Genomic DNA, 461,373 nt, shown 5'->3' on the forward strand with positions numbered 1-461,373 from the left:
CCAGGATGCAGAAGCGCGGCTGGCGCCGTCCCGCGTGAGACTTTTGTGCAGCCGCCTGATGATGTCACCGCGCTCGCCAAGCGCGCGCAACCGCGCTTCCGCATCGGCGGCCAGGACCCAGACCGCGGGCCCCGCAGGTTCCGCCAACCCGAGCCGCTCGAGCGTCCGCATCCGCCCGATCCGAATTTCTCGCAATGGATCGCGCCCGGCATCCCGCTCTAATCTCAAATCGATGACGCCGTCCGCCGTCCCCGCTTCCCGGGCAAGCGCCCGGTCGAGCCTGGTCCAGCGTTCGGCTGTCATATCCGCCTCAAGGCTTTGGCGGATCTCGAGCTCCGAGCGAGGGCCAAGTTCTCGCGTGACAAGGTCGCTGGCGCGGGCGCGTAGGCCCATAGCGATATAATCGCGACTGATGACGAGGTCGGCACCGTCATCCGTACGGCCCCGCACGAGGATATGGATGTGCGGATGCTCGGTATTCCAATGGTCGACAGCGACCCAATCAAGCCGTGTGCCAAGGTCGCGCGAGGCCTGGTCCATCAGCTCCCGGGTGAAGCTACGCAGGCTGGCAAGTTCTCCAGCATCATCAGGCGAGACGATGAACCTGAAATGATGGCGGTCACCCTCGCAACGCGTGACGAAAGCGCGACCGTCCGCATCGTCGCCCGCGGCGTCGAATAGTTTTCCCGGGGCGCCGTCGCGCGTGACTCCGTCGCGCTGCAGGTAACCGATATGGGCGCGCAACGCGCCCGGCGAACGCATCCGCCGCACCACCCGCGCCTTGATCATAGCGCCGCGGCCGCGGGCGTTCAGGAGCCGTGCCGCAGCGATGCTCGCGGCGCGGCCGCGTCCAAACCTACGGCCGTGGCCATGCTTGCCTCGCGAGAGGCCGCCAGCCTTCTGAGCCGCAGTGAGTGCCTGCGCCAGAAACGGCTTTGCCCGGGGCGCACGCCTGGAACGGATACGGCCGGGGCGGATCCGAAGATCATCGTCGCGCGTCATTCCGGTCGCCGCAACGCACCGAAAACCGTGTAAGAACAGCGCCTTGGGGAAAGCTGAACTTTACGCCGAGTTGCCGCAATGTTTAGTGGATCATTGAAATCGATACACTTTCTCGCACAACCGACCGGCCGCACCTTGCGGCTTTTATCCTGCCCTCCCCGGTCGCTCACTCCCGGCTCTCTGCCGACCGCTCTCAACCTTGCGACTAGCTTCGACATCGCGCGAGGAAATGCGATTGCGATCATCGGGACCGCACCTCGTCTGATCGCCGCACAAACAGCCCCGTCGCACGAGGTACGAGCGCAGTCGTACCCGCCTTAGGCGCTGCTTTCGACGAATTCATTGTGCGGACGCCAGATGCCGAGTTGCCCTTAGGGAATAAGCTCTTGGACCGCTCAACAAGGCCTGGCGCTTGCTGCCACGCGGCGAAGCGTCTGGCACCCGAACTACCGTTGTTGCGCTGCTCAATGCCGATCAATGATGCGAGTCTGGCGATGTAGATTTGTGTTTCATCCGGAAGCGGTCGACCGGTGGCCAGGTGCTCCTCGTACCGTTTTGGTCCCGCATTGTAGGCTGCGAGAAACCCTTCCGATCCGAAACGATCGAGCATCTCGCGAAGGTACGCTGCCCCAGCCATAATGTTGTCGTGGGGATCAGATGGATCGATACCGAGATCGTGACGAACGCTCAGCTCGACCCAGGTCGCCGGCATGATTTGCATCAACCCGAGCGCTCCCCGAGGTGATATGGCGTACGCATTTCCGCCGCTTTCGGCCTGCATGACGGCACGAATCCAACGCGCCGGGATCGCGAACCGATGCGAGGCTTCGGTCACGAACGCAGTGTATGCTAGGCCAGGAAGCAAGGTTGTGGATTGCGCAGCTGGTGCGCGCGATGCGACCTCCGCTCTAGCGGTCGCGGGCGGCCCGAACGTCAGCAGAATTCCCACAGAGTAAGCAGCGGCTCGACATAGCAATGTGCGGACAGCCCCCAACGACAAAGCTCTTCCCGGCCGGCCCTTAGCCGGCGCGAGACGGCCGCGACGCGCGCCGATTGCCGACAATTCGGCCGGGATGGACGAATGATGTTGCGATCGGCCGAAGAGAGAAACCGCAAGCCAGTGGAGCAACGCCGGCATTTGTCAGTCCTCCCTGGTCCACACCGGTACCGCTTGCCCGATAACGGCCGATGTCGGGAGCGGTCCGAAATATCGGCCGTCTAGCGAGTCCGCCGACTGCCAGTTCATGAGAAAGACTTCGCCCTCAGCAATGACCCGGCAGCCCTGCCAGACGGGCAACCGCCGGCCGCGGCGATCGCGGTCGCTTGCCTCACCCATCTGTATGCTGTCGACGATGATTGTGAGGCCCGTTCTGCAGACGGTTTGGCCGGGCAGCGCCAGCACACGCTTGAGCATTGGAAGACCGCTTGGCAAATAGCCGTTGAGGTCGAGAAAAGTCGCGAGCGGGTCTGGCGCTCGAACCACTACGAGCTCAGTGACGTACAACCGTCCGGCCTCTTGCAAGCGATAGAGGCCGATCGGCACGCTGTCTGAAGCATTCCAGATGTACAATGGTGAAGTGTTGTTGATTGGCCAGAGCACGAGCATTGTAGCCCCACACATCGCAAGAACGTTCCCCAGGCGTCTCATCAGAGTGCCACCCTGCGCCGACTGAGCCACGCCTGGTGGCGTGCACGGGTATAAGCTCGTGGCGTTTCGTTGACGGAAAGACGGTTGTGGGCGTGATGCCAATAGTCAGGGGCTGCATCGGCAGCATCGATGCCCAGTGACTCCACGGCGTCGATCAACTGGAGAACGCGCTCGACCTTTGGCCAACCAGCCAATCGCAGCAGGCTTTCGCCGCCGGGGCTGACCCAAGGCACGGTTGAGTATCGCTGCCCTGGCGCGACGGCGCGCAAAATGTCGATCCGCGACAGGATGGTTCCGAAGTCGTTGGAGGTCCAGCGCACGAACGCGAAGATGCTGCCAGGCAAAAACGAGAGAATGCGCCGGTGATGGTCAACGATCCTCTCTGATGCAGGTTTTCCGAATCGGATTCGATTTTCGATGCGCTTCTCGAGCCAAAAAAGCTCAACAGTTGTGACCTCGCTCACCTGACTTCTCCATATTGTTGAGAGGACTTTTTTTGACGAGCCAACGATGCGCTTCGCTGGCGCATCGCACGAAGAGCGTTGGCGTCGGCAGGACTGCTGCAATGACGCTTTGATGGAATCGTGGTCGCCGAACGCTTGCAGCAATCCTGCTGCAAAGAACCACATCGGCGAGGCTCCAATTCGCTGGAAGAGGCGAAAGCATTGCAGGTCTCCGATGTAGTGACTTGTTTCCCCTCGCCGGCCACATTGTGGAGATGATGCTTCGCGACTGTCCGGGAACGGAACGGCCGGCGCGTTTCGGCGGAGAATGGTAGAAACGAAGGATGGAATTTTATGCAGGGCTCGACGTGTCGCTGCGGGCCATGAATGTTTGGGTGGTGGACGGACGGCAACGTCGTCCAGAAACGACGCTCGAGACCTCTCCGGACGCGACCAAGCTGTGTCTCGCGAAGTGGAGAGCCCAACGGAAGCGCGTCGGGCTTGATGCGTTCTCCTACTCTGCCTCGCTGTTCACGGCTTTGAGCGAAAAGGTCGTTCCCGTGATCTGCATCGAGACTGGGCGTGCCAAGCCGTCGCCGAACGCGATGCTGAACAAGACCGATCGCAATGACGCCAATGGCATTGCGCAGATGATGGGGACCCGTTGGTTCCGTGGCGTCGAGGTCAGATAGGAAAGCGCGCAAACGCTGCGGGCGTTGCCGATCGGGCGCAAGGCGACGGTCGGTAAGGTGCCGGACATGGAGAACATGATCCGCGGCCTGTTGCGCCCGTTCGGCCTGAACGTCGGCGAGATCTCGGTCGGCCCTTTTGATGCGCGAGCGCGCGATCTCTTGGCCGGGAAGAAGGAATTGGAAGCGATCGTCGCGCCGCTGTTGGACGCCCGCAATGCGATGCGGCAGCAGGTCGCAAAACTGCACCGCCTGGCCCTGATGGCGGCGCGGGGCGACAGCGCCGTGCGACGAATGATTACGGTGCCCGGCGTCGGCACCCTCGTGGCATTGACGTTCCGCGACACGGTCGATGATCGGGCGCGGTTCAAGAAGTCGACCAACGTTGGCGCCCATTTCGGGCTGACGCCGCGGCGGTATCAATCCGAACAGACCGATAGGATCGGCAGCATCTCCAAATGCGGCGATGAGCTGACGCGGGCGATGCTGTACGAGGCGCCGATCGCGATCCTCACGCGCATTCCGAAGAATTTTAAGCTGCGGCTGTGGGGCCTGCGGCTGGCCAGGAAGAAGGGTCTGAAGCGCGCGGCGACCGCGGTGGCGCGCGCGCTCGCCATGCTGCTGCACACGATCTGGATCGATGGCACCACCTTTCGGTTTGGCGCCGGCGGCAAGCGCGGCCGGGTCGCTGCGGCGGCTTGAGGGCTGCCGCGACCCGACCGCTTCCACGCGCGTCTTCTCCTTCCGCCACGGCGGAGCGGCGTCTCCCGAGGAGACGGGGATTTGGGTGACATCGCAACTTTTGTTGTCGGCGGCCTTATGCTGAGCTGTGAGGCCATCATGCACGACGCGGGTTAGCCTGACCGCCCGTTCTCCAGATTCCGGCATGTGGTGGCGGTCGTGCCGACCACGGACGTTCGCGAGTTCTCCTCGATCAGCGAGCTGCCGCAGGGGAAAGCGACGAGCGTGATGCGGTGATTCCGATACTCGTGATCGCGTAATTTTGCGCGCGATCGCGCTTGCACGCGCGTATTGGAGAACAGATCCGCATTGCAGGACGGTCTTGCGCGTGACAGAGTAGGCGCATGAGGCATCCTCGTTGCATGCGCGACCGACTTGTTCACAACGCACCGATTCACAACAAGAAGTTAGTGTCAGTATGTTAGTAAAGTTAAGAGAGCTGGAAAGATTGGCGTCGCAGTGCTTTAGGTGTGATTTCGGTCCTCGATAGCACGCGGATGGGGTCCCCGAAGGCACGAGGCTTCCAGTCCCTGATAGCACGAGCGAATTCACAGCTTATCCCCCGCAGGGCTGATGACGCCACGGTTTTCGCAATCGCTGCGTAGGCGGTCGATGGGGACGGGTGCGAAATTCAATCGTTCTTCGCCATTCAGGTCGTGTGTGATAGCCAGCCGATAGCCCGGCAACGTCTGATGATGCACGATCTGGCGCAGATCGTAGGCGAAGTGCTTGAGCGGCGAGAGGCTCCCGGACTTGGCATGCAAGTGCACAAGACCGAAGCTCCAACCGCCATGCTGACGACCCCCATGCTTGCGGACGAGGCGATAGAGCCAACGTTCGAGTCCACCGGTCAGATCGAAATACGCGCGGTCAATGGTCAGCACGAGCGATTCGTCTAGGACGCCCGTGTAGAACCAATCGGGTAAGATCAACTCGATTCCACGAGCATGCCCGTGCACATCGCTTGTGTGCTTCCATTCGTTGATCCAGGAGAAGCGATGCCGCCGCCGTTCCGTCGGCTGCCGGATTGAAGTCATGACGCTGGTTGATTGCAATCGGTCGAGCGCAGCCTTTAGGCGGTCGTAGTCGCGTACACTGGTGCCACGGCCGACGAACGTCAGGATCTCATAGGGGGTGGCGGCGATCAGGCGCGAGGTTTTCAAACCGGCATCACGGGCCTGGACGATCTGTGAGGCAGCCCAGATCAGAACGTCCGCGTCCCAGATCGTCGCCAGCCCATGTTCCGGCACCGCTTCGACACGGATGGTGATCTTACCTGCGCGGAAGTCGATAGGAACGATCCGCTTCGACTTTGCTAGCGAGAAGAACGGATAAGCCATCAAGTCTTGCGCGTCCCGTGGAGCGAGATCGCCAGGAAGCGCGCGAAACAGATCGAGTTGGTCGCGCTCTGACCGCCGCCTTCCGGCTGCAGTTGAGTTGCTGTCCGCCATAGGTCAGCGCCGCTCCTTGCCCGCATACGGAATCGGTGTGTGCCGTTTCGCGGGCAGGACTGTGCCTGCACCAGGATCGCTGGTGGACGTTTTGGCGCCGCGGTCAACCCACGCCGTCAGGTCTTCGAGCGCATACACAACGCGACCGCCCAGCTTCCGGTACGTCGGGCCCGTGCCATAGGTGCGGTGCTTTTCGAGGGTACGGCCGGACAGTCCGAGAAAGCGCGCCGCCTCCGGCGTGCGCAGGTATCGCGGCGGCAAGCCGGCGTTCGGATCGGGCATTTGCGAGGGCTCCGTGGTCGTCTGGAGCGCGACCGGGTTCGATCGCGCGTCGGGGGTCACGATGACGGAGTAGGAGTGCTCAGGGGGATGCCGAAGATGGACCGATGATTTTCGGCACCCCTGCTCTACTCCTTGCGAGATGGGGGACGTAGCAACGCGCGATAGCCGCCGCGCATCAGAGCCAAGCCAGCCTGCACCAGGCGGATGGTCCGGCTGCGCAATTCGTGAGTTTTCCAGGCGCGTTCAGGGATGCGTTTTCGGCCGAACAGCACCTCGGCGATGAGGCGATATGATGCACCATCCATGCGTCCATCGAGCGCTCGCAGCACCAAGACGAGTCGTTCGCGCCGCTGCGCCGAAAGTTGATGAAGGGGAGGTCCTGCCGGGCGGCCCTTGACTGCGCGCCACAGCCGATGTGAGGCGTGGGCGCGGATCTCAAAATCCGCATCGAGCGGCAGTTCGGCTGCATAAGAGACACCAAACTGCGGCGCATCTTTCAGCCAGAGATGGTGTTGCGCTCCTTGAATGCGCAATACGGCATGCCAGCCGTCAGATGCCTTGCTGATGGTGCCCGATGAAAGGTCGGCAAGCGGTAGCCGCGCGCCGACCGCTTTTGAGCCGGACGCGCTCTGAACGAGCGGCACCACCGTCGGCAGCGCCTCAGGTGCCCAGAAGATTGTCTGTTGGTAAAAGGACCGCTGCGGGTCATGAGCGAAAGCAGATGCCCCATCTCCTTCGTAATTCGGAAGTCATCTGCGACCGATTTTCTCGATAGGAAGCTCGATAGTTAGGGCTGCGCCGCAGTGACTCCCAGGCGAAATCCGCCATCTCGCCCGACTTGATAGCGTGTTGATAGGCCTCCGGTGAGCGCCAGTCGAACTCGGACATTGCTGTGATCCCTGCCGTATGTCGATTGCGGCGCAATGTCTATGAAGCTTGGGATTGTTGGGGAAGTCGCCAATTGTGCATCGCGTGATGCATGCAGGCGATCACGCGTCAGCGGGGAAATCTGTTCTCGATTTGGAATCGAGACGATAGATCTTTGCTATTTATTGGCGCCGCCGCGCAGCAAATCGCGATAGCCGTGGTCTGCTATCCATTTTGCGCGCGCCAGATGGCTGTCAAATGCATTGCGGGCTCGCGCCGGTTCGCGATCCGGATCGATATGCAACACGATCAGGGCCACTTCTTTCCAGTCCGCACCATCCGCTTGGGCATCGAGCAGGCGCCAGTAGGTCACCAGATGCTTTTCGTCATAGGACGTGAGCACCGGATCGTTGGGCGCCAACTCCGCGACATCCGGGTCAAGCGGCGGTGTTTGCATCAAGAATCTCGCGAGAAAAGCATTAAGAGCGCCCGCAGCCACGGTACGCTCAGCGGGCGTTCGCTGAAAGTCCGCACATTGGTCTTGTTCCCAAGACGGTCACACTTGGGAATACATATTATAGGAGATAAACCAGATAGTATGTAAACCCGCAACTTGCGCAGATGGACATGCGCAAGTTGGTGGGGCGGAATTTCGCTAAGTTCCGGAAGCAAAAAGGCTTCACACAGGAGAAATTCTCCGAGGCGTCCGGCTTTACTCAGCAATACATCAGCGATTTAGAGCGTGGTCGGCGCAATCCCACGGTCGTGACGCTGTTCGAACTCGCGAGCACATTGGGCGTTAGCCACGTCGATCTCGTGTTGCCCGATGAGGAATTCTGCAAGGAGCGAATCAAGCTGCCGAAGCAAAGGTGAGAGAACTTCGGTCAGACGCTTGTTTCCGGTGGCTCGGCACTCGCTGCTCACGGCTGGAACACGAATCCCCGCCCGGCGGACCGGACGGGGCTGGGTGAAGTGAGTGCTACTCACCGTTCTTCCGCGGCCTCGACCAGAGCAGGGTGTAGCCTTCGCCGCCTTCGTCATCGAACAGGTTCGCGTAGATCGGCGCGTTGAACGAGGGGTCGTCGAGCTTGAGCGAGAGGTAATCGCGACCCTCTTCGGAGCGCTTCGACCAGGCTGCCCCGATCTCCGCCTTATGCGGTGCACCGCATAAGGCCGATTATGCGTAGCGCGGGATTATGCGGAGTCGTGGACTGGTAGCCGCGATTTTCCCGAGCTTTTGCGACTGTGTCGCTCCGCATAATCCCGTGGAGAGGAGCTGCGGCGCCTCGCGCGAGGCGAGGCACCGCAGCGGTGTGGGTCAGCGCGACCAGACCAGCGCGTGGCCGTCGTCGACCGCGACGAGATTGGCGTAGATGGGCGCCGAGAAGGACGGGTCGTCGAGCTTGACCGAGTGATAGACGGTATTGTCCTTGGAGGTCCGCTGCCACGCGGCACCTATCTCGACATTGCCGACCACCACGCGCAGGTTCGGAGCCTTCTCGTTCTCGGAGGGTTCGGCAGGAAGGAAGCGCGCCTTGAAGTTGAGCGAGAGCGTCTTGATGGTGCCGGTGTATGAGCCGTCTTCGGCGCGGGTGAAGGTGCCAATCTGAGCCATGGTAATCTCCTGTTGCTGTTTTCAAGCCCGCGACCATCGCGGCCTTGATGGCGATCTTTGAGCGCCGCAACGACCGGCCCGCAGCCTCTGGCCCGCAGCGCAGCGGAGGATGGCGGGCTGAGCGATCTTGTTGCCTCGCGAGGAATGCCGCCGCTTGGCGGCAGGGGAAGAAGATCGCGAACAAGCCATTGCGGGTAAAGGTCGGCGAGCGCAGCGAGCGTATTGTGGCGCGTAATCCGCCAGCAAAAGGCCGGTATGGACGTGGGCCAAGCAGCCCGACAGGAGAGCATCGCTCAAAGGCCTCACCACCGCCGCGACGGCGACACCATCACGGCAAGCGCGATCGAGCCACAGCGCTTTGCTTCGCCGATTCCAACCCAATGGAGAAGAGCTCGATTGCTCGTGCGGGACGGCGCGGTGATGCCGCGACGTCACAGCGCATCAAAGGTATTTCGTCGTAACGATCGGCTGCCCGACCTCTCTCACCCTGAAGGCGGAGGTGCTTTCTCCAACAGCGAGGCAATCAGCGCGTCTGGTGCCTTGAACCGTCCACGGCGCCGCGCCGGCGGAATGACCGCTTCCACAGCCTCCAGCTTTTCAGAGGGATCCATGCGGAGATAAATCTCCGTCCTGCGGATATCGGCGTGGCCAAGCCAGAGCGCAACCTTGCGGATGTCGCGTGTGGCCTGCAGCATCAGGACTGCACAACTGTGCCGCAAAAGGTGTGGCGACAGGGTGCGGCCGCCTAGCGTCGGGCATCGAGCTGCGGCCGCCTTTGCGTGCTTTTCGAGGATATACTCAAAGCCGGCGCGGGTCATCGCCATCCCTTGGGCGTTGACGAACAGCTCTGTCGCCGGCTGCTTTCCTCGCACTGACAGCCAAGCGCGCAGGTCGCGAGCGGTTTCCTTCCATAGCGGAAGGCTGCGTTCGCGCCGGCCCTTGCCGAACACCAGGATGCTTGGCCTCGGTTGCAGCGTGACGTTCTCCAGGGTGAGGCCGGTCAACTCGGAGACGCGCAGGCCGCCGGCGAAGCACAGATGCAACATCGCTCGATCCCGTAGTCCGAGGCGTGTCGTCGCGTCGGGCGCATTGAGCACGGAGCGGATCTCGTCCATGGTCAGATGGCGGATGAGCTTCTGGTCATGACGCTTGCCTGGGATCGCATTGATCTTGGCGACCTGCTCCAAGGCGCCGGGATGCCGCAGCTCGACGTAGCGCATGAACGACTTGATCGCGGCGAGCCGCAGGTTGCGAGTCGCCGGACCGTTGCCGCGGTCATGTTCGATGTGATGCAGGAACGCGACCACCATGTCTGCATCGATCTGCTCGAGCTGGAGCAGAGAGGGCGCGTGTGCAGACGCCGGGCGGCAAAGGCGAACAACAGCTGGAAGCTGTACGCATAGGTCTCGCAGGAGTGTGGACTGTAGCCGCGCTGCTGTGGCATGTGCTCGCGCATGAAGCTGGTGATGAGCGGGGCGATCGGCGTCATGCGACCTCCCCGGCGATCAGCGCCTCGGCAGCACCCGCTATATCGGCCATGAGGTCCGGGGTGGCTTCCAGATACCAGTAGGTATGCCGGATGTCTGCATAGCCGAGATAAGTGGCGAGAGCGACGAAGTCGCGCGCAACATCATCACGACGCGTCGCGCATTGCTCCAGCACACGCGTCGCGAAGGTGTGGCGCAGATCATGGATACGCGGGCGACGCGGCCGATTCTGACCGACGCTAGCCTTGCGCAGGATCACATAGAAGTTGCTCTGGGCGGTCCGAAGCGACATCGGCTTGGCACCCACGGACAGGAACACATGGTCATCCATCCCGGCGAACCGCCGCCGGACCTCAAGGTAGGCCTGCAGCGCCTCGACCACGCTGCGGTGCATTGGTACGAGCCTGCTCTTGTTGAACTTAGTCAGGCGGATGTGCAGCACGCCGTCGGGCAGCAGATCGTCCAACCTCAGGTTCAGAGCCTCGGAAATCCGCAGACCCGTCGACGCCAGCAGCCCGATCAGCATCACATAGATGTGGCGCCTGAGCGGGCTGGGCTTTTGGCGCCGTAGATTGCCCGCAGCGTCGAGCATGCGAGCCAGTTCCTCTGGCGTGTAGATATAGGGCGCAGGACGTGTTGCAGGGCTGCGGGGATGATGCGGTACTTCATGCGCGCGATCCTCCGCGTAGAGGAAGCGTGCAAAGAGCGCGATCTCCTGAAGCCGCCGCTGGTGACTGCGGGGCGTCGACGAGACGGCCGCCGCCCAGGCGATCGCGGTCTCGCGGCGAACATGGGTATCGCCCTGGTCGACCGCATAGCGCGCGAACGCGGTGAGGTGTCGGGCCGTCTTTGCGAGCTTGAAGCCGAGCGAGCGGCGCAGCTCGATGTAGCGATCAACATCATCGATCAGCATGGCGACCTCCCCGGCCAGGGCTGCGCGACGGCCGCCAGCAGCGCGATATCGACCTTGGCGTAATGCGCCGTCATTGCTTGCGATCGGTGGCGCAACACCGTGCTCACGCCTGGCAGGCTGACGCCGTGGCGGAGCATCGCCGTAGCCGCCGAGTGGCGCAGGATATGCGCACCCTTGTAACGGCTCTCGACGCCAGCGCGCTTGAGCGCACGCTTGACCAGGCATTTGACCGTGATGCGGTCGATTGGCCGCAGCGGCGCATATTCGGTGATAAACAGGGATGGTGTCGCCAGTGCCGGCCGTCCGCGTTCTATGTAGGCGAGCAGCGCGTCGCCGATCTCCTGGGTGAGCGGCAGCAGTTCCTCGCGCCGGCCTTTGCCGCACAGGCGGATGCTGCCCTGCCGCCAGTCGATATCGTCGAAGCTGAGCCGCGCCACCTCGCTCGCCCGAAGCCCGAGCCGGACCAACAGCAGGATGATGGCTCGGTCGCGCAGGCGCCGCTCCCCGTCGCACACACTGATGATCCGCGCGATATCGGCATCAGGCAGGAAGCGCGGGATCGATGCCAGCCGCCATCCCGCAACATTCGGCATGGCGTGGTCGAGCCCAGGCGGACATCGTCCTGTCGCGATCAGGAAGCGCAGGAACGCGCGGATGCCGACCGATATGCCCTTCATGCGCTCGACCGATACGGCCTTCGCACGTTCGATCATGTATGCCCGGATCGTCACGGCGTCGTAGGCCGTCGGGATATCCCCCAGCGCATCGACGAAGGGAGTAATCGTCCCAAGATACGCGGCGAGCGTAGTTTCCGCCAGGCCGCGCTGCTCGCGGGCCCAAGCCGCAAACTCCGCCACCAGTGGCGCCGCCGATTTCGTAGGCAATCGCGTCATCACGCCCTGATCCTCAAGGTAGGCGATGAACAGCTTGGCGCACTCGACCGCGTCCTTGTTGAGGTCGCCGCGGAAGCGCGGCCGATGTCCCGCTTCGATCAAGGCGAATGAGGCCGCATGCGCCTCACGGATCGAAGGGAGCGTGTAGCCTTCCTCGCGCGCCCAATGCGTCCAGCTCGCAAGCAGCCGTGTCCTCTCGACGATGGTAAGTGGCGTGTATCGGCGCCCGCGGAGCCATTGAGCAAAGTCGGCCGCGTGGTCCGCGGCCATTCCCGCCTTCAATCGGTCACAGACCGCGTTCTGACGGACATAGACACCTGTTGGCATGTCGCCCCCTTCTGCATGTGGAGGCTGGACTATGGTCGAGGTGGTTGCTGTTCGGAACGTCAGTCAGCGGTTGTGTTGGGCGCGCTCGTCCCGTGCGTGTCCGATTGGAGCCGGATGGTTCTCCGGGCGTGCCGTGATGCCCTGCGACCGACGGGCCTTGCTGGGCGGATCTGCCCCGAGATGCGGTCTGCGACCCGGCCTGTTCCCCGCAACAGCGTGCCGGCGATCTTCTTCCCCGCGGCTGCGCCGCTCCTCGCGCAGCAACAAGATCGCCGCACGCGGTCCTTCGCATGCGCTGCGGCCTGACGGTGCGGGTCGGCCGTCCCGGGGCTTTCGATCGCCACAAGGCCGCGATGGTCGCGGGCTTGAACACAGCACAGGAGATCCACCATGTCCCAGATCGGTTCGTTCACCCGCAGCAACGATGGCACCTACACCGGCACCATCAAGACGCTCGCGATCGATGCCAAGGCGCGCATCGTCCCCAGCGATCCCGCCTCCACCAGCGACAAGGCGCCAGACCTGCGCGTGATCGTCTCAGGCGTCGAGATCGGTGCCGCCTGGCGCCGGACTTCGAAGGACAATCGCTCCTACCACTCGGTCAAGCTCGACGATCCGTCCTTTACGGCGCCCATCTACGCCAACCTCTTCGAAGGCGACGATGGCGAGTGTGCGCCGATCTGGTCGCGCTGACCGACACCGCGGCGTCTCGCAACATCGCGGGACGCCGCGGACAGAGCCCTCGTTATTATGCGGAGCGGCGCAACCACAACAGCCACAAAAGCCCGGGAAAACCGCGGCTACCAGCCAACGACTCCGCATAATCCCGCGCTACGCATAATCCGCCCGGCCCACATAGATGCGGTGGCTGGGCGCGTTGTCGTTAGAGCGGTTGGTCTCGGCGACGATGCGGACGCCCTTGGTCTGAAGGCTCAGGGTGACGATCTCGCCGTGAAACTCGTTACCGACCTTATATTAGCCATGTCACTTCTCGTGCGCCAAGAGTGACGGGTGGAGTCCGTCACGCGCACTTGTTGCCCCTGCGGGGTGGGAGACCCCGCAGCCCACGTGCCGCAAGCACGGGGGTTGAAGCAGATGGGTGAGGTAAGCTGGGTGCCTCCGGCGAGCCATAAATGAGCAGAACCCGTCAAAGTCGGACGACCCGGGACTTCCGTCCGAGGCTGGTCCGGCGAGCGTACCTGCTACGGAAAGAGTTATCGAACCGATGTTTGAAGCCTCGTTGCAACATGGAATCCGCCGAACCGGAAGTGGGCGGATCGGTCGAAAGACCGGAGGAGTGCCGATCTCCGCTGAGTGGACGGAGATCAGGGACGTGCGTGATCGCGCACGTCAGCCAGCGGCCCAGCTTGCGGTGACCGTTGGCCGGAATCCTCACGGGGTAGAGTCGGTCCCTAAGGCAGGTGAAGGGACGACAGGTGAACTTGGGAATCTTGCCGTGTTCTCTCGCGCCGGATGGCGCGAGATGATCGAGGCGACCGATGATCGGCGCGGTAGGGGGCGGAGTCTTCGTAGTAGTCAGAGGGCGGGAAAGCCGTCCACATGGCGAAGGGAGACAGTGGGTGAAGCAAGCCGGCAGGAGGCGGGCCGATGAGGCCCGGCGCGGTGAATACCGCGTTCGTCCTCGACATGCAGCGCAAGCTTCACAGGTGGAGTGTCGCGAATGCCGAAAAGGTGTTCGCGGATCTGTTCAACATCATATGCGACCGCAGGACGCTTTTGGAAAGCTGGCGTCGGTTGACCCGTAACAAAGGCAGCCGCACACCGGGTACCGATGGCGTCACGCGGAAGACGGTCGAAGAGCAGCTGGGCGGCGCAGTACGGTTCATCGAGGATATCCGCGGTGAACTACGCAGCGGCACCTATCGGCCCGAGCCTGTCCGGCAAAGGCTGATCCCCAAACCGGGTAAGCCCGGCAAGGTGCGTCCGCTCGGCATTCCGACGCTCAAAGACCGACTGGTGCAAATGGCTTTGAAGCTCGTGCTGGAGCCGATCTTCGAGGCGGACTTCTATCCGACCTCCTATGGCTTCCGGCCCGGCCGGAGCACCCATGATGCGCTGGCGAAAATCCAGCGACGACTGCACCCCACACCCAGCGGCACTTCCGAGTACCGCTTCGTGATCGAGGGTGACATCAAGGGCTGCTTCGATGCCGTCGATCATCATGTGCTGATGGAGCGTGTGCGCCGACGCGTCGGGGATCGCAAGGTCCTCAGGCTCGTGCTCGCCTTCCTAAAAGCCGGTGTCATGATCGAGGGCACCGTCCGCCACCCTGTTACGGGCACCCCGCAGGGCGGCATCATCTCGCCATTGCTGGCCAACGTCTATCTGGCGGCCATCGACGAGAGATACGGACGGTGGATGCGCCCTCGCGAACGACCGCAGAATGCAGCCGACCGGCGGCTTTACGATCGCCGGAGAAACAGGCCTACATTCTGCCGTACGTTACGCCGACGACTTCGTCGTGCTGACGGACGGGACCCGCGAGGAAGCAGAAGCTGAAAAGTTTGCGTTGGCACAGTTCCTCAAAACGGAATTGCGCATGGAACTGTCGATGGAAAAGACCAGGATCACCGGCGTCGGGGAAGGCTTCGACTTCCTCGGCTATCGAGTGGTGCAGACCAAGGCACGCCGCACCGGTCGTATGGTCGGTAATCTCTTCATTCCGAAGAGCAAGCTGAAAGACCTGCGCCACAAGATCAAGGTCAGGGTGAGGGCGACGCCGACAGGCCAAGCCCTTGCCGATCTCATCGACGATCTCAACCCGGTCATCACCGGATGGCGAAACTACTACCGCTACGCCACGTGGGCCACGCGGGACTTCGCCAGTCTGGATTGGTGGCTGTGGGAGCGCATCGGGCGATGGCTGCACCGGAAGCATCCTAAGACGACGTGGCAAGAACTGCGTCGCCGCTTCCAGGCAACAGCGCCCGACAGCCGCTGGCGATGGGTCGACGGACCGAAATCGCTGCGGTTCTTCCGGGAAGGCGGATCACTCCACTTCCCGCACCGGGGCATACGCATACCGAACGGATGGAACGATCCTGGCGAGAAGTTCCGCAAAGGAGCCGATCGCTTCTGGGCGTCGTTCAACACCCTCATGGACGCGTGAGGACCACACGCGGCGTAAGCCGCGCATGGAGAGCCGGTTGCTTGGAAACTTGCACGCCCGGTTCGGCGAGAGGGGCGCAGAAACCATCCGTCGCAAGACGGACAGGCGCTGTGCCCCTACTCTACCTATTTGTGTTTCGAGCCCGCGACCACCGCGGCCTCGATGGCGATCTAGGGCCGAAGACGATCGGCGACGCACCCGCTCGCGGGCCGAAGCGCAGCGGAGGACGTCGTTGTGGCGACTTTCTTGTCTCGCGAGGAATGGGCGTGAGCCCAGGGGAAGAAAGTCGCATCAACGGCGTTGCGGCTCAGGCGATCGAGGCGAAGCCGGCCTTTGGCCAGATCAAGCCATCAATGAGGCCACGTGGTCCGCGTGCTGAACCGCAAGCTTAAGGAGAAGACTTGGCTAATCGGTTGTGCTGAACAAGAGGTCGGTACGGTTCGGCGCAGAAAGAGAAACAATCTACCGGAAAGGGCGGTATCGTCCCGGAAGGAATGATCGAGCGCGGCGCGCCGCGCCACCGCAGCTATGTGGGCCAGACAAAGATCGCTAGGGCTTGCTTAAAGCGCTCCTACGAGAGCCGCGACTATCTCTCGCTCAAGCTCGATGAGCCGTCTTTCAACGTGCCGCCCTGTGCGACCTTGCTCGACGATGATGGCGACGACCCGTCGTTGCTCTTGCGTTGCGGCTGTAAGAATTGGTCGAGGCATATTCTCCACCACACCCGCCGACGCCGACGGGCGGGTCCCCGCGAACACGGTCAAGCGTGTCCATGCCGTGCCGCCGATGCAAACCGCACCTAGGCACGCGAAGGCCTCGCGCCAAGCTAGTGAAGGCACCCCGATCTGCGATAGAGCAAACACCACATGATGGCCCGCGATCGCCGCAGGGACCGCGAATGCGGTTGCGATCGCGACGCGCAACGCCAAGGACCGATTAAGGGCGACGGCGACCTGACCAGCGGCAAGCATCAGCGCACCACCGGCCGTTCCCATAAGCAGCGCGCCGGCGACGCCGGCGCCGCTCTGCAACGCAATCATCCCGATACTCAGTGCGATGAAAAACGCCAACGCATACACAGCGAGCGCGAAGATCGCCCAGCAGAACAAGCCCATGCCGACGGCGTTGAGGACAAGCCCAAGGGCGAGCATGGTGGTGGCTCCACGTGCATAGATCTAGCAGTCGCGCCTTCCACCACCACCACGGGGCAGTTTTGGATGTAAAAACAAAATGAGGCGGAGTTGCGGCGCGCAACTCCACCTTGTCTTCGAGGCGAGCAAGACGGCGCTCATGCGCCGCCGAACCTCCACACGGGGATGCCGAGCCGCTTCGCCTTGTCGGCGAGGTTGTCCTGAATGCCCGTGCCCGGGAAATGCATGACGCCGATCGGCAGGAGTTCGAGTATGGCGTCGTTGCGCTTGAAGGGGGCTGCCTTGGCATGTTTCGTCCAGTCAGGCTTGAACGCGATCTGAGGTACGTTGCGGGTGGTCGCCCATTTCGAGGCGATCAGTTCGGCGCCTTTCGGCGAGCCGCCATGCAGGAGGACCATGTCGGGATGCTTGGCATATACCTTATCGAGGCGATCCCAGATGAGGTGGTGGTCATTGAAGTCGAGCCCGCCGGTGAGTGCGATTTTCGGTCCTGGTGGCAACATGACCTCAGTCTCAGAACGACGCTTGGCGGCAATGAAGTCGCGGGAGTCGATCATCGCTGCGGTGAGCGTGCGGTGATTGACCAATGATCCTGATCGTGGGCGCCAGGATGAGCCGGTGTGGACCTCAAATCGTTCGATCGCCTGGTCGCGGAAGAGTTCCAAGCAGTTGCGGCGCTCGATCAGCGTGATGCCCTCAGCAGTGAGGCGCTCGAGTTCGACCGATCGCACTTCCGAGCCGTTCTGCTCGCGTTGGCTCTTATGCTGCGCCTGCTCGTTGTCGTCGAGCTGGCGTTCGATGCGATCGACGGCGCGATGGAACAGGTTGACCGTCGACCAGAGCAGATCGTCGAGGTCCGGCTCAAGCCGCGTGCCGTTCAGGGTCGCAACCAGGGCGTCGAAGATGTCAGAGACCGCGCCGGCGATGATTTTTCCCTCCGGAAGCGGTCTGGGATCTGGCTGGTCGTCGAAAAGACGGTAGCCGAAGAGCTGTAATTCGGTGAGGACGTGGTCTGTCGGAGACGAGGCATGCGGCGGTTCGATGTCGTCATGGTCGATCATGGGAAGAGGTCCTTTGCCGGATCGGCCGCGACCATCGCGGCCTTCGTGGCGATCCTCTGACGGCGGGCGGAACGGACCAGCACCCCAAAGGGCCGAAGCGCAGCGGAGGATGGCGGAGGCCGGCTATTTTGTTTCGCGATGCAAAGCGCGCGGTGGCGCGCGGCGGAAAATAGGCGGACGCAGCCATTGCCGGCCCGGGCCGGCTGCTGTCCGATCGCCCTCTAGAAGGCCAAGGTCGCGTCCTCTTCCGCACGGGCCTCGCCCGACCGGGGTGACGGCGTCGACCGAAGCGCCGATGCTATTCCGCGGCCACCCTCGACGAATGCAGGAAGCGAACGACGTCCTTGGGCACGAGTTGAAACTGCAGGGCTGCTCGGAGGACATCAACACCGAAGACCTGCAGATCTTCGTTGAAGTCGCCCAGCCGCGGCGACAGCGGGATCACTTCAATGCCGGCCTCTTGCGCGCGCTGCGTGAGAACCGCCTGCACGGCATCCCCCGCAGCATCAGCATCGCGGGCGATATAGAGACGACGCAGGCCAGACGCCAGCAGCATGGCTGAGAGGTGATTGGCCGAAAGCGCAGCCGCCATTGGCATGCTCGGCAGCACACAGCGCAACGAAAGCATGGTCTCAATGCCCTCGCCGGCTGCGAGCACGTCATCCACCACGCCGAAGCGAACAGCGTTGCCGAGCAGGTCGCCCATCGCGCGTCGTGGCGTATCGACCGGAGCCTTACCCAGCCGCACGCGATCGAAGCCGTCTGGATCGAGCCAGGTGCGATGTACGCCAGTAATTCGTCCATCGAGATCCGTGACGCGGGCAATCATCGCCGGCCAGGTCTCGGTCGGCAGATTGTCGTCCGGCCGATAGTAGCAGCGCGGATGGAAACGCAGACTGCCACCATGGTGGATGCGGGCTATACCGCGGCGCTGCAAACATGCCTCGGCAATGGTCCCCTCGATCGGGCTGGATATCGCAAAGAGCCGACGAGCCGCCTCTTGTGATCCGGTCGACGCTGGCGAACGAACCGGTTTCAGGGCCGGCTGCTGCTGAGCACGAGGTAGCTTGAGAAAGCGCCTCGCCTCCTCGGCGGCCTCACGAAAGTCTCGCAAACCCAGACTTTCGCGGATGATGTCGAGGAGATCACCATGTTCGCCGGTTGCGGCATCGGTCCACTTGCCCGCGAGCCCCTTCGGCGATTCCTGGAGCCGCACAAATAGTGAGCGGCCCGGGGTGTTGTGGACGTCGCCGACCAACCAGTACCGCCCTGCCCGCTTGCCATTGGAAAGATAGTGTCGGCACACCGCCTCGGCCTCGCGCGCGAGGCCGCGTGCCAGCTCAGAGGCATCGTGGGACATCACGTGGCCTCCCGCTCGCTGATGCGCGCGACGTGATAGTGGTCGAGCACCTTCACCAGGATCTCGACGCCGCTCGCGTCCGTGGGCACGAACATGCGCAGCTTCCAGGAAATGATCTCGCCAAAGAGGCCGCAGGCCCGCAAGCGGTCGCGCATCGTGTCGAGCGAGCAGTCGTCGACCTTGCCGCGCGCCAGCAGAGTATAGAGCTGACGCAACGCATCCCGTCCGTGCTGGCTTTCAAGATTGTCCTCCGGTCGGAGCAGACCCTGCCCTCCGGTCTGGCGTTGGCCACGCGTGATAGCGCCCAACGTGTCGAGCCGGCGTGCGATGGTGCTCAAGAAGCGCTTTTCGGCCTTCACGTCGGTCGCCATGGGGCGAAACAGCGGCGGCTGCGCCTGGTTGGTCCGGTTGGTGCGGCCGAGGCCCTGGATCGCAGCGTCGGCCTTCCAGCCGGGCTCGAGCAGATAGTGGACCCGCAGGCGGAGATTCCGCGCCGACAGCTCGGCATGGTAGCTCCTGCCCGTACCGCCCGCGTCGGAGAACACGAGGATCCGCTTGACGTCGTCCAAGAACGCCGATGTCTCGGCGAGGTTGGCCGAACCGGCCCGGTTTTCGACGACCAGCCGTTCGCCCTTGCGAACGATGCGGCGTGAGCGGCCGGTGACTTCCGCGACCACCTCGGTGCCGAAGCGCTGGATCACCTGGTCCAGCGCCCCAGGCACCGGCGGCAGCGAGGCGAGCTTCTCGATGAGGCGGTCGCGGCGGGCGACGGCCTCCCGGTTCTCGACCGGATGCCCATCACGGTAGACAGGCCGCGAGCAGAGATTGCCCTCCTGGTCGGTGAAGGGCTCGTAGAGCTGGACCGGAAAGGAATGGGCGAGATAGTCGAGGACATACTCGCGCGGGGTGATGTCGATCCGGACGTCGCCCCATTCCTCCGTCGGAATCTCGGCGAGCCGGCGCTCCATCAGCGGTTCGCCCGTCGACACGATCTGGATCACGGCGGCATGACCGGCGTCGAGATCGTGCTCAATCGAGCGGATCAGCGATGGTGTCTTTATCGAGGTCAGGAGATGACCGAAGAAGCGCTGCTTGGCGCTTTCGAAAGCGGATCGTGCCGCGGATTTTGCCTCGTTCAGCGTTCCCGTCGCGCCGGTGATGTTGGCGGCCCGCATTGCCGCATCGAGGTTGTTATGGATGACGCTGAACGCGCCGGCGTAGGCGTCGTAGATGCGCACTTGCTCTGGTGTGAGCTGGTGCTCGACGAGCTCGTATGCGACGCCCTCGTAAGACAGCGAGCGGGCCGCGTAGAGACCGAGCGCCTTGAGGTCGCGCGCCAGCACCTCCATGGCGGCGACGCCGCCCTCCTCGATCGCTTCGACGAACTCGGCGCGGGTGGCGATTGGGAAATCGACGCCACCCCACAATCCCAGCCGCTGGGCGTAGGCGAGATTGTGGACCGTTGTGGCGCCTCTTGCGGAGACGTAGACGATGCGGGCATTCGGAAGCGCGTGTTGGAGCCTCAACCCCGCACGCCCCTGCTGGGACGCCGCCTGATCACCGCGCTCGCCCTTCTGGCCTGCCGCGTTCTGCATCGCGTGGCTCTCGTCGAAGATGATCACTCCGTCGAAATCGGAGCCCAACCATTCGACGATCTGCAGCACGCGCGAAAGCTTCTCGCCACGCTCATCGGTGCGCAGCGTAGCGTAGGTGGTGAAAAGGACGCCTTCCGAAAGCCGGATCGGCATGCCCTGGCGAAACCGGGAGAGCGGCGTAACCAGCAGGCGCTCAAGTCGCGCTGCGCGTGTTCGATCAGCTTGTCGGACTTGCTGATCCAGACCGCACGGCGGCGGCCCTTGAGCCAGTTGTCGATGAGGATGCCGGCGACTTGCCGCCCCTTGCCCGCGCCGGTGCCATCACCCAAAAACCAGCCGCGGCGAAAACGGACGGCATTTTCTGCATCGTCGCGAGCGGCCGCCACAACGTCAAAGGTCGCATCCACCATCCAGGAGCCCGCAAGAAACTGGGAATGCGCTTCGCCGGCATAGATGACGCTCTCGAGCTGGGCGTCGGACAGGATGCCATCCGCCACGACGTTGGCCGTCAGAAGTGGCCGGTAAGACGGCTTCGGCGGCGCGATCGAGGCCATCGCGGCGGACTGCACGAGTTTGGACGGATGCGCATGCGCGTCCTGAATACGGATCGCCTGCAGCGCGTATTCGTCATAGAGCGCGTCGGTCAGTCGAGCGCCTTCCGAAGGCGTCCACTCGACCGTCTCATAGGCGAGTTCGAAGCCCTCTAGCGCTGCAGGGCTCGGAGTAGACGATGGGCGTGGCGCAGAGGCGTCGATAGATCGTGATATCGCAGGGCGCCTGATGACGTCGACCGCCACCGGCGCGACAACAGGCAGCCTCGGAGGTACATCCTGAGTCGCCCAATCAAGCAAGGTGGCGACATCGCTCGCCATGCCCGGTGAAGCGGGAAAGACTTTCGGGTCTGCGGCAGGCTGCTTGTCGATCACAAGCAGTCGTATGTCAGTTTGCGTTCCGTGTTTCGCATAGACCGCGCGATCGATGGCAGCAGAAAACACCACCCGCCCGCATTGCTGGAGGCGAACAAAGGCATCTCGCCACGCCGGGTTCTCCGGTGCGAAGCTCGCGCCGGTAATGGCGACCAGACGCCCACCGTCGCAGAGACGCGCCAATGCAGAGGAGATATGCCGGAGAGCCGCGTCCGCCATTCGTCGATCGACGTTCGCCAATGCCGAGAACGGCGGGTTCATCAGGACGACGCTCGGTACGACTCCCGCATCGAGGTGATCGTCGCTCTGGGCGGCATCAAACCGGGTGACCTTAATGTTGGGAAACAGTTGGTCGAGCAACGCCGTGCGGGTCTCGGCCAGCTCGTTCAACACCAAGGCACCGCTGGCGAGCTCGGCAAAGATGGTAAGCAAGCCGGTCCCGGCGGAGGGGTCCAAAACCCGATCGGACGGCGTCATGCCGGCAGCAGTGCATGCGGCAAGCCCCAGCGGGATCGGCGTCGAGAATTGTTGAAGGGCCTGGCTGTCCTCGGAGCGCCGCGTGTGGGTCGGCAGGCAGTTCGAGATTCTCGCGAGCATCGGCAGCATCGCGGCCGTCGAGCCGGCCTTGACGCGGATAGCCGGGCAAAACTTGCGAAGGAACAGAACGGTTGCCGCCTCGCAGACATCGTAGGCGGTCTTCCAGTTCCAGGCGCCAGTGGCGTCCGAAGCGCCGAAGGCAGCTTCCATGGCGCCGCGCAGGACAGCGGCATCGATGCGCCGGCCGCGATCGAGGTCGGTCGAGAGCTGTCGGGCGGCCCTGACGGCGGCGGAGGTGAGAGTTGCAGCCGCACGCATGGAGAGCGGCGTAGCGGCAGCGCCGCCGGCGATAGATTCGGTCATGGCTGAGTTCTTTCGGAGAGCAGGAAACGGGTCGAACCATCAGGTGCTCTCCTCAAGACCCGACGGCTCAAGCCCTTCCCGGCCCGGCTCTCCCTCTCAGCCCTCGCCCATAAAAATGGGGACCGGCACAGCACACCGGTCCCCAAGCAATTGCAGGGACGACTGGAGCGATTCCTTCTATGATGTCACTCGGCTGCGTCGAGCTGTTGCGGATCATCTTCGCCGGCGTTCTCCCGATCCTCGTCCTCGGCGAGGAATTCGGGCAGCGGGCCCGCTTCACTCTCCTGCTCCCCTGACGCCGCATTGGGATCGACCAGACGCAGCGGCTCCGGCAACCAGCCCGAACCATCGAGAAGACGCTCGGCCTCCTTGGCCATGTCGGCCTTCTTCAGGTGGTCGATCAGTTGCGCGGGGGATTCACCCTTGGCTTCCCGCACCGCCTCCAGAATGCGAGGCTTGGTGACCCGGCCGAGATAGTTGTCGACCGAGGGCTTCCAGCCCGCTTGAACCATGTCGAGACCGACCGCGCGTGCCAGCACGTCAGCCTGGTCGAGTCGCGCGCGGACACCCTGTGCGGAGACGCGGCCCTGATTGTAGCGGTTGGCCGGCTCGTAGAGAGCGTTGACTGCAAATGACGCACAGTGAGCGAACAGGGACGCCTGCGCCGCGCCATCGAGAGCCGTTAGCGCATCCCAGAGATCGTTCTCGCCCCTCGGCAACCGTGCCTTCCAGGACTCATGCCGGGCCTCGACCGCCTTCGCGGACGCGCTTTCCCTCAAGCCAGGAGCTTGAGCCGGAAAGGTCGCCGTCCGAAGTCCGATCTCAAGGCAGCTTCCGGACGAAGCGAACCGGTAAAAGGCCCTCAGTACGAAATTGTGCAGCACCGCCTGGAAAGCGATGGCGGGATTTTCTGCCAGCGCATCCCGCAACGCCAGTGTGCGATGGGCTGTCAACCCGGTGTGTGATCAGCCGATCCGGCAGAGGTTTGGTCGCGTCCTCATCATCTTCTTCCGCGTCAGGAGCGCCGCCAGCAACCGCGATGACCGCGCGTTGGACGGAAGGCCCAGCCGCCTTCCCCTCGACCGATTGTGTGTCGGCGGACTGTCCGACTTCAGGATCGTCTGCCGGGACATCATCCTCCGGCCGGACGTAATCCTGATGGACCGAGAGGCGCCCTTCGGAATCGATGCTGACGAAGACGCCAGCGCGGGCGATCTCGGGCCGGATCGTACATCATCGGCCAGCGTTCGAACCCCATCAGTGCGGTCTCGGTTTCCCCGAGACGCTGATCGACCTCATCGGGCAGCTCATCGGTATCTTGATAATCGGATTTAATCCTGACCCGTACGGCGTTGAGGGCGTCGATGGTGGCCTGCTCCTCCGGGGAGAGGTCGACAGGTTTGTCCTCGATTTCGCGCGGGCCGTCCGTGTGGCCGTAGGGGAATTCGACGCCAAGCGAAACCCACCTCCACCCTTCGGCTGCAATCGCGTCGGCCTCGGCTTTGAGCTTTTCTGTCACGAGACGGTCGAGCAAAGCAATGTCCTCGAGCCAGCCGCCATCATCGTGCTCGAACAGGTCCCGCAAAACGCCGCCGCCAGCCTGCTCGTAAGCATCCAGCCCAATGAACTGAATGCGTCGATCGGACGCGCGCACGGTATTTTCGGTGAGCATTCGCCGGATCTGATACGGTTCATCATAGCCGGATCGGCTGACGTTCTCCCAGACCTGCTCCTGGCGCGCCTGGTCGGCTGTCACAGCAAAGGCCATGAGTTGCTCGAGCGTCATGCCGTCATCGGCATAGACCTCGTGGAGCTTTGGCGACACGGACGCTAGCCGCAGTCGTTGCTTCACGACAGCCGGTGTCATGAAGTGCCGGGTAGCGATATCCTCGTCGGATAATCCGGCGCCACTCAAGGTCTGGAATGCCCGGAGCTGATCGAGCGGATGAAGCCCTACCCGCTCGTCAGTCTCTGCAAGCGAGTCGTCTTGAGCGATGCCGCCCTCGCGGACGACACAAGGAACGGCTTACGTCTTTGCCATGCGCTTCTGCCTCACGAGAAGCTCGAGCGCGCGAAAGCGGCGGCGGCCGGCCGGCACCTCGAACATGCCGGTCTCATTGCCTTCGGCGTCCACGACCGCCCGCACGTTGAGACTTTGCAGCAGCGTACGCTGCGCGATGCTTTCGGCGAGCTGCTCGATGGAAATGCCCGCCTTCACATGCCGGACGTTGGACTGGCTCAGCACCAGCTTGTTGAACGGGATGTCTCGTGAGGGGGACAGCGTGATCTTTTGGACAGCCTTCGTCATATCGATTCTCCACGACGGGCGGCCGAGAGCATCTCTCTCGGCCTCCAACCCGTCGCGGAAAACGACCCCGCCCTCTCCCTCTCGTGCCCGCGGCGGCCGAGTGGAGCCTCACGCCGCTTGCTCCGCTCTCTCCGCCATCATGTCGACAGCGGGTTCTGGCAAGAATCCAAGGAGATAGTCCGCGACCTTGCTGGCTTGGGAAGCGGCGCGGATAATTGCACGATTGTCCTCGCGTAAGACTTCAAGCCAGGAGCCGATATAGTCGGCGTGCCGCACCGTCGGCACGATACCGAGCGAGGCGCAACTGAACGCAGACGAGATTTCTGCCACCAACTCCTCAAAAGCGTACTTCCTGGTACCGTAGCTGCCTGACAGGTCACGGTTGAGACGTGATGGATGGCCGCTGGCATGCGCCAGTTCGTGGAGGGCCGTTCGATGCCAATTGATCGGTTCGAAGTAGGCTTGCGGTGGCGGCACCTGCACATAGTCTTCGGTCGGCACATAGAAGGCGCGATTGCCGCCAATGCGGAAGTCGATGCCGGTCGCCTTGATCAGGTGTTCGACCTGCGGCTCGATCAGGCCTGGCGGCGGAGGCGGCGCCGTTGTTGCGATCTCTGCAGGCAAGCCGTCGCATTGATCGCAGTTGAAGACCGTGAAGCGCTTCAGGAACGGAATGGCCTGCGCTTCCTCACCGCTCTCGCTCGCGCGGCGCTTTTCGTCGACCGGCACAAAGCGGTCGGCATAGACCACGGTGGTGCCGCGCTCGCCCTTGCGGACGTGACCACCGAGCGACAGCGCCTGGCGGAATGTAAGCCAGCTCTGCCCTGTAAATCCCTGCTCGGTCGCGGCCCCCCAGAGAATGAGAACGTTGACGCCACTGTATTGGCGGCCGGTGGCCACGCTTCTCGGCATGGCCAAGGACGCCTTCGCCGAAGCGCCGCCCCGGGGCTGCACCCACGGCACTCGGCCAGCCTCCAGCTCGGCGATGATCTTGTTGGTGATGTCCTCATAAAGGCTTGCCCGGTCCTCGCCGGTGCGCGCCTGAGGATAATGTCTGGACATCGCGGATCTCCGCGACGGGCCCCGCGAGCCTCTCTCGCAGCCTGTAACCCGTCACGCCAAAACCCGGCCGACACTCTGACTCTCGCCTCTACCTGAGAGATTGCGAAATCTGCGACGCAGCCCGGCTTCCATCGGGTGTTCATGGGAATTGCGTTGAGCTACCCAGGGCCGCAGGCCCGGCCAGGCGTGCGCCAGGGGCGCATCGCCGCAACGGAAATGGCACCCGGAGAGCGTGAGCATAGCGACCCGAAGGGGCACGCGGGTCCGAGTGCAGCGACGAGACCGGTTTAATAGCGGCACCCGGGAACGGGGCAGTGCTAGCGGTCGCCGCAGGCGAGCCCCTTTTCCGAGTGCCCCCGGCGAGGAGCTCCGCATCCGCTTGCGCGAGGGATCGAAGCCGGATGGCCGAGACGCAAAGCGGCTCGGTTCACGAGAGCCCGGTGCGGCGACAGCCGCACGCGCTCTGGCCGACCAACTCCGCCAAAAGTTGAATCAGTGGATCTAGATTTCCTCGCGCGCATTGGTCTGCGCGTCATAGATCCTGATCTGAAGCATGGGAAAACGCTTCTTGAGCTCTTCGCCACCTGCCCTGGCACCGTCTCTGGTTGTAAATTCGGCCTTGAGCCGGCCGTCCACTTCAAGCGCGTAACCAGAGGCCGGCAATTCACCGGTGGCAGCAACCATTTCATTCCCATTGTGCAGTGAGGTGATTGGGAATGATGGGTAGCGTGAGTCGCCCAGACGGCGCCAGAGCCACTTGCCCAAGTCCGGTGACAGGCCAACCCACGTTGTGGATTGGCGCCTTGCCGGAACCGCATCAAGGATGGGCATTTGCATCGTCCGAACAGGCGGACGGCTTTCCACTTGCGCGGATGCATGCTCGATAGAGCCACGGCTCCACGTAGCTGCCCTTCCAGACACCCTGGCCGGTGCGCTCAGCCTCGCGCTGAGCTTCACGATACCTGCCCTTCGAGTATTGGGGCCAATTCAACGCAAGCCCGTTGCGCACAAGCCATTCCCCGAGATCCCTTCCCGCGACCGAGCAGGTCGCAACCGTGCGGCCATACGGGTCGAGGCTGACTGGAACACAATTGACGGGACGGCGGGCAATGAAGGCGTCAAGGTCGTTCGCGGCCTGCGCACCGCAACGATATTGCAAGCTGTCTTCGCCGCGGCACAGCTGGCTGCTCTACGGTGCATCAATGCCCCAAAGCCGGATGCGCACGCCATGCATGTCCAGCGTGTCGCCGTCGATCACGCTGGTCTGTCCGACAAAATCATCGGCCCAGGCCACGCTCGACAGAATGGCGAGAATCAGTGCGACAGAGGTTCGACGCATTCCAATGACCTTAAACCTGTCGCAAATCTCGCGGATTGGATTTCCGCCAGTTCTCGAGTGATGTCAGCGCCGGCAGGTTCTCGGGCCGCTCGAGATAGTGAACCTCTGTCCCGCGCACCGCCTCTTGTCCGCTCGTCCTAAGACGAAGCACACTGTTCGTGAAGATCCGAGCGGGCCACCAATGATGGAATGGCAAACGTGGAGCAGGGACAAGAACTGCGAGCGGCTGTTGAGCAGGAGATTTCCAGGCGGACAGCTACGGTCCGACCGACAGCGTCTCAACAGTTGTGAAGGGTCCGAACTGGACCTTTGTGGTTTGTGATGCAGCCCAAGACCGCGCCTTCATCCACTGTGTCAACCTGGGGCTCCGTTGTAAGCATTCTGGCTACGAGTAGATTTAGAATAATGATGGTTGCACCGGCGCTGAAAAAGCCGATTTACGCGCTGTCGGTGGATACGGCACGTGTAATTCCCAACGGGCGGGGAATTGCGGTGTTGGTGGAGGCAGCAGATGTTGACGATAGATCTGCTTGATCCGTGTTCGGTTGGCTACGCCACCAATCTCGGGATGTGCCACGCGAGCATATTTTGAAATCTCGCAAAAAACGTTCTGACAATCTATTGGCTGGAGGGGGCGCCCATAGAGACCCGAAAAGCGCAATCCCAGTCTCTTGAACTGCGCGTCCTGCTGTTCCGCCATCCAAAAAATGATCTGCTCCGGCGTCTTTCCAGCGGTGTCCGTAAAGCATTTGGAAATGCCGTCGAGCGCACCGGGACCGGCGACGACAAAATCAGCCTCGGAGAAGTCCAACATCGAGGCGTAGTTCAGGTCGATCGAGTATTGAAATGCGAGGAACTTTCCAATTCCTGGATATTTCAAAATGAGCTCGTATACGGCTTGGAGCGACGGCGCCTGACAAGCTTGCTCGGGAACCCGATCCTCCATCATCTGCAGCAAAAGCGCTATATGATTGCTGTGCTTACGCGAATGACCGTAGGCCGGCGATGGCATGATGTAGGCCGCCGAATAGATGCTCTGTCCCCGACGGCGCAGTTCCTCCAGCCCGCGGTCAAGAGCCTCAGGATCAAGATGCGCCCACGTGATGGGGCCAAGACGCCGCTCCAACGCCTCCCATGTCTCGATCCGATTGAAAATCTTGAACAGCATGGTGCGAAAGAACACCTCGCGGGGAGCTTGGGGCCGATCGGGCCGCGTCTGCACTTGCGCGATGAGGTACTGACTGACGCGATCGGTTGCGCGATAGGTGTTCGTGAACCGATAGGATCTCAGAACGGGATCCGTCGTGCATGGCTCGAAGGGCTCGGCCAAGCGGCGATAGAACATCGCAAGCCGCTCTGCCGCAAACCGCCAATAGGTATCGAAGACAATGGTGGGGGTCATTCGACGCCTTATACTTGGGGCTGCCGCCGACGATATAGGGTCGGTCCAGCGGACAACGAATCGGCGCTACGATATACTGTCCAAAAGAGACAGTCACGCGGCCCTCGTGCAGTCGCGACAAGACGGAAGAAAGCGCTGATTGGGCGGCTATCGGCGAGCCTGAGCCAGCGGAAGGCCGGGCAAGCGACCGAGTTGGAGGGAGCCTACATGCCGCTGTTACGGCTTATCGGCCTGCTCAGCGCACGCGAAAAATCCTCACAGATACACGACGCAATTTTCGAACTGTATGCTGGAGTGCCGCCCGCGCTGCTGTCGCACGTCGCGCCTCCCTGTACAGTTTGTGACGTGGCGTTGTTACGGCCGATCCGGATGAGCAGGAGCTCCGATTTGAGCAATGGCGGTCGAATTGACCGCTGCCTGCGATGGACGATCGTTGAAGAGGTTTCGGCACTGCCGAATGAGGGCGTTTGCCTCACTCAGGGTCCATCCCTGCACAACGCCGTCATGGTCCTTCTTTCCTGCGTCGATTTCAGCGTGCGTGGATACGCAAGTCAGCGAACCCAGGGTCGCGTCTGCTTGAGCAGCGACGAAAGCTTGCAAACGCCCAAGCCCAATGAAGTTGCCGAGGCTTCGCGCGACATACATGTGGTTACGATACATCGCCGTGAGCAGCAGGGTGTTGTCGTCTGTAAGCTTGAAACTCAGGAAGCTTAAGCACTGTCGGTTCGACACTTTGCCGGCGTCCCGAGCCGGATCATAGATCGTCATTTCGTACGCATTACGGTAGGTCCGGTCTGACGCAATCTGAGTTTTCATAAACCGCACAAGGTCATCGAGGGGGTTAATGAGCTTAACGTCTTTGCCATTGATTTTTTTCCAAACCGTCATCCGATCGAAATAGCGGCCCCAATCGCGGGTCATTTGCTTCATCCGCGGGAACAACTCACCGTACGCGGCATAAAGCCCGTCAGGACCGTGCCGATCAAGCAGACTTTGGGGAAAGATGGTGTTTGCTATGCTCGAAATGCTATAGGCGTGATGCTCGCGAAGAAATGTGTCGACCGTTGTCAGGATCGCATGGTCGACTGGCGCAATCGATATCGGATCGGCGATATCGATGATGACATTGTGAGCCTCGCCACCGGCATCCTGCACGGCGGCGGCGGCGGCGATCCAGGCTTGGGCGTTCGACTGCTGGGACGGAATTGGCATGTACATGGACGTCACGGCTCCGTGGTCAGGATGGCAGTTGCAATAAGACGGGGGGCCAAATAATTAGCCGCGAGCCACGCACACCCCTGAAGGCCCCAGGCCTCGCCCCACGAATTGCGGATCAGCACGAATCTAGCGCCCGCTTTTTCGCCGTACCCGACCGCGACCACCGCGTGGCGTCGTTTGGAATCGATCGGCTCCGTGGCCAAGATTGTCCCATCAGCACCAGGGACATAAAACGCGTTGGACAAGCTCATTGTTACGAGGACAGGCGAACCGGCATCGAGGCGATCGAGAATCTGTTGAAAGTCCGGCGGCTGCGTCCCGTGATTGCGAAAGAACAGCTCTGCAGGTGATCCCGGCGGCTTCCAGGAGGCGAGATCGATAACGTGGTTGCGAATATAAGGCCAGTGGGCTTCTCTGGGCTGACCGTCCGACTTGATGGTCTCGAGCATCGAAGCGAGCGTCGAGCCATCTCCGGGCGTCCCACCATCACGCTTCACAGCGTGGTAGTAAGCCCACTCCGTCGATAGTGGCGTCCAGCCGGACCGCATGGCCGCATGAGTGTCACTTGCTGCGAACGCGAGGCACGTGGGACGAGAATGCTGGTCCCGCGCCGTCCCGAAGCTGCCGCGCAGGTCGACGATGCTCTTGATCATGGTTATGCCGCCTGCAACACCCGTTTTAGTTCAGGCTCCCACATGCCCGGGCTTTCGGGGCCGCGCAGATCATACCGAAGAAGTAGCTGGTGAAGGGGCGTATCGGCGGCCCAGGGGCGTGCCTCTTGAAGAGTGACCTCGCCCTCCACACGATCTTCGGACCTGGCAGTGACAGTGCGGGTCAAGACCCCTCCAATTGTGTCAGGACAGGCGTCGTCGCGATCATCTATAACGAGCGCGAATCCGGCGTCGCGCAACTGATCGAAATTCCAAAGATAACCGGCGCCACTGTTCTCTCGGAGCTTCATCACGAAGAGGTCATTCCGGCCACCTTCAATAAGTAAGCCTTCATCGCGCTGGGTCAGGAGCCAAACATCGGACCGCCAATCGGGCGGCTCGTATCCAGCAAGGAAATGCTGCTTGATCGTCTTCGGCTCGACATTGACCAGCCGCGCGCATTGAGCGCTGCTGATCACCTTGTGCCTTTCGAGGGCATAGCAGGTGGCGCGATAGCTGGTGCCGAGCCGCAGTGAAGCTTGATAGACAAATTCCGGTTCGGTCAGCTGACGTGCTGACCATCCGTGGCGCTGTAGAGTTAATGCAATAAGCCAAGCTGGACTTAAGAACATCGATGCGAATGCGTCGGCCTCACGCTCCTGCCGATTGGCGCGCCCGGCAGTCGAGAACGGAGATCGCCGCAAGATGCTCGCGTCATCCAAACTGGGCTGATGACTCATATAGAGATGTCCCAGCTCATGAGCGCCGGTGAACCGCTGGACGGGGAGCTGCCGTTTTGTGGTAATCAGAACTCCGAGCTCTTCTCCCGGCAAATAAGCGCCAAGCAACTTGTCTAGCGGCTGGAACATCAATGTCGCCCCGAGCTTGGCGATAGCTCCGAATACATCTACCCGGCTACCACCGCCACGCTCGATCTGTTCGCGAATCCCGAGATCACGATGCAGAGTGTGCGCGGCCTTTGCACCGGACAATATGGCTGCGCGATTATCGGCCATCGGATCCGGCCTTTGCGCGAGCGCGGGATTTCAGGAAATCGGCAAAGCGCGCCAGCTCTTGGCGATCCTGCTGGGAGAGCGCCGCCGCAGCCCTCGCGACATGTGCAACCTCCTTGGGAAGCTCCGATCCAATTTCAGGATCCTCCCCCGTGAACCACGCCAATGGGCGCTGATACAATTTAGCTAGTCGTGAGAGTTCGATAGCATCTACTTTGCGCGTACCAGCCTCGACATTGGAGAGAGCGCTCCGCGGAATGCCGAGTGACTTGGCCACATCCTCCTGCTTAAGACCCATATACTCGCGCGCCTGCTTCAGGCGTTCGCTGAGCCCTATGCGATCAGCTTCGGGTGAAGGCTGTGAAAAACCAAGTCGATCCTTCATGATGTTCTCTCACTGGTCAGTTGATTCCATGCGGCGCTCGCTTCACACAGGAGGTCATTCACACAGGCCTCGGCCGAGTCGTAGCCGCCTTTTGGAGAAAACGTCGCGGGCAACTTGATGCCTAAAAGCTCCTCGACCGCGCAGATCACCTCGACTGCAACCAAAGAGTCGATTTCGGGCTCCCAGGAAGTAGCTGGAACGATTCCAGGGATCTGGGGTACTCTCGGCCTCAGAATGGCCTGGTCAGCGGCCTGGACGGCCAAAGTATCCCTGATACACGCCTCCACTTGCATGGCAGGGAAAGCCGCCGATTGCGTGGTCGAAACTGCCGTGGGCATGAACGCCTCCGTAGCCCTGCTGAAAAGGTCGCGTCTGATAATCGCACTAACGATATACACCATGTCCGATTTTCAGACAAGAGCCATGTATCCTGAGAGGCGTTCATTTTGGCTGAGCGCCATATTTTGTTGTAACTGTCTGTTTCTACAAGGAAACATCTGAGCCTCTCCCTAAAAAACCCGATGGTTCGAGGCGCGCCTTCCGCGCCTTGCAAACGCGCACAATTAGATCCGTCGGGGCTCGAGGGAGATAGAGGGCGTGGCCGCATCAACTGCTGATCGGGATTGCCGGACCAGGTGCATGGACGGGTTTTGCAGTCGCGGTCCACGCATGATTAATTTGATACATCGCGCAAATCCGCGATGGCGCTTGCCGTGCAAATCGTTGCTCCAGCCACAGCAGTGAAGGCGACCCTATAATCGACAGCCTTCAACTTCCAAGCTCTTTCCTGGACTGCTTTGGTGGCCTTCATATAGACACGCTTTGTGCGATCCAGCCGAACCTCAAGCTCAGAATAGAGCCCGCACGATTCTTTATCCAAATCGAGAGAGTCGAGAATCGCGCGCTTTGCGGCCACTGTTTCCGAGACCAGGGCCATTTGACGCGCCCAATCATACTCAGCAGCGCTGAGTATCTCTCCGCCGAGGGGCGCTTGCGAATTGGCTGATCCCATGCCAAGACCAACTGCGGCTCCATGGATCGATGGAGACACTATCGGCGAAAACGTTAGTTTGCGCGCAGTGAGATTAACGACGACGGTCCCCTGCTTTTCATTGCAAAGGCGATAGAACATTTCGCAGCCTTCGAAAACTGCATCTTCCCATTCCCAGAAGGCATTCTTCTCGACCTCGAGGCCATCAACGTACATCCGCAAGGTTTTCAGCAGCCTAAAGTTAATAAGGCTGCGAGCAGGAAAAAGTCGCGTTGGAGCGCCAATTCCGCAGCAGCCAGCCGCCTTCGCCTGCTTGTCGCCCTCGGAATGAATAGCCTTGATAACAAGCTCCTCGACCACCTTGGCCCGGCCGCCGTCTTCGACCTCATCGACACGATCGTTCGCACTGTCGCGTTTGCGTCTCATGAGGCCTCGAACAACCGGCGACCAACCCAGATGGGCAATCAGAGCAAGATGAATAACATCATGGAACCTGTATCCATCGTCATCGTAGAAATTGTCGGTTAGATCATCGCCAAGCGGCCTGCCATCGAAGTACATGCGGGATTTTTGGGGACCTACGCGAACGAACGCCACCTCAAACAACCGTGGGAATTGTTCTTTTGTATCGCGCCCTTCATCATGTAGTGGCGTGTGCGCGCCTCGTTCTGAGCGAAAACGAACCTTTGCGCAGTTTGCTTCCACCACATCATCGAGGGACATGTGGTATAAACTTGCCATCGCCGACAAATGCCAGGTGATTTCCCCAAGCACGATGTTCGACGGGCGGTCGGCTACATTCTTGTTCAGTGTGATCTCGATCTTGGGCAGTGTTACTCGCAAAAGCTCTGCACCGAGCTGCCAAAGCACGGCCAAGCAGACTTCGAGCAGAACGCGGCCATCAGTGCGCGCCGTCTGAAATGCCAGGTGCTGGTAGGCATCGAATGTATAGCCGCCCACAGGAGGGAAATGTTTTGCTGCCTCCAAAAATTCCGCTCGCTTTGCAGGGTTTAGAGAGGTCTCGATTTTCTGCGCACGTTCGTCTGCGCTGCCGATTTCAGCTCGTAGTGCTGCAATATCAGCGGCGAGGATGTCGAAATGGCTGTCATTGGTAATCTGAGAGACCGAGTAGCAATACCAGAGCGCATCTCCGAGCTCCTCTTTGATTTCGTCATTGGGTCGGTCCCAGCGCGCCTCTTCGCCTCCTTCGGCGAGGATTTTCTTCTTTATGGCGGCGACGAGCGACCCGATTTCGCCGACCAGGCCGTACAACGCGATGGAGCGCATTTCCTCCTTTGGCTTGTGAGCGAACTGGGTCGTCGTGCGAACAAAATCGCTGTAGTCCTCAACGTTCATCTCGGCTCCATCGTAAAATCTTGTTTGCCCTGCAGTCAAAGACTCTCGGTCGGCTGGCTGATCTATGTAAGTACGCCTTAGTCAACTCTACTTGTTTGTGATGCCCAACCATAACCACTGCTTGTATCAGTTCGCGTTTAGCGGGCTTTCTGACACGCAGGCCCAAACTACGAAAGAGAACGGCTATATAAGACTTGCGGCTGATAGTCCCGCTACTCTGCCGCGTTCGAGCGGTTGCAGAGGGAGATGGGCATAACCGCTCCGAGCTTGCGCATCAATTCACCGATTGCCGCCGCATTGCAGCCTTTCGGCACACGCCGGCCGTTTTGAGCAGATTTGCTGCATCATCATCTCTCGGATCTCATTTCGTGCGGAGGATATTCGGATGGCAAGGGCGGGAGCTCTGCGGGGGCGGCAGCAGGCCGCACCCCGGGAACGGGGCAGTGCCCCCGGCGAGGAGCTCCGCATCCCTTTGCGGTAGCGATCGACGCCGCACGGCCGAATGCCGTCGTCGAGCGGTTGAGGCAAAAGGCGCTGCAACGCAGTCTACTAGACGCGGTGCTGAAAATCGTCATGCGCGACGCGGACAAAGAAACAAGATGCTGCGTGGCTGGTTTTGCACAGGCCGGCGGAAGACGTCGAAAAGCACGTGCCCCGACGACTTGGAATCCCTGCTCTGTGTTAGCAGCCGGAATGAATCGAGGGCCGCGAGGATTCGTCGTTCGCGGAGGGCGATGTTGATGCTGATGAAGAAGGAGCGGCGGACGGCGATCCGCACCTTATGAGGGTGGCGATAGCCGCAGGGGCGATCCGCGACTGTGAGTACCACGCACGGATGCGGGATCGCGCAGACCCGCACGTGCGTGAGCAGGCGTTCGAAATCGCCCGCTCAGGATCGGCCACAGGGCCTTTCGGCGCGGTCACCGAGGTCCTGAACTCAATCGCAACACCTGCCCCGAATGCCCGCCGGAGGTCTAGGCAACGTTCCGAACAATCGACACCAGCAAAGATGACTAGCGCGCGATGCGGCGCGCTTCCGGCTGTTGCCGACCCTCCTGACAGATTTCTTAACCGCTGACGCCGACCGTGCTGTGTTTCGTGGACTCGTACCACTTCATACGTTGCCCGCCGGCCACACGGGCCCGGTCCTGCTTGCGCCCGCGCGCCGTCTTCTTCTTCGCTACCGCCATCGGCTCCTCCCGTCGGATTAATAACAACCAACGCAGTAAGCGATTCACGGAATCCGTAAGGATTCGAACTGTGTCAGTTTGAATCAGCTGTTGCCTGGAGCGCTTCAGCTTCATCGGACCGGCCTTGGCAACCTCGATCGAGAAGGTGCCGTCCGGCAGGCGATGGATTCACGAAATCAAGTTGGACGGGTGCAGGTGCATCTGACCAACGAGGTGGCCAAGATCTTTACTCGGCGGGGACACGACTGGACCGCACCGCTTCAAGAAGGTCGCCCACGATGCCGGGCGCATCAAGGCGCTCCGCCGTCATCAACGGCGAGATCGTCGTTCCCGCCGCCGACGGCACGCCGATTTCTCGGTGCTGCAGAACGAGCTCAAGCGCAAGTCGACCAAGATCGTGATGGTGGAGTTCGATCTGCTCTATGGCTTCGGAAGCTGCCGCTGATCCAGAGGAAAGCCGAGCTGAGAAGATCGTCGATGGTACCGACGTCCAGTTCAGCGAAAGCCTCCAGATCGAGGACCGCGAGATGTTCGCGCACGCCTGCAAACTCCGTGTAGAAGGCGTCGCCTTGAAGGTGCGAGACGGTCCTAAGCACTACCTCTACGTCATTGTCGTCGCGGATGTCGAACGTGTCCGCACCTGTTGCAAGGTCGAAACGCATGCATCCGTTACCCGTCAGCCGATGAAAAGGTGCTTGAGTGCGCGAGAGATTCGCTGGAACAGGCTCGGCGTGTCGGTGGGCAATTTCTTGACAACAGGATCTCTGTTCGCTGGAGGAGCGCCAGTCACCTCAAACCCACAGTGATCCCCCCGTGCGGCGATATCAGAAAACAGACATTCGGGGCTGCATTTCCCATGTTCGCTCGGCTCCATAAAGCTGCCGACGAAATGATAGAGCTGCTTACCGGGATTCGATCGGCCAAGAGGATCGAGGACCATCGCCAGCATTTGGAGCGTCTGAAGACTCGCGCAGGCCATCGAAAACGCAAAAACGTTCTCGCGAGCTTTTAACGGATGGCCCTTCTCCAAGCCTTGGATGTAGGTCGGGTCGTCCAGGTACCCCTCGCGTTCCAGCTGAACAAGCCCAGCGTCGTACTGCCCCATGCATTGCATACATTGATGCCCCACAGTGACTGTATGAGCGCGCCAGTCAGCCGCGGCCAACTCCTCATGGCGGTTCGTGCGAACGGAAATGCCACCATCAATGACAGGAATCAGGTGGGCATAGGCAATCAAATTGAGGACATGTCTTCCCCAAGGGCGATCAACGCAGGAAAACAGAACGTCGCAATCCAGCGCGGCACGGAAGCCGACTTCCTCGTAGACGGCGGCTACCAGCGGAAGGGCGTCGAATCTCGCCCCGGTCGCGCATTCTCCTAAGTGGTCAGCCAATGCCGTTGCTTTCAGCGCCCCGACGTTGCCCCGCTTCGCGTACAGGAGGCGGTCCAGATTTTTGATTTCGATCTTGTCGAAATCGATGACCGTGATGTCTTCAATCCCAGTACGTGCCATGCCCTCAGCGATCAAGGCGCCAACACTGCCTGCTCCGATGATGCCCACCCGAAGCCTCGCGAGGTTGGCTTGCTTCTTATTCCCCCAGGCGGAAATCGTTCGAATCTGCGCTTCTGTCCCATGCGGGACCGGCGCGAGCGCTTCCATAAATGTGGTTCGAAGCCTTTCTCCAACCACGCGAACGGTGGCGCAGTCCCGCCTCGCGTACTGGCGTGGTGCCGTGCGCTCCCAGAATCTGGCGCTCCAGGCCCCATCGCCAGCCATCGTCAAGCCGACAAACGGAAGTCTTGTGGCGCCATAGGCGGCCGCTGCGTGACCTTGCTCGGTATTGATGTCGTCCGGACTCATGCCTTGCCATGCCATACCACCGGGATGGCTGTGCATGAGGGCTAGGCCCGCGCCTGCCTGCGCGGCTTCCGAAAGGGCTCGGGTGAAATAGTGGGATTCGAAGCTGGCATTCCCATGTACGTTCCGCTCACCCTCTCGCGGCAAGATCAGCCGTTCAACCACTGCGGTCGTCCGCGTCTGCGCTGTGCTTGGATGCCAGAGCGCGAAGCAAAGATCTTCCTGGCGGTCGGCGCGTAACAGGTGACGTCGGGCTAGCGCGTCGACCGCCTCGGACATGGCCGCACTTCGGACGGCCCTTGTCATTGCGTGTCCCACAATTTCCATACGTGGCTCATGTAGGTGGCGACCGCCTTCTTCGCGGCGCCCCAGTTCGTGTAGGGGCGAGACCAGTAGTGCCATTCACCACCCAGCGCTTGCTGAAAGTCCGCGCTGTCATGAATGCCACCGGTCGGGTGTGCGCCTCCGCCTTGATTGGGATAAAACCTGGGCGACACGTGGATTCCCGCGGGCGATGTCATCGGGAAGTCTCCGGGTACGACTAGACCCAGCTTGATCTGCCGTCCGGCGAATTTGCCGGTCGGAATTTCGTAATCGAAGTAAACATGCTCGGTCTTGCCGGGGGCAATCGCGGGATTGAACCCGAGCGATTTCAGACCCGCCATGAAGAAAGGCACGCCACTTCTCGCGGTCCCGTCGGAGACCGGAGCAGGACCGACCGAGATGACCTGAAAGCTCGCACCCTCATGCAATTCGAAGGGAACCTCGCCCTTGCCCTGAAAACTGGCCTGATGATGGGGATCGGTTTCGATGAGGTAGTGTGTTGCGATATCCAGGCCGGAGAAGTCCTTGATAATCGCGTTCGGCGTCCACTTGCGCTGTTCGGTCTCGTAATTCTCGCCGTCCACCGAGAAATGGATGATTTTCGGATGGCCGTGGGCTTCCTCAAGTTCTTCCTCGGCCGCATCGAGTTCTTTCTCGGCCGCGTCCAGGTCCGTCATGCCGTGGCCGATCTCCTCCTTGGCCTTGTCGATGTCGGCCTCGGCCTTCTTGATCTCGTGCAGAGCCTCTGCCTCATCGTGGCCGCTGACCTCGCGGCCCTCGTCGCCGTTCACATTTTCCATGGCTGTGGTTCCTTTCGATTGTGCTTGCGCCATGCGCTTCCGCCATGGCATGATTGACGATATCGCCATGATGCCCTTAAATGGCGAAACCGTCAATAGATGGATGTCGAACTCGCCATGAACGCGGAAGCTACTGATATCTTTAGGGAAAGACTGAAAGCAGCGCGAGAACTGCGAGGATTGAGCCAAAGCCAGCTGGCTGCAAAGGCGGATCTTCCACCGAGTTCAGTCTCGCATTTTGAATCGGGCGCCAGGAAACCCTCCTTTGAAAACCTCAAACGGCTCTCCGCCGCCCTGGATGTCACTACCGACTACCTCTTGGGCCGTGCGGATACGCCCGAAGCATCGGGCACTGTTGGGCGCCTTCACCGTGACATCCACAACCTGAGCCACGACGACATGAAGCTAGCCGAGGATTTTGTCGGTATGCTCCTGAGCCGGGCCAATGCAGACAAGAAAGGCCGCTCTTGAGCGCCAAGCCCCGCATGGCCCGAAAGATGATCGCGGAAGGTGCCGCAAGCGTTGTCTTGCGCGAAATGAAAATTGAAGGCTTGCGGGTGGATCCGATCGAGATCGCCACCCGCAAGGGCATCGCGGTCGAGGCTAAGCCGAGTACCGTTCAAGGCGTATCCGGCATGTTGGTGAAGGCTGGCGATAACTTCGGCATCCTGTACGCGACGCACGTGTCCAGCAAAGGGTTTCAAAAATTCTGCGTCGCCCACGAGCTTGGGCACTATTGCATCGAGGGTCATGCCAATGCGCTGCTCGCGCATGGCCCGCACTATTCCCATGCGCACTTCACGTCGAACGATCCGTTCGAGATGGAAGCCGATCATTTTGCCGCCGCGCTGTTGATGCCGGAGGTGCCGTTCCGCAAGGAGGCCAACCGGAATGATCCTGGTCTCACCGCCATCGAGACGCTCGCCAGGGACTGCGAAACGTCGCTTACTGCGACGGCTATCAGGTACGCAGGCCTTACGCGTGACGCGGTCGCCGTGATTCTTAGCACGGGACCTTCCATCGACTGGTGCTTCATGTCCGAAGGGCTGAAGCAAGCTAAGAAGCTGGAATGGATTCGCAAAGGTACGCCAGTCCCGAGCGGAACGGCTACCGAGAGTTTTAACGCGCAGGCTGAAAATGTTAGACTCGGCAAAAAGGACTCCAGTGACGGACGTCTGAACGACTGGATGGGGGGAGAGCGGGTCTATCGCATTACCGAGGAAGTCGTCGGGCTTGGACAGTACGGTCGCACTCTGACCGTTCTGACTTGCGAGACCCTAATAGCGCAGGCAAACGGCGACGAATCCGACGAAGACGGCGAGGCTGAACTCGTGGAAAGCTGGACCCCTAAATTCCGGCGCTAGCGCCGCGGTCTGCCTTTCGGATCGCGTCGGAGCTAACTCGCTGAGTGCATAGGCTCCGCGGAGCGCGCATCACATCGGCCGGACCGGAAGGACTTTTGTCCGCGACATCGCTAGGCCTTTTGGTCGAAGCCATCACTCGGTCAGCCGCCCCTGCATCAACATCGACAACAGAAAGCACGGCATGATCGCGATCTCCGGCCTGTGTCCAGCGTGAAGCAAAACCGCGGACAGCATGATTACCATCAAGAAGGTGATCAATATCTTCCAAGATGGCTCGTCCGCACTCGTAGCGACCTCCACAAAAGGGGCACATAGCCCACCTACCCTACATAACGCACAATTCTTACCTGAGATTGGCAAACGAGACACTAAGCTGCCGGCGCACCGGCGCATCAGCACGAGCGGCAGCGTGCAGCAATCGAAGGCGGCTGAAGGTGTGGTTGTAGGCGACACCGAGCGAGAAGCGGGTGTTTTCATCGTAACGCTCGAGGTCGGCAGGATGCTCGGAGTCGAAGCGAAATTGCGCGTTGCCACTCGAGCTTTGTCCTATGAACACCGCGATGAGGTGTCGGCGAACTGATCCCCCCTGATATCGACGATGAGGGAACCGCGCCCGAGCCAAGCGTGAAACTGCTCATCGCGAAATCGCAGAAAAACAGGAGCGTCGCGTCCCCGCATGATCCTCGAGGAAATACTCGAACGTGACGGGCAGATTCCGAGGATCGCAGCGCTCGATCGCATCGCGAAAACGTTCGGCAAGAACGCGAATTCGAGAGGAGTCATCCATTTCTCGATCGGCCGCATTCATGTTCAGGAGCTTCAGGCCACAGACCGGACAATCAAGGCATCCCGGTATACCGTCATCGCGAGATCCGTTGCAGGATCATCACCGAATGCATTCCGGACAGCGCATTGGCATCGAAGCAGGCGTCTACTAGCGCCGCCGACTTGCTCCAGCGGTTTAGAAAGTCGGAAGCCAGTAGGGCGGAACATTAGTACATAACGGCCGGGGCGGCGCCACTCCTGTTCTGCCCCCATTATCGAGAAGACGCCTTGCAAGTCCGACCGCCCGCGCTGGCGCCCGGATGCTTATCCAGCTGCCCTCCCGAGCATACGAAGAGCACGAATCCCTTGCACAGCATTTTCAACTACTGAAATTCACGACTTGCTGCCTAAAGTCGTGGTAAAGAATTCGCACTGCTGACTGCGGCAAAGGGCACTCCCACTCGGCACTTCGCGCGGCCGATCCCGATGCACGTCGATCATGATGATTGGCCCCTTGAGGCGGCGGCAACGGCCTCACATTTCATAGGAAAGCTGCCATTCAACTCATTTTTGAGAGAGCTTGAATCGCACGTAGCGTCATATTGTACGCTATCCCAGTTGCGCCTCCCTTGTGCCATTGCGAAGACAATTATCGGGATGTGTCGGCTTATGGACAATACAGCCAATGGCATGAGTGATGCTTGTTGGGACAAGCGAGAGGTTAGATCAACGCCGTCGATGCATCTGCACTCGGCAGCCACCGGATCCTGCTGGACTGGGGCGCTAAGGTGAGTGAGCCGTCGGCGCTGTCTTGTTCCATCGCGGCCGCGGCTGCGACCGTGCCATGTCGCGGTGATGGGCGACGAACCGAGAATGATGCATGAGCGAACCAACATGAGGGATGCAACGCGAGGGTGCCCCTCAAGATCTCTTTGTTCCCAATAGCGGAGCGCGGACGTGGATAACATAAAATCGATGACTGCACAGGAGCTGCGCTCTGCAATAACTGGCGGCAGGGTCTTGGAGGTAACCACGACAACGGGCTGTATCGTCGGATGTTCTTATTGCCAGCAGGACAAGTTCGCCGAACGGCAAAGAGCTATATCCGACGTGAAGCATCTTTCTTTGCAAGATTTCAAGCGATGCCTGGCGCGCGTACCAGCAACTGTGGACATCAGCTTTTCCGGGTATTCGGAGCCTTGGCTCAATCCGGCTTGCACCGAAATGGTTGAGCATGCCTACGCGTGTGGCCATGGAATCCGGATTTTCACAACCCTGGTCGGAATGAACGGGCGGGATCTAAGACGCTTACGTGCGCTGCAGTTCCGCGTTTTCCTGGTGCACGTTTTTGATGACGGCACGTACATGGATAGTGGGCTCGTCAGGCGCAACTATGTTGATTTGATGCGTCAACTTGTCGATGCCGACATTTCATCGCTGCTCTTCATAGTCATGGGTGAGGTTCATCCCGAACTTGTCGATGTAATTCCTGAGGAAGCGCTGGTCCGCTCGCGTCCGCCGCGCAGCAGGGCTGGCAGCGGCGAGCTTGAGATGGTTGAAGCACGACAGCCAATCATTGGAGCACTGACATGTCCTGACGAACGGCAATATCGTAATGTTCTTCTCCCAAACGGCGATGTTACTTTCTGCTGCATGGATTTTGAGCGACGACAGGTTTTGGGCAACCTTCTCCGCGACAGGTACAAGGATCTCTTTGACGGGGCGACTTTTTGCAAGATTACCGATCGCATGAACGGATCGGACGGCTTGCTGCTTTGTCGATCGTGTGAATTCGCCGAACCAACAACGTCGGAAAGCTGATCTTTGAGAGCAGTTATTCCTGCCTGATCGAAGCGAATCGCTGCCTCGCGAAGACGGCCTTGCAGCTCATCATCACATCAGCTGCGGGGACGACCCCGCCGCGAACGGAGGGTCGCCATGGCCTGGAGCATTTTGTTGGTCGCCGGCCTGCTGGAGGTGGCCTGGGCAATCGGCCTCAAATACACTGAGGGTTTCACCAAGCTCGTTCCGTCCGCGCTCACGCTCGCGGCCATGGCCGGCAGCGTGATCCTGCTCGGACTTGCTCTGAAGACGCTGCCCATTGGAACTGCCTATGCGGTCTGGACCGGCATCGGTGCGGTCGGCACCGCAGCGCTCGGCATCGTCCTGTTCGGGGAGCCGGCCGCCGCGTTTCGCCTTGCCAGCATCGGACTGATCGTCGCCGGCATTGTCGGGCTGAAGCTCGTGTCCTGACGAAGACATCGAAAGCATTGACCCCCACCAGGTCAGCGCCGCAACGATCGCCGACGCCGGCACCATGATTGTCCAGACATGGACGAGCGAGCTGGTCGCGGTCCAGTGCACGGCCGAGGGCCACGGCGCCGAGAATGGCGGGTGGATGGTGTGGCGGGGGAACCTCGCCGTGAACCACGATGCCGATGCAGGCCCTTTGGGCCAAGACCTGCTGCCCGCGACCTCAGTGTCGCAATGCAAAGCCTTATTGCCGGACGATACGCCAGCCCCCATCAGCGCCCCCCGCCACGCGTTTGGCACGATGGCACGACCCAGAACGGCACGAACAATTCGCTGCCGAGATCACCGTGCGAATAGAAAGCAATGGACCCCAATCTATCCGCCTGATCTCCGGGCGGCGCCCAAGGAAGATCGCTTCCCGGAGTCTTGCGATCCGTGGTCTGCGGAGCAGTAGGGAGAAGATGCATCAACAGAACGATATGATTGGCGGATCGTGTTCGTTTGCTCCGCACAGCTTCCAGCCATCCCGTGTTGGTACGATCACGGATGCCGACCAGTTCAACTCTTACATCGGATCAGTCCGGTGAGCTTGCGATCTCTGAATCAGCTCAGCTCAGAGCCTCCCGCGTGCGGCTTCATTGTGTCGGTCCTAAAGAAGCTGGAGCACCTAATCTCTTTCACAGAAATCATCGACCTGAGCTCCGGCGCGCTTCATGCGATAGGTGTTCGACTTCAGATCGGGCGCCTGTTTGAACAATGACCGTTCTTGTCGATAGACGGCATCGCGATTGAAAAACGCCGGGACCTTGCATTACATCCGTCGGCACAGAGTCTGCACCACGACGGCGTGGGAGCGACGCTGCGACTTCAGGGGCGAAAGCTTCGTCGTGGAAGGCGCGAGCTATCGCCAACTTTTTGGTGACGGCGGGGGCTGGTCAGGCGGCGGCGGTTGCGGGCTGACGATCATTCGGTTTTGCGATGACCTCGATCCCGTTGTTGAATGTCACGCCGAGAACGAGTTTTGGCAACTGGTTATGACGGTCGAGACGGCGCCAGCTTTTTTGGGCGCCCTCGATCAGTTTGAAGACCATCGTGAGCGCAGTCTTGTTGGATAGACAGCCCTTCGATCGGATCGTGCGGTGGCGCACGGTGCCGAAGGTGCTTTCAATGGGGTTGGTGGTCCGCAAGTGTTTCCAATGCTCGGCCGGGAAGTCGTAGAATGCCAGCAGCGTATCCCGATCCTTGGCCAGGCAGTCGGCCGCCTTTTCGTATTTCAGCGCGTAGCTCTCGATGAAGGGCTCGAACGCCAGCTCGGCTGTGGCCTTGGTTTCGGCCATCCAGATCTCCTGCAACGCGCGTTTGGCTTTCGGGTGCTGGCTCTTCGGCAGCTTGCCGAGCACGTTTGCAGTCTTGTGCACCCAACAGCGCTGCTCGCGCGTTTTCGGCCAGACCTCACCGGCGGCCTTCCAGAACCCGAGTGCGCCGTCGGCGATGGCGAGCCGCGGCGGCACGTCGAGCCCCCGCCGCTTCAGATCGAGCAACAGATCGCGCCAGTCGTGCGCGCTCTCGCGGGCGCCATCGGTGAAGCCGACCAGTTCCTTGCGGCCTTCCGGCGTCGCGCCGATCAGCACCAGGATGCACTGCTTTTCGTCCTCCAGGCGGGCTTCGAGATGGATGCCATCGGCCCAGATGTAGACGTAGCGCTTGGCCGAGAGATCGCGCGTCTGCCACGCGGTGTGCTCGTCGAGCCAGCCATCCTTCAGGCGACCGATCGCGGAGGCCGACAACCCGGCAGCATCGTTGCCGAGCAGCGCCGCCAGCGCCTCGGAGAAGTCGCCGGTCGAGATCCCCTTCAGATAAAGGATCGGCAGCAGCGTCTCGATCGACTTCGAACGCCGCATGTAGGGCGGCAGGATCGCCGGAGAGAACCGGATGCGGCCGGGATCGGAGGCGTCCGCCTCGCGATCGCGCACACGCGGCTGGCGGATAGCGACCGGACCGATACCGGTCATCACCTCCCGCTCCGGCAGGTGACCGTGGCGGACGATGCGCTGGTGGCCGTTCGCGGTCTTCAAATCGGCATGCTTGCCGAGAAAGTCCTCGACCTCGGCCTCGACCGCCTGGGCGAGAAGGGCGCGTGCCCCGCTGCGCAAGACTTCTGTGAGTTGATCGGCGACGGTTCCTGGCTGAATCAGCTTGATGATGTTATCTTTGGACACGGCATATCGCTCCTTCGGTGGAGAAGTGGAGGCGTCAAGCACCCCCACGATATGCCGCCTTTCCGATTCCCGCCGTCACCAACTTTCGGCGATAGCTCGCCGGAAGGCGCGCACGAGCTGTTAAGCGATCTGGCGTTCTTGTTCGGGCTGCAGCACCGGTTACGCTCGTGACATGCGGTGTTGCTTATTCGGCGGATCTCGAGCCAGGGATGAGCGGACCATGCTGTTTGCAGTATGCGGCCTTCCCGCGGCAAAGACCCCAATTCGATCACCATCGTTTTCGATGGTACCTCGGAGCCGGGGTTGAGCAAGCGCTCGCACCTGCTTGGTCCGTCAGATTTGAGTGCGAGTATAAACTTTGGGGGACAGCATCTGGCGGCCTGTGGGAATCAAGCTGCGAGGTCTGGGAATGCCAAAGCCTGACAGTTAGAGTCGAATGGAGTGGAGGTAGGCTGCATCCCAAGCCACATTGGTGTTGCACTACCTTGCCCAGTGGTGGCTCGAACACCACTGGGCTTCTTTCTTTGCGCTCAACCTCTACTCGGCTGGATCTGATTGTGTCCGTGCCACGCCTTTGTCTTTTTAGACCACAGAGAACCCCGTCCTTCTTCCGCTCAATGCGGCTCTCCCTCGAGCTCAAAAGGCGGTGCCTTGGCAGACCGCGAGTCCATGGTTCTCAAGAATCGACACGGCCGATGTGGGTCGTTCCTGTGGAGCTCGCGACTTTGTTTCTTGCGCCGTTCGCGTATACGAGAGTTTGAGACCATCTTACTCCTTTGAGCGTGGTCGAGAGGTAGTGGTGAGCTCGTCTCACTTCTGATCGACGCCAGCTCGCCCGTGGCTATCACCTCGCAGCGGACCCGAAATCGCATACTTTGGTGTGGAAAATGCCCGTCAAGGATGTGCATTCGCGTCATCGGAACAGCCGGCTGGCCCACCACCTAATCGAATGCATGCTCGATATAACCGAGGTACGGCAAAGCTGCCCGCCCATAAGCCCAGTCCGGCACGATCGGCCTCGCTTTGCGCAGCCTGGTATCGTCCGCTCGAATATCGCGTCCAATCGAGCACCAGACCCTTGCGCACCAACCATTCTCCGAGATCGCTGCCATCAGCTGAACAGGTCGCCATCGTCCGTCCACACTCATCCTCCAGGATTGACAGGCAACTGACTTCGCGATCTTCAATGAAGCCTTCAAGTTCGCTCGCGGTCCTGAGGCCACATAGATATAGATCGCCCTTGATATCTCGGCACATTTGAGTCTCGTCCGGCGCATCGATGCCCCAGAGCCGAACGCGTGTCCCTTGAATCTCAAGGGTGTCGGTGCTGATGACCTTTGCCGGCCCCCTCAACTCGCCGGCCAACACGATGCTGCACAGTACTAGCATGGTCAACATCACGACCAATCCATACATGGCGATCTTCTTTGTCGAACTGCGAACATTCCGGCCGAGTGCAGCAGAGCATGGGAAAGCGCGGAACAGTGCTCCATCGCAACTGCGCATAGAAGGGTACTAAGTTGCATGGATATTGGACGGATGAATTCCAGTGTATACGCAGCGCAAGTCGCCCCTCGGGTGTAACCTCGACCGCATGTTCTGCGACCAAGCTGCTGCGGTGACCGCATCCCGCCATTCCTCCACGTGGTTGCGGCAGTTCGCCTTGACCGCATCACGCACCAGCAGGTCGAACTCGGTAGTGTGCGTCCGCTCGTTTGCGAGCGGGCGGGCGCAGACGGCCGGCCGCAAGTCGGCGAGATATGCGGATAGCAGCGAGCGCGAGCCGCCGCGGATCGCTGCAGCCGGTTGCTATCAGGGAAAGTGTATGCATCGCTTGAGCAAAACGGACGACCCGGCGGCCATCGTTGTTATCAACGGCAACATGTCTTCTACAGGCGGTTGGCGAGAACTCCGCCGGCAACCACGCCGCCCAATTTGTTTCGCGAGCGCCAGTACAGCCAGATCAGCCTCCACTTGGACCAAGGCCACAAGTGCATAGGAAACTGCGAACCACGCGATGTTATAGAGGTTGGCAGCGCCGAAGCCCGCGCCATAGAAGGCCCAAAACGCGACCCAGACAACGATACCAGACTGATATGCAGTCGAGAGCGCAAGGGCCTTACTGTACTGAAGATCGGGATAGGCGGTGTTGGATGGAACGAGCCGCTTGGCGAGCGCCTGGATCGCAAACAGCGGCACCAGAAGCGTCGTGACATTCATACCATACTGCGGCAGGTCGGTCGGAACAAACAGGACGCCTTGCAGCAAGAGGCCGACCGCAAGACCAGAGGCAGCCGGTGCCGCGCCGAACAACAGGAACAGCGTCGATCCGAGGATGAAGTGCACCTCGGACACTCCAACGGCGAAGTGCGGCAGGATCTCGAAAAACGTGAACACAAGCCCCGAAGCGGCGACGGCTCGCACAGCAAATGACAGGGCGCCCTGCTCGCGCATAGTTTCGACCACAAGCTTGGCGGCGAAGCAGCCCGTCGCAAGGCCTGTCGCGCAGCTCAACACGAGCTTGGCGCCTGTTACTATTCCCGGTTCGATATGCATGGTCTCAGGTCCTTGCTGCCGTTATACTCACGGCCTTGGTTCAAGAATTTGTCGGGCCGTCTTTTGGCCGAGGTTGGAAACGGCACTTCACCTTCCCCACCGTCGGTCAACCGGTCAACGTCCTGTCTTCCTATTGGGTGTGCACTGAGCCTTCGCTCGGCCTTCGATATTTCGATAGCAACAGCTATGCCAGCGCCGCCACCGCGCGGTTAAGGTTCTGATTTCGCCCTGAAACGTTCCGCGGCGCGCAACATTCGAGGTGTTCTGTAGCTGACAAGCTCTGGATGAAATCGAACACACATGGCGCCGTTGTCTTTGCTCAACCTGTGCCGTTTCGAACAATCATTCTCGCTCGCCCATTGAAGCGGAAATCCTCAGGCCGCTGGCGCGAAGCCACCGGTTCGGCATCAATCTTGCTCGACCTTGTTCGAGGACGGCGCCTCGAGCGCGGCCAAATGTTTGGCGGCTCATCGAATCGGAAAACCTCTCGTTGTCTTCAAGGCTTGCTGGGTCGTCCGGTGGACCTTGCGGCCAAGCACGCACTGGACATGGAAATAGCGACAATCCGTTCAAACTGTGGAGCCGGCATTTGCTGGACCGCAGCATCATCTCTCAGCGGCGCGCCGGGCAAATTCCGCTGCACCATCTGCCACGAAGTTCTGGACGTGTTTGACGGTCACGGGGGAACGCCTATCGCGTGGCAGTGGCGGCAAACCGGATGCTAAAGTGAACATGGATCAACTTACGCCCGGTAAGCCTGCCGTGTCCGGAGAGACGGCGGCCGCCTCGATGCTGCGCGTTCGCGCAGTCATGCTGGGCGATCGTATCAACGCGTCGGCTCTCGAAATCGGAACGCTGGTGTCCTCGACGCCGATCGCTTGCCGCATACATGCGGGCCTTGTCGTGATCTTCCGCTATGGCGTTGTGGTGCTCATCGGGTTGTCGCCCTCGGAGGAAACCGCTCTGATCGATACCTTGAGGTCGGGGGTCATCGGTGAACTTAGCTGCTACGAGGAGGAGAGCGCACAGGTGCAGCTCTGCAAAGACCAGGGCGCGGAGGTCATCCTGCCGGGCGGTCGGATTTGTCTCAGCGAGTTTACCGAAGACCGGCTGCTGCTGATCGCCGATACGCTGGCCAAGAGCACGGCGCTGGAGCGAGATGAGCGCCGTGTCGCCGCAGTGTTCGACGTGATCGAACCCTTTGCACGTGAACTAGCCGAGCGCGGCCGGACGCCGCGGGGCCGCAAGGGCATTCTCCAACTGATCGGCAATGCGCTCCTGGTCCAGCAGCGCGTCGCGGGCCGCGTCGCCATTGCAGAAAAGCCCGACGCACTCTGGGACAAGCCGGAGCTCGAGCGGCTCTATTCGCGTCTGAAAGACGAGTACGAATTGAAGGAGCGTCTTGAGATGATCGAGCGCAAGCTGTCGGCCATCTCCGGAACAGCCAACGCACTGACGGACATCATCGACACCCGCCGGTCGCTGCGTCTGGAGTGGGTTATAGCCGTGCTGATCGTGATGGAAGTTGCGATCGGATGCTTTCAGATTATTGCGGTAGCTCACTGAAGTGCGGCTACCCGCAGCACGCGAGGCGCCTTCGTGGGCTTGAGCGGGCTGACTAACCGATCAGACCGGCATTTGCGGGAGACGCGCCGTTCGGCCGCACTCAGCCGCGGGACTTCGGCCATGTCTTTGCCGTGTTCGCGCTCGCGAGGTAAATCCGGGTGCGGCTCGCGAACGGCGCAATAAACGAGGCGACTTCCGGCGCATTTCCCTGGTTGTCGAGCAAGGATATGGGTGCATGGCATACGCGCGCCAAGCGTTTATGTCGACAGGGAAAGAAGACTCTTTTGCCCAATGTGCAGGGGACCGGCACTGAGCTGGTCTGCTATTCTCCATTCGATCGCAGAATACTTTGCCGCGCTTCTCCCGCCGTTCGCCAGCGCGTACCCGCGACTACCGGAACAAGGACGCCGAGTTCGACCAAAGCGCCTCGATGAGTGGGGCGACGCCTTTCGCCGCTCTGGGTGCATCGCCGCGGCTCGGTGGACCTCTCCTGCCGTAATTTCCCTTTCTCGGGAATTAGGGAACAGTTCCATGAACCGCAGCATTTTCAGCGCAAGGAGCGTGCTGCAACTGAAGATGAACCTCAGAAGTGCGGATCTCGTCCTCACCAACAGGGAAGTCGCCGAGCTTGGGACTGCGACCGGTTGTGCCTGCAATAGCGGCTCCGCGTCGACGATAAACGCCAAACGGATGAAAAGGACTGCGGCAGCCAATTTCGACGCGGTTTTGACCTCGCAAGCAGGCGCCGAGATTTCCTGATGTCCCCGATTCCGATTGGACGTTCCATCTAGAGGGACTTCCTCAAGGCGCTCTGGACACTCACGTGCCGCCGGCAGCTCCCCTTAAATCCGCTTCCGAACGGATCCCGGCATGGCGGTCCTTCGCTGGTTCGTTCAGCAGCCCGGCGAGCCGGAGGCCTTCAAGGACCCCTTCGAGCCGCTGTACGCGAACTATGGCGGCGAGCAGCGAAACGGCCTCCTGCCGATGGACGGTGAAGCGAATGTCGGGCGCTCGCTGAACCAAGACGTCCAGCAAGGTCGGAAGGTCACCAAGGTGGTGGCGTAAGGTCGAGACCACGTCACTCGCAAGATAGGTCGCCAAATCAGCTTTCGGCGGCGGATCAAAGTCCAACGCGACCTCGGCGCGCTTCTCGATCGCTTGTCGTATCAACTCGGCCTGCCGTCTTGCATTGACCGAGAGCATGAACACTGCATCCGCGAGCTTCTCGCGCGGCAAGCTTCTCAGTTCGGCTATGCGGGCCTGGATGTCGTCAACCGAACCCTCACGGCGTGCCTGTGCTCGCCGCGCGTTGGCGGCTGCTTCGCTCTTTTGTACTCGAACCATCGTCATACTCTCCGCCTGACGATATATCCTGCCAATTCAGTCGAATGAAAGTGGAAAATGATGTGCTGCATGCGCGCAGCCCGGCTGACGAACGCGGAACCGGCGGTCCCGAAGGAGTCAGAAGGAGCTAATTCGTGATCTGCTTTTGCTTGGTGGCTGCGAGATCTTGGCCTGGAGCACTGGAAAGCGCCGCTTCAGGTCCGCGGCACCGCTTTCGGCACCATGTCTCGTCTCGAACTCAGTGTTTATACAGCCGCTTCGATGGCAGCCACTGGTCGGGAGATCTCGCGCTGCATTCCGCAGGCCAAGGTCCATTTCCAAGAATTGGGTCCGGTATTGTTGCGGAGCCACTCGTCTTTGATGAGATCGGTCGACCGGGCCTCGAACTCATCATTCGACGCGAGCTGAGCAGTAGATTGCAAAGTGAGTTCGAATATAGACCGTTGGCATCAAGATTGCGGCTCTGCCCAGTCGTCCATGAAGAAGGCTGATTTGACGCTGAGTTCGTCAGAGGGCCGGGGGAGAGTGCTGTCAGGAACAGACCGCCGAGAGCCTGAGCCAGCGCATGAGGCGGCCAAGTTGTAGCCGGCGGCGGCGTTGACGGCGTCGCCGCGCCCCGCCGCATCTACCAAGGTCAGGCCGTCCCCTGAACTTTCAACCAAACTTGAATAGGACGCCGTAACCGCCGCGCGGGTAACTCCACTCGATATCACCACTTTCTTCGCAGATCACCCGGCAGGTGCCGCACTCGATACATCCATCGACTGTCACCTCAACATGACCTTTATCGTTGAGCTCGTAGCACCGTGCAGGGCAGGCCTTCAGCATCGACAAGAGCCGCGAGGATGGCGTGGTGTGCGGACGCACCTTGATGTGGGCGCGGCCGGAATCAACAAGATAACGGTTGTAGAATAGTTTGTCCTCGACACGTTGGGATGGGTCGCTCGGCATTGTTTCTGGCTCCGTCGTATGCGTTGTCTTAGGTTTAGATCACCGCCAGGCCCGGGCAATGCGCAGGGCATCGCTAAACAGCCCAGTCCAAGACCGCGCCTTGATGAACGAGCTCAGCATCAGCTTCTCTTTCTCGAGCTTTGGTGTGCCGTCGACGCGCACATAATCCTGCATCGCCTTGGAGAAGAGCTGCGGATATGTGAGAAAGAAGTTCTGCGAGTGGGTATGCATCAGTGCCGGCATATCCTTGTACTTCTTCAGGTCCTTGATCACGAAAGACTCAGTTAGCATTTTCTTGTAAAGTGAAAGGTTTTTGGCCGTCATCGGATCTTTTTCGCGATCTGACAAGGCAGATCGCTTCCGCCGCGATACGGCCCGACGTCATCGCCAAATTGGACCCCTCGCGATGGATGGCGTTGTTAAGCTGGGCGGCGTCTCCGACGACCACCCAGCCCTCCCCGCAAAGCTGCGGGATTGCCCTGTACCCTCCTTCAGGGATCAAGTGCGCGGAATATTCCTTGACTTCCGAACCTTCGATGAGCGGCGCGACGGAGGGGTGACGCTTGAAACCTTCGAGCAGGCCGTAAGGCGTCTCGCCGGTACGCTGGAAGTCGGCAACAAGACAGCCAATACCGAGCGAGATGCATTCCTTATTGGAATAGATGAAGCCCATACCAGTCATGCCGCGGGAGATGGTTCCGGCCGCTTCGATGACGAGCCCCTCGTCGCCTTTGAGATTGAAGCGAGCGTCGATTGTCTCGCGCGACAAAAAATGCATCTCCTTAACCGCGAGTGCGACCTTGTCCGGTTTCGGTCGCCCTCTTAAGCCCGCACTCGTCCCGAGCACTCCGTTCACCCCCTCGGCCAGCACGACGACATCTGCATGGATTTCACCCCCATCGCGGTCTGTGCGCACCCCGACGACCCTGCCATGGGAATCCTGGAGGAGCTCGGTCACCGTGGTCTCGCACAGCACCGTAGCGCCGGCCTCGCGGACCTTCTGCGAGAACCATTTATCGAACTGGGCGCGGATGATGGTGTAGCGGTTCGGCTTCTCCTCGTTGAAATCATCGGATCGATAGTGAATTCCGGTGTGCGAACGCTCGTCCACCATCCAGAAGCGTTGCTCGACGAGATGCCGCTCAAGCGGCGCATCTTCTCGGAAATTCGGGATCAGCTTCTCGAGCATATCGGCATAAAGGATGGCCCCTTGCACGTTCTTCGACCCGGAATACTCGCCGCGTTCCAGCTGCAGCACTTTCAGTCCCCGCTCGGCCATTGTAAGCGCCGCTGCGTTCCCGCCCATGCCAGCACCGACGACGATGGCGTCGAATCTTTTCCTCAATCATAACAAGCTCCCCTAGCCAGCGATGCGGTCGTGTGAGTGCGGCGATAGCTGCGCGCGGAATGCAGAGGTCAATGCCGGCAACAGTCGAATGGCGTCGGTGACGATGCCGATATGGGCGAAGTCGAAGATCGGAGCGTTCTTGTCGGTGTTGATGGCAACGATGAGGTCGCTCCCCTCCACGCCGACGCGATGCTGGATAGCGCCGGAAATGCCGGCTGCGATATAGAGCTTTGGCCGGATGGTTTTCCCGGTCTGCCCGATTTGTCGGTCCGAGGTGGCCCAGCCCTTCTGGACCAGCGGCCGCGAGCAGCCATATTCGGCGCCAAGCACGTCCGCGAGCTGGTGTACCAGTTGGAAATTTTCAGGCGATCCCAGACCGAGCCCTGCAGCGACGACCACGTCGGCATAGGCAAGGTTGGACTTTGTAGAATCGCGGTCTGGCAGGAAGGACAGGACCTTTGTGACGATATCTTCTTCTACAAGCCCGAGCGGATGCGAGATGACGCGCGAGACGGCGCCTGTCACGCGCTGGGGCATCGGCATCACGCGCGGACGGACGGTTGCCATCTGTGGACGATAGTTGAGGTGTAGATCGTGCACAACAGTGAGCCGCCAAACGTCGGCCGGGTCGCTGCAAGCGAGCCGTCGGCATCGACATCGAGCTCGGTACAGTCGGCAGTTAGGCCGGTGAGCAGTGTGGTGGCCACTGAGCCGGCGAGATCGCGGCCGAGTGTTGTTGCCCCCAGGAGTAGGATTTCCGGCTTGTAAGTGTTGACCAGCTCTGACAGGGCCTTGGTATAGGACTGGTTGCGATAATCGGCCAAGAGATTGTCCGCGACGATATAGGCGAGGTCGGCGCCGTAGCAGAAGGATTCGGCGATCGCCTGCTGCGTTGTCTCCCCGACCGGACCGATGACAACCGCGGCGAGGTCAACATTGAGCTTATCGGCGAGCCGGCGCCCGGCACCCATCAGCTCCCAGGAGACGGGGTGCACAACCCCGCGTTCCTGCTCGATGAAGACCCAGACGTGCTTATACGCCCTAAATCGTTCGGGCAGCTCCCTCTTGGTCGCCGCGCGACCACCAGCCGCGGCCGGAGCTGCACTTTTCGGTGCGGTGCTCATCATCTGTACTCCCATTCGCATTCAGTAGCGGCTGCGGAGCATGCTCCGCCTCCAGGTTGAAATTCGCGTTTGAAGATTGCTTCAGTTAAAAGTTGGGCCGGGTGCCCGCCGCCATTGTGTCAGCACCGCTTGGCAGCAGCGCGGGGTCGAGACACCCGTTGCTGGTTCTTTCCGGATGCGGCATTCTGGGGCGACCGTTTGGTTGCGGGCACTGGTAAGGCACCAACCGGGCCGGTCAGGCGTGCCGAGCGATTCGTCTTCCTCATTTTAGAGATGCAGCCGAGGTGCAACAGATCGAGAAGTTACGAGAGGCTCGGCTGGTACGATTGTCGACCGCGTGCTTGCCGTTGGAAACGCGATCCCATTGCTCCGAATGCCCTCGATTCTTGCCGATCACAGCGACACGTCCGCAACTCCGGGCGAGGACACGAGGGCCGGCGCCGCTCAAGGCGCCCGTTAACAGCGCCGCGCGGCCGGCGCTGTTGAGCAACGGCTCGCCCCGCGAAGCCTCCGCAAGGGATGGGCCAACGGGGGTGCACGGATCAAACGCACCTTTCAGCTCAGCCAGGTATGCGACCATCGCTTTGGCGTCGCGACGCATTATGGTTCCGGCAGGCAGCGCGCGCGAACCTGCGCGGTGTCAAAAACAAAATCGATGCGGACCAAGATGTGCATGCGCTTCTCCAGACTAGCTGAGCATCAGTCAGCAATTGTCGTACCAATTGCGCAAGCGATGAAAATTGACCGCTAATACAGAATCTTACTGAAGGAAATTGGATTGGCGGCCTCTCACGAGCATCGGACTATTCGATACCGTGCTGACCTGTGTCCGGAATGCGACAAAAGACAGTCATCCCAAACTTGGTGCGCTTTCCTCGCCAAATTTGCGCTCCCCGCTGCCAGCGTACCATTGCAGCAGATAGGTGCGCACCGGCTTGGAACGATGGAAACAGCAAGGCTGAGTCGGGATGGGTATTAAGCAGCCGAGCGTTGACGCTGCGGATCGGCGAGGCCGCAACTGCAACTTCGGTTTGAATTCAAAGCCATGCATGGCTGTCAGGCTCTCCGAACCCTCACGATGCAGAGCCCGACATATAAACTCAATTCACTCCAAGGAACCGAGCTGGACCAATGCTGGATGCTTTTTCGCTTGTGGTGCGGCCGCATCCTTCAGCACCTTGAATACGCGCTGTTCGATCGGGGAGGACGTGACGAAGTCCGCATAGGCGCGCTCAAGCGTGGCCTTGCAACGCGCGGCGATCTCAGGATCAGATGCACCGGTCAACTCCTCGCCTGCGAGATATTGACCCATGCGACGCAGGATGTGAAGCCGCGCCACATCGACGATTTTCGCATCGTACTCGACGCCGAGCAATGCAAAAAACTCCTCTGCGGCCGAGGCCTTGTTCAATCGCGCAAGGATCCCATCCGTCGTCATTTCTCAACCTCCATCTCGATCCGCGCCCAGCAACGACCAGGCTGGAATGTTTCAACCCGATCGCGCGACGCGCGTGGCTGATTCGCTGTTGACGACCGAGCTCTCGGGAATTTCGCGCCAGATCGCCAACACCGTTTCCTGCGCAAGACCTTGGTAGTCGATGGCAGTGCTTGCAGACGGGCGCGGGGATGGTCGCTTTGCTCGGCGCCGAAAGAAAGCTGCACGACAGCAGCAAGGTGATCGCGGCAAACCCTGAATGCTTGCAGATCACAATGCCGTGGGACGAGCAGCTCCGGGTCTAGCCCTTCGTAGGTGCGCCGGCTCCTTTAACAGCCCGTGGACGTGGATGCCGGATTCATCGGTAAAGACATGCTCGTCTCGCCTTGTTGAGCAGGATGGTACGGGACGCAGCGGCTGCAACGGCGACCGCCACTTTTTCCAGTTCGGATAGCAGCACGCCGGTATCATCGCAACAGAGCTGTCTGAGTGCGACGGCAGCTTCCTTCAGCGGCGCATTGTCGGCTCCGCCAGGTATCAACTCGATTATCAGACGCCGCGTCGGCTCTAGGTGGGGTGCCCGCAAGCGCTTGCCCTGGCCTGTTTTCACCCCCAATGCGACAGGTGGCAGAAAGCTCGTCGGATATACCCGCAATGGCGCCAAGGAGGGGTATCAATAGTGAACTCAGCCTCTCAAGCTTGGGACGGCTTGGACGGAGTCATCGAGACGACCCAGATGATCTCGCCGGCGTCCGGCCATCCGGCTCTCGCCGCTCTCTTCGCCGAAGCAAAGATCAAAGTCATTGCATTCCGTGCAGACCGGCGTGGTACACATCACCAGACCGTCATCTTCGCATAGAATGCGATAGAAGAAGCGCTTCCAGCGCATGTTCTTCGTGTTGCGAGCCGCCAGCGGCCCGAAATGGCGCATCAGAAGGCGGGACAATTCGTCCCGCTTCCGTAGACCGAGATCCTCCCACAAGTGATTAGGCTCCATGGCGCGCCGCGCGATCATCGTCGCCAACCAGCCGCCGACCTCGCCATAGGTGGAACGTTGCGCAAGTAGGAGGTCGCGCACCATATTTGTCTCGTCATCAGCCGGTAACGCGGACTGTTCGCGCCAGATACAGCTCCTGATCGGGCTGGATGGGAAGTATTGCACCAAAAGAGCATTGAGCTCCTGGTTGGTCAAGCCAGCCCGTTCGGGAAGTTGGCCGCCATCCATGGCGGATGCGGCGAGAACGCAAGCGAGCACATGCCGATCGAAATCGTCATTGTCGCTGATGTCAACTTCTGTTGGGTGGCGCCCGGTCAGAAGGCCGTAGAGCTTATTCACATCGCGCTGCTCGGCGACGTGAGCTGCCGGCACGGAAGCTGAGATCGTATCGGCCAATTTCTTTGTCTGCCAATCATGAAGGGTGGACGATGTCGGCCTTCCCGGATCGAGAAGGCCGACAACATGAACTATGCGGAAATAGCGGCAAGCTCGGCAGCAGTTTTGCCGACCAGGGTCTCGTCGACAGGCTTGATGATGCCGTGCTCCATGAGCATATCCTCGAGCTCGTCCATGCTGATTGGCGTCGGGATAGCGCCTTTTCCCGCATTGTTGTGGATCTTGGTCGCGAGATTGCGATAGTGATCCGCCTGCTTCGAGTCCGGCGCGTATTCCAGCACAGTCATACGCCGCAGCTCCGCGTGCTGCACGACGTTGTCGCGCGGCACGAAGTAGATCAGCCGGCTGCCAAGCTTCTTGGCAAGAGCATCTGCAAGCTCCAGCTCCTTGTCGGTCTGCCGCTCGTTGCAGATCAGGCCGCCGAGGCGGACGCCGCCGGAATTCGCATACTTCAGAATACCCTTGGAGATGTTGTTGGCGGCATACATTGCCATCATCTCGCCGGACATCACGATGTAGATTTCCTGTGCCTTATTCTCGCGAATAGGCATCGCGAAGCCACCGCAGACGACGTCGCCGAGCACGTCGTAAGAGACGTAGTCAATGTCCTCATAAGCGCCGTTCTCTTCCAGAAAGTTGATGGAAGTGATCACGCCCCGTCCGGCGCAGCCGACCCCGGCTCCGGACCACCGGACTCGACGCATCGAATGTCCCTGTAGCCGAGCTTGATGACGTCCTCGATTTCGAGGTCCTCGACGCTGCCGGCATTCGCCGCCAGGCTCAGAATGGTGTCTTGCGCTTTGGCGTGCAGAATGAGGCGAGTCGAATCCGCTTTGGGATCGCAGCCGACGATCAGAATCCTTTGGCCCAGCTCAGCAAGGGCCGCCAGCGTATTTTGCGAGGTTGTCGATTTGCCGATGCCGCCCTTGCCATAAAACGCGATTTGTCTCAGCGCAGACATGTTGCTCTCCATCACCGATTTGCCAATTTTTCGCGCCGAATGCGCGATCCTGTTTCTCTCGTAGAAACCATGGGCACACGAGTGTCGGGAAGGAGGCCATCGCTCGCCATCAGCGTCGGCGTGCCCTCAGCCCTCACTCGTTGTTGCTGCATCCAGGTAGCAACTGGCGTGCCATTTCCTTCGCACCCGCATTAAGCCTCTGATCACCCTCAACTAACAGCGTGGCCTCGGACACCGGCGTGTTGTGGCGGACCGGACAGCCGCGAGGGCTCTGACAGAAACCCGACAAAGCCTCGGCTCGAATTCCACCACGAGCGCCGGCCAAGGAGCACAAACGGGAAATCCCGCGCCTTACGCCCGGGACGATTGAGGAGATCACATGTTGCAGATCGGACTCGAGGACATCGCCACCATCAAAGGCGAATGTTCCACGAGGGTCCTGGCGGGCACTTGTCGCCAGATCGGGTGGCATATTGCTTGCTCAGTCAGTCGCGGAACGCTGTTCCGTGTGACTCGATGTTGTGAGGACAATACATGCTTGGAATTGGAAGTAAGTTGCCGCCGTTCGACATCATAGGCGTGAAGCCCGGCTTTCACCTGCAGGAGGAGGACGGGCAGAGCGCTTTCGAGACGCTGAGTGAGAGAAGCTTCCCCGGCAAATGGAAAGTCATCTTCTTTTACCCGAAGGATTTCACATTCGTCTGCCCGACCGAAATCGCCGAGTTTGCCCGCCTGTCGAAGGATTTTGCCGATCGCGACGCAATCGTGCTTGGTGGGTCGACCGATAACGAGTTTTGCAAGCTCGCCTGGCGGCGTGACCACAGGGACCTGCACCGTCTATCGATCTGGCAGTTTGCCGACACCAAGGGCGCACTGGTCGATGGCCTTGGAGTGCGCTCGCGTGATGGCGTCGCACATCGCTATACCTTCATCGTCGATCCTGAGAATACGATCCAGCATGTCTATGCGACTAGCCTCAATGTCGGCCGCAGCCCCACGGACACGTTACGCGTTCTGGATGCGATACAGACTGATGAGCTCTGCCCTTGCAACCGCGAAATCGGCGGCGACACCCTTAAAATTGCCTGAGTCAACATATCGATCGTGCAGTTGCACGAGGGGTTCCGGCCGCAGGACGTCAGACGCAATCGTTCTTCGATGATTTCAGGTGAGACGATGCTACCGCAAACACCGCTAGAGAGTGCGACCCGCAATTCAGTTCTCTTTACCGGTCATGAACTCTGACGCCGCCGTCGCGATATTCGCGCGGCAGTCGCGGCGGCGATATCGACGGTCTCGATCACGATGATGAACAGCGTTCACCCGCCGCTTTGCTCACCTCACATCATCCCGAACACAAGCGGATGACGGCGCGGCCCATGAACATACAAACGCTTGTACGCTTCTGCGCCTGCTGGACGCACATCTCTCGCCGGAGTTCCTTATACTTCGTCGTAGGCCGGACCGCGGTTCTCTTTTTGCCTGGGCTTACCGGCATGCAACTTCAAGGGGACGATCCAGCGCCCACGGGGTCGGAAACCGTGTACCAATCTCTCGCTCTTGGGGCATTCTAGGTTCCAGTCGCCGCCTCGAGAAGCGTGGACGCAGCGGCACATAGCTCAGCGTCGAATGACGTGTGCCCACCGAGTTGATGATCCGCCGGCGCGCTCGCACACCGTAATTTCCGGGCTCGGCAATCTATATTCAGCGCCTAAGCAGCACGATGGGACGAGCGATTCGCTTGAGTCGCTGATTGAACACGACAATCGGTCGGGTTTAGGTCAAGTGACCGGATCGACGGAGAAGCCGGTCAGCTCGTTCGCCGCGAGACCTAACCGTCGGCGCCGAGCCTGAGACGACCAACTAGCCAGCAATCGCAAGCCGCCTGATGGCGTCGATCATCACGCCGGTCGATTTCCGAAACTGAATCACATCTCAGCGCTGGTGACCCAAGCCAATCCCCAAGGTAGACGCTTTCTGCCTTAGGGAGCCTTCGGAGCGCTTCATAAGCTTTGAAACCCTAGCTACAGGGGTGCGGGCCCTTGAGTGCGCCTTGAGCAGCTTGACCTCGTCCTTACTATATTCTTTGCGCTTGGTGCTTTTTGCCACGTGACGTTCTCCGCTTTCGCTTTGCACATTTATCTGCAGCGCCTTGTTTTTGAAAAACGACGCAACTGCTTCCCATTACCATATCAATGACCATCGGCAACTATTCAAGCGGGCTTTCATCTTCCAGATAAGAACATGAACTACACGCGAATTTGTTCTCTGTCCTTTTGTATCTTTATCCGCGCGACAAACCCGATTCCCGACGCACGCCAGGCGGTTCAACATGGAAGCAAGCTAGCGAGACAGGGATGCTCGATTCGGTCCTTCAAAAACAACTCGAAAGCGCTTCTTGCATAAATACATCAACTTCTCTCACCAAGAAGTTTCGTAGAGCAATATTCAGGCGCCAGTATTGATGGAGTAGCGCTGGATCGGCCAGGACAATCGTGGTGCTCCCGCGCATGATGAACCGGCCTTCACGAGTGTACGGCGTTACCGCGCGAAGAATAAACGTCCTCTCATACTTGCTGGGCTTCTGCGGACTTAGCTCGAGTACTCACAAATGCGAATCCTGCGACGGCTGAGGTTTGCTTCGTCAGCTGATCGAGCACGGCTTGCTCTTTCTTATTTGACAGCCGCAGTATCCTTGATCGAAGAGGCCACGCAGAGATAGCCAGGCAATTCCATCCTCAGCGAACAAGATGCCAGACCATCGCCTGCCCCGTGTCATGGACCCGGTGAACGAGCGAACGATCTGATCGTGACATTTCGCTAGGCCCGGCACGACGGCATGGCAAACAACCCGCGGGCTTAGCGCCCTGTGAGCCTGGCACCGGCAGGCGATTGCTTGATCATGACATGGCAGAGCGCTTGGCCAGCACGATGCCGGTGGCGCGCTCCGGATCATTCGTGATCTGTGCACATTGAGCTCCACTGTCGAGCAGATGCAGGTCAAACTGTCCAAAACGGCGGAACGGAGTGTGTGTCATGTCGGAGGCGTCGCAACAAATCCAGGCAAGATGTGGAAATTTCTGCCGGAGCGTCGGGCAAGGCTCAGAGGCTGCATCAATAGAGGCGAGCGTCTGCCCGATGTTCGTCAACTCGCCTTCGAGCACCATTTCCAGAATCCTTATTGCCAAAACAAACGTTCAGGGTCGGCGTTCAGAACCGCTGTCGCCAAGCCAAGCCGTTGATGGGTCGAATGCCACTCCCAGACGCCCTTGCGGTGATCTTTGCGGAACAGCTGCCATGCCGCGCCAGTCGTATCGTGGTGCAGCAGCGCAACCTCGACGAGGCCGCCCTCCGCATTGATATTGCCTGAGCAACACGGGCTCTCGACCAGATAGCCGCCAGGAACCGCAGTCACCTCTGGCGAGACATATCGGTAGCGCTCGCGCTTCGTGAGTGCGCGCACGATTCGCCATCGGTCGAGCTCGTTGGGATGGGCAGGCAAGTCGGAATGATGTCTTCTGATGATTGCCGCGTTCATTGCGCAATCTCCTAGACTGCAGAGATTTCTGCCTCGATGCAGCCAACCACCAACTGCTTGCCGAAGTCGACCATATAAATGAATAGGTTCGCTTCCGTATGGCAACCGATCTGGACGATCTCACCAATGTGCCCGACGCTGACCAAACACTCTTCCGGCGACGCGTCCGGAAAGGAACCGTCGTTGAGCAGATCTATCGCCGCCTTGACACGTTGGCCTGACTGGTATCTTGGCAGTCTTGGTTCGATCATCGGGCTGCCGCTCCTGGCAAGGAAGGCCCCTCGCCTTCGTGGCTTCGCCTGACTAGATCGAGCTCCTTGCCTTTCATGCCGACGCGATGGCCGGAGCCGAGGAATTCAACCCCATAGATATAAAATTGTTGTAGGAACGTGCCGATCGAGACGACATAGCCAAGCTCACCTTTCTTGACCAGAACCTCACCAATCTCCTTGCCCACATAGGTGCCGTCGTTGCGGATGGTGCGGTTGGCCCGCACCTTGTCGCCATAATCAAACAAGGGGCTGTCCGTCAGCTCGACGATCTCACTATCGCGGGCGATGTTGCTCATGCTATCGTCCCCGTTCCACAGTTCGATACAACGTCTCGCCAACGCCCTGCCTTACCGACCGCCCTATCATTATCCCCGATCAGCCGCGTCGATCCCCGCACGGCGGCGCGGCTTGTGATCACGGCTTGCATGAGCCTTTCGAGCCGGTGCAGCGCAACGCCCGCAACTGAAATCCAGATGCTCGAGATAACTATCCGTGAGCCCATGGTTGAAGTTGAACAAGCCCTCGATGCGGCACGCGCGTCCGTCATCGACGGAGGCATGGTTGAGCCGGCGGCGCGGCGAGCCGCGGTTTCAGCGCCGGATGCGCACAGCCGGCGGAGTCGGCCTGATTACCCCGGCAACTGAGGGCATTGTGGACGTCACCATTCACAGTCCTGCCCATAGGCTCAAGCGCCCCATAATAACACCTCGGCGCCGATCTTGTGCGTGGTAGCGAGCCCCACCAGTCTCTGGACAGCTGCGTCGGTTGTCGGGTTGCCCGTAACGCAAGCAGGCGCAAGAGCATTGAACGAGAACAGGACGGCGCACGCCAAGGCCATTGCGGCCAAACTCGGGCTTGCTGGCGCCGAGAGCGCCACTCGGCAGGAAATCGTCTGCGCATCACGTGATCGGGTGCGAACGCGTTGGCTTGACGCAGGTAGATTTTCGGCAGGCTGATAGGATTACCCTGCCGCCCTGAGATGATGCTAGGCCGGCTCGACACCGCACGACCAACGCAGGAGTCGGTGAGGACACCCTCGTCTCTCTCGGATGGCGGACTGAAGAACGACCTGGACATGAATGTCGCCCGTTCAAGGATGGCTGCAGGGGAATGGATCGATGTCGCGGAACACGCGTCCGCTCTTCGTGGGCCCATCAGCGAATTCGATCCGCGACGCTCAAGACAGCGGGATTCGGGCGGACCGGAATCGTTTGACGCAGTCCCGCCGACGCCCGCGTCGCCAGAATATGGCTCGGTAGCTGGCGAATAGCTTGGCGACGAGGGCGAGCCTTCCATCCGGTTTGAGAAGGCGACAGCCGCGGTCGCCGCCGTAATGCGGAGCATCAACCGCCCGAGTTTCTGAACGGCTAGTGTCGTCATGACATCCATCGTGGCCCTCAAGCAGGCTCCCGGTGACGCGGCAGCGCCGCGTCGAGCACGCATGTATTGTCAACGGGGCAAACCGCCACGCATTGTGGCTCGTCAAAGTAGCCGGCGCACTCGGTGCATTTCTCAGGATCAATCAGGAACACGCCGGCTCGCTCGGAAATAGCGAGGTTCGGGCATTGCGTTTCGCACGCCGAACAGCCCGTGCATTGCGACGCGATGATCTTGAATGGCATTATCTCGAACCCATCCTCAGGCGGCGGAAGTCAGCGCGTTGGAGCGGACCGCCGCATCGACCCTTTCAACGTGATTGATCTTCCCCTCATTGACTTTATCGAGATAGAGTTGGAACCAGGCGGTGACCGAGCCATCGATGAACTCGCAGGCGTACCGATCGACCGGCTCTATGCCGGCCTTGATCAATTCGGCCTTCGGGCAGCCGCCGATCTTTGACACGAATATGGCGTGGCAGTCCTTGATAGCGCCGATGGCGATTTCGAGCTTGCTGTCCTCGCCGTGACCACCTTGGCAATAGGAATGGATTGCTCGATGACCAACGTATTTTGCGCCTGAAGTCGAGAGCTCGTAGACCTGGAACTCCTTGGCATGACCGAAGTGCTGGTTGATCAATCCCGAGCCCTTGGTTGCAACCGCCACCAGCACCTTGATTTCGCTGGACGCGCTGGCGAGCCGCGCAAGCGCCTCCTGCTTGGCCACAAGGTTCGCGGTGCGCGCCTTCTCAACCTTAGCCTGATACTCCTTCCGGGCCTGCTCGTCGTATTTGATGTCCATCGCCATGATTTTCTCCATGGTGAACTCCGCGCCACGGTCCTCCCCGAGCAGTCCGACGGCGTCGGCCCGGCACTGGCGACAGTGACGCATCATGTTCATCTCGCTTTCGCAGCTATCCTGCAATGCTGTCACTTCCTGTGCAGTCGGGCCGCGTTGCCCCCTGAGGCCGAAGACGGTCCCATGCTCCGGCGACGATATCAGCGGCATCACATTATGCAGGAAGGCGCCGCGCGACTTCACGGCCTTGTTAACCTCGACCAGATGCTGATCGTTAATCCCGGGGATCATCACCGAGTTGACCTTGCACAGGACGCCGCGCGCGGTGAGCATCTCCAGCCCTTGGAGCTGTCGATTGCTGAGTATTCTCGCGGCTTCGATGCCGGTGTAACGCTTGTGGCCGTAAAAGATCCAGGGATGGATCTTTGCACCAATTTCTGGATCGATCATGTTGATCGTGATCGTCACGTGGTCGACCTTGAGTCTCGCAATCGTGTCGACATGATCGGGTAGCGCAAGACCGTTCGTCGAGAGGCACAGCTTGATATCTGGCGCGAGCTTATTGACGAGCTCGAACGTCCTGAATGTCTTGTCCGGGTTCGCGAGCGGATCGCCAGGACCCGCAACGCCGACCACGCTCATCTGAGGGATCGCGGAAGCGACCGCCAGCACCTTCTTGGCGGCCTGCTCCGGCGTCAACTTTTCGCTGACAATGCCAGGACGCGATTCATTCGCGCAATCGTACTTACGATTGCAGTAATTGCATTGGATATTGCAGGCGGGTGCGACCGCGACATGCATGCGGGCATAATGGTGGTGCGCCTCCTCGCTGTAACAGGGATGGTTCTTCACCTTTTCCCAGATCTCAATTGGCAGATTGGCGATGCCAGCCTGAGATCCGCAGCTTGCCTTACCGCTGCCACCGATCGTACCGCAGCCCTTGTGCTTCACCATGACTTGCATGGTCTCGCTGATCTTGCCGCTGCAGGATACCTGGTTTTGCGCTGACGTACTCATTATTCCAATTCTTTTCGCAAGCCGAACCCTTTCGGCAAGCATCCCCAGAGTCGTTTCTGAAAGCCAAGAGCAAATGGCGTGCCATTCCTGCCACAATGATTTTTACGGTTCGCTTCAAGCAGTTAGCTAAGGCCTGGTCGAATGTCAGATTTATCAAGTCATGTTGGAAAGCTGACAGGGATTGCGATCACACCAGCGCTGACACCATTGTTTTGAGGACCGGTAGGCTGCTTCAGCGTATGGCTTCGGCGAACGGCATGCGGGTGGCGTCGCTTGAAAGTTGATCTTCCGTCAGAATGTGACGCCTAGGCAAGGCACAATGCGCAAAGACGTTCCGGACGCTTTGAAGGACACGTTGATAAGGCGAGCCCTCCTAGAAGCAGAGAAAACGCAGTTCTGTGACTGACCTATGCCATGGAAGATCACGCGGACCCCTGCGTGATGTTCGGAAGGGCATTGTCAACCACCTGAAGAGAAACGCCCGCTCGCCAGGGTCAGGCATCATCACGAAGGTTAATACTTCTGAGCCCGCGATCTGGGCCGGCGCGCGACTCAACCATTCAAAGCTGAACCTTATGGAGTCCAGCCATTGGCCTGACGCTGTTAAGACGCGCGGAATGCAATGAGCGGCCTGGCGGTCGCCGAAAAGGGGGAGGTCGCGAAGGCCTCCCATCAACGCCATCGCGCTGGCCGGATGCCTCGATGCTGCGCCCCGGCCAAGATACTGCCTTTGGCAGCGCGCGGCAGCACGATCTTGGTTCCGAACAAGGCTGCAAGGGCTGTCGCGTTGATCGGTATGCCGCACCGCGCCCACCAAGACTTCCCTGGACATCGCCTGTTTGACGACGTCTGTAGACTCGGAGCGTTCATTTTTCGGTTGCTTCGCCGCCGCGCTTCTTGGCGTTTATGGTGATTGGTAAGGTGGTGTCGCTCGCCATCGCCGGTAGGTCGAGCACCCAGCCGTTTGCGATTTTAATCCAACCACCCCACAGCGTCTCGTGCTCCCAGTCGACGATCGGCTCCTCAAGATCTTTTTTGGGTACATAAATCGAAAGGCCTGTCTCGGGTGAACGACAGATCATGACTTTCATAGGGGCTCTGCAGGTTGCGAACTCTCGCCCGCACGCTCCTGACACGCACGCCACAAGGCTCTCTGTTTGGAAGTGATGTGCGCCAGGACTTGCAGCACACGATCGATCTCATGCGGCGCCGTCTCTCGCGAGAGCGAGAAGCGAACCGCACCCCGCAAAAAGGCCGGTGCTACTCTCATCGCGCGCAGGACATGGGACGGCTCCATCGAGCCGCACGCGCAGGCTGAACCGAGTGAGGTGGCAATTCCGTCACGATTCAGGTGGTGGACGATGGCCTCCGCTTCGAGATGCTCGAAGGCAATATTAGAGGTATTTGGCAGGCGGTTTTTGATATCACCAAGCACGATGCATCCGCCGAGAGCGAGAATGCCTCGCTCCAGCCGGTCGCGAAGAGGGCAAATCTGGATCTGATCTTGTATGAGGTGTGCCGCCGCGAGTTCCGCCGCCTTGCCGAGCCCAACAATGCCTGAGACATTTTCGGTGCCAGCGCGGCGACGCCGCTCTTGCAGGCCGCCGAAGATCAGCGGCCGGAACTTAATGTCCTTGCGCACATACAGCGCGCCGACGCCCTTCGGACCATGGAGCTTGTGGCCGGAAAGCGACAGCATATCGATGTCCGTCGTCTTCAGGTCAATGGGAATCCGACCGACGGCCTGGACTGCATCGGTGTGAAAGAGCGCGCCGACTGAGCGCGCCATCTTGGCGAGGGACTTCACCGGAAAGATCGTACCGGTCTCATTATTAGCCCACATAATCGAGGCGACTGACGTACGCTCCGACAAGACGTTGCCATAGCTCTCGATGTCCAGTCGACCGCTTGCATCGACCGGAATGACATGGATCTTGATTCCTCGTCGGCCCAGCTCCTCGGCAAGAGACAGCACGGCCGAATGCTCAACGGCGGTTGTGACGATCTCGTCGCGTCCTTCCTGCACAGCGAGCGCGGACAGGATCGCAGTGTTGTCAGATTCCGTCGCGCCGGAGGTGAAAACGATCTCGTGATCGAATGCCGCGCCAATGAGAGCCTGCACATTTCGGCGCGCCTGCGTCAATGCGGGTGCAACCTCCATGCCGAATGCATGCCCGGACGACGCATTGCCGAATTGCTCAGAGAAGAACGGCAGCATCGCGGCGACCACCAAGGGATGTGCAGGGGTCGTGGCGTTATTGTCCAGGTAAATCGAGGGCACGGAGAGTTCGCTCTGCATTTAAGCCCTCACTTTGGCAGCTCCGGGGAACGGATCAGGCGGACAAACTTTCCGAGCCGCTCAATCAGGCGCGCCTGAATGGCGGCGAGCGTCGTGCCCGCAAGCTTGCATACCATGCAAGCGCCGGTTAGCCCGACCATGATCTTGTTGCCGTCTATTGCGACGAGGTCACAATGTCCCCGATCGCGCCTGAGGCTTGGCCGACTCTCATCGAGCACGGCGCGGACAATCCGATCGCGATCGGAAGGCTTCATAGTCGAAGACTGCTTCATCCGTTCAGCCTTCAGGCCCATGTTCGATGCTCATTCCATTGCCAAGCGTACCAAGGCGACTCAGCTGAACGATTTGCCGCAGGAACAGATCGATTTGGCATTTGGGTTATCGAAGCGGAATCCTGATGCTTCGAGCGACACCACGAAATCGATCGTGGTGCCGTTGAGATGCGCCCGGCTCGCGTTGTCGACAAACACTTTAATCCCGCCTTGCTCGAACACGGTCTCATCGGAGCTTGGCTCATGAGCAAGACCCATTTTATATGTGAATCCCTGGCAGCCGCCGCCTTCGATCATGATCCGCAAACCGCTTTCCGGCTGCGCTGTCGAGGAGATTGCGGCCTTCAATGCGTTGATGGCGCTATCCGTTAGGTTGATCATCTCTGGCTCGTTCTCAGTTCTCTCGCAAAGCACAAATGGCAAATCCCATGCCAGTCGAGATGCAGATGAAACCAGCTTCTGTTGCAGAGGCCCACCGTTCGATTTGCGACCTGTCGGATTCGCGACAGGCGGTTTTCCGGCAGCAGGATGTCATGCGTGCGAGGCCTCGTGATGGGCAGCAGGTATCCACGCAAATCGAGCCAAGCCGCCGTTTACGCTCTACGTCGCTGCAGACATCGCGGGACGGCAAACAACTTGCAGGAAGGTAGGGGCAGGTCGCATTGGGCGACGCGTGCACACCACAAATTGATGAGGAGGCTTCCATGACCTCGATCGACAACACCGCTCTTGGCCCGCTGGACAAGGAGGGGCGATTGCTGAATGCGGTGCTTAAGAGTGAAACAACGAAGTCGGGGCGATTTGGATTTCGAGGCGACATCGCGCTGAAGTTCCAAGCCCAGCTCGCCGACGAAAAACGACCGCCGGATTATTCCATCGAACAAGTTCTGGCAATTGCACAAGAGGGCGAACCAGCCATCCCAGTCCTTGCCGGATATCTGCATTCTTTCGCTTATCTACCCGAGGCCGCGAAGGTGCTGGATGGCAGGCTGAGCCCCAACGGCAGCTATTTCATCTTCTGCAACAACATTGATCTGCTCGCGAAGTACCGCATGAAAATAGGCGACATCACCTTCCGGATTCTGCCATGCAACGAATCAACCGTATGGAAGGAGATGATGGACCTCGCCGGCATCGACAAGAACGATCTCAAAAAGCTCGGTACCGCCGCGAGGCTCGACTACTTGCTTGATGCCGCCAAGGAAATCGATGGATCATACACGGAGATCTCATACGAGGACGGCCTAGCCAAAATGGAGCCGGTGAAGAACAGAAGCGAAAACCGCCCAGTCTGAGGCATCGCCTCAGACCCCTTTCTCGCCACCTCGACAGTCCGCCGCAAAGAGATTCACTGCAAACGCTTCGCCTGCGGCGGGCTCTTTCAAACGTTGGCCATGCACTTCCGGCCCAGCTTTTCGGGCAGGTGACATGCCCACTCTGCTGGTCGTGTGATGGCCAAGAGCACTGTCGTCATCACGCTGAGGCCGGCTCACCGCGACGGTCCGACTGACAGGGTCTATCGTGATCAGGACATTCCAAGTCTGACCGGTTCATGGTCGCGGTCACACTTCAAAGGGCCGATTGACGTGTGTGGATTGGCTTTGGCGTTGTGCTCCAGGCCTTTGCCGGCCTCAGCGACGCTGAGATGTCGCGCGAGGAGCGATCACTATGCTGATGTTCAAGGAAGGGCCACCGGCGACCCGGACATTCCGGGGCTGCGCGATGCCCGTGCTGCGGAAAGCCAGCGCCATCCGCGACTGGAGCGACCACGATGGATGCAGAACTCGCGCCGACCCGGATGCGCGGTAGCGCACCTGCGAAATCGCCCGGCAGAATCCGCCGCGGGGAGTGTGGAGGACGAAGTGGTCGCCGAAGGGGTGGAGGTGCTGGCAACTGTGTAGGAGTGCCCGAGTACCCGTCGCTGTAATCAGCAGCACCCGCGAGGTCGAGCAGGCGGGAGGATTTCCCGTCAGCCTCGGCTTCGGCCACCCAGGCTTAGACCTATCGTCTCGGTATGCGCCTGATTACAGGCCCAGCAACAGCCCTGCGATCTGCATGGCGTTCAGCGCCGCGCCTTTGAGCAGTTGACCCGCCGCCACGAACATCGAGATCTGATGCCCTGAGGGATCGCCGAGATCCTTGTGGATGCGGCCGACCAGAACATCACCCTGGCCAGCCGCGTCGATTGGTATCGGACCTCGTTTTTTGGTGCGATCGGACGACCTTCACGCCGGGCGGTTGCGCTGATCGGGCGCACATGCTCCTCGCTGATCGGCTTCTCACATTCGAAGTTGATGGCCGCGCAGCACGGGTACGCGGATGCAGGTCACGCCAGTCACGATTATCCCGTCACTTGAAAGTTGGCAATTGAGATTGACACGCGTGAACTTCGGGAACCTCTTCCTTCGCAGCGGCGCCGGCCCCGCTGGCGGCCCGGTAAGTTGCGCTTATCACGCTGATACGGTTCTTCTGGTGGATTGGCCAAAGCAGCACCAGCGCGGTGATCGCGGCGCACTTCGGGTTAGCGAGATACCCTTGCGGTCGCGGACGCGGGCCGCATTGATCTCGAGAATCACCAGCGGCAGGTTCGGATCCATTCGGAAAGCGGAGGAGTTGTCGATCACGAAGCATTCGAGATCGGACACTCTCAAGTCGCCTTCAGCATTTTCTGAAGAGGCCACCTCCTTTTTTAGAACAACAAGTTCTGTTCATTATGCTAGTCCAATAGAGCATGGGATTCACGTCTGCGGCGGCGCAGCCGGCAGAAGACTGCTAGATCGAACCTCCATGCTGGATTTAAATTCTTCGAAGGTGCGGTTTGTGCCGGCAAAGACGAACATAACTGCGTGAGTAATGCTCGATGTGAGCAGCAAATCGATAGTATCGAGCTACAAACCAGAGTATGTAAAAACGGCGGAGCCGGCATCCCTTGAATACAGGCACTAACGAGACACCAAGCAACGAACGGCCGCAGGGCGTGGCATCGCTCGTTGTCGGCTAGGTTTTCCTTGTGAACTGCATGTCGCAATCGCCCTGAATGATTCTGCTGGTCGCGAGCGTTTCGAAGGCGCTTAATTGGGCCCGATGGCGCGTTTTTCAGATTAACATTTCTCTTCATGTCTCCTCCTGCGGCTGGATGTGGGAGCTCCAGGAGACTTCTCTTGCGGAACCGAACAAGACCCGCCGCAAGAAACCTTCTCGTCCCTGTATTTGGCCAAGGCTTGGAGCAGCCCCGGCATATAATACTTCTTCGCACCCTCCCTCATCGATTCCGGCATAGCTTTCGGATCGTCTAGCCACGTCATCGCCCGCTCGATCAGCTCGATCGCATGTTGCTTGTCACCACTCTCGTGGTAGTACTGAGCGACCACCATATAAGAAGAGCAGTTGAGGCCGCCGAATGCCTGCCCAGGATTGAGGATATGTTCCGAAACATCCCTGCCGATCGCAAAGCGTTCCGCACGCGGAAGGTGCGTGTTGTCGTTCTCCGCATAAAAGAGTTGCCTCATCGCGCCAACCAGCGCACTTAAAGCCTCTGACTGTTTCTCAATCGCATCTCGAACCAGTTGGCGTACGACCTGGAAACCAGTCGCCGTGTCGCGCATTTTGTGAAGCAACAGATGCGCATGAATCTCCCGGAAGTGGAGATTGTCCGGCGTCGCGGCAATGCCCTCTTCGACGGCTAGTAGCGCTGTCGGCCAGTCCTTTGCTTCCATCGCCGCTCCAATTCTCCGGCGCATTGAGCGTTCGCTCGCTAGGCGCTGGCCTTCCGCAATCCGTTTCGCATCAGCGGCTTTAGCTTGATAGCTGCTGCGCCAAGTGCCGTTTATTATTTTCGGCAAGACGTCGTCGAGTGTGATCGGATGACCGATAAAGGCAATGTGGCCGTCGCGGTCGACGACGAACGATGTCGGAATCCCAACAGATGAGCTGGCATCCATCCAAAGCTTGTTCATTTCGCCCGTACTGTCGAACCCGATTCGATAGTTCAAATTTGAGAACTTCTCAGTCAACCATGCGTCCAACTTGGTGCGAGCCTCATCCGCCGTTGGTGCTTGTTCCCTAGCTGCGACTCCGACGACCTCAAGCCCCTCGTCTTTGTATTTTGCTTGCAGCTCAATGAGATGGGGCATCGCCTCCTCACATGGACCGCACCAGCTTGCCCAAAATTCGACGATGTACACTTTCCCTGGCTGGAAGTTCGTAAGGGGTCGCCACGCAGCCAGTTCTCGACTTTGAGCGAAGGAGCCGGGGTCGCCATGCACAGCACCGTCATTTCTTCTCCAAAGTCAGTTGTTGCGAGAGCTTGTCTCTACACTGAGTTAGCAATCACCGTGCCAGGCGTTCCGCGCGCACTAAGCACATGAAAAAGCTCTAAGAAAAACATCCGCACGCCCAATAGGTCCACTGTAGCCTGACATGCTTTGCATGAGCGTCAGGTTTCGGGCACGCAACGCGCCCTTCGGGTCGCCAAAACGCGAATGCGCATCCGCGAGCCGCGACGTAGGCTTCGCCGTAAACGCTCGGCGGCGGGCTCAGGGCGCTGACCGAGTTAAGGATCACCCCTTACTGCCGCGCGATCTAGCCGGGGTGCTCAAGGCCGCTCACATCTCCTGCCGAGCGTCTCTTGATCTGGCGCAAAGGCGGAGACTGCGCGCGCAGCCCTGAACCAGGCTATGCTAGCCAGCCGACAGGCTACTCACGAGCATTTCTGCCGCACTGATGGGCGGTGACCTGTCCATTGATTGGCACGTGCATCGATCAGTTCGACCGCGCTCCCGTGTTATGCGGGTTGCCTTGGACGTGCGGTTCCGGACAATCTCAAATGGGGGGCCGCGTACTGGTTGCTCCAAACTGGCTCGGGGGATGGTGGAGCAGAGCTAGCCGCGCGTACTCAATACAGTGAGAACGACGTGAAACCACGCAGAATGTCGCAACCAAAGTCACGTAGCCCATCAACTCCTTGCGCCGTGGTTACTGTAGTCCGCGAGCACGAGACGGCGCGGTCGTGTCCTTTGACCGATCCCCCCGAAGGACAGCCAACAGTCCATGTTCGGGCACGGTCAGCTCAGGAAAGCTGGGTTGGCGCCAACAGAGCAGGTTGGATGTCGCACGTTGGCGAATAGCAAATGAATCTCCGACTGGGCTTCGATATTGAACATCGCACCGTAGATGTCGTCGGCTCGATACCGGATCTCCCGACTTGCCTTCGTCTCTGACAAAGCAGCCCTATTGATATCGGACAAAGTCGCTTCAAACCCGTGGCGCGTGCGTCTGACAGTTTGTTGGACAAACCCGCGCGCAGGCGCTGCAGCCGATGCAAGCGCCTTCGTCATTCAGCACCATGACCTTTTTTTCGAGCTCATCGTCCTCATCGAGATCGATGATTTGGCCACCCTCGCTTAGCCCCTTCAGCGTCATGACCTCGCGGCCGCAAACCTTATAGCAGCGGCCGCAGCCGATGCACTTCTTGAGATCGATAGAAACCAGGTAATCCGGTTCCCAACTGCGGCCGTCGCGGGTCCTAAATGACATGGCTTGAGATCCGCTATGCTTTGTCTAGCGCTTGGAGATTTTGGCGCTTGCTTTCGAGCTCGCTGAAAGCAGCGTGGGCCTTCTGCGCCACACTCAGGATCGAGCACCAGTTGACCGGCAGCTCCTCGGAGAGGTCGTGGAGGTCCATCTTGGCTTGGGTCGCCTTCGCCGACAGCTTCTTTATTTCCGCTTTCAGCGCTTCAACATCGTTCATGCTTGCCTCAATAATTCGCCACTTCCGGGAACTTACGGATCATCTCAACGCCACTGCTGACGAATTTGTCGCCTTGATCAGCGAGATCAGAGAAATGGTCGAAACCAAAGCGATGCACGTCGCGCAGCTGCTTGCTCACGACAACGAGCCGGCCGCCGATCAACACGATCCGACCGAACCCTTCGTTGTGCATCTTCAGCATTGGGGAGATCATCACTCCGGTCGCCTTCTCGATCGAGAGCGCAACCGCGTTAAAGAACAGCTCCAGCCGCCATGTCGTCTCGGGGTCGGGATTGCCGACAATAGGCAGCGCACGGCGCTTGTGCTTGTCGAGAACGTAGGGTTCGAGCAAATCGAGATCCTTCTTGCCCTCCCAGGCACCGTGGGAGTCCTGGGCGCGCCAGATCTTGACGAGCTCTTTCAGAAATGGCTGCTCCGCCACCGCGGCGGCTGGAGTGACTTCGGACATACCTCCCATCCTAGTTCCTTCAGGTTTCGAAATCCACTGTACGTTCCGGGTCTTTGGCGAGCAGCTTCCGCAGCCAGGGCGGCGGCGAGCCCTTCAGCACGGTTTCGAGTTTAACGCAAAGTTCGATGATGGGCTCTGGTTGCAGCACCTTCATCGGATGGATCTTGCTCGCGACGACTCGTGCGGCACCCGAGCCGCCGATCGCCGCAACATAGAGGATTGCGCAGTCCCTGATCGCCTCGATCTTGGGCGCGAGCTTATCCTCATTGCCGTCTTCCGCGAGGTCACCACCGAACTGGATCGCCTCAATGAACCGATGCCCCTCCGGGCCAACCTCGTAGATCGCGATGTTCTTGGCCCAGCCGAAGTGCGCATCGACATGCTTCAAGTCCTGAGTGGCGAATGCAACTTTCATCCGATGTTGTTTTCTTTCCCTGCTCAATGCAACCCAGGCGAAACGACCTGCAGGTCAGAGTTGGTGGATCGCCAGGTGTCAGGCGTCGGCCCATGGTTGAGTTCGCGGTCGGTGATGATGAGATTGGCGATGTCAAAGATCAGGTCGCGCGTGCCGCGATAGCCAACCGTTGTGAGGTGCGCAGCGCCAACGCGATCGAACATCGGAAAGCCCACCCGGAAGAATGGAATATTGAGTCGCGAAGCGGCCTGGCGGCCATGTGAATGCGACATCAAGAGGTCGCAGTCACGCGACCTGGCAAGCTCTTCAAGATCCTCCAGATCGCCGATCAGGACGTTCTCGGTCCTGACCCGCTGCAGCACCGGGGAGTTCGTCGTCGTCACCGCAGCAGTGACCTGCGCCCCCATCTCATGGAGCGAGTTGGAGAGGTCAAATAACAAATCCGGCTCGGCGCCGATCGCGAGCTTGCGGCCGCCGATATGGAAATGAGCATCCAGCATGGCGTCTGCCAGCTGTCCACGCTGCCGGCGATATTTCGAGGGTACTGACCGGCCGGTGATCTGGCTCAAGAACGCCATAAAATCGTCGTTTGGGATAAGGCCACAGAGCCGCTCGAACAGACGGAACGGCGCGCCTGTCCGCACCTGCATGGTCTCGGCCGCACGGCGCATTTGCGCGCCGATCGCGATCGTCCAGGCCACCTGCCCCATGGTCGCAATTTCGTCCACTCCAATCCCCCCGATTGTAGTCGGCGTGAATTCGTCGGGGATGTGGCCGTCCAGGGAACCTGCAAGGTCCGGCAGGAAGGAGGGCTTGAGACCGAAATCCTCAAAGATCGTGCGAAGCTCGTCGAGGTCGCCGGGCGTGAGGTGGCAACCAGGTAGCACGTTAACGCGGGAGGCATCGCGCGGTCTGGCTGGGTCGAACGGTGCCACAAGCACCTCGATCATCCGCGCCACCGTCTTCCCCCAGCCATCCTGAAAGGCATCCTTGAAATCCGGGGTCGAGACGTAGACAAGAGGGAGCTTTTCGAGCTGCGGGTGCTTCTGTCGGATCAGCCGGATGAAGGCTTCGACGTCATCGCCGTTGGTCTCGGTGACCCCAGTTGAATTGATGCCAATGATCTCGGGCTCGGCGCGATTGTAGATGTTGAGGATCGCTTGTTCGAGATTCTCGTGGCCGCCCAGCACGGTAGCAACCTCGCTCATAGCAGTTGTCTGCATCGGCACGGCTTCATTGAAATGGCGCACGAACAGCGTCAGCCCAAAGGAGGCGCAACCTTGCGGGCCGTGCAAAAGCGGCATCGCGCCGCGCAATCCCATGAAGGCAAATGAGCCGCCGATCGGCTGACTCATCTTGAGCGGATTGACCGAACAGGCTTTCTTCGAGGTAGTGACGATCGCCATGTCCCCTACTCCGCCGCCTGCAGTGCCGGCGGCTGGAGATCGGATGGAATGTCCCTACAAGCAATGCACCGCCCGCTGGAACTGGTGCACGGCGTGTTGGGCTCGGCGAGCTTCGGGCCATGCGCCGCAATCGCGCTCTCACGCTCGCTGGCCTCAGCTTGATTGGAGAAACTTATCGCCCTGACGCCGTTCCTGCTTGGGTCCCGAACTGGATTCGCGGCTTGCGCATTCATCTGGGCAACCGTCCTTCCCTGAGGCTTCCGGTCGAACTCATCCCATGGCGCGCCTTGGCGGAGCTGATCCCATATCGGACTGTAGAGCGCCTTCTCGATCTCTTCCATGAGCTTGAGGATCCCGACATAGCCCATATAGGCGTGGCAGCGCTCCTGGTTGATATCGAGCCACGGCATCGCCGCCTTCAGTGCGACAAATTGCGACTTGCCGCCCGAGAGCATGATATCGGCTTTTGCGTCCTTGAGCATCTTGTAGATCTCGCGAGGCGACATGTCCTCGATCATATAGGCCTCCTGGCCCATTAATTCCTTGATACGTTCCTTGTCCTTCTTGGTCGATTTCTTCACGGACGTGCCGACGATCTCGAGCCCGGCCTCCTGCAAGGCGGCCACCATCGACCAGGATTTCACACCGCCGGTGATGAGAACAACCCTCTTGCCGGCAAAGCGCGGCTTGAAACGTTCAATCGCAGCCCAGGCCTTGGTCTCTTCCCGTGCGATCAGGGCTTGCGTGCGTTCCATCAGCTCAGCCGGCGCGCCACTTTCGATCAGCATGCGCGCGATCTGGCGGAGTGAATCGCTGGTATCCTCGATACCGTAGAAGGAGCCTTCAAAAAACGGGATGCCGTAGCGCTGCCTCATCTTGCGTGCGACGTTGATCATTGCCCTTGAGCAAACCATCATCGCGGCTTTGGCCCGGTGCGAATAAGCGACCTCGCGATACTTGCCGTCCCCCGAGATGCACGACAGGATCCGAATTCCGAGCTCATCGAGCAGGGGCTTGACCTGCCAGAGCTCGCCGGAGAGATTGTATTCGCCGATGATGTTGACATCATACGGCGTCGTGTAATCGGGCTCTCCGGTACCGATGACATGCTCCAGCAGTGCTTCGCCAGCAAGCTTGTTACCAAGGTTCTTCGACCCGACAAATCCCGGTGAATTGATGGGAATGACCGGTTTGCCGAACTTGGCGGAGGCCGCCTTGCAGACCATATCGATGTCGTCACCGATCATTGCGGGCACGCATGTCTGGTAGACGAAGATGGCCTGCGGGTCGTATTTCTCTGTGATCTCCTTGACTGCCCTGTACAGCCGCTTCTCGCCGCCGAAGACGATATCGGTCTCGCTCATGTCTGTGGTGAAGCTTCTGCGCCACAGATCGGAGCCGGACGAGACCGAACCACGATTGTCCCAGGAATTGCCCTCACAGGCGATTGGACCATGCACAAGATGGGCGACATCGGTGAAGGGCTGCAGCGCGACTTTGGCGCCATCGAAGGCACATCCGCCGGCGGCGCCGCCCGGCTTGAGCTGCTTGGTGCAACCATTCTTGCGCTCTACCCTCGACTTGCTCGCGTTCCTGGCGCAGCCCGGTTCGTTAAAAACGTCCTGTATGGTCGTGGGAAGCGAAGTCATGGTGTCTCTCTCGGGGATGTCAACACACCGCAGACCACAAGGATGGACGGCGGACAACCTGTGATCCCCGCCGCAGCGCCGCTGGTCCTGCGGACGATGAAGCGGGGAGCTCGCCTTAGCGTATGATGTCGAAGCTGTAGTCTGTCTTGCCAACCGAGCTGGTCTTTCGATCGATCTCATCAAAGATCTTGTCGAGAATCTTGACCAGCACATTCATGCTCCCCTGATAGCCCCACACTGGATAACGATGGTGATGATGGCGGTCGAAGATGGGAAAGCCGATCCGGATTAGCGGCGTTCCAGTGTCGCGCTCGAGATACTTGCCGTAGGTGTTACCGATCAGAAAATCGACCGGCTCTGTGAACAGGAGCGATCGCATGTGCCAGAGATCCTTGCCTGGGAAGGCGCGGCAGTTTTGACCGAAGGGAGAGCTCGCGAACAGCGCCTGCATCTTCAGCTCCCACGCCTTACTCGCGTTGGTCGACAACACGTGGATCGGCTCAGCGCCGAGCTCCAGCAAGAATGCGGCCAGGCCATAGCAGAGGTCTGGATCCCCGTAGATCGCGAACTTCTTGCCGTGAACATGCGCGCTGGAGTCAGCCATTGCGTCTACCAGACGCCCACGCTCCTGCTCCAGCGCATCTGGAATTGCCTTGTTGGTGACACGCGACAGGGTCATCAGGAAATCGTCCGTGGCGCTGACGCCCAGCGGGTGATTGAAAGCGACGACCTCCTGATCGTGTCCCTTGATGAAGGACAACGTCTTCTCCGTGCAATATTGCTGCATGGAAATGGTTGCCTTGGCGTGGACTGCGTTCGCGGCATCCTTTAGTGTAGTGCCCCCATCATACATGCGGAACTCGCCGTCCGTGGGGGTATCGAACACGTCACTGTTATCCGCGAGGATGGTGTAGCCGATGCCCATCAGATCGAAGATACGCTTTATCTCACGGACGTTTCCGACAGTGTAGCCGTCGAAGCCACCGATGAAGTTGATCGTGTTGTTCGCTTTGCGCTCGAGTTTTGGCGCCGTGCCGGCTTTGCCATCCCAGAAATGCTCGAGGATGCCCTTGAGCGTGTTGTCGTAGCCAGTAACGTGGCTGCCGACGAACGCAGGAGTGTGAGCGAATGGTACGTCGTAGTCCGCTGGGACTGAACCTTTTTCCTTTGATGTTTTGATGAAGGCATTGAGATCGTCGCCGATGACTTCCGCCATGCAGGTCGTGGCGACCGCGATCATCTTCGGCTTGTACATGTTATAGCTGTTGGCAAGCCCGTCGGTAAGATTGTTAAGCCCCCCGAACACGGCCGCGTCTTCCGTCATGGACGAGGAGACGCACGATGTCGGCTCCTTGAAGTGCCGTGACAGATGGCTGCGATAATACGCGACGCAGCCCTGTGAGCCGTGGACGAACGGCAGTGTGCGCTCGAACCCGAGGGCGGCGAACACCGCACCCAGCGGCTGGCAAGCCTTCGCCGGATTAACCGTTAGCGCCTCGCGGGCGAAGTTCTTCTCGCGGTACTCGGATGTCTTGGACCATTCTTTGATGCGATCGACGTCGGCGGGATCATGCGGATTCTCAAATAGCGCCTTCTTCTTGGCCAGCATCTGCTGGTATTCGTCTCCCCGGAAAAGCTCAGAGTGGTCGAGTATGTGTTCGGCGTTCTGTGTCATCATGGCACTCTTTGGGTTCTTGCGTTCGTTCTCCTGCCCTTCCCCTCCTCTGCGGAAAGAAACGGCCCGGCGTCGGTTTCCTATTCCGCTGCCATGAGGCTCGGCTGCGGAGCGTCCTTCCAAGGTGCGGTGGTCTTCCCCCAGATCGGGGAGTTAATCGCCATGTCCATGTCGCGGGCGAAGATCGCGAAGCCGTCATAGCCGTGGTAAGGACCCGAGTAGTCCCAGGAATGCATTTGGCGGAACGGCACGCCCATTTTTTGGAAGACGTATTTTTCCTTGATACCGGAGCCGACCAGGTCTGGCCGGATCTTTTCGACGAAGCGCTCGAATTCGTAGCCGGTGACATCGTCGTAGATCAGCGTGCCATCTTTGACGTAGTGCTGGGCGGTGCGTTGGTAGTCATCGTTATGCCCGAACTCATAGCCCGTGCCGACAACATCCATGCCGAGGTCCTCATAGGCGCCGATGACGTGCCGAGGACGTAAGCCGCCGACGAACAGCATTACCGTCTTGCCTTCGAGCCGCGGCCGGTATTTCGCGGTCACAGCATCGACAAGCGGTTGATATTTCGCGATGACGCGTTCGGCGCCTTGCTTGATCTTGTCATCGAAGAAGCTTGCAATTTTGCGCAGCGACTCCGCGATTTTGGAAGGACCGAAGAAGTTGTACTCGCACCAAGGAATCCCGAATTTTTCCTCCATGTGCCGTGAGATGTAGTTCATCGAGCGATAGCAATGCAGTATGTTGAGCTTTGCCTTCGGCGTCGCCTCCAATTCAGCGAGAGATCCATCCCCGGACCACTGGGCGATGACGCGTAGGCCCATTTCTTCGAGCAGGATTCGTGACGACCAAGCGTCACCGCCGATGTTGTAGTCGCCGATGATCGCAACATCATATGGTGACGACTCAAATTTAGAGCTGGTGTCTGGGGCGCTCTTGTCAAAGATCCAATCCCGAACGGCGTCGTTCGCGATGTGATGGCCGAGCGATTGCGACACGCCACGGAAGCCCTCGCACCGCACAGGCACGATGGTTTTGCCGCCATATTCCTTCGACTTTTCTCGGGAGACCGCCTCGATGTCGTCACCGATCAAGCCAATCGGACATTCGGACTGAATGGTGATGCCCCTGTTGAGAGGAAATAGCTCCTGGAGCTCATCGATGAGTTTCGTGACCTTTTTATCGCCGCCGAACACGATGTCCTTCTCCTGGAAATCGGAGGTAAACTGCAGTGTCACGAACGTGTCGATGCCGGTCGTCCCGACGTAGTAGTTGCGCCGCGAGCCCCACGAGTACTGACCGCAGCCGACCGGACCGTGGCTGATGTGGATCATGTCCTTGATGGGTCCCCAGACCACGCCCTTGGAGCCCGCATAGGCGCAGCCGCGGATGGTCATCACGCCGGGAATGGACTTGATATTCGACTTGACGCCACAATCCGACTTCCCCGCCTCGTGAACACTGAGATGCTTGGCGCGCCTTTTGGCGGTCTTCTCGGGGTAGACCTTCAACACCTCATCGATTAGCTGCTTGTTGCGCGCCTTGATCTCTGCAACGCCTTGGTTATCTGCTCTGCTCATACGAATTCCTTTCGATTGTCGTCTCAAATCAAGGAGCGGCGCTTTTGCGGTAGACCGACGGATTTCCGATCCGGCGTTCAGGTGTAAAGCGCGCAATCTGCGTGGGCGGTCCTACCGATCGCAACTTCGCGACGTTCATGCCGCAGCGGTCGTTCACGATCTTGTAGCTCATCTCGGCTGAGCGCTCAGGAGCGCCATGTGTGACGCTGTTTATCGATGACCAAGACCCTTCTCGGTGAAGTCATGCCTGCTCTCCAGCGGTTGGTCATATCGGCTTCTTTATTCGCTCGCGTGCGATCACGGGGCATGTCCCTGTGCGTGGGATGCAGGACTAACAGCCGCCTCCTGCGCAGGGGTCTGCAACGAGTGTGCCAGCGCCGGTTGAATAGAAAAAGCAACGTTTATAGAGCTACATAGCTGCCGGATGCGGATTGTTATAAACCTGACCCTGTCTGTCCCCGATAAGCGTAGGCGCTAACGCCATGTCTGAAACAAAACAATCAGTTACGCTCTCCACCAGCGGCGCGGCTGGAGTCTGGCCGCGCGCCGACGTCATTCCGATGCGCAGCCTTGCTTCGTACGCGCCAATCCAGCGATCGCAAACACCATCCGTTCGAGACGGATTTTAGCGCGGTTAGATGTGCCCATCGTGCTCGCGATCCCACCCCGAGCAAGACTCGCATCGAGCGCTCCACCACCTGCTCCAGATGTCTCCGCAAGAACTCAGTTGCCCAGCAGCAGGCCTCTTCCATTTCCGGGGGGAACATCTGACGCCGTGGAGAGCACGTAAGCTGATCAATTCCCAAGCAGCGCGGTAGCTTAAACTCCGCAAACCGTCACCCTGGGCTTGCGGATCCGCGTTCTAGAATCGCTTCATCGATTCATTCACTTGCAAGCCCGGTCACGGCTTCTTCCAGCATCTCGACAAAAACATCAGCTTCGCAAGTGCCGCCAGTCGAGATAAGGCAGGTCGAATGCGGACCACTGGTCGATTTACCCTTTCTCGTTCCAGGACCGGATCGAAATTCCTTACGCTTACCTCCGTTGCGTGGTATATTAATCGCCATTAAAACCAGTTTTGCTAACGCGCTCCGCCAGCATTTTTGCAGAACAGCGCGCCGATGGTCCACTTGAACGGTATTTTTCTTGCCCAGGTAATTTATGGTAAAAAGGGCCAAGACCTCGGACCGAAGTGGTCAGGTGCGGATTTCACGCATTGCAACGTTTGCAAATTGGTGCATCACCACTGTTACGGCGGTAATAGCGCTTGGGTTCGTGGGACTTGCGCTCAAGGACATACCCATCACGGCGCTGTCGAATGCAAATCCTGAAATTATCCAGGTTGCCATTCTGAGCGTTTATATTTCGTGCTGGGCTTACGGGACCAGCATCGACACGAAAATCCAGGGTGGAATATATGCGGACGACCCACAGGGAGGACGTGTCCGGACCGGATCAATTGTTGCTGTGGCCTTTCTCGCGGTTATTTCAGTCATTTTGCTGTCCGTGAGGTCGAACGAGGTGTATTTCGCGCTGGCCCTGGCTGCTTTTACTACGATCGATGTGCTGGGATGGCTGTATCTGCGCTACTGGTTGTTGCCAGGAATCATTAAGGCAAGCCGGGACAAGTTTGAGGATGAGGATGACTATTATGGCCAGATGATTCTGAACAAGGTGGCGTCCCAAATCATCGGTGACTGGAAGTGGCGAAGACAGATCCCGCTCGCGCTTATTGTTTTGTTGATTATTCTAATAGCTGTGTTCCCGCGGCTGCACGAAATTGTTGCGGAGAACGTTCACAAGCTGGTCCCGGCGCTTCCTTCCGAAACTATAAGACCGCTCCTACAGGATTTCTTGCTGCTGGCGTTCGTTCTCGTATCAGAGTTGTGGCATTTTGGTGTGCGTCTGAGTACGCTCCTGACTATTCGCGTCCTGAATGAGATGGAGGAGAAGTTCACGTTAGAACCGGCCATCGGGCGTGACCGATCCCGAAAGCCCAGGGGTCGGCGCCGGCGTTCTTCAGGATGATCAGCTTCGGCTTCCGTGACGGACCCTGTTCGTCGATGCCGCGCTAACGAATATGAACGGCTCCACTTTGAAAGTCGACGCAGCCAAAGATCGGTTACTTGCCGCATTGAAGCTCGACGGAGGGACGAAGAAAGTATCGCCCAATCGCTCACCTTGAACATCACCGAGCACCGGCATTTCGGGATCGGACTCATCGCTGCCGTCGTCGCGCTTTCCGCTTTGATCAGCATGTCCGTGGACTGGTTGGAATGATCCCACTTGCTGCGGCGTACCTTCTGCCAACCATCATCGGCTTCTAGGTTCGGCCTGGCGCCATCCTTAACGTCGTCTTTTGCTTGACGTGCTCAGCTAACTTGATTCTCCGTGTGGGCGCCGATTGGTCCTCGGAATCCGCATTGGAGGCCATGTCATGGCCTTCGATACTTGGGCCGGCGAAGACTCCGGCCGGAATCCCGCTCTAACGATGTCGGATTAGATCTGCCCTCCGGATGGAAGATGCCCGTGGTGCAAGCGGAGATCATCTCCTCCGAATCGATCGCTCTGCCTCGCGCGCCTTTCGCTTCTGTAGGGACGAGTTGGCTGCTGCAGTAAGCCGCCGCGTCGGTTCACGACCTAGCGTTCGACCCGTTAATCTTCCCTTTGGAGCTTCTCGCGCTCCTGCCGAAGCGCTTCGGTCTCTCGGGCGATCTCGCGTCCTTCGCCCAGTTGATCCTGGAAACGCTGGCGGGTCTCGGCGAGAACAGCGGGGGCGAAGGATTCAGTCAGCCGAATCTCGATTGCAGATCGGGCACTGCAGGGTGAGTTCATGAGCGCTTTTGCCGCCGTCGGATTAGATGTCATGAACCCTCCGTTTCGGCAGCTCTTAGGCCCGAATAAACGTGATCCGGCCCCCTTCGCCACGCTTCCGATGTGGCTTCACCTTTGTTTCGACGTCCTGATCGAACGACGTCAGCATGCGCAGCAGCTTTTCCACGGAAACCAACTTGAACTGCCCTCGAAGCAGCTTGGAGAGGTTGGGCTGCTTCACGCCAACGAGCTTCGCGGCTTCGGTCTGAGTGATCTCCCGCTCCGCCGTCAACCGCTTCAGTTGTACAATGAGGGCTGCCTTGAGTTGGTACTCGTCGGCGGGGAGGCGGTTGGCCGGCAACTTCTTCTTCGTGCTCGTGATCGGGCTGTGTTTATTCCGTGTCGATAGCTTCGGTGTCGCGCAGGCGCCGCCATGCGAGGCCAGTTCGTCCTTGAATGCGGATCGCCGGCCAAAAGAGCTGCCGATCGGACCGGGAGAACGTCAATTTGAACGCTCTACCGCGCTCGAGTGCCTTTGGAGTTTTGCCTAAACTTTTGCGGGTGTGCTCGTCTTGGAGGACGGCATATATAGCCCCGGGAGCACATATGTGTGTGCCTAAGAATATGGACAGTAATTCGTGTGCGCGCACCTGCGGAATTCAGCGTAAGACACGTCACTTGGATAGAAGAGATTCTGGCCAATCTGTGAATTCCAACTCGAAGCTACGTAGGCCAGTGGGTTTTGTCGTGAATTTAAGGGTCTTCCCTGAAAGGTCGGCCAATGAACCAGATGCGAACTTGAAAACTGTCGTGCCGGAAGTTGCGACCCCAATGCCTTGCTCGCCTTCCATGCTAGAGAAGTCGGTCGCCTCGGAGAGTTGCCCAATTGCAACTCCCTCCAGCGCGTGGTGAAATTCTATGGACGCCAAGTATGTCCTTTTGTCAGCAGCCCACTCGCTGACCGACACTGCTGTGATCCCCGCGTCGGTCAAGAGACCACCTGCAATCCGGCAGCCATATTGAACGGTGAGAATGACCCGCTCATTCCGAACTCCGGCCGGCTCTCGATCGGCGGCAGTGATCGTGCACGAGTACCGCCTTGTTTCCGCAACCGCCCCCATGCTTAGCCCGATCCACTCGAGAGCGGAACATAGTAGAAAAGCGAGAGCGGGTCTTATCATTCGACTGCACCTGATCTGAAATATCGTTCGCCTGCTCTGTACAATCTGACGTTACGGGCGATTCAAGCTCCTTCGATCGCTCTGCCGGATCAACGTTACTCAGGTGACTGCGGTGTTCGCAGAAACGAGGCGAGCGGTATCCCCCGGCAGCGCCCTTTGATGGGGGCCGGAACGACTTCATTATTGGTGCGCAGCGGGCAGCACGTCGGTGAACCAAGGCTATGGGCCGAGCTTTTCAGGTCGGCGGCGGCCATGAGGGGCGCGACGGCCCGCGGCGCCGGAGCGCTACATTCCTGACTCAGGCGCAGGCGCTCTGTGAGCGGACGCTATTTAACGCGGAATGCTCCCGCGGCACGGTCCCGAAATTTTGCTTCACAATCTCAATGTAAAAGGAAACGTGGCCGAGACGAGCCGTTCAAAGGCAGACTGCCGCTCAAGCAGACGCTCCTCGAGCATCTTACGCTGGAGATCATCTAGCTCGCTTTGAAGCCTTCTGCGACAACGCCAAATGTCGTTCCGTACGGATCTGATCTCATTCAAGCGATCGTCAATCGAAGCCATGACGGATACCGTATCCCAACTTGAACCAGCCATGGACAAGTGCTCAATCGCTCCTTCCTCGGATCTCAGGACTTGGGCCATCTGCGGACATGATGTCACGATCTCCTCCCAGCGTGTCCTCTTGTATCGGCGTCTTTCAACGCAAGAGCACGAAGTAGCGGCTGCTCGTGCAGAAGTTCAGCTTATTTTGCCCTCAGCGCGCAGGATTTCAAAAGCTAGCAGCAGCCCGTGAGTGGGCCGACTAGGTAATTCAGCCAACACCCGCCGGATCAGGGGTCAGGCCGGTCACCTGTCGAATTGGCTAGGACGGTCGCACCGTCAGACTCTGGGCAGCCGCGCCTTTCAGACTTGAGCATGGCAATTGCCATGCCACCGAACCTCAGGTGGAATTGAACAAGCCATGTTCGGTTCGGAGGCTCGTCCTTGCAAACGAGCCGGGGCTTCGCGGCGGCGGCGCGCCAGAGCGCCCCGCATATGAGTCGGAGAGGCTTCAGTCGGCAGGGCTCGGCGAAATCGTGAACAACGCGCACCGCCGGGCGCCTCGGGTCAGTGTCTCGCCCAGCTGCGTAGGTCTTGTTACCGCCATTCCCGCGTACGGCCGGCAAGCTGGCAAGCGAACCTCACCACAAAAGTATCTGCGGTCATCTCTAGCCGGGCCTGGCGCTTGTGGCATCTGTGACACTGAATGTAGTGATCAAACCAACACATGCGACTTTGTTTGTTCGTCCGGACTCGTTTTACAACTAAATCAGCAACTTGCGCCTCCGGCGCAACTGGCATCGCAGTTGCTAATTGTCCAATGACACCGTGAGCGCTGAGCGCGCCCAGCGGTATAAGACGGATACATCAACTTTGCGGGAGCGTATTGGCCAACCAATCGCTCGATGGAGCACCGATGCGGCCACCGGACAGCTTACTGCTTGCGGCACGGCTGTTGTTGTCAGATCGCCCATCACGCCGAACGTTGAGGCGCTAGTCTGATCCACCAGCAGAAAGGCCGCGCTCTAAGCTCGAAGCGAACTCGCGAATCACATAAGCCCCTCAAGCCCGTGCGTGAACGCTGGCGGCGAGCACCTCGAAATCGCACATTTTGATGCAGCCTCGCTTCAGAGGATCCGGTGCATGCTGCGCCGGACCGTCGAGGACCGCGTGGCATCGCTTTCGACTGTTTCCTTGTTTAACAATCAGAACTAATGAGGCGGTGTATGAACATGTCGATCCCGGAGCTTCGACTCGTGGCTGAAGCATCTATTTTAGCTGTTGGGCTGCTGATGTCGTCAGGAGCTAACGCGGACGATGATCTGATGAGAAACGCCAAGCAGATCTTCCATCCGATTCCCTCGGTCATTCCTGCGGTAAAAGACAATCCAGTGACGCATGGAAAGATCGAGCTCGGCAAGATGCTGTTCTTCGATCCGCGGCTATCGGCGAGCGGGATCATTAGCTGCAATACGTGCCACAATCTCGGGACCGGCGGAGTTGATGTCGGTCCGACTTCCGTTGGCCACGGCTGGAAGGTCGGCCTACGTCGGGCCCCAACCGTCTACAACGCAGTGTTCAATGCGGCCCAATTCTGGGACGGACGTGCCGCGGACCTCAAGGCGCAAGCCACCGGCCCTGTGCAGGCGAGTGCGGAAATGAATGCGACTCCGGATCATGTGCTCGGTATCTTGAACTCAATGCCCAGCTATGTCGTCTTGTTCAAGAACGCTTTTCCGACCGAAGCGAGACCGGTCACCTTTGAAAACTTTGCGAAGGCGATCGAGGCTTTTGAAGCGACTCTCATTACACCTGCGGCTCCATTCGATCAGTATCTCGAGGGCAATGCACATGCTCTCGATGATCAGCAGAAGTCCGGGTTGGCACTGTTTATGGAGAAGGGATGTTCCTCTTGCCACAACGGAATCAACCTCGGTGGACAGGCCTACTTCCCGTTCGGCGTGACGCAAAAGCCGAACGCAAGCGTGCTTCCGGACGCCGATAAGGGGCGGTTCGCTGTCACTAAGGCGGTCGGCGACGAATATGTCTTCCGCGCGGCGCCATTGCGGAACGTCGCGTTGCGAGCCCCTTACTTTCATTCGGGACAAGTTTGGAGCCTCAAGCAAGCTGTTGCCCTGATGAGTGAAGTCCAGCTCGGCGCCAAGCTTAGCGATAGGGAGGAAAGCGACATTGTCGCATTTCTGAATTCGCTGACCGGTCGGCTGCCTAAGATCGAATATCCGGTGCTACCAACGCGTAGCAACACGACACCAAAGCCTTCAATAGACAGATAGCCTTAGCAGCACAGGCCTCATTCCCTGCCGAACAGCAACAGATGATACGCAAGAAACCGGCATCCCGCAATGACGTCTAAATGAACGATCTTGTGCTGTCACTCATCACCAGCACTATCAAAAATGCCCGGCCTCCACGGGAGGCCGGGCAGAAGTCACGCAGGAGCGACGCTCCGTTCCGCATCGCACCAGCTTTCGTCGGTAGGGAGGACTACCGGCGATCGATTTACGGCGAGGGCACTCGCCGTCAAACAACAAGAAGCGGATATCGCTCCGCGCAACTTAGCGAGCCGCCAGCCTTCCGCTCCTGCCGGAAAGTTCAACACTTGCCACCACTTGCCAGCTGTCCGGTTAGCAAGGGGAGCCTTGATGGAGCTGGGATCCATCGCGCAGGCGGTTTGGCTGCCGTGTCCTGAAACTCAAGGGTCAGTTTGCCGTCACGCGGCAGCGTTTGGCAGCGCCCCGACACCAACAACTCTTCTCGAAGATCGGGCCAAGGCGCCAATTACGTATAAAATTCTGTAAGGGCGGTAAAATCGATTGTTGTGATGGGACACATCCACGCGATGGATAAATGAAAAGATAGGGCCGTGGTTCGCCTCCAGCGTTCGTGAGGTGGAATATGTCATCTGATCGGTGTGGCCGGCATGCTGGCGTCCTCCGGATTCGAGCTTGTCACCGGCTGTATGCGATCGCCTCCACCGAGGCAGACCGGCATTCGCAAGCGCTGGAAGGTTTGGGAGGCTCGCAAGATGTCCCGACCTCCCAAACCGCGTTCATCTTATTCACAAATACGTTGGCGACACGCTCCGTACGATCATGTCTCAGCCCGCAACTCGCGTGCGGCGGCCACCATATTGACGAGCGCGGGACGCACCTCCTCCCACCTTCGAGTTTTCAGTCCGCAGTCGGGATTGATCCAAAGCTGCCGATCGGAAACGCGCTGCCGCGCCAACACGATCAGCTGCTTGATCTCCGCTGCTGCGGGAATGCGCGGCGAATGAATGTCATAGACGCCCGGCCCGATCTCATTAGGATATTTGTAGCTCTTGAAAGCGTCGAGCAATTCCATTCTAGAACGCGAGGCCTCGATTGAAATGACGTCGGCATCCATTGCTGCGATCGCATCGATGATTTCGTTGAACTCGGAATAGCACATGTGGGTATGGATCTGAGTTCGATCAGCGACAGCGGAGGAGCAAATGCGGAAACTGTCCACTGCCCAATCGAGATAGTCCTTCCACCGCGATTTGCGTAGCGGCAACCCCTCCCGCAACGCGGCCTCGTCGATCTGGATCATGGTCGCTCCAGCCGCCTCAAGGTCGATGACCTCATCTCGGATCGCGAGAGCGATCTGTCGGCATGTCTCGCTCCGCGGGATGTCGTCACGGACGAACGACCAATTCAGGATCGTCACCGGTCCGGTCAGCATAGCCTTGACGGGTTTTTTGGTCAGGGACTGCGCGTAGCGCCACCATTTGATGGTCATGGGCTTCGGGCGGGAGACATCTCCAAACAGGATAGGAGGACGAACGCACCTCGAGCCATAAGACTGAACCCAGCCGTGCTTGGTAAATGCGAAACCCAACAGCTGCTCGCCGAAGTATTGAACCATGTCATTGCGCTCGAACTCACCGTGTACGAGCACGTCCAGGCCGATATGTTCCTGCCACTGCACGGTACGGGCTGTCTCTGCTTTGAGACGCTGCTCGTACTGCGTGTCATTCAGCGCTCCCCGGGCATGAGCCGCACGCGCATTGCGGACGTCGGCCGTTTGCGGAAAGGATCCGATGGTTGTCGTTGGAAACCTCGGCAATGCGAACGCGACGCGTTGGACGTCCGCACGCTGGTTGAACGCACTGCGACGGCGACGCATGTTATCGCCGATGGCGGCCATTCGTCGGGCGACGTTCGCACTGTGGATCTTGGGCGACGTTTCGCGGGTGACGGATGCATCCTCTGAGAGCGCGAGTTCATCGGCCACGTCGGCAGCATGGCCGGCCAGCGCTTTGCCCAATATCGAAAGCTCCTTGATCTTCTGCACTGAGAACGCCAGCCACGTCTTCAGATTGGGATCGAGATCGGTCTCTAGCTCAACGTCAGTCGGAACATGAAGTAGCGAGCAGGAGGGAGCAATCTGAACACGGTCCCTGCCCAGCTTTTTGACCATAGGAGCAAGCTGGTCGTGCAGCGCCGGCAGATTTGAGCGCCACACGTTGCGGCCATCAACGACGCCTAGCGAGACCACGAGATCTCCACGGGCTCTGGCGACAATCGCGTCCAACTGGCCGGGTGCCCGAACCAAGTCGACATGGAGCCCGGCAACGGGCAAAGCCAAGACCGTCTCAAGATTGTCGTCGACGGCCCCAAAATATGTGGCCAGCATGATCTTTAGAGCCGGCACGGCGTTAACGAAGTGAGCATAGGCCCGGCGGATAGCCGCCCGAGATGCTTCGTCGAGGTCCATCACTAGGCATGGTTCGTCGAGCTGAACCCATTCAGCACCGCGCGAGGCTAGTTCGCGGAGAACATCGACATAGACGGGGAGGAGCCGATCAAGCAGCGACAGCGGATTGAATGCGGGATTTACGCTCTTGCCAAGCTTCAGGAAAGTGACTGGGCCAACTAGGACGGGCCGCGTCTGATAGCCGAGGCTTCTTGCCTCCTCATATTCCTCGATCGGCTTCCGAGAGACATACTTAAAGATCTGATCCTGGTGAAATTCCGGCACCATGTAGTGGTAGTTGGTATCGAACCACTTCGTCATCTCCTGTGCGGCTACGCCGGGCCCATGCTGAGCGTGACCACCGTCCTGAGCGCCACGCGCCATGGTGAAGTAGGTTTTGAGCGACACAGGACCTTCGGTCCAGCCGTAAACGTCGGGAATGGCGCCGACCATTAGGCTGGTATCGAGCACATGGTCGTAGAGCGAGAAGTCATTCGAAGGAATGACGGTCGCACCGCGGGATTTCTGCCGAGCCCAATTAGCGGCACGAAGTCCACTCCCCGCCTCGAGGAGCTCGGCTTCGCTGGACTTTCCCGCCCAGTAGCTCTCGAGCGCGAATTTGAGTTCGCGTCGTGGGCCGATGCGTGACGTTCCCAGGGTGGCAACGGGAAGCGAAAGGATAGACATAGCTTAGACCCCATGATTGGGGCAAAGGCCATGGCGGACGCATACAGCGAACATCGCGTGAGCGACAACTGCTTGGCGCACACCGGGACACCCCGCCCGTGGACGATATCTTGTCGAGGCAGGTCTCCTGGCTCACGGGTCGTCGGTGCTGTCCGGCCTTCCCGAAGCCGCATGGCTTCAGTGACTTCGTTGGACAGCGGCTCGCCGCTTACAGTTGCGGGGGCAGCGCCGGTTTTGCACCGGCTTCCCTCTTAGCTCCGGATCAAACGGATCCAAAGACCGCGACGGCTGGAATTATGCGCACGAGGATCGATGCGTCAACCTACCGATTCTCGCGGCGATATTGCCCAAGCGATTGCGAGCGTACTAGCAGGGTGCGAGGGTCTGCGCGCGGCCTGGTGAACAGGCGCGGATCTGTGGAGGCTCCGCTTGTGAAATGCGTTCGCTTTCAACACCCTGCTCGCGTAAAACGGATGAACTCCGCGACCGGAACGAACCCGGGCCGTTTTCGCTATCTGTATGATCGCGACGAGGCTGGCCTTTTCCGTCAGCAGCTTTTCCAACCTGCGAGTCAGGAAGATGCGATCAGCCTTGGCCCGCATCCATTTGGTCATAGCCCATGAGGCTCCCTAGAAACTGGGAAGCCGGATTGCTCCAGGATCGCATGATCAAGTCGACTCCTTGGTGTTCGGCCGGCCCGCGACGAGGCACGAGGTCGTCCGTCTCCGTGAGGTTGGTTAAGATGATCTTCTCGGTACGCCAGGTATTCACGTGCTGAGCGACTTTGGCGCCGGCTTCGATGCGCTCGTGGCCGCTCGACGCCGATCTGCCTCGCCTCGGCTCGTCACTAGCGACCATCAGCCTCAACGCCGCCACTGGAGGATCTTCGTCCGACAGAGGCCCTTCGAGGGCCTCCTCGGAGTCGATCAGCGTCTTAAGCTCGTAACGATGTTAATCGACCTCGATGCGCCCCATGCGGCCGGTGGTCGCCTCAAGGTCGACATCTACGACTTCGTTCGCGAAATCGAGCGATGAGGCCTTCTGGACGCGGGCTGCTTATGCTGTCTTGGACGGGACACAGGTGTCAGGGACCGGACAGACCACCGCGCATTGCGGCGTGTCGCAATGGCCCTCGCACTCCGTACATTTTTTGGCGTCTATAACGTAAATGTCGCGCTTCAGGCTGATCGCCGCGTTGGGACACTCGAACTCACATGCGCCACAAACGGTGCATTGCGAAGCGACGATCTTGTAAGCCATGCCTTCCGACTCCTTAGGCGAGCGATGCCATGGGCGATCCCTTTCAAATGCCGTGCCAAACGCAGACGCGCTCAAGGTTGGGCAATTTGCCCAATTCGACTGTCCGGGGCCTAAGACCATGTTGCATCTGCGACAGCAACAGGCCGCTTCAATTCCAGGCTAGAGCCCTCGGGCCCTCTTGAGAGTCAGTCGCGGCTTGACCGCTGCGAGCGTCCGTCGGTTTGTTTGGGACGTCAGCGCGGGGGACAAGCGAGGCTCGACGCTTCCGAAACCGGCCGCGCGACAAAAAGCCGCGAGCGGACGCAGGTCTACGTCGGATCTCGGCAAACCTCCGGTCACACACCACCGACGGAGGTTTTCGCAAGCCTCGCTCATGGCTGCAACGCTAGCTCCGCGGATTGACTCGCTGGAGGCTTGCAAAAACGGGTTTGTGGTACAACAAGCTTCGGAGGCAAGTGAAGTTGCGACGGGGCGAGCGACACTGGCCTTGCCAAGTGACTGATTGAATTGCACTCAGCCTCATGCCTGGTGCCGAGTAGGCACGGCGGTGCTCGTGAGCGCTGCTAGGCTTCGCTTGGCCGCGCTCAGCCACTCGTGACGCAAGCTGGAGCATGGTTGAAAGATGACTGTGCAAATTGCTTCAGTGGCATGGCTTTTCCGAACAGATGGCCCTGCGCAAGGTCGAAGCCGAGTTCGGTCACAGCGATTAGGTCGGCCTGGCTCTCCACACCTTCGGCGACGGTGCGCACATTGTACTCTTTGGCTACATCGACGATATGGCGGCACACCGTTCGCTTGAGGGGCCCATTCGCGCAGCCGCCGACGAACTGACGATCCACTTTCAATTTCATGAACGGGAATTTTTCTAGGCCCATCAGCTGTGGCCAATTGGCACCGACATTGTCGATTGCAAGGCCAATGTTGTGAAAGCGAACCTCACGCGCAACCTGGACCAGGAGATCTAGGTTCTGGATAGCTTCCACGCTCTCGATTTCAATCGTCAAACCGCCGAAAGCGGGGTGCGACGGCATGCGCCGACAGAGATCGCGTACCGCCTGCGGGTCAATCAGGAATGCTGCCGGGAGATTGATGGAGAGATCGATCGAAGTTTGCTGCTCCAGAAGATAATGCCAATCCTTGATCGCGCGGTCGATCACGAACTGCGACAACTCCCTAAAATGCGGATCCTGAGGCTCCGGGATGAAATAGGCCGGTGGAACAACGCCCCAGGTCGGGTGCCGCATTCGCACATGCGCCTCTGCGCCGCGACGGCTAAGGGTACACGCGTCAAACTTCGGCTCATACCAGAGCTCAAGCCAGCCAGCATGTAAGGCTTCTCCGACATGAACCGCGGGACGGGGCGCCGGCTCTTTTGGCAAGAGCATGGCAATCCGATCGCGCAACGTCTCGGCTGCAAACGGCGTCCTGAGCGGCGGCAGCATAGCAAGCCCATATTCACTACCGACCTGCTGCACTGCCGCCATGATGATCGACTCTCGGGCTCCGAACGCCAGCACTCGGCCTGCAAATTCTTCGCGTACCAGTATCTCGAGCAATCGTCCAGGCTCGATGCGGTCCGAGCCAATGCCGAGCAGGATCAGATCAGGGAACTCCGTGCTGAGTACGAGCGGCAGCTCGTCAGCAGTCCTGCATTCGCTAATAACAAACCCCATATTCTCCAGCACATCCCGTAGAAAGGCGCGCAGATGCCGCTTGCCGACGGCCAGGCACGCCCGCGGCCGCACCTTACGTTGCCCGAAGATTACAGGTTTCCCTCCGACCAGTTCGGCCTGTCCATGTTCCATCGCAACCACTCCCGTTCCGTGACGGTGCCTTAAACGAGGAGCGAAGGTCTAAACAAGCTGTGCTTCCCGATATCTTTCGATTGTTCGAGATAAGCTTAAGATAGTGCATTAGTGTGCAAAATCTTTCGCGATCTTGCTCAGACGATTTTATCGGGCGCACGGGTGTGATACCTGTCGCGCTTCTCGCAACCTCGTACGAGTACGCACGCGAGGTGGGAATCTCTCGTTCGGACGCACCGAGCTGACGCCCTATGGCGCTGCGATCATCGTGGTGCACGATTTATTCAATCGAGTAGTTCGTGAGCGACGATCGGCAATCACTCTTAGAACGTTTGATCGGCATGACCGGCGTGTGCCGTTTGGTGATATGTTTTCCAATCGAAGGCAGTCCATCATGAGTTCGCAGCTGCTCAAGCCGCAGTCGTTCTGAGAACGGCAATGGCTTGCAATTACCTCAGCTCTGTTGCCTATAGCGAGTGTGGACGTCCTGCTTCCTACCGAGCCTGATAGTTGCTCTCAATTGCGTTTTCTGTCTCCTACTGAGCATGAATTTCCTCCAGAGGGCTAGGTCGGGTGTTCGTGTTGGCGCTGAAGCGCAAGGCCCGTCTCGCGGGGGCACGGCTTTGCGCAAGAGCGTGCCAGGAGATGAGAACGCGGTCGCAGAAGCGGTCGAAGAGCTACTTTCAGAATTAGGTGGCCCCGGACCGGAGTTCAGCCTTCAAGGCGCGAAGCAGGCGGCGTTGCGCCTGATTCAGGATCCCGAACGGGGTTTCATTTTGTCGTCGAGGAACAAGGCACCGGACAAGATTGTAGGGGTAGCTAGCATCTCGGCCGTACAGGCGGTGAGAGCAGCCGGAGCGTACGCGTGCTTCAGGAGCTATGGATTTCTCGTGACTTCCGGAGCTCTGACTGCGGTCGGCATCTGCTCGAGGCGGTAGATTCGGAGGCGAAGCGCCGCGGCTGGCAGATGATTGAGGTTGCCTTGCCTCCGGATGGCTATCCGGCCCTAGAACGGGTACGCCGCTGCTACGAGGAGAGGGGATATCGGGTTGGAGGATTGCGCGCGCGCAAGAGGCTTTGACAGTAGTACGACCTCTGCGCCACAGACTTAAAGCGTCTCCTGGTTTAGCGTGCTATCGGTAAAGTCCTTCAAGCAGTAAATCCTGGGGCTTGTTGCTTCTGAAAACGAACGCTTCACGCGTGCGTCGCCGCCGAGCATGATCGAGAACCTTGACGCTATGCGGTGCTGACTCCCAGTGCGAGCGGTTACCTCTTCGGCCTTCTTGGCGAGAACGTTCGAAAATATCAGCGACCAATCATTCTTCATTGTGGGAAGCGATACCGCGGCCCGCCCGAGCAAATGGCGACAGGTCGGCGGCGGCCCGTTGCAGGCGAAGCCCGACCCAGCCTTACGAATCGTTCTTTTGCGCCTCCCATGCAGTGCGATTTACTGACTCTGGTTTGAGATCACCGCACACAAACGCCACCCATTCGTCACCAGTTACATTCTTTGGGCAAGTGGCCAGGCCACTCGTCTACCACTCATTCCTGTATCTTGGTGCGGCGGACCGGCGCGTGAAAGGATTCCGCACCACCTTGCCACTCCTGCTGGCGAATTTCGAGGAAGGTGAGCGAGATCAGCCATCAACACTGATCCGGTAGCGTTCCGTAATGAGCAATGCGCCAAGTGCCGCGTCCAATACGACATTCGTGCAGCTTCCCCCTGCGCAGGACTGGATGCGAGCGGACCGCTTCGCCGTTTGGCGCCCAATACGAAGACGTGGCCGACGGAATCATGCGCGACAAAGAGCCTCCCATTTTGATCGACCGTCAGTCCGTCAGGACCGCTCGTCTCGAAGAACCAGCTGAATCGTCCGACTTTCCCGACGCCGCCGTCACGCATCAGCGGTACGCGCCAGATGCTATTGTCGCGCGTCACGTCGACGACACAGAGATTCTCGGGCTGGTCGAACGACGGTCCCTCAATGAAACAATCTACTGGCTATCCCCACGGTTCGCGTCTGCCCATTCCGAAGAAACACCCGGCGACGAAACTCCGCCGGCATCGACCAAAACACGCTGGTCTCAATCAGCTTGGGCGGAGATACTCATGATGGGCCTTCCAGTCTGCGACACGGCCGGCCCTCGTATTTGTAGCCGAACTGCTTGGGCATTGGGCCCTTGTTGCGATCGTTGCGCCCAGTTTGCTCCCAGGCGTGAGCCAGGATTCCGACCGCGCGCGACAAGCAGAAGACCCCCGCGCGAGCGGAGAGGCGAAGCCCAGTTCGCCGTAAATGACCGCGGTCGCGCCATCAATGTTCATCGGAATGAGCTTGCGCTTGCGCTGTTGCATCACCCGCTCGATCGCGCGAGCGGCCTTGGCATAATCGCCGCCGACACTGCCCTCCTCGGCTGCGGCATCCACCAGCGCCAATAGCGGGGCCGCGCGCGGGTCGACTGGATGAAACCGGTGGCCGAAGCCCGGCAGATATTTGCTGCGGGTTGCGGTGAAATGGTCGATTGCAGCGCCCGCGGCCTGCTCGATCTCTCGCCCTTGGCGCCGTCGCAGCACATCTTCGTAGAGTTCGACAGCCTGCTCCCCTGCTCCGCCATGCACGTCATCGAGCGTGTTGATTGCCGAGGCCATTGCGCCGTTCAGGGGCAGGCCGCAGCTCACCGCCATTTGGGCAATTGCAATGGAGGGCGCGTGCGGACCGTGGTCAACGGATCCAACCAGCGCAGCTTGCAGCAGCTGCTCCTGTGCTGGCGTCGGCAGATTGCCACGTAACATCAGCCAGATCATGGCGGGAAAGGAAACGCGGCCTATCAAATCTTGAATTGGATAACCGCGATAGGCGATGCGACCTGGCGCGATATCGCAAATGGAGGTTCGCCACCAACTGGCCGCTTGCTGTCGCAGTTCTTCTTCGCTCATTTCCGGTTCCATCTTTTGAACCTGCCTATTGCCAACCGCCGCAAGCCGTCGGATGTTATGATATCGGTCCGTCCGTGGCTACGCGGACGGGCAGGAAGTCAGCCTCTCCTTGCTTTGGCGTCCCGACGGCCCGGCTTGAGACCAGTTGCTCGACCTCCGCATACGAATAGCCGAGCCGCTGCAGCCATCTCTCAGTGTCTGCTCCGAGTGTCGCAGGTGGTGAAGGCACCGAAAACTCCTCATCTAGCCGGAAGCCCGGCCGCGTGATTCGTAACGGCGGCGCACCGTCTTGTTCTGGTGCCAAAGTCTCGACGAATCCGCGCTCAAGGACCTGTGGCTGCTGCAACACTTGCGAGACCGTCAGCACACGGCCGGCAGGGACACCAGCCAGATTCATTTGAGTCTCCCATTCCTCAGCGGGCTTGCAAATCAATGCCTTGTTCAACTCCGCGTTCAGCGCAGCGCGGTTGACCTTGCGCATCTCGCGTCCAGCAAAGCGTGGATCCGCCTTCAGGTCCGGTCGCTCGATCAGGTCGCATAGAGCTTGGTACTGCTTCTGCTCGTTGGCCGAAATGTTCAGCGGGCCCGTTGCGGTGCGGAACGTGCCGGAGGGAGCCGCGGTAAAGTTCTCGTTGCCGATGGGCTGCGGCTCGACCCCGGCGTTCAGGTGGTTGGAGACGACCCATCCCATCGCGGCGACGGTGGCTTCGAGCAGGGACACGTCGATGAACCGGTGCCTATGCCGCCGGTCGACCAGAGCCGCGGCGATGGCAAACGCAGCAGTCAGTCCCGCGATCGTGTCCGAGATCGGAAAGCCCGTGCGCAGGGGAGCCGAGGCTATATCGCCGGTGACGCTCATGGCTCCGGAGAGACCCTGGACGATCTGGTCATAGGCCGGACGGCCGGACCACGGTCCGCTCTGCCCAAACCCGGAGATCGCGCAGTAGACCAGACGCGGGTTCAGCCTGACAAGCACATCAAAGCCGAGGCCAAGGCGTTCCATGACCTTCGGCCGGAAGTTTTCGAGCACCACGTGGGCTTCCTTGACCAGTCGCAAGAACACCTCGCGGCCCGCTTCCGATTTTAGGTCCAGCGCAACCGACTGCTTGCCGGCGTTCACGGCGACAAAGGAAAGTCCCTGCAGGCGCTCCGCTCTTTTCGGATCCGCGCCGAGGCGCCGCGCCAGGTCGCCACCGTTCGGGTTTTCGACTTTGATCACCTCCGCGCCAAGGCGCGCGAGATGATAGCCGCAGAACGGACCAGCCAGCACGTTTGAGAGGTCGAGGACGCGGATACCGGTTAACGGCAGAGACATTTCGAAAGAGCCTTCTTTGATGATCCGATCACGAGATCCTGGTCCGGGCAGCTATTTCAGCTGCTGCGCGGCGCGTTCCGCGAAACGGTTGGTGAAGGTCTTGGCCAGGTCGATGTTTGCGGCACCGATCTTCGGATCAAAGTCGCTAAGGATGGCCAACGGCATCTTGGCCGCCTCGGTGTCCATCTGACCGGTTGACGAGAACAGCGCTTTCGACGCGTTCATGATTTCGATGTTCACCTCGCGATTGTCGGTCTTGTAGCCAGCAGGCATCGCGTCAACGAGCTGTTCCGTCGACACGGTGTTGATCCAGCGGTGCGTTTTGAGCAAGGCGTTGACGAGGCGCTGGACCGTTTCCGGATTCTTATCGATGAAACTCTGCTGAAGGTATAGACAGGCGGTCGGATAGATTCCGCCAAAGGCCTGCTTTGAGCCTTCGAGCGTGCGCGCGTCGAAGAGCGGCGTCGCGCTCTTTTTGCGCGCGAGAAGGGTCGCAATCGGATCGAAATAGACGAGTGCGTCGATATTCTTGGCCTTGAGCGCCACCATACCGGGTGCACCGCTGCCAACCGCGATGATGTTCACATCGCGTGGGCCCAACCCAGATTTCTTGATGTAGTAGCGCGCCATGGTGTCGGTCGATGACCCCGGCGCCGTGATACCGAGCTTGAGGCCCTTCAGGTCGGCACCAGACTTGACCTTGTCAACGAGGTCGCTGCGGATACCGAGCAACACGCCGGGAATGTCATTGAGCAGGAACACGCAGGAAATTTGCTTGCCCTGCGCCTGCATCTGAATGGTGTGATCGTAAAAGCCGACCGTCCCGTCCACCGAACCGCCGATCAGCGCCTGCAAGGCCTTCGAACCACCGGCCTGGAAGTTTTCGACGGTCACCTCAAGGTCCTGGTCCTTAAACGAACCGAGCTTCACGCCAAGCTCGAGAGGCATATAGTTGAGGATCTGTGATCCCACCGCGATCTTCAATTTTGTCTTTTCGGGCTCGGCGGCATGCGCTGAAATGAGCGGGAATGCGGCTATCGCGATGACCACCATCAGTCGTGGAAAAGCGTGCATGTGAACCTCTTTGAGAATGGCAGCGCTACGATCAAACTTCGTGGGCAGGTGCCGGCCGCCAGACCAGGAGCCGCTTTTCCACGCGATCGACGATGGCATCGAGGGCGACGACGAAGGCGGAGAGGACGATGATTCCTGCGAACACGCCGGTGGCATCGAGGACACCCTCGGCCTGCGCAATCAGGTGCCCCAATCCTGCGGACGAACCGAGATATTCGGCGACCACCGCGCCCATCACGGCCATGCCGACAGACACCCGCAGGCTCGACAGGATCCACGTGGTGGCGGACGGCAGGTAGACGTGGCGCAGCAGGGAGGATTTCGATGCACGCAGCAGGCGGGCATTCGCGAGCACGACCGGATTGACCTCGCGAACGCCCTGAAATGTGTTGAAGAATGCGACAAAGAGAACCAGCGTCACGCCCAGCGCGACCTTGGAGGTGAGGCCCAATCCGAACCAGATGACAAAAATGGGCCCCAGCAAGATGCGCGGGATCGCATTGAACATCTTGATGAAGGGCTGAAGGACCTCGGCCGCAAACGGGCTTAAGCCCAACCAGATACCAAGCGCCGTGCCGATCCCGATACCAGCCAGGAAAGACAGGACCGTCTCCAGCAGTGTTATGCTGACATCGGTCCAGAAGTCGGCCGTTGACATCCACTCTCCGATCCTTGCGATGAGTGTCGACGGGGCCGGAAAGAAGAACGGGTCGATCAAGCCGGCCCGCACGCCCAATTCCCAGATCAGGATCAGCCCAAGCACGATGGCGAACTGCGTGAGAGCGACCTTACCCGTGCGCGGCATAGCTTTTCTCCACTTCGGCGCCGAGCAGCGACCAAATTTCACGATAGAGCGCGACGAATTCATCGGTCGTTTGCAGTGCCGAGACATCGCGCGGGCGAGGCAGCGTGATCCTGACATCACCAACCATGCGGCTCGCGGGACCGGCGGACATCACGACGACGCGGTCCGCCAGCGTGATCGCCTCATCGAGATCGTGGGTGATGAAGACGAGGGAGCGCCGGTCCGCCTGCCATAGGTCGAGCAGGATGCGATGCATGAGGCGGCGTGTGTGAACGTCCAGCGCGGAGAAAGGCTCATCCATCAGGACAATCTTCGGCTCCATGATCAGGGTCTGGGCCATGGCGACGCGCTTGCGCTGGCCGCCGGACAATTGATGCGGATAGCGCTCCTCGAAGCCTTTCAGCCCGACCTTGGCGAGCCAGGGCCGCGCCTGCTCGCGCGCTTTCGCGATCGAGCTTCCCTGAAACACCAGCCCGAGGCCGACATTGTCCTGGGCTGTTTTCCAGGGCAGCAGCCCTTCCTGTTGCAGCATGTAGCCGGACTGACCGTTCAGGCCTCTGAGCGATTTGCCGAAAATGCGAACCTCGCCGGCGGCCGGCTTCAACAGTCCGGTGACACTATTGAGAATGGTCGATTTTCCGCAGCCGGTCGGCCCGACCACTGCAACGAATTCGGTTTCGCCGACCTGGAGGTTCATGCTTTTCACGGCGGTGAAGTCGCCGAAGCGAATCATCACGTCGCGCAGGTCGACGGCAAGTGCCGGCTGCCCTTCCATTGTTTCGCTCCGCAGAACCTGTTCTAAGGCTCAAAACAGGTAACTGGCGCTATATCCGGGTCAATTGCATTCTGCAACATAGAACGCAGATGAGCATCGACTACTGGACTCTCTATCCATTCTGGATATCTGTTCTGCAGAACAGAACACGAGGGCTGTATCAATGGCAAAGACAGGGGTTGATGCGGTCGGGCGCGCCCTGGCGATCCTCAAGGCCTTCGGCGCTGAGCGCGCAGCCATGACGCTGACCGAGATTGCCGAGGCGACCGACTTCTACAAGAGCACGGTCCTTCGCCTTGCCGCATCCCTGGAAGCGGACGGATTCCTGGTGCGGGGGACCGACCGGCTATTTCGACCCGGACCGGAGCTATGGCGCCTTGGGGCGCTCTATCAGCGTGGGCTGGACCTCGGTGACCTGATCAGACCCTCGCTCCATCGTCTGGTCGAAGCAACCGGAGAGACCGCATCCTTCTACATCGCGGAGGGCGACGAGCGCATTTGCCTTTATCGCGTTAATTCTCCGCGTTCCGTCCGGCATCACCTCGAAGAAGGACAACGATTGCCGATTGATCGCGGCGCTGCGGGCCGCGTTCTTACCGCTTACCGCGATTTTGCATTAGCTGATGGAAAGAAGATCAGAGATCGTGGCTTCTACGTCTCGATCGGCGAGCGTGATCCTGAGGTTGCGGCCGCAGCGGTGCCCGTAATCGATGTCTATGGCAAATTGCGGGGCGCGCTCTCAGTCTCCGCCATTCGCACTCGCTTTGATGCAGATGCTCGGAAATCTGCCGTTGAAGTGCTGAAGTCCGAGGCTAAAGCGCTGATTGGTTTGCTGCCTGCAAGTGAGCGCTGAGCTACAATGGCAGCGTTCTGTTTATAACGCACAGCTCAGCGGGTGCCGCAATGGCCTCTCCTGAGCGTAGCGCGCATTTCTCGCATTGTTGAGGCCTGCAGATCATCCTCGATCTCGACGCCACCCATCCCTACACGGGCATCAGGAGGGAGGCTTCTTCGAGGCTATTACGCTGTTCGTGTGATGTGTGCTGGTGCGCGTGTTCTGGAGCCGTCATGGCCTGACGGCCAAGCTGCGGCGCGCCGACATCGATGCAAGCGCGGTTAGGACGTTTCGCGGATTGTGCGGCCTAAAGCCGGATGGGGTTAGACCGAATCGATTTGGGATTGAACGAAGCCGCTGTCGCGGCATGCGTGGCGAGGTGGCGTAGATCGCCTCCTGGCTGAGGATGTGGGTGTTGGAGCCCCCCTCAGACAGGAGTATTGAGACGGCCGATTTGAGCCCTCTTCGCCGTCGCATGATCGAGGACATGACAGTCCGCAATCTGTCGCCGGCGACGCAGCGATCCTACATCAGCGCGGTTTCGAAGTTCAGCCGCTATTTCGGCCGATCGCCTGAGCGGTTAGAGCTGGAAGACGTCCGGGCCTTCCAGGTGCATCTGGTCTCGACCGACATCTCATGGCCGGCGCTGAACCAGATCATCGTCTGTGCGCTACGGTTTTTCTACGGCGTCACGCTCGGCGAGGCGCTCATCCCGGAGCGCATGCCCTATGCGCGAGAGCCCCGCAAGCTGCCGGTCGTTCTCAGCGCCGACGAAGTGGTGCAGTTCCTCGAGGCGGTGTCGAGCCTGAAGAGCCGCGCGCGCTCACCACCGCCTATGCGGCCGGGCCCAAGGCCGAGGTCGCGGGACTGCGGATCGAACACGTCGATAGCACCCGCGGTGTCATCCAGGTGCGCCACGGCAAAGGCGCGAAGGATCGCAACGTGATGCTGTCGTCCCAACTGCTCGGCATCCTGCGCACCTACTGGCGGCTCGCCCGGCCGCGGCTTTATCTGTTCCCTGGGCGTGACGAAGGTCACCCGATTGATCCGACCGTGTCGCATGCCGCCTGCCGCTCGGCGGTCAAGGCTGCGGGCCTGACCAAGCGCGTCACGCTGCACACGCTGCGCCACAGCTTCGCGACACATCTTCTGGAGAACGGAATCGACATCCGGATCATCCAGGTTCCGCTCGGGCACAATAATCCGTCGTCGACGGCGCGCTACACGCAGGTCGCCACCCATACGATCCGGGCGACGCAGACCCCGCTCGACCGCCTGTCGCTGGATGTGACGCCATCGGCATGACAACGGCTCCGGGATCCGGCTTATGACCCGCCCCGACGTCCGCCCGCACCGACCCGCCATCGAGATTGCCGATATCTTGCGCCGGCATGGCGACCCCTATCGTCGTGACATGCCGGTCATCTCGGTCGCGTGGAGCGGCGGGTGATGAGCGCCATTGTTGGGTACCGAACCGAGGCGCTCGGCAGCCACGTCGAGGCCCGCAATGACTGCGGCATGACGCGGATCGCCTATAATTCCTGCTGGAATCGGTATTGTCCCCTCGACGCTTTCGCTGGTCGCATCCAAAGCCATGCAGCGCGTCAACTGGGTTGCTTACGCCAAGCGGCTCTTCGGCGGACCCGCACAGGTGCTGGCCTATCTCGGCCGCTACACCCATCGCGTCGCGATCGCCAACAGCCGGCTCGTCGCACTCGACAACGATCATGTTGCCTTCACATGGAAGGATTACCGCCAGGACGGCGCGACAAAGATCATGAAGCTCAAGCCCGACGAGGTCATTCGCCGCTTCCTGCTTCATACGCTGCCCGACGGTTTCCATCGCATCCGCCACTTCGGCTTCATGGCCAACCGCCATCGCGCTGCCAAGCTCGCCCTTTGCCGCGAACTTCTCGATCATGAGACAGCCCCAAACGACAGCTAGCCGCCGCCTGTGGATTCGGAAGCTCAAACCTGGGCCGTCCTGCCTGTCCCGATTGTGGTGGCCTCATGCGCATCATTGAGCGCTTTCGACACAGCTTCAGACGCTCCAGCCCTCGAACATCAACGTTCCGATGCGACACATCGTGAGCCAAGTCATGCCGTGCACGACGATCATCATTCGTCATTTCGCTCCCAGCGTCTCGATCATCGCGGACGATGTCGACTCCGTGCTTTCACACTGCGCGACAACAACGGTCCGATGCAGCAAAATGCCTATCGCGATCTCCAGTGAAGCGCGTCTCATCTCAATTCTTCCCCGATGCGCACATCTCGTGTCTCTGCCTCACGCGCCGAGCCAGCAGATCGGGCCTTCCGATCTCGAACGTGCTGCATGCTCTGGTCCTCGTCTTCGGCCAGAACGAACTTCACACTGGATTAAGCCCGAGGGGCAGGGTCAACACCCACGCCTTCCTCGGCGGTGCAAAATCCATGCGCCAGATTCGTGTGGGCGTCGGCGGCGCCACTACAACGATCGCGTGGTTGCGCCCCAGCGGATCCAGTACGAGGGCAATCTATGGCGTGAGGACACCACGCGGCAATCCTCAGCGCGCGGCAATCCTCAGATGGGCTGTGACGGGCGTCTCTTGGAGACTCGTACGACTCTCACGGCTACTCGCCGTTCCCAGCCGGTGGTCGGCCGCAGTCGACTCTTCTGGCGCGATTTGGCGGATTGTTAACAAAGTTGCGCGAGCTGTCCGACCGCCTACATCTGTTCGTCGGAGCCGTGGCCTCTCGCGAGATCCCGTGTCCGTTGCATCGTGCGGGAAAAATATTCGTCGCGCTCGCGGCGCACGCGCTCTTGATGCGCTCTGAAATTCGCAACTCGTTTGCTGATGTGCTCTCGCTCGGAGGTGTCCCAGCTCAACCGCCGGGGAGAATCGGGTGGGGAAGCTTTTGCGATTGGCGCGATGGGTGCTATCAGCTTTGGAATAGGCGCAACGCTCCGTGCGCGTTCTACGAGTGCCGCGGATTGTTGAACCAGCGCCTCCAGTTCCTTCTTCCAGTTCATCTTCCATGTTCTCCGAACAGTCATGGGAGCATGCTAATTTGGTGCGGTACGCTCGTGCAGCTACCCCTTTTGGTAGTTGCGAGGCCGCTGCTTGTCCGCAAAATAGTGGCCGATGAGCCATTTGGGCCGATGAAATTCGCGGCCTCCCTGCTAGGAGAACCCACCCACGTGACCTTCGTCACTCAAGTGACGCAACAGGATGGAAGATCAGAACGATGCGACCTGGGTCAAACCCGTCGGCTGTGCCTGGTCTCTGGCATGAAAGCATGATCGCCCAGGCTCGCCATACTCGAACTCCCCAAGCGAACTACGCTGACGCCGAAGCAGCGGAGATTGTGCGTCAATGCGCGAATCGGTGCCGCCCGAATGGTCCGACCAGAACTACTCTACAGTATTGCTCAAATGGGAAACGGGAGTGGCGAGGGGTCTTGTGAAATGGTTTAACGCGACGAAGGGTTTCGGCTTCATTCAGCCGGATGGGAGCGGCCAAGATGTTTTTGTACACATAAGCGCCCTGGAGCGCGCTGGCCTCTCTGACCTGCGGGAGGGGCAGGCAGTCTCTTACGAGCTTAAAGTCGACCCGAGGCGTGGTAAAAGCAGTGCGGAAAATCTGCGTGTTTGATTTCATGTCGTAGGCGTCTGGCCTCAGCCCCCCGCCCAAGTCTGGCGCTTACCTCGGAACGACCCCAGCCGCTTTAAGCACTGGGGTCGTTTCATTTCTCGCCAATTTTCGACGTTTCGCGGGTCCGAATACAAGAGAACGTAGCTAGCGACGCTCGCTAGCGCGTCGCCTCTTTGTACCGTTTGGTAGACGGGTAACAGTCGGTCCGCCCGCTCGTCATAGCGCGATTTGAAGCGCGCTCGCGAGCGGCTTATTGGTCGGAAGGTCATCCTCGCCGATCATCCTGGACTGGAGGTGGTGGCGCCGGCGCTGATCAAACCCGATGCTGGGCGCGAGTTCAACAGTGTGGACCAACGAAGGGATGGGAAACCAAGGACTCTCGCGGTTCGAGAGGGCTACGATATCAGGGTGCTGCGCGAGCTCCCTTCGCCGGACGTTGGATCTGGTCAAGGCGCCAGCCTCGAGGGCTCACAACCAGGCAATTCGTAGATTGTGGGCAGCCTCACCTCTTGGCGCAGCGAACCGGCTAGAACTGAAAATCGAATTTTGAGATGCACGAAGGCAATGCCGAACTCACCTATCGGAATTCCAAGGGGATTTTGCTGAGCCGGGACATTTCGGGCGTCCACCACCGATCCGTGCCCCTCGTAGTCTAATTTATGTAACCGCGGAACGCTTCCGTCCATCATTAGGGCTTCGCATGGACCAACATACGGCCCGTTGGCATCGCGCGTTGAAGCCTACTTGAGGATTCAAAGCCGGAGCGGCTGCTAGCATCAATGCTAAAGCTCGATCCGTCCTCCTAATTCAACCAGCGCATGCCACGGACCTTGAAACATCGCGCTTCCGATCGGCATCAAGCGTCGGCGCCTATCTGTGTCAACTATCAACTCCCGCAGTTGATGGAGAGAACGACCCATGCAACCGTAACGATCGGATACCACCGAAGCAGGTCGATTAACATCCGGAGAGACGCCCATGCCATGCGGCGCCACGTCCATGGATGAAAAATGCGTACAAGCAGCGGCTGATCATCGACAAATGAAACGGGCGGATCCTTCGTACAGTGATATTTAATAATGACGAGTGACGGCACAGAATCTTCGCTCCGCATCTGGCTCGCCGTCATCGTGCTAGGCATCGCCTCGTTTCACATCGTCTTGGCAGAGATCGCACCTATCGGGCTGTTGTCTCAGATCGCTCGCGATCTCGGACGAGATCAGGCAGCGGTCGGGCTCACGGTGGCCCTCTATGCCTGGATCGGTGCTGCCAGCGCTCTGTTGTCGCCCGTTCTGCTTCAGAAGTTTCCTCGCAAGCCGCTACTCATCGCCTTGACTCTTATCCTTTCCGCAACAACGTTTGCGGCGACGATGTCTCACACTTTCGAAGGGTTGTTGCTGGCACGCACGGTGGGCGCTGTCGTTCACGGTTTCTATTGGGCCATGGCGGCTGCGGTTGCGTCTAAGATTGCGCCGTCCCGCAGTATGGGTGTTGCGATGGCAATCGTATTCGGCGGGATCTCGATGGCGACCGTTGTTGGTGTGCCGCTCGCGAACTTCGTCGGTCAGGTGAGCGGATGGCGCGCAGCGTTCAGATTAATTGGCGCCATCGGACTGATCACCTCAGCCCTGATGGTGGCAGTTCTTCCGAAAATGCAGGCCGGGACGCCAGCAGGATGGAGAGAGCTTGGATCAGTCTGCCGCAGGCGTGACCTGTTGGGGATCTATGCCGTAACGACATTCATGGCGGCGGCGCATTTCGGGGCGTACACATTTATAGAACCATTCCTCAGCGAGATTCCAAACGTTGCCCAAGTCATGATTGGCGCGCTGTTGTTCGGCTTTGGCGGAGCAGGATTCCTCGGGAACATCCTGGCGGGCGTCCTCATCGACCGCTTCATGAAGCCGATCATCACTGCGGGGCTGCTTGCTCTGTGTCTGGCGCTCGTAGGCCTTGGATCGTTTGGTCCCCACTTGGGGACAGGCCGGGTCCTTGTCTTGCTGGTCATCTGGGGCGCTGCCGTCGCGGCGCTGTTCGCGGGACTCCAGACCTGGATCCTGCGCGCCGCCGGTTCGACAGTAATAACTGCTGCCGCGATGCACTCGGCGGTCATCAATTCGGCCATCGGCTTCGGAGCCGTCCTTGGCGCCCAGATGTTGACTGTAGCCGGCCCATCAGGAGTGATGCTGGCAGCTGGTATGGTCGTCATCATCCCTCTGCTGATAGTTCTCCCGCAAGCGGCCCCAGAGGGTGATCGAAAAAAGGGGTCGTTGCTTGATGGATAACGCCGCAGCCGTGCCCACAGCGCGGATCGCCGCGTGCCCTACCACGAATGTCGCACGAAACCTTCCGCTGGTACGCGAGCGTTGGACCAAAATGTTCGTGCAGCCAGGCGGACCGGTGGAAGGGGGTGAAACACCACGCCAGGCCTTGCCCGAGAACTCGTTGAGGAACTCGGCATCGAAGTTTCTGGCGATGTACGCGAACATCTCGGGCGATTGCGCCGTTGCGGCATTGCGAGGAGCATTCGGTCGAATGGTCTACCGCACTGCGGGGCACTTTTGCATTCCTTCCACGCAACAATGTCTCTGTCCTGAGATTACCCCGCATTCTAGCATCATAATTGACGCTACCCGACAGACGGGCAAGCTCGCCTTCTTCATCCCGTGAGCGTCCTCACGCTTGGGTGTGACGCGCTTCTCGATGATCGGTCCTATCGCGCTCAACCGAAGGCGCTCTTTGCTGGCTCTTCCGAGGCGCTGCCGAGCAGCTGAGTATCATCGCCTTCCTGCGCGAAATGAGCAAGCTGATGACGTCTATTTGCGTGCTTTCCTGATTGAGCGCTCACCAGCATCACAATGGCATTCCAAGCAGCGACTTCGATCAATTGCGTCCTTAGACCCACTGGGATCTCAAAGCCATGGTCTAGAACTGGGCTTACTGTCAATGAACACGCATGATGGTGCCGAAGACGAGACGCAAGATCGGCGCGGCCTCTAGATCAAGTTTACGCGCTTGAGCGCATTGTGGCAGGTCGCTTCACTCCTTTCGGGATGGCCGTCGCATTGGATGATCGGCCGTTGGTCGGACGTGTCTGCGGATACCCATATCCGCGAACTCGCTGGCACCTACACATCGATGCCCGCGTCGGCCATAACCACAGGCTCAAGAGGGAACTCATGCGCGGCGGCCATCGCGTCAAGTTCTAACCTCGTGGACAAAGGCGGCGCACTCATCCTTGACAAAGAGAGGCGCGGCTACGTCCATGATACAATAGGTGCGTGCACGGCGCCTTTTATCAGCGGCAAATGCTGGAAAAACAATGTCCTGATCCAGGAGGATGTTGAAGATATATAGCCGGTCGAATCTCCGGTGTGGCCGGACCTCGAGGGCTTGCCGATCGTTTGCTCGACGACGCGGCCAAGCGTCTCTGAAGAGCTGTTTCGTGCGGCGATCGCGCCAATCAGGATCGTAGGTCCGAAGAGCTGGAAATTAATGGTTGTCGAGCTCATCATTGAAGCCGTGGTAGCTGTCCGTGTCCGTGCTCGCCATGCCTCCGATCTGCAGCGTCGATCCGTTTCGGACGATGATGTCAGTCCAGATCACGACCGGGGCTTTGTCCGAATGCAAAGTTGGAATCGTACCGTCCCATCGGTTTGCCGCCCCCGGGGGCAGCAGCTGATGGCCTGTGGCGCGGGCTTAGGCGGTTTGGCTGACCTGGGCAGTGATGCGCCGCGAAGATCGGAGCTGATGCTGGTGATGTGACGGTCGCGAAAGCCAGCACGACGGCGGGGATCATTTGGGCGCTACTGAAAAGGAGGATATACCATGCCCCGAGCCGGTGACTGCCGTGGCCGCCGGCTGATAAAGACAGTGACCGCCAAAGCGGTCTGACTGGCGCAGGCCGCCAGAGGCCAAGGTGCAACAGCATGTTGTTTTTTGCCGCAATCGGGATTCCCAGAGGGGACAATTTATGATGCTAGGGAACGGGGGCCAGCATGGATGAAGCGACCCTATTCGGAAGATCTTCGTGAGCTGGCTCTGGTGAGGGCTGACGGGGGCGAGATGGTTCGTTTCATTGCGGAAGCACTTCAGATCAGTCCTTCCTGTGTGACGAATTGGAAGAATCTGCGGCGGAGACCGGAAGCGTTTCGCCCGGCAGGATCGACGGTCACAAGAAGCCGGTTCTGTCGGCACCAACGCCGAATGGCTGCGCAAACACATTCGCTCTGGACCATTCACTTTGCGGAAGCTGACGCAGGAACTGGCTGCGCGCGGGATCAAGACAGATGTGCGGGCGGTGTGGACGTTCGTTCACGCCGAGAAGCTGAGCTTCAAAAAAAGCGATCCTGCCACCCGAACAAGATCGTCCCGATATCGCGCGTAAGCGGGCGCGCTGGAAGACCCATCAGGGCAGGATTATCGCTTCACGCCTTGTCTTCATCGAGGAGACTTGGATCAAGACCAACATGCCCCGCTACGAGGTTGGGGACCGAGTGGGCAACGGCTCCAGGCTTCGGCGCCTTTCGGCCACTGGAGGATCATGGCCTTCATCGCGGCACAGCGCCATGAGCGGATCAGCACCCCATGGGTCATCGACGGCCCCATCATCGGCGAGCTCTTCACCCTTTACATCGAACGGGTGCTGGCGCGACCCTCGCAAGGGGTGAACTTGTCATTCTCGACAATCTCGCCAGTCACAAAGGCAAGGCGCCGCGCAATGCCATTCGCGCCACTGGAGCCCATCTGCTCTTCCTGCCGCCGTATAGCCCCGACCTCAATCCGATCGAGCAGGGCTTCGCCAAGCTCAGACACCTGATGTGAGCCGCACAGACGCGTGACTTGGCGACCGCTAGATGGTGAGAGCATCGCTGGACAGATTGACCGAACTGACTACATCTTCTTTTCATGGCGCAGGCACCGCGACATTAGAACGTAGGACGAATACGTCATCGCTTGGAAGGTCACGTCGGACGGAGCCATTAGGATTGCGTCGGCAGATGCAAAGCCTGGCAAGCCTTCGCGCTCTCATTGATTGCTGCTGAGGTGGCTGACGGAGAAAGGGACGCGAATCGCCGCTTTGTGGAAGATCCGACCAATTTTAACTTCGTGACAGACCGCACAAGGCAAGCTGGGGGATCTCCTCGCGCAGGGTCGTTGCAGGATCATTGAACCGGTGAGCGTAGATTACGTGCCGAACATGGAAGGGACACTCACCTGACCTGAACCCCATCGAACAAGTCTTTGCCAAACTCGAGCATCTGCTCCGCAAGGCAACCGCACGAACCGTCGATGCGGTCTGCGCCGCCATCGGCGAACTCCTTGATGCATTTGCACCCGAAGAATGCGCCAATTACCTCAAAAACTCAGGCTATCGAAGCTAGTCCCATCACGCCTTAACGGCGAGCCTCCCAGGAGGCTAGCGCCCAATGCTCTGTGCCTCGATCATATCCGTTCTCAGCTCAACCCGCTATCCCGATCGCTCTTGAAGGACCGTGCCGGAGCGCTCGTCTGAGCTCGCCGAACTGGTTGAACATGACGATGAGAGCGATTATTCCGGCGCCAAGCTCTGCGAGCGCTTGACTGGCTAACAGTCCGTTAAAACCCGCTACCAGCGGGAATAACAGTACGGCTGGTATGAAGAGATACCCCTGCCTGGCCAAGGACACAATTGCACTGAGGCGCGCTCTCCCAAATGACTGAAGCATTGCCGTCACGAAACTCTGCACCCCAAACAGTCCAAAGAAGAGATGGAACACGATGCAGGTCGAGACGGCAATTTCGGTGACGTTCTCGTTGTCGCTAAATAGGCTCACCAAAGGCCTCGCAAAAATCACAACGGCCGCAGAATACAGCACCGAGAATGCGATCGTCACGAAGAGCATGAACTTCGCAGCCTTCAATATACGAGCATAGTCGTGTGCGCCCCAACCGAACCCCAGGATAGCTTGAGCGCCAATACAGAACCCGGTGATAGGCAGTGCACCGACCATCAAGATACGCACAGCTATTCCAACCGCGGCGATCGAATCATCGCCGAACGGCGCAGCAGCTGCGTACAACAGCATAACGGCAATAGCAGACAGGATACTCGTCATTGTCGCCGGCGCGCCTACCAACGCGAGCTGCCTGATGCGATCTGCTCGCAATGATATGTGAGATATCCTGACGAGAACTGTCCCGCCAAGCTTCGAAAAAAACGCGATATAGAGTCCAAAAGCAGCGATCTGGGATACCAGCGTTGCGAGGGCTGCGCCTCGCACGCCGAAGTCAAGTAAGAATATGAAGACGGGATCAAGCACAGCGTTCAGTATAAACGCGATCATCATCGCCCACATGCTCAATCGTGTATAGCCCTCGGCTCTGACAATGAACCCGCTGACGGTATTTAGTAGCATCGGGGTGTACCCCAACAAAACCGTTCCCGCGTAGTCGAGCGCAACGGGCACGATGCTTGGGGTTGCTCCGAGCGTTGCGAATATCCCTGGCAGATTTGGAAGCACAGCGAGGGTAACTATAATACCGATCGGGGCGGTGAGCGCGAGTGCTGTACTTGCGCCTCGACTCGCTTCTAGGTACTCACGAGCGCCCAGATGACGAGATATGAACGACGCTGTTCCAACACCGATCCCCTGTCCGGCTGCGGCGAGCAGGACCACGATCGGCAAGGTCATGCTAACAGCTGCGATCGCCTGCGCACCTAGGGCCCCGACAAAGATCGCGTTGACGACCTGCTGCAGCGCATGGATCGATAACCCAACAACAGACGGAATGGCGAGCCGCAGGATAAGACCCAAGAGATTCTGGTCCGTTAGATCGACGTGCTGTTTTTTCTTTGGCATCACATTGCGCTCGCTGTCGATTGCGAATTCCGCATCCGGCTCATTCACGACGAAGGTGTCTCTAGGTTTTCCAAATTCGCCGATGGCGTACTCAGCGCAATCCTCTCCGGATCTGCTCTTCACCAAAGCTGATTTTTTGCCTGGTCGATTTTCCTATGCATACGCCTCCCATCAGTCGTAGCCTTCCGCGCCTCTGAAGAACGCGGATCCCGACTGAGGTGCTCGTGGGTAGCCACCCAGGTTCTGACAGTGCCGTTCCGCCCTTTTATTAGGCCTCGTGCCGGTTGCGTTCACTTCTATCGATGATGATCGATGGGGGAACGCGGCCGGACCCTAGGGCCTCAAGTTGGTTTTGGCATCTACCGGATCTTGTAGTAGACGCTCCATCGTCTGCATGGCACACGTAATGAACGTGCTCAGAACCACTTTTGCCATTCGACGATGTCGTGCAATCTTTGCACGACATCGGGTCCTCGTCGCGATAGACGAACAGCAGGCTGCCGGTCCCGGCCAGCGTGGTGACTGGATTTGCGTCAGCAAATCGCGCCGCGTAGGCCGTCACTCGCGGACACGAACTGAAAATTCGTGTGGCCGCAGCCGGCAGCCTGCCAGACCGGTCGATGAGAGTGGCTTGGACAATTTCTGCTTCGACCGACAGACCGCCCTGACGCCGTCGAGCGGCGGGCCATCGCGTACTGCCTGGCTCAGCCGAAATGGCGACTCAGCGTGCAGTTCCACAAACACTCGGTATCACATGAAGATATCCCAAGCATTTAAGTTCGAGGCAGCGCACCGACTTCCAAACGTCGCGCAGACACATCGCTGTCATCGGATGCATGGTCATTCCTATCGGATCGAGGTCGTGCTGAACGGGGCCGTCGATCCGCACACCGGATCCGTAATGGATTTCTTCAACATGGAGGAAGCGTTCGGCCTTCTTATAAAGAAGCTCGATCACCAGTACCTGAACGAAGTCCCGGGACTGGAAAATCCGACGGCGGAAAATATCGCCATCTGGATCTGGGAGCACGCGAAACCGCACCTCGCCCAACTCTCGAGCGTGAGGGTGTACGAGACGACCGATAGTTGGGCGGAATATGACGGACCCGATCGCTGACTTCAGCGCTCATTTGGGCCTATGTCGATGCGGCGTGCCTGTCGTTCTTCGGCTCAGAAGCGGACTTGCTCGATCTGCGATTCGGCTCTTCATCCGCCTCGCCCGCGGCGATTTCCGCGCTCACGGAAGACCCCTTGGGTCTGACGGGAGATCAGAGGACAGCGCCCGGTTTGGCTATGAGGACACCCATCACCTGACGGCATTCGAAAAGCTTCCGGCCAAACGATTCGGAATCCCGCGTTGGCTAACCGCCGGAACGATCTGAGGGGATTTGTCCTCAGGAGCGAATTCGATGATTGTACCGGCGAGACGACCCGTCATCCCGGACGCTACGCGGCTGGGCGACTTGGTGCTGCAGCAGGTCGGCGCTAGCCGCCAATGCGAGGAGCACGGGTGCATGCAGGATCGCGCGACCCGCACGTCCGCGAGCGTGCCATACACATCGCCGTCAATACCCCCCGTTCGACACTTCGGCGGGCGAAGCCTCAATTGAAGCTGGCGAGGTGCTGGACTCGAGCGTCCGCGCTGACTGGTCACGGATGCGTCCCTTGGCCGACTGGTTATTTCCACCCAGCCGATAGCTGCGGACGTAAACCGGGCAAACAGCTGTCCATACGAACCGATGCCTCGCCCCGCCGCATCCGATAGAGTGCAGTCAGGCCCGCACCGATCGCGGGTTCATCCCGGGAACATCCGATCCCCAAACCTTAGCCAAAATGGCGGCCGCGCTCGAGCAATCGCCGGACTTCGCGTCTTGCGCCGGCTCGTGTCGCGCCCAGAATTCGCGGGGATTGAATTTCTTGGGAACTATCCTAGGCCTGCAGCAAATCAGCGGTCCATTTTCAGACAGCAATGCAGCGCGGTCAGGAAGTGAATAATTCTCCATCAAGAACCAATTGAAAAATGGGTACGCCACTCATTGGGGGAACATGGACTCTGTCCCTGTCACGGGCGAGGTCAGTCTTGCGAGTTATGCTGCCGTGATCTCCGGCAAATCACGTGGCGGTGGGCCCGCTCGGTAACAACAGCATCCGCCTGTCGGAGCAGAAACGGATCCGCGACGCGCTCTTCGCCGAACACATGATACCCCCCAAGCTTCGCACCACCGGCTTGAAGGTCCGGACGCGCAAGGCAACGTGAACCCCTCCCAGGCATCCGTCGGTGGTCGCGATGTAGTCCTTCACCTCGGGCAAGCAGTAGATGAGACGAAGCGCAGCAGCCGCGGATCATCCTTCCTGTCCGCCCCATGAACTGCAGGCACCCAGTGCGATCAAGTTACCGCGGTCGGCGAGCAGCGCCCCCACGCTAGCGGAGCGATCGAGCAAACCCGGGTTGATCGTTACGGTTATCGCTTGGCCAGGTGGACATCGGATGCTCCGACGAAGGCGAGCTCGGCGGCGTTCTGGACGTGATCGGAACTCGCGTCGGCGCGGTGATCCGACGCGATCGCGACATAGAGCGCCGGCAGCACGAAAAGCGTGAACAGCGTGCCGATGGACATACCCGCGACGACCACGAGCCCGATCGAGAAGCGGCTCGCGGCGCCAGCACCCGTTGCGGTCAACAAGGGTAAGAGGCCCGTGACCATCGCCGCGGTGGTCATCAAGATTGGACGGAGGCGGACGCGCGCCGCCATCTCGATCGCCGAGCGGGGATCGAGTCTCTCCTTGATCTGCAGCTCATTGGCGAACTGGACCATCAGAATACCGTGCTTGGATATCAGCCCGGCCAATGTCAACAGTCCGATTTGGGTGTAGATGTTCATAGTCGCCAAGCCAAAGAATAGCGGGATTAAGGCGCCGGCGATTGCCATGGGAACGCTGAACATGATGATGAGGGGATCGCGCAGACTTTCGAACTGCGCCGCAAGCACCAAGAAAATGACGATGAGTGCAAACGCAAAGGTGATAACCAGTTTGTTACCCTCCTGCACATATTGACGGGCGTCCCCGAGGAAGTCGTGGCTGAACTCTGCGGGCAGTTTCATTGCCTCGCCCTCGAGGAAGTCCACAGCCTGACCGATCGTGACGCCGGGCATCGGTACGGCTTGGAAGGTCGCGGAGTTGAGCTGGTTGTAGTGGGTGAGTGCGTTCGGATCGGTCGCAGTCTCGATGGAGACCACGGTCGATAGCGGCAGCATCGAGCCCGCCGCAGTCTTGACATAATAGCCCCCAAGTGATTCCGGCGTCAGGCGCTTCTCGCGCGGCACCTGCGGGATCACTTCGTAGGAGCGGCCCTGCAGGTTGAAACGATTGACGTAGTTTCCGCCAAGGAGGGTCGCGAGCGCGCTACCGACGTTCTGCATGGTGATGCCAAGGTCGCTCGCCTTGGATCGATCGACCTTGATCCGCACCCCCGGCTGGTTGAACTCAAGGTCAGAGTCGCTGACCATGAACAGACCGCTCTTGCGCGCGGCATCCTTCAGATTCGACATCTGCTCGTAGATGTACTGGAAACCGAGCGTCGACTTGATCACCATCTGCGCTGGTAAGCCACCCGAACCGCCCGGAAGCGGCGGCAAGCTAAAGGCAAATGCGTTGATGCCTTCGAGTTTGGACAGCTCGGCCTGGACCAGCGATTTCAGCGCGATCGATGAGCGCTTCCGCTCGGCCCAAGGCTTAAGCAACATCCCGGCCATGCCGCCCTGCGGACCGCTGATGCCGTTCAGCACGAAGCGAAAATCCGTCTCGGGAAACTTCTGGAGTGCCTTGTCGAGCTTGGCGCCGTAATAATCCAGGTAATCAATATTGGCGTATTTCGGCGCTTTTGTCAGTGCGAATACGATGCCCTGATCCTCCTCGGGTGCGAGTTCCTTGGAAGTATGCATATAGAGAAAGGCGACGAGGCCCAGCATGGTCAGCGCAAACAGCCCGGTAACCGCGCGATAGTCGAGCGAGCGGTCGAGCTTGCGGCCGTACCAGCGCGTCATGGCGCTGAACACACGAGTCACAAACTTTGCAAACCGCCCCTCTTCAGCGCTCTTCAGGAAGACCGCGCACATCATGGGCGACAGCGTCAGCGCGATCACGCCCGACACGATCACCGAACCGGCCAGTGTAAACGCGAATTCGCGGAACAGCGCGCCGGTGATGCCACCGAGAAAGCCGATGGGGGCGTACACGGCGGCCAACGTAATCGTCATGGAGACGACGGGGCCGACGATCTCGCCCGCGCCATTCGTAGCGGCCTGCGCGGGCGACGCACCTTCTTCCATATGGCGATGAACGTTCTCCACCACGACGATTGCGTCGTCGACCACGAGACCGATCGCAAGCACCATCGCAAGGAGGGTCAGCAGATTGAATGAGAACCCCAGCGCCAGCATCATGCTGTAGACGCCAATAATGGACAGCGGAATGGTGACGACGGGAATGATGACAGACCGCGGCGAGGCCAGGAACAGGAAGATCACCAATACCACGATCGCGACGGCCTCAAGGAGCGTCTTCTCCACCTCGTCGATCGATGATTGGATGAACTTGGTGGAGTCGTAGGCCACTTCCATCTTCAGCGATGGCGGCAGGCTGCGCTTCATTTCTGGAAGCAGTGCCCGAACGCCTTGCACTATGGTCAGTGGATTGCCTTGTGGGCTCGCCTGCACGGCGACGAAGATCGCGTGTTCGCCGTTCATCGCGACGCTGGCGTTTGTGCTCTGCGCCGCAAGCTCCACTGTCGCAATGTCCTCCATGCGCACAAAGCCGCCGTCATTGGCTTTGACGATCATACGCTTGAAGTCATCAACACTCCGCAGATCAGTGTTGACCGTGACGTCGGAGAGAGTGAAATAGCCCTTAGTCTGGCCGGCCGCAGCCTGGAAGTTGTTGGCCGCGATTGCAGCCGAAACATCAGCTGGCGACACGCCGTGGCCCGCCATTCTCGCGGGATCGAGCCATAACCGCATCGCAAAACTCTGGCCGCCCAGGATGTCTGCCGCTGCGACGCCATCTACAGTTGACATAACCGGTTGCACCACGCGCGAGAGATAGTCGGAGATTGCGCTGGCCGTCAGTTTTTCGCTGGAGAAGGCGATATACATGACAGCTGTGGTCTGACCGGCAGATTTGGTGACGACTGGATCGTTCGATTCTTTAGGGATTAAATATTTGACCGAGTTGACCTTGGAGAGCACTTCAGTGAGCGCCTCGTTGGGATCGAAATTGAGCTTGATATAGACCTGGATGGTCGAGGTACCCAGCACCGAGGAGGACGTAATGTAATCAACGCCTTCGGCCGAACCGAGCGCTTGCTCAAGGGGCGTGGTGATGAACCCCTGGATCATGTCGGCGGAGGCGCCAGGATAAGAGGTTGTGATATTGACGACCGTGTTGGTCAGCTTAGGATACTGCCGGATTGGCAAAACGGTGGCCGCGCCAACGCCGGTCAGCAGGATCAGGAGACTGACGACGATAGACAATATCGGACGTTTGATGAAGAGCTCGGTAAATGCCATCGCGACGCTCGCATTCAAGAGACTGACGCAAATTCGCCAGTAAGCCAGGCTACAGCAACAGTCATCAACGCGGCGACTGTGGCTAGGGGCACCTTCTCAGGGTAGAGCCCATGTTTCTCTTAAGCTAGCAACCGCCCCGGGGGGCCGGCTCGAAGCAGTAGAGCTGAGCCTCTGGGCAAAGCCGCAGACAAGCTCAAGTGTCAGCTCCGTCGTAGCAGCCGATGTCCAGGATCACTGGGTCTTGCTTCTGGAGGAAGCACACAATGTGCTGATGGACCTCCAACGCGGAAGTGGGCTCACGTATTTCCATTTAACCTCGTCCCACGCCTCAATGGCAGCAATGCCTTGCAGCACACTTATCAACTCAGCTTAGGATTTCGCGCCGCCCCACCGTTCGGACGATCCAGCTTCGACGCTGAAACTACAGACAAGCCGACGGGCAGCTCAACTCTACAGAGGTAAGCGGGCGATATAGAACGGGTTGCAGAACCTATACCAACGTTTGTCGACGCGCGACGCCCGCATGAACCGCGCGAGACTTGTGATGTTGCTCGAGAGCACAGGCGTTTCCCTTCGGTCTTGGCTTCACGATGAACCGGCCATCTCGGGTCCGCCCGCAACAGTAAGTGAACCCCAGGAAGGCGAAGGTGTCGGCCACCGCTCGCCACGCGGCTGACGCGGGAGGGCCGCGAACCGCGCCAAACTCGATCAACCGGGTTTTGTCCGCATGGAGCGTCGGCCAGTCGCGCCTTGAGGGCCAAGAGCATTTCCTGGGCATCTGCGTTGCTCTCGAAGCCGATGACGACGTCGTCCGCAAAGCGCACGGTCACAACGCGAGCGCGTGCATGGCGACCACTCCAGTGGTCGACCCAGAGATCGAGGATGCAATGCAGGAAGATGTTGGAAAGGAGCGGACTGATCCTGCCCTTTGCGGCGTGTGTCTTGCTTCTAGCCGCTCTCAAGAACGCCAGCTCGCAGCCGCAGCTCGATGAGCTGCAGGATACGAGGATCGGCAATCCTGTGCGCCACCATCCGCAGCAGCCACTCGTGGTCGACCGAATCGAAGACACTGGATATGTCCTCATAGCCGGATGAAGGGCATCAAGCTCCATCTGAGGATTCCGCGCGGCCGGAAGCCGTAGGCCCGAGGAATTCGACCTCATAGGCGGCGCCCAACACCTCGGCGACCGCGTTTTGGACGATCTTGTCCTCTAGCGGCCGGCACACCGAGAGGCTGCCTACCCCCGTCGGCTTGGGGACGTAGACGCGCCGCACCGGCTGTAGCCGGTAGGGACAGTGTGGACCGTGCGCAGAGATCGCGGATTGATCCGTGAGCCCCTCTTCGTACTTTGCCTCCGTTATCCCGCCGACCTCCGCGCCGGCCTGCCGGCTTTTGTCGTCGAAACGCCCGAAGCAGAGCGTCTTTGTCGATGTGGTGCAGCAAGGCTGTGAACCGGTTTGGACATATGGTCGGCATGTTCCCCAACGAGGAGGCATGGTTCGCCTCATTGGAGCGGTCCTGCTCGAACAGAACGATGAATGGGCCGTCCAGCGTGCCCGTTACATGACACTGGAAACCATCGCGCCTTTGAGCGATGATTCGAGCGTCAGCCTTCCGGCCGCCAGCTGACCGGCCCGGCTCTCTTGCCGGCGAATCGGTTGCCCGAGCGCCAGTTACAGCATGCTGAGAAACACGAGTATTTCTGACAGTGCTTTTCGCGCCCTACTGCGGAGCTCACGAAGACGCGATTGCTGGCTCTTGGAGCCTCGACGCAAGAGCGATCGAACAAGCGGAATAAGAAAAGACCCAATCATCGAAGGGTCCTTGGGCTCGGACCACCGCGTCTGGGCTGAACGTTACAGTTCGCCGGGGCTCTGCGGCAGTGACTACAATCTTTGGGGAACCGAGGACGGCTCCTACGCACCGGGCACCCGCACCCGCACCCGCAGCCGCACCCGCACCCGCACCCGCACCCGCACCCGCACCCGCACCCGCACCCGCACCCGCACCCGCTAACAAACTTACGCCGCCGCCACCCGCAAGTATTTTTACTCCGCTTTGCTTAGCATTTCTGCTCTGGACTACGCGCCTCATCGCCAGGAGTGCCCTCACGCACGCTGCGGCACTTGACGAATTTCATTTTCATTCGACGCTGCCGAAGTCAGCATGAGGGAAGCGTTGCGAGTAATCGCTGCGGCTTGGCCGTAGCGCAGCGCGGAAATTTACGCTAGCTTCCGCTCGCGAGTTTGCAAATGCCTACCCGCATCCGATCTTTCCGAAGACAACGAGCGACCATTCGACCGCTTGCCCCCTCCCATCCTCGGAGCTGGGATAATCCGGACAATGAGGAAATCTGGTTTGAGTTGGCGCGCGCCATCGGACGTCAGATCGCACGGGATGAAAATCATGGCTCGGGGCAGCCGATAGAGGACCGGCATGACGACACCGTCATCGAAGAAAACGGCCGTAATATACGCGCGCTATTCGAGCGACATGCAAAAGGCGAGCTCGATTGAGGGTCAGCTATTACTCTGCCGCAAGGTCGCATTGCGCAACAACCTCGATGTCATCGGCGAGTTTGTGGATGCCGCAAAATCTGGTCTTACCGAAGGTGCGCGGGACGGCTATCAGCGCTTGCTCAACGGTGTGCGAAACCAGGAGTTTGACGTAGTCGTCGTTGAGCATTACGACCGCTTGTCGCGCGATCCCGCAACCATCCAGCGTCTCAAGCAGGTTTTCGAGTTCAACGGCGTTGAGCTGATGGATCAGAAAGGAGTCTACGCGACCGCCACTGACATCAGCATCGCAAGTCTGTACAACACGATTTACAAGCCGCAGCTCGCCGAAAAGGTTCGGCGCGGCCATGACAACGCTGTTGCCAACGGAAGAATTCCTGGCTCATACGCCTATGGTTATCGGCCGAGGCCGGGCGCGCCCGGCGAACGCGTGATCGATGAGAACGAAGCAAAGATCGTGCTCCGCATCTTCAATGAATATGCAGCGGGCCGCTCGACCCGAACTATCGCCGCTGACCTCACCCGCGAAGGCGTGCCCTCACCAGGGGCAACTCGTCACAAGAACAAGGCCGGCCGCACTACCTGGAACCATCAGTGCATCACAGGCGGTCGGCATGGTCGCGGCATTATCGGCAACGAATTATATATCGGCGAGATACATTGGAACGTTCGCTCGACAATTCTCAACCCAGAGACGCAGAAGAAGCAGAAGCGCCGCAATCCGGCAGAACGCCACATTATAGTCAAAAAGCCAGAGCTGCGGATCGTTCCGCAAGTGCTCTGGGATGTAGCGCAGAAGGTTCGTAGCGTGCGCGCCGTATCTATGTTCGGACCGACTGGCAAGCCGCGGCGTCGCGCCGTGAGTCCGCGCAACACTGAGCACCCGCTTGCCGGTGTGCTCCGGTGTGGCGTCTGCAATGGCCATATGCGAATCGCTCAATCCTCGCGTAACGGTGCACCGCGCGCGGCATGCGCGAGCGCGCATCAGCGGGGCACCTGCGAGCACACCCGTAGCTTTGATATGGACGTTCTGCTCGAGGATGCCTCCGAGAAAATCCAAACGAAATTGCTTTCGCCGAAAGCCATTGAAGAGGCGATGCGTGCTTGGAAGGAGGAGCGCAAAAACGATCGGAACAATGGCAGCGAACACAGTAAGCTAGAGCGTCGACACCGCGTATTGACTACCGAGATCGAACGCCTCTCTTATGCCATCGCAAGTAGCCGCCGCAAGCCGGACGAATTGCTCAAGCGGATCGATGAGTGCGACCTGGAGCGGGAAAGCGTTGAACAGCGCTTGCGGCTGCTGGGCGGTGGCGGAGAAAATGTGAGTGGCTTCGATCGCCCGAAATTCAATGACCGATACCGCTCGGAGGTTAGAAAGCTTATTACCGCGCTCAAAACCAATCCGAAGGCGATCGAAACTCGCATTGCCTTCCGCAACTTGATTGAATGCATAGTAGTGCATCCGGTTCGCAAGCGTATGCCCTACGAATATACGCCCTACCTGAACAGCTCCGCGCTTTACGGAAAGAACCTTTTTCCCGAAAACCGCAGCAAGGAGCGAGAGATCAGCACGTTTGCATACTACGACAACGGCAAGTCAGGGAAATCCGTGTCCTCGTAATAGACGCGCACCTGCATGTGGTGACGGCCGTTGCGGATCTCGCCGTCGAGATGGGACATGAGGTCACTCATTGGATATCGGCAGCCAATTTCAGCGAACGAGCGGCTGCAAGCAATCGCTTGTCACGCGTCCAGATCGAGGCCTCGATCGTCAACATCGTCGATGCCAGCAAGTGGGCATCGACATATCCGATCCCCAACCCGGACAACTTCCGTTTGACTATAAACTCGAGGACTTCGTCATTGCTGGCGATCGTCGCCCTGGGAAGGGAATTCAGATCGTCGAGCAAGTCGGAAGCCTTGGGCACGCCTCCCAGGAGCAATTCGCCTATCACAAACGGATGAATAACGACGTCTCCATGATCGAGGAGGCCAGCCAGCTGCGCATCCGCACGACGGAAGTGGTCGACCCAGATCGACGTGTCCGCCAAGACGCTCATTTGGGCCGGCGACGCGGTGGAGCTTTCGCGTTGGGTTCAGCACCCCCCATCCGCGCGAGACGACGTGCGGCCTCCCGTTCAACGAAGGCCTTCAGGGCTTCCCTGATAACAGCCGACTTTTCACTGACACCCGCAAACTCCCGCGCCTTGGCAAATAACTCGTCGTCGATCGCGATTGTGGTTCTCATGGCAGCACCTCTACATCAAATATGACATCATTTGATGCAGAATTCCATGCTTACGCCAGCGCCGGCCCTCGCCCCAGCGTCACTTCGACGATTTCGGGCGGCACGCCGACGCGGACCGGGAGGATGCTGCAACCAAGGCCCCCGGAGATGATGACGTCGCATTTCAGCCGGAAATGGCCATAGGCCAGCCGCAGCCCATGCTGCGGCGAAACGGCCGGCGACCAGCCGAGCAGGCGGACCTGGCCGCCGTGGGTGTGGCCGGACAGCTGCAGCGCGACGCGCGCGGGCACGCGCGGTGCGATATTGGGTTCGTGCGCAAGCAGGATCACCGGTGCGTCGTCAGTAATCTTTGCCAGTGTCGCGGCGAGATCGTCGACGCCGAAGCGCCCCGCGCTCCGGAGGCGCCGCGCCGGCATAAAGGCAAGCTGATCGCCTAGACCGGCGAGCCAGAACGGACGGCCATCCCTGGTGAGACGCACGACGTCGTTCTCGTAGACGGGTATGCCAGCCGCCTCCAGCGCGCGATGGGCGACCGTCGGCCCCTGCCCGGCCCGCTGCACGAGTTTGTCGTCCCAATAGTCATGATTGCCCATGACCGCATGAACACCAAGCGGCGCCTTGAGGCCGGTCAGCACCCTCGCCCATTCACCGGCCGGGATGATGCGCGTGACATGGTGATGACCGGCGACGTAATCCCCGAGCAGTACGATGAGATCGGGGCCGAGCGCGTTGGTGCGATCGACGATGGCCTCGATCCGCTCCAGCGACATCCAGGGATCGCAGGCATGAATGTCGGCGATCACGGCGATCTTCAGCGGAAAATCCGCCGGCCATTGTCGTGGCGTTGGATGATAGCGGGTAATGCTGAGCCGCAGCACCGGCTCGACGCCGACGCCGTAAGCCGCGGTCGAGACGCCGAGGGCGGACAGACCGCCGATGGAACGGATGAGATGACGCCGCGAGATCATGGAAGCCCGGTCGTGATGCGCCTTTCGTGATGCGGCCCGATTGGAGCGGAATTGGGGAGCGCTCGCGCAGATCGTCTGCACAGAGGTTACCGGAAGTTCATGACCGTCGCTATCGCTCGTCGCTCTCGTCCGTCCCGAACAGGCCGAACTGCGCCGCATCGCGCGAGGGTTCGGCAATCCCGAGATGGCGGAAGGCGTGCGAGGTGAGCAGGCGCCCGCGCGGGGTGCGCTGGAGATAGCCGCACTGGATCAGATAGGGCTCGATGATGTCCTCGATCGCGTCGCGCGGCTCGGATAACGCGGCGGCCATCGTCTCGACGCCGACCGGGCCGCCGCCATAGTTCATCGCGATAGTCGTGAGATAGCGGCGGTCCATGGCATCGAGGCCGGCGGCGTCGACCTCAAGCGCGCTGAGCGCGTGGTCGGCAATCTCGCGGTCGATCGACGTGGCATCGGCCGCCGAGGCGAAATCGCGCACGCGGCGCAGGAGGCGACCGGCGATGCGCGGCGTGCCGCGGGCGCGGCGCGCGATCTCGTTGGCGCCGTCCGCGCTCATGCCGACATTGAGCACGCGGGCGCCGCGGGTGACGATGCTTTCCAGCTCCTCGATTGTATAGAAGTTGAGCCGGATCGGGATGCCGAAGCGATCGCGCAACGGATTGGTCAGCAGGCCGGCACGCGTGGTGGCGCCGACGAGGGTGAATTTCGACAGCTCGATCTTCACCGAGCGCGCCGCCGGGCCCTCGCCGATGATGAGGTCGAGCTGAAAATCCTCCATGGCGGGATAGAGCACTTCCTCCACCGCCGGGCTCAGGCGATGGATCTCGTCGATGAAGAGCACGTCGCGCTCCTCGAGATTGGTCAGCAGTGCCGCGAGATCGCCGGCCTTGGCGATCACCGGGCCTGACGTGGCGCGAAAGCCGACGCCGAGTTCCTTGGCCACGATCTGCGCCAGCGTGGTCTTGCCGAGGCCGGGGGGACCGACGAACAGCACGTGATCCAGCGCTTCGCCGCGCTTGCGCGCCGCCTCGATGAAGATCGAGAGATTCTTGCGCGCCTGCTGCTGGCCGACGAAATCGGACAGCGATTGCGGCCGCAGCGCGGTGTCGCCGACATCGTCGCTGCGGCGCTCGGGCGTGACCATGCGGGGGGCCTTGGGATCGCTCACTCAGCGGACTCCGCAAGATCGTAGGGTGGGCAAAGGCGCTCTTCGCGCCGTGCCCACCATGTCGCTGATCGCTCTATAGATGATGGGCACGCTTCGCTTTGCCCACCCTACGAGATTGACCATTTCCGCACTCACTTCGCGAGCTCCTTCAGGCCGAGGCGAATGAGCTGCGCCGTCTCGGCATTCTCACCTGCGCTGCGCGATGCCGATGCGATGGCGGCGGCCGCTTGCGGCTGGCCGTAGCCGAGATTGACCAGCGCGGAGATCGCATCCGCCACCGGACGCGGGGCGCGGTGGTCGTCGATGGCGCCGGCGAGATGCACGACGGCCGGATCGACGTTGGCAAAGGCCGGCGCCTTGTCCTTCAACTCGGTGACAATGCGCTCGGCGACCTTGGGCCCGACGCCGGGCGTGCGCGCCACCGCGGCCTTGTCGCGCAGCGCGATCGCGTTGGCGAGATCGGAAGGCGACAGCGTGCCGAGCACGGCCAGCGCGACCTTGGCGCCGACGCCCTGCACGGTCTGGAGCAGGCGAAACCATTCGCGCTCCTGATCGGTGCGGAAGCCGAACAGCTTGATCTGGTCCTCGCGGACATAGGTCTCGATCGAGAGCACGGCCGCCTCGCCCGGCGAGGGCAGATGCTGCAATGTGCGCGCCGAGCAATGCACCTGATAGCCGACCCCGCCAACGTCGAGAAGGACGTAATCCTCGCCGTAGGAATCGATCAGGCCCTTGAGCTTGCCGATCATATCCCCACCACTTTCAAACGCAGCGCGGCGCTCTGGCGGTGATGCGCATGCGTGATGGCAATGGCGAGCGCATCGGCGGCATCCGCCGACGGCGGCTCGGCCTTGGGCAGCAGGATCTTCAACATCATCGCGATCTGCTGCTTGTCGGCATGACCGGCGCCGACCACGGTTTTCTTGACCTGGTTCGGCGCGTATTCGGCGACAGAGATACCGAACATCGCGGGCGCCAGCATGGCGACGCCGCGGGCCTGGCCGAGCTTCAACGTCGCGACGCCGTCCTTGTTGACGAAGGTCTGCTCGACCGCGGCTTCCATCGGCTTGTGCTCGGACAAGATCGTGGCGAGCCCTTCATGGATCGCCAGCAGGCGGCTTGCGAGCGGGAGGTCGTCCGGCGGTTCCACCGAGCCGCAGGCGATGTAGATGAGGCGATTGCCCTCGGACTCGATCACGCCCCAGCCGGTGCGGCGCAGGCCGGGGTCGATGCCGATGATGCGAACGGGGCCACGAATCGGGAGCGCAGTCATGCGCCAGTGATAGCGGCTGACCGTCGCGGGGGAAACAGAAACAGAACGGAAGTAACAGGGGAAAGCGGCGCAACCCTCTTCGCCTTTCGCCGCACGCGCGAGCGCACCGTCCGAGGGGAACGCCGCTAGCCGCCCATCTTCGCCATCAGCGCGTCCGACACCTCGAAATTGGCGTAGACGTGCTGGACGTCGTCATGCTCGTTGAGCAGGTCCATCAGCTTCAACAGCTTCTCGCCGGTCTCGTCGTCGACCGCGATGGTGTTCTGCGGCTTCCAGACCAGTGCGGCCTTGCGCGACTCGCCGAACTTGGCTTCGAGCGCCTTGGCGACATCACGATAGCTTTCGGTCGAGGCGTAGATCTCGTGACCACCTTCGCCGGAGATCACGTCGTCGGCGCCGGCCTCGATCGCTGCATCGAGCATCGCATCGTCGGAGGCGACGCTGCGGTCGTATTCGATGATGCCGGTGCGGTCGAACATGAAGGCGACCGAGCCGGTTTCGCCGAGGTTGCCGCCGGATTTCGTGAAGAAGGAGCGGATGTCGGAGGCGGCGCGGTTGCGGTTGTCGGTCAGCGCCTCGACGATGACGGCGACGCCGCCGGGGCCGTAGCCCTCGTAGCGGATCTCGTCATAGTTCTCGCCGTCATTGCCGAGCGCCTTCTTGATGGCGCGCTCGATATTGTCCTTCGGCATGTTCTCCTGGCGGGCCGCGATGATGGCCGCGCGCAGGCGCGGGTTCATGTTGGGATCGGGCGTGCCGAGTTTGGCCGCGACAGTGATTTCCCGCGCCAGCTTGCCGAACAGCTTCGACTTCTGGGCATCCTGCCGCCCCTTGCGGTGCATGATGTTCTTGAATTGGGAATGTCCGGCCATGCGTGGTCTCGTGAGGGAAGTGTCAGCCAAGGTGAGCGTGGGAAGCGCGGCCTTATAGGCCGCCAAGCCACCGGAATGAAAGAGGCTCTACGACTTTAAGGTAATACCGTAGCGTCCTTTGCCTAGAAGTCAGGCAACGTTAACCCTGATTTCATCCCGGGCTGCGAAAATAACGTCGACCCGTCTCCCGAAAAGAGTGACCCGATGGCGTTCGCATTGTTTCAGAAGCGTCTGCCGGATTCGGCCGCGCCCGCGGCAGCCCCGCTAGCTGCGCAGCCGGCCGCCGGTTCCCAACCCACCTCGGCCGCCGAGGGCGATTCGGCCCGGGAAATCCTGGAACTGCTGGAACTCGAGCTGGGCGCCATGATCCGCCAGCTCGAGCGCGCCGCCAATTCGGTGGCCGGCGGCGCGGAGGCGACCGCCGCGACGCTCGTGGACATCCGCCAGCGCACCGACGCGCTGACCGGACGGACCAATGCCGCGCAGTCGAACGCCTCGACCTTCGCCCATGCCGCCGAGAAGTTCACCCAATCGGCGCAGGGCATCGGCGCGCAGGTCCGCGAGGCCGGCAAGCTTGCCGACGAGGCCAGCGCCGCGGCACAGGAGGCGCGCGCCAATGTCGACCGCCTGCGCAGATCCTCCGCGGCGATCGGCAATGTCGTCAACCTGATCGCCCAGATCGCACGGCAGACCACGCTGCTCGCGCTCAACTCGACCATCGAGGCCGCGCGCGCAGGTGCTGCAGGCCGGGGCTTCGCGGTGGTCGCCACCGAGGTTAAGGCGCTCGCGGTGCAGACCCAGGGCGCCACCGAAGAGATTTCCAGGAAGATCGACGCGCTGCAGCGCGATGCCGCAGGGTCAGCCGATGCCGTGCATCGCATCTCGCAGGCGATCGAGGCGATCCGCCCGGTGTTCGACACCGTCAACGGCGCAGTGGCCGAGCAGAACGCGACCACCAGCGAGGTCTCCGGCAACGCAGCCAGCGCTTCGCAATTCATCATCTCGGTCGGCGAGAGCGCTGCCGAAATCGACGCCGCGACCAAGGCGGCCGAAACTCATGGCGAGAACGTCGCCAGCGCCGGCAAGGCGGTGACGACGTTCGCACGCAAGCTGAAATCGCGCTGCGCGGTGCTGCTCAAGCAGAGTGAGCACGACGATCGCCGCAAGACCGAGCGGCTGCCCTGCCATCTCAAATTCGAGAGCGCACGCGGCGTGATGCCGGTCTACGAGATCGCGATGGACGGCGTGCTGATCGGCGGCGCGGACGCCGGCCGGCTTGCGCCGCAGACGATCATCGACGGCAGCCTCGAGGGCGTCGGTGCCTGCCGCCTGCGCGTGGTCGAACAATCCAAGGCCGGGGCCCGCGCCCACTTCGTCGCGCCCAATGCCGAGCTCAACGAGAAGATCGAGGACAGGCTCTGGTCGATCCACGAGGAGAACACCGAGTTCGTCACCCGCGCCATGGAAGCGGGCACCGCGCTGACCGCGATCTACGAGCAGGCGGTTGCGCGCGGCGAGGTCAAGATCGACGACCTCTTTGACACCGACTACGCCGAAATCGCCGGCAGCAATCCGCAGCAATACCGCACCAGATATCTCGACTGGGCCGACCGCGCGCTGCCGCCGTTCCAGGAAGCGTTTCTCGCCAAGGAGCCGCGCATGGCGTTCTGCGCCATGGTTGACCGCAACGGCTTCCTGCCGGTGCACAACAAGATCTATTCGCATCCGCAGCGGCCGGGCGATGCCGTATGGAACGCAGCGAACTGCCGCAACCGGCGCATCTTCAACGATCCGGCCGGCTTGGCCGCCGCCCAAAACCAGCGATCGTATCTGATCCAGAGCTATGCGCGCGACATGGGCAACGGCAACACGGTGATGATGCGCGAGATCGATGTCCCGATCCGCGTGCAGGGCCGGCACTGGGGCGGATTCAGGACGGCCTACAAGCTGTAGTGCACGCTCAGGCAAGACCTGCTGAGCAGAATCATCGCTTAAAGTCGGAATTGGAATGGGAATGGGAATGCCGCGGTGAGCCGATCAACGGCTCCGCCTGGAGATAAGCCCGTACATGTCCCTCGCGCAGCTTGCAGTATTGGACACCGGATCGAACCGGACGATGGCCGAGCGCCTGATCGACCAGCTTGCCGACCGCATCGGCGGTCTCGGCGTCGAGCTTGCCGACATCGCCGGCAACGTCCAGGAGGTCGCAAGCCGCGTCGCGAACCAGTCGGAACGGTTCCACCACCTGCAGCAGACGGCCGAGACCATGGTCTCGGCCAATCACGACATCGCCAATGCGTCGCAGGCGGTGCAATTGACCACCTCAGCGGCGGTCGGCGAGATCGCCCAGTCGCGCAACGCCGTCGACACCGCCGTCAGCCACATCTCCGAGCTCGTCGCGGCGGTGGGGCGGATCGAGGCGCGCTTGAGCGCGGTCGGCTCGGCGCTGGCGCAGGTCGCGAAGGTGTCCGGCTCGATCGAGGCGATCGCCAAGCAAACCAATCTGCTTGCGCTCAACGCCACCATCGAGGCGGCGCGCGCCGGCGATGCCGGCCGCGGCTTCGCGGTGGTCGCAAGCGAGGTGAAGAACCTCGCCGAAGCCACCCGCCAGGCCACGCACCTGATCTCCGACACCGTGCGCGATCTCGACGGCCAGATCGAGGGCCTGATCGGCGAGAGCGGCGACGCCTCGCTGCGCGCCAAGACCGCGGGCGAAGGCGCCCAGCAGATCTCCGGCATCATCTCACGGGTGCAGCAGGGCTTTGCGTCCGTGGAAGCCGAGATCGACAGTGTCACGCGCGCCGCGACCTCCAACCTCGGCCATTGCGACACCGTGATCAACGAGCTCAACGAGCTCGCCAAGGGCGTCGACCTGTCGTCGCGCGATCTCAAGAACGCCGACCAGCGGGTCACGCAATTGCTCGACACCTCCGAAGGCCTGATCGCACTGATCGCCGACAGCGGCGTCGAGACCTCGGACGCGCCGCTGATACGCACGGTCGTGGATACCGCCAAACGCATCTCGGGCGAGTTCGAGGCCGCGATCGATCGCGGCGAGATCACGCTCGATCAGCTCATGGACGAATCCTATCGGGAGATCGCGGGCACCGATCCCAAGCAATATCTCACCAACTACGTCGCGTTCACCGACCGCGTGCTGCCTGCGATCCAGGACCCGATCCAGAAATCCGATCCCCGCATCGTGTTCTGCGTCGCCTGGGCGAGGCACGGCTATCTGCCGACGCACAATCCGAACTACCGCCTGCCCCAGGGCAAGGACCCGGTCTGGAACAACGCCAATTGCCGCAACCGCCGCCTGTTCACCGATCGCGCGGTGAAGAAGGTCGCGGCGAATACAAAGCCGTTCCTGCTGCAAACCTATCGGCGCGAGATGGGCGGCGGACAGTTCGTGCTGATGAAGGATCTGTCGTCGCCGATCGTGGTCCACGGCAAGCACTGGGGCGCGTTCCGGATGGGATATCGGCAGGGCTGACAGGTCATGCGACGCCGCTGCAAGACGGCGCTCTGGTGTCGCCAAAAGAAAAAACTTTGAAAACAACCCCATGCACAGTAGCCGGGGTGCGTGGAATCAATGGCTTACGGCGGGATGAATTGGGCTTGGCTGGTTGCCATGAAGAAGGTGCGCTCCCTCCCCCGCTTCGCGCCGACCTCTCCCGCAAGCGGGCGAGGTGAGGCGAACCCGCGGCTCGACCGATACGATCAAAAGGCATTCCACGTCGCTGGTAAAGGCGTTGACCCGTCGGGCAAAACAGGCGCACGATAGCATCATCCGCAAATTGGGTAGTCGCATCGCAGCTTCGGTCGTTGGCCGAACGTCGCGCAGATCGTGCTGTAGGCCCGTCGCGTGAGTCGCGATCTGGCGCGTCATTCTCTAAGCGTCGTCCCGGCGAAGGCCGGGACCCATAGCCACAGGCGGTCGTCTGGCGAAGGCTGATTGTTTCGGGACTGGCACCATCCGCGAGCGATAGATCACGCGGTATGGGTCCCGGCCTTCGCCGGGACGACACTGAATTTGTAGAGCTAGCTCAACCAAAACTTCGGCGTTGCCGGCTCGAGCCGACCGCCCGCGCGCACTGGTGCGATGCGCAGTGCGAGTCCCGTTGCATCATCCGTTTCTACCGCTACGCCGCTGAGCGTCGCAACGCCTGCGGCCGGCTCGAAGCGGCCGGATGGAATGCCCGACGTGAACCGGCGCAGCGGTTCTTCCTTCTGCATGCCGATGATGGAATCGTAGTCGCCGGTCATGCCGGCATCGGTCATGTAGGCGGTGCCGCCACTGAGGATCTGGTGGTCGGCGGTCGGCACATGGGTGTGGGTGCCGACCACGAGGCTGGCTCGGCCGTCGCAGAAGAAGCCGATGCCCTGCTTCTCGCTGCTGGCCTCGCAATGAAAATCGACGACGATGGCATCGGCGGCAACGCCGAGCGGGCAGGCGCCGAGCTCGCGCTCCAGCGCCGCAAAGGGATCGTCGAACGGGGTCATGAAGACGCGGCCGAGCGCGTTGACGACGAGCGCATGCTTACCGTTCTTGGTCTCGACCAGGGCTGCGCCGCGGCCGGGCGTGCCGCGCGGATAGTTGGCCGGCCGCACCAGGCGTTCGGCGCGCTCGATGAACACCAGCGCCTCGCGCTGGTCCCAGGAATGGTTGCCGAGCGTCACCGCATCGGCGCCGGCATCGAGAAATTCCTGATAGATCGCTTCGGTGATGCCGAAGCCTCCGGCCGAATTCTCGCCATTGACGACGACGAAATCGAGCGACCAGTCCTTGACCATGCCGGGCAGATATTCGGCGATGGCGTTGCGCCCGCTACGGCCGACGACATCACCCACGAAGAGAATGCGCAAGTTCAGAACTCCGGAAATCGAATGCGTCCGATTCCGTTAGCACATAATCCAGCGCGACGTCGTGGGATAGTGCCGGAACGGCCTCGATCTCTTGCGCCGCAAACGCAAGCCCGATGCCGACGATCTGCTTGGTCTTGCGCAGATGCGCGAAGGTGAAGTCGTAATGCCCCGCACCATAGCCGATGCGGTGGCCGAGACGGTCGAACGCCGCAAGCGGCGTCAGCATGATGTCGGGAACAACTTCAGCGGCGGCCGGCGACGGTTCGGGAATGCCGAGCGGCCCGAGCATCAGCCGGTCGTTCGGATGCCAGATGCGGAAGACCAGCGCCTGGCCGCGCGCGGTGACGCACGGCAGCGCCAGCCGCGCGCCTTCCTCGGCGAGCTTCCGCATCAGCGGCGCCGGGTCGATCTCGCTGCGGATCGGCGAGTAGCCGGAGACGATGCTGCCCGGCAACAGCTTGAACGGCAGCCCGCGCTTGGCGAGTTTTGCGGCGGCACTGGTGCGCTTCTTGTCGCTCAGCGCGTCGCGTTTGGCGAGCGCTTTGGCGCGGAGTTCGGCTTTGGTGTTGGACATGTGCGCTCGGTCCCTTCGTCATCACCCGCGAAAGCGGGTGATCCAGTATTCCAGAGGCGGCGATGATTCACACAAAGGCCGCGGCGTACTGGATGCCCCGGTCAAGCCGGGGCATGACACCTGTTGAACCGGCCGCAGTCGTTTCAACAAGGACAACCAAGCAAACAACAGTGCGAAGCCGCAAACGCCGTTGAAGCGCTCGATCCCGGAGTTCCCTACGAAAGTAGGTGGGCACCATATGTCCGGGCCCACGGGCCCGGCCAGGGACAGTTCCCTAAAGGATCGATAAGGCCCCGGGGATATATGGCTCCGGACGCGCGTCGCAGCCTCGCCTCCGCAATGTAACAACGATACTGACGAATCGCCAGCCCGGCTTGCAGTTGCCGCTCACCTCTCCCGCTTGCGGGAGAGGTCGGCGCGGAGCGCCGGGTGAGGGTTCTCTCCTCGTTGGGAGTCTCTCTGCGGAAACACCCTCTCCCCAACCCTCCCCCGCAGGCGGGGGAGGGAGCGCACCAGCTTCGAGGCAACTATCGGGGCTCTTCCCTTACCCGATCGCAATCCCGTTGCCGACGGTGCGGTTCAGGACCTGGGTCGACTTCTCGATGCGTTCGGCTGCGGCGTTCAGTGCATTCACCACCGCGGTCTGGGTCATGCGGGCGCGCTCGACGGCGGCATTGCGGAAATCCCGCAATTCGCCCAGCTCCTGCTCCATGGTGCGGATGCGGTTGCCGGCGTCCATCAGCTCGTCGCAGACCGTCAGTGCCGCCATCACGGTGAGCCGTGCATCGCCGATCTCGCCGAATTTTCCGCGCAGCGACTGGATGCGCGTCTCCAGGCTGTCGGCGAGCTTCAGCAGCCGCACCTCCTCGCCCTCTTCGCAGGCCATGCGATATTGCCGGCCATTGATGGTGACGTTGATGTGGCTCATCCGTCCTCTCCGGTATCGAGTACCGAGCGTATCGTGACGATCGCGGAATCCAGCCGATCGGAGATCTCGCGATTGGTGCGCTCGAGCTTGCGCGCCTTCACGAGTGCGCCGTCGAGCTCGTCGGCAAGACGCGAGCGATCCGCGCCCAGCGCCTGGATCCGCGTCGCGAGTTCGTTCTCGTCACGATCGGCATCGCGCCGCCGCTCGACAGCGCTTTCGAGCGAGTCGAGCGCCGCCATGAGCCTGCGGGTCGCGATCTCGATCTCGACGGCGGACGACTCCGTCATGGCAGAGCTGTTGGAAACGCGATCGTTCATGCAGTCAGCGGCGGACCTGTGGCCTTGCCCAATGGGCGTTCCTGGGGCTTGCCGCCCGGCAAAAGACTCGGTTCGGCAAGCGGTTAGAACCAGAAATTTACGTGGCAAGCTAGCCGAGCGCAACGCCGCCGCGAAACTATGCACTGATCAATCGGGATTGAGATCCGCCCCGGCCGAGCAGTTCCTTCCTGAGCGTCTCTGGCCGGAAAACCTGCCTCCCATTTTTCGGATCATCCCGCAGGCAACTTTTACGGCCAAACCGGAGTTTGATTGCCTTGGCCTGCCGGAACCGAGATGCTATTCCAGCCGCGCCCCCAGCGGCCGAAAGGCTCCTTCCGGCGCGGCGAATACTGCCACAAGCGCCTCATTTCAGACGGATTTCAGACATGACGCAGGTCGACCACAACCGTATGGCCAACGCGATCCGCGGCCTCGCGATGGACGCCGTGGAGAAGGCGAAATCGGGCCATCCGGGCCTGCCGATGGGCGCCGCCGACATGGCCACCGTGCTGTTCACGCAATTCCTGAAATTCGACATCGCCGCAACCGACTGGCCCGACCGCGACCGCTTCGTGCTCTCCGCCGGCCACGGCTCGATGCTGCTCTATGCGCTGCTGTATCTCACCGGCAGCTCCGAGATGACGATCGACCAGCTCAAGAACTTCCGGCAGCTGGGATCGTTGACGCCCGGGCATCCCGAGCACGGCCACACCAAGGGCATCGAGACCACCACCGGCCCACTCGGCCAGGGCATCTCGACTGCGGTCGGTATGGCGCTGGCCGAAAAGATGCTCGCGGCCGAGTTCGGCAAAAAGATCGTCGATCATCATACCTATGTGATTGCGTCCGACGGCGACCTGATGGAAGGCGTCTCGCAGGAAGCGATCGCGATGGCCGGGCACTGGAAGCTCAACAAGATGATCGTGCTGTACGACGACAACGGCATCTCGATCGACGGCCCGACCTCGATTTCCGATTCGGTCGACCAGGTGAAGCGCTTCAAGGCGTGCGGCTGGGCCGCCGAGAAGATCGACGGCCACGACCAGGCCGCGATCGCAGCCGCGCTCACCCGCGCGCAAAAATCCAGCAAGCCGACGCTGATCGCCTGCCGCACCACCATCGGCTTCGGCGCGCCGCACAAGGCCGGCACCGCGAAGGCGCATGGCGAGGCGCTCGGCGCCGACGAGCTCAAGGCGGCCAAGGAAAATCTCGGCATTTCGCTCGAGCCGTTCTCGGTGCCGGACGACGTGCTCAAAGCGTGGCGCGCGGCAGGCAGCCGCGGCGCATCGGCACGGCAGGAATGGGAAGCAAGGCTCGGTGAGCTCGGCAGCCGCAAGCGCGCCGAGTTCGAGCGACGCTTGCGCCATGAGCGTCCGGCCGCGCTCGCGAAGGCATTCAAAGCCTACAAGAAGGAGCTTCTGGAAAAGCCGATGAATGCGGCGACCCGCAAATCCTCGGAAGCGGTGATCGAAGTTATTGCCGGCGCCATGCCGATGGAATTCCTCGCAGGCTCGGCCGACCTCACCGGCTCCAACAACAACAAGGCTAAGTCGGCGACCGCGTTCTCCGCCAAGACGCCGAAAGGCCGCTTCATCCATTACGGCATTCGCGAGCACGGCATGTGTGCCGCGATGAACGGCATCTTCCTGCACGGCGGCTTCGCGCCGAACGGCGCCACCTTCCTGGTGTTCACGGACTACGCGCGGCCGGCGATGCGTCTTGCCGCGCTGATGGGCGCCGGCGTGGTCTATGTGATGACCCACGATTCCATCGGCCTCGGCGAAGACGGTCCGACCCATCAGCCGGTCGAGCACCTCTCCGCGCTTCGGGCGATTCCCAACATGCGCGTGTTCCGCCCCTGCGATTCCGTCGAGGTTGCCGAGTGCTGGGAATTGGCCCTCAACCGTATCGACGGGCCGACCGTGCTGGCGCTGACGCGGCAGAACCTGCCACAACTGCGCACCAGCACAAATGAGAATCCCTGCCAGTACGGCGCTTACGAGCTGGTCGCCGCGCAAGGCGAAGCCAAGGCAACGCTGTTCGCCTCGGGCTCCGAAGTCGAGATGGCGTTGGCCGCCCAGAAGCAGCTTGGCGAGCGCGGCATTCCGACACGGGTGGTCTCGGTGCCGTCCCTCGAACTGCTGCTAGCGCAACCAAAGGAACGCCGTGACGAGATCATCGGCAAGGCGCCGATCAAGGTCGCGATCGAGGCCGCCGTGCGCTGGGGTTGGGACGCCGTGATCGGCCAGGAGGGCGAATTCATCGGCATGCACTCGTTCGGCGCCAGCGCGCCGCTGAACAAGATATTCCAGCACTTTGGCATTACCGCCGAGGCCGCGGTTAACGCCGTCGTGAAACGCCTTTCCTGAGAGTTGAGATTGCCGGAAAAAAGGACTACCTAACTTCCCATATGATCACGCCCCGCCCGGCCGAACCGGGCGTCCGCCCTGAAAAACCCTCGCAGGCGCGCTAGCGCGTTGTGCGGGATGACAACGGTCATTGAAGGAGACGAAACATGGCAGTCCGCGTCAGGATCAACGGTTTTGGCCGCATCGGCCGCAACATCCTGCGGGCTATCGCCGAGTCCGGCCGCAAGGACATCGAGGTGGTCGGCATCAACGACCTCGGCCCGGTCGAGACCAACGCGCATCTGCTGCGCTTCGACAGCGTCCATGGCCGCTTCCCTGGAACCGTGACCGTCGAGGGCGACACGATCAGCCTCGGTGGCAACAAGATCAAGGTCACGGCCGAGCGCGATCCCTCGAAGCTGCCCTGGAAGGACCTCGGCATCGACATCGCGATGGAGTGCACCGGCATCTTCACCTCGAAGGACAAGGCCTCGGCGCATCTGACCGCCGGCGCCAAGCGCGTGCTGGTCTCCGCGCCGGCCGATGGCGCCGACGCCACCATCGTCTACGGCGTCAACCACGACACGCTGACCAGGGACCATCTGGTCATCTCCAACGGCTCCTGCACCACCAACTGCCTCGCGCCGATCGCCAAGGTTCTGAACGACCTGGTCGGCATCGAGACCGGCTTCATGACGACGATCCACGCCTATACCGGCGACCAGCCGACGCTCGACACCATGCACAAGGATCTCTATCGCGGCCGCGCGGCTGCGATGTCGATGATCCCGACCTCGACCGGCGCCGCCAAGGCGATCGGCCTGGTGCTGCCGGAGTTGAAGGGCAAGCTCGACGGCGTCGCGATCCGCGTGCCGACCCCGAACGTCTCGGTCGTCGATCTCAAGATCGTCGCCAAGCGCGCCACGGACCCGAAGGAAATCAACGAGGCGATGAAGCGTGCCTCCGAGCAGCAGCTCAAGGGCATTCTCGGCTACACCACGGCGCCGAACGTCTCGATCGACTTCAACCATGACCCGCACTCGTCCACGTTCCACATGGACCAGACCAAGGTGCAGAACGGCACGCTGGTGCGCGTGATGTCCTGGTACGACAACGAGTGGGGTTTCTCGAACCGCATGGCCGACACAGCCGTTGCGATGAGCAAGGTGATCTAACTGCGCAGTTGTTTCGTCATTCCGGGATGGTCCGAAGGACCAGACCCAGGATCTCGAGATCCGGGTTCGCGCTGCGCGCGCCCCGGAGTGACCTTCTAAAGGCCCGGGACAAGAGAGCCCAGAGATGACCAACAAATTCCGCACCCTCGACGACGTCGACGTGAAGGGCAAGCGCGTGCTGTTGCGCGTCGATCTCAACGTGCCCATGGAGAACGGGCGCGTCAGCGACGCAACCCGGCTCGAGCGCGTCGCGCCGACCATCAGCGAAATCTCGGACAAGGGCGGCAAGGTCATCCTGCTGGCGCATTTCGGCCGGCCCAAGGGCCGCGACGCCAAGGACTCGCTCAAGCCGGTCGCCGAGGCGCTGGCGAAGGTGGTGAACAAGCCGGTCGCCTTCGCCGACGATTGCATCGGCGAGCCCGCCGCCAAAGCCGTTTCCGGCTTAAACAACGGCGATATCCTTTGTCTGGAAAACACCCGTTTCCACAAAGAGGAAGAGAAGAACGATCCGGCTTTCGTCGCGGAGCTCGCCAAGCTGGGCGACATCTGGGTCAATGACGCTTTCTCGGCCGCGCACCGCGCCCACGCCTCGACCGAAGGCCTCGGCCACAAGCTGCCGGCCTATGCCGGCCGCACCATGCAGGCCGAGCTCGTCGCGCTGGAGAAGGCGCTGGGGTCACCGACCAAGCCGGTGATCGCGATCATCGGCGGCGCCAAGGTCTCGACCAAGATCGACCTGCTCGAAAACCTCGTGACCAAGGTCGACGCGCTGGTGATCGGCGGCGGCATGGCCAACACCTTCCTGCACGCCCAGGGCGTCGGCATCGGCAAGTCACTGGCCGAGAAGGATCTCGCCGCCACCGCGCTGCGCATCATGGAGAAGGCCGAGGCCGCCAACTGCGCCATCATCCTGCCGGTGGACGCCACCGTGGCCTATCATTTCGCAGCCAACGCGCCGTCGCATGCTTACGGGCTCGATGCGATCCCGGCCGACGGCATGATCCTCGACGTCGGCCCGCAATCGGTCGTGCGCATCCATGCCGCGATCGACGATGCCGCCACGCTGGTCTGGAATGGCCCGCTCGGGGCCTTCGAGATGCAGCCGTTCGACCGCGGCACGGTAGCCGCCGCCAAGCATGCCGCCGAGCGCACCAAGGCGAAGAAGCTGGTGTCGATCGCGGGCGGCGGCGACACGGTCGCGGCGCTGAACCAGGCCCATGTGGCCGGGCAATTCACCTATGTCTCGACCGCCGGTGGCGCATTTCTTGAATGGATGGAGGGCAAGCCCCTGCCCGGCGTCGAGGTCTTGCGCGTCAAGTAAATAGCGGCCTTTTAAGTCAGCCTTGCAGGCCCAAACGGGAGAAAGATACAGATGGCTCGGATCACGTTGCGTCAATTGCTCGATCATGCGGCGGAACACGATTACGGCGTACCGGCCTTCAACATCAACAACATGGAGCAGGCGCTGGCGATCATGGACGCCGCCAACCAGGTCGACGCGCCCGTCATCATCCAGGCCTCGCGCGGCGCGCGCTCCTACGCCAACGACGTCATGCTCAAGCACATGATGGACGCGGTGACCGAGATCTATCCGCACATCCCGGTCTGCGTGCATCTCGACCACGGCAATGAGCCCGCGACCTGCATGACCGCGATCCAGGCCGGCTTCACCTCGGTCATGATGGACGGCTCACTCAAGGCCGACGGCAAGACCCCCGGCGACTGGAGCTACAATGTCGGCGTCACCAAGACCGTGACCGACATGGCCCATCTCGGCGGCATCTCCGTCGAGGGCGAGCTCGGCGTGCTCGGCTCGCTCGAGACCGGCATGGGCGACAAGGAAGACGGCCACGGCGCCGAGGGCAAGCTCAGCCACGACCAGCTCCTGACCAATCCGGACGAAGCCGTGAAGTTCGTCCAGGAGACCAGGGTCGACGCGCTCGCGATCGCGATGGGCACCTCCCACGGCGCCTACAAGTTCACCCGCAAGCCGGACGGCGACATCCTCGCCATGAACGTGATCGAGGAGATCCATCGCAAGCTGCCGAACACGCATCTGGTGATGCACGGCTCCTCGTCGGTGCCGCAGGACCTTCAGGACATCATCAATGCCAACGGCGGCAAGATGAAGCCGACCTGGGGCGTGCCGGTATCCGAGATCCAGCGCGGCATCAAGCACGGCGTGCGCAAGATTAACATCGACACCGACAACCGCATGGCGATGACCGGCCAGATCCGCAAGGTGCTGAAGGACAATCCGGAAGAGTTCGATCCGCGCAAGTACCTGAAGCCGGCGATGGAGGCGATGGTCAAGCTGTGCAAGCAGCGGCTGCAGGAGTTCAACACCGCGGGCCAGGCCGCCAAGTTCAAGAAGGTGCTGACCCCCGCCGACATGGCCAAGCGCTACGCCAAAGGCGAGCTCGACCCCCGGGTTGCGTAGCGATCGCGCGTGGTGGCGTAAGGCCGGGACGCTCTATCGTCTCCCTCGCCCCGCTCTTCGCGGGGAGAGGGTGGGGTGAGGGCTCTCTCCGCGAGTTGTGCCCTGTCGATGGACCTGTACCCCCTCACCCGGATTTTACGCGACGCGCAAAATCCGACCTCTCCCGCAAGCGGGGCGAGGTGAAGGGTCGCCCAGCCCGCTCCTTTTCGCCACAACTGACCTCCCCCTGCCCTGCGACCAACGTTAACTCGGCAATTGCCCGAGAACGGTCTATTTTCACAGGCAAGGGCAGAATCGTTTTGGGAGGACATCTCGATGAATCTGACTGAGCTGAACAGGATCGCGACCGCCATGGTCGCGCCCGGCAAGGGCATCCTTGCCGCCGACGAATCCTCCGGCACCATCAAGAAGCGCTTTGACGCCATCGGCGTGGACTCGACCGAACAAAACCGCCGCGATTATCGCGAGATGCTGTTCCGCTCCAGCGGGGCCATGAGCCAGTATATCTCCGGCGTGATCCTCTACGACGAGACGATCTGGCAGGATGCCAAGGACGGCACGCCGCTGGTCAAGCTGATCGAGGATAGCGGCGCCATTCCCGGCATCAAGGTCGACGAGGGCACGCAGGCCCTGCCGATGTGCCCGGGCGAACTCGTCACCGTCGGGCTCGACAAGCTCGCCGAGCGCTTGAAGAGATATTACGAGCGCGGCGCGCGCTTCGCCAAATGGCGTGCGGTGATCGATATCGGCAGCGGCATTCCCTCGATGACCGCGATCAGCGTCAACGCCCATGCGCTGGCGCGTTACGCCGCGCTGTGCCAGGCCGCGCAGATCGTGCCGATCGTCGAGCCGGAAGTGCTGATGGACGGCGATCACGACATCGACCGCTGCTACGAGGTAACGAGCCGCGTGCTCAACAAGACGTTCCAGGAGTTGCGGGTGCAGCGCGTCGCGCTCGAAGGCATGGTGCTGAAGCCGAACATGGCCATCTCGGGCAAGAAGTGCCCGAAGCAGGCCTCCGTCGAGGACGTCGCGGAGAAGACAATCCGGCTGTTGAAGGGGTGCGTGCCGGCGGCGGTGCCCGGCATCGCCTTCCTCTCCGGCGGCCAGTCGGACGAGGAGGCGACCGCGCATCTCAACGCCATGCACAAGCTCGGCCCGCTGCCCTGGGGCCTGACCTTCTCCTATGGCCGCGCGCTGCAGGCGGCGCCGCAGAAGGCCTGGTCGGGCAAGGCGGAGAATGTCACGGCCGGACAACACGCATTCAGTCACCGCGCGCGCATGAACGGCCTCGCCTCGAAGGGCGAATGGCAAAGTAGCCTGGAACAGAAGGCAGCCTAGATCTTGTCGAACAAATCGCCTCCGCCGCGCCCGCCGCCGCGGCTCTATCTCGCGACGCCGCTGGTCGATGATCCCGCTTCGCTCGTCGCGGAATTGCCGGGCCTGCTCGCTTCCGCCGATGTCGCCGCCGTGCTGCTGCAGCTCAACGAGACCGACCAGCGCAGCATGATCTCGCGCATCAAGGCGCTGGCACCGGTCGTGCAGAACGCGGGGGCCGCGCTGTTGATCGAGGGCCATCCCGAGCTGGTCGCGCGCGGCGGCGCCGACGGCGCGCACCTGCCCGGCATCGCCGCGCTGAAAGAGGCGCTGCCGTCGCTGAAGCCCGATCGCATCGCCGGAGTCGGCGGGCTGACGACGCGGCACCATTCCATGGATGCAGGCGAGATCGGCGCGGACTATTTGCTGTTCGGCGAGCCCGATGCCAAGGGGCAGCGGCCGTCGTCGCAAGCCATCGCCGAACGGCTGGACTGGTGGGCGGAACTGTTCGAGCCGCCCTGCGTCGGCTTTGCTACCTCGTTCGAGGAAGCCCACGACTTCGCCGCCAGCGGCGCCGATTTCGTGCTGGTCGGCGCCTTCATCTGGGCCGATCCGCGCGGGCCCAAGGCCGCCCTGATCGAGGCCGACGCTGCGATCAAGAACGGCTATGCAGCCCTTCCCGCGGGCCAGGGCTAGCGCCCGAGATGAAATTATCGCGCATCACGCTTCTTGCAACGCTGCTCTTGACGCCGCCCGTGGCGGCACAGCTCCAGATCACGCCCCCGGTCGCGACGCCGAACCCATCGGCCGAAAAGGCCAAGGCCAAGCCCGCAACCAAGCCGCACACCATCACCAAGAAGAAGGAAGCCGCACCGGCGCCCAAGCCGTCGGCCTCGCCGACCCCGGCGCTGCCTGCGACTGTGATCCCCGCGCCTCCGGCCGACAATTCCAACGTCGATCTGGTGTTCGGCGCCTATCAGCGCGGCCAGTACAAGACGGCCTTCGAGCTCGCCACTGCGCGCGCCAAGACCGGCGATGCCAAGGCCATGACAATGCTGGGCGAGCTCTATTCCAACGCCATGGGCATCAAGCGCGACTACGCCAAGGCGGCCGAATGGTACAAGCGCGCGTCCGAGGCCGGCGACCGCGAGGCGATGTTCGCGCTGGCGATGCTGCGCATCGCCGGCCGCGGCGGCCCGATCGACAAGGGCGAGGCCGTCAAGCTGATGGCATCCGCGGCCAAGCTCGGCGAGCCCAAGGCCGCCTATAATCTCGCGCTGCTTTATCTTGACGGCCAGACCCTGCCACAGGACGTCAAACGCTCCGCGGAGCTGTTGCGCCAGGCCGCGGACGCCGGCCTGCCCGAGGCGCAGTACGCGCTGGCGACGTTCTACAAGGAAGGCACCGGCGTGCCGAAGGACCCCGAAAGAGCGGTGCGGCTGCTTCAGGCGGCAACGCTGACCGACAATGTCGATGCCGAGGTCGAATATGCCATTGCGCTGTTCAACGGCACCGGCACGCCGAAGAACCAGCCGGCGGCCGTGGCGTTGCTGCGCAAGGCCTCCCGCCAGGGCAGTGCGATCGCGCAGAACCGGCTGGCCTGGGTCCTGATCAACGGCATGGGCGCGCCCGTGGACAAGGTCGAGGGGTTCAAATGGCACCTGGTGGCAAAAACCGCCGGCAAGGGCGATCCGGAGCTCGACAAGCAGCTGGCCGATCTGCCTGCCGACGACCGCGCCAAGGCGGAAGCTGCCGCGAGGAAATGGCTCGGGAGCAAATGACTTGACGTTGCGGCCCTCGCAGGGCACCCAATCCCATCAAATGGCGCGGGTTTGCGTCCCTTTCCCCGATCAAGACCAGAGCTCATGCTGTATTCCGCCACTATCAACGTCATGGTCAAGGCGGCGCGCCGCGCCGGCCGCAGCCTCAAGCGCGATCTCGGCGAGATCGAGCATCTCCAGGTCTCGCTGAAGGGGCCGGCGAACTTCGTCTCGCTCGCCGACAAGCGTGCCGAAGAGATCCTCTACCAGGACCTCGCCAAGGCGCGGCCCGGCTACGGCTTCGTCGGCGAGGAAGGCGGCACGCGCGAGGGCAGCGACAAGAGCCACACCTGGATCGTCGATCCGCTCGACGGCACCACCAATTTCCTGCACGGCATCCCGCAATTCGCGATCTCGATCGGCCTCGTCCGCGAGGGCACGGTGATCGCAGGCGTGATCTACAACCCCGCCAATGACGAGCTCTACATCGCCGAGCGCGGCAAGGGCGCCTTCCTCAACGACCAGCGCCTGCGGGTCGCGGGACGCCGCCAGCTCAACGAATGCGTGGTGGCCTGCGGGCTGCCGCATATCGGCCGCGGCGACCACGAGGAATTCCGCCGCGAGATGACCGCGATCCAGGACCGCGTCGCAGGCCTGCGCCGCTTCGGCGCCGCCTCGCTCGATTTAGCCTTCGTCGCGGCCGGCCGCCTCGACGGCTATTGGGAACGCAATCTGTCCCCCTGGGACATCGCCGCCGGCCAGATCATGGTGCGCGAGGCGGGCGGAACGGTGAGCGACATCGACACACCAGGCGACGCGCTGGTCACCGGGCACGTCGTGTGCGGCAACGAGTTCGTGCACGGGGAGCTGGCGAAGGTGTTGCGGAAGGCAGCGTAGGCCGAGACCGCCCCTTACACACTGCTGGATCGTCCGCGAAGGCGGACGATCCAGTACTCCAGAGAGGTCACTTGGACATAGAACGGTCGCGGCGTACTGGATGCCTCCGCCTGCGGCAAGCTATCAACTTGAGAAGTAAAGCCCGGCGACGGCGAGGGCAGCAAAGATTGCCCATGGAACGGCTAAGTCTCGCAAGTCACCGCCCCGGCAGGCCGCGGACAGCGTTCCGGGAAGCCAATAGAGCACGATGAACAGCTTGGTCCGTATGCCGCCCCACTTGACATAGCCGGGCTGCGTATCGACCGGCTTTCGGAAATCGCGCCAAATGTAGAGAGCGCCTGCAAGTATGTAAGCGATCGCAATGGCGGCCATCATTCTCATGGATTCGCTTGCTCCTTTCCAAACCGCTGGGTCGGCACCTCTGCGGTCGATCTGCAACAACTAAGCGTCGTCCTCGTCATCTTCCTCGTCGCGATATTCCCCGCCGATGGTCAGGCCCTCGATGGTCGTGGCGCCTTTCGACTTGATCACCCGGCGAAGCGGGACCGAACTCTCGCTTCGCAACGCCTCCATCAGGTGTTCCGAGTGAGTGACGATCCAGATGTCCGCACGGCGTGATGCCTTGGCGATCAGCCGGGCCAGTGGCGCCAGCAGCGACGGATGCAGGCTGGTCTCGGGTTCGTTCAGCGCGATGAATGGCGGCAGCCGATAGCCCATGAACACCGCGAGCAGGCAAATGTATTTCAGCGTTCCATCGGATAGTTCATGAGCCCTGAACGGCCGCGGCATATCCGCCAGTTGCAGATCAAATTGGCAGAGGCCGTTTTCCTCCCATGCGCGGAGCTCAGCGCCCGGGAATGCATCCTGGATCGCATCCTGCAGGTCGTTGGCGTCTTGCCGAATGACATAGAGGGTCGCCAGGGCGGCAGCCAGATCGGTTCCATCGGCGCTGAGCGAGGGCGTTGCGATTGCGAGACAAGGCTTTCGTATCGGTGACGCCGGATCAGTGCGGAAGTCATGATAGAATCGCCAGCCCAGCATCGCATTTCTGATCAGGTCGATTTCCGGGCATTCCTTGCCATCGGAAAAAGCCGCAAGCGCAGTCTCTGACGGCAGCACCGCATCCTTGTGAGCGTTCCAGGCGCCGCTCTCGCCGCGGACGCTGATGAGCGAATTGATCCGCTCCATCAGCTTGACCGTTCGTTTGCCCTGCGTCGCCTCGATACTTTCGGCCTTGATCATCGGCTCGCCGGAAAACGCGGCCTGAACCGGGCTGGGAAACCCCAGCTCGATGGAATACCTCATGCTGTCGAAGGTGGCCGACAACCGCAGCCGTCCGTCTTCGCCTCGCTTGCGGAGGCCGGACCAGCAGACCGAATTCAATCCGCCTTCATCGGCGATCGTGCGGGTGATCTGGCCAACCGCCGCGTCGCGCAACAACGACAAGGATTTGTACAGATTGGATTTGCCGACACCGTTCTCACCCACAAACACGGACAAGGGATGGATGGGTATGGAGAGCCGCCGAATGGAGCGATAGTTCGAGATCGCAATGTCGGTCGGACGCATCACATGCTCTCAATCGGCGGGCTGTCTGCGCATTCGCTGGCGGTGCGAATACGCATTCTCTCAATCCAAGGGATGCAGTCTGGATGGACAGTCCCGAGAAAGCAAGCCGACCGATCCGGCGTTCAGTGCCAGACTCTCACCAGCGCCGCGAATGTGCTGCGCAGTCTGGGCGAAGACGGCCGCTCCAAACCCGACTGTCATCATCCGCGAAGGCGGATGATCCAGTAGTCCAGAGACGCCTGTCGGGTACGGAAAGGCCGCGGCGTACTGGATGCGCCGCCTTCGCGGGGCATGACACCCACTTTACAGGTTGGCCGGCGCCGGCGGGCCGTACATCTCGGCCTCCTCTGCCTTCTCCCGATCCCCGCCCAGCGCACGCTGCACCGAGACGAAGAACACTGGCACCATCAATAGCGCCAGAATCACCACCGCGATCATGCCGCCCATCACGACGGTGCCGAGCGATTGCTGGCTGGCGCCGCCGGCGCCATGCGCGATCGCCATCGGCAGCACGCCGCAGATGAAGGCGAGGCCGGTCATCAGGATCGGGCGGAAACGGAGACGGCAGGCCTCTATGGTGGCGTCGACCAGCGGCTTGCCCTCCTTGCGCAGGTCCTTGGCGAACTCGATGATCAGGATCGCGTCCTTGGCGGCGAGGCCGATGATGGTGATGAGGCCGACGGTGAAATAGACGTCGTTAGGCAGGCCGCGCAGCATCGCTGCAACCACCGCGCCGACGATGCCGAGCGGCACGGTGAGGAGCACCGCGAGCGGAATGGTCCAGCTCTCATAGAGCGCGGCCAGACACAGGAACACCACGAACACCGACAGCGCGAGCAGGAACGGCGCCTGCGAGCCCGACAGCTTTTCCTGGAGCGACTGCCCGGTCCATTCATAGCCGAAGCCGCGCGGTAATTTGCCCGCAAGCCGCTCCATCTCGGCGATGGCATCGCCCGAGGTGAAGCCGGGCTTGGCTTCGCCGGAGATGCGCACCGCCGGATAATAGTTGAAGCCGGCGATCTGCGTCGGGCCGCGCGCCCATTCCACCGTCGCGAAGGACGAGAACGGCACCAGCTGGCCGTGGCTGTTCTTGACGTTGTAGTTGAGGATGTCCTCGGTCTTCATGCGATCGCGGCTATCGGCCTGCACCACGACGCGCTGCATGCGGCCGCGGTTCGGGAAGTCGTTGATGTAGTTCGAGCCGAGATTGGTCGAGATCGTGTTGTTGATGTCCTCGAAGGTGACGCCGAAAGCGCCGGCCTTCTCGCGGTCGATCACGAGATTGACCACGCCGGCCTCGGGCAGGCCCTCGACATAGACCTTTTGCAGCACCGCGCTCGCATTGGCCTCTGCGATCAGTTGGTCGGCGGCGCGCATCAAGGCCGGATAGCCCTTCTGGCCGCGATCCTGGAGGCGGAACGAGAAGCCCGAGGAATTGCCGAGATTGTCGATCGGCGGCGGCTGGAGCGCGGAGATTTTCGCGTCACGGATCGACGAGGACAGATCGCGGTTGATGTCATTGACGATCGCAGCCGCTGAGTCCTTCGGCCCGCGCTCCGACCAGTCCTTCAGCGTGATGAAGGCCTGCGCGGTGTTCATGCCCTGGCCGGAGAAGCTGAAGCCGGTGAGGAAGGTGACGTTGTCCACGCCCGGTCGCTGCGCCAGGTATTTTTCGACCTTCTCGATCACGGCCTTGGTGCGGCCATAGGACGAATCCGACGGCGTCTGCACGTCAGTGGTGACAAAGCCCTGGTCGTCGACCGGCAGGAAGCCGCCGGGCAAATTGACGAAGGCCCAGGACAGGCCGGCGAGCAGCGCGACATAGACCAGCATCAGCCGTCCGGTGCGCTTCAGCGAAAAGCCGACGGTGCGGAAATAGCCTTCCTTGCCGCCTTCGAGCATGCGGTTGAACCAGCCGAACACGCCTTTCCTGGCGTGACCGTGGCCGGCAGCGACGGGCTTGAGCAGCGTCGCACACAGCGCCGGCGTCAGCGACAGCGCCAGGAAGGCGGAGAAGCCGATCGCGGCGACCATGGTCACGGAGAACTGGCGGTAGATGATGCCGACCGAGCCCGGGAAGAACGCCATCGGCACGAACACCGCCATCAGCACCAGCGTGATGCCGATGATGGCGCCGGTGATCTGCGACATCGCTTTCCGCGTGGCTTCCTTCGGTGGCAGGCCCTCCTCCGCCATGATGCGCTCGACGTTCTCGACCACGACGATGGCGTCGTCGACGAGGATGCCGACGGCGAGCACCATGCCGAACATCGAGAGCATGTTGATGGAGTAGCCGGCGAGCAGCAGCGTGGTACAGGCGCCCAACAGCGCCACCGGCACCACGATGGTCGGGATGATGGTGTAGCGGATGTTCTGCAAGAACAGGAACATCACCACGAACACCAGCACCACCGCTTCGAGCAGCGTCGTCAGCACCTTCTTGATCGACGCCTCGACCACCGGCGTGATGTTGTAGGGGATCTTGTAAGAGATATTGGCCGGGAAAAAGCGCGACAGCTCCTTCATTTTCGCTTCGACCGCGCCCGCGGTCGCCAGCGCATTGCCGGTCGGCGACATCAGCACGGAGAGACCGGCAGTCGGCTTGCCGTTGAGACGCGTGTTGAACTGGTAACTGAGGCCGCCGACCTCGATGCGCGCGACATCGCGCAGCCGCACGGTCGAGCCGTCCGCATTGGCGCGCAGGATGATCGAGCCGAACTCATCCGGCGAGGACAATTGGCCCTTGACCAGCACCAGCGCGGAGGTGCGCTGGCTGCCGGTCGACGGCTCGGCGCCGATGCTGCCCGAGGCGACCTGGGCGTTCTGCGCCGCGATCGCCTTGTTGACGTCGTCGGCGGTAAGCCCGTAGCCGACCAGCTTGGCCGGATCAACCCAGACGCGCAGCGAACGTTCGGTCGAATAGAGCGTGGCGCGGCCGACGCCGGGGATGCGGCGGATCTCGCCGAGCACGTTGCGGATCATGAAGTCGCCGAGCCCGACTTCGTCCAGACTGCCGTCGGTCGAATTCAGCGTGATGATCTGGAGTACGGCGCTGGAGGCTTCCTCGATCAGGATGCCCTGCTGGATCACCGCGCGCGGCAAACGGGCTTCGACCCGCTTGATGCGGTTCTGCACCTCGACGGAAGCTGCACTCGTATCGGTCCCCGGCACGAAATTGGCCGTGATCTCGACCTGGCCGAGCGAGTCGCTGGTCGATTCGAAATTGAGAATGCCGGAGGCGCCGTTAAGCTCCTCCTCGATCAGCCGGGTGACACTGTTGTAGAGATTTTCCGGCGACGCACCGGGATAGCTGGTCGAGATCGAGATCGAGGGCGGCGCGATGATCGGATATTGCGCGATCGGCAACAGCGGGATCGAGATCGCGCCGATCAGACAGATGAACAGCGCGACGACCCAGGCGAAGATCGGCCTGTCGATGAAGAAGCTCGCCATCGCGCTTTACCGGGTCAACTGGGCGCGTTGGGCGTCCGCGGTCGCGTCGGCTTCGGCCCAGGATTGCGGCTTGACCTTGTCGCCGGCCGCGAACTTCTGGAAGCCTTCGACCACGACCTTGTCGCCGGCCTTCAGGCCCTCGGTGACGAACCAGACCCCGTCCTGCACCGAGCCGGTGCGCACCGGCTGCACCGCGATGCGGTTGTCGTCCTTGACGACGAACACCTCGCTGCCGCCACCGCCATTGCGCTGGACCGCCTGCTGCGGCACCGCGATCGCGTCGGAGTCCAGCCCCTGGTCGATGCGCACGCGGACATACATGCCCGGCAGCAGCTCGCGCTTGGGATTTGGAAACTCGCCGCGCAGCGTCACCTGCCCGGTCTGGGCGTCGACCTTGGCGTCGGAGAACAGCAGCTTGCCGTCGAGCGAATAGATCGAGTTGTCGTCGAGCACGAGCCGCACCTTGGCGGCATCGGCCGCGATGCGCTCGAGGTCGCCGCTCTCGAAGGCGCGGCGGAGCTGGTTGAGCTCGGTCACCGACTGGGTGAAATCGGCATAAATCGGATCGAGCTGCTGGACGGTGGCGAGATTGGTCTCGTTTTGCACGACCAGCGCGCCTTCGCTGACCAGGGCCGCACCGACCACGCCGTCGATCGGCGCGCGCACGGTCGCATAGTCGAGATTGAGTTTGGCGCGCGCGAGATCGGCCTTGCGGCCCTCGAGTTCGGCCCGGGCCTGGCGCTCGGCCGCGATGGTCTTCTCGTTCTCGGCTTCCGGCGCGGCGCGCTGGCTGGTGAGCGTGGCGATACGGCGCGCCTGCTGCTGCGCCTGCATCAACGCAGCCTCGGCCTTGTCGACCGCGGCGTCGTTGGCCATGACCTCGACCTCGAACGGCCGCGGATCGATGCGGTAGAGCGCATCGCCCGCCTTCACCTCGCTGCCCTGGCGGAACAGGCGCTCGACCACGATGCCCGACACGCGAGGGCGCACTTCAGCGACGCGGGTCGGCGCGATCCGGCCGGGCAGCTCGCGCACCACGGCACGGGCTTGCTGCCTGACGGTGACGACGCTGACATCGGGTTCGGAGGGTTGGGCGGCGGAGACGGCGGAGCTGGATTGATCACAAGCCCCCAGCAGCGGCGCAACGGCCGCGAGCATGATTGCAACGCATGCCGATCGCGCGTGAAGTCCTGACATGAAGTGGAGTGCCCCGATGTTGTTGAAACTGGTCGCGCTCCGCGCGGCGCCCGTCCTGGACAATTCCGCGCGGATGATGGCGTCAAAATAGAATGGACTCGCTGCGGCGCAACGCGTGGCCCGGGCGGCTCAATGTCACACTCGTCTATCTGACTGAGCGCACGACACTTTCGCGAACTCACCGGATCGTGAGTCGGGTTCCGCGGGTGCGTACTGCGACAGAACATCGCGATGGTGATGAACGCCTCGCCTGACCTTGGGTCCGTCCGCCGTCTTCCGCCTTATGTACACTTTTGGACAATTGATGGAACCGAGCGCGTCCGAGTCGCTTAGCTCACCGGAGCACTGCAAGGCGGCAGCAGGGGAGAAGGTGAAGTGAGTGACTCCGTCACGGTGCTGGTCGTCGAGGACGACGGGCTCATTCAGGTCATGATCCAAGAGGCCCTTTCGGCTGGCGGTTTTGAGTCAACTGTCACGGGCTCGGGCGAAGAAGCGATGACGCTTCTTCAAACCAACACGACACAATTTCGAGCGATCGTGACCGACATCAATCTGAGCGGAAAGTGCGACGGATGGGAGGTCGCCCAGCGCTCACGCGAGCTCGACCCCGCCATGCCGGTGATCTATATGACAGGCACCCACGCCGAAGATTGGGCGTCGAGGGGCGTGCCGAACAGCGTGCTGTTGACCAAGCCATTCGCGCCGGCGCAGCTTGTGACGGCGCTTTCCAATCTGCTCAATGCGGCCACCCCGCCGAGCGCGTCAACCGAATAAACTGTCTCGGCGAGCGGCGGGATGGCGAGCGAACCTATCGCTTGGCAGGCGGACCGCTCTTGTTGCCCGGCAATCCCTTGACGTTCGCCGGATCCTGCTCCTGCACCGATTGATTTTGCGACGCCGAGCCGACCGTACCGCTATGAGCCGGAGGCCCGTTCTTGTTGCCGGGAGCACCCGCAATTCCCGCGCCGGAGTTTTGTGCGCTCGGCGCCGTTGCCGCGCTGTCCGTCGCCGCGCGAGCAGGGTTACCCGGGATATGAGAGGCCGAGCCGGGCTTGTCCTGCTCGGAGACGTATCCCGACGCACCGGAGTTCTCGGTCTTGATGCCTTTGTCGGCTTCGTTTTGAAGGTTGTGCGATGGCGAAGCCTGCTGCGCCATCGCCGGTGCCGTCAGGCCGGCCACCACGGCAATTGCTGTGAGCGCGAGATACCGCATGGTGTTTCCTCCTTGGGTTAACCGGCGATAACAAAGCAGGAGCCCGACGTTTCCGATGGCCACGGGAATTCTTTGTCAGCCGGTCCACTCCTCCTCGGATTGCTTTGTCCTACGCGGCCGTTGCTGCGGCAGTATGAGCCAATTGGAACTGTTGCCTTCCCGACATCGTCGTGTAGAAGGCTCCCGGGTGCTCGCTGCAACGAGCAGTGACAGGTCAAGCGATGGTCGGGCCGCCACGCAGAAAGCGCGTGCCCATGAACGATCAGCTGCCAGGCAGAGACCTGTCCAAATCCAAGCTCGCCAAGCGTGCGATTGGAACGATCCAGCAATACCTGCATGTCGAAGCCGTCAGCGGCGCCGTGTTGCTAGTGGCCGCAATGGCCGCAATGCTGTGGGCGAACTCGCCTTTTGCCCACGCGTATCATGATTTCTGGAACCATCCCGTCGTGTTGGGATCAGGCGACTTCGCCTTCACCACATCGTTGCACTTCTGGATCAATGACGCGCTGATGACGATCTTCTTCCTGGTCGTGGGCCTGGAGATTCGTCGCGAGCTCCATGAGGGTGCACTCAGCAAATTCGACCAGGCCGTGCTCCCGGTTGTGGCGGCTCTCGGCGGCATTGCCGTTCCCGCCCTGATTTATCTGGGCTTCAACAGCGTGGCGGGACGCGGCCATGGCTGGGCAATACCCACGGCCACAGACATCGCGTTCGCCGTCGGCGTGCTCGCACTGCTCGGACGTTCGATCCCCGCCAATGTCCGGGTCTTTCTGCTCGCACTGGCCATCATCGACGATATCGTTGCGGTTCTGATCATCGCCATGTTCTACACGAGCGGGCTCGATCTCAGCGGCTTCATCATCGCAGCGGCCGGCATGCTGATGGTTCTCTGGTTCCAGCGGCTCGGCTTTCGCTCTGCATTCGCCTACATCCTTCCGGCTGTCATCGTCTGGACCGGCCTGCTCAAGGCCGGCATTCACCCGACGCTTGCAGGCGTGGTGCTCGGCTTGATGACGCCGGCCCGATCTGAGCAGGAGACATCTCCGCCTGTCGTTCGTGTTCAGACCGCACTTCATCCCTGGGTCGCCTACGGAATTATGCCGCTGTTCGCGCTTGCGAATGCGGGGGTCAGCTTCACCGGCACGGAACTCTCGGGCGGGGCTCAGTTCGTGACGCTCGGCGTCGGACTTGCACTGTGCGCGGGAAAGCCGATCGGCGTGATCGCCGCGACCTGGCTCGCGGTGCGCACGGGCTGGTGTCGGCTGGCTCCCGGCGTGTCCTGGGGCGGGGTCTGCCTGATCGGCCTGTTGGCCGGTATCGGCTTCACGATGTCGATCTTCATCGCCATGCTGGCGTTCACCGACGACAAGCTGCTGGATGCAGCGAAGCTCGGCGTCGTGCTCGGCTCTCTCGTCTCCGTCACCCTCGGCCTCGGATGGGGCGCGGAATACGCGCACCGGCAGCGAAGAAAATCAGTGGAACGATAACGCCCCTACCCCGCCGCCTTCATCCGGTAGTGGCTCACGCCCCATTCGCTGCCGTCGGCGTGGCCGAACAGCCCGGCGGTGGCGAGGAAGAACCAGCGCCAGCGCCGCATCCACAAGGCCGTGTCCTCGCCATAGACGGGAAGCAAGGACGCTTCGATTGCATCGCGATGCGCATCGAAATTGGCGAGCCAGTCATGGGCCGTGTGCTGATAATGCGTGCCGCTCCAGCGCCATTCCTTCTCGATTGTAAAGATGTCGTCATATTGCCGGACCAACTGATGGCTCGGCATCACGCCGCCGGTGAAAAAGTGCTGCGCGATCCAATCCTCGCGATTGGCGCGCTCGAACAGATAGGAGCCGGAGCGATGGGTGAAGACGTGCATGAAGAAGCGTCCCTCGGGCGCGAGCCATGCATGCACGCGCGTCATCAGCTTGCGCCAGTTCATCATGTGCTCGAACATCTCGACCGAGACGATGCGGTCGAACCGGCCGTCCGGCGTAAACATGTTCATGTCGGCGGTGACGACGCGCAGATTGAGCAGCCCGCGTAACCGCGCCTCCTGCTCGATATAGGCACGCTGCGACTGCGAGTTCGACACCGCCATCACCCTGGCATGCGGAAACTGCCGGGCCATCCACAGCGACAGCGAGCCCCAGCCGCAGCCGAGTTCGAGGATGGTTTGACCATCGGCGAGAGCGGCATGCCCGGCGGTCTGGCGCAGCGCCTCCTCTTCAGCCTCCTGCAATGTGCTCGCATCCGTCTTGTAGAAGCAGGACGAAAATTTGCGGTTGGGGCCGAGCACCTGCGCAAAGAAGCTCGACGGCACGTCGTCGTGGCGGGTGTTGGCGGCGTCCGTGCGCTCGGCGATCGGCCGCAGCATCATCCGCCCGGCGAAGGCGGCATCGTCGGGGGCATCGTGCGCGGCGAGACGTGTCGCGGTGCGCGCGCAGAGCTGCTGGATCGCGGCGCGGACCACGATGTCAGGCAGCGGCACGCGTTCGGCAGTTCCGATGATCGTGGAGACGACGCTCATGCGGCCACTCCGTCTTTGGGTGGCAGGGGAAAGAACAAGCTGAAAGAACATGGTGGTTGTGGATTGGTAACCGCGGCAGCGCTCGCCGCGCGAACGCGGCATCTGCGCTCCCAAACGCAGGACGCCGGCGACGTGGACCAGGACCCGGGCCGCGCCCACGCCGGTCAGGCCGAGGGCAGAGGTGCAGATGATGTCGAGCCAGCCGGAATTGCCGGTGCGCTGGACCATCCAGGCGGACGCCATCAGGATCGCGAGCGAGAGCGCGATGGCCGCCAGTCCCCCGAGATGCATCGCCATGCAAAAATCCGACCCAAGTCAATGGAACGCCGAAGTTTTACAAAGTACGTCATTATGAAAAGCGCGATTTCAGCCTTGGGTTCCCCATGCCGCCCCGAAATCGGCACATCCGGCGCTTTTTTTGGGCCGGCGCTGTGCCATAGTGCGCACTGCAAGCAAGCTTTCGTAATGGATGATACCGGCCATGCCGCCAGGCCCCTCGCCCCGCTCCACCATCGACATCGACTACACCAAGCTCTCCTCGCCCAGCGTCTTCCTGGTGCGGATGTTGGTGTTCCTGGTGCTGTGCGCGCTGGTGGGCGTGGTGCTGTACAAGCAGATCATCCAGGCCTTCTTCGCCAATCCAGGCCTCAACGCCCTGATCGGCGGCGTGCTGTTCATCGGCATCATCCTGGCCTTTCGCCAGGTCATCCGGCTCTATCCCGAGGTCTCCTGGGTCAACAATTTCCGGATCGCCGATCCCGGCCTGGCGCCGGCCCGGCACCCCAAGCTGCTGGCGCCGATGGCGGCGATCCTGGGCGGCGAACGCTCCGGGCGGATGACGATCACGCAGACGACCATGCGGCACCTGCTCGATTCGATCGCGACCCGCCTGGACGAGGCCCGTGACATTTCCCGCTACATGACCGGGCTGTTGGTCTTCCTCGGCCTGCTCGGCACCTTCTGGGGCCTGATCGAGACGGTCGGCTCGGTCGGCAAGGTGATCGACGGTCTCAAGGTCGGGGGCGATTCCGGCGCGTTGTTCGATACACTGAAGGAAGGCCTCGCCGCGCCGCTCGGCGGCATGGGCATCTCGTTTTCGAGCTCGCTGTTCGGCCTTGCCGGGTCGCTGATCCTCGGCTTCCTCGACCTGCAATCGAGCCAGGCCCAAAACCGTTTCTACACCGACCTCGAGGACTGGCTCGCCACCACCGTGCGCGAATATGGCAGCGGCGAGATGGCCGTCGCAGCGGGCGGCGGCGTTGCGAGCGGCGAGCTCCAGGCCGCGGTCGAGCGGCTGCGCAGCGTGCTCGAGGAAGGCACCGCCAGCCGCAGCACCACCGCGTCGATGGCCAGTCTCGCCGAAGCGATCCAGGCGCTGGTCTCGCACATGCGCACCGAGCAGCAGATGATTCGCGAATGGGCCGACGGCCAGGGTGAGCAGAACCGCGAGATCCGGCGCCTTTTGGAACGCATCGCGCGCCAGCCTGAGAAGAGTTGAGCATCATGGCTTTAGCCCGCGGCCGGCGCAGCGAAGGCGCCTTCAACTACTGGCCCGGATTCGTCGACGCGCTGTCGACGCTGGTGCTGTCGATCGTGTTCCTGCTCTCGGTGTTTTTGGTCGTGCAGTTCTTCCTGTCGCAGGAGGTCACCGGCAAGGACAAGGCGCTGGAGCAGCTCAACGCCAAGATCGCGCAGCTCAACGAATTGCTCTCGCTGGAGAAGCTCGGCAAGCTCTCGCTCGACGATCAGGTCTCGCAGCTGAAAGCCGGGCTCGCCTCGGCCGAATCCGAGCGCGACCGCATGAAGGGTCTCTATGAGGGCCTCGCCAATGCCGGCAACGACGCGCAAGGCAAGACCGCCGAGCTCGGCAAGGCGCTGGACTCGGAGAAGGCGGTTTCGGCGCGGGCGCTGGCGCAGATCGAGGTGCTGAACCAGCAGATCAGTGCGCTGCGCCGGCAATTGGCGGCGCTGGAAGAAGCGCTCGACGCCAGCGAGAAGCGCGACAAGGAATCGCAGAATCGAATTGCCGATCTGGGCTCTCGCCTCAACGTCGCGCTGGCGCAGCGTGTGCAGGAATTGTCGCGTTACCGCTCCGAATTCTTCGGCCGGCTCCGCGCCATTCTCGGCAACCGGCCGGATATCCGGGTGGTCGGCGACCGCTTTGTGTTCCAGTCCGAAGTGTTCTTCGATACCGGGCAGGCCACGCTCCTGCCTGAGGGCCGCGCCGAGCTCGACACCGTGGCGAACGCGCTGATCGAGCTCGACAAGAAAATCCCGCCGGAGATCGCCTGGGTGCTCCGCGTCGACGGCCACACCGACGTGCGCCCGGTCAATGGCCCGAACTTCAAGTCGAACTGGGACCTGTCCGCGGCGCGCGCGATCTCGGTGGTGCAATATCTGATCTCGCTCGGCGTGCCGGCCCAGCGCCTGGTCGCCGCCGGCTTCGGCGAATTCCAGCCGCTCGATCCCGGCAACACCGAAGAGGCCTACAAGCGCAACCGTCGCATCGAGCTGAAGCTGACGGAGCGGTAGTGAGCGCGCTCCAGCTCCGCCCCTATCGCGACGCGGACGAAGCGGAGGCGATCGAGCTCTGGCATCGCACCTGGCAGCAGGCCTATCCGCAGATCGACTTCGCCGCGCGGCTGGACTGGTGGCGCGAGCGCTGGCGCAAGGATCTGGTGCCGAAGGCCTCGATCGTCGTGAGCGAGCAGGACGGCGCGCTGACCGGCTTCGTCACGATCGACGGCGATGGCTATCTCGACCAGCTGGTGGTCGACCCCAATCATTGGGGCTCCGACGCGGCAAGGCTGCTGGTCGAGGAAGCCAAGCGCCTGTCACCGTCAGGCGTCACGCTGCTGGTCAACAAGGACAACGCCCGCGCCATCCGCTTCTACGAGCGCAACGGCTTTGCGCAGGCCGGCGACGATGTGAATCCGACCTCAGGGCGGCCGGTGTTGAAGATGATTTGGCGGCCGTGACGTCTGTCACTGAGAGATGCCACGATCTTTGCTATTCGTGGCGGATGGCAAGCAGATGGAGACGACCGATGAAGCTGAGCGATCTGGCCAAGGGGTCTTCGGTGTTGCTGGGCGTCATTGTCGCCGGATATCTGTCGACGACCTATGTCGACCAGCACTTCGCCGCGCCGCCGAGGACAGCAAGTGCGCCTCATCCGGCGAGCAGCGTTGCCCCGTGCGTCGATGAGGACGGCAGCTGGAAGAACTGGCCGTGGGCGAACGTCCCGGCGCTCTCGCCGAAGTGCCGCTAATCGCGGATGAGGCGGCGCCTCACGCCCCCTCGAACTGCAGCCTCGCCAGCCTCGCATAAAGCCCGTTCACCGCGACCAGCTCGGCATGCGTGCCCTGCTCGACGATCCTGCCCTGGTCCATCACCAGGATGCGATCGCAGGACAGCACGGTTGCCAGGCGATGCGCGATCACCAGCGTAGTGCGATGGCGCATCAGCTCTTCCAGCGCGGTCTGCACCAGCGTCTCGCTTTCGGCGTCGAGTGCGGAGGTCGCTTCGTCGAGCAGCAACAGCGGCGCATCGCGCAGGATCGCGCGGGCAATCGCGATGCGCTGGCGCTGGCCGCCGGACAGCGTCACGCCGCGCTCGCCGAGCGGGGTCTCGAAACCTTCGGGCATGCGGCGGATGAACTCGGTGGCGTGCGCCAGCTCGGCGGCACGCTCGACCTCGGCGTCGGTCGCATCGGGCCGGCCGAAGCGGATGTTCTCGCGGGCGCTCGCGGCGAACACGGTCGATTCCTGCGGCACCAGCGCGATGCGGGCGCGGAACTCGCGCGGATCGGCCGACCTGACCGGCACGCCGTCGAGCGAGATAGCGCCGCCCCGCGGATCGTAGAAGCGCAGCAGCAGATGAAAGATCGTGCTCTTGCCGGCGCCCGACGGGCCGACGATCGCCACCTTCTCGCCGGGACGCACGCTGAACGAGACGGCATCGAGCACGTTGACGTCGGGCCGGGTTGGATAGGCGAAGCTGACGCGGTCGAAACCGACCTCGCCGCGCGCCGGCACCGGCAGCGCGCGCGGCACGGCCGGCGCAGCGATGTCGGGCTGCACATGCAAAATCTCGAACAGGCGCTCGGCGGCGCCCGAGGCGGCCGAGACCTCGCCCCAGACTTCGCTGAGCTGGCCGAGACCCGCGGCGGCGAACGCCGCATAGAGCACGAACTGGCCGAGGCGGCCCGGGGTGATGGCGCCGGTGAGCACGTCATGCGAGCCGATCCAGAGGATTGCGACGACGCTTGCGAACACGATGAAGATGATGATGGCGGTGAGCACCGACCGCGCCTGGGTCGAGGTGCGCGCCGCCTCGTAGGCCTGCTCGACCTCGCCGCCAAAGCGCTTCGCGGCCAGCCCTTCGCTGGTATAGGCCTGCACGGTGCGGATCGCGCCGACCAGTTCGCCGGCATAGGCCGAGGCCTCGGCGAGCGTGTCCTGCGCATTGCGCGACAGCCGCCGCACCCAGCGGCCGAAGGCGACCAGCGGCAGCACGATCAGCGGAATCGCGAGCAGCACGAAGCCGGAGAGGCGCGGGCTGGTGATCACCATCATCGCCGCCGCGCCAAAAAACATCATGACATTGCGCAGCGCGATCGAGACCGAGGCGCCGACCGCGGATTTGATCTGGGTGGTGTCGGCGGTGAGCCGCGACACGAGTTCGCCGCTGCGCGCGGAATCGAAGAAGGCCGGCGACAGCGACAGCAGATGGGCGAAGACATCGCGCCGCAAATCCGCGACGATGCGCTCGCCGATCGTCATCACGAGGTAGTAGCGCGATGCACTCGCGAGCGCGAGCACGCCGACGACCGCGATCATCACCGAGAAGTAGCTGTTGATCAGCGCGATGCCTTCCGGCGTCAGGCCGAAATCGATCATCCGGCGTACCGCGACCGGCACCAGCAGCGTGGTCAGGGCGGCAACGGTCAGCGCCACGAAGGCGAGCGCCGCCCGGCCGCGATAGCGGGCCACATAGGGCGCGAGCGCCAGCAGCGGGCGGAGCTTGGCGCGGCCCTTCGCCGGCTGCTCGATCAGATCGGCTTCGATGGACGGAGCCTCGCCGGACATTTGGAGGCCCTCGTCGCGGTACTGGTCGTCAAGCCGTTCGACTGCGCTCATGAGATCGGACCTAAGGGACAAGTGTGCTCCACATAGGCCGCCACAGGGGGAGTGGCAAATCCGGGATATCCCTTAGGTGACCGCCCGGTTCTCCTTGTCCCACAATGGCTTGTTTTAGGGGCGGCCAGCTTGTCTTTGGGGGGTCTCTGGGGTATAGAGCCGCCAAATCCGTCATCGATCATCACTCAAGCGAGCGGCGCCGTCGCCCTAGGAATTGCCATGAAAGCCGAGATTCATCCGAATTATCATACGATTAAGGTCGTGATGACCGACGGAACCGAGTACCTGACCCGCTCCACCTGGGGCAAGGAAGGCGACACGCTGAACCTCGACATCGACCCGAAGTCGCACCCGGCCTGGACCGGCGGCAACGCCCAGCTGATGGATCGCGGCGGCCGCGTCTCGCGCTTCCAGAAGAAGTTTTCGGGCTTCCTCAAAAAGGATTGATCCGGCCGCACGGCGGGATACGAAAAACGCCCCCGGGAAGCCGGGGGCGTTTTTGTTTTGGGGGCTCTCGTCATTGCGAGGAGCACTTGCGACGAAGCAATCCAGACTGCCTCTGTGGAGACCTTCTGGATTGCTTCGCCTCGCTCGCAATGCGGGGGTTGGCGCTTACCGCTCGAACGCGGCCTTCAGCGCGTTGAGGTGCGGCACCAGCGGATTGCCGATCATCGGCTGCTCGGCCGGTGGGGTGTGGATGGTGGTGTCGAGGCGGCGCACGCGGGTCTGAAGGCTCATCGAGCGATGGATCAGGTCCTGCAACTGCGACGGCAGCTTCTCGATGGTGTCCGCGGCACCGGGATCGGCGGCCGAAAGCTTGACCTTGGTCTTCTCGCGATTGGCCTGGCCCAGCGTCATCTCGCCTTCCTTGACCGCGCGATGCAGCAGCAGCCATGAGGCGAGCTGCATCAGGCGGGTGGTGAGACGCATGCTCTCGGTGGCGTAGGTGAGGCTGACGGCGCGATCGAGCGCTTTGGCCTCAGTGCGGCCGGCGCCGTCGAGATAGGCGGCGGTTTCCTCGACGAGGTCCATGCCCTCGCGGAACAGGACGCCGAAGGCCGCAGAATTGGTGAACCGCTCGCTGAGTTGAACGAGAGCGCCCTCGGCCTGCAAACGTTCCATGGTTAACGCCCCTTACGCAACTGTTTACCTGCCCGGCTTTGGCGCCGGCTTATGATGAACAAATCATTGCGCGGGCGGGAGCGGGAGTCCAGCGACAAGCGCGGATATGGTTTCCGCGGGTCTTTGCTCGAAATTCAACCGGAATGAGACACAAAAAAGAGCCGCCGGAAAACCGGCGGCTTTGAAAGTTGATAACAGGGAGGCGTCAAACAGAGTGGACAGGAGCCACTCGGTGTCCAAACGAGGACGTTCCAGTCATAAACCCGAAAGCTTAATGTCGAGTAAACGAGCGAATTATTTGAGGGTTCGTTAGCCATGTCGGCCAGTGGCCGAGCGGGTGGCGGAACAGAGGCTAGCGCAACACCTTTCGCTGTCGTCCCGGACAAGCCTCAGCGCAGATCCGGGACGACGCCTGTTTTGTCTCACTAAGACTTGAACACGCTGTTGGCCGCATCGCGCGAGGCGCGCTTCTTGGCGGCTGCTTCCTCCAGTCTCGCGATCTCGCTCTTGAGCAGCGCGCCGCGCTCGGTCAGTTCCTCGAGCGACAACAGTGAGAGATCCTGTCCGATCTCGTGGTTGACCTTCTTGCGCCGGCGGTCGTCGTCTTCGGTCGCCATATCGTTCCTCCTGCGTTCGCGGGTGGTCCACGGCTGAGGCGGTTGCCAGCTCGGACCGCGCTGGCTAAGCAATGGCCTCGTTGCATCCCGCACCTTTGCTCAAGGACACATCATGGACAAGCTGCCCGCGCAAATGACCGTGGTCGCCATTTCCAAGCCCGGCGGACCGGAGGTGCTGGTGCCGGAACAACGGGCACTGCCGCAGCCCGGCCCGGACGAGATCCTGGTCAAGGTGCAAGCCGCCGGCGTCAACCGGCCCGACGTGGCGCAGCGCTCCGGCGCCTATCCGCCGCCGCCCGGCGCCAGCGACCTGCCGGGGCTCGAGATCGCGGGTGAAGTGGTGGCGGTCGGCAGCAATGCCAAGCGGCACAAGATCGGCGACAAGGTGATGTCGCTCGTCGCCGGCGGGGGCTATGCGCAGTACTGCATCGCCCAAGACGCGCAAGCGATGAGCGTACCGCCGTCCCTGTCGATGACGGAAGCCGGTGCGCTGCCGGAAACCCTGATGACGGTCTGGCACAATGTGTTCGAGCGCGGCGGGCTCAAGGCCGGCGAGATGCTGCTGATCCATGGCGGCTCCTCCGGCATCGGCACCATGGCGATCCAGCTCGCGAAAGCGTTCGGCGCGAAGGTGTTCGTCACCGTCGGCTCGCAGGACAAGATCGACGCCTGTCTCAAGTTGGGAGCTGATCGCGCCATCAACTACAAGACCGAGGACTTCGTCGCCGTGGTCAAGGCGGAGACCGGCAATGCCGGTGTCAATCTGATCCTCGACATGGTCGCCGGCGAGTATGTCGATCGCAATTATGACGCTGCTGCGGTCGATGGCCGGATCGTCCAGATCGCAACCCTCAACGGCCCCAAGGTCACCGTCAACATCGCCAAGGTGATGGTGAAGCGACTGACCCACACCGGATCCACGCTGCGCCCCCGTACTAATGCGGATAAGGCAGCGATGGTCGCGGCGATCGAACAGAAGGTCATGCCGCTTTTGCGCGAAGGTCGCGTCAAACCGCTGATGGACAGCTCATTCCCGCTGGAAAAGGCATCCGACGCGCACCGACGGATGGAGACCTCCGCACATATTGGCAAAATTGTGTTGGAGGTCTAGGCCTCCACCCACAGGGCAAGCTGGAAACCCTTTGATTCTCCTTGCTTTCGTGGCATCTATCGCCACGCACCGAACCACCTTGGTCCGGTCTGAAATCGCCTTTACGTGCCAGCATCGCACTCAGAGTTTGCGTCGAACGCGGAGAACTGACCTTGGGTCTGATCAGGTGCCTCGCGCCCTTCGCGCTGGGCCTCATGATTCTTGTCGCCGCGTCACCTGCGCGCGCGCTTGACGCTGTCAGCGTCCGCGGCGACGCGCCCGCGATCGACCTCACCGGCGTGCTCGAGCACCAGCGCAGCGATGCGGATCGGATCCAGGTCTCCACCGCGCCCGCGACCGACGGCATCGTGCGCCGCATCGAGGTGCGCGCCCGCGAAGGCGGCCAGAACTGGGTGGTGTTCGCGCTCGCCAACAACACCGACGACCAGCTCGACCGCCTGATCGTCGCCCCGCATTACCGCATCGTCTCCTCGGGGCTGTTGTGGCCCGACCTCGGGCTGTCGCGCATCGCGACCATCACGCCCTCGACCGGCGACCGGCCGGAGCGGCAGGAAAGCCCGACCGCCGACGTCTTCCGCGTCACGCTCGATCCGGGCGCCGTCATCACCTTCGTCGCGGAACTGCGCACCGACAAGCTGCCGCAGCTCTATCTGTGGGAGCCTGAGGCCTACAAGGACAAGGTCAATTCCTTCACGCTGTACCAGGGCATCGTGATCGGCATCTCCGGCCTGCTTGCGCTGGTGCTGACCATCCTGTTCGTGGTGAAGGGCAGCATCATGTTCCCGGCGGCGGCGGCGCTGGCTTGGGCGGTGCTGGTCTATATCGGCGTCGATTTCGGCTTCTGGGGCAAGGTGCTCGATATGTCGAACAACGCCGAGCGCATCTGGCGCGCGGCGGGCGAAGCGATCCTGGCCGCGACGCTGCTGGTGTTCCTGTTTGCCTATCTCAATCTCAGCCGCTGGCATGTGCGCTATTCGCACATCACGGTGGGCTGGCTCGCCTTCCTGGGCTCGCTGGTGGCGCTCGCTCTGTTCGACCCCGCCGTCGCCTCCGGGATTGCGCGCATATCGCTGGTGCTGATCGCGTTCGCCGGCTTCGCGCTGATCGTCTATCTTTCGACCCACGGCTTCGACCGCGCGGTGCTGCTGATCCCGACCTGGTTCCTGCTCGTGGTCTGGGTGGTCGCAGCCGGCATGGCGGTCGCGGGCTCCGTCACCAACGACATCGTCGGCCCCGCTTTGCTCGGCGGCCTGGTGTTGATCGTCATGCTGATCGGTTTCACGGTCATGCAACACGCTTTTGCCGGCGGCGGCGCCACCACCGGAATCGTGTCCGATATCGAGCGCCGCGCGCTGGCGCTGGCCGGTTCCGGCGATCTGATCTGGGACTGGGACGTCTCCGCCGACAAGGTTTTCACCAGCCCCGAGACCGAAGCCCTGCTCGGCCTCAAGCGCGGGACGCTGGAAGGCCCGGCGGCGTCGTGGCTGGAAGTGCTGCACCCGCTCGACCAGGACCGTTTCCGCGCCGCGCTCGACAGCGTGCTCGACCAGCGCCGCGGCCGCCTGGTGCAGGATTTCCGCCTGCGCACGCCGGACGGTCACTTCATGTGGTTCGCGCTGAAGGCGCGCCCCGTGGTCGGCTCGGACGGCGAGGTCTCGCGCGTGGTCGGCACGCTCACCGACGTCACCGAGCTGCGCAACGCCGAGGAGCGCCTGCTGCACGATTCCGTGCATGACAACCTCACCGGCCTGCCCAACCGCAAACTGTTCATGGACCGGTTAGGTGCGGTCGCGCATTTCGCCAAGACCATGCCGACGCTGCGGCCGACGCTGATGGTGATCGATCTCGACCGCTTCAAGCAAGTCAACGATTCCGTCGGCATCGCGGTCGGGGATTCCATTCTGCTGACGCTCGCCCGCCGGCTGACCCGTATCCTGAAGCCGCAGGACACGCTGGCGCGGCTCGCCGGCGACCAGTTCGGCCTGATCCTGCTCTCGGAACAGGACCCGGCCCGCATCACCGCCTTCGCCGAGACCATCCGCAAGACCATCCGCGCGCCGATCGCCTTCAACGACCGCGAGATCTTCCTGACCGCCTCGATCGGCCTCGCTTTGTCCGATCCGCAGGTTCAGCTCACCGACGAGATCACCAAGGACGCCGAGCTTGCGATGTACCATTCCAAGCGCATCGGCGGCGACCGCATCGACGTCTACAAGCCGGCGATGCGCGCCCGCAAGACCGACCGCCTGACGCTGGAAAGCGAGCTGCGCCGCGCCATCGAGCGGCAGGAGCTCACAATCCTGTACCAGCCGATCGTCCGGCTCGAGGACCGATCGGTCGCGGGCTTCGAGGCACTGGTGCGCTGGGATCACCCGAAGCTCGGGCGCATGGCCCCCTCGGAATTCATCACCATCGCGGAAGAGACCGGCCTGATCATCGACCTCGGCATGTTCGTGCTCGACCAGACCGCAAAGCAGCTCTCGATCTGGCAGCGCGCGATGCGCTCGCGCGAGCCGATCTTCGCCTCCGTCAACGTCTCCTCGCGGCAATTGCTGCGCCATGATTTGATTCACGACATCCGCACCGTGCTGTCGCGCTCGTCGGTGGCGCGCGGCACGCTGAAGCTGGAATTGACGGAATCGCTGGTGATGGAAAATCCCGAGCACGCGGCGCAGATGCTGACGCGGATCCGTGAGCTCGGCACCGGGCTGTCGCTGGACGATTTCGGCACCGGCCATTCGTCGCTGGCCTATCTGCAGCGCTTCCCGTTCGACACCATCAAGATCGACCAGTCGTTCGTCCGCACCACCACGCGCGGCACGCGCCCGGTGATCCTGAAGTCGATCATCGCGCTTGCGCATGATCTCGGCATGGACGTGGTGGCGGAAGGCGCCGAGACCGATTCCGACGCGGTCGAGCTCTACCAATTGGGCTGCGAATACGCGCAGGGCTTCGCCTTCGGCGAGCCGATGGACGCCGACGCCGCGATGCGACTGCTGACGGAAGTGCGGCTGGAAGCGGCGAGCTGACTGTTTTCCCTCTCCCCTTGTGGGAGAGGGTCCGCTCGCGAAGCGAGCGGGGGTGAGGGGTCTCTCTCCAAGAACGCAATCTCTCAATTGCGGACACAACCCCTCATCCGGCGCTTCGCGCCACCTTCTCCCACAAGGAGGGCTTTGCACAGAGGGGCGAGCGGGCGCTTGAGGTGCGTCGCGGGCTTTTTTGCTGTCAGCCCGCTGCAGTGAGCGGCATTTTGCTCATTTCACCCCTGTTGTCCTCCGTTTTTTCAAACGGAGACGGACTCTGGGCGTTGCGCGGCCAAGGCGCCGGCCGCGCGACGCAGATTGTAGGCGCAACAGGCCAGCACGATGTGCGTCTGGTTGCGCGCGAAGTTGAAGAAGCGCATCCGCCGCAGACCATAATGCTCCTTGAACACGGCGTACGGTCGCTCCACGGCTGAGCGTATCTTCGCGATCAGCTTGTTGCGCAGCTTCTGTCGTGGCGGCAGTTCGGGATGATGCTTGTTCGAACGACGCATCAGGCGATCCTTGATACCGGCTTCGGTCAGGCGCGCGTGCCGGGCATGCGTGTAATAGGCCTGATCGCCATAGACCGCTTCCTCATCACCACAGAACAGACGATCCGCCGGTTCTGTATCAGTGATCGAGGCATCCGTCATGTGGACACGACGAATGATGGTGTGACCGGCATCCACACCCGTGTGGATCTTGTAGCCGAACACGCTCTTTTTGCCTTTCCGGCCCCAGCGTGCATCGCGATCCGCAGATGGCGTATCCTCGCCATCCTTGCGTGCCTTGCGGGGCGGAGTGGCTCGGGCCGGGATCAACGAGGCGTCGACCAGCGTCCCCTGCTTGAGGATCAGCTTCTTGGCCTCCAACTGCCGATTGATCTCCGCGAACACCTTCTCGATCAGACCGTCCTTGGCGAGTTCCTGCCGAAACCGCCACAATGTCGTGTGATCCGGGGTCTGATCGTGCAGGCTCAGACCAACAAAGCGACGAAACGACAGCCGGTCCGCAATGGCGGCTTCCAGCGCCGGATCGGACAGATTGTGCCAGATCCCGGCGAGCAAGCAGCGAAGCATGACTTCCGCTGGATAGCTGCTGTTACCGGCACCATCGCCACCCCGCTTGCCAAGAAGCGAGCGCAGCGGCGCCCAATCCACAACAGCCTCCACCTCATCCAGGATGCTGCCTCGGCGTGCCCGAACCAGGACATCCGCCAAGCTCATTTGACCGACATTGCGCTCGACCATGCTTGGCTCACCTCGCTAGAATCAGCCATGATTCAAAGAATCACGTGCAGCCGATTGTGCAAAGCCCTCACAAGGGGAGAAGGGAAGAAGAGCTTGTGGCGCTCAGCCGGGTCGCCGCCGGTCGCTCTTCTGCTTCGTGAACCGCACGCTCTGGCCGCCCGGCATCCGCGTCGCCTTGAAACCCGCAGCGAGGCAGGCTTCGCGCTGCGGCATCTGGATGTCGGGGCTGCGCGAGGTGTCCCACCATGAGGCACGATTGGCCGCGCGCGGCAGGGCCGCACCAATGATCTCCTCGATCTGCTCGTAGCTCAGCACGAATTCCGTCTGCTTCTGCCGCATCAGGTAATCGCGCAACGCGTCGTAGTCGTTCACCGTCATCCTCGATCGCTCATCGGCCCCAACCTTGGGATCCCGACCTTGCCGAAAAGTGCTAGCCCCGGAAACCGTTTCTTAACTCATTGCGACAGCGCCGTCCCGCCTTAAACACTACGCAAGCTTTCGGGCGCATCCACTAAGGCCGGGAGCAAAGGATGCTGTCTCGATGGCGCGATGTCACGGCCCGGCGGCCGTGGCGGATTTCGGCGAAGCTGCTGATCATCTCGTCGGTCGTGACGGTGATCGGCTTTTCCGCCATTTGCGTCAACGTCATGCTGGACATGCGCCGCGGCGAGGAGGCGCTGGCCCGCCAGACGCTGGAAAACCTGGCCACGTCGATCGAAGCCGACATCAGCCGCAATATCGAGATCTACGACCTGTCCCTGAAGGCGGTCGCCGGCAACGTGCTGTTGCCCGAGATCGCCACGGTCTCGAAGCCGATCCGTCACCTCATCCTGTTCGATCATGCGACCACGGCCCGGCATTTCGGCGCCATCCAGGTGTTCGATGCCGACGGCCGGCTGACGATCGACGCCTCGACGCTCGATGCCCAGCCGGAGAACCGCAGCGACGAGGAGTATTTCAAGGTCCATCGTGACAACCCCGATGCCGGACTATTCATCAGCCGCCCGATGCTGTTCCGCGGCGCCTATTCGATCGTGCTGAGCCGACGCGTCAGCGACACCGACGGCGGCTTCATGGGCGTCGTCGCCGGCTCGATCCGCTTCAGCTATTTCCATGAGCTGTTCGAACGGCTGAGCCTCGATCCCGCGGACACCATCACCGTGCTCAAGCGCGACCGCACCATCATGATGCGGCGGCCGTTCGACCTCGACATCATCGGCAAGAATCTCGGGACCCAACAGAACTGGAAGCCCGAGAATCTCAAGGCTGGCGGCTCCTTCGCGGGCCAGGGTCCGGTGGACGCGACGCCGCGCCTCTACGTGCGCAGCAACGGCTCCGGTCCGATGTTCGTCGTCGCAGGCAAGCAGCTCAGCGCCGTGTTCGAGCTGTGGCAAAGGGAAGCTTATCGCATCGGTGCCGTGGTGCTGGCGCTGATCCTGTTCGTGCTGGCATCGACCCTGGTGCTCGCCCGCGAGATCGGCCGCCGCGCCGATGCCGAAAGCAGGCTCGAGGAGATGGCGACGACGGACGCGCTCACCGGCCTGCGCAATCGCCGCAAGTTCGACCAGGCGATCGATCTCGAATGGCGGCGCGCCATGCGGCAGAATACGCCGGTCGCGCTGCTGATGATCGATGCCGATCATTTCAAGGCGTACAACGACACGTTCGGCCATCAGGCCGGCGATCAGGTGCTGGTCGGCATTGCCATCTGCATCTCCGATTCCGTGCGCCGCGCCGGCGACTGCGCCGCGCGCTATGGCGGCGAGGAATTCGCGGTGCTGCTGCCGGACACCGCGGCGGAGGACGCGTTCAAGATCGCAGAGACCATCCGCCGCAAGGTTCAGGGCTGGTCCGACGCCCAGGCCGGATCGACCGTGTCCTGCGGCGTCGCCAGCCTCGTTCCTACCGCCGACGTGGACTGGCCGATCCTGGTCGCCGCTGCCGACAAGGCGCTCTACGCCGCCAAGGCCGGCGGCCGCAACCAGTCGGTGGTGGCGAGCTTGCCGAAGCTGTCGCTGGTGGCGTGAACGGCGGCTCTGTCGCCGTCATTGGGCGCGACGCAATCGCAGCACTCTCAGTGTCGTCCCGGCGAAGGCCGGGACCCATAACCACAGGGAGAACTTTTGCGAAAGCTGGTCGTTCGGGATTAGTATTAACCGCAATCGACGGATCACGCGATATGGGTCCCGGCCTTCGCCGGGACGACTAGCCGTCCTACTGTCCCAGATACTTCTTCATCTCCGCGATCAGCCCATCACGCAGCTCGGGCCGCTTCAGGCCGTAAGCGATATTGGCGCGGAGGAAGCCGGGCTTGGAGCCGCAATCGTGGCGCTCGCCCTCGAATTCGACGCCGTAGAATTTCTGCGATCTCGCGAGCCCGATCATGGCATCGGTAAGCTGGATCTCGCCGCCGGCGCCGCGCTCCTGGGTCTCCAGGATCTTGAAGATCTCCGGCTGGAGAATGTAGCGGCCGGTGATCGAGAGATTGGAGGGCGCGGTGCCCTTGGCCGGCTTCTCCACCATGCCGTCGACCTCGAACATCCTGCCGGTGCGTTTTCCCACGCCGCAGATGCCGTATTGATGGGTGAGATGGTCGGGCACCGCCTCGACCGCGATGACATTGGACTTTTCGCCAAGCTTGCCGGCCGTCTCGATCATCTGCTTCAGGCAGCCCGGCGTGTTGAGCACGAGCTCGTCGGGCAGCACGACCGCGAACGGCTCGTTGCCGACGATATCGCGCGCGCACCAGACCGCGTGGCCGAGACCGAGCGGCGCCTGCTGGCGGGTGAAGCTGACGGCGCCGGCTTCGGGCTGGTTCTCCGCCAGAATGTCCTGCTCCGCCTTCTTGCCGCGCGCGGCGAGCGTCGCGTCGAGCTCGAACATCCGGTCGAAATGGTCTTCGATGACATTCTTGTTGCGGCCGGTGACGAAGATGAAGTGCTCGATCCCGGCTTCCCTGGCCTCGTCATAGACGTACTGGATCAGCGGCTTGTCGACGATGGTCAACATTTCCTTCGGCATGGCCTTGGTGGCGGGCAGGACGCGGGTGCCGAGGCCGGCGACGGGGAATACAGCTTTGCGGATTTTCATGTGATTGATCGAATACCTCGGGACACATGTGAAAGAAGCAATGGCATCTTGCTAACCGTTTTGCAGCCGCTAACAAAGGCGGATATAGGGCTCCGCCCGTGGAATTGAGAAAAAGGCCGCCACCGAAATTTCACCTTTGTTAAGCTATTGGCAACCGTAACGAGGCCTCCTGATGGCGGATTTTCGGCCGGACGGGTGGGATATGATGCAATCGATGGCAGGACTGGCAAAACGGGCTGGATCGCTGACCGGCGCAACCATGATTGCGGCGGCGTTGCTGTGCCCCGTTTCCGCGCAGGCGCAAAACGGCCTGTCGAACCTGTTTGGCGGCATCTTTTCGGGCTCGAACCCGGCGCCCTCGCAGCCTGCCCCCGGGCCCGGTGGCGGCCAAACGGGAGCTCAACCCTGGAGCGGTGAGGACGGGGCCTCCGGCCATCCGCTGATGACCGCGGCGGCGATCCGCGAGGCGGCAGCGAATTTCGACGCTTGCGTCGCCGGGATGCGGCCCGATGCCGCACGGCGCGGCATCACGCAGGAGAATTTTCAGCGCTTCACCGCAGGGCTCACCCCCGATCTGCGCATCATGGACCTGATGGATTCGCAGCCGGAGTTTTCCAAGTCGATCTGGGACTATCTCGACATCCTCGTGAACGACAACCGCCTCGCCAAGGGCAAGGACGTGCTCGCCACATACAAGGCGCAGTTCGACGCCACCGAAAAGGCCTATGGCGTCGATCGCTATATCATCGCCGCGATCTGGGGCATCGAGTCCAACTACTCGACGCAGATGGGCGACCGCAGCGTGCTGCAATCGACCGCGACGCTCGCCTGTGTCGGCCGCCGCCAGGCCTATTTCAAGGACGAGTTCCTGTCCGCGCTGGAGATCCTCAACCGCGGCGATCTCAGGCCCGAGCAGCTGCGCGGCTCCTGGGCCGGCGCGTTCGGACCGACCCAGTTCATGCCGACCGCGTTCAAGCGCTTTGCCGTCGACGGAGATGGCGACGGACGGCGCGACGTCGTCGACAATCCAACCGACCTGATCGCCTCGACCGCGAACAATTTGAAGAAGGACGGCTGGCAGACCGGCCAGACCTGGGGTTTTGAAGTCGTGGTGCCGCAGGGCTTCAACTACATGCTGGCCGACCGCGCCAAGGCGATGTCGATCGCGCAATGGGAAAAGCTTGGCCTCAAGCGTCCGGCCAATCAGCCCTTCCCGCATCCTGCGGAAAAAGCCTATCTGCTGGCGCCGGCCGGCGCGCAAGGCCCGGGCTTCCTGATGCTGCAGAACTTCCGGGTCATCATGAAATATAATCCGGCCGAGGCCTATGCGCTGGCGATCGGCCATTTCGCCGACCGCCTCCGCGGCGGCCAGCCCTTCGTGCAGTCCTGGCCGCGGCAGGAACGGGAGCTGTCCCGTACCGAGCGGCTGGAACTGCAGCAACTCCTGGTCCAGCGCGGCTTCTACAAGGGCACGCCGGACGGCCAGTTCGGCGGCCAGACCCGGGAGGCGCTGCGCAGCTTCCAGGCCTCGATCGGGGTGCCGGCGGACGGATTTGCCTCCTCCGACGTGCTGGAACGGCTGCGCGGACGGTAAAATCGCGCCGAAACTAACCCTGAACAGGGATTTTGCCAGGCGGCCTTGACGGAGGTGACTGATCCCCGGTGTATGGGACCAGATTCTGCAAACAGAATTTGCCCGTTTGCGGCCTGATTCCGTTAGTATACCGCGCCTGTTCCGATCCCCGTTGCACGCGCCCGAGATCGCATGTCGAAGCACAAGTCCCTGTTCAAGGCGCTGACCGAGACCGGCCCGTTGATCGCGCTGGGGACGGCGCTTGCGATGCTGGTCCTGATCGCTGGGCCCGCTTCGGCGCAGTTCTTCAACTTCCCGGGCTTCGGCGGTCCGCCGCAGCGCGCGGCGCCACCGCGCAGCGGCGGAGGCGGATGGTTCGGCGGCGACTTCTTCGCGCCATTTCAACAGCAACAGCAGCAAGCACCGCGGCAGGATTTTTCGCGCGCACCTGCGCCGGCGAAGCGCGAGACGATCCCCGACAAGAACGTGCTGGTGATCGGCGATGCGATGGCGGACTGGCTCGCCTACGGCCTGGAAGACGCCTATCTCGAACAGCCCGACATGGGCGTGATCCGCAAGCACAAGACCACGTCCGGCCTGATCAAGTACCAGCCGAAGGGCGAGCCCTCCGATTGGGCGGCTGCGGCAAAGGGCATTCTCGAGACCGAGAAACCCGACGTCATCGTCGTCATGCTCGGCCTCAACGACCGCATCTCGATGCGCGAGCCTGTCGCAGACAAAACCGACAAGCCGGCCGACAAGGACAGCAAGGACAAGAAGAACGACAAGGGCGCGCGGGCAAAACCGCAGGCCAAGCCGGGCGATACCAAGCCGGGCGATGCAAAGCCCGGCGACACTGCCGCCAAGCCGGACGACAAGCCCGCGGACGCCGACCTGCCGCAGGATGATGCCGACAACGCCGATGCGCCGGTGACCGTGCCCGAAAAGACCGCCCGTAACCCGAACGGCATCTACGAATTCCGCGACGACCGCTGGGTCGAGCTCTACAGCAAAAAGATCGAGGAGCTGGCCAACGTGCTCAAGGCCAAGGGCGTGCCGGTGCTCTGGGTCGGCCTGCCCGCGATCCGCGGACCGAAGGGAACGGCGGACATGCTGTTCCTGGACTCGCTCTATCGCGAGGGCGCGGCCAAAGCCGGCATCACCTATGTCGACGTCTGGGACGGTTTTGTCGACGAAGCCGGCCGCTTCCTGCAGAAAGGTCCGGACTTCGAAGGCCAGATCCGTCAGCTCCGCAGCTATGACGGCGTGTATTTCACCAAGCCCGGCGCACGCAAGCTCGCGCATTATGTCGAGCGCGAGATCACCCGCCTGCTCGCAGGGCGCTCCGGCCCGATCGCGCTGCCGAGTGAGCCTGCGACGCCCGACACCAGTGCCGAACCCGGCAAGCCCGCGCCGCGACCGCTGGCGGGCCCGATCGTGCCGCTGGTTGCCGCCTCGATCTCGACCGATCAATTGCTGGGCGGACCGGGCTCGCGTCCCGCCTCTGTCGATGCGCTTGCCGCGAAGACGCTGGTGAAGGGCGAGCCGCTGGCCGCGCCCGCAGGCCGTGCCGACGATTATGCCTGGCCGCGCCGCGAGGTCGGCCGCGAGCAGGCCAAGGGCGACACGCCGATGGCGGCGACCACGCCCGGCGGCAATGCTGCTCCGGGGACGCCCAGTGCTGCCGCCGCGATCGCGCCGCCAAAGCTCGCACCGAAGAAGCCGGGACCGGCGCAGCCGGCGCAGGCAACGCCCTCAATTCGCGATTTCTTCGGCTTCGGCTCGCCGCAGCCAGCACCCCGGCAATTGGCGCCGGCGCCAGGGCCGCGCAATCCAGCTCAAAACCCGGCGGTCCCGCGGCCCCCTGGCAACGTCGGGCGATCGGCTGAAGTGATCCGGTAGTTGGACTTTTGTCCGGAAGGCGGCGCGGGCCGCGACCCTGCCGATGCGCACCCCACAAAGAATATGCCCCGGCTCGGCAACGCGGCCTTTCCGAACGATGCACCGCATCGCCTGGGCCACATTGCGTCCGGGGCACGAAAACAGGCTGAGCTCCTCGCTGAGCCTTAATAGCGCCAGCGCGGCGGAGGGCGACGCGCGGGGCGCGACATCAGAAGCGCGAGTGCGAAGCCGATGCCGCCTGCGACAAGCAGCGCGCCCAGGGGATTATCCTGCACCTTCTGGGCAATCGCCTGCGTGCCGTCGCGGAACGTCTCGCCGCTGTTCTCGTAGGCGTCCCTGGCGTAACCGGCCGCAGTGTCGCTGGCGTCGCGCACGGCATCCTTGGCCTGGCCGTAGAGATTCTGCACGGTGCCGGCAGCCTCCCGCGCCTTGCCCGATGCCTGCGTCTTCGTATCGCCTGCCATGTCGCCGGCCGCACCTTCCGCGCGTCCGGCGAATTCCTTGGCCGATCCAACAATCCGATCCGTGTCCATGATGATCCTCCTCGGGGGTCAGCCAAAGTAACCGATCAGACGGTGTGCAGTTCCCTCTACTTCCTGTGTTGATTCAAAGAATAAGCCCGCCATCGACGACCAGCGTCTGCCCGATGATGTAGAACGACAGCGGCGATGCGAGGAACAGCGCGGCGCCCGCCATATCGGCCGGCGTGCCCAATCGCCGCAAGGGAATGCGCGACAACGCGCCTTCGAGCCGCTTGGGATTGTCCGTCGTCACTTTCGTCATCTTGGTGTCGACGAGGCCGGGCGCGATGCCGTTGACGCGGATGCCGTCCTCGGCCCAGGCCTCACCCAGTGTCCGCGTCAATCCGACCGCGCCGGTCTTCGACGCATTGTAGGCGGGATTGCCCATGGTGGAATGATAGGCCGCAGTCGATGACACGATGATCAGCGCGCCCTTCGCATCCCGCAACATGGAATGAAACCGCGTCGCGCACGCCATCAGGCTCATCAGATTGATCTCTACGACTTTGCGAAAGCCACTCATCTCGAATTCGCCGCGGCGATAGAGCACCGCGCCCTGCGCGAGCACGAGCACGTCGAGCCGATCGAAGGACGGCTTGAACGCCTCGATCGCGCCGGCATTGCCGACATTGAGCTGCGCATAAGCAAGACCCGTCAGATCAGAGCCTTCCTCCGGCGAATAGTCCGCAGGCTGGGCCCGCGTGCCGCAGACCGCGACAGTCGCGCCCCTGGCGCGAAAGGCCTGCGCGATGCCGTTGCCGATGCCGCTGGAACCGCCCACGACCAGCACCTGCTTGTCCGTGAAATCCAGCTCGTTCACCATCACGTCCTCCCCTTTTGTTTTGCTTGTTTGACCTGTCTGCGGATCGATGCCAGCCTTGTCAATCGCATAACAAGAAACGAAACCACTCGGGGAAGCAGCATGTCCGAATTCAAGCAGCTCAGCCGCTCCGTGCAGGGCCTCACCGTTCTCGTCACCGGTGCAGCGAGCGGCATGGGTCGCGCGACCGCGCGCGTGTTCGCGGCCGAAGGCGCGCACGTCGCCGCGACCGACCATGACGAGCCAGGCGCGCTGGCCGTCGCGAAAGAGATAGCCGCGGGCGGCGGCTCGGCCAAGGCCTGGAAGCTCGACGTCGCCAACGGCGGCGAGATCAAGCGCGTGGTCGATGATGTCGCGGCGCATTTCGGCGGGCTCGATATCATCGTCAACAATGCCGGTATCTCCGTGCGCGTCGCCATCGATGACGAGGCGTACGAGGACGCCTGGGCCAAGGGCATCGCGGTGATGCTGACGGCGCATCCGCGCATCGTCCGCGCCGCGCTGCCTCACCTGCGCAGATCAAACAGCCCGCGCATCGTCAACATCGCCTCGACCGAGGCGCTCGGCGCGACCGCCCTGCATAGCCCCTATTCGGCGGCCAAGGGCGGCGTGGCGAGCCTGACCCGCTCGCTGGCGGTGGAGCTTGGCCGCGAGGGCATTACCGTCAACTGCATCTGCCCGGGCCCGATCCGTACCGCAATCACCGATCGCATCTCCGAAGAGCATAAGACCATCTACGCCAAGCGCCGCACCGCACTCGGCCGCTATGGCGATCCCGAGGAGGTCGCGCACATGACGCTGAGCCTGTGCCTGCCGGCAGCCTCCTTCCTCACCGGCGCGGTGATCCCGGTCGATGGCGGCCTGATGGCCCGCAACGCGTGAGAGCCATGCACGGCCAGCGTTGACAACGCCGATCGCGGGAGTAGCTTTTTCGTCAACAGAGCGGGACCAACCGCTCGCGGTTCGCGGGAGAAACGCCATGACGATCGCCATCCGGCAGCTTCAGAAACATTTTGTCGGCGAAGTTTCCGGCCTCGATTTGCGCAAGCCTCTCACGAAGGACGAGGCGCGCGAGGTCGAGGCCGCCATGGACAAATATGCGGTGCTCGTGTTCCACGACCAGGACATCAACGACGAGCAGCAGATGGCCTTCGCGCTCAATTTCGGCCAGCGCGAGGAAGCTCGGGGCGGACACGTCATGACCAAGGACGAGTACCGGCTGTCGTCGAAGCTGAACGATGTTTCCAACCTCGGCAAGGACGGCAAACCGCTGCCCAAGGACAGTCGCACGCATCTGTTCAATCTCGGCAATTGCCTCTGGCATTCCGACAGCTCATTCCGCCCCATCCCCGCAAAATTTTCGCTGCTGTCGGCGCGCGTGGTGAACCCGAAGGGCGGCAACACCGAATTCGCCGACATGCGCGCGGCCTATGACGCCCTCGACGACGAGACCAAGGCGGAGATCGAGGACCTCGTCTGCGAACATTCGCTGATGTATTCGCGCGGCTCGCTCGGCTTCAGCGAATATACCGACGAGGAGAAGGAGATGTTCAAGCCGGTGCTGCAACGGCTGGTGCGCACGCATCCGGTGCATCGCCGCAAGTCGTTGTATCTGTCGTCGCATGCGGGCGAGGTGGTCGGCATGAGCGTGCCGGAGGGGCGGCTGTTGCTGCGCGATCTGAACGAGCACGCGACGCAACCGGAATTTGTCTACGTCCACAAATGGAAGCTGCATGACCTCGTGATGTGGGACAACCGCCAGACCATGCACCGCGTCCGCCGCTACGACCAGTCCCAGCCCCGCGACATGCGGCGTGCCACGGTTGCGGGGACCGAGCCGACGGTGCAGCAGCAGGCGGCGGAGTAGGCGGCATTCACCGCTGTCGTCTCGACGAGGCGAGGAGGATTCGGCGCGAGATGATGAAAGCACGGCCGTCTCAACAAACTCCGTCATTGCGAGGAGCCCTTGCGACGAAGCAATCCAGAATTCCTCCGCGGGAACAGTCTGGATTGCCTCGCTACGCTCGCAATGACGGCTGAGGGGCTTTATCACGCCAACCACACGGCTACGCGTGGCCGGCCTCGTTCGACAGCATGCCCGGGTCGATGCCGATCTTGCGCAGGGCGCGGCCGTACTTTTCGTCGACGTCGTCGCCGAAGATCAGGTCGGCATCCGCATCGCAATGCAGCCAGCCATTGCTCTGGATCTCGGTCTCGAGCTGGCCTGGCGCCCAGCCGGCATAGCCGAGCGCGAGGATGGCGTGCTTTGGTCCGGAACCCTTGGCGATCGCACGCAGAATATCCACGGTCGCAGTGAGGCAGACGCCGTCGTCGATCCTGAGCGTCGCGTTGTCGATGTAGAAATCGCTGGAATGCAGCACGAAGCCGCGGCCGGTATCGACGGGGCCGCCGCGCAGCACCTTCATGCTCTCGGCGTTCTCCGGCAGCTTGATCTGCTCGCCCTTCTTGATGATGCCGAGCTGCACCAGCAACTCCGGAAAATCGATGCTTCCGGCCGGATGGTTGACGATGATGCCCATCGCCCCTTCCGCCGAATGGGCACAGAGATAGATCACCGAGCGCTCGAAGCGGGAATCGCCCATCACCGGCATCGCGATCAGGAGCCGGCCGTCCAGATAGCCGGCCGAATTGGGAAATGATGAGCCCGCGCCCCGGGTGCTGTCGCCAGTCCTTTTGCCAGTAGGAGCCATCGGTGAAGCACTCCGGTTTCGATTCCTATCCTGATGTCGGCCCTGGCCGCTGTCAAATCAAGGCTTGCAGCGATCGATTCCAGTGCATCCATCACAAGCAATTCAATGGTTTGCCCCGGGGCGACCCTGTAAAGACGTACCATGCTCAGCATAGTTCCCCTGCGTGCGGCGATTGGCGTCGCGACCACCCTGGTTGCGTCGTCGCTGGCGCTTACCGCGCGCGCCGACGACGCTTCACCGTGGCAGCGCGACGGACATTCCGCGGTGCGCCTGCTCGCGGGATCGCGTAGCGGCGCGGTCCTGCTCGGCGGTATCGCCTTCCAGATCCAGCAGGGTTGGAAGACCTACTGGCGCACGCCCGGCGATTCAGGTGTTCCGCCGCGGTTCGACTTTTCGAAGTCGGACAATGTCGAGGCGGTGACGATCATGTGGCCGGCACCGCTGAAGTTCGACGACGGCGCGGGCGGCCATTCGATCGGCTATCACGATCAGATCGTGCTGCCGCTCCGTATCGTTCCCAAGACGGCCGACAAGCCGGTGACGCTGCGGGCCGAGATCAATTACGCGGTGTGCGAAAAAATCTGTATTCCGGTAGAGGCCAGCGTCGAGCTTGGCTTCAACAGCGTCGCGTCGACCGAGGACGCCAATCTGCGTGCGGCGCTCGACACCGTGCCGAAGCCCGCGAATATCGGCGATCCCAATCCGCTGACTATCCGCGACGTCAGGCGCGACGGCGCCAAGAATGTGATGGTCGATGTGGTTGCGCCGGACAACAGCAACATCAATCTGTACGTGGAAGGACCGACGCCCGACTGGTCGCTGCCGATTCCCGCGCCGGTGGAGCACAGCCCGCCAGGGGTGAAACGCTTCTCCTTCGAGCTTGACGGGCTGCCGCCGGACGCCAAGCCCGATGGTGCAGCGCTGAAATTCACGCTGGTCGGGCCGGAGAAATCGTACGAGTTCAATACGAATTTGGAATGATTGTCGTCCCGGACAAGCGCAGCGAAGCGGAGCGCAGATCCGGGACCCATACGCCGCAGCAATAGTTTTGCGAAAATCCGGAGTTACTAGCTTCCCGCCGCAACGTCTCCCTGTGGTTATGGGTCCCGGCCTTCGCCGGGACGACACCGGGGATGGTGCAGCACCATACCTCCACCCAACCGAATCTTAACGAATGGTTGCTAATTCCGAGGGCCGCCGCAGCATGCGGGGCGCCCAGGGATCTTCGACGTGGCCGTGATGGATGCAGAGCCCGCTTCGACCGGATCAGCCGGCCTGATCGCGCGGTTGCGCGGCAAGCTGACGGGCGGATCGAGCGAAGCGTCGCTGACGCGGCGGCTTGCCGGCACCATCTTCATTATCCGCGTGATCAGCGCGGGTCTCGCCTATTTCGCGCAGGTCCTGCTCGCGCGCTGGATGGGGACGTCCGACTACGGAATCTATGTCTATGTCTGGACCTGGGTGCTGCTGCTCGGCAGCATGATGGATTTCGGCATCTCGGCCTCCGCGCAAAAGATCATTCCGGAGTACCGCACCAGCGGCGATCATGCGCTGTTGCGCGGCTTTCTCTCCGGCAGCCGCTGGCTCACCTTCGCCGTGTCCACGTTGATGTCGCTCGCGCTGGCCGGCATCGTCAAGCTGCTGTCGCCGTGGATCGATCCCGCCGAAGCGCTACCGCTCTATATCGGCTGCATGACACTGCCGGCATTCGTCGTCGCCAACACCCAGGACGGCATTGCCCGCTCGCATGACTGGATGCGGCTCGGCCTGATGCCGCAATTCATCATCCGGCAGGCCCTGATCATCGGCATCACCGCCTGCGCCTTTCTGCTTGGCTATCATCTTGGCGCGGTGGCCGCGATGGTCGCCAGCGCCGGCGCAGTGTGGATTGCGATGACCGGACAGATGGTCGTGCTGAACCACAAGCTGGCCCATCATGTCGAGCCCGGCCTGAAGGCCTACGACGTCGCTGGCTGGCTCGCCGTGTCGCTGCCGATCCTGCTGGTCGAGAGCTTTTACCTGCTGCTGTCCTACACCGATGTGCTGGTGCTTCAGCAGTTCCGCCCCTCCGACGAGGTCGGCGTCTATTTCGCGGTGGTGAAGACGCTGGCGCTGGTCTCCTTCATCCACTACGCGATGTCGGCGACGACCGCGCATCGCTTCGCCGAATACAATGCGCTCGGCGACAAGGCACGGCTGTCGGCCTATGTGGCGCACGCCATCAACTGGACGTTCTGGCCGTCGCTGGCGGCAACGGCCGTGCTGCTCGCGCTCGGCAAGCCGCTGCTCTGGCTGTTCGGACCGCAATTTGTGGTCGGCTACGACATCATGTTCGTCGCCGCGATCGGGCTCGTGGTACGCGCCGCGATCGGCCCGGTCGAGCGCCTGCTCAACATGCTCGGCCAGCAGAAGATCTGCGCGCTGGCCTACGCACTGGCCTTCGTGATGAACCTCGTGCTCTGCATTGCGCTGGTGCCACGCTTCGGCGGCCATGGCGCCGCGGCCGCGACCTCGATCTCGCTCAGCTTCGAGACGGTGTTGCTGTTCTGGATCGTGCGGCAGCGGCTGGGGCTGCACGTGCTGGCGTTTGGACGCTAGCGTAGCCGCTCGCCGCGGAATGGCATTTCGCGACACGGCCTCGGAAGAGGCAAAACGGCTGTCCATTTATCATCAGCAGCACAAATTTTCTTATTCCACCCAAGCAGTTGCACGGTTGGGAAAGTTTATTCTACGTCGTATTGCCCTATTGACGAGATAAACCTAAGATTCCCCAGACCATGATTGATCCACTCTATGTCGCCTCGGGATTTGCCGTCGGCCTGCTTGTCGGGATGACCGGCGTCGGAGGCGGTTCGTTGATGACGCCGCTACTGATCCTGCTGTTCGGCATCCATCCCGCCACCGCGGTCGGCACCGACCTGCTCTATGCCGCCGCCACCAAGACCGGCGGCAGCATCGTGCATGGCTGGTCGCGTAGCGTGCACTGGCCGGCGGTACTGCGGCTCGCCTGCGGCAGCATCCCGGCGAGCGCGCTCACGCTGCTCGTGCTGTGGAAGCTCGATCTCAGGAGCGATTCCGAGCGCAATCTCGTCAATCTCGTGCTGTGCTTTGCGCTGATGCTGACGGCGACGTCGCTGATCTTCCGCAAGTCAATCATGGAGCGCTATCGCCGGCGTCTGGAACAGATCGACGAGCGCACCACCGCCATCGCGACCGTGGTGACGGGCATCGTGCTCGGCGTGCTGGTCTCGATTTCATCCGTCGGCGCCGGTGCGGTCGGTGTCACCGTGCTGCTGCTGCTCTATCCGCGCTTGCCGATGGCGACTATCGTGGGCTCCGACATCGCGCATGCGGTGCCGCTGACATTCGTGGCCGGCGCCGGGCACTGGATGCTCGGCTCGGTCGACTGGCATCTGATGGGCGTGCTGCTGCTGGGGTCGCTGCCCGGAATTATCCTCGGCAGCTACAGCGCGACGCGCGTGCCGGAGACGGTGCTGCGGCTGACGCTCGCCTGCGTCCTTTTCGTGGTCGCCGGCAGGATCATGTTCGCGGAATTGAACCTGTCGACGGCCATCGTGACGGCCCTGGCCTGGAGCCGTTGAACAGGAACGGCAGCACGATTCTCGCCGTCATCGCCCGGCTTGACCGGGCGATCCAGTACTCCGAGACGGCTGTGATTGAACCGAGACGCCGCGGCGTACTGGATGCCCCGGTCAAGCCGGGGCATGACAGAACGCCGCCCTACTCCGCGGTCCAGCCGCCGTCGATCGAGAGGTTCGTCCCGGTGATCTGCGCGGCATCGTCGCTGCACAGGAACAGCGCCAGTGCTGCGACTTGCTCGGAGGTGACGAACTCCTTGGTCGGCTGCGCATCGAGCAGCACGTCGTTGATGACCTGCTCGCGCGTGAGATTGCGGGCCTTCATGGTGTCGGGGATCTGCTTCTCGACCAGCGGCGTCCAGACATAGCCGGGGCTGATGCAGTTGCAGGTGATCTTGTTGGTCGCGACTTCCAGCGCCACGGTCTTGGTCAGGCCGGCGATGCCGTGCTTGGCCGACACATAGGCCGACTTGAAGGGCGAGGCGACCAGCGAGTGCGCCGACGCGGTGTTGATGATGCGGCCCCAGCCGCGCTTCTTCATGCCGGGCACCGCGGCGCGGATGCCGTGGAAGGCCGAGGACAGATTGATCGCAATGATCTGGTCCCACTTCTCGATCGGGAATTCCTCGATCGGCGAGACGAACTGGATGCCGGCATTGTTGACGAGGACGTCGACTGAGCCGAAGGTTTTTTTTCGCAGAGCGCGATCATCCCGGCGATCTCGGCCGGCTTGGTCATGTCGGCCGGCGAATAGATTGCCTTCACGCCAAAATCGGACTCGATCTTGGTGCGCTCCTTCTCGATGTCCTCCGGCGAGCCGAAGCCGTTGATGACGACATTGGCGCCGGCCCCCGCAAAGGCGCGCGCATAAGCGAGGCCGATGCCGCTGGTCGATCCGGTGACAACGGCGTTCTTGCCTGACAGACTACCCATGTTATTCGCTCCTTTTTGCCGGGGGCGCACTGACGTCCCCCGTGAGATCGTAGGTCACCATGGTCTCGTCGGACTGCGGCCGATCGAGCCAATCCTTGTGGCGCATCGACAGATGCACGTCGCGTACACCGCTTTCCCAATGCTCAACCATGGCAACATGCGAGAAATCGTAGTCCTTGGACGAGGATTCGTAGTTCTTGCTGCGATAGATCAGGTGCACCACGGTGACGGTGCTTTCGCGCGACGCCTTCGCCAGGTATTCGACGGACGGATCGTTCTTCAAATAATCCGGCAATTTGCCGATCAGGTCGCGCACGGCCCTGCGGGCGTTGTGGACCTGCTTGTTCTTGTCGGTGTTCATCCGCGTGCGGCTTGAAAAGCGGATGTCCTTTTCGCGCTCGGCGGCCTCGAGCAGAGAGGTCGGCAAATCGCCGCGGGCACTGAACAGGTCGACCTGGAAAATCAGGAGGTCGCGGTCGATCTCGGCATCAAGCACGAAATCGAGCGGCGTGTTGGAGGCAATGCCGCCGTCCCAATAGTGCTCGCCGTCGATGACGATGGAGGGAAAGCCCGGCGGCAGCGCGCCGGAGGCCATGATGTGCTCGGGGCCGATTTTCTTGCCGAGCTTCTTGAACTCGTAATTGTCGAAATATTTGAAATTGCCCGAGGTGACGCCGACGGCGCCGACCGACAGGCGCGTCTTCAGGTCGTTGATGCGGTCGAAATCGACCAGCCGCTCCAGCGTCTTCTTCAGTGGCGCGGTGTCGTAGTAGCTCTGCGCCTGCGGGCTGCCCGGCGGCCAGAGCGGCGCGGGAGGCAGGCGAGGCACGAAGAAGCCCGGCACCCCGAAGGTCGCGATCAGCGCGGCGCTGCTGGAGTTGAACAGCTCACGGCTGTGATCGCTCTTGCCGATCGGCTTCCACGGCACCGGCGCCGAGACCATCTCCCAGAATTCCTTGAGCCGCTTGACCCGGGTGTGACCCTCGTTGCCGGCGATGATGGCCGCATTGACGGCACCGATCGAGATGCCGGCGACCCATTCGGGCTCGAAGCCATAACCGCATAGCGACTGATAGGCGCCGGCCTGATAGGAGCCGAGCGCGCCGCCGCCCTGCAAGACCAGGACGCGCTGTGCGTTGGCGGGGACGCTGACGGCTTCGGGATTGTGATCTGTCATGCGGGAACACTAGCAGATGGCGAGCGGCCATGGCGACAGTTCGCCACGGCGTTAAGGCATCCCGGGGATCAAGTCTGGCTTATCGGGGCTCTGTCGAGGCCAGGATCATGGTCCAGAACACCTTGTACTTGGTGCCTGGAGCATAGGCGGCTGCTATGCCCAATTTTGTGACACCGCTCTTGAGCATGTTGGCCCGGTGCGGAGGCGAGTCGCGCCAGCCGGAAAATGCTTCCGCCAGCGTATGATAGCCGGCCGAGACGTTCTCGACGGCTACGGTTGCGGGATAATTGCCGGCATTGAGGCGTTTGGCGAGCGGCGCGCGGACGTCATGGTCCATCTTGTTGGCGGCCGCCATGGCCTCGGACTGGGAGTCCGCAAGTCGCATCAGGTCGGGATCGATGACGACGGTGCCGAGGCCGTTGTTTTGGCGATATTGCGAGATCATGATCGCCGCAGCCTGCGCATCGAGCTTCGAGCCCGGGACGGACATATCCGCATACATGGACGGCTGCTGGACCGGCGCTTCGTTGCCGGCACAGCCGGCGAGTAGCAAAGTGATTGATATCGCGGCCGCGGCGCGCATGTACAGAAGCCCCCAATGAGGGGCCGTTGTTGCATACCAACCGTGGCTGAAAGGTGAATTTTGCGGAAAATCGTTGCTGTCATTCCGGGGCAGCGCAGGGCGCTGAACCCGGATTCTCGCGCCACAAACGCGAGATTCTCCGGTGCGCAATTGCGCACCATAGTTGGATGCTACGCATCGCCCGGAGTGACGGCGGACGCCTCAGCCCGCAAATATCCGGTAGCGGCGGGGATTAAGGCCGATGGCGTCGCCGGCGCGGAGTTCCTTGTCGCGTGGTGCATCGATCTCGATGGTCTCACCGCCGAGCAAGGCGATTTCGGCCCGCTGCACCGGACCGAAATTCCGGACCTGCTGCACGGCGCCCTCGAAGGCGCCGCTGCCGGGCGGGCCGACCAGCATGTCATGTCGCCGCACGAACAGTTTTGACGCGCCAGGCGCAAGCCCGTCTGCGGCAAGGGCGAGCGCACGTTCGCCGAGCCGGACCACGCCGCCTTCGATCTGGACCGGCAGTTCGATCGATTCGCCGATGAACCCGTGCACGAAGGCGGTCGCCGGGCTTTCATAGACGTCACTTGGCGAGCCGATCTGCTCGATCCGGCCCTTGTCCATCACCACGACGCGGTTGGCGACTTCCAGCGCCTCCTCCTGGTCGTGGGTGACGAAGATCGAGGTGACGTTGATCTCGTGATGCAGGCTGCGCAGCCATTTGCGCAGTTCTTTCCGTACCTTTGCATCGAGCGCGCCGAACGGCTCGTCGAGCAGCAGGATGCGCGGCTCGATCGCGAGCGCGCGCGCGAGTGCGATGCGCTGGCGCTGGCCGCCGGAGAGCTGGCTCGGATAGCGGTCGGCCAACCAGTCCAGTTGCACGAGGTCGAGCAGCTCCTTGACGCGGGCACGGATGGTCGCTTCGTCCTTGCGGATCGCGCGCGGCTGCACGCGCAGGCCGAAGGCAACGTTCTCGAACACGGTCATGTGGCGGAACAGCGCATAGTGCTGGAACACGAAGCCGACGTGACGTTCGCGCGCGCCCTGCGCCAGCGCGTCCTCGCCATTGAAGGCGACTTCGCCTGAATCGGGCCAGTCGAGCCCGGCGATGATCCGCAGCAGCGTGGTCTTGCCGGATCCGGACGGCCCGAGCAGCGCGAGCAGCTCGCCATTGTCGACCTTGAGATCGACGCCGTCGAGGGCCTTGAAGCTGCCGAACTTCTTGACGAGATTCCTGACTTCAATGGTCACGGGCTTCGTGTCCTTCGTCCAGATGACGTTCGAGAAGGGTCTTGGCGACCAGCGTGATCAGCGCCAGCATCGCCAGCAGCGAGGCGATCGCGAACGCTGCGACGAACTGGTATTCGTTGTAGAGGATCTCGACCAGCAGCGGCATGGTGTTGGTTTCGCCGCGGATGTGGCCGGAGACGACCGAGACCGCACCGAACTCGCCCATCGCGCGCGCGTTGCAGAGCAGGACGCCGTAGAGCACGCCCCATTTGATATTGGGCAGCGTGACACGGAAGAATGTCTGCAAGCCGGAGGCGCCGAGAGAGATCGCAGCCTCTTCTTCCTGCGTGCCCTGCTCCTGCATCAGCGGTATCAGCGCGCGCGCCACGAACGGGAAGGTAATGAAGGTGGTGGCGAGCGCAATCCCGGGCACCGCGAACAGGATCTGGATGTCGTGATCCCTGAGCCAGCCGCCGAAATAGCCCTGTGCGCCGAACAGCAGCACGAAGACAAGACCCGAGATCACCGGGCTCACCGAGAACGGCAGGTCGATCAGCGTGATCAGGAAGGTCTTGCCCGTGAACTCAAACTTGGCGATGGCCCAGGCGGCGACCAGGCCGAACACGAGATTGAGGCCGACCGAGATCGCGGCAACCAGCAGCGTCAGCCGGATCGCCGAGAGTGCTTCCGGGTCGGAGAGCGCGGCGAGATAGGCAAGGATGCCCTTCGAGAACGCTTGCGCGAACACCACGACCAGCGGCAGCACCACGAACACGCTGAGGAACATGATCGCCAGCGCGATGATGGCGATCCGCACCGCCTTCGGCTCGGTGCGGAGATTGTTGCGCGCCGCTGCCGCATGCACGCGCGCCCTCGCATCGGAAGCCGGGAGCGAGACTGAATCGGCGATCTGCATCGTCATCGCGTCCTCCTCAGCGCGCCGGAATCCGGCTCTGCGCCCAGCGCTGGAGCCGGTTGACAGCAAAGATGACGACGAACGACACCACGAGCATCACGACCGCGATCGCGGTTGCGTCCGCATAGCGGTATTCGGACAGCCTGATCACGATCAGGAGCGGCGCGATTTCGGAGACGTTCGGCAGATTGCCGGCGATGAAAATCACAGAGCCGTATTCGCCGACGGCGCGGGCAAAGGCGAGCGCGAGGCCCGTCAGCAACGCCGGCGCGAGCGAGGGCAGGATCACGCGGATGATGGTCTGCCAGCGGCTGGCGCCCAGACTGCCCGCGGCTTCCTCGATTTCGACATCGAGATCCTGAAGCACCGGCTGCACGGTGCGGACCACGAAGGGAATTCCGATGAAGATCATGGCGACGAAGATGCCCACCGGCGTGAACGCCACCTTGATGCCGAGCGCCGCGAGCGGTGCGCCGAGCCAGCCCTTCTCGGCAAATAGCGAGGTCAGCGCGACGCCCGCGACCGCCGTCGGCAGCGCGAACGGCACGTCGACGATGGCATCGAACAGCCGCCGCCCGGGAAAGCGGTAGCGCACCAGGGCCCAGACGATGATGCTGCCCATCACCAGGTTGACACAGGCGGCTGCGAAGGCGAGGCCGAACGAGACCCTGAGCGCATTGAGGGTGCGGCGGCTGGAAAGGATGGCCCAGAACTGTTCCGGACTGAGCTCAAGCGATTTCAGGAACAGGCCGGCGAGCGGAATCAGGATGATGACGGACAACCAGGACAGCGTCAGCCCCATGGTGAGACCGAAGCCCGGCAATGTCCGGCGTCGTGCTGCGATTACGCTCACCAGGCCCCCTGCTCATGCCCCTCCGACAGCGCCCGATCAGTTCTTGTAGATCTGATCGAAGACGCCGCCGTCGGCAAAATGTTCCTTCTGCGCCTTGGTCCAGCCGCCGAAGACATCGTCGATTGTGAAGAGTTCGACTTTGGCAAAGGCGTTTTCGTACTTCTTGGCGATCTCGGGATCGCGCGGGCGGTAGAAGTTGCGCGCGGCGATCTCCTGGCCTTCCCTGGTGTACCAATATTGGAGATAGGCATCGGCGGCGTTGCGGGTGCCTTTTTTGTCGGCAACCTTGTCCACGATCGCGACCGGCGGCTCAGCGAGGATTGATTGCGGCGGCGCCACAATCTCGAACTTCTCCGGACCAAACTCCTTCAGCGCGAGATAAGCCTCGTTCTCCCACGCCAGCAGCACGTCGCCGACACCGCGCTCGACAAAGGTCACCGTGGCGCCGCGCGCACCGGTGTCGAGCACCGGCACCTGCTGGTAGAGCTTGCCGATGAAATCCCTGGCCTTGTCGACTGAGCCATATTTCTTCTGCGCGAGATCCCCACGCGGCCAGATAATTCCAGCGCGCGCCGCCGGAGGTCTTCGGGTTCGGCGTGATCACGGCGACGCCCGGCTTGAGCAGATCGTCCCAGTCCTTGATGCCCTTCGGATTGCCCTTGCGCACCAGGAACACAATGGTCGACGTGTAGGGCGAGGAATTCTGCGGCAGCCGCTTCTGCCAGTCCGCCGCGGTGAGGCCCTTGGACGCGATGGCGTCGATGTCGTAGGCGAGCGCGAGCGTCACGACGTCGGCCTGCAATCCGTCGATCACCGCGCGTGCCTGCGAACCGCTGCCGCCATGCGACTGCTTGATCTCGACGCTCTTGCCGGTCTCCTTCTGATAGGCATTCGCGAACGCCTTGTTGAATTCAACATAGAGCTCGCGGGTCGGATCGTACGACACGTTCAACAAACTGATGTCAGCGGCGAGAGCCGAGCTTGCCAGGACGCCCGTCACGAGCAGGGCTGCCGCGAGCGGAACGATACGGCGGATCATGTCCATCTCCATTCACCTCGACGACATCGGCGTCATCGATGGCACACGGGCATAACTCGGGGCGAAACGCGCTCAAGTCAACGGAACCGGATTTCCTTGTTGGCGACGTTGCAGCCTGACTGTGCTACGAAATCTTCATGGTGTGGATGCCGCATTCTGTCTTGGCGCGACCGCGCCACCGACCGGCGCGCTCGTCCTCGCCTTCGGCCGTTCGGCTGGTGCAAGGCATGCAACCAACGGAGAGAAATCCGGACGCCGCCAAAGGATGCCGCGGCAATTTGGCGCGGACGAAAATCGCCTCGAGCTCCTCGCGCGAGACATTGGCGAAGGGATTGAATTTCAGCCGCGCGCCGTCGTCCTCGACCACCGGAATCTGGGCACGCGCATTGCCCTGGAAGCGCTTGCGGCCGTTGATCCAGGCCGAGAACGGCTTCAGCGCACGCGCCAGCGGTTCCACCTTGCGAATACGGCAGCAGGCGTCGGGATCTGAGAACCAGAGATCACGATCGGGATCCTCGCGCGACAGCGTCTCTTCCGCGGGCTTGATCGAACGGACATCCTTCAACCCCAGCGTCGCGACCAGCGTGTCGCGATAGGCCAGCGTCTCCTCGAACAGCCAGCCGGTATCGAGGAAGATCACCGGAATCGCCGGGTCGACATCCGCCATCACCTTGAGCAGCGTCGCCGATTCCGTGCCGAACGAGGACACCAGCGCAAGCTTGTCGCGGCCGACCGTCTTCAGGGCCGCGGCGATGATCTCCGCGGGCGAGGCATCGCGCAAGGCGCGGTCGAGCTGCTCCGCCGAGGGCAGCTCGGAGATTGACGAGACCTGAGGCGCAATCGCGTTCACGTGCCGACACCTTCCGAATGACGCAACTGCATGCGCCGGTGCAGCGCCGTGATCCGGCCGTCACCGGTCGGCTGATAGAACACCGAGTAGCGCTTCGCGGTCTGCATGAAGGCTTCCGCGTCGGCCTGCTTCTTGACCTCGAAGGAATCGAAGCCGGCGCGCAGCATGAACACGAACTGGTCGCGCAGCACCTGGCCGGTGGCACGCAGATCACCGCGATAGCCGTAGCGCTCGCGCAGCCGCCGGGCCTGGCTGTAGGCGCGGCCGTCGCGGAACGTCGGGAACACCAACGCGACGACGGCGATCTTGCCGAGATAAGGCACGAGCTCAGCGATGTCGCGGTTGTTCGGCCAGATCACGCCGACCTTGCCGCCGCGCTTCAGCAGCGCGTCGGCATCGGTCAGGAATCGCTCGGCCGGCACCAGGATGTCACCGCCCTCCGGCAGCGGGGTGTCGACGGCGAGCTTGACGAAGCTGTCGTCGACGATCTTTCCGCCGTTAACGAGTGGCATAGACGCGCTCCTTGAAGGGTTCGACGCCGAGGCGTTTCACCGTGTCCATGAAAAGCTCTTCCGGCCGCTCGCGCAGCGCCAGATAGGCTTCCACGATGTCCTCGACGACGTCGGCAACCTCGTCGAACTTGACGCCGGGCCCGATCAGATTGCCGAGCGCGGCGTTCTCGTCGGCGCGGCCGCCGATGGTGATCTGATAGACCTCCTCGCCGTTCTTCTCGACACCGAGAATGCCGATATGGCCGACATGGTGATGGCCGCAGGCATTGATGCAGCCGGAGATGTTGATGTGCAGCCGGCCGATCAAATTGGCGAGCTCGTGATTGGCGAAGCGCCGCGTCAGCTCCTGCGCGATCGGAATCGAGCGCGCGTTCGCCAGCGAGCAATAGTCGAGCCCCGGACAGGCGATGATGTCGGTGATCAAGTTGACGTTCGGCGTGGCAAGCCCAAGTTTGTCGAGCGCCTTCCACAGCGCAGGGAGATCGCGCTTGGCGACATGCGGCAGCGCCAGGTTCTGCTCGTGGCCGACGCGAATTTCACCGAACGAGTATTTGTCGGCGAGATCGGCCAGCGCATCCATCTGCTCGGCGGTGGCGTCGCCCCGGAGGCGCACCGATCGGCTTCAGCGAGATCGTGACGATGGAATAGCCCTGCACCTTGTGCGGGGCGACCGAGTTCTTGCGCCAGGCCTCGAAATCCGCATCGGCCGCAGCCTGACGCAGCTCGTCGGGATTGTGCGGCAGCTTCTCGTAGGCAGGATAGGTGAAGCGCGAGCGGATGTCCTCGATCACCTCGTCGTCGATCTGCAGCGAGGAGTTGCGGATATGCTGCCACTCTTCCTCGACCTCGCGGGAGAATTTCTCGATGCCGAGCTCGTGCACCAGGATCTTGATGCGCGCCTTGTAGATGTTGTCGCGGCGGCCGTACTGGTTGTAGACGCGCAGGATGGCCTCGATATAGCTCAGGATGTCGCGGCCATGGACGAAGTGCTTGATGGTCTTGGCGATGAACGGCGTACGGCCGAGGCCGCCGCCGACCAGCACCTCGAACCCGGTCTCGCCCTTCTCGTTCTTGATCAGGCGCAGGCCGATGTCGTGAATCTTGATCGCGGCGCGATCGTGATCCGACGCGGTGATCGCGATCTTGAACTTGCGCGGCAGGAACGAGAATTCGGGATGCAGCGTGGTGTGCTGGCGGATCAGCTCCGACCAGATCCGCGGGTCCTCGATCTCGCCGGGCGCGACGCCCGCCCACTGGTCCGAGGTGACGTTGCGCATGTTGTTGCCGGAGGTCTGCATCGCATGAATGCCGACCTCGGCGAGATCGGCCAACGCATCCGGCAGCTCGGCGAGCTTGATCCAGTTGAACTGGATGTTCTGCCGCGTGGTGAAATGGCCGTAGCCGCGGTCGTATTTGCGCGCGACATGGGCAAGCTGCCGCAACTGGTTCGACGCCAGCGTCCCGTAGGGGATCGCGACGCGGAACATGTAGGCGTGCAATTGCAAATAGACGCCGTTCTGGAGCCGCAGGATCTTGAACTCGTCCTCGGTGAGCTCGCCAGAAAGGCGCCGCTTCACCTGGTCGCGGAATTCCAAGACGCGTTCGTTGACCAGCGTGCGGTCGATTTCGTCGTAAGCATACATAACGGAGTGCCTTAAGCCTGGACCGGCGATCCGATGGTGACGCCGGTGCGGCGGATCTGTTCACGCAAATTGCCGGGCTGGACCTTGCCGTCGTCGCCGATCTGCACCGGGGCGATATAGGGGCCGATCGCGCCGACGTCATCGGCCACGGACTCGGCAAGCAACGCCTTCGCCTCGTCGGAGTTGCGCACGATCGCGGCTTCCGAGAGGTCCGCGGACCAACCCTTTGCGGTGGTGCGGTAGACCACGATGCCATCCCAGGTGCGGTTGGCGGTCACGACCGAGGGGCCGGCGATCTTGATCTTCTTCTGTTCGAGCGGGGAGGTCATTCGGCTGCATCCAATAGGTCAGAGATGATTTGCTTTGGGGTTTTCTCGGATGTGTCGCGGCGAAGCGAACCGGCATGCCGGACCACGTCGCCGATGATGAGGATGGCTGGACCGCCCTGGGTCCGCCGCACGAGCTCGGGCAGATCGCGCAGCGTGCCCATCGCGCCTTGCGCGTCGGAACGCGTGACGCGGGCAAACACGCCGACCGGGGTCTCCGGCGAGCGGCCGGCGGCAAACAGGCCGGCGCGCACGGCGGGTGCCGCGGTCATGCCCATATAAACGACGACGGTCATCTTGGTGTCCGTGAGCGTGGACCAATCCACCGCCTCCGCATCACGCGCCCTGTGCGCGGTGAGGAAGGTGATGCGGGTCGCTTCATGACGGTAGGTAAGCGGCACCTCGAAATCCGCGGCGCCGCCGAGCCCTGCGGTGATGCCGGGAATGATCGAATAGGCCACGGCGGCGGCACGCAGCGCCTCGACCTCTTCACCGCCGCGGCCGAACACGAAGGGATCGCCGCCCTTCAACCGCACCACACGCTGGCCCGATTGCGCGGCCTTGATCATGCGCTTGTTGATGGCGTCCTGGCCGATGCCGGGCTTGCCGACGCGGCGGCCGACCGCGACGCGCGTGGTGTCGCGGCGGATGCGGTCGAGAATTTCGGGTGAGACCAATTCGTCATGGAAGACGATATCGGCATCCTGGAGCGCGCGCAGGGCCTTGATGGTGAGCAAATCCGGATCGCCGGGGCCGGCGCCGACCAACGCGACGGAGCCTTCCGGCTTGTCGGCCCGAGCAAACGCAGACGGATCGGAGATCGTCTTGAGCGCGGCTTCCGCCTCGCCCTTGCGGCCGGCGAGCACGGCGGCCCCGATCGGACCGTCGATCACGCGCTCCCAGAAGCGGCGGCGCAACGGAAACTCGGCGATGCGCTCGTTGACGGATTTGCGGAAGCCGCCGATGAACCCGGCGAGCTCGCCGATCCGCGCCGGCAGCAGCGCCTCGATCTTCTCGCGCACGCGCCGCGCCACCACCGGCGACGTACCACCGGTGCCGACCGCGACCACGACGTCGCCGCGATCGACAATCGCCGGGAAGATGAAGCTGGAATGCTCGAGGTCGTCCATGACGTTGACAGGAAGACCCAGCGCCTTGGCGCGCACCGACATTGCGACGCCGACATCGCCGGCGCCGGCGCAGACGATCGCGATCACGCCGGAAAGATCGGCGGTCAGCGGATCGCCATCGGCAAAAGTCACCCGCGCGGTGTCATCGGACCCGAGGCCGAGATCTTGATTGCCGTCGATCGCATGCACGCGAATGCGCGCGCCGGCGGCGGCGAGCACGCGCAGCTTGGCGCGCAAAAGCTCTCCCGCGCCGATGAGGATTACCGGACCGGCCTTGAGATCGAGGAACACCGGCAAGAACCGCATACGATACTCGCTTGCCCCACATGCGGGGTTGACTGGAATTATTTTCTATATATGTGTCGTTTCGAGCGCGCAAAGAGAAAATTTTTTCTTCTCTCTTGCACCGCAACTATAGAATTTTCGCCTCCAAACGCAAAGTGGCAGAGATGCATCTTCTCAAGGACGATTCCGCTGCTGATCGAGTGAGCAGCCCCGCGTTCATCGATCGCGCGCGCTCTGAAGAATTTTCTGCCGAGCTTGCCCCCAGCATGGACCACCTCGACCAGCTCGAGGCGCAAAGCATCTATATCTTTCGCGAGGCCTTTGCCCGCCTGAAGAAGATCGCGCTGCTGTGGTCGCTGGGCAAGGACTCCAACGTCATGATCTGGCTGGCGCGGAAAGCGTTCCTCGGCCGCCTGCCGTTCCCGGCGCTTCATGTCGACACCGGCAAGAAGTTTCCGGAGATGTATCGCTTCCGCGACCATTACGGGAAAGAGTGGGATCTCGACCTGCGAGTCGAGCCCTGCCCGCCCATCGATGCCGTCGATCCAACGCTGCCGCCGGCCGCCCGTTCCGCCGCGCGCAAGACCGAGGGCCTCAAGATGGCGCTCGGCAAATACGGCTTCGACGGCCTGATCGCCGGCATTCGCCGCGACGAGGAGGCCACGCGCGCCAAGGAGCGGGTGTTCTCGCCGCGCGGACTGGAGGGCAATTGGGACGTGCGCGACCAGCCGCCGGAGTTCTGGGATCACTTCAATGCGTCGCCGCCGCAAGGCGCGCATTTGCGCATTCACCCGATCCTGCATTGGACCGAGTCCGATATCTGGGCCTACACCAAGCGCGAGAACATCCCGATCATCCCGCTCTATCTCGCCAAGGACGGCAAGCGCTATCGCTCGCTGGGTGACCAGGACATCACCAATCCGGTCGCTTCGACCGCGTCGAACATCGACGAGATCCTGGCCGAGCTCGAGCAGACCAAGGTGCCGGAGCGTGCCGGCCGTGCGCTCGATCACGAGACCGAAGACGCCTTCGAGCGCCTGCGCGTCGCCGGCTATCTCTGATTTTCAAGGACGCACCGCGGCTATGAACATGATCGTCACCCCCGCTTCGCCCGCCCCGAACGACACCAGCTCGATGCCAAACGGCACGACGTCGATGCCAAACGGCACGACGCGACCGCAGGTCCGCATCGTCATCGTCGGCCATGTCGACCACGGCAAGTCGACACTGGTCGGCCGCCTCCTGCATGAGACCGGCAGCCTGCCCGACGGCAAGCTCGAGATGCTCAAAGCCGTCAGCGCGCGGCGCGGCATGCCGTTCGAATGGTCGTTCCTGCTCGACGCGCTGCAGACCGAGCGCGACCAGGGCATCACCATCGACACCACCCAGATCCGCTTCCGCACCAATTCGCGCGACATCGTCCTGATCGATGCGCCCGGCCATGCGGAATTCCTGCGCAACATGATCACCGGCGCCTCGCAGGCCGACGGCGCGGTGCTGATCATCGACGCGCTCGAAGGCGTGCGTGACCAAACCCGGCGGCACGGCTATCTCCTGCATCTGCTCGGCGTGAAGCAGGTCGCGATCGTCGTCAACAAGATGGACCGCGTTGATTTCTCCGCCGAGCGCTTCAAGGCGATCAGCGAGGAGATTTCGGCGCATCTGCAAGGCCTCGGCGTGAGGCCCACGGCTGTGATCCCGATTTCCGCCCGCGACGGCGACGGCGTCGCCGAGCGCACCGACCGCATCGGCTGGTACAACGGGCCGACCGTGGTCGAGGCGCTGGACCGGCTGGAGCCGGCGCGCCCGCTGGAAGCGCTGTCGCTGCGCCTGCCGGTGCAGGCGATCTACAAATTCGACGATCGCCGCATCGTGGCCGGCCGGATCGAATCCGGCAGCCTCATTGCCGGCGACGAGATCGTGATCATGCCGGCCGGCAAGATCGCCAGGATCAAGACGGTCGAGAGCTGGCCGATCACGCCGGTCGCCGGCCGTCAGGGCGCCGGCCGCTCGGTCGGCATCACACTCGACCGCGAGCTCTTCATCGAGCGCGGCGACATCATCGCGCATGCGAACGCCGCTCCGCGCGAGACGCGACGGTTGCGCGCGCGCATCTTCTGGCTGCACGACAAGCCGCTCGCCAAGGGCGACCAGCTCCTGGTGCGTTGCGGGCCGAAGGAAAGCCGCGCCACCGTCGTTGCGATCGAGAAGGCAGTCGACCCCGGCGAGCTCTCGAGCATCGAGAACAAGGCAATCGGCCGCAACCATGTCGGCGAGATCGACATCTCCCTGTCCAATCCGATCGCGACCGATCCCTACACCGAGAATCCGCGCACCGGCCGTCTCGTGATCGAGGTGTCCGGGCGCATCGCCGGCGGCGGCCTCGTGCTGTCGGTCGATGCCGGCCAGCGCGCCGTGCCCGTCGATATCGTGCCGGTGGAATCGGCGCTTCGTCCTGACGAGCGCTCCGCGCGCTACCAGCACAATGGCGCGGTGGTCTGGCTCACCGGCCTGCCGGCTTCCGGCAAGTCGACGCTGGCCAAGGCCTTGGAGCGGCGGCTGTTCACCAACGGCGGCTCGCCGATCCTGCTCGACGGCGACACGGTGCGTGCCGGGCTCAACAACGATCTCGGATTCTCCGCCGCCGACCGCAGCGAGAACATCCGCAGGCTTGCCGAGGTCGCGACGCATCTGGCGCGCAATGGCCATATCGCCATCGTCGCCGCTGTGTCGCCCGCTCGCGAGGACCGCGCCACCGCACGCCGCATCGCCGACACTGCGTTTCGCGAGATCCACGTCGCGACGCCAGCCGAGGTTTGCGAGGAGCGCGATCCCAAGGGCCACTACAAAAAGGCCCGCGCCGGCACGCTCGCGTCGTTCACCGGTATCGGCAATGACTACGAGGCGCCACAGGCGGCCGAGCTCGTGATCGACACGTCGAAGCGGACGGTCGCCGAGGCCGCGGACGAGATCGAACAGATGCTGAAGGCGACCGGCGTGCTGTTCGACGAGGTCGTCGATCTGGCCGCGAATATTTGAGGCGGTCCTACTCCCTCGCTGTCGTCGCCCGGCTTGACCGGGCGACCCAGTATTCCAGAGAGGGCGTTGGGATACGGAGAAGCCTCGGCGTACTGGATTCCCCGCCTTCGCGGGGAATGACAGCGGTCCGTGAGGCTGCCGCCCACCCTTCATTGACATTTTGACAGACGCCGGGGCCCTTCTCACGGCCCCGATTTTGAGGCTAATAGGACCTCGAAAGCCGCTCTTTGCGGGCGCATTTTGCTGCTGTCGGGTCAAGAGCAGCCAAAAACAGCCATTTCCAACAAGAAAGACCATCATGAAACGCGTCGACGCCCACGGATTGAAGATCGCCCCGGTCCTGTTCGATTTCATCGCCAAGGAAGCGGCCCCGAAAACAGGGATCGCGCCGGATGCGTTCTGGGCCGGGCTGGCCGCTATCGTCAAGGAGCTGGGGCCGAAGAACCGCGCGCTGCTCGCCGTCCGTGACACGCTCCAGGCCAAGATCGACGAGTGGCACCGCGCCAACAAGGGCAAGGCGTTCGACCTCAATGCCTATACCGCCTTCCTGAAGGAAATCGGCTATCTCGTCCCCGAACCTGCGACGCAGAAGGTCGAGACCGCCAATGTCGATGAAGAAATCGGCACGATCTGCGGTCCGCAACTCGTCGTGCCCCTGACCAATGCGCGCTATGCGCTGAACGCCGCCAATGCGCGCTGGGGCTCGCTCTATGATGCCTTCTACGGCACCGACGCCATCCCGCACGATGCGTCCGAGAGCGGCAAGGGTTACAACAAGGCGCGCGGCGACAAGGTGATCGCCAAAGCAAAAGCCTTCCTCGATGCCGCCGTGCCGCCCGCCACCGGCAGCCATACCGACGTGACCGCCTACAGCGTGGTCGCAGGCCAACTCGCGGTCAAGCTGAAGAGCGGCAACGCCACCGCGCTCAAGAACGCTGCGCAGTTCGCCGGTTTCCAGGGCGATGCGGCAGCGCCGTCGGCCGTGCTGCTCGCCAACAACGGCCTGCACGTCGAGGTGAAGATCGACCGCAGCAGCACGATCGGCAAGGACGATCCGGCCGGCGTCGCCGACATGATCATGGAATCCGCGGTCTCCACCATCCTCGACATGGAGGACTCGGTGGCGGCTGTCGATGCCGAAGACAAGGTGCTGGTCTACCGCAACACGCTCGGCCTGATGAACGGGACGCTGTCGGCCGATTTCGAGAAGGGCGGCAAGACGCTGACGCGCTCGCTCAACGCCGACCGCAGCTACAAGACGCCGGATGGCAAGGGCGAGGTCAGGCTGCACGGCCGCAGCCTGCTCCTGATGCGCAATTGCGGTCACCACATGTTCACGGATGCGGTGCTGGACGAGACCGGCGAGGAGATTCCGGAAGGCCTGCTCGATGCCGCGGTCTCGGGCCTTCTCGCCATCCATGACTTGAAGGGCAATTCCAAGGTCAGGAACAGCCGCACGGGTTCGGTCTATATCGTCAAGCCGAAGATGCACGGCCCGGACGAGGTGTCGCTGACCTGCGAGATCTTCGATCGTGTCGAGAAGATGCTGGGCCTCCCCGAGAACACGCTCAAGGTCGGCATCATGGACGAGGAGCGGCGCACCACCGTCAACCTCAAGGCCTGCATCCAGCGCGCCTCCAAGCGCATCATGTTCATCAACACCGGCTTCCTCGACCGCACTGGCGACGAGATCCACACCTCGATGGAAGCGGGCCCGATGATCCGCAAGAACGAGATGAAGGCGCAGGCCTGGATCAAGGCCTATGAGGACTGGAACGTCGACATGGGCCTGACCTGTGGCCTGCCCGGCCACGCCCAGATCGGCAAGGGCATGTGGGCTGCGCCGGACAAGATGGCGGACATGCTGCAACAGAAGCTCGCGCATCCGCAGGCCGGCGCCACCACCGCCTGGGTGCCGTCGCCGACCGCGGCGACGCTGCACGCCCTGCACTATCATCAGGTCAATGTCACCGCGCGCCAGCAGGAGCTGACCAAGGGCGGGCCTCGCGCCAAACTTTCCGACATCCTCACCATTCCGGTGTCGAAGTCGAACTGGGCGCCCGACGACGTCAAGCAGGAGATCGACAACAATTGCCAGGGCATTCTGGGCTATGTCGTTCGCTGGATCGACCAGGGCGTCGGCTGCTCCAAGGTGCCTGATATTCACGACGTCGGCCTCATGGAAGACCGCGCCACCTTGCGCATCTCGAGCCAGCACCTCGCCAACTGGCTGCACCAGGGTGTCATCACCGAAGCGCAGGTGATGGAATCGCTCAAGCGCATGGCCGTCGTCGTCGACAAGCAGAACGCGGGCGACCCCATCTACAAGCCGATGGCCCCTGCCTTTGACGGTGTCGCCTTCAAGGCCGCCTGCGACCTCGTCTTCAAGGGCCGCACGCAGCCGAACGGCTACACCGAATACATCCTCACGGCACGCCGCCGCGAGGCCAAGGCGGCCGGGTAGCAAGACGGCCGGCTAAGCTCGACCGCTCCACACCAAAGCCCCGGCTCACGCCGGGGCTTTTTTGTTGGAGCAGTAGCCCGGATGGAGCGCAGCGTAATCCGGGGCCGCTATCGCATGGAGCAAGACCCGGATTGCGCTGCTCCATCCGGGCTACGAAAGCCCGGCTAAAACACCGCGAGATATTTCAGCAGCGAGACGATGCCGATGATGATGACGACCACCCGCGCGATCTGCTTGGCGCGGCCGTCCATCGGGAGCATGTTGATGAGATAAAGGACGAGAATAACGACAAGAAAGGTGACGAGTACGCCGACCAGCATCGCGAGGACCCCCCTTAAGGCAAATTGCTGACAATGTCTTAACGCGCAACCCGGGCGCTGGTTCCATAGAGGCAACCCTCTGCAACTTCTCGTAAAATACGTACTTCTACCGGGCTCTCGGCTGCCTAAACCTTTACCCTTTTTGTTTCAGATGCAGAAACCGTTTGTGGTGTGCCGCGAGCGGCATGCGATGGCCGACCATGCGGCGCCTCCCTGTTTTCGCAGTTGCCTGGGAGCGCCTTAGATTTTGAATTTTTTGCTATTGGGGGCTTCGATGCTGAATCGTCTGACCGTATCCGCGTTGCTGAAGGCGGTGATCGCGATCACGTCGGTCTGCGTGGTGATCGCGCTCTCGCTCACCGCCCACGAGTCCTGGGGTCGCCTCAAGGCCACCAACCGTATCTCGCAAGTTGCGGATGCCTCCGCCGATCTGTTCAAGGCGATGCACAATCTGCGCACCGACCGCTCGACCACCACGCGGCTCCTCAACACGACGGAGCCGATGGATCCGGACATCGAGAAGTATCTCCGCGCCTTGCGCGACGCCCAGATGCCGGCGATGGCGCGCGCCCTCGAGTTGTTGCCGACCATCGACTTCCCACAATCCGGCACGCTGGTGCCGGAGCTCGCGCGTCTCTTCAAGCTGCTGACGGACGAACAGAAGCAGTTCTGGGAGGACGTCGCGAAACCCAGGGACCAGCGCCGCGCGGGCCTGCCGAAGGAATATATGGAGACGACCCAGGGCCTGCTCGACACGCTCGACAAGCTCTCGAACATCCTGGCCGCTACCGTCAACCATCAGGACGCGGAGATCGACCAACTGCTGTCCATCAAGCAGAACGCCTGGCTGCTGCGCAACACCGCGGGCGAAGCCTCGCTGATCGTCTCGATCGGCCTCAACGCCGGCAAAATCTCACCGGAGACCCGATACGCCTACACCCAATATGTTGGCGGCACGAGCGCGATGTGGAAGGCGCTAGAGCTGTCGACTTCGGGCATGCAGCTGCCGGCAGAGCTCGCCTCGGCCATGGCAGCCGCGAAGGCAGCCTATTTCGAGCCGCCATATCTGGCTCTGCGCGACCGCCTCGCGGATGCGCTGGTCAAGGGCGAGAAGTCCGAGATGACGGCGAACCAATGGAGCCCGCTCACGGTCGGCCGCATGGCGAGCGCGGTCGCGGTCGCGGAAGGCGCGCTCGACGCCGCCAAAGCGCATACAACGGAGCAGCGCGGCGCCGCGCAGCGCGCGCTGACCGTGCAGCTGGTGCTGCTGGCGCTCGCAATTGGCCTCGCCGTCGGCGCGATCATGCTGGTCAGCCGCCGCGTCATCCGTCCGCTCAACACCATCCGCGATGCGATGCTCAAGGTCGCCGGCGGCGATCTTGCCGTCGAGAGCGGCTATCTTGACCGCAACGACGAGATCGGCGCGCTTGCCGGCGCGCTCGAAACGTTCAAGCAACAAGCCGGAGACAAGCTCAAGATCGAAGAGCACGAGCGCGAGCGCAATGCGGGCGCCGTCGCGCGGCAGCGCGCGATCGAGGCTTATGTCGGCGAATTCGAAGGCGCGGTGCGCAAGACGCTCGGCGAGCTGAGCGACGCCTCCGGCGAGATGCGCAAGACCTCGGGCGATCTCTCCGCAGTGTCGCGGCAGACCAATGAACGCGTCGAGGTCGCGGGCAAGGCGTCCCATGACGCCTCCACCAGCGTCGACAGCGTCGCGGCCGCCGCCGAGGAGCTGAGTGCCTCGATCAACGACATCAGCCAGCAGGCCGCGCATGCCGCGGGCATTGCCAGCCGCGCCGTCAACCAGGCACGCGAGACCGACGGTACCGTGCAGGGGCTGGCGCAATCCGCAGGCCGCATCGGCGAGGTGGTCGGGTTGATCAACACCATCGCACAGCAGACCAATCTGCTGGCGCTCAACGCCACGATCGAGGCCGCGCGCGCCGGCGAGGCCGGCCGCGGCTTTGCCGTGGTCGCCTCCGAGGTGAAGTCGCTGGCAAGCCAGACCGCAAAGGCGACCGAAGACATCTCCGAGCAGATCGCCGACATCCAGAAAGTTGCCGGCGAGGCCATCAATGCGATCCAGGCGATCGGCGGCATCATCGGCGAGGTCAACGAAGTCGCCACTGCGATCGCCGCCGCCGTCCAGGAGCAGGGTGCTGCCACACAGGAGATCACGCGCAGCACGCAGTACGCCGCGCAGGGCACCCGGAACGTCTCCGACAACATCACCGGCGTGAAGGCCGACGCGGACACCGCGGCGGGCGCTGCGGAGAACGTCAAGCACGCCTCCGAGACACTGGAGACCCAGAGCCGCCAGCTCGGCCAAGAGGTCAGCGACTTCCTCGGCAAGATCCGCGCGGCGTAGGGCGGCTCATACGAAGATCGCCGGCCGCACCCCTCGGTGTCGTCCCGGCGAAGGCCGCGACGACTGGCAGATTGACAGATAGCAGGCAATCGCCCCCTCGTTTTATGGCAGTTTCACTGTCTAAATTTTTACCCTTTTCGGTCCAAATGCGTCTCGGGCGCTTGCCGGAGGCATGCGCGTTCGTGCGTGCATCCCTTTGGTTTCGAAGTTCGTGGGGGCTGCCGGTCGGGGGGCACGAACTTCGAAACGCAGGTGTCCGATGCTCAATCGTTTGACCGTATCCACGCTGCTCAAGGCGGTGATCCTGTCCACCGCCCTCGTCGTCGTCATCGACTTCACGATCGGCGCATGGAGCTCTTGGGGGCGGTTGCAACAGGCCAACCGGATCGTCGCGGTCTCTGCCGCCTCCGCCGATGTCTTCAAGACGATGGCCAACATCCGGGCCGACCGCTCGACCACCAACCGGCAATTGACCGGTGACATCAAGGTCGATCCCGACATCGAAAAATACATTCGCGGCATTCGTGACGAGCTGATGCCGGCGCTCGCGCGCGCCATCGATCTCCTGCCCTCGATCGATATCCCGCAGCGCGATTCGATCGTGGCGGATCTCACCCGGTTCAACAAGGCGCTGTTGGCGCAGCAGGCGGAGTTCTGGACCGAAGTCGCCAGGCCAAAAGCCTCGCGCCGCACGGCGCTCGCCACGGAATATCTCGATAGCGAGGACAGGCTGATGGCCATCCTCGAACAGCTGTCGCCGGTGCTGGCGGCCAGCGTCAACCACCAGGATGCAACGATCGACCAGCTCCTCATGATCAAGCAGATGGCCTGGCTGCTGCGCCAGAACGCCGGCGAATCCTCTCTCATCGTCGGCAATACGCTCGCCAGCGGCAAGATCACGCCCGAGACTCAGGCAGCTTTCACCAGATTCGTCGGCGCCACCGACGCCGCCTGGAGTGCGATCGAGCTTGCCGCCACCGGCATGCATTTGCCCCCGGCGCTCTCCGCCGCCATGGGCGAGACCAAGTCGGTCTATTTCGACCCGCAATACACCACGACGCGCGACGGCATCATCGCGACGATCGCCAAGGGCGAGAAGCCGTCGATGACGGCTAATCAGTGGAGCCCCTTCTCGGTTGGCCGCATGGCGATTGTGGTCAAGCTCGCCGATACCGCCCTGCAAGTCGCCAAGGATCATGCCGCCGAGCAGCGCGCGAGTGCGGTGCAATCGCTGATCTTCCAGATGGCGCTGCTCATCGCCGCGACGGTATTGACAGGAGCCGCCATGCTGGCGGTCAGCCGTCGCGTGATCACGCCGCTGCACCGGATCCGCGATGCCATGCTCAAGGTCGCAGGCGGCGATCTCGGCGTCGACAGCGGCTATCTCGACCGCCATGACGAGATCGGCGCACTCGCCGGCGCGCTGGAGACCTTCAAACAGCAGGCGATCGACAAGCTCAAGATCGAGGAGCAGGAGCGCGAGCGCAATGCGGGGCCGCGGCGCGGCAGCGTGCGATGGAGACTTATGTCGGCGAGTTCGAGGGCGTCGTGCGCAAGTCTCTGGGCGAGCTGAGCGACGCCTCCGGCGAGATGCGCAAGACCTCGGGCGATCTCTCCGCAGTGTCGCGGCAGACCAATGAACGCGTCGAGGTCGCGGGCAAGGCGTCCCATGACGCCTCCACCAGCGTCGACAGCGTCGCGGCCGCCGCCGAGGAGCTGAGTGCCTCGATCAACGACATCAGCCAGCAGGCCGCGCATGCCGCCGGCATTGCCAGCCGCGCCGTCAACCAGGCGCGCGAGACCGACGGTACCGTGCAGGGGCTGGCGCAATCCGCAGGCCGCATCGGCGAGGTGGTCGGCCTGATCAACACCATCGCACAGCAGACCAATCTGCTGGCGCTCAACGCCACGATCGAGGCCGCGCGCGCCGGCGAGGCCGGCCGCGGCTTTGCCGTAGTCGCCTCCGAGGTGAAGTCGCTGGCAAGCCAGACCGCAAAGGCGACCGAAGACATCTCCGAGCAGATCGCCGACATCCAGAAAGTTGCCGGCGAGGCCATCAATGCGATCCAGGCGATCGGCGGCATCATCGGCGAGGTCAACGAAGTCGCCACTGCGATCGCCGCCGCCGTCCAGGAGCAGGGTGCTGCCACACAGGAGATCACGCGCAGCACGCAGTACGCCGCGCAGGGCACCCGGAACGTCTCCGACAACATCACCGGCGTGAAGGCCGACGCGGACACCGCGGCGGGCGCTGCGGAGAACGTCAAGCACGCCTCCGAGACGCTGGAGACCCAGAGCCGCCAGCTCGGCCAAGAGGTCAGCGACTTCCTCGGAAAGATCCGTGCGGCGTAGGGCGCGGGCGCGACGCTTTTAGCGCCGTCCGTCTTTAGCGTCGTCCGTCCTGGCGAAATCTCCTACTCCTTCGCCACCACCGGCACTTGGCGGAACTTGGCCCGCATCGATTCCGGCAGCGGCGAGAAGTTCATCGCGACGCCGCGACGGTCGCTAGCATTGCGGTTGGCGACGACCAGACCGTCGCTGCCCGCGACGATGTCGCCCTTGCGCAAGGTCGGATCGTCCGCAGCGTTGACCGGCGCCAGCCCGGCCGAATCCTTGCCGTTGCAGGTGCAGCCGGCGACGATCTCGTTGCGATAACGGAACGCGTTTGGCAGGTCGGAATAGGATTTTCCGGCCTGGGTCGTGGCCTCGTCGATATTGCTGCCATAGACCAACGAAGTTTCCGAGGCCGGGCAGAAACTCTTGCAGGATTGCGCCTTGCTTTCGGCATCGTTGCCCTGCGCCGGGAAATAACGTCCGTCGCAGCCGCGCACGCAATAGGCCGTGCCGCCGCCATAGGCCGCGCGCTGGCGTGGCGCGTCATAGCGCGGCATGTCGTCGTTCGGGAACGGCATCCGGATCTCCGGCGGCGGCCGCATGCGGAAACCGCCGAACAGCGCCGAGAAGAAGTCCTCCGCATGCACGGGCGGCACCAGCGCGAGGCCGAGGGAAGCGATCGTGAGGAACGCCGCCGTACCGCCGGCCAGTTTACTGATCGAACGTCCAGACATGTGACCTCGCTCTTCAGTCCACCGACGATGTCGGGATATTCAGCGCCTGGCGGCCAGAGGGCAGCGTCGTCGGCGCGGGCCGTTTGCGCGCGGGATCGCCGCCTTTTGCCATCACTGGCGCGTTCTTCGGAAGCACCACGACCTTGGCGCCGATATTGACCCGGCTGAACAGATCGGTGACGTCCTCGTTGGTCATGCGGATGCAGCCGGACGAAACGAACTTGCCGATGGTGGTGGGATCGTTGGTGCCGTGGATGCGGTATTCGCTGGAGCCGAGATACATCGCGCGGGCACCGAGCGGATTGCCGGGACCACCGGCGACGAAGCGCGGCAGATAGGGCTGGCGCGCGATCATCTCGGCGGGGGGATGCCAATCCGGCCATTCCGCCTTGCGGCTGATGCTCTGCACGCCCGACCAGGTGAAGCCCTCGCGGCCGACACCAACGCCGTAACGGATGGCCCGCCCGTTGCCGAGCACGTAGTAGAGATAGGTATTGCCGGTATCGATGACGATGGTGCCGGCCGACTCGCTCCGGTCGAAGCTGACGATTTGCCTGCGCAGGCGATCAGGCAGCGCGGCGTCTTCGTCGGGCGCCTGCGACTCCTGGGTGACGTAACCCTGCGAATAAGTTTGATCCTGCGGATAGGTTTGGGGCTGAAGCGGCATGTAGCCCAGGGTCTGCGCGCTTGCGGCGCCGCAAGGCACGGCCAGCAAAGTGGTTGCGAAGGCGAAAGCGGAGATGCGGCGCGGCGAAAAGCGGCGTCGGAGTGCAGAGAACTTTGTCATGTGCTGCCCCGTTGGATGCCTGCATCAGGGTGATGCGCTGGGCGACAAACGCGGCCGAGCCGGTACAAGTTCCGCCGAGTGCTGCGGCAGCCGCGTCACAGTCAAGCGAGCCTCTCTTCACGAAGCCGCGACGGAACCGGCGGCGTGGTCGTACGTTTCCTAGTGGTCGATGGGCGCGCGGACCGCGTTTCCGTGCCGGAGAAGTGTTGTGCGCGTCGTTCCCAGTGAACGTCTCAGTCCCGGCGGCAGCGAGGGCACTCCGCTTCGCGAGAGCCAGGGCGAACTTCCGCCGGTGATCCGCCGCACCGAATTCGTCGCGTTCGCGCTGGCCGGGCTGCTGCTCATCGCCGTGGTCGCGGTGCTCTATGTCGGAAAGGCGTTCTTCCTCCCTGTGGTGATGGCTTTCGTTACCGGCACGATGCTGTCGCCGGCGGCCAGCTTTCTGGAAAAGCAGAAAGTGCCGCGCGGGCTCGCCGCCGTGCTGATCGTTGTCGCCGGGACCGCCGTGGTCGGCTTCGTCGTCGCGCTGATCGCCTCGCCGGTGATGGAATGGAGTTCGCGCCTGCCCGAACTCGGAGCTCAGCTGAAGGACAAGCTGCACGTGTTTGACCGGCCTCTGGCACTGTGGCGCGAGCTGCAGATGATGGTCGGCGGCTCGGATGGACTGCCGAGCTTCCAGATGCCGAAATTCGAATGGGTCCAGCCGACGCTGGAATTCCTGTCGCCGACCTTTACCGAGTTCCTGCTGTTCTTCGTCACCCTGATCCTGTTCATCGCGAGCTGGCGCGATTTGCGGCGGGCGATGATCATGACGTTCAGCGATCACGACGCGCGGCTGCGTACGCTGCGGATCCTCAACGAGATCGAGGTCCATCTCGGCAACTACCTCCTGACTGTCACCCTCATCAATGTCGGCGTGGGCGTCGCCGCGGGGACCGTTTGCGCGCTGACCGGCATGCCCAATCCGGCCGGGCTCGGCGCGCTCGCGGCAACCCTCAATTTCATCCCGATCATCGGCCCGGTCGCGATGTTCGCCATTCTGGTCGTGGTGGGGCTGGTCACGTTCCCGACCATCGGCGGCGGCCTGATGGCGGCGCTCGCCTTTGGCGGCATCACTTTCCTGGAGGGACATTTCGTCACGCCGACCATCATCGGCCGGCGACTCGCGCTCAATGCGCTTGCCGTGCTGCTGGCGCTGGCATTTTGGACCTGGCTATGGGGCCCGATGGGCGCGTTTCTGTCGTCGCCGCTCCTGATCGTCGCGCTGATCCTGAAGGAGCATCTCCTGCCGGCGGATTCGCCGCAGTTGCCGCAGGGATGAGGGTTTCGAACTCGGAACTTCCGTCACCGCGAAACGTTTTCTGCCCATCTCGCCGCCAACAGTTCGGAGCTCCCGATGTCAACAGCCGACAGCGAAGCCAGGATGAGAGACTGGACTGACAAAGCCACCGCAGAACGCCTCGAGAAGGATGTAGCAGCCGTGAAAAACGATATTGCCGCCCTCACCGACCAGATCACCGACGCGCTCAACACGTTTGCCAACGCGACGGGCAAGCAGGCCCGGCGTGGCTACAATCAGGCGCGCGAAAACATGGACTCGACGCTCGACGACATTTCGGAGCGCGGCGGCGCCATGATGGGCGCTGCGCAGGATGCGTACGGTTCGATCGAGGAGACGCTGGAAGACGCGATCACCCAACGGCCGCTCGCAACGGTCGGCATCGCACTCGGCATCGGCTTCCTCATCGGGGCCGCCTGGCGCCGGTAGGGCGCGCAGAGCTTGAAGCGGCGGCGGCGCTGTAGCGCCGCCGGTTTTCAGCTCGTGGGGGATTTGAGGAGCGAGGCCATGTTTCAGCGCGTTATCGACGGCATCAGCGCAGCGACGGGGACAACGGTCCGGCTGACCTCGCTTGCCGCGGGCGCGGCGCTCGCGCTCTTCATCACGACATGCTTCCTCTGCGCGGCCGCCTTTATCGCGGTGCTGGAAAAATATGGTCCGGTGCAAGCCTGCCTGGCGGGCGCCGGCGTCTTCTTTCTCCTCACCCTGGCTGCGGCCGTGAGCTATTGGGCCTACAAGCGGCAGCTTCGCAACGAAGCCCACATCGCCGCCGAGCGCGCCTCGAAATCGGCGGCCTCGAGCATGCTCGCCGATCCCATGCTGCTCGCCACGGGCTTGCAAATTGTCCGCGCCATCGGCGTCAAGCGGCTGTTGCCGATCCTGGCGATCGGCGGCGTCGCGCTCGGAATCATGGCAAGCCGCGCCGGCGCGCCGGATGAGGCGTCGGCCGAGCCGGCCGAGTAGCGATGAGACCGCATTAAGGAAGTTGCGTCGCCAGCGGCACCAGCAGGCTCGCGGGCATTCGACGCCCGGGCTTTGCGCAATTTTTCATCAATCGCCCCCAGTCACGCAAACGCTACTCGGATAGGCAGGCCGATGCCGCTAAAAGCATCGCCCGAGATTCCAGAAGTTATTTTCCGCGATGAAATCGTCCGTCAAGGCGAACCTTGCCGCCTACAATTCCGACGCCAGGCTCTATTTGACCCTCGGCATCGCCAACTGGTCAGTCTTCGTCGACCACATCCCGAATAACGTCGTCAACCTGCTGACATTGCGCAATTTCGGTTTCAGCGGCGCCGCTGATCTGTTCGTCTTCGTGGCCGGCTACGGCATGGCCATCATTCATGGCAGGATGGCGCTGGAGCGCGGCTACATCGTCGCGGCGACCCGGATCTTCCAGCGTGTGTGGCGGCTCTACGCCGCCTATGTCGTTCTGTTCGTGATCTACATCGACACCATCGCCTATGTTGCCTCGCAGTCGATGGCACCGAGATCATCAACGAGTACAACATCTCCGGGATACTCGAGCATCCGCTCCGCATCCTGATACGCGGACTGATACTCCAGGAAGAGCCACTGAACCTCGATCTCCTGCAACTGATGATCCCGCTGATGGCGCTGCTTCCGCTGGCGCTGTGGGGGTTGTTGCGGCGGCCGAACATCACGCTGGCGCTGTCCATCGCATTGTATTTTGCGGCGCGCTGGTTCGATTGGAATTTTCGAGGCTATCCGGACCAGGAGTGGACGTTCAATCCATTCTGCTGGCAGTTGCTGATGGTGCTGGGCGGCTGGTTCGCCGTGACCGGCGCATCCGGCCGCCGGCTACACAGCAAGTCCTGGCTGCGCGTGCTCGCGGGCGCCTATCTGGTGTTCGCGATGGCGGTGACGCTGATGCGCCATTCGCCGGCACTGTCCGGCTACGTGCCGGATATCGTGCTCAACGGCATCTCGCCGACCGACAAGGAGAACCTGGCGCCGTACCGCGTCGTGCACTTCCTCGCGCTCGCGTTCCTCGCTACCTATCTGGTGCGGGCCGATCATCCCGCTTTGCAATGGAAGTCGCTTCAGATGGTCATCAGATGCGGCGAGGAATGGCTCGCGGTGTTCTGCGTCGGCGTATTCCTGTCCTTTGCCGGCCATCTCATCCTGATCACCGGTGCCAATCTGGTGATGATGCAGATCGCCGTCAGTCTGGCCGGCTTCGCGGCGATGGCCACGGTCGCCTACTACATCTCGTGGTCGAAGCGACAGGATCTGCCGGCCGCTCTGCGACAGCAAGCCTAGCCTCCGGACGTCTGGATTCCGCTAGGCCGAAAGCCGTGGCTGCGCTATGCCGAGCGAAGGCGGCTTCGGCGCGAGGAGACCGGGCGTGGTGACGGCGAAAGGCGGGGGTGAAGAGGCCGACAACGCGCCCAGGCGCGGCCGCCCGCGCTCGGTCGAGACCAGCAACGCCATCCTCGAAAGCGCCTACACGCTGATGGCGACCACGGGTCTCGCCGCCACGACGATCGATGCCGTCGCGCGCCACTCCAACGTTTCCAAAATGACGATTTACAAATGGTGGCCGTCGCGGGAGGCGTTGTTGATCGACGCCTTTCTCCATCACGCCGCGCAGATGCTGCCGCTGCCCGCAGCGAGCACCGGCACGGCTGTAGCGCGCGCGCGTCGCCATGCCGCGGCCTATGCGGAGGCCTTGCAAGGCGAGTTCGGCAAGGTGCAACTCGCCGTCATATCCGAATGCATCGCCAGGACTGGCTCGGCGGAGCTGTTCTACGCGCGCTATCTGCAATTCCGCCGCGACGCGCTGGTGGAGATGATCGCCGCTGGCCAACGCGACGGCAGCATCCTGGCCGAGGCGCAGCCTGAGGATCTCTACGACGCGATCTATGGCAGCCTGTTCTATCGCTACGTCTTCGGCATCGCGCCGATCACGCCTGGCTACGCGCGGAATCTGGTCGATCTGGTGTTGCGGCCGAAGGGCTAGCCGCACGGCATCTACCGCGCCGGCTTCACCGGTTGCGAAAGCTTTTCAGTGCGGCCACGCTCGGTCATGTCGACGACCGTCTCCATCGGTGCGGTCAGCTCGTAGACGTAGGAGACGTCGGTGAAGTAGCGCTTGGCGGCGCCGCCGAGCGCTTCGGGCGCAACGCGGTCAAGCAGGATCAGGCCGAAATCCGAATCCGGGCGGCGCGTCGCCTCGCTGGTGTTGAACTCCTCCCAGCGGAACTGGAACACCTCCTCGGGCGCCTCGCCCGTCACGGTCCAGTTCGCGGTGATGTGCGGGTGCTTGCCCACCAGCGACAGGCCTTCGTCGGAATGCGAGGCAAGCTCGAAGAACAGCAGCGACAGGCTCTGCGCGGCGCGCGCGCTGACTGCGATATCCGGGCCGCTGACGGCGATGCGATCGGCATGCGGGATGGCGCGCGCCTCGAACAGACCCTTCAGCTTGACGCCCTGCCACTGGCTTTCGCTGAGCAGCGAGACCACGTTGGACATCGCGTGGATGCGGCCAATCAGGAGCTCGCGCGCGACGTCGATGTCCGAGCCGTGGCGCAGCGTGCGCGTCACGATCGACTGGATCACTGCCAGAATGTTCTTGACCCGGTGGTTGAGCTCGTCAATGACCGCCGTCAGCCGCCGCTCGAAGCCGATCCGCACCTGGATCTCGCGGCTGAGCCGCAGATTGTTGTAGGCGACGTAGCCGAACAGGCCGCACACCATCGCGGTAATCGCGAAGCCGATCGCCGCTACGATGATCGCGGTCTGCTCGGCACGGCGCGCGGAATTGCTCTTTGCGTAATAGTCGAGCTGCCAGTCGCGGCCACCGAAGCTCACGGTGCGCGTCGCCGACGGTACTCCTCCCTCGGGCGTGGTCATGCGCGTGGAGACGACGCCCTGATCGTTGGAGATGAGCTCGCTGCCTTGCTTGCGCGGGTCCTTCAGCGCAACCGAGAACAACGACATGTCGTCATTGGTCAGCATCAGCGAGGCCAGTTCGTAGGAAAATGTGATGAAGCCGGCCGGCTCAGTCGCCCCCTCGGGAATCACCGGCGCCGCCACGATGACGCCGATCGGCCCGTTGTCGCGCAGCAGCGGGACCGGGTCGGAGGCGACCGACCGCTTCTCCGCCCTGGCGCGTGCCAACATCGCGCTGCGCACCTGGTCCTGCTCGTAGCTGCGGCCAGGCAGCGCCTTGGTCTCGTCGCTGCGCGGTTCGAGGTCCATCAGCACGTCGATCGGATGCGTGAGGCTTGCCGGATCGATCGGCTCATCCTTGTAGTTGCGGATCTGCGGGTTCGGAAAGCCGGCGGCCGCGATCGCGGCCTGCGCCGCGGGTAGCTCGTTCGGCCGAAGCCGGGCAACCCAGCCAGCCACCACGAAATCGGTCTTGAAGGCGTAGATCGCCGAGCGCAGCGGCTGCAGCATGTTCGGCTTAAGCACCGACGGCGCACGGAACAGGCCTGAGGCGACACGCGCCAGCAGTTCTCGTTCGGTCGACCTGTCCTGGACAAGGCTCGCATGCACGTCGATCGCACGCGCCAGCGCAATCCGGTCCAGCGCCAGCTCCTGGTCATGGACGCGATAGGCCGCAAGCCCGGAGAGCAAAGCTCCGAGCAGAGCGATAAAGCCGATGATGAAACCCAGCCGGACCACGCGACTACTCAGGCGAAAGCAGGAGGTCGGCAATAAACACGGAGCATGTGAACGCCGCTCGAACGGCCAGGTGCCGAAACAGGATGGACCGCAGTGGCGGGGATAATGAAGGAGCAGGCATCTGTACGCAACTTGGGTTGCCCAAAAAGCTTAATGCGCCCGGCCGGTCATCTGGCACAAACGACCTAAGCCGGCTTTGGACACCGGAGGATATCAACCACCGTGTCCGGAATTAGTTCCCGGCTTCGTTTTGCCCCAGATGTTAACGGCAGACGCCGCCCGCCTTATGTCGCCGTGCGCCGCAAGCCGCCTTTGGCCTCGATGAAGCCGGCGATGCGGTCGAGCCCCTCGCTCTTCTTCAGGTTGGTCATGACAAAGGGACGCTCGCCCCGCATGCGCCTGGCATCCGTCTCCATCTTTTCAAGTGACGCCCCGACATGGGGTGCGAGGTCGATCTTGTTAATGACCAGAAGGTCCGACCGGGTGATGCCGGGGCCGCCCTTGGAGGGAATCTTGTCGCCCGCGGCAACATCGATGACATAGATCGTGAGGTCGGCCAGTTCCGGCGAGAAGGTCGCCGCCAGATTGTCGCCGCCGGACTCGATCAGCACCAGGTCGAGCCCGGGAAATTTGGCTCGCATGTCCGCGACCGCGGCCAGATTCATCGACGCGTCCTCGCGGATCGCGGTGTGCGGGCAGCCGCCGGTCTCGACGCCGGCGATGCGGTCCGGTGTCAGCGACCCCGAACGCACCAGGAATTCCGCGTCCCATTTGGTGTAGATGTCGTTGGTGATGGCGGCGATGTCGTAGCGCTCGCGCATGGTCTTGCAGAGCAAATCCATCAGCGCGGTCTTGCCCGATCCGACCGGACCGCCGATGCCGACACGCAAGGGGCCGTGAGATTTCGACATGTGACTCGCTCTCTTTTACTGTCGTCCCGGCGAAGGCCGGGACCCATACCCACCGCACTCAGTTGATAAGGCGAACTGTGGCCGCCCTCCTCCATAACCGCACACATTTGTGGTTATGGGTCCCGGCCTTCGCCGGGACGACGGGGTGAACAGCAACGCTCTCACGACCGAAACAGCCGCGTGTATTGCGTCTCGTGCCGCAGGCTGGCGAGATCGGCGCGGAAGGCTGCGCCGCCGAGATCGTCCAAAGTCGCAGTCAGCGCACGATTGGCGGTTACGGCAACGGCGGCTTCCAGCGTCACCAGAACGCGCTGGCTGTCGGTCTGGCCGAGCGGAATGAGCCGGCTCGCCGCCGAAATCCAGTTCGAGACCAGCGCGTGCAGGAAGGCGTGCAGCGTCGGCGCCAGCGGCACGCCATGCAGCGCGGCGACGACGCCGACCGCAACGGGATAGACAAGTGCAGTGCTGCATGCCGCGACCATGGCATCCAGGCCGTCGGCATCCCACGCGGCGCGCGCGATCTCAATGAAGGCGCGCCCCTGCGAAGTGGTCTCGAGCTGCCGCTCGCGCGACGGCACGAACGCCCAGGCAAGCTCGGCGATCTCGCGCAAAGCGGCGTCATCGCCCAGTTCAGTGGCGCGATAGGCATGGACCAGAAAGGTCGCGTCGCAAAAGCCGGAGCCATCGCCGAGCATCGCATCGAGCCAGTCGGCGAGCGTCGCGATGTCGAGGATGTCGCCCGCTTCGACCGCCCATTCGATGCCGCTGGAATAGGAAAAGCCGCCGACGGGGAACGCCGGCGACAGCCACGTCATCAGCCGGTACAGCGCCGCCGCCTCGCGCTCGGCGAGGTCGCCGGCACCGGCCAGCTCATTTGTGGTCATGAGCATGGCTGTGGCCGTGATGATGGTCGGGGTGGTCGCAATGCTCGTCGTGGTGATGCCCATGGCCATTGGCGGCATGATCATGGGCGTGGTGATCATGACCATGATGGTCATGCCCCTGATCGTGATGTCCGTCGTCGTGATGCCCATGATCATCGTGACCATGCCCGTGGCCGGCATCGGCGTAAGCGCCGCCCTCGGGATCGAACGGCGCCTCGATCTCGATCACGCGCGCACCAAGGCCCTTCACCATGGCTTCAATGACATGGTCGCGGCGGATGCGCAGGCTCTTCGCCATCAACTGCGTCGGCAGATGACGATTGCCGAGGTGCCATGCAACGCGGATGAGATGGTGCGGATCGTGGCCGCGGATCTCGAGCAGCGGCTCCGGCGCCGCCACCACCTCGACGAGCCGGCCGTCTTCCAGCACCAGCGCATCGCCGCCGCGCAAGGCGACGGCGTTTTCCAGGTCGAGCAGAAACGCGAGGCCCCGCGTCCCCGTCATTGCCATCCGGCGCCGGTGCCGATCGTCGAAATCGAGCACGACGGTATCCGCTGGCGCTCCCGTGAAGCGGTGTTGCCCCTTGACCTGAATCGCCCGGATCATGTGCTTTTACCCCGTTACCTCGTCTCGACCTTCTCGGGCGTGATCACTTCGATTTTCGGCGGTGCCGTAAAACACTTTACCGCGACGCGGCCGAACGTCTTCATGTGCTCCTGGCCACGATGCGGCACCAGCGCTTCGGCGTTCTCCCACTGCTCGACGAACACCATCTTGCTGGGGTCGGTGACGCTCTCATGCAAATCATAGGCGATATTGCCGGGCTCTTTCCGCGTCTCCTTGATGCAGGCGGTGGCGGCTGCAATGAATTCGGCGCGCGTTTCGGGCTTGATGGTCAAGGTGGCAACGACGTAAATCACGAGAAATCCTCCCGGCTTTTCTTCTGGGTTGAGGTACCGGGCGGGACATTAGACCAGGCGGGATCGAACGCAACACCGGAAAAGCCGTCCCGGACGTGCTCTCTCTTGGGACATGCTCTTGGGACACATGCGCTGAGGCGCTATTTCAGTACATGAAATATCGCTGCGCCATCGGCAGCACCTCGGCAGGCGCGCAGGTCAAGAGTTCGCCGTCCGCGCGCACCTCATAGGTCTCCGGATCGACCTCGATATTGGGCGTGGCATCGTTATGGATCATGCTCTTCTTCGAGATCTTGCCGCGGGTGTTCTGGACGGCATAGAGCTTCTTGTCGATGCCGAGCTTTCGGGCCAGCCCGCCCGTGACCGCCGCCTTCGAGGTAAAGACCACGGAAGATGCGGTGCGCGCCTTGCCGAAGGCACCGAACATTGGCTGGTAGTGCACCGGTTGCGGCGTCGGGATCGACGCGTTCGGATCGCCCATCGGCGCGGCCACGATCATGCCGCCCTTGACGATGCAATCCGGCTTGACGCCGAAGAACGCCGGCGACCACAGCACGAGATCGGCGAGCTTGCCCTTCTCGACCGAGCCGATCAGCTTGGAGACGCCATGCGCAATCGCGGGATTGATCGTGTACTTGGCGATGTAGCGCTTGACCCGAAAATTGTCGTTGTCCTTGCCCTTGTCCTGGGCTAGCGACCCGCGCTGCTTCTTCATCTTGTCGGCGGTCTGCCAGGTCCGGATGATGACCTCGCCGAGTCGGCCCATGGCTTGCGAGTCCGACGACATCATCGAGAGCGCGCCGAGATCGTGCAGGATGTCTTCGGCCGCGATGGTCTCCTTGCGGATGCGGCTTTCCGCAAACGCAAGGTCTTCCGCAATCGATGGATCGAGGTGGTGACACACCATCAGCATGTCCAGATGCTCGTCGATGGTGTTGCGGGTAAATGGCCGCGTCGGGTTGGTCGAGGACGGCAGCACGTTCTTGAGCCCCGCGACCTTGATGATATCGGGGGCGTGACCGCCGCCGGCGCCTTCGGTGTGGAAGGCGTGGATGGTGCGGCCCTTGAACGCCTTGATCGTATCCTCGACGAAGCCGGATTCGTTCAGCGTGTCGGTGTGGATCATCACCTGGATGTCGTGATCGTCGGCCACCGACAGGCAGTTGTCGATCGCGGCCGGCGTCGTGCCCCAATCTTCATGCAGCTTCAGCGCGCAGGCGCCGGCCTTGATCATCTCGACCAGGGCTGCGGGCCGCGAGGCGTTGCCCTTGCCGGAAATGCCGAGATTGACCGGGAAGGCATCGAACGACTGGATCATCCGCGCGATATGCCACGGCCCCGGCGTGCAGGTCGTTGCGAAGGTGCCGTGCGACGGGCCCGTGCCGCCCCCAAGCATCGAGGTGACGCCCGACATCAGCGCGTGCTCGATCTGCTGCGGGCAGATGAAATGGATGTGACTGTCGAAACCGCCGGCGGTGAGAATCTTGCCCTCGCCCGCGATCACGTCGGTGCCGGGGCCGATGATGATGGTCACACCGGGCTGGATGTCGGGATTGCCGGCCTTGCCGATGCCCGCAATCATGCCGTCCTTGATCGCGACATCGGCCTTCACGATGCCCCAGTGATCGACGATCAACGCATTGGTGATGACCGTGTCGGCCGCGCCCTGCTTGTTGGTGACCTGCGACTGCCCCATGCCGTCGCGGATCACCTTGCCGCCGCCGAACTTCACTTCTTCGCCGTAGGTCGTGAAATCCTTCTCGACCTCGATGATGAGATCGGTGTCGGCCAGCCGCACCTTGTCGCCGGTGGTCGGGCCAAACATGTCGGCATAGACGGAACGTTTGATCTTGGCGGACATCGCTAGCCCCGTTTGCGTTTGAATCTGGTTGTCGCGATCACACCCCGGCCATCGCCCACAAGGGGGCAAAGGATCGAGACAGTCGTGCTCATCTCACTGTAATTCACTGTGCTCGCCTCATGTCGCGATCACAGCTTCCCCATCACATCACCGCGAAAACCGTAGATGGTCTTCTTGCCGGCAAGTGCGACGAGCTGGACATCGCGGGTCTGGCCGGGCTCGAAGCGGACGGCGGTACCGGCGGCGATGTCGAGGCGCATGCCGCGGGCCTTCTTGCGGTCAAACTTCAGCGCGGGGTTGGTCTCGAAGAAATGGTAGTGCGAGCCGACCTGGATCGGGCGGTCGCCGGTGTTGGCGACCGTCAGCGTCACGGTCTTGCGGCCGGCATTGAGCTCGATCTCGCCGTCCTGGATGAAGAGTTCGCCGGGAATCATTCTATCCTCCTCGTCATTCCCGGGCTCGCGCAGCGAGAACCCGGATCTCGATCAACAATTTCTGGATTACGGGTTCGCCCCTTGGGCGCCCCGGAATGACGGATTTCAAAACTACCTGATCGGCTCGTGCACCGTGACGAGCTTGGTGCCGTCCGGGAAGGTCGCCTCGACCTGGATGTCATGGATCATCTCGGGGATGCCGGCCATCACCTGATCGCGCGTCAGGACCTGCGCGCCGGACTGCATCAGTTCGGCGACGGTGCGGCCGTCGCGCGCGCCTTCGAGGATGAAATCGGAGATGATCGCGATCGCCTCGGGGTGGTTGAGCTTGACGCCGCGATCCAGCCGGCGGCGGGCCACGATGGCCGCCATCGAGATCAGAAGCTTGTCCTTTTCGCGGGGAGACAGGTTCATGCGAAATCTCTTCAGTTCAACACGTCAATTCAACCAAAGCCGCGGCAGCGAGCTGCCGGTGCGCGCCAGCACGGCCATCATGTCGGCGCGCAAGCGCGCCGCATCTTGGGCACAGAACCGCGCCATTGCAAAGCCATTCCACGCCGATATCCCGACCTCGCCGGCGAACGACTCCGATGCCTCGCGGAGGCGCTCGATGAGCGCCTCATCGCCGGGCACGATCAGAGCTGTGCCAATCGCCGCGCAGCCCTTGGCAACCGCAGATCGCGCGAGCTTTGCGCCGATATTGCCATCGAGTCGGATGGTTTCAGCGAAGACCAGCTTGCCGCCGCGGCGCAGCCGCCAGCGGTCGACGAACTCGCCCTGCTCCATCCGCTCGCCCATGGCGGTGCGGCCGAACACCACGATCTCGCAGAGCAGAAGCGAGGCCGCGTCGTCGAGCTCGATATCGAAGCGGCGCTGCACGCGCGCCCGGTCAAACAGGATCGTCTCCTGCGGCAGCCATGACAGATGCGCGCCGGCCGCAACCTTCAGCCCAATATTGAGCTGCGCCGCCGGCCCCGGCGCGCGATAGACCTTTTCCGCGGCCGCCGTGGTCAGCGTCAGGCGCGCGGCGTCCGCTGCGGTGATCTCGATGTCAAAACGATCGCCTCCAGCGACGCCGCCGGCCGTGTTGACGAACACGCCGGACAGGCCATGGTCTTCCGGCGACGGGAAGCGCACGCGCAGGGAGCCGGATTCGTGCAAGACGCCCCGCCGGGTCACGCAGTCGCGGGCGTGCACGTCGAACCGCACCGCCCCGCGGGCGCGATTGGCCTCGAACACAGGCGAGTCCAGGTCGGAAGGATTGGCCGATATTTCGCTGCGCATCCGTCTCCCCAGCCGGTCGCGGCGGAAATAGCTTACAGCGCCATCTGGCGGCTGATCTCGCTCGCGTCGAGATTGGCACGATCACAGGTGAACTTCACCGCGCCGCGGTCCATCACGGCGAAACTGTCGCCGAGTTCGCAGGCAAAGTCGAGATATTGTTCCACCAGCACGATCGCGATGTTGCCGAGATTGCGCAGGTAAGAGATCGCGCGTCCGATGTCCTTGATGATCGAGGGCTGGATCCCTTCGGTCGGCTCGTCGAGCAGAAGCAATTTTGGCCGCATCACCAGCGCGCGTCCGATCGCGAGCTGCTGCTGCTGGCCGCCGGAGAGATCGCCGCCGCGCCGGCCGAGCATGGATTGCAGCACCGGGAATAACGAGAACACGTCGTCCGGAATGTGCTTGTCCTGACGCTTGAGCGGTCCGAATCCGGTCTTGAGGTTCTCCTCGACCGTGAGCAGCGGAAAAATCTCGCGGCCCTGCGGCACGAAGCCGATGCCCTTGCGCGCCCGCTCATAGGGCTTGAGGAAGGTGATGTCGCTGCCGTCGAACACGATCGCGCCCGACGAGATCGGATACTGCCCGACCATGGCGCGGAGCAGCGACGTCTTGCCGACGCCGTTGCGTCCGAGCACGCAAGTGACCTTGCCGGGCTCGGCCGCGATCGAGACGCCGCGCAAAGCCTGCGCCGCGCCGTAGAACAAGTTGATGTCCTTGACCTCAAGCATCGCTCAGCGCCCCAGATAGACTTCGATGACCCGCTCGTTCGACGAGACCTGGTCGATGCTTCCTTCCGCGAGCACGCTGCCTTCGTGCAGGCAGGTGACCTTGACCCCGAGCTCGCGCACGAACGTCATGTCGTGCTCGACGACCATCACCGTGTGGGTCTTGTTGATCTCCTTCAACAGCTCGGCGGTGAGATGCGTCTCGACGTCGGTCATCCCGGCGACGGGCTCGTCGACCAGCAGCAGCTTCGGATCCTGTGCCAGCAGCATGCCGATCTCGAGCCACTGCTTCTGGCCGTGGCTGAGGCTCCCGGCGAGGCGGTTGCGCGCCTCGGTGAGGCGGATGGTCTCCAGCACCTTATCGATGCGCTCGGCCTCACCCTTGCTGCCGCGCCAGAACAGCGTGCCCTTGACGCTGTGATCGACATTGAGCGCGAGCAGCAGATTGTCCTGCACGGTCTGGCTCTCGAACACCGTCGGCTTCTGAAATTTGCGGCCAATGCCAAGCTCGGCGATCCGGGTTTCGTCGAGCCGCGTCAGATCGGTGACGCCGTCGAACAGCACCGTGCCCTCATCGGGCTTGGTCTTGCCGGTGATGATGTCCATCATCGTGGTCTTGCCGGCGCCGTTCGGGCCGATGATGGCGCGCATCTCACCGGGTGCGAGCGTCAGGGACAGATTGTTGATGGCGTGAAAGCCGTCGAAAGAGACGTGCACGCCGTCGAGATAGAGCATCGCGGATGTCGCGCGGGTATCCATGACATTCATTTGCGCCTACTCCGCCATGTTCGGTTCGGTGACGCCGTCTTCAGCCGCAGCACTCGCGGTGGTCTCGGCAGGGCGCTTCTGTTTCGATGACTCCCACCAGGCGTTGAAGGTGCCGACGATGCCCTTCGGCAGCAGCAAGGTCACCAGAATGAACATCGCGCCCAGCATGAAGAGCCAATAGGGTGCGAGCATGCCCGAGGTGAAGAACGTCTTTGCATAATTGACGACGACGGCCCCGAGCGCGGCGCCGATCAGCGTGCCACGGCCGCCGACCGCGACCCAGATCACCGCCTCGATCGAGTTGCCCGGCGCGAATTCGGACGGGTTGATGATGCCGACCTGCGGCACGTAGAGCGCGCCGGCCACACCCGCCATGCAGGCCGACACCGTGAATACGAACAGCTTGTAGGATTCGACGCGGTAGCCGAGGAACCGTGTGCGCGATTCTGCGTCGCGCACCGCGATCAGCACCTTGCCGAGCTTCGAAGAGACGATGGCGCGGCAGATCAGGAAGCCTGCGATCAGCGCCAGGCAGCTCAGCGCAAACAGCGCCGCGCGGGTGCCCTCGGCCTGCACGTTGAAGCCGAGAATGTCCTTGAAATCGGTGAGGCCGTTGTTGCCGCCGAAACCGAAATCGTTGCGGAAGAAGGCGAGCAGCAGCGCATAGGTCATCGCCTGCGTGATGATCGACAGGTACACGCCGGTGACGCGCGAGCGGAACGCCAGCCAGCCGAAGCAGAACGCGAGCAGGCCTGGCACCAACAGCACCATCAGCGCCGCGAACCAGAACATATCGAAGCCGTACCAGGACCAGGGCAGCTTCGAATAGTTCAGGAACACCATGAAGTCGGGCAGGAGCGGGTTGCCGTAGACGCCGCGGGTCCCGATCTGCCGCATCAGGTACATGCCCATCGCGTAGCCGCCGAGCGCGAAGAAGGCGCCATGGCCGAGCGAGAGAATGCCGCAGTAGCCCCAGATCAGGTCGATCGAAAGTGCCAGGATGGCGTAGCAGACATATTTGCCCCAAAGCGCGACCAGATAGGTCGGTACTTGCAGGGACGAGCCCTCGGGCAGCAGCAGGTTGGAGAGCGGAATGAAGATCCCGCAGGCCACGACGACGGCGAGGAAGATCGTCGCACCGCGGTCCAGCGATCGCGTCAGCATGTGTGGGGTCATGCTTCCACCGCACGGCCCTTCAGCGCGAACAGGCCGCGCGGGCGCTTTTGAATGAACAGGATGATCAGCACCAGGATCGCGATCTTGCCGAGCACGGCACCGGCGACCGGCTCAAGGAATTTGTTGGCGATCCCGAGAGTGAAGGCGCCGACCAGCGTGCCCCAGAGATTGCCGACGCCGCCGAACACGACGACCATGAAGCTGTCGATGATATAGCTCTGGCCGAGATTGGGGCTGACATTGTCGATCTGCGAGAGTGCCACGCCGGCAATGCCCGCGATCCCGGAGCCGAGGCCGAAGGTCAGCGCATCGACCCGCGAGGTGGCGATGCCCATCGAAGCCGCCATGCGGCGGTTCTGCGTCACCGCCCGCATCTCGAGGCCGAGCGCGGTATAGCGCAGCATCGCGAGCAGGACCGCGAACACCGCGAGCGTGAAGCAGAGAATCCAGAGCCGGTTATAGGTGATGGTGATCTGGCCGAGCTCGAAGGCCCCGCTCATCCAGGAAGGATTGCCGACCTCGCGATTGGTCGGACCGAACATGGTGCGCACTGCCTGCTGAAGCACCAGCGACAGGCCCCAGGTCGCGAGCAGCGTTTCCAGCGGACGGCCGTAGAGGAAGCGGATGATGCTGCGCTCGATCAGCACGCCGAGCGCGCCGGCGACGAGGAAGGCGAGCGGCACCGCAATCAAGAGCGAGTAGTCGAACAGGCCGGGATAGCGGGTGCGGATCACCTCCTGCACCACGAAGGTGGTGTAGGCGCCGATCATCACCATCTCGCCATGCGCCATGTTGATGACGCCCATCACGCCGAAGGTGATGGCGAGGCCGATCGCGGCGAGCAACAGCACTGAACCAAGCGAGAGGCCGTACCAGGCATTCTGCACCATGGACCAGACCGCGAGCGAGCTCTGGATCGAGCCGATCGCGCTCGCGGCCGCCTTGCTTACCGTGGCGGGCTGGTCGCCCATCCCAGTGAGCAGCGCCAGCGCCTCCTGGTCGCCGCGCGCCTTGAGGGTGGCGACGGCCTCAAGCTTCTCGACCTCGGTGGCGTCCGGCTTGAACAGCAGGATCGCAGCGCGGGCATCGCCCAGCGCGTTCTTGACCGACCTGTTGGTTTCCTTGGCGAGCGCGCCGTCGACCGCCTCGAGCGCGGTTTCCTCGTGCGACTTGAACACGGATTGCGCGGCCTGGAGCCGTGTTCCGAGATCTGGCGACTGCAGTGTGAGACCGCCGACCGCGGCGTCGACGCTGCGGCGCAGGCGGTTGTTGAGGCGGACCGCGTTTGCGCTGTCGGGCACGCCGGCCACGGGCTGGCCGGTCGCGGCATCGATCGACTTGCCGTCGACACCGGTGACGTAAACCTTCTTGCTGTCCGGATCGGCCATCAGACGGCCGTCCTGGAGCGCGCTGATGATGGGAAACGCCAGCGGATTGCCGCTGCTTGCGACGGCGCCGATCGCCTCTTCGGTGTCGGAAAAATCGTCGTTGGCGAACTTGGCGACCGCATCCTCGAACGGACCGGCAAAAGCCGGCAATGCAAACGCGATCAGGAACAACGAGAGCACGAGCGAACAGAGGCGCGCGGACAAATTGGCTGGCACTGTGAATGACCCCGGCAGAATGGTGGAGAAGGCGGCGGGATCGCCGCCTTCTCCGGTCGTGCTATGCCGTCAGATCCGGATCAGGAGCCCGAACCGAGGCACTTGTTGGTCTTGACGTTGTAGTTGCCGCACTTCTTCTCGACCCAGTCGCCGATCAGGTCCTTGGAGCCGTCGAGCTCCTTCGACCAGGCGTCGCCGGCAACGAGACCCGGCGTCTTCCAGACCACGTCGAACTGGCCGTTCGCCTTGATCTCTCCGATGAACACGGGCTTGGTGATGTGGTGGTTCGGCAGCATCTTGGACACGCCGCCGGTCAGGTTCGGAGCCTCGGTGCCGGGAAGGGCAGCGATCACCTTGTCCGGATCGGTCGACTTCACCTTCTCGACCGCCTTCACCCACATGTTGAAGCCGATCACGTGCGCTTCCATCGGGTCGTTGGTCGTACGCTTCGGATTCTTGGTGTAGGCCTGCCAATCCTTGATGAACTTCTCGTTCGCCGGGGTCTTGATCGATTCGAAGTAGTTCCAGGCGGCGAGATGGCCGAGCAGCGGCTTGGTGTCGATGCCGGCGAGCTCTTCCTCACCCACCGAGAACGCGACCACCGGAATATCCTTGGCCTTGATGCCCTGGTTGCCGAGCTCCTTGTAGAAGGGGACGTTGGCGTCGCCGTTGATGGTCGAGACCACTGCGGTCTTCTTGCCAGCCGAGCCGAACTTCTTGATGTCGGCCACGATCGTCTGCCAATCGGAGTGACCGAACGGCGTGTAGTTGATCATGATGTCTTCCTGGGCGACACCCTTCGACTTCAGATAGGCTTCCAGGATCTTGTTGGTGGTACGCGGATAAACGTAGTCGGTGCCCGCGAGCACCCAGCGCTTCACCTTCTCTTCCTTCATCAGGTAATCCACAGCCGGGATCGCCTGCTGGTTCGGCGCAGCGCCGGTGTAGAACACGTTGCGCTCGCTCTCCTCGCCCTCGTACTGCACGGGGTAGAACAGGATGTTGTTCAGCTCCTTGAACACCGGGAGCACCGACTTGCGCGACACCGAGGTCCAGCAGCCGAACACGACCGAGACCTTGTCCTTGGTGATCAGCTCCCGCGCTTTTTCGGCAAACAGCGGCCAGTTCGAAGCCGGGTCGACGACCACGGCCTCGAGCTTCTTGCCGAGCACGCCGCCCTTCTTGTTCTGCTCGTCGATCAGGAACAGGATGGTGTCCTTCAGCGTGGTTTCGCTGATGGCCATGGTGCCCGAGAGAGAATGAAGCACACCGACCTTGATGGTGTCGTCCGCGGCCTTCGCACCGGAAATGGAAGCCAGACCGAGCATCAGTCCGGCGGTCGCGGCAAGCACGCCGCGGCGGCTAAATGACACCGCTATATCGTGAGTGGATTTGGTAAGCATAATTGTATCATCTCCCTGACGCAGACGTGAAAAAAAGACGCTGCGAAACGGCCCCACGGCCGCCTGCGATTAAGGGAATCGCAAGAACCGTGCCATGGGCTAGACACCAGCCAACCGATTGGCCGACATACGCAATTCCGGCTCAGTCAAAGTTTCGCCGCAGTCAGGCTGCTCAACATTTGGGCGAATAAAATGTATGCGAACGCGGCAGACTGTCTATTTTGTGAGCAAGACATCATATCTGACTAAAATACCAGCATAACTATTTGCCCGGTAAATCGCTGCCGGACGAACACTTGCCTTGAAAGCGCCCCGCCGATGTTCCATATAACGCGGAGATCGTTCGCGAATCGAACGGTCGTTGCGAGCCGCGTGTTCTTAAGCCCTCTCGGGCCTCTGGCTTGCCCCATCCCATCAAGCCATCCGACACCCCAAACACGCAGGTGTCTTCTCGACACCCTCTCGCGCGTGCCCCGCCGACTGGCCGGGCGCTCGTATTTGACATGGAAAGAACCCACCTTTTGACTTCGTTTCAGGATTTCGGCCTCGCCGAACCGATCGCGCGCGCTCTCACCGAAGAGAAGTACGTCACCCCCACCCCCATCCAGGCCCAGACCATCCCGCTGGCATTGACCGGCCGGGACGTCGTCGGCATCGCCCAGACCGGAACCGGCAAGACCGCGTCCTTCGCGCTGCCGATCCTGCACCGCCTGCTCGAGAACCGCATCAAGCCGCAGCCGAAGACCTGCCGGGTGCTGGTGCTCTCACCGACCCGCGAACTGTCCGGCCAGATCCTCGACAGCTTCAACGCCTATGGTCGCCACCTTCGCCTCGCCTCGACACTCGCCATCGGCGGCGTGCCGATGGGGCGCCAGGTCCGCGCGCTCATGCCGGGCGTTGACGTGCTGGTCGCGACTCCCGGCCGCCTGCTCGATCTCGTCCAGAGCAACGGGCTCAAGCTTTCGAGCGTCGAATTCCTGGTGCTCGACGAAGCCGACCGCATGCTCGACATGGGCTTCATCAACGACATCCGGAAGATCGTCGCCAAGCTGCCGATCAAGCGGCAGACGCTGTTCTTCTCGGCCACGATGCCGAAGGATATCGCCGAGCTCGCGGACGCGATGCTGCGGGACCCCGCCCGCGTCGCCGTCACCCCGGTGTCCTCGACGGCCGAGCGGATCAATCAGCGCATCATTCAGGTCGACTTCGCAGCCAAGCCCGCCGTCCTGACCAAGCTCCTGAAGAACGAGCCGATCAACCGCGCGCTGGTTTTCACCCGTACCAAGCACGGTGCCGACAAGGTGGTGAAAACGCTGGAGAGGGCCGGCATCGCGGCCAGCGCCATTCATGGCAACAAGTCGCAGAACCATCGCGAGCGGACCTTGTCCCTGTTCCGCTCCGGTGAAATCCGCACGCTGGTCGCCACCGACATCGCCGCCCGTGGCATCGATGTCGACGGCATCACCCACGTCATCAATTTCGACATACCGAACGTGCCCGAGACCTATGTCCACCGCATCGGCCGCACCGCGCGCCGGCGCCGAAGGCACCGCGATCTCGCTGGTCGCAGGCGGTGAGGAGCTCGGCTATCTCCGCGACATCGAGCGGCTGATCAAGGTGGCGCTGCCGCGGGAAGATCATCGCACGGACGCGGGCCGCAACGATGCGGGCGCGCCCCCGTCGCAGCAACGGCAGGGCCGGCCCGGCCGCCCAGGCCAGCGCCCGCAAGGCGCGAGGCATGGTGAGGCACGGCGCGGTGACGACAGGCGCAGTGACGGGCGCCATAACGGCGGCAAGCCGAGTGACGGAAGGCCCGGCGAAGCTCGGCACGGTGACGCAAGGCATGTTGACGGACGGCCTGGTGGCGGCCAGAAGGTCTCCAAGGGTGCACGCCGTCGCCCCTCCGGCGGCAAGCCGCATTCCTCGTCAAACGACCGACCGGAACAGCGTTCTGCGCATAGCGCCGGAAAGCCTGATGGGATACAAGGCGTGGCCTTTTTGCGCCGTGACAGTCGGCCGATGGGCCAGCCGACCCGCAAACCCTATTCGCACTAGCCGCCCACGACCTGGAGAAATTCATGGCTAAGGAAGAGCTGATCCAGTTCGAAGGACTGGTCACCGAAATCCTCCCCGATGCGCGCTATCGCGTGCAGCTCGACGCCGGACACGAGATCGTTGCCTACACCGCCGGCAAGATGAAGAAGAACCGCATCAAGACGCTGGCAGGAGACCGCGTGACGGTGGAGATGTCGCCCTATGATCTCGAAAAGGGCCGGCTGATTTTCCGTCACAAGGACGAACGTCCCAGTGGGACCGGTGGCCCTCCGCGTCCCGGACAGCGCGGTGGCCAGTTCCGCCGCCGTTGACCCGCTTCAGGCGCGTCAGTGCGGAATTAAAATTCTGACCTGCATGCTGATCCGCCGTCGACATGACGGCGGATCAAAAAATCGTGCGCGTCAGGATTGTTTTGCCGCCTTATTTCCAATAAAATCAGTTCATCGATTTTCGGCCGGACGACATTGGCATCCACCGGTACAGCCGGTTCAGACACGCTGACGACCCTTCCAGAAATTCGATCTAACCTGCCTGCGCGAGCGGGCTCTTACATTGTGTTATCTGAGAAGGAACTACCCCCGTGAGCATGGGAACCGTGAAGTGGTTTAACGCGACCAAGGGCTTTGGCTTTATCCAACCCGACGACGGCGGACAGGACGTGTTCGTTCACATCAGCGCCGTCGAGCGCGCCGGACTCGGCACGCTGCGCGAAGGCCAGAAGGTCTCCTACGAGATCGTGGCCGATCGCCGGTCCGGCAAGTCGGCTGCCGACAACCTCCGCGACGCAGGCTGAGCCTGCCGGGCCTCAGGCCCGGATCGCGCGAACAAGTCAAAGGAAAAGGCCGTGCGCAATGCACGGCCTTTTTCACTGTCGGAACGAGCGCCCGCGCTTTTGCGAGTTGGTCTTGTTAGTTCGTCTCTTTAGTTTGTCTCTTTAGTTTGTCTTGGCGGCCGCGCCGCCGCTGCTGGCATTGCTGCTCAGCGAACCGGCCTGGCTCATCGTGTTGTTGAAGTAGGCATCGCTATCCCCGAGCGTCACGCGACGCTGGCAGATCGGCATGCAGCTGTAGGACTCGCGCTCGATCCCGCGATAGACGGTGACGAGCCGGTCGCTCGGACCTTCGACCTGGATCTGGCGATCGACCAGAATCTCGCCGCCGCGGTCCAGCGCGACAAAATTGGTGGCGCCGTAGCCCTTCCCGGTCACGACGATCATGCCGCCCGGCTGGAGCGTGACATCGGCGATCAGGGGATTACCCACCACAATGGTGGCCACCTTGCCGGGCAGCCGCACCAGCTTGGCCTGATCGACATTGACGGCGATGGCTTCGGCGGTGGACTCGGCTTGGCCGGCGGCTGGCGCAACCAGCGCCGCGGCCGCAGCCAGAAGACACACACGCGCATGACGGCGCAGGAACTCTTTACGCATACTCTCACCCCGGACGTACAAGCCGGCAGAAGCGATTCGAAAAGCGGAGCCGGCGCCCGACCCGGCTAACCTGCCCGCAATTCGTGAACGTTCCGCAAATTCGCCGACCATTGTTTGAACGACTGGCGTTTTGCGGCCTCAAGGCCCTGGGGCCGGTCCTAGTGGCGGAACGGGTAGGCGAGCTGGCCTGCGATCTCCTTGGGCATGGTCGCTTCGTCCTTGCCGTAATCCTGCGGCAGCTCAGCCTTCGGCATGCGGAACGTGCCGAACAGCACGTCCCAGATCGGGAAGGTGCCGGCAAAATTGGTGTCGCCGCCCACTTGGAGCGAGGTGTGGTGCCAGCGGTGGAACACCGGCGTCGCCAGCACATATCTGAATGGACCGAAGGTCCAGTTCAGGTTGGCGTGCACGAAAGCCGAATGGAAGGTGGTGAAGGGGCCGACCCAGATCATCACGTTCGGAGAAATGCCGGCCATTAGCAGCACGACATCGACGCCGATGGTGCCGAGCATCAGATTCACCGGATGGAAGCGGGCCGCGGAAATCCATCCAAGCTCCTCGGAGGAATGGTGGATGGCGTGGTACTTCCAAAATCCGCCGCCGTGGAACAGCCGATGCAGCCAGTACAGCATGAAATCGGCCAGGACCAGGAACAGCACGCCCTGCGCCCAGAGCGGCAATTGCGCCAGCGGGCCGTGGCCGTTGTCATAGAAGGCGATCAGTTCGTCGGCATCGTGAATGTTGAAGACGATTCCGGCGGTGACGATCAGAAGGCCGATCCGCATGGTGCGGGCGAATACCGGAACGAAGAACCAGTAGCAGATGTCGGTCACGATCTCCCGCTTGCGCCACCACGGCGCGCCGGGATTACAGGCCCAGAAATGCTCGAGCACCGTGAAGACCACCGCCAGCATCAAAGTGACGGGGATCACCTTCGCGATGGTCTCGCCGAGCATCAGGGCGACTTGCATGGGTAGGCTCGACATCGTCGCCTCGCTTCCAGACTGCGGATCCTGTCTACGCCTACTCCGCTAGATTTAAGGGAGGGTGAAGTTGAGGGAACGTTTGCAAGTCGAGCGAATTCCGCCGAGCCGCTTTAAGCTGAAATTCACTCTGGCCAAAAGCATCGCGTCGCGGCCGCGTTTGCGCAGTCGAATTAACTCTACCGAAAGAGCTCGGCTCACATGGTCGCCGGGTCAAGACAGCGCCGAACGAGGCGACCTCACCCCAGATGGAGTTTAGTTCATGAAGACCCTGATTGCGCGTTTCGCGAACGACGAATCCGGCGCCACCGCCATCGAATACGGCCTGATCGCCGCCGGCATCGCGCTGGCCATCATCACGGTCGTCAACAACCTCGGCACCACGCTGAACGCCAAGTTCGGCTCGATCAGCTCCTCGCTGAAGTAAGCGACCGACAACGACGGCAAAAGCCCCGGACCTCCGGGGCCTTTGTATTTTCGGACACGGCGAGTTCCAGTGGCGTTGCGCAGGTACAGAACCGATGCCGCAATTGCGGCGACCGAGACCGAAACGGCGCGCGCCGACGCGCCGGTCTATTGGATCTGCCTGGCGCTGCTGCTCGCGGTGGTCACGCTCGCGACGCGGATTGCCAGCATCTGGTGAGGCCGCCGGCACCGGCTCGCCGGTTCCGAGGCTGCCGCGCCATTGTCGGTTTGTTTAGCACTGCCCGCTAGCCTGCGCCGACGCCCCGATCCGGCGACAGACCCAGGCCTCAAGACGCAAGCCCATGATCCTCGACTTCGCGCGCCTTCTGCTCTTCCCGGCCCTGATCGCGTTTGCCGCGGCCAGCGATCTCTTCACGATGACCATCTCGAACCGCGTCTCGCTGGCGCTGGTTGCGGGCTTCTTCGTGCTCGCGATTGCCGGTGGCATGGCACCTTACGTAATGCTGGGCCATGTCGGTGCCGGCGCGGTCGTTCTGGCGGTAGCGTTCACCTGCTTTGCGATGGGCTGGGTCGGCGGCGGCGACGCGAAAGTCGCGGCCTCCGTCGCGCTCTGGTTCGGCTTCGCACAATTGATGGACTTCCTGCTTTACGCCTCGCTGTTCGGCGGCGCGCTGACGTTGCTCCTGCTCCAGTTCCGGCAATGGCCATTGCCTTACGGGCTCGCAGGCCAGGCCTGGCTCGCGCGGCTGCACGCCAAGGAGAGCGGCATTCCCTACGGCATCGCGCTCGCGCTCAGCGCGCTGATGGTCTACCCGGAAACCGAATGGGTGAAAGCGATCGACCTCGCTCACCTCGCAATGCGCTGAAAGCCCCGCATAAACCCGGCGTTAAGCCGATTTAGATACGCCTCATTAACCATGCTTTGACGAATAGCTGGTCAACTGCCGATTACGGCGGCGGAAGCGTCGCGGCGTTTGGTTGGAAAGTGAAGCGTATGAATAGGGCACGCATTGTCGTCCTGACGGTCGCCATCTGCGCCGGCGGCATCGCCGCGTATCTGGCGAGCGGCTCGGACAATTCTGCGCCGCCTCCCGCTCCGGTCGCGCAGCTCCCCACCGTCGACGTGCTGGTGGCCAAGGCCGATATCGGACTCGGCCAGACCCTGAAGCCGGAAGACGTGCAGTGGCAGACCTGGCCGACCGCAGCCGCCAGCTCCACCTTCATCCGCCGCAGCGAACGTCCGGAGGGCGTGACCCAGGTCGCCGGCTCGATCGCGCGCGCCCCCTTCATCCAGGGTGAGCCGATCCGCGACCAGAAGCTGGTCAAGGCCGATGGCTCCGGCTTCATGGCCGCGATCCTGCCGACCGGCATGCGCGCCATCTCCACCGAAATCTCGGCGGAGACCGGCGCAGGCGGCTTCATCCTGCCCAACGATCGGGTCGACGTGCTTCTCACGCGCCGTCTCAAAAATCCGGACCAGAGCGCCGGTGCTGCCGACATCATCACGTCGGAGATCATCCTGGCCAATGTCCGCGTGCTCGCCATCGATCAGGCGCCGAAGGAGAAGGACGGCCAGAACGCGGTGATCGGCAAGACCGTCACTCTCGAACTGAATCCCGCTCAGACCCAGACGCTTTCCGCCGCCCGCCAGAGCGGCACGCTGTCGCTGGCGCTGCGCAGCATTGCCGACGTCAAGATCAGCGAGATCACGCTCGACGATTCCGCACAGAAGCGCGATGGCATTTCGATCATTCGCTACGGCGTTCAAAGTCAGACGGCGAAGGTACGATGAGGACCGGCAATATGAAATGCAGGGCGGATTTGGTGACGATGCGAGCCTCGACGGTCCGCGCCCTGTCGTTTTCGGCCGCTGTCGCGCTGACGCTCAATCCGGCGCTCACGCCCGTGGTGGCTGCCGACTACCGTCCGGTCGCGCCGGTTGCGGCCGATGGCCAGATGAACGCGCGCTTCCTCTCGCTCGGCGTCGGCAAGTCGATCGTGATCGACCTGCCGCGCGACATCAAGGACGTGCTGGTCGCCGATCCCAAGATCGCCAATGCGGTGGTGCGCTCGTCCCAGCGCGCCTATATCATTGGCGCCGCGGTCGGCCAGACCAATATCGTGTTCTTCGATTCCGCCGGCCAGCAGATCGCGGCGTATGACATCGCGGTCAAGCGCGACCTCAACGGCGTGCGTGCCGCGCTGAAACAGATCCTGCCCAATTCCGATATCCAGATCGACGGTCTCGGCGACGGCATCGTCCTCAGCGGCACGGCCGCGAACCCGGGCGAAGCGCAGCAGGCCAACGACCTCGCCGCGCGCCTCGCCGGCGCCCCCGAGAAGGTGGTCAACTCGATCGTGGTCCGTGGCCGCGACCAGGTCATGCTGAAGGTGACGGTCGCCGAAGTCGCGCGCAACATCGTCAAGCAGCTCGGCATCGATCTCACGGCCAACCTCAATTACGGCACGTCGGTGGTGAGCTTCAGCAATTCCAACCCGTTCACGGCGGTTGGCCACAATCTCGTGGACAGCAACGCTCTGACCACGAAATTCGGCGCGACGCCGTCTGTGCAGGCCACACTGCGCGCGATGGAAACCGCAGGCGTGATCCGCACGCTGGCCGAGCCGAACCTGACCGCGATCTCGGGTGAATCGGCGACCTTCATCGCCGGCGGCGAGTTCCCGGTGCCGGCAGGCTATGCGTGCGACCCCACCACGCATGTCTGCACCACCCAGATCAGCTTCAAGAAGTTCGGCATCTCGCTCAATTTCACCCCGGTGGTTCTGAGCGAAGGCAAGATCAGCCTGCGGGTGATGACCGAGGTATCGGAGCTCTCCAACGATAACGCGATTACGCTGTCGCAGGCGGTGACCAACACCTCGGTGAACTCGGTGACGGTGCCCTCGATCAGGACCCGCCGCGCTGAGACCTCGCTCGAAATTCCCTCCGGTGGCGCAATGGCGATGGCCGGCCTGATCCAGCAGCAGACCAAGCAGGCGATCAGCGGATTGCCGGGCCTGATGCAGCTCCCGGTGCTCGGCTCGCTGTTTCGCAGCCGCGATTTCGTCAACAACTCGACCGAGCTGGTCGTGATCGTGACGCCCTATATCGTGCGGGCCGTGGCGCAGAAGGACCTGTCGCGGCCGGATGACGGTTTCTCGGCGCCCGCAGATCCGCAGGCCGAACTGCTCGGCAACATCAACCGCATCTACGGCGTGCCCGGCAAAACCGAGCCCGCAAAGAACTACCGCGGCACCTACGGCTTCATCACCGACTGAAGCGGAACGGGGACTTCGTTATGACCACAAGACCACCCCAGATTCGCAGACGCGCCATCGGCCTCGGTGGCGCGCTGGTCGGTATCGCGCTCGCGCTCGGCGGCTGCCAGCATGACGAAGTGGCCACCGCGTCCATTCCCGACGACTACAAGCAGCGTCACCCGATTGCGATTGAGGAGCAGAACCGCTCGATCGTCGTCTTCGTCGGTCATGCCCGCGGCGGTCTGAGCGCCGCCCAGCGCGCCGACGTGATGGGCCTGGCTTCGACCTGGCTGCACGAGGGCACCGGCGCCATCCATATCGACGTGCCGTCCGGAGTGCCCAATGCGCATCCGGTGGCGGAATCGATGCGCGAGATCCAGGCGATGCTGGCGGCAGCGGGCGTTCCTCCGCGCGGCGTCATCGTCCGTCCCTACCAGCCCGAAGACAAGCGCTTCCTTCCGCCGATCCGGCTGACCTATTCCAAAATCGCCGCGGTCGCGGGCCCCTGCGGGCTGTGGCCGGAGGACCTCGGTCCCTCGATGAAGAACAAGAGCTGGTTCGAGAACAAGGACTATTACAATTTCGGCTGCGCCTATCAGCGCAACCTCGCGGCCATGGTCGACAATCCAACGGATCTCGAGCAGCCGCGGCCTGAGACAGCGGCCTATACCGCGCGACGCACCGCCGCCTTCGAGAAGTATCGCAAGGGAGCTCCGACGGCGGTCACCTATCCCGAGGCCGAACGGGCCAAACTCAGCGATACCGGCAAATGATCAACTACGCTCGCCAGACTCAAGAAGAGCAGCCGGAGGCCCCTGCGCCGGCCGAGGAGCATATTGCGCCCGCGCCCCGCGTTTCGGTCCAGGCCTTCTGCGAAACCGTGGAGACCGCCGCCGCCGTGCAATCGGCCGGGGAGGATCGCCGTCTCGGCAAGGCGCATCTGAAGATCCAGATGGGCGGCATGGCGGCTGCGATCGAAGCCTATCGCTCGGCGCCCACGCCGAACGTCATCGTGCTCGAGAGTGACACCCGCAACGACCTGTTGGCGGGGCTCGACCAGCTCGCCACCGTCTGTGACGCCGGCACCCGCGTGGTCGTGATCGGCCGCATCAACGACGTCATGCTCTACCGCGAGCTGGTGCGCCGCGGCGTCAGCGACTACGTGCTCGCGCCGGTTGGCGCGATCGACGTCGTGCGTTCGATCTGCAACCTGTTCTCGGCGCCGGAAGCCAAGGCGGTCGGCCGCATCATCGCGGTGGTCGGCGCCAAGGGCGGCGTCGGCGCCTCCACCATTTCCCACAATGTCGCCTGGGCGATCGCGCGGGACCTCGCGATGGATGCGGTGGTGGCCGATCTCGACCTCGCCTTCGGCACCGCCGGTCTCGACTACAACCAGGACCCGCCGCAGGGCATAGCTGACGCCGTGTTCTCGCCCGATCGCGTCGATACGGCCTTCATCGACCGTTTGCTGTCGAAGTGCACAGATCACCTCAGCCTGCTCGCGGCACCGGCGACGCTCGACCGGGTCTATGATTTCGGCATCGACGCCTTCGATTCGGTGTTCGACACGCTACGCGCGACCATGCCCTGCATCGTGCTCGACGTCCCCCATCAATGGTCGGGCTGGACCAAGCGTGCCCTGATCGGTGCCGACGACATCCTGATCGTGGCAGCGCCTGATCTCGCCAACCTGCGCAACACGAAGAACCTGTTCGATCTCCTGAAGGCCGCCCGCCCCAACGACCGGCCGCCGCTCTACTGCCTCAACCAGGTCGGCGTCCCCAAACGGCCGGAGATCGCCGCGGCCGAATTCGCCAAGGCGATCGAGAGCCAGCCGGTCGTCTCGATCCCGTTCGAGCCGCAGATCTTCGGCTCGGCGGCCAACAACGGCCAGATGATCGCGGAGATCTCCGCCAACCACAAGTCGATCGACATGTTCCTCCAGATCGCCCAGCGCCTGACCGGCCGCAGCGAAACCAAGAAGCAAAAGTCGTCGTTGCTTTCACCCCTGATTGAGAAATTGCGCGGAAAATAAGCCGCCGCATGGAGTCGTTAAGTGTTCGGTAAGCGTAGCGGAACAGACACCGACCCCCGGGCTTCCAAGCCCGGCGCCGTGTCGCCAGAGCCTGCCCCGGCTCTGGCGCCGGCGGCGTCGCGCGCGCCGCCCCCGCCGGTCGTCGCCTCGCCGCCGCTCGCCCCTGCCCGGCCCGCGCCGGTCATGGAGAACCGCCGCTCGGACAACTATTACGAGGTCAAGGCGACCATCTTCGGCGCGCTGATCGAGGCCATCGACCTCGCCCAGCTGGCCAAGCTGGATTCCGAGTCCGCGCGCGAGGAAATCCGCGACATCGTCAACGAGATCATCGCGATCAAGAACATCGTGATGTCGATCGCCGAGCAGGAGGAGTTGCTCGACGACATCTGCAACGACGTGCTTGGCTACGGTCCACTCGAGCCGCTGCTGGCGCGCGACGATATCGCCGACATCATGGTGAACGGGGCCGGCACCGTCTTCATCGAAGTCAACGGCAAGATCCAGCGAACGGGAATCCGCTTCCGGGACAACCAGCAGCTCCTCAACATCTGTCAGCGCATCGTCAGCCAGGTCGGCCGGCGCGTCGACGAATCCTCGCCGATTTGCGACGCGCGCCTCGCCGACGGCTCCCGCGTCAACGCCATCGTGCCGCCGCTCGCGATCGATGGTCCCGCGCTCACCATCCGCAAATTCAAGAAGGACAAGCTGACGCTGGATCAGCTCGTCAAGTTCGGCGCGATCTCGCCGGAGGGCGCCGAGATCCTCCAGATCATCGGCCGGGTCCGCTGCAACGTGTTGATCTCCGGCGGCACCGGCTCGGGCAAGACCACGCTGCTCAACTGCCTGACCAATTATATCGAGCACGACGAGCGCGTCATCACCTGCGAGGACGCGGCCGAGCTCCAGCTCCAGCAGCCCCACGTGGTGCGGCTCGAAACCCGCCCGCCCAACATCGAAGGCGAAGGCCAGGTCACCATGCGCGAGCTGGTGCGCAACTGCCTGCGTATGCGTCCCGAACGCATCATCGTCGGCGAAGTCCGCGGACCCGAGGCGTTCGACCTGCTGCAGGCCATGAACACCGGCCATGACGGATCGATGGGAACGCTGCACGCCAACAATCCCCGCGAAGCACTGTCCCGCTGCGAATCGATGATCACGATGGGCGGCTTTTCCCTGCCCTCCCGCACCATCCGCGAGATGATCTGCGCCTCGATCGACGTCATCGTCCAGGCCGCGCGCCTGCGCGATGGCTCGCGCCGCATCACCCACATCACCGAGGTGATGGGCATGGAAGGCGACACCATCATCACCCAGGACATCTTCCTCTACGATCTCGTCGGCGAGGACGCCAACGGCAAGATCATCGGCCGGCACCGCTCGACCGGCATCGGTCGTCCGAAGTTCTGGGAACGCGCGCGCTATTACGGCGACGAGAAACGCCTTGCCGCTGCGCTCGACGCCGCGGAAGTGGCCCCAACCAAGTGAGCAGGTCGGCCCAGCCATGAACATGCAGGTCCTCGCCCTCACCTTTCTCGCCACCGCCGCCGTCGGCGGCATGGCCTGGGTCTTCCTCTATCCGCTGCTGTCCGGCGAGCGGAAGGCCGAGAACCGCCGTGCCTCGATCTCGCGGGCCGAAGCGCCCGCCGCCAAGCAGGCCGAGAAGAGCCAGCGATCGCGCCGCGAGCAGGTCGAGACTTCGCTCAAGGATCTCGAGTCAAGACGGGCACAGGAGAAGAGCGTTCCGCTCCACATCCGCCTGTCGCAGGCCGGGCTCGACTGGACGCCGCAGAAATTCTGGATCGCGTCCGCGGTCTTGGCGGCCGTGTTTTTTTTCGTGGCCCTGTTCGGTGGTGGCGGCCTGCTCGGCGCCGCTGGTCTCGCCTTTGCCGGCGGCTTCGGCCTGCCGCGCTGGGCACTGGGTTTCCTGAAGAAACGCCGCGAAAACAAGTTCCTGGCGGCACTGCCCGATGCCGTCGACGTGATCGTCCGCGGCATCAAAGCCGGTCTGCCGCTGTTCGAATCGATCAAGGTCGTCGCCGCCGACGCGCCGGAGCCACTGCGCAGCGAGTTCCTGTCCATCATCGAGACGCAGACGATCGGCATGCCGCTCGGCGAGGCCTGTGCGCGGCTCTATGATCGCATGCCGTTGCCGGAAGCCAACTTCTTCGGCATCGTGGTGTCGATCCAGCAGAAGTCCGGCGGCAACCTGTCCGAAGCACTCGGCAACCTCTCCAAGGTGCTGCGCGACCGCAAGAAGATGAAGGAAAAGATCCAGGCGATGTCGATGGAGGCCAAGGCCTCGGCCGGCATTATCGGCTCGCTGCCTCCGATCGTGATGTTCCTCGTCTATCTCACGACGCCCGGCTATATCTCGCTGCTGTGGACCCATCCCACCGGCCAGCTCATGCTGGTCGGCTGCGTCGTCTGGATGTCGATCGGCATCATGGTGATGAAGAAGATGATCAACTTCGATTTCTGATGGTGTCATATGGTCGATTTACTCGTCACGAAGCTGCACGACGCCCACTTCATGACCATGCTGCTGGCGGCCATCGCGGCCAGCGCCACGGTGTATACGCTGGTGATGCCCCTGTTCGCCGGCGAAGGCCTCTCCAAGCGCATGAAGGCGGTGGCAAGCGAGCGTGAGCGCATCCGGCAGCGCGAGCGCGAACGTCTCAACAAAAGCGAGAAGGTCTCGCTACGCCAGACGCCGAAGCAACTCGTGTCCAGGGTCGTCGAGGACTTCAACCTCACCAAATGGCTGGCGCAGGAAGCGGCGCGCGACAAGCTCATCATGGCGGGCTATCGCGGTCATGCGCCTTACGTCACGTTCCTATTTGCCCGCATGGTGGCCCCGCTCGTGCTGTTCGTCGGCTCGGTCGTCTACGTGTTCCTGATCGCACACATGGAGAAGTCGATGCCGGTCAAGATCGGCATGTGCGTCGTCGCCGCCTATGCCGGCCTGCAGGCGCCGATGCTGTTCCTGAAGAACAGGATCTCCAAGCGCCAGCTCTCGATCAAGCGCGCGTTTCCCGACGCGCTCGATCTGCTGCTGATCTGCATCGAATCCGGCATGTCGGTGGAAATGGCGTTCCGGAAAGTCGCAACCGAAATCGTGGGCCAGTCGATCGCGCTCTCGGAGGAGTTCACCCTGACCACGGCCGAGCTGTCCTATTTGCAGGATCGCAAGGTCGCCTATGAGAATCTTGCCAAACGCACCGGCCTCGAAGGCGTCAAATCGGTGTGTCTGGCGCTTCAGCAGGCGGAACGGTACGGCACTCCGCTCGGCCAATCCTTGCGTGTCATGGCACAGGAAAACCGCGACATGCGCATGAACGAGGCCGAGAAGAAGGCCGCGGCGTTGCCGCCGAAACTGACGGTGCCGATGATCGTGTTCTTCCTGCCGGTGCTGTTCGTCGTCATTCTCGGACCGACCGGCATCAAGATCTCCGAGCTGCACTGACGCAGTCCGACTGCAACGCGGACGGCCTTACGGCTTCAGGATTGGAAGATCGGTCTGATCAGTCAGGCTGGCTGAGCGACGCCACCGGTGTCCGCTTCGGCGCACCGCGCGGGGAGTCATTGCGGCTCAGCATCTCCTTGAGATAGGCGACATCGGCTGCGGCCTGGTCCGGCGGCAGGTCCGCCCTGACGATGGTCTCGGCTTCGGCGAAGCGGCCCTGGAGGCCGACCACCAGGCCGAGATCTGCCGCACCCGGGCGCTCGCGCGCGGCGAGGCGTAGGCCTGTCGCAGCGCATCTTCGGCCTTGGGCAGATCCCTCGACAGCATGTAGGACAGGCCGAGATTGGAAAGCACGCCGGGATCGCCCGGCGCGATCTTCAGCGCGCTCGCATAGTAGGCACGTGCCTCGTCGTGACGGCCCATCTGGTCGAGCGCAGTGCCCTGCACCGAGAGCAGGCGCCAGTCCGGATTGTCGGGCGAATGCGCCTTCGACAGCACGTCGAAGGCCTGCTGGAAATTGCCGTTGTCGGCGAGCGCGCGGCCGTACAAAGCGAGCAGCGCCTTATTGCCGGGATTGGCGATGGTCGCCTGTTCCAGCACGGCGGCGGCCTGCGCGCGCTGTCCGTTGGCGCGCAAGGCCTGGCCATAGGCCAGTGCCGCGTCGGCATCCTTGGGATTGGCACGATAGCGCTCGCCATAGACTTCGGCGGCGCGCGCCGGATCGGTCGGGGCGGCTTCCGCCTTCGGGCCGATCGAGCCGGTGACGTCCGAGAGCTTTGACATTGCCGTGCAGCCGCCGAGGCTGACCGCTACCACCGCGACCAGCGAGGCGGACGCAAGAAGCCGAGCAGGACTGAACCGTTGACGCATGACGCTTTGACTCTCGAGCCGATTGATCGAGCCGAACGCGCCAGCAATAGACTGTTAACCCTAACGGCCGGTTAACACAGGGCTCCGGCTGCCTTACGGCGGCGTTTCCGGCGGCGCCTCGCCGCCGAGGTCCAGATCGAGGCCGAGCGCCAGGGCTTGCTGGTTCAGATCTCGCAGCAGTCCCAACCTCTCCGCCTGGCCCTGAACATCGACACCCTCGCGCGGCATGCTTGGCCAGCTCCGCAGAGAGGCACGATTGATCAGGCGATTGGCACGAAGCTCGTCGAGCTGAGCGCGATCGATGCCGAGCAATTCGGCGGATTGCCCGATCAGTCGATGCAGCAGGGCCTGCACTGCCGCCACCGCCTCGACATCAGAACGAGGTCCCGACCTCGTCAATTTTCCCTCGAGATCCGCCCAGGCATGGGAGGTGAGGAGATAAATGTACAGGGTGTCCGCCCAGCTTGGCGTGCCGTCATCGTAGAAGGCGCGGCGCGACAGAAGCCGGCGCGCCAACGCCCGGACCTGATCCCGCTTCAGCGACGCGCAAGAGGCGATCTCGATCACGGACTGGAAGGCAGGATCACGGGAAAAATCCCGGCCCACCGCAAGACCGATGACGCCGTTCGCCAGGTTCGAGTCGAGCGGCCTGAAGCCGCTATCGTTCCGCGGCCGCGAGTAGCGGGCGATCGCGAACCGGTACTCCGGCCGCCCGGCCCCGGACATTGGACCGAAATGGATGATGTTGAAGCCGGCATCGTCGCCGGACTGCCCGGTCGAGGAAGGACAAGAGAGCACATAGATCGTGCGCCAGAAATCCTCGCCGCCGCTCCGGATCGCCCGCGGATCGGGAATCGAATAGCGGGCGAGACCTTCGACATGCCGGTGTCCGTGCAGGACGAGATTGACGTTGAGCGAGGTCGCGGCTTCCAGGAAAGTCGCGGGCGCGGCGAGATACATCAGCGGCTCGTCTGGAGCTCCGAGAAACCGCTTTCCCTCGCCGGTCGACTGCGGCAGCGGATGATGGTGCATCGCCAGCACCCGCACCAGGTTTTCAGCGGGCTCACAATAGTCGGCGCGTCCGGCCGAACCAAGGCTGCCCGCGAGCTCGATGCTCAGCCGTGCGGAATCCGCGACCAGCGCATTGTAGGCCTCCTGATCGATATTCCGGTCGGCTAGCGTCGTGAGGCTTGCACTGTTGGAATCCAGCAGCACCAGATCGAGACCGGCCTGGCGGTAATAGACGCTCTTCGAGGTCCGCGGCAGATGCAGATAGTCGTAGGCATCGTGCCGGCCGATGCGCTGGCTCGGACGTTTGACGTCGTGATTGCCGGCAATGGCCTGGACGTCGGTGAACAGTCCGCTCTGCCGGAACGACCTGATGACCGCGAGGGCTTCGTCGAGCGCACGCGGCGTCGGGTCGTTCACGAGATCGCCCGTGATCAGCAGGATTCGGTCGGGGACTTCCGCGAACCGCGTCATCCTCTCGCGGATCGCGCCGGTGAGGGCCTCGACCGCTGCCAGCAGCCGTCCTGACCCGTCGAGATGCAGGTCGGATATCTGCGCAATGACAAATGATCTATCCATTTTGCGCCGCTCATTGCGAATGCTGCGTCGCCCAAAGATTGAGAGAAATGCTTTCGACGAAAAGATTCAGGCCGGTCGCCAATCCAGATCGGTCTCAGCCGAGATGCGAGCGCCCGCCTGCGCTCGATACGTGCAGAAACGCACGAGACAATCTAAAATGCTGGACGATCATGCCACAACCGCCGCGCTAGTAAAGCCCTGCGGCGGTACTCTCGTGAGCGACAGTTCTCAGTTGCGATACGAGGATCGTCCGGGCGTGGTTTCGCCGGTCGGTCAATATTCGATGGCAAGACGCTTGCGGATTTCGTCAATGCGCTTGTCGAGCGCATCGAACCGCGCGTGGACCGAACGGTCATGGAGATAGAAGACGTAGCCGCCGGCGAGGAACGCGAACACCCAGTGGTGATGCTCGACATAGCCAAAAACCGCCTCGATGGCCTGGCCAATGAATGTGACCACGCTCCACACAAATTCCATTGCACGTCCTCCCGGCACGCTTCGTCTTCGGTCACCGGGCGTTCTCTGCGCAGCTGGCAACCGCTGTCCGGAACCTAGCATGGCACCTTCAAAGCGAGTAGCGGCTCGCTGAACGGTGACCCGCAATCCTGATTGCAGCCTTGGCAAAACTCTGCGAAGTCTGCTCCGACCGAATGACCTTGCGGACCCGCCAATGCCTTTCGTCTTCGAGACGTCCTCAACCGCCACCCCAATCACTTTCGTCACCAAATCGAGCTGGGATCAAGTCGCCGAGACGCTGCCGCCGGCGCAACGCCAGTTCGCCACCGCGAGCGCCTTTACCGCAAGGCCGGGCAGCTATCTCGCGCTGCCGGCGCCCGACGGCGCGATCGCGCAGATCCTGTTCGGTCTCGATGACGACGGCGCCCGATCGCGCGACCCGTTCCGGCCGGGCGCCCTGCCCGGCCTGCTGCCGCCTGGCAGCTATCGCTTTGCCAATGCACCGCAGGATACGCGGCTGGCGGCGCTCGCCTTTGCGCTCGGAAGCTATCGCTTCGCCCGCTACCGCAAGGCCGACAGCCCCGACGTCCGGCTGGTGCCGCCGGAGGGCGTCGATGCCGCCGAGATCAGCCGCATCGCGGATGCCGCCATGCTGGCGCGCGACCTCATCAACACGCCGGCCAACGACATGGGACCGGGCGAGCTTGCCGCGGCCGCGCAAGGCCTCGCCGCCGAATTCGGCGCGAGCTTCGCTTGCATCGTCGGCGAGGATTTGAAGGCCGGGAACTTTCCCCTGATCCACGCCGTTGGCATGGCCTCGGACCGCGCGCCGCGGCTGATCGACATCGTCTGGGGCGACCCCGCCCATCCCAAGGTGACGCTGGTCGGCAAAGGCGTCTGCTTCGATACCGGCGGGCTCGACCTGAAGCCGTCGAGCGGCATGCTGATCATGAAGAAGGACATGGGCGGTGCCGCCAATGTGCTGGCGCTGGCGCGCATGGTGATGGATGCGAAGCTGAAGGTTCGGCTGCGCGTGCTGATTCCGGCGGTGGAGAACGCGGTTTCCGCCAATGCCTTCCGCCCGCTCGACATCTTCACCTCGCGCAAGGGCATCACGGTCGAGATCGGCAACACCGACGCCGAAGGCCGCCTCGTGCTCGCCGACGCGCTGGCGCTCGCCGACGAGGAGAAGCCCGACCTGCTGATCGATCTGGGCACGCTGACGGGCGCAGCGCGGGTCGCGCTGGGGCCGGATTTACCGCCCTTTTACACCAATGATGAGACGCTTGCCGCCGACCTCGCGCGCTGCGCGGTGAAGGAGAACGATCCATTGTGGCGCATGCCGCTGTGGCCGCCTTACGATGCTTGGCTGGACTCCAAGACGGCCACCATCACCAATGCGCCGTCCGGCGGCTTTGCCGGCTCGATCACTTGCGCGCTGTTTTTGCAGCGCTTCGTCGAACACGCCAAGAGCTGGCTGCACGTCGACATCTACGGCTGGACGCCATCGGCGAAGCCGGCGCGGCCCGAGGGCGGCGAATGCCAGGCCGCCCGCGCCATCTACACCTTGCTGAGCGAGCGCTATGCATGATCCAAGACACGATCTAAGTAACGATCCAAGACTGACACCGGCGCGGGGCGATCTCGCCGCAAAATATCTCGAAGGCAAGGTGCAGGCGGACCGCTTCGTCACCGGCGAGGAATTCGAGGTGGTCGAGCCGATCGCGCCAATGCGCGAGCAGCCCTCCTCGGACGCGATGCTGATGACGGAAGCGCTGCGCGGCGAGCGGGTCACGGTCTACGATCGCGACCGCGAAGGCTGGGCCTGGGGTCAGCTTGCCGACGATGGCTATGTCGGCTGGCTGCCCGATGCAGCGCTGATGAAGCCGGCGGCCGCGCCGACGCACAAGGTGAGCGCGCTGCGGACATTCGCCTTCCCCGGTCCCTCGATCAAGCTGCCGCCGGCCGACACGCTCGTGCTCGGATCGAAGCTCGCGATCGTGCGGGAGGACGGCAATTTCGCGGTGACGCCTGACGGAAAGTATGTGCCGAAGGCACATCTGGTGCTGCTCGACCACCGCGAGCCGGATTTGGCCGCCGTCGCCGAGCGCTTCGTCGGCACGCCCTATCTGTGGGGCGGCAAGAGCAGCCTCGGCATCGATTGCTCGGGTCTGGTGCAGGTCTCGCTGACATCAGCAGGCATCGGCTGTCCGCGCGACAGCGACATGCAGCAGGCGGGCCTCGGCCGCGCGCTGGAGCCGCATGAGCGAAGCAAGCTCCAGCGTGGCGACCTGATCTTCTGGAAGGGCCATGTCGCCATCGTGCGCGACGGCAGCACCATGGTTCACGCCAATGCGCATCACATGGCAACGGTGATCGAAGCCATCGCGCCGGCGATCGCGCGGATCAAGCAGGCGGGCAGCGAAGTCGTTGCGATCAAGCGGCTCTGACGGCGCCTACGTCGCCACCGAACCGTTTCCTTCCGTCTCCAGCCTGAACGCCGCTGCAAACAGCGCGCGTGTAATCCGTTTTCGGATTCTTGAACAGCTCGGCCGCCTGCCCTTCCTCGACCACCTTGCCGCCGCGCATCACGATCAGATGGCTGGCAAGCGAGGCGACCACGCGCAGATCATGCGAGATGAACATGTAGGTGAGGTCGCGCCTGCGCTGTAATTCGCGCAACAGGTCCACCATCTGCGCCTGGATCAGCATGTCGAGCGCGCTGGTCGGCTCGTCCAGTACGACGAAATCCGGCTCCAGCACCACGGCGCGCGCGATGCTGATGCGCTGGCGCTGGCCGCCGGAGAATTCATGGGGGTAGCGGTAGCGGGTGTCGGCCTTTAACCCCACGTCCTCGAGCGCCTTGACGACGCGCTCCTCACGCTCCTCGCGCGAGAGCTTCGGCTGATGCACGGACAGACCTTCGGCGATGATGTCGGCGATCGACATGCGCGGGCTGAGCGAGCCGAACGGGTCCTGGAATACGATCTGCATGTCACGCCGGAACGGCCGCATCTCCTTGAAGCGCAGGCCCTGGATATCTTTTCCGAGGAACACGATGCGCCCGTTCGATGAGATCAGCCGCAGCAATGCGAGCCCCAGCGTTGTCTTGCCCGAGCCGGACTCGCCGACGACGCCAAGCGTCTCGCCCTTGCGCACGGCGATGCTGACGCCGTCGACGGCCTTGATGTGCCCGACCGTCTTGCGCATCAACCCGCGCCTAATCGGAAACCAGACTTTCAGGTCGCTGGTGGACATCACCAATGGCGCATCCGGCTGCGGCGGCGCCGGATCGGGCTTCGGCTCCGCCGCCAGCAGATCGCGCGTATAGGGATGCTTCGGGCTGTTGAAGACCTGCTCGACCGGCCCCTGCTCCACGATCTCGCCGCCCTTCATGACGCAGACCTGGTCGGCGATACGGCGCACGATGCCGAGATCGTGGGTGATGAAGAGCAGGCTCATGCCGAGACGTGAGCGTATCTCGGCCAGCAGCGTCAGGATCTGCGCCTGCACGGTGACGTCAAGCGCCGTGGTCGGCTCGTCCGCGATCAACAGGTCCGGTTCGTTTGCGAGCGCCATGGCGATCATCACGCGCTGGCGCTGGCCGCCGGAGAGCTGGTGCGGATAGCTGTTCAGCCGCGTTTCGGGCTCAGGGATGCCGACCTGCGTCAGCAGCTCCAGCGTCCGCCTGCGCGCCTCGGCATTGCTGGTCGGATTGTGCAGCTGGATGATCTCGCCGATCTGCGCCTCGATCGTATGCAGCGGATTGAGCGAGGTCATCGGCTCCTGGAAGATGATGGAGATGTCGCTGCCGCGGATCTCCCGCATCTCCCGCTCCGACTGATCGATCAGCTCGCGACCCTTGAAGCGGATGCTGCCCGACGGATGCGAGGCGCTCGGATAGGGCAGCAGCTTGAGGATCGAGAGCGCACTGACCGATTTGCCGGACCCGGATTCGCCAACCAGCGCCAGGCACTCGCCGCGCCTGATCTGGAACGAGATCTTGTCGACCGCGAGCGTGGTTGCGCCGCCCTGGTGGAACGCCACCGAGAGCTCGCGCACGCTAAGCAGGGGCTGGTTGATCGCGTCCATCGACTTACCTGAAGGTCTTGCGCGGATCGAAGGCGTCGCGCACGGCTTCGCCGATGAAGATCAAAAGCGACAGCATGATCGCCACCGAGAAGAAGCCGGAGAAACCGAGCCAAGGCGCCTGCACGTTGGACTTGCCCTGCGACAGCAGCTCGCCGAGCGACGGCGAGCCGGGCGGCAATCCGAAGCCCAGGAAATCGAGGGCCGTGAGCGTCATGACCGACGAGGAGACGATGAAGGGCAGGAACGTCATCGTCGCGACCATCGCATTCGGCAGCAGATGCTTGAACATGATGACGGCGTTCGACACCCCGAGCGCCCGCGCCGCCTGGATGTACTCGAAATTGCGCCCGCGCAAAAATTCCGCGCGCACGAGTCCGACCAGCGACACCCAGGAAAACAACAACAGAATGCCGAGCAGCACGAAGAAGCCGGGAACGAGCACCGAGGACAGGATCAGCAGCAGATAGAGCGACGGGATCGCGGTCCATATCTCGATGAAACGCTGGAACAACAGGTCGATCCAGCCGCCGAAATAGCCCTGCACCGCGCCGGCCGCGATCCCGACGACGGAGGAGATAATGGTCAGGCAAAGTCCGAACAGCACCGAGATGCGGAAACCGTAGATCAGGCGCGCTACCACATCGCGGCCCTGATCGTCGGTCCCGAGCCAGTTATATTCGAGGTCGCGGCAGCTCTTGAGGCCTTTCTTCTCGACGACCGGCTTGCACTGCTCCTCTGTCAGCATCCATGTCGGCGGCGACGGTGCCGGCGTCGGCAGGTCGAGGTTGTGGGTGTCGTACGAATAGCGGATCAAGGGCCAGACGATGCTGCCGCCCTTGTCCTTGATCAGCTTCTGCAAGTAAGGATCGCGGTAATCGGCTGCGGTTTCGAAATCGCCGCCGAAGGTCGTCTCCGAATAGGTGACAAAAGCGGGCCAGTAGAGATGGCCGTCATATTTGATCAGGAACGGCCGGTCATTGGCGATCAGCTCGGCGAACAGCGACACCACGAACAGGACCAGGAAGATCCACAACGACCAATAGCCGCGCCGGTTCGCCTTGAAGTTCTGCCAGCGCCGCCTGTTCAGCGGCGATGGCACGAACGGCTTGCGCGTGAGCGGGACCGCATCTCCGAGCGGCGACTTCGCGGTGGTTTCGATCGGCGTGGGGGCGGTCAGCGTCATCAGACCTCCCGCGCCTCGAAATCGATCCGCGGATCGATCCACATATAGGTCAGGTCGGAGATGAGGTTGACCACGAGGCCGACGAGCGAAAAGATGAAGAGCGTGCCGAACACCACGGGGTAGTCGCGGTTGAGCACGCTCTCGAAGCTGAGGAGCCCCAGGCCATCCAGCGAGAAGATCGTCTCGATCAGAAGCGAGCCCGAGAAGAAGGCGTGAATGAAGGTGCTGGGAAAGCCCGCGATGACGATCAGCATCGCGTTGCGAAAGACGTGGCCATAGAGCACCCGGTTCTCGCTGCAGCCCTTCGCGCGCGCCGTCATCACGTACTGCTTGCGGATTTCGTCCAGGAACGAGTTCTTGGTCAGGAACGTCATGGTGGTGAACGCACCGAGTCCCATGGCGATCAGCGGCAGCGTCAAATGCCAGAAATAGTCGATGATCTTCCAGTACCAGGGAAATTGCGACCAGCCGTCCGACGTCAGACCGCGCAGCGGAAACCAGTTGAAGAACGAGCCTCCGGCAAACAGGATGATCAGGAGGATCGCGAACAGGAAGCCGGGAATGGCATAACCGAGCACGAGCACGCTCGACGTCCAGGTGTCGAACCGCGTGCCGTCCCTGACCGCCTTGCGGATGCCGAGTGGAATCGAGATCAGGTAGGTCAGCAGCGTCAGCCAGATGCCGAGCGAGATCGAGACCGGCAACTTTTCCTTGACGAGCTGGAGCACGCTGACGTCGCGGAAATAACTCTTGCCGAAGTCGAAGCGGGCAAAATTCCACACCATCAGCGCGAATCGCTCCGGTGCCGGCTTGTCGAAACCGAACTGCACCTCCAGCTTCTTGATGAAATCGGGGTCGAGCCCCTGCGCACCGCGATACTTCGAATTGATGGCATCGCCGCCGGCGCCTAACTGCCCCGGCGCGCGTTGCGCGAAGTCGCTGCCGCCAGAAATGCGCGAGGTGCCGCCGGTATCGGCGCCCGAGAGCTGCGCGATGACGCGCTCGACCGGGCCGCCTGGCGCGAACTGCACGACGACGAAGGAGACGAAGAGAATCCCGAGCAAGGTCGGGATCATCAGCAGGATGCGGCGGGCGATATAGGCGCTCATGATTATTTCGCCTGCTCGAGCTTCGCCGCCTTGTCGCGGTCGGACCACCACAAGGTCCGTTCGCCGACGCCGCTGGCATAGTCGGAGATCGGATAACGCGGCAGATTCGCGGGATGACCGAATTCGTCCCAATAAGCCAGCCGGTGGCTGGTATTATACCATTGCGGCACCCAGTAACGGCCCGCGCGGAAGACGCGGTCGATCGCGCGGCACGCGATTGTCAGCTCGTTGCGTGTTTCCGCTGCCATCGCCTTTTTCCACCAGCGCGTCGAGCGCGGGGCTGACGACGCCGGCATAATTGTAAGACCCCTTGGTGGCAGCAGCTTGCGAGGTGAAGTAGGTCCGCAAGCTGTCGCCGGGCGTCGCGGTCATCGTGAGGCGCTGGATTGCAAAGTCGAAATCGAATGACTCGAGCCGCGCACGATATTGCACGGCGTCGATCAGACGCAGATTGGCCTCGATGCCGAGCACGCCGAGATTCTTGAGGAAGGAGGCGTGGTGCGGCTGGAACGAGGCCTCGTCAGTCAGGAACTCGACCGCGAACACTTCGCCGTTCGGCAACAACCGTTTGCCATCCTTAACCGGAAACTGCGCCTCCTGAAGCAATTGCTGCGCTCTGCGCAACAGCGCACGATCCTGACCGGAGCCGTCCGACACCGGCGGCACGAACGGCTCACCGAACACGTCGTCGGGCACCTGGCCGTGGAAGGGCTCGAGCAGCTTCAACTCCGCGGGCGAGGGCGGGCCTTCCGCAACGAGGTCCGAATTCTGGAACGGCGATCGTGTGCGCGCATAGGCGCCGTACATGATGGACTTGTTGGTCCATTCGAAGTCGAACGCGCAGTTCAGGGCTTCGCGTACCTTCGGGTTCTTGAACTTGTCGCGCCGCGTGTTGATGAACCAGCCCTGGCCGCCCGACGGCGTCTGGTCCGGCACCTGCTCGCGCTTGACGCGGCCGTCCTTGATCGCCGGAAAATCGTAGCGCGTGGCCCAGATGCGCGCGGTGAACTCCTCGCGATACAAATAGTTCTTCCCGGTAAAGCCTTCGAAAGCGACGTCGCGGTCACGATAGAACTCGTAGCGGATCGCGTCGAAATTGTTGCTGCCCCGGCAGACCGGCAGGTCTGCACCCCACCAGTCCTTGACGCGCTCGAACTCGATGTAGCGATTGATCTCGAACTTGCCGACCTTGTAGGGACCAGAGCCCAGCGGCGTCTCGGTCGTGGTTTCGTCGAACGGCCGGTTGGCGTAATGGGCTTTCGAGAAGATCGGCAGACCCGCCACATAGAGCGGCACGTCACGTGCCCGCTTCTCGGCGAAGGTCACGACCACGTTGGCGTCGTCCAGCGCTTGCGCGCCCTTGACGTCGCGCATCTGAATCTGGATCAGCGGATGGCCCCTGTCCTTCAGCACGTTGATCGAGAACGCGACGTCATGAGCGGTCAGCTTGGAGCCATCGTGAAACCGTGCCTCGGGCCGGATGGTGAATCGATAAGCCAGCTTGTCAGGCGAGAGCTGCACCGACTTCGCGGCGAAGCCATACATCGCATCGGGCTCGTCACCCGCATGCGCCATCAGCGTGACGAAGGTCAGATCCATACCCTGGGCGCCCTCGCCCTTCAGAATGAAGGCATTGAGCGAGTTGAAGGTCTGGAAGGACTGGTTGTAGGCCTTCGTTGACGGAATCAGCGAGAACATCCCGCCCTTCGGAGCGTCCAGATTGACGTAGTCGAAATGGTGAAAGTCTGCGGGATATTTGAGGTCGCCAAACGCCGAGATGCCGTGAACTTCGGCGGGGCTCTCGGACGCCGCCGCGTTGCGCAGCCAAGCCGTGCTGAGCGCGCCGCCGACACCTAGTGCCAGGACGTGCCGGCGTGAAAGCTGCGCCATGCGAGCAATGTCCTTCACGATTTTTTTGCGATCCGCGCCGCCTTATCTGCGTCATACCACCAGATGGTTGGGAATCCCGATTGCCCGTACTTTGGCAACTCCGTCGGTCGGCCAAAGCGATCCCAGCGCGCTGTTCGCTGCTTCGGATAGTTCCACTGCGGCACGACGTAATGATTCCACAGCAGCACCCGATCAAGCGCCTTTGTGGCGGCCACAAGCTCGACGCGGTCCTTCGCGAAAATCACGCGATCAATGAGCTTGTCGATTGCGGGATTCTTTATGCCAACGATGTTGCGCGAGCCGGCCATATCTGCAGCTTTTGATCCCCAGGACTCACGTTGCTCGTTTCCGGGCGACAGCGATTCCCCCACGAACCAACGACAATATCGAAATCCCATTCGCGAAGCCGATTCTCGTACTGGGTCGGATCGATTGTGCGCACACTGACCGCAATACCCAGCCTCTCCAGGGAAGGCTTATAGAATAGCATGACCCTTTCAAAGGCGGGGTCCTGAGCCAGCAATTCGAGAGAGAATTGGGTACCCGTCTTGCTATCGATCAGCTTTCGATCACGTACCTCGTAGCCCGCGGCTTTCAACAAGCGCAGTGCCTCGCGTAAATTGTCACGCACAGCTTCGGGGCTACCCCCGACCGGATTGGTGTACGCGGTCGTGAACACTTCAGGCGGAACTTCTGCGCGCAGAGGCTCAAGAATTTCGAGCTCTTTTCCTTCGGGTAAGCCGGTTGCCATCAGCTCCTCGATACCATCGAAATAGCTACTGATGCGCTTATACTGTCCGAAGAATATCTGCTTGTTCATCTCTTCGAAATCGAACGCATAGTTCAAGGCCCGGCGCACCCGTGGATCGCCGAACTTGGCGCGGCGCAGGTTCGGTGCAAAGGCCTGCATGATTCCGGAACTGCGATTGGGAAATTCTTCCAACAGCACGCGCTTTTCGACAACGGCCGGAAACTCATAAGCGGTCGCCCAATTCTTCGCACTGTTTTCGGTGCGCCAGTCCACCTGATCGGCCTTGAACGCTTCGATCGCGACGGTGGCGTCCCTAAAATACTCGAAGCGCAGTTCGTCGAAGTTATTGCGCCCTACGTTGACGTTGAGATCACGCCCCCAATAGTCCTTCATCCGCTCCAGGACGATGTTGCGACCGGCGACAAACTCCTTGATTCGATATGCGCCTGACCCCAGCGGAACCTCCAGCGTCGTCGCAGTAACATCGCGCCTCTTGCCCTGCGCATCGCTCCCCTCCCACCAATGCTTGGGCAAAACAACGAGTTCACCGACGATCTGCGGGAGCTCGCGATTTCCTGGCGCATCGAATGTAAATTTGATGTCACGATCGCCGATCTTCTCGGTGCTCACGACGTGCCGATAGTAGGCTGAATAGAATGGATGATTCTTCTTCAGCACCTCCAGTGAGTAAATCACGTCCTCGGGCGTAACGGGTTTTCCGTCGTGCCATTTGGCCTGCGCCCGCAATCGATAGATCACGAACGAGGAATCGTCGGGACGGATGACAGCTTCGGCCAGCAATCCGTATCCAGTCGAAACCTCATCCAAGGAGGGGGTCGCAAGCGTTTCATAAATGAGCGGGACCGGCGCTGCGAGGTTGCCCTTCACGCCCGAAACAACGTAGTTGAAATTATCGAAGGTTCCGATCTGGATTTGCCGAACCGCCCCGCCCTTTGGCGCGTCGGGATTGACGTAGTCGAAGCGCTTGAAATCGGCGGGGTACTTGATGTCACCAAACAGCGACAAAGCATGCCGCCAGGGTAGCTCACCCGCCGATTGCGCCTCGGCCGCGCCGATGACGGGAACGCCGGCGGCGGAACCGAGGGCGGGAAGCGCCGCGGCGGCAGTGCCGGTGAGCAGTAGATCGCGTCGGGTAATGGCCAAATCAACATCCCTGTCTGGAAGGAGGTTACCCCTTTAAGTGCCCAATATAGGCGAGGTTTCGACCGAGTACGTTGCTTTTTCCTCATTCTTGGAGGGCCGGCGGGGCGGGTCGCTGCGGCAAAACGCCCGATAACAACGCCGCGAGGTCCGGATAAGGAAACGGCCAGACTTTTCAGCCTGGCCGCACTTCCAAGATCGATGGCCGAGGAGCCTTACTTCGCCGCGGTCGGCAGCGGCTTCGGGTTGTCGGAGAGGCTGTTCAGGTAGGCGATGACGTCGGCCCGCTCCGAGTCCTTCGGGATGCCGGCGAAGCCCATCGCGGTGCCGGGAATAAAGCCCTTCGGATTGGCAATGAACTTATTGAGGTCGTCGATGGTCCAGGTGCCGCCCTTGGCCTTCATCGCGGCCGAGAAGTTGAAGCCGTTGCGGTCTTCGCCGCGGTGGTCGTCGACGATGCCGTAGAGGTTCGGACCGACGCGGTTCGGGCCGCCCTTTTCGAAGGTGTGGCAGGCCTGGCACTTCTTGGCGGCAGCCGCGCCCTTCTCGACGGAGGCGGTCTGGAGCAGCTTTTCAATCGGCTCGGAGGGAGCTGCCGCGGCCGGAGCGCCGCCCTTTTCGCCCGCCTCTTCCTTCACGGCAATCTCGAAGCCCGGCTTTTCCGGCATTTTTGGCGAGAACAGCGCCTGCGCGGTGAAGCTCGTCACCAGCAAAACCAGACAGGTGCCGAGCACGGCACCGAGGATCTTGTTCAGTTCGAAAGAGTCCATTTCCGGCTAGGCCCCACACCGCAAGAAGGAAATAGCAGCCATGCGGCCGCCAGGACGAGCCTCGGGAGAATCAAACGTTCCTTATTGTTTCCCCGAGTTTTGCCATTGAGATATCGGTTTGCCCGGGGTCTGGCAACCCGTATAAGCGACCCGGCTTTGAGCCCGTCCCCACCCCATTTCTCGGCGCGGAAATCGCCACGCTTCCAGTCCATTGAAACCAGACCCTTGAGCTCATGACCGATCCCCGCATCCTGGTGCTGATCCCGGCTCGCATGGCCGCCACCCGCCTGCCCGGCAAGCCGCTCGCCGATATCGCGGGCCTGCCGATGATCGTGCACGTGCTGCGCCGCGCCGAAGCGGCCGGTATCGGCCGGGTCGCAGTCGCAACCGATACGGCGGAAATCGCCGCGGTGGTGAGCGCCCACGGCGGCGAAGCCGTGATGACCCGCCCCGAGCACCCCTCAGGCTCGGACCGCATCCATGAGGCCATGCAGAAGCTCGATTCCGACGGCAAGGCGGAGATCGTGGTCAATCTCCAGGGCGATTTCCCGACGATCACCATCGACAACATCCGCGACGTGCTGCCGCCGCTCCAAGACCCCGCCGTGGACATCGCCACGCTGGCCTCGCAGATCCACACCCAGGAGGAGGACCTCGCGCCGAGCGTCGTGAAAGCGATTGGAACCTCGCTCGGAGGCAGGCGCATGCGTGCACTTTATTTCACCCGCGCGACCGCCCCGACCGGCGACGGACCGCGCTACCACCATATCGGTCTGTACGCCTACCGCCGCGCCGCGCTGGAGCGCTACGTTTCGCTGCCGCCGTCACCGCTGGAGCTGCAGGAGAAGCTCGAGCAGCTCCGGGCGCTGGAGGCCGGAATGCGGATCGACTTCACCATCGTCGATACCGTGCCCCGCGGGGTCGACACGCCGGCGGATCTCGAGACCGCCCGCGGCATCCTTTCAAATCCTGAGCCGCTGCTACAAGGCCGAGCATGAGCAAGATGAAAATCGCATTCCAGGGCGAACCCGGGGCCAATTCCCACATCGCCATCGTCGAGGCCTATCCCGACGCCGAGCCGTTGCCCTGCGCCACCTTCGAGGACGCGCTGTCGGCGATCTCGTCAGGCGAGGCCGATCTCGGCATGATCCCGATCGAGAATTCGGTTGCGGGCCGCGTCGCCGACATTCATCACCTGCTCCCTGCTTCCGGCCTCTTCATCATCGGCGAATGGTTCTTGCCGGTCCGGCATCAGCTGATGGCGGTGAGAGGCACGAAGCTTGCCGACATCAAGAGCGTCGAGAAGTCATGTGCATGCGCTCGGCCAGTGCCGGCGCGTGATCCGCAAGCTCGGCATCAAGCCGATCGTGCACGCCGACACCGCCGGCAGCGCCCGCGACATCTCCGAGCGCAACGACAAGTCGGTCGCCGCGATCGCCTCGCGGCTGGCCGCCCAGATCTACGGCCTCGACATTCTGGCCGAGGACATCGAGGACGAGGCCCACAACACCACGCGCTTCGTGGTGCTGGCGCGCGAGCCGAAATGGGCGGCGCAGGGCTCCGGCCCGCTGGTCACCACTTTTGTATTCCGGGTGCGCAACCTGCCGGCCGCGCTCTACAAGGCGCTCGGTGGTTTTGCCACCAACGGCGTCAACATGACCAAGCTCGAGAGCTACATGGTCGACGGCAATTTCTTCGCCACGCAGTTTTATGCCGATGTCGACGGCCATCCCGAGGACAAGAGCCTGGCGTTCGCGATCGAGGAGTTGAAATTCTTTTCGCGCGAATTCCGCATCGTCGGCGTCTATCCGGGACATCCGTTCCGCGCGACCTTCAGCGAGACGCAGCAGGATTGACCGCGACTTCCCCTGGAGCGGAACGTTAAGCTAAGCGGCCTGCCTCGCCAGCCCGAACGCCTGCGCCAGCAGCGAATACGACTTTTTCCGCGCATCGTGGTCGTACACCGCTGTGATCACCATCAATTCGTCCGGCTTGCTCGCGTCGATCAGCGGCTGAAGCGTCTTCTGCACCGTCGCGGGGCTGCCGACGAACAGGCGCGAGCGATTGCGGGCAATCGAGCTGCGCTCGGAATCCGTATAAGGATAGGCCAGCGCCTCCTCGACGCTCGGCAGCGGCAGATATTGGCCGCGATCTCGGCGCAGGCGGTTGAGGTCGGAGGAGCTCGCGAGCTTCTCGGCTTCCTCATCGGTATCCGCCGTGATCGCCGCGACGGCGAGGATCGCGTGCGGGCTCGCGCGCCATGCCGAGGGCTGAAAGCGGTTGCGGTAGTGCACCATGGCGTCGGTCGCGTCGTGGGATGCAAAATGATGGGCGAAGGCGAAGCCCATCCCGACTTGTGCCGCCAGTTCCGACGAATAATCGCTGGAGCCGAGCAGCCAGATCGGCGGCAACGGCGTGTCGTCGGGCATCGCGATGACGTTGTTGTAGGGGTGGCCTGCGGGGAATTCGCGGGTCTGCCACAGGATCAATTCGTGCAACCGCTCCAGGAAATCGTCGCCCTCGCGGCGGTCGAGCCGGCTACGGAGCGCATACGCGGTGGCGCCGTCGGTCCCGGGCGCGCGGCCGAGGCCGAGATCGATGCGGCCGGGAAACAGCGCCTCCAGCATCTTGAAGCGCTCGGCCACGACCAGCGGGGCGTGGTTGGGCAGCATCACACCGCCGGAGCCGACGCGGAGGTGCTTCGTCACCGCCGCGATCTGGCCGATCATCACATCGGGTGCGGGGCTCGCCACCGAGGCCAGGTTGTGGTGCTCGGCGAGCCAGTAGCGGACGTAACCGAGCCCATCGACATGCCGCGCCAGGTCAATGCTGTTGCGCAGCGCCGCGGCGGGCTTGGTGCCTGTGCTGACGACGGAGAGGTCGAGGACTGAGAGCGGGATCATGACGCGCTAACGTAATGGAGGGCCGCGCGGCGACAATGGGCTGACTGCGCAGGTCTGGCGTGTGTGCGGCACTCCAGCCAGTCCGGGCGAGGCGGGGTGTTGGGATGGATATCAGCCAAATCACAACGGATTCATACTTCCCACCTAGTATAATTAATCTCGGCAGCCGCCTAATTTCATATAAAACGTTGATATAGATATACTTTCTATATATCAAGCACTTGCCCACTCAAGCCGGGTTCGGCGCAATATTTGGCCTCCGCATCAGGCAAGTGGGCCACTTCCCATCACCGATGGGCTGTCGAAAAAAACCTCCCTTGCCCTATCTTCGCCCTCACAAGCTACCTAACCGCCTGCAAGCTGGAGTGAGTGGTGCCATGACCGAGTTTACGACGCCTGCCCAAGCCGACGGGCAAGACGGGCACCTTTCCTCGAAGCGGCCGGCGATCTCTTTCGAGTTCTTTCCGCCCAAGACCGAGGAGATGGAGCGGAATCTCTGGGACACCATCAACCGCCTCGCCCCGCTCGACCCGAAATTCGTCTCGGTGACCTATGGCGCCGGCGGCTCGACGCGTGAGCGGACCCACGCCACCATCTCGCGCATCCTGAAAGAGACCGCGCTGCTGCCCGCCGCGCATCTGACCTGCGTCGGTGCCTCCTGCGGCGAGATCGACGAGATCGTCGACCGCTATCACGAGGTCGGCGTCCGCCACATCGTCGGCTTGCGCGGCGATCCGCCCGGCGGCATCGGCACGGCCTATGCCAGCCATCCCGACGGCTACCAGAGCTCCGCCGCGCTGGTCGCCGGGATCAAGAAGCGCCACGGCGACATCGAGGTGTCGGTCTCGGCCTACCCCGAGAAGCACCCCGAGGCTCGCGACTTCGACGCCGATATCGACACGCTGAAGGCCAAAGTCGACGCGGGCGCAACCCGCGCGATCACGCAGGTGTTTTTCGATAACGACCTCTACTTCCGCTATCTCGACCGGGTCCGCGCCCGCGGCATCAACATCCCGATCGTCCCGGGCATCATGCCGATGCACAATTTCAAGCAGGCGAGAGCCTTCGTCACCCGCGCCGGCACATCCGTGCCGGACTGGCTCGCGGAGAAGTTCGAAGGCCTCGACGACGATGCCGAGACCCGCAAGCTGGTGGCGGCAACCGTTGCCGCCGGCCAGGTGCAGAAGCTCGCCAAGCGCGGCGTCGACACCTTCCATTTCTACACCATGAACCGCGCCGATCTCGTGTTCGCGATCAGCCATTTGCTCGGCATTCGCGCCAAGAGCGCGCAGAAGGCGGCCTGACCCAAGATGACCATTCCCGTTTCGTCCAAGCGAACTGCCCTGCTCGACGCGGCGCGCGAGCGCATCCTCGTGCTCGACGGCGCCATGGGCACGATGATCCAGAACCTGCAGTTCGACGAAGCCGCCTTCCGCGGCGAGCGCTTCAAGGATTTCCATCGCGACCTGCGCGGCAACAACGATCTCCTGATCCTGACCCAGCCGCAGGCGATCGAGGATATCCATGCGGCGTATCTGCGCGCCGGTGCCGACATCGTCGCGACCAACACCTTCTCCACCACATCGATCGCGCAGGCCGATTACGATCTCGCCGACATCGTCTACGACATGGCGCGCGACGGCGCCCGCCTCGCGCGCAATGCGGCCGAGCGCGTGCAGCGCGAGGACGGCAAGCCGCGCTTTGTCGCCGGCGCGCTCGGGCCGACCAACCGCACCGCCTCGATCTCGCCCGATGTTGCCAACCCCGGCTACCGCGCCGTCAGCTTCGACGATCTCCGCAAGTCCTATGGCGAGCAGATCAACGGCCTGATCGACGGCGGCGTCGACCTGCTGCTGGTCGAAACCATCTTCGACACGCTGAACGCCAAGGCGGCGCTTTATGCGATCGCCGAGATCACCGAACAGCGCGGCATCGACATGCCGGTGATGGTGTCCGGCACCATCACCGACAAGTCCGGCCGCCTGCTGTCCGGCCAGTTGCCGGAAGCGTTCTGGCATTCGGTGCGGCATGCCAAGCCCGTCACCATCGGCTTCAACTGCGCGCTCGGCGCGGAAGACCTGCGCGCGCACATCGCCGACATCGGCCGGGTCGCCGACACCCTGGTCTGTGCCTATCCCAATGCCGGCCTGCCCAACGAATTCGGCCAGTATGATGAAACCCCGGAGTACATGGCGCGCCTGGTCGGCGAGTTCGCACGTGATGGTCTGGTCAACATCGTCGGCGGCTGCTGCGGCACCACGCCGGAGCATATCGCGGCGATTGCGGCGGCCGTGGCCCCGCACAAGCCGCGCATCGTGCCGGAGATCGAGCCACGCTTGAGACTCTCCGGCCTCGAGCCCTTCACTCTGACCGACGCCATCCCCTTCGTGAACGTCGGCGAGCGCACCAACGTCACCGGCTCGGCCCGCTTCCGCAAGCTGATCACCGCCGGCGACTACACCGCCGCGCTTCAGGTGGCGCGCGACCAGGTCGAGAACGGCGCGCAGATCATCGACGTCAACATGGACGAGGGTCTTCTGGACTCGGACGCCGCGATGCGGACGTTCCTCAACCTCGTCGCCGCCGAGCCCGACATCGCCCGCGTTCCCGTCATGGTCGATTCCTCGAAATTCTCGGTGATCGAGGCCGGCCTGAAATGCGTCCAGGGCAAGCCGGTCGTGAACTCGATCTCGATGAAGGAAGGCGAGGAGAAGTTCATTCACGAGGCGAAGATCGCGCGGCGCCATGGCGCCGCTGTGGTGGTGATGGCGTTCGACGAAGTCGGCCAAGCGGACACCTTCAAGCGCAAGACCGAGATCTGCAAGCGCGCCTACGACATCCTGGTGGACCGCGTCGGCTTCCCGCCGGAAGACATCATCTTCGATCCGAACATCTTCGCGATCGCGACCGGCATCGAGGAGCACAACAATTACGGCGTCGACTTCATCGAGGCGACGCGCTGGATCCGCAAAAACTTGCCGGGCGCGCATATCTCCGGTGGCGTCTCCAACCTGTCGTTCTCGTTCCGCGGCAACGAGCCGGTGCGCGAAGCCATGCACTCGGTGTTCCTGTATCACGCCATCAAGGCCGGCATGGACATGGGCATCGTCAATGCCGGCCAGATGATCGTCTATGACGACATCGACCCTGAACTGCGCCAAACTTGCGAGGACGTCGTCCTCAACCGCGATGCCGGCGCCTCCGAGCGCCTGCTGGCGCTCGCGGAAAAATTCCGCGGCAACAAAACCCAGACCAAGGAAGCCGATCTCGCCTGGCGCGAATGGCCGGTGGCCAAGCGGCTGTCCCATGCGCTGGTGCACGGCATCACCGAATTCATCGAGCAGGATACGGAAGAAGCCCGCAAGGAATCGTCGCGGCCGCTCGACGTGATCGAGGGGCCGCTGATGGCCGGCATGAACGTGGTCGGCGATCTCTTCGGCGACGGCAAGATGTTCTTGCCGCAGGTGGTCAAATCCGCCCGCGTGATGAAGCAGGCGGTGGCCTGGCTGATGCCGTTCATGGAGGAGGAGAAGGCGCGCAACCTCGCCAATGGCATCGGCACCGAGGGCAGCAGCTCCGCCGGCAAGATCGTGCTGGCGACGGTGAAGGGGGACGTCCACGACATCGGCAAGAACATCGTCGGCATCGTGCTCCAGTGCAACAATTTCGAGGTGATCGATCTGGGCGTGATGGTGCCAGCGGCGAAGATCGTCGAGACCGTGAAGGCGGAGAAGGCTGACATCGTCGGCCTGTCCGGCCTGATCACGCCTTCGCTCGACGAGATGGCGTTCTTCGCCAGCGAATTGCAACGCGAAGGCCTCAAGCTGCCGCTGCTGATCGGCGGCGCCACCACGAGTCGCGTGCATACCGCCGTCAAGATCGACCCGAGCTATCGCGCCGGGCCCGTGGTGCATGTCAACGATGCCAGCCGCGCGGTCGGCGTTGCGTCCTCGCTGCTGAGCCCAGAGAAGCGCGAGGCTTACGCGGCCGGCGTTCGCGCCGAATACGCAAAGATCTCCGAGGCGCATTTCCGCGCACAGGCCGACAAGAAGCGGCTGAAGCTGAGTGCCGCCCGCGCCAACCGCGTGCCGGTCGATTTCACCGCGAACAAGCCGGTGAAGCCGACCTTCCTCGGCATCAAGAGCTTTGACGACTACGATCTCGCCGAGCTCGTGTCCTATATCGACTGGACGCCGTTCTTCCAGACCTGGGAGCTCGCCGGCCGCTTCCCCGCCATTCTCGACGATGCCAAGGTGGGCGAAGTCGCGCGTTCGCTGTACGACGATGCGCGCAAGATGCTCGACCTGATCGTCAAGGAGAAATGGTTCCGGGCACGCGCCACCGTCGGTTTCTGGCCGGCGAATGCGCAAGGCGACGACATCGTGCTCTATGCCGATGAGAGCCGCGCCAAGACGATCGCGACACTGCACACGCTGCGCCAGCAGCTCGAGAAGCGCGAGGGCCGCTTCAACGCTGCGCTGTCCGACTTCGTCGCGCCTGAAGGCACCGGCGTGCCCGATTATGTCGGCGGCTTCGTCGTCACTGCCGGCATCGGCGAGGATGTGGTCGCCGACCGCTTCAAGATGGCCAACGACGACTATTCCTCGATCCTGTGCAAGGCGCTGGCCGACCGCCTTGCGGAAGCTTTTGCCGAGCGCATGCATGCCCGCGTGCGCCGCGAGTTCTGGGCTTATGCGCCGGACGAGGCGCTGTCGACCGACGAGCTGATCCTCGAAAAGTACCAAGGCATCCGCCCGGCGCCCGGCTATCCCGCCCAGCCCGATCACACCGAGAAGGCGACGCTGTTCGAGCTGCTCGACGCGGAAGCCACCGCCGGCGTGAAGCTGACCGAGAGCTTTGCGATGTGGCCGGGCTCCAGCGTGTCCGGGCTCTATCTTGCGAATCCCGCGAGCTATTATTTCGGCGTCGGCAAGATCGAGCGCGACCAGGTCGAGGATTACGCCGCACGCAAGGGCATGAGCGTGGCGGAGACCGAGCGCTGGCTGGCCCCGATCCTGAACTACATCCCGGCGCGAGAAACCCCGAACGACAAGGCTTTCGCGGCGATGCCCGCGAACGACGAAACGTCGAAGGACCTCGCCTCGCATCCGCCGGGCTGCACCTGCGCGGTGCATCTGGTCTGGCAGAAGAAGCGCGTGGGGGCCGGGTAGGCCCGCTGTCGTCCCGGCGAAAGCCGGGACCCATACCGCGAGATCTATCTTGAGTGCTTGATCGCAGTACCGGACGACAAATCTCCGCCAAACTCCTCCCTGGGGTTATGGGTCCCGGCCTTCGCCGGGACGACAAAAAGTGAAAGATGAAGAACAACCCCATGCACAGTAGCGATGGGGTTGAAAAGCCTGACGATTTTTCGGCCTTGCCGAAAACCGCTTGCTCCGTCGGGGCAAAACACCTGTATTGATTGATCGTCGCAGACTTGGCTGTTGGCAGACTTGGCCTGTTGGCAGATTTGGGCCGTTGGCAGACTTGGCCAGTTGAACGGCAGAGGCGCTCCACCCGATCCCGTCATTGCGAGCGCAGCGAAGCAATCCAGAATCTTGCCGCGGGGGCAGACTGGATTGCTTCGCTGCGCTCGCAATGACGGAGTGTGGGCGGCGGCGTCGTTCCCCAACTCACTTCCACGGCTGCGCATTCTCGCGGCGCGTTGCCCCCGCGTCCCATAGGGCCGTGAACGCAACGCGCGCTCGCTGCGACCAATTGCGGTCGCCATCGAGAGAGCCAAGGAAATCAGATGCTGGATGCCCATCAATTGATGTGGACGGAGATTGCCGCCGCGATCTCGATGCTGCTGTTCGGATTGACGCTGCTCGGTCTGGTCCGGACGCGGGGCCGGATGCAGGCGGCGCGGAGCTGGGACAAGGTCGAGGGCATCATCGTGGCCTCCGAGGTCAAACAGCCGGCGTCGCACGTCTCGGACGATCTGGACGATGCCACGCCCATCATCCGCTACCGCTATCGCGCCGGCGGCCAGGAGCAGGAAAGCGACAAGGTCGTGGTCGGCGGCATCGCCATGACCACGCGCGTGCTCGCCGCAAAGCTCGCCGGACGCTATCCGGTCGGCGCCCATGTCGACGTCTATGTCGATCCGAAGCAACCGGCCGAGGCGCTGCTGGAGCCGGCCACGGCGCAGAACGTCGCGGCGCTGGTGGCGTTCACGATCGTGTTCGGCTTCATCGCCGCCACCCTGACCGCGCATTCGCTGGCCGGTCACGTGCTCTACGCCAACAACGGCGTCCCGCTAGTCGCGTTCGCGCTGCCGATCATCGTGCTGCTGGGCGGTGTGTTCTGCGTCGGCGAGTATGTCAGGACGCGCCGGCTTGCGAGCGCCAGCCTGCGCTGGCCGACCGCGGCCGGAAGGGTGACCCATTGCGAGGTGATCGAGGAGATCATCGAGGACAAGAGCGACGACGACAACAAATCATCGAGCCGCAAGCTGCATTACCGTTATCAGGTCGACCTCCGTTACGCCTACAAGATCGACAAGCGCGACTTCATCGGCACCGAGGTCAATTGGAACGGCACCGCGATCTACGGCCTGCGCGAGGTCGCGGAAAAGGCGGCGGCGCAGTGGAGCCTCGGTCAGAACGTCACCGTCTCTTACGATCCGGAACGGCCGGGACACGCAGTGCTTGAGCCTGCCAGCCGGAAAGGCGCGCTGACACCGCTGATCGGAGCGGCGACCTGCGCAATCATAGGCGGCATTTTCCTGACGTTCCTGATCAAGGCCGGGCTCGGTTAGCGCGGCTTGGTGTCATTCCGGGGCGTGCGGAGCACGAACCCGGAATCCGTTGTGCAACATGTGTCGTAGAACAATGGATTCCGGGTTCGCGCCAAGTGGCGCGCCCCGGAATGACGACGCCCTCCTCACCCCTTCGGCGGCGCCAGCGGCTGCACGATCTCCTGGAACGGAGCCAAGGCCTCGCAACGCGCCGCATGCGCGCTCAGCGCCGGATAGTGCGAAGCCTCGAACAGCTGCGGATGTGCCTCGCGGGTGAAGCGGACGACGCAGGCGACCGCGACGTCGGCGTGGCCGATGCGGTCTCCCAGCCAGTACGGCATCGTCACCTTGGCGCGCTCGGTTTCGAGCACGGTCAAGACGTCCGCGATCTGCGCCTGGCAGCGCTCGACCCACAGCGCAAGCTGCTCCTTCCGCAGCACGCGCTCGTAGAGCAGGCTGACCGCCTTGTCGCCGAGGCCGGAGGCGAGCGCACAGATGCGCAGATGGCGCCGGCGCTCGGCGCCAGTCCGCGGCAGCATGGCTTTGTCCGCGCCAACGCGCTCGTCGAGATAATCGAGGATGATCGTGCTCTCGATCAGCGCCTCGCCGTCGTCGAGCACCAGGGTCGGCACACGGCGCAACGGATTATACGGCGCGATCTTATCGGCATCGCCGAAGGTCGACCATGGCCTGTGTTCGAAAGCGAGCCCGTAAAGCCGAAGCGCGATCGCGACACGGCGGACGAAGGGGGAATCGTATTGGCCGATCAGGAACATGGTTCTCGCTCTTCTCAAGCGTTGGACACGGCAGGGCCGATCAGTTTCCACGACTTCATCGGCGCGATGCAAGCATGATCTTGGAAATGGAGCATTGCGCCGGACGCAACGGCAGCAGGACAGCGTCTCCCGAATGCGCTATCAAGGACGGCATCATGACAGCGACATCAGACATCAATCGGGAGCGGATCGCGGCGACCGAGGCCGTGATCCGCCCGCACATCAGGCGCACGCCGCTCATTCAGGCTGATCTTGCCGACTTGGGGCTGCCGGCGGCGCCCGTCATTTTCAAGCTGGAGATGCTGCAGCATTCCGGATCGTTCAAGGCACGGGGCGCCTTCGCCAACCTGCTGCTGCGGCAGGTGCCGAAGACCGGGGTTGTCGCGGCATCCGGCGGCAATCACGGCGCGGCGGTGGCTTATGCCGCGCAACGACTCGGCATCCCCGCCAGCATTTTCGTCCCCGAGATCACGTCACCGGCCAAAGCCGAGCGCATCAAGAGCTACGGCGCGCAGCTCGTGATCGCGGGAGCCCGCTATGCCGATGCGCTCGCGGCGAGCGAGGCGCATGTCGCACGCACCGGCGCGCTTGCGGTCCATGCCTATGACCAGCCCGAGACCCTGCTCGGCCAAGGCAGCGTCGGCATGGAACTGGAGCAGGATGCGCCCGACGTGGATACGGTGCTGGTTGCCGTCGGCGGCGGCGGCCTGATCGGCGGCATTGCGGCGTGGTACCAGGGCCGGACCCGCATCGTGGCGGTCGAGCCGGAGCAATCGCCAACGCTGCATGCGGCCTTCGCGGCAGGCGCGCCGGTGGATGCGCCGGCCGGCGGTCTCGCCGCCGACAGTCTCGCGCCGCGCCGGGTCGGCGAATTGATGTTTCCGATCGCGCGGGCCCATGTCGAGAAGGTCGTGCTGGTCGCCGACGATGCGATCCGGCAGGCCCAGGCGGCCTTGTGGTCGAGCTTGCGCGTCGTGGCCGAGCCCGGCGGCGCGGCAGCGTTCGCGGCGCTGCTCTCCGGCCGCTATCGTCCCTCACCCGGCGAACGGATCGCGGTGCTGGTCTGCGGCGCCAACACGACAGCGGTGAATTTCGACGGCTAGCGAGGGGACGACGACGCTCACATTTCGTCATTGCGAGCGCAGCGAAGCAATCCAGAATCTTTCCGCGGAGGGACTCTGGATTGCTTCGTCGCAAGAGCTCCTCGCAATGACGCTGGAGGCAGCCGTGTAGCCCGGATGGAGCGCAAGCGTAATCCGCGAGTCAGTCAGCGGGTGAGAGAGTCCCGGATTGCGCTGCGCTCCATTCGGGCTACGACATGCGCTCGCTATTCGAGGATTGGTACATGCTTCGCCGCATCGCGCGGCGCTGTGCCGTCGAGGCGCGGATCGTCCGCCACCTCGATCTGGCGGCGGAACGGGACGAAGCCGGAGCGCTGATAGAACGCTAGTGCGGATGGATGGTCCAAGGTGCACGTGTGCACCCAGACGCGGCGCACGTCGCGTGACGATGCAAGCTCCAGCGCGCGGTTCATCAGGAAACGGGCGGCACCGGTCCCGATCAGGCGCGAGGTGACACCGAAATAGACCAGCTCGCACTGGCTGGGCTCGCGAAAATCCATCTCAAGCAGACCTTCGTCGCTTCCATTCACGGTCAACGCGTAGACCTCGATGCCTGGGGCCTGGATGACCGCGGCGAGCTCGGCGTCGTTCATGCGAGCCCGCGAAAGCCACAGCCACTCCTCGCCGACGCGGCGGTGCAGGTCGCGGTACCAATCAAGCGCGGGCGCGTCGGCCTTGCGCAGGGACCATGCGCCGGGAGGGTCGTCACGCCGTGAGGGGCGCGTGGTCATCTCGAGATGGGTGACGACCGCAGCGATCTTGCCGGCGGGAACGTCGGAATAGCCGTCCGGGACGATCATGAGGCGCACTCGTTCACTTTGTGCCAAAGCGGCGGCCATACAATCAGTGTCGTCCCGGCGAAGGCCGGGACCCATAACCACGAGTATAAATTGTTTTGCGCCGTTGGAACGACGAGTCCCGTTCACAACATCTTCTGCGGAGTATGGGTCCCGGCCTTCGCCGGGACGACGGTGGTGTTTGCGACCGCGTCCTTGCTCAGCAACGCTCACCGCGGCGTCAACGTGATGGCCTCAGCGGTCGCGACTTCAGTCGGCGGCTAAAGAAGTCCCGGATTGCGCTGCGCTCCATCCGGGCTACGAGATTCCGCTACCCCTCCCCCTCGTCGCTCGCCAGCACGCCCTTCACCGCCCTGGCCCACCCCGCAAGCTTTCGCTCCCTTGTCGCCTGGCTCATGTTGGGCTTGAAGCGATGCTCCAGCCGCCAATTGTCGGCGAACTTGGTCGGCTCGGGATAGACGCCGGCCTGGAGGCCGGCGAGATACGCCGCCCCTAACGCGGTGGTCTCCTGGATCACGGGGCGATCGACCGGGGCGTCCAGCAGATCGGCGAGGCGCTGCATGGTCCAGTCGGACGCGGTCATGCCGCCGTCGACGCGCAGCACGACGCTTGCGGTTTCCGAGCTCGGCCAGTCGGCGCGCATCGCGGCCCAGAGATCGAAGGTCTGGTAGCAGACGCTCTCCAGCGCGGCGTGGGCGAGCTCGGCAGGGCCGGTGTTGCGGGTGAGGCCGAACAGCGCGCCGCGCACGCGCGGATTCCAGTAGGGCGCGCCCATGCCGACGAACGCCGGGACGAGGTAGACGCTCTGCATGGAGTCCGACTGATCAGCAAGCGGCCCGGTCTCGGCCGCATGCTTGATGATGCCGAGGCCATCGCGCAGCCATTGCACCGCGCTGCCGGCGACGAAGATCGAGCCTTCGAGCGCGTAGGTGCGTTTGCCGCCGAGCTGGTAGGCGATGGTGGTGAGCAGCTTGTTTTTCGAGGCGACCGGCGTAGTGCCAGTGTTGAGCAGCGCGAAGCAGCCGGTGCCGTAGGTCGACTTCATCATGCCCGGGCGGAAGCAGGCTTGTCCGATGGTCGCAGCCTGCTGGTCGCCGGCAATGCCTGATATCGCGATCGTGCCGCCGAACAGATCCGGCGTGCTTTCGCCGAAATGGGCGGAGGAGTCCTTCACCTCGGGCAGCATCGAGCGGGGCACGCCGATGATCTCCAGCAGCTCGTCATCCCACTGACCGGTGTGGATGTTGAACAGCAGCGTGCGCGAGGCGTTGGTGGCGTCGGTGGCGTGCACCTTGCCGCCGGTGAGGCGCCACAGCAAATAACAATCGACGGTGCCGAACATCAGCTCGCCGCGCGCAGCGCGGGCCCGCGCGCCGGGGACCTGGTCGAGGATCCATGCGACCTTGGTGCCGGAGAAATAGGGATCGATGATCAGGCCGGTCTTCTGCGAGATGATGGGCTCGCGGCCGTCGGCTTTCAGTTTCGCGCAGATGTCGGCGGTGCGGCGGTCCTGCCAGACGATGGCCCGGTGCACGGCCTGGCCGGTGGCACGGTCCCACACCACGGTGGTCTCGCGCTGGTTGGTGATGCCGATCGCGGCGATGTCCTTTGCGCCGATGCCGGCGTTCGCGATCGCTTCGCGGCAGACGTTGATGGTCGAGGTCCAGATGTCCTCCGGCTCGTGCTCGACCCAGCCCGAGGCCGGAAAATGCTGTGGAAACTCGGCCTGCGCACGCGCCGCGATGGAAATGTCGCTGCGAAAAACAATCGCGCGCGAGGAGGTGGTGCCCTGGTCGATGGCAAGAACGAAAGACATGGAAGCACCCTTGGCGTTTTCCTGGGGTTTGCTGGTCGTTTTCTTGGCGTTGTCCCGTGAGGGATGGTTGTGTCGCGCCAAAGGGAGCGGATTGGAGGCGGCAGGTCAAGACGGGGTCAGCTGTCGTCCCGGCGAAGGCCGGGACCCATACCGCGTGATCCATCGATTGCGCACGATGCCAATCCAGCACGACCAGTCTTCGCCAAACCACTCCCTGTGGTTATGGGTCCCGGCCTTCGCCGGGACGACGAGCTGACCGCCTACACCGCCGCCGTGGTGACGCCGCCGTCGATGACGATGGTCTGGCCGGTCATGAAGCTCGAGGCGTCGGAGGCGAGATAAGCCACGGCGCCGGCGATTTCGTCGGGCTCGCCGATGCGGCGGAGCGGCGTGGTGGCGGTGCGGCGCTTGAGGTTGGCTTCGTCTTCCCACAGCGCGCGGGCGAAATCGGTCTTGACGAGGCCAGGCGCAATGCAGTTGACGCGGACGCCCTTCGGGCCCCATTCGCCGGCCAGCGAGCGGCACAATGCGAAGTCCGCGGCTTTCGAGATGCCGTAGGCGCCGATCACGGTCGAGCCGCGCAGGCCGCCGATCGAGGAGATGATGACGACGGAGCCGCCGCCGCGCTCCGCCATCTGCGGGATCGCCAGCGCCGAGAGCCAGATGTTGCTCTTGACGTTGCTGGCCATGATCTTGTCGAAGGCCTCGTCGGTGATATCGAGCAGCGGGCCGTAATACGGGTTCACCGCGGCGTTGCAGACGAGGATGTCGACCTTGCCGTAATGCTTCGTGGCGCCCGCGATCAGCGCCTCGACCTCGGCCTTGCGCGCGATGTTGCAGGGAATGACGACGGCATCGCCGCCGACCGCAATGATGCCGTCGGCGACCTCCTTGCAGGCCTCCGCCTTGCGCGATGACACCACGACTTTTGCGCCGAGCTTGGCCAGCAGCTCGGCGGAGGAACGGCCGATGCCGCGGCTGGAGCCGGTGACGATGGCGACTTTACCGGTGAGATCGAACGGGGTGTTTTTCATTGTTGTTAGCCTCCGCTGCTTCCATTTGCTCCGTCATTGCGAGCGCAGCGAAGCAATCCAGAATCTTTCCGCGGAGAAAGTCTGGATTGCTTCGTCGCAAGAGCTCCTCGCAATGACGGTGGAGAGACTCAGATCAACCCGCCGCCATCCGCGACGCGGCGCTGGTGGTAGTCGGTGTCGCCGAAGGTGTTCTCGATCATGGTGAGGCGCTTGAAGTAATGGCCGATCTTCGCCTCCATGGTCATGCCGATGCCGCCGTGGAGCTGGATCGACTGCTGGCCGACGAACTTGGCCGACTTGCCGATCTGCACCTTGGCCGCGGCGATCGCGTTGGAACGCTCTCGCGCGTCCGCGAAATCGCCGGCCATGGTCGCGAACATCGACATCGACCTCGCCTGCTCGGCGGCGACGAACATGTCGGAGGCGCGGTGCTGCAGCGACTGGAACGAGCCGATCGCGACGCCGAATTGCTTGCGCGTCTTGATGTACTCGACCGTGGTCTTGAGTGACTCGTCCATCAGGCCGACCGCCTCGGCGCAGAGCGCGATGCGGGCTTCGTCCACCACGCGCTCGATCAGCGCGAGCGAGTCGTCCGGATTGCCGAGCACCGCATCCGCGCCGACCTCGACGCCGGTGAAGGTGATGTCGGCGGCGTGCAGGCCGTCCTGGGTTGGATAGGACTTCTTCGCGACACCCTTGGCATTCGCAGGCACCAGGAATACGCCGATGCCGGTGGTGTCGCGGCGGTCGCCCCTGGTGCGCGCGGTGACGATCAGCGTGTCGGCGTTCTCGCCGTTGAGCACGACGAATTTCTCGCCGTCGATGATCCAGCCGTCGCCCTTCTTCTTGGCGGTCGTGGTGACGTCGAACAGATCGTAGCGCGAGTTCTTCTCGAGCTGGGCGAAGGCAAAAGTCTTGCTGCCGTCGACGATGCCGGGCACGTGCGCGGCTTTCTGCGCATCGGTTGCAGCATGGCGGAGGAAGCCGCCGCCGATCACCACGGTCGGGAGATAAGGCTCGAGCACCAGCGCCTTGCCGAGCGCCTCCATCACGATCATGGTCTCGACACCGCCGCCGCCGAAGCCGCCTTCGGCTTCGCTGAAGGGAAGCCCGAGCAGGCCCTGCTCGGCGAGCTTGCCCCAGACGGCTTTGCTCCAGCCGCCCTTCTCCTTCATGTACTTCTTGCGGCTCTCGAAATCATAGGAATCAGTCAGCAGGCCGTCGATGCTGTCCTTGAGAAGCCGTTGCTCCTCGGTCAAATCAAAATCCATGTTCTAGCTTTCCTGGTACCTGGAATTGTTTGGTTTCGTCATTCCGGGATGGCCCGAAGGGACAGACCCGGAATCCATCTCGCCGTTGAATGTGCGGTCCGATGGATTCCGGGCTCGCGCTGCGCGCGCCCCGGAATGACGCCTAGAGTCCCAGCACCGCCTTGGCGATGATGTTGCGCTGGATCTCGTTGGAGCCGCCGTAGATCGAGACCTTGCGGTTGTTGAAGTAGCTCGGCGCGATCTGGGCGGTCCAGTCCATGGCTTCGTTGGAGCCGTCGTCGCCGTGCACGTCGTAAGGCGCGGCGAACGGGCCGATCACTTCCATCAGCAGCTCGGTCGTGGTCTGCTGGATCTCGGAGCCCTTGATCTTCAGCACCGAGGATGCCGGATTGGGCTTGCCCTTGCCGTGCTTGCCTTCGTCGGCGACGACGCGCAATTGCGTGAGCTCGAGCGCCTTCAGCTCGATCTCGCAGGCCGCGAGTTTGTCGCGGAACGCGACGTCCTGGATGATCGGCTTGCCAGCGGATTCGACCTTGGAGGCGAGATCGCGGATGCGGCGCAGCCGCTCCTTGGAGACGCCGACCCGCGCGATGCCGGTGCGCTCATTGCCGAGCAGGAATTTGGCGTAATCCCAGCCCTTGTTCTCCTCGCCGATCAAATTCTCGATGGGGACTTCGACGTCGTCGAAGAACACTTCGTTAACCTCGACGCCACCGTCGATGGTCTGGATCGGACGTACGGTGACGCCCTTCGACTTCATCGAGAAGACGATGAAGGAGATGCCCATCTGCTTCTTGGCGCTCGCGTCGGTGCGGCAGAGGCAGAAGATCATGTCGGCGTGTTGCGCCAGGGTAGTCCAGGTCTTCTGGCCGTTGATGATCCACTTGTCGCCCTTGCGCTCGGCCTTGGTCTTGAGCGACGCGAGATCCGATCCCGAACCGGGCTCGGAGAAGCCCTGGCACCACCAATCGTCGACATTGGCGATCCGCGGCAGATACTGCTTCTTCTGCTCCTCGTTGCCGAAGGTGTAGATGACGGGGCCGACCATGCTGACGCCGAAGGCGAGCGGCTGCGGCGCCGGATAGGACTGCAGCTCCTCGTTGAAGATGTAGTGCTGCACGCTGGTCCAGCCGGTGCCGCCATATTGCTTCGGCCAGTGACTGACGCCCCAACCTTTCTTGTTGAGGATGCGCCACCACGTCACCATCTCGTCCTTGGAGAGATGACGGCCCTCGACCAGCTTGCGCCGCGTATCCGGCGGTACGTTTCCGCGGAAGAACTCCCGCACCTCTTCGCGAAACGCCTGCTCTTCTTTCGTGAATGCGAGATCCATCGGATCCTCCTGTGAGCGATAGTCCTATTTTGTGTCGTGTTTCTGCTGCTGGCGCAATTCGTGGCGCGACAGCTTGCCGACCGGTGTGCGCGGCAGGTCGTCGACGAAGGCGACTTCGGCCGGCAATTCGTGCTTGCCGAGCTTGCCGGCGAGCTGCGCGCGCAGCTCCTCGAGCGAGAACGGCTTTGCGCCGGGCCTGAGCTTGATGAAGGCTTTTGCGGCCTCGCCGCGATACGAATCGGGAATGCCGAGCACGATCACCTCATGCACGCCGGGAAGGGTGTAGATCGCCTGCTCGATCATTTGCGGATAGACGTTGAAGCCGCCGGAGATGATCATGTCCTTCTTGCGGTCGACCAGGAAGAAATAGCCGTCAGTGTCGACATAGCCGATGTCGCCGGTGACGAAGCGGCCGTCGACAAAGGCCTCCGCGGATCCCTCGGGCTTGTTCCAGTAGCCTTTGGTGACGTTCGGGCCCTTGATGCGGATCTCGCCGACTTCGCCCGGCGGCAATACGCGGGTCGGATCGTCCAGCGCGACGACGTCGAGTTCGATGCCGGGCAGCATCAGGCCGATCGAGCCCGGCTTGTCGGGGCCAACCGGCGGATGGCCGGTGCCGGGCGAGCAGGTCTCGGTCATGCCCCAGCCGCTCTTGAGCTTCTTGCCGACCTTGCGTTCGAAGAAGCTCGCGACTTCAACCGGCAGCGGCGCGCCGCCGGAGCCGACGGCGCTGAGCGAGGAGAAGTCGCGCTTGTCGAGATCGGGGAGTGCTGCGATCGCGATCCACATCGTCGGCACGCCCGGGAAATAGGTCGCGCGCTTGACCTCGATGTCGCGCATCACGGCTTCGACATCGAAGCGCTGATGCAGCGAGATCAGATAGCCGCGGCGGAGCGAGGACAGCAGCACGACGGTGAGGGCATAGATGTGAAACAGCGGCAGCACGCCGATCACGCGCTCGACGACATCGCCACGCGCGGCCCGGGACGGCTTGCCCCAGATATCGTAGATCGACACCGCCGAGGTGAGATTGCCGTGCGTGAGCATCGCGCCCTTGGGCAGGCCGGTGGTGCCGCCGGTATATTGCAGCAGCGCGACATCGTCGGCACTCACTTGGGGCCACTCTGCCGGCGCGGTGGCGCCCTCGACAAAGGCCTTGAAGGTGACGATGCGGGGATCGCCGGGGATCACAGCCTGCGGTGTGCCGACCTTGCCCCAATTGTCGTCCTCGCAGACGACCAGGCGATCGACCAGCCCCTTCTCCAGCAATTTCAGCGCGGTCGGCAGCAGGGCCGCGAGGTTCGAGGTCACCAGCACGCGCGAGCCGGGATCGGAAACCTTGTGCGTCAGCGCGATCTCGCCGTCGAGCGGCGACAGATGCGCGACGCGGGCGCCCGCCTTCAGCGCGCCGAAGAAGTTGACGGGATGATCGGGCGTGTTGCCGAGGAACAGCGCGACCGAGCTGTTCTTATCGCAGCCGGCGCGCAGGAAGGCGGCCGCGGCGCGCTCCGCCATCGCGGCGAGCTCGGCGTAGCTGATCGGACGATCGCGAAACTCGAGCGCGGTGCGCGGGCCGTAATCGGCGGCGGCTTTCGACAGCAGGTCGGGAAGCGTGCCCTGGACGATCGCGTCGTCCCAACGCACGCTCTCGGGATAAAACTGTTCGCCGGGATGGGTCATTGCTTCCTTAAATCACAGACAGTCATTCCGGGGCGATGCGAAGCATCGAACCCGGGATCTCGAGATTCCGGGTTCGCCCTGCGGGCGCCCCGGAATGACTGAGAATTGAAGCGCAACGCGCCATCACGCCGCCTTCGATGCCGCGGCCAGCGAGGCGAACGTCTTGCCTTCGGCTGCGAGCTTCTTCAGCAGCGGCGCGGGCTCGAGGCTGGGGTCGTTGGTCTCCTTGGCATAGAAGGAGAGACGATCGGCGATGTGCTTGAGGCCGACGCTGTCGGCCCAGTACATCGGGCCACCGCGGTAGATCGGCCAGCCGTAGCCATAGAGCCAGACCACGTCGATGTCGGACGGGCGCGCCGCGATGCCCTCTTCCAGGATCTTCGCGCCCTCGTTGATCATCGGATACATCATGCGCTCGAGGATCTCGTCGTCGCTGACGATTCGCTTCTTGCGGCCGAGACGGAGCAAGGTCTCGTCGATCAGCTTCTCGACCTCGGGATCGGGCATCGCCGAGCGCGAGCCGGCTTCGTATTTGTAGTAGCCCTTGCCGGTCTTCTGGCCGAAGCGGCCGGCTTCGCACAGCGCGTCCGCGATCTCCGACTTGATGCCGCGGTCTTTGCGCGAGCGCCAGCCGATGTCGAGGCCGGCGAGGTCGCCCATCGCGAACGGCCCCATCGGCATGCCGAATTTGGTCACCACGGCATCGACCTGCTGCGGCAGCGCGCCTTCGAACAGCAGCTTTTCCGACTGCTTGCCGCGCTGGGCCAGCATGCGGTTGCCGACGAAACCGTCGCAGACGCCGACCACCGCCGGCACCTTCGCGATCTTGCGCGCGATGCTCACCGCGGTGACCAACGCATCCGGCGCGGTCTTGTCGGCGCGCACGATCTCGCACAGCTTCATGACGTTGGCCGGCGAGAAGAAGTGCATGCCGAGCACATCCTGCGGACGCTTGGTCGATTTCGCGATCTCGTCGATGTTGAGGTAGGAGGTGTTGGAGGCCAGCACCGCGCCCGGCTTGACGTACTGGTCGAGCTTGCCGAACACTTCCTTCTTGACCGCCATGGTCTCGAACACGGCTTCGATCACCAGGTCAGCATCGCCGACATTCTCGATGCCGACGACGCCGTTGATCAGCGCCATGCGCTTGGCGGGCGCATCCGCCGGGATGCCGCCGCGCGCGGCGGTCGCTTCCCAGTTCTTCTGCATGATGCCCATGCCGCGCTTGAGCTGCTCCTCGCCGGTCTCGATCAGGGTGACGGGAACGCCGGCATTGGCAAACGACATGGCGATGCCGCCGCCCATGGTGCCGGCGCCGAGGATGGCGACGCGGTTCACCGGCCGCGACTTGGTGCCCTCGGGCACGCCCGCGATCTTGCTGGCCTCGCGCTCGGCGAAGAAGGCATAGCGCTGCGCCTTGGACTGGTCGCTGGCGACGAGCTTGAGGAAGCCCTCGCGCTCCTTCTTCAGGCCCTCGTCGAACGGCAGGTCGATGGCGTAGCCGACGGCGTCGGCCGCCGCGAACGGCGCTTCCAGGCCGCGCGACTTCTTGGTCATCGCGGCGACCGCACTGGTGAAGATTGAACGGTCGGCCTTCGCCGCCGCGATCTTGGAATCGTCGTCGCGCAGACGGCGCAGCGGGCGCTTCTCGGCCAGCAATTTGCGCACGAAGGCTTCGCCACCCGAGGCCGGCCCTTCGACGATCTCTTCGATCAGGCCGTGCTTCAGCGCTTCGGCGGCGCCGATGGGGTCACCGCCGACGATCATCTTGACGGCGATCTCGGGACCAACCGCGCGCGGCAGGCGCTGGGTGCCGCCGGCGCCCGGCAGCAGGCCGAGCTTGACCTCGGGCAGGCCGAGCTTGGCCTCTTTGACCGCCACGCGGAAATGACAGGCCAACGCGACCTCCAGGCCGCCACCGAGCGCGGTGCCGTGGATCGCGGCCACGATCGGCTTCGGCGAATTCTCCATCTCGGCCAGCACTTCGTTGAGGCCGGGCGGCTTCGGCGGCTTGCCGAATTCGGTGATGTCGGCACCGGCGATAAAGGTGCGGCCGGCGCAGGTCAGCACGATGCCCTTGATCGCGGGGTCGGCGATCGCGGCCTTGATGCACGTCAGAATACCGCCGCGCACTGCGGCGCTTAGCGCGTTGACCGGAGGGCTGTCGACCGTGACGATCCCGATTTCGTCATGACGCTCAAGCTTGACCACTTCGCTCACGGTGTCCCTCCTGGGGTAATTTTTGTTCAATCTCGCAGTGCGGAATTTAATTCCGCATCTTGACGGCAGGGTTATTTTGAAGCACGTGGCTTGTCAACGACTCCGCGCAAGAGCAGATCAGGGATGAAGCGTACAGGAAAGAAGACTGCGACCGACCGGAATTTCGTGGTCGCGCTTTCCCGCGGGCTGGACGTATTGCGCGCATTCGAACCCAATGACGGCCTTCTCGGCAATCAGGAGATCGCGTCGCGGACAGATCTGCCCAAGCCGACGGTATCGCGGCTGACCTATACGTTAACCAAGCTCGGCTATCTGGCGCCGGTTCCTCGCTTCGAGAAGTACCAGCTCACGCCCGCTGCAATGTCGCTCGGTTACGCGGCGCTCGCCAATCTCGGTGTTCGGCATTTGTCCGAGCCGTTTCGCGAGGAAGTGATGCGCGCCACGGGCGGAGCCGTCGCCGTCGGCGGCCGCGATCGTCACAGCATGATCTATTTCGGGCAGAGCCGCGGCAGCGAGACCGTCGGCGTTCAACTTGACGTCGGCTCCCGCGTGCCGATTGCAACCAGCGCGATGGGTCGCGCCTATTTCTGGGCTTTGGGCGAAGACGACCGCGCCGAATTGTCGCGTGTCCTGCGCGAACATTACGGCAGCCGCTGGCCCAAGATGCGCGACGGGTTGGAACGATCCGGCGAAACCGTCGCGAAGTACGGCTTTGCGATGTCCGTCGGCGACTGGCACGACGACATTGGCGCGGCCGGCGTCGCGCTCAAGCTCAACGACGGAACCGGGCCTTACGCATTCAATTGCGGCGCGCCTGCATTCCGCTTCACGGAAGAGCGTTTGATCAACGACATTGGACCGCGTCTGCTTGCGATGGTAAGGAACATCGAAGCGGCACTGGGGGGTCTGATGCCGCATTCAAAAAAACAAGACAGCAAGAAGCTGAAGTCAGGAGGAAAAGTTGCGCGTGTGGCCGAGGGGATCAGATAGCCTTCGTCATTGCCGGGAGCGGTTCACATCGCTCCTCCGCCCACTGAACAATGTGGGCGAGACGAGATGACGCAGGCACAGCTCGCGCAGGGGACATCGCCTCTGCTCGCGGTTCGCGACGTCAGCGTCGTGTTCGGCGGCATTGTCGCGCTCAACGGCGTGTCGTTCGACATGCACAAGGGCCAGATCCTCGGATTGATCGGGCCCAACGGCGCCGGCAAGACCACGCTGTTCAACTGCCTCTCCCGGCTGTACCAGCCGTCGTCCGGCGATATCCTGATGGAGGGCGCGAGCATCCTGACGCGGCCTGCGCACCGGATCGCCGAGATCGGCATTGGCCGGACCTTCCAGAACGTGGCGCTGTTTCCGAACCTCTCGGTCATGGACAATGTCCGCGTCGGCACCCACGCCCGCACCTCCAGCGACATCATCAGCGACTCGCTGCGCCTTGCCTGGATTCGCCGCAGCGAGAGCAGCGTCAACAAGAAGGTGCACGAGATCCTCGCCTATCTCGACCTGGAGGACGTCGCCCATAGCGTCGTGTCCGGCCTGCCCTTCGGCACGCAGAAGCGCGTCGAATTGGCGCGAGCGCTCGCGGCGGACCCGAAGATCCTGTTGCTCGACGAGCCCGCGGGCGGCCTCAACCACGAGGAAGTCCATGTGCTCGGCGACCTCATCCGCCGCATCCGCGACGACCGTCACATGACCGTGCTGCTGGTCGAGCACCACATGGGCCTCGTGATGTCGATCGCCGATCACGTCGTCGCGCTAAATTTCGGCAAGAAGCTCGCGGAAGGCACACCCGCCCAGGTGCAGGTGGATCCCGACGTCATCAAGGCCTATCTCGGGAGCAAGGACCAATGACGACGCTGCTCAACGTCAAGGACCTGCGCGCCTATTACGGCCAGGTCCAGGCGCTCCATGGCCTCTCCTTCTCGCTCAGCGAAGGCTCGCTGACGACGCTGCTCGGCGCCAACGGCGCCGGCAAGACCACGACGCTACGCGCGATCTGCAACATGGTGCGCTCTACCGGCGGAATCGAGTTCGACGGCAAGCCGCTGAACAACCGCTCCACCGAAAGCATCGTGCGGTTCGGCATCGCGCATGTGCCGCAGGGCCGCGGCACCTTCACCACCATGACGGTGGAGGAAAACCTCCAGCTCGGCGCCATCACCCGCAAGGACAATGCCGGCATCATCTCCGACATCGAGCGCATGTATGCGCATTTCCCGGTCCTGAAGCAGCGGCACACCCAGCAGGCCGGCACCCTCTCCGGCGGCGAACAGCAGATGCTCGCGGTCGCGCGTGCGCTGATGCTGCGGCCGCGCCTGATGCTGCTCGACGAGCCGTCCTTCGGGCTGGCGCCACTCGTGGTGCGCGACCTGTTCGGCATCCTCGGCAAGATCAATCGCGAGGACAAGGTGTCGATTCTAGTGGTCGAGCAGAACGCCCAGCTTGCGCTCGAGCTCGCCGACCAGGCCTATGTGATCGAGACCGGCCGCATCGTGATGTCGGGCAATGCCAAGGACATCGCGAACAACGAAGAAATCCGCAAATCCTATCTGGGTTACTGAGGAGCCGGGACAATGGAACTGTTTACCAACCAGGTCCTGGCTGGGATTGCCACCGGCGCGATCTACGCCTGCATGGCGCTCGCCGTGGTCATGATCTACCAGGCGATCGACCATCTCAACTTCGCGCAGGGCGAGATGGCGATGTTCTCGACCTTCATCTCCTGGCAGCTGATGCAGTGGGGCGTTCCTTATTGGGTCGCTTTCGTGCTCACGCTGGTCTTCGCCTTCGTCGGCGGCATTGCCATCGAGCGCATCCTGTTCAAGCCGCTCGCCAAGGCCCCGATCCTCACCAATGTCGCCGGCTTCATTGCGCTGTTTTCGATCATCAACTCCTCGGCCGGCCTGATCTGGGACTTCACCATCAAGCAATATCCGACCCCGTTCGGCTCTTCGCCGTTTCTTGGCAGCCAGCTGATCTCGACCCACCAGGCCGGCATGATCGGCGTCACCTTGCTGCTGCTGATCGGTCTCTACTTCTTCTTCCAGTACACCCGGATCGGCCTCGCGATGCGGGCGGCCGCCTCGGTGCCCGATCGGCCCGCCTCGTCGGCATCAACACCTCCTGGATGATCGCGCTCGGCTGGGGCATGGCGTCTGCGATCGGCGCGATCGCCGGCATGCTGATCGCTCCCGTCGTGTTCCTGGAACCCAACATGATGATCGGCATCCTGCTCTACGGCTTCGCCGCCGCCGTGCTCGGCGGACTAACCAGCCCGTTCGGGGCCGTGGTCGGCGGCTTCTTGATGGGCATCTTCGAGAACCTTGTCGGCACCTACGTCCCCGGGGTCGGCAATGAACTCAAACTCCCGATCGCGCTCGCGCTGATCATCTCCGTCCTGGTCGTCAAACCCGCTGGTCTGTTCGGCCGGCACATCGTCAAGCGAGTTTGATCATGAGCGCTGTAGAAGACGTCGTCACGGAAGCCCCGGCCGTCGAGGCCGTTCCGAAGCGCGCCATGACGCTGGGCACGGGCACCTCGCTCGTGGTGCTGCTGCTTCTCGTCGCCGTTCCGCTGTTTGCGAAGAACTTCGTCATCTTCCAGCTGACTCAGTTGCTGTATCTGGGTCTCGCCGTGCTGGCGCTGAACATCCTGACCGGCGGCTCGGGCCAGTTCTCGCTTGGCCAGAGCGCGTTCTACGGCGTCGGCGCCTATGTCACCGCGGTGATGATGGAGCAGTTCAACGTCCCCTATTTCCTCTGCCTGCCGGTCGCGGGCGTCATTTGCTTCGGCGCGGGCTTCCTGTTCGGCCAGCCGGCCTTGCGGCTGTCCGGCGTGTACCTCGCGCTGGCCACCTTCGCGCTCGCCACCGCCATGCCGCAGCTGCTGAAATTGAATTTCCTCGAGAAGTGGACCGGCGGCGTGCAGGGCCTCGTCGTCACCAAGCCGGACGCACCGTTCGGGCTGCCGATGTCGCAGGACATGTGGCTGTATTACTTCTCGCTCGTCGTCGTGCTCGCGATCTACATCTTCTCGGTGAACCTGCTGCGCTCCCGCTCGGGCCGTGCCTTCATGGCGATCCGCGACAACGAGATCGCGGCCTCCGCCATGGGCGTCAACGTCGCGCTCTACAAGACGCTGGCCTTTGGCGTCTCGGCCGGCATCACCGGCGTCGCCGGCGGCCTCAGCGCGATCGCGGTCCAGTTCGTCGCGCCCGACAGCTTCACCATCACGCTGGCGATCCAGCTGTTCCTCGGCATGGTCGTCGGCGGCGTGGGCTGGCTGCCCGGCTCGATCGTCGGCGCCGCCTTCATCATCTTCGTGCCGAACATCGCGGAGGGCATCTCGAAGGGCCTCTCCGGCGCCGTGTTCGGCGTGCTGCTGTTCCTCGTCATCTACCTCGTGCCGCATGGCGCGCGGCAGGTCGCGATCATGGGCCAGCAACTCGCCGGAAGACTCAGAAAGAACTGAAAACGGTCCATTAAAGAAGGAGACCAAATTGATTTTCGAAAGAACACTCCGAACCGCCGCGCTGGTGACAGCAACGGCGGTCATCACTTTCACCTCCGGCGCGGCCTTCGCCCAGAAGAAATACGACACCGGCGCGTCCGATACCGAGATCAAGATCGGCAACATCATGCCGTACAGCGGTCCGGCCTCGGCCTATGGCGTCATCGGCAAGACCGAAGAAGCCTATTTCAAGATGATCAACGACAAGGGCGGCATCAACGGCCGCAAGATCAACTTCGTCACCTATGACGACGGCTATTCACCGCCCAAGGCGGTCGAGCAGGTCCGCAAGCTGGTCGAGAGCGACGAGGTGCTCGCCGTGTTCAACCCGCTGGGCACGCCCTCGAACAGCGCGATCCAGAAATACCTGAACGCCAAGAAGATCCCGCAGTTGTTCGTCGCCACCGGCGCCACCAAGTGGAACGATCCGAAGAACTTCCCCTGGACCATGGGGTGGCAGCCCTCCTATCAGAGCGAAGCGCAGATCTACGCGAAATGGCTGCTGAAAGAGAAGCCCGACGCCAAGATCGCGATCCTCTATCAGAACGACGATTTCGGCAAAGACTACCTCAAGGGCACCAAGGACGGCCTCGGCGCCAAGGCCTCGTCCATCATCATGGAGGAGAGCTACGAGGTGTCCGAGCCGTCGATCGACGGCCACATCGTCAAGATCAAGGCCGCCAATCCCGACGTGCTGATGATCTACACGACCCCGAAATTCGGCGCCCAGACCATCAAGAAGACCGCCGAGCTCGGCTGGAAGCCGCTGCAGATCATCACCAATGTGTCGGCCTCGGTCGGCAGCGTGATGAAGCCGGCCGGCTTCGAGGCCTCGCAGGGCGTGCTGTCGGCGGCCTATGCCAAGGACGGCGCCGATCCGCGCTGGAACGACGACCCCGGCATGAAGAAGTGGTCCGAGTTCCTCGACAAGTACATGCCCGGCGCGGACAAGACCGATGCCAGCATCGTCTACGGCTATGGTGCGGCGCAGACGCTGGCCAAGGCGCTGGAGCAGTGCGGCGACGATCTCACCCGCGCCAATCTGATGAAGCAGGCGGCGAGCCTGAAGGACTTCGCTCCCGACACGCTGCTGCCGGGTGTCAAGATCAACACCGGTCCAAGCGACTTCGCCCCGATCAGCCAGCTCCAGATGCAGCGTTTCAAGGGCGAGAGATGGGAACAGTTCGGCGAGATCCTGAACGGCGATGTCGCTCCGGAATGATGCGCTGACGCCATAGTCGAAAGTCGAGAAGCCCCCGCGATCGAACGCGGGGGCTTTTTGTTGACGTCATGCTTCAATCTTGTTCAATGCGGGCCGATCCAGCCGCGGGTGGGAGAGCAATGATCGCCGTTCGATTTCAGGTTGCGTCCGTTTGGGCGGCATTCACGTTGTGCACTGCGATGTGCAACCCGGCGCTGGCGCAGAAGAAATACGACACCGGGGCGACCGACACCGAGATCAAAATCGGCAATATCATGCCCTATAGCGGCCCGGCCTCCGCCTATGCCGTGATCGGCCAGACCGAGGACGCCTATTTCAACAAGATCAACGCCGAAGGCGGCATCAACGGCCGCAAGGTCAAATTCATCTCCTATGACGACGCCTATTCGCCGCCGAAAACGGTGGAGCAGGCGCGCAAGCTGGTCGAGAGCGACGGCGTGCTTCTGATCTTCGGCTCGCTCGGCACCTCCACCAACGGCGCCATCCGCAAATACATGAACGACAAGAAGGTGCCGCAACTGTTCGTGGCGAGCGGCGCCTCGAAGTGGAACGACCCTCGGCAATATCCCTGGACCATGGGCTGGCAGCCGAGCTACGCCAGCGAGGCGCGGATCTATGCCAAATACATCATGACAGAGAAGCCCGACGCCAAGATCGGCGTGCTCTACCAGAACGACGATTTCGGCAAGGACTATTTGAACGGGCTGAAGGACGGCCTCGGCGCCAAGGCCTCGATGATCGTGCTGGAAGAGGGCTACGACACCACGGAGCCTGCCGTCGACGAGCACGTGGTGAAGCTGAAGGCGGCGGGCGCCGACGTCTTCATCAGCGTCACCACGCCTAAATTTGCCGCCCAGGCGATCAAGAAGGCGGCCGAGATCAACTGGCATCCGATCCACATCATCTCCAACGTCTCGGCTTCGGTCGGCGGCGTGATCGAGCCCGCGGGCTTCGAGATTGCGCAAGGCATCCTGTCGGCGAGCTACATCAAGGACGGCTCCGACCCGCAATGGAATGCCGATGAGGGCATGAAGCGGTTCTATAACTTCATCGCGAAGTACGCCCCGAAGGCGAACAAGCTCGATGCCGGCGTGGTGTTCGGCTACGCGGCCGCCCAGACCATGGTGAAGGTGCTGCAAATGTGCGGTGACGACCTCACCCGCGACAACATCATGAAGCAGGCCGCGTCCTTGAAGGATTTCGAGCCCGATACGCTGCTGCCCGGCATCAAGATCAACACCGCACCGGACAATTTCGCGCCGATCGAGCAGCTCCAGATGATGCGGTTCAGGGGCAAAAAATGGGAGCTGTTCGGCGATGTGATCTCGAGTGAGATTGGCCATTAGAGCTCTTTCCCCGCAGCGCAATTTGAAGTGACGCTGGATTCGGGACGCAACTCAGGATCAGTCCGTTGCCGCGAGAGGCGGAATCTCACCGGCCGGAATATTCCGCGCCGCATCGATCAAAATTGCGTCCACTGCGATTGTCACTGAGGCGTTTTTCTTGCTGGCCGGGCGGGAAGGGTATTCAATGTGCACTGGAGCGACGCAAACGAGCGCTCCCAATCAAAAAAACGACACATTGAAACGGACCAAGGGAGATCAAGATGCCTGCGATGCATGTGCGCCTGGGGGCCCTTGCGGCTGCCCTCGCGCTGACTGCCTTCCTATCCACGGCAGCGTCGGCGCAAAAAAAATACGATACCGGCGCAACGGACACCGAGATCAAGATCGGCAACATCATGCCTTACAGCGGCCCCGCCTCCGCTTACGGCGTCATCGGCAAGACCGAAGAAGCCTATTTCCGCAAGATCAACGCGGAAGGCGGGATCAACGGCCGCAAGATCAACTTCATCAGCTATGACGATGCCTACTCGCCGCCGAAGACGGTCGAGCAGGCGCGGAAGCTTGTGGAGAGCGACGAGGTGCTCCTGATCTTCAACTCGCTCGGCACGCCGCCCAACTCCGCTATCCAGAAATACATGAACTCGAAGAAAGTGCCGCAGCTGTTCGTCGCCACGGGCGCCACCAAGTGGAACGACCCGAAGGAATTTCCCTGGACCATGGGCTGGCAGCCCAATTACCAGAGCGAAGCCATCATCTACGCGAAATACATCCTGAAAAACCATTCGGACGGCAAGATCGCCGTGCTGTATCAGAACGACGACTACGGCAAGGACTATCTGAAAGGCTTCAAGGAGGGACTTGGCGCCAAGGCCAGCTCGATGATCGTGATCGAGGAAAGCTACGAGGTATCCGAGCCGACGATCGATTCCCACATCGTCAAGATGAAGTCGACCGGCGCCGACGTGTTCTTCAACATCACCACGCCGAAATTCGCGGCGCAGGCGATCAAGAAGAACGCCGAGATCGGCTGGAAGCCCATGCATTTTCTCAACAACGTGTCGGCGTCCATCGGCAGCGTGATCAAGCCGGCGGGTTTCGACAACGCGCAGGGCATCATCTCCTCGCAATACTTCAAGGACCCGACCGATCCGCAGTGGAAGAACGATCCAGGCATGAAGGCCTGGAACGAATTCCTGGACAAATACTACCCGGATGCGAACCGCGCCGACGCTTCGGTCATGTACGGCTACATCGTCTCGCAAGGGCTCGTGCAGGTGTTAAAGGCCTGCGGCGACAATCTCACTCGCGAAAACATCATGAAGCAGGCCGCGAGCCTGAGAGATTTCGAGCCCGCCGGACTCCTTCCCGGCATCAAGGTTAACACCAGCCCCACCGACTTCGCCCCGATCTCGCAGGTGCAACTCGAGCGCTTCAAGGGCGAGACCTGGGAGCTGTTCGGCGAGGTCATCAGCGGCTGAGGCCAAGCCAGCGAGAATGTCTACTAAAGAAGCAGCCCCTGCGACCATATCGCAGGGGCTTTTTCTTGAAGACACCGGGTAAATCGTATTGAATTGCACTCGCGTCCGCCAAAAACCATGAAGACAAAAAAAGGAACGCACACATACCAAGAAAATAGGGAGATAGGAATGCCCGCTGTCACCGGCAAGCTTGCGGCCGCGTCTCTGGCGCTCGCGCTCATTGCGGCATCGACCACCATCGCGTCGGCCCAGAAGAAATACGATACCGGCGCGACCGATACCGAGATCAAGGTCGGCAACATCATGCCCTACAGCGGACCGGCCTCCGCCTACGGCATCATCGGGCGGACCGAGGCCGCCTATTTCAAGAAGATCAACGAGGAAGGCGGCATCAACGGCCGCAAGATCAACTTCATCTCGTATGACGATGCCTACTCGCCGCCGAAGACGGTCGAGCAGGCGCGCAAGCTGGTCGAGAGCGACGAAGTGCTGTTCATCTTCAATTCGCTCGGCACGCCGCCGAATTCGGCGATCCACAAGTACATGAACTCGAAGAAGGTGCCGCAGCTGTTCGTCGCGACCGGCGCCACCAAGTGGAACGATCCGAAAGACTTCCCCTGGACGATGGGCTGGCAGCCCAACTACCAGAGCGAGACGCAGATCTATGCGAAGTGGCTCTTGAAGAACAAGCCGGACGCCAAGATCGCCGTGCTCTACCAGAACGACGATTACGGCAAGGACTATGTGAAGGGCCTGAAGGACGGCCTGGGTGCCAAGGCGGCCTCGATGATCGTTGCGGAGGAGAGCTACGAGACCTCCGAGCCGACCATCGACAACCACATCGTCAAGCTGAAATCGACCGGCGCCGATGTCTTCATGAACATCACGACGCCGAAATTCGCAGCGCAGGCGATCAAGAAGATCGCCGAGGTCGGCTGGAAGCCGCTGCACTTCCTCAACAACGTCTCGGCCTCCGTCGGCAGCGTGCTCAAACCCGCGGGCTTCGAGAACTCGCAGGACATTATCTCCGCCGACTATCTGAAGGACGTGTCCGATCCGGAATGGAACAATGATCCCGGCATGAAGGATTTCCTCGCCTTCATGACAAAATACTTCCCGGACGGCGACAAGCTCGACCACGGCACCATCGTCGGCTACGGCGTGGCCCAGACCCTGGTCCAGGTGCTGAAGCAGTGCGGGGACGACCTCACCCGCGCGAACGTCATGAAGCAGGCCGCCAGCCTGAAGAACTTCCGCACCGAGGTGCTGCTGCCGGGCATCCAGATCAACACCTCCCCTACCGACTTCGCGCCGATCAGCCAGCTCCAGCTCGAGAGATTCAAGGGCGAGAAGTGGGATCTGTTCGGCGACGTGATCAGCGCCGACGTCGGCGGCTAGCCGCATACGCAACGACAGATAGCCCCCTGCGAGGACATCGCAGGGGGCTTTTGCCTGCGTGCGGATTATGATCACGCGATTGCACAATCGAATGACGGCAAACCCTGCTTTACGCTTTCAGGTCTGATGCGGTAGGCAGGGAGCGGCGATATCGCCGCCACATGCCCGTTCGCTGAAGGCCATCGTCATGACCGACCGACGTCCCCTGCTCCGCGCGCTCTACGACGCCGCCGTTGCCGCCGCGCATCCCGACACGGTGCTGGCGCCGCATCTGCGGCCCGCTCGAAGGGACGCGTGATCTGCCTCGCCGCCGGCAAGGGTGCAGGCGCGATGGCCGCGGCCGCGGAACGGCACTATCTCGACACGATCGAGCTCGCGCCGGAGCGGCTGGTCGGCATCGCCACCACCCGCCACGGCTACGGCGTGCCGACGCGCTGCATCCGCGTGGTCGAGGCCGGCCATCCCTTGCCTGACGAAGCCGGCCTGCGGGGCGCCGCCGACACGCTCGAACTGGCAGCGCAGGCCGGGCCCGACGATCTGCTGCTGGTGCTGCTCACCGGCGGCGGCTCCGCGAACTGGATCGCACCGGCGCACGGCATCAGCTTCGCGCAGAAGCAGGCGGTCAACAAGGCGCTGTTGCGCTCGGGCGCGCCGATCGGCGAGATGAACACCGTGCGCAAGCATCTTTCGCGCATCAAGGGTGGCCGGCTGGCGCGCGCCGGCAAGAACGCGGCCGAGATCGTGACGCTCGCGATCTCCGACGTGCCGCACGACGATCCTTCCGCAATCGCGTCCGGTCCTACGGTGCCCGATCCGACCACGCTGGCGGATGCGCGCGCGATCGTGGCGAAGTACAAGCTCGACATCGACGATGCCGTGCGCCGCGCGCTCGAAGATCCCGCCAACGAAAGCTGCAAGCCGGGTGATGCCGCCTTCGCGCGCGCGCATTTCGAATTGATCGCGCGCCCCAAGCAATCGCTCGACGCCGCGGTGCGGCTGGCGAAAGACGCCGGCTACGAGACCATCGATCTCGGCGCCGATCTCGAGGGCGAGGCGCGCGAGGTCGCCGCCGATCACGCCAGGCTCGCGCTCCAGGCGCGCGCGCAAGGCAAGCGCATCGCGATCCTCTCCGGCGGCGAGCTCACGGTCATCGTGCGCGGCCATGGCCGCGGCGGGCCGAACCAGGAATATGCGCTGGCGCTGGCGGCTCTCCTGAAGGACACACCTGATATCGCGGCGCTGGCCGGCGACACCGACGGTGCCGACGGCGGCGCCGGCCATCCCACCGACCCCGCCGGCGCGCTGATCGACGCCACCACGTTCGCGAAGATGAAGGCGCTAGCGCTTCAGCCGCAGGCCTATCTGGACAACAACGACGCGACCAATTTCTTCGAAGCGACGGGCGACTTGCTGCTACCCGGGCCGACGCTGACCAACGTCAACGATATCCGGGTGATTTTGGTGGATTGAGGCCGCGCGAGTTTCTCTAACGTCATTGCGAGCGCAGCGAAGCAATCCAGAATCCCTCCGCGGTAACACTCTGGATTGCCTCGCTGCGCTCGCAATGACGGGTGGTGACAGCCGCCCCTCAGAACTCGTTGGCGATCTTCGAGAGCATCCCGAGCAGGGCTTCGCGGTTGGCTTGGCCGAGCAGCTCGTTCAGCCGCGACTCGTGCTTGGTGGCGACGAGTTTCCTGGCCCGCGCCAGCACCGCCTTGCCCTTGTCGGTCAGCACCAGAATGTGCGAGCGGCGGTCGTTGGTGGAGCGGATCCGGGCGCAGAGGTCGCGACTTTCGAGATTGTCGAGCAGGGCCACGAAATTCGGGCGCAGGATGCCGAGGGTGGAGGCGATCTCGGTCTGGTTACGGCCCGGATTCTTCTCGACCAGCAGCAGCACGGAAAACTGCGCCGGCGTGAGCTGGAGCGAGGCCACGCAGCGCAAGAAATTCTCGAACACCTTGAGCTGGGCGCGCTTGAGCACATAGCCGAGCTGTTCGGACAGCTCGCCGAGCTGGAGGGCTTCGGGCGGGCCGTCGGACGGGTCCTTGCGGCCTTTGGCCGCCTCGGCCAGTTTTTCAGCGGTTTTAGAAACGGTCATCGCCTCGTGCTCGCAATCCCGCTAAATTCGGGACGGGTCGTTCCCCACCCTTGATGTTATATTTGATAATTGTTATGGACCATATCAAATATCGTCAGCGTATTTCAATGGCTGTGAAGGGACCATCCACCGCAATTGCGGAGACGGTCCTTAATCTTTGAGGGGGAGCGTCCGGTCTTGAATACCACCATCATGCTGTTCCTGCTGCAGGACGGCATCACCAATGGCGCGATCTATGCGCTTCTCGGGCTGGCGCTGGTGTTGGTGTTCGCCGTCACCCGCGTCATCCTGATTCCGCAGGGCGAGTTCGTCACCTATGGCGCGCTGACCTATGCCTCGCTGGCCTCGGGCCAGATGCCCGGCACGGCCAAGCTCGCGCTGGCCATGGGCATCGTCGCCTTCGCCTTCGACCTGTTCGCGGCCCGCAAGGCGCTGCATGGCCGGCTGGTTGCGCGGAGCCTGCTCGCCAACATCGTGCTGCCCGCCATCGTGCTGGCTGTAACCATTTACCTCTCCGGCCAGAAGCCGCCGATCGCGGTCGCCATGGCGCTGTCCCTGGTGATTGTCGCACTGATCGGACTGTCGCTCTACCGCATCGTGTTTCAGCCGCTGGCGCACACCTCCGTGCTGGTGCTGCTGATCGCCTCGGTCGGCGTCCATCTGGCGCTGCAGGGACTTGGCTTGCTGTTCTTCGGCGCCGAGGGCCAGCGCGGGCCCGCCGTGCTGTCGGCCGCCTTCACCGCGGGCTCGCTGCGGTTCACCGGCCAAAGTCTCGCGGTCTACGGCATCACCGTCGCCTTCATCGTCGGCCTGTGGCTGTTCTTCGGCTTGACGCTCTACGGCAAGGCGCTGCGGGCCACCGCCGTCAACCGGCTCGGCGCGCGGCTCGTCGGCATCCGCACCTCGCTGTCGGGGCAGATCGCCTTTTTGCTCGCGTCCGTGATCGGCGCGCTCTCGGGCATTTTGATCGTGCCGATCACCACTCTCTATTACGACTCGGGCTTCCTGATCGGCCTGAAAGGCTTCGTCGCCGCGATCATCGGCGGGCTGGTCAGCTATCCGCTCACCGCCATTGCGGCGCTCTTTGTCGGCATCGTCGAGGCGTTCTCGTCGTTCTATGCCTCCAACTACAAGGAGGTGATCGTGTTCATGCTGTTGATTCCGGTGCTGCTGCTGCGTTCGCTGGCAGCCCCCGCCGTCGAGGAAGAGAAGGACTGACGCCAAGATGCAGAACCGGCTTCCCATTCTCATCTTCGCGCTCGTGATGGCGGCGATCCCGTTTGTCCCGGGCATGCCGCCGTTCTGGATCGTGCTGCTCGACAATATCGGCCTCACGGCCCTGGTCGCGATGGGGCTCGTGTTGCTCACCGGCGTCGGCGGCCTGACCTCGTTCGGCCAGGCGGCTTTTGTCGGCTTCGGCGCCTACACCACCGCGGTGCTGTCGGCGACTTACGGTCTGTCACCCTGGCTGACCTTGCCGCTGTCGCTGGTGGTGAGCGGCCTGCTGGCGGTCCTGCTCGGCCTCGTCACGGTCCGCCTCTCCGGCCATTATCTGCCGCTCGGCACGCTGGCCTGGGGGCTTGGCCTGTTCTACCTCTTCAGCAAGCTGGAATTCCTCGGCCGCAATGACGGCATCTCGGCGATTCCGCCGCTGTCGATCGGCTCGTTCAGGATGCTCTCACCCGGTTCGATCTATTACGCGATCTGGGTCGCCGTGATCCTCTCGGCGCTCGTCACCATGAACCTGCTGGACTCCCGCACCGGCCGTGCCATTCGGGCACTGCGACGCGGACATGTCGCGGCCGAAGCGTTCGGCGTGCAGACGCCGCGCGCAAAAATGCTGGTGTTCATCCATGCCGCGGTGCTCGCCGGCCTTTCCGGCTGGCTCTATGCCCATCTCCAGCGCGCGGTGAACCCGACGCCGTTCGGCGCGCAGGCCGGCATCGAATATCTCTTTATCGCCGTGGTTGGCGGCGCCGGTTATGTCTGGGGCGGCGTGCTCGGCGCGGCGATCGTCGTGGTCCTGAAAGAGGTGCTGCAGAGCTATCTGCCCCTGATCCTGCCCGGCTCCGGCCAGGTCGAGACCATCGTGTTCGGCATCATGCTCGTGGCGCTGCTCCAGCTTGCCCCCGGCGGCGTCTGGCCGTGGCTGATGTCGTTGCTGCCCGAAAGGTCCGGCGGCAAAAAGCCGGACACCTCGCTGAAGCTCGAGGCGCGCACCCGCTCAGTGGGCCAATCCGGCGTCCTGCTCCAGGTCGAGAAAGCGCGCAAGCAATTCGGCGGCGTGATTGCGGTCAACAACGTCTCCTTCGACGTCCAGGCCCGCGAGATCGTCGCGCTGATCGGACCGAACGGCGCAGGCAAGAGCACGACCTTCAACCTGATCACCGGCGTGCTGTCGGCCACCTCGGGCTCGATCTCCGTGCTCGGCAACAAGGTCGACCGGGCGCCGCCGCAGGAGATCGTCAAGCTCGGCATCTCCCGCACCTTCCAGCACGTGAAGCTCGTCCCCGACATGACCGTGCTGGAGAACGTCGCGATCGGCGCGCATCTGCGCGGCCATTCCGGTCCGATCTCCTCCATGCTGCGGCTCGACCGCGCCGACGAGGCAAAATTGCTTGCGGAGGCCGCCCGCCAGATCGAGCGGGTCGGGCTTGCCGAGCAGATGCACCAGCTCGCGGGCAGCCTGTCGCTTGGCCAGCAGCGCATCGTCGAGATCGCGCGCGCGCTGTGCGTCGATCCGATGCTGCTGCTGCTCGACGAGCCGGCCGCCGGCCTGCGCCACATGGAGAAGCAACAACTTGCCAAGCTGCTGCGCGAGTTGCGCGACGGCGGCATGAGCGTGCTGCTGGTCGAGCACGACATGGGGTTTGTGATGAACCTTGCCGACCGCATCGTGGTGCTCGATTTCGGCACCAAGATCGCCGAAGGCACGCCCGCCACGATCAAGACCAACCCCGAAGTGATCAAGGCCTATCTCGGAGTGGCGGCATGAGCGCCTTGTTGTCGGTCAGCGATGCGCATGTCTCGTACGGCAAGGTCGAGGCCGTGCGCTCGGTCTCGCTCGATGTCGGCGCCAACGAGATCGTCACCATTGTCGGCGCCAACGGCGCCGGCAAGACCACGCTGCTCTCGGCCATCATGGGGATTTTTCCGCTGAAGGGCCGCGTCAGCTTTGCAGGCCAGGATCTGGCGCGGCTCGACATCGAAGACCGCGTCGCGATGGGCCTGGGGCTCGTCCCCGAGCACCGCGAACTGTTCGTGACCATGAACATCGAGGACAATCTCGAGCTCGGGGCCTTCCGGATCGAGCGAAGCAAGGCAAAGACTTCGATCGAGCGTATCTACACGTTGTTTCCGCGCCTGAAGGAGCGGCGCAAGCAGCTCGCCGGCACCTTGTCCGGCGGCGAGCAGCAGATGCTCGCGATGGGCCGTGCGCTGATGGGCGAGCCGAAACTGCTGATGCTGGACGAGCCGAGCCTCGGCCTCGCCCCGATCATCGTCGCCGACATCTTCCGCATTGTCACAGAGCTTCGCGCCAGCGGTGTCTCCGTGCTGCTGGTCGAGCAGAATGCACAGGCCGCGCTGAAGATCGCCGACCGCGCTTACGTGATGGAGCTCGGCGAATTCGTGCTGAGCGGCAAGGCCAGCGATATCGCCGCAAACGAACAGGTCGCGGCGAGCTATCTCGGCTTTCAGCACGAAGCCGCGAGCGCGCTCTAGACTAGCTACCTGGGCTTTGCCGTCCGTACAAAGCCCCAGGCGGCGATCGCGGCCATCAGCAGCGAGATCAGCACATTGTAGCCGGCGAGCGAGAGGCCGAGGAAGCGCCACTGCACCTCGTCGCAGCGCACCACCTTCACGGTGTCCAGCCGCGACAGCAGATCTCCGGCGCTGCCGAGATTGCCGACCGGACCGGTGCAATCGGTCGGCCCCTTCCAAAGACCCCACTCAACGCCGGAATGGTAGGTCCCGAGACCGGCATTGGCGAGCGCCGCCAGCGCGAGGATGGCCAGGCCTGCGAGCAGCAGCGGCCGCGGCGCGCCACTCCTCGCCGCCAGCACCGTGAGCGCACCGAGCGGGATCGCGAGATAATAAGCGTAGCGCTGCTCGAGGCAGAGCGGACAGGGCAGGATGTCGAGAACCAGCTGGAAGAACCAGGCGCCCGCGATCGTCGCCGCCGCGATCAGGGTGACGGCCAGCGCGGCGGTCAGCGCAGGCGCGCCCACGGCCGGTTTAAACGCAGGTATTGCAGCACTCTGGCTCGTCACGGCAGCCTCTCCGGATGGGTCGTGCCTATAAGCCTCTAACTCCGGCCCGCAGCCCTGTCGAGAACGGCCGGGATCACTTTGGCGCGGGTTGACCGGGCTTTCGCGATGGCTATAGTCCGCCGGCTTCGCGAGGCCCCGTCCCGGGACCAACCGAGGGCCCCTGTGGCGGAACTGGTAGACGCGCTCGACTCAAAATCGAGTTCCGCAAGGAGTGCTGGTTCGATTCCGGCCAGGGGCACCAAGCTGAAAAGATCAGACATCCCAACGACTTACGGCAACACGTCGTTTCCTTCTCTTGAAGGAAAAATTTCGCGGCTGCATTGAAAACACGCGTGAAATTTCGCGGACCATTCACCGCTGGCGTCCGCTTTATTGGCATTTTGGTTGGTATCCGGAAACAAACGCTCACCACGAATTTCGCTATTTCGAAAACGCGAGCATTGAGCAGATGACCACTGGCTCAATCCCAAGAAGGTGATGCCGGTCAAAGGAGGCGCGCAGGGTTGAGAGGCGGCGCCACAGACCGCTCGATAAGAGTTGCGGAATATCCCGAATGCGGCTTGCTTGAGTGGGCGCTTCGAATGAGACGACGATAATAAGTTGAGCGAAGTGTACGGGCAGGATCAATTTGGGATGTGGACCGATTCAGGCGAAGGCGTCCACGGTCGCCAAGGCTTCTGCGTGTGAGGGTACTCCACGGCGCCGCAAGAGCGTCGCAGCCGTGGCTGCCCTAATGGGAACCATCGCCGTGTGTCCATGTTCATTTCTGGAATCACCCGGAGAGGCCGATTTTGCCGGTCCAAGCCCCCCGAGACATTTTTGAACGAGAAGCCCTCGCATGGGTCACGGGATGGATCATCGTGATCTTGGCTTGCTGTGTGACGTCGTTCCCGGCGCAGGCAGCCGTGACCGCTTCGCAGCTCGAGCAGGTCGGCTCCGTACCTCGCCCCAACGCACAACTTCCCTTGCAGATCAGGATGAGCGACCTGAGCGACCGCAGCGCACCGCTGCAAAGCTGGCTTGGAGGAATTCCCACGCTCTGGATTCTCGCCGACTACACCTGCGAAACGCTTTGCGGGCCGGCGATATCGATCGTTTCGAACACCCTGGCTGATACGGGGCTGAAAGCGGGGGCGGACTTTCGGCTGATCGTTGTCGGATTCGACCCCAAGGACAGCGTTGCGCAAGCCCGGGCGATGAGGGATGCCCAGCTCAGCACAAGAGGCGGCCTACCCGAGCACAGCTTCTTCCTGCGGGGCACAGCCCCCGATATCGGCGCATTGACCGACGCCTTCGGCGTGCGGGCGATCTATGATCGCGAGCATGATCAATTCGCCCATCCTGCTGCCGCCTTCGTGGTGACCCCCGACGGAAGGATTTCGCGTACGCTCTCGGCGCTCGCGATCGATGCGAACAGCCTGCGCCTTGCCCTGGTCGAAGCGGGCCGGGGCCGCGTCGGCCGATGGACCGATCAAATCCATCTGCTCTGCTACGGCTTCGATCCTGCAAGCGGCACCTACACGCTTGCGGCGCGGCGTCTGCTACTCGCTGCCGCGTCGACCAGCGTCACTGTGCTCGCCCTGCTAATCGGGCTGCTGCTTCGGCGCGAGTTCGCCGCCAGATAGCGGCGATCGGCGCCGCGCCGCCGCCTCTCTCTCGAGCGTCATATCGAAGACCAGCCACAACATCAGGCCAAGAAAGAGTCCCGCGGCGATCAGCATCACCCCGGTCATTGCAACCGCGAGTCCTTGAAGGGGCGGCAGGATCAGGATCGCGGACTCGAGCCAGCGCATCGCCAACGTCGTTCCGCACAGGGCCAGCAGCCAATGCGGATCCGATCGCACCCTGGCACTGAGCATCGCGCAGAACGGAAACACGAATTGCCCGAAGGAAAGCGCCGCTAGAACGAACTGCCAGCCGTTCTCCGATCGCACCAGATACCAGGTGACTTCATTGGGAATATTTCCCGACCAGATCACGATATACTGCATGGCGTGGAGATAGCACCAGAGCAGCAGCACCGAGAGCAAGAGGCCGCTGTAGCCGCGGCTCGGCCCGATCCACCGCATCGACAACAGGCCGGCGCCGATGACGAAAGCCGTTGCCGCCGTCAGCACGAAGCTGAGATAGAGGAGGCCGTAAATCGAGGAATGAAAATCGGGTTCGAGCTGCTCCATCCAGTCGATCCCGGCAAACGACACGGTGAGGGTCCACACGATCGCGCCGACCGATGCGGCGCGCACCATTGCCTCATGATTGCGCCAGGCGCGCCGGAGCCATTGGGCGAGCCCGATCCAGACCGCGAAGTAGACCACCGTCCGCAACACAAAGAACCACGACACGAACCAGCGCGCCTTGAACGGCGGCAGCAACGATGCATTCGCGATGGCCGGATAGAGGTCCCTCATGAGTAGAAGGACGGGAATAAATGCGAGCGCCACAATGGGCAGAACGCCCGCGCTTGCGACGAAGACCGGATGCAGCGCCTCAGTCCACCGCCGCCGCACCAGATAGCTGGTCATGAAAAGGCCGAGCGCACCGATCGGAATGGCACCCCAGGTGATCCAGGCAACGAGATAGGCGGCAACCGTCGATCGCGGATCGATCAGGAATCCGGCGATCAGGACCAGGCCCGACACCACGGCCGCGCCGCTCCGTGCACCGGCGCGGCTCTTCATGGCGCGCTCTCGAGTTTGGCGCGCTCCTCCGGCGGCACATCGTCGAGCGAGGCATGGCGGCTGAGCTGAAGCGCGCGGATATAGGCCGCGATGGCCCAGCGATCCCGCGGCGGGACCCGCGCGGCGTAAGAATACATCGCGCCATGCCCATTGGTGATCACATCGAAAAAGTACTGGTCGTCGGCGGCGAGCAACCGATCGCTGTGATAACTGGTCGGGCGCGGCATGCCGCGCTGAACGATGATGCCGTTGCCGTCGCCGCCCCCACCATGACATGGCGAACAGAAAATGCCGAAGCGCTCTCGTCCCCGCGCCAGGAGTTCAGGCGTGAGAGCCGGCTTCGTGGTTGCGACTTTCTCCCGTTCGAGAGCGTCACGCGCAACCGTGTTCACGGGCGGGCGGCGCAGCACGCTGCCGCGAAACAGCGGCGCCCGCGAATATTCACCATAGCGGGGCTGCACGTCCATGTTCTGGTCGCAGGCGGCGAGCAGAGTTGCAAGCGCAGCCATGAGCCACAGCCTGCTCATTGCGGTACGAGCTCCACCGAAAGCGCGCCCGCCTCGCTCAGGAACACCAGGGTCTCACCCGGCGCGAACATCGCGTCCTTCGCGCTCACGCAAAGAAAGAACCGGTCCTTGCTGGCCCGATCGAACCGTTCGGCACCGAACACGGGATAGTTGAGCCGGGGCAGCCCGTTCTGCCACAGCATGGCGACCAGCATCGATAGCGCAGAGAACAGGATCGTGAGCTCGAAGGTCACGACGGCGAAGGCCGATATCGCATAGACGGGCCGGCCGCCGACATTGAGCGGGTAGGCGTAATTCACGTAGAACTGCATGATGAGCGCGGTCGTAGCTCCCGCGATGGCTCCTATCAGGCCGACGAAGGAAATTCTGGGTCGCGGAAGCCGCAAGATGCGGTCCAGTCCCTCGACCGGAAATGGCGTGAAGGCGTCGAGCTTGCGGTAGCCGGCCTTCCGCGCCCTGCGCACGGCCGCGAGCAGATCTTCGGGGTTCTTGAACTCGGCCAATGCGCCGTAGAGCTCTTTAGCCATGCGGCTTCTCCACTTTCTCTTCGTGGAGAAGCTCCTTGGTCTCGAAGATCGAGATCATGGGGATGAGGCGTATCGCGATGAGGAACGGCACCAGGAACAGCCCGATCGTGCCGAAATAGGTCGACCAGTCCCAGAAGCTCGGCGTGAAGTGGCTCCAGGACGAGACCAGAAAGTCGCGATAGAGGCTGGTGACGAGGATCATGTACCGCTCGAGCCACATTCCGATCGCGACCGAGATCGAGATCAGCAACAACATCCATCCGCTTCGCCGCACGACGCGCCACCACAGCGCCTGGAGCGGAATGAAATTGAAGATCACCGCGCCCCAATAGGTCCAGGCATAGGCGCCGGCGAAGCGATCCGCCAGCGTCTGCAGCTCATGCTTCTCTCCCGAATAGACCGCGTCGAACACCTCAAAGACATAGCCATAGGCCGTCATCAGGCCGGTCGCGAGCAGGACCTTGCCCAGCAGGTCAAGATGATCATCGGTCACGAGATTCTCCAGCCCGAACCACGATCGCAGCGTCACCGCGATGATGGAGACGACGGCAAAGCCGGAGAATGCCGCCCCCAGCACGAAGTAGGGCGGAAAAATCGTCGAGTGCCAGCCCGGGATCTGCCCCGCGGCGAACAGCAGCGAGACCTCGCTGTGGACGGACACGACCAGCGGCACGGCAAGACCCGCGATCAGCCTGTAGGCCTGCGACCAACGCAGCCAATGCTTGGCCGAACCGCGCCATCCGAGCGCGATGACGCCGAAGAAGATCTGCCAGCCGCGGCGCGTTGCGCGGTCGCGCGCGGCGGCGAGGTCGGGGATCAGGCCGGTATACCAGAAGGCCAGCGAGACCGTGAGATAGGTCAGCACCGCCCAGATGTCCCATTCCAGCGGGCTGCGGAATTGCGGCCAGACGCCCATGGTGGCCGGATAGGGAAACATCCAGTACACGTACCAGGGCCGACCGAGGTGCAGGATCGGATAGATCCCGGCGCAGACCACGGCAAACAGCGTCATCGTCTCGGCAAAGCGGTTGAGCGAGTTGCGCCACTCGCTGCCAGTCAGAAGCAACAGCGCCGAAATCAGCGTGCCGGCGTGACCGATGCCGAGCCACCAGACGTAGTTGTGAATGGCGAAGGCCCAGTTGACGGGGATGTTGATGCCCCAGATGCCGACGCCGCGGGTGAAGAGCTCGACCACGGAGATCATCAGCAGCAACAGCAGTGCGCTCGCAAAGATCATTGCAATCAGCCAGCGGCGCTCGGCGGGAAAATGCAGGGGAATGCCGGTGAGCTGGTCGGCGATGCCGCCCATGCTCTGGCGCGTCGGCAGGATGTCGGATCGATCGGTCATCCCTGCTGCGACCCCGTGTCGCCGTCGCGCCAGCGCGCCAGATAGGTCGTGCGCGGACGCGTTCCCAGTTCCTCGAGTAGCACATAGTGCCGACCATCACGCCTGAGCCGCGAGACCTCCGAATTCGGATCGTTGATGTCCCCGAACACGATCGCCTTGGTGGGACATGCCTGCTGGCACGCGGTCACCACCTCGCCGTCGCGTAACGAGCGGTTCTCCTTGTCCGCGGCTACGTGGGCAGCTTCGATGCGCTGGGTACAATAGGTGCATTTCTCCATCACGCCCCGCGAGCGCACCGTGACATCGGGATTGTCGGCGGCATGGAGGGGGGACTCAGCAGGCGCGCGGTAATCGAAGAAATTGAAGCGCCTGACCTTGTAGGGGCAGTAACTGGAGCAGGTCCGCGTGCCGATGCAGCGGTTATAAACCATCTGATTCACACCCTCGGGACTGTGTGTCGTGGCATGGACGGGGCAGCCCATTTCGCAAGGCGCATCCTCGCAATGCATGCAGGGCACCGGCTGGAAGAAGCTGCGCGGCTCGGCGATGTCGCCGGTGTAGTAACGCGCGATACGCAGCCAGTGCATTTCACGACCGACCTTGACCTGGTCGGGCCCGACGACGGGGACGTTGTTCTCGGCGGTGCAAGCCGCCACGCAGGCATTGCAGCCGATGCAGGCATCGAGGTCGATGACCATGCCCCACGCATTTTTCGAGCCCGGCCAGGGAGCGTACAGACTGGGCTGCTCGGACGATGACCTCTCGGCACCACCCGGACTCACTTCGCGGACGAGATCAAGTCCTTCCATGCGGTGATGCAATTGGGTCACCGGAAGGTCTGCCGTGAGCTCCAGCTTGCGCAGGCTGCCTTGCGTCAACCATGGCGCGGCGCCGGACTGGACCCGGTAGGCGTCGTAGCCAAGGCTGCTACCGACCCGCCCGGCCCGGGTCCTGCCGTAACCGAGAAAGAGAGCAATTGTGTTGTCGGCCTGACCGGGCATGATCCAGAGCGGCCCCGTCACCCGACGCTCGCCGACCGTGATTTCGACTTGATCGCCATTGGCTGCAGCGAAGCGCTTCGCGAGCGCCGGACTGACAGCGATCACGTTGGTCCAGGTGACCGTCGTCAGCGGCTTCGGCAGTTCCTGAAGCCAGCCGATATTGGCGAACCGGCCATCCCAGACGGTCGGATCCGGCCGGAATACGACATCGAGTTCGCCGGCCGCCTTTGGTGACGCGATCGTGTTGTTCACGGGCGACGCCATGACAAACGGGGCGGCACCCTCGACGAAACCGTCGTGCAGCGCCTTCTTCCAACGCGGCTCGAAAGCATTGCCGAAACTCGCCTGCCAGGTCTCGCGGACCGCGGCGTCGGCTGCCGGATTGATATCGCCAAGCAGCATGCCAAATATCTGATGTACGGTTTTCACGTCATAAAACGGCTCGATCACGGGCTGGAGAATGGTCGCGGTGCCATCGACCGCGCGTGCGTCGCTCCAGCTCTCGAGCGCGTGCGTTAGAGGGAGCTGCCATTCGCAGAGATCGCCAGTCTCATCCCGCTGCAGGCCGAGATACAGGGACGAGCGGACGCGCTTGATGGCGTCGCCACACGCGAGCTCACTGGGTGCGGCGTAGGCTGCATTGCAATCGAGCACGATAAGCGTGGTGACGCGCCCGGCGTTGATATCGGACACCAGTTCAGCCAGCGTTCCAGCATTCGCCGGATCCGAGATCGGCGCAGTCAATCGGAGCGTTTGGCCGGCGTTGCCAAGCCGCTCATTGATCCGTGCCATCCACAGCGCTGCGGCAGCACCCGCGCTCACGCCTGAAATGAACAGCGAGCGTCCGGTTCGATCCTTGCAGGCAGAAGCGACCCGCGCGATCCATCGGCCCTCACGGTCGGTCAGTTCCGGCGTCGATGCCTCGGCAATTCCGAGGGCGCCTGCGAGGGCCTCGGCCAGCACCGGCATCCGCCTCGCGTCGGCAATCAAACGTTCGCCTGCCATGGCACCGGTGGCTGATGGCACGCTCTCGGCCATCAACAACTGGTTACCGGGACGATCCCCCAGCCGCCGGCGTGACCGCGACCAGCCCAGCGCGTTGCGCACCTGATCAGGTCCAGGTCCCAGGAAGTCGTCGTCGAGGCTGACGATGAGGTCGCAGTCATCGAGCACATAGTGCTGGTCCAACGCCCGCCCATACACCGCAGCCATAATTTGCCGCCTCGCCTCGAGGCCGGCGGCCGCATGCAGATGAACGCGGGCCTTCGGAAACTGCTTCAGCAAGGCATCGATCTGGCGCAGCAGCGTCGGCGAGGTTGTGGGTCCGAGCAGCAGCCGCACGCCCTCGCCCTGGTCCATTCTCCAGCTCTCGCGCAGCGTCCCGACCGCCGCCTCCACGTCGGCCCAGCTCACGGGCTCGCCGCGCCGGGTCGGCGCCGCAGCGCGGTCGGGATCATAAAGCTGCAGCACCGCACCTTGCATGAAGACGTCGCTGCGACCTTGCGTGACCGGGTGATCAGGATTGCCGTCGAGCTTTGTCGGCCGTCCAGCATAGCTCGTCGCGATCACGGGCTGCGCGAAGCCGTCGAGCAGAACCGCTGTCGCGTAGTAGCGCGGCAGCCCGATCGTCTCGCTCGCCGGCTGATCGACATAGGGCAGAGCCGCGACGAACGAACTCTTCTCGCAGCCCGTCAGCCCGGCGAGCGCAAAGGAAGCGCCCATCAGTTTCAAGAATTCGCGGCGCGCGGTCTGCGAGAACTGCTGAACGGCTGGGTACTCTGCCTCAATGAAGGCCCGAAATCGCGGATCACCCGACAGTTCCTCGATGCCGGCCCAAAATGGTGGCCCGCTCGCGCTCCCGGATTGATGGTCGATGCGCCTCCTCATCGGTGACACACGTAGCAATGCGTGAGCTCGCCAAGGCGGAGGCCCTCGTGTGCGGCGATCGCCTCACCCTTCACGCGCGCATCAGATGGCGGCTTCCAAGCCATGTCGGTGATGCGATCAGGCGGACGCAGGTGCGGCGCGGGATCGCGATGGCAATCGACGCAAAACTCCATCGTGAAGGCTTTTGCCCGATAGGTCAGCGCCATCTGGTCGATACGACCGTGGCAGGTTTCGCAGCCGACGCCCTTGGCGATATGGATGTCGTGACGGAAGAACACGTAGTCGGGCAGCTTTGCGACCCGCGTCCACCGGATCTGCGTGTCGTCGGCGAGGCTGCGCCGCACCGGTTCGAGCATCTTCGCATCGGTCCAGATTTCCGAATGGCACGTCATACAGGTCTCGGTCGGTGGAAGGCCCGCTTGCGGGCCTGCCTCGACATTGCTGTGACAATAACGGCAGTCGATGCCGAGCTCCCCGGCATGATGGCGGTGACTGAACGGCACGGGCTGATGCGGTCGAATTTCGGTGTCGGTCATGTAGGCCGAACGCGCAAAACCAACGACTGCGACAGTACCGCCGCTCGCCAGCGACAAGCCGCCGATCAGAAACAGGCGCAACCAGGTGTCCGCCACAGGGGAGAATATCTGGACCATTCTCGCTGCGACCCGACGGCGAGTTGTCGTTCGACAATCCCGCCGTCGTAGGTTGGTTCCTAGATCCGGAACGCAATTCCTCGTGCCGCATTGTCTTGCCGCGATCGAGGACGGCAGCATGGCGGACAGCAAGCGCTTCGACTATGAGCGGTCGGATGTCGGACCGCGCCTGGTCGGATGGCTTGCAAGCGGTCTTGCGACTTTCGTCGCAGTGACGCCTCTCCTGTTGCCGCTCATGTTTCCGCAATCCACGATGCGCGTCACGCCCGCAAATCGTCCCGCCCTCAGCGCGAATGCCCCGCCGCTCGAGGTCGCCCCCGCGACGCGTTGCAAAAATCCCGGCAAGGCGAAGCGCAGATTGACGGAAGCTATGCTTGGGTCGACCGCAATCGAGGGGTCGTTCGCATCCCGATTGACCGCGCAGTTGATCTCCTCCTGCACAAGGGCTTGCCGGGGTGGCCGTCCCCATGAACTCCCGCCGAGTGCTTCGATCGAGGTTGCGTTAGATGTGGCGCCAGTGGATCCCGTTCTGGCAACCCGGGCTCTCGCCACAAAGCGGCGATGTCGACCTGCTCTTCGCGGGTCTTCTGATGACGAGCGCGCTGGTGCTCGGGATTCTGTTCTTCCTGCTGACGCTGTTTTGCGTCCGCTATCGCGCCGGCAACCTGATCGACCGCGAGGACCACATCGCCAAGAGCTGGCACTGGGAGGTCGGCTGGACCACCGCATCGCTGGCCTGCTTCGTCGGCCTGTTCGTCTGGGGCGCCAGCGTGTATTTCGAGATGTACAAGACGCCGGCGGACGAGTTGGTCGTGTTCGTCGTCGCGAAGCAATGGATGTGGAAGACCCAGCATCCCGGCGGCCAGGCCGAGATCAACGCGCTGCACGTGCCGACCAACCGCCCGGTTCGCCTGGTCATGGCCTCGCAGGACGTGATCCATAGTTTCTTCATTCCTGCCCTGCGGCTCAAGCACGACGTCGTGCCCGGCCGCTATCAGGACATCGAGATCGAGGTAGACAGGCCCGGCACCTATCATCTGTTCTGCGCGGAATATTGCGGCACCGACCATTCAGGCATGATCGGCGAAATCGTGGCCATGGAGCCGGCCGATTTCTCCAACTGGCTCACGCGGCAGGCGCCGTCAAGCTCGCTCGCCGGCGAGGGCGGCGCGCTGTTTCGCGAACTCGGCTGTAGCGGCTGTCATGGCCCGGGCAGCAAGATCCGCGCGCCGCCGCTCGAGGGCCTCTATGGACGGCCGGTCCCGCTGTCCGACGGCAGCACCGCGATTGCGGACGACAAATACATCCGCGACTCCATCCTGCTGCCGCGTAGCCAGATTGTTGCGAGCTATGAGCCGCTGATGCCCTCGTTCGAGGGCAAGGTGAGCGAAGAACAGCTTTTGCGCCTCGTGATGTACATCAAGTCGCTTGCAGGACACCGATCATGAGCGAGAAAAGCTATCTGACCACCGACTACACGCTGAAATCCTGGTTCTTGACCACAGACCACAAGCGGATCGCAATCCTCTATTTCGCGAGCCTGATCTTCTTCTTCTTCATCGGCGGGGCAGCGGCAACCGTGATCAGGATCGAGCTTGCAACGCCCCAGGGCGACATCGTCAGCTCCGACATCTACAACCGCCTATTCACCATGCACGGCATCATCATGGTGTGGTTCTTCCTCATTCCATCTATTCCGAACACGCTCGGCAACTTCATCGTTCCGTTGATGATCGGCGCGCGCGACCTTGCCTTCCCCCGGCTCAACCTGATGAGCTGGTACATCTTCATGCTGGGAGGCTGCACGACATTGTTTGCAATCCTCGCCGGCGGCGTCGACACCGGCTGGACTTTCTATACGCCGTTCTCGACCCTCTACTCCAACAGCTACGTGATCGTGGCGGCCGCCGGCGTCTTCATTGCCGGCTTCTCATCGATCCTGACCGGATTGAATTTCATCGTCACCATCCATCGCCTGCGCGCTCCCGGCCTGACCTGGTATCGCCTTCCGCTCTTCCTGTGGTCGCTCTACGCGACATCCGTCATCCTGGTGCTGGCAACGCCGGTGCTCGCGATCACGCTATTGCTGATCGCAGTGGAACGCTTCTTCGGCGTCGGCATTTTCGATCCGCGGATCGGCGGCGATCCACTGCTGTTCCAGCACCTGTTCTGGTTCTACTCGCATCCCGCGGTCTATATCATGATCCTGCCGGGCATGGGCGTGATCAACGAACTGATCTCCTGCTTCTCGCGAAAGCAAGTGTTTGGCTACAAGTTCGTGGCGTGGTGCAGCCTCGCCATCGCCGCGGTCGGCTTCCTGGTGTGGGGACATCACATGTTCGTCAGCGGCCAGTCGCTGATCGCAAGCCTCGTCTTCTCATTCATGAGCTTCATCGTCGCGGTGCCCTCGGCGATCAAGGTCTTCAACTGGACCGCAACGCTGCACAAAGGCCTGCTGCGCTTCGATGCGCCCATGCTCTATGCGCTGGGATTTATCGGCCTGTTCACGATCGGCGGGCTCACGGGCCTGTTCCTTGCCTGCCTCGCCTTTGACGTGCACGCCACGGACACTTACTTCGTCGTGGCACATTTCCACTACATCATGGTCGGCGGCATGGTGACGGCCTATTTCGGCGGCTTGCATTACTGGTGGCCGAAGATAACCGGCCGGCTGTACTCGGAATATTGGGCGCGCGCCGCGGCCGTCCTGATCTTCTTCGGTTTCAATCTCACATTCTTCCCGCAATTCATCCTCGGCGCAGAAGGCATGCCCCGCCGCTACCACGTCTACCCTCCGGAATTTCAGGTCTGGAACGTGCTGTCATCGGGCGGCGCCGCGATTCTCGCCGTCGCCTACCTGATGCCGCTGTTCTATCTCGGCTACTCCGCGTTCTTTGGCGCCCGCGCGCCGGCGAATCCCTGGGATGCCCCCGGCCTCGAATGGCAGACGTCCTCTCCGCCGCCGGAGCACAACTTCACCACGCAGCCGGTGGTCACGCGCGCGCCCTATCAATATGACCGGGATTTCCACGCGGAGCCGCAAAATGCCTGAGAGCCCGGCCTTCGCACCGCAGTATGCCTCCATCCCCCACCGCGATCACACCGCCGAGCTTGGCATGTGGGTCTTCATTGCCACGGAGATCTTGCTCTTCGGCGGCCTGATCCTCGCTTATCTCGTTTACCGGCATGCGTTTCCGCAGGGCTTCGCCGAGGGCAGTCGGCACACCGACATCCTGATCGGGACAACCAACACGGCTGTGCTCCTGACCTCGAGCTTTCTCGTCGCATGGGCGGTCGAAATCTTCTCCGCTGAGACGGCTCGGATCAGCACGTTGCTGTTGCTCGGCGCCGCCTGTCTTGGGCTGGTCTTCATCGTGCTCAAAGGGATCGAGTACAGGAAGGAGTACGACGAGCACATCGTCCCCGGCGTCGATTTTCGGTTCGGCGGTCCGCTGGGCAACAGCGTCCAGCTGTTCTTCATCTTCTACTTCGTCGCCACGGCGATCCATGCCCTGCACATGCTCATCGGCATCGGCCTGCTTGCGACGCTTGCGATCATCTGCCGGAAGATGCCGACGACGCGTCATCATACGGCGCTGCATAGCGCAGCACTGTATTGGCACTTCGTCGACGTGGTCTGGATCTTCCTGTTCGCGCTGATCTACTTGCCCGGGCGGTCCTCGTCATGACGCATTGGCGGCCCCCGCTTCCACTCGTCGGAGCTTGGCTGGGCCTGTTGGCCTTGCTCGCACTCACCGTGACGCTTGCCTATGTGCCGCTCGGGGCCGGCAATGCCGTGGTGGCGCTGAGCATCGGCACCGTCAAGGCGGGCCTGGTCGCGGTCATCTTCATGGAGCTGCGGCACCGGAGCGGCCTCACATTGGTGTTCGCGGGCGCAGGGCTGTTCTGGCTCGGGATATTCCTTTGGCTTGGCCTAATGGATTTCATGACCCGGACGTGATCGTCAGTTCGTTCTCGCATCAAGCGCCTTGCGCTCTTTGTTGACGTCATCCGCGCTGACCGGCGGCGCCTTGCCCCAATGGTTGCGGACATAGGTCGCAACCGCCGCGACCTGCGTGTCGTTGAGTTGCCAGCCGAAGGCGGGCATGGCCGGACCGGTCGGCTCCCGGTCGGTCGCGACACTTTGCGCCCCCTGAAGGATCACCCGCAACACCGTCGTGGGATCACCCGTGTTGACCGTCGCAGCCTGCGCAAGGTTCGGAATGAGATTGGGAACGCCCGTCCCGTCCGATTTGTGGCAAGCCGAACAGAGATCCTGATAGATCGCGCCGCCCGCTGCCAGCACGCTGGAATCGCCGGAGCTGTCGGCTGCGGGCCTTGGTCCCGACACGTCCTTCAGGTAGGTCGCCATGGCGTAGATGTCGCCGTCGCTCAGTTTCGACGTCGAGAGCTCGACGACTTCGCCCATCAGACCGGCAGCGGCGGCAAAGCGGTTGTGGCCAGTCCTAAGATATTGCGAGAGATCGTCGACCGACCACTGCCCAAGCGGTCCCTGCCCGCTGGTGATGTCGGGCGCGACCCAGCCCTGGAGGGTGTATCCCTGCAAGGGCTTGGAGAGCTTGTCTCCGCCGAGGAAGGTCTTTGGCGTGTGACAGGCACCGCAATGCCCGGGACCCTGGACCAGATATGCACCACGATTCCATTCCTTGGATTTCGATGGCTCGTCCTTGAACGTCCAGGGTGCGAAGTAAAGCCTGTCCCAGACCATCATGACGGCCCGCTGGTTGAGCGGAAATGGCAGCTGGTTCACGGCCACCGCATTATGGACGGGCTCGACGGTGGCGAGATAAGTGCGAATGTCCTTGACCTCTTGTTGCGACATCCGTGCGAAATACGGAAACGGCATGGCCGGATAGAGTAGCTTGCCGTCGCGCCGGCGCCCCTTGCGCACGGCCGCATCGAACTCGTCGTCGCTCCAGGCGCCGATCCCGGTCTCGCGATCCGGCGTGATGTTGGGCGATACCAGAATGCCGAACGGCGTCTCGATCGGCCGGCCGCCGCTGAAGGGATGATTGCTACCCGGAATCGTATGACAGCTTCCGCAATCGGCAGCCGCCGCAAGATAGCGCCCGCGGTTGATGGCGGCGAAGCCCTGCAGGTCAGCGCCCGTGCCCTTGCCCGTGCCCACTGCAAGCACAAGTGCCGTCAATCCGAGCCGGGCCGATCTACGCATTGATCAGTTGCCCAGGGTTCTTGAGATACTTTGTGCGGATCGCGTCGGCGGCCCAGTAAGCGAGCGCGGCGACCGTTCCGGTCGGGTTGTAGCCGGCATTTTGCGGAAATGCGCTCGCGCCGAGCACGAACAGATTCGGCACATCCCAGTTCTGCAGGTACCGATTGAGCGCGCTGGTGTTCGGATCGCTGCCCATGATCGCGCCGCCACAGAGATGTGTCGTCTGGTATTTCGTGATGTCGTACGGCGCCTTGCGATATTCCTTGTGGACCTGCTTTGCGCCCATCGCCTCGAAGATCTCGGCGAACTTGTCGGTCAAAAATTTGTTCTGCTTGATCTCGTTGTCGTGGAAATCCATGGTGATCCGCACCAGCGGCCGACTGAAGCGGTCCTTGTAGGTCGGGTCGAGATCGACATAGACATCACGGTAGCTGTACATGCTGCCGTGGACGCCGGTCCCGGGCTTGGTCGCGCTCTGATAGTTTTCCTTGACCGCCTGTTTCCATTCTGCGCCCCACAGCGGCGTTCCCGGTGGCACGGGCGTGGTCTCGATCGGCCGCCCATTGGTCTGGACCTGTCCCACATAGCCGCCTCCGACGAAGCCATGCGCCGCGTGGTCGAAATTGTCGCCGTTGAATTCATCGATGCACATGCCGATCGCGCCCGAGGCGATGAACGGATTGAAGATGAACTTTGCGGAGTCGAAAAAGCTGACGACGTCGGACACGGTCTGGTGGGTGAAGTTGCGGCCGACCACGCCCGTGTTGGCGGAGGGATCGTAGGCCTTGCCGATGCCCGACAGCAGCAGGAGCTGGACATTGAAGATGGTGTAGGCGGAGAGTACGACCAGATCGGCCGGCTGCTCCCATTCATCGCCCGCGGTATCCACGAAGGTCACGCCGGTCGCGCGTTTGCCGGAGCTGTCCAGATCGATCCGCGTAACCTCGCTGTTGTCGCGCGCCGAGAAGTTAGAGTTGCGGATCAGCGCAGGCAGAATGGTAGTCTGCGGCGAGGCCTTTGAGTAGTTGCCGCAGCCGAACCACTCGCAGAAGCCGCAATAGGTGCATGGCCCGAGGCGCACGCCCAGCGGATTCTGGTACGGGCGCGACATGTTACCCGATGGCTGGGGGAACGGCTTATAGCCGAGGTCGCGCGCCGCCTTGGCAAACAGCGTGTGGCTGAACGGCTGGTCCTGCGGCGGATTGGGGTAAGGACGAGATCGCGGGCCCTCGAAGGGGTTGCCGCCTTCCATGATCGTGCCCTTGATGTTGCCGGCCTGGCCGGACGTGCCGCAGAGATATTCGAACTTGTCGTAATGCGGCTCGAGCTCGTCGTAAGTCACCGCCCAGTCCTGGATCGTCATATCCTCGGGCAGGAAGCCCGCGCCATAACGCTCGGTCAGGTGTGTCTTCAGCACGAAATCCGATGGCAAGAAGCGCCAGGTCTCCGCATTCCAGTGCACCCCTCCGCCGCCGACGCCGTTCGGCGGCATGAACGCGCCCCAGTTCCGGATCGGCAGTGCCGTCTGGCTCGCCTTGTTCCGGAAGGTGAAGGTGGTCTGGCCGGGCCTGAGGAACAGTTCATGGCGAATGCGGAAGCGCAACTCATCCGCCGCGTACCCCGGCGGAAAATCGGTCGCTGTGTTGCGCCAGGGGCCGCGCTCGATCGCAATCACATCGAGCCCGGCCTCGGCAAGCTCGTAGGCCATGATAGCCCCGGTCCAGCCGAGCCCGATGATGACGACGTCCTTTCGCGGCAGTTTGCGAGCCATTCGTCACGCTCTCGATTTTGGGGTCCAGTCGGCACGACCCGCAATGCTGACGGGCGGATATGGATAGCGCTCGTTGTGACGATGGACCCAGTCGCGATAGTCATAACGGATGCCAGGAAAGCCGATCATCTTCCAACCGACCATGTCGCGATTGCCGCCATGGATGGGATCGGAGAAGAAGCCTTCCGGGACATCCTTCAACAGCGCGGAGAAAAACCCTTGCGCATCGACAGTCTCGAACTTGATCTCACCGGACTCGATCTTGCGCAGCATGTCGTCCTGTTCGGACGCGCCGAGTTCGGCGAAGGACTTGCCGCCCTGGGTTGACTTGCAGTGCCCGTCAAGTGCGGCCAACGCCTTCCGATAGAGCTCGGCATGCGTCAGCTCCGATTGCGCGCCCTGCTCCTTAGTGCCTTTGCCGAACGGACCGAGTCTGTACAAACCCTGGTTAGAGCCGTACGGCCCCCTGAGCTGACGATCGATGAAGACGGCGCAGCCCGCATCCTTGCCGCCCGGCGTCTCCGGATCCGGCGGGATGATACGGTCGACGATCGCCTCCATCGCGCGGGCTTCATCGAGCGTGAAGAACTGCCATGGACCGGGGCGCACGATTTCCGGTGCCGAGTCTGGAAAAGGAGACCAGGGGATAGAGCCATGAATCACCCTCGCCCGCGTCAGCGACGTCGTGCTGACGAGCCAGCTCGCGAGCGAAATCACAAACGTCCGGCGTCGCATGGCGATGTCCATCGAACCGGTTCGGCAACGTCAACCAGGATTGCAGGTTCCTAAGACTTTCCTCGCCTTTGGTATGATGCCTGCGGAGGATCGGCCCTCCCTTCGGACCTCACTTACCGCTTTCCTTGGCCGGCTTCTCGATCAGCCGGCCTTCATGGACTTCGTGGCTGGGCGCGGTCTCGCCCGGGGACGATCGCTCCTTCGCGCTCTCTTTTGGACTTCCCGCAGTATGCTTCCCTCGAGGGGCTTCCGGCCGGCGCTTGCGGCTCTTGTCAGGTCGACGAACTCGCATATCGATCCCTTGGGGCGACCACATCGGCCAGCAACTCCGCGATATGCTGTGTCCTGCGGCCGGTGCACTGCTCGATCTGCTCGCGGCAACTGAATCCATCGGCCAGAATGATCGCATTGGAGGCTGCATCCCTGATCAGGGGCAACATGGCGCGTTCGGCCGCGGTGATGGACACGTCATATTTGTCGCGTTCGAATCCGAACGCCCCGGCCATCCCGCAACACCCGGATTTCATGACCTCGTAGTTGAGTCCGATTTGATCAAGAACGTGCTGCTCTGCCTCCGGCTCGAGGACCGCATGATGGTGGCAGTGAAACTGAACCAAGGCCGCGCCCGAGGCACGGCCGAGCTCTTGATGTGGAACGTGCCGATCGAGAAATTCGGTGAAGAACAGAGTCTGGTGCGAAAGGCGCTCGGCGTGCTCGTGACCGGGGAAGAGGCCCGGCAGTTCGTCCCGGAACGCGCTGACGCAAGCCGGCTCAAGGCCGACGATCGGCATACCTGCCTTCATGGCGGGAGCGAGCGCGACGAATGTGCGTTCCCAGAGCTTCTTGGCGCGATCGAGCATGCCCCAGTCATAGAGTGGCCGACCGCAGCACAGGATGCGGTCGGGAATCGTCACGGCGTAGCCGAGCGACTCGAGAACCTCGGTGGCGGCGATCGCGGTCTGAGGCCTGAAGTAATTGTTGAACGTGTCCGGCCACAACATGACCGGCTTGCCGCTTCCGCGCGCGCCACGCGCGCGAAACCACTGGACGAACGACTGGCGCGCGTAGGTCGGAATCCTGCGCTGCGGCGCAATCCCTCCCGCCCATTTGGCCACCGCGGAGAGTCCCGGCCATCGGAAGACCGCATTGGCGAGCCACGGCGCGGAGTTGGCAAGGCGCGACCACTCATGGATCAGGCCCATGGAGTAGGCGGCACGCGGGCGCAGGCGACCCTTGTAGTGATGCGCCCGAAACTCCGCCTTATAGGTCGCCATGTCCACCTGCACGGGGCAGTCGCTCTTGCAGCCCTTGCAACCGAGGCAGAGATCGAGCGCCTCCTCTACCTCGGTGCTGCGCCAGAGGTCGTCGATCGGTCCGCCATGCAGCATCTCGAACAGCAAGCGCGCGCGACCGCGCGTCGAATGCTTCTCCTCGTTGGTCGCCATGTAGCTCGGGCACATGACGCCCTTGTTGCTGTCGCGGCGGCGGCAGGTTCCGACGCCCACGCAGCGGCGTGTCGCCTTGGCAAAGCTGTTGGAGTCTTCCTTGAAGGAAAAATACGTCGGCAGGTCAGGCGGCTGATAATTCGGACCGATCCGCAGATTCGATGTCGGCGGGAACGGGTCGATGACCTTTCCCGGATTCATCTTGCCGGCCGGATCCCAAATCGCCTTGAACTCACGGAAGGCCTGCATCAGCTCGGGCCCGTACATCTTCTCCAAGAGGCTCGCGCGCGCCTGACCGTCGCCATGCTCGCCTGAGAGCGAGCCGCCGTAGCGGACGACGAGATCGGCAGCTTCGTCGAGGAATCGCTGCCAATTGGCGAGGCCCGACTCGGTCCGCAGATCGAACGGCACGCGGCAATGCACAAGCCCGTCGCCGAAATGGCCATAGACGGATGCCTCATAGCCGTGCTTGTGATAGAGCGCCTTGAGCTCGCGAAGATAAGGTCCGAGATTTTCCCGGCTCACCGCACTATCCTCCCATCCAGGATGGGTTTCCGGAAAGTCCGGTACGTGCGCAGTCGCCGCCAGAGCCGCCTCGCGAACCTCCCAGATCTTCGCCTGCTGCTGGGAATCAGCAACCAGCTTCGCCTCACGCCCGCGTCGCCCGAATTCCTCGGCCAGTGGCCGGGCCTTGGCCGCCACATCGTCACTGGTATCGGCACCGAATTCCGCAATCAGCCATCCGCCCCCTGCCGGAAGCACCTTGATGTCTTCGGGGTGGAGATGCTTTCGCTGGACGAACTCCACGAGCAGCCGGTCGAAGCCTTCAAGCCCGATCGGCTCATAGCGCAGCACGTCGGGCACGGCATCGGCGGCGCGATAGACATCGTCGAACCCGATGATGACGAGCGCGCGCTGCCGCGGGCTTGGCACCAGATTCAGCCTGGCGCGCAGAACGACTGCGCATGTGCCTTCGGTTCCCACGAGCGCGCGCGCAACATTGAACCCGCGCTCCGGCATGAGCTCATCCAGATTCTCGTAGCCGGATACCCGGCGCGGAATTTTGGGGTATTTCGCCAGGATGAGATCGCGATAGCGGCTGCGAAATTCGTCGAGCTGCCGGAAGATCTCCGCCCGGCGCCCGCCGGCTGCGAGATGCTGCCGGAACTCATGCTCTCCGGTACGGCCGACCTCGAGGCGGACGCCATCATAGGTGAGGATGTCCATCGAATCGACGTTGTCGGACGTCCGGCCCGCCATCACCGAGTGAACGCCGCAGGAGTTGTTGCCGATCATCCCGCCGAGCGTGTTGTGGTCATGCGTCGCTGGATCCGGTCCGAAGGTGAGGTGGTTGCGTTCGGCAGTCGAGCGCAAATTGTCCAGAATGCAGCCGGGCTCGACTTCCGCGATGCGCGAGACGGTGTCGATGGCGATCACGCGGTTGAGGTATTTCGAGCAATCGATCAGCACCGCGACGTTGCAGCCTTGGCCTGCGAGGCTCGTCCCGCCGCCGCGCATCACGATGGGCGCTTCGAACTTGCGACAAAGCTCGACGGTCCGGGCGATGGCCGCGGCCGAACGCGGGATCACCACGCCGATCGGAACCTGCCGGTAATTCGATGCATCCGTGGCGTAGAGCGCCCGGTCGCCGCTGTCGAACCGCACTTCGCCATCCACGGCGCGGGCGAGCTCGCGGCCGAGATCCTCATATTGTCCGGGAGCAGGCGGGCGGGTTTCCGCGCTGACGATCCTGCCGTCAGCCGTCCGCTCGATGCGGCGCAGCGAACCACGCGACTTGCTATGATCGACTTCGAGAGTGTGGCTCATCAGCTTCCCTCTGCCGCATGACTGTCCTCAGCTTCCCTCTGTCGCACGAATGCCATCTGCCGCATGACTGCGTGGCGGCACTGCAGGCCCGCAGGGCGCCGTCCGTTTCGCTGAGAGCGGCATCTCACGTTTGCGGGCGGCTGGCGGCCGTCGCGTGGCGCCGTGCGGCGTCAGGTAATTTCGCGGACGATGTCCGAGGCCACCGTCCAGGCGATTTTCCCGCGTGCCGGCGTTCCGCGGGCGAGCGACTCGGCGAAGTTCTTGACCTGCTTCATCGTCGCCTTCGGCGGCATTGGCGGCTCGTGCGGGTCGACGACCGCCTCAATCAGGACCGGACCGCGCGTGCTCAGCGCCTCGCGCAGCACCTCGCCGCAGCGCGCGGGATCGTCGACACTGAAAGCCTTGACGCCGAAGCCGCGCGCCACGGCGGCAAAGTCGATCGGCTGGAGGTCGCAGACATATTCCGGGTTGCCGAGGAAGACCATCTGCTCCCATTTGATCTGGCCGAGTGCGTTGTTTTTGATCACCACGATCTTCACGTCGAGATCGTATTTGACGCAAGTCGCAAGCTCGCCCATCAACATGGTGAGGCCGCCGTCACCGACAAAAGCGACGACCTGCCTGCCGGGCTGGGCGACCGCGGCGGCGATTGCATAGGGCAAGCCGCAGGCCATGGTCGCCAGATTACCCGAGCACGAGAACATCATGTTTCCGCGCATCACGAGATGACGGGCGATCCAGGTGGTGATCGTCCCGGAGTCGGTCGATACGATCGCATCGTCAGACAGGAGCCTGTTGAGCTCGTAGGCGACGACGTCGGGCTTCATGGGCTTGTCGCTCCTCGTGCCCCGCTCGGCCATCAGCTGGCTCCACTCCTTCATGCCGGATTGGGCCGTCTCCAGGAACGACCGGTCCTCCCGGTAATCCAACCGGGGCAACAGTGCCTGAAGCGCCTTCCCGGTATCGCCGACCAGACCGGCCGCAACGGGATATCGCAATCCCATTCGCATCGGGTCGAGTTCGATTTGCACCGCCTGCGCCTGGCCGGGCTTGGGGTAGAATTCGATGTAGGGAAACGAGCTGCCGGCAATCAGCAGCGTGTCGCAAGTCTCCAGCGCCTCTTGTGCCGGCTTGGTGCCGAGCAGACCGATCCCGCCTGCCGAGAACGGGCTGTCATCGGGAATGACGCCCTTGCCCAGCAGCGGTTTGATCACCGGCGCGCCAAGGCGCTCGGCGACTGCGAGCACCTGGTCGCGCGCATCGAGCGCGCCGCGGCCCGCCAGGATTGCCGTCTTCTTGCCGGCATTGAGGATTGCCGCGGCGCGGCCGACCTGGTCATCGCTCGGCGCTTGCGCGGAGCGGGCCATCAAATCCGAGACGTGATGAGGTACATTGCGCTCCGATCGCTTGCCTGCGCTCACCGGCTGAGACTGCATGTCGACGGGAACCGTGACATGCGCGACGCCGCGATAAGCGAGCGCCGTACGGCAGGCGAGTTCCACCACGTTCTCGACGTGCTGCGGCCCCATGATGCGGCTGTTGTAGACGCAAACATCCATGAACAGCTTGTCCAGTTCCACGTCCTGCTGGGTGAACGTGTGGAGCAGGTCGTGGAATTGCAATCCCGTGATGGCGAGGACCGGCTGCCCATCGAGCTTGGCGTCGTAGAGGCCGTTGAGGAGATGAATGCCGCCGGGACCAGAGGTCGCAATGCATACGCCAAGTCGTCCGGTCCACTTCGCGTAAGCGCAGGCATTAAAGGCGGCGGCCTCCTCGTGACGGACCTGAATGAACTTGATCCGATCCTGGTGCGTGCGCAACGCTTCAATGATGCCGTTGATCCCGTCCCCCGGAAGGCCAAAGACGGTGTCGACGCCCCAATCGAGCAAGGTCTCAACGAGGACGTCCGATGCAGTAGGAGAGGCCATGAGCTATTCCAGCAATTTCAAACCCCCTTGATCGCAAAACAGAGTTCGGCGAGGAGCGTTCCAATCAACCTTCGACCTAGCCTTTAACATCTTCGATGATTCAGGAACTCTTTAAAGCTGCTCGCGGTTCTCTCGCTAGTTTACTTGGCGACGGAGGACCTCCAGATGCGCCACAAGCTTCTCCATGAGACCGGCGGACAAAGAACCTATGCGGTGATCCTGGAAACGGGTGAAGAGGTCATGGATTGCCTGAAACGTTTCGTTGCCGCCGAGAAGGTGCGCGCGGCACAACTCACCGCCATCGGCGCCTTCAGCGACGCTGTCCTGCTGTATTTCAACTGGGGCAGGAAAGAGTATCAGCGGATTGCGGTGCTAGAACAGGTCGAGGTCGCCTCGCTCATCGGGGACGTGGCCGAGGAGCCCTCCGGCGAGGCCGCTCTTCACGTTCATCTGGTGCTCGGTAGGCAGGACGGTGCGGCAATGGCCGGCCATCTCGGCGAAGCGCATGTTCGGCCGACGCTTGAGGTGATTGTGACGGAAAGTCCCGCCCATCTGCGTAAGCGTAAGGATCCGCAGTCAGGCCTTGCGCTCATCCGGCTCGATGCGTGAGGCCCATCGATGGCGTTCTTGGTGTCCTCTGCATTTCGTAACCGCACGGTCGTGATCACGGGCGCATCCGCCGGCGTTGGACGGGCCGCAGCACATCGTTATGCACGGGCGGGCGCTGCAATCGGCTTGATTGCGCGCGACGAGGACGCCCTGAACGTGGTGAAGGACGAGGTCGAGCGGCTTGGCGGCCGAGCTTTTATTGCGCCGGCGGATGTTGCCGATGCGGATCAGGTTTTTGCCGCGGCGGATGCCATTGCGCGGCACCTCGGACCGATCGACGTCTGGATCAACGATGCGATGGTCACCGTATTTTCGCCGGTCTGGGATCTGACGCCGGACGAATTCCGACGCGTGACCGAGGTGACTTATCTCGGCGTGGTTCATGGCACGATGGCAGCCCTGCGCCACATGCGCCCACGTAATTGCGGCACGATCATTCAAGTCGGCTCGGCCCTGGCGTATCGCGGCATCGCATTGCAATCCGCATATTGCGGCGCGAAACATGCCATCCGCGGATTCACGAATTCCCTTCGCACAGAACTGATCCATGAAGGTTCTCGCATCAGACTGACGATCGTGGAACTGCCGGCCGTCAACACGCCGCAATTCGATTGGGCGCGGACCCACCGGGCGCACCAGCCTCGTCCGGTGCCGCCCGTCGTTCAGCCGGAGGTGATCGCGGACACGCTCTATCGCGCAGCAGTGCAGCCCGCGCGGGAATATTGGATCGGCGCGAGCACCCTGGCAGTCGTTCTCGGGAACTGGCTAGCTCCCGGGCTGTTCGATCGCTATCTCGCTCGAACGACCTTCGCCGGACAGGAAACCGATACGCCCGTGGCGCCCTATCGCAGGGACAATCTTCTGGAGCCGGTCCACGATCTGCATCGCACCCGCGGCAGCTTTGGAAGCGAGGCCAGAAATCATGCGGTCGCGGTCCGCGGCGCAGTCGCTCGCGTCGCGCCGGTCATTGCATGGGGAGCCGCACTTCTGACGCTTGGCCTGCTGGCCCGGCCGCGTCCGCGAGGAACGCTGCGTACGCGCTATCGCTGAGTATCGTTGATTACGCGCCTACCCAATGCGCAACCTGCACGAAGCCGCCGAGCGTTGCGCCATACACCATCTGGGCAATCAACGTGCTCAAGGGCGTATGATAGCCGTAGTTCATGGCAAGAAATCCGGGCGGCTCGAGCTGCCGGATCGCGCTCGCGGAGTGGTACTCCGACGCCATCCTTGGATGCACGAAGGGCAGGAGAGGAAGCGCGCAGGCCAGAAGAAACACGCCGTGCACGAGGCCCGCGAGCGCGCCGAACCACCATGTGTAGATCCGAACGCTCGAGAACAGCAGGAAATGGACGAATGCAAACAGCCAGCCGCCAATCGTGTACACAACAAAGCCGAGGATCACCGCGCGTCCGCGCCGACTCGTGAAGAACGTGCCGATCAGGAACGGAAGACTCAGACGGGAAAATCCGAGTCCGCGGCTGGCCTCCAGAATGGAGGTCATTGCCAGCGTTGCGACCAACGCCCAGAGTGACAGATCCCACGGCGCGTTCACGGGGCGGTTCTCCGTCGTGCCCGCTCGATGGCCAGCGCGGAATAGATCAAGCCGACATGAGTGAAGGCCTGAGGAAAGTTGCCGAGCGCTCTTCCGGTACCGGGTTCTATTTCTTCACCGAACAGTCCGACATCATTGGCAAAGTCGCAGAGATCATCGAAGCGGCGCACAGCTTCCGCAACAAGGCCGCGCTCGGCGAGGTGAACGATGGCAAAGAAGCTGATGAGACCAAACGCGCCCTCCCTGCCCTTCAGGCCGTCATATCCCGGACGATATCGATAGAGGAGACCGCCGCAACCGAGCTCGTCCTGAAGCCGATTGTAGGTCGCAACCATTCGTGTGTCCGATGCGACCTTGTAGCCAAAACAAACGAGCAGGAGCAGCGCAGCGTCCATCTCTCGTCCATCAAGCTCGGCTGTGTAACTGTCGAGGGCGGTGCTGAAGCCCCGGGTTTCGATGCAATCGGCGATGTCCGCGCGGGTCCGCCGAAAGCCGGCCTCTCGCGTTCCGAGATCAATGATTCCGCGCTCATGCAGCGACAGCAGCCTGTCCAATGCCACCCAACACATGGCCTTTGAGAACGTGTATGGGCGGCGGGCGCCGGGAATCTCCCAAATTCCGTTATCCGGCTCTCGCCAGCGCTTGCAGATGACGTCGCCAAAGCCAATCAGCATGCGCGCCTCCAATGGGCTGAGTTCGCAGCCGGAGGTGGCAAAGATTTGCGCTGCGGCGATCACCTGGCCGTGCACGTCGAGCTGAAGCTGTTCGATTGCGTCATTTCCGATGCGAACCGGCGCCGTGTTCATGTAGCCGGAGAGCCACTCGGCAATCTGCACACGCAAGTTCGTGCGCCCATAAACGTCATAAAGGCTGCAAAGATTCGGACGCGTCAGACGCGTCGCGTGCAACAACCAGCCCAAATAGGTCGAGGCCTCCTCGTGAAACCCGAGATCGACCAGCGAGCTCATGGTCAACCCTGCATCGCGCAGCCAGCAGTATCGATAATCCCAATTGCGCTCGCCACCGATTGCCTCCGGAACGGACGTGGTGGGTGCGGCCACGATAGAGCCGGAGAGACAGAACGTCATGAGTTTGAGCGTTATCGCGCTTCGCAACACGATATCGCGCTCGCGCCCGGGAAAGTTGCAGGTACGGCTCCAATCCTGCCACCATGCGATCGTGCGATCGCAACGCGCGTCGGCATGTGCTCCGACCGGAGCGATCGTTCCGACGTCGCATTCGACATACGAGAGGCTGAAGTGTTCCCGCTCGCCCTCCGTCGTATGCAGCTTGGCGCTCAGCATCGATCCGTGATCAGCGAGCTCGACATTGCTGTTGAGCAAGAGCAACTCGTTGGTGCTCCCGCAGCGCCATACGGCATCGGTCATCTTGCGGAAGGTGGATCGCACACGCCCATACCGAAGTCGCGGCGCGAATTCGATCTCCAGGTCGACGGAACCTGCGACGCCCTCGACGATGCGCAAGATCTCGCGCATGGGAAGGAGCGATCCGATGCTGTCCGAGATCGGGCAGAGATCAATCACTCGAGCGACGCCGCTGTCGGTCTTGAACGTTGTCTCGAGCACGGCAGTCGCCGGCAAATAGCGGCGTTCGACGGCGAAGGGAGCAGACGGCCTGATCGAGAAGTGACCTGCATTCAGGTCGAGCAGGCGAGCAAATGCGCTGGTGCTGGAGAAATTCGGCAGACACAGCCAATCAAGCGAGCCCTCCCGCGAGATCAACGCAGCGGTTCTGCAGTCGCCGATGATCGCGTAGTCTCTGATCTCCGGCTGACGAGGTCCTCTGGCGCGGGACATCTGCCGGTCCAAGTTCAGCCTCCGTGACTTCATGTCATTGGATCGGGACCAGCGCGACGCTGGTTCTGCGGCTGGGAACTCTTGCGTCAATGGGCAAGCCAGCACGAATCTGACGCGGCTGGCTTCCTTTGGTTCCCCAAGGGGCTGTGTCAGGCCACGCGCCCGGCGTGCGCCAGCAGGTGCGGACCAAGCTCCTCAATGCGGTTTGCTCCCAACAAGCCCATCGCGTCCAATGCCTCGGCCTTGATGATCGCGAGCGCGCGTGCGGCGCCTGCAGCGCCGGCCGCACATAGCCCATACAATAGAGCCCGCCCGACCCACACTGCGTCGGCGCCGAGCGCGCAAGCCTTGAGCAGGTCGGTTCCTCTCCGGACACCACCGGACATGTAAAGCGCGATCTTTTCACCAACGATCTCGCGTGCGACCGGCAGCAAATCAAGCGGCGCGACCGTCCAGTCCAACTGGCGCCCGCCATGGCTGCTCAGCACGATTCCATCCGCGCCGCTATCGAGCGCGCGCCGCACATCGTCGGGACAGAGAATGCCCTTGAGAATGAACGGCTTGTTCCAGCGCTGTCGTATCTTTGCAACCGTGTCCCAGCTCAGCGAGGTCGGTTGATGCGCTCGGACCCAGTTCGAGGCCGCGAAGAAGCTGCGCTGATCCTTCGGAACGAAGTCGATGATGTTGGCAAATTTTGGTAGTCCCAGCGACAGCGGATTTTCGGCAAACCAGAGCGGGTGCGTGAGGCTTTCGAGCGCCGCGGACGCCGAAAGCCGGGCGTTTCCGATCTGATTGCGTCGCTGCCATTCGCGATCGCCGAAGATCTGGGCATTGGTGGTCAGCACGAGGGCCTCGCACCCCGCTCGCTCCGCGCGGCGCAGAAGCTCCTGCCAGATCTCGTCCCCGCCAAAGACATAAAGCTGCCACCAATGGCGCACGCCGGGCGCGGCCCGCGCCACCTCTTCCATTGTGTCGTTCGACATCGTGCTCTGGACGAACGGAATATCCGCCTGCTGCGAAGCCTGAGCCAGCAAGCAATCACCATGCGCGTGCAGGATGCCGTTGAGGCCGGTCGGTGAAGCCACAAGCGGCATGGCGGCAGATTGGCCCAGGATGCTGGTTGCGAGCGTGCGGCCGGAAACATCGACCAGCGTCCGCGGCAGGAAACGCCAATCGGCAAAGGCGCGCCGCTCACCGAGCAGCGCGGCCTCGTCCTCCGCTCCACCTTCAAGATATTCGAGTGCAAACCGCGGCAGCCGCTTGTGAGCCATCGCTCGGAGATCGGCGATGGCAACCGCCCGTTGGGGATTGAAGCCGCTATAGTACCGCCGCGCGGGCGTACCATTGAGCTGTGCCAATTGCGTATGGCGATTGGGCTCGCGACCGCCGGGGTGGGAGCGTGTCAGCGCAGCACCAATGATAGCGCCCGCTATGCCGGCAAGAGCGCATGCAAGAAGGCGATCGCGATCTGCGGTACGGTGTTCGTCAACCCTGCCCAATGTCCGCATTGAAAACCTCGACCGTTGTTCTCGGACGGCGGGACGCTGAAGGCCGGAAATTGGGGGTACAAATCGTTGAGCACCGACTTCCATTCCGGCTGATTGCGACGACCGCTTCTACGATCTCCAAGCGACCAGCCTGAGCGGCCGCGCACCGCAGGCCGCTTTTGTCTTGATCGTGTTACCGGCGCCTGATCGATTGACGTCTGCTTCAGGCGGTCTGCACGCCGCAATGAACAACCGCGAGCGAATTGCTTTTGTTCCTGTTCGAAAATGTTTGGCGCCCCGAGTTGATCAATCGGTCGGCCGATCGATGAACCTTAGGTCCACTTTCAGATCGCCTGCCGCGGCATCCGCAACAGACGCGTTCTGTCAGCGATGCGCCGGGTTCCCCGCAAACTCTTCATGGAGCGGCAATTCGCGGAGACCGTCAAGCGCTCGCCTGTCTCCTCCAAAGATTTCGAGTCTGAGCCGGGTTCGATTCCGGTCGGCGATTGTGGAGACGAGTCCCGCATCGACCGCGCCTGCTGCCCATGGCAACTCTAGCATCTACTCACATTTGATCCGTAAGCCGCGTCCCAGCTAGGACGGATCGTGACCCAACACGCCCATCGCGACCGTCCATCGGGGGTCCGCCCTCGATGCCGAACGTTGTGGCGAGTTCTCTAACGCCGACCGGAGTTACGACGAGCGCCCGGCTATCCCTGACGTGCTCGACCCAATCGTGCTCGAGAACGTGATCAAGAATGGCGGCGCCGACTGCCCCGGCCAGATGCGGCCGGCGCTCGCTCCAGTCGAGACAGGGGCGACAGAACACCCGGCGCTTGGAGGCGAGGCGAAGATCGACGCCCAACTCATTGAAGAATGACCGGCCGGCGTCGGTGAGTTGCCCGCCATCCTCGTCGAGCAGAATAAACGACTGTTGGACCAGCCGGTCGGCGATTGCGACGGCGATGCGGCCGGCCATGTGGTCATAGCACGTGCGCGCGTGCCGGAGCGTTTCTCCACCGCGCCAGAGATTGCGCTGCCGCGCGGGGCCGTCCTGCGCCACGACCATGAGACCTTCTAGCACGCGCGCGACGTGCGGAGAGGTCAGGCGGAAATATCGCCGTCGGCCCCGCTTTGCGAGCGCGAGCAATCCCGCGTCGCTAAGTTTCGCAAGATGGCCACTCGCTGTCTGCGGCGCCACGCCAGACACATAGGCGAGCTCCGAGGCGGTCAACGTTCGGCCATCCATCAGCGCGCTCAGCATGTTGGCGCGCGCCGGGTCGCCGATGAGCGCTGCGACTTGGGCGATTTTGGGTCCGGTGTCCATGCCCGTCTCGTACGCCGATAAGGACGCAGTGCCAAGTACGAATACTTCGGTCAAGACCGTAGTGTTTCCGCGAGACTGGATCGATCACGAAACATAGGTTGCCTGGACGCCAGTAGGCCCGGTGAAGACATGCCGCGACGAGGAGAAAGATCATCCCGCGGCTCCGAATATTCGGTTGGCATCGAATGACCATCGCAAAGCGGGCTGATCTGGGCCGTCAAATTCTCACAGGCAACTGAGTGTGATCAATGCAAACCACTTCGTTCAATACAAGGCAGCCGGAACTAGCCCACTCCGACAACACATCATCCCGTTCGCCGCTCGCGACGGCGCTGGCACTTGCTGCCACGAGCCTCGGCCTCGGCGTGGTGCAGCTCGATATCACCATCGTCAATACTGCGCTGAGCAGCATTGGCACTTCGCTCGGCGGTAGCGTGGCCGAGCTGCAATGGGTGGTGACCGCCTATACGATCGCATTCGCGGCCTTCATATTGACCTCCGGCGCGCTCGGTGACCGCGTCGGCGCCAAACGGATATTCATCGCGGGCTTTGCGATCTTCACGTTGGCTTCGCTCGCCTGCGCGCTGGCGCCGTCGGCGATATTCCTGATCGCCGCACGCTCCGTGCAGGGCCTGGCAGCAGCGATCCTGGTGCCGAACTCGCTGACGCTGCTCAATCATGCCTATGCCGATCCGAAGGCGCGCGGCCGCGCGGTCGGCTTCTGGGCCGCAGGTGCGAGCGTCGCACTGACTTCGGGGCCGTTTGTCGGCGGCGCGCTGATTGCGCTGGTCGGCTGGCGCGCGATCTTTCTCGTCAACCTGCCGATTGGCGCCGCCGGCCTCTGGCTTGCCTGGCGTTATGCCGAGGAAACGCCGCGGCTCGCGCAGCGCGAGATCGATTTGCCGGGACAGATCGCGGCCGTTGCAACCCTCGGCACGCTGGCCGGCGCCCTGATCGAAGGCGGCGTGCTCGGCTGGAGCCATCCGCTCGTCATCATGGGCTTCGTGGCAGCGGCCGTGATCGGACTCCTGTTCGTATGGCGCGAGGCGCGCGCGCCACAACCGATGCTGCCACTCTCGCTGTTCCGCCACCGCATGTTTGCGCTGACCGCTCTGGTTGGACTCCTCTTCAACATCGCCTTCTACGGCCTGATCTTCGTGCTCAGTCTCTACTTCCAGAAAATCAACGGCTGGTCGCCGTTCGCAACAGGCCTCGCTTTCGTGCCCATGATGGGCATGGTGCTGCCCGCCAATCTCGTCGCCGCATCGGTCAGCGAGCGCCTCGGCGCGCCGCAAACCATTGCACTGGCTTGTGTGATCACTGCCGCGGGCTGCGTTGCGCTGCTGCCTATGGCCTCAGGCAAGCTACGCGGCGATCGGCACTCAGCTTATGATCCTCGGCGGCGGGCTCGGCTTGCTCGTGCCGTCCTTGACCTCGACGCTGCTCGGCAGTGTCGAGAAGTCGCGATCCGGCATCGCTGCGGGCGTTTTGAACGCAACGCGGCAGACCGGCAGCGTGCTTGGCATTGCCCTATTCGGCTCGCTGGTCGGAGGCAACGACGCGTTCATTGCGGGCGCCCATGCCTCGCTGCTCATTTCGGCCGCTGTGTTGCTCGCCGGTGCGGTCGCGATCTGGCTTGGCCGAGCAAAGGACTGACTCGGAATCGCGGAGGGGTGCGAACTCTGTTGGTACGTGCCCGTTGAGGCTCGTGTCTGTCGGCTGGTGTTGTAGTCGATCCTCCCTTCCTCGATGATCTGGCGGGCCTCGTTGAGATGGGCGAACAGATACTCATTGAGGTAATCGGTGCAACCGTCCCTTAAAGCTTTCGACAATGCGTGATCTGATAACGTGAGGAGGTGAGTAGTAATGTGAGTGCGTTTGCCTTCGTCACTCCGCCTTGCCGGCAAGACGCAGATTCGGCACGCCGACGCCACGGACGCGGATTGGTGGTGCCAGGTCTCGTCCGCTGACATCGAGAACGAAGCCGGCATCGTCGGGGCGGAGGCGGAGTTCGATCGCCATGCCCGCCTTGCGCCAGTCCGCCGTCTCGCCATCGTCGACATAGAGAAGGCCGAAGCCACCACGATGGGGCGCCCCGAATGCGATCGCCGTCAGCCCTTTCTCGTCTTCGATCGGAACGATCGAGCCCGCGCGTGCGAACACCGGTAGCCGGCCAAGAGGCGCCGCGACGGTGACCGTGCGGCCGCCTTCGAATGGTGTGCCGTCATGCCAGTCGTACCAGCCGTCGGGATGGACGGGCAGATAGACCTCGCGCGTTCTCGCCCCCTCTTCCAGCACGGGAGCGACGAGGAGATCGGGGCCAAGCATGAAAGCGTCCTCGACAGTTGCTGCCGTCGTATCCGAGGCGAAATCCCAGAGTAGCGGGCGCACCGCCGGCACGTCTTCCACTGCTGCGCGCCACATCTGGGTGTACAGATAGGGGATAAGGCTGTGGCGAAGATCCATGGCGGATCGGACCTGTGGAATCACACCGGGATGCATCCAGGGCGTGTTGACGATGCCGCTCGCCTTCCAGGAATTCATCACCATGCGCGGCCACAGCGCGCAGAACTCGACAAAACGACAGAGCAGTTCCGGCTCCGGCGAAGGGCCGTGAAAGCCGCCGACGTCGTGGCCGATATTATAAAGCCCCGACAGGCTCATGTTGAGGCCCTGGGTCAGGTTGTAGCGCAGCGTCTTCCAGGCGGTTTCGTTGTCGCCGCTCCAGGTCTGGCCGTAGCGGGCAATGCCGGCGCTGCCCGCGCGCGTGATCGTATAGGGCCGTTTGTCCGGCGCCTGCGCGGCCTGGGTCTCGTAGGCGAGCTTATGCATCAGCAGGGCCTGCGCGGGACGGGCGAGCCCTTGCGGAAACGGTCGCCCGTCGCCGGCGCAGACCGCATCCTCGTCCCAGATCTCAAATTCGTTGTTGTCGCTCCACACCGCGGTTACGCCAAAGGCGAGCAAGGCGTCGCAGATGCCGTTCGCCCACCATTGCCGGCCCTTCGGGTTGGTGAAGTCGACGTGGAAGCCGAGGCCGTCCCAGAACTGCGCCACCGCGGGCTCGCCGGTCTCGCCGTCGCCGACCAGAATGCCGCTCGCCTTGGCTTCGGCGAGCCGTGGATGATCGTCGAGCAGGCAGGGCTTGATGTTGGTGACCGGCTGCATGCCGGCTGCCTTCAGTCGCGCCATCGTGGCGGACGGATTCGGGAATTTGTCGCGGTTCCAGTTGAAGACGTAGCGACGGTCGCCGATGGAAGTATAGCCGGAGCCGAAGTGAAAGCTGTCGCAACGAATGCGGTGGCGTCTGCAATCTTCGATGAAGCCGGTGATACGTGCATCCGCATCCGGCGCGTCGGCGATGGTCATCGTCGTCATGGCAAAACCGAGCGTCCAGCGCGGCGCAAAAGCCTGTCCGCCGGTCAGCCAGGAAAACCGGCGCGTGACCGCGGGCACCGTGCGGCCGGCGAGCACGTAATAATCGAGGTCGCCGTCCTCGGCGCGATAGCTGCGGAATAGACCGTGGTAATTGTCGAGCGTGCAGCCGAGATCGACCGAGCCGAGGGCGAGATTGTCGTAGAAGATGCCGTGTGCGCCGCGTGCGCCATCAACGATGAAGAACGGCAGCATCTTGTAGAGCGGGTCGGACAGCTCGGCGTCGAAGCCGCAGGGATCGACGGCATCAATGGCGAAGCGCCGGCCGGTGCGATCGAGCGGACCGGCCTTGTCTCCGAGGCCGTAATGGCGTTCGTCGTCGTGCCGTTCCATCGCGTGCAGCAACGCGCCGTTGTTGCGCGACAGAAAATAAGCCTGGGTCGGGCGGTCGCGCAGGAATGGCCGGTCCTCGCCGTCGCGGTACCAGGCTATGCCGAACGGATCGAGTCGCACCCGCGCGGTGAGACCGCCGGCCGCGACAGTGACGATGCCACCGGCCTCCCACGTCGTCGGCACCGGATTTTGAAAACCTGTGACATCGTCGCGCAGCCGCCCCTCGAATGGCGGTTCAATGCGGTGGGGGGCGATCGCCCAGCCGCGATCGAGGCGATAACCCTCGGGCCGGCGCAAGGTGACGCGGCCGATGTCGCGCTCGAGAATCGCGATACGGAGTGTGGCGAGCGGGGCTGCCGCCGGTCCGGTTGCAAGATCAAACAGCGCGGCGTGGCCGTCGAGGCCGCGGAAGCGGCCGTGGGTCAGGGCTTTCATGAGGCTCAGGATTCTATGAGGGTCGCGCGATGGCCGCGCCGGTTGCGTCGAAGACGTGAAGGTGGTCGGGGGCGAACTGGATTGCGACCGCATCGCCGCGGGACAATTGCGACTGGCCATCCTGGCGCAGCGTGATCTGCGGCAGCCCGGGCGCCGAGGCATAGATGAAGGTCTCACCGCCAAGCCGTTCGACGAGATCGACCGTTGTTGCGAGCATGCCCGTCTCGGGCACGACGTCGATATGCTCGGGGCGGATGCCGAGCGTCACGCCCGCCCCGGCAGTGAGCCCGGATGCCGCGCGAGGCAGCGTGACTTCGCGGTCGCCGATGGTGACGCGGAGCATGCCGTCGTCGGAGATCACCGTTGCGGGGAGGAGGTTCATGCGAGGCGAACCGATGAAGCCGGCGACGAAGGCGTTCGCGGGTCGGTTGTAGAGTTCAAGCGGCGTGCCGATCTGCTCGATCCGGCCGGATTTGAGCACCACGATCCGGTCGGCGAGCGTCATGGCTTCGACCTGATCGTGAGTGACATAGATCATCGTGCCGCCGAGATTGGCATGCAGCGCCGCAAGCTCCTTGCGCGTCGCAACGCGTAACTCCGCGTCGAGGTTCGACAACGGCTCGTCGAACAGGAATATCTTCGGATCGCGCACGATGGCCCGGCCGATGGCGACGCGCTGGCGCTGTCCCCCGGAAAGCGCCTTGGGTTTGCGGTCGAGATAGTCCGTGAGCCGCAGCATGGCGGCGGCACGCTCAACCCGTTCTTCGATGTCGGCAGGTTTCAGCCCCATGTTCTCGAGCGCAAAGCCCATATTCTTGCGCACGCTCATGTGCGGATAAAGCGCATAGGACTGGAACACCATTGCGAGCCCCCGCTCGGAGGCCGGCAGATGGGTGACGCGCTCGCCGTCGATATGGACCTCGCCGCTGGTGACGTTTTCGAGGCCGGCGATGACACGCAGCAGCGTTGATTTTCCGCACCCGGAAGGGCCGACAAAGACGACGAATTCGCCGTCCTTCACCGCGAGATCGATGCCGTGCAGCACGTTGATGGTGCCGAACGATTTGCGTGCGCCCGTGAGCTTCAGTTCAGCCATGGTCGTTAGCTCCGATCCGTCATTTCATTCCCGTCGAGCCGATGCCCGTCGTGATGAAGCGCTGGAGGAATACAAAGACGAGCGCGACGGGAATGAGCGTCACCACCGTCATGGCGAGGAGGAAATGCCACTGGGTCTGGAGTTCGCCCTGGAACGCGTTCAGCGCGATCTGGAGGGTGTAAACCTCGGTTTTGGTCAATACCGCGAGCGGCCAGAGGAATTCGTTCCACCGCCACATGATCGAGAAAATCGCCAGAACCGCGAGCGCCGGCAGGGTCAGCGGCAGGACGATGCGCCAATAGATCTGCCACTCGGACGCCTTGTCCATCCGCGCAGCTTCGATCAGATCCTTCGGCAAGGTCAGCATGTATTGCCGGAGCAGGAAGACGCCCGTCGGCGTCGCCGCACCCGGCAGGATCACCGCCCAAAGCGAGTTGGCGAGGCCGAGCTCGGTCACGACCAGATAGACCGGCACGAGAATGATGGTCATCGGGATCATCAACGTCCCGATCACCGCGAGGGTCGCCGCCTGCTTGCCGGGGAATTGGTAGACGGCAAGCCCATAGGCCGCCATGGAATTGATCAGCAGCGTGATCAGCGTGGCGACCACCGTCACGAACACCGAGTTGGACAGGAAACGCATGAAGGCGAAGCGCTGCAGCGGTTCACTGTAATTCTCGGTCGCGAGCGCGATGCGGCGCACCGGTTCGCGCTTGTCGATCGCGACGCGGAATTGCTGCGACGGATCGGCGGGGTCGACCATCTGGCCGATCAGCCCAATGCGCCGAACCTGCGCCAGTTCGCGGACCGTGCCGTCGGGAAGCGTGGCGCGGAACAGCGGCAGCTTTTGCGACTGACCGGGCACCGCGACTTCGACCTGTGCGAACGGCAGCAGTGACGGCGGAAATTCCAGCAATGCACTCTGGGTCTTGAACGACGACAGGACGAGCCACAGCACGGGGCCGAACATGAGGACGACGCCGAGCGCGAGATAGACGTAGGCCGCGATGTCGGTCCAATGCAGCGGTCGCCCTTGCCCGTTGCGACGCTGACGAAGCATATTTGAAAGGCGCATGGTTGCCATCTCAGACCTCTTTGCGTCGCGCGGCGGCGAATTGCAGTAGCGTCAGGGCGAAAAGGACGACGCCGAGCACGACGGAGGCCGCGGCGGCGAGGCCGAAATTCTGCACCTGGTTGGAGAAGCCGGTCTCGTAGATGTACTGCACCACCATCAGCGTCGCGGTGCCGGGACCGCCGCCGGTCAGCACGAACACCTCGTCGAACGTCTGCGCGCCCTTGATCAACGCCAACACGATCACGACGATCATGTTCGGCCACAGCAGCGGCAGGGTGATGCGCAGCAGCACGCGCCAGCGCGGCGTCGCGTCCATTTCGGCCGCCTCGTAGAGATCGGCCGGGATCGCCTGCAGGCCAGCGAGCAGGATCAGGGTGTAGAAACCCATATGCGCCCACACCGAGACGAACACCGCCCAGAACATCGCCCAGCCGGGATCGACGAAGAACAGGATCTTCTGGCCGCCGAGCGTGGTTATCGCGGCATTGAGGAGCCCGTCGCGCTGCAGGATCCATTTCCAGATCAGCGCGACCACCACCGGTGACAGCAGCACGGGAAAGAAATAGACCGCGCGGAAAAAGCCACGTCCACGGATCTTCATGTTGAGGATAAGCGCGGTGAGGAGCGAAAACAGCACCATCGCCGTCACCTGAAACACGATGAACTTCGCGGTGTTGGCGACGCCGCGCCAGAAATGGTCCTCGCGGCAGCTCGCCGGATCGATATAGGAGCCGCAGTCGAACAGATAAGCGAACTGTTCGCTCCCGACGTAGGGGCGTTGCGATGGAAACAGCGCCGTGCCGCCGGTCACCGAGAACACGACGTTGATGCCGATCGGCAGGAACACGAACAGGCCGAAGAAAACGAAGTTGGGCAGCAGGAACACATACGCCATGCGCCGCGCGCCGACCATGCGCTGCAGCCAGCGCATCGGCGCATCGAGCAGTCGCAACGCCGCACCGGCCGGCAGGACCGCCGCGCCGCCCAGCCGTGCCAGCGCGCTCGCTGCCATGCAGTGCACCGGTCGAGAAATGGATGGAATGTCGGACATCGCGCTGGTCCTCCGGCCCGGTGACCGAGTGATCGTCACTTCTTGTTGCGCTCGGCGATCTGCTGCGCGACGTCGGCGGGGATGCGCTTGTAGGCATCCTCGAGCGTCGTCTCGCCGGAGACCGCCTGCCCAAGACGGCTGATGACGGCGTTGAGGATGATCCGGCTGTCGCTATAGCCCTGGATGCGGTAGGCGATCGGAGAAATCTGGGCAGCGCTTGCGGTGAAGACCTTCAGCGCGGCGGCCGCATCCGGGCTCGCTGTCGGATAGTCGATGCCTTTCTTCGCGAGCCCAAGGTGTCCGGGCACGAACAGCGAGCGCGAATAGAACTCCGCCAACACCGGTTCGCTCGCGAGATATTCCATGACCCGCGCAACTTCCCTGGGATGCTGGGTCGTCTTGAAAGCGACAAGACCGGCGCCGCCCGGCATGCTGCTGCAGCCGCCCGGGCCGCAGGGATTGGGCACCACCACCCAGTCGAAGGCGTTGTCGATGGTCTTGGCGAACTGAGCGGTCTGCCAGGATCCGGACAGATACATGACGACCTGCGCGTTCCTGAATTCGTCGTTGGCGCCGCGATAGGCCGTGCCGGAGACCGAGCCCCACAGCTCTTTCGACATCACGCCGGACTTGTGCCAGTCGTAAACGAGCTGCGCCGCGCGTTTGAGGCCGTTGTCGATGACTTGCGGCTCGCCATTCGCGCCGAACCCCTGCGTGCCTTGCGATAACGCGAGCGCGTAGAAGCGGTGGCCCGAGCGGTCGAGCGCCAGCGGGAACGGCACCTGGACCTTGTCCGCGACCTGCTTCGCCGCCTTGGCCCAGTCCTCCCAGGTCGACTTCTCGCCCGGCATCGCGACGCCGGCCTGCTCGAACAGGGTCTTGTTGACGAAGGGACCCGTGACGGTGAGCTGGGTCATGAAGCCGGGAATTGCCTGCGTATCGCCCGCCGGACGCATCCATTCGAGGAAGGGGCCGAAGTTGGTTTCCCAGTAGGCGGGATCCTTGAGGAAGGGGCGCAGATCAAGCGCGAAGCGCGACAGACCGCCCATATCGACGATACGCGCCATATCGGGGCCTTGGCCGGAGGCCAGCTGTACCGGCAAGGTCTCGTTGACCGCCTTGTAGGGCACCTGATCGAGGACGATTTCGATGTCCTTGTTCTGCTCATGGAATCGCTTGAGCAGGTCGGCCATGACCTCGCCCTCGTTTCCGTCCGAGTACCAGGTCATGCGCAGCGTCGTGGTCTCTGCCGCGGCCGGCCCGCCGAACACGGTGACGGCCAGCAGGGACAGCGCACAAGACGCGATAAGGGGCGTAACGACACGCATGGTCAGTCTCCTCGCGGCTCGCGCAAGCCCGGTCGGGCTGTGCGAGATAGGCGCTGGGTCCGTTCTCGGCCGGATTCTCAGCGCGGACGTTTCCTTCAAAAAACAGCTTTGGCAAACGTTTGCCAAGTTGTCAATCTGATTCCAAACTGTCCCGCGACCGTCCCGGAGAAACTCGACAGCGACCGCTTCGGATGACTATGACAAGACGACCGAATCAGCCCGAACGGAATCCGATGCGGGAACACGTCTCACTTGCCACGGTCGCGGCCCGCGCCGGCGTTTCGGTGTCGACCGTCTCGCGGATCGTCAACGGCGAGATGCGCCGCGCCTCCCCGGCCACGGTGGCGCGGGTGCTCGACGCGATCGAGGCCGTCGGCTACCGGCCAAATCCAGTGGGACGGGCACTCCAGCGTGGCCAAAGCCAGCTTGTGGCGATGATCGCGGCCAACCTCGACAATCCGGCCATGGCGACCATTGCAGGCTCCACTGAGGCTGCGCTGCGCGAGGCCGGCTACGTGATGATCCTGTGCGATACGCACGACCGCCCCGAACTTCAGGACGAATATCTCTACGCGATGCGGGCCCAGATGGTGTGCGGCTATATCCTCGTTGCGGCGGTGCCAAGCCCGGGGTTGAGCGAGTTGTCCGCGTCCGGCGCCCCGACGGTGTTCGTGAGCCGCCGCAATCCGACCGGCAACGGCCTGTTCGTCGGAATCGACGATTGCGCAGCAGGTGCTGCTGCGGCCGACTATTTCGCTAATCTTGGGCGGCGAACGCCCGCTGTTGTTTTTCCGCGGCTGGGCTCGTCCGCATCGCGGGATCGCCTGTCAGGCTTCCTGGCCAGACTGCGGGAGCGTGGTTGGTCCGACGAGGGGATCATCCAGGCGGAGGGGGAAGGTCGATCGCATCTCCAGGTCGGCTATGATGCCGGCACCCGCATTTTCGGCGGCAGCCACACGCCAGACGCCATTCTCTGTTTGAGCGACCAAATCGCCTATGGCGTGAACCGGAGCGCGCTCGAACGCGGCCTGAAAATCCCTGGCGATTGCGATGTGGTCAGCATCGACGGCACGCCGCTGAACCAGTGGGTCGCCCCCTGGCTGAAGTCGATCGAAATTCCATACGCCGTCTACGGGGCGGAAATCGTCGCGGGCCTTCAATCGATCTGGCGAGGCGAACCTTTTGGCGAACGCCTGCTTCCGTACAAGTTCGGCTGAAACAGGCAACTGTTCACGCGGCCTGCGGAAATCAGGCGGGGGTGACCGGCGGGACAATCACCAGCCGCTTCCTGTTGAAATTGGCAACATCCTTTTCCGCAAGGCCAAAATTGTTGGCGAGCAGATGGCGCGGCGCCTTCGACAGCCAATCCGACAGAGAGCTTTCGTGATAGGTGCCGCTGTCAAGCACGCCGACGACTTCAGCATCCTCCGGGCCGACGTTTTGAATCGAGTGTCCGCAATTGCGGGGGATGTAGGCACACTCGCCCGGCGCAAGCTCGGCCACAGCGACGCGCTTGTCGGGCGCGAACAGCGTGACCCGCGTTCGTCCCTTCAGCACATAATGCCATTCATTGGCATCGGTGTGCCAATGCGGTTCGTGCATCGCACCGCGCTTCAGTTTTAGAACCATTCCCGTCAACGTCGTCGACATCGGAAATTCCCTGGAAGACGCCACATAGAGTGCGCCTCCCGGCGTGCTCACTCTCGGCTTCTGAGCCATCATGGCGTGGCGATGGGTGCGCGAGTGATCCAATTCGCGCGCCGAACGCGCCTGCGGACCATCGAGCGCCAGCACCTCGCCCTGCATGATGTAGGTCTCTGCCTTGGGAATTTGTGCGAAAGCCTCGTCCGCAACGGCGAATGCTTGCGAAAGGGCCCTTGTGTCGTAACGGCTCATCCAGTCGCTGATGCCGAACGTGCCATGTTCCGAATACAGGCCATCGTCGAACGCGAGGATGGCGTGACAGGGCGTCGGCCCGAGCGTCTGGATGGCGTGGCCGTGGCCCTTGGGGAAGTACCAGAGATCGCCCGGCCCGAGATTGACGACCTCGGCGACACCCTCCGGGTCAACCACGGTAACCTGGCAATGACCATCGACGACATAGGCCCACTCGGCTGAATTGTGCCAATGCATCTCGCGGGCACCGCCCGCATTCATGAACAGATGCGCTCCGGCGATATCGGTGGCGATGGGCAGTCCACGTGTGGTGACTTCCCGTGCCCACCCTCCGGATGTTGCCTTGATCGGCCCCTTGTCGAGCGAGGCGTAAACACCACGGGATCGCCGGACTTGCGCGGAATCGTCTTCAGGTATTCCGAGGCGGCGGAGACCTCGTATCCGGCTGCATGGCCGTCAGGTCCGGCGGCAAGGGATTGCGAGGCGGCGAAGGTGCCGGCACCGATGGCGATGGACTGAAGGACGATCCGGCGATTTGCTTCAAACATGGCACGCGCTCCGATCTTCGTTGTGATTCGAAAGCCTGGAATCCGGCGCTGCGCCCAAATTGCCAATCAGATTGGTCGCGCCTCGATCATCTCAGAGCCATACACCTTGCACACCGGTGCTCGCTGCGATCAGCAACACCAATAATCCGATGCCGCCGAATAGCGCCACTGCACGCAGCTCATCGCTGAGAAGCTTCGCGGGCTCCTCGATGTCGGCGGCAATTCTGATGAAGGTGGGCATGGTATCCTCGCATTGCTGTCGTCTTCTCAAGCGGCCGTGAACGGCGAAATTAGTTTCGACAGTAGCAGGCTCGGCTATTTCGTTGTGTGAGCTCATTCATAGAGCGCACTAGAATAGTCCGTGACGACGGCGGACGTCTCCACCAATTGGCGTCAATAGTTGAGGCGACAATTTTGACGGTGATCGTCTTCAATTCTCGGGCGTGTGGAATCGATTGTTCGTCGGTTCACTCGCGGCCCCGCAGCTGCAGGCTTTCCGCGCATTCGCAGAATCACGCTCCGACAGATAGCGGCCCGAATCATCAAGTCGACGAAAGCCAATGCAGGTGTTTTGCGCGTCGGGCGGACGCCCCGGAAACCAACTCCAGTCTATTTGGGCGGCGGATTGTCGGCTGGCTTCTCCGCCGGCGCGAGCCTGGTCGCAGGCGCTGGCTTTGCTGCCGGCCTGGCTCCATTTTCGTGAGCTTGCTTGGCCCCCTTTGTCGGTGGGTGCTGTTGCGCAACGGGAGGCGTGTCGGGCGCCGCGGGCCGCTCTGCCCGATCGACACCGAGATGCCGAACAAGCGCCACTGGCCGTTCACCGGCGCGAACGCCAAGTCGAAATTGACCTGGCTCGGGACCGAGGGAAAGAATCCAGCCATATGCATCAGGCCGTTGGCTTCGATCTGCGGCAGCAGATTGAGCTGCGGATCAATCACGGCGACACCGGAGAGATCGAGGTTGTCGTTGCGCAGCTTGGCAAAGATTTCGCCGAGCCGGGCTGCGGTGTTGGATTGAAAGCCGGGGGCGCCGATATCGCGCAGCACGGTGTAATTACCGGTCTTGTTGGCGTGGTCGAGTGCGAGCAGCGAGGAGCGGACCAGCATCAGCACGCCGTTGCGGTCGATCTGCGCGGGTTTTGGCCCGGGCGGAGGCGTTTCCGCGTGACCGGCAGCAGCCGCGGTCAGCGCGACCGCAAACATCAAAGCCCGCCAGTCAAATTGCCTGCCATTCACCACGTTGCCGTACCACGCAATCGCCGTTCCAGCCCCTTCGCCGAAGCCACCGTGCGCGAAGCCAGACGGCGACGCCATCGAATACGAAACCGTCCGCATCATCGGCTTGCTTTTTGTCACAACAGACCCGCCGTCAGAACTCGCCGCCGATCCCGACATAAGCGGTGTGCTGGATACCGCCGCCGTTGCCGTACCCGCCGACAACGCTGAGCGGCATGGCGGTGTTGAGACGATGGGCAAATCCAAATCCAAATCCGGCCTCACTCTGAAATGTCGAGCCGCGAACCTGCCACGTCGTCTTGCCCGGTGCCGAAGGCATCGGAGCGCTCGCGGTCGCAACCGCGGCGGCAATGCCGCGCCGCGCTTCGGTGCGGTTCTCGCCGATCTGCGATTGCAGCGAACTGACCTGAGACTGAAAGCCTGACGTAAGGCCCGGAGTTGGCTCATATTGACCGCATCGGTCGGATTGACGCCGGCCGCGACGTTGGTCAGCCGCCGCTCGTTGCCGGGCGTGCCGAACGACACAGTGTTGGCCAGCGTCGCCACCGACCCGGCGCCGATCGCGACCGAGTTTGCTGCCAGCGCCGAGGCGCCCCGGCCGATCGCCGTCGCGCCGGTCGCGCTGGCGGTACTGCCTTGGCCGAGGGCGGTGGTGGCATCGCCGTTGGCCAAGCTCTGCTGACCATACGCGCTCGCTGTCGTGCCATTTGCGACGCTGCGTTGGCCCATCGCCGTTGCGCTGGCGCCCGTCGCGGTGCTGGACTCACCCGTCGCGGTCGCATTGGCGCCAGTTGCAGTGGCGTTCGAGCCCGTCGCGGTCGAAAAATCGCCTGCCGCATTGCTGAACGTGCCGGTCGCGCTTGCATTGCTGCCGTGCGCATTGCTCAATGCCCCTGATGCCGTGGCGGCGTCGCCGACAGCGATGCTGGCCGCTCCCGTGGCTGTGGCATTGGTCCCGTTCGCAACGCTCCCCGCGCCGGTCGCAGTCGCGGTATCGCCGGTGGCGCTGCTGTTAAAGCCGGTGGCGGTCGCGAAGGTGCCAGTCGCAGTGCTGCCCAGGCCCGTGGCGGTCGCGGCGGCCCCAGTGGCGTTTGCGCCGGCGCCGGTAGCGGTCGCGAATTGCCCGTTGGCGATGGCGTTGGCGCCGGTTGCTGTCGCATTAAAGCCGGTGGCATTGCTCAAGACGCCGGTCGCAGTCGCATTGGCGCCATTGGCGATGCTGCTGACGCCGACCGCGGTTGCCTGGATGCCGTTGGCATTGCTGCTTTCGCCGATCGCGGTCGCAAACGTACCCGTGGCCGAACTGAACGCGCCCAAGGTGGTTGCGCTGACACCGACGGCGTTGCTGGACTTGCCGATGGCGGTGGCGAAGTCACCATTGGCAGTGCTGTTGACGCCGGTTGCGGTGGCGTTGGCGCCGGCGGCGTTGCTGCTTACGCCTAGCGCGGTGGCCTGGGCGCCGTTCGCAATGCTGCTCTCGCCGATTGCGGTCGCAAAGGTACCGGTTGCCGAGCTGAATGCACCCAACGTGGTGGCGCTGACGCCGGCGGCGCTACTGGACTTACCGATCGCAGTCGCGAAGTCGCCATTGGCGAAGCTGCTCATTCCGTTCGAGGTTGCATTGACGCCTCCCGCAAAACTATTTACTCCCGTCGCCGTTGCCTGAGCACCATTGGCGTTACTGCCGGCACCAAGAGCGGTCGCGCTCGCGCCGGATGCGATGTTGTTGGCGCCCACCGCAGTGGCATCGTCACCGAATGCGGTTGCGCTTGCGCCGAACGCGCTCGCTCTGATTCCGAGCGTAGTGGCCCCAGAGCCGACCGCCGTCGCAAAACCCGAGGGCGCGGTAATGACGCCGCCTCCGGCAGTGTAGTCGGCAGCCGAGGCGGAGCCACAGCCGAGCGACAATATCGCCGCGACCGAAGCCAGCCCCCGTAGCGCGCGCCTCAATGATGTACTATTGGGCAGCCATTGCGCTCGCCGATGGAAATAAAGCCAATCAGAGCTGCCCGGCGACATCGATGTCCGCATTTCATTGATCATCACTGGTCCCAATTTACCCCTGGAATCGGGTGCGCGGAAAAATCCGGTGGCCCGGCAAGCAAAGAGCACTACAGTCTCGCCCACTCTGCTCGCGTGTTCGTGGTCGCGTGTTCCTGGCTCGAAATGAGTCTAGTCCGGGAGTCGGCAAGCGTCGCCGCCAATCAGCGTCAATAACCGAAGCAGCGATTTTGACGGTGATTGTGTCGGCGGATCGGGAGGTGCAGGTATAATGTTTCGCAGTTCGCCCGCCGGACCTGCTGCAAAATCCGGCTGCATGATGAATTATTCACCGCAGTGACGAGCAAAACCCAAATGGCGCGGCCTCTAACGATAAACATACTGGGTCCATTCGAGGCGCTTGACACCGAAGGGAGCAGACTGGAGGTTCGCAGCCGGCGTTCGCGCGCGCTGCTCGCGTGCCTGGCCATGGAGACCGGTGAAAGCTGGACCCGAGCGCGGCTCGCGACATTGCTGTGGGACAAGCGCTCCGAACAGCAGGGACGTTCGAGCCTTCGTCAGGAACTCGTTCAGCTCAGGAAAGATATCGGCGTCACCTCGCCCGGCGATTGGGGCAATGACCCCTTCGTCTGCCTGCCAGAGCAAATCCTGACCGATGTCGGGCTGTTCCGTGCAGCGCTAGCCGGTGGCGACGCGTTGCAAGCCGCGTCGATCTGGCGGGGCGAGTTGCTGCAGGAAACGGCTCTGACGCAAGGACCATTTGCCGACTGGCTGGCGCTGTCGCGGTCGAGATTGCGCGAGGCGGCGAGCGAATGTTTCGCCAACGCATTGCGCGCCATGGAAGATGATGACGATCCGCTTCACCTCGAGGCAGTGGCGCTGAAACAGGTTGCGCTCGCTCCGGGGAATGAAGAGGCGCACCTCTGTCTGCTGCGCAGCTCTGCGCTTCGGCAAGATCTCGCGGAGGCGATCGAACGATATCGCGTGTATGCCACGAATGTCCGCGGGGAGCCTTCTGCCGCGATGAAGCGGCTGCTGGACCAGACGATAGCGGCGAGGTCGCGCAAGGGCACTTCGGCGCAGTCCGGCTTTTCGACACACTGGATCGCGGAGATCAACCGTCAGCATCGTACGGCCGCAGCACCGCAGCCGACGCGTCCTCTCCCGGTCGAGACCGCTACAACGCTTGCCGTCATTCCGTTCGTCGATCTCAGCCCCGGCGCTGTCTCAAAGGTCGCCATGGCGGACGGACTGACCGAAGAGACCACGACCGCGCTGGCGCGTATTCCAGCCGTGTTCGTCACCGCTCGTCAATCCTGCATGGTCTACAAGGGCACCACGATCGACGCGCGAACGATCGCATCGGATCTCGGCGTAAGGTATCTCGTGGAAGGTGGCATCGAGGTAAGGGGCAAATCGGTCCGGGTGAATGCGCGCCTGATCGACGGTCGCTCCGGGCTTCACATCTGGGCAAGCAGCTACGAAGAGCAGCTTGGAGAATTCTTTGCGGTCCGAAACCGGATCGTTCTGGCGGTTGCGGGCCAGCTTCAGCCGGCTCTGATGATGGCGGACCTTGATCGGGCGCTCGATGCGGGCCCCAACAACCTGGATGCCTGGACCCGCCTGCAGCGCGCCAATGCGTATGTTCTGTTCAATCGCAGCGCTCAAGGTCTTTTCAGTGCGATCGGCGAACTCAAGCAGGCGCTCGCCATCGACCCCGACTATGCCATGGCGCAATCGCTCCTCGCCGCCGTTTATACCTGGCGCGCGACCTGGTCGGCGTCCACGCGAATGGCCGGGGAGCGCGTGCTCGCTCTCGAATATGCGGCCCTGGCACGCAAGACCGATCCCAAGAACTCGTTTGTTCTGGTCAACTGCGCCGACGCCGCCATCTACAGTGCGGGCAATATCGACCTGGCACTCGAACTGCTGAACGATGCCGTGGAGCGAAGCCCCCATGATCCGCAAGGGTTGGCGCTGCTGGCGAACGCAAATCGCGTTGCGGGGGCCGATCCGGCCGACAGCCTGCGCATGATCGCGCGGGCGATTCGGATCAGCCCGCGTGACCCCCGAAGCCACCGCTGGTTTCACTATGCGGGCTGGTGTCATTGGAAACTGGGCGAGCTCGAGAAGATGGAAGCGGCCGCCCGCAACGCGATCGAACTCTATAGCGATGCGCCCGCGCAGTGGGTCGAGTTGACTTGCGCGCTCGGCCTTCAGCGCAAGAACGCTGAGGCAAAGGCGGCTGCGAAGGTGCTCAGGAAATTGGCGCCCACGTTTACGCCCGACAAGTTTTTCGACATCGCGCAACAATTTTACGGAAATCGCTTTGCGGGCGCCGTCAAAGCCGACTACCGTTCGCTCTGCTCGACACTGCAACGGGCCATGTAGGCAGCGAGCTGTCATTGAGGATCGTGTTGTTGGTGGCGCGACGCAAAGCGGCTACCCCGTCACGAGATCCGCGCATGAGCCGTTAATTGTCGAGATCGCACACATGGCCCGCGCTTCCGCTCAACGCTCCCCCAAGCCAGGCGCACAGCGAGATTTCGTGAAACAGCCCGCGGCGATTCCTCCTTGAAGAAGACCCGTCGCAATGCCCTGCATCGTGGCTCGACCTTCGATAACGGTTGAAGGACCACAAGCCGATCAGCCTCGTCGTCCCGTCCGAGGCGTCACCCCAGCCATCGATCGCGGGTTCGTTCATATCCTTTGGACCACGCATGCATCGCCTGTTCGACTTCACCGAAGCCGATGCCTATATCCTGACGGCAACGCGTGTCGATGTAGCGAGCATGTGATGGCCAGGAGACGCACGACCGAGACGGACCTCGACGACCTCCCCCGCTATTTCGTCTGGGTCCGCGGTCTCGAGGGACCCGAGCCGCAGAAATGGCTGGCGATGGATTTCGGCGTCGGTGACTGGAAACGGCCGGTTGTGCTGGCTTGGCTGGAACTGCCGGAGGACGAGCGGCGCCTGCCGTTATCAGTATTGGCGGGGCGATATCCGCCGCCGCGGGTGGAGAGCCTATAGGGGTGGGTTAGCGACAGCGTAATCCACCGTGTTTCCCTGATCTCGGACGGAGCTGGTGGGTTACGCTGACGCTAAGCCACCCACCCGCAGATACGATCTCTCACGTCCCCGCGCCGCGGTCGGGTTAATGCGGCCTCGCTATCGCACCTTGTGACCGTCCCCTGCAGAAGTAAGGCGCCCCATGATTATGGCTGTCGCGATCTCTGCGCCGCGATTAAGCTTGGCTTCGCGCGCCGCGGGGGACACGCGGCCGGGACCTTGATCATGACCGAACAGGGCGAGACGGGTGAGGCCATCACCATCCTCCTCGTCGAAGACGACGCCCCGACCTGCTGGCGTCTTCAGGACGCGCTGGTGAAGGCCGGCTACGGTGTACGCACCGCCGGCACGCTCGGCGAAGCCCGTCGCGCGCTCGGCGAGGCGGCGCCGCGCGTTCTGCTGACCGATCTGCGGCTGCCCGACGGCCATGGCGTCGAGCTGATCCGCGAGACCAGGCAGCGCTTTCCGGCCACCGAAATCATGGTGATCTCCGCCCTCGGCGACGAGGAAAGCGTGATCTCCGCGATCACGGTCGGGGCGACCGGCTACCTCCTGAAGGACGCGTTCCCGAGCGACATCGCCACCACGGTGCGAGATCTGGTCGCCGGACATTCGCCGATCTCGGCCTCGATCGCGCGCTTCATCGTGCGCAGGACGCAAGGTAGCGCGCAGAGCCCGGCCGAGCCGCCGCCCGGGCCAGCGCTCAACACCGCAAGGCTCACGCCGCGCGAGATCGACATCCTCTGGGGCATCGCCAAAGGGTTCAGCTATGCGGAGATCGCGAACCATCTCGGCCTGTCGCGCCAGACCGTGCCCGGGCATATCAAGAACATCTATCGCAAGCTCGAGGTTCACACGCGCGGCGAAGCCGTGTTCGAGGCGGTGCAGCAGGGCCTGATCAAGCTGTGAGCGAGATCGCCGCGAAGGTCGTGATCACGCGTCCGCGGCGCCGGCTGCGGCTTGCCCGCCTGGTGCCGTATCTGCTGCTCCAGCTGCTGATCGTGATCGGCACCATCCTCGCCCTGCGGCTGCTCCAGCCGAGCGATCCCGACGACTTTGCCGTGAGCGAATTTTCCTTGCGAGAAGGTGGCATGGTGCGGCCGGTGACGCTGCCGCATTTCACCGCCTCTCGTTATTCGCTCGCTGATCCGCCGCTCTATTCGGGCCGCTTCGTCTTCACGCCCGATGCGGCTGATGCGGCCTGGTCGGTTTTCCTGCCGCGCTTCAGCAACGGCGTGGAGGTCGCGGTGAACGGCGTCGCGATCCTGGACTCCCGCCGCGATCCCAGCGCCAACAGGCCGGACCGCAACACGCCGGAGATCGCGGTGATCCCGTCGTCGCTGCTGCGCGAGGGCAGCAACGACATCACGGTGCGGCTGCTGGTGTGGGGTCCGCTGCGGGGGTTCCTCGACACCGTCTATGTCGGCCCGGACGATGCCTTGCGCGGAGCATACGAGACCCGCACGCTGCTGTTCGTCACGCTGCCGGTGGTGTTCTCGGCCTGGCAATCGATCCTCGCCGTGATTCTCGCCATCATGTGGCTGATGCGGCGCCGCGAGCCGGTTTATGGCGTGCTCGCGGCAGCAATGGTGCTCGGCGTCGTGCAGGCTTTCCTGCCAGCGCCGGTGCCTCCCGCCACCTCGTCGCGGCTCGCCGCGGTGCTGCTCGCGTCTGCGCCGACCGAGAGCGCGCTGATCGTGGTGTTCGGCGTGCTGTTCTTCCGGCAACGCTGGCCTCGCTACGGAACGCTGCTGTTCGTACCGGGCCTCGTCGTGTTCGCAGTCGGATTGGTTGCGGGCCCGCCGCTGCCGCGCATCCTCTTCCTGGTGCTCGGCATTCCCACGGTCGGCATCTGCCTGTTGCTGATGGCTGGTGTCACGGCGGCGGCAGTGGTGCGGCGGCAGGATGCGGCAAGCTTCACGATCGGCTGCGCGGTCACCATCGTACTGACCTGCTGGGCCCACGACATGCTCTCGGTGTTCGACATCATGCCCAACGAGCGTACTTTCGTCTCTCGGCTATCTTATTCGGCGATGCTGGTGGCCATCGGCGCCGGACTGACCTGGCGCTTCGCCCGCGCGCTGAACCAGGTCGACAGTTTTGCCGGCCGGCTCGTCGCGCGCGTCCGCGAAGCCGAGGAGCGGCTCAAGGCAAGCTTCGCCCGGGAGCAGGAACGGGCACGGGCCGCCGCGCTCGCCAACGAGCGCACACGGCTGATGCGCGACCTGCATGACGGCCTCGGCGGCCAGCTCGTCAGCATCGTCGCACTCTCCGAACGCGGGCATGAGGGCACGACCATCACGGACGCCGCGCGCGCCGCGCTGAAGGACCTTCGGCTCGTCATCGATTCCATGGACGACATCGGCGGCGACCTCATGCTCGCGCTCGGCTCCTGGCGCGAGCGCGCGGCGATGCAGTTGCGGCCGCACGACATCGTGCTCGACTGGCGCGTGGCGACGCCGCAAGGACTGCCGCTGCATCCCGAACTGCGGCCATGGCATGTGATCCAGATCGTGCGCATTCTCGACGAGGCCGTGACCAATGCGGTCAAGCACGCCGCGGCGCGCCACATCGCTGTCACGATCGAGACGCTCGATGACGGCCGGGGGCCGTACGGGGTGATCAGCGTTGCGGACGACGGCTGTGGTTTTGCGCGTTGTGACGCGGGCAATGCCGCAGACGCGAGCCAGACGGCACGAGGCTTGCGCAACATGAGAAACCGCGCCGCACGCTGCGGCGCGGTGCTCATTTTGAACTCGGACAAGACGGGTACCCGCGTGCGGCTGCAATTGCCGCAGATATTTCCCGACAGCGACGCGGCCGTGGGCTGAAAAAGCCCTCTCTCTCCGCGCAGATGGGGCGCACGGAGAGAGGGGCCGGGCTGGGACTTGGCCTGCGGAGGACGGGGGGCGTTCGCAAGTCATCCCTTCGCCCGAAAACTGCAATCTATTCAATCGAACGCATATCAGCGCACGCCGACGCGATTGACCGGACCGCCGCGATTCATCGGCGTGCCGGCACGCACGCCGACGCCCGGGGCGCCGACACCGGGGGTCGCGACCACGGCCGCGGCGACAGGCGCTCCCGGCGCGACCACCACCGTTGCGTCCGGCCGTACCACGCACCCCTTGGGCACGCCGACTGTCTTGCAATAGACCGCGGCCTGGGCCGGACCCGTGCCCAGCGACAGCATCGCGGTACCCGCCAGCGCCATGATCGTCAGCCCGGCACTCAGCGCTCGCAATCTTTTCGACATCTTGCTCTCCTGCTTCCCGTTCGGCGCCCCAGTGCAATCACCGGGTCTCGCAGCCGACGTGCAGCCTCAATGGCAAAAGACGGTGCGCGGATACATGCCATGAAGATGGGGTGCGGCAGGCATCGCCGCACGAAGGCCAGCCTCTCGGTGCCATGAACATGGCATGGACCGGCGACACACGTCCGCGACATGGTTCGGCCCGTTTGATCCCAAGCCGAATCTGCCAGAGGTGTTTCATGAAAATTTCGGTTCTTGCCGTCCTGCTGCTCGCCACAGCCATCCTGCCGGCGGCAGCGCAATCCGGTCCCACCCTACAGGAGCAGATGGCCTGCCGCGGCGACGCCAGCAAGTTCTGCGCCCAACATGTCGGCAAGCCGCCTGAGATGAATGCCTGCCTGCGCGAGAACAAGGCGAAGCTCTCGAATTCCTGCCGCAAGGTCGTCGAGTCGCGCGGCGGCTGATACGGCTGGGGCGAGATCCCTCAGGCGCTAATCGTCGTCGTCGGGACCGAACAGCCTGATCTGCGGAAAGCTGCCACGCGGACGGCTCGGAACATCGCGCGCATCGGAATCTTCGCGGATGTTGCGCGCGACATCGTCCCAATCGGGCTGATCGCGCATGCTGCGCGAATTGCGCGCCTCATAGTGTCGGCGCTCGGCCCAGCGCTCGCGCCGCTCCGCCCGTCGCCGCTCGGACGCGGCGCGCTTCACGTCAGAATCCCTAGCCTTGGCATAAGCGTTGTCGGACGAGGACGAGGGCTGCGTGGAGGCCTGCTGTTCGGCGGGCTTTGCGGCTTGCGTCGGCGGCGAGGCTGGTGCTGGCTTGGGCGGCTCGACCGCGGCCGTCTGCGGAGTGGGTGGGGTCGCCGGTTCGGCGTTCGCCTGATTGGTCTGCGTGTCGGGCTTCGTCTCAGACTTGCCTTCCGACTTGCTGCCTTCAGACTTGGCGTCGCCTTGCGCCTGTGCGGGCGCGACCGTCGCGCTGAAGGCCTGCGAGCCGTTGAGATATTGCACGTGCTCCGATGGCGCATTTGTCGTGGCCGCGCCGGTCGTAGCTTGCCGCTCCATCTTGCTGGTGTTGGGCCCCTGCTTGGGCGCGATCGGATGCATGATGTTGCCGGCGACGATGCCGCCACCGAGACCAATGGCGATGGCGGCGACGATCGATCCGGCACCGACGAAATAAGCTGTCAATGCCCGCATTGGTCCACTCCCTATTCGGAGCGGGCAACGCCTGAGGATTGCCGGATGTTCCTGATGTTGAGAAGGTTCCTAACGGAACGGCGCGTCAGATCTGCTGCGCGACCTGTTCCAGCCCGATGATGCGGGCGAGCTTGCGCACTTCTTCTTTCTGGTCGTCACGCAGCTGGAACAGCAGCGGCATCGCAGCCGACTTCAACTGCTGGACCTCGTCGCAATTCGGATCGATCGGCACGCCCGGCGCGTTCGGGTTGGACAACTTGTTCGCCGAGATCTTGCGGACGACATTGCGCAGCGCGGTCTCGACCGAGGGCCAGTAATATTCCTGCGACGACGACAGTTTCAGGCGATCCCTGATCCCGGAGATCTGCACGTCGGACAGCAAGGAATAGGTTTTTTTGCGGCTGGGGTTTGGCGACGACCTTCGGCTTGGCCGGAGCCTCGACGGCGGCGGGCGCCTGCGGGGCCTCGTTCACGCTCGCTTTGGCCGGCGGGAAATCGGATGGGGTAGCCGCGGCAAAGGCCTGGCGCAGCGGCTCGGTCAGCAGCGGGGCCTGCGAGAGCTTGTCGGCCGGAACCTGCACCGGGTCGATCGCGGCCGAGGCCAGCGCCAGCGTCGGAACCAACCGGTCGGCCTTGGCGGCGCGGTTGGCGGCGAGCGGTTTCGGCGGCGGGGCCTCCGTGATCATCTCGGGGCTGACGCTGGGCACGCTGTCGCGGCCAAGAATGGCGGTGGTGGCGGCACCGAGGACGAGGAAGCAGGTCAGCACGACGATGGTGATGGCTCTCGACAAACGCCTCTCCGCTTCCAACTTTCAAGTCCACGTGATCACTGCCCGGAAACTGGGCGAAAATTAAGGCCTAACCGGGCCATCGGGGCGGCAATCGCGCGGACTACCGCGACAGCGCCTCAAAAACCGAATAATATCAGGCAGCTAGCGCGAGATCATAGGCGTCCTGGATGTCGGCGACGATTTCGGAGGCTTCCCACACTGCGCGGGGCTCGACCGATTGCAGCGTCACGGTCCAATTGCCGCCACGGCGGGTGCGGGGGACGCTGACCACGTCGAAGCGCACGGTGCGGCAGAGCGGGTGGCGGGCCAGCGCATGCGCCACGCGGAGCCGGATTTCGTCGAGCGAAGCCTGTGTCTTGGAATTGAGAAAATCGAAATCCATCGCCTGTCCCTCTCGGTCCTGATTGGCGGCCCGAGGGGATTCTGGGCGAACGATGGTTAATCTGCCGTTAAGGACGGCGCTGTGGAGCCATGCGGGATTAACCGTGGCGGGCGGCGCAGAGCGCTACCGCCCAGCCGCCTTGCGGTACTCAGCTGCCGTTCGCGCAACGAGACCATCGACCGCCATCACGTCGGTCACGCCCGAAGTCGAATGCCCGCCGCTCCAGATATCGCGCCAGCGCTTTGGCCGGTTCTCGCGCGCGCTGACGTCGATGTCCTTGCCGATGTCGATGACGCCGCGCGGCGGAAGGTCGTCGGGGTCGAGACCGGCCGCGACGATCGACGGACTCAGCATGCTGGTTTGCAAGCCCGTGACCGCGGTGGTGAGCAGAATGTCGTCGGCGCTGCTCTCGACCAGCATCTGCTTGTGGCGGTCATCCGCCATGCTCTCGCGCGTCGCGATGAATTTCGTGCCCATGTAGCCGAGATCGCAGCCGAGCACTTCGGCGGCGCGCAGCGCGTGACCGTCGCTGATGCCGCCGGCAAGCACGATGATGCCGTCGTAGAACGCGCGCACCGCACGGACGAAGGCGAACGGATTGAGCCAACCGGTCTGTCCGCCGGCGCCTGCGGTGAGCAGCACCAGTCCATCGGCGCCCGCTGCCGCCGCGCGCTCGGCGTGGCGGATCGAGGCGACATCCGCCAGCACCAGCGCGCCGGCCTCGTGCAACGGCTTCAGCACCGGTGCGGGCGATCCGACCGAGGTGATGACGAACTCAGGCTTATGGCGCAGCAGCACCGCGAGATCCTGCTCCAGCCGCGCGTTGGAGCGATGCACGATCAAATTCGGACAGAGTGGCGCGGCCTTGCGTCCGGTCTGATCTTCGTGCTGCCGCAAGCGGGTCGCGATCTAGGCAAGCCATTCGTCGAGTTGTTCCGGGCTGCGGCAATTCACTGTGGGGAAGCTGCCGATCACGCCGTTGCGGCAGGCCGCGACCATCAGTTCGACGCCCGACACCAGGAACATCGGCGCCGCGATCAGCGGCAAGGCCAGACGATCGCGGACATGTTGCAGTCGATCGGATGTCACCCAAGCCTCCCGCCCTGTGCTAGCGTTGCGCACAAACATTGGCACGCGCAACGCCGATGAGAAAGCTGCGAGGAAACATATGTCCGATCCGCTCCATGCATCGTCCCCGACTTGTGCGCAGACGCTACGGGCGCTGGCGCGCTATCCCGGCCGCACCGCTTTCGCGTGGCCCGGTGGATCGCTGAGCTATCAGGGCACCGTCGATTTGATCGGACGCATCCAGGGCGTGTTCATGCGGCTCGGCTTGCAGCCCGGCGCGCGCGTGGCCTTTCTCACCGCGAACCGCGCCGACACCTGGTGCGCCGGCGTCGCCGCGCAATTGTCGCGATGCTGCGTCACCTGGCTGCACCCGCTCGGATCGCAGGCCGACCAGCTGTTTCAGCTCGAGGATTCCGAGTCCGAAGTGCTGGTGGTCGACGTCGCCGCCTTCCGCGATCGCGGCGGCGAGCTCGCTGCGCAAGCGACCCGGCTCAAGGCGGTTTTCACCATGGGACCGGCCGACTACGGCGTCGATCTCCTGCAGGCGATCGAGAACGCAGGCCATGCCGGCGCGCGGTGCCTCGCAAGCCTCGACGATCTCTCCACGCTGAACTACACCGGCGGCACCACCGGCAAGTCCAAGGGCGCGCTGCGCTACCACCGCGAAAACGCCGGAGCTGCCGCCGCGATCCTCGCCGACTTCGAAATCCCGGACGCTGCGCGCTATCTCACGGTCGCCCCGATCAGCCACGTCGCCGGGACGAAAGTGCTGCCAACGCTGATGCGCGGCGGCACCGTGCACATGCTGAAAGGTTTCGATCCCGAGGCGGTGCTGGCGACGATCGCGCGCGAGCGCATCAATTTCACGCTGTTCGTGCCGACGATGATCTACGTGCTGCTCGATCATCCGGCACTGAGCAAGACCGATCTCTCCTCGCTCGATCTCGTGCTCTACGGCGCCTCGGCGATGTCGCGGAGCCGGCTGGTCGAAGCCATCGAGCGCATCGGGCCGGTGTTCTCGCAGCTCTACGGCCAGACCGAATGCTACCCGGTCTCGGTGTTGCGCAGAAAAGATCACGATCCCCGAACGCCGGAGCTGTTTTTGTCCTGCGGCTTCCCGATCGCGGCCTGCGAGGTCAAAATCCTCGACGACGACAACCACGAGGTGAAGACGGGCGATGCCGGCGAGATCTGCGTGCGCGCGCCACATGTGATGGCGGAGTATTGGAAGCGGCCCGACATCACGGCCGAGACGCTCAGGAACGGTTGGGTCCACACCGGTGACATCGCGCGCCAGGACGAGCGCGGCTACATGTTCATCCTCGACCGCAAGAAGGACATGATCGTCAGCGGCGGCTTCAACATTTTTCCGCGCGAGGTCGAGGACGTGCTGTCGCAGCACGCGGACGTGGCGATGGTCGCTGTCGTCGGCGTACCGGACGAGAAATGGGGCGAGGCGGTCACCGCGATCATCGTGCCGCGCGAGGGCGCAAAGCCCGATCCGGACGAGCTGATCGATCTGGTGAGGATGCGAAAGGGCTCGGCGCATGCGCCCAAGCAGATCCAGTTCGTCAAGCAGCTGCCGATGACCGGCGTCGGCAAGGTCGACAAGAAGGTGCTGCGCGCGAGCTTCTGGAGCGGCCGGGACCGGATGGTGGGGTAAATACCCCGGGATTTTACGGTGCTTTTGTGGCCCGGGCGCCACAATGGGCGGCGGAGTGCGCGTCCGCCCCGGCCGCCCGATTGCCGGCGAATCCGGGAATCAACTAGACCGCTGACGGGGCTGGGAAGCGGAGAGTGAAATGCGAGTCGCTTCCCTGGAAAGTGCAGTCGCCGCGGTCACGTTGATCACGGCTATCGTCGTGGTGCTGTGGGAGATCAAGATCTTCTACGGCGTGTGAACTGGCAGGATGCCGAGCATCCACTTCCGCGGCGGCGGAAGCCTGCCGTTCAATCGGCCCCAAAAGCAACCGCAGCGCTTGCCGTCACGCCTGGCGCTTCTCAATCACCAGGCTCTGCACCGCGCGGCCGAAATAGCCTTGCCGATCTGCGAGCCGCGACATCGCCAGCCCCGCGCCGTCAGGTCCGATCCAGGATTCGCCATCGAGCAGGATCCACTCGCCGACGGGCTCGCGCGCAAGGCTCACCGTGAGGTCGGCGTTGATGAAGGTCCAGGCGCGGAAGTCGAGCGTCGAGGCGGTGCCGTTGGAGAAGTCGGCAGCGATCACGGCGCGCATTGCCTGCGACACTGCTTCGCCTTGGACCAGCGGATGGTCGAGGCGAAACCAGATCGCGCCCGCACCGGCCTGTCCGAAGCGGCCGCGCGCGGCACGCATCGACACCATGCCCGCGAACGGACTGCTCGCGCCGTGGCCGTCCTCGACCAGCGAATCCTCGGGCGACGGCAAGGTGACCGGCAACTCACCGACGTTATCGGGCAGCGCCAGCGCCTGCCGCTTGATCTTGAGCACGGTGGCGCCGACGACCTGGACGCCGTCGGCCAACAGCTTCACTTCGCAGAGCTGGATCTTGCGGCCCTCGCGCAGCACCGCGGTGGCAATCGTGAGCGGCGCCACCGGGACGGGACGCATCAGGTCGATCGTGACGCGCGCGACGTTCATCGGCACCGGCGTCGGAATGCGTTCCGCCGCCCACGTCACCAGCGCCGAGGGCGCCGAGCCGTGCTGCATGCGCCGGTCCCACGGCCCCGCAGCTTCCGGGCTGGTGATCACGCTGTTGCCGTCGACGCGGTAGATGGCGGTCATCGCTTCTCCGTGATGCACATTCGGAGCTCAGCAAAAGTGTCGTCCCGGCGAAGGCCGGGACCCATACCCACAGGCAGCAGTTGGTGAAACGAGATCGTGGTTGATATCGAGCGCAGCAACGACCCGTCGGGGTTATGGGTCCCGGCCTTCGCCGGGACGACAGCGGGGCTCACAGCGGCGGATCGATCGCCTCGTCGTATTCCTTCTTGAAGCGCGCGATCAGTTCGGCGGCGGGCAGGACCTTGTCGACGCTGCCGATGCCCTGCCCACTGCCCCAGATCTCCTTCCAGGCCTTCGGCTTGGCGCGCTCGCCGGAGGCGTCGGTGCCGAAATTCATCTTGGAGGGGTCGGAGGTCGGCAGGTTTTCGGGATCCATGCCGGCGGCGAGGATGGACGGCTTCAGGTAATTGCCATGCACGCCGGTGAACAGGTTGGAATAGACGATGTCGTCGGCCGTCGCGCCCGCGATCATCTCCTTGTAGTTCTCGACCGCGTTGGCCTCCTTGGTGGCAATGAAGGCCGAGCCGATATAGGCGAAGTCGGCGCCGAGGATGCGCGCGGCCCGGATCGCCTTGCCGTTGCCGATGGCGCCCGAGAGCGCGATCGGGCCGTCAAACCATTTTCGCGTTTCGGCGACGAAAGCGAGCGGCGAAATCGTGCCGGCATGACCGCCGGCGCCGGCGGCGACCAGGATCAAGCCGTCGGCCCCCTTCTCGATCGCCTTATGCGCGAATTTCTGGTTGATCACGTCGTGGAAGACGATGCCGCCCCAACCGTGCACCGCCTGATTGAGCTCCTCACGGGCGCCGAGCGAGGAGATGATCATCGGCACCTTGTACTTCGCGCAGAGCTGCATGTCCTGGTCGAGCCGGTTGTTCGACTTGTGCACGATCTGGTTGACTGCGAACGGCGCCGACGGCTTGTCGGGATGCGCGCGATCATAGGCCGCGAGCTCTTCGGTGATCCGCGCCAGCCATTCGTCCAGCAGCTCCGGCGGCCGCGCGTTCAGCGACGGAAACGAGCCGACCACCCCCGCCTTGCACTGCGCGATCACGAGATCGGGCACTGAGATGATGAAGAGCGGCGAACCGATCACTGGGATCGAGAGGCGCCCCTTGAACAAGGCAGGCATGGACATTGGGAAGCGATCCTTGGTTGGTCAGACGCATTGCAGGTTGGCAGCCATACCAACAAGGCAATCTTTCCACTGTCAAGTATTGCGTTTTGGCGCCGTGCGGATGTCATTACCGCAATTCCAACGCGCGGAATTCGCCAGTCGAGACACGCGGCGCGCGCAACTCGTCGTCCATCGTTCCGGGATGCGCCGACAGGCGCAGGCCGGAATCCATCGGGCGCCAGCACATATGGCACAATGGATTCCGGGTTCGCGCTTCCGCGCGCCCCGGAATGACGAGCCACTGTGTTCACGCAAGCAGATCCGGATTGATCAGCCGCTCGAACGAGAACATCTCGTCCCAGGTCTCCTGCGTCAGCAGCTTGCGCTCGACCACGACGATCTGGTGCAGCGACTTGCCGCTCTTGTAGCCCTCGCGCGCGATCTCGGCGCATTGCTTGTAGCCGAGCAGCGGCTTCAGCACCGTGACGATACCCAGCGAGTTCAGCACCATGTTGCGGGTGTGCTCCTGGTTGGCGGTGATGCCGACCACGCAATTCTCGCGCAGGCTGTTGACGGCGCGCTCCATGGTGCGGATCGAGAAGAACAGCGCGAACGAGATCACCGGCTCCATCACGTTGAGCTGGAGCTGGCCGGCGGATGCGGCCAGCGTGACCGTGGTATCGAGGCCGATGACGAGGAAGCTCGTCTGATTGACGACCTCCGGGATCACCGGGTTGACTTTGCCCGGCATGATCGAGGAGCCCGGCTGCAATTGCGGCAGGTTGATCTCGTTGAAGCCGGCGCGCGGACCGGAGGCCAGCAGGCGAATGTCGTTGCATATCTTGGTGAGCTTGCTCGCGGTGCGCTTGAGCACACCGGACAATTGCACATAGGCGCCGGTGTCCGAGGTCGCCTCGACGAGATCGCCGGCGAGAATGAAGTCAACGCCGGTCAGCGCGCTCAGATGCCGGACCGCCAGCTTCGGATAACCATGCGCCGCGGTGACGGAGGTGCCGATCGCGGTGGCGCCGAGATTGACCTCGCGCAGCAGCGCGCGCGCTTCCGAGATGCGGTCGACCTCCTCGCCCATCGTGGTGCCCCAGCCGCGGAATTCGGCGCCGAGCGACATCGGCACGGCGTCCTGCAAATGCGTGCGGCCCATCTTGAGCACGCGCTCGAACTCGCGCCCCTTGGCGAAGAAGGCCTCCTGCAGCTGCCGCAGCGCCGTCATGTAGCTTTCGAGCCGCAGGATCAGCGCCAGCCGAAACGCAGTCGGGTACGTGTCGTTGGTCGACTGGCCGTAATTGACGTGGTCATTGGGGCTGACGTGCTGGTAGTCGCCCTTCGCAAACCCAAGCGATTCCAGCGCGAGATTGGCGATCACCTCGTTGGCGTTCATGTTGGTCGAGGTGCCGGCACCGCCCTGGATGAAGTCGGTGACGAACTGATCCATCATGTCGCCGGCAATGACACGGTCGCAGCCCAGGATGATCGCCTCGGCGACCTTTGTGTCCACCGCGCCGAGGTCGCGGTTGGCCATGGCGGCAGCCTTCTTGACGTAACCAAGCGCCTTCACGAAGTAAGGCTCCTGGTTCATCGGAATGCCGGTGATGTGGAAGTTCTCCTTCCCGCGGATGGTCTGGACGCCGTAGTAGATGTCGTCGGCGATCTCGCGCTGTCCGAGGAAATCCTGCTCTGTACGGCTCATGGGCGCTCCTTGTTGCTCGCGCGCGGAATCATCGCGTCAGTTCTGGCACAGCGCGCTGGTCACGAAAGTATCGGTGCGGCAGTCGTCCGGCCTGCGGGTCCTGCCCGGGATCAAAACCTTGGCCGAGCATTTTTCGGCGGAGTCGGCATTCAGGCCCTTGCCTTCCTTGTAGCCCTTGCTCTGGCACAACAGGTCGGCGGCCTGCTTGCAGTCAGGGCCGCCGTTTGACGAGGCCGGACAGGCCACGCGCCCCGACACCATGCTGGACGGCTTCGCCAGGCGTGACAAATCGTTCATGGTTTCGCTCGGACTTTTGAGCGGCGGCAGGATGGAGGGCAGCTTGTCGAACAGCTTGCTCATTTCGTTGATCAGCCCGGGATTGTCCTCGCGCGCCGGCGGTGCAGGCGTCGATGTCGGCGGCGCAACCTGCGGCCCCGGCTCCTGGACGCCAAGCGCCGGCGGTGCCGATTGCGGCCATCCAGCCGTGCTGGAGCCGAACAGGAGCAGGAGCACCGCTGAAATCAGCCTGCTCAGCCGTACCGCCGGATTGCCGGACCGAACCATCATGACGGCAACCGTAACCGAAGCCGGCCCAGCGTCAAAGCATTGGGACTTAGATCAGCTTGACCGCCACCACGAAGCCCAGCACGAGCACCGCTGCGCCGATCGCCACCCACAATCCAAGATGCTTCTCGATCCTGACCCGGATCCAGTCGCCATAGCGGTTGAGCAGGATGGCGACGATGAAGAAACGCCCACCGCGCGCAACGATCGAGCACAGGATGAAGAGGCCGAGGTTATAGCCGGCAAAGCCCGAGGTGATGGTGACCAGCTTGTAGGAATCGGCGTCAGGCCCTTGAGCAGGATGATCACCGCGCCCCATTCCGCATAGGAGGCGCGGAAAGCATCCACCTTGTCGCCGAGCCCGTAGACCTGGATCAGCCAATGGCCGACCGAGTCAAACAGCAGCGATCCGATGGCATAGCCGAGCAGGCCGCCCACCACCGATGTCGCGGTGCAGATCGCGGCATAGAGCCAGGCGCGCTGCGGGCGCGCCAGCGACATCGGGATCAGCATCACGTCCGGAGGGACGGGAAAGAAGGAGCTTTCGGCGAAAGCCACGGCACCCATGATCCAGAGCGCGTAGGGCTTGTGGGCGGCGTCGATGCACCAATCGTAGATACGTTTCAGCATGGCGCCGCGATGAAGCACCATGGGACGGATTTGTCCATGCCGAGATGGGACCGATTTGCGCCGCTTCTAGTGGCGCTTGCGCGCAGTGCGGCCTTCGTGGGCGACAATAGGCCGCCTCGCGGCAACGCGTGGCGAGGCGACTTTGGGCAGCTTCATCGCCGATTTCGGTAGCTTCTCGGCGATGCCGAGCATGTCCTCCCGCCGCGCCATCTCGCGCCAGACGTCTTCGGGACGCACGCCGGCCGAGGCCCAGAGCACGGTCAGATTGTAGAGCAGATCGGCACTTTCCCGGATCACGGCCTGGCTGTCGCCATTGACCGCGTCGATCACGACCTCGATGGCCTCTTCGGCGAGCTTCTTCGCCATTTTGGAGGGTCCACGCTGAAACAGCCGGGCAGTACGCGACGTTGCCGGATCTAGGTCCCTGGCCGCGAGCACAGCCAAATATAGCCGCTCAAGCGAATCACTCATGTCCTCAAAGCTACTCCAAACCCATGGAGAGCGCGTTAACGCCTGGCATAGAAGCGAAAAACAGGCCGGCGCGACAAGCGCGACGGCCTGTTGGTCGATGGCTTAGGTCGATCGGTTAATAGCAGCGGTAACCGGAATGGCCGTGGGAGCAGACCTTGGTGTAGCCGCCATAGCGCTCAGGATAGTCCGAGCCGTAATAGTAGGGACCATAGCCGGGGCCACTGTAGTAGGCCGGACCGCTGTCGTAATAGTAACCCGGACCCGAATCATAGGCGTAGGCGTCACGGGTCGCGGCGATCGCAAGCCCGGTGCCGATGATGCCGGCAATCGCCGCGCCGGCGAAGGCCGCGCCGCCGCCACCATGCCAATGGCGGCCGCCGGCAAACGATGCGGTGGGGGCGACACTGGTCAGCGCCAGCACCGCCGCGGTGGCGAGAACGGCCTTGCGGCCGGCACGCTTGGAAAATCTGTCAAACATGTGCTGGACCCTCCTTGGGACCTTCAATGGTGCCTTGAGACAGGCTCATGTCTCTCAACCACCGCATCCCATGTTGGGTTCCCGAACCCCAACAGAAGCTGAACGGCGCTGCGTGATCATGACGCAACCGCCGCTCATCTGCCGTTCATGTCGACGCGGAGAGCGTCGTCGCCGGCCGCGGCCAAAGGCGACAGCGAGCTCGCATTGGTCGACGTCAACGAGCTCATTCGATTCGTGACAAGGTGGATGCGCCGCTCGTCAAGGCGGTGTTCAAATTCAGCAGGCGGCCGACAGCAAGCAACAATTTCGACGACCTGTTTCTGCCGCCGCTCGAAGGGCGGCTGATCAATTGAGTAAAACTGAGAGCTTCCGCTGTATCTCGCGGGCGATCCCTGCTTAAGATACAGGCTCATCTCGTTCGATCCGCCCGAGCTCCTCGCCCGCATGTCCATGTTCAGACTGTACACCCGTGTTCTCGAGTTGCTCGGCAAGGAGGCGCGGCTGGGCTGGCTGCTGGCGTTCGCCAACCTCCTGCTTGCCGCCTCGCAATTCGCCGAGCCCGTATTGTTCGGCCGCATCGTCGATGTGCTGTCCGGCAAGACGGTGGCCGGCTCGAACTCGGCGTGGCCGTTCCTGATGGCATGGGTGGCGTTCGGCCTGTTCACGATAGCCTGCAGCGCGCTCGTGGCCTGGCAGGCCGACCGGCTCTCCCACCGCCAGCGTCAGGCAGTGCTGACGAGCTATTTCGAGCACATTCTGCAGCTGCCGCTCACCTTCCACTCCGGCACCCATTCGGGCCGGCTGATGAAGGTGATGCTCAATGGCACGGATGCGCTGTGGCGGCTCTGGCTCGGCTTCTTCCGCGAGCATTTTGCCGCGATCCTGTCGGTCGTGGTGCTGCTGCCGCTGTCGCTCTATCTGAACTGGCGGCTCGCGATCCTGCTGTTCGTGCTCTGCATCGTCTTTACCGCGCTGACCACGTTCGTGGTGCGCAGGACGTTCGGCATGCAGATGGCAGTCGAAGAGCAGTATAGCGAGCTCTCCGCCCGCGCCTCCGATGCGCTCGGCAACGTCGCGCTGGTGCAGAGCTTCGTGCGCGTGGAATCCGAGGTGCAGGGCTTGCGCTCCATCGCCGACCAATTGCTCGCCGCGCAAATGCCGGTGCTGTCATGGTGGGCGCTCGTCACCGTCATCACGCGCGCCTCCACCACCATCACGGTGCTCGCGATTTTTACGCTCGGCATCGCCTTGCACGACCAGGGGCTCACATCCGTCGGCGAGATCGTGATGTTCGTGAGCTTTGCGACGCTGCTGATCCAGAAGCTCGAGCAGGTCGTGAGCTTCATCAACAACGTGTTCATGGAAGCGCCGCGGCTGCGCGAGTTCTTCAACGTGCTCGATGCCGTGCCCGCGGTCCACGACCGGTCCGATGCGATCGATGCGGGACGACTGTCCGGCCTGGTCGAGTTCAACGACGTCACCTTCTCCTATGACGGCAAGCGGCCGGCCGTCGAGGATCTCTCCTTCACCGCCCTGCCCGGCCAGACCATTGCGCTGGTCGGCGCGACCGGCGCCGGCAAGTCGACTGCGATCGCGCTGCTGCATCGCGCCTTCGATCCGCAATCCGGCTTCATCAGGATCGACGGCATGGACGTGCGCGGCGTCACGCTGACCTCGCTGCGGCGGAACATCGGCGTCGTGTTCCAGGAAGCGCTGTTGTTCAACCGCTCGATCGCGGAGAATTTGCGCGTCGGCAAGCCGGACGCGACCGAAGCCGAGATGCGCAAGGCGGCCGAGCGCGCGCAGGCGCTCGACTTCATCGAACGCAGCGGCGGCTTCGAGACCAATGCCGGCGAGCGCGGCCGCATGCTCTCCGGCGGCGAGCGGCAGCGGCTGTCGATCGCCCGCGCGCTGCTGAAGGACCCGCCGCTTTTGATCCTTGACGAGGCGACCAGCGCGCTCGACGCCGTCACGGAAGCCAAGGTGAATACCGCTCTCGACGAAGTGATGAAGGGCCGCACCACTTTCGTGATCGCGCACCGCCTCTCCACCATCCGCAACGCCACGCGGATCCTGGTGTTCGACAACGGACGCGTGATCGAAAGCGGAACTTTCGATGAACTCGTGGCCAAAGGCGGCCATTTCGCCGAGCTCGCCAGGGCCCAGTTCATGGTGCAGGAACAGGCACAAGCGACTGCACGGGCCAGCGTGACGGCGACCGAGGCTATCGCGACCGCGGCCAAATCCCCTTAGCAAGTCCCCGTAGGGCCGTCGAAATTCGGCCTATTTCATTGCGGAATACCAGCCCGAAACCCCTATTCTCGACGCAGGAGCCGGTATAGGTTTGCGACGCCGCAAGCGGCGCTGGATTCAGAACCGAACATCAGATCACGAGAGCCGTCCGGAACCGGCGGGTCTCCAAGGACCGGAATCGGATAGTGCACGCATTTCGCCCGCTGCTTCGCAAATCCCTGTTCAACCTGTTCGCTGCGACCCTCGCGGTCGCCGCGCTGCTCGCACCGCGCACGGCGGATGCCGAAGCGCTGCTTCTGATCGAAGCCGACAGCGGCAAGGTTTTGCAGGCGGAGAACGCGACCATTCCCTGGTATCCCGCGTCTGTGACCAAGATCATGACCGCCTATGTCACGCTGAAGGCGGTGAAGGACGGCAAGATCACGCTCGACACGCTGGTCACGGTGTCGCCGACCGCTGCCTCACAATCGCCGTCGAAAATGGGATTCCGTCCAGGCACGCAGGTCACCATCGACAACGCGCTGAAGATGATGCTGGTCAAGTCGGCGAACGACATGGCGGTGGTGCTTGCCGAAGGCGTCGGCGGTTCGATCGACGGCTTCTCGGCGATGATGAACGACACCGCGAAGAAGCTCGGCATGACCCAGACGAGCTACGTCAATCCCAACGGCCTGCCGGCCGACGGCCAGATCACGTCCGCGCGCGACCTCGGCATTCTCGCACGCTCGTTCCTGCGCGACCTGCCGGAGTATGAGTATTTCGTGCACATCCCGGCGATCCGGTTCGGCAAGCGCGTCACCGGCAATTTCAACAAGCTGATCGGCCGCTATCCCGGCGCCGACGGCTTCAAGACTGGGTTCATCTGCGCCTCCGGCTACAACCTCGTGGCATCGGCCACGCGCAACGGCCGCCGGTTGATCGCGGTGGTGCTCGGCGCCAACTCCGGCACCGCGCGTGCGGTGAAGGCGGCGCAGTTGCTCGAGCGCGGCTTCAGCCAGGACACTCTGTCCTGGCTGCGTCCCTCGCTCGGCACGGTCGAAAACCTGGTGCCGGTCGACGCCTCGCCGCCGAATCTGCGCGACGAGATGTGCGGCGGTCACCGCAAGCGGCCGGCCAGCGACGACGACGATGCGCTGATCGCGACCAATGGCGGCGCCACCGGATCGGCCACCGGCGGCGAAGCCCAGGTGACGTTCTTCACCGCGGGGCTGCAGCCGCCCTTGATGAAGGCCTCCGAGCTGATGGCCTCGGCCCCCGCTCCGGCAGAGCCAGTGCTGGTCTACACCGGCCCGACCCGCACCGGCACCGCCCTGATCGCGGCGGTCGCCGCCGACGCCGACCAGCAGGCAACCCCGAAGGCGCGCAGCAAGAAGACGCGCGTCGCCAAGAAGCAGGACGCCGGCAGCGACACCAAGTCGGATGGCAAAACGGCGTCGGCAAAGCCGGATAGTGCGAAGCCCGAGGCCAAGAACGCGGCCAAGAGCGCGGCCAAGCCGGCTCCGATCAAGCACGCTGCGGCCAAGCCCGCCGAAAAGCCGGCCGCGAGCGGCGATCAGCCCGCCAAACCCGCCAAGCCCAAGGCGGCCACCAAGCCCGCGCCCAAGCCGGCGCCCAACAACAGCTAGGTTAACAGGCGCGAGCCTGTCGCATCGCGCCTGCACTTCGCAGTTGCGGCAGCGATTTGCGCCAATTCCAGTAGCCCCTCCACGCGCGATGCCCTAAGCCTCGACCGCTTGCCAGCCGTTCCGGCAGGCTCGATACTGCCGGCAACGAGGCAAGCCCGAGACACAACGGGCTCTGGTGATAGAGAGGAGTTTCCATGGAGCGCATCTGGCTCAAGCAATATCCGCCCGGCGTGCCCGCTGATATCGAGCCGACCCAATACGCGTCACTCGTCGATCTCCTGGAGGAGAGCTTTGCCAGGTTCGCCGACCGCAAGGCGTTCATCTGCATGGACAAGTCGATCAGCTACCGCGACCTCGACCAGATGTCGCTGGCGCTCGGCGCTTACCTGCAAGGCCGCGGCCTCCAGCGCGGCGCGCGCGTCGCGATCATGATGCCGAACGTGCTGCAATATCCGGTCGCGACCGCCGCCGTGCTGCGCGCCGGCTTCGCGGTGGTCAACGTCAACCCGCTCTACACCCCGCGCGAGCTCGAGCATCAGCTCAAGGATTCCGGCGCCGAAGCCGTCATCGTGCTGGAGAACTTCGCCCACACCGTCGAGCAGGTGATCGCCAAGACGGCCGTGAAGCACGTCATCGTTGCCTCCATGGGCGACCTGCTCGGCATCAAGGGCGTGATCGTCAATCTCGTCGTCCGCCGCGTCAAGAAGATGGTGCCGGCCTGGTCGCTGCCGGGCGCGGTGTCGTTCAATGACGCGCTCTCGGCCGGCCGTGGCCTGACCTTCAACAAGCCAAAATTATCGCCGGGCGACGTCGCCTTCCTGCAATATACCGGCGGCACTACGGGCGTCTCCAAGGGCGCGACGCTGCTCCACCGCAACATCGTCGCCAACGTCTTGCAGAACGACGCCTGGCTGCAGCCGGCGCTGGCGCAGCCGCCGCAGATCGAGCAGCTCCTGATCGTCTGCGCTCTGCCGCTCTATCACATCTTCGCACTGACGGCTTGCTACCTGCTCGCGGTGCGCGCCGGCGGCTGCAATCTTCTGATCCCCAATCCGCGCGATATCGCAGGGTTCGTCAAGGAGCTGGCGAAATACCAGGTCAACAGCTTCCCGGCCGTCAACACGCTCTACAACGGCCTGATGCATCATCCCGACTTCAAGAAGCTCGACTTCTCCAAGCTGAAGATTTCCAACGGCGGCGGCATGGCAGTACAGCGGCCGGTCGCGGAACAGTGGAAGGCGATCACGGGATGCTCGATCGCGGAAGGCTACGGCCTGTCGGAGACGGCGCCGACGCTGACCTGCAACACCGCGACCAATTCGGAATTCAACGGCACCATCGGCATCCCCGTGCCCTCGACCTGGATTTCGATCCGCGACGACGACGGCAACGAGGTCCCGCTCGGCCAGCCCGGCGAGATCTGCGCCAAGGGCCCGCAGGTGATGTCGGGCTACTGGAACAGGCCTGAGGAGACCGCCAAGGTGATGACATCAGACGGCTTCTTCCGGACCGGCGACATCGGCGTGATGGACGAGAAGGGCTACACCAAGATCGTCGACCGCAAGAAGGACATGATCCTGGTCTCCGGCTTCAACGTCTATCCGAACGAGATCGAGGAAGTGATCGCGAGCCATCCGGGCGTGCTCGAATGCGCCGTGATCGGCATTCCCGATGCCAAGTCGGGCGAGGCCGTGAAGGCGTTCGTGGTGAAGAAGGATCCCAACCTCACCGCAGAGGACGTGATCAAGTTCTGTCACGGGGAGCTCACCGGCTACAAGGTGCCCAAGCACATCGAATTCCGCACCGAGCTGCCGAAGACAAATGTCGGCAAGATCTTGCGCCGGCAGTTGCGCGACGAGAAGAAGGCGGAAGCGGCGTAGGCGCGCTCTCTCCACCGTCATTGCGAGGAGCTCTTCGCTACGAAGCAATCCAGCGTGCCTCCGCGGCGACATCTCTGGATTGCTTCGCTTCGCTCGCAATGACGAGAAAATTGGCAGCCTGCCAGATCACACCTTTTTGAAGCTGTTTCCCTCCGCCGGTAAAATGCTCTAGAAAGGGCCGCCCCTTTTCAGGAGAAACGACCATGACCATCCAGATTGGCGAGAAGCTGCCCGAGGCGAAATTCCGCGTGATGACGGCGGAAGGTCCGCAGGTGAAGACCACCGATGACATCTTCAAGGGCAAGAAGGTGGCGCTGTTCGCCGTACCCGGCGCCTATACGGGCACCTGCCACAAGATGCATCTGCCGAGCATCTTCCTCAACGCCTACGCCCTCAAGGACAAGGGCGTCGACAGTATCGCCATCGTCTCGGTCAACGACGCCTTCGTCATGAACGCCTGGAAGCGCGACACCGACCAGCGCGATGAGGCCACCTTCCTCGCCGACGGCAATGCCGATTTCACCAAGGCGATCGGCATGGAGCTCGACGCCTCCGCCAACGGCCTCGGCATCCGCTCCAAGCGTTATTCGATGCTGGTCGAGGACGGCGTGGTCAAGAAGCTGAACCTCGAGGCGATGCCCGGCAAGGTCGAGGTGTCCGGCGGTGATACGCTGCTGGGGCAGCTGTAAGCGTTTAGACGCCGCTCTTAGCCACAAATGACGCTGTCATGCCCCGCGAAAGCGGGGCATCCAGTATTCCAGAGGCTTCGAGGTTCACAACGACTTCTGCGGCGTACTGGATCGCCCGGTCAAGCCGGGCGATGACAGTTGAGAATGAGGTGGCATCGACGACGATGTCGACGCTGCTACTCCCGCACCCTCTGCTGCAATCTCGCCATCGCGACGCCGTCGCGTGCCAGTTGATCGGCGCGTTCGTTCTCGGGGTGGCCGGCGTGGCCCTTGACCCAGTGCCAGCGCACGTCATGGGCCTTCAGCGCGGCATCGAGGCGCTGCCATAGCTCGACATTTTTGACCGGCTTTTTGTCGGCGGTGCGCCAGCCGTTGCGTTTCCAGCCGTGGATCCAGCTGGTGATGCCCTGCCGGACATACTGGCTGTCGGTGTAGAGATCGACGATGCAGGGCTTCTTCAGCGCCTCCAGCGCGGAGATTGCCGCCATCAACTCCATCTGGTTGTTGGTGGTGTGGCGCTCGCCGCCGTTCAGCTCCTTCTCCTTGTCGCCGAACTTCAGGATCGCACCCCAGCCGCCGGGGCCGGGATTGCCCGAACAGGCGCCGTCGGTAAAGATCGTGACATTGGGAAGCTCGCTCACGCCAGCAGCCCCGAGGGCATCAGCCCGTAATCGCGCACGCTCGCAACGCTCTGGTGGAAGCGCAGCTTGCGGACATATTCCAGGGGATCCTTCGGCTTGACCAGCGCGCCCGGCGGCACGTTGAGCCAGTCGACCAGCCGCGTCAGCAGGAAACGGATCGCGGCGCCGCGCGCCAGCAGCGGCAGCGCGGCTTCTTCAGCGTCAGTCAGCTTGCGCACGCGGCCATAGGCATTGAGGAAGGCGCGCGCCTTGGTGACGTTGAAGGAATGATCCGGCTCGAAGCACCAGGCATTGAGGCAGATCGCAATGTCGTAGGCCAGCATGTCGTTGCAGGCGAAGGTGAAGTCGATGATTCCCGAGAGCTGGTCGCCGAGAAAAAAGACGTTGTCGTTGAAGAGATCGGCGTGGATCACGCCTTCCGGCAATTTGTCCGGCCAGATGCCGCTCGAGAGATAATCGAGCTCGGCCGCGAGAAAAGCGTGCAAGTCCGGCTGCACCTCGTCGGCCCGGTGTGATGCCGCATCAAATAGCGGCCGCCAGCCCGAGACCGAGAGCGCGTTGGCGCGCTTGATCGCGAAATTGGCGCCGGCCAGATGCATCTTCGCCAGCGCGTCGCCGACGCCGGCGCAATGCGTCGCGCTCGGCTTGCGCGGCCAGACGCCTTCGAGAAAGGTGATGATCGCCGCCGGCCGTCCTGCCAGATCGCGCAGCGCTTCGCCGTCCTTCGCCTTCACCGGCAGCGGGCAATTGATGCCGTGCCCGGCGAGATGCGTCATCAGCGCGAGGAAGTACGGCAGATCGTTCTTCGCCACGCGCTTCTCGTAGAGCGTGAGGATGAACGATCCCTTGGTGGTATGCAGCAGGAAGTTGGAGTTTTCGACGCCCTCGGCGATGCCCTTGTAGGAGAGCAATTCGCCGAGATCGTATTGGCCGAGGAAATCCGCAAGCTCGTCGGCGGCCACGTCGGTGTAGACCGCCATCAAGGTCTACTCGGCGGCGGCTTCGGGGCGCACCTGGCGCGGCAGCGGGAAGAACTCGTTCTCCTCCGCGGCCGAGACCGTCTCGACATGCAGCGTGAAGCGCTCGGCGAAGGCGTCCATGATCTCCTCGACGATCACTTCCGGCGCCGAGGCGCCCGCCGTGATGCCGAGGCTCGTGATGTTCTCGAACCGCTTCCAGTCGATCTCGGCGGCGCGCTGCGCCAGCACCGCGATCGGGCAGCCCTCGCGCTCGGCGACTTCGCGCAGGCGCTGCGAGTTCGACGAGTTCGGCGCACCGACCACGATCAGGGCGTCGACCACCGGCGCCACCTTCTTCACCGCGAGCTGGCGGTTGGTGGTGGCGTAGCAGATGTCTTCCTTGTGCGGCCCGTTGATGTTCGGGAAGCGCTCCTTCAGCAGCGCCACGATCTCCGCGGTGTCGTCGATCGACAGCGTGGTCTGGGTCACGAAGGCGAGGTTGTTCGGATCCTTCGGAGCGATGGTCTTGGCGTCCTCGGCGGTCTCGATCAGCGTCACGGCACCAACCGGAAGCTGGCCCAGCGTGCCGACCACCTCGGGGTGATGGGAATGTCCGATCAGGAAGATCTCGCGGCCGCGCTTGAAATGGATCGCGGCCTCGCGGTGCACCTTGGTCACCAGCGGGCAGGTCGCGTCCAACGAGAACAGGTTGCGGGACTGGGCGTCCGACGGAACCGACTTCGGCACGCCATGGGCCGAGAACACCACCGGCGCGGTGGTGTTTGCCGGGATCTCCGCCAGCTCCTCGACGAAGATGGCACCCTTCTTTTTCAACCCGTCGACGACGTATTTGTTGTGCACAATCTCATGGCGAACATAGACCGGGGCACCGTATTTATCGAGCGCCCGTTCCACGGTGTCGATCGCCCGGACCACCCCGGCACAGAAGCCGCGAGGAGAACAAAGCACGATCTTGAGGTCTGGTTTGGCTGACATTGAGCGATCTCGGGACCGAATCACTGCGCAAAACGGGCGGGAAACGGTCGATGAATGAAATAGGGCTTGGGTACGGGCTTACAGGGAATTGGGCCCCCTTTCGGGCGCTGTCAAGGCACTATCTATAGCAGAACCATTGCGTGGCTACCCCCTCCGGGCTTATATAGCGCGAATTCCCAGTCATCGCTGATGACCACCGGCTTCGCCTCCAAGGGGGTGGGCGAAGCACAAAGGAGATTTGCCATGAGCAACGCACCTCTGATGCCCAAGGCGACCGCCGTCTGGCTGCTCGACAACACGGCGCTGACCTTCGACCAGGTCGCCGATTTCACCAAGATGCATCCTCTCGAGATCCGGGCGATCGCGGACGGCGACGCCGCCCAGGGCATCAAGGGCATGGACCCGATCTCCAACGGCCAGCTCACCCGCGAGGAGATCGAGAAGGCGGAGAAGAATCCGGACGCCCGGCTCCGGCTGCAGGAGAGCAAGGTGGTGCTGCCGCCCCAACCCAAGCGCAAGGGCCCGCGCTACACCCCGGTGTCGCGCCGCCACGAGCGCCCGAGCGCCATCCTCTGGCTGCTGCGCAACCATCCCGAACTCAAGGACGCCCAGATCATGCGCCTGGTCGGCACCACCAAGAGCACGATCGCGAGCGTCCGTGACCGCACCCACTGGAATACGTCCTCGCTGACGCCGATCGATCCGGTGACGCTCGGCCTCTGCTCGCAGATCGAGCTCGATTTCGAGGTGGCGCGCGCGGCCAAGGAAAAGCCGATCGACGCAGCCTATGGCGGCGCGACGCTGCTGCCGGCCTCCGAGACCACCAAGAAGGACGAGTTCGAGCCGGCGGAGAAGTCCGGCGACGACCTCAACGTCGACGCCGTGTTCGCTAAGCTGAAGACCCTCGGCGGCAAGAAGCAGGAGCAAGAGGAGGAGTAATCCTTCTCTTGGTTGCTATTCGAATGCACTATGATCGCGGCAGGGTCAGACCTGCCGCGTTTTTGTTTTTGGTTGCGAGAAAGGACATCACCACGCTCTCAGGTGTCGTCCCGGCGAGGGCGGGACCCATAACCCCAGAGAGTAGTTTGGCGAAGATCCGCAGTTCGGTACTTCTACCGCCGCGATCGATAGATTCCGCGGTATGGGTCCCGGCCTTCGCCGGGACGACAGCGGGGAGATATTCGCGCGTGTGATGCAGAAGCGCGGCAGGATGATGCAGTGCCTTACGGCCGCTCCGGATGGTTCAGCATGTATTCGCCGAGATCGCGCTGGCGGCGGTCGGCGCGGGCGGTGGCGGCGCTGCGCTGGACATCGCGATCCTTGCGGCAGGCCACGTATTCCGGCGAGCCGGACGCATAGCCACGGCTCTGGCACACGGCATCGTCGTCGTCACCGCCCATCGCGACCGGCGTCTGATAGCGCGCCGAGCAGGCGGAGAGGATGAGGCCCGCAAACGCAATCGCAAGAAACGGCTTCGAACTCATAGCAGGCCCTTCATCCTCATGGTGAGGAGCCCGCGCAGCGGGCGTCTCGAACCATGCAGGCCCGGACGCAACAGCGGGGCCTTTCATCCTTCGAGACGCGCGCGAAGAGCGCGCTCCTCAGGATGAGGGTTGAGCGGAAAAATGCGGCCTATTCAAGCCCCATCGCAACCGTTACACCCTCCCCTTCAGCGCCTCCCCGATCTCGTCCAGCACCTTCGGGTCCTCGATGGTCGCCGGCATCGCCCACGCATCGCCGTCGGCGATCTTCTTGATGGTGCCGCGCAGGATCTTGCCCGAGCGCGTCTTGGGCAGGCGACCGACGGTGATGGCGAGCTTGAAGGCGGCGACGGGGCCGAGCTTGTCGCGCACCAGCGCGATGATTTCCTTCTCGATCTCGGCGGGCGCGCGCTTGACGCCGGCCTTGAGCACCAGGAAGCCGCAGGGCACCTCGCCCTTGATCGCGTCCTTGACGCCAAGCACAGCGCATTCGGCGACGTCCGGATGCGAGGCCAAAATCTCCTCCATGCCGCCGGTGGAGAGACGATGGCCCGCGACGTTGATGATGTCGTCGGTGCGGCCCATCACGAAGACATAACCGTCCTCGTCCTTGTAGCCGGCATCGGAGGTTTTGTAATAGCCGGGAAATTCGGTGAGATAGGCTTCCTTGAAGCGCGCATCCTGATTCCACAGCGTCGGCAGGCAGCCCGGCGGCATCGGCAGCTTGATGACGATCGAGCCCATGGTGTTGGGACCGACCGGCTTTGCCGCTTCATCTACGACGTCGACCTGGTATCCCGGCATCGGCACGGTCGGCGAACCGTGCTTCACCGGCAGCATGCCCAACCCGACCGGATTGCCGGCGATGCACCAGCCGGTCTCGGTCTGCCACCAATGGTCGATCACCGGCACCTTCAACTGTTGCTCCGCCCATTCGACCGTCGGCGGATCGGCGCGCTCGCCGGCGAGAAACAGGGTGCGGAATTTGGAGAGATCGTATTGCCGGATGAACTTGCCTTCCGGATCCTCTTTGCGGATGGCGCGGAACGCCGTCGGCGCGGTGAAGAAGGCAACCGCCTTGTGCTCGCTGATGACGCGCCAGAATGCCCCGGCATCGGGCGTGCCGACCGGTTTGCCCTCGTACATGATCGTGGTCGCGCCGTGCAGCAGCGGGCCATAGACGATGTAGCTGTGGCCGACCACCCAGCCGATGTCGGAGCCGCACCACCAGACCTCGCCCGGCTTGACGCCATAGAGGTTGAACATCGACCATTTCACCGCGACCAGATGGCCGCCATTGTCGCGCACCACGCCCTTGGGAATGCCGGTCGTACCTGACGTGTAGAGGATGTAGAGCGGATCGGTGGCAGCTACCGGAACGCAAGCCGCCTTCTTGCCGTCATTCATCGCCTTGCGGCGCAGGCTCGCCCAATCGTAATCGCGCTTTGGCGTGAGGCTGCAGATATGCTGCGGACGTTGCAGCACGATGCACGCCTTCGGTTTGCTCCCGGCAAGCCTGATCGCCTCGTCGAGCAGCGGCTTGTAGTGCACGATGCGGCCGGGCTCGATGCCGCAGCTCGCGGACAGAATGAGTTTCGGCTGCGCATCGTCGATGCGCGTCGCGAGCTCCTTCGCGGCAAAGCCGCCGAACACCACGGAATGCACCGCGCCGATGCGCGCGCAGGCGAGCATCGCGACCACGGCCTCCGGCACCATCGGCATGTAGAGGATGACGCGGTCGCCCTTGGCGACGCCGAAATCCTGCATGATGGCGGCGAGCGCCTGCACCTCGGCCAGCAGCTCGGCATAGGTGAATTTGGTGACCGAGTTGGCCAACGGCGAATCATGGATCAGCGCGACCTGGTCGGCGCGGCCGCGTTCGACATGGCGGTCGAGCGCATTGTAGCAGGTGTTGACGACGCCGCCGCTGAACCAGCGGCCGTAGACGCCCTGCGCGGGATTGAATATCTTTTTCGGCGGCTCGATCCAGTCGATCTCCTGCGCCGCCTCGGCCCAGAAACCCGCGGGATCGGCCAGCGAGCGCGCGTGGACCTCGTGATATCTGCTCTTTGCCTGAACATTCATTGCCGCGCTCCCGTTCCCTTTATTTGCCTGGCTCTGATCTGACGGCAGGACGTCAGGCCCGCCATGACCCGGATCAACTGCCGGCCTTGGTTAAGAGCTATTGTCCCGGGATCGAGGCGCGGTTCAAGCTGAAAAGAGCCGGAGAGAAGGTGTGACACCGAGCCCGGTGGCATCGACTGCGCCACGTCGCCGCATCTTCAGGTTCCCCAGCGGCCGCGGAAAACGGCTGCTTGGCGCAGCCCCGATTTGCCTTTTGGATGGGTTGACCCGCTCGCCTCATCCGGCCAATTTGCCCGCCAGTTTGGGGAGTACAAGAATCATGAAATTGAAGCTTTTCGGCGCGGCCACGGCTTTGGCTCTGGCGGCGTCGGCACCTTGCGCGCATGCGCAATCGTTCATCAACGTGCTGACCGGCGGCACCTCCGGCGTCTACTATCCGCTCGGCGTCGCAATCGGGAAGATCTACGGCGACAAAATTCCGAACGTGAAGACACAGGTGCAGGCCACCAAGGCGTCGGTCGAGAATCTGATCCTGCTGCAGCAGGGCCGCGGCGAGCTGGCGTTCACGCTGGGGGACTCGCTGAAAGCGGCCTGGGAGGGCAACGAGGAAGCCGGCTTCAAGACCAAGCTGGACAAGCTGCGCACCATCGGCGCGATCTATCCGAACTACATTCAGATCGTCGCCACCGCCGAGAGCGGCATCAAGACGCTGGCGGACCTCAAGGGCAAGAGCCTCTCGGTCGGCGCGCCGAAATCGGGCACGGAGCTGAACTCGCGCGCCATCCTGGCGGCCGCCGGCATGACCTACAAGGATCTCGGCAAGGTCGAGTACCTGCCATTCGCCGAATCCGTCGATCTCATGAAGAACCGTCAGCTCGGCGCGACGCTGCAATCGGCGGGCCTCGGCGTCGCCTCACTGAAGGATCTCTCGAGCTCGAGCGCGATCAGCGTGGTCGCGGTGCCGAAGGAGACTGTCGACAAGATCGGCCCGCCCTTCATCGCGGCGATCATTCCCGCCAACACCTATACCGGCCAGGACAAGGACGTGCCGACCGCGGCCGTGGTCAATTACCTCGTGACCAGCTCCGCGGTGTCGGACGATCTCGCCTACCAGATGACCAAGCTGATTTACGAGTCGCTGCCCGAGCTTGCCAACGCACATGCGGCCGGCAAGGAGATCAAGCTGGAGACGGCGGCGACCGGCAGCCCGGTTCCGCTGCACCCCGGTGCGATCCGCTATTACAAGGAAAAAGGGCTGATCAAGTAAGCCTCTGTCAGTCATTCCGGGCCGATGCGCAGCATCGAACCCGGAATGACGACGAGGGACTTTCGCAAATGCCCGGGATAAGCCCGGGCATGGCGTTTTTGGAGCCCTCTGCCAATGCTATCTCGCGTGAGCGGGCAAGGACGATTTGAGATGCTGGAAAAGCCAGAGGGCACGGAAGCGCCCGTCAAGGTCGAGTTCGACAATTTCGAGCATGGTTTCCCGGAAGGTTTTGGCCCGGGCTGGTGGGGCGCGCTCGCCTACTGGATCGGCATCGCCTTTGCCGCCTTCCAGCTCTATGTCGCCGCCTTCAACTATTTGCCGAGCCAGGTGGTGCGCGCCGTCCATGTCGGCTTCCTCATCCTCCTCACCTTTGGCCTGATCGGCAACTTCACCGCCAAGGGCGATCTCGGCCGCGCGCTTGGCTGGCTGGTCGGCGGCGCCGGTTTCCTGTGCGGGCTCTATCAATGGATCTTCTATGCCGATCTGATCGCGCGCGACGGCGATCCGACCAGGCTCGATCTCGCGGTCGGCACGCTGCTCGCGGTCCTGATCTTCGAGGGCACGCGGCGGCTGATGGGTGCGGCGCTGCCGCTGATGTGCGGCGCGTGTCTCGTCTACTGGTTCTTCGGTCAATATCTGCCGTCGCCACTCAACCATCGCGGCTATGATTTCGACCAGATCGTCACCCATCTGTCGTTCGGCACCGAAGGCTTTTACGGCGTGCCGATCTACGTCTCGGCGACCTATATCTTCCTGTTCATCCTGTTCGGCTCGTTCCTGGAACGCGCCGGCATGATCCAGCTTTTTACCGATGTCTCGCTCGGCCTGTTTGGCCGCACCCGCGGGGTCCGGCCAAGGTCGCGGTGTTCGCGTCCGGCATGATGGGCACGATCTCCGGGTCGGGCGTCGCCAACGTCGTCACCGTCGGCCAGTTCACGATTCCCCTGATGATCAGGTTCGGCTATCGCCGCGCCTTTGCCGCCGGCGTCGAAGCCACGGCGTCGATGGGCGGGCAGATCATGCCGCCGGTGATGGGCGCCGTCGCCTTTATCATGGCGGAGACGCTAGGGGTCCAATATTCCGAGATCGTCAAAGCGGCCGCGATTCCCGCGATGCTCTATTTCGCCTCCGCGTTCTGGATGGTGCATCTGGAAGCCGGCAAGCACGGCCTTACCGGCATGAAGCGCTCGGAGATCCCGAGCGCGTGGAAGGCGCTGGTGACGCGCTGGTATCTCGTGCTGCCGCTGGCAGCGCTGGTCTACATGCTGTTCGAGGGCTTTACGCCGCTTTACGCCGGCAGCATGGGCCTCGCGCTGACCGTGGCGCTGATCCTGGGCGCCAGCATCACGGCCGGCGCTCCGTCCACACTGGTCCGCTCCATCTTCTGGATCGGGCTTGCGCTTGTCGTCGCCGCGCTGTCGCATCACGGTCTCCAGATCGTGCCGGTCGCAGGCGTCGTCGTCGCACTAATCGTGATCACTGCGTTCGTGCGCGGCGGCTTTGCGGCGCTGCGGGCCTGCCGCGACTCGCTCGCCGAAAGCGCAAAATCCGCCATCACTGTTGGCATGGCCTGCGCCATCGTCGGCGTCATCATCGGCATGATGTCGCAGACCGGTGTCGGCACCATCTTTGGAGGCTGGGTCATCGGCCTTGGCGAGAAAAGCCTGTTCCTGGCGCTGATCATGACGATGCTGCTGTCGATCCTGCTCGGCACCGGCATCCCGACAATCCCGACCTACATCATCACCGCCGCGCTTGCCGCGCCCGCGCTGGCAAAGCTTGGCGTGCCGCTGATCGCGAGCCACATGTTCGCGTTCTACTACGGCATCATGGCCGACCTCTCGCCGCCGGTGGCGCTGGCCGCCCTCGCGGCGGCGCCGATCGCCAAGGAGAATCCGGACAAGATCGGCTGGGAGGCAATGCGCATCGCGCTCGCGGGCTACGTCATTCCCTTCATCTTCGTCTATTCGCCGGCCCTGATGCTCCAGGCGGGCGATCCCATGGCGGCGCAACTCGGCTTCTATGGCGCGGTGGCGCTCGCCACGTTCAAGGCGCTGGTCGCGATCGCGCTGTTCGGCATGGTCGCGATCGGCTTTCTGTTCACGCGCCTGACGCTGATCGAGCGCGTGATCGCGCTCGGTGCGGCGCTCTGCCTGCTCGGCGATTTCAGGTTCAGCGACACCGCAGGTTTCGTGCTCTCGGCCGCGCTGGTGCTGTGGCAGTGGCGGCAGCGCCCGTCGGCAACGCTCGAGGCGGTGTGAGCCTCTGCTTCGCAACAGCGGGCGGCGTGAAGGCGCTGGCGCTGTCCGCCTTCACGCTGGTCTGGACGCATTCGATCGAGAAAGTCGATTGGCAGGAGGACTGGCGCGTGACGCCGGCCGGGCTTGAACTGGTGCAGGCGCGGGTGAAAGGCTCCGGCGCCGGCATGGAGCCGCCACCGGAAGCGCGGCTCGTTGACGGCTGGTTTCAGTGGCGCCCGCAGCGCGCGCCGATGCCGGAGGTCGTGCTCGGCAATTCCGGAGCGGCCGGCGAATGGCGGCTATGCCATGACGGCGCGTGCCGGACATTGTCGGAGATCGTCGGTCACCCCATTGGTGCTAACGTGACGACGATGAAAATCTGCAACGACCCGTAGCCCGGATGGAGCGCAGCGCAATCCGGGCTACAAGAATAACAACACGGGAGAACGCGCGATGGATCGGCTCAAGGGCAAGGTTGCGATGGTGGTGGGCGCCGGTTCGATCGGGCCGGGCTGGGGCAACGGCAAGGCGACCGCGGTCACGTTCGCGCGCGAGGGCGCGCAGGTGCTTTGCGTCGATCGCAACGGCGCCGCCGCTGAAGAGACCGCGAAGCTCATCACGGACGAAGGCGGCAAGGCGACGGCGTTCACGGCCGACGTCTCGCGCGCGAGCGAAGTGGAGGCGATGGTCGCCGCGTGCCTGAGCACTTACGGTCGCATCGACGTGCTCGACAACAATGTCGGCATCGCCGAGATGGGCAGCGTGGTCGAGGTGACGGAAGAAAGCTGGGACCGCGTCTTCAGCGTCAACCTCAAGAGCGCCTATTTCGCCATGAAGCACGTCATTCCCGTCATGGTGAAGCAGGGCGGCGGCTCGATCATCAACATTTCCTCCATCGCGTCGATCCGCCACATGGGCATCTCCTATGTCACTTACGGCACCTCGAAGGCGGCGATGAACCAGATGACGCGCACCACCGCGATCGAGTTCGCCCAGCATCATGTGCGGGTGAATGCCATCCTGCCAGGCCTGATGAAGACGCCGATGGTGGAGCATTCCATCGGCCTCGCCGCCAGCTATGCCAGGGGCGACGTTGAGGCGATGTGGCGCGCCCGCGACGCCCAGGTGCCGATGGGTCACATGGGCGACGCCTTCGACGTCGCCAATGCGGCGCTGTTCCTGGCGTCGGACGAGTCGAAATATGTGACGGGAATCGAGCTCGTGGTCGACGGCGGCATCACCTGCAAGGCGGGGGCGTAGCTGCGAGCTCAAGTCAACCGGCCCGCCCGTTCGCGGAAGGTTCGTGGGGTTACACCCGTGTCCTCGCGAAACGAGCGCGCGAAGTGGGACGGGTCGGCAAAGGCGAGATCATATGCGATCTCGTTGATCGGTTGATTCGAGAACGCAAGCAGTCGCTTCGCTTCCGTCAACACCCTTTGCCTGATCAACTGGCCGGCCGTTACTCCGGTCACGCGCTTCACGTGCTTATTGAGGTGATCTGACGTCATCGCGAGCTTCGCGGCATAGAAAGCCAGCGATCGTTGGCCGCGAAAATGGGCTTCTATCAATTTGAGCAGTTTTGCGACCGTTGCATCCCCGGTGTGGGCTGACGATAGATCGTGGCTCGTCACAAGGCGGCACACCTCGACCGCGATCAGGGCAACGTAGCTATTCATTGCGATGCGGAATCCGTCGCGGGACTGAAGGCGCTCTTCAGTCAAGCTCGCGCATAGCTCGGACAGGCGGGCCATGTTCTTGCCCTGCGTGACCGAAAGCACCGGATTCATCATCGACCCTTTCAGGCATGCGATAGTCTCTCCCGAAGGATCGCCGAACGTCCGCGCCACGTCTTCCGTGAAGCTTATAACCCACCCATCCGTCGAGGTCTGAAATCTGAATCCGTGGGCTACCGTCGGGGGCACCAGGATAATGGCTGGGCTAGAAAGGGCCGCCGTCGATGCTTCGTACTGCACTTCACCGCCGCCACGCTCGATCACCAGAATCTGCGACAGGTTGGCGTGGCGATGGGTGCAAATCCTCCAATCGTGACGCGAGCTGCGTGACGGGATCGTCTCGGCGTGAACGAAATTGAACGCACGAGGATCGGGCGGGTCGCCGTAGAGATGGAAGAGCGGCAGGTCCATCGAACGGTTCTCGTGTCCTCGGCGAGGCGCCGGAAGTCGATACTATGGCGGCGAGATGCGGAACAAAATGCCGATCGATCAAGGACTGCGCGTACTGGACAATATTGCGTGTTTGGGATTGAATTTGAGCGAAGTGCGGTTGGCAAAAGTGTCACGATGGGCCGGGCGACCTGATGTACCGCGATCTCAGCAGCCGCGACGAAAGCTTCGAGACATTTCTGAGCACGTTCAACCTGCTCGCGCCTCATGCGAGGATAGAGCTCAACAGCGGCCAGAGCGCATTTCGGTGGCAAGGCAGGTTTGCCTCAGTGAGCGGCTTTTCCTGGTGGGAGGTCGAGTCCGAGATCGACTGGACTTGCCGGTTCCCGCAGCAGAAGCAAAGGCTCGGCCTCGTGCTGCCCAGCACTGGGCTCGTGAGTGCCAGGGTTCGAAACCGGACCGTGGCAATCGACCGGAACTACGCGCTTGCGCTTAGCGTGCCCGATGTCGGCTCGATCTCGTATTCTGGTCGCGGCACGCACGGGCACGTCACGCTCGAATTCGACGTGCCGACCGTGCAAAAGACCCTTTCCGCCATTTGCGAGGGCGCTGCAATGCGCAACATCGAGCTCGGCCCGCAACTCGATCTCGCCTCTCCGGCAGGACGCGTGCTCAGGACCCTGGGCGAAGCCATCGGGGTCGGCATGCGTGACACGTCGCTTCGGTCCGAGAAGTCAATGGCGCTGCTCGGGGAGGCCATTCTGCGATTGGTCCTTCTGAGCTTCCCCCATGGCTCGACCGATCGCTTGCATCGTCGACGAGCGGATGCCACGTCGCGTCAGGTCACGGAAGCAATCGATTTTATGCGCGCCAATATGCACCAACCGTTGACTTTGAGCGAAGTGGCGCAGGCTGCGGGAATCTGTGTGCGATCTCTGCAATATGGATTTCGCCGGTTCCGGAGCGTCACGCCGCTCGCCTATTTGCGCGAGATCCGTCTAGAGGCCGTACAGGCGGAATTGTCGTCCCCTTTGAACACGCTGACGATCCGCGACGTGGCGCTGAAATGGGGGTTTGCGCATATGGGACATTTTGCAGCGCGATATCGCGTGACGTTTGGCGAACCGCCGTCCGAAACGGCCAGGTCGGCGCGAGCAGGGACCTCAAGAGGAGCGCGCAAGTAGACTGCACGGCGCGCTCGGCAGGAAATTCCCGCCGTTAGAAGGTTTTCTTCCATTCGACGACGCTCCCGTTCTAGGGCGCTTCCACATCGTGATGCTACGACTTGGCAAAATACGGCAAGTCGGGGAGGTCATCATGAAGCGTCTCGGAATCATATCACGCTTTTGCGTATCAATCATCGCGCTCGCTGCTGGAGCCATCGCGCTATCCGGCGTTGCTGCAGCCAGCGGAGCGCCGGCGTGCGCGAGCCTGGCGACCGATCCGCAGTTTGAATTAAAGAGCAATCCAGTCATCAAGACGGTGACCGCAAGCATCAAGAACACAGCTGCTCCCGCCAACATCCAGTACTGCAACGTCACGCTGGTCTACGGCACCAACACGAACCAGAACATCACGATCGCGATCGGGCTGCCGCTCAACTCGACGGACGGAGGATCCGGCGGCATCGCAGGTGCCTGGAACGGTCGAACAGAAGGCCTCGGCGGTGGCGGCTGTGCCGGAAATCTCAATGTTGATGCTGCCGTGAACGCCGGCTACGTCGGATCTGGTACCGACGGCGGTCACAGCGGTGGCGACTGTACGCCGGGCGTGAATGCCAATCGCACTTATAATCTCGAATTCATCCAGGACTTCTTCCGCGTCGGGATCAAGCAGCAGATCCAGTGGTCCAAGCGCATCGCGACATCCTACTATAGCAGGCCACCCAGCTATAGTTACTGGAACGGATGCTCGACCGGGGGACGCCAGGGTTACCTGCTGGCTCAGGAGCTCGGCTCCCAACTCGATGGCGTTCTTGCAAGCGCGCCGGCGATGTACTGGACGCGCTTCCAGACCGCGCAGATGTGGGGGCAGCTTGCCATGTTCGAACAGGCGGGCGAATCGCCCAGCGGCGCAATTTCCCCGGCCAAACTGGTGGCGGTGCAGAAATCGGCAATCGCCGCCTGCGATGCCGCAGACGGCGCGATCGACGGTATCATCGATGACCCTCGCGTTTGCCGCTTCAGTGCGACGGCCAATGTGTGCGGACGACCGGGGGCGCCGGCGGCCCCGAACTGTCTGACGACGGACGAGGCGACGGCCGTCGACAGGATCTGGGACGGACCTCGCAACAAGCATGGCGATCGCATCTGGTTCGGGCTGGACCGCGGCAGCGACTTTTCCGTTCTCGATGGGCCCACCCCGTTCCCGCTCGGCGTCACCCAGTTCGAATGGAACCTGATCGATCCGAGCTATGCGCCGCCATCGACGAAATGGAGCAGCGTCAGCCTCGGCGGCAAGGGTCTCTCCTACCCGCAAGTGGCTGAAGCCGGGTCTCGCAACATCGCCGACGTGACAGACACGTTCGGCCCGCTCGACGACTTCAGGGCGCGCGGCGGAAAACTGCTGACATTTGTCGGCGCCAACGACCAGTTCATCTACCCGCGCGGCGTGCTCAATTACTATCGGCGGATGGCTGAGCGTTATCAAAGGCGGGACGATCGAACCGGCTTCGAAGGCGTGCAGAGCTTCTATCGCCTGTTCCATGCGCCCGGTGTCGGCCATTGCGGCGCGCCGATTTTCAGCCTCGGCACCACGGGACCGTGGCCGCAGAACGGCGCGGACTTCGCGGCGCTGGTGAACTGGGTCGAAAAGGGCGTTGCGCCGGATCAGGTGGTTGGCAAGAGCCTCTCGCCGGCGCTATCGCGGCCGCTGTGCCCCTATCCGCAGACCGCAAAATACAAGGGCACGGGCGACGTCAATGATGCCGCGAATTGGAGCTGCGGCGGCAATCTCGAGACGCGCGAGGCCGTCTGCCCGGACGTGCTCGTGAAGTACAAGGACGAGGTGGACGGGCCGCTCGACTTCGAGGCAAGCGCGGTCCATCCAAGCTTCTGCAAGGGCCGGAACGTCGCACACGACGATGACCGGCACTGAACATGACACCGACCTGCAAATCGTCCGATTGGAAATGATCAGACGTGCCTCACCTCTCCCGTTCTCTGCAGGACTGTCCGGGGAAAAATCACTCATAGCAGAAGCCCAGTTGATCGGAAGAAAATCTGGGCTTCGGCTTGCTCGGGTTGACCGGCGGAGGTCTGTCGATTTTTGCGATGGGACTTCGCATGAACAGGCGTTGGCAGACCAACTCGGCGAAGCGCAAATCCAGCATCCTCAAGGAGTTCAGACGCCGCGCAAGGCGCAGGAGCAAATAGGCGATCATCGCGGCGAGGATTTGCAGGCGAATAGCGTTGTCGTTTTTTGCCATGAACTTGCGAAGATTAAGATGCTGCTTGATCCAGCGGAACAGAAGCTCGATCTGCCAGCGGCTCTTATAAAGCGCCGCAATCTCGATTGCCGTGCGTTGGAGATCGTTGGTGATGAGCGTGATCATTCCACCTTTGTCACGCCTGACCTTGATGCGCCGCAATGGGATCGGAAGTATGGAGTCGCCTCTGCTGGCAAGCACGACGTTGGCATCGTCGATGATTTTGAAACCGTCGCCGAGGGTCTTGCGAACATACCGGGACTTCGTCTTGCGCAAGCGCGTGCTCACCTTGGTGCGCGTGACAAAGAAAGCCCCGGTATCATTGATCTTCTTCCACCAGCCGAAATGGTAGTAACCCTTGTCGAACACGTAAGTCACGCCGGCTTCGAGGCCGGTTTGGCGGCCGATCTCGACGTCATTGACAGTCGCCGGCGTAATCTCGACGCAGCGGGGACACTTGCCGTCCGGTTCGTAGACCGTGTGCATCTTCATGCCGCGGATACGACCATTCCATTCGGCCCATTTGCACATCTTGCCCAACGGAACCGGGCTCGAGTCGATCAGCCGAACCATCTCGGCTCCCTCCACCCGCGTATGTCGATCAGCCTTCTCCGCCAGCATGGCGAAGGTCTCGGCAAAAACGCCAACCGGGCGCCGCGCATTCGCATCCGAAAGCGTCGAGCGAGCAATCCTGCCTACGTCCAGATGATAATGCTGATGGGAGTTGGCATTGAAGGCGCCTTCGACCGCGCGCAGACTCATCGTCTGGCCCAGCTGGGCTCCGACGAGCGTCACCAAATGATCCCAGCTTTTGAAGGACTTGTCGTAGGCGCCGTCGTGCTTCTCCACAATCCCGCGAAATTGCCGCCGATCGATCGGTTTGAGGAGCTCCCCAAAGATGCTATTTACGCAGCGCATGCCCGGCCCCTTTCTGGTCTCGACAACCAGAAAGTATCCGCTTCACGCTGGATTCGCCGGGCATGCGCTGCGGCATAGTGAATCATTCCCCGGACAGCCCTGCGTTCTCTGCGGGGAGAGGTGAGATCGGCTCATCCCCCCGCGCTCAGCTCCGCCCGATCGAGCTCTTCCTCGATCCTGTGAAACGCGTCGTCGCCGATCACCTCGGTTGCGCGCAGGTCGAAGATCGTTTTTCGCGCGGCCTCGATGGCGCGGCGGCGGAGGGGATCGGCGGGCAGTTCGCCATTGGTGATGCCCCCGTGCGGATCGTCGTCGGCCTGCATCAGGACGGCGCGATACTCCAGCCGCAGGATTTCGGCTTCCTCGGACGGATCATCCTCGATCGCATCGAGCGCGGCGCGATAGGCGATTGCGCGGGCGCGCGCGACCTCGATGCCGACCGGATCGTCGTCCCGCAGGCCGAAGAACAGGATCAGCGGGCGCAGCGTCAGTCCCTGCACGACCAGCGTGCCAAGCACGACCGCGAAGGCACTGAAGACGATGAAATCGCGATGAGGAAAGTTCTCCGGCAGCGCGAAGGCGGTGGCGAGCGTGACCAGGCCACGCATGCCGCACCAGGAGATGATCAGCCCGCCTTTGCGCGAGGCGACCGCCTTCGGATCCTTCGGCTGATAGACCCCGCGCGCCATCAGCGCCCGCAGCGCCGTGCGATAGAACGTCACCCAGGCGAGCCGCACCAGGATCACCGTGAGCAGGATCCAGGCAGCCGCTACGCAATATTCCCAGCGCACGTCCGCATCTAACCGCGTCCAGATCGGTCGCATCTGCATGCCGATCAGCATGAAAGCGAGCACGTTGAGCACGAACACCATCGTCTCCCAGACCGCATAGGACGGCACCCGCAACCGCGCCGGCATGCGGGCGGGTGCAGCGCGCGCCATCGTGATGGCGTAGACGACGATGGTGAGGATGCCGGACAGGCCGAGATGTTCGGCGCCGATCCAGACCATGAAGGTGGTGGCGAACTGGACGATGATCGAACTGGGAGCCTGCGTGATCCGCACGATCATCAGTGGCATCAATCGCGCGGCGAGATAGCCGGCAACGACGCTACCGACAAGTGCCAGCACCATGGTCGGCGCGACCTGGCTCCACGTCAGGTGCTCCGTGGCAACCGCGCCGACCGCGATGCGATAGGTCAGCAGCGCGCTGGCATCGTTGAGCAGGCTCTCGCCCTCCAGCACCTTCACCATGCGGTAGGGTAGCTTCACCTGGCTCAGGATCGCGACCGCGGCCGCCGCATCCGGCGGCGCCACGATCGCGCCGAGCGCCACCGCGGCGGCCCAGGGGATCTCCGGCATCAGCCAACGCGCGACCAGCGCGACACCGGCCGTCGTCATGCCGACGGCGGCCACCACCAGCGTCGAGACCGGAACCCAGTTGTTGCGGAGGTCGCGCAGCGAGGTATCGTAAGCGGCATCGAGCAGCACCGGTGCGACAAAGAGCGCCAGCGCAAGGTCGGGCTCCAGCGTCCAGGACGGGCTGTTCGGAACGAAAGCGATCAGCGCGCCACCGATGGCGAGAAAGGTCGGGTAGGGGACCTTGATCCGCCGCGCCAGCGCCGATAATGCAACAGCGCCGAGCAGAAGCGCGATGATCCATTCGAAAGTCGACAATTGAGAGCCCCGAAACAGATTTGAGCGGCACCATAGGTTAGCATCAATCCGGCCGTAAGATGGATAGTGCTGCCACAAAGCAAGAGCTTCCGACTGCAAACAGCATGCGTTCTTTCTCTCTCATTCAAATGTCCGGCGTGGCGCTGCTCTTGCCAGCGCTCTTGGCGCTTCCGCCTGGCGCGGCTCACGCCGCGACCGGCGGCGAGCCGGCGGCAGTGCCGCAGGCTGACATAGCGCCGTGTCTCGCTGCTGCCGCCGACGACGACATGGACAAGGCTACGCCGGCCTGTGCCGCGGTCATCGATAACGAGAAGACGGCCAAGCCGGACCTGATCAAGGCGCTGATCGCGCGGGGCGCGCTGTTGGCGCGGCATGATCAGACCGATCGCGCGATCGCCGACGACAGCCGCGCGCTGTTGCTCGATCCCACGCTTGCGGACGTCTTCAACGCGCGCGGCGAGCTCTGGCTGAAGAAGGGCGACAAGCCCAAAGCGGTGCAGGACTTTGGCGCGGCGCTGAAGATCGATCCGAACCACGAGAAGGCCAAGGCCAATCACAAAGCGATGGCGCGCGAGATCGAGCGGATCGGTGCCCAGATGGCGGTCGCGGGCAAGCCGAGCTTCAATTGCGGAAGCGCGCACCGTCCGGTGGAGAAGACAATCTGTGCCAACCGCGAGCTTGCCGATCTCGACCGCGAGGTTTACGCGGCGAATGCCCGCGTGATCCAGGAAGCGCGCAACGCGGCCGAAGCGAAGTCGCTGCAGCGCGAGCAGAATGAATTCATCGCGCGCAGGAATGCCGGGTTCGGCCGGCCAGGATATGACTTGAAGAAGGCGATGCAGGATAGGCTGCAAAAGCTGAACGGGGTGGACGGGTACTAGCGTCTTCGTCTCTCCCCGTAAGAATGGGGCGAGGGAGTGCAGGGCCGGTGCTCCCCTGACTACAGGTCCGATTTGAACCCTATACCTGTCCGCCGCGACAATGGTGAAAGCCTGATGTCACGGAGCCTTCTGCCATGTGCGGCAAGCGTTCTTCCGCGCAAATTTTCAAAATTTCGCTACACGCCTTGCTTTTCGGCGCGGCGATGAGCCTCGCTCTCGCGGCCCCGGCCTCGGCGGCCGCCGATTGCGTGCTCGGCAGCAAGGCCACGCCTGCCGAATTGATCCCGACGTGCAGCGCGATCATCGATCAGGCCGCCAATCCGGCCTCCGACCGCGCCGCGGCACTGCTGGTTCGCGCTGACGCCAATGCGCGGACCTCGGGCGGTCTCACGGCCGCGCTGCGGGATATCGACCGCGCCATCGCGCTCGACGGCAAGAATGCCCGCGCCTGGCGCCTGCGCGGCGATCTGCTGCGCGAGGCCGGCGGCGATCTCAACCGCGCTGCGGCTGACCTCAGCAAGGCGATCGAACTCGATCCGCAGGATGCGGAAGCCTATGAGCTGCGCGGCGTGGCCTATACCAATCAGCGCCGGCTCGACCGCGCCCTCGCCGATTACGACCAGGCGATCAAGCTGAAGCCCGACGATGCGCAGGCCTGGTCCGATCGCGGCGCGACCTACTATCTCGGCGGCGACAACGAGAAAGCGATCAGCGATCTCAGCGAAGCGCTGCGGCTCGATCCGAACCGGCCGCGCAGCTACACCAATCGCGGCGCGGCCTACAAGAAGCTCGGCCAGCTCGACAAGTCGGTCGCCGACGACAGCGAGGCGATCGGGCTCGATCCGAAGGTTCCGGAGTATTACGACAATCGCGGCCTGTCGCTGGCCGCGATGGGCAAGTACGACGAGGCGATCGCCGATTTCGATCAGGCGCTGCGGCTGGCGCCACGGCCGAATTTCTTCACCAACCGCGGCGATTCCTACCAGTTCAAGGGCGAATTTGGCGCGGCGCTGAGCGATTATGAATCGGCGCTCAAGATCGACCCGAATTTCGCGCAGACCTACAACAACCGCGCCGTGCTCTACAAGAAGATGGGCGACCGCAAGAAGGCGCTGGCTGACTACGAGACGGCGCTCAAGCTAGATCCCGGCAACGACAACGCCGCCGGCGGCCGCCGCACCATGATCGCGGAGATCGCAAAGTTCGGCGCCGAGCCGCCGCGCCCGCTGGCGGCGAATTCCGGCAGCGGTCCGTCGTTCGGTTGTGCCGATGCGAAGCGCGAGGTCGAGAAGGTGATCTGCGCCGATCCGCAGCTGAGCGTGCTCGACCGCCAGATCGCCGAGACCTACGAGCGCATGCTGAAATCGGCAAGCGGGCGCTCGGCGGGTGACCTGCGCAAGGCCCAGCGCGATTTCCTCGTCACCCGCGATGCCAGCTTCCGCCGCCCCGGCTACGATTTGAAGAAGATCATGCAGCAGAGGCTGCAGCGGTTGAATGCGATGGCGAGTTAGCTTCGCCTCTCCCCGCCTGCGGGGACAGGCCGGAATTTGCGAAAGCAAATTCCGGGTGAGGGGGAGCTTCCGCGAGTCCAGCTCTTACGGTCGCTGCGGAAGCAGTCCGCGGCGACAGCGTGTCAGCCGCAGCGCACCCTCACTGGAACGTCATATCCAGGCATTTGGAGATGTCGGAGCCGAGGCCGGAGGAGATGGTGATGCAGCCGCGCACCTTCTGCGCGGTGACGTCGGCGGCCCACACCGAGTAGCCGCCGGGGCCGAAGAACGAGTTGGTGTTCGGCGGCTCGGTCTCGGTCGCGTCGAAATCATAGTGCCCGTCGGTTTCGAAAATGCGCGGCTTCCTGGTGCAGCCACCGTCGGTCTGGACGTTGATGACTTCCTTGTTGTCGCGGGTCAGCGCCAGGGAGACCTGGCAGCGGAAATATTCCGAGGTCTTGGTATTGAACAGATAAGTGTAGGACTTGCAGGTCGCGGTGTTGAGCTTGCCGGGCGCCAGACCGCGGCTGCACGAAATCCGCTGGTTGTGGCTGAGCTGGTAGTCATCGGCCCGGGCGGCCGGCGGCAGCGCCGTCAGCGACAACGCAGCAGCCCAGCAGAATTTAACGACATGGCGCATTCGAATCATCCCCACCCATATTTTTGTCGAGTTGCGTTCTAGACTGAAAGCGGAACATAGTCGCGAGGGGGCGAAGGGAAAATCACAAACTGCTCGGCAAGACGTGATGCGCTGGGGCGCTGATGGCGGATTGACGCCGAGATACTGTTCGTGATTTGTTCAGTCAGGGCACCCCAGTAGCGGGGAGATGGATGATGGCATTTTCAACGAAGACAGTTCTGCTTGTCGCGGTGCTGGGCGCGTTCGCGGGGCCGGCATTGGCACAAAGCGAGGCGATGCCGTGGGAGCTCAAGCCCGACATGGGCTACGCCTACGACAAGGACGGCAAGACCTTTTCCTACAAGATGGGCACCAGCAACGCCGGCGAACTCCTCAAGGGCGCCAAGAAGGTGCCCAAGGGCACGTTGTTCTTCATCGGCCACAACGGCCAGCTCTATATGCGCAGCGGTCCGTATCTCGAAGGCGATGGCAAGTTCAAGTTCGGGTCGGATCAGTAGAAGCTACGATGACGGTGCGCTCCCTCGTGCCGTTCTTGCGGGGGAGATATCCGTAGGGTGGGCAAAGGCGCATCAGCGCCGTGCCCACCATCTATTGGCACATTCCAATTGAAACGCTACGCTTTGCCCACCCTACGCGGCTGCGCTCCGCTTCGCTTGTCCGGGACGACAGCACAGCTAAAACGCCGCCGCCAACTCCCTCGCCCCACCATTGCTGCTGTTGGAGTCCATCCGCGCATCCGTGACCGCGAGCAGCTTCGCGACCGTGTTGTGGCGGATCGCGACCGGGTTGCGTTCGTATCCCCCGCGCTGGAAAAAGTTCGAGGTCGGCACCTGCTCGCGCATCGCCTGCGGCATCGTCACCATGTCGAGCCCGGTGCCGTCGCCGGTGAGGTTCATCATCTCGAGCTCGGCCGCGCTGAGCGGGCGGCTGTAACCCTTGGCGCGCGCGAACAGCACCGAGGTCAGGAGCTTGTGGGTCTGGAGCATCGGGCCAACATCGATGTCGAGCACCATCGCATGCATGGCCCAGCCCTGCGCGGTATCGCCGATCTTCTCGTGCTCCGACCAGGTGTCTGGCACCGACTTGGCATGCGCCACCATGCGCTTGAGAACGCCGAGCTTGTACTCCAGGGACTTCCGCGCCGGGCCTGAGGTGTGCGCCACCTTCTCGCTGAGCGCGCGGATGAATTCGTGGCCTTGTTCGGCCAGCAGCTCGACGCTGTTGGTGGTCAGCAACTGGTTGTAGCCCATCGCGGTCGAGATCGCGCGCTTGCCGCCATGTTCAATGCCCGCCTGCACATCGTAATTGCCGGTGCCGCCCGTCTCGAAGGCATAGACCCGCACCGCCTGCTCGCGCGTGAGCCCTGAGGCCAGGGCGTAGCGGGCATAGACACGCTTGAACTCGGCCTCGGTCGCCGGGCGTTGCGGCGTGAACTGATAGAGGTCCTGCGCCGCGCGCAGCAGATCGGCGACCACGGGAAGCGGCTTGCGCTGCGGACGCTCGGGGGTTTCCTCCGGCTCCGGGTTCACCGGCCGCTTCGGCCCGTTGTAGAGCGGCGCCTGCTCCAGCACGTAATCGTCGAGCGTGATCTGCTGGCCGCTGCGCCGCTTGGCGTTGCGGCCGCGCCGCTTCTCCGAGATCTGGCTCCAATAGGCGCCCGCCTCGGCATCGAAGGCGCCGCGCGCGGCCTGATATTCCGCGAGCTTGCGGCGATACTCGAGCACGGCCGGCGAGGCGCCACCTTGTGCAAAAAACTGCGAGAGGAGCTGGGCGTTGGCATTGCCGATTGCGGGCGGCAACGCCTCGGACTCGCCGCCGCGCGCGGCGGGCGCGAGCAATGCGAGTGCGAATGGAACCAGCGTCAGGGCATTTCGAATCGGGTGATGATGCATCCTGCCCTCTTAGCAGGCATCCGGTAACCGTCACGTTAACGCGTCGTTTACCATCGTCACTTCCAGGCGAACACCGGCTGTTCCAGCTCACGCACCCGGGTGTGCCGTCCCGCCAGCACTTCACGGAACTGATAGATCAGTGCCGCCGTCGGCGCGTGGATCAGGCTCCGCTGGTGATGGAAGCGGATCACGCGGCGCGCGCTCTCGGGGATCGCGACGAAATCGAAGGCGTCATCGCGCTCGATGGTCGCGAGCGCGATGCGGTGCACCGAGGCGACTTCATCCGGGTTCGGCGCGATCGCGGCGCTGTCGGCGGCCCAGACCACGACCGGCGTGATCAGATAGCCCGAGCGTGTCGGATAGTCGTCGAGTTGGCCGAGCACCTCGCCGCTTCCAAGCCTGAGCCCGAGCTCCTCGTTGAGCTCGCGCAGCGCGGCTTCGACCGGCGTCTCGCCGGCGTCGCAGCGACCGCCCGGCAAGGCCCATTGACCGCGATGGGCGCGCAGGCTCGCTGCGCGCAACGTGAGCAGGAGCGCGGTGTCGTCGCCCTCCCCCGTCGCGGTCAGCGCAATCGCCACCGCGGCACGCTTCAATGCCGACGGCTCGACCGCGTCAGGCAGCCGCGCGAATGCCGCGCAGGCCTCCGCGATATTCCGTCTGGTGGCATCGTCGAAAGGTCTCATGATGCTTGACTACACCAGGACCGCGCTTGATGAAACGAGGTGAGATCAAGCCTTGCAAGGATGACCGGGAGATGATCGACAAGACCGCCGCAAAGCTCAAATCGGACGGCTGGACCATCCTCGAGACCACCGGCTTCATGCACCTGGTCGGGCCGCTCTGGGAGCGCAAGATCGACGGCCAGCACGAATTCGCGCTTGCGACCGAGGACAAGCACCACAACCGTCGCGGCATGGTCCAGGGCGGCGTGATGATGACATTTGCCGACCGCACCTGCGGCATGACCGCGCGCTACGTCTCCGGCAAGGAATTCATGGCCACGGTGCAGCTCGACACCCATTTCGTCGAGGCCGGCCAGATCGGCGACCTCCTGATCTCCCGCCCCCGCGTGGTGCGCGCGACCCGCAGCCTGATTTTCATGAGCACCGAAGTGACGGTGGACAATCGCTGCGTGGTCATGGCCAACGGCGTGTTCAAGATTTTGAAGGGGCCGGGGTAGCTGCGCGCGGGCAAGACCGCCACCGCTGCCAACCCGTACTCCCGTGTCGTCCCGGCGAAGGCCGGGACCCATACCGCGTGATCTATCGATGACGGCGGGTCGGAGTACCGAACGACTGATCTTCGCCAAACTTCTCCCATGGTTATGGGTCCCGGCCTTCGCCGGGACGACATTGCGGAGGCAGTGGTGTCACCGTCATTGCGAGCGCAGCGAAGCAATCCAGGATCTCTCCGCGGATGCATTTCCAGATTGCTCCGCTACCCTCGCAATGACGCAATTGGGCGGCTATGCTGCCCGCAACAGAAACGTCGAGGAGGCTGCCCATGCAATACCGCCAGCTCGGCCGTAGCGGCCTGAAGGTGTCGCCGATTTGTTTGGGCACCATGATGTTCGGCGGGCCGACGGATGAGGCCACCTCGCAGCGCATCATCGCGAAAGCGCATCAGGCCGGCATCAACTTCATCGATACCGCCGACGCCTATTCGAAGGGCGGCGCCGAGGAGGTCGTCGGCCGCGCCATCGCCGACAACCGTCACGCCTGGGTGCTCGCGACAAAGCTCGCCAATCCCATGAACACGGCCAACGATCCCAATCGTGCCGGGCTGTCGCGGCGCTGGGTGTTGCAGGCGGTCGAGGAGAGCCTGAAGCGGCTCGGCACCGATCACATCGACATCTACTACCTGCACAAGGAAGACCATACGACTCCGCTGGAGGAAACCGTGCGCGCGATGGGGGATTTGATCCGCGCCGGCAAGATCCGTTATTTCGGCGTCTCGAATTATCGCGCCTGGCGCGTCGCCGAGATCTGCAACATCTGCGACCGGCTCGGCATCGACCGGCCCGTGGCGAGCCAGCCCTATTACAACGCGATGAACCGGATGCCCGAGGTCGAGCATTTTCCGGCCTGCGGCTATTACGGTCTCGGCGTCGTCGCCTACAGCCCGCTGGCGCGCGGCGTGCTCACCGGCAAATATCGCCCCGACGCAGCCCCGGACAGGGACACGCGCGCGGGCCGCAACGACACCCGCATGATGCAGACCGAATGGCGGCCGGAATCGCTGGAGCTCGCGCAGGAGATCAAGACCCACGCCGAGAACAAAGGCATCACCGCCGGCCAGTTCGCGGTATCCTGGGTGCTCAATTCGGCCTTCGTCTCGTCGGTCATTGCCGGCCCTCGCACCGACGAGCAATGGCACGATTACATCCGCGCGCTCGATTATCGCTTCACCGCCGATGACGAGGCGCTGATCGACCGCCTGGTGACGCCCGGCCATCCGTCGACGCCGGGCTACAACGATCCGGCCTATCCGATCGAGGGCCGCCGCGCGCGGACGGCGTGAGCGGGAGCCGACAATGGCATCTGAAGACCGCTGCGGGCTGCCGCTGTCCACCAGCTCGGACGAAGCAGCAAGCGCCTATCGCGAAGGCGTCGACCTCATGCTCGCGGGCTGGACGGGCCCGGCGGAGGCAATGGAGCGCGCCATCGCGGCCGATCCGGATCTTGCGCTGGCCCATATCGCGCGGGCACGGCTGCATTCGTTCTACCAGCAGGGCGATCTTGCACGCGCCAAGGCGGCCGTGGCGCGGGAGCTCGTGGCCAGGCGCGGCGATGCGCGTGAGCGCTCGCATGTCGAGACGCTGGCGCTCGCCATCGAGGGACGGCTGCCCGAGGCACTGGCAGCGACGCTGAAGCATATCGACGCGTGGCCGCGCGATACGATCGTGCTGTCGCTGCCGCTCGGCGCATTCGGCCTGTTCGCCTTCTCCGGCATGGCCGATCATGATCAGGCGCGGCAGGATTTGTGCGAGCGCGCCGCGCAGCATTATGGCGAGGACTGGTGGTTCCTCACGCTCTACGGCTGGGCGATGACGGAGAACGGCAATGTCGCACGCGGCCGCGCCGTCACCGAGCGCGGCTTCAGCCTGCGACGCCAGAATGCTCATGCTGCGCACGCCGTGCTGCACGCGATGTTCGAGGACGGTTCGATCGACGAGGCCGATCGCTTCGTTGACGAATGGATTCCTGGTTACGACCGCGCCGGCATTCTGCATGGCCATATTCGCTGGCACCAGGCGCTGGGCGCGCTCGAGCATGGCGATGCGGCACGGGCGCTTGCGATCTATGCCGACGTGCTCCAGCCCTCAGCAACGCAGGCGCCTCCCCTCAACGCCATCACCGACGGCGCCTCGCTGCTCTGGCGTCTGTCGGCTTACGGCCACACCGTACCAAAGACGCTCTGGGTCGAGGGCGACGTCGCCGCGCAACAACTGTTTCCGAGGTCGAGCCTGCCTTTTGCCGACGTCCACATGGCCTTGTTTGCCGCAGCGACGCAAAATCGCGAAGCTCTCGCGGCGCGGCTTGCCGTGATCGAGCAGCGGCTCGCCCAGGGCAAGCTCCGCGCCGGCCCCGTGGTGCCGGCGATCTGTCGCGCGCTCGCGGCGTTTGCGGACGAGGATTATGCCGCTTGCGTGCACTCGCTCGCACCTCTTTTGACTGACGTCGTGCGCATCGGCGGCAGCCATGCCCAGCGCGAGCTGATCGAGGACACTTTCATCGTCGCACTGATGCGCAGCGGCGAACTGCCGCGCGCCCGCGGCATGCTCGACGCCCGCCTGCACCGCCGTCCTTCCTTGCGCGATACGCGCTGGCGGGCGAGGACGGGTTAACGCGCCGCGGCCTCTGCCACGAAAAAAACACCGGCCTGGCGGCAAGTACCTGGCGGGACGGTTGAGGCGGTCGAGGCAGATCGCCGATGGGTGGCGCGGTGGTATTCCAGACGGGCTTGGCGGTACAAACGGGGTCGCAACCAATTCGTGATTCGATGGTTGTTGGATGGAACTTTTCCATGAATTTTTCATGGTCCCCCGGCATGCGAGCCTGACGATGCGCCTCCCCCGACCGGTCCTGGCTGCAATTCTCGTCTCCTTCGCAAGCCCTTGTTTTGCCGAGTCTTCCACCGCGCTTGCCGTCAACAATCCGCCCGCCCAGCAGAACTCGGTCGTCGACCTGCTGGCGCTGATGTCCGGCCACTGCAAGACGCTGAAGGTCGCCGGACGCCCATTTGCCTGCAAGACGGTGGCCTACGCCCATGACGACAAGGGCCGGGTCAATTTCGCGGTCGCCGTCGACGACCCCGGCGACGAGAACCACGTCGTCTCGTTCTCCGGAGAAAACGGCAAGCGGGCCGACGACAATTCCTATGAGCTGCCGATCGACCGCATGCTGCTCAACTCCAAGGACCGGCCGAAGGTCGACGGACTGCCGGTGCCGGCGGAGCAGACCTCCACCGGTGTCTGTCGCCAGACCGGCAATTTCGCCGCCAGGCAGGTCTCGAACGTCACCTGCACTGCGACCGACAGCGACGGCCGGCGATACGAGCTGCTGTTCGTCTCCGACGGCACCCCGGTGAGCGTGCGCCGGATCAGGCAGTCGGCGCCATCGATCCAGGATCCGTTCAAATAGACCCGCACCTTCGCAACATCACGCGAATGCCTTCTCCAGCGTCGCGAAGATCACGGCGAGCGACTTGTCGTGGCGGGTCGCGGGCGGGATCGGACGATCGACCTTCATGAGCTGATAGACCGCCATCTGCGCGGCCCGCACCGAGTATTCGACGGTGAAAACGACGTCGTCGGGGATCTCGACGAACTGGCTCACGAAGGCCAGGTTCACCGAATTTTTGGGTACCGGCAACGGCCGGTCGGTCGCCCTGCGCGGCATGAACATGCTGGTGATGTACGGCATGCGGCAGGGGATGCAGATCGCGTTGTCGAACACGCTCGCATCGAAATTGAGGTGGCCGCAGAGTTCCCCGAGGATCTCGGCGCCGCCGCACTCGGACATCGGCTTGGCGACGAAATTGCCGATGCGATCGGGATGCAGCGCATAGCCCCAGAACACCTGGACGCTCTCCGGCTGGCCGGCGAAGTGCGGCTGATGATACAGCACCACCGACATCAGCCAGTTGGAGTCCTTGAACGTCACGAGCCCGCCGGTGCCGACCCTGTTGCCGGAGAACGCTTCCATTTGGTCGAAGAAGCGCGGATCGCGGCAGGTGACGGTGAAAGACAACCAGTAGGACTCCGGGATCGACGCGTTGAACGCGGATGGATTGCCGAACGCCGGGCGGCCCTTGGCGATGTTTTCCCAGAGCACCCAGCCCTGGCTCTCGGCCTTGGTCAGATGCGCGGGCGGCTCGGTCATGTTGCCGAGGCTCGAGGCGTCGGTCATCGAGCCATTCTGAAAGAACACGAGGTCGCCATCCTCGAGCCTGACATTGGCGCTGCGGCCGTCGCGGTCGAGCGTCAACTGCCGCACGCGCAAGCGCTCGCCTTCGGGCTCGAACGCCATGTCGGTGACGCGGGTGCCCCGCACGAACTGCACGCCCTGCCGCTTCAGCCAGTCGGCGAGCGGCCGCACGATCGCGTCGTATTGATTGTAGACCGTGCGCTTGACGCCCGCGAGCGTTTCGATACGCGGGAATTCGTTCATGAAGCGATGCAGATAGCGCTTCAGCTCGACCGCGCTGTGCCAGGGCTGGAAGGCGAAGGTGGTCTGCCACATGTACCAGAAATTGGAGTTGAAGAACGGCGGCGACAGCCAGTCGGTGATGCGGCTGGCACCGAGCGTCTCCTCCGATGCCTCGGTGAGCCGCAACAGTTCGAGCCGGTCGCGCGTGGAAAATCCCATGGTGGAGACGTCGACCTTGAAGCGATTGCGATCGACCAGGCGCGCACGGGAATGCGCCGGGTTTTCCGCGTTGAATGCCGCGGTCTCCTCGCGCACGCTCAGCCCGGGACGTTCGAGCGAAGGAATGCCCGACAGCAGGTCCCAGGTGCATTCGTAATGGTCGGTGGTGAGCATGCGGCCGCCGCGCAGCGAATAGGCGCCGTTCGCAAGCAGCGCGCCGTCGAGGCTGCCGCCGACGAGCGGCTCCGCCTCGTAGATCACGATGTCCCGCCCCGGCAGCTGCGCGTCGCGAATCAGAAACGCCGCGCCCGCGAGCGATCCAATGCCGCCACCGATGAAATACGCCTTCATATGTTGCCTCGATTGCCATCAGGAATTCCGCGCGACATTGCATTGGCGAAGGACGTTGGAAGTTGCGCTGGATCAAGCGCCGCGGCAGCAGCCTTTCAAATAGAAGTGAGCGCTCTCGCTCTCCTGGCGCTTCGCAGCGAAAGGTTCGGAAGCTGTGCCTTGCGGTTGACTGAACGGCGCTGACGTGGCGTCCTGCCACGACACCGTCGATTTCCTTCGGAGAGCCCATGAACCGTGACCTCTTGTTTCTGCTTCGCCCTGATTTCGAAGATCCGGCGTTTCCTGGCCGGCGCTTCTATTGCTGGCATTGTGCGCTGATCGAAGGCGTGCTCGCCTCGTTTCCGGCGCTGGCGGACCAACTCGACGTCGCGCGCATCGGCTGGCCGCGGCCGCGACAGGCCGTGGTCGCGCTCGTCGGCGAGGAGAACCAGTCGCTGCCGCTGCTGGTGCTGGCGGATGGAGCGACATCGCCGCACCAGACCGGCAGCTATCATGGTCGCGCTTTCATCGCCGACAAGGACGGCATCCTCGCCGCGCTGTCCGAGCGCCACGGCTTTCCCGATCCGCATCCGTGAGGCGCGCGCCGGCCCGAAACGAGGGAAAATCGGCATTGCGTGCAGCGGCCGGGGCCCCGCATACTCGCCTCGCCAGATCTCCGGAATCCCCCTCCATGCCGCACTCCCTCCCCGCTCTCATCGTGGTCGACGTCCAGCGCGCGTTCGACGAATGGGAGGCGGCGGGAGAACGGCGCAACAATCCGGACGCGGTGGCGCACATCGCCGAGCTGTTGAAGGCATTCAGGGCGAGTGACGCGCCGATCTTCCACATCCGCCATGAGGGCACCAAGCCGACTTCGTCGTTCCGTCCCGAAAGCTCCGGCTACGCCGTCAAGGACGAAGCGCGCGAACAGGCGAGCGAGCCGGTGATCGTGAAGCGCGTCAACAGCGCCTTCATCGGCACCGACCTCGAAAGCCGCCTGCGCGCAAGCAACATCGGCACGCTGGTCATCTGCGGCGCCACCACCAATCATTGCGTGGAGACGACGACGCGGATGGCCGGCAATCTCGGCTTCGACGCCCGCCTCGTGCGCGACGCGACCTGGACGTTCGATCGCATCGGGCCTGACGGCGACGCGCATTCGGCCGAGGCGATCCACGCGATGACGCTGTCAGATCTCAACGGCGAATTCGCCCGCATTGTGACCACGAACGACGTGATCGCCTCGCTCGCAGCACTGCGACAATAAACCGCCACGCATTTTATCGTCACGTCTGCGTCGTTTCGACGCCCGCTCTCGCCGGAACGCGACGGACGCCCATCTGTTGTCACGCGATATCTCAACTGGAGTGATGACATGAAGTATCTCTTTGTCGCGATGGCTGTCGGCGCTGCGGCGCTGGCCGGCGGATCCGCGGCGCACGCAGCTGGCAGCGGAAGCGCGAAACCGAACGCGCGAGCGAGCCAATCGACCGACGTCAGCGCGCAGTACCGGCCGCACCATCAAGGTTATCGCCAGCATCACTGGCGCCATCATGGGCACTATCGTCCGCACTACCGAAGCTACGGCTACTACCCGCGGCATCACGGCTACTATGGCGGCGGACCGTACGGCTACTACGGCGGCGGCCGTCCCGGCGTGACGTTTGGCTTCGGCGCCGGCCATCGCTGGTGAACGAAGCAGCGCCGGTAAACCAAAAGGGCCCGCGAGCGCGGGCCTTTTTCACCCGCGCAAGAGCAAACCCGCCGTCTCCAGGCCGCTTGCCAGCGCAGCCTCGACCGTGCCCATGTCGCGGCCGCGATAGAGCGCTTCGCCGGAGAACAGCACCGGGCCATCGGCACGCGCCAAAACCGATTGCGCCGCGCGCGACTGCGGCGTGGCCCAGGAATAGGCGCCGCGCGCGAAGGGATCGTGCGCCCAGTTCGTCGCCACGGCCGCCACGACATCGCGTGCGAGATCGTTGCGGGGCAAGCCGAAGATCGCCGCGAGCGAACCGATCCCAGCCTCGATCAGCGCGGGCGGATCGAGGCCGGCAAGCTCCGCCGTCCGCGGGCCGCCGAACCAGCCGGTGAGCACGTGGTGCTCGGACGGGCGCTGCGTCCACCAGACCGGGATCGCCTTGTCCGACAGCAGGAAGGTGAGATCTTTGGTGCGGTCACGCCACCATGGCGCGTTAAAGCGCAGCAGCATCTTGATGACATTGCCGAAGCCGATATCGGCGGCGCGGGCGGCCTTCTCCCGCGCAGGCTGCGGCAGCGCGATCTCCCGCAACAGCGGCAGTGGCACGGTGAGGATCACGTTGTCGCATGGGAGCATCTCGCCATCGGCGCAGCGAACCTTGGCCGCACCGCCGTCCTGCTCGATCTCAGTCACCACGCAATTGAGCCGAATCTCGACACTATACTTGCGGCACTCCGCCGCAAGGAAGGCGATCAGCGCACCGTAACCGCCGACAATGCGTCCCTGCGTGTGGTGTCCACCATCCATCCATTCCTCGCGCAGTGCCAGCGTCGAGGCGCGCTCGGGATCGGCGGCGTCGTAGCCCTCGACCATCCGCTCGATGGAACGCCGCATCCGCGCGTACGCGTCACCGGCAAAATGCCGGCGCAGGAACTCGGCGACGGTGAGGTCGTCCTTCAAGTGCCCTAGCGCCGCATGGAGCTCGGCCTCGTGCGGATCATCGCGCTGCTCGCGCAAGAGCTTTGTGCCGTCAAAGCTCCATTGCGCTCCTTCGATCGCCTGCAGCGACAGCCCCGCTTCGCGCAGCAGGCCGCGCGTGATCGGCGCCTCGCCGTGAACGAACTCGGCGCCGCCGTCGGCAGCATAGCCGAACTGCGAGACGGGCAACGGCTGGATGCGCCCGCCGCAGCGGTCACGCGCCTCCAGGATCGTCACCCTCTTCGCGGCGCGCGCGAGCGCGCGGGCGGCGATGAGGCCGGCGGCACCCGCGCCGACAATGACAATGTGCTCCGATGTGCCCGACATGCCGCTGCTTTACCTGGCCGCAGCGTCGTTCTGGATCAGGTAGCGCAGCAATAACACACCCCCGCCGAGCTGCCGCGTGCTCTCCAGCGTCATCGCGGAGAGCGGCGCGCGTTGGTCGCTGTCGGCCTCGGTCGAGTCGAACACGAAGGGCGCGCCCCTGGCACCATCTACCGCTGGACTGAGGATCAGGTTGAATTCGTCGATGAGACCGGCGCGCAGGAACGCGCCGTTGGCGACGCCACCGCCTTCCACCAGCAGGCGCTTCACGCCAAGCTCGTGATTGAGGATGTCGAGCGTCAGCGTCAGATCGATCTCGGCCTCGCCGGCAAAGATGTAGGACACGCCCTCGCCGCGCAGCCCGGCCAGATGCGAATCCGGCACACTTTCAGTCAGCACCACGACGATCGGATCGCCGCCGATGTCGGAGCGGCCCCAGCCGATCTTGCCGCGCGCGTCGAGCACGACGCCATAGGTTTTGGCGTCGCGCCGCGCGAACCAGTTTTCGCGGGGCAGCCGCTCGCTCGAGGTCGCAGGATACGGCTTGCCCTTGGCAAACTCCGAACCGGTGACGCGGCCGATCACCCAGGCATCGCCCGCGAGCTCGTCATGAATCTTCTCGAACCAGTCGACGCCCGCGCCTTTCGGACGCCAGCGGCTGGGATGGGTGCGGCCGTCCAGGCTCGAATGCATCAGGCAGATGACGTAGGGCTTCATGCGAATTCTCCGCGGCGGGCTGTCAGGCCGCCGGCCCTCGCGCCTGGCGCGATCGTTCACGATGACCGCGAGCGGATTGAGCCTTGGCGGGGCGACCAGGGTGAGCGTGTTGCTGTCGCGATGGTTGAACGGGGCGCCTCTCACCAAAAGCTCGGTCTCGATCAGGCAGCTCCAGCTGCCATCATCGTTGAATGTGATGTCGCAGCGGTAACGATCGGTACGGAAGGCTTGTTCCAGAAAATTGGTCGAGCAGATGCCGTAGGCCGTATCGCCGCGCTTTGCCGTGACGGAGGCGGCGAAGCGGGCCGAGATTGGCAAGGCCGTCGGGCGAGACGTCCTCGGGCCCAGTGAAAATGTCGGCGGGGATGGGGAGCATTGCAGGAGTCTCGGATGATAGGACATCTCGACAATATCACGCCAGCGAGCCTTGGCGACTCACAAGCATCTGCATGTCCGCATAGCGGGCCCCGGAGCGATCTCGAATTGAACGGCTGCGCTTGGATAACGACTCGCAATTCAGATGGCGCCGTTGACCATGGAAGCACGAATGGGGACGTTCATGGATGCCGTGCGATTTGAGCGACGAGCGGGATCGATTTATTCGAAGGCAATCGTCCCTGGCGCGACACGTGCGTTCTGTATCCGATCAAGGCCTCGGACGGCGGCCCCGTCTGGTGACAGCCTCACGAATTTCAGGCTCAGATGATAAGACCGATGCTCCATCGAGCAACAGTCTGGCTGCATCGCGGCTCGCCTCCGCTATAGCTGGATCGTGCGTCGATTGTGCGATCACGATCGAACCCTGGATGAGTGACAGGATTTGGATCACGGCTTTTTCAGGCTTGCTCAATGCCAGAGGGTCGACGAGCGACGTTACAAATTCCTGCAAGCCTTTGAAATGAGCGGCGATGGTTGCCTGTACCTCCGGAGAATCAACATCCGGTCCGAACTCGGCCAGTCCCCTCACGAACGGACAGCCGCGGAACGAAGGCGATCGAAAGGACTCGCCCAGCGCGTCAAAAATGGCGAGGACGCGCTCCAGCGGCGATAGTCCGGGTTTTTCGGTCGAGGCCGCGAGCATCTGAAACCAGGCCGCATCCTGGTGACGCAGGTAGGTAGCGACCATGTTCGCCTTCGACGGAAAGTGCTTGTAAAACGTCATTTTGGCGACGCCACTTTCGGCAATGATGCGGTCGACCCCGACAGCGTGGATGCTGAACCGGTAAAACAGGTCCGACGCTGTCTTCAGAATCCGTTCTCGCGGCGCGAGAGCGCTAAGGGGCTGCCGCTCCAAATCGATCATTTCCGGCACGTTTCCGCTCCCATCTTCGGTCTGGTTCAAACTCCTCAGGTACATAGACAGACTACCCTGTCTATTTTTTGGTTGCAATGTACGTACAGGTCTGTCTAGTTATGCCGCGATGCCATTCAGGCACAAGCGAAAGGACATAGGATGAACGGAAAAGTCGTTGTCGTGACCGGCACGAGCAGTGGTTTCGGAAGACTTACGGCATTGGAGCTGGCGAGGCGGGGCCACACGGTGATCGCGACCATGCGCGGTGTCGAAGGGCGAAATGCACAAGTCCGAAGCGAGCTCATCGAAGCGGCGAAAGCGGAAGGGCGCGTGCTGCAGGTCCTTGAAATGGATGTCACCGACGAGGCGTCGGTCAATTCGGCGGTCAACCATGTCATCAAGCAACATGGAAGAATCGATGCGTTGATCAACAACGCAGGAACCATGTTCGTCGGGGTCACGGAAGCCTACACGGTTGCGGATGTCGAACGGCAATTTGCGGTGAATTTCTTCGGTGCCGTGCGAGCCGACCGTGCCGTTCTGCCGCATATGCGCGCCGCGGGCAGCGGACTTCTCGTCCATGTCACGTCGTTGATGGGCCGACTGATCTTTCCCTTCTTCGGTGTTTATTCCGCGAGCAAATTTGCGCTCGAGGCGCTCGCCGAGTCCTATCGCTATGAACTTTCAAGCTTCGGCGTCGACTCGGTGATCGTCGAACCAGGCGCATTCCCCAGCAACCTGCTCCCAACCAGTCCAGAGCCGTCAGACGAAGCCGTGCTGGCATCATACGGTGCGGTCGCGGCGATCCCGGGCCAAATCAAGGACAGCGCCAGCCAGGCACACGATCCGTCCAATCCGCCACGACCCCAGTTGGTTGCCTATGCCATCGCGCGGCTGGTCGAAGCAACGGAACGGCGCCCGTTGCGGACAGTCGTCATGCCCGAGGGCATGGATCTCGGAGTGGAACGACTAAACGAGGCCGTTACTTCTATTCAAAACGACATGCTCGGCGCATTCGGTATGTCGAGCATGATCTGAGATCGTGGGTGTCAATCGGCTTGTACATGATGGACGCCAATGCCCGGGCTTCTTGGTCAGGCCGAATGACACTCACAACTTCTTTCGAGCACCAAACAGCCTCGTGGAATTCGATCTCACGCGGCAGCGAATAAGGCGGCAAATGCCCTCTGATGTGTCGCGCAATTTCATCTGCAACCACGGGCGATGATATCAGCGCGACCGGGTTCGCGAACATCGGTCAGGGGATCGGTTTGAGGACGGCAACCGCCGCTGCTTGACTGTCGTGCTGGAGGGGCGATCAGCGCATCCATTCACCCAATCGCTTTGATCCAGTCAGCGATGCTCCTGGTCTCGGGCGCTTAAAACATCAGCGCCCGCTATCCCGGCGCGCCATATGAGCGTGCTGACGACATCACTTGCGGTATTGATCGTCGCTCGCCTTCTCCATCCGGGTCACCGGACTTGCGGCGGTCGGCGTGGCCTGAGCGTTCAACGCGTCGCACTCCTTCAGCTGCGCAGCACGCGCGTGACTACGTCATTCGAATCCAGGCGCCGTCGGATGCCGAGGACCTCACAGCAGCATCGATGAACTTCACGCCCGCCAGGCCATCCTCAACCGTCGGGAAGATCACCTCGGGATGGGGCTTTTCCCCGGCCCGTGCCGCGCGAATGGCGCGCGCGGCCTCGGCGTAAATGGTTGCGAAGCCTTCAAGGTAACCCTCCGGGTGGCCCGCGGGGATGCGGGTGACCCGACCCGCCTCGCCCAGGGCACCGGCCCCGCCGCGGGTCAGGAGTTGCTTGGGCCGGCCATAGGGCGTGAACCAGAGCTGATTCGGATTTTCCTGCGCCCATTCGAGGCCGCCTTTGCTGCCGTAGACACGGAGCGTCAGGCCGTTCTCGTTGCCGACGGCGACCTGGCTTGCCCACAGCGTGCCCTTGGCGCCGCCTTTCCACTTGAGGAGGATCTGGACGTCGTCATCGAGACGCCGCCCCTCGACAAATGTCGACAGTTGGGCGAGCAATGCGTCGAGCTTGAGCCCTGTGACGAAGCAGGCGAGATTGTAGGCGTGGGTGCCGATGTCGCCGATGCACCCGCCGGCGCCGGAGCGCGCCGGGTCCGTGCGCCACGCGGCCTGCTTGTGGCTGGTCGCCTCTACTCGCTCGGTCAGCCAGTCCTGGAGATATTCCGCATGGACAAGCCGGATCTCGCCGAGATCGCCGTTCGCGACCATGGCGCGGGCCTGCCGAACCATGGGATAGCCCGTGTAGTTGTGCGTCACCGCGAACACCCTGCCGCTCTTGTTCGCGAGCACGACCAGTTCCTCGGCCTCGGCGACGGTCGTCGTCAGCGGCTTGTCGCAGATCACATGGACGCCGGCCTCCAGGAAGATCTTCGCGACCGGAGCGTGCATGTGGTTGGGCGTCACGATCGACACGGCCTCGATGCCGTCCGTTCGCGCGGCTTCAGCCTTCGCCATCTCTTCGAACGAGCCATAGGCACGATCGTCGGCGATGCCGAGCTCCTTCGCCGACGCCTTGGCTCGCGCCGGATCGGACGCGAGTGCGCCGGCGACCAGCTCGAACTGGTCGTCGATGCGGGCGGCGATGCGGTGGACGGCGCCGATGAAAGCTCCCTGCCCGCCGCCGACCATTCCCAACCTGATCCGGCCACGACTGCCGGATTCGTTGCTTGCGTTGATCGCCATTTGCGTCTCCCGCTCAGGATAGACCGAGCATCTTGCGGTTCGCCGCATCGTCGGTGCCGGAGCCCGCGAAATCATCGAAGGCCTTCTCTGTCACCCGAATGATATGGCTCTTGATGAACTCGGCCCCCTCTCGCGCGCCTTGCTCAGGATGCTTCAGCGCACACTCCCATTCGAGCACCGCCCAGCTGTCGTAATCGTACTGCGTGAGCTTCGAGAAGATCGCGCCGAAATCGACCTGGCCGTCGCCGAGCGAGCGGAAGCGGCCAGCACGATCGACCCAGCTCTGAAACCCGCCGTAGACGCCCTGACGGCCGGTCGGATTGAACTCGGCGTCCTTGACGTGGAAGGCCTTGATGCGCTGGTTGTAAATGTCGATGTAGTCGAGATAGTCGAGCTGCTGCAGCACGAAGTGTGAGGGATCGTAGAGCAGATTGGCGCGCTTGTGGTTGTTCACCCGATCAAGGAACATCTCGTACGAAACGCCGTCGTGCAGATCCTCGCCCGGGTGGATCTCGTAAGCGAGATCAACACCGTGCTCGTCGGCATAGTCGAGGATCGGCCGCCAACGCTTCGCGAGCTCGTCGAACGCGGCCTCGACGAGGCCCGCCGGACGTTGCGGCCATGGATAGATGTACGGCCAGGCAAGCGCGCCGGAGAAGGTGGCGTGGACCGTGAGCCCAAGGCGCCTGGAGGCGAGGATCGCGCGCTTGACCTGGTCGACGGCCCATTCGGTGCGGGCCTTCGGATTGCCACGGACCTGCGGTGCGGCAAAGCCGTCGAACGCCGCGTCATAAGCCGGATGAACAGCAACGAGCTGGCCCTGGAGATGGCTCGAGAGCTCGGTAATCGCAAGCCCGTGGCGGGCCGCGGTCCCCTTCACCTCGTCGACGTAGTCTTGCGACTGCGACGCCTTGTCGAGATCGAACAGCCGTCCGTCCCAGCTCGGAATCTGAACCCCTTCGTAACCGAGCGAGGCGGCCCATCCGCAGATCGAGTCGAAGGAGTTGAAGGGCGCTGCGTCGCCGGCGAACTGAGCGAGGAATATCGCCGGCCCCTTGATCATCTTCATCGAATGCTCCTTCTTCCCTGGACCTCAGCAGCATGCGCCCGCCGAGCTCGACATTACAAAAACCCGCCTCCTTGCTGGTTCCAACACTTGCTGGTTTCAGCGGCGGAGCTGGCATCTCTTCAGAACGCCTCCTCGGCCCACAGCGCCATTGCATCGACGTCCGACAGCGGCGCCGGTCGCTCGACGCGCGAGCGCACCGCGATCGCTCCGCCCTCCAGGCCGGCCTTGAGGATCGCGTGCTTCACCTCCAGAGCGTGGCTCGCCAGCGCCCCGGAGGAGCGGTGTGGCGTGCCGCGCAGCACCGCACTTGCGAGCTCGGCGACACCGAGGCAGCGATAATTGGCCTGTTTCGGCATGTGATCGGCCCAATTCGGCGAGCGCCAGTTCGGCCTGCCGAACGGCCGGTCGTCGGCTGCGACCGAGATCCAGTCACCACCTTTCTCAGTGTACTGCACCGCGCCGCCGAAGAAATTGGGATCGGGCACGCGCAGCGAGCCTTCCGTCCCGTAAAGCTCGATCGGCGGGTGTCCGTGCTTCCAGACGTCCCAGCTCATCGCAAACATGATGTCGGCGCCTGACTCGAAGTGCAGCAACGACATCACCGTCGTCGGCGTTTCCACCGCGATGGTCTTGCCGTTCATCGGCCCCTTCGAGGTAACGAGCCGCGTGGCAAAGCCGGCGCTCGCACGCCCCCTGCACCTGGGCAACGGGACCCAACAGGTTGATGAGGGCGGCAAGGTAATACGGACCCATGTCAAGGATCGGCCCACCGCCCCGTTTGAAGAAGAAGGTTGGATCGGGGTGCCAGTGCTCCATGCCATGCGACATCAGAAAACAGGTCCCTGAGAGCACCTTGCCGATCCGGCCTGCATCCACGAGTTCGCGCGCGGTCCGTCCGCCGCCGCCGAGGAAAGTGTCCGGCGCGCAGCCGATCTTCAGGCCCCGATGCGCGGCCTCCGCAACCAGGGTCGCGGCGTCGTTGGCCTCGATCGTGATCGGCTTCTCCCCGAACACGTGCTTGTTTGCGGCCAAGGCCGCGTGGCTTATGGCGAAATGTGACTCGGGCGTGGTGAGATTGACGATGATCTGGATGTCAGAGCGCGCCAGTAGCGCATCGATCGACAAGGCCTCGATCCCGAACTTCTCCGCTTGGGCTTGCGCAGCCTCCGGCCGCAGATCGGCGCACGCGACCAGGTTGAGATCGCGAAAGTTCGGCATGTTCTGCATGTAGATCGTCGAGATGTTGCCGCATCCGACGATGCCGACTCCGAGCTTGCTCATGACCTGCTCCCCCTCACGTCCACGACGATACGGTCTCGCGCGCCCGGCGCGCGAAGCGGGCGACGTCGTTCGGCTTGTCGTGTTCGGCGACGAACAGGGAGACGCCGGCCTCCGTCATCGCCGCGCGCAGGGCCGGCCAGTCCATGATGCCGTGGCCGGGATCGGCCCAACCGTCCTCGTCCGCGCACTGTCCGGACGGTGCGAGATCCTTGATGTGGCAGGCGACCAGACGCTGGGCATGTTTCTTGATCTCGGCGACGGGATCGCCGCCGCCGCGCACGATCCATGCGAGATCGGCTTCCCAGACGAGATCGGGGGCCTCCTCGAACAGACATTCGAGATAGGTCTTGCCGCTGCCGGCGCGGCCATATTCCCAATGATGGTTGTGCCAGCCGAAACGAAGCCCCTCGCCCGTGACGGCCTTGCCGATCTCGTTCAGTTCACGTCCGATGCCGCGCCATTCTTGTTCGCCGCCCTCACGTTCGCCCGGCGGCGGAGCCGGCGCGAGAACGATTTCGATGCCGAGGCCCTTGCAAAGTCTTGCGGTGCCGACGGCATCCGCGCGCAGCCGGTCGAGCCCGACATGCGCGCTCGGCGCTGTCATGCCGTGGAGATCGAGAAGCCGCCGCAGCGCGTCGGGATCATTGAACAGTCCGCCCCACGGCTCGACCATCCTGTAGCCGAGCCCTGCTACGAGCGCGAACTGCGCCTCGAGCGGCGTGATGGAGCGGGCGGAATAGAGCTGGATGGACAGGCGGTCGATAGGCTTGGTCATAGCGGGGCTTTCGAAGGTGAAGGAGGTCAGAGACGCTGTCCGCTGTTGTCGTCGAACAGCGAGAGAGTTTCGGGAGGAAACCGCACGGTGAGCGTGTCGCCTGCGCGGAGCGGCGCGTCGGCATCATGGCGGAGCGAGAAGGCGGTGCCGTCGTCGAGGCGGCACCAGATCAAGCTATCGGCGCCCATCGGCTCCACCATCTCGACGCGAGCAGGCACCGCGCGCGGGTGGTCGGAGGCCGTGACCTCGACATGCTCGGGGCGGATGCCGAGCACGGCCGGCGCGTCAGTCGGTGGACTGCTGAACACGTAGCCATTCAGGCCAAACCGGCTCGTGCCGGCGACAAAGGCCGCCTCACCATCGCGCGCGACCCGGCCGGGGATAAAGTTCATCGCGGGGGAACCGACGAACGAGGCGACGAAGCGGTTCACCGGCGCGCGATAGATCGTCTTCGGCGTATCGAGCTGCTGGATCACGCCGCCTTGCATGACCGCGATGCGGTCCGCCAGCGTCAGCGCCTCGATCTGATCATGGGTCACGTAGATCATGGTGGCGCCGAGCCGCGCGTGCAGGCGCTTGATCTCGACCCGGAGCTCGGCGCGCAGCTGCGCGTCCAGATTGGAGAGCGGCTCGTCGAACAAATAGACACCGGCATGCCGCACCAGCGCCCGGCCGATGGCGACGCGCTGGCGTTGCCCGCCGGACAATTCGAAAGGACGGCGGTCGAGCAGCTCGGTGAGGCGCAGCATCTGCGCGGCCTCTGCGAGACGGCGGCCGATCTCGGCCTGCGGTGTGCCGGCGACCTGCAGCCCGAACGACATGTTCTTGCGCACGGTCATGCGCGGATACAGCGCGTAGCTCTGGAACACCATCGCGATGCCGCGATCCTTTGGTTCGGCCCAGGTGACATCGCGGCCGCCGATATGGATCTCGCCACTCTTGACGTCGATCAGGCCGGCGATGGCATTCAGAAGAGTAGACTTGCCGCAGCCGGAGGGACCGAGCAGCACGAGGAATTCGCTGGCCGCGACATGCAGATTGAGATTGTCCAGCACCTTCAATCCGCCGAAGCCGATTCTGAGGCTCCTGATATCGACGCTCGCCCGCTGCATGATGTGTCAGCCTTTCACCGCGCCGGCAGCGATGCCGCGCACGAACCAGCGGCCGGAGCCGAAATAGACGAGGAGGGGCAGCAGCGCGGTCAGAAGCGTCGCCGCCATGTCGACGTTGTATGCGCGCTCACCCTGAGTCGAATTGACGATGTTGTTGAGCTGCACCGTCATCGGCAAGTTGTCGCGGCCGGCGAAGACGAGGCCCAGGATGAAATCGTTCCAGATGCCGGTGGTCTGCAGGATCACCGCGACGACGATCATGGGGGTCGCCATCGGCATCATGATGCGCGCATAGATCTGGTAGAAGCCGGCGCCGTCGACGCGGGCCGCCTTGAACAATTCGACCGGCAGCGCTGCGAAATAATTGCGGAACAGCAGCGTCATCGTCGGAAGGCCGAAGATGGTGTGGATGATCACGATCGTGGCGAGCGACTGGCCGAGCCCGGTGAAGGAGAACACGCGCACCAACGGATAGATGAACAATTGATAGGGGATAAAGGCGACCACCATCATCGCTCCGAACAGGATGTTGCCGCCGCGCACGCGCCACAGCGACAGCGCATATCCGGTGAGCGATCCGACCAGGATGGAGATGACGACGGACGGCACCAGGATGCGCAGCGAATTGAAGAAGCCGACCTTGATGCCCTGGCAGGTGAGCCCGGTGCAGGCCGAGGTCCAGGCTTTGATCCAGGCGTCGATGCTGGGGGACACCGGCAGCGCCAGAATATTGCCCTGCCTGATCTCCGCCATCGGCTTCAGCGAGGTCACGACCATCACATAGAGCGGCAGCAGGAAATACAGCGCTGATATGAGGATAAAGGCATAGAGTCCCCAGCGCGCCGGCGTCATGCGCGCCCGCCGCCGCCGCGCGGCAGGCAGGGGCTCGGCGAGCACGGTCATCGGATGTCTCCCTTGCGCGCGCGCCAATAAAGATAAGGCGCGACCACCGCGATCACGGTAACGAGCATGGTGGTGGCGGCCGCGGTCGCAAGGCCGATATTGGCCCGTTCGAACAGATGATCCATGACGAATTTGGCGGGCACCTCCGAGGCAATGCCCGGTCCGCCATTGGTCATGGCGACAGAGAGGTCGTAGAGGCGCACCACGGCGGTCGACAACAACACCGCCGCGGTCGCAAAGCTCGCGCCCATCATCGGAATCACGATCGACAGGTAGACCCGCCATTTCGGCAGGCCGTCGATCCGGGCCGCCTTCCAGATTTCCTCGTCGATGCCACGCAGGCCCGCGAGCATGACCGCCATCACGAGTCCGGAAGCCTGCCAGACGCCGGCGATGACCAGGCAATAGATCACCCGCTCCGGCCGCACGATCCAGTCGAAGGTGGCACCTGCAAAACCCCAGCTGCGCAGCACGTGCTGGAGGCCGAGCGACGGGTTCAATAGCCATTGCCAGACCAGCCCGGTGACCACGAAGGACATCGAATAGGGATAGAGATAGATCGAGCGGATGGTGTCCTCCGCCCGCACCCGCTGGTCGATCGCGACCGCCAGGAGAAAGCCGATCGCCAGCGCCAGCGAGACGAACAGCACGCCATAGATGACGATGTTGTGGACCGAGGTGATCCAGCGGTCGTTGCCGAACAGCGATTCGTATTGGCGCAGGCCGATGAAATTGTTGTTCGGCAGCATGCGCGAATTGGTCAGCGATATCCACACGGTCCAGGCGGTGGCGCCGATATAGACCACGAACATCACCAGCAGCGCCGGCAGCAGCGCGGAGATCGCGGACAATCTGGAAGAAAGCGAAAGACGCATCGTGCCCAACGAATGAGAGAGGATGGACCAGCGAGACTGGGCGGCCGGGAACATCGGCCGCCCGATCGAGATGCGTCAGTACTGCGCCTTCAGCACCGCGGCGACTTTGGCGGAGAATTTGTCGGCGCTCATGTCGGTGTTCCAATATTCCGAGATCGCGTCCTGGACCGCGCCAACCAGCGCGGGCGCCGCCAGCATGTCGACAGATGGCAATTGCTGCGCCTTGTCGGCGACGTATCGCGTGCCCTTCTGGGCGCAGGCGTCGAGCGCAGAGGTGTCGACATCGCTGCGCACCGGGATCGAGCCCTTCTTCAGCGCGAACTGGATCTGGGTCTCGGGCGTCAGCATCACCTTGGCGAGGGTCATCTGCGCCTTGGTGATGGCCGCATCATTCGACTTCGGGAATACGAAGACATCGCCGCCCATCATGTAGCCGCCGCCATGATTGGACAGCACGGTGCAGCCATAATCCTTGTCGGCGACCTTGCCGGCGGCGACGAATTCGCCCTTGGCCCAATCGCCCATGATCTGCATGCCGGCCTTGCCCTGGATCACCAGGTTGGTCGCATCGTTCCAGTTGCGCCCGGGCGCACCGGCATCGACATAGTCCTTCAGCTTCTTGTAGGCGACCGCGACAGCCTTGAACTCGGCGCTCTGCGCCAGCGCCGCATCGCGCTTGCCCATCATGGCGATCCACATCGGTCCGCCGCCAACGCCGATCAGGACCGAGTTGAACAGGTTTTGCTCCCAGTTCTTCTGGCCCGAGAAGGCCAGCGGGATCACCTTGCCCCCGGCCTTGAGCTTGTCGAGGATGACGAAGGCATCGTCCCAGGTCTTCGGCTCGGCGGCGCCGACCGAGGCGAGCACCTCCTTGTTGTACCAGAGCCAGTTCTGGCCATGGATGTTGATCGGCACCGCGTACATCTTGCCCTTGCGCGTTGCCGCGGCGATGAAGGCCTGCGGCATCACGCTCTTCAATTCCCTTCGGTCGCGACCGTGTCGACGTCGGCGAGCAGGTCGCCCTCGACCAACTCGTCGAACTGTTTTCCGGTGTTGAGCTGCATGGCGGTCGGCGGATTGCCGGAGACGGTGCGGCTGATCGCGGCGTTTCGGGCATTCGCGGCGCCGGCGACCGCGCTGTCGATCCAGGTGCCGCCGGCCTTGGTGAACTGATCGGCGAACACCTTTACGGCAGCGGCTTCGCCGCCGGAGGTCCACCAGTGAATGACCTCGGCTTTCATTTCCTCGGCACAGACGGGCACCGAGGCCAAGGCGATGGCGGCAATCGCCACCGATGCGAACAGCGCGCGCTTCATGATTCCCTCCCAGGATCTGCCCTCGCGGGCTTGTTGGTCTTGCGCTTGCGGCCCTTTTTGTTAGGTCAGGATCTTTTCGGAAAATCGCTTCGCGGTTTTCCTGATCATGCCTTTGGGCTCGTTATGTCTGTACAACGGCGATGTAATCGATTACATTTCTATCGTATCAGAAGCCAGCGATTTTGCAAGGGCCGTTTGACGGCAGGAAACCGGCAATGGCAAAGCGAACCCGAGCGTTGCACCGCAACACGGCCAAGATCGCGGATGTCGCTCGGCTCGCCGGCGTCTCGGTCGCAACCGTCAGCCGCACGCTGGCGCGGCCCGAAGTGGTCACCGAAGAAACCCGCAAGCGCGTGCTCGCCGCCGTGCGCGACACCGGTTACACGCCCAACATTTCCGCGAGGAACCTGCGTGTCCGCAAGACCATGGTCGTGCTGGTCGCGGTACCTGACATCGCCAACCCCTTCTTCGCCGAGGTTCTACAGGGCATCGACGATACGCTCTCGACCGCCGGCTACGGACTTATCATTGCGAGATCTGGCCGGCTCGCCAGAAAAGGAGGCGCGCTACGTCGACCTGGTCTGCGCCGGTCAGGCCGACGGCGTACTGCTGTTATGCGGCCACGTGATGCGCAGCCCCGACCGCGATTTGCGCGAAGCGCGCGTGCCGTTGGTTGCGGCTTGCGAGTACATCCCCCGCGAAAGCTTCCCGCAGGTCACGATCGACAATGTCGCCACTGCGCGTGAGGCGGTGGCACACCTCATCGAGCTGGGCCACACCAACATCGCGTATCTGTCCGGGCCCAAATCCAACATCCTCGCGCAGCAGCGTCTCGAAGGCTACCGCCAAGCCTTGCGCGAGGCGGCGATTGCCGCGGATGCAGAGTTAATTCTCCCCGGCGATTTCACCTTCCGGACCGGTGTCGAGGCCGGCCGGGCGCTGCTCGCGCTCGAGCCCCTGGCGCGTCCGACCGCGCTGTTTGCGGCCAATGACGAAATGGCGATCGGCCTGATCAAGACCGTGCGCGCGGCCGGTCTGCAGATCCCGGATGATCTTTCCGTCGTCGGCTTCGACGGCATTGCCTATGCCGATTATTGCGAGCCCACGCTGACGACCGTCGTCCAGCCCCGCCGCGAGCTCGGGGCCACCGCCGCGGCCGAACTGATTGCGCTGATGACGGCTGACAAATCGGCGCCGCGCAACGACATCACGCTTCCCGCCAGGCTGATGCTGCGCGACAGCACAGGGACGTGTCGGCGAACGGCGCCGTTATCGAACCTGGTTTGAACTGTCATTGATGTCTCTGACGGCCGAGCGGGCGAGCCGGACATCGGGCGACCATCTGCCTCCTTGCTGGTGGCAAGAGGCGGACCGGGCATTTCTTCAGAACGCGTCCATTGCCCGCAGCTCCGTTGCCAGGAACGTCGCCATGACCGAGGCGGCCGAATTTCTCGTCGGAGCGGTCATGAAAGCGATCGAGCACATCGATCGCGCTTGACGACATCACTTGCGGTATTGCTCCTCGCTGACCTTCTCCAGCCAGCTCACCGGACTTCCGTTCAGCGATTCCTGGATGGCGATATGGCTCATGGCCGTGGAGGGGGTGGCTCCGTGCCAGTGCTTCAGGCCCGCAGGAAACCACACCACGTCGCCCGGGCGGATCTCCACGATCGGCCCACCCTCGCGCTGCACCCATCCCAATCCTGACGTGATGATCAGCGTCTGGCCGAGAGGATGCGTGTGCCACGCTGTCCGCGCGCCGGGCTCGAACGTCACATGGGCCGCGCTTCACCCGCGCCGGATCAGGCGCCTGGACCAGCGGATCAAGGCGGACTGTTCCGGTAAACCAATCCTCCGGCCCTTTGGCGGACGGTTTGGAGCCACTTCTATGTATCTCTAAATCCATGATCTCACTCCAGATGATAGGATGCTGGGCCGCTCTTCCGCGGAGCAGCCATTCGGTCTCGATCACGAGACCGGCGGCAGAGCGTCCAGATGCTTGTCCAGCGTGATCGGATAATCCCGCACCCGAACGCCGGTCGCGTTATACACGGCATTGGCGATCGCAGCGGCAACCCCGCATATGCCGAGCTCGGCCACACCCTTCGCCTTCATCGGCGAGACCTTGTCGTCAGCCTCGTCGAGGAAGACCACGTCCTGATGCGGTATGTCGGCGTGGACCGGCACCTCGTAGCCGGCAAGATCGTGGTTGACGAAGAAGCCGCGCCGCTTGTCGACCGCGAGCTCCTCCATCAACGCGGCTCCCGTGCCCATCGTCATGGCTCCGATCACCTGACTCCGCGCCGTCGTCGGATTCAGAATGCGGCCAGCCGCGCAGACCGCCAGCATCCGACGCACGCGGATCTCGCCGGTGAAACCATCAACCGCCGCCTCGACGAAATGGGCTCCGAAAGTTGATTGCTGATAGCTCTTGTGGAGGTCGCCCCACTCCATCTTGTCCTCGCCGACAAGTTCGCCGTCGCGGACGGCGTCGACCAATCTTGCGGAACGGTTGCCGCCGACCACCTGGCCATCGGCGAAGGAGGCGTCCTCAGAGTTGAAGCCCAGCTTCTGCGCGATGGCATCACGTAGCTTCACGCATGCTGCGTAGACGCCGGAGGTCGAACAGTTCGCGCCGAATTGTCCTCCCGACCCGGAAGAAACGGGGAAGGACGAGTCGCCGAGCCGAACCGCGACCTGGTCGATGTCGACGCCCATCATCTCGGCCGCGGTCTGCGCGATCACCGTGTAGCTTCCCGTGCCGATGTCGGTCATGTCCGTCTCGACCGTGACCCGCCCGTCCTGTCCCAGACGGACGCGTGCGCCGGATGGCAACAGAAGATTGTTGCGGAACGCGGCCGCGACGCCCATTCCGATCAGCCAGTCACCATCGCGCACCTTGCCCGGGACTGGCTTTCGATCGCGCCAGCCAAATCGCTCGGCGCCTTCGCGCAGACAGCGGATGAGGTTGCGTTGGGAGAACGGACGGTTCGGGTTCTCCGGGTCGACCTGGGTGTCGTTCCGCACCCGAAGCTCGATGGGATCGATGCCAAGTTTTTCGGCCAATTCGTCCATGGCGATTTCGAGCGCCATCATTCCCGGCGCCTCGCCGGGAGCCCGCATCGCGTTGCCTTCGGGAAGATCCAGGACGGCGAGCCGCATCGAAGTGAGACGATTGGCGCCCGCGTATAGCAGCCTCGTCTGATTGACCGCGGTTTCCGGCTGGCCGCCGGGCAGATCGCCCGAGCCGCTTTCATGCGCGATCGCCAGGATCTTGCCGTCTGTCGTGGCCCCAATCCGGATGCGCTGGCTGGTGGCCGGACGATGCGTGGTGTTGTTCGGGATCATCGGCCGCGGCAGCGCAATCTTGACGGGGCGGCCGGCGGCTTTCGCCGCCAGAGCGGCCATGACCGCATCCGAACGCAGGAACAGTTTGCAGCCGAATCCGCCGCCGATATAGGGCGAGATGAAGCGGATGTTCTCCTTCGGGATGCCAAGCGTGGCCGCGAGATCGGTCCTGCCCCAATCGATCATCTGGCTGGAGGTCCAGATGGTCAGCTTGTCGCCCGCCCAGGTCGCGATCGAGGCGTGCGGCTCCATCATCGAGTGGCTCTGGTCGGGGTCGTGTAGTGTTGGTCGAGCTTGACGGGAGCCTCAGCGAAGGCCTGTTCGAATTCGCCGGCGCGACTTTCGGGAGGTCCGTCCTTCTCGGGACTGTTCGGGTCTTTTCCGAAGGGTGCCGTCTTCAGTGCCTCCGCGAGATCAAACGCCCCTGCTGCGGATGCGTAGTCGACCCTGACCAGGGCGGCCGCGGCGCGCGCCTGTTCGAAGCTCTCCGCCACCACCACGGCGATCGCCTGGTGATAGTGGTCGACCTCCGGGCCGCCGAGCAACTTTGCGGTGTTGAACTGACCCTTGCCGAGCTTTCCGGAGTTCTCGGCCGTGACGATGGCGATGACGCCCGGCGCCCGGCGCGCCTCATCCAGATGCATCTTCTTGATGCGCCCCTTGCCGATCGCGGCGCCCACGATCACGCCGTAGGTCGGATTACTGACGACGTCATTGTTTTCGTAGGCGTAGGTCGCCTTGCCGGTGGTCTTCAGCGGGCCCTCGATACGCGGGTGCGGACGTCCGACGACACGCAGGCGATCGATGGGGTTGGTCTGCGCAGGTGTATCGAACTTCATGGCTGCCTCGCTTCGTTCATGGCCGCCGCCACGGTGCGCTCCACCAGCGCCACCTTGAATGCGTTCTTCTCGGTCCACTTCGCGCCGGCGAGCAGGCGCGCGGCGAACCCTTTCGCACCGCGCGGCAATTCGGTCTCGGCCGCCTCGACCCGCCATGGCTTGGGCGCGATGCCGCCCACCGCCACCCGGCCGGTGCCGTCGCGCTGAAGCACCGCCGCGACGGAAACGAGTGCGAAGGCGTAGGACGCGCGGTCACGGACTTTCCGGTAGATATGCCGACCGCCGATCGGAGGCGGCAGCGTGACCGCCGTGATCAGTTCTCCCGGCGCAAGCGTTGTCTCCAGGTGCGGCGTATCACCGGGGAGGCGATGCAGGTCCGCAAGCGGCATGCGCCGCGTCTTCCCTCCGGGACTGGTGGTCTCGACCTCCGCGTCGAGTGCGCGCATGGCGACAGCCATATCGGAGGGGTGCGTCGCGATGCAGGCATCGCTCACGCCGATCACTCCCAGCTGACGGCTGACGCCGTCGATGGCCGCGCAGCCCGATCCCGGGCTTCGCTTGTTGCAGGGTTGGTTGGTGTCATAGAAATAGGGACAGCGCGTCCGCTGCAGCAGATTGCCCGCGGTGGTCGCCTGGTTGCGGAGCTGGCCCGATGCACCGGCCAGAAGCGCCCGGCTGAGCACGCCGTAGTCTCTCCTGATCCGCATGTCGGCGGCGAGCGCCGTATTGCGAACCAGGGCACCGATTCGGAGCCCGCCTTCCGGGGTGGGTTCGATCTTGTCGAAGCCGAGACCATTGACGTCGATCAGATGCTTCGGCGTCTCGACCTCGAGCTTCATCAGGTCCAGCAGATTGGTCCCGCCGGCGATGAACTTCGCTCCGGGCGTTGCCTGAGCCTGAGTGGCCGCTTGCTCGGCCGAGGTGGCGCGCTGGTAAGTGAACTCTTTCATGTCTTGCTCCCGGCGACCTCGACGATGGCCTCGGCAATGTTGGAGTAAGCACCGCACCGGCAGATATTGCCGCTCATGCGCTCACGCAGCTCGAGATTCGTAAGTTCAGGCGATGCAGCCAGATCGGCGGTGACGTGGCTCGGGATTCCCGCCTTGATTTCGTCGAGCACCGCCACGGCCGAGCAGATCTGCCCCGGCGTGCAATATCCGCATTGATATCCGTCGTGCTTGACGAAAGCCGCCTGCATCGGATGCAGGCGGTCCGGCTGGCCCAATCCCTCGATGGTGGTGACCTTGTCGCCTTCGTGCATGACCGCGAGCGTGAGACACGAATTGATGCGCACGCCGTTGACGATCACGGTGCAAGCTCCGCACTGGCCGTGGTCGCAGCCTTTCTTGGTGCCGGTCAGGTTCAGATGTTCGCGCAGCGCGTCGAGCAGCGTCGTGCGGGGATCGAGCTGAAGGCTGCACGGTTTCCCGTTCACCTCGAACGAGACAGCAAGTCCGGGCTGGGTGAGCTTCGGTTGCGCCGGTTGGCCCTGTGCGCCCGGAACAGCTCCGATCATGGCTGTTGCAGTCCCGGCCGCGAGAATGCGCCGCCTCGATATTTCCTGTTCGGGTTTTTGCATATCATCACCGCTAGGTTTCCTGCGCCGGCCGCCGGATTGCAGGACGGTTCCGTCGCACAACAATTCCCACGCGGCGCGCAAGTTCGAGTGGACCGCCTGGATGTGGCGGTGAATGTTTTTCATCAATGGCAGGCGGCTCGATTGCCTCATTGCTGGGCAATGGTACGAGCATGGCGGCTTGCGCGCCGTCCGAAGCAGGCGAAGAGCGCAGAGGCACAAAGCAAGGCCGCGCTGATGCCGAAGGTGCTTTGGTAACCGCTCGAATCGTAGAATTGACCCCCGACGGTGGCGCCAATAGTGATCGCGAGCTGGATGATGGCCACCATGAGACCCCCCACCCCGCTCGGCATCGTCAGGCAGCACCCGGCTGAGCCAGGTCCACCACGCGACGGGCGCGACCGTGCCGATCAACCCCCATGCCGCAATCAGGCTAGCCACGGCCGGAAGCGAGCTTCCGAGAAAAATGAGCCCAACCGCGATCAACGCCATCGCCAGCGGCATTGCGACAAGCGGGCCGTAGAGCCGGGTCTCGAGGATCGTACCGATCAAGTAGGTTCCAAGCAGTCCGGCGAGACCCATGATCAGCAGCAGCGACGAAAGGGTGGAAACGCTGACATGAGCGATGGTTTCCAGGAACGGCCGCACGTAAGTGAACAGCGCGAATTGCCCCATGAAGAAGAACGCGACGGAGGCCATTCCGAGACTGACCTTCGGAATGCGAAGGATACCGAACACGGAGACCTCGCGTGTGGCTTTGTCCGCCGGCATCGACGGGAGCGTCAGGAGTTGCCAGACCAGCGCGAGCGCCGCGAACGGAACGACCGAAAAGAAGGCGCCTCGCCAACCGATGCACTGACCGAGAAAGCTTCCCAATGGCGCGGCAATCGTCGTCGCCAGCGCATTGCCGCCGTTGAAGATGGCGAGCGCCCGCGGCACCTGCCTCTCGGGGACCAGGCGCATGGCAGTGGCCGCAGACATCGACCAGAAGCCGCCGATGACGATCCCGATCAGCGCCCGCCCCGCCATGAAGACGGATTGGCTCGGCGCAACCGCTACGATCAGCCCCGAGATCATCATCACGCCGGTGAGAGACAGCAGGACGATCCGCCGATCGATGCCGCGCGTCGCTCTAGAAATGAGCAGGCTCGCCAGCACGGCGAAAATTCCGGAGACGGCGATGGCCCGGCCCGCTTGACCCTCCGTGATGTGAAGATCCGCGGCGATCGGCGTCAGCAGACTGACGGGCATGAATTCGGACGCAATCAGCGTCGCAACGCACAAGGTGAGCGCGAAGACCGCGCTCCATGCAGGCGCTTGCCGGCGAACGGCGCCGTTCTCATGCGTGGTTTGAACTGTCATTGTTGCCTCTGAACGGCTCAGCGCCCGGGCGAGCCGGACATCAGGCGACCATCTGCCGCCTTCGTTCAGATAACTTTCAGGCGAGCTGCAGAATAGGCCAAGCCAGTCGGACGGCGCGTTGAGAGGAATTCATCGATGGCCGTTTCAAAGGCCGAGCGGACGCAGCTCGCGGACGAGATCGATGAACAGTCGAAGCGCCGCGGGGAGCTGGCGCCGGCTCGAGTAGTAGATATGGAAGCCGGGGCCAAGCGGCGCCCAATCGTCCAACACCGTCCGCAGCGTGCCGTCGCGGAGATCCTTGCGGACCATCGGCTCGGCGACGTACATCAGCCCAGCCCCGTCCCTCACCGCGACCAAGCCAAGATGGCCTTGATCGACGGTGAGCCCGCCTGGGGCATTCACCTCGATCTTCTCGTCACCTCGCTCGAATTCCCAGCGGTAGATGCTCTCGTCTCCGATCCGAATCTTGACGCAACGATGAGCCTGGAGGTCGTCAGGATGCGTCGGCGCGCCGACCCGCTCGATGTAGGACGGCGCCCCGACGACCATCCACCTGACGTCAGCGGACAGACGCTGTGCGATCATGTCCTGCGGCACCGTGCCGCCATGGCGGATCCCTGCGTCGAAGCCGCTTTCGATCACGTCGATCATCCGGTTGTTCACCGAGAATTCAATCTCGACGTCGGGGTAGCGATCGAGGAACGTCGCCATCACCGGTCCGACGAGAAATTCGGCCGCCTCGGTCGGCACGCTCATTCGCACGCGGCCCATCGGTCCGTCCCGGAAGCGATTGAGCACGTCCATCGCGCTTCCGATCTCGTCGAACGGCCGCGCCAGCGCAGACTGCAGCGCCTCGCCGGCCGCAGAGAGCGTCACGCTGCGGCTGGTCCGGTTGAGCAGCCGGACCCGAAGGCGCTCCTCCAGGCTCCGGATCGCGTGACTCAGCGCCGAAGCGCCGATGCCGAGCTCGAGCGCAGCGCGACGGAAATTCCGGTGCTTCGCGATCTCCAGGAAGTAGGCAAGGTCAGCAAGGTCGGACCGGCGAAACTGCATGCTCAGCGGCTCTCACGCAAATACGCCCTCGCAGGAGGCGACGACTTCCCAAGCGGCATTCTTACGTCAGTCGCGCCCGGTGACAGCGGTGGGTCATGAGCCGCGCTGAATCCGATCAATCAGCGCGCTGACGGCGCGCTGCGCTCGGAGCCGATCGGCGGTTCTGACATGGGCCGCCTCTTGAAACGCAACAATCTCGAACACGATCTGCTGTGGATCCGCATTGGGCGCTAACGCACCCTCGCCCTTGGCCTGCATTGTCGCCGAAAGAAGCGCTTGGCGCCAAATCTCCCTATACTCCGTGACAAGCGATTGAATGGCGCCCGGCCGGGCGCGATACTCGCCAGCTACCGCCGTCACTATGCAGCCGCCCGGAAACTCCTCGTCCTCCAGCAGTTGGAACCAAGCATCGCAGAGCGCCTTCAGCGCCCCTAAAGCGCCCCGCCGGGCGCGCATTTTGGCACGCAACGCGGCGGCAAATGCGTCCGCACCAAACCTGAGTGTTTGTAGCTGAAGATCCTCTCGGTCCTGGAAAAGATTAGCCAAGGTGCTCTTCGGGACGTTGGCAACGAGCGCCACACGACCGAACGTGATTCCCTCTAGGCCCTCGATGCCGGCGATTTTGGCGGCTTGTTCGAGCACAGCCGCGCGGGTCCGATCGCCTCGGACTCTGCGCCCGTCGGGCCGTTCACTTCTTGGAATCGTCGCACTCATCGGCAGAAAATTACACGACCGGTCGTCTAGATTCAAATTGACCGCTCTGCCTCTGGAATTTTCGCGGTCGCGACTAGGCCACACCTGCACTGGTTTTCGCAACCACGGCCGCCATGCGTTCAGCCAAGCCTCTGGTGTCCCAATAGACATTGGCTTGGTAGATGCGATCGCCGCGAACGTTGAAACGATCTACGCCGCTCCACGCGAGCGGCTGGCCGGCGACGCTTGCGGTCGCTTGCCATTCGATCATCACAGCGTCGTCCGTAGGCGCCCACCGCACCACCTCGAGTCGCAGATCCGGCAGTCTCCTCAAGACGTCCCTGAAATGTTCGACGACAGCCTCTCTGTTGCCCGGAGCAGTCATCGGCGGGATCAGATTTTGTGTCTCCGGGTGCATCAGATCGCGCAAGGCGTCCGCGCTCGGCTTGTCCCACTTCTCTGCAAAGCGCGCGACGATATCGCGCGCTGCGGCAAGCTGCCCCGCAGTGGGAGCGACATAGGCATTTTGAGCTTGGGTGCCAACACTGGACATTGTTGTCTCCTGTTCAATTAACAACACGATCGTACGTATTGTTTTTACGGCGAAGAGTCAACAATTATAAGTACGATCGTCCGGCTTGTTGTGAAGGCGACCTTCTCCTCGCGTTCGCGACAATCTGGCCGAGCTCCTCCGGTAGCGGTTGGGAGTGCTTTCAGGGACGTCACATTGCGAGCGGCATTGACCACCGTTTTTTTTTTACAAACGTGCAGCGCTAATCCGTTGGTTGCTGATTCAATCGGGGAGAAGAGACCCTTAGAAGGGCCGTGGTGCCCAGGGGCGGAATCGAACCACCGACACTGCGATTTTCAGTCGCATGCTCTACCAACTGAGCTACCTGGGCGTGCTCCAAAGAGGGGCCAAAGAGAAGGTCAAGGCCTATGGAGCGGGCGGTTTATAGTGGGCCGGAAGCGGCCTGTCCACCCGGCTTCGCCAAGAGGCTTCGCCGGGCACGGCCCGGCTGTGCACAAGCTGGGGCGGGCTTGCCGCGGCTCGGGCCGGGTGGATCGGGATATCAACTAAATCACTGACATTGCTTTGTTATTCTTCGCCATCCACTTCGTCATCGCGGCCGGGGATGACGTAGGAGCCCTTCAGCCAGCGGTTCAGGTCGACGTCGCGGCAGCGCGACGAGCAGAACGGGCGGGTGGCCTCTGACTGCGGCTTGCCACAGATCGGGCAGGTTTTGAGGGGACCGGCGGGCTTTTTGACGTGGTCGTCCATGGGCGCGGCAGCTTACACGAGGTGACGGGGATCAAGCGCCTATCGGCAAACGGGTTCCTGGGATCGCGGTGCACGCAGAATCTGCCGGAGCGGGCGGGCCGATTCTACTGTGCATGGGGTTGTTTTCGCGTTTTTTCTTGGCGCTCACACGGCGATGGCGTTGAGCCAGCCGAAGCGGATCGGAAATCCCTCGCCGCCGAGCAAGGTCGTGGTCTCGTAGAGCGGCAGGCCGACGACGTTGGTGTAGGAGCCGACCATCTTGACCACGAACGACCCGGCGATGCCCTGCACCGCATAGCCGCCGGCTTTGCCGCGCCATTCGCCGGAGCCGATATAGGCCTGGATGTCGTCTTCCGACAGCCGCTTGAAGCGGACCCGGGTCTCGACCAGCCGCTGGCGGAAGGCCTCGCGCGGCGTGACCAGACAGATCGCGGTGTAGACGCGATGGTTGCGGCCGGATAGCAGCCGCAGGCACTGCGCGGCTTCGTCGACGAGGTTGGCCTTGGGCAGGATGCGGCGGCCGACCGCCACCACCGTGTCGGCTGAGAGGATGAAGGCGCCGCGCAGCTCGTCGTCGAGCTGGACTGATTTGAGCGCCGCATCGGCCTTGGCTCGGGCGAGGCGGTTGGCGCAGGCGCGCGGCAGCTCGCCCCGCTTCGGCGTCTCGTCGACGTCGGCGGGCCGGAGCGCATCGGGCTCGATGCCGGCCTGGTTGAGCAGCGACAGGCGCCGCGGCGAACCGGAGGCAAGAACGAATTTGGGGCGGCCAAGCATCAGGTGATTTTGGGAGGACGAAGCAGGGGTGAATTGCGCGCGGAACCTATCGGAAGGGGGCTGATTTCACAACCCGGGAACCCGGACTTTACTGATTCGGGGACCTCGGGATGCGTGTGCCCACAGTCTGTGACGCCGGTGTTACGGGAACTACCCGCTCGCCGCCCCCACCTTCGCGAACCGCCGCCGGATGCGCATCAGGAGCTGGTCGCAGACCTCGCGGTAGGCGGCGAGCTTCTGATCGCGGCTGCCTTCGATGGTGGTGGGATCATGCGTCGGCCAGTATTCGACGTCGGCGGCAAGCGTCCTGGTCAGCTCCAGCGCCTTGTGATGCGCCTCGGGTGAGAGGGTGATGATGAGGTCGAAATTCAACCCCTCCCAATCCTCCAGCTCCTCGAAGGTCTGCGGCTTGTGCGTGGAGATGTCTTGTCCCAGTTCGTCCATCACCGCGACCGCGAACGGATCGAGTTCGCCCTTCCTCGCCCCGGCTGACTTCACGTAGAGGCCCTGCGGAAACATGTGCCGCAGCAGGCTCTCGGCCATGGGCGAGCGCACGCTGTTCATCGCGCAGGCGAACAGCACCGATTGCGGATCGCGTGCGCGTGGCGGACCCGCCATCGCCGCCTAGCCTTCTTTGATCGAGGGCACGGCCTTGTCGGAAAACCGCTGCACACTTTCCCGGGCCATGCCCTACCCCTTCCAATGCAGAACGGTGATGAGTGTGAACAGCCGGCGCGAGGTCTCGAAGTCGACGCGGACCTTGCCCTTCAGCCGCTCCTGCAGCGTGCGCGAGCCCTCGTCGTGGATACCGCGGCGGCCCATGTCGATGGCCTCGATCTTGTCCGGTGTCGCTGTCCGGATCGCCTGGTAGTAACTGTCGCAAATCATGAAATAGTCCTTCACGATCCGCCGGAACGGCGTCAGCGACAACAGATGAGCGACCACGGGCGTGCCGTCCTCGCGGCGGATGTCGAACATCAGCCGGCTGCCGGTGATGCCGATATGCAGCGTGAACGGCCCCTTACCGTCGGCACCCTCGGGCGCGAACAGGTTCTGCTCGATCAGATCGTAGATCGCGATCGCGCGCTCATGCTCGATGTCCGGTCCGGAACGGCCGATCGATTCCTCGTCGAGGGTGACCGCGACGATGCGATTGGTCGAGTCGTCCTGTTCGGGCGGCTTTGTCATGACAGATTGAGGCGCAATCCGATCGAGCGCGAATGGGCGTCCAAGCCTTCCGCCTTTCCGAGCGTCATGGCAGCCGGACCCAGCGCGCGCAGCTGATCGGGACCGCATTTCAGGATCGAGGTGCGCTTGATGAAATCGTGCACCGACAGGCCTGACGAGAACCGCGCCGAGCGCGCCGTCGGCAGCACATGGTTGGAGCCGCCGACATAATCGCCGATCGCCTCCGGCGTATGTGCGCCGAGGAACACCGCGCCGGCATTGCGAATCTTGGCGGCGAGCGCATCCGGATCCGCCGTCATAATCTCGAGATGCTCGGCGGCGATCGCGTCCGCGAGCGGGATGGCGTCGTTGAGATTTTCCACCATGATGATCGCGCCGAAATCGGCCCAGGAGCGGCCTGCGATGGCGGCGCGCGGCAGCGTCTTCAGCTGCGCTTCGACGGCGTTTTCGACATCGGCGGCAAGGCGCGCGGAATCGGTGATCAGGATCGATTGCGCGCTGGCATCGTGCTCGGCCTGCGCCAATAGGTCCGCGGCGATCCAGTCGGCATTGCCGGTGTCGTCGGCAATCACCAGCACCTCGGAGGGGCCGGCGATCATGTCGATCCCGACCTTGCCGAACACCAGCCGCTTTGCGGCGGCGACATAGGCATTGCCGGGGCCGACGATCTTTGCGACCGGCGCGATCGTCGCCGTGCCGTGGGCGAGCGCGGCCACCGCCTGCGCGCCGCCGACGCGGTAGATTTCTGTGACGCCGCCGAGCCTGGCTGCCGCAAGCACCAGCGGGTTGAGCTTGCCGTCGGGCGCCGGCACCACCATTACCAGGCGCGAAACGCCGGCAACCCTCGCCGGCACCGCATTCATCAGCACCGAGGACGGATAGGCCGCAGTCCCTCCAGGCACGTAGAGGCCGGCGGATTCGATCGCGGTGTAGCGCCAGCCGAGCTCGACGCCGAGCGGGTCGGTGAAGCGTTCGTCCTTCGGGAGCTGACGCGAATGGTAGCTCTCGATCCGCTCGCGCGCGAGCCTGAGGGCATCCAGCGTCGCGCCATCGCAGGCCTTCACAGCGTCCTCGATCTCGCCGGCGGTGACGCGCAGGGAGGCCGCATCCAGCGTCAGCCGGTCGTATTTTTGCGTGGCCTCGAGCAGCGCGGCATCGCCGCGCCTGGCGACATCGTCGACGATCGCGCGCGCCGCGGCCTCGACGTCGGCCGAAGCCTCGCGCTTGGCGGCGAGGAAGGCTACGAATCGCTGGTCAAAATCGGCGCTGCTGCGGTCGAGGCGAACGGGCATGTTTCGATGCCTTTTGGCTGGTCTTTCGGGGGCGGATCGGCGTCGCAAGACCCCTGCTCAATGGCGCGGCGGCCCCCCGCCGTCAACCCTTGGCCGGGACGACACCGGAGCAAGTTTCGCTGGTATATCGCAAGCGGGCCTTACCCCTCCCCCTCCATCTCGACCCCGATCCCCAGATCATCCGCCCCGAGGTCGGTCAGCTCGCATTCCAGGCATTCGACGTCGAGGCGGATGGCGCCGCCTTGGGCGAACAGCAACAACGCGCTGCCGCCGGGCTCCTCGCGGCCGTCCTTGGGGTGAAACTCGATCCCAACCAGGTCCAGAACCGCCTCAGGCGCCTCAACATCGATGTCGCGCGACTTGCAGGCGAGCACGCGGTCGAAACGGAGCGCCGAAACCAGCCGGCGCGGCTCGGCCTCCCCGTCCAGCGTCTGCTCCCAGTCCAGCCGGCTCATGCCGACCACCAGGCGCTTCTCGGCCTGCCGCCAGATGATGTCGGAGGCTTGCACCCGGGCATCCTGCACATGAGTCGAGATCACGGCGAGATCATCGGCATCGAGCGCGATCAGCTTAAGCTGGGAAGACATCGCCGACAGTTCTCCTTCGGGGCGGATAGGCCTCAACGCGCGGAGGTGCCAGAATATCCAATCCTCATTCCCTGAAGAACGCCAGCAGGTCGGCGTTGATCGCCTCGGCGTGCGTGGTCGGCATGCCGTGCGGAAAGCCCTTGTAGGTCTTCAGCGTGCCGTTCTTCAGCAGCTTCGCCGACAGCGGGGCGGAATCGGCGTAAGGCACAATCTGGTCGTCGTCGCCATGCATCACCAGCACGGGCACGTTGATCTTCTTCAGATCCTCGGTGAAGTCGGTCTGCGAGAACGCGACGATGCCGTCGTAATGCGCCTTCGCGCCGCCCATCATGCCTTGCCGCCACCAGTTCTGGATCACCACTTCCAACGGCTTTGCGCCGGGGCGGTTGTAGCCGTAGAACGGGCCGGCGGCGATGTCGCGGTAGAACGCCGAACGGCCAGCGGCGAGCTGGGTCTGGAAATCGTCGAACACGCTCTTCGGCAGGCCGCCGGGATTGGCCTCCGTCTTCACCATCAGCGGCGGCACCGCGGAGAGGATCGCAGCCTTCGCCACCCGGCTCTCGCCGTGGCGCGCGATGTAATGCACGACCTCACCGCCGCCGGTGGAATGGCCGACGTGAATCGCGTTCTTGAGGTCGAGATGCGCCGTGACGGCCGCGAGGTCGTCGGCATAGTGGTCCATGTCGTGACCGTCCGAGACCTGCGCCGAGCGGCCGTGGCCGCGGCGGTCATGCGCGACAACGCGATAGCCACGGGTCACGAAGAACATCATCTGCGCGTCCCAGTCGTCGGAGGACAGCGGCCAGCCATGGCTGAATACGATCGGCTGGCCCGAGCCCCAATCCTTGTAGAATATCTCGACGCCGTCTTTGGTGGTGATGGTGGGCATTGGGGAAGCTCCTGCAGTAAGTGCGTCATTCCGGGCACGCGGAGCGTGAACCCGGAAGCCAGAGATTGTTGCGCGAGATTCCGGGTTCATCGCTGCGCGATGCCCCGGAATGACGACGGACGGTGGATCAGGCGAACGCCATCGGCCGGTAGCGGCGCCAGGCGCCAATGATCACCACCACGAAGAACACCAGCACGAAGCCTTGCACCACGGCGAACACCGGGCCCGCGGGCGGGGCCGGTGGCACGGCCGGCGCGAGTGCGGCCAGCGCCGGCACTTTCAGGAACGACTGGATGATCAGCACGAAGACGTTGAAATAGAGCGAGACCATGGCGGTCACGATGTAGACCGGACGCCAAGCGCCTTTGAGCTTCATGCCGTAGAGCGCGATGCAGGCGATCGCGAGCAGCACCAGCGAGATGGCCGCGATGATATGCGACGGCAACAGCTCCTTGAACGGGAACAGGAAGCCGGTCGCGTTGGTGAGGATCGTGAACAGCAGGAAAATCGCTGTGAGGCCCGGCATCGACTTCGAGCCGAGCAGGCCGAACATCACGACGAGACCGGCGGCGATGCCGATCAGGCTGATGATGACATGGACCAATGTGAAGGCGGGCAGGCTCAACCCAACAACCATGACATCTCTCCTACTCTCTGCATTGAGATCCAGGAATTGGTATTACGGTCCTCGTCGGATTGCTACATGCCTCGGCATCACACATGCGTATCAAGCCATACGTTATCTCGACAAACGCATGACTGAATTTTTTGCAGCGCTGTCAAAAAGGCTGCCACGAACGACGGCAGTTTGTAACCCGGATGGAGCGCAGCGTAACCCGCGCCTTCGCGTACGCGGATAGAGTCCCGGATTGCGCTTCGCTCCATCCGGGCTACGAGTTTTCACGAAACTTGAATCGAATTTGGCGAGAGCGGCCCGCGATGCCCGGGCCGCTCTCGCGTGCGGTTCACACTTCCTTGGTGTCGAAGATCAGCAGGTCGGCGCCGCCAGTGGCGAATTTCGGCACATCGCCGGCCGCCGCCTTGCCTGCTTCGCTGCCGAATGCCGCCTGGATATCGGCCACGCTGTTGAAGCTGAGAATGGCGACGAGGTGGATTCCGGATGGTCCGGCGGGGGAGCCGACAGGCCCCCTGCTGACCGCGTACTTTGTCAGGCCGGGAAGTTTCTTGGCGATCGGGATGTGGGTCTCGGCATAGTGCTTGTCGAAGGCAGCAGTATCCTTGGGCGTCTTGTAGAGCACGACGAGTTCAGCCATTTAGTTCCTCCCATTTGAGTTCCTGGTTTTATGCCGAACCCTCATGGTGAGGAGGCGCATCAGCGCCGTCTCGAACCATGCCGGCCCGGATCTAACAGATCGGCCTCTATCCTTCGAGACGCGCGCAAGAGTGCGCTCCTCCGGATGAGGGATAGTCTGTGGCACACGGCGAGATGGCAAGTCAGATTCGTCCTGCCATCTCCATGTCTTCTCCTTGACTAAAGCGCCGGTTTTGCGGCGTCGCCGAGATAGCCGTGCAGGGAGGCCACGACCTGCGCGCCCTCGCCGATGGCGCCGCCGACGCGCTTGACCGAGCCGGAGCGGACATCGCCGACGGCATAGACGCCGGGGACGGAGGTCTCCAGCGGCGCCACGAGCCGGCCGAGATTTTGCTCGGCCTGCGCGCCGGTGACGACGAAGCCGCCGCGGTCGAGCGTCACGCCGCAGCCGTCAAGCCAGCCGGTGGCTGGATCGGCGCCGACGAACAGGAAGAGATTGCGGACATCTGCAAAATCCTCGTCCGCCGACAGCCGGCTCTTCCAGCGGATGCGCCGCAGCAGCGACGCCTCGTCGCCCTCGAGCGCGGTGATTTCGGTGTTGAACATCAGTTCGATGTTCGGCGTCGCCTCGATGCGCTCGATGAGATAGCGCGACATGCTCGCACCCAGGCCGCCGCCGCGGATGATCATCAGCACCTTTTTGGCATGACCGGACAGGAACACGGCCGCCTGCCCGGCCGAATTGCCGGCACCGACCAGCGCCACCTCTTCTCCGGCACAGAGCCGCGCTTCGATCGGCGAAGCCCAATACCAGACGCCGCGACCTTCGAACCTGTCGAGATTGTCGATATCGGGCCGGCGATAGCGCGCGCCGCTCGCAACCACGACCGCGCGCGAGCGCAGCACGTCACCGCCATCGAGCTCGACCGAAAATGCGCCATCGCCACGCGCGCAGTCGAGCGACTTCACGGTCATCGGGATCATGATCTCGGCGCCGAATTTTTGCGCCTGGTTGAACGCGCGTGCGGTCAGCGCCTGGCCGGAAATGCCGGTCGGGAAGCCGAGATAGTTTTCGATGCGCGCACTGGCGCCGGCCTGACCGCCGAAGGCGCGGGTGTCGAGGACGGCGACCGAAAGCCCCTCGGACGCCGCATACACCGCGGTGGCGAGCCCCGCCGGTCCGGAGCCGACGATCGCGACGTCGTAGATGCGGTCGTTGCGCGGGCCGCCGATCATGCCGATCGCGCGCGCAAGCTCGGTCTCGCCGGGGTTGCGCAGCACCGCACCGTCAGGGGTGACGACCAGCGGCCAGTCCTCGGGCTTCGGCGAATAGCGCGCGATGACGTCGGCGGCATCGCGATCCCGATCGGGATCGAGCAGATGATGCGGCTGGCCGTTGCGGGTGAGGAAGCCCTGCAAGCGCACCACACCGGCGGAATGCGACGGCCCGATCAGCACGACACCGCCGATGCCGCCCTGGAGCAGATTGACCCGGCGCAGGATCAGCGCGCGCATGATGCGCTCGCCGAGTTCGGCCTCCGCGACCAGCAGCGCGCGCAGCCGCTCCGGCGGCAGCAGCAGCGTCTCGACGTCGCCCTCGGCGCGGCCATCGACCAGCGCCGGCCGGCCGGAGAGCTGGCCGAGTTCGGCCAGGAATTGCCCCGGCCCCTGCTCGATCAGCGGCGTGACATGACCGAGCCCGTCGCGCTGGGTGATGGCGACATGGCCCTTCAGCACGACGAACATGCCCGGTCCGGGCTTGCCGGTCTCGAACAGCAGCTCGCCATGCGCATAGGTGCGGACTTCGCCGAAATGCTGCATGCGCGCGATTTCGGCTGCTGTCAGCGTCGGAAAGGTCTGCTCGGGGCGCGTGAAGCGCGACATCATCGCGTCTCGATCACTGTGTTCCGGTTCGTCCTGCCCCATTGCCGCTCTCACTCATTCCAAGAAAATTAGCCGCCGGCCTTGCCGGCGGTTCCCTCATCCAGGGAAGCATCTTCATTCTGCGAGGGGTCGGAAATTGTGGCGCGTTCGCGCGCCTGCAGCTTCCGCCGCTTCAGGTTTTCGCGCAGCGCCGATTTCAGCCGGTCCTGCCGGGAGTCAGCCGCTGGCTTCTTGTCGGTCTCGTCGCTCATTGTCGAACCCGTCACATGGCCGGCCGCAGGATGCCACCGAATTATCAGAGCTCAAGAGGGTGTGAGGACGGCCGCGACAACGAAGCAGCCAGATTTGACCGAATTCGCTGAGACGGCCAACTGCCCGATTGGCTGGGGATTGCGCGGGAACCAAATCGAGCCGAAACCGGTGGCTTCGGGACAAAACGACCGATTTCGGCGCGCAACAGGGCTGATTTTATCGATTTCGCGGGGCTGGCAAGCTTGCACAGAGGGGAGGCCTGTGGCAGATATCGGCCCGCTTGGTAGGCCCCTCGTGGCGGCCGATTCTTGTCCCAGCACATGCTGCCGTAGCTCAGTGGTAGAGCACTCCATTGGTAATGGAGAGGTCGACAGTTCAATCCTGTCTGGCAGCACCATTTCATCTTCAGAGCACGCATCGGCATTCTCGCGGCAGGAAATGCCCGAGTCTTGCTCTTTTCCGTGTCCCTCTTCGGTGAAGAGGGCGCAGGGAAGACCGGGTGCCGGCTGGCACCCGCGGTCCACTGTGCGCGTGTAGCGCAGAGGAAACCGCACAGCAGCATACAGGTGTAGCCGAACACTCGGCCTTCCCTGCGCAGTGGGTTGACGGCTTATGCCGCGCTCTCCCCGGCGACGAGTTCCCTTTTGTCACCGTCACCTTGCGAATTGACGATGGCCCGAGACCCGGTAGAGCCCCGATCCATCTCCGCAAGGCTTGACCGTAGCAACGACGGCCAGGACCACATGGTTTTGCCGTACGCAACGGTCCTGCTTCGCCCAGGGGCTTCGCAGGATTTGAGGCGCCGTTCGTCCGCACGCCAGCCAAGATCTCACGAGGTTCATCTCGCCCTGATCCCCTTCGCGTGCCCGACGCTGTCGCGTCCACCGCACCCCGGCCCACGTTCGTTACGACGGACGATCGCCCCTCTTCGAGGACCGGGATGACGGATGGATAACGCAATTCCGAATTTCGGTAAAGCGGAATATTTTTGTGGCGCAGGGTTGACCGGTTTTCGCGGGAGGCGGGTGTTTTGCCCGACGGGTCAATTGGCACCCGGGATTTCAGGATTGTCAGAGTGCGGCAATGCCCATAGTTTTTCGTTTAGAGCCGTGCTGGTTTCGCAAGCGCTCTATCCATCCTACGCCTCCTTGGTCACGGTGGTCGCTCTGAACCTGTCACTCCAGCATCTTCACATAAGCTATCGCGTTGTCGGCGAGCCTGCCGAAACGTAATGCGGCCTCTTTCGTAAACTCCGAGCCATCAGTAGATTCATGAGCGGCTTGATTGCCGATGGCCCGTAAATCATCTAGTAGCGCTGACGTTTTCTCGTCGATGACCCCTGCCTTCCGAAGAATGCGCGTTGCTGTAAGAAGAGATATCGAGCGCGGCGAGGGTGTTGAAGTCGTGGTGCCGGACCAATGTGACTGAGCAATGATCCTCATTGCCTGCTCAAGCTCAGCACGCTTCTCAAGTATCGCCGCACGTGGAGAGTGCTCAGCAATCTTCTCGAAGCGGCTCTTTTCTTCTGGGGTTGGGAGTAATTCTGGAGGCGTCTGCTGCAAATCCGTTTGAGCGATCTCAGCTGACTCTTTCTCTGCTTGATCGAGGCGGAAAGATATCTCGGTATCTTTGTGCTTCAGCTTTAGGAACGGCAGGAGTGTCTGCAATCTCTCCCGGAACAGTAGCACGCAGATGACGAGAGCCGCGGGCCAAGCCAGTGAGACGAGCGACGAAAATATCGCCGCCATAAATTGATAGCCGTCCATCAAGCAGCCTTTAAGCCAATCGGCATCTCGCTCAGTAAGGACGTACGGTGCCCTCGGAGTCTAGGCGTCCAACTATACTCGATTCACGCCCACCGGCGTAATCCCAGAATCCTTTAGTGAACTGATCCTTTGATCGAGGTGATCTCTTTCGAATTTCATTTCAGCCTTTGTAAGCCGCGGGCTCCAGATGCCATACAATCCTACAATTCCACTCCAATAGCTGTGCGGCTGTTTCTCTCGGCAACAAGCGATCAGATCATAGTGGTGCTCGACGGTGGAGCAAAATGTCCGCCCGATGATCTCAAATCCGGTCCACTCGTCGGCTACCCCGGTACGAAATGAAGCTGCAATAGATTCGAGCTCGTTCAATGCAGGTAGAGCGGTTTCCAGCAGTAGTTTCTGAGTCGCCGAGGCTAGGAAGATTGTTGGAATTGAAGCTCTTGTGAAGTTTCCGATCAGGCCGTCATATTCTGGGAGGTTGCTGTTCTTCCGCGCATCGTAGAGGGCGCCCGCCTTCCTTACGTATGACTTTAAATAACGTTCGCAGGCAGTAATTGCTTTTTCTTTGGCAGCTCGCTCATTTCTCAGGTTGATGTCGAGACGGAGTAAGCTGAGCTGCCGGTAGGCTAAGAAAAGGCCAAAAGTCACAAGTATGCCGGCAAGAAAATAGCCAGCCTCCAGATACGCACGTACCGCTGAAAAATCTAACATAACATGTGCCCCTCTCCCCTAAAAAACAGCTTTTGATCAGGGTATCTCCTCGGCCCAAGTCGGAACATGTAGCCGTTTCTGGCATATCTGCACAAGGGATCAAACCTTGGACCATCCTCCGTTGAAGAGAGGTCGATAGCTCGTAGGATGGGTAGAGCGAAGCGAAACCCATCGCGGCCTTTTCGATGTCGACGCATGATGGGTTTCGCAAGTGCTCTACCCATCCTACGCTCTGCTGTGGGCCAATTGCCGAACCGATCGAGGCAGCTCATCATCAAGGCTGATCGAGGCCGTGCGGTAGGCTGATCCAGATGACGGTCTGCTCTTCGGGTGAGTGTTCCGTTTTGTGTCCCTTGCCATGAGTGTCCTCGAACAAGACGAAGCTGCCGGCCGGAACGTGCTTCTGGTCTCCGTCACTGGTCTGGTATTCGGCCGATCCATTAAGCCTCACTGTGAGCACGCGCCCTGGAACAGTGTGCCAATCGACCTGTCCGGCGCCTGCCGGAATGCGCGTGAAGCTGATGTGTGAGGACGCATATCTTGCGGACACTTCGAAAATCGCAGCATCGGGATGAACCTGCCGCGGGTTTGTCGGAACGTCGACCTCATCAAAGTGCGACTCGCCATCTGCCGTGGAGTAAATCCGCAGGCACTTCATGACTCCCCTCCCCGCGACCGCACAGACAACCTTAACATAGCTCGTAGGATGGGTAGAGCGACTTGTCCGCCGTAGCTCGAAGAGCGAAGGCGGAAGCGAAACCCATCGCGGCTATCGATGACGAGACATGATGGGTTTCGCAAGTGCTCTACCCATCCTACGCGAGCTCAACCTGCGCCAGTTGAAAAAGGCCACCATGACGGTGGCCCTCTCTTCATTTTTTCAACGTCGCGGCGAAGAGCTTGGCTGCTTCGGCTTTTGATTCCTGATCTGCCTTGGCGTCGTATCGGAGGGGCAGGTTGAACTTCTTGCCGAGCTCGGTGGCTTCGGGGTTGGTGAAGGCGTGCACGGCGCCGGGATATTGGATGATGCGATAATCGGCCTTCGCCGCGTCGAAATCCTTCTTCAGCGCATCGTACTCCTCGCGCTTCACGAAGGGATCGTCCGCGCCGTTGAGAATAAGGATTTTCACCTTGACGGTTCCCGGCGCCGGCGCCGGCGTGTTGAGACCAAGGGACGCGTGGAAGCCGGCAACGGCAGCGAGATCGGCGCCCGCGCGCGCCATATTCAGCACCACCGCGCCGCCGAAGCAGTAACCGACGGCGCCGATGCGCTGCGGATTGACCGAGGCCTGCCTGGCGAGTTCGTCCCGCGCTGCGTTGAAGCGCTGCTCCATCACCTTCGCGTTCTTCATCACGGACGCAGAGAGCGCGCCGGCGTCCTTCGGGTTGTCGGCGGTCTTGCCGTCGCCATACATGTCCGCGATGAAGGCCGTGTAGCCCTGCTCGGCGAACTTCCGCGCCTCATTGTGGATATGCGGGGTGATGCCCCACCATTCTGGCACGATAACGATGCCGGGCCGCTTGGCCTGGGTCGCGTCGTCGTAGACGACGAAGCCCTTCATCGTGGCCTCGCCGTCCATGTAGGCGACCGGCTCTTCCCTGACCGCGGCGTGCGCGCTCGCGACCATTGCGATGGCGCAAAGTGCTCCCACCATGTTCGTGATGTTCGTTTGCATGCTGACCTCCCGCGGGTTTGGCACGACGCCAGATTGGCATAGCAGCAATGCCTGCTAAGCCTTGAAGGCGGCATCGGTTCCCTCGCAGCCCGCGCTCCGGTCCCTATATGTGAAGCCCCGGCGCACATCGCGCCCCAGCCGGTACCCACGCATGATCCCCTTCTCCGTGCTCGACCTCGCTCCCATCCGCAGGGGTGGCGATGCGGCGCAGGCGTTTGCCAACTCGCTCGATCTCGCCCGGCACGCCGAGGCGTGGGGCTTCAAGCGGTTCTGGCTGGCCGAGCATCACAACATGACGGGCATCGCGAGTGCCGCGACCTCGGTCGTGATCGGGCACATCGCGGGCGGCACCAGCACGATCCGCGTCGGCTCGGGTGGCGTGATGCTGCCGAACCATTCGCCGCTGATCATCGCCGAGCAGTTCGGCACGCTGGAATCGCTCTATCCCGGGCGGATCGACCTCGGGCTCGGGCGTGCGCCGGGGACCGACCAACTGACAGCGCGGGCGCTGCGGCGCGACCTCGCCACCAGTTCCGAAAATTTTCCGCAGGACGTGCTGGAATTGCAGGCGCTGCTTGGCGATGTGCAGCCGAACCAGACCATTCGCGCCGTGCCCGGCATGGGAACGAAGGTGCCGCTCTGGATCCTCGGCTCGAGCACGTTCGGCGCGCAGCTCGCGGCCATGCTCGGCCTGCCCTTTGCGTTCGCCTCGCATTTCGCGCCGCAGATGATGATGCCGGCGTTGCGCGAGTACCGGGCGCGGTTCGAGCCGTCGGCGCAGCTCGACAAGCCCTATGCGATGGTCGGCGTCAACGTGTTCGCGGCCGACAGCGACGCCGAGGCGCAGCGCATGTTCAGCTCGCTCCAGCAGCAGTTCATCAATCTGCGCCGCGGCACGCCGGGCCCGCTACCGCCGCCGGTCGACGACATGGACGCGCTGTGGTCGCCCGCGGAGAAGGCCATGGTCGGCCAATCGCTGTCATGCTCGGCGGTCGGTTCGCCCGCCATCGTTGAACAGAAGCTCAGGGCCCTGATCGCCGACACCGCCGCGGACGAGCTGATGACGACGGGACAGATCTACGACCACGCCGCGCGGCTGCGCTCGTTCGAGATCGCAGCCGAGGTGCGGGATAGGCTGGCGGGGTGAGCGGCGGTATGAGCGAAGCACGTCGTTCGAGCATGATGAGATTGGGCTCGATGGTCGCCAAGAAGTCGATGCGCTCCCTCCCCGCCTGCGGGGGGAGGGCTGGGGAGAGGGTGTTTCCGCAAGCGAGAACCCCCGTGCGGAGAGAGCCCTCACCCGGCGCGCGGGACGATGCTTCGCATCGCCCGGCGCCGACCTCTCCCGGAAGCGGGAGAGGTGAACGACCCGTGGCAGGGAGCCAGGAATTGTCCTGCCAACGGCTGACATAGCGCCCCAATCTGTGGCAAAGGTGCAGATGTTATCAAGGACCAACGAGGCCAAGCATGCCCGCGCCGAAACCGCCTGCGTTCGAAACCCTGAGCCTGCATGCGGGCCAGCATCCGGATCCCACGACCGGCGCCCGCGCGGTGCCGATCTACCAGACCACGTCCTACGTGTTTCAGGACTCCGATCACGCCGCCGCGCTGTTCAATCTGGAGCGCGCCGGCCACATCTATACGCGCATCTCCAATCCGACCACGGGCGTGCTGGAGGAGCGGCTCGCGGCACTCGAAGGCGGCGTCGGCGCGATCTGCACCGCGAGCGGCATGGCCGCGCTGCATCTGGCCATCGCGACGCTCCTGAACGCCGGCGACCACATCGTGGCGTCGAGCTCGCTCTACGGGGGCACCATCAACCTGCTCGCGCACACGCTGCCGCGCTTCGGCATTACCACGACCTTCGTCAAGCCGCGCGACCTCGACGCGTTCCGATCGGCGATCAGGCCGAACACCAGGCTCGTGATCGGCGAGACCATCGGCAATCCCGGGCTGGAAGTGCTGGACATCCCGAAGGTCGCGGCGGTCGCGCATGACGCCAAAATCCCGCTTTTGATCGACAACACGTTTGCCACGCCCTATCTCAGTCGTCCGATCGAACTCGGCGCCGACATCGTGATGCATTCGGCGACGAAGTGGATCGGCGGCCACGGCATCGCGATCGGCGGCGCCATCGTCGATGGCGGCCGATTTGATTGGCGTTCATCGGGAAAATTCGGCGTGCTGACCGAGCCCTATGGCGGCTATCACGGCATCGTTTTCGACGAGCAGTTCGGCACCGCCGCCTTCATCATGCGCGCGCGCACCGAGGGACTGCGCGATTTCGGCGCCTGCCTGTCGCCCACCAACGCGTTTCAGCTGTTGCAGGGCGTCGAGACGCTCGGCGTGCGCATGGACCGCCACATGCAGAACACGCATCTCGTGCTTGAGGCGCTCAAGGCCAACAAGGCCGTCGACTGGGTGCTGCATCCGGCGCTGGAAACCCATCCCGACTATCAGCTGGCAAAGCAGCTGCTGCCGCGCGGCGCCGGCTCGATCATCTCCTTCGGCATCAAGGGCGGGCGGCCCGCAGGCCGCAAGTTCATCGAGCAGCTGCGCATGATCAGCCATCTCGCCAATGTCGGCGACGCCAAGACGCTGGTGATCCATCCCGCCTCGACCACGCATCAGCAGATGGATGCCGAGCAACTCAGGGCCGCCGGCATCGGCGAGGAGCTGGTGCGGCTCTCGGTCGGCATCGAGACGGCGTCCGACATCATCGACGATCTCGCGCAGGCGCTGCGCATCTCGCAAAAGGGTTAAGCCATGAAGCTCACCGTCAACGGCGCCGAAGTGTTTGTCGCGACCGGCGGCCGCGGGTTCGACAAATCCCTGCCCGCGGTCGTCTTCATCCACGGCGCCGGCTTCGATCATACGAGCTGGGCGCTGCATACGCGCTGGTTCGCCCATCACGGCTTTGGCGTGCTGGCGCCGGATCTGCCCGGACACGGCCGCTCGGACGGGCCTTCGCTCGCGAGCATCGCGGAGATGACCGACTGGACCGCCGCGCTGCTCGATGCGGCCGGCGTGTCAAAGGCGCATCTGATCGGCCATTCCATGGGCTCGCTGATCTCGCTGGAGACCGCCGCGCGGCATCCCGGCAAGGTCTCCGCGCTGAGCCTGATCGGCACGGCCGCGACCATGAGTGTCGGCCCGGACCTCTTGAAGGCGGCCGAAGCCAACGATCAGGACGCGATCGACATGGTCTCGATCTGGGGCCTCGGCTTCAACGCCGAGCTCGGCGGCAGCCTCGCGCCTGGGCTGTGGATGCATGGCGGCGCGCAGGCCGTGCTCAGGCATTGCGAACCGGGCGTGCTGTTCAAGGATCTGTCCGCCTGCAATTCCTATGCGAATGCGCTGACCGCCGCCGCGAGCGTGAAGGTGCCGACGACATTGATCCTCGGCGAGCGGGACATGATGACGCCGGCCAAGGCCGGCAAGGCACTCGCCGCCGCGATCCTGCATGCGAAGGCCGTGGTGGTGCCGGGCGCGGGCCACATGATCATGGCCGAGCGTCCGGATGAGTTGCTGGCGGCGCTCAGGAACTGACAGGATCAATCGTCTATCTTGCGCGTTGCGGTCAGACATCCCTGTGAATCCGGAGGGAACTGGACCTATGCCGAGACAGGAAATCATTCGCAAAGCCAGGCAAGACAAGCGTGCCGGTAAATCGGCAAGCACACAGGCCGGCGAATTCGTCAAGCACGAGATCGACAAGATCCGCAAAGGCAAGCACGGCGCGCGCTCGACGAAGCAGGCAATTGCCATCGGTCTGTCCGAGGCCCGCCGTGCCGGAGTCGATCTGCCGCCGCCGCGCAAAGGTCGCGCCAAGAAGGCGACGCGTCGCAGCGCCAAATATGCCTATGAGGTCGGTCAGGGCAAGCGCACCCCGAAGCGCCGGCCGCGCGTGTCGCGGGCCGTCGAAAAGGTTTTGAAAAAGGAGCCGCGCTCGACCGCATCACGCAGCGCATTGTCGAAACAGGGCAAGCGTGCCGCGAGCCGACGAACGGCCGCGTCGCGTTCAGCCACCGCGCGCAAGGCGAGCCGCACCAAAGGCGCCAAGGCCCGCTCCACCGCCTCAAAAAAGGCGGCACGCACCAGGACGCGCCGCCGGAGCTGATCAGTTCGCGCGCCGGCTCCGTTCGGAGAGCACGTTCTCCCTGCTTCCCTTCTCCCCTTGTGGGAGAAGGTGGCGCGAAGCGCCGGATGAGGGGTTGTCTCCGCGAGTTTCACTTGTGAGAGATGTGATTGCAGAGAGACCTCTCACCCGTCTCGCCGCCACGCGGCGAGCCACCTCTCCCACAAGGAAGGGGGAAGAGGCGTCACCACATCGTCGCGGCGGCACGTTCCGGCCAGATGCGATCATACTCGTCGCCGCCGATCTTGTTCTGGCTCATCTCGGCGAGGATCTGCCCGGGTGTCGGCAGCGTCTTCGGGTCGATGCGCTTGTCGGGATTCCAGAGATCGGAGCGGACGATGGCGCGGGCGCACTGGAAGTAGATTTCCTCCACCTTCATCACCATGACGCTGCGCGGCGCCTTGCCCGCGACCTCAAAAGACCCAAGCAACTCGGGATCGACCGAGAGATGCGCGCGGCCGTTGGCGCGGACCGCGTTGCCGGAGCCGGGGATCAGGAACATCAGCGACACGCGCGGGTCGCGCACGATGTTGCGCAAGGAATCGACCCGGTTGTTGCCGCGGCGATCCGGCAGCATCAGCGTGTTCGGGTCGTGGACGCGGACGAAGCCGGGCAGATCGCCGCGCGGCGAGCAGTCGATGCCCTCCGGCCCGATGGTGGCGAGCGCCGCGAACGGCGCCTTCTCGATGAAGATGCGATAGAGCGGGGTCACGTGGTCGGCGACTTTCACGGTCGAGGCATCACCGACGGCGCCGTAGATGGCCTCTAACTGCTCGACCGTTTCGATCACCGACATTCCAAACCCCTTGTTGCGCCGGCTAGTCCTGCCAGCCTTCGTTCCTGATCACGCGCACGAGCTGGCGGCCGTGGTACTCGGCGCTGCCGGCATTGAGGATGGTGACATCGGCGTGAGCTGTCGCGTCCTCAACGCTGCGGGCGAGGCGATCGGCGATGTTGCCGTCGCTATGCCGCGACCGCGCCGCCAGCCGCTGCGCCAGCACCTCCGGCGGCGCGGCGATCGCGACCACGACGACGTTGGCGTAGGCCTCGCGCAGCGCGCCGATCACCGTGCGCGAAACGTTGGCGACGACGGCGCGGCCGGCGCGGATATCGTCGTTGATCTCGAGCGGGAGCGCGTAGCAGTGCCCGTGCGCCTCCCAATGCACGGCGAAATCGCTATGCTCGCGCGCGCTACGGAATTCGCCCTCGCTCACTGCAATATTGTCCTCGTCGGCCGAGGATCGCGCGTGACAACACGGCGCGGGAAGACGATATCGCGATCGTCGGCGCAGGCGGTCTGCGCCAGCCGCAGCAAGGTGTCCTTGCCGGCGCCGCTGGGGCCGACCACGAGCACGAGCCGGCCGGGCCCGATCCCGCCCGCCTCACCCTCGGCCGTGGTCGCGGTTTCGCTCACGCGACGCGGCCCCCTTCGCGCCAGACGCTGCGGACGACGGGGACGTGGCCTGCGATATGCACACGGATCAAATCGGCGCGTTTGCCGAGCGCGATTTCGCCGCGATCGGACAGCCCGACCGCTTCAGCCGGGGTCTTCGTCACCGTGCGGATCGCCGCTGGCAGACCGATGGCGGGGACGTGCTCCGGCAATTGCAGCGCGCCCATCAAGAGGCTGGAGGGGATGTAGTCGGACGACAGGATGTCCAGCAGGCCTTCGCGGGCGAGATCGACCGCGGCGATGTTGCCGGAATGCGAGCCGCCGCGAACGACATTCGGCGCGCCCATGAGGATGTCGATGCCGGCCTGGTGCAGGCCCCGCGCGGCCTCCAGCGTGGTCGGAAATTCCGCCACCGAGATGCGGTCGCGGACGGCGTCGGCGACGTTCTCCTCGGTGGTGTCGTCATGGCTCGCCAGCGGAATATTGTGCCCATGCGCCAGCGCCACGATCTGGCGCATGTTGGTCGCAGCATATGCTTTCTGATATTCGAAGCGTTTCGCGAACAATTCGTCGAGCTCGGCATCGGTCTTGCCACCGCCCTTGCCGCGGTAATAGTCGCGCAGCTTGACCTCGTCGCGGAACTGGCGCTGGCCGGGGGTGTGGTCCATCAGCGACATCAGCCGCACGTCGGGACGGCCGACCAGCTCCTTGGCCTCCTCGACCACGCTCGGCATCGGGATTTCGCAGCGCAGGTGAAGGAAATGGTCTGCGCGCAGCAGATCAGCATCACGCGCGGTCGTGATCGCTGCGGCGAGCACGCCGGCGCGTCCATCAACTTCTTCGGCGCCGTCCTCGCGCCAGACCCGGAGCGAGTCGAACACCGTGGTGATGCCTGACGTGGCGAGCTGGCCGTCATAGGAGACAACGGCTGCGACCGGGTTCCAGAACACTTTTGGCCGCGGCACGTAATGCGCTTCGAGATGATCGGTGTGGAGCTCGATCAGGCCGGGCATGATCAGGTCGCCGGCGGCATCCTCGGCACCTGCGGGCGCCCTGCCCTCGCCAATCTCGGCGATGCGTCCATCCGCAAGCGCAAGCCAACCCTGCTCGATCACCCGGTCAGCCAGTACGATCCTGGCATTGGCGATCACGATGTCCTTTGGCTTGGCGTTCATTTCCATGTCCTTCAGGCCGCAGCGGCGAAGCTGGTGACGTCGATGACGCGGTCGGCGATCAGATGGCGGATTTCGTCGTCGTGGACAATGGCGACCATGGCGACACCCTGGCGCTTCTTCTCCGCGATCAGCTCGACCACGACGGCGCGGTTGGCGGCATCGAGCGACGCCGTGGGTTCGTCGAGCAGCAGGATCGGCAGCTCCGGGATGAAGCCGCGCGCGATGTTGACGCGCTGCTGCTCACCGCCGGAGAAGGTCGCGGGCGGAAGCTGCCAGAGCCGCTCGGGAATGTTGAGCCGATGCAGCAGTTCACCCGCGCGCGCCTGCGCATCGGCTCGGGCCACACCGTTGACGATGAGAGGCTCGGCGACAACGTCGATGGTCGCAACCCGGGGCACCGCGCGCAGGAACTGGCTGACATAGCCGATGGTGGCCCGGCGGACGTTGAGGACCTGCCGCGGCTCGGCGGTGGCGAGGTCGATCAGCGCGCCGCGATGACGAATGCCGATGCGGCCGGAGTCGCAGCGATAATTGCCGAAAATCATCTTCAGGATCGACGACTTGCCGGCACCGGATGGGCCGGACAGCACGACGCATTCGCCCGGGTTGACTTCAAAGGTCACCCCCCTCACCACCGGCAATTCGATGCCGCCTTGCAGGTGCATCGTGAAGGTCTTTTTCGCATTGGCGATGTCGATCATTGCGGGACTGGTCATCGGAACACTCATGCCGGCAGAATCGAGGAGACCAGGAGCTGCGTATAGGGCTCGCGGGGATCGTCGAGCACCTGGTCGGTGAGGCCGGTCTCGATGACGCGGCCGTCCTTCATCACCATCACACGATGCGACAGCAACCGCGCGACCGCGAGATCATGGGTGACGATGACGACGGCGAGATGCAATTCGGCAACGAGATTGCGCAGCAGGTCAAGCAGGCGCGCCTGCACGGACACATCGAGCCCGCCGGTCGGCTCGTCCATGAACACCAGCCGCGGCTCGGTGACGAGATTGCGGGCGATCTGCAGGCGCTGGCGCATGCCGCCGGAATAGTTACGCGGCGCATCGTCGATGCGCGCTGTGTCGATCTCGACCCGCGTGAGCCAGTCCGACGCCGTGTCACGGATACGACCGTAATGATTCCAGCCCACCGCCATCAGCCGCTCGCCGACATTGGCGCCGGCCGACACCGCCATGCGCAGGCCCTGCGCGGGATCCTGGTGCACGAAACCCCAATCGGTACGGAACAGGAAGCGGCGCTCGGCTTCGCCGAGCGTGGCAAGATCGCGGGTGACGCCGTCGCGCATCCGATAGAACACCTGCCCGCCGCTGGCGGCGAGCTGGCCGGACAGCAGCTGTAGCAGCGTCGACTTGCCCGAGCCGGATTCGCCGACGATCGCCAGCACTTCACCGGGAAACAGCGAGAATGAGACATCGCGGCACGCGGCGATGCGGCCGTAGGATTTGCTGAGCGATTCTGCGACCAGCAACGGCTCGTCGTTCTCGCGCATGTCGAGATCAGCCATGTGAGCCCGCCTTCTCCTTGTACGGCGCGGCGCTGAGGCTGCCGTGATGGCCGGCGGCCTGACGGCCTTCGCAATAATCGGTGTCGGAGCACACGAACATGCGGCTGCCCTTGTCGTCGGTCACGATCTCGTCGAGATAGGAATTCTCGGCACCGCACAGCGCGCAAGGCGCGTTGAACCGATACGGCTCGAAGGGATGATCCTCGAAATCGAGCGACACCACCTGCGTATAGGGCGGGATCGCATAGATGCGCTTCTCGCGGCCCGCGCCGAACAGTTGCAGCGCCGGGCAATTGTCCATCTTGGGGTTGTCGAATTTCGGCGTCGGCGACGGATCCATCACATAGCGCGCGTTCACCTTCACCGGATAGGCGTAGGCGGTCGCGATGTGGCCGAAGCGGGCGATGTCCTCGTAGAGCTTGACATGCATCAGGCCATATTCGGCGAGCGCGTGCATCCGCCGCGTCTCGGTCTCGCGCGGCTCCAGGAAACGCAGCGGCTCCGGGATCGGCACCTGATAGACCAGCACCTGGTTCGCGTGCAGCGCCGTCTCCGGAATGCGGTGACGGGTCTGGATCACGGTGGCCTCCTCGGTCGCCGTGGTCGTAGCGACACCCGCGGTCTTGGCGAAGAATTTGCGGATCGAGATCGCGTTCGTCGTGTCGTCGGAGCCCTGGTCAATGACCTTCAGCACATCCTGGGGCCCGAGGATCGCGGCGGTGACCTGCACGCCGCCGGTGCCCCAGCCATAGGGCATCGGCATTTCGCGGCTGGCGAACGGCACCTGATAACCGGGGATCGCGATCGCCTTGAGGATCGCGCGGCGGATCATCCGCTTGGTCTGTTCGTCGAGATAGGCAAAATTGTAGGCGGGCGCGTTCATTCCGCGGCCTCCTTCATCGCATCGGGCGCATTGGCGTCGGCGAATTCCTGGCGCAGCTTGCGCAACAGGCCGAGCTCGGATTGGAAGTCGACATAATGCGGCAGCTTGAGATGCTCGACGAAGCCGGTCGCCTGGACGTTGTCCGAATGCGACATCACGAATTCTTCGTCCTGTGCCGGGGCGAGCGCCTCCTCGCCGAGTTCGCGGGCGCGCAGCGCGCGATCGACCAGCGCCATCGACATGGTCTTGCGCTCGCTCTGGCCGAAGGCGAGGCCATAACCGCGGGTGAAGCACGGGGCTTCCGTGGCCGAGCCCTTGAACTGATTGACCATCTGGCACTCGGTGAGCTCGATGGAGCCGAGCGGCACGGCGAAGCCGACGTCTTCGGCCGAAAACTCGACCTCGACCTCGCCGAAGCGGATCTCGCCGGCAAAGGGATGATTACGGCCATAGCCGCGCTGGGTGGAATAGCCCATCGCCAGCAGGAAGCCTTCGTCACCGCGCGCGAGATTTTGCAGGCGCAGGTCGCGGTCTGCCGGAAAGTTCAGCGGCTCCCGGGTGAGATCGCCGACGCTGGCGCCGTCTTCGGCTTGCGGCGAGGACTCGATCAGCCCGTCGCGACCGAGAATATCGGTCACGCGCGGCGTCGGTGCGCTCGAGGCTTCGACGGATGCCGGCACCTCGGGCACGAATCCCTCGGCGAGCGAGGGATCAAGCAGGCGGTGCGTATAGTCGAAGGTCGGTCCGAGGATCTGGCCGCCGGGAATGTCCTTGAAGGTCGAGGACACCCGCCGCTGCACCCGCATCGCACCGGTGTCGACCGGCTCGCTGGCGCCGAAGCGCGGCAAGGTGGCGCGGAAGGCGCGAACCAGGAAGATCGCCTCGATCAGATCGCCGCGCGCCTGCTTGATCGCGAGCGCCGCGAGCTCGCGATCATAGAGCGAGCCCTCGCTCATGACGCGGTCCACGGCGAGGCCGAGCTGCTCCGAGATCTGGTCGAGCGTGATTTCCGCAACGCTTCTGTCGCCACGCCGCGCGTTCGCCAAAAGGCGGTGGGCGTTCTCGATGGCGCGTTCGCCGCCTTTGACTGCGACATACATGCTTCAGCTTCCCTTGTTCGCGACACGCGTGGTGCGCGGGATCGCAACCACGGCGTCGTCCGCGACCAGCACCACATCGATGCCGCGCGGAAACAGCGCCTCGTTGAGGCGCAGCCGTTCGAAAAGATCGGCGGGCTTGATCGTCGCCTGGAGCGTTGCGACACCATCGATCCCAGGGCCGCGCAGCTCGAAGCTGCGGCCGGCATCCAGGCAGTCGACCTGGAGGATCAATGTGGTGGACCTGTCAGGATATTCGTTGCTACCGAGCGCGAAGCGCTCCAGCGCTGGAAGCAAATTGCCATCGCTGATCAACGCGAAGCTCGCGATCGAAGAATCCTGGATCACCGGCGCGCCGGTGTGGAATTTCAGCCATTTCACCAATTCGGGGCTTTCCGTCATCCGTGCATCGAGCCAGAGCGGCGTATCGTGATCGAACAGCGTTAGCGCGATCGCGGCGGTGCCGCGCATCATCGGCCCGGGTGTTCCCGCCATCGGCACGATGCGCTGGACCGAACCCGGCCGCGCCATCGCGTCCATGACCGAGCGAAAGGTCGACTGCGCCGACAAGACCTTGTCGACGAAACCCGGCGGCAGTTCCGCAATCGTGGTCATCGCTTCACCCCTCACCGCGCACCATGGTGTAGAAATCAACCTTTGTCGCGGCGGTCTCTTCCGCCGCCCGCTTGCGCCGGATCATAAGCTGCTCACGCAACGGCGCGATAACGTCCTGCTCGACGGCCGCGCTAAAATCCCGTGACTGCGCCAGCGCGTCGCACAGCGCGATCAGCCGCGCCTTGTCGCCATCGCGCCCGAGCGTATAGCCGAACCCGACCTCACCGCTCGCAAGCCGCACCGCGGCGCGCGACACCGTCGCCTCGCCGAGGTTGAACGGCGCACCGTCGCCGCCAACCCTGCCTCGCAGCATGACGAGGCCGTTTTCGGGCTCGCGCAGATCCTCATGGCTGGGCAGGGCGAGGCTGCGGAGGCGAGCGGCGATCGCGCCCGCCTCCGCGTGCGCCAGCACGGCCATCGCGGCCTTGCGCCGGGCTTGCTGATTATCGTGCTGGGTCACCGATCTCACCGAACTTGCCGAATTCAAGTTGTCTATGATACTAGACAACTTGATACGGAAGCGCCATGACTGTTTCGTGACAAAGCCGTGATTTTCGGGCTAGGCTGACCGGCGATATGAGCATGCAGGACACCGCCTCTTCAGGCGTCGCGTTGTGGCGCCTCGTTGCCGACGGCATCGAGCGCGGCATCGCCGACGGCCGCTTCGCCGCGGGCGACAAGCTGCCCGGCGAGATGGAAATCGCCGAAACCTATCGCGTCAATCGCCACACCGTGCGGCGCGCGCTCGCGGCCCTTGCCGAGCGCGGCCTGGTGCGTGCCGAACGCGGTAGCGGAACCTATGTCGAGGCGCAGCGCCTCGCTTATCCCTTGCGCTCACGCACGCGGTTTTCCGAGATCGTCGGCGCCGGCGGCCGCGAGCCGCGCGGCCAGTTGATCGAGGCCTCCGACGACGTCGCAACCCGCGAGCTTGCGCGCGAGCTGGGCTTGAAGGTCGGCGCGCCGCTGGTCCGGATCGAAGCGATTCGCTTGGCCGACCGCACGCCGATCTGCGTCTCCACCACATGGCTGTCGGCAGAGTTGTTTCCGGGCGCAGGCAGCGTCTTCGCCGCGACGCGCTCGATGACCAAGCTGCTCGCGCATTACGGTGTGCGCGACTATCGCCGCGGCGCGACCCGGATCACGGCCGGCATCGTCGATGCCACCGATGCCGCGCGGCTCGATCTGCCGCTCGGTCGGCCCATCCTGGTGGTCGATGCCACCGACCACGATCTCGACAACAAGCCGCTGGTGACCAAGCATTCGCGCTTCGTGGCGGAACGGGTGGAGTTCCTGGTAGACAACGGGTGAACGAGTGCCAAGCGCGCGGTGCACCTCTCCCCTTGTGGGAGAGGTCGGATCGCATCGCAAGATGCGATCCGGGTGAGGGGTCTCTCTCCGCGGGTGAATCTCTTGCAGCTGAATTGCGGAAGCAACCCTCATCCGGCGCTTCGCGCCACCTTCTCCCACAAGGGGAGAAGGGAGGAAAGAATCGTAGTGTGGGCAAAGGCGCACTTGCGCCGTGCCCACCATCTCTCCCCGATGTCTAAACGAACGTGGTGGGCACGCTTCCGCCTTCGCTCTCCGAGCTACGGCGGACAAGTCGCTTTGCCCACCCTACGGCAGCTGCGATCAGGCGACAGCCCTTCGTCCAATGATGGCGAAGCGAAGTTTGCCGGAAATGAAATCGATCGCGGCGACGGCGACCAGAATCATCAGGATCAGGAACGACACCTTCTGCCATTCCAGCACGCGGATCTGCTCGGCGAGCTGGAGCCCGATGCCGCCGGCACCGACGATGCCGATGATGGTGGCGGAGCGCGTGTTGGATTCGATGAAATAGAGCACCTGACCGGCAATCACGGGCAAAGCCTGCGGCAGCAGCCCGAAGCGGATCTCGTGCAAGGCGCTGCCGCCGGAAGCGCGAATGCCTTCGACCTGCTTCTGGTCGGCGCCCTCGATCGCCTCGGAGAACAGCTTACCGAAGGCGCCGAAATCCGACACCGCGATGGCGAGCACACCGGCGAACGGACCAAGCCCGACGACATTGATCCACACTAGCGCCCAGATCAGCGTATCGACGCCCCGGATCGAATCGAGGAAGCGGCGGACCGGGAATCGCAGCACCATTGACGGCACGACGTTGCGCGCGGCAAGCAGGCTGACCGGAAGCGCGAACAGCGCCGCCAGCGTGGTGCCAAGCAGCGCGATGGAGAGCGTCTCGCCCATCGCCTTCAGATAGAGCGGCAGCGACGAGCCGGGATCGGGCGGGATCATCATCATGCTGATCCAGCCGAGCTGGCTGAGGCCGTTGAAGAGCCGTGACGGCGAGAAATCGAGATCGACCAGGCCATAGATGAAAATGGCGAGCGCTGCGACGATCATGGCCGGCGTCGCGAGCCGCGCCGAGGCCGGCCGCTCGAACAGATCGGGATAGCGCGCGCGCATCTGCGCGGTGTCGACTTCGGACGGCTTGCTCACGTCCGCGCCTCCTTGCCGAACAACCGGCCGCGCACCCAGCCGGTCGTGATGTCGATCAGGAAGACCGTGACGATGATGGTGACGAGAATGGCGCTGACGTCGGAGTAGTAGAACTTGCGGATCGCGACGATGAGCTCCTGCCCGATACCGCCGGCGCCGACGAAGCCCATCACCGAGGCCTCACGCACATTGATCTCGAAGCGGAGCAGCGCGTAGCTGGCATAGCCCGCCGAGACCTGCGGCAGGATCGCAAAACGCATGCACGAGACCCAGCTCGCACCGGTCGAGCGGATGCCTTCAACTGGCTTCATGTCGGCATTTTCGACAAGCTCTGCGAACTGTTTGCCGAGCGCGCCGGTGGTATGGATGGCGATGGCGAGAACGCCGGCCATCGGGCCTAAGCCGAAGGCGATCACGAAGATAAGCGCGAAGACGATGCCAGGCACGGTGCGGGCGAATTCCAGCAGCCGGCGCACCGTGAATCGCAGCCAGGACGACGGCGAGGTGTTTTCGGCCGCGAAGAAATTCAGGCACAGCGCGAACATCGCGCCGATCAGCGTGCCGACATAGCTGATCAGCAGCGTCTCGCCCAGCATCTTCAGCCATTTGTGCCAGCCCCAGAACCATTCGGCGAAATCGGTCCAGACCCGCTGGCCATTGTCGAGCGTGAGAATGCGGTCGAAATAGCTGATGAAATGGCCGAAATAGCTGAAGAGGGTGCGCAGATTAACCTCGGCGCCGATCGAGGCCACGATCAGCGCAGCGACGAACAGCCCGGCACCTGCCAGCACCCGGAGACGCTTGCGCGCAACAGCGTGGCGGTAGGCCGCGTTCAGCACCGCGAGCTGCTGTTCGGGGAGAAGCGAAACGGCGAGCGTCATATGCTGGGCGGTCCATCAAGAAAAAGAGCCGGGTCCATCGACCCGGCTCGAGGCGCATCGTCCCGACGAGCTCAGGACGCCTTCTTGCGGAGATTGTCGACGAACTTAATCAACTCGATGGTCTTGTTGTAATCGTCATTGCCGATCGGCTCCCACGGCTTGTTCTTGCCGTCGGAGAGCTTCTTGAAGGCCTCCGGATCCTTCTGGGATGCGTCGAGGAAGGCCTTCTTGATCGCGGCCTTCATATCGTCCGGCAGATCGCTCAGATAGGCGTAGGGCGAGTTGATGATGAGCTCGGATTTCACGATGATGCGGAAGTCCTCCTTCTTCATCACGGTGCCGTCGGGCGCCTTCACCATGCCCTTGTTGAGCATGCGGGTGAGGTTCGAATCGTCGTCGGCGTTCCACCAATTGGCGGCGACGTCGACCGTGCCCTGCGCCAGCGCCAGGACCGCGTTCTCGTGGCTGCCGGTGAAGAGCACCTTGGAGAAATAGGCGTCGGGGTCGATGCCCATGGCGTTCAGCTTGAAGCGGGGCATGTTGTTCCCCGAGGTCGAGTTCGGATCGACCAGGCCGAGATCTTGCCTTTGAGATCCTCGATCTTCTGGTACGGCGACTTCGCCAGCACGTAGAACACCGAGTAATAGCCCTTCGAGCCGTCGGCATTGACGTCGATCACGAAGGCGTCGGTCTTGACGGCGGTCAGGCGGGCGCGCGCGAACGAGGCCGGGCCGTAATAACCGATGTGAATGTTGCCGGCGCGCTGGCCCTCGATGACGGCCGCATAGTCGTTGGCGACGCGCAGCGTGACCTTCACGCCGAGCTCCTTCGACAGATAGTTGATGAAGGGACCGTAGCGCTCGGTGACGCCCGAGCCGTTCTCGGCCGGAATCACGGCGAAGGTGATCTCCGGATATTTCGTCTTCCAGTCTTCGGCGGAGGCGGATCCGGCAAAGGTCAGTGCGGCGGCGCCGGCAAGAATGAGTCTGCGAGTGATCATGATACCCTCTTCATTGGTTGGGTCGGTTGACGCAAAAACTGATGACAATGATGCGGTGCGGCTCAGGCGGCCGCCGCCGTTCCAAGCGCTGGAATGCTTTCAGGCGCCGGCACGGGCATGCCGCCCATGACGTCGTTGGCCTCGAGATCGTAGAGTTCACGCGCCACATGCTCGGTCAGCGCGGACGGCGCGCCGTCGAACACCACCCGGCCCGCCGCCATGCCGATCAGGCGATCGCAATAGCTGCGCGCCAGATCGAGCGAATGCAAATTGCAGAGCACGGTGATACCGAAATGCTTGTTGATGCGCAAAAGCGCATCCATCACGATCCTGGTGTTGCGCGGATCGAGCGAGGCGATCGGCTCGTCGGCGAGGATGATGTCGGGTTGCTGGACCAGTGCGCGGGCGATCGCCACGCGCTGCTGCTGGCCGCCGGAGAGCTGATCGGCCCGCTGGGCGGCGAGCGCGGCGATGTCGAACTGTTCGAGCGCCGACATCGCCAGCGCCTTGTCCTGCTCGGGCCAGACCTGCGAAAACGAGCGCCAGGCGGGCATCGTGGCAAGACGTCCCATCAGGACATTCGTCAGCACGTCGAGCCGCCCGACCAGATTGAATTGCTGGAAGATCATGGCCGAGCGCGCCCGCCACTGCCGCAGCTCCTTGCCGCGCAACGCGGTGACGTCGATGCCGTCGAACAGGATGCGGCCCTGCGAGGGCGTTGCCAAGCGGTTGATGGTTCGCAGCAGCGTCGACTTGCCTGCGCCGGAGCGCCCGATCACACCGACGAAGCCGCCGGGGGAGACTTGAAACGAGGCGTCGTCCACCGCGGCTTTTGCGCCGAAGCGGCACGTCAGACCTTCCACCACCAGCATGCAGGGCTCCAGAGTATGCTGGGACCCACGGCTAACGCCGACGGTTAACAATTGTGTGACACGCGCCTTGCGGTGCGGCAATCCTTCACACCTCATCCACTGTCATCGTGTCGTCATGACATTGTCATGAGGCCGATCGAAGACGAACGCCCGCCCTCGAACGTTCGGATGCAACATGGTCGCCAAGGCGCTTTCGCTCGACCCCACTATCGACCCTTCCGCGAAGCTGCATGAGACCAGGCTCGGCGCCTATACCGAGGTCGGCGCCCGCACGATCCTGCATGAGGTCGCGATGGACGATTACTCCTACGTCGTGAACGACGCGCAGATCACCTACACCACGATCGGGAAATTCTGCTCGATCGCGGCGATGACGCGCATCAATCCCGGCAATCATCCGATGCACCGTGCGACCCAGGCCCACTTCACCTATCGCTCCAGCGCCTACTTCGAAGGCGAGAGCGACGACACCGAATTTTTCGATTGGCGGCGCCAGCATCACGTCCATATCGGCCACGATGTTTGGATCGGACACGGCGCGATCGTGCTGCCCGGTCGCAATATCGGCACCGGCGCGGTGATCGCGGCCGGCGCCATCGTCACCAAGGACGTGCCGGCCTACACCATCGTCGCCGGCAATCCGGCGCGGATCGTCCGCCGCCGCTTTTCGGAAGACGTCGCCGGACGGCTCGCGAAACTCGCCTGGTGGGATTGGGATCACGACAAATTGCGTGAAGCACTCCCGGATTTCCGCAAGCTCGGGATTGAAGATTTTCTCGCGGCATATGAAGCACGGGGGAGCTCTCCCGCAAGCCAACGAAGCGCGGTCGCGTGACAGACATTTTCCTTGAAGGCGGCCGGGTCCTGATCGGCACTGCGGCGGCGTCGCGCCAGGCTGTCGTTGCGGCCTAAATTGGCTATGCTCAGGCAATGACTGCTTTCCCCCGCTACGCGATTTATTTCGCCGCCGACGCCGGCAGTGCCCTCTCCCGCTTCGGTGCTGAGTTGCTCGGCTATGATGGCCACACCGGCAATGAGTTGCCCTTCCCCGACGAGGCGCTGCGCACGGCGCCGGATTGGCGCGACATCACCGCCGATCCCCGCAAATACGGCTTTCACGCCACACTGAAGGCGCCGATGGCACTTGCGCCCGACCGCACCGAGGCCGAGCTGATGGCCGCCTGCGCATCGTTCGCGGGCAAAACACGGCCGATCCCGCTGATCAGGCCGTCCGTCGATGCCATCAGCGGCTTCATCGCCGTCGTTCCGGCGGAGCCGGTCAGCGAGCTCCAGCAGCTCGCCGCCGATTGCGTCCGCGATTTTGATGAATTTCGCGCCGCGCTCAGCGCCGAAGATCGTGTCCGCCGAAAGCCGGAGAAACTCAGCGAACGCCAGCGCGACTATCTCGATCGCTGGGGCTACCCGTACGTGATGGAAGAATTCCGCTTCCATATGACGCTGACCGGACGGCTGGACGCGGAGCGGCGGGGACAGATCCTCGAGATGCTGCGCCGGCGGTTTGCGGAGCTGAAGCTCGATACGCTGGCGATCGATCGGATCGCACTGTTCAGGCAGGACGATGCCAAAGCAAGATTCGGCATCATCGGCGAATGGAAGCTGGTGAGTTAACCGGGCTCTCGCGTCACTCTCGTCATTGCGAGCGAAGCGAAGCAAGCCAGAAATGTATCCGCGGACACCGTCTGGATTGCTTCGTCGCGAGGGCTCCTCGCAATGACGGCGGTGAGCCCTACTTCCCCCACCGCAACGCCAGGGCGTCACGCTCCTTCGCCAATTCCAGCAATCCCGCCCGCGTGGCCGGATGCAGCGGCTGCAGCGGATGGCGCACCGTGTCCGATTTGATCACGCCGCCGGCCTGCATCATCGCCTTGCAGGCGATCAGGCCGCATTGGCGGTTCTCGTAATTGATCAGCGGCAGCCAGCGCTCATAGGCAGCTTTCGCCTGCTCGCGGTTGCCGGCGAAATAAGGATCGAGGATCTGGCGGATGCCGTCGGGATAGCCGCCGCCGGTCATCGCGCCGGTGGCGCCGGCATCGAGATCGGCGAGCAGCGTGATCGCCTCCTCACCGTCCCATGGGCCTTCGATGGCGCTGCCGCCCGCCTCGATCAGGCTCCGCAGCTTTGCGGCCGCGCCGGGCACCTCAATTTTGAAATAGCGGATGTTAGAGAAGTCGCGCGACAGCCGCGCCAGCAGCTCGACGGACAGCGGCGTGCCGGCCACCGGCGCATCCTGGATCATGATCGGGATGTTGATCGCGCCCGAGAGCACCTTGAAGAATTCGACGATGCCCTTCTCGGGCACCCGGAAGGTCGCGCCGTGATAGGGCGGCATTACCATCACCATGGCGGCGCCGGCGGCTTCAGCCTGCTGGCTGCGCGCCGCGCACACGGCCGAGCTGAAATGGGTGGTGGTGACGATCACGGGCACGCGGCCCGCGACATGTTCCAGCACCGCATGCATCACGGTCTCGCGCTCGGCATCGGTCAGCACGAACTGCTCGGAGAAATTGGCGAGGATGCAGAGCCCGTTCGAGCCGGCATCGATCATGAAATCGATGCAGCGGCGCTGCCCGTCGAGGTCGAGCTCGCCGCGCTCGTCGAAGATGGTGGGAGCCACCGGGAACACGCCGCGATAGGGGCGTTGGGCGTTATTGTGGGGCGTCACCGGCATCGAACTCTCCATCCCTGCTGTTCTCGTCTGTCTGTCGCCGCGCTCTCGCGGCGCCACAGATGTACTCGGCGCGCGGACCGGCGGCAATGCCGATCCGCGTGCCTTTGGAACAGGAAATGTCGAGACTAGGCGGTCTTCACCGCACCCAAAAAGCCCTCGACCGCGACGCGGAGGCGGTCGGCATCGGCTGACATCTTCTTTACGGACTGGAACAGCACCGTACCGGCGTTGCCGGTCTCCTGGTTGAGCTGGGCGACGCTGCCAATGGTGTCGGTGACCTCGCGGGTGCCTTGCGCGGCCTGCTGGAAGTTGCGCGAAATCTCTGTGGTGGCCGCGCGCTGCTGCTCGACGGCCGCTGCAATCGCCGTCATCTTCTCGTCGATGCCGTTGATCGAACGGCCAATGGAGCGGATGGCGCCGACCGCCTGGCCCGTCGCGCCCTGGATCTCCGCGACCTGACGCGAGATCTCTTCGGTGGCGGTCGCGGTCTGCGCAGCGAGGCTCTTGACCTCGCCGGCGACGACCGCAAAGCCGCGGCCCGCTTCGCCGGCGCGGGCGGCCTCGATGGTTGCGTTCAGCGCCAGCAAATTGGTCTGGCCGGCGATCGCGTTGATCATCTTCACGACCTCGCCGATGCGGCTCGCCGTCTGGTCGAGGATTTCGACGGTGGCGTTGGTCTGCTCGGCCTGGGAAACCGCTTCGCGGGCCTCGCGCGCGCTGGACTGCACCTGCGCGGAGATTTCGCCGACGGAGGCGGAGAGTTCCTCGGTCGCCGCCGCAATCGTCTCCAGATTGTTGGTGGCCTGCTCGGCCGCGGAGGAGACCGCGGCGGTCTGGCTGCTCGATTCCGAGGCCAGCTGGCGGACGTCACTCGCGGTCGCATCGAGCTCCTTGGCCGACGCGGCAACGCTGTGGATCACCGCCTGCACGGTGTCGTCAAAACTGCGGCAGGCCTCATCGACGGTGCCGGAGCGCGCAATCTGGAGCGCCTGCTGGGATCTCGCGTTCCTGGCCCAGACGTTCCGCCGTCGCCGCGCTCTCGCGCAGGCTTTCGAGCGCGGCGGCCATGGTGCCGAACTCGTCGGGATATCGCGATTGCGGAACGTGCGTCGCATAGTCGCGAGCGCTGATCCGCGCGATGGCGCCGAGAATGGCACGAACCGGCCGCATGAGGCGATTGCGCACCACAAAGACGCCGGCCAGGGTCACGGCAAGCGCCAGTACGAAGGCGAGCGACTGCACCACAAGGTTGGTGAGTGCCTTCGCCTGGACGGTCTCCGCACGCGCGATCGACTGGTCCAACGCCTGGTTCGCGACCGCAACGATCAACGCAAAGGGCGACTGGCAAAGCGCGTTCCACTCCGACGCAGCCATTGCCGGCTTGCCGCTGCCGTCGAAATTCCTGGTGATGTCGCCGATCTGCTTGAGCACCCCCTCGGTCTTGGCCTGCGCCTCCTTCGCTGCGGCAACCAATTCGGCCGTCGCGTCGGGCGCCGCCAGCAATTCGGTCATGCCGGACCAGCCGGACGCAATCGTGCCATCCCATTGCGCCAGCGATCGCTTTTGGTTGTCGTCGAGCGGCTTGCTGCTGTTGACGTTCGAGCGCAGCGCCGAGCAGTGGATTCCGTAGCGGTCGCGCACCTGCCAGGCGAGCCGGCGGACCTGGATCATGCGGGCGATGAACGGATCATCCATCCAGGCGCGGTTGGACACGGCGGTAGAGGCGAGGTTTGCTGTGTCGATTACCTTGGTGACGGCATCGTACCAGGAGTTGGTCCGCTCGATCTTGCGTTCGGCGCGCGGACGCTTGGCCTCGTCGTAGAATAGCTGGAATTGCGGTGCGGCTTCGTTCCAGCGCTGTTTCAGCGTGCTCGCCAGTTCGACGCGGCGGCCGAAATCGACAGTCGCGAGCGCGGCCGTGATGGCGTCATGGCCAGCCTGCTCGGCCTTCTCCGCCTCGCCGAGTTTTGTCCGGGGGTCGTCCTCGCCGAGCAGAGCGCTCTGGGCGTCGCCCCGATTGCTGCGCAGGGCCACCACGCCCTGGAAGATCGCCTTGTCGGCGGTCGCAAGCCGCGCAGTCTCAAGGCTATCGCTATAGCGGCCAAAGGCCCCGAGCATCTGGTTCGCCGTACTGGCCAGCGCACCGGCAGCCAGCAGCGCCATCAGGGTCAAGAGAAGCGAGCTTACCGATTTCTTAAACATTGCCATGGGCCGGGGACCTACTCTTCACGAGCGGCACCCTGCATCGCCACCTGCCAATGTTTCGTTAAGCTTGTGGTAAAATGCCTTTCTTTCCGGCCTGGTCCCCCTCCCGGCGGTCCGTCAGGCGACTTTGGTGAAATCTGGCGGACGACGCTCGGCGAACGCGGTGAACGCTTCGCGCGCCTCCGCGGTGCGCAGGCGCTGCGCGAACTGCTCGCCTTCGGCCTGCATCTGCGCGACCAATGCCTCGCCGTTGCGCATCAGCCGCTTGGTCGCGGTGAGCGCGCCGGCCGGCTGGCGGGCGAGACGCTGCGCAAGCGCCAATGCCTCGGCGTCGAGCTGGTCGAGCGGCACGACCCTGTTGACCAGGCCCCAGTCCAGGGCGGCCTTCGCCGGCACCGTCTCGCCGAGCGCGAACATCTCATAAGCGCGGGCATAGCCGATGCGCGCCGGCATCAGCAGGCTGGAGGCAGCTTCCGGCACCAGCGCAAGGCTGACAAAGGGCGTCGACAATTGCGCATTGTCGGCGAGCACGACGAGGTCGCAATGCAGCAGCATCGTGGTACCGACCCCGACGGCGCGGCCCTGGACGGCTGCGACTAGCGGTCGGGTGCAGCGCGCCAGCGATTGGATGAAGCGGACGACGTTGCGGCTTCCGTCCGACTTGCCCGACGCAACAGCCGCGAACTCGCCAACGTCGTTGCCGGCCGTGAACATGTCCCCCTCGCCGCGGATCAGGACGACACGGACGGACGCGTCGCGTTCGGCCGATTCGATGGTGTCGGCGAGCTTGCCGTACATCGCATCGGTCAGCGCGTTCTTCTTGTCGGGGCGCGCCAGCGCGAGGGTGAGAATTCCGCCGTTGTTCTCGATCCGGACATGCTCGGTCATCGCTCTCTCCTGTTATTGCTCTGCATCTGTGGTCGGGTCTCTTGTCGGGTCTCTTGGAAACTTGTCCTGAATGCTGCTCAGCCAGCGCGCGACGATATCGATCTCGGCACCGGTAAATCCGTCGGTCAGAGCTGCATTGATCTCGGCTGCCGAAGCCTTTGCTTGCGCCAGCGCGGTCCGGCCCGTCGGCGTCAGCCAGACCCGGCAGGCTCGCCCGTCCTCGCGATCGGCGCGCCGCTCGACCAGCCCAGCCGCCGCCGTGCGATCGACAAGCCCTGAGATGCCGGCAGGACCGAGATCAAGCGCCGTGCCCGCCTCGCCCATCAGACTGCCGTCCTGCTTGCCGAGGATGAACAGGAGTCCGGCCTGCGCAGGCGTCACCTCGCTCGAGGGCTGGGCCGCCATCCAACGCTGCAACCGCCTTTGCGCGACGCTGAGCAGGTAGATCAGCCGATGGTGCTTCGCCGCCGCTGCATTACTTCGCATGCGAAATAAATAGCCGGCGGCGACAACTTTGTCAAAGGAGCTCTAGTTCGACACGCGGCGGCAGCCGTCGAGGAAGAAGGCGACGCAGCTTCGCACCCGCCGCTCGATATCCTGACGCGAAGGCAGCGGCATGCCGCCGTAGATCGCCGCGCGCTGCGGTGCGGAAGCGACCATGCCGATCAGCATACCCGCAGCCTCCTCGACATCGTCGATCGCGATCAGCTTCTTCTTCACCTGCGCGCGCAGCCATCCGGCGAGCGTAGAGGCGGTGCGGGAAATTCCGTTCTTGTAGAAATTCGCGGCGAGTTCGGGAAACGCAACCGATTCCTGGAGCACCATGCGCTGCAACGCCACGACTTCCGGATCGAGCGCGAGATCGGCGCAGGCAAGCAGCGCGGCGCGCAAGCCCGCGTCGATATCGACCGCGTCGTGTGCCCGGAGATTGACATCGGAGAGCAGCCGCTCGAGCCGGTCCGCGCACATCGCCTCGAACAGCACCGCCTTGCCGGGAAACAGACGATAGAGCGTCTTGGTCGAGATGCCGGCGCTGCGCGCCAGCTCTTCGGTGCTGGTCGCCGCATAGCCGTGCGCGGCAAAGGCGTGCCGCGCGACCTCCAGGACGATCTGTTTCGTCTCCTCGTCGCTGCGCAGCGGTGGCCGGCCGCGCGGACGGCAATCTTCAGAAGATTTTGCCTCTGAAGACTTTGCCTCCGGAGATTTCGCTCCTGACGATTTTGCCTGAGCCATGTATTTAAATGATGCCTGTCATTCCATTGACAGTCTCAAAGCTAGTCCTATTTTGGAAATCGTCAAGTTTCCTAAATCAGGAGCCGGTCATGACCGTGCACACCGCCCCAACCGCCACAGCCCAGACCGCCGTTCCCGCAAGCGTCCCGGCGGGCGTGCTGCCCGCGGCGACGTCCCCCGGCCGTCGGGAAAAGCTCAATTTTCGCAAGTTGTTGCTGGCGGGGGCGGCGATCGTCGTGCTGGCCGGCGCCAGCTGGTACGGCTACGACTACTGGACCGTCGGGCAGTACCTCGTATCTACCGACGACGCCTATGTGAAGGCCGACAACACTACGATCGCGCCAAAGGTCAGCGGCTATCTCAATCAGGTCCTCGTGGCCGATAACGAGCATGTGAAGGCCGGCCAGGTGCTGGCACGGATCGACGACCGCGACTTCAGGGTCGCACTCGACCAGGCCCGCGCCGATGTTCAGGCCTCGAACGCGACCATCTCCAGCAAGGAAGCGCAGCTCGACGTGCAGCAGGCGGTGATCAAGGCGGCGCGCGCAACGCTCGATGTCGATCAGGCCAATCTCACCTTCGCTGCGCAAGACAACAAGCGCTACACCGATCTTGCCGCGACGGGCTCCGGCAGCGTGCAGAACGCGCAGCAGGCGCAGTCACGCATCGCCTCGGCACAGGCGACGCTCGAGCGTGATACCGCCAATCTCGCCTCGGCCCTCAAGCAGATCGATCTGCTCAAGGCCGAGATCGTGCAGGCCAGGGCGGCGGCCGCGCGCGCGGAGGCCGTGCAGCATCAGGTCGAACTGAACCTCGGCTACACCAATGTCGTCTCGCCGATCGACGGTGTGGTCGGGAATCGCTCCTTGCGCGTCGGCCAGTTCGTGCAGGCCGGCACGCAGTTGATGGCGATCGTGCCGACTGATGGAGCGTATGTCGTCGCCAATTTCAAAGAGACCCAGCTCACCAACGTGAGATCCGGTCAGGCCGTCGATATCGAGGTCGACATGTTCCCGGGCCAGCTCGTGCACGGTCACGTCGATTCCATTGCACCCGCGAGCGGCCAGGAATTCGCGCTGCTGCCGCCCGACAATGCCACCGGCAATTTCACCAAGGTGGTGCAGCGCATCCCCGTCAAGATCGCGCTCGATGCCGGGCGCGGGGGCGCCATTGCGCTGCGGCCCGGCATGTCCGTGATCCCCACCATCGCAACACGTTCGACCGCGCCGACCGCCAAAGCGGCCGCAGCGCCCAAAGCAAAGCTCGTTTCCGGAGGGTCGTGCCATGTCAGACAGCCTCTCAATTTCGACGCCCGCACCACCGGCCGCGACGTCTGATCGCACGGTCGCGGATCCCAATCGCGCGAGCGTCGCGACCTGGATTGCCGTGCTCGCCGCCATGATCGGCTCGTTCATGGCGATCCTGAACATCCAGATCACCAATGCCTCGCTGCTCAACATCGAAGGCGGCATCGGTACCGGCGCCGACAACGGCTCCTGGATCTCGACCTCGTATCTGATCGGCGAGATCATCGTGATCCCGCTGACCGACTATTTGAGCCGCGTGTTCTCGTTCCGCCGCTACATGCTTGCGAGCGCGGTGCTGTTCGCCGTGTTCTCGGTCGCCTGCGCCTTCACCCATGATCTGCCGTCGATGATCGCGATGCGCGGTTTGCAGGGCTTTGCCGGCGGCGTGCTGATCCCGATGGCGTTCACGCTGGTGCTGACCAAGCTGCCGAAGCCGCAACAGCCGGTCGGGCTCGCGATCTTCGCGTTGTCCGTCACCTTTGCGCCGGCGATCGGCCCAACCATCGGCGGCTATTTCACCGAAAACTACGGCTGGCGCACCATCTTCTTCGTCAACGTGATCCCGACCGCCGTCATGGTGACTGCGCTCTCTCTGACTCTGGAGCGGCAGAAGATGCAGCTCAGCCTCCTGAAGGAGGGCGACTGGGCCGGCATCGTCACCATGGCGATCGGTCTGTCGGCCCTTCAAGCCGTCCTCGAGGAGGGCAACAAGGACGACTGGTTCTCCTCGCCCTTCATCATCAAGCTGGCCGTGATCGCGGCCGTCAGCCTGACGCTGTTTGTCGCGATCGAGCTCACGATCGACAAGCCGCTGATCCGGCTTCGGCTGCTGACGCAGCGAAATTTCGGCTTCGGCACCATTGCGATGACGATGGTCGGTTTCGCGCTGTTCGGCTCGGTCTACATGCTGCCCGCCTATCTCGGCCAGGCGCAGGGCTATAATGCCGAGCAGATCGGCAATGTGCTGGCCTGGACCGGTCTTCCGCAGCTGGTGCTGATCCCCCTGATCCCCAAACTGATGCAGCGCTTCGACACGCGCTATATCGCGATCACCGGTCTTTTTGATCTTCGCTTACAGCTGCTTCATGAACACGGCAATGTCGCCGGACTATGCCGGCGACCAGCTCTGGATCCCGAACATCGTGCGCGCGATCGGGCAAGCGATGGTGTTGACGCCGCTGACCTCGGTGCTATCCGGCGGCATCGCGCCGCAGGATGCGGCCGCGGCCTCCGGCATCAGCAATATGTTTCGCAACCTCGGTGGCGCGATCGGCACGGCGACGCTCGCAACCATCATCTCCAAGCGCGAGCAATTCCACTCCAATATCATCGGCCAGTCGGTCACGCTCGGCCGCGAGGAGGTCCGCAGCCGCATCGCGCAGATGACCGACTACTTCATGGCCCATGGCGTGCCGGATCCCAACGCCGCGCGCGAGCAGGCCATCATCGCGCTCGGCAAGACGGTGAAGCGCCAGGCGCTGGTGATGGGCTACTCCGACACGTTTGCCGTCATCGGCGTGGTGCTGGTGCTCGCCGCAATCGCGGTGCTGCTGACGCGGCGCGTGAAGGCGGCCGGCGGCCCGGCGCATTAGAATTCGAGCTCATCTCAATTTATCACGGCGGTCGGCTTGACGGCCGTGTTGTTTTATGTTCCCTATTCGTTCCGTTCAATCATAGATTGTCCCGGAGATCTTCCGTAATGAATAGTAGGTGTGGCGAGAACCAGCCGACCCAGATCGTCATTCATAATGACGACGATACGCCGGACCAATTCGTGACGGATCTGCTCCGCCAGGTTTTCGGCAAATCAGAGCGTGAAGCGACCGCGCTGGTCACTCAGATCGAGCAGAAGGAAAAGGCGGTTTGCGGACCTTACCCGCAATCCGTCGCCGAAGCCCTTTTCAAATCTGCGCAACAATCCATCGGCTTGGCCGGCCACCGGCTGCAGCTCACGCTTGAGGCGATCAAGACTGCTTGCGAGCTCTGTGGCAAGCCTGAGGGACAGACGGACGTGCGGATCGGCAACCGCACGGTCTGGCTGTGCAGCGAATGCATGCGTGCGGCGGATGGGCCGTCGAACGAACAGGAAGAGAACTTCGACTTTGCTTGCGACGTTCTCGATTGGCACTTTGCCAGCATGGCGCGCAGCAAGCTCGTGACCACGATCCGCCAGTTTCCCGGGCATATGCGGGTCGACGTCCAGGCAGGGATCGACCGGCTCTTTGGCAAGGCCGTCCGCTTGCTCGGGCTGAACGAGGAGCAACGCTACGAAACGCTGTCGATTTCGCGACTCCTCAAGGACGGCCGCTATGCGGTCGCGATTGCGCCGCTGCAATATTCCGACGTCGACGTTGGCGAGAAGAGCCCCGTCAAGTGCCTCGATAATGGCTTGTGGCTGTGCGAGCAGGATGATCTTCGTTACGCAGTCTTGCTCTCCGCGCATCGCGAGTATAGCCGTGAGCCTGGACTCCGGATTGAGATCCTGGTGCCGTCGGGGTCCACAGGCGCTGCCCTCGTCCAGCAATGCTTCAGTGAACTGGAAGAGGCCGTGCAGGCCGCGCGTACCTATCGCGGCAAGATTCTCTCACTCGACGCAGATAGCGATTACCGCGGGCGTTCGCGCGGCATCACCGTGCATCGATTGCCGCCGGTCGCTCGTAGCGAGGTGATCCTGCCGGAGCAGACCTTGCGCCTGCTCGATCGCAACGTGCTGAATTTCGTCAACACCCGCGATCAGCTCCGCCGGCTGGGTCAGTCGACGCGCAAGGGCATCTTGCTGTACGGGCCGCCCGGCACCGGCAAGACCCACACCATCCGCTATCTCGCAACGCATTTGCCCGGACATACGACGCTGATCATCACGGCCGAGCAAATCGGCCTTCTCGGCGCCTATATGAGGCTGGCACGGCTGCTCCAGCCCTCAATGGTGGTGATCGAGGATGTCGATCTCATCGCCCGCGACCGCGACGACATGGGCCCGTGCGAGGAATCGATGCTGAACAAATTGCTCAACGAGATGGACGGGCTGAAGGAGGATGCGGACATCCTGTTCGTCCTGACCACCAACCGGCCGGAGGACCTTGAGGGCGCGCTGGCCGGTCGCCCCGGCCGGATCGATCAGGCGATCGAAGTGCCGCTGCCGGACGAGACCGGCCGTGGCAAGCTGGTCCGGCTCTACGGCAAGGCTCTCCCGATCGAGGACCCCGTCGTCGCCGAGGCGGCCCGGCGCAGCGAGGGCACGAGTTGCGCCTTCATCAAGGAATTGATGCGGCGACTGGCGCAAGCGAGCCTCGCGCGTGACGGCGGCAGCTCCGTGATCTCTGCCGACATCGACGAGGCGCTCGACGACATGCTGTTCTCCGGCGGCCGGCTCAACGCGCAATTGCTGGGCGGCGCACAAGCCATGGCGGCGGGGTGACGCTGCGAGCAGCGCGCCGTTCCTCACGGCGCGCAGGTAAAGCTCAATGCCTCCGTCACCGCACCCGACTTGTAGTGCGGCCAGGCCGGCCAGCGGCACAGCGGCAGCGCGCGCAACGTCGCAAACGACGGCGCCTCGACCTTCTGCTCGGTGACTTCGAGATCGCCGGGTGCCTTGCCCTTCTCGACCCAGTCGACCAGCGTGCTCAGCATGTCGACATTGGCCGGTGCGCCGGAGCCGACATGGTCGACACCCGGCGCGGTGTAGAGCCGCGCGAACTCGGCCGTCTCTGACTTGCCGAGCTTGCGCTCGACGCTTTCGAAATAACGGATCCCGGCATAGGGGCTCTGTGCATAGTCGGCCATGTGTTCGAGTATGATCAGCCTGCCGCCGCGGGCGCGGAAGCGGCTGAGATCGGGATCGGTCGAATCCATCAGGCTCGAGACCTCGAGCAGCCGCGCCTTGTGCTCCTCCACCTTGTAGGTGGTGACATCCAGCTTAGGATCGCGCGCGAAGACATATTGAATGCCACCGGCGCCGTAGATCCAGGCGATGCCGTTGTTGGGTGCGGGCGGCTGCGCCGGTGGAGCGGTGCCGAGCCACCATGCGACCCAGCCACCGGTCGGGCCAAATGCCGGCGTGTCTTCGCCGGAGACGCCCCAACCCGGGTAATCGTCGAGACCGTTGGCGAGCACGAACGGGAATTTGTACGTTGCATGCAGGGTGTCGATCGCCTTGATCTGCGCATCGGTGAGACACTGGTCGCCGCTCTGGCCGGCCTTGCAGCGCAGCGTCTCGACCTTGAACGCCGCCCTGCAGGCGACGGGGTCCTGCACCAGCGCATCGTCGGAGCCGTCGGCCTTGTCGCAAGCGGTCCGCACCGCCTCGCCGACCAGCTTCACCTGCGCCGGATTGATCCAGCCTTCGCCCATGGTCACGAGACCCGAGCGGGTGCCGGCATGCTGGAGGCCAACCCAGTTGATGACGGGCACGCGGGCCAGGATGCCGTCGAAGTCGTCGGGATAGCGCTGCGCCATGGTGAGGCCTTCGCGGCCGCCTTCGGACGAACCCATGAAGTACATCTTAACCGGCGCCTTGCCGTAGGCGCGCTGCATCAGCATCACGGCGGCGTCGCGCACCTTCTTGTAGGCGCGGTGGGCGAAATTCTCGAAGGCTTCGTCGTTGATTGCGAACAGCTGCGGCGGCTCGCCCGGTTTGGATTCATGGCCGGAATCGGTGCCGTAAGTGACGAAGCCGCGCGCGAGCGGGGACGGCTTGTCGAACGGATAGGCCGGCGGCAACGAGAGCCCCGTGATCAGCACGCCGTTGAAACCGCCGCCGCCATATTGGAGGGAGCGCCCGTTCCATTCGAGCGGAAGATTGACCTGGATTTTGATCGGCGGTGCTTTGGGGTCGGCAGGCTCGATATGACCGAGCACCTTGCAGAAGGACGGGTTGGCCGGCGTGACGCGTCCCGATGGTGTCGGTCCGCGCTCGGCAACGGCAAGCGCTGACGGCGCCTGCAACGCCGCGGAATCGATCTTCACGGCGTCAGTGCCGCCAACCAAGCCCTTGCAGACCGTGTCGGCGTCATCCGCCAGCGTGGCCGCGGACGCGCCACCCGCACTCAGCGCTGCCGCCGACCCCAGGAGCAACGCACACAGCTTTGCACTCATTCGCGCCATCGTTTCCACCCGGCTTTCTCGTTTTTTCGGTCCGACTTGGCTGCATTCAATGCAAACCTTTGCCCTTGCGTCAATCGCTCTTGCCGGGCTTCCGTCAGAACGATCCGAACGCACTGCCCAAGGCGATCACGGCCACCAGCGCGAGCAGCGACGTCACGATGCCGACCATCACGATATCGAGATAGCTGTCGCGATGCGTCAGGCCACAGATCGCCAGCAGGCTTACCACGGCACCATTATGCGGCAGGATGTCGAGCGTCCCCGCGCCGATGACCGCCACACGATGCATCAGCGCGAGGTCGATTCCGGTGCGCGCGGCGATCTCGACATAGGTCGGGCCAAGCGCGTCCAGGGCTATGGTCAGGCCGCCCGAGGCCGAGCCGGTCAGCGCGGCCAGGATGTTGGTCGCAACCGCGAGCGACACCAGCGGGCCGCCTTCAATCGCGAGCACCCAATCGCGCACCGCCTCGAAAGCCGGGAGCGCCGCGATCACCGCACCAAATCCGACGAGGCTTGCAACGCTGAACGCCGGCAGAACCGACGCATTGGCGCCCGCGTCCATGCTCTGCCGCAGCGAGGGAAGCCGGGCCCAGTTCAGAACGATCGTGGTGACGATGGCTGCGCCGAGTGCGACGCTGACCGACCACACACCTGCGACCGCCGCCAGGGACGTACCGCCGAAGCGCTGCTCGCTCAGATACGCGACATCGAGCCGCGGCAACACGAACAGCGACATCAGGAGGTTGACGGCAACAACGACGGCCAGCGGCAGGATGGCACCGGCCAGCGGAGAAGATGTCTCGCTGCGCCGTCCATGCCGCATCTCGGCCGGATCGAACTCGCGTGCGGTGGTTGCGAGCTCGCGAATCAGCTGGTCATCGACGGCGCGTTCAGTACCCTGGACGTCCTCGCCGTAGCCTTCTCCGGCACGGCGCGCCGCGGCTTCGGCGCCATGCAGCCACCACAATCCCGCGCAGAGCATGATGAGCGAAGCGATGATGCCGAGGCCTGGCGCGGCAAACGGCGTCGTGCCGAAAAACGGCATCGGGATCGCATTCTGGATCGACGGCGTACCGGGCAGAGCTGACATGGTGAAGGTCGAGGTGCCGAGCACGATCGCCGCCGGAATCAACCGGCGCGGAATCGCGGCGGCGCGAAACAGCGAGCGGGCCATCGGAACGATGACGAAGAAGGCGACGAACAGGCTGACGCCGCCATAGGTGACCAGCGCCCCGGCGAGCACGACTGCGAGGATCACGCGCCGCTCGCCGAGACGCTTCGCCATGAAGCCCGCGACCGATGCCACCGCCCCGCTGTCGTCCATCAGCTTGCCGAACACCGCGCCGAGCAGAAAGATCGGAAAGAACTGCGCCAAAAACCCCGCCGCATTCGCCATGAAGACCTGGGTCAGGTTGGCGAGCAGCGGCTCGCCACCGAACAGCGCGGCGACCAGCGCCGCGAACGGCGCAAGCAGCAGAACACTCCAGCCGCGGAAGGCAAACAGGACCAGCAGGCCGAGCCCGACGAGGATGCCGAGAAGACCCACGTCTCAGCACTCCGACAGCAGCACATCGAGATCGGCGGTCGAGCGCTGGCCGACATCCGCACCGTGCTCGTCGAGAAACGCCTCGGCCGCCTGACGTCCTTCGGCGCGCAGCATGGAGACGAACTCCCATTCCGCGTTGAGCTTGGACGAGGCGCCGAACTTCGCCAGCATGTCGCTCTTGACGCGGTGGGTCCGCATCTTCGCCCAGCGCGCGCCTTCTCCGCTGCCAGGATCGGCCGCCTGGCGCAGCAGCGCGATCATGCGCAACTCCTTCATCAAAGGCGAGTTGAACGAAATCTCGTTCAGCCGATTGAGAATCTCCGCAGCTGTCCGCGGCTCGTCGGGCGTTTCAACCGGATTGATCTGCACCAGGATCGTATCGTGCGCGTCACTCTCGCGGACCAGAGGTGTGATGGTCGGATTGCCGGCAAAACCGCCGTCCCAATAGGGCTCGCCGTCGATCTCGATGGCGCGGAACATGGTCGGCAGGCAGGCCGACGCCAGCAGCACGTCGGCCGTGATCTCGGCGTTGCGGAAGATGCGCCCGCGCCCGGTGCGCACGCGGGTGGCGGTGACGAACAATTTGATCGGCGAACCCGCGAGGCGCTCGAAATCGATGCTCTCGGCCAGAACCTTGCGCAGCGGATTGTAGCCGGTCGGGTTGAGATCGTAGGGCGACAGCAACCGCGACATCAAATCGGTAAGGATGTAGGCCGGCGACGTATCGAGGGTCCAGCGTCCCATCAGCCGGTCGAGCGGCGAGCGCTGGAGCGGGCTGAAAGCCGCGGCCTTCGAAACACGGTGCCAGTATCGTTCGAGCGCATCGCGCGCACCCGCGGCACCACCCGCGATCCACCCGTCTGCGAGCACCGCCGCATTCATCGCGCCTGCGGACGTTCCGGAGATCGCGGCGATGCTGAGCCAGTTCTCTTCCAGCAGCCGATCCAGCACGCCCCAGGTGAAGGCGCCGTGCGAACCGCCGCCCTGCAGCGCGAGATCAATCAGTACGGCGTCCCGTTCCATGGCGGCACTCGCGCAACTGAAGCTCAAATTCGACGCGATTTGTCACACGCGTGCAAGATGATGCCACAGTGTAGAGAGCTTTCCTGGCGGAATGCAACCGGAACGTGGGACTCTCGCCGTCTAGTGTTCGAACACCAGCCGCGCGCCGACCGTGCCATCGAGGCCCCGGATCTGCGCCAGCAGCGCTGCCGAATCCTGACCGGCAAGGTCGGCATCGAGCACGACATAGCCGAGGTCGCCGGCGGTCTCCAGATATTGCGCGACGATATTGATGTCGCGCTGGAGGAACACCTCGTTGAGCCGGCGCAGCATGCCCGGCACGTTGCGATGGACATGGCTGAACCGCGCGCCGGAGGGGCGCAAGTGCAACTGCACCTCGGGAAAGTTCACCGCCCCCGTGGTCGAGCCGGTGATGAAATAGTCGACCAGCTTGCGCGCAACCTCGCCGCCGATGCGCTCCTGCGCCTCCTCGGTCGAGCCGCCGATATGCGGGGTGAGGATGACGTTGCCGAGACCCTGCAGCGGGCTCTTGAAGCGGTCGGAATTCGACGAGGGCTCGACCGGAAACACATCGATGGCCGCGCCGGCAAGATGGCCGTCGCGCAGGCAGCCTGCAAGGGCATCGAGATCGACGACGGTGCCGCGGCTGTTGTTGATCAGGAGTGAGCCGGGCTTCATCGCCCGCAGTTCCTTCTCGCCGATCATGCCGGCGGTCTCCGGCGTCTCCGGCACGTGCAGGCTGACCACGTCGCTCTGCGCCAACAGCTCTTCGAGCTTCTCGACCGGCTCGGTGTTGCCGTGGCGGAGCTTGTCGGTGCGGTCGAAGTAGATCACCCGCATGCCGATGGCCTCTGCCAGCGTCGAGAGCTGCGAGCCGATATTGCCGTAGCCGATGATGCCGAGCGTACGACCGCGCACCTCGCGGCTGCCGGTCGCCGATTTGTCCCAGCCGCCGCCATGGGCCGACACCGAACGCGGAAAGATCCGCCGCAGCAGCATCACGATCTCGCCGATCACGAGCTCGGCGACGCTGCGGGTGTTGGAGAACGGCGCGTTGAACACCGGAATGCCACGCTTGCGCGCCGCCAGCAGATCGACCTGGTTGGTGCCGACGCTGAAACAGCCGACCGCAAGCAGCCCATCGGCGGCTTGCAGCACCTCGTCGGTGATCTGGGTGCGCGAGCGGATGCCGAGCAGCGACACGCCCTTGACCGCCTGGCGCAGCGCCTCGCCGTCCAGTGCCTTGGTCAGCCGCTCGACATTGGTGAAGCCCGCGCTCCTGAACAGGTCGACGGCGCTGTCGTTGACGCCTTCGAGCAGCAGCGCCTTCGCGCTCCGCTCCGGGCTTTGGCCTGGGGCTGGCATAGTGTCTCCATGGATGGCGGCTTTGCCGTAGCTCTTAGACCGCGGACGACGCGCAGCACAATAGGGTTTCGAGATGGGGAGAAAATGGCGGGGCGGCGGAGATTTACGGTGCCGGGCCGCTCCGTCTCAAATCACATAAAAACCGTGCGTTCCGTCGCGGCGGAGTTGCTCGACCAGGCCGTATTCCCAGTCGAGATAGGCCTGCATCGCGCGCTCGGCGACCTCCGTGCCTTCATAGGGCCGGCGGTAGCGATGGGCTGGATCGGGCTTCGGCAGGACAAGCGGCGGGCCGGCCTCGCGCGCGCCGTCATAGCCGCCCTCGCACACATAGACCTCCCAGCCCATCTGCGCGAGCCAGGATGCCGTCATGTCGGCGCGCACGCCCTTGTCGTCGGTCAGGACAATGCTTGCGCCGCGCACCGGCGCGGCCATGTCGGTCTCCTGAACAAGCTGGCCGCCGGGATAGTGGCGGAAGCCCGGCAGATGACCGGCTGCATACTCCTCCGGATCGCGCACGTCGAAGCGGTAGAGCGTGCGATCGGTCTGCGCGGCGAGCACCGACATTTCGTTTGCGCCGATGTGGCGGACGCCGGCGCGATAGGCGACGTCGCGGGCATTGGCCGCACCCCCTTCAAACGGCCCGATCCCGCCGCGCCGGTCGGCACCATGATCCAGCGTGTGTCGTGCCAGCGTCCAGCCGATCGTGCCGTTGCGCAGCGCCCTCACCTTGTTGGGCACGCCGGCATTGATCAGCGACTGGGTGCCGATGATCGAACGGGTGCGGCCGGCGCAATTGACGATGATGGTGGTGTCGGGATCCGGCGCTGCGCTTCCGGCGCGCAGCACCAGCTCCGCGCCGGGCACGCTGACCGAGCCCGGGATGTTCATGGTCGCGTATTCATCGAAGCGGCGGACATCGAGGATGGCGATCTTGGCCCCGTCCGCGATCAGTTTTGCGACTTCGTCGGCACTGAAGGAGGGCGTGTGCCGTCGCGACTCGACCAGTTCGCCGAACGCTTTGGAGTAGGAATTGACGTCTTCGAACACTTCATAGCCGACCGCGCGCCAGGCTTTCAGCCCGCCATGGAGCGTGCGGACGTTGCTGTAACCGAGCGCCGCAAGGCGCTCGGCGCCCGCTGCGACCAGCCCCTCGCCGTCGTCATAAAGCACGACCGGCACGTCCTTGCGCGGCAGCCGCGCCTCAGCCTCGATCGCAATCCGGTCCACGGCCATGTTGGCCGCGAACAGCGGATGGCCGGTGGCGAAGGCCGCCTCGTATCTGAGATCGAGCAGCGCGATCTCCTCGCGGAGCAGCAGCGCGCGGCGGATATCGGCGGGGGTGACGGTTTGAAGCTTCATGGCGTGAACCTAGACGAGGACAGGCCATCGGCTTTTGACCGATTGCGGTGGCCTTGGCTAGCCACTCCGTTGCAGTGCGAGCTCAGCCCGTGGCCGCCAGCTGCTTCTCGATGATGCTCGCGACCCGCACCGGGGTTTCCAGCATGGAATAATGGCCGGCATCCTCGATGGTCTCGAACGTCACGCGCGGATAGGCCAGCGCAAAGGCATTCCGCAAAGGCTCGCCGCGATAGAACGGGATATCCAGTGCGCCGGTCACGACGTGCAACGGCGCGGCCAGCGCATGTGAATCGCCGGTGATGGCGGAGGTCGTGAACATCGTCAGGTAGCCGCGCATGGCCTCGACCGTGCCGGCTCCGCGGGCGATGGCGAGCTTGCGGTGCAGCCAGCCCGCGCCGTAACGATTCGACGTGCGGGCTGAGATCGCGCGGGCGGCGGCCTCATCCTGGTCGATGACGGCATTGAGCGCCTTCAGCGCGGCCTCGTCGGCGCGGAAGCCGGTGGGCGGCACCGGCGAGAACAGGGTCACGCTCTGGATCCGGCTTGGTGCCTCAAGCGCAATCTTCTGCGCCACCAATCCTGACATTGAATGGCCGATGAGATGGAATTGGCTGATGGCGAGCTCATCGGCGGTGCGCATCACGTCCGCGACCGCTTCCTCCAGCGTGTAACCGCCGCTCACGCCGCGCGACCAGCCGTACCCTCGCAAATCCATGAACACGAAGGTGTGGCGGGCGGGATCGAGATAGGGCAGCACCTGCTCCCAGTTGACGTGGTCGCCGAGCCATTCATGCAGCACTACGCAGACCGCCGGTCCGTTGCCGACGCGACAGCGCCCGAGTTGGCCGCCCGTCGCCAGTTGCGGCGCGGACCAGGGCGATGTCGACGGCGGCGCGGTCGCGGCTGTGCCTTGCGCCAGCGCGGGCGCGGCGGCGATGGCAGTCAGTCCCAGGCCTTTCAGAACATCACGGCGTTGCATGTGCTTCCTCCCACGCGACCAGTCGCGACCGGTGCGCATGCCTGATAGCGCGCGCCCCCGCACGGGAAAAATTGATTTTTGCAATGGCTTCATTGATAAATCTCATTCTGACCGCCCGTCCCGCCGGAGTCCTATCCGGCAGCGTGGTCCGGAGTTTTCCCATGCCGACGACCCTCGATATCGACACGCTCCGGTCGCTGCTCGCCATCGTCGAGCTGAAGAGTTTTTCGCGCGCAGCAAAGCAATTGGGGCGGTCGCAATCCGCCATCAGCCTTCAGATCGCCCGGCTCGAAGCCGTGGTCGGCCATTCCCTGCTGGAGCGGGCGCGCGGCCGGGTGCTCGGCCCAACCGTAAAGGGGACGGAGCTGGTTGCGCATGCGCGAGAGATCGTCGCGCTGAACGAGCGCGCCGTCTACGCGATGCGCCGGCCGAACCCGGATGAGCAGATCAGGCTTGGCATGCCTGCAGATTTTCTCGAACGTGACTTCGCGTCGGCCTTCGGCGAAATCCGCTCGCGCTTTCCCGAGGCACGGCTATCCGTGCGCACGGGCCTGTCGGCGCGGCTCGCGGACGATGTCGGTCTCGGCCGGCTCGATCTCGCCTTCTACAAGCGGGCCCCGTCAAACGCTGCCGAGGCCGCCATTGCGTTCGAGCCAATGGCCTGGTTCGGCAAGGCGGCTCGATCCGACGATGCCGTTCCGCTGGTGGCGTTCGCCGACGGCTGCGCCTATCGCGACGAAGCACTGCGCAGCCTGCGCCTCGGTCGGCGCGAATGGTCCATCGCCTGCGAGGCGCGCAGCCTTTCCGCGCTGGCTGGTGCCGTCGAGGCCGGCCTCGGCTACACGGCTTTGCCGCTCAAGCTGGGCATGCGCAAATCACTGCGGCACGCGGACGATCTAGCGGACCTGCCGCAGCTCAATGCCGTCGAGCTCGCCCTTGGCATCACCCCCGGTCGCGACCTGCCTTTCGCCCGCGCAATCGGCAGCATCATCGCTGAGCGCTGCGCGCTCGCGTGATGGCCGCAGCTTGCGGCGCGACAGGTACAACAGCACACCGATGATCGCGAACAGCGGCATCAGCGCGGCCGCCATCATGAACGCAAGCTTCCCGGGCCAGCCGAGGGCCGCGCCGCGGTGGATGTCGAGCACGCCGGCGATGGCTTTCTCGCCAAACGTTTTGTCGGCATAGCGCTCCGCGGACACCACCTGGCCGGTAACAGCATCGATGCGGAATTCGTCGCGCACGCTTTCGAGCGTCGAATCGTTCTGCCACCGCCGAACACGTATCAGTGTGCCCGGGCCGGCAGGCAGCGTCAGCAGGGCTCGCGCGAAATGGCTGCTCTCTTGGTGGAGGAGGGTTGACCACGCGCGATCGAATCCGATCGGCTGACCGGTGTCGCGGCCGCTGGCCGGGCGCGGCGCCTTGGGCTGCATCTTCGCTGCGGCCGGCTGCGGGCGCGACAGCAGCCAGACCACACCATCCTTGTACCAGTCGAACGAATACCACAGCCCGGTCAGCGTCATCATCAGGTAGATCGGCAGCACCCAGGTGCCGATCACGGCGTGCAGCGACCGGTGCAGACCACGCCCGCCGAGGCCCAGATTCGGCTTCAGCCACATTTTCACGCTGCCAGCGCGACGCGGCCAGCGTAGCACGAGGCCCGAGAGCAGCATGACGATCAGGCCGAGCGCGGCAACACCGGTGATCTGGCGGCCCCAGCCCTTGGCGTCTCCGGGATCAGCAGCCAGCGATGCAGCCTGCGGACGGTCGCAAAAAATTCTTCGCCGCGCGGCGCACCCAGCACGCGCGCGTCATAGGGATCGACATAGAGCGACGACGGCCGCGCGCCCTGCTCGTCGCGGGCGAAGCGGACATGCACGGCCGCGGATGGATCGCTCGAAAGCATCACAGAAGCAATTTTGCCAAGGTCGGGCACGGCCCTAAGACGCGCGGCCAATTCATCCGGCAGCAGCGCCGGCGTCGTTCGCGGCGCGACTTGCATGATCGCCGCGTTCAGATGCTCGACGATCTCGTCCTCAAAGCTCATGATCGCGCCGGTCAGCGCGATCAAGGAGAGCAGCAGGGCGAGCGCGAGGCCCGCAATGGAATGGACCTGAAGCAGAGCCGCCTTGATCTTTCGCCTCAGCCTACTCATCGAGTTCGATCTTCTTGATGAGCGCGGTGATTTGTACGGCATCCCCATCGTTAGAACTTCACCGTCGCCGACAGCGAGAAGCGCCGGGCATCGCCGATCGCGACGTTCAACGCGTTTCCGGTGGTGGACGTGTAGTAGACCTTGTCGAACAGGTTTTTGATGTTGAACTGATAGGTCACCGGCAGGTTGTCGATCTTCGTGTCGTAGGTCGCAAAGACGTCTGCGACGGTATAGCCCGGCATGAAGAATGTGTTGGCGGAGTCACCCGGCCGGTCGCCGACGTAATGCGCGCCTCCGCCAAGCCGCAGGCGACCGGGCAGCACATCGCCGAAATCGTACACGAGATAGAGCGAAGCGGTGTTCATCGCTGCGTTCAGCAGCCTGGCATTGCCGACAACGGGATCGTTGCTCAGGCGTGCGTCGGTGTAACCATAGCTTCCGATCACGCTCCACTGGTCGGTCAGCCTGCCGGTCACGTCCAGTTCGACGCCGCGCGACCGGGCCGCCCCGGACGTGCGCGCTGCCGACTTGCCATTGCCGAGATCGTCCAGCACAAGCACGTTCTTCTTCGCGATCTCGTAAACCGCGAAGGTGCCCGACAGCCGCTTGTTGACGTCGAACTTCAGGCCGGTCTCCCACTGCGTTCCCTCCTCCGGCGCAATGGTGGAATCAACGACAAAGCCGCTGGTGAACGCGGCGATGGTCGAGGTCGGCTTCAGCGACTGCGTATAGCTCAAATAGTACGAGAGCTGATCGTTCAGCTTGACGATAACGCCGCCGAGCGGCAGCACCTTGTCGCCTGACAAATTGGTGTTCGTGACGAAGACAGGCCGACCTTTTCCCGCGAGCTGCTCGTATTCCATCCAGCGCACGCCTCCAACCACGGACAGCCAGTTGGTCAGATGAAACGTGTCCTGGGCAAAGAAGCCGCGGGTGCCGAGCTTGTCGGTTTGCTCGCTGTCGCTCGCCGAAATGGTCGTGCCCGGCACGACCAGTCCGTAGACCGGGTTGTAAAAATTAAAGCTCGCGGTCGCCTGGCGGATCAGATCGCGGCGATCGATCGTGCGATACAGCGCCTCGCCTCCGAACAGGATTTCGTTGCGGAAGCCGCCCACCCAGACGTCGCCCTGCAGATAGGAGGTGCCGTAACTGGCGTTGCTCAGCGAATTGTGGGTGCCGTCGTTGCTGCGGGTCTCGATGCCGGTCGTGGTGTTGACGCCGGTGATGCGAAGCTGATTGGCGCTATAAGTCTCGGTGTTGAAGCTGTAGGCCGCCGTGACCTTCCAATTGTCGTCCAGCTTCTGCTCGACCGAGGCCTGCACCAGGTCGGAGGTGCCCCACATGTTGTTGAAGGGCTCGTCGAGCCGGCGCGTCGCCGGGATCGCCAGTGGAGCACCCTTGACGAACGCCGTGCCGCGGTCGAACGGGTAGATGAACTCGCGGTGCTCATAGGTGAGCTGAACCGCCGTGGTGTCGCCGTACCAGGCCAGCGACGGGTTCACCAGCATTTCCCTGTGGCGGCCGAAATTGCGCCAATAGTCCTCGCTGACGCCATAGCCGATAAAGCGATAGGCCAGACCACCCTCGCCGATCGGGCCGGTGATGTCGAGCGTACCGTCGGCGCCGCTGCGGTTGTTCGCGAAGCTCGAGCCGAGCAGCGTGACCGAGCCGTGCTGGTAGAGTTCCGGACGCTTGCTGATGGTGTTGACGATACCGCCGGGATCCATGATGCCGTAGAGCAGTGACGCCGGTCCTTTCAGCACCTCGACGCTCTCGACTGCGGCGTTCAGGCTGCGCCCCTGCACCAGCGGCATGCCGTTGCGCATGACCGAGCCGTCGCGGTTGTCGCCGAAGCCGCGGCGGATCACGGCATCCTGGGTGCCCGCGAGCGTGTTGGTCTGAGTGATCCCGCTAATGTTGACCAGCGCATCGTCGATGTTGCGCGGTAACTGGTCCTTCAGGACCTGCGCGGGCACGACATTGACGGCCTGCGACTTGTCGAGCGGCGAGGCGCCCGAGCGTAGCGTGGTCGCGCTCGGCATCGCGCGGTAGCCGAGCTTTGCCGCAGCTTGCGCGGCCGCTTCAGCCGCCGCGCGTTCCGGATCGCGTCGGCGCGGCCGGGTTGCCTCCATTTAGGCTGCGCTGGCGTGCGGCCGTTTGCGCACGGCGTTGGGACTGTTCCGATGCGCGCGCCGGTTTCGGCCGCAGCGTCGGCGCATCCACATTCACCGGCGGCAGCGCGGTTTGCGCCTGCGCATTGGTACTGCCGGCGGGATATTGGGCGAGCAGCACGGCTGCGCCGATGAGAAGATGTGCGCGGCTCTTGCCGGCGCGATTTCGATGACCTCCGATACGAGGGCGATCCACAGAAGCACGCACTTTCGATTCACTTCCAAGTCAGGCACTGCATTGAAGCAGGGGCGTCTAGCAGCCGCTGTGAATGAAGAGAACCGTGCGCGGGGTTGAATCGGTCTAGTGTTGAATCGTTCTAAGCGCAATCCATCCTCAGCGATCCGCTGCGACGCGACGGCTTGTCGCACGATCATCCTGGCTCGGAGGGCTTGCACAATCTCCATGCTGTGAATGCGGTCGCCGGTGTCTCCTTCTCACGTCTTTTTGTTAGATCGGCTGTGTAGACTATCTTTACAGTTTACCTTCGCACATATACTCGATGCGGCATGATCAATTCGTCAGGCCAACGCCCGTCCGCGCGCGCCGGTGCGCTCGCAGAAGACCTCCGTTCGCTGATCGGAAAGCTGAAGCGCCGGCTTCGCGAGCAGGCAGGCCCCAATGACCTGACGCCGTCCCAGGTGTCCGTGCTGCTGCGTCTGGAAAAGGACGGCCCGGCGACGGTGTCGAGCCTGGCGCGATCGGAAAGAATGCGTCCGCAATCCATGAGCACCGCGGTCGCCGTGCTTCAAGCGGCGGGCCTCGTCAGTGGCACGCCCGACCCGGAGGACGGCCGTCAAACCATTCTGTCGTTGACAAGGGCGTGTCGCGACTGGATCCGGATCGGTCGCGCCGCGCGGCAGGATTGGCTCTCGCGCACCATTTCGACACGGCTCTCATCGCGGGAGCAGGACGAGCTGGCCGCGGCGCTCTCCTTGCTCAAGCGGCTTGCCGACGATTGACCCGGCCTCGCCGCATCCCTGGCGCGGAACATTCGGCCCAGAAGGACACAATCATGGCTGTCACGACGCTCGACCCGGTCACCGCCCTCATCGTCGTCGACCTGCAACGCGGCATCGTCGGCACACCTTCCGTCCATTCCATGGGCGACGTCGTGGGGCGCTGCTGCACCCTTGCCGCGGCGTTTCGGCGGCATCGCCTGCCGGTCGTGCTGGTCAACGTCGATGGCGGAGCGCCGGGCCGCACGGAGCGGCCGCGTGCTGGCGGTTCCTTCCCCGACGGGTGGACCGCTCTCATTCCGGAGCTTGATCAACAACCCGGCGATATCACCGTGACCAAGCGAACATGGGGCGCGTTCGCCAGCACCGACCTCGAGAGCGAGCTACGATCACGTGGCGTCACGCAGGTCGTCATCGCCGGCGTCGCCACCGCCACCGGCGTCGAGTCCACCGCGCGCCAGGCCTATGAGGCTGGCTTCAATGTCACCCTCGCCACCGATGCGATGACCGATCCGCGTCCCGAGGCTCACGATTACAGCATCGCAAACGTCTTTCCGCGGCTCGGCGAAAGCGGTTCGACGCAGGCGATCATCGAATTACTGGCAACGCGGAGTGCGCAGGCATGAACTGGCTTGATCTGGTTTCCTATTTCTTTGGCGGCGCGTTTCTGGCGAACGCCATTCCGCATCTCGTCAGCGGCCTGAGAGGAGAGCCGTTCCAGAGCCCCTTCGCGCAACCGCGCGGTCAAGGGCTGTCTTCGTCGACCGTCAATGTGCTCTGGGGCTTCTTCAACATCATCGTCGGATATCTGCTCGTCTGCCGTGTCGGAGAGTTCGTCCTGAAGGAAACGCGCGACGTCGCCGCCCTCGGCCTCGGTGCCCTGCTCCTCAGCCTGTTTTGCGCGCGACATTTCGGCCGCTTCCACGGCGGCAACACGCCGACAGGTTCGTGAGCGTGCCGGCGGCAGGCACGTTTCGCTCACTGCGGAACTTCAATTATCGGGTCTGGGCCGCGGGCGCGCTGGTGTCCAACACCGGAACCTGGATGCAGCGCTCCGCTCAGGATTGGCTTGTCCTCACCGAGCTCACACGGCACAACGCGTCGGCTGTCGGCACGGTGAT

The 461,373-nt window shown here is 63.0% G+C and carries 380 protein-coding genes, 3 tRNA genes, 1 other RNA gene, 49 pseudogenes and 1 riboswitch (2 of these 434 cut by a window edge); of the genes and pseudogenes, 163 read left to right on the forward strand and 270 right to left on the reverse strand.

What is annotated here, in order from left to right:
* The 4 genes from AB8Z38_RS17950 to AB8Z38_RS17965 all read right to left on the reverse strand — a co-directional run.
* Window positions 1–1,002: the 5' portion of a relaxase/mobilization nuclease domain-containing protein gene (locus tag AB8Z38_RS17950; RefSeq protein WP_369726323.1), read on the reverse strand. 726 nt of this gene lie to the left of the window's left edge; 1,002 of the gene's 1,728 nt are visible here — the first part of the coding sequence; the start codon lies at window positions 1,000–1,002; its stop codon lies off the left edge, out of view.
* 241 nt (window positions 1,003–1,243) lie between these two features.
* On the reverse strand, window positions 1,244–1,837 hold the full coding sequence (locus AB8Z38_RS17955; RefSeq protein ID WP_369726324.1) for a lytic transglycosylase domain-containing protein: 594 nt from the start codon (window positions 1,835–1,837) through the stop codon (window positions 1,244–1,246).
* Window positions 1,838–2,143: 306 nt separating this feature from the next.
* Window positions 2,144–2,623 carry a S26 family signal peptidase gene (locus tag AB8Z38_RS17960; protein ID WP_369726526.1) on the reverse strand — a complete coding sequence of 160 codons (480 nt, stop codon included), beginning with the start codon at window positions 2,621–2,623 and terminating at the stop codon, window positions 2,144–2,146.
* A gap of 26 nt (window positions 2,624–2,649) precedes the next feature.
* Window positions 2,650–3,114: a DUF2840 domain-containing protein gene (locus AB8Z38_RS17965; RefSeq protein WP_369726527.1), complete on the reverse strand. Its 465-nt coding sequence runs from the start codon at window positions 3,112–3,114 to the stop codon at window positions 2,650–2,652.
* Window positions 3,115–3,437: 323 nt separating this feature from the next.
* Here AB8Z38_RS17965 and AB8Z38_RS17970 point away from each other — a divergent pair, with 323 nt between their 5' ends.
* The gene (locus AB8Z38_RS17970) at window positions 3,438–3,785 is read left to right on the forward strand and encodes a hypothetical protein (RefSeq protein ID WP_369726325.1); all 348 of its coding nucleotides are present in this window, start codon (window positions 3,438–3,440) and stop codon (window positions 3,783–3,785) included.
* A 24-nt stretch (window positions 3,786–3,809) separates the two neighbouring features.
* Window positions 3,810–4,484, forward strand: coding sequence for a transposase (locus AB8Z38_RS17975; RefSeq protein ID WP_369726326.1), 675 nt, complete (start codon window positions 3,810–3,812; stop codon window positions 4,482–4,484).
* A 587-nt stretch (window positions 4,485–5,071) separates the two neighbouring features.
* Here AB8Z38_RS17975 and AB8Z38_RS17980 read toward each other — a convergent pair.
* The 5 genes from AB8Z38_RS17980 to AB8Z38_RS18000 all read right to left on the reverse strand — a co-directional run bounded on the left by AB8Z38_RS17980 (window position 5,072) and on the right by AB8Z38_RS18000 (window position 7,580).
* A complete protein-coding gene (locus tag AB8Z38_RS17980) occupies window positions 5,072–5,974 on the reverse strand; it encodes a replication initiator protein A (RefSeq protein WP_369726327.1) in 903 nt (300 codons plus the stop codon).
* A 3-nt stretch (window positions 5,975–5,977) separates the two neighbouring features.
* Window positions 5,978–6,256: an AlpA family transcriptional regulator gene (locus AB8Z38_RS17985; protein WP_148742779.1), complete on the reverse strand. Its 279-nt coding sequence runs from the start codon at window positions 6,254–6,256 to the stop codon at window positions 5,978–5,980.
* A gap of 125 nt (window positions 6,257–6,381) precedes the next feature.
* The gene (locus tag AB8Z38_RS17990; protein WP_369726328.1) at window positions 6,382–6,903 is read right to left on the reverse strand and encodes a DUF2285 domain-containing protein; all 522 of its coding nucleotides are present in this window, start codon (window positions 6,901–6,903) and stop codon (window positions 6,382–6,384) included.
* A 58-nt stretch (window positions 6,904–6,961) separates the two neighbouring features.
* Window positions 6,962–7,144, reverse strand: coding sequence for a transcriptional regulator domain-containing protein (locus AB8Z38_RS17995; protein ID WP_369726329.1), 183 nt, complete (start codon window positions 7,142–7,144; stop codon window positions 6,962–6,964).
* 157 nt (window positions 7,145–7,301) lie between these two features.
* Window positions 7,302–7,580 (reverse strand): DNA -binding domain-containing protein, encoded by a 279-nt coding sequence (locus AB8Z38_RS18000; protein WP_369726330.1) that lies wholly within the window; start codon window positions 7,578–7,580, stop codon window positions 7,302–7,304.
* Between the two features lie 164 nt (window positions 7,581–7,744).
* Here AB8Z38_RS18000 and AB8Z38_RS18005 point away from each other — a divergent pair, with 164 nt between their 5' ends.
* Window positions 7,745–7,996, forward strand: a complete 252-nt coding sequence (locus AB8Z38_RS18005; protein ID WP_369726331.1) for a helix-turn-helix domain-containing protein — start codon at window positions 7,745–7,747, stop codon at window positions 7,994–7,996.
* Window positions 7,997–8,102: 106 nt separating this feature from the next.
* Here AB8Z38_RS18005 and AB8Z38_RS18010 read toward each other — a convergent pair.
* The 5 genes and pseudogenes from AB8Z38_RS18010 to AB8Z38_RS18030 form a co-directional block, all read right to left on the reverse strand.
* Window positions 8,103–8,276, reverse strand: a pseudogene (locus AB8Z38_RS18010) (DUF736 domain-containing protein); the annotation flags it as partial.
* Window positions 8,277–8,441: 165 nt separating this feature from the next.
* Window positions 8,442–8,738: a DUF736 domain-containing protein gene (locus AB8Z38_RS18015; protein ID WP_369726332.1), complete on the reverse strand. Its 297-nt coding sequence runs from the start codon at window positions 8,736–8,738 to the stop codon at window positions 8,442–8,444.
* A 482-nt stretch (window positions 8,739–9,220) separates the two neighbouring features.
* Window positions 9,221–10,227: pseudogene (locus AB8Z38_RS18020) on the reverse strand (tyrosine-type recombinase/integrase).
* Window positions 10,224–11,138 (reverse strand): tyrosine-type recombinase/integrase, encoded by a 915-nt coding sequence (locus AB8Z38_RS18025; protein ID WP_369726333.1) that lies wholly within the window; start codon window positions 11,136–11,138, stop codon window positions 10,224–10,226. Before AB8Z38_RS18025 ends, AB8Z38_RS18020 begins: the two are co-directional and overlap by 4 nt.
* Window positions 11,132–12,358 (reverse strand): tyrosine-type recombinase/integrase, encoded by a 1,227-nt coding sequence (locus AB8Z38_RS18030; RefSeq protein ID WP_369726334.1) that lies wholly within the window; start codon window positions 12,356–12,358, stop codon window positions 11,132–11,134. Before AB8Z38_RS18030 ends, AB8Z38_RS18025 begins: the two co-directional genes overlap by 7 nt.
* A gap of 390 nt (window positions 12,359–12,748) precedes the next feature.
* On the opposite strand from AB8Z38_RS18030, the gene AB8Z38_RS18035 reads away from it, so the two are divergent.
* The gene (locus AB8Z38_RS18035; RefSeq protein ID WP_369726335.1) at window positions 12,749–13,051 is read left to right on the forward strand and encodes a DUF736 domain-containing protein; all 303 of its coding nucleotides are present in this window, start codon (window positions 12,749–12,751) and stop codon (window positions 13,049–13,051) included.
* 147 nt (window positions 13,052–13,198) lie between these two features.
* Here the strand turns inward: AB8Z38_RS18035 and AB8Z38_RS18040 are convergent.
* A pseudogene (locus AB8Z38_RS18040) lies at window positions 13,199–13,330 on the reverse strand (DUF736 family protein); the annotation flags it as partial.
* Between the two features lie 636 nt (window positions 13,331–13,966).
* Here AB8Z38_RS18040 and AB8Z38_RS18045 point away from each other — a divergent pair.
* From AB8Z38_RS18045 to AB8Z38_RS18060, 4 genes are all read left to right on the forward strand, one after another.
* Window positions 13,967–14,878, forward strand: a complete 912-nt coding sequence (locus AB8Z38_RS18045) for a reverse transcriptase domain-containing protein (protein WP_369726336.1) — start codon at window positions 13,967–13,969, stop codon at window positions 14,876–14,878.
* Entirely contained in the window at window positions 14,841–15,488 is a 648-nt protein-coding gene (locus AB8Z38_RS18050; protein ID WP_369726337.1) for a group II intron maturase-specific domain-containing protein, read from the forward strand. The genes AB8Z38_RS18045 and AB8Z38_RS18050 overlap by 38 nt, the downstream gene beginning before the upstream one ends.
* Window positions 15,489–15,982: 494 nt before the next feature.
* Window positions 15,983–16,291 carry a DUF736 family protein gene (locus AB8Z38_RS18055; RefSeq protein ID WP_369726338.1) on the forward strand — a complete coding sequence of 103 codons (309 nt, stop codon included), beginning with the start codon at window positions 15,983–15,985 and terminating at the stop codon, window positions 16,289–16,291.
* A gap of 63 nt (window positions 16,292–16,354) precedes the next feature.
* Entirely contained in the window at window positions 16,355–16,711 is a 357-nt protein-coding gene (locus tag AB8Z38_RS18060) for a hypothetical protein (RefSeq protein ID WP_369726339.1), read from the forward strand.
* A gap of 65 nt (window positions 16,712–16,776) precedes the next feature.
* Here AB8Z38_RS18060 and AB8Z38_RS18065 read toward each other — a convergent pair whose 3' ends face one another.
* The 15 genes and pseudogenes from AB8Z38_RS18065 to AB8Z38_RS18135 form a co-directional block, all read right to left on the reverse strand.
* Window positions 16,777–17,700: a DUF2493 domain-containing protein gene (locus tag AB8Z38_RS18065; RefSeq protein WP_369726340.1), complete on the reverse strand. Its 924-nt coding sequence runs from the start codon at window positions 17,698–17,700 to the stop codon at window positions 16,777–16,779.
* 298 nt (window positions 17,701–17,998) lie between these two features.
* A complete protein-coding gene (locus AB8Z38_RS18070) occupies window positions 17,999–19,060 on the reverse strand; it encodes a toprim domain-containing protein (protein ID WP_369726341.1) in 1,062 nt (353 codons plus the stop codon).
* 146 nt (window positions 19,061–19,206) lie between these two features.
* A pseudogene (locus tag AB8Z38_RS18075) lies at window positions 19,207–22,481 on the reverse strand (strawberry notch-like NTP hydrolase domain-containing protein); the annotation flags it as partial.
* Window positions 22,482–22,666: 185 nt separating this feature from the next.
* A pseudogene (locus tag AB8Z38_RS18080) lies at window positions 22,667–24,789 on the reverse strand (ParB/RepB/Spo0J family partition protein).
* Window positions 24,790–24,897: 108 nt separating this feature from the next.
* Window positions 24,898–25,851 carry an ArdC family protein gene (locus AB8Z38_RS18085; protein ID WP_369726342.1) on the reverse strand — a complete coding sequence of 318 codons (954 nt, stop codon included), beginning with the start codon at window positions 25,849–25,851 and terminating at the stop codon, window positions 24,898–24,900.
* A 501-nt stretch (window positions 25,852–26,352) separates the two neighbouring features.
* The gene (locus tag AB8Z38_RS18090) at window positions 26,353–26,682 is read right to left on the reverse strand and encodes a hypothetical protein (RefSeq protein ID WP_369726343.1); all 330 of its coding nucleotides are present in this window, start codon (window positions 26,680–26,682) and stop codon (window positions 26,353–26,355) included.
* A pseudogene (locus AB8Z38_RS18095) lies at window positions 26,669–27,190 on the reverse strand (thermonuclease family protein). Before AB8Z38_RS18095 ends, AB8Z38_RS18090 begins: the two are co-directional and overlap by 14 nt.
* 397 nt (window positions 27,191–27,587) lie before the next feature.
* Window positions 27,588–28,592, reverse strand: coding sequence for a nucleotide kinase domain-containing protein (locus tag AB8Z38_RS18100; RefSeq protein ID WP_369726344.1), 1,005 nt, complete (start codon window positions 28,590–28,592; stop codon window positions 27,588–27,590).
* A 354-nt stretch (window positions 28,593–28,946) separates the two neighbouring features.
* Window positions 28,947–29,810 carry a hypothetical protein gene (locus AB8Z38_RS18105; protein ID WP_369726345.1) on the reverse strand — a complete coding sequence of 288 codons (864 nt, stop codon included), beginning with the start codon at window positions 29,808–29,810 and terminating at the stop codon, window positions 28,947–28,949.
* Between the two features lie 5 nt (window positions 29,811–29,815).
* Entirely contained in the window at window positions 29,816–30,463 is a 648-nt protein-coding gene (locus AB8Z38_RS18110) for a C1 family peptidase (RefSeq protein WP_369726346.1), read from the reverse strand.
* Window positions 30,464–30,465: 2 nt separating this feature from the next.
* Window positions 30,466–31,476 carry an ImmA/IrrE family metallo-endopeptidase gene (locus AB8Z38_RS18115; protein WP_369726347.1) on the reverse strand — a complete coding sequence of 337 codons (1,011 nt, stop codon included), beginning with the start codon at window positions 31,474–31,476 and terminating at the stop codon, window positions 30,466–30,468.
* A complete protein-coding gene (locus tag AB8Z38_RS18120) occupies window positions 31,466–31,858 on the reverse strand; it encodes a helix-turn-helix domain-containing protein (RefSeq protein ID WP_369726348.1) in 393 nt (130 codons plus the stop codon). The genes AB8Z38_RS18115 and AB8Z38_RS18120 overlap by 11 nt, the downstream gene beginning before the upstream one ends.
* On the reverse strand, window positions 31,855–32,196 hold the full coding sequence (locus tag AB8Z38_RS18125) for a hypothetical protein (protein ID WP_369726349.1): 342 nt from the start codon (window positions 32,194–32,196) through the stop codon (window positions 31,855–31,857). The genes AB8Z38_RS18120 and AB8Z38_RS18125 overlap by 4 nt, the downstream gene beginning before the upstream one ends.
* A gap of 335 nt (window positions 32,197–32,531) precedes the next feature.
* Window positions 32,532–34,205: a MazG nucleotide pyrophosphohydrolase domain-containing protein gene (locus tag AB8Z38_RS18130; protein ID WP_369726350.1), complete on the reverse strand. Its 1,674-nt coding sequence runs from the start codon at window positions 34,203–34,205 to the stop codon at window positions 32,532–32,534.
* Between the two features lie 1,018 nt (window positions 34,206–35,223).
* Window positions 35,224–35,395, reverse strand: a pseudogene (locus AB8Z38_RS18135) (DUF3606 domain-containing protein); the annotation flags it as partial.
* An 82-nt stretch (window positions 35,396–35,477) separates the two neighbouring features.
* Between AB8Z38_RS18135 and AB8Z38_RS18140 the strand changes: the two are divergent.
* Window positions 35,478–35,976 (forward strand): annotated as a pseudogene (locus AB8Z38_RS18140) (DNA ligase); the annotation flags it as partial.
* Between the two features lie 95 nt (window positions 35,977–36,071).
* Here AB8Z38_RS18140 and AB8Z38_RS18145 read toward each other — a convergent pair.
* Together AB8Z38_RS18145 and AB8Z38_RS18150 are read right to left on the reverse strand one after the other, a co-directional pair.
* Window positions 36,072–37,532: a ThiF family adenylyltransferase gene (locus AB8Z38_RS18145; RefSeq protein ID WP_369726351.1), complete on the reverse strand. Its 1,461-nt coding sequence runs from the start codon at window positions 37,530–37,532 to the stop codon at window positions 36,072–36,074.
* Window positions 37,533–37,555: 23 nt separating this feature from the next.
* Window positions 37,556–38,377 (reverse strand): E2/UBC family protein, encoded by an 822-nt coding sequence (locus AB8Z38_RS18150; RefSeq protein ID WP_369726352.1) that lies wholly within the window; start codon window positions 38,375–38,377, stop codon window positions 37,556–37,558.
* Between the two features lie 99 nt (window positions 38,378–38,476).
* Between AB8Z38_RS18150 and AB8Z38_RS18155 the strand changes: the two genes are divergently transcribed.
* The 5 genes from AB8Z38_RS18155 (at window position 38,477) to sugE (ending at window position 42,759) form a co-directional block, all read left to right on the forward strand.
* Entirely contained in the window at window positions 38,477–38,848 is a 372-nt protein-coding gene (locus tag AB8Z38_RS18155; RefSeq protein ID WP_369726353.1) for a helix-turn-helix domain-containing protein, read from the forward strand.
* On the forward strand, window positions 38,845–39,741 hold the full coding sequence (locus AB8Z38_RS18160) for an ImmA/IrrE family metallo-endopeptidase (protein WP_369726354.1): 897 nt from the start codon (window positions 38,845–38,847) through the stop codon (window positions 39,739–39,741). Before AB8Z38_RS18155 ends, AB8Z38_RS18160 begins: the two co-directional genes overlap by 4 nt.
* A gap of 232 nt (window positions 39,742–39,973) precedes the next feature.
* Window positions 39,974–40,321 carry a hypothetical protein gene (locus AB8Z38_RS18165; protein ID WP_369726356.1) on the forward strand — a complete coding sequence of 116 codons (348 nt, stop codon included), beginning with the start codon at window positions 39,974–39,976 and terminating at the stop codon, window positions 40,319–40,321.
* Window positions 40,322–41,463: 1,142 nt separating this feature from the next.
* Window positions 41,464–42,327, forward strand: a complete 864-nt coding sequence (locus AB8Z38_RS18170; RefSeq protein WP_369726357.1) for an SPASM domain-containing protein — start codon at window positions 41,464–41,466, stop codon at window positions 42,325–42,327.
* 117 nt (window positions 42,328–42,444) lie between these two features.
* A complete protein-coding gene (gene sugE / locus AB8Z38_RS18175) occupies window positions 42,445–42,759 on the forward strand; it encodes a quaternary ammonium compound efflux SMR transporter SugE (RefSeq protein WP_369726359.1) in 315 nt (104 codons plus the stop codon).
* 935 nt (window positions 42,760–43,694) lie between these two features.
* Here sugE and AB8Z38_RS18180 read toward each other — a convergent pair.
* The 3 genes from AB8Z38_RS18180 to AB8Z38_RS18190 form a co-directional block, all read right to left on the reverse strand.
* Window positions 43,695–44,978: an IS256 family transposase gene (locus AB8Z38_RS18180; RefSeq protein ID WP_369726360.1), complete on the reverse strand. Its 1,284-nt coding sequence runs from the start codon at window positions 44,976–44,978 to the stop codon at window positions 43,695–43,697.
* An 894-nt stretch (window positions 44,979–45,872) separates the two neighbouring features.
* Window positions 45,873–46,394, reverse strand: a complete 522-nt coding sequence (locus AB8Z38_RS18185) for a thermonuclease family protein (RefSeq protein WP_369726361.1) — start codon at window positions 46,392–46,394, stop codon at window positions 45,873–45,875.
* 396 nt (window positions 46,395–46,790) lie between these two features.
* Entirely contained in the window at window positions 46,791–47,534 is a 744-nt protein-coding gene (locus AB8Z38_RS18190; protein ID WP_369726362.1) for an energy-coupling factor ABC transporter permease, read from the reverse strand.
* Window positions 47,535–48,260: 726 nt separating this feature from the next.
* Between AB8Z38_RS18190 and AB8Z38_RS18195 the strand changes: the two genes are divergently transcribed.
* Window positions 48,261–49,100: an RMD1 family protein gene (locus AB8Z38_RS18195; RefSeq protein ID WP_369726528.1), complete on the forward strand. Its 840-nt coding sequence runs from the start codon at window positions 48,261–48,263 to the stop codon at window positions 49,098–49,100.
* 531 nt (window positions 49,101–49,631) lie between these two features.
* Complete coding sequence (locus AB8Z38_RS18200; protein WP_369726363.1) at window positions 49,632–49,859, forward strand: hypothetical protein; 228 nt, start codon at window positions 49,632–49,634, stop codon at window positions 49,857–49,859.
* A 60-nt stretch (window positions 49,860–49,919) separates the two neighbouring features.
* Here AB8Z38_RS18200 and AB8Z38_RS18205 read toward each other — a convergent pair whose 3' ends face one another.
* The 7 genes and pseudogenes from AB8Z38_RS18205 to nifH all read right to left on the reverse strand — a co-directional run bounded on the left by AB8Z38_RS18205 (window position 49,920) and on the right by nifH (window position 57,656).
* Window positions 49,920–50,336, reverse strand: coding sequence for a hypothetical protein (locus tag AB8Z38_RS18205; protein ID WP_369726364.1), 417 nt, complete (start codon window positions 50,334–50,336; stop codon window positions 49,920–49,922).
* A gap of 762 nt (window positions 50,337–51,098) precedes the next feature.
* Entirely contained in the window at window positions 51,099–51,395 is a 297-nt protein-coding gene (locus AB8Z38_RS18210) for a ferredoxin family protein (protein ID WP_369726365.1), read from the reverse strand.
* A gap of 39 nt (window positions 51,396–51,434) precedes the next feature.
* Window positions 51,435–52,701, reverse strand: a pseudogene (locus AB8Z38_RS18215) (FAD-dependent monooxygenase).
* Between the two features lie 54 nt (window positions 52,702–52,755).
* A pseudogene (locus AB8Z38_RS18220) lies at window positions 52,756–53,867 on the reverse strand (electron transfer flavoprotein subunit alpha/FixB family protein).
* Window positions 53,868–54,972: 1,105 nt separating this feature from the next.
* Window positions 54,973–55,305, reverse strand: coding sequence for a nitrogenase stabilizing/protective protein NifW (gene nifW / locus AB8Z38_RS18225; RefSeq protein WP_369726366.1), 333 nt, complete (start codon window positions 55,303–55,305; stop codon window positions 54,973–54,975).
* A gap of 682 nt (window positions 55,306–55,987) precedes the next feature.
* Complete coding sequence (locus AB8Z38_RS18230; RefSeq protein WP_369726367.1) at window positions 55,988–56,695, reverse strand: nitrogen fixation protein NifQ; 708 nt, start codon at window positions 56,693–56,695, stop codon at window positions 55,988–55,990.
* 71 nt (window positions 56,696–56,766) lie between these two features.
* Window positions 56,767–57,656 (reverse strand): annotated as a pseudogene (gene nifH / locus AB8Z38_RS18235) (nitrogenase iron protein).
* 534 nt (window positions 57,657–58,190) lie between these two features.
* On the opposite strand from nifH, the gene AB8Z38_RS18240 reads away from it, so the two are divergent.
* Window positions 58,191–58,745 (forward strand): peroxiredoxin, encoded by a 555-nt coding sequence (locus tag AB8Z38_RS18240; protein ID WP_369726368.1) that lies wholly within the window; start codon window positions 58,191–58,193, stop codon window positions 58,743–58,745.
* A gap of 1,811 nt (window positions 58,746–60,556) precedes the next feature.
* Here AB8Z38_RS18240 and AB8Z38_RS18245 read toward each other — a convergent pair.
* The 10 genes from AB8Z38_RS18245 to AB8Z38_RS18290 form a co-directional block, all read right to left on the reverse strand.
* Window positions 60,557–60,823 (reverse strand): hypothetical protein, encoded by a 267-nt coding sequence (locus AB8Z38_RS18245; RefSeq protein WP_369726369.1) that lies wholly within the window; start codon window positions 60,821–60,823, stop codon window positions 60,557–60,559.
* 11 nt (window positions 60,824–60,834) lie between these two features.
* Window positions 60,835–61,194: a hypothetical protein gene (locus AB8Z38_RS18250; protein WP_369726370.1), complete on the reverse strand. Its 360-nt coding sequence runs from the start codon at window positions 61,192–61,194 to the stop codon at window positions 60,835–60,837.
* An 11-nt stretch (window positions 61,195–61,205) separates the two neighbouring features.
* On the reverse strand, window positions 61,206–61,445 hold the full coding sequence (locus tag AB8Z38_RS18255; protein WP_369726371.1) for a nitrogen fixation protein NifZ: 240 nt from the start codon (window positions 61,443–61,445) through the stop codon (window positions 61,206–61,208).
* A complete protein-coding gene (locus AB8Z38_RS18260) occupies window positions 61,442–61,762 on the reverse strand; it encodes a nitrogen fixation protein NifZ (protein ID WP_369726372.1) in 321 nt (106 codons plus the stop codon). Before AB8Z38_RS18260 ends, AB8Z38_RS18255 begins: the two co-directional genes overlap by 4 nt.
* Window positions 61,763–62,863: 1,101 nt before the next feature.
* On the reverse strand, window positions 62,864–63,088 hold the full coding sequence (locus tag AB8Z38_RS18265; RefSeq protein ID WP_369726373.1) for a 4Fe-4S binding protein: 225 nt from the start codon (window positions 63,086–63,088) through the stop codon (window positions 62,864–62,866).
* A 16-nt stretch (window positions 63,089–63,104) separates the two neighbouring features.
* Window positions 63,105–64,658, reverse strand: coding sequence for a nitrogenase cofactor biosynthesis protein NifB (gene nifB, locus AB8Z38_RS18270; RefSeq protein ID WP_369726529.1), 1,554 nt, complete (start codon window positions 64,656–64,658; stop codon window positions 63,105–63,107).
* Between the two features lie 866 nt (window positions 64,659–65,524).
* Window positions 65,525–65,749 (reverse strand): putative nitrogen fixation protein NifT, encoded by a 225-nt coding sequence (gene nifT / locus AB8Z38_RS18275; RefSeq protein WP_369726374.1) that lies wholly within the window; start codon window positions 65,747–65,749, stop codon window positions 65,525–65,527.
* A complete protein-coding gene (gene nifS / locus AB8Z38_RS18280) occupies window positions 65,746–66,957 on the reverse strand; it encodes a cysteine desulfurase NifS (RefSeq protein WP_369726375.1) in 1,212 nt (403 codons plus the stop codon). Before nifS ends, nifT begins: the two co-directional genes overlap by 4 nt.
* An 8-nt stretch (window positions 66,958–66,965) precedes the next feature.
* Window positions 66,966–67,250, reverse strand: coding sequence for a NifU family protein (locus AB8Z38_RS18285; protein WP_369726376.1), 285 nt, complete (start codon window positions 67,248–67,250; stop codon window positions 66,966–66,968).
* 39 nt (window positions 67,251–67,289) lie between these two features.
* Window positions 67,290–67,610, reverse strand: coding sequence for an iron-sulfur cluster assembly accessory protein (locus AB8Z38_RS18290; RefSeq protein ID WP_369726377.1), 321 nt, complete (start codon window positions 67,608–67,610; stop codon window positions 67,290–67,292).
* 323 nt (window positions 67,611–67,933) lie between these two features.
* On the opposite strand from AB8Z38_RS18290, the gene AB8Z38_RS18295 reads away from it, so the two are divergent.
* A complete protein-coding gene (locus AB8Z38_RS18295) occupies window positions 67,934–68,524 on the forward strand; it encodes a hypothetical protein (protein WP_369726378.1) in 591 nt (196 codons plus the stop codon).
* A 729-nt stretch (window positions 68,525–69,253) separates the two neighbouring features.
* Here AB8Z38_RS18295 and AB8Z38_RS18300 read toward each other — a convergent pair.
* The 12 genes and pseudogenes from AB8Z38_RS18300 to AB8Z38_RS18355 form a co-directional block, all read right to left on the reverse strand.
* A pseudogene (locus AB8Z38_RS18300) lies at window positions 69,254–69,910 on the reverse strand (Asd/ArgC dimerization domain-containing protein).
* A 420-nt stretch (window positions 69,911–70,330) separates the two neighbouring features.
* Window positions 70,331–71,494: a TlpA disulfide reductase family protein gene (locus AB8Z38_RS18305; RefSeq protein WP_369726379.1), complete on the reverse strand. Its 1,164-nt coding sequence runs from the start codon at window positions 71,492–71,494 to the stop codon at window positions 70,331–70,333.
* Window positions 71,495–72,482: 988 nt separating this feature from the next.
* Complete coding sequence (gene fdxB / locus AB8Z38_RS18310; protein WP_369726380.1) at window positions 72,483–72,764, reverse strand: ferredoxin III, nif-specific; 282 nt, start codon at window positions 72,762–72,764, stop codon at window positions 72,483–72,485.
* Between the two features lie 13 nt (window positions 72,765–72,777).
* On the reverse strand, window positions 72,778–72,978 hold the full coding sequence (locus tag AB8Z38_RS18315; protein ID WP_369726381.1) for a CCE_0567 family metalloprotein: 201 nt from the start codon (window positions 72,976–72,978) through the stop codon (window positions 72,778–72,780).
* A gap of 7 nt (window positions 72,979–72,985) precedes the next feature.
* Complete coding sequence (locus AB8Z38_RS18320) at window positions 72,986–73,456, reverse strand: NifX-associated nitrogen fixation protein (RefSeq protein ID WP_369726382.1); 471 nt, start codon at window positions 73,454–73,456, stop codon at window positions 72,986–72,988.
* Between the two features lie 10 nt (window positions 73,457–73,466).
* Window positions 73,467–73,862, reverse strand: coding sequence for a nitrogen fixation protein NifX (gene nifX, locus AB8Z38_RS18325; protein WP_369726383.1), 396 nt, complete (start codon window positions 73,860–73,862; stop codon window positions 73,467–73,469).
* A 23-nt stretch (window positions 73,863–73,885) separates the two neighbouring features.
* A complete protein-coding gene (gene nifN / locus AB8Z38_RS18330; RefSeq protein WP_369726384.1) occupies window positions 73,886–75,268 on the reverse strand; it encodes a nitrogenase iron-molybdenum cofactor biosynthesis protein NifN in 1,383 nt (460 codons plus the stop codon).
* A 5-nt stretch (window positions 75,269–75,273) separates the two neighbouring features.
* The gene (gene nifE / locus AB8Z38_RS18335; protein WP_369726385.1) at window positions 75,274–76,917 is read right to left on the reverse strand and encodes a nitrogenase iron-molybdenum cofactor biosynthesis protein NifE; all 1,644 of its coding nucleotides are present in this window, start codon (window positions 76,915–76,917) and stop codon (window positions 75,274–75,276) included.
* A gap of 115 nt (window positions 76,918–77,032) precedes the next feature.
* Complete coding sequence (nifK, locus tag AB8Z38_RS18340; protein ID WP_369726386.1) at window positions 77,033–78,592, reverse strand: nitrogenase molybdenum-iron protein subunit beta; 1,560 nt, start codon at window positions 78,590–78,592, stop codon at window positions 77,033–77,035.
* A gap of 80 nt (window positions 78,593–78,672) precedes the next feature.
* Window positions 78,673–80,175 (reverse strand): nitrogenase molybdenum-iron protein alpha chain, encoded by a 1,503-nt coding sequence (nifD, locus tag AB8Z38_RS18345; RefSeq protein WP_369726387.1) that lies wholly within the window; start codon window positions 80,173–80,175, stop codon window positions 78,673–78,675.
* Window positions 80,176–80,203: 28 nt separating this feature from the next.
* Window positions 80,204–80,347, reverse strand: coding sequence for a hypothetical protein (locus tag AB8Z38_RS18350; protein ID WP_369726388.1), 144 nt, complete (start codon window positions 80,345–80,347; stop codon window positions 80,204–80,206).
* Window positions 80,348–81,056: 709 nt separating this feature from the next.
* On the reverse strand, window positions 81,057–81,353 hold the full coding sequence (locus AB8Z38_RS18355) for a hypothetical protein (protein ID WP_369726389.1): 297 nt from the start codon (window positions 81,351–81,353) through the stop codon (window positions 81,057–81,059).
* 22 nt (window positions 81,354–81,375) lie between these two features.
* Here AB8Z38_RS18355 and AB8Z38_RS18360 point away from each other — a divergent pair, with 22 nt between their 5' ends.
* The gene (locus AB8Z38_RS18360) at window positions 81,376–82,203 is read left to right on the forward strand and encodes a hypothetical protein (RefSeq protein WP_369726390.1); all 828 of its coding nucleotides are present in this window, start codon (window positions 81,376–81,378) and stop codon (window positions 82,201–82,203) included.
* Window positions 82,204–83,065: 862 nt separating this feature from the next.
* On the opposite strand, the gene AB8Z38_RS18365 is transcribed toward AB8Z38_RS18360, so the two are convergent.
* On the reverse strand, window positions 83,066–83,350 hold the full coding sequence (locus AB8Z38_RS18365) for a helix-turn-helix domain-containing protein (RefSeq protein ID WP_369726391.1): 285 nt from the start codon (window positions 83,348–83,350) through the stop codon (window positions 83,066–83,068).
* Here AB8Z38_RS18365 and AB8Z38_RS18370 point away from each other — a divergent pair.
* A complete protein-coding gene (locus AB8Z38_RS18370; RefSeq protein WP_369726392.1) occupies window positions 83,340–83,540 on the forward strand; it encodes a hypothetical protein in 201 nt (66 codons plus the stop codon). The genes AB8Z38_RS18365 and AB8Z38_RS18370 overlap by 11 nt on opposite strands.
* Window positions 83,541–85,936: 2,396 nt before the next feature.
* On the forward strand, window positions 85,937–87,004 hold the full coding sequence (locus AB8Z38_RS18375) for a cytochrome-c peroxidase (protein ID WP_369726394.1): 1,068 nt from the start codon (window positions 85,937–85,939) through the stop codon (window positions 87,002–87,004).
* A gap of 817 nt (window positions 87,005–87,821) precedes the next feature.
* Here the strand turns inward: AB8Z38_RS18375 and metE are convergent.
* From metE to AB8Z38_RS18415, 8 genes and pseudogenes are all read right to left on the reverse strand, one after another.
* Window positions 87,822–90,137 (reverse strand): 5-methyltetrahydropteroyltriglutamate--homocysteine S-methyltransferase, encoded by a 2,316-nt coding sequence (gene metE / locus AB8Z38_RS18380; protein ID WP_369726395.1) that lies wholly within the window; start codon window positions 90,135–90,137, stop codon window positions 87,822–87,824.
* 99 nt (window positions 90,138–90,236) lie between these two features.
* Window positions 90,237–90,436: riboswitch (cobalamin riboswitch) on the reverse strand.
* Between the two features lie 757 nt (window positions 90,437–91,193).
* Window positions 91,194–91,397, reverse strand: a complete 204-nt coding sequence (locus AB8Z38_RS18385) for a 4Fe-4S binding protein (RefSeq protein WP_247804211.1) — start codon at window positions 91,395–91,397, stop codon at window positions 91,194–91,196.
* 584 nt (window positions 91,398–91,981) lie between these two features.
* Window positions 91,982–93,202 carry an EAL domain-containing protein gene (locus AB8Z38_RS18390; protein ID WP_369726396.1) on the reverse strand — a complete coding sequence of 407 codons (1,221 nt, stop codon included), beginning with the start codon at window positions 93,200–93,202 and terminating at the stop codon, window positions 91,982–91,984.
* 2,108 nt (window positions 93,203–95,310) lie between these two features.
* Window positions 95,311–96,137: pseudogene (locus tag AB8Z38_RS18395) on the reverse strand (citryl-CoA lyase).
* 55 nt (window positions 96,138–96,192) lie between these two features.
* Window positions 96,193–97,452: a CaiB/BaiF CoA transferase family protein gene (locus tag AB8Z38_RS18400; RefSeq protein WP_369726397.1), complete on the reverse strand. Its 1,260-nt coding sequence runs from the start codon at window positions 97,450–97,452 to the stop codon at window positions 96,193–96,195.
* Window positions 97,453–97,503: 51 nt separating this feature from the next.
* Window positions 97,504–98,625 (reverse strand): ABC transporter substrate-binding protein, encoded by a 1,122-nt coding sequence (locus tag AB8Z38_RS18405; protein WP_369726398.1) that lies wholly within the window; start codon window positions 98,623–98,625, stop codon window positions 97,504–97,506.
* Window positions 98,558–99,331 (reverse strand): ABC transporter permease, encoded by a 774-nt coding sequence (locus tag AB8Z38_RS18410; RefSeq protein ID WP_369726399.1) that lies wholly within the window; start codon window positions 99,329–99,331, stop codon window positions 98,558–98,560. The genes AB8Z38_RS18405 and AB8Z38_RS18410 overlap by 68 nt, the downstream gene beginning before the upstream one ends.
* A complete protein-coding gene (locus AB8Z38_RS18415) occupies window positions 99,315–100,106 on the reverse strand; it encodes an ABC transporter ATP-binding protein (protein WP_369726400.1) in 792 nt (263 codons plus the stop codon). The genes AB8Z38_RS18410 and AB8Z38_RS18415 overlap by 17 nt, the downstream gene beginning before the upstream one ends.
* A 163-nt stretch (window positions 100,107–100,269) precedes the next feature.
* On the opposite strand from AB8Z38_RS18415, the gene AB8Z38_RS18420 reads away from it, so the two are divergent.
* From AB8Z38_RS18420 to AB8Z38_RS18440, 5 genes and pseudogenes are all read left to right on the forward strand, one after another.
* The gene (locus AB8Z38_RS18420) at window positions 100,270–100,959 is read left to right on the forward strand and encodes an IclR family transcriptional regulator (protein ID WP_369726401.1); all 690 of its coding nucleotides are present in this window, start codon (window positions 100,270–100,272) and stop codon (window positions 100,957–100,959) included.
* A 457-nt stretch (window positions 100,960–101,416) separates the two neighbouring features.
* Window positions 101,417–102,246, forward strand: a pseudogene (locus AB8Z38_RS18425) (tyrosine-type recombinase/integrase).
* Window positions 102,247–102,268: 22 nt separating this feature from the next.
* On the forward strand, window positions 102,269–102,391 hold the full coding sequence (locus AB8Z38_RS18430; protein WP_369726402.1) for a hypothetical protein: 123 nt from the start codon (window positions 102,269–102,271) through the stop codon (window positions 102,389–102,391).
* Window positions 102,391–102,444 (forward strand): annotated as a pseudogene (locus AB8Z38_RS18435) (hypothetical protein); the annotation flags it as partial. The gene AB8Z38_RS18430 and the pseudogene AB8Z38_RS18435, both read left to right, overlap by 1 nt.
* Before the next feature lie 94 nt (window positions 102,445–102,538).
* Window positions 102,539–102,856, forward strand: a pseudogene (locus tag AB8Z38_RS18440) (transposase); the annotation flags it as partial.
* A gap of 792 nt (window positions 102,857–103,648) precedes the next feature.
* Here AB8Z38_RS18440 and AB8Z38_RS18445 read toward each other — a convergent pair.
* The gene (locus tag AB8Z38_RS18445) at window positions 103,649–103,954 is read right to left on the reverse strand and encodes a hypothetical protein (RefSeq protein ID WP_085361588.1); all 306 of its coding nucleotides are present in this window, start codon (window positions 103,952–103,954) and stop codon (window positions 103,649–103,651) included.
* Between the two features lie 415 nt (window positions 103,955–104,369).
* On the opposite strand from AB8Z38_RS18445, the gene AB8Z38_RS18450 reads away from it, so the two are divergent.
* Both AB8Z38_RS18450 and AB8Z38_RS18455 read left to right on the forward strand, forming a co-directional pair.
* Window positions 104,370–104,576, forward strand: a complete 207-nt coding sequence (locus AB8Z38_RS18450) for a cold-shock protein (protein ID WP_369726530.1) — start codon at window positions 104,370–104,372, stop codon at window positions 104,574–104,576.
* A 1,079-nt stretch (window positions 104,577–105,655) separates the two neighbouring features.
* Entirely contained in the window at window positions 105,656–106,861 is a 1,206-nt protein-coding gene (locus tag AB8Z38_RS18455) for an MFS transporter (RefSeq protein ID WP_369726403.1), read from the forward strand.
* A 437-nt stretch (window positions 106,862–107,298) separates the two neighbouring features.
* On the opposite strand, the gene AB8Z38_RS18460 is transcribed toward AB8Z38_RS18455, so the two are convergent.
* Complete coding sequence (locus AB8Z38_RS18460) at window positions 107,299–107,463, reverse strand: hypothetical protein (protein WP_369726404.1); 165 nt, start codon at window positions 107,461–107,463, stop codon at window positions 107,299–107,301.
* Window positions 107,464–109,163: 1,700 nt separating this feature from the next.
* Here AB8Z38_RS18460 and AB8Z38_RS18465 point away from each other — a divergent pair.
* The gene (locus AB8Z38_RS18465; RefSeq protein ID WP_369726405.1) at window positions 109,164–109,400 is read left to right on the forward strand and encodes a transposase; all 237 of its coding nucleotides are present in this window, start codon (window positions 109,164–109,166) and stop codon (window positions 109,398–109,400) included.
* Window positions 109,401–109,786: 386 nt separating this feature from the next.
* Window positions 109,787–109,960: pseudogene (locus AB8Z38_RS18470) on the forward strand (IS630 family transposase); the annotation flags it as partial.
* A gap of 78 nt (window positions 109,961–110,038) precedes the next feature.
* Here AB8Z38_RS18470 and AB8Z38_RS18475 read toward each other — a convergent pair.
* Window positions 110,039–111,418, reverse strand: coding sequence for an MATE family efflux transporter (locus tag AB8Z38_RS18475; RefSeq protein WP_369726532.1), 1,380 nt, complete (start codon window positions 111,416–111,418; stop codon window positions 110,039–110,041).
* A 754-nt stretch (window positions 111,419–112,172) separates the two neighbouring features.
* On the opposite strand from AB8Z38_RS18475, the gene queD reads away from it, so the two are divergent.
* Window positions 112,173–112,535, forward strand: a complete 363-nt coding sequence (gene queD, locus AB8Z38_RS18480; RefSeq protein WP_369726533.1) for a 6-carboxytetrahydropterin synthase QueD — start codon at window positions 112,173–112,175, stop codon at window positions 112,533–112,535.
* Window positions 112,536–113,880: 1,345 nt separating this feature from the next.
* Here the strand turns inward: queD and AB8Z38_RS18485 are convergent.
* Entirely contained in the window at window positions 113,881–116,985 is a 3,105-nt protein-coding gene (locus tag AB8Z38_RS18485) for an efflux RND transporter permease subunit (RefSeq protein WP_369726406.1), read from the reverse strand.
* A 1,469-nt stretch (window positions 116,986–118,454) separates the two neighbouring features.
* On the opposite strand from AB8Z38_RS18485, the pseudogene AB8Z38_RS18490 reads away from it, so the two are divergent.
* Together AB8Z38_RS18490 and AB8Z38_RS18495 are read left to right on the forward strand one after the other, a co-directional pair.
* A pseudogene (locus AB8Z38_RS18490) lies at window positions 118,455–118,615 on the forward strand (IS256 family transposase); the annotation flags it as partial.
* Window positions 118,616–119,422: 807 nt separating this feature from the next.
* A complete protein-coding gene (locus AB8Z38_RS18495) occupies window positions 119,423–121,126 on the forward strand; it encodes a recombinase family protein (RefSeq protein ID WP_369726407.1) in 1,704 nt (567 codons plus the stop codon).
* Here the strand turns inward: AB8Z38_RS18495 and AB8Z38_RS18500 are convergent.
* From AB8Z38_RS18500 to AB8Z38_RS18535, 8 genes and pseudogenes are all read right to left on the reverse strand, one after another.
* Window positions 121,108–121,197 (reverse strand): annotated as a pseudogene (locus AB8Z38_RS18500) (acyl-CoA thioester hydrolase); the annotation flags it as partial. The gene AB8Z38_RS18495 and the pseudogene AB8Z38_RS18500 sit on opposite strands and share 19 nt — an antisense overlap.
* A complete protein-coding gene (locus tag AB8Z38_RS18505) occupies window positions 121,194–121,565 on the reverse strand; it encodes a type II toxin-antitoxin system VapC family toxin (protein WP_369726408.1) in 372 nt (123 codons plus the stop codon). The gene AB8Z38_RS18505 and the pseudogene AB8Z38_RS18500, both read right to left, overlap by 4 nt.
* Window positions 121,562–121,753, reverse strand: coding sequence for a type II toxin-antitoxin system VapB family antitoxin (locus tag AB8Z38_RS18510; RefSeq protein ID WP_369726409.1), 192 nt, complete (start codon window positions 121,751–121,753; stop codon window positions 121,562–121,564). The genes AB8Z38_RS18505 and AB8Z38_RS18510 overlap by 4 nt, the downstream gene beginning before the upstream one ends.
* A 50-nt stretch (window positions 121,754–121,803) precedes the next feature.
* Window positions 121,804–122,721, reverse strand: coding sequence for a metallophosphoesterase (locus AB8Z38_RS18515; protein ID WP_369726410.1), 918 nt, complete (start codon window positions 122,719–122,721; stop codon window positions 121,804–121,806).
* Window positions 122,722–122,830: 109 nt separating this feature from the next.
* Window positions 122,831–123,889, reverse strand: coding sequence for a Holliday junction branch migration DNA helicase RuvB (ruvB, locus tag AB8Z38_RS18520; RefSeq protein WP_369726411.1), 1,059 nt, complete (start codon window positions 123,887–123,889; stop codon window positions 122,831–122,833).
* Window positions 123,890–124,020: 131 nt separating this feature from the next.
* Window positions 124,021–124,638 (reverse strand): Holliday junction branch migration protein RuvA, encoded by a 618-nt coding sequence (gene ruvA / locus AB8Z38_RS18525; protein WP_369726412.1) that lies wholly within the window; start codon window positions 124,636–124,638, stop codon window positions 124,021–124,023.
* Entirely contained in the window at window positions 124,635–125,162 is a 528-nt protein-coding gene (gene ruvC, locus AB8Z38_RS18530) for a crossover junction endodeoxyribonuclease RuvC (protein WP_369726413.1), read from the reverse strand. Before ruvC ends, ruvA begins: the two co-directional genes overlap by 4 nt.
* A gap of 125 nt (window positions 125,163–125,287) precedes the next feature.
* Window positions 125,288–126,034 (reverse strand): YebC/PmpR family DNA-binding transcriptional regulator, encoded by a 747-nt coding sequence (locus AB8Z38_RS18535; protein WP_369726414.1) that lies wholly within the window; start codon window positions 126,032–126,034, stop codon window positions 125,288–125,290.
* A 204-nt stretch (window positions 126,035–126,238) separates the two neighbouring features.
* Here AB8Z38_RS18535 and AB8Z38_RS18540 point away from each other — a divergent pair, with 204 nt between their 5' ends.
* Both AB8Z38_RS18540 and AB8Z38_RS18545 read left to right on the forward strand, forming a co-directional pair.
* Window positions 126,239–127,987: a methyl-accepting chemotaxis protein gene (locus tag AB8Z38_RS18540; RefSeq protein WP_369726415.1), complete on the forward strand. Its 1,749-nt coding sequence runs from the start codon at window positions 126,239–126,241 to the stop codon at window positions 127,985–127,987.
* A 115-nt stretch (window positions 127,988–128,102) separates the two neighbouring features.
* Window positions 128,103–129,527, forward strand: a complete 1,425-nt coding sequence (locus AB8Z38_RS18545) for a methyl-accepting chemotaxis protein (protein ID WP_369726416.1) — start codon at window positions 128,103–128,105, stop codon at window positions 129,525–129,527.
* Window positions 129,528–130,075: 548 nt separating this feature from the next.
* Here the strand turns inward: AB8Z38_RS18545 and AB8Z38_RS18550 are convergent.
* The 5 genes from AB8Z38_RS18550 to AB8Z38_RS18570 form a co-directional block, all read right to left on the reverse strand.
* Window positions 130,076–130,900, reverse strand: coding sequence for a TIGR00282 family metallophosphoesterase (locus tag AB8Z38_RS18550; protein ID WP_369726417.1), 825 nt, complete (start codon window positions 130,898–130,900; stop codon window positions 130,076–130,078).
* Entirely contained in the window at window positions 130,878–131,474 is a 597-nt protein-coding gene (locus AB8Z38_RS18555; protein WP_369726418.1) for a 5-formyltetrahydrofolate cyclo-ligase, read from the reverse strand. The genes AB8Z38_RS18550 and AB8Z38_RS18555 overlap by 23 nt, the downstream gene beginning before the upstream one ends.
* Before the next feature lie 171 nt (window positions 131,475–131,645).
* A non-coding RNA gene (gene ssrS / locus AB8Z38_RS18560) (6S RNA) lies at window positions 131,646–131,806 on the reverse strand.
* Between the two features lie 212 nt (window positions 131,807–132,018).
* The gene (locus AB8Z38_RS18565; RefSeq protein WP_369726419.1) at window positions 132,019–132,402 is read right to left on the reverse strand and encodes a cell division protein ZapA; all 384 of its coding nucleotides are present in this window, start codon (window positions 132,400–132,402) and stop codon (window positions 132,019–132,021) included.
* Entirely contained in the window at window positions 132,399–132,719 is a 321-nt protein-coding gene (locus AB8Z38_RS18570) for a DUF4164 domain-containing protein (RefSeq protein ID WP_045002587.1), read from the reverse strand. The genes AB8Z38_RS18565 and AB8Z38_RS18570 overlap by 4 nt, the downstream gene beginning before the upstream one ends.
* 377 nt (window positions 132,720–133,096) lie before the next feature.
* On the opposite strand from AB8Z38_RS18570, the gene tkt reads away from it, so the two are divergent.
* The 8 genes from tkt (at window position 133,097) to AB8Z38_RS18610 (ending at window position 142,656) form a co-directional block, all read left to right on the forward strand.
* On the forward strand, window positions 133,097–135,088 hold the full coding sequence (tkt, locus tag AB8Z38_RS18575; RefSeq protein WP_369726534.1) for a transketolase: 1,992 nt from the start codon (window positions 133,097–133,099) through the stop codon (window positions 135,086–135,088).
* Between the two features lie 146 nt (window positions 135,089–135,234).
* Window positions 135,235–136,242, forward strand: a complete 1,008-nt coding sequence (gene gap, locus AB8Z38_RS18580) for a type I glyceraldehyde-3-phosphate dehydrogenase (RefSeq protein WP_369726420.1) — start codon at window positions 135,235–135,237, stop codon at window positions 136,240–136,242.
* Between the two features lie 124 nt (window positions 136,243–136,366).
* Window positions 136,367–137,563: a phosphoglycerate kinase gene (pgk, locus tag AB8Z38_RS18585; protein WP_369726421.1), complete on the forward strand. Its 1,197-nt coding sequence runs from the start codon at window positions 136,367–136,369 to the stop codon at window positions 137,561–137,563.
* A gap of 51 nt (window positions 137,564–137,614) precedes the next feature.
* Window positions 137,615–138,682, forward strand: a complete 1,068-nt coding sequence (gene fba / locus AB8Z38_RS18590; RefSeq protein WP_369726422.1) for a class II fructose-bisphosphate aldolase — start codon at window positions 137,615–137,617, stop codon at window positions 138,680–138,682.
* Between the two features lie 315 nt (window positions 138,683–138,997).
* Entirely contained in the window at window positions 138,998–140,023 is a 1,026-nt protein-coding gene (locus tag AB8Z38_RS18595; RefSeq protein WP_369726423.1) for a class I fructose-bisphosphate aldolase, read from the forward strand.
* Window positions 140,024–140,026: 3 nt separating this feature from the next.
* Window positions 140,027–140,695, forward strand: coding sequence for a thiamine phosphate synthase (locus AB8Z38_RS18600; RefSeq protein WP_369726424.1), 669 nt, complete (start codon window positions 140,027–140,029; stop codon window positions 140,693–140,695).
* 8 nt (window positions 140,696–140,703) lie between these two features.
* Window positions 140,704–141,780, forward strand: coding sequence for an HcpA family protein (locus tag AB8Z38_RS18605; protein WP_369726425.1), 1,077 nt, complete (start codon window positions 140,704–140,706; stop codon window positions 141,778–141,780).
* An 84-nt stretch (window positions 141,781–141,864) separates the two neighbouring features.
* Complete coding sequence (locus tag AB8Z38_RS18610; RefSeq protein ID WP_369726426.1) at window positions 141,865–142,656, forward strand: inositol monophosphatase family protein; 792 nt, start codon at window positions 141,865–141,867, stop codon at window positions 142,654–142,656.
* A gap of 123 nt (window positions 142,657–142,779) precedes the next feature.
* Here the strand turns inward: AB8Z38_RS18610 and AB8Z38_RS18615 are convergent, their stop codons facing one another.
* The 4 genes from AB8Z38_RS18615 to AB8Z38_RS18630 form a co-directional block, all read right to left on the reverse strand.
* Window positions 142,780–143,097: a hypothetical protein gene (locus AB8Z38_RS18615; RefSeq protein ID WP_369726427.1), complete on the reverse strand. Its 318-nt coding sequence runs from the start codon at window positions 143,095–143,097 to the stop codon at window positions 142,780–142,782.
* On the reverse strand, window positions 143,098–144,225 hold the full coding sequence (locus tag AB8Z38_RS18620; protein ID WP_369726428.1) for an AAA family ATPase: 1,128 nt from the start codon (window positions 144,223–144,225) through the stop codon (window positions 143,098–143,100).
* A gap of 303 nt (window positions 144,226–144,528) precedes the next feature.
* Window positions 144,529–147,678: a multidrug efflux RND transporter permease subunit gene (locus AB8Z38_RS18625; RefSeq protein ID WP_369726429.1), complete on the reverse strand. Its 3,150-nt coding sequence runs from the start codon at window positions 147,676–147,678 to the stop codon at window positions 144,529–144,531.
* A gap of 6 nt (window positions 147,679–147,684) precedes the next feature.
* On the reverse strand, window positions 147,685–148,875 hold the full coding sequence (locus tag AB8Z38_RS18630) for an efflux RND transporter periplasmic adaptor subunit (RefSeq protein ID WP_369726430.1): 1,191 nt from the start codon (window positions 148,873–148,875) through the stop codon (window positions 147,685–147,687).
* A gap of 375 nt (window positions 148,876–149,250) precedes the next feature.
* Here AB8Z38_RS18630 and AB8Z38_RS18635 point away from each other — a divergent pair, with 375 nt between their 5' ends.
* Complete coding sequence (locus tag AB8Z38_RS18635; protein ID WP_369726431.1) at window positions 149,251–149,649, forward strand: response regulator; 399 nt, start codon at window positions 149,251–149,253, stop codon at window positions 149,647–149,649.
* Window positions 149,650–149,683: 34 nt separating this feature from the next.
* Here the strand turns inward: AB8Z38_RS18635 and AB8Z38_RS18640 are convergent, their stop codons facing one another.
* A complete protein-coding gene (locus AB8Z38_RS18640) occupies window positions 149,684–149,908 on the reverse strand; it encodes a hypothetical protein (protein ID WP_369726535.1) in 225 nt (74 codons plus the stop codon).
* Between the two features lie 434 nt (window positions 149,909–150,342).
* On the opposite strand from AB8Z38_RS18640, the gene nhaA reads away from it, so the two are divergent.
* Window positions 150,343–151,575 carry a Na+/H+ antiporter NhaA gene (gene nhaA, locus AB8Z38_RS18645; protein ID WP_369726432.1) on the forward strand — a complete coding sequence of 411 codons (1,233 nt, stop codon included), beginning with the start codon at window positions 150,343–150,345 and terminating at the stop codon, window positions 151,573–151,575.
* A 5-nt stretch (window positions 151,576–151,580) separates the two neighbouring features.
* Here nhaA and AB8Z38_RS18650 read toward each other — a convergent pair whose 3' ends face one another.
* Complete coding sequence (locus AB8Z38_RS18650) at window positions 151,581–152,609, reverse strand: cyclopropane-fatty-acyl-phospholipid synthase family protein (protein WP_369726536.1); 1,029 nt, start codon at window positions 152,607–152,609, stop codon at window positions 151,581–151,583.
* 481 nt (window positions 152,610–153,090) lie between these two features.
* On the opposite strand from AB8Z38_RS18650, the gene AB8Z38_RS18655 reads away from it, so the two are divergent.
* From AB8Z38_RS18655 to AB8Z38_RS18670, 4 genes are all read left to right on the forward strand, one after another.
* Window positions 153,091–154,107, forward strand: coding sequence for a flagellar motor protein MotA (locus AB8Z38_RS18655; protein WP_369726433.1), 1,017 nt, complete (start codon window positions 153,091–153,093; stop codon window positions 154,105–154,107).
* 5 nt (window positions 154,108–154,112) lie between these two features.
* The gene (locus AB8Z38_RS18660; RefSeq protein ID WP_369726434.1) at window positions 154,113–155,141 is read left to right on the forward strand and encodes a peptidoglycan -binding protein; all 1,029 of its coding nucleotides are present in this window, start codon (window positions 154,113–154,115) and stop codon (window positions 155,139–155,141) included.
* A complete protein-coding gene (locus tag AB8Z38_RS18665; RefSeq protein ID WP_369726435.1) occupies window positions 155,141–155,587 on the forward strand; it encodes a GNAT family N-acetyltransferase in 447 nt (148 codons plus the stop codon). The genes AB8Z38_RS18660 and AB8Z38_RS18665 overlap by 1 nt, the downstream gene beginning before the upstream one ends.
* A 68-nt stretch (window positions 155,588–155,655) precedes the next feature.
* Entirely contained in the window at window positions 155,656–155,877 is a 222-nt protein-coding gene (locus AB8Z38_RS18670; protein ID WP_369726436.1) for a hypothetical protein, read from the forward strand.
* A 19-nt stretch (window positions 155,878–155,896) separates the two neighbouring features.
* Here the strand turns inward: AB8Z38_RS18670 and AB8Z38_RS18675 are convergent, their stop codons facing one another.
* Window positions 155,897–157,747, reverse strand: a complete 1,851-nt coding sequence (locus tag AB8Z38_RS18675; protein ID WP_369726437.1) for an ABC transporter ATP-binding protein/permease — start codon at window positions 157,745–157,747, stop codon at window positions 155,897–155,899.
* Between the two features lie 219 nt (window positions 157,748–157,966).
* Between AB8Z38_RS18675 and rpmE the strand changes: the two genes are divergently transcribed.
* Window positions 157,967–158,194: a 50S ribosomal protein L31 gene (gene rpmE / locus AB8Z38_RS18680; protein ID WP_007599895.1), complete on the forward strand. Its 228-nt coding sequence runs from the start codon at window positions 157,967–157,969 to the stop codon at window positions 158,192–158,194.
* 165 nt (window positions 158,195–158,359) lie between these two features.
* Here the strand turns inward: rpmE and AB8Z38_RS18685 are convergent, their stop codons facing one another.
* Together AB8Z38_RS18685 and AB8Z38_RS18690 are read right to left on the reverse strand one after the other, a co-directional pair.
* Window positions 158,360–158,869: a DUF1465 family protein gene (locus AB8Z38_RS18685; protein WP_369726438.1), complete on the reverse strand. Its 510-nt coding sequence runs from the start codon at window positions 158,867–158,869 to the stop codon at window positions 158,360–158,362.
* A gap of 425 nt (window positions 158,870–159,294) precedes the next feature.
* Window positions 159,295–159,486 (reverse strand): DUF1192 domain-containing protein, encoded by a 192-nt coding sequence (locus tag AB8Z38_RS18690; RefSeq protein WP_369726439.1) that lies wholly within the window; start codon window positions 159,484–159,486, stop codon window positions 159,295–159,297.
* A gap of 112 nt (window positions 159,487–159,598) precedes the next feature.
* Between AB8Z38_RS18690 and AB8Z38_RS18695 the strand changes: the two genes are divergently transcribed.
* The gene (locus tag AB8Z38_RS18695) at window positions 159,599–160,597 is read left to right on the forward strand and encodes an NAD(P)H-quinone oxidoreductase (RefSeq protein WP_369726440.1); all 999 of its coding nucleotides are present in this window, start codon (window positions 159,599–159,601) and stop codon (window positions 160,595–160,597) included.
* A 152-nt stretch (window positions 160,598–160,749) separates the two neighbouring features.
* Window positions 160,750–163,626: an EAL domain-containing protein gene (locus AB8Z38_RS18700; RefSeq protein ID WP_369726441.1), complete on the forward strand. Its 2,877-nt coding sequence runs from the start codon at window positions 160,750–160,752 to the stop codon at window positions 163,624–163,626.
* A 254-nt stretch (window positions 163,627–163,880) separates the two neighbouring features.
* Here the strand turns inward: AB8Z38_RS18700 and AB8Z38_RS18705 are convergent, their stop codons facing one another.
* Window positions 163,881–164,870, reverse strand: a complete 990-nt coding sequence (locus tag AB8Z38_RS18705; protein WP_369720878.1) for an IS5 family transposase — start codon at window positions 164,868–164,870, stop codon at window positions 163,881–163,883.
* A gap of 102 nt (window positions 164,871–164,972) precedes the next feature.
* Window positions 164,973–165,242, reverse strand: coding sequence for a hypothetical protein (locus AB8Z38_RS18710; protein ID WP_369726537.1), 270 nt, complete (start codon window positions 165,240–165,242; stop codon window positions 164,973–164,975).
* 158 nt (window positions 165,243–165,400) lie between these two features.
* Between AB8Z38_RS18710 and AB8Z38_RS18715 the strand changes: the two genes are divergently transcribed.
* Complete coding sequence (locus AB8Z38_RS18715; protein ID WP_369726442.1) at window positions 165,401–166,897, forward strand: diguanylate cyclase; 1,497 nt, start codon at window positions 165,401–165,403, stop codon at window positions 166,895–166,897.
* 187 nt (window positions 166,898–167,084) lie between these two features.
* On the opposite strand, the gene AB8Z38_RS18720 is transcribed toward AB8Z38_RS18715, so the two are convergent.
* On the reverse strand, window positions 167,085–167,960 hold the full coding sequence (locus AB8Z38_RS18720; RefSeq protein ID WP_369726443.1) for a UTP--glucose-1-phosphate uridylyltransferase: 876 nt from the start codon (window positions 167,958–167,960) through the stop codon (window positions 167,085–167,087).
* 202 nt (window positions 167,961–168,162) lie between these two features.
* On the opposite strand from AB8Z38_RS18720, the gene AB8Z38_RS18725 reads away from it, so the two are divergent.
* Together AB8Z38_RS18725 and AB8Z38_RS18730 are read left to right on the forward strand one after the other, a co-directional pair.
* Window positions 168,163–169,554, forward strand: coding sequence for a lytic murein transglycosylase (locus AB8Z38_RS18725; RefSeq protein WP_369726538.1), 1,392 nt, complete (start codon window positions 168,163–168,165; stop codon window positions 169,552–169,554).
* Window positions 169,555–169,725: 171 nt separating this feature from the next.
* On the forward strand, window positions 169,726–171,435 hold the full coding sequence (locus AB8Z38_RS18730; protein WP_369726444.1) for a DUF459 domain-containing protein: 1,710 nt from the start codon (window positions 169,726–169,728) through the stop codon (window positions 171,433–171,435).
* 164 nt (window positions 171,436–171,599) lie between these two features.
* Here AB8Z38_RS18730 and AB8Z38_RS18735 read toward each other — a convergent pair whose 3' ends face one another.
* Window positions 171,600–171,968, reverse strand: a complete 369-nt coding sequence (locus tag AB8Z38_RS18735) for a CsbD family protein (protein WP_369726445.1) — start codon at window positions 171,966–171,968, stop codon at window positions 171,600–171,602.
* Between the two features lie 73 nt (window positions 171,969–172,041).
* Window positions 172,042–172,779 carry an SDR family NAD(P)-dependent oxidoreductase gene (locus AB8Z38_RS18740; RefSeq protein WP_369726446.1) on the reverse strand — a complete coding sequence of 246 codons (738 nt, stop codon included), beginning with the start codon at window positions 172,777–172,779 and terminating at the stop codon, window positions 172,042–172,044.
* Between the two features lie 99 nt (window positions 172,780–172,878).
* Between AB8Z38_RS18740 and AB8Z38_RS18745 the strand changes: the two genes are divergently transcribed.
* Together AB8Z38_RS18745 and AB8Z38_RS18750 are read left to right on the forward strand one after the other, a co-directional pair.
* On the forward strand, window positions 172,879–173,658 hold the full coding sequence (locus tag AB8Z38_RS18745) for an SDR family NAD(P)-dependent oxidoreductase (protein WP_369726447.1): 780 nt from the start codon (window positions 172,879–172,881) through the stop codon (window positions 173,656–173,658).
* A 97-nt stretch (window positions 173,659–173,755) separates the two neighbouring features.
* The gene (locus tag AB8Z38_RS18750) at window positions 173,756–174,643 is read left to right on the forward strand and encodes a TauD/TfdA dioxygenase family protein (protein ID WP_369726448.1); all 888 of its coding nucleotides are present in this window, start codon (window positions 173,756–173,758) and stop codon (window positions 174,641–174,643) included.
* A 199-nt stretch (window positions 174,644–174,842) separates the two neighbouring features.
* Here AB8Z38_RS18750 and AB8Z38_RS18755 read toward each other — a convergent pair whose 3' ends face one another.
* The gene (locus tag AB8Z38_RS18755; RefSeq protein WP_369726449.1) at window positions 174,843–175,487 is read right to left on the reverse strand and encodes a YqgE/AlgH family protein; all 645 of its coding nucleotides are present in this window, start codon (window positions 175,485–175,487) and stop codon (window positions 174,843–174,845) included.
* Window positions 175,488–175,628: 141 nt separating this feature from the next.
* On the opposite strand from AB8Z38_RS18755, the gene AB8Z38_RS18760 reads away from it, so the two are divergent.
* The 3 genes from AB8Z38_RS18760 (at window position 175,629) to AB8Z38_RS18770 (ending at window position 179,089) form a co-directional block, all read left to right on the forward strand.
* The gene (locus AB8Z38_RS18760) at window positions 175,629–176,468 is read left to right on the forward strand and encodes a protein-disulfide reductase DsbD domain-containing protein (protein ID WP_369726450.1); all 840 of its coding nucleotides are present in this window, start codon (window positions 175,629–175,631) and stop codon (window positions 176,466–176,468) included.
* 249 nt (window positions 176,469–176,717) lie between these two features.
* Window positions 176,718–178,085 (forward strand): oligosaccharide flippase family protein, encoded by a 1,368-nt coding sequence (locus AB8Z38_RS18765; protein ID WP_369726451.1) that lies wholly within the window; start codon window positions 176,718–176,720, stop codon window positions 178,083–178,085.
* A gap of 179 nt (window positions 178,086–178,264) precedes the next feature.
* Window positions 178,265–179,089, forward strand: a complete 825-nt coding sequence (locus AB8Z38_RS18770) for a sulfite exporter TauE/SafE family protein (RefSeq protein WP_369726452.1) — start codon at window positions 178,265–178,267, stop codon at window positions 179,087–179,089.
* 139 nt (window positions 179,090–179,228) lie between these two features.
* Here AB8Z38_RS18770 and AB8Z38_RS18775 read toward each other — a convergent pair.
* From AB8Z38_RS18775 to cysG, 12 genes and pseudogenes are all read right to left on the reverse strand, one after another.
* A pseudogene (locus tag AB8Z38_RS18775) lies at window positions 179,229–180,019 on the reverse strand (3-hydroxybutyrate dehydrogenase).
* A 1-nt stretch (window position 180,020) separates the two neighbouring features.
* Window positions 180,021–181,196: a DUF3734 domain-containing protein gene (locus AB8Z38_RS18780; protein ID WP_369726453.1), complete on the reverse strand. Its 1,176-nt coding sequence runs from the start codon at window positions 181,194–181,196 to the stop codon at window positions 180,021–180,023.
* Window positions 181,197–181,275: 79 nt separating this feature from the next.
* Window positions 181,276–181,779 (reverse strand): CAP domain-containing protein, encoded by a 504-nt coding sequence (locus AB8Z38_RS18785; protein WP_369726454.1) that lies wholly within the window; start codon window positions 181,777–181,779, stop codon window positions 181,276–181,278.
* A 201-nt stretch (window positions 181,780–181,980) separates the two neighbouring features.
* Window positions 181,981–183,015 (reverse strand): sulfate/molybdate ABC transporter ATP-binding protein, encoded by a 1,035-nt coding sequence (locus AB8Z38_RS18790; RefSeq protein ID WP_369726455.1) that lies wholly within the window; start codon window positions 183,013–183,015, stop codon window positions 181,981–181,983.
* A complete protein-coding gene (gene cysW / locus AB8Z38_RS18795) occupies window positions 183,005–183,916 on the reverse strand; it encodes a sulfate ABC transporter permease subunit CysW (protein WP_369726456.1) in 912 nt (303 codons plus the stop codon). Before cysW ends, AB8Z38_RS18790 begins: the two co-directional genes overlap by 11 nt.
* A 10-nt stretch (window positions 183,917–183,926) precedes the next feature.
* Window positions 183,927–184,712: a sulfate ABC transporter permease subunit CysT gene (gene cysT / locus AB8Z38_RS18800; RefSeq protein WP_369726539.1), complete on the reverse strand. Its 786-nt coding sequence runs from the start codon at window positions 184,710–184,712 to the stop codon at window positions 183,927–183,929.
* Between the two features lie 87 nt (window positions 184,713–184,799).
* Window positions 184,800–185,802: pseudogene (locus tag AB8Z38_RS18805) on the reverse strand (sulfate ABC transporter substrate-binding protein).
* Between the two features lie 124 nt (window positions 185,803–185,926).
* On the reverse strand, window positions 185,927–186,652 hold the full coding sequence (locus tag AB8Z38_RS18810) for a phosphoadenylyl-sulfate reductase (RefSeq protein ID WP_369726457.1): 726 nt from the start codon (window positions 186,650–186,652) through the stop codon (window positions 185,927–185,929).
* Window positions 186,649–187,164, reverse strand: coding sequence for a DUF934 domain-containing protein (locus AB8Z38_RS18815; RefSeq protein ID WP_369726458.1), 516 nt, complete (start codon window positions 187,162–187,164; stop codon window positions 186,649–186,651). Before AB8Z38_RS18815 ends, AB8Z38_RS18810 begins: the two co-directional genes overlap by 4 nt.
* Window positions 187,151–188,807 (reverse strand): annotated as a pseudogene (locus tag AB8Z38_RS18820) (nitrite/sulfite reductase). Before AB8Z38_RS18820 ends, AB8Z38_RS18815 begins: the two are co-directional and overlap by 14 nt.
* An 11-nt stretch (window positions 188,808–188,818) precedes the next feature.
* Window positions 188,819–189,136 carry a DUF2849 domain-containing protein gene (locus AB8Z38_RS18825; RefSeq protein ID WP_369726459.1) on the reverse strand — a complete coding sequence of 106 codons (318 nt, stop codon included), beginning with the start codon at window positions 189,134–189,136 and terminating at the stop codon, window positions 188,819–188,821.
* Window positions 189,133–190,569: a siroheme synthase CysG gene (gene cysG / locus AB8Z38_RS18830; RefSeq protein ID WP_369726460.1), complete on the reverse strand. Its 1,437-nt coding sequence runs from the start codon at window positions 190,567–190,569 to the stop codon at window positions 189,133–189,135. The genes AB8Z38_RS18825 and cysG overlap by 4 nt, the downstream gene beginning before the upstream one ends.
* A gap of 245 nt (window positions 190,570–190,814) precedes the next feature.
* Between cysG and cysD the strand changes: the two genes are divergently transcribed.
* The 3 genes from cysD to AB8Z38_RS18845 all read left to right on the forward strand — a co-directional run bounded on the left by cysD (window position 190,815) and on the right by AB8Z38_RS18845 (window position 196,051).
* Window positions 190,815–191,609, forward strand: a complete 795-nt coding sequence (cysD, locus tag AB8Z38_RS18835) for a sulfate adenylyltransferase subunit CysD (RefSeq protein WP_369726540.1) — start codon at window positions 190,815–190,817, stop codon at window positions 191,607–191,609.
* A gap of 22 nt (window positions 191,610–191,631) precedes the next feature.
* Window positions 191,632–193,587 (forward strand): adenylyl-sulfate kinase, encoded by a 1,956-nt coding sequence (gene cysC, locus AB8Z38_RS18840; protein WP_369726461.1) that lies wholly within the window; start codon window positions 191,632–191,634, stop codon window positions 193,585–193,587.
* Window positions 193,588–193,885: 298 nt separating this feature from the next.
* On the forward strand, window positions 193,886–196,051 hold the full coding sequence (locus AB8Z38_RS18845; protein WP_369726462.1) for a malate synthase G: 2,166 nt from the start codon (window positions 193,886–193,888) through the stop codon (window positions 196,049–196,051).
* Between the two features lie 164 nt (window positions 196,052–196,215).
* On the opposite strand, the gene AB8Z38_RS18850 is transcribed toward AB8Z38_RS18845, so the two are convergent.
* Entirely contained in the window at window positions 196,216–196,371 is a 156-nt protein-coding gene (locus tag AB8Z38_RS18850; protein WP_007599832.1) for a Thivi_2564 family membrane protein, read from the reverse strand.
* 274 nt (window positions 196,372–196,645) lie between these two features.
* Here AB8Z38_RS18850 and AB8Z38_RS18855 point away from each other — a divergent pair, with 274 nt between their 5' ends.
* Together AB8Z38_RS18855 and AB8Z38_RS18860 are read left to right on the forward strand one after the other, a co-directional pair.
* The gene (locus AB8Z38_RS18855) at window positions 196,646–198,739 is read left to right on the forward strand and encodes a methyl-accepting chemotaxis protein (RefSeq protein WP_369726463.1); all 2,094 of its coding nucleotides are present in this window, start codon (window positions 196,646–196,648) and stop codon (window positions 198,737–198,739) included.
* A 259-nt stretch (window positions 198,740–198,998) separates the two neighbouring features.
* A pseudogene (locus tag AB8Z38_RS18860) lies at window positions 198,999–201,091 on the forward strand (methyl-accepting chemotaxis protein).
* 62 nt (window positions 201,092–201,153) lie between these two features.
* On the opposite strand, the gene AB8Z38_RS18865 reads toward AB8Z38_RS18860, so the two are convergent.
* Entirely contained in the window at window positions 201,154–201,807 is a 654-nt protein-coding gene (locus AB8Z38_RS18865) for a DUF2865 domain-containing protein (RefSeq protein WP_369726464.1), read from the reverse strand.
* 13 nt (window positions 201,808–201,820) lie between these two features.
* Window positions 201,821–202,594, reverse strand: a complete 774-nt coding sequence (locus AB8Z38_RS18870; RefSeq protein WP_369719385.1) for a L,D-transpeptidase — start codon at window positions 202,592–202,594, stop codon at window positions 201,821–201,823.
* A 208-nt stretch (window positions 202,595–202,802) separates the two neighbouring features.
* Between AB8Z38_RS18870 and AB8Z38_RS18875 the strand changes: the two genes are divergently transcribed.
* The 5 genes and pseudogenes from AB8Z38_RS18875 to AB8Z38_RS18895 all read left to right on the forward strand — a co-directional run bounded on the left by AB8Z38_RS18875 (window position 202,803) and on the right by AB8Z38_RS18895 (window position 206,916).
* The gene (locus AB8Z38_RS18875) at window positions 202,803–203,915 is read left to right on the forward strand and encodes an AI-2E family transporter (protein WP_369719386.1); all 1,113 of its coding nucleotides are present in this window, start codon (window positions 202,803–202,805) and stop codon (window positions 203,913–203,915) included.
* A gap of 75 nt (window positions 203,916–203,990) precedes the next feature.
* Window positions 203,991–204,362 (forward strand): YqjD family protein, encoded by a 372-nt coding sequence (locus AB8Z38_RS18880; protein WP_369719388.1) that lies wholly within the window; start codon window positions 203,991–203,993, stop codon window positions 204,360–204,362.
* A gap of 78 nt (window positions 204,363–204,440) precedes the next feature.
* On the forward strand, window positions 204,441–204,896 hold the full coding sequence (locus tag AB8Z38_RS18885; RefSeq protein ID WP_369719389.1) for a hypothetical protein: 456 nt from the start codon (window positions 204,441–204,443) through the stop codon (window positions 204,894–204,896).
* 178 nt (window positions 204,897–205,074) lie between these two features.
* Window positions 205,075–206,216, forward strand: a pseudogene (locus tag AB8Z38_RS18890) (OpgC domain-containing protein).
* Between the two features lie 46 nt (window positions 206,217–206,262).
* Complete coding sequence (locus AB8Z38_RS18895) at window positions 206,263–206,916, forward strand: TetR/AcrR family transcriptional regulator (protein WP_369719390.1); 654 nt, start codon at window positions 206,263–206,265, stop codon at window positions 206,914–206,916.
* An 11-nt stretch (window positions 206,917–206,927) separates the two neighbouring features.
* Here the strand turns inward: AB8Z38_RS18895 and AB8Z38_RS18900 are convergent, their stop codons facing one another.
* From AB8Z38_RS18900 to urtA, 14 genes are all read right to left on the reverse strand, one after another.
* Window positions 206,928–208,586, reverse strand: coding sequence for an HWE histidine kinase domain-containing protein (locus AB8Z38_RS18900; protein ID WP_369719391.1), 1,659 nt, complete (start codon window positions 208,584–208,586; stop codon window positions 206,928–206,930).
* 284 nt (window positions 208,587–208,870) lie between these two features.
* On the reverse strand, window positions 208,871–209,497 hold the full coding sequence (ureG, locus tag AB8Z38_RS18905; protein ID WP_369719392.1) for an urease accessory protein UreG: 627 nt from the start codon (window positions 209,495–209,497) through the stop codon (window positions 208,871–208,873).
* A gap of 161 nt (window positions 209,498–209,658) precedes the next feature.
* Window positions 209,659–210,387 (reverse strand): urease accessory protein UreF, encoded by a 729-nt coding sequence (locus AB8Z38_RS18910; RefSeq protein WP_369726541.1) that lies wholly within the window; start codon window positions 210,385–210,387, stop codon window positions 209,659–209,661.
* Complete coding sequence (ureE, locus tag AB8Z38_RS18915; RefSeq protein ID WP_369719393.1) at window positions 210,368–210,988, reverse strand: urease accessory protein UreE; 621 nt, start codon at window positions 210,986–210,988, stop codon at window positions 210,368–210,370. The genes AB8Z38_RS18910 and ureE overlap by 20 nt, the downstream gene beginning before the upstream one ends.
* A gap of 14 nt (window positions 210,989–211,002) precedes the next feature.
* A complete protein-coding gene (locus AB8Z38_RS18920; protein WP_027530199.1) occupies window positions 211,003–211,302 on the reverse strand; it encodes a putative quinol monooxygenase in 300 nt (99 codons plus the stop codon).
* A gap of 145 nt (window positions 211,303–211,447) precedes the next feature.
* On the reverse strand, window positions 211,448–213,163 hold the full coding sequence (gene ureC / locus AB8Z38_RS18925) for an urease subunit alpha (RefSeq protein WP_369719395.1): 1,716 nt from the start codon (window positions 213,161–213,163) through the stop codon (window positions 211,448–211,450).
* A 128-nt stretch (window positions 213,164–213,291) separates the two neighbouring features.
* A complete protein-coding gene (locus AB8Z38_RS18930; protein ID WP_025576653.1) occupies window positions 213,292–213,597 on the reverse strand; it encodes an urease subunit beta in 306 nt (101 codons plus the stop codon).
* Between the two features lie 111 nt (window positions 213,598–213,708).
* Complete coding sequence (locus AB8Z38_RS18935; RefSeq protein ID WP_298244897.1) at window positions 213,709–214,011, reverse strand: urease subunit gamma; 303 nt, start codon at window positions 214,009–214,011, stop codon at window positions 213,709–213,711.
* A 24-nt stretch (window positions 214,012–214,035) separates the two neighbouring features.
* The gene (locus AB8Z38_RS18940; RefSeq protein ID WP_369719397.1) at window positions 214,036–214,881 is read right to left on the reverse strand and encodes an urease accessory protein UreD; all 846 of its coding nucleotides are present in this window, start codon (window positions 214,879–214,881) and stop codon (window positions 214,036–214,038) included.
* A 32-nt stretch (window positions 214,882–214,913) separates the two neighbouring features.
* The gene (gene urtE / locus AB8Z38_RS18945) at window positions 214,914–215,609 is read right to left on the reverse strand and encodes an urea ABC transporter ATP-binding subunit UrtE (RefSeq protein WP_369719398.1); all 696 of its coding nucleotides are present in this window, start codon (window positions 215,607–215,609) and stop codon (window positions 214,914–214,916) included.
* Window positions 215,610–215,612: 3 nt separating this feature from the next.
* Window positions 215,613–216,374 (reverse strand): urea ABC transporter ATP-binding protein UrtD, encoded by a 762-nt coding sequence (gene urtD / locus AB8Z38_RS18950; protein WP_369719399.1) that lies wholly within the window; start codon window positions 216,372–216,374, stop codon window positions 215,613–215,615.
* 6 nt (window positions 216,375–216,380) lie between these two features.
* A complete protein-coding gene (gene urtC, locus AB8Z38_RS18955) occupies window positions 216,381–217,550 on the reverse strand; it encodes an urea ABC transporter permease subunit UrtC (RefSeq protein WP_369719400.1) in 1,170 nt (389 codons plus the stop codon).
* Window positions 217,547–219,154, reverse strand: coding sequence for an urea ABC transporter permease subunit UrtB (gene urtB / locus AB8Z38_RS18960; RefSeq protein WP_369719401.1), 1,608 nt, complete (start codon window positions 219,152–219,154; stop codon window positions 217,547–217,549). The genes urtC and urtB overlap by 4 nt, the downstream gene beginning before the upstream one ends.
* An 80-nt stretch (window positions 219,155–219,234) precedes the next feature.
* Window positions 219,235–220,557 carry an urea ABC transporter substrate-binding protein gene (gene urtA, locus AB8Z38_RS18965; protein WP_369719403.1) on the reverse strand — a complete coding sequence of 441 codons (1,323 nt, stop codon included), beginning with the start codon at window positions 220,555–220,557 and terminating at the stop codon, window positions 219,235–219,237.
* Between the two features lie 503 nt (window positions 220,558–221,060).
* Here urtA and AB8Z38_RS18970 point away from each other — a divergent pair.
* The 3 genes and pseudogenes from AB8Z38_RS18970 (at window position 221,061) to AB8Z38_RS18980 (ending at window position 223,405) form a co-directional block, all read left to right on the forward strand.
* Window positions 221,061–222,612, forward strand: a pseudogene (locus AB8Z38_RS18970) (DEAD/DEAH box helicase).
* 23 nt (window positions 222,613–222,635) lie between these two features.
* Window positions 222,636–222,923: a translation initiation factor IF-1 gene (gene infA, locus AB8Z38_RS18975; protein WP_369719404.1), complete on the forward strand. Its 288-nt coding sequence runs from the start codon at window positions 222,636–222,638 to the stop codon at window positions 222,921–222,923.
* A 269-nt stretch (window positions 222,924–223,192) separates the two neighbouring features.
* On the forward strand, window positions 223,193–223,405 hold the full coding sequence (locus AB8Z38_RS18980; protein WP_247440128.1) for a cold-shock protein: 213 nt from the start codon (window positions 223,193–223,195) through the stop codon (window positions 223,403–223,405).
* Window positions 223,406–223,546: 141 nt separating this feature from the next.
* Here the strand turns inward: AB8Z38_RS18980 and AB8Z38_RS18985 are convergent, their stop codons facing one another.
* Together AB8Z38_RS18985 and AB8Z38_RS18990 are read right to left on the reverse strand one after the other, a co-directional pair.
* Entirely contained in the window at window positions 223,547–224,041 is a 495-nt protein-coding gene (locus tag AB8Z38_RS18985; RefSeq protein ID WP_369726542.1) for a pilus assembly protein N-terminal domain-containing protein, read from the reverse strand.
* A gap of 158 nt (window positions 224,042–224,199) precedes the next feature.
* The gene (locus AB8Z38_RS18990; RefSeq protein ID WP_369719405.1) at window positions 224,200–225,027 is read right to left on the reverse strand and encodes a sterol desaturase family protein; all 828 of its coding nucleotides are present in this window, start codon (window positions 225,025–225,027) and stop codon (window positions 224,200–224,202) included.
* Between the two features lie 259 nt (window positions 225,028–225,286).
* Here AB8Z38_RS18990 and AB8Z38_RS18995 point away from each other — a divergent pair, with 259 nt between their 5' ends.
* From AB8Z38_RS18995 to AB8Z38_RS19040, 10 genes are all read left to right on the forward strand, one after another.
* Entirely contained in the window at window positions 225,287–225,451 is a 165-nt protein-coding gene (locus AB8Z38_RS18995; RefSeq protein WP_369719406.1) for a Flp family type IVb pilin, read from the forward strand.
* A gap of 69 nt (window positions 225,452–225,520) precedes the next feature.
* Window positions 225,521–225,667, forward strand: a complete 147-nt coding sequence (locus tag AB8Z38_RS19000) for a hypothetical protein (RefSeq protein ID WP_369719408.1) — start codon at window positions 225,521–225,523, stop codon at window positions 225,665–225,667.
* A 124-nt stretch (window positions 225,668–225,791) separates the two neighbouring features.
* Window positions 225,792–226,316 (forward strand): prepilin peptidase, encoded by a 525-nt coding sequence (locus tag AB8Z38_RS19005; RefSeq protein ID WP_369719409.1) that lies wholly within the window; start codon window positions 225,792–225,794, stop codon window positions 226,314–226,316.
* Window positions 226,317–226,444: 128 nt separating this feature from the next.
* A complete protein-coding gene (gene cpaB / locus AB8Z38_RS19010) occupies window positions 226,445–227,242 on the forward strand; it encodes a Flp pilus assembly protein CpaB (RefSeq protein ID WP_369719410.1) in 798 nt (265 codons plus the stop codon).
* A gap of 11 nt (window positions 227,243–227,253) precedes the next feature.
* The gene (locus AB8Z38_RS19015) at window positions 227,254–228,729 is read left to right on the forward strand and encodes a type II and III secretion system protein family protein (RefSeq protein ID WP_369726543.1); all 1,476 of its coding nucleotides are present in this window, start codon (window positions 227,254–227,256) and stop codon (window positions 228,727–228,729) included.
* 20 nt (window positions 228,730–228,749) lie between these two features.
* Window positions 228,750–229,484, forward strand: coding sequence for a CpaD family pilus assembly protein (locus AB8Z38_RS19020; RefSeq protein ID WP_369719412.1), 735 nt, complete (start codon window positions 228,750–228,752; stop codon window positions 229,482–229,484).
* Complete coding sequence (locus AB8Z38_RS19025; RefSeq protein ID WP_369719414.1) at window positions 229,481–230,746, forward strand: CpaE family protein; 1,266 nt, start codon at window positions 229,481–229,483, stop codon at window positions 230,744–230,746. Before AB8Z38_RS19020 ends, AB8Z38_RS19025 begins: the two co-directional genes overlap by 4 nt.
* A 21-nt stretch (window positions 230,747–230,767) precedes the next feature.
* Window positions 230,768–232,231, forward strand: a complete 1,464-nt coding sequence (locus AB8Z38_RS19030; RefSeq protein WP_369719415.1) for a CpaF family protein — start codon at window positions 230,768–230,770, stop codon at window positions 232,229–232,231.
* A 16-nt stretch (window positions 232,232–232,247) separates the two neighbouring features.
* Entirely contained in the window at window positions 232,248–233,225 is a 978-nt protein-coding gene (locus tag AB8Z38_RS19035; protein ID WP_369719417.1) for a type II secretion system F family protein, read from the forward strand.
* A 9-nt stretch (window positions 233,226–233,234) separates the two neighbouring features.
* Window positions 233,235–234,209 (forward strand): type II secretion system F family protein, encoded by a 975-nt coding sequence (locus AB8Z38_RS19040; protein ID WP_369719418.1) that lies wholly within the window; start codon window positions 233,235–233,237, stop codon window positions 234,207–234,209.
* Between the two features lie 58 nt (window positions 234,210–234,267).
* Here the strand turns inward: AB8Z38_RS19040 and AB8Z38_RS19045 are convergent.
* The 3 genes and pseudogenes from AB8Z38_RS19045 to AB8Z38_RS19055 form a co-directional block, all read right to left on the reverse strand.
* A pseudogene (locus tag AB8Z38_RS19045) lies at window positions 234,268–235,079 on the reverse strand (tetratricopeptide repeat protein).
* A gap of 93 nt (window positions 235,080–235,172) precedes the next feature.
* Window positions 235,173–236,666, reverse strand: coding sequence for a metallophosphoesterase (locus AB8Z38_RS19050; RefSeq protein ID WP_369719419.1), 1,494 nt, complete (start codon window positions 236,664–236,666; stop codon window positions 235,173–235,175).
* A 273-nt stretch (window positions 236,667–236,939) separates the two neighbouring features.
* A complete protein-coding gene (locus AB8Z38_RS19055; protein ID WP_045002497.1) occupies window positions 236,940–237,143 on the reverse strand; it encodes a hypothetical protein in 204 nt (67 codons plus the stop codon).
* A 193-nt stretch (window positions 237,144–237,336) separates the two neighbouring features.
* Between AB8Z38_RS19055 and AB8Z38_RS19060 the strand changes: the two genes are divergently transcribed.
* Both AB8Z38_RS19060 and AB8Z38_RS19065 read left to right on the forward strand, forming a co-directional pair.
* Window positions 237,337–238,713, forward strand: coding sequence for a M17 family metallopeptidase (locus AB8Z38_RS19060; RefSeq protein WP_369719421.1), 1,377 nt, complete (start codon window positions 237,337–237,339; stop codon window positions 238,711–238,713).
* Entirely contained in the window at window positions 238,706–239,572 is an 867-nt protein-coding gene (locus AB8Z38_RS19065; RefSeq protein WP_369719422.1) for a C40 family peptidase, read from the forward strand. The genes AB8Z38_RS19060 and AB8Z38_RS19065 overlap by 8 nt, the downstream gene beginning before the upstream one ends.
* 6 nt (window positions 239,573–239,578) lie before the next feature.
* Here AB8Z38_RS19065 and AB8Z38_RS19070 read toward each other — a convergent pair.
* The 6 genes and pseudogenes from AB8Z38_RS19070 to AB8Z38_RS19095 form a co-directional block, all read right to left on the reverse strand.
* Window positions 239,579–241,214 (reverse strand): annotated as a pseudogene (locus AB8Z38_RS19070) (ABC transporter ATP-binding protein).
* 4 nt (window positions 241,215–241,218) lie between these two features.
* Complete coding sequence (locus AB8Z38_RS19075) at window positions 241,219–242,397, reverse strand: ABC transporter permease (RefSeq protein WP_369719423.1); 1,179 nt, start codon at window positions 242,395–242,397, stop codon at window positions 241,219–241,221.
* Window positions 242,397–243,506: a microcin C ABC transporter permease YejB gene (locus AB8Z38_RS19080; protein WP_369719424.1), complete on the reverse strand. Its 1,110-nt coding sequence runs from the start codon at window positions 243,504–243,506 to the stop codon at window positions 242,397–242,399. The genes AB8Z38_RS19075 and AB8Z38_RS19080 overlap by 1 nt, the downstream gene beginning before the upstream one ends.
* Before the next feature lie 2 nt (window positions 243,507–243,508).
* Window positions 243,509–245,396: pseudogene (locus AB8Z38_RS19085) on the reverse strand (extracellular solute-binding protein).
* Between the two features lie 14 nt (window positions 245,397–245,410).
* Window positions 245,411–247,311, reverse strand: a pseudogene (locus AB8Z38_RS19090) (extracellular solute-binding protein).
* A 212-nt stretch (window positions 247,312–247,523) separates the two neighbouring features.
* Window positions 247,524–248,078: a cytochrome c family protein gene (locus tag AB8Z38_RS19095; protein ID WP_369719426.1), complete on the reverse strand. Its 555-nt coding sequence runs from the start codon at window positions 248,076–248,078 to the stop codon at window positions 247,524–247,526.
* A 233-nt stretch (window positions 248,079–248,311) separates the two neighbouring features.
* Between AB8Z38_RS19095 and AB8Z38_RS19100 the strand changes: the two genes are divergently transcribed.
* Together AB8Z38_RS19100 and AB8Z38_RS19105 are read left to right on the forward strand one after the other, a co-directional pair.
* Window positions 248,312–249,076 (forward strand): 3-deoxy-manno-octulosonate cytidylyltransferase, encoded by a 765-nt coding sequence (locus AB8Z38_RS19100; protein ID WP_369719427.1) that lies wholly within the window; start codon window positions 248,312–248,314, stop codon window positions 249,074–249,076.
* Window positions 249,073–249,934 (forward strand): annotated as a pseudogene (locus AB8Z38_RS19105) (prephenate dehydratase). The gene AB8Z38_RS19100 and the pseudogene AB8Z38_RS19105 overlap by 4 nt, the downstream one beginning before the upstream one ends.
* 30 nt (window positions 249,935–249,964) lie before the next feature.
* On the opposite strand, the gene AB8Z38_RS19110 reads toward AB8Z38_RS19105, so the two are convergent.
* Window positions 249,965–250,981: an LLM class flavin-dependent oxidoreductase gene (locus AB8Z38_RS19110; RefSeq protein WP_369719429.1), complete on the reverse strand. Its 1,017-nt coding sequence runs from the start codon at window positions 250,979–250,981 to the stop codon at window positions 249,965–249,967.
* A 377-nt stretch (window positions 250,982–251,358) separates the two neighbouring features.
* On the opposite strand from AB8Z38_RS19110, the gene metF reads away from it, so the two are divergent.
* From metF to AB8Z38_RS19125, 3 genes are all read left to right on the forward strand, one after another.
* Window positions 251,359–252,285, forward strand: a complete 927-nt coding sequence (gene metF, locus AB8Z38_RS19115) for a methylenetetrahydrofolate reductase [NAD(P)H] (RefSeq protein ID WP_369719431.1) — start codon at window positions 251,359–251,361, stop codon at window positions 252,283–252,285.
* Window positions 252,286–252,291: 6 nt separating this feature from the next.
* Window positions 252,292–256,152 carry a methionine synthase gene (gene metH, locus AB8Z38_RS19120; RefSeq protein ID WP_369719432.1) on the forward strand — a complete coding sequence of 1,287 codons (3,861 nt, stop codon included), beginning with the start codon at window positions 252,292–252,294 and terminating at the stop codon, window positions 256,150–256,152.
* A gap of 581 nt (window positions 256,153–256,733) precedes the next feature.
* Window positions 256,734–257,741 (forward strand): DUF3592 domain-containing protein, encoded by a 1,008-nt coding sequence (locus AB8Z38_RS19125; protein WP_369719433.1) that lies wholly within the window; start codon window positions 256,734–256,736, stop codon window positions 257,739–257,741.
* Between the two features lie 125 nt (window positions 257,742–257,866).
* Here AB8Z38_RS19125 and AB8Z38_RS19130 read toward each other — a convergent pair whose 3' ends face one another.
* A complete protein-coding gene (locus AB8Z38_RS19130; protein ID WP_369719434.1) occupies window positions 257,867–258,496 on the reverse strand; it encodes a glutathione S-transferase family protein in 630 nt (209 codons plus the stop codon).
* A gap of 155 nt (window positions 258,497–258,651) precedes the next feature.
* Here AB8Z38_RS19130 and AB8Z38_RS19135 point away from each other — a divergent pair, with 155 nt between their 5' ends.
* Window positions 258,652–259,599 (forward strand): threonine/serine dehydratase, encoded by a 948-nt coding sequence (locus AB8Z38_RS19135; protein WP_369719435.1) that lies wholly within the window; start codon window positions 258,652–258,654, stop codon window positions 259,597–259,599.
* 224 nt (window positions 259,600–259,823) lie between these two features.
* Here the strand turns inward: AB8Z38_RS19135 and AB8Z38_RS19140 are convergent, their stop codons facing one another.
* The 7 genes from AB8Z38_RS19140 to AB8Z38_RS19170 form a co-directional block, all read right to left on the reverse strand.
* The gene (locus AB8Z38_RS19140; protein ID WP_369719437.1) at window positions 259,824–260,417 is read right to left on the reverse strand and encodes a GNAT family N-acetyltransferase; all 594 of its coding nucleotides are present in this window, start codon (window positions 260,415–260,417) and stop codon (window positions 259,824–259,826) included.
* Window positions 260,418–260,724: 307 nt separating this feature from the next.
* Window positions 260,725–262,230: a glycerol kinase GlpK gene (gene glpK, locus AB8Z38_RS19145; protein WP_369719439.1), complete on the reverse strand. Its 1,506-nt coding sequence runs from the start codon at window positions 262,228–262,230 to the stop codon at window positions 260,725–260,727.
* Between the two features lie 260 nt (window positions 262,231–262,490).
* The gene (locus tag AB8Z38_RS19150) at window positions 262,491–263,264 is read right to left on the reverse strand and encodes an SDR family NAD(P)-dependent oxidoreductase (protein ID WP_369719440.1); all 774 of its coding nucleotides are present in this window, start codon (window positions 263,262–263,264) and stop codon (window positions 262,491–262,493) included.
* 128 nt (window positions 263,265–263,392) lie between these two features.
* Window positions 263,393–264,535: a pimeloyl-CoA dehydrogenase small subunit gene (pimD, locus tag AB8Z38_RS19155; RefSeq protein WP_369719441.1), complete on the reverse strand. Its 1,143-nt coding sequence runs from the start codon at window positions 264,533–264,535 to the stop codon at window positions 263,393–263,395.
* Window positions 264,536–264,677: 142 nt separating this feature from the next.
* Window positions 264,678–265,868: a pimeloyl-CoA dehydrogenase large subunit gene (gene pimC, locus AB8Z38_RS19160; RefSeq protein WP_369719442.1), complete on the reverse strand. Its 1,191-nt coding sequence runs from the start codon at window positions 265,866–265,868 to the stop codon at window positions 264,678–264,680.
* Between the two features lie 24 nt (window positions 265,869–265,892).
* Entirely contained in the window at window positions 265,893–267,548 is a 1,656-nt protein-coding gene (gene pimA / locus AB8Z38_RS19165) for a dicarboxylate--CoA ligase PimA (RefSeq protein ID WP_369719443.1), read from the reverse strand.
* A gap of 123 nt (window positions 267,549–267,671) precedes the next feature.
* A complete protein-coding gene (locus AB8Z38_RS19170; RefSeq protein ID WP_369719444.1) occupies window positions 267,672–269,768 on the reverse strand; it encodes a 3-hydroxyacyl-CoA dehydrogenase NAD-binding domain-containing protein in 2,097 nt (698 codons plus the stop codon).
* Between the two features lie 123 nt (window positions 269,769–269,891).
* Between AB8Z38_RS19170 and AB8Z38_RS19175 the strand changes: the two genes are divergently transcribed.
* From AB8Z38_RS19175 to AB8Z38_RS19220, 10 genes and pseudogenes are all read left to right on the forward strand, one after another.
* Window positions 269,892–270,758 carry an IclR family transcriptional regulator gene (locus tag AB8Z38_RS19175; protein ID WP_369719445.1) on the forward strand — a complete coding sequence of 289 codons (867 nt, stop codon included), beginning with the start codon at window positions 269,892–269,894 and terminating at the stop codon, window positions 270,756–270,758.
* A gap of 66 nt (window positions 270,759–270,824) precedes the next feature.
* Window positions 270,825–271,622, forward strand: coding sequence for an ABC transporter ATP-binding protein (locus AB8Z38_RS19180; RefSeq protein WP_369719446.1), 798 nt, complete (start codon window positions 270,825–270,827; stop codon window positions 271,620–271,622).
* The gene (locus AB8Z38_RS19185) at window positions 271,619–272,332 is read left to right on the forward strand and encodes an ABC transporter ATP-binding protein (RefSeq protein WP_369719447.1); all 714 of its coding nucleotides are present in this window, start codon (window positions 271,619–271,621) and stop codon (window positions 272,330–272,332) included. The genes AB8Z38_RS19180 and AB8Z38_RS19185 overlap by 4 nt, the downstream gene beginning before the upstream one ends.
* 12 nt (window positions 272,333–272,344) lie before the next feature.
* Window positions 272,345–273,222, forward strand: a pseudogene (locus AB8Z38_RS19190) (branched-chain amino acid ABC transporter permease).
* Between the two features lie 2 nt (window positions 273,223–273,224).
* The gene (locus AB8Z38_RS19195; RefSeq protein ID WP_369719448.1) at window positions 273,225–274,241 is read left to right on the forward strand and encodes a branched-chain amino acid ABC transporter permease; all 1,017 of its coding nucleotides are present in this window, start codon (window positions 273,225–273,227) and stop codon (window positions 274,239–274,241) included.
* Window positions 274,242–274,269: 28 nt separating this feature from the next.
* Window positions 274,270–275,502 carry an ABC transporter substrate-binding protein gene (locus AB8Z38_RS19200; protein ID WP_369719449.1) on the forward strand — a complete coding sequence of 411 codons (1,233 nt, stop codon included), beginning with the start codon at window positions 274,270–274,272 and terminating at the stop codon, window positions 275,500–275,502.
* A gap of 179 nt (window positions 275,503–275,681) precedes the next feature.
* Window positions 275,682–276,848 carry an ABC transporter substrate-binding protein gene (locus tag AB8Z38_RS19205; RefSeq protein WP_369726544.1) on the forward strand — a complete coding sequence of 389 codons (1,167 nt, stop codon included), beginning with the start codon at window positions 275,682–275,684 and terminating at the stop codon, window positions 276,846–276,848.
* 260 nt (window positions 276,849–277,108) lie between these two features.
* On the forward strand, window positions 277,109–278,326 hold the full coding sequence (locus AB8Z38_RS19210; protein ID WP_369719450.1) for an ABC transporter substrate-binding protein: 1,218 nt from the start codon (window positions 277,109–277,111) through the stop codon (window positions 278,324–278,326).
* Between the two features lie 168 nt (window positions 278,327–278,494).
* Window positions 278,495–279,724 carry an ABC transporter substrate-binding protein gene (locus tag AB8Z38_RS19215; protein ID WP_369719451.1) on the forward strand — a complete coding sequence of 410 codons (1,230 nt, stop codon included), beginning with the start codon at window positions 278,495–278,497 and terminating at the stop codon, window positions 279,722–279,724.
* A 187-nt stretch (window positions 279,725–279,911) separates the two neighbouring features.
* Window positions 279,912–281,194: pseudogene (locus tag AB8Z38_RS19220) on the forward strand (glycerate kinase).
* A gap of 118 nt (window positions 281,195–281,312) precedes the next feature.
* Here AB8Z38_RS19220 and AB8Z38_RS19225 read toward each other — a convergent pair.
* The gene (locus AB8Z38_RS19225) at window positions 281,313–281,822 is read right to left on the reverse strand and encodes a MarR family winged helix-turn-helix transcriptional regulator (RefSeq protein ID WP_369719452.1); all 510 of its coding nucleotides are present in this window, start codon (window positions 281,820–281,822) and stop codon (window positions 281,313–281,315) included.
* 177 nt (window positions 281,823–281,999) lie between these two features.
* Here AB8Z38_RS19225 and AB8Z38_RS19230 point away from each other — a divergent pair, with 177 nt between their 5' ends.
* The 3 genes from AB8Z38_RS19230 to AB8Z38_RS19240 are packed head-to-tail and all read left to right on the forward strand — an operon-like array spanning window position 282,000 to window position 285,545.
* The gene (locus AB8Z38_RS19230) at window positions 282,000–283,040 is read left to right on the forward strand and encodes a branched-chain amino acid ABC transporter permease (protein WP_369719453.1); all 1,041 of its coding nucleotides are present in this window, start codon (window positions 282,000–282,002) and stop codon (window positions 283,038–283,040) included.
* Between the two features lie 7 nt (window positions 283,041–283,047).
* Entirely contained in the window at window positions 283,048–284,817 is a 1,770-nt protein-coding gene (locus AB8Z38_RS19235; protein WP_369719454.1) for an ATP-binding cassette domain-containing protein, read from the forward strand.
* Window positions 284,814–285,545, forward strand: a complete 732-nt coding sequence (locus AB8Z38_RS19240; protein ID WP_369719455.1) for an ABC transporter ATP-binding protein — start codon at window positions 284,814–284,816, stop codon at window positions 285,543–285,545. Before AB8Z38_RS19235 ends, AB8Z38_RS19240 begins: the two co-directional genes overlap by 4 nt.
* Window positions 285,546–285,550: 5 nt before the next feature.
* Here AB8Z38_RS19240 and AB8Z38_RS19245 read toward each other — a convergent pair whose 3' ends face one another.
* Window positions 285,551–286,093 carry a disulfide bond formation protein B gene (locus AB8Z38_RS19245; protein WP_369719456.1) on the reverse strand — a complete coding sequence of 181 codons (543 nt, stop codon included), beginning with the start codon at window positions 286,091–286,093 and terminating at the stop codon, window positions 285,551–285,553.
* A gap of 156 nt (window positions 286,094–286,249) precedes the next feature.
* On the opposite strand from AB8Z38_RS19245, the gene AB8Z38_RS19250 reads away from it, so the two are divergent.
* Both AB8Z38_RS19250 and AB8Z38_RS19255 read left to right on the forward strand, forming a co-directional pair.
* Window positions 286,250–286,334, forward strand: a tRNA-Leu gene (locus AB8Z38_RS19250).
* A 664-nt stretch (window positions 286,335–286,998) separates the two neighbouring features.
* A complete protein-coding gene (locus tag AB8Z38_RS19255) occupies window positions 286,999–287,718 on the forward strand; it encodes an SCO family protein (RefSeq protein WP_369719457.1) in 720 nt (239 codons plus the stop codon).
* Here AB8Z38_RS19255 and AB8Z38_RS19260 read toward each other — a convergent pair.
* From AB8Z38_RS19260 to AB8Z38_RS19285, 6 genes are read right to left on the reverse strand one after another with little or no spacing between them, the layout of a single operon-like run.
* Window positions 287,677–288,771 carry a hypothetical protein gene (locus AB8Z38_RS19260; RefSeq protein ID WP_369719458.1) on the reverse strand — a complete coding sequence of 365 codons (1,095 nt, stop codon included), beginning with the start codon at window positions 288,769–288,771 and terminating at the stop codon, window positions 287,677–287,679. The genes AB8Z38_RS19255 and AB8Z38_RS19260 overlap by 42 nt on opposite strands.
* Window positions 288,768–289,298: a cytochrome c gene (locus AB8Z38_RS19265; protein WP_369719459.1), complete on the reverse strand. Its 531-nt coding sequence runs from the start codon at window positions 289,296–289,298 to the stop codon at window positions 288,768–288,770. The genes AB8Z38_RS19260 and AB8Z38_RS19265 overlap by 4 nt, the downstream gene beginning before the upstream one ends.
* Window positions 289,295–289,825 (reverse strand): DUF3341 domain-containing protein, encoded by a 531-nt coding sequence (locus AB8Z38_RS19270; RefSeq protein WP_369719460.1) that lies wholly within the window; start codon window positions 289,823–289,825, stop codon window positions 289,295–289,297. The genes AB8Z38_RS19265 and AB8Z38_RS19270 overlap by 4 nt, the downstream gene beginning before the upstream one ends.
* Window positions 289,818–291,173: an NrfD/PsrC family molybdoenzyme membrane anchor subunit gene (gene nrfD, locus AB8Z38_RS19275; protein ID WP_369719461.1), complete on the reverse strand. Its 1,356-nt coding sequence runs from the start codon at window positions 291,171–291,173 to the stop codon at window positions 289,818–289,820. The genes AB8Z38_RS19270 and nrfD overlap by 8 nt, the downstream gene beginning before the upstream one ends.
* Complete coding sequence (locus AB8Z38_RS19280) at window positions 291,170–294,061, reverse strand: TAT-variant-translocated molybdopterin oxidoreductase (RefSeq protein ID WP_369719462.1); 2,892 nt, start codon at window positions 294,059–294,061, stop codon at window positions 291,170–291,172. Before AB8Z38_RS19280 ends, nrfD begins: the two co-directional genes overlap by 4 nt.
* Window positions 294,058–294,714 (reverse strand): cytochrome c3 family protein, encoded by a 657-nt coding sequence (locus AB8Z38_RS19285; RefSeq protein WP_369719463.1) that lies wholly within the window; start codon window positions 294,712–294,714, stop codon window positions 294,058–294,060. The genes AB8Z38_RS19280 and AB8Z38_RS19285 overlap by 4 nt, the downstream gene beginning before the upstream one ends.
* A gap of 506 nt (window positions 294,715–295,220) precedes the next feature.
* Between AB8Z38_RS19285 and coxB the strand changes: the two genes are divergently transcribed.
* The 4 genes from coxB to AB8Z38_RS19305 are packed head-to-tail and all read left to right on the forward strand — an operon-like array spanning window position 295,221 to window position 298,675.
* Complete coding sequence (gene coxB / locus AB8Z38_RS19290) at window positions 295,221–296,162, forward strand: cytochrome c oxidase subunit II (protein ID WP_369719464.1); 942 nt, start codon at window positions 295,221–295,223, stop codon at window positions 296,160–296,162.
* Window positions 296,159–297,766: a cytochrome c oxidase subunit I gene (gene ctaD / locus AB8Z38_RS19295; protein ID WP_369719465.1), complete on the forward strand. Its 1,608-nt coding sequence runs from the start codon at window positions 296,159–296,161 to the stop codon at window positions 297,764–297,766. Before coxB ends, ctaD begins: the two co-directional genes overlap by 4 nt.
* Window positions 297,759–298,403, forward strand: coding sequence for a cytochrome c oxidase subunit 3 (locus AB8Z38_RS19300; protein WP_369719466.1), 645 nt, complete (start codon window positions 297,759–297,761; stop codon window positions 298,401–298,403). The genes ctaD and AB8Z38_RS19300 overlap by 8 nt, the downstream gene beginning before the upstream one ends.
* Window positions 298,400–298,675, forward strand: a complete 276-nt coding sequence (locus tag AB8Z38_RS19305; protein ID WP_369719467.1) for a cytochrome C oxidase subunit IV family protein — start codon at window positions 298,400–298,402, stop codon at window positions 298,673–298,675. The genes AB8Z38_RS19300 and AB8Z38_RS19305 overlap by 4 nt, the downstream gene beginning before the upstream one ends.
* Window positions 298,676–298,678: 3 nt before the next feature.
* Here AB8Z38_RS19305 and AB8Z38_RS19310 read toward each other — a convergent pair whose 3' ends face one another.
* From AB8Z38_RS19310 to AB8Z38_RS19330, 5 genes are all read right to left on the reverse strand, one after another.
* Entirely contained in the window at window positions 298,679–299,908 is a 1,230-nt protein-coding gene (locus AB8Z38_RS19310; protein ID WP_369719468.1) for a cytochrome c, read from the reverse strand.
* Window positions 299,901–301,679, reverse strand: coding sequence for a GMC family oxidoreductase (locus tag AB8Z38_RS19315; protein WP_369719469.1), 1,779 nt, complete (start codon window positions 301,677–301,679; stop codon window positions 299,901–299,903). The genes AB8Z38_RS19310 and AB8Z38_RS19315 overlap by 8 nt, the downstream gene beginning before the upstream one ends.
* Before the next feature lie 3 nt (window positions 301,680–301,682).
* On the reverse strand, window positions 301,683–302,414 hold the full coding sequence (locus tag AB8Z38_RS19320; protein WP_369719470.1) for a gluconate 2-dehydrogenase subunit 3 family protein: 732 nt from the start codon (window positions 302,412–302,414) through the stop codon (window positions 301,683–301,685).
* Window positions 302,415–302,686: 272 nt separating this feature from the next.
* The gene (locus tag AB8Z38_RS19325; protein ID WP_369719471.1) at window positions 302,687–305,686 is read right to left on the reverse strand and encodes an FAD-binding and (Fe-S)-binding domain-containing protein; all 3,000 of its coding nucleotides are present in this window, start codon (window positions 305,684–305,686) and stop codon (window positions 302,687–302,689) included.
* Window positions 305,687–305,856: 170 nt separating this feature from the next.
* Window positions 305,857–307,614 carry a thiamine pyrophosphate-dependent enzyme gene (locus AB8Z38_RS19330; RefSeq protein WP_369719472.1) on the reverse strand — a complete coding sequence of 586 codons (1,758 nt, stop codon included), beginning with the start codon at window positions 307,612–307,614 and terminating at the stop codon, window positions 305,857–305,859.
* 165 nt (window positions 307,615–307,779) lie between these two features.
* Here AB8Z38_RS19330 and AB8Z38_RS19335 point away from each other — a divergent pair, with 165 nt between their 5' ends.
* Entirely contained in the window at window positions 307,780–308,223 is a 444-nt protein-coding gene (locus tag AB8Z38_RS19335) for a PPC domain-containing DNA-binding protein (RefSeq protein WP_369719473.1), read from the forward strand.
* Between the two features lie 9 nt (window positions 308,224–308,232).
* Window positions 308,233–309,273: an SDR family oxidoreductase gene (locus AB8Z38_RS19340; RefSeq protein WP_369719474.1), complete on the forward strand. Its 1,041-nt coding sequence runs from the start codon at window positions 308,233–308,235 to the stop codon at window positions 309,271–309,273.
* 10 nt (window positions 309,274–309,283) lie between these two features.
* Here AB8Z38_RS19340 and AB8Z38_RS19345 read toward each other — a convergent pair whose 3' ends face one another.
* The 4 genes from AB8Z38_RS19345 to AB8Z38_RS19360 form a co-directional block, all read right to left on the reverse strand.
* The gene (locus AB8Z38_RS19345) at window positions 309,284–309,778 is read right to left on the reverse strand and encodes a hypothetical protein (RefSeq protein WP_369719475.1); all 495 of its coding nucleotides are present in this window, start codon (window positions 309,776–309,778) and stop codon (window positions 309,284–309,286) included.
* Window positions 309,775–311,628: a glycoside hydrolase family 15 protein gene (locus AB8Z38_RS19350; RefSeq protein WP_369719476.1), complete on the reverse strand. Its 1,854-nt coding sequence runs from the start codon at window positions 311,626–311,628 to the stop codon at window positions 309,775–309,777. The genes AB8Z38_RS19345 and AB8Z38_RS19350 overlap by 4 nt, the downstream gene beginning before the upstream one ends.
* A gap of 116 nt (window positions 311,629–311,744) precedes the next feature.
* On the reverse strand, window positions 311,745–312,866 hold the full coding sequence (locus tag AB8Z38_RS19355; protein WP_369719477.1) for an alpha-hydroxy acid oxidase: 1,122 nt from the start codon (window positions 312,864–312,866) through the stop codon (window positions 311,745–311,747).
* Window positions 312,867–313,647: 781 nt separating this feature from the next.
* A complete protein-coding gene (locus tag AB8Z38_RS19360) occupies window positions 313,648–314,409 on the reverse strand; it encodes an ArsR/SmtB family transcription factor (protein ID WP_369719478.1) in 762 nt (253 codons plus the stop codon).
* 248 nt (window positions 314,410–314,657) lie between these two features.
* Here AB8Z38_RS19360 and AB8Z38_RS19365 point away from each other — a divergent pair.
* Window positions 314,658–316,065, forward strand: a pseudogene (locus tag AB8Z38_RS19365) (MFS transporter).
* A gap of 231 nt (window positions 316,066–316,296) precedes the next feature.
* On the opposite strand, the gene AB8Z38_RS19370 reads toward AB8Z38_RS19365, so the two are convergent.
* The 5 genes from AB8Z38_RS19370 to AB8Z38_RS19390 form a co-directional block, all read right to left on the reverse strand.
* Window positions 316,297–318,609: a TIM-barrel domain-containing protein gene (locus AB8Z38_RS19370; RefSeq protein WP_369719479.1), complete on the reverse strand. Its 2,313-nt coding sequence runs from the start codon at window positions 318,607–318,609 to the stop codon at window positions 316,297–316,299.
* 13 nt (window positions 318,610–318,622) lie between these two features.
* Window positions 318,623–319,705 (reverse strand): ABC transporter ATP-binding protein, encoded by a 1,083-nt coding sequence (locus AB8Z38_RS19375; RefSeq protein ID WP_369719480.1) that lies wholly within the window; start codon window positions 319,703–319,705, stop codon window positions 318,623–318,625.
* Window positions 319,706–319,724: 19 nt separating this feature from the next.
* Window positions 319,725–320,780, reverse strand: a complete 1,056-nt coding sequence (locus AB8Z38_RS19380) for a carbohydrate ABC transporter permease (RefSeq protein ID WP_369719481.1) — start codon at window positions 320,778–320,780, stop codon at window positions 319,725–319,727.
* Between the two features lie 10 nt (window positions 320,781–320,790).
* A complete protein-coding gene (locus AB8Z38_RS19385) occupies window positions 320,791–321,792 on the reverse strand; it encodes a carbohydrate ABC transporter permease (RefSeq protein ID WP_369726545.1) in 1,002 nt (333 codons plus the stop codon).
* Window positions 321,793–321,866: 74 nt separating this feature from the next.
* On the reverse strand, window positions 321,867–323,159 hold the full coding sequence (locus AB8Z38_RS19390) for an ABC transporter substrate-binding protein (protein WP_369719482.1): 1,293 nt from the start codon (window positions 323,157–323,159) through the stop codon (window positions 321,867–321,869).
* 233 nt (window positions 323,160–323,392) lie between these two features.
* Between AB8Z38_RS19390 and AB8Z38_RS19395 the strand changes: the two genes are divergently transcribed.
* Window positions 323,393–324,376 carry a LacI family DNA-binding transcriptional regulator gene (locus AB8Z38_RS19395; RefSeq protein WP_369719483.1) on the forward strand — a complete coding sequence of 328 codons (984 nt, stop codon included), beginning with the start codon at window positions 323,393–323,395 and terminating at the stop codon, window positions 324,374–324,376.
* A 31-nt stretch (window positions 324,377–324,407) separates the two neighbouring features.
* Here AB8Z38_RS19395 and AB8Z38_RS19400 read toward each other — a convergent pair whose 3' ends face one another.
* The 5 genes from AB8Z38_RS19400 to AB8Z38_RS19420 form a co-directional block, all read right to left on the reverse strand.
* Complete coding sequence (locus AB8Z38_RS19400; RefSeq protein ID WP_369726546.1) at window positions 324,408–325,403, reverse strand: cupin domain-containing protein; 996 nt, start codon at window positions 325,401–325,403, stop codon at window positions 324,408–324,410.
* Window positions 325,313–325,603 carry a hypothetical protein gene (locus tag AB8Z38_RS19405; RefSeq protein WP_369719484.1) on the reverse strand — a complete coding sequence of 97 codons (291 nt, stop codon included), beginning with the start codon at window positions 325,601–325,603 and terminating at the stop codon, window positions 325,313–325,315. Before AB8Z38_RS19405 ends, AB8Z38_RS19400 begins: the two co-directional genes overlap by 91 nt.
* A gap of 91 nt (window positions 325,604–325,694) precedes the next feature.
* A complete protein-coding gene (locus tag AB8Z38_RS19410) occupies window positions 325,695–325,844 on the reverse strand; it encodes a hypothetical protein (protein WP_369719485.1) in 150 nt (49 codons plus the stop codon).
* Window positions 325,845–326,145: 301 nt separating this feature from the next.
* Window positions 326,146–326,937 carry a hypothetical protein gene (locus AB8Z38_RS19415; protein ID WP_369726548.1) on the reverse strand — a complete coding sequence of 264 codons (792 nt, stop codon included), beginning with the start codon at window positions 326,935–326,937 and terminating at the stop codon, window positions 326,146–326,148.
* Window positions 326,938–326,971: 34 nt separating this feature from the next.
* Window positions 326,972–327,157, reverse strand: coding sequence for a hypothetical protein (locus tag AB8Z38_RS19420; protein ID WP_369726799.1), 186 nt, complete (start codon window positions 327,155–327,157; stop codon window positions 326,972–326,974).
* A gap of 129 nt (window positions 327,158–327,286) precedes the next feature.
* Between AB8Z38_RS19420 and AB8Z38_RS19425 the strand changes: the two genes are divergently transcribed.
* On the forward strand, window positions 327,287–327,520 hold the full coding sequence (locus AB8Z38_RS19425) for a hypothetical protein (protein WP_369726800.1): 234 nt from the start codon (window positions 327,287–327,289) through the stop codon (window positions 327,518–327,520).
* On the opposite strand, the pseudogene AB8Z38_RS19430 reads toward AB8Z38_RS19425, so the two are convergent.
* A pseudogene (locus AB8Z38_RS19430) lies at window positions 327,463–328,881 on the reverse strand (YadA family autotransporter adhesin); the annotation flags it as partial. The gene AB8Z38_RS19425 and the pseudogene AB8Z38_RS19430 sit on opposite strands and share 58 nt — an antisense overlap.
* Before the next feature lie 750 nt (window positions 328,882–329,631).
* Between AB8Z38_RS19430 and AB8Z38_RS19435 the strand changes: the two are divergent.
* From AB8Z38_RS19435 to AB8Z38_RS19455, 5 genes are all read left to right on the forward strand, one after another.
* Window positions 329,632–331,230 (forward strand): hypothetical protein, encoded by a 1,599-nt coding sequence (locus tag AB8Z38_RS19435; protein WP_369719486.1) that lies wholly within the window; start codon window positions 329,632–329,634, stop codon window positions 331,228–331,230.
* Between the two features lie 236 nt (window positions 331,231–331,466).
* Window positions 331,467–331,637 carry a hypothetical protein gene (locus AB8Z38_RS19440; RefSeq protein ID WP_369719487.1) on the forward strand — a complete coding sequence of 57 codons (171 nt, stop codon included), beginning with the start codon at window positions 331,467–331,469 and terminating at the stop codon, window positions 331,635–331,637.
* Window positions 331,637–331,870: a hypothetical protein gene (locus AB8Z38_RS19445; RefSeq protein WP_369719488.1), complete on the forward strand. Its 234-nt coding sequence runs from the start codon at window positions 331,637–331,639 to the stop codon at window positions 331,868–331,870. The genes AB8Z38_RS19440 and AB8Z38_RS19445 overlap by 1 nt, the downstream gene beginning before the upstream one ends.
* A 264-nt stretch (window positions 331,871–332,134) precedes the next feature.
* Complete coding sequence (locus AB8Z38_RS19450) at window positions 332,135–332,818, forward strand: response regulator (protein ID WP_369719489.1); 684 nt, start codon at window positions 332,135–332,137, stop codon at window positions 332,816–332,818.
* Window positions 332,815–334,740, forward strand: a complete 1,926-nt coding sequence (locus AB8Z38_RS19455; RefSeq protein WP_369719490.1) for an ATP-binding protein — start codon at window positions 332,815–332,817, stop codon at window positions 334,738–334,740. The genes AB8Z38_RS19450 and AB8Z38_RS19455 overlap by 4 nt, the downstream gene beginning before the upstream one ends.
* Window positions 334,741–334,874: 134 nt before the next feature.
* Here AB8Z38_RS19455 and AB8Z38_RS19460 read toward each other — a convergent pair whose 3' ends face one another.
* A complete protein-coding gene (locus AB8Z38_RS19460) occupies window positions 334,875–335,165 on the reverse strand; it encodes a hypothetical protein (protein WP_369719491.1) in 291 nt (96 codons plus the stop codon).
* A 236-nt stretch (window positions 335,166–335,401) separates the two neighbouring features.
* Here AB8Z38_RS19460 and AB8Z38_RS19465 point away from each other — a divergent pair, with 236 nt between their 5' ends.
* A complete protein-coding gene (locus tag AB8Z38_RS19465; protein WP_369719492.1) occupies window positions 335,402–335,626 on the forward strand; it encodes a cysteine rich repeat-containing protein in 225 nt (74 codons plus the stop codon).
* A 27-nt stretch (window positions 335,627–335,653) separates the two neighbouring features.
* On the opposite strand, the gene AB8Z38_RS19470 is transcribed toward AB8Z38_RS19465, so the two are convergent.
* The 4 genes and pseudogenes from AB8Z38_RS19470 to AB8Z38_RS19485 form a co-directional block, all read right to left on the reverse strand.
* Complete coding sequence (locus tag AB8Z38_RS19470) at window positions 335,654–336,367, reverse strand: hypothetical protein (RefSeq protein WP_369719493.1); 714 nt, start codon at window positions 336,365–336,367, stop codon at window positions 335,654–335,656.
* Window positions 336,368–336,452: 85 nt separating this feature from the next.
* Window positions 336,453–337,158: pseudogene (locus AB8Z38_RS19475) on the reverse strand (hypothetical protein).
* Window positions 337,159–337,291: 133 nt separating this feature from the next.
* Window positions 337,292–337,540, reverse strand: coding sequence for a hypothetical protein (locus AB8Z38_RS19480; protein WP_369719494.1), 249 nt, complete (start codon window positions 337,538–337,540; stop codon window positions 337,292–337,294).
* A gap of 123 nt (window positions 337,541–337,663) precedes the next feature.
* Window positions 337,664–338,629, reverse strand: a pseudogene (locus tag AB8Z38_RS19485) (NAD(P)H-dependent flavin oxidoreductase).
* Between the two features lie 79 nt (window positions 338,630–338,708).
* On the opposite strand from AB8Z38_RS19485, the gene AB8Z38_RS19490 reads away from it, so the two are divergent.
* Window positions 338,709–340,271 (forward strand): AMP-binding protein, encoded by a 1,563-nt coding sequence (locus tag AB8Z38_RS19490; RefSeq protein WP_369719495.1) that lies wholly within the window; start codon window positions 338,709–338,711, stop codon window positions 340,269–340,271.
* Between the two features lie 322 nt (window positions 340,272–340,593).
* On the opposite strand, the gene AB8Z38_RS19495 is transcribed toward AB8Z38_RS19490, so the two are convergent.
* The 7 genes and pseudogenes from AB8Z38_RS19495 to AB8Z38_RS19525 all read right to left on the reverse strand — a co-directional run bounded on the left by AB8Z38_RS19495 (window position 340,594) and on the right by AB8Z38_RS19525 (window position 346,341).
* Entirely contained in the window at window positions 340,594–341,373 is a 780-nt protein-coding gene (locus AB8Z38_RS19495) for a thioesterase family protein (RefSeq protein ID WP_369719496.1), read from the reverse strand.
* 169 nt (window positions 341,374–341,542) lie between these two features.
* Window positions 341,543–342,511: an NAD(P)H-dependent flavin oxidoreductase gene (locus AB8Z38_RS19500; RefSeq protein ID WP_369719497.1), complete on the reverse strand. Its 969-nt coding sequence runs from the start codon at window positions 342,509–342,511 to the stop codon at window positions 341,543–341,545.
* A 286-nt stretch (window positions 342,512–342,797) separates the two neighbouring features.
* Window positions 342,798–344,198, reverse strand: a complete 1,401-nt coding sequence (locus tag AB8Z38_RS19505) for an aspartate ammonia-lyase (RefSeq protein WP_369719498.1) — start codon at window positions 344,196–344,198, stop codon at window positions 342,798–342,800.
* A 36-nt stretch (window positions 344,199–344,234) separates the two neighbouring features.
* Window positions 344,235–344,765 carry a hypothetical protein gene (locus tag AB8Z38_RS19510; RefSeq protein WP_369719499.1) on the reverse strand — a complete coding sequence of 177 codons (531 nt, stop codon included), beginning with the start codon at window positions 344,763–344,765 and terminating at the stop codon, window positions 344,235–344,237.
* A 46-nt stretch (window positions 344,766–344,811) separates the two neighbouring features.
* Window positions 344,812–345,413 (reverse strand): annotated as a pseudogene (locus AB8Z38_RS19515) (YqaA family protein).
* A 45-nt stretch (window positions 345,414–345,458) separates the two neighbouring features.
* Window positions 345,459–345,863, reverse strand: coding sequence for a phosphoribosyl-ATP diphosphatase (gene hisE / locus AB8Z38_RS19520; RefSeq protein ID WP_369719500.1), 405 nt, complete (start codon window positions 345,861–345,863; stop codon window positions 345,459–345,461).
* Between the two features lie 115 nt (window positions 345,864–345,978).
* The gene (locus tag AB8Z38_RS19525) at window positions 345,979–346,341 is read right to left on the reverse strand and encodes a hypothetical protein (RefSeq protein WP_369719501.1); all 363 of its coding nucleotides are present in this window, start codon (window positions 346,339–346,341) and stop codon (window positions 345,979–345,981) included.
* 444 nt (window positions 346,342–346,785) lie between these two features.
* On the opposite strand from AB8Z38_RS19525, the gene AB8Z38_RS19530 reads away from it, so the two are divergent.
* The 3 genes from AB8Z38_RS19530 (at window position 346,786) to AB8Z38_RS19540 (ending at window position 352,099) form a co-directional block, all read left to right on the forward strand.
* Window positions 346,786–348,594: a glucan ABC transporter ATP-binding protein/ permease gene (locus AB8Z38_RS19530; protein WP_369719502.1), complete on the forward strand. Its 1,809-nt coding sequence runs from the start codon at window positions 346,786–346,788 to the stop codon at window positions 348,592–348,594.
* A 185-nt stretch (window positions 348,595–348,779) separates the two neighbouring features.
* On the forward strand, window positions 348,780–350,219 hold the full coding sequence (locus AB8Z38_RS19535) for a D-alanyl-D-alanine carboxypeptidase family protein (protein ID WP_369719503.1): 1,440 nt from the start codon (window positions 348,780–348,782) through the stop codon (window positions 350,217–350,219).
* A gap of 194 nt (window positions 350,220–350,413) precedes the next feature.
* Window positions 350,414–352,099 (forward strand): long-chain fatty acid--CoA ligase, encoded by a 1,686-nt coding sequence (locus AB8Z38_RS19540; RefSeq protein ID WP_369719504.1) that lies wholly within the window; start codon window positions 350,414–350,416, stop codon window positions 352,097–352,099.
* 37 nt (window positions 352,100–352,136) lie between these two features.
* On the opposite strand, the gene AB8Z38_RS19545 is transcribed toward AB8Z38_RS19540, so the two are convergent.
* A complete protein-coding gene (locus AB8Z38_RS19545; RefSeq protein ID WP_369719505.1) occupies window positions 352,137–352,310 on the reverse strand; it encodes a hypothetical protein in 174 nt (57 codons plus the stop codon).
* On the opposite strand from AB8Z38_RS19545, the gene AB8Z38_RS19550 reads away from it, so the two are divergent.
* Window positions 352,303–352,788 (forward strand): peroxiredoxin, encoded by a 486-nt coding sequence (locus AB8Z38_RS19550; protein ID WP_369719506.1) that lies wholly within the window; start codon window positions 352,303–352,305, stop codon window positions 352,786–352,788. The two genes, AB8Z38_RS19545 and AB8Z38_RS19550, sit on opposite strands and share 8 nt — an antisense overlap.
* 176 nt (window positions 352,789–352,964) lie before the next feature.
* On the opposite strand, the gene rnhA is transcribed toward AB8Z38_RS19550, so the two are convergent.
* The 3 genes from rnhA to ispH are packed head-to-tail and all read right to left on the reverse strand — an operon-like array spanning window position 352,965 to window position 355,384.
* On the reverse strand, window positions 352,965–353,429 hold the full coding sequence (rnhA, locus tag AB8Z38_RS19555; RefSeq protein WP_369719507.1) for a ribonuclease HI: 465 nt from the start codon (window positions 353,427–353,429) through the stop codon (window positions 352,965–352,967).
* Entirely contained in the window at window positions 353,426–354,409 is a 984-nt protein-coding gene (locus tag AB8Z38_RS19560) for a homoserine kinase (protein ID WP_369719508.1), read from the reverse strand. Before AB8Z38_RS19560 ends, rnhA begins: the two co-directional genes overlap by 4 nt.
* Window positions 354,410–354,415: 6 nt before the next feature.
* Window positions 354,416–355,384 carry a 4-hydroxy-3-methylbut-2-enyl diphosphate reductase gene (gene ispH, locus AB8Z38_RS19565; RefSeq protein ID WP_369719509.1) on the reverse strand — a complete coding sequence of 323 codons (969 nt, stop codon included), beginning with the start codon at window positions 355,382–355,384 and terminating at the stop codon, window positions 354,416–354,418.
* Between the two features lie 243 nt (window positions 355,385–355,627).
* On the opposite strand from ispH, the gene AB8Z38_RS19570 reads away from it, so the two are divergent.
* Entirely contained in the window at window positions 355,628–356,323 is a 696-nt protein-coding gene (locus AB8Z38_RS19570; RefSeq protein ID WP_369719510.1) for a DUF1013 domain-containing protein, read from the forward strand.
* Window positions 356,324–356,607: 284 nt separating this feature from the next.
* On the opposite strand, the gene AB8Z38_RS19575 is transcribed toward AB8Z38_RS19570, so the two are convergent.
* Window positions 356,608–356,868 (reverse strand): hypothetical protein, encoded by a 261-nt coding sequence (locus AB8Z38_RS19575; protein WP_369719511.1) that lies wholly within the window; start codon window positions 356,866–356,868, stop codon window positions 356,608–356,610.
* 171 nt (window positions 356,869–357,039) lie between these two features.
* On the reverse strand, window positions 357,040–358,950 hold the full coding sequence (locus AB8Z38_RS19580) for a propionyl-CoA synthetase (protein ID WP_369719512.1): 1,911 nt from the start codon (window positions 358,948–358,950) through the stop codon (window positions 357,040–357,042).
* Window positions 358,951–359,269: 319 nt separating this feature from the next.
* Here AB8Z38_RS19580 and AB8Z38_RS19585 point away from each other — a divergent pair, with 319 nt between their 5' ends.
* From AB8Z38_RS19585 to AB8Z38_RS19600, 4 genes and pseudogenes are all read left to right on the forward strand, one after another.
* Window positions 359,270–360,217 carry a TAXI family TRAP transporter solute-binding subunit gene (locus tag AB8Z38_RS19585; protein WP_369719513.1) on the forward strand — a complete coding sequence of 316 codons (948 nt, stop codon included), beginning with the start codon at window positions 359,270–359,272 and terminating at the stop codon, window positions 360,215–360,217.
* Window positions 360,218–360,811: 594 nt separating this feature from the next.
* A pseudogene (locus AB8Z38_RS19590) lies at window positions 360,812–362,478 on the forward strand (TRAP transporter permease).
* A complete protein-coding gene (locus AB8Z38_RS19595; protein WP_369719514.1) occupies window positions 362,475–362,852 on the forward strand; it encodes a DUF1850 domain-containing protein in 378 nt (125 codons plus the stop codon). The pseudogene AB8Z38_RS19590 and the gene AB8Z38_RS19595 overlap by 4 nt, the downstream one beginning before the upstream one ends.
* Window positions 362,853–362,910: 58 nt before the next feature.
* Entirely contained in the window at window positions 362,911–363,717 is an 807-nt protein-coding gene (locus AB8Z38_RS19600) for an SDR family NAD(P)-dependent oxidoreductase (RefSeq protein ID WP_369719515.1), read from the forward strand.
* An 8-nt stretch (window positions 363,718–363,725) separates the two neighbouring features.
* On the opposite strand, the gene AB8Z38_RS19605 is transcribed toward AB8Z38_RS19600, so the two are convergent.
* Complete coding sequence (locus AB8Z38_RS19605) at window positions 363,726–364,601, reverse strand: helix-turn-helix domain-containing protein (protein ID WP_369719516.1); 876 nt, start codon at window positions 364,599–364,601, stop codon at window positions 363,726–363,728.
* A 173-nt stretch (window positions 364,602–364,774) separates the two neighbouring features.
* Between AB8Z38_RS19605 and AB8Z38_RS19610 the strand changes: the two genes are divergently transcribed.
* Both AB8Z38_RS19610 and AB8Z38_RS19615 read left to right on the forward strand, forming a co-directional pair.
* Entirely contained in the window at window positions 364,775–365,764 is a 990-nt protein-coding gene (locus tag AB8Z38_RS19610; RefSeq protein WP_369719517.1) for a helix-turn-helix transcriptional regulator, read from the forward strand.
* 133 nt (window positions 365,765–365,897) lie between these two features.
* Entirely contained in the window at window positions 365,898–367,676 is a 1,779-nt protein-coding gene (locus AB8Z38_RS19615; protein ID WP_369719518.1) for a tannase/feruloyl esterase family alpha/beta hydrolase, read from the forward strand.
* An 88-nt stretch (window positions 367,677–367,764) separates the two neighbouring features.
* Here the strand turns inward: AB8Z38_RS19615 and AB8Z38_RS19620 are convergent, their stop codons facing one another.
* Window positions 367,765–368,925: an IS4 family transposase gene (locus tag AB8Z38_RS19620; RefSeq protein WP_369719519.1), complete on the reverse strand. Its 1,161-nt coding sequence runs from the start codon at window positions 368,923–368,925 to the stop codon at window positions 367,765–367,767.
* Between the two features lie 131 nt (window positions 368,926–369,056).
* Window positions 369,057–370,601, reverse strand: a complete 1,545-nt coding sequence (locus AB8Z38_RS19625; protein ID WP_369719520.1) for a cation:proton antiporter — start codon at window positions 370,599–370,601, stop codon at window positions 369,057–369,059.
* A 104-nt stretch (window positions 370,602–370,705) separates the two neighbouring features.
* On the opposite strand from AB8Z38_RS19625, the gene AB8Z38_RS19630 reads away from it, so the two are divergent.
* Together AB8Z38_RS19630 and AB8Z38_RS19635 are read left to right on the forward strand one after the other, a co-directional pair.
* On the forward strand, window positions 370,706–371,482 hold the full coding sequence (locus AB8Z38_RS19630) for a tetratricopeptide repeat protein (RefSeq protein WP_369719521.1): 777 nt from the start codon (window positions 370,706–370,708) through the stop codon (window positions 371,480–371,482).
* Window positions 371,483–371,616: 134 nt separating this feature from the next.
* On the forward strand, window positions 371,617–372,993 hold the full coding sequence (locus AB8Z38_RS19635) for a tetratricopeptide repeat protein (protein ID WP_369719522.1): 1,377 nt from the start codon (window positions 371,617–371,619) through the stop codon (window positions 372,991–372,993).
* Between the two features lie 139 nt (window positions 372,994–373,132).
* Here the strand turns inward: AB8Z38_RS19635 and AB8Z38_RS19640 are convergent, their stop codons facing one another.
* Window positions 373,133–373,612 (reverse strand): hypothetical protein, encoded by a 480-nt coding sequence (locus AB8Z38_RS19640; protein WP_369719523.1) that lies wholly within the window; start codon window positions 373,610–373,612, stop codon window positions 373,133–373,135.
* Between the two features lie 194 nt (window positions 373,613–373,806).
* Here AB8Z38_RS19640 and AB8Z38_RS19645 point away from each other — a divergent pair, with 194 nt between their 5' ends.
* Window positions 373,807–374,109 carry a hypothetical protein gene (locus AB8Z38_RS19645; protein WP_369719524.1) on the forward strand — a complete coding sequence of 101 codons (303 nt, stop codon included), beginning with the start codon at window positions 373,807–373,809 and terminating at the stop codon, window positions 374,107–374,109.
* A 177-nt stretch (window positions 374,110–374,286) separates the two neighbouring features.
* Here the strand turns inward: AB8Z38_RS19645 and AB8Z38_RS19650 are convergent, their stop codons facing one another.
* Window positions 374,287–375,504, reverse strand: a complete 1,218-nt coding sequence (locus AB8Z38_RS19650) for a hypothetical protein (protein ID WP_369719525.1) — start codon at window positions 375,502–375,504, stop codon at window positions 374,287–374,289.
* Window positions 375,505–375,560: 56 nt separating this feature from the next.
* Window positions 375,561–376,187 carry a CoA pyrophosphatase gene (locus tag AB8Z38_RS19655; protein WP_369719526.1) on the reverse strand — a complete coding sequence of 209 codons (627 nt, stop codon included), beginning with the start codon at window positions 376,185–376,187 and terminating at the stop codon, window positions 375,561–375,563.
* A 71-nt stretch (window positions 376,188–376,258) separates the two neighbouring features.
* Here AB8Z38_RS19655 and AB8Z38_RS19660 point away from each other — a divergent pair, with 71 nt between their 5' ends.
* The 4 genes from AB8Z38_RS19660 (at window position 376,259) to AB8Z38_RS19675 (ending at window position 380,147) form a co-directional block, all read left to right on the forward strand.
* Window positions 376,259–376,684, forward strand: coding sequence for a PaaI family thioesterase (locus AB8Z38_RS19660; RefSeq protein WP_369719527.1), 426 nt, complete (start codon window positions 376,259–376,261; stop codon window positions 376,682–376,684).
* A 323-nt stretch (window positions 376,685–377,007) separates the two neighbouring features.
* The gene (locus AB8Z38_RS19665; RefSeq protein ID WP_369719528.1) at window positions 377,008–378,024 is read left to right on the forward strand and encodes an aldo/keto reductase; all 1,017 of its coding nucleotides are present in this window, start codon (window positions 377,008–377,010) and stop codon (window positions 378,022–378,024) included.
* A gap of 13 nt (window positions 378,025–378,037) precedes the next feature.
* Window positions 378,038–379,351, forward strand: coding sequence for a tetratricopeptide repeat protein (locus AB8Z38_RS19670; RefSeq protein WP_369719529.1), 1,314 nt, complete (start codon window positions 378,038–378,040; stop codon window positions 379,349–379,351).
* 217 nt (window positions 379,352–379,568) lie between these two features.
* On the forward strand, window positions 379,569–380,147 hold the full coding sequence (locus AB8Z38_RS19675) for a hypothetical protein (protein WP_369719530.1): 579 nt from the start codon (window positions 379,569–379,571) through the stop codon (window positions 380,145–380,147).
* Between the two features lie 18 nt (window positions 380,148–380,165).
* On the opposite strand, the gene AB8Z38_RS19680 is transcribed toward AB8Z38_RS19675, so the two are convergent.
* On the reverse strand, window positions 380,166–381,725 hold the full coding sequence (locus AB8Z38_RS19680) for an oleate hydratase (RefSeq protein WP_369719531.1): 1,560 nt from the start codon (window positions 381,723–381,725) through the stop codon (window positions 380,166–380,168).
* 227 nt (window positions 381,726–381,952) lie between these two features.
* Between AB8Z38_RS19680 and AB8Z38_RS19685 the strand changes: the two genes are divergently transcribed.
* The 3 genes from AB8Z38_RS19685 (at window position 381,953) to AB8Z38_RS19695 (ending at window position 383,397) form a co-directional block, all read left to right on the forward strand.
* On the forward strand, window positions 381,953–382,300 hold the full coding sequence (locus AB8Z38_RS19685) for a DUF3088 domain-containing protein (RefSeq protein ID WP_369719532.1): 348 nt from the start codon (window positions 381,953–381,955) through the stop codon (window positions 382,298–382,300).
* A 95-nt stretch (window positions 382,301–382,395) separates the two neighbouring features.
* A complete protein-coding gene (locus AB8Z38_RS19690; RefSeq protein ID WP_369719533.1) occupies window positions 382,396–382,971 on the forward strand; it encodes a cysteine hydrolase family protein in 576 nt (191 codons plus the stop codon).
* A gap of 108 nt (window positions 382,972–383,079) precedes the next feature.
* Window positions 383,080–383,397, forward strand: a complete 318-nt coding sequence (locus AB8Z38_RS19695; protein WP_369719534.1) for a hypothetical protein — start codon at window positions 383,080–383,082, stop codon at window positions 383,395–383,397.
* A gap of 48 nt (window positions 383,398–383,445) precedes the next feature.
* On the opposite strand, the gene AB8Z38_RS19700 is transcribed toward AB8Z38_RS19695, so the two are convergent.
* The 3 genes from AB8Z38_RS19700 to AB8Z38_RS19710 all read right to left on the reverse strand — a co-directional run bounded on the left by AB8Z38_RS19700 (window position 383,446) and on the right by AB8Z38_RS19710 (window position 386,725).
* The gene (locus AB8Z38_RS19700; protein ID WP_369719535.1) at window positions 383,446–384,708 is read right to left on the reverse strand and encodes a flavin monoamine oxidase family protein; all 1,263 of its coding nucleotides are present in this window, start codon (window positions 384,706–384,708) and stop codon (window positions 383,446–383,448) included.
* A gap of 9 nt (window positions 384,709–384,717) precedes the next feature.
* The gene (locus AB8Z38_RS19705; protein WP_369726549.1) at window positions 384,718–385,422 is read right to left on the reverse strand and encodes a RibD family protein; all 705 of its coding nucleotides are present in this window, start codon (window positions 385,420–385,422) and stop codon (window positions 384,718–384,720) included.
* Between the two features lie 646 nt (window positions 385,423–386,068).
* Window positions 386,069–386,725: a TetR/AcrR family transcriptional regulator gene (locus tag AB8Z38_RS19710; protein ID WP_369726550.1), complete on the reverse strand. Its 657-nt coding sequence runs from the start codon at window positions 386,723–386,725 to the stop codon at window positions 386,069–386,071.
* A 150-nt stretch (window positions 386,726–386,875) separates the two neighbouring features.
* On the opposite strand from AB8Z38_RS19710, the gene AB8Z38_RS19715 reads away from it, so the two are divergent.
* Window positions 386,876–387,754 carry an SDR family oxidoreductase gene (locus AB8Z38_RS19715; RefSeq protein WP_369719536.1) on the forward strand — a complete coding sequence of 293 codons (879 nt, stop codon included), beginning with the start codon at window positions 386,876–386,878 and terminating at the stop codon, window positions 387,752–387,754.
* Window positions 387,755–388,266: 512 nt separating this feature from the next.
* Here the strand turns inward: AB8Z38_RS19715 and AB8Z38_RS19720 are convergent.
* The 10 genes and pseudogenes from AB8Z38_RS19720 to AB8Z38_RS19765 form a co-directional block, all read right to left on the reverse strand.
* Window positions 388,267–389,442, reverse strand: a complete 1,176-nt coding sequence (locus AB8Z38_RS19720) for a Gfo/Idh/MocA family protein (RefSeq protein ID WP_369719537.1) — start codon at window positions 389,440–389,442, stop codon at window positions 388,267–388,269.
* A gap of 13 nt (window positions 389,443–389,455) precedes the next feature.
* A complete protein-coding gene (locus tag AB8Z38_RS19725; RefSeq protein ID WP_369719538.1) occupies window positions 389,456–390,511 on the reverse strand; it encodes a sugar phosphate isomerase/epimerase family protein in 1,056 nt (351 codons plus the stop codon).
* Window positions 390,512–390,630: 119 nt separating this feature from the next.
* A complete protein-coding gene (locus AB8Z38_RS19730) occupies window positions 390,631–390,996 on the reverse strand; it encodes a hypothetical protein (RefSeq protein WP_369719539.1) in 366 nt (121 codons plus the stop codon).
* Window positions 390,953–391,795: pseudogene (locus AB8Z38_RS19735) on the reverse strand (Gfo/Idh/MocA family protein); the annotation flags it as partial. The pseudogene AB8Z38_RS19735 and the gene AB8Z38_RS19730, both read right to left, overlap by 44 nt.
* 10 nt (window positions 391,796–391,805) lie before the next feature.
* The gene (locus AB8Z38_RS19740; protein WP_369719540.1) at window positions 391,806–392,567 is read right to left on the reverse strand and encodes a sugar phosphate isomerase/epimerase family protein; all 762 of its coding nucleotides are present in this window, start codon (window positions 392,565–392,567) and stop codon (window positions 391,806–391,808) included.
* A 26-nt stretch (window positions 392,568–392,593) separates the two neighbouring features.
* Complete coding sequence (locus AB8Z38_RS19745) at window positions 392,594–393,679, reverse strand: ABC transporter ATP-binding protein (RefSeq protein WP_369719541.1); 1,086 nt, start codon at window positions 393,677–393,679, stop codon at window positions 392,594–392,596.
* Between the two features lie 6 nt (window positions 393,680–393,685).
* Window positions 393,686–394,582, reverse strand: coding sequence for a carbohydrate ABC transporter permease (locus tag AB8Z38_RS19750; RefSeq protein WP_369719542.1), 897 nt, complete (start codon window positions 394,580–394,582; stop codon window positions 393,686–393,688).
* The gene (locus AB8Z38_RS19755; RefSeq protein ID WP_369719543.1) at window positions 394,579–395,457 is read right to left on the reverse strand and encodes a carbohydrate ABC transporter permease; all 879 of its coding nucleotides are present in this window, start codon (window positions 395,455–395,457) and stop codon (window positions 394,579–394,581) included. Before AB8Z38_RS19755 ends, AB8Z38_RS19750 begins: the two co-directional genes overlap by 4 nt.
* Window positions 395,458–395,532: 75 nt before the next feature.
* Window positions 395,533–396,423 carry an ABC transporter substrate-binding protein gene (locus AB8Z38_RS19760; protein WP_369719544.1) on the reverse strand — a complete coding sequence of 297 codons (891 nt, stop codon included), beginning with the start codon at window positions 396,421–396,423 and terminating at the stop codon, window positions 395,533–395,535.
* A gap of 8 nt (window positions 396,424–396,431) precedes the next feature.
* The gene (locus tag AB8Z38_RS19765) at window positions 396,432–396,773 is read right to left on the reverse strand and encodes a hypothetical protein (RefSeq protein WP_369719545.1); all 342 of its coding nucleotides are present in this window, start codon (window positions 396,771–396,773) and stop codon (window positions 396,432–396,434) included.
* Between the two features lie 215 nt (window positions 396,774–396,988).
* On the opposite strand from AB8Z38_RS19765, the pseudogene AB8Z38_RS19770 reads away from it, so the two are divergent.
* From AB8Z38_RS19770 to AB8Z38_RS19780, 3 genes and pseudogenes are all read left to right on the forward strand, one after another.
* A pseudogene (locus AB8Z38_RS19770) lies at window positions 396,989–397,153 on the forward strand (LacI family DNA-binding transcriptional regulator); the annotation flags it as partial.
* A 148-nt stretch (window positions 397,154–397,301) separates the two neighbouring features.
* Complete coding sequence (locus tag AB8Z38_RS19775) at window positions 397,302–398,060, forward strand: substrate-binding domain-containing protein (protein ID WP_369719546.1); 759 nt, start codon at window positions 397,302–397,304, stop codon at window positions 398,058–398,060.
* Between the two features lie 10 nt (window positions 398,061–398,070).
* Entirely contained in the window at window positions 398,071–398,271 is a 201-nt protein-coding gene (locus AB8Z38_RS19780; RefSeq protein ID WP_369719547.1) for a hypothetical protein, read from the forward strand.
* 5 nt (window positions 398,272–398,276) lie between these two features.
* Here the strand turns inward: AB8Z38_RS19780 and AB8Z38_RS19785 are convergent.
* The 20 genes and pseudogenes from AB8Z38_RS19785 to AB8Z38_RS19880 form a co-directional block, all read right to left on the reverse strand.
* A pseudogene (locus AB8Z38_RS19785) lies at window positions 398,277–398,679 on the reverse strand (cupin domain-containing protein).
* A 62-nt stretch (window positions 398,680–398,741) separates the two neighbouring features.
* Window positions 398,742–400,960: pseudogene (gene paoC / locus AB8Z38_RS19790) on the reverse strand (aldehyde oxidoreductase molybdenum-binding subunit PaoC).
* Window positions 400,957–401,910: a xanthine dehydrogenase family protein subunit M gene (locus tag AB8Z38_RS19795; protein WP_369719548.1), complete on the reverse strand. Its 954-nt coding sequence runs from the start codon at window positions 401,908–401,910 to the stop codon at window positions 400,957–400,959. The pseudogene paoC and the gene AB8Z38_RS19795 overlap by 4 nt, the downstream one beginning before the upstream one ends.
* On the reverse strand, window positions 401,907–402,476 hold the full coding sequence (gene paoA / locus AB8Z38_RS19800; RefSeq protein ID WP_369719549.1) for an aldehyde dehydrogenase iron-sulfur subunit PaoA: 570 nt from the start codon (window positions 402,474–402,476) through the stop codon (window positions 401,907–401,909). The genes AB8Z38_RS19795 and paoA overlap by 4 nt, the downstream gene beginning before the upstream one ends.
* Window positions 402,477–402,685: 209 nt before the next feature.
* A pseudogene (locus AB8Z38_RS19805) lies at window positions 402,686–403,898 on the reverse strand (MFS transporter).
* Between the two features lie 144 nt (window positions 403,899–404,042).
* Window positions 404,043–404,951 (reverse strand): LysR family transcriptional regulator, encoded by a 909-nt coding sequence (locus AB8Z38_RS19810; RefSeq protein ID WP_369719550.1) that lies wholly within the window; start codon window positions 404,949–404,951, stop codon window positions 404,043–404,045.
* A 93-nt stretch (window positions 404,952–405,044) separates the two neighbouring features.
* Window positions 405,045–405,593 carry a hypothetical protein gene (locus AB8Z38_RS19815; protein WP_369719551.1) on the reverse strand — a complete coding sequence of 183 codons (549 nt, stop codon included), beginning with the start codon at window positions 405,591–405,593 and terminating at the stop codon, window positions 405,045–405,047.
* Between the two features lie 145 nt (window positions 405,594–405,738).
* Entirely contained in the window at window positions 405,739–406,224 is a 486-nt protein-coding gene (locus tag AB8Z38_RS19820; protein WP_369719552.1) for a nuclear transport factor 2 family protein, read from the reverse strand.
* 246 nt (window positions 406,225–406,470) lie between these two features.
* Window positions 406,471–406,546 (reverse strand) — tRNA-Phe (locus tag AB8Z38_RS19825).
* Window positions 406,547–406,743: 197 nt separating this feature from the next.
* The gene (gene yacG, locus AB8Z38_RS19830) at window positions 406,744–406,926 is read right to left on the reverse strand and encodes a DNA gyrase inhibitor YacG (RefSeq protein WP_369719553.1); all 183 of its coding nucleotides are present in this window, start codon (window positions 406,924–406,926) and stop codon (window positions 406,744–406,746) included.
* A gap of 144 nt (window positions 406,927–407,070) precedes the next feature.
* Window positions 407,071–407,700, reverse strand: coding sequence for a Maf-like protein (locus AB8Z38_RS19835; RefSeq protein ID WP_369719554.1), 630 nt, complete (start codon window positions 407,698–407,700; stop codon window positions 407,071–407,073).
* Between the two features lie 150 nt (window positions 407,701–407,850).
* A complete protein-coding gene (locus AB8Z38_RS19840) occupies window positions 407,851–408,318 on the reverse strand; it encodes a low molecular weight phosphatase family protein (RefSeq protein WP_045002373.1) in 468 nt (155 codons plus the stop codon).
* Between the two features lie 72 nt (window positions 408,319–408,390).
* Window positions 408,391–408,888 carry a UPF0262 family protein gene (locus AB8Z38_RS19845; protein ID WP_369719555.1) on the reverse strand — a complete coding sequence of 166 codons (498 nt, stop codon included), beginning with the start codon at window positions 408,886–408,888 and terminating at the stop codon, window positions 408,391–408,393.
* On the reverse strand, window positions 408,885–410,180 hold the full coding sequence (gene hisD, locus AB8Z38_RS19850; protein ID WP_369719556.1) for a histidinol dehydrogenase: 1,296 nt from the start codon (window positions 410,178–410,180) through the stop codon (window positions 408,885–408,887). Before hisD ends, AB8Z38_RS19845 begins: the two co-directional genes overlap by 4 nt.
* Window positions 410,181–410,320: 140 nt before the next feature.
* Complete coding sequence (locus AB8Z38_RS19855) at window positions 410,321–410,767, reverse strand: DUF2948 family protein (RefSeq protein ID WP_369719557.1); 447 nt, start codon at window positions 410,765–410,767, stop codon at window positions 410,321–410,323.
* 64 nt (window positions 410,768–410,831) lie between these two features.
* On the reverse strand, window positions 410,832–411,656 hold the full coding sequence (locus tag AB8Z38_RS19860) for an alpha/beta fold hydrolase (protein WP_369719558.1): 825 nt from the start codon (window positions 411,654–411,656) through the stop codon (window positions 410,832–410,834).
* A gap of 127 nt (window positions 411,657–411,783) precedes the next feature.
* Complete coding sequence (locus AB8Z38_RS19865) at window positions 411,784–412,293, reverse strand: hypothetical protein (protein WP_369719559.1); 510 nt, start codon at window positions 412,291–412,293, stop codon at window positions 411,784–411,786.
* Window positions 412,294–412,621: 328 nt separating this feature from the next.
* Window positions 412,622–412,930, reverse strand: a complete 309-nt coding sequence (locus AB8Z38_RS19870; RefSeq protein WP_369719560.1) for an EthD family reductase — start codon at window positions 412,928–412,930, stop codon at window positions 412,622–412,624.
* 218 nt (window positions 412,931–413,148) lie between these two features.
* Window positions 413,149–414,855, reverse strand: coding sequence for an FAD-dependent oxidoreductase (locus AB8Z38_RS19875; RefSeq protein ID WP_369719561.1), 1,707 nt, complete (start codon window positions 414,853–414,855; stop codon window positions 413,149–413,151).
* Between the two features lie 26 nt (window positions 414,856–414,881).
* Window positions 414,882–415,064: a hypothetical protein gene (locus tag AB8Z38_RS19880; RefSeq protein ID WP_369719562.1), complete on the reverse strand. Its 183-nt coding sequence runs from the start codon at window positions 415,062–415,064 to the stop codon at window positions 414,882–414,884.
* A 323-nt stretch (window positions 415,065–415,387) separates the two neighbouring features.
* Between AB8Z38_RS19880 and AB8Z38_RS19885 the strand changes: the two genes are divergently transcribed.
* Window positions 415,388–415,462 (forward strand) — tRNA-Thr (locus tag AB8Z38_RS19885).
* 778 nt (window positions 415,463–416,240) lie between these two features.
* On the opposite strand, the gene AB8Z38_RS19890 is transcribed toward AB8Z38_RS19885, so the two are convergent.
* The 4 genes from AB8Z38_RS19890 to AB8Z38_RS19905 form a co-directional block, all read right to left on the reverse strand.
* Complete coding sequence (locus AB8Z38_RS19890; protein WP_369719563.1) at window positions 416,241–416,831, reverse strand: DUF4145 domain-containing protein; 591 nt, start codon at window positions 416,829–416,831, stop codon at window positions 416,241–416,243.
* A gap of 72 nt (window positions 416,832–416,903) precedes the next feature.
* Window positions 416,904–417,542 carry a hypothetical protein gene (locus AB8Z38_RS19895; RefSeq protein WP_369719564.1) on the reverse strand — a complete coding sequence of 213 codons (639 nt, stop codon included), beginning with the start codon at window positions 417,540–417,542 and terminating at the stop codon, window positions 416,904–416,906.
* Window positions 417,543–417,816: 274 nt separating this feature from the next.
* A complete protein-coding gene (locus AB8Z38_RS19900) occupies window positions 417,817–418,200 on the reverse strand; it encodes a hypothetical protein (RefSeq protein WP_369719565.1) in 384 nt (127 codons plus the stop codon).
* A 214-nt stretch (window positions 418,201–418,414) separates the two neighbouring features.
* Complete coding sequence (locus AB8Z38_RS19905; RefSeq protein WP_369719566.1) at window positions 418,415–419,218, reverse strand: dienelactone hydrolase family protein; 804 nt, start codon at window positions 419,216–419,218, stop codon at window positions 418,415–418,417.
* Between the two features lie 151 nt (window positions 419,219–419,369).
* Here AB8Z38_RS19905 and AB8Z38_RS19910 point away from each other — a divergent pair, with 151 nt between their 5' ends.
* The 4 genes from AB8Z38_RS19910 (at window position 419,370) to AB8Z38_RS19925 (ending at window position 423,338) form a co-directional block, all read left to right on the forward strand.
* Window positions 419,370–420,365: an LLM class flavin-dependent oxidoreductase gene (locus AB8Z38_RS19910; RefSeq protein WP_369719567.1), complete on the forward strand. Its 996-nt coding sequence runs from the start codon at window positions 419,370–419,372 to the stop codon at window positions 420,363–420,365.
* A gap of 320 nt (window positions 420,366–420,685) precedes the next feature.
* Window positions 420,686–421,981, forward strand: a complete 1,296-nt coding sequence (locus tag AB8Z38_RS19915) for an O-acetylhomoserine aminocarboxypropyltransferase (protein WP_369719568.1) — start codon at window positions 420,686–420,688, stop codon at window positions 421,979–421,981.
* 3 nt (window positions 421,982–421,984) lie between these two features.
* Complete coding sequence (locus AB8Z38_RS19920) at window positions 421,985–422,767, forward strand: alpha/beta fold hydrolase (protein ID WP_369719569.1); 783 nt, start codon at window positions 421,985–421,987, stop codon at window positions 422,765–422,767.
* Window positions 422,768–422,834: 67 nt separating this feature from the next.
* Window positions 422,835–423,338, forward strand: a complete 504-nt coding sequence (locus AB8Z38_RS19925; protein WP_369719570.1) for a DUF6496 domain-containing protein — start codon at window positions 422,835–422,837, stop codon at window positions 423,336–423,338.
* A gap of 202 nt (window positions 423,339–423,540) precedes the next feature.
* On the opposite strand, the gene AB8Z38_RS19930 is transcribed toward AB8Z38_RS19925, so the two are convergent.
* From AB8Z38_RS19930 to phnG, 9 genes and pseudogenes are all read right to left on the reverse strand, one after another.
* A complete protein-coding gene (locus AB8Z38_RS19930) occupies window positions 423,541–424,152 on the reverse strand; it encodes a pyridoxamine 5'-phosphate oxidase family protein (RefSeq protein ID WP_369719571.1) in 612 nt (203 codons plus the stop codon).
* 22 nt (window positions 424,153–424,174) lie between these two features.
* Window positions 424,175–424,770, reverse strand: a pseudogene (phnN, locus tag AB8Z38_RS19935) (phosphonate metabolism protein/1,5-bisphosphokinase (PRPP-forming) PhnN).
* A complete protein-coding gene (locus AB8Z38_RS19940; RefSeq protein ID WP_369719572.1) occupies window positions 424,767–425,924 on the reverse strand; it encodes an alpha-D-ribose 1-methylphosphonate 5-triphosphate diphosphatase in 1,158 nt (385 codons plus the stop codon). Before AB8Z38_RS19940 ends, phnN begins: the two are co-directional and overlap by 4 nt.
* An 11-nt stretch (window positions 425,925–425,935) precedes the next feature.
* The gene (gene phnL / locus AB8Z38_RS19945) at window positions 425,936–426,652 is read right to left on the reverse strand and encodes a phosphonate C-P lyase system protein PhnL (RefSeq protein WP_369719573.1); all 717 of its coding nucleotides are present in this window, start codon (window positions 426,650–426,652) and stop codon (window positions 425,936–425,938) included.
* A complete protein-coding gene (phnK, locus tag AB8Z38_RS19950) occupies window positions 426,649–427,446 on the reverse strand; it encodes a phosphonate C-P lyase system protein PhnK (protein ID WP_369719574.1) in 798 nt (265 codons plus the stop codon). The genes phnL and phnK overlap by 4 nt, the downstream gene beginning before the upstream one ends.
* Window positions 427,439–428,329 carry an alpha-D-ribose 1-methylphosphonate 5-phosphate C-P-lyase PhnJ gene (locus AB8Z38_RS19955; protein WP_369719575.1) on the reverse strand — a complete coding sequence of 297 codons (891 nt, stop codon included), beginning with the start codon at window positions 428,327–428,329 and terminating at the stop codon, window positions 427,439–427,441. Before AB8Z38_RS19955 ends, phnK begins: the two co-directional genes overlap by 8 nt.
* Entirely contained in the window at window positions 428,326–429,429 is a 1,104-nt protein-coding gene (locus tag AB8Z38_RS19960; RefSeq protein WP_369719576.1) for a carbon-phosphorus lyase complex subunit PhnI, read from the reverse strand. Before AB8Z38_RS19960 ends, AB8Z38_RS19955 begins: the two co-directional genes overlap by 4 nt.
* A gap of 3 nt (window positions 429,430–429,432) precedes the next feature.
* Window positions 429,433–430,041: a phosphonate C-P lyase system protein PhnH gene (gene phnH / locus AB8Z38_RS19965; protein ID WP_369719577.1), complete on the reverse strand. Its 609-nt coding sequence runs from the start codon at window positions 430,039–430,041 to the stop codon at window positions 429,433–429,435.
* Window positions 430,042–430,045: 4 nt separating this feature from the next.
* Window positions 430,046–430,459 (reverse strand): phosphonate C-P lyase system protein PhnG, encoded by a 414-nt coding sequence (phnG, locus tag AB8Z38_RS19970; protein ID WP_369719578.1) that lies wholly within the window; start codon window positions 430,457–430,459, stop codon window positions 430,046–430,048.
* Between the two features lie 158 nt (window positions 430,460–430,617).
* On the opposite strand from phnG, the gene phnF reads away from it, so the two are divergent.
* Complete coding sequence (gene phnF / locus AB8Z38_RS19975; RefSeq protein WP_369719579.1) at window positions 430,618–431,349, forward strand: phosphonate metabolism transcriptional regulator PhnF; 732 nt, start codon at window positions 430,618–430,620, stop codon at window positions 431,347–431,349.
* A 321-nt stretch (window positions 431,350–431,670) separates the two neighbouring features.
* Here phnF and phnE (AB8Z38_RS19980) read toward each other — a convergent pair whose 3' ends face one another.
* From phnE (AB8Z38_RS19980) to phnC, 4 genes and pseudogenes are all read right to left on the reverse strand, one after another.
* Window positions 431,671–432,486: a phosphonate ABC transporter, permease protein PhnE gene (gene phnE, locus AB8Z38_RS19980; protein ID WP_369726551.1), complete on the reverse strand. Its 816-nt coding sequence runs from the start codon at window positions 432,484–432,486 to the stop codon at window positions 431,671–431,673.
* A 29-nt stretch (window positions 432,487–432,515) separates the two neighbouring features.
* Complete coding sequence (phnE, locus tag AB8Z38_RS19985) at window positions 432,516–433,400, reverse strand: phosphonate ABC transporter, permease protein PhnE (protein ID WP_369719580.1); 885 nt, start codon at window positions 433,398–433,400, stop codon at window positions 432,516–432,518.
* Between the two features lie 71 nt (window positions 433,401–433,471).
* Window positions 433,472–434,400: pseudogene (phnD, locus tag AB8Z38_RS19990) on the reverse strand (phosphonate ABC transporter substrate-binding protein).
* Between the two features lie 62 nt (window positions 434,401–434,462).
* A complete protein-coding gene (gene phnC, locus AB8Z38_RS19995; protein WP_369719581.1) occupies window positions 434,463–435,272 on the reverse strand; it encodes a phosphonate ABC transporter ATP-binding protein in 810 nt (269 codons plus the stop codon).
* A 175-nt stretch (window positions 435,273–435,447) separates the two neighbouring features.
* On the opposite strand from phnC, the gene AB8Z38_RS20000 reads away from it, so the two are divergent.
* Together AB8Z38_RS20000 and AB8Z38_RS20005 are read left to right on the forward strand one after the other, a co-directional pair.
* Complete coding sequence (locus AB8Z38_RS20000; RefSeq protein WP_369719582.1) at window positions 435,448–436,107, forward strand: chloramphenicol acetyltransferase; 660 nt, start codon at window positions 435,448–435,450, stop codon at window positions 436,105–436,107.
* Window positions 436,108–436,202: 95 nt separating this feature from the next.
* Window positions 436,203–436,901, forward strand: a complete 699-nt coding sequence (locus AB8Z38_RS20005) for a DUF1045 domain-containing protein (RefSeq protein ID WP_369719583.1) — start codon at window positions 436,203–436,205, stop codon at window positions 436,899–436,901.
* Window positions 436,902–437,019: 118 nt separating this feature from the next.
* Here AB8Z38_RS20005 and AB8Z38_RS20010 read toward each other — a convergent pair whose 3' ends face one another.
* The 5 genes and pseudogenes from AB8Z38_RS20010 to AB8Z38_RS20030 form a co-directional block, all read right to left on the reverse strand.
* Window positions 437,020–437,961, reverse strand: coding sequence for a dihydrodipicolinate synthase family protein (locus tag AB8Z38_RS20010; protein ID WP_369719584.1), 942 nt, complete (start codon window positions 437,959–437,961; stop codon window positions 437,020–437,022).
* 125 nt (window positions 437,962–438,086) lie between these two features.
* Window positions 438,087–440,169 (reverse strand): annotated as a pseudogene (locus AB8Z38_RS20015) (methyl-accepting chemotaxis protein).
* Window positions 440,170–440,283: 114 nt separating this feature from the next.
* On the reverse strand, window positions 440,284–441,054 hold the full coding sequence (locus AB8Z38_RS20020; RefSeq protein WP_369719585.1) for an enoyl-CoA hydratase: 771 nt from the start codon (window positions 441,052–441,054) through the stop codon (window positions 440,284–440,286).
* Between the two features lie 12 nt (window positions 441,055–441,066).
* Window positions 441,067–441,540 carry a MarR family winged helix-turn-helix transcriptional regulator gene (locus AB8Z38_RS20025; protein ID WP_369719586.1) on the reverse strand — a complete coding sequence of 158 codons (474 nt, stop codon included), beginning with the start codon at window positions 441,538–441,540 and terminating at the stop codon, window positions 441,067–441,069.
* 42 nt (window positions 441,541–441,582) lie between these two features.
* On the reverse strand, window positions 441,583–442,287 hold the full coding sequence (locus AB8Z38_RS20030; protein ID WP_369719587.1) for a TetR/AcrR family transcriptional regulator: 705 nt from the start codon (window positions 442,285–442,287) through the stop codon (window positions 441,583–441,585).
* Window positions 442,288–442,376: 89 nt separating this feature from the next.
* Here AB8Z38_RS20030 and AB8Z38_RS20035 point away from each other — a divergent pair, with 89 nt between their 5' ends.
* The 3 genes and pseudogenes from AB8Z38_RS20035 (at window position 442,377) to AB8Z38_RS20045 (ending at window position 447,012) form a co-directional block, all read left to right on the forward strand.
* Complete coding sequence (locus tag AB8Z38_RS20035; protein WP_369719588.1) at window positions 442,377–443,624, forward strand: HlyD family secretion protein; 1,248 nt, start codon at window positions 442,377–442,379, stop codon at window positions 443,622–443,624.
* A pseudogene (locus AB8Z38_RS20040) lies at window positions 443,572–445,186 on the forward strand (DHA2 family efflux MFS transporter permease subunit). The gene AB8Z38_RS20035 and the pseudogene AB8Z38_RS20040 overlap by 53 nt, the downstream one beginning before the upstream one ends.
* A 107-nt stretch (window positions 445,187–445,293) precedes the next feature.
* Entirely contained in the window at window positions 445,294–447,012 is a 1,719-nt protein-coding gene (locus AB8Z38_RS20045) for an ATP-dependent Clp protease adaptor ClpS (RefSeq protein ID WP_369719589.1), read from the forward strand.
* A gap of 23 nt (window positions 447,013–447,035) precedes the next feature.
* Here AB8Z38_RS20045 and AB8Z38_RS20050 read toward each other — a convergent pair whose 3' ends face one another.
* From AB8Z38_RS20050 to AB8Z38_RS20075, 6 genes are all read right to left on the reverse strand, one after another.
* Window positions 447,036–448,697 (reverse strand): tannase/feruloyl esterase family alpha/beta hydrolase, encoded by a 1,662-nt coding sequence (locus AB8Z38_RS20050; protein ID WP_369719590.1) that lies wholly within the window; start codon window positions 448,695–448,697, stop codon window positions 447,036–447,038.
* Window positions 448,698–448,791: 94 nt separating this feature from the next.
* On the reverse strand, window positions 448,792–450,243 hold the full coding sequence (locus tag AB8Z38_RS20055) for a GntP family permease (RefSeq protein ID WP_369719591.1): 1,452 nt from the start codon (window positions 450,241–450,243) through the stop codon (window positions 448,792–448,794).
* A 3-nt stretch (window positions 450,244–450,246) separates the two neighbouring features.
* Entirely contained in the window at window positions 450,247–451,266 is a 1,020-nt protein-coding gene (locus tag AB8Z38_RS20060) for a patatin-like phospholipase family protein (RefSeq protein ID WP_369719592.1), read from the reverse strand.
* A gap of 120 nt (window positions 451,267–451,386) precedes the next feature.
* On the reverse strand, window positions 451,387–452,631 hold the full coding sequence (serA, locus tag AB8Z38_RS20065) for a phosphoglycerate dehydrogenase (RefSeq protein ID WP_369719593.1): 1,245 nt from the start codon (window positions 452,629–452,631) through the stop codon (window positions 451,387–451,389).
* A 126-nt stretch (window positions 452,632–452,757) separates the two neighbouring features.
* Entirely contained in the window at window positions 452,758–453,990 is a 1,233-nt protein-coding gene (locus AB8Z38_RS20070) for a rhodanese-like domain-containing protein (RefSeq protein WP_369719594.1), read from the reverse strand.
* Between the two features lie 82 nt (window positions 453,991–454,072).
* Entirely contained in the window at window positions 454,073–454,969 is an 897-nt protein-coding gene (locus AB8Z38_RS20075; protein ID WP_369719595.1) for an alpha/beta fold hydrolase, read from the reverse strand.
* Window positions 454,970–455,130: 161 nt separating this feature from the next.
* Here AB8Z38_RS20075 and AB8Z38_RS20080 point away from each other — a divergent pair, with 161 nt between their 5' ends.
* Window positions 455,131–455,985: a LysR family transcriptional regulator gene (locus AB8Z38_RS20080; RefSeq protein ID WP_369719596.1), complete on the forward strand. Its 855-nt coding sequence runs from the start codon at window positions 455,131–455,133 to the stop codon at window positions 455,983–455,985.
* A gap of 3 nt (window positions 455,986–455,988) precedes the next feature.
* Here AB8Z38_RS20080 and AB8Z38_RS20085 read toward each other — a convergent pair.
* Window positions 455,989–457,124: pseudogene (locus AB8Z38_RS20085) on the reverse strand (PepSY-associated TM helix domain-containing protein); the annotation flags it as partial.
* A gap of 50 nt (window positions 457,125–457,174) precedes the next feature.
* A pseudogene (locus tag AB8Z38_RS20090) lies at window positions 457,175–459,503 on the reverse strand (TonB-dependent siderophore receptor).
* Window positions 459,504–459,802: 299 nt separating this feature from the next.
* Here AB8Z38_RS20090 and AB8Z38_RS20095 point away from each other — a divergent pair.
* The 4 genes in view from AB8Z38_RS20095 to AB8Z38_RS20110 are tightly spaced (at most 53 nt apart) and all read left to right on the forward strand, a layout consistent with a single transcriptional unit that may run on beyond the window.
* Window positions 459,803–460,255, forward strand: a complete 453-nt coding sequence (locus AB8Z38_RS20095; protein WP_369719597.1) for a MarR family winged helix-turn-helix transcriptional regulator — start codon at window positions 459,803–459,805, stop codon at window positions 460,253–460,255.
* A gap of 53 nt (window positions 460,256–460,308) precedes the next feature.
* A complete protein-coding gene (locus AB8Z38_RS20100) occupies window positions 460,309–460,878 on the forward strand; it encodes an isochorismatase family protein (RefSeq protein WP_369719598.1) in 570 nt (189 codons plus the stop codon).
* Window positions 460,875–461,204 carry a hypothetical protein gene (locus tag AB8Z38_RS20105; RefSeq protein WP_369719599.1) on the forward strand — a complete coding sequence of 110 codons (330 nt, stop codon included), beginning with the start codon at window positions 460,875–460,877 and terminating at the stop codon, window positions 461,202–461,204. The genes AB8Z38_RS20100 and AB8Z38_RS20105 overlap by 4 nt, the downstream gene beginning before the upstream one ends.
* A protein-coding gene (locus AB8Z38_RS20110) for an MFS transporter (RefSeq protein WP_369719600.1) crosses the window boundary here: on the forward strand, window positions 461,201–461,373 show its 5' end (the start). 1,060 nt of this gene lie beyond the right edge of the window; only the first 173 of its 1,233 coding nucleotides appear in the window; its start codon is at window positions 461,201–461,203; its stop codon lies beyond the right edge, outside the window. Before AB8Z38_RS20105 ends, AB8Z38_RS20110 begins: the two co-directional genes overlap by 4 nt.

The sequence above is a fragment of the Bradyrhizobium sp. LLZ17 genome, assembly GCF_041200145.1.
Classification (GTDB): Bacteria; Pseudomonadota; Alphaproteobacteria; order Rhizobiales; family Xanthobacteraceae; genus Bradyrhizobium.

Coding starts and splice junctions, on each gene's coding strand:
- AB8Z38_RS18620 (WP_369726428.1), bottom strand. CDS start 144,225: ATGCGTCCGACCGACATTGCGATCTCGAACTATCGCTCCATTCGGCGG.
- AB8Z38_RS19640 (WP_369719523.1), bottom strand. CDS start 373,612: ATGCGCCATGTCGTTAAATTCTGCTGGGCTGCTGCGTTGTCGCTGACG.
- AB8Z38_RS18930 (WP_025576653.1), bottom strand. CDS start 213,597: ATGATTCCCGGCGAACTCTTCATCCAGGACGGCGAGATCGAGCTCAAT.
- AB8Z38_RS19840 (WP_045002373.1), bottom strand. CDS start 408,318: ATGGCGGGTCCGCCACGCGCACGCGATCCGCAATCGGTGCTGTTCGCC.
- AB8Z38_RS18125 (WP_369726349.1), bottom strand. CDS start 32,196: ATGCCCACGGCAGTTTCGACCACGCAATCGGCGGCTTTCCCTGCCATG.
- AB8Z38_RS18415 (WP_369726400.1), bottom strand. CDS start 100,106: ATGGAAGGGCAGCCGGCACTTGCCGTCGACCTGCGCGACGTGATGATT.
- AB8Z38_RS17995 (WP_369726329.1), bottom strand. CDS start 7,144: ATGTCCGAGTTCGACTGGCGCTCACCGGAGGCCTATCAACACGCTATC.
- nifK (WP_369726386.1), bottom strand. CDS start 78,592: ATGACACAGAACGCCGAACACATACTCGACCACTCTGAGCTTTTCCGG.
- ruvA (WP_369726412.1), bottom strand. CDS start 124,638: ATGATCGGCAAGCTCAAGGGCCTGATCGATTCCTACGGCGAGGATTAC.
- AB8Z38_RS18845 (WP_369726462.1), top strand. CDS start 193,886: ATGAAACGCGTCGACGCCCACGGATTGAAGATCGCCCCGGTCCTGTTC.
- AB8Z38_RS18390 (WP_369726396.1), bottom strand. CDS start 93,202: ATGGAACATGGACAGGCCGAACTGGTCGGAGGGAAACCTGTAATCTTC.
- cysC (WP_369726461.1), top strand. CDS start 191,632: ATGAACATGATCGTCACCCCCGCTTCGCCCGCCCCGAACGACACCAGC.
- AB8Z38_RS18100 (WP_369726344.1), bottom strand. CDS start 28,592: ATGACCCCCACCATTGTCTTCGATACCTATTGGCGGTTTGCGGCAGAG.
- AB8Z38_RS18290 (WP_369726377.1), bottom strand. CDS start 67,610: ATGATCAACCTAACGGATAGCGCCATCAACGCATTGAAGGCCGCAATC.
- coxB (WP_369719464.1), top strand. CDS start 295,221: ATGTGGCGCCAGTGGATCCCGTTCTGGCAACCCGGGCTCTCGCCACAA.
- AB8Z38_RS20020 (WP_369719585.1), bottom strand. CDS start 441,054: ATGACCGAGCATGTCCGGATCGAGAACAACGGCGGAATTCTCACCCTC.
- AB8Z38_RS19705 (WP_369726549.1), bottom strand. CDS start 385,422: ATGAAGCCCTACGTCATCTGCCTGATGCATTCGAGCCTGGACGGCCGC.
- AB8Z38_RS18025 (WP_369726333.1), bottom strand. CDS start 11,138: ATGCTGATCGATGATGTTGATCGCTACATCGAGCTGCGCCGCTCGCTC.
- gap (WP_369726420.1), top strand. CDS start 135,235: ATGGCAGTCCGCGTCAGGATCAACGGTTTTGGCCGCATCGGCCGCAAC.
- yacG (WP_369719553.1), bottom strand. CDS start 406,926: ATGGACGACCACGTCAAAAAGCCCGCCGGTCCCCTCAAAACCTGCCCG.
- AB8Z38_RS18730 (WP_369726444.1), top strand. CDS start 169,726: ATGTCGAAGCACAAGTCCCTGTTCAAGGCGCTGACCGAGACCGGCCCG.
- nifE (WP_369726385.1), bottom strand. CDS start 76,917: ATGACTTCGCTTCCCACGACCATACAGGACGTTTTTAACGAACCGGGC.
- AB8Z38_RS19380 (WP_369719481.1), bottom strand. CDS start 320,780: ATGCGCCTTTCAAATATGCTTCGTCAGCGTCGCAACGGGCAAGGGCGA.
- AB8Z38_RS19725 (WP_369719538.1), bottom strand. CDS start 390,511: ATGAAGATGATCAAGGGGCCGGCGATATTCCTCGCTCAGTTCGCCGGC.
- phnL (WP_369719573.1), bottom strand. CDS start 426,652: ATGAGTGTTCCGATGACCAGTCCCGCAATGATCGACATCGCCAATGCG.
- urtA (WP_369719403.1), bottom strand. CDS start 220,557: ATGCTTACCAAATCCACTCACGATATAGCGGTGTCATTTAGCCGCCGC.
- AB8Z38_RS19180 (WP_369719446.1), top strand. CDS start 270,825: ATGACGCAGGCACAGCTCGCGCAGGGGACATCGCCTCTGCTCGCGGTT.
- AB8Z38_RS18015 (WP_369726332.1), bottom strand. CDS start 8,738: ATGGCTCAGATTGGCACCTTCACCCGCGCCGAAGACGGCTCATACACC.
- phnC (WP_369719581.1), bottom strand. CDS start 435,272: ATGCTGGTGGTGGAAGGTCTGACGTGCCGCTTCGGCGCAAAAGCCGCG.
- AB8Z38_RS20050 (WP_369719590.1), bottom strand. CDS start 448,697: ATGGCGCGAATGAGTGCAAAGCTGTGTGCGTTGCTCCTGGGGTCGGCG.
- AB8Z38_RS19865 (WP_369719559.1), bottom strand. CDS start 412,293: ATGGTTGTTGGGTTGAGCCTGCCCGCCTTCACATTGGTCCATGTCATC.
- AB8Z38_RS19560 (WP_369719508.1), bottom strand. CDS start 354,409: ATGGCGGTCTACACCGACGTGGCCGCCGACGAGCTTGCGGATTTCCTC.
- AB8Z38_RS18695 (WP_369726440.1), top strand. CDS start 159,599: ATGGACAAGCTGCCCGCGCAAATGACCGTGGTCGCCATTTCCAAGCCC.
- AB8Z38_RS18865 (WP_369726464.1), bottom strand. CDS start 201,807: ATGTCTGGACGTTCGATCAGTAAACTGGCCGGCGGTACGGCGGCGTTC.
- AB8Z38_RS18190 (WP_369726362.1), bottom strand. CDS start 47,534: ATGCATATCGAACCGGGAATAGTAACAGGCGCCAAGCTCGTGTTGAGC.
- AB8Z38_RS19610 (WP_369719517.1), top strand. CDS start 364,775: ATGTACCGCGATCTCAGCAGCCGCGACGAAAGCTTCGAGACATTTCTG.
- AB8Z38_RS18420 (WP_369726401.1), top strand. CDS start 100,270: ATGGCAAAGACAGGGGTTGATGCGGTCGGGCGCGCCCTGGCGATCCTC.
- rpmE (WP_007599895.1), top strand. CDS start 157,967: ATGAAAGCCGAGATTCATCCGAATTATCATACGATTAAGGTCGTGATG.
- cysG (WP_369726460.1), bottom strand. CDS start 190,569: ATGCGGTTCTTGCCGGTGTTCCTCGATCTCAAGGCCGGTCCGGTAATC.
- AB8Z38_RS19700 (WP_369719535.1), bottom strand. CDS start 384,708: ATGTCGGGCACATCGGAGCACATTGTCATTGTCGGCGCGGGTGCCGCC.
- AB8Z38_RS18410 (WP_369726399.1), bottom strand. CDS start 99,331: ATGCCGCGCACGGGTAAGGTCGCTCTCACGCAGTTCGCCATCGTGCTT.
- AB8Z38_RS19315 (WP_369719469.1), bottom strand. CDS start 301,679: ATGGCTCGCAAACTGCCGCGAAAGGACGTCGTCATCATCGGGCTCGGC.
- AB8Z38_RS19370 (WP_369719479.1), bottom strand. CDS start 318,609: ATGAAAGCCCTGACCCACGGCCGCTTCCGCGGCCTCGACGGCCACGCC.
- AB8Z38_RS19910 (WP_369719567.1), top strand. CDS start 419,370: ATGATCCCCTTCTCCGTGCTCGACCTCGCTCCCATCCGCAGGGGTGGC.
- AB8Z38_RS18150 (WP_369726352.1), bottom strand. CDS start 38,377: ATGGAAAATGTGAACGGCGACGAGGGCCGCGAGGTCAGCGGCCACGAT.
- AB8Z38_RS18515 (WP_369726410.1), bottom strand. CDS start 122,721: ATGATCTCGCGGCGTCATCTCATCCGTTCCATCGGCGGTCTGTCCGCC.
- AB8Z38_RS20000 (WP_369719582.1), top strand. CDS start 435,448: ATGGTCGCCAAGGCGCTTTCGCTCGACCCCACTATCGACCCTTCCGCG.
- AB8Z38_RS19925 (WP_369719570.1), top strand. CDS start 422,835: ATGCCGAGACAGGAAATCATTCGCAAAGCCAGGCAAGACAAGCGTGCC.
- AB8Z38_RS19135 (WP_369719435.1), top strand. CDS start 258,652: ATGACAGCGACATCAGACATCAATCGGGAGCGGATCGCGGCGACCGAG.
- AB8Z38_RS19845 (WP_369719555.1), bottom strand. CDS start 408,888: ATGACAAAGCCGCCCGAACAGGACGACTCGACCAATCGCATCGTCGCG.
- AB8Z38_RS19260 (WP_369719458.1), bottom strand. CDS start 288,771: ATGAAGAGCCGCGCCGGTGCACGGAGCGGCGCGGCCGTGGTGTCGGGC.
- AB8Z38_RS18850 (WP_007599832.1), bottom strand. CDS start 196,371: ATGCTGGTCGGCGTACTCGTCACCTTTCTTGTCGTTATTCTCGTCCTT.
- AB8Z38_RS19025 (WP_369719414.1), top strand. CDS start 229,481: ATGATCAACTACGCTCGCCAGACTCAAGAAGAGCAGCCGGAGGCCCCT.
- AB8Z38_RS19810 (WP_369719550.1), bottom strand. CDS start 404,951: ATGCAGTTTCGCCGGTCCGACCTTGCTGACCTTGCCTACTTCCTGGAG.
- AB8Z38_RS19490 (WP_369719495.1), top strand. CDS start 338,709: ATGTCCGATCCGCTCCATGCATCGTCCCCGACTTGTGCGCAGACGCTA.
- AB8Z38_RS18685 (WP_369726438.1), bottom strand. CDS start 158,869: ATGGAACGTTTGCAGGCCGAGGGCGCTCTCGTTCAACTCAGCGAGCGG.
- AB8Z38_RS18060 (WP_369726339.1), top strand. CDS start 16,355: ATGATGGCCCGCGATCGCCGCAGGGACCGCGAATGCGGTTGCGATCGC.
- AB8Z38_RS18650 (WP_369726536.1), bottom strand. CDS start 152,609: ATGAGCGTCGTCTCCACGATCATCGGAACTGCCGAACGCGTGCCGCTG.
- AB8Z38_RS19060 (WP_369719421.1), top strand. CDS start 237,337: ATGCCTTTCGTCTTCGAGACGTCCTCAACCGCCACCCCAATCACTTTC.
- AB8Z38_RS19075 (WP_369719423.1), bottom strand. CDS start 242,397: ATGACGCTGACCGCCCCCACGCCGATCGAAACCACCGCGAAGTCGCCG.
- phnE (WP_369726551.1), bottom strand. CDS start 432,486: ATGCGCGCGCGCTATCCCGATCTGTTCGAGCGGCCGGCCTCGGCGCGG.
- AB8Z38_RS19745 (WP_369719541.1), bottom strand. CDS start 393,679: ATGCAGCGGGCGAGCGTCGATATCAGGAGCCTCAGAATCGGCTTCGGC.
- AB8Z38_RS19655 (WP_369719526.1), bottom strand. CDS start 376,187: ATGAGACCTTTCGACGATGCCACCAGACGGAATATCGCGGAGGCCTGC.
- AB8Z38_RS19280 (WP_369719462.1), bottom strand. CDS start 294,061: ATGAGGAGGCGCATCGACCATCAATCCGGGAGCGCGAGCGGGCCACCA.
- AB8Z38_RS18995 (WP_369719406.1), top strand. CDS start 225,287: ATGAAGACCCTGATTGCGCGTTTCGCGAACGACGAATCCGGCGCCACC.
- pimC (WP_369719442.1), bottom strand. CDS start 265,868: ATGGATCTCGCATTCACGAAAGAAGAGCAGGCGTTTCGCGAAGAGGTG.
- pimA (WP_369719443.1), bottom strand. CDS start 267,548: ATGACCCATCCCGGCGAACAGTTTTATCCCGAGAGCGTGCGTTGGGAC.
- AB8Z38_RS18565 (WP_369726419.1), bottom strand. CDS start 132,402: ATGAGCCACATCAACGTCACCATCAATGGCCGGCAATATCGCATGGCC.
- AB8Z38_RS19020 (WP_369719412.1), top strand. CDS start 228,750: ATGACCACAAGACCACCCCAGATTCGCAGACGCGCCATCGGCCTCGGT.
- AB8Z38_RS19500 (WP_369719497.1), bottom strand. CDS start 342,511: ATGTCCATGCCTGCCTTGTTCAAGGGGCGCCTCTCGATCCCAGTGATC.
- AB8Z38_RS19635 (WP_369719522.1), top strand. CDS start 371,617: ATGTGCGGCAAGCGTTCTTCCGCGCAAATTTTCAAAATTTCGCTACAC.
- AB8Z38_RS19755 (WP_369719543.1), bottom strand. CDS start 395,457: ATGCGTCTTTCGCTTTCTTCCAGATTGTCCGCGATCTCCGCGCTGCTG.
- AB8Z38_RS20070 (WP_369719594.1), bottom strand. CDS start 453,990: ATGAAGCTTCAAACCGTCACCCCCGCCGATATCCGCCGCGCGCTGCTG.
- metE (WP_369726395.1), bottom strand. CDS start 90,137: ATGTCTATCCTTTCGCTTCCCGTTGCCACCCTGGGAACGTCACGCATC.
- AB8Z38_RS19570 (WP_369719510.1), top strand. CDS start 355,628: ATGAGCAACGCACCTCTGATGCCCAAGGCGACCGCCGTCTGGCTGCTC.
- AB8Z38_RS17970 (WP_369726325.1), top strand. CDS start 3,438: ATGGAATTTTATGCAGGGCTCGACGTGTCGCTGCGGGCCATGAATGTT.
- AB8Z38_RS20095 (WP_369719597.1), top strand. CDS start 459,803: ATGATCAATTCGTCAGGCCAACGCCCGTCCGCGCGCGCCGGTGCGCTC.
- AB8Z38_RS18780 (WP_369726453.1), bottom strand. CDS start 181,196: ATGACAGATCACAATCCCGAAGCCGTCAGCGTCCCCGCCAACGCACAG.
- nifW (WP_369726366.1), bottom strand. CDS start 55,305: ATGACGACGGATGGGATCCTTGCGCGATTGAACAAGGCCTCGGCCGCA.
- AB8Z38_RS18430 (WP_369726402.1), top strand. CDS start 102,269: ATGACCCGCCCCGACGTCCGCCCGCACCGACCCGCCATCGAGATTGCC.
- AB8Z38_RS19835 (WP_369719554.1), bottom strand. CDS start 407,700: ATGCTTGGCCGCCCCAAATTCGTTCTTGCCTCCGGTTCGCCGCGGCGC.
- AB8Z38_RS19325 (WP_369719471.1), bottom strand. CDS start 305,686: ATGAGCCACACTCTCGAAGTCGATCATAGCAAGTCGCGTGGTTCGCTG.
- AB8Z38_RS19750 (WP_369719542.1), bottom strand. CDS start 394,582: ATGACCGTGCTCGCCGAGCCCCTGCCTGCCGCGCGGCGGCGGCGGGCG.
- phnG (WP_369719578.1), bottom strand. CDS start 430,459: ATGGCCGTGCTGGCGCACGCGGAGGCGGGCGCGATCGCCGCTCGCCTC.
- AB8Z38_RS20080 (WP_369719596.1), top strand. CDS start 455,131: ATGCCGACGACCCTCGATATCGACACGCTCCGGTCGCTGCTCGCCATC.
- AB8Z38_RS18935 (WP_298244897.1), bottom strand. CDS start 214,011: ATGAACCTGTCTCCCCGCGAAAAGGACAAGCTTCTGATCTCGATGGCG.
- AB8Z38_RS20005 (WP_369719583.1), top strand. CDS start 436,203: ATGACTGCTTTCCCCCGCTACGCGATTTATTTCGCCGCCGACGCCGGC.
- AB8Z38_RS19895 (WP_369719564.1), bottom strand. CDS start 417,542: ATGTTAGATTTTTCAGCGGTACGTGCGTATCTGGAGGCTGGCTATTTT.
- hisD (WP_369719556.1), bottom strand. CDS start 410,180: ATGCCCGTTCGCCTCGACCGCAGCAGCGCCGATTTTGACCAGCGATTC.
- AB8Z38_RS19720 (WP_369719537.1), bottom strand. CDS start 389,442: ATGGCGATCAACGCAAGCAACGAATCCGGCAGTCGTGGCCGGATCAGG.
- AB8Z38_RS18885 (WP_369719389.1), top strand. CDS start 204,441: ATGTTTCAGCGCGTTATCGACGGCATCAGCGCAGCGACGGGGACAACG.
- AB8Z38_RS19480 (WP_369719494.1), bottom strand. CDS start 337,540: ATGGATTTCGATTTTCTCAATTCCAAGACACAGGCTTCGCTCGACGAA.
- AB8Z38_RS19240 (WP_369719455.1), top strand. CDS start 284,814: ATGAGCGCCTTGTTGTCGGTCAGCGATGCGCATGTCTCGTACGGCAAG.
- ureG (WP_369719392.1), bottom strand. CDS start 209,497: ATGTCGAAATCTCACGGCCCCTTGCGTGTCGGCATCGGCGGTCCGGTC.
- AB8Z38_RS19420 (WP_369726799.1), bottom strand. CDS start 327,157: ATGCCTTCGGCACCGGGCAAGACGACGTGGCAGGTTCGCGGCTCGACA.
- serA (WP_369719593.1), bottom strand. CDS start 452,631: ATGCCAGCCCCAGGCCAAAGCCCGGAGCGGAGCGCGAAGGCGCTGCTG.
- nrfD (WP_369719461.1), bottom strand. CDS start 291,173: ATGACCGATCGATCCGACATCCTGCCGACGCGCCAGAGCATGGGCGGC.
- AB8Z38_RS18770 (WP_369726452.1), top strand. CDS start 178,265: ATGATTGATCCACTCTATGTCGCCTCGGGATTTGCCGTCGGCCTGCTT.
- phnK (WP_369719574.1), bottom strand. CDS start 427,446: ATGGCTGATCTCGACATGCGCGAGAACGACGAGCCGTTGCTGGTCGCA.
- ruvC (WP_369726413.1), bottom strand. CDS start 125,162: ATGACTGCGCTCCCGATTCGTGGCCCCGTTCGCATCATCGGCATCGAC.
- AB8Z38_RS19360 (WP_369719478.1), bottom strand. CDS start 314,409: ATGGACACCGGACCCAAAATCGCCCAAGTCGCAGCGCTCATCGGCGAC.
- AB8Z38_RS18110 (WP_369726346.1), bottom strand. CDS start 30,463: ATGATCAAGAGCATCGTCGACCTGCGCGGCAGCTTCGGGACGGCGCGG.
- AB8Z38_RS19760 (WP_369719544.1), bottom strand. CDS start 396,423: ATGCCGCAGGCCTTCATCGCCGCGGCAACGCGCAAGGGCAAGATGTAC.
- AB8Z38_RS18035 (WP_369726335.1), top strand. CDS start 12,749: ATGTCCCAGATCGGTTCGTTCACCCGCAGCAACGATGGCACCTACACC.
- AB8Z38_RS19675 (WP_369719530.1), top strand. CDS start 379,569: ATGCGCCTCCCCCGACCGGTCCTGGCTGCAATTCTCGTCTCCTTCGCA.
- metF (WP_369719431.1), top strand. CDS start 251,359: ATGACCGAGTTTACGACGCCTGCCCAAGCCGACGGGCAAGACGGGCAC.
- AB8Z38_RS19710 (WP_369726550.1), bottom strand. CDS start 386,725: ATGATCGATTTGGAGCGGCAGCCCCTTAGCGCTCTCGCGCCGCGAGAA.
- AB8Z38_RS20010 (WP_369719584.1), bottom strand. CDS start 437,961: ATGCCGGTGACGCCCCACAATAACGCCCAACGCCCCTATCGCGGCGTG.
- AB8Z38_RS19545 (WP_369719505.1), bottom strand. CDS start 352,310: ATGGTCATGGTCGTTTCTCCTGAAAAGGGGCGGCCCTTTCTAGAGCAT.
- AB8Z38_RS19615 (WP_369719518.1), top strand. CDS start 365,898: ATGAAGCGTCTCGGAATCATATCACGCTTTTGCGTATCAATCATCGCG.
- AB8Z38_RS19265 (WP_369719459.1), bottom strand. CDS start 289,298: ATGAGCAGGCTGTGGCTCATGGCTGCGCTTGCAACTCTGCTCGCCGCC.
- nifT (WP_369726374.1), bottom strand. CDS start 65,749: ATGAAAGTCATGATCTGTCGTTCACCCGAGACAGGCCTTTCGATTTAT.
- AB8Z38_RS19685 (WP_369719532.1), top strand. CDS start 381,953: ATGAACCGTGACCTCTTGTTTCTGCTTCGCCCTGATTTCGAAGATCCG.
- AB8Z38_RS18870 (WP_369719385.1), bottom strand. CDS start 202,594: ATGACAAAGTTCTCTGCACTCCGACGCCGCTTTTCGCCGCGCCGCATC.
- AB8Z38_RS18285 (WP_369726376.1), bottom strand. CDS start 67,250: ATGGGCCTGAAGGCTGAACGGATGAAGCAGTCTTCGACTATGAAGCCT.
- AB8Z38_RS19585 (WP_369719513.1), top strand. CDS start 359,270: ATGAAATTGAAGCTTTTCGGCGCGGCCACGGCTTTGGCTCTGGCGGCG.
- AB8Z38_RS19405 (WP_369719484.1), bottom strand. CDS start 325,603: ATGTTTGAAGCAAATCGCCGGATCGTCCTTCAGTCCATCGCCATCGGT.
- AB8Z38_RS18735 (WP_369726445.1), bottom strand. CDS start 171,968: ATGGACACGGATCGGATTGTTGGATCGGCCAAGGAATTCGCCGGACGC.
- AB8Z38_RS18720 (WP_369726443.1), bottom strand. CDS start 167,960: ATGAAAATCCGCAAAGCTGTATTCCCCGTCGCCGGCCTCGGCACCCGC.
- AB8Z38_RS19890 (WP_369719563.1), bottom strand. CDS start 416,831: ATGGACGGCTATCAATTTATGGCGGCGATATTTTCGTCGCTCGTCTCA.
- AB8Z38_RS19415 (WP_369726548.1), bottom strand. CDS start 326,937: ATGCGGACGGTTTCGTATTCGATGGCGTCGCCGTCTGGCTTCGCGCAC.
- AB8Z38_RS19185 (WP_369719447.1), top strand. CDS start 271,619: ATGACGACGCTGCTCAACGTCAAGGACCTGCGCGCCTATTACGGCCAG.
- glpK (WP_369719439.1), bottom strand. CDS start 262,230: ATGTCTTTCGTTCTTGCCATCGACCAGGGCACCACCTCCTCGCGCGCG.
- AB8Z38_RS19870 (WP_369719560.1), bottom strand. CDS start 412,930: ATGGCTGAACTCGTCGTGCTCTACAAGACGCCCAAGGATACTGCTGCC.
- nifS (WP_369726375.1), bottom strand. CDS start 66,957: ATGCAGAGCGAACTCTCCGTGCCCTCGATTTACCTGGACAATAACGCC.
- phnE (WP_369719580.1), bottom strand. CDS start 433,400: ATGACGCTCGCCGTTTCGCTTCTCCCCGAACAGCAGCTCGCGGTGCTG.
- AB8Z38_RS19930 (WP_369719571.1), bottom strand. CDS start 424,152: ATGTCGGTGATCGAAACGGTCGAGCAGTTAGAGGCCATCTACGGCGCC.
- AB8Z38_RS19320 (WP_369719470.1), bottom strand. CDS start 302,414: ATGCGACGCCGGACGTTTGTGATTTCGCTCGCGAGCTGGCTCGTCAGC.
- AB8Z38_RS18000 (WP_369726330.1), bottom strand. CDS start 7,580: ATGCAAACACCGCCGCTTGACCCGGATGTCGCGGAGTTGGCGCCCAAC.
- AB8Z38_RS18400 (WP_369726397.1), bottom strand. CDS start 97,452: ATGTCTCTGCCGTTAACCGGTATCCGCGTCCTCGACCTCTCAAACGTG.
- AB8Z38_RS18465 (WP_369726405.1), top strand. CDS start 109,164: ATGGGTCATCGACGGCCCCATCATCGGCGAGCTCTTCACCCTTTACAT.
- AB8Z38_RS18570 (WP_045002587.1), bottom strand. CDS start 132,719: ATGAACGATCGCGTTTCCAACAGCTCTGCCATGACGGAGTCGTCCGCC.
- AB8Z38_RS19035 (WP_369719417.1), top strand. CDS start 232,248: ATGAACATGCAGGTCCTCGCCCTCACCTTTCTCGCCACCGCCGCCGTC.
- AB8Z38_RS18055 (WP_369726338.1), top strand. CDS start 15,983: ATGATCGAGCGCGGCGCGCCGCGCCACCGCAGCTATGTGGGCCAGACA.
- AB8Z38_RS19905 (WP_369719566.1), bottom strand. CDS start 419,218: ATGCAAACGAACATCACGAACATGGTGGGAGCACTTTGCGCCATCGCA.
- AB8Z38_RS19960 (WP_369719576.1), bottom strand. CDS start 429,429: ATGTATGTCGCAGTCAAAGGCGGCGAACGCGCCATCGAGAACGCCCAC.
- AB8Z38_RS19050 (WP_369719419.1), bottom strand. CDS start 236,666: ATGGATAGATCATTTGTCATTGCGCAGATATCCGACCTGCATCTCGAC.
- AB8Z38_RS19445 (WP_369719488.1), top strand. CDS start 331,637: ATGGCCAGGAGACGCACGACCGAGACGGACCTCGACGACCTCCCCCGC.
- AB8Z38_RS18895 (WP_369719390.1), top strand. CDS start 206,263: ATGCCGAGCGAAGGCGGCTTCGGCGCGAGGAGACCGGGCGTGGTGACG.
- AB8Z38_RS18485 (WP_369726406.1), bottom strand. CDS start 116,985: ATGGCATTTACCGAGCTCTTCATCAAACGTCCGATATTGTCTATCGTC.
- AB8Z38_RS19465 (WP_369719492.1), top strand. CDS start 335,402: ATGAAAATTTCGGTTCTTGCCGTCCTGCTGCTCGCCACAGCCATCCTG.
- AB8Z38_RS18985 (WP_369726542.1), bottom strand. CDS start 224,041: ATGCGTAAAGAGTTCCTGCGCCGTCATGCGCGTGTGTGTCTTCTGGCT.
- AB8Z38_RS18660 (WP_369726434.1), top strand. CDS start 154,113: ATGGCTTTAGCCCGCGGCCGGCGCAGCGAAGGCGCCTTCAACTACTGG.
- AB8Z38_RS18510 (WP_369726409.1), bottom strand. CDS start 121,753: ATGAGAACCACAATCGCGATCGACGACGAGTTATTTGCCAAGGCGCGG.
- AB8Z38_RS19390 (WP_369719482.1), bottom strand. CDS start 323,159: ATGCGTGTCGTTACGCCCCTTATCGCGTCTTGTGCGCTGTCCCTGCTG.
- AB8Z38_RS19780 (WP_369719547.1), top strand. CDS start 398,071: ATGTCTCTGACGGCCGAGCGGGCGAGCCGGACATCGGGCGACCATCTG.
- AB8Z38_RS18260 (WP_369726372.1), bottom strand. CDS start 61,762: ATGAGCAACATCGCCCGCGATAGTGAGATCGTCGAGCTGACGGACAGC.
- AB8Z38_RS18030 (WP_369726334.1), bottom strand. CDS start 12,358: ATGCCAACAGGTGTCTATGTCCGTCAGAACGCGGTCTGTGACCGATTG.
- AB8Z38_RS19550 (WP_369719506.1), top strand. CDS start 352,303: ATGACCATCCAGATTGGCGAGAAGCTGCCCGAGGCGAAATTCCGCGTG.
- AB8Z38_RS19875 (WP_369719561.1), bottom strand. CDS start 414,855: ATGGGGCAGGACGAACCGGAACACAGTGATCGAGACGCGATGATGTCG.
- AB8Z38_RS19695 (WP_369719534.1), top strand. CDS start 383,080: ATGAAGTATCTCTTTGTCGCGATGGCTGTCGGCGCTGCGGCGCTGGCC.
- AB8Z38_RS18315 (WP_369726381.1), bottom strand. CDS start 72,978: ATGAACGATGTTGAAGCGCTGAAAGCGGAAATAAAGAAGCTGTCGGCG.
- AB8Z38_RS19095 (WP_369719426.1), bottom strand. CDS start 248,078: ATGGACTCTTTCGAACTGAACAAGATCCTCGGTGCCGTGCTCGGCACC.
- AB8Z38_RS19460 (WP_369719491.1), bottom strand. CDS start 335,165: ATGTCGAAAAGATTGCGAGCGCTGAGTGCCGGGCTGACGATCATGGCG.
- AB8Z38_RS19225 (WP_369719452.1), bottom strand. CDS start 281,822: ATGACCGTTTCTAAAACCGCTGAAAAACTGGCCGAGGCGGCCAAAGGC.
- AB8Z38_RS19525 (WP_369719501.1), bottom strand. CDS start 346,341: ATGTTTGACAGATTTTCCAAGCGTGCCGGCCGCAAGGCCGTTCTCGCC.
- AB8Z38_RS18090 (WP_369726343.1), bottom strand. CDS start 26,682: ATGCCCATCCTTGATGCGGTTCCGGCAAGGCGCCAATCCACAACGTGG.
- AB8Z38_RS19665 (WP_369719528.1), top strand. CDS start 377,008: ATGCAATACCGCCAGCTCGGCCGTAGCGGCCTGAAGGTGTCGCCGATT.
- AB8Z38_RS18375 (WP_369726394.1), top strand. CDS start 85,937: ATGAACATGTCGATCCCGGAGCTTCGACTCGTGGCTGAAGCATCTATT.
- AB8Z38_RS18165 (WP_369726356.1), top strand. CDS start 39,974: ATGATTACCATCAAGAAGGTGATCAATATCTTCCAAGATGGCTCGTCC.
- AB8Z38_RS19495 (WP_369719496.1), bottom strand. CDS start 341,373: ATGACCGCCATCTACCGCGTCGACGGCAACAGCGTGATCACCAGCCCG.
- AB8Z38_RS19715 (WP_369719536.1), top strand. CDS start 386,876: ATGAACGGAAAAGTCGTTGTCGTGACCGGCACGAGCAGTGGTTTCGGA.
- AB8Z38_RS18065 (WP_369726340.1), bottom strand. CDS start 17,700: ATGATCGACCATGACGACATCGAACCGCCGCATGCCTCGTCTCCGACA.
- AB8Z38_RS19385 (WP_369726545.1), bottom strand. CDS start 321,792: ATGGCAGCGAGCGCGCTGGCACGGCTGGGCGGCGCGGCGGTCCTGCCG.
- AB8Z38_RS19355 (WP_369719477.1), bottom strand. CDS start 312,866: ATGGCTCACAAGCGGCTGCCGCGGTTTGCACTCGAATATCTTGAAGGT.
- AB8Z38_RS18240 (WP_369726368.1), top strand. CDS start 58,191: ATGCTTGGAATTGGAAGTAAGTTGCCGCCGTTCGACATCATAGGCGTG.
- AB8Z38_RS18455 (WP_369726403.1), top strand. CDS start 105,656: ATGACGAGTGACGGCACAGAATCTTCGCTCCGCATCTGGCTCGCCGTC.
- AB8Z38_RS18755 (WP_369726449.1), bottom strand. CDS start 175,487: ATGGCTCCTACTGGCAAAAGGACTGGCGACAGCACCCGGGGCGCGGGC.
- AB8Z38_RS17985 (WP_148742779.1), bottom strand. CDS start 6,256: ATGCCCGATCCGAACGCCGGCTTGCCGCCGCGATACCTGCGCACGCCG.
- AB8Z38_RS18045 (WP_369726336.1), top strand. CDS start 13,967: ATGAGGCCCGGCGCGGTGAATACCGCGTTCGTCCTCGACATGCAGCGC.
- AB8Z38_RS18005 (WP_369726331.1), top strand. CDS start 7,745: ATGGACATGCGCAAGTTGGTGGGGCGGAATTTCGCTAAGTTCCGGAAG.
- AB8Z38_RS19660 (WP_369719527.1), top strand. CDS start 376,259: ATGATCGACAAGACCGCCGCAAAGCTCAAATCGGACGGCTGGACCATC.
- AB8Z38_RS18745 (WP_369726447.1), top strand. CDS start 172,879: ATGTCCGAATTCAAGCAGCTCAGCCGCTCCGTGCAGGGCCTCACCGTT.
- AB8Z38_RS18185 (WP_369726361.1), bottom strand. CDS start 46,394: ATGTATGGATTGGTCGTGATGTTGACCATGCTAGTACTGTGCAGCATC.
- AB8Z38_RS19530 (WP_369719502.1), top strand. CDS start 346,786: ATGTCCATGTTCAGACTGTACACCCGTGTTCTCGAGTTGCTCGGCAAG.
- AB8Z38_RS19335 (WP_369719473.1), top strand. CDS start 307,780: ATGCGCCACAAGCTTCTCCATGAGACCGGCGGACAAAGAACCTATGCG.
- AB8Z38_RS20045 (WP_369719589.1), top strand. CDS start 445,294: ATGAATAGTAGGTGTGGCGAGAACCAGCCGACCCAGATCGTCATTCAT.
- AB8Z38_RS18070 (WP_369726341.1), bottom strand. CDS start 19,060: ATGTCCCACGATGCCTCTGAGCTGGCACGCGGCCTCGCGCGCGAGGCC.
- AB8Z38_RS20025 (WP_369719586.1), bottom strand. CDS start 441,540: ATGCGAAGTAATGCAGCGGCGGCGAAGCACCATCGGCTGATCTACCTG.
- AB8Z38_RS19080 (WP_369719424.1), bottom strand. CDS start 243,506: ATGAGCGCCTATATCGCCCGCCGCATCCTGCTGATGATCCCGACCTTG.
- AB8Z38_RS18320 (WP_369726382.1), bottom strand. CDS start 73,456: ATGGGAGGTATGTCCGAAGTCACTCCAGCCGCCGCGGTGGCGGAGCAG.
- AB8Z38_RS19915 (WP_369719568.1), top strand. CDS start 420,686: ATGCCCGCGCCGAAACCGCCTGCGTTCGAAACCCTGAGCCTGCATGCG.
- AB8Z38_RS18605 (WP_369726425.1), top strand. CDS start 140,704: ATGAAATTATCGCGCATCACGCTTCTTGCAACGCTGCTCTTGACGCCG.
- AB8Z38_RS18350 (WP_369726388.1), bottom strand. CDS start 80,347: ATGAGCTACAAGATCGTGAACGACCGCTGCGGCATGAACGTCGCGAAG.
- AB8Z38_RS19765 (WP_369719545.1), bottom strand. CDS start 396,773: ATGAAGCGCGCGCTGTTCGCATCGGTGGCGATTGCCGCCATCGCCTTG.
- metH (WP_369719432.1), top strand. CDS start 252,292: ATGACCATTCCCGTTTCGTCCAAGCGAACTGCCCTGCTCGACGCGGCG.
- AB8Z38_RS18130 (WP_369726350.1), bottom strand. CDS start 34,205: ATGAACGTTGAGGACTACAGCGATTTTGTTCGCACGACGACCCAGTTC.
- nifN (WP_369726384.1), bottom strand. CDS start 75,268: ATGGCGATCGTCACTACCTCGAAGAAAGCCTGTTCGGTCAATCCGCTC.
- AB8Z38_RS19650 (WP_369719525.1), bottom strand. CDS start 375,504: ATGCATCATCACCCGATTCGAAATGCCCTGACGCTGGTTCCATTCGCA.
- AB8Z38_RS19575 (WP_369719511.1), bottom strand. CDS start 356,868: ATGAGTTCGAAGCCGTTTCTTGCGATTGCGTTTGCGGGCCTCATCCTC.
- nifD (WP_369726387.1), bottom strand. CDS start 80,175: ATGAGCAGAGCAGATAACCAAGGCGTTGCAGAGATCAAGGCGCGCAAC.
- AB8Z38_RS18690 (WP_369726439.1), bottom strand. CDS start 159,486: ATGGCGACCGAAGACGACGACCGCCGGCGCAAGAAGGTCAACCACGAG.
- AB8Z38_RS18085 (WP_369726342.1), bottom strand. CDS start 25,851: ATGTCCAGACATTATCCTCAGGCGCGCACCGGCGAGGACCGGGCAAGC.
- AB8Z38_RS18255 (WP_369726371.1), bottom strand. CDS start 61,445: ATGATCGAACCAAGACTGCCAAGATACCAGTCAGGCCAACGTGTCAAG.
- AB8Z38_RS19860 (WP_369719558.1), bottom strand. CDS start 411,656: ATGCCCACCATCACCACCAAAGACGGCGTCGAGATATTCTACAAGGAT.
- AB8Z38_RS19450 (WP_369719489.1), top strand. CDS start 332,135: ATGACCGAACAGGGCGAGACGGGTGAGGCCATCACCATCCTCCTCGTC.
- cysT (WP_369726539.1), bottom strand. CDS start 184,712: ATGGGGCTGACGCTGTCCTGGTTGTCCGTCATCATCCTGATTCCGCTC.
- phnF (WP_369719579.1), top strand. CDS start 430,618: ATGAGCATGCAGGACACCGCCTCTTCAGGCGTCGCGTTGTGGCGCCTC.
- pgk (WP_369726421.1), top strand. CDS start 136,367: ATGACCAACAAATTCCGCACCCTCGACGACGTCGACGTGAAGGGCAAG.
- AB8Z38_RS19310 (WP_369719468.1), bottom strand. CDS start 299,908: ATGCGTAGATCGGCCCGGCTCGGATTGACGGCACTTGTGCTTGCAGTG.
- AB8Z38_RS19605 (WP_369719516.1), bottom strand. CDS start 364,601: ATGGACCTGCCGCTCTTCCATCTCTACGGCGACCCGCCCGATCCTCGT.
- AB8Z38_RS18705 (WP_369720878.1), bottom strand. CDS start 164,870: ATGGTCGAGCGCAATGTCGGTCAAATGAGCTTGGCGGATGTCCTGGTT.
- AB8Z38_RS18495 (WP_369726407.1), top strand. CDS start 119,423: ATGACGACACCGTCATCGAAGAAAACGGCCGTAATATACGCGCGCTAT.
- AB8Z38_RS18555 (WP_369726418.1), bottom strand. CDS start 131,474: ATGTCCAACACCAAAGCCGAACTCCGCGCCAAAGCGCTCGCCAAACGC.
- AB8Z38_RS19195 (WP_369719448.1), top strand. CDS start 273,225: ATGAGCGCTGTAGAAGACGTCGTCACGGAAGCCCCGGCCGTCGAGGCC.
- AB8Z38_RS19955 (WP_369719575.1), bottom strand. CDS start 428,329: ATGAACGCGCCCGCCTACAATTTTGCCTATCTCGACGAACAGACCAAG.
- AB8Z38_RS17960 (WP_369726526.1), bottom strand. CDS start 2,623: ATGTGTGGGGCTACAATGCTCGTGCTCTGGCCAATCAACAACACTTCA.
- AB8Z38_RS19690 (WP_369719533.1), top strand. CDS start 382,396: ATGCCGCACTCCCTCCCCGCTCTCATCGTGGTCGACGTCCAGCGCGCG.
- infA (WP_369719404.1), top strand. CDS start 222,636: ATGGCTAAGGAAGAGCTGATCCAGTTCGAAGGACTGGTCACCGAAATC.
- AB8Z38_RS19005 (WP_369719409.1), top strand. CDS start 225,792: ATGATCCTCGACTTCGCGCGCCTTCTGCTCTTCCCGGCCCTGATCGCG.
- urtD (WP_369719399.1), bottom strand. CDS start 216,374: ATGAATGTCATGGATACCCGCGCGACATCCGCGATGCTCTATCTCGAC.
- AB8Z38_RS19350 (WP_369719476.1), bottom strand. CDS start 311,628: ATGAAGTCACGGAGGCTGAACTTGGACCGGCAGATGTCCCGCGCCAGA.
- AB8Z38_RS19395 (WP_369719483.1), top strand. CDS start 323,393: ATGCGGGAACACGTCTCACTTGCCACGGTCGCGGCCCGCGCCGGCGTT.
- AB8Z38_RS18245 (WP_369726369.1), bottom strand. CDS start 60,823: ATGGTGCTCGAAGGCGAGTTGACGAACATCGGGCAGACGCTCGCCTCT.
- AB8Z38_RS19740 (WP_369719540.1), bottom strand. CDS start 392,567: ATGACCAAGCCTATCGACCGCCTGTCCATCCAGCTCTATTCCGCCCGC.
- AB8Z38_RS19670 (WP_369719529.1), top strand. CDS start 378,038: ATGGCATCTGAAGACCGCTGCGGGCTGCCGCTGTCCACCAGCTCGGAC.
- AB8Z38_RS18210 (WP_369726365.1), bottom strand. CDS start 51,395: ATGCCGAGCGACCCATCCCAACGTGTCGAGGACAAACTATTCTACAAC.
- AB8Z38_RS19630 (WP_369719521.1), top strand. CDS start 370,706: ATGCGTTCTTTCTCTCTCATTCAAATGTCCGGCGTGGCGCTGCTCTTG.
- AB8Z38_RS19620 (WP_369719519.1), bottom strand. CDS start 368,925: ATGCGCTGCGTAAATAGCATCTTTGGGGAGCTCCTCAAACCGATCGAT.
- AB8Z38_RS19375 (WP_369719480.1), bottom strand. CDS start 319,705: ATGGCTGAACTGAAGCTCACGGGCGCACGCAAATCGTTCGGCACCATC.
- AB8Z38_RS19175 (WP_369719445.1), top strand. CDS start 269,892: ATGAAGCGTACAGGAAAGAAGACTGCGACCGACCGGAATTTCGTGGTC.
- AB8Z38_RS19330 (WP_369719472.1), bottom strand. CDS start 307,614: ATGGCCTCTCCTACTGCATCGGACGTCCTCGTTGAGACCTTGCTCGAT.
- ctaD (WP_369719465.1), top strand. CDS start 296,159: ATGAGCGAGAAAAGCTATCTGACCACCGACTACACGCTGAAATCCTGG.
- nhaA (WP_369726432.1), top strand. CDS start 150,343: ATGAACGATCAGCTGCCAGGCAGAGACCTGTCCAAATCCAAGCTCGCC.
- AB8Z38_RS18385 (WP_247804211.1), bottom strand. CDS start 91,397: ATGGCTTACAAGATCGTCGCTTCGCAATGCACCGTTTGTGGCGCATGT.
- AB8Z38_RS18725 (WP_369726538.1), top strand. CDS start 168,163: ATGATGCAATCGATGGCAGGACTGGCAAAACGGGCTGGATCGCTGACC.
- AB8Z38_RS19470 (WP_369719493.1), bottom strand. CDS start 336,367: ATGCGGGCATTGACAGCTTATTTCGTCGGTGCCGGATCGATCGTCGCC.
- AB8Z38_RS19270 (WP_369719460.1), bottom strand. CDS start 289,825: ATGGCTAAAGAGCTCTACGGCGCATTGGCCGAGTTCAAGAACCCCGAA.
- AB8Z38_RS19055 (WP_045002497.1), bottom strand. CDS start 237,143: ATGGAATTTGTGTGGAGCGTGGTCACATTCATTGGCCAGGCCATCGAG.
- AB8Z38_RS19600 (WP_369719515.1), top strand. CDS start 362,911: ATGGATCGGCTCAAGGGCAAGGTTGCGATGGTGGTGGGCGCCGGTTCG.
- AB8Z38_RS18505 (WP_369726408.1), bottom strand. CDS start 121,565: ATGAGCGTCTTGGCGGACACGTCGATCTGGGTCGACCACTTCCGTCGT.
- AB8Z38_RS18445 (WP_085361588.1), bottom strand. CDS start 103,954: ATGAACTGGAAGAAGGAACTGGAGGCGCTGGTTCAACAATCCGCGGCA.
- paoA (WP_369719549.1), bottom strand. CDS start 402,476: ATGATCGGAGCTGTTCCGGGCGCACAGGGCCAACCGGCGCAACCGAAG.
- AB8Z38_RS18910 (WP_369726541.1), bottom strand. CDS start 210,387: ATGCTCATGACCACAAATGAGCTGGCCGGTGCCGGCGACCTCGCCGAG.
- AB8Z38_RS19130 (WP_369719434.1), bottom strand. CDS start 258,496: ATGTTCCTGATCGGCCAATACGATTCCCCCTTCGTCCGCCGTGTCGCG.
- AB8Z38_RS18545 (WP_369726416.1), top strand. CDS start 128,103: ATGTCCCTCGCGCAGCTTGCAGTATTGGACACCGGATCGAACCGGACG.
- AB8Z38_RS19920 (WP_369719569.1), top strand. CDS start 421,985: ATGAAGCTCACCGTCAACGGCGCCGAAGTGTTTGTCGCGACCGGCGGC.
- AB8Z38_RS20105 (WP_369719599.1), top strand. CDS start 460,875: ATGAACTGGCTTGATCTGGTTTCCTATTTCTTTGGCGGCGCGTTTCTG.
- AB8Z38_RS20100 (WP_369719598.1), top strand. CDS start 460,309: ATGGCTGTCACGACGCTCGACCCGGTCACCGCCCTCATCGTCGTCGAC.
- AB8Z38_RS19300 (WP_369719466.1), top strand. CDS start 297,759: ATGCCTGAGAGCCCGGCCTTCGCACCGCAGTATGCCTCCATCCCCCAC.
- ureE (WP_369719393.1), bottom strand. CDS start 210,988: ATGATCCGGGCGATTCAGGTCAAGGGGCAACACCGCTTCACGGGAGCG.
- urtE (WP_369719398.1), bottom strand. CDS start 215,609: ATGCTTGAGGTCAAGGACATCAACTTGTTCTACGGCGCGGCGCAGGCT.
- AB8Z38_RS18155 (WP_369726353.1), top strand. CDS start 38,477: ATGGATGTCGAACTCGCCATGAACGCGGAAGCTACTGATATCTTTAGG.
- AB8Z38_RS19540 (WP_369719504.1), top strand. CDS start 350,414: ATGGAGCGCATCTGGCTCAAGCAATATCCGCCCGGCGTGCCCGCTGAT.
- AB8Z38_RS19410 (WP_369719485.1), bottom strand. CDS start 325,844: ATGCCCACCTTCATCAGAATTGCCGCCGACATCGAGGAGCCCGCGAAG.
- AB8Z38_RS19505 (WP_369719498.1), bottom strand. CDS start 344,198: ATGAGCCGTACAGAGCAGGATTTCCTCGGACAGCGCGAGATCGCCGAC.
- AB8Z38_RS18630 (WP_369726430.1), bottom strand. CDS start 148,875: ATGTCAGGACTTCACGCGCGATCGGCATGCGTTGCAATCATGCTCGCG.
- AB8Z38_RS20075 (WP_369719595.1), bottom strand. CDS start 454,969: ATGCAACGCCGTGATGTTCTGAAAGGCCTGGGACTGACTGCCATCGCC.
- urtC (WP_369719400.1), bottom strand. CDS start 217,550: ATGACCCCACACATGCTGACGCGATCGCTGGACCGCGGTGCGACGATC.
- AB8Z38_RS18295 (WP_369726378.1), top strand. CDS start 67,934: ATGACCTCGATCGACAACACCGCTCTTGGCCCGCTGGACAAGGAGGGG.
- AB8Z38_RS18940 (WP_369719397.1), bottom strand. CDS start 214,881: ATGCGCAGCGAAATATCGGCCAATCCTTCCGACCTGGACTCGCCTGTG.
- AB8Z38_RS18990 (WP_369719405.1), bottom strand. CDS start 225,027: ATGTCGAGCCTACCCATGCAAGTCGCCCTGATGCTCGGCGAGACCATC.
- AB8Z38_RS19110 (WP_369719429.1), bottom strand. CDS start 250,981: ATGATCCCGCTCTCAGTCCTCGACCTCTCCGTCGTCAGCACAGGCACC.
- AB8Z38_RS19215 (WP_369719451.1), top strand. CDS start 278,495: ATGCCCGCTGTCACCGGCAAGCTTGCGGCCGCGTCTCTGGCGCTCGCG.
- AB8Z38_RS18625 (WP_369726429.1), bottom strand. CDS start 147,678: ATGGCGAGCTTCTTCATCGACAGGCCGATCTTCGCCTGGGTCGTCGCG.
- AB8Z38_RS18760 (WP_369726450.1), top strand. CDS start 175,629: ATGCTCAGCATAGTTCCCCTGCGTGCGGCGATTGGCGTCGCGACCACC.
- AB8Z38_RS18815 (WP_369726458.1), bottom strand. CDS start 187,164: ATGCCACTCGTTAACGGCGGAAAGATCGTCGACGACAGCTTCGTCAAG.
- AB8Z38_RS19065 (WP_369719422.1), top strand. CDS start 238,706: ATGCATGATCCAAGACACGATCTAAGTAACGATCCAAGACTGACACCG.
- AB8Z38_RS18740 (WP_369726446.1), bottom strand. CDS start 172,779: ATGGTGAACGAGCTGGATTTCACGGACAAGCAGGTGCTGGTCGTGGGC.
- AB8Z38_RS18115 (WP_369726347.1), bottom strand. CDS start 31,476: ATGGCCGATAATCGCGCAGCCATATTGTCCGGTGCAAAGGCCGCGCAC.
- AB8Z38_RS19235 (WP_369719454.1), top strand. CDS start 283,048: ATGCAGAACCGGCTTCCCATTCTCATCTTCGCGCTCGTGATGGCGGCG.
- AB8Z38_RS18105 (WP_369726345.1), bottom strand. CDS start 29,810: ATGTACATGCCAATTCCGTCCCAGCAGTCGAACGCCCAAGCCTGGATC.
- AB8Z38_RS19040 (WP_369719418.1), top strand. CDS start 233,235: ATGGTCGATTTACTCGTCACGAAGCTGCACGACGCCCACTTCATGACC.
- queD (WP_369726533.1), top strand. CDS start 112,173: ATGAAGATATCCCAAGCATTTAAGTTCGAGGCAGCGCACCGACTTCCA.
- AB8Z38_RS19510 (WP_369719499.1), bottom strand. CDS start 344,765: ATGATGGTTCGGTCCGGCAATCCGGCGGTACGGCTGAGCAGGCTGATT.
- AB8Z38_RS18475 (WP_369726532.1), bottom strand. CDS start 111,418: ATGCCAAAGAAAAAACAGCACGTCGATCTAACGGACCAGAATCTCTTG.
- AB8Z38_RS18655 (WP_369726433.1), top strand. CDS start 153,091: ATGCCGCCAGGCCCCTCGCCCCGCTCCACCATCGACATCGACTACACC.
- nifB (WP_369726529.1), bottom strand. CDS start 64,658: ATGAGTACGTCAGCGCAAAACCAGGTATCCTGCAGCGGCAAGATCAGC.
- AB8Z38_RS18750 (WP_369726448.1), top strand. CDS start 173,756: ATGACGATCGCCATCCGGCAGCTTCAGAAACATTTTGTCGGCGAAGTT.
- AB8Z38_RS19940 (WP_369719572.1), bottom strand. CDS start 425,924: ATGAACGCCAAGCCAAAGGACATCGTGATCGCCAATGCCAGGATCGTA.
- AB8Z38_RS19125 (WP_369719433.1), top strand. CDS start 256,734: ATGCTGGATGCCCATCAATTGATGTGGACGGAGATTGCCGCCGCGATC.
- AB8Z38_RS18200 (WP_369726363.1), top strand. CDS start 49,632: ATGAACCGCAGCATTTTCAGCGCAAGGAGCGTGCTGCAACTGAAGATG.
- AB8Z38_RS17980 (WP_369726327.1), bottom strand. CDS start 5,974: ATGGCGGACAGCAACTCAACTGCAGCCGGAAGGCGGCGGTCAGAGCGC.
- AB8Z38_RS18785 (WP_369726454.1), bottom strand. CDS start 181,779: ATGCGCGCCGCGGCCGCGATATCAATCACTTTGCTACTCGCCGGCTGT.
- AB8Z38_RS18675 (WP_369726437.1), bottom strand. CDS start 157,747: ATGAGCGCAGTCGAACGGCTTGACGACCAGTACCGCGACGAGGGCCTC.
- AB8Z38_RS20035 (WP_369719588.1), top strand. CDS start 442,377: ATGACCGTGCACACCGCCCCAACCGCCACAGCCCAGACCGCCGTTCCC.
- AB8Z38_RS18120 (WP_369726348.1), bottom strand. CDS start 31,858: ATGAAGGATCGACTTGGTTTTTCACAGCCTTCACCCGAAGCTGATCGC.
- AB8Z38_RS18535 (WP_369726414.1), bottom strand. CDS start 126,034: ATGGCCGGACATTCCCAATTCAAGAACATCATGCACCGCAAGGGGCGG.
- nifX (WP_369726383.1), bottom strand. CDS start 73,862: ATGAAAGTTGCATTCGCCACTCAGGACTTGAAGCATGTCGATGCGCAC.
- AB8Z38_RS18715 (WP_369726442.1), top strand. CDS start 165,401: ATGCTGTCTCGATGGCGCGATGTCACGGCCCGGCGGCCGTGGCGGATT.
- AB8Z38_RS19880 (WP_369719562.1), bottom strand. CDS start 415,064: ATGAGCGACGAGACCGACAAGAAGCCAGCGGCTGACTCCCGGCAGGAC.
- AB8Z38_RS18250 (WP_369726370.1), bottom strand. CDS start 61,194: ATGAACGCGGCAATCATCAGAAGACATCATTCCGACTTGCCTGCCCAT.
- AB8Z38_RS18880 (WP_369719388.1), top strand. CDS start 203,991: ATGTCAACAGCCGACAGCGAAGCCAGGATGAGAGACTGGACTGACAAA.
- AB8Z38_RS19285 (WP_369719463.1), bottom strand. CDS start 294,714: ATGGTCCAGATATTCTCCCCTGTGGCGGACACCTGGTTGCGCCTGTTT.
- AB8Z38_RS19140 (WP_369719437.1), bottom strand. CDS start 260,417: ATGATCGTCCCGGACGGCTATTCCGACGTTCCCGCCGGCAAGATCGCT.
- AB8Z38_RS19210 (WP_369719450.1), top strand. CDS start 277,109: ATGCCTGCGATGCATGTGCGCCTGGGGGCCCTTGCGGCTGCCCTCGCG.
- AB8Z38_RS18855 (WP_369726463.1), top strand. CDS start 196,646: ATGCTGAATCGTCTGACCGTATCCGCGTTGCTGAAGGCGGTGATCGCG.
- AB8Z38_RS18405 (WP_369726398.1), bottom strand. CDS start 98,625: ATGCCATCGTCGATCGCGTGGAAAAGCGGCTCCTGGTCTGGCGGCCGG.
- AB8Z38_RS19680 (WP_369719531.1), bottom strand. CDS start 381,725: ATGAAGGCGTATTTCATCGGTGGCGGCATTGGATCGCTCGCGGGCGCG.
- AB8Z38_RS18540 (WP_369726415.1), top strand. CDS start 126,239: ATGGCGTTCGCATTGTTTCAGAAGCGTCTGCCGGATTCGGCCGCGCCC.
- AB8Z38_RS20060 (WP_369719592.1), bottom strand. CDS start 451,266: ATGGAACGGGACGCCGTACTGATTGATCTCGCGCTGCAGGGCGGCGGT.
- AB8Z38_RS18265 (WP_369726373.1), bottom strand. CDS start 63,088: ATGCCATTCAAGATCATCGCGTCGCAATGCACGGGCTGTTCGGCGTGC.
- cpaB (WP_369719410.1), top strand. CDS start 226,445: ATGAATAGGGCACGCATTGTCGTCCTGACGGTCGCCATCTGCGCCGGC.
- pimD (WP_369719441.1), bottom strand. CDS start 264,535: ATGGATTTTGATTTGACCGAGGAGCAACGGCTTCTCAAGGACAGCATC.
- AB8Z38_RS19645 (WP_369719524.1), top strand. CDS start 373,807: ATGGCATTTTCAACGAAGACAGTTCTGCTTGTCGCGGTGCTGGGCGCG.
- AB8Z38_RS18825 (WP_369726459.1), bottom strand. CDS start 189,136: ATGACCTCCCCGCTCGAACAGAAGAAGATCAAGATCGCCGGCCCCTCG.
- sugE (WP_369726359.1), top strand. CDS start 42,445: ATGGCCTGGAGCATTTTGTTGGTCGCCGGCCTGCTGGAGGTGGCCTGG.
- AB8Z38_RS18145 (WP_369726351.1), bottom strand. CDS start 37,532: ATGTCCGAGGCGGTCGACGCGCTAGCCCGACGTCACCTGTTACGCGCC.
- AB8Z38_RS20030 (WP_369719587.1), bottom strand. CDS start 442,287: ATGGCTCAGGCAAAATCGTCAGGAGCGAAATCTCCGGAGGCAAAGTCT.
- ureC (WP_369719395.1), bottom strand. CDS start 213,163: ATGTCCGCCAAGATCAAACGTTCCGTCTATGCCGACATGTTTGGCCCG.
- AB8Z38_RS19150 (WP_369719440.1), bottom strand. CDS start 263,264: ATGAAAAACACCCCGTTCGATCTCACCGGTAAAGTCGCCATCGTCACC.
- fdxB (WP_369726380.1), bottom strand. CDS start 72,764: ATGTCATTTAGGACCCGCGACGGCCGCAGTTGGGAACCGGATTACCTG.
- AB8Z38_RS18610 (WP_369726426.1), top strand. CDS start 141,865: ATGCTGTATTCCGCCACTATCAACGTCATGGTCAAGGCGGCGCGCCGC.
- AB8Z38_RS19340 (WP_369719474.1), top strand. CDS start 308,233: ATGGCGTTCTTGGTGTCCTCTGCATTTCGTAACCGCACGGTCGTGATC.
- ispH (WP_369719509.1), bottom strand. CDS start 355,384: ATGTCAGCCAAACCAGACCTCAAGATCGTGCTTTGTTCTCCTCGCGGC.
- AB8Z38_RS19580 (WP_369719512.1), bottom strand. CDS start 358,950: ATGAATGTTCAGGCAAAGAGCAGATATCACGAGGTCCACGCGCGCTCG.
- cysW (WP_369726456.1), bottom strand. CDS start 183,916: ATGACGATGCAGATCGCCGATTCAGTCTCGCTCCCGGCTTCCGATGCG.
- AB8Z38_RS19015 (WP_369726543.1), top strand. CDS start 227,254: ATGAAATGCAGGGCGGATTTGGTGACGATGCGAGCCTCGACGGTCCGC.
- AB8Z38_RS18670 (WP_369726436.1), top strand. CDS start 155,656: ATGAAGCTGAGCGATCTGGCCAAGGGGTCTTCGGTGTTGCTGGGCGTC.
- phnH (WP_369719577.1), bottom strand. CDS start 430,041: ATGACCACGATTGCGGAACTGCCGCCGGGTTTCGTCGACAAGGTCTTG.
- AB8Z38_RS18595 (WP_369726423.1), top strand. CDS start 138,998: ATGAATCTGACTGAGCTGAACAGGATCGCGACCGCCATGGTCGCGCCC.
- cysD (WP_369726540.1), top strand. CDS start 190,815: ATGGACCACCTCGACCAGCTCGAGGCGCAAAGCATCTATATCTTTCGC.
- AB8Z38_RS19900 (WP_369719565.1), bottom strand. CDS start 418,200: ATGAAGTGCCTGCGGATTTACTCCACGGCAGATGGCGAGTCGCACTTT.
- AB8Z38_RS19855 (WP_369719557.1), bottom strand. CDS start 410,767: ATGTCTTCCCAGCTTAAGCTGATCGCGCTCGATGCCGATGATCTCGCC.
- AB8Z38_RS19795 (WP_369719548.1), bottom strand. CDS start 401,910: ATGAAAGAGTTCACTTACCAGCGCGCCACCTCGGCCGAGCAAGCGGCC.
- fba (WP_369726422.1), top strand. CDS start 137,615: ATGGCTCGGATCACGTTGCGTCAATTGCTCGATCATGCGGCGGAACAC.
- hisE (WP_369719500.1), bottom strand. CDS start 345,863: ATGAGTGATTCGCTTGAGCGGCTATATTTGGCTGTGCTCGCGGCCAGG.
- AB8Z38_RS19305 (WP_369719467.1), top strand. CDS start 298,400: ATGACGCATTGGCGGCCCCCGCTTCCACTCGTCGGAGCTTGGCTGGGC.
- AB8Z38_RS19205 (WP_369726544.1), top strand. CDS start 275,682: ATGTGCAACCCGGCGCTGGCGCAGAAGAAATACGACACCGGGGCGACC.
- AB8Z38_RS19100 (WP_369719427.1), top strand. CDS start 248,312: ATGACCGATCCCCGCATCCTGGTGCTGATCCCGGCTCGCATGGCCGCC.